Source organism: Cupriavidus sp. MP-37 (assembly GCF_020618415.1).
GTDB lineage: Bacteria > Pseudomonadota > Gammaproteobacteria > Burkholderiales > Burkholderiaceae > Cupriavidus.
In genome coordinates this window covers 1479049-1924392 of record NZ_CP085345.1, presented here as the reverse complement: position 1 = coordinate 1924392, position 445344 = coordinate 1479049, and the positions used below count along the sequence as shown (strand labels likewise).

Below are 445344 nucleotides of genomic sequence, written 5' to 3'. Positions count from 1 at the left end.
GCACCACGGACAGCGCGCCGGCCAATGGCACCAGGAACAGCACGGCAATCAATGCCAGCTTGCGGCGGATATTCAGGCGCGCCATCAGGCGCTCGGCGGGAAGGAACAGGGCGGGCATGGATCGTCGCAGAGGGGCTTGGTTGCCCCCTGCTATCGGCCCGGTTTAGCGGTGCTGAAGCGCAGATTTCCGGGTTTTTGACGATGCGCAAATGCGGTGCGACAAAAGCGCTGAAGTGGGGCAAAAGGCGCGCCGCCAAGGGGCATGGTGCCCTGTTGGCGGGCCGCCTTGCCGGCATCGCGGCACCGCTCAGAGCTGCGCGCCGATCAGCGAGGCCAGCCGGTCGCGCACTCGTTCGTGCCACGGACGGTTGAGCCACGCCTCGTAGGTGACCGGGCGCGACAGCTTCAGGTCTTCCTCGAAGATCCGGGTCTGCTGCGCGGCGAACGCCGCATCGAGGATATTGAGCGTGGCTTCGTCATTGAGGCGGAACGACCGGTTGTCGAAGTTGGTGGACCCGACCGAGACCAGCAGGTCGTCGACGATCAGCACCTTGCAGTGGTACATGGTCGGCGCGTACTCGGCGATCAGCGCGCCGGCCTTGAGCAATTCGCCCCAGCGGGCACGCGACGCCGAGCGCACGGTTTCCGAGTCGATATGCTCGCCCGGCACGATCACCCGCAACCTGACGCCGCGTGCCAGCGCCGCCAGCAGCGCCCGCTCGGTCAGCGCGTCGGGCACGAAATACGCTGCCGACAGGTCGATGGTGCGCGCCGCCGCGGTGATCGCCAGGTGGTACATCAGCGCCATGCTCTCGCTGCCGCCGGTGGGCGAGCTGCTGAACATCTGCGCCCGGCCATGGCCGACCGGCGGCAGTTCGGGAAAGTAGTCGGGGCCATGCGGCACCGCGCCGCTGACCTTGATCCAGTTGTCCAGGAACACCGACTGCATCTGGCCGACCACCGGACCTTCCACCTCGAAATGCGTATCGCGCCAGTGGTCGGGGTCCTGCGCATGGCCGGTCCACTCCGGCGCGATGCCGACGCCGCCGGTAAAGCCGATGCGGCCGTCGACCACCAGCACCTTGCGGTGGGTGCGGTTGTTGAGCTTGCCGATGGTGTACCAGCGCACCGGATGGTAGCGGCGCACATCCACGCCGGCCCGGGTCATCAGTTCGAGCGCGGCCTTGTCGATCCTGGAACTGCCGACCGCGTCCAGCAGCACCTTGACGCTGACGCCGGCCCTGGCGCGCTCGGCCAGTGCCTGCGCGAAATCGTGGCCGATATCGCCCGACCAGTAGATATACGACTCGAAGTTGATGGTCTTCCGCGCGGCGCGGATCGCCCCCAGCATCGCCGGGAAGATCTCGTCGCCGTTCCTGAGCACGCGGTAGCGGTTGCCGTCGACCACGGGCGGTCCCAGCAACACGCCAAGTTCGCGCGCGAACTGCGGGTCCTCCAGGCTGTAGACGCGGTCGAGGCGGCGCTCGATGCGCTTCTCGCCGCCGACCAGGTTGTAGGCGACGATGCCCGCCACGGCGAGCAACACGATGGCGGCGGCGAACGCGAACATGCGGCCCCTTGTTCGAAACCTGGGAAAGACGCGGCGGATCACGCAGGCACCATGAGGTCGAAGCGCGCGGTCGCCCGCGGCGGAGGTAATGGCCGATACAGGATAGGCGTTATCGGCGCGCTTGTGTCATCCCGCGCGGCACGCGCGTCCGTTCGACCATGCCGGCGGTCGGTATCGCTTGCCGCATGGCGTCGGCGAACAGGCGCAGCCTGGCCGGATAGAAGCGCGCATGCGGATAGACCAGGTAGATCGGCAGCGGGTCGGCCTGCCATTGCGGCAGCAGGTGCAACAGCCTGCCGTTGGCAATGTCGTCGGCAAAGATCCACGACGAGCCCACGGCAACGCCCAGCCCCAGCCGGGCCGCCGCATGCAGCGCGTACAGGCTGTCGGTGCTCATGCGCGGTGCGAAGGCCAGGCCGTGGCGCGCCTGCGTCTGCCGGTTCTGCAGCACGATCTCGTTGCGGTAGAACGTGCGCAGCGCCAGCCAGGGCAGGCTTTCCAGGTCTTGCGGGCGGCGCGGCGGCGGCTTGCCGTCGAACAGCGACGGCGCGGCGATGACCGCGCGCGGCACCTCCGCCAGGCGCACGGCCACCAGGCCGGGTTCATGCACCTCGCCCACATGGATCGCGCAATCGATGGCTTCGGCGATGAAATCCGGGGTCCGGTCGTGCAGCAGCCATTCCACCGCGACCTGCGGATATTGCCGCAGGAAGCTCGCCAGCGGACCCACCAGCAGCTCCTGCCCGAACGCGTGCGGCACCACCACGCGCAGCGTGCCGCTGGGCGCGTGGCCTGTGCCGCGCACGTCGGCCTCGAACCTGGCCCAGTCCGCCACCAGCTCGCGGGCGCGCTCGTAGCAGCGCGCGCCGTCTTCGGTCAGCTTCATCGCATGCGTGGAACGCTGCAGCAGGCGCACGCCCAGCAGTCGCTCCAGCGTCTGCAGGCGCCGGCTGATGGTGGGCTGGGTGGTCTGCAGCTGCGCGGCCGCCAGCGACAGGCTGCCGGCCTCGACGATGCGCACGAAGGTCTGCATCAGGTCGATGCGGTCGGCGCCGGGCGCGCCGCGGGTGGCGGCGGGGGCGGCGCGCGGGTTAGTGGCGGGCTGGCCTTTCATACGCGTCTCGTATAGCCATTGTTCACCCCGCACGTCTACCAGAATCGGCGCGCGTGGACAACACTTCGGGCCATCGCAACCTTCCCGCGCACCGCGCCAACCCATCATGTCCACGGTTCCCACAACGTCGTCACCCGCTACCACGCTGTCCGGCCCCGCCGTGCCTGGGCGGCTGGTGCTGCTGCTCGCCACCGGCGCCGGCCTGGCGGTGGCTTCGCTGTACTACAGCCAGCCCATGCTCGGCGTGATGGCACCCGACCTGCATGCCAGCGATGCCACCACCGGCGCCATCCCCACCCTGACGCAGCTCGGCTATGCGCTGGGCATCCTGCTGCTGGCGCCGCTGGGCGACCGCTATGACCGCCGCCATATCATCGTGGCCAAGGCGGTGGCGCTGGTGGGCGCGCTGCTGCTGGCGGGCCTGGCGCCGGGCATCGGCCTGCTGCTGGTGTCCAGCCTGGTGGTGGGCCTGTCCGCGACGCTGGCGCAGGACATCGTGCCGGCCGCGGCGGCGCTGGCGCCGGCCGCGCAGCGCGGCAAGGTGGTCGGCACCGTGATGACGGGGCTGCTGCTGGGCATCCTGCTGTCACGGGTGGTCAGCGGCTTCGTAGCCGCGCACTTCGGCTGGCGCGCGATGTTCGTGCTGGCGGCGGCCAGCATCGCGGCGGTGGCGCTGGTGGCACGGCGCCAGCTGCCGCGCTTTGCCCCGGCCACGACGCTGCCGTATCGCGCCCTGCTGGCCTCGCTGGCGGCACTGTGGCGCGAGCATGGCGCGCTGCGCCGCGCGGCGCTGGCGCAGGGGCTGCTTTCGGTCGGGTTCAGCGCGTTCTGGTCGACACTGGCGGTGATGCTGCACGGCGCGCCGTTCCACCTGGGCAGCGAGGCCGCCGGCGCGTTCGGCCTGGCCGGTGCCGCCGGCGCGCTGGGTGCGCCGCTGGCCGGCCGCCTGGCCGACCGCAGCGGCCCGGAACGGGTGATCCGCGCCGGCGCGGCGCTGGCGGCGCTGTCGTTTGCCGCCATGCTGCTGGCGCCGCTGCTGGCGCGGCAGGCGCAACTGTGGCTGATCGGCGCCAGCGCCATCGGCTTCGACCTGGGCGTGCAGGTGGCGCTGGTGGCGCACCAGACCATCGTCTATGGCATCGATCCGGGTGCGCGCAGCCGCCTGAATGCCGTGCTGTTCGTCTGCATGTTCACCGGCATGGCGGCCGGGGCGGCGCTAGGCAGCGTGGCGCTGGCGCGCTTCGGCTGGACCGGTGTGGCCGCGCTGGCTACCGCCGCGGCGCTGTCCGCACTGGCGGTGCGGCTGCTGCCGAAGCGCGCAGCGCAGTAATCCGCAACCAGCCCTATGCCGCGGGCGCGGTCCCTTCCCCGGGCGTGCCCGCCTCATCGCCCTGCTCCTCGGCCAGCGGCAGCTCCACCGTCAGCGCCGTGCCGCCGGGCGCCGAGCGGATCTGCAGGCGGGCGCCGATTGCCGCGGCGCGCACCTGCATATTGCGCAGCCCGCGCCCGCCGCGCGTGGCCCCGGTATCGAAGCCGCGGCCGTCGTCGGCCAGCGTGATGCGGATCGCCTGCGGGTCCGCCTGCGCGGTCACGGTCAGCGTGTGCGCCGCCGCGTGTTGCAGCACGTTGGTGATGCCTTCGAGCAGCAGGTATTGCAGCTCCTGCACCTTGCGCGCGGAGAAATGCGGCAGCGTGGGCAGGCGTTCGACTTCCCAGCGGATCTCCAGCCCGGCATCGGCGATGCGCGGCCCCAGCCGGTAGCGCAGGTTGCCCAGCACCGCGGCCAGGTCGCCGCCGGTGTCCTGCATCGCGTCGATGGAAAGCTTGAGCGAATCCAGCGCATGCCGCACCTGCGTGGCGACTTCCGGGCCGCTGGCCTTGCCGGACTCCAGCATCGACAGGGTCGTGACCAGCTGGCTGCCCAGCCCGTCGTGCATGTCGCGCAGGATGCGCCCGCGCTCGCGCAGCGCGGTTTCCTCGGCGGCAATCTTCTGCGTGCGCGCAAAGGCGGCGCGCAGCTGCGCCTCGCGCTGCGCGACGCGCTCGGTCAGCACCTGGTTGGCGTTCTGCAGGCTCTGCACCGCGCTGGTGTAGCGTTCCACCAGCATCCACGCCATCACCACGCTGAACGGCACCGAGACATAGCGGGTCAGCGAATGGACCCAGTAATAGTCGCCGGTCAGCCAGACCTTGATCCAGTCCGCCAGGAACAGCACCGCCGACACGCCCACGGTGACGGCCAGCAGCGTCGCCTCGCGGCTGGGCCGGCGCAACGCGCCCCACACCATCGCACCGGCCACGGTCAGGATGATGCCGACCTTGACCAGCCAGCTCAGCGGGAACACCAGCGGATGGCTGGAGACGGCGGCCAGCGGCGCAAGCACCGGCAGCGCCAGCCACAGGTAGGCGTTGAGGGTGCGATGCAGCCAGCGCCAGGGCACCCGGATCACCAGCAGGCAGAACCGGGCGATGGCGCCCAGGAATACCTCGCGCGCGGCGGCGACGATATAGCCGCGCAGTTCCGCCGGGATGGCGAGGTCATCGACGAAGTAGTCGAGCAGGCGCACGCTCCAGGCAACCTCGGCCAGCCCGTACAGGCCGAACAGCGGATCGCGCTGGCGCCACCAGATCAGCAGCGCCAGGCCGCCCAGCACGACGCTGAGCACCGCCGCGATCAGCGGGCCGACCACGCGCAGCAGGAAGGCCCGCTCATACTGCGCGCGCACCTCGGCGGCCGGGCCCACCGTTACCGGCAGCAGGCCCGAGCGCGCATAGGCGCGCGCCGCCACGGTGATGCGCAGCAGGTTGCCGTGCGCGTTCGCCAGCTCCGGCGGCACGGCCACGTAGTAGGGACGCTTGGCCAGCGCCGACGCGGGCGCGTCCAGGCGCCCGCCGGTGGCGATCAGCACCCCGTTGAGGCGCACCTCGTAGCTGCCCCCGGCCCAGGGCACGAACAGCCCCCCGGGCGCCGCCGCGGGCCAGTTGCGGTCGAAGCGCAGTTCGTAGACCAGCGTGCCGGACTTGCCCGGCATCACCCGGTCCCAGTAGTCGGGCAGCGTCAGCGGGCGCGCCGGCAGCACGGTGCCGTCGGTCAGCGTGGCCGAGCGCGTGGCCGCGGCCAGTGCCATCGTGTCCGCCGCCGCCATGCCGGGCAGCAGCAGGCTGGCCCACGCCAGCAGCGTGGCAAGCACGATGCGCACAGAACACGGCCAGGGCAGCATGGCGCGCTTACAGGGACTTGAGCAGGCCGAGCTTGGCCGCCTCGAACACGGCCTCGCCGCGCGAGCGCACCGCCAGCTTGCCGTAGATGTTCTTGATGTGCGACTGCACGGTATGCACGCTCAGCCCCAGGTAGCGTGCGGTTTCGGCGTAGGTGTAGCCGCGCGAGATCAAATCCAGGATCTCGTTCTCGCGCACCGACAGCGCCACCGCGCCCGCGCCCGTGCCCGCGCCCGTGCCATTGGGCGGCGTCGCTTCCGGCGGCGCGCCGCGCAGCCGGTTCACCACCTGCCGCGCGATCAGCGGGCTCATCGGCGAGCCGCCCGCGCGCAGTTCGCCGATGGAGGCGGCGATGCGGTCGGTGGTTTCATCCTTCAGCAGGTAGCCGATGGCGCCGGCCTCGATGCTGGCCAGCACATGCTGGTCGTCGCCGAACACGGTCACGACCATGCAGTCGCAGGCCGGATAGCGCTCGCGCGTGGCGCGGATCACGTCGATGCCGCTGCCGTCGGGCAGGCCGAGGTCGCACAGCAGCACGTCGGGCTGGTGCCGCGCCAGCCACGCCAGCGCCTCCGCCACGGTAGCGGCGCAGCCCGACGCCGCGGCTTCGGCCGCATGCAGGTCGACGGCCTGCACCAGCCGGCGCAGCGCCAGGGGGTCGTCTTCGACGATGAGGACTCTTGTTGTGCTTGCCATGCCTGTCTTCCCGAGCCACGCCGCGGTGCGCCCCTGTGCTGCCGCGCTGCGCGCACGTTGCGGCGGCACGACGGCGGATTCTGACATATCCCGCCCGCGCGCGGACGGCCCGGCGGGCCCCTTCAGGGTAAACGCCGCCGCCCGTACCGATCGCACGGCGGCACGCCGTTGCCCATCCCATATTCTGGGGAGGCGGCGGGCCGGGCCTGCCCCTATGATCGCGGCAAAACAGCCCCGCCCGTCCGGACCACGACCGCCGGCGCGGGCAACAAGGCCATGACGGGAATACGGGGAGCATGACCGTGACAGACAAGACAGCCGGCACACCGGCCGCACGGGAAATCGGGGAAGCAAGGGGGAACGCCGCGCGCGCCATCCCGGCAACGGCCGCGCTGAGGCTGGCTGGCGGGATGGCGGCATGCGGGCTGGCGGCGCTGCTGGCTGGTTGCCTCGCCAGCGCGCCGAACGCGGCCGGCGTGGCCGCGCTCGAACTGGACGCCGGCCGCAAAGGCCCGGTCTCCGGCGTGGGCCTGGAGGGCCACGACATCGTTGCCATGGCCGACCAGATGATGCGCGACATCCTGGCGCAGCCGCGCTTCGCGCCCGGCCGCGATGGCAAGCGCCCGCGCATTGCGCTGGACGGCGCCAATTTCATCAATGAAAGTGCCCAGCCGCTGGACCGCCAGCTGATCGTGGACCGGCTGCGCGTCAGCCTGAACCGCGCCGCGCAGTCGCGCCTGCAGTTTGTCAGCACGCAGACCGCGCTGGTCGAGCGCGAACGCCAGGCCAAGCGCAGCGGCGCCACCGACGCCGGCACGCTGGGCCTGGCCCGTGCGCGCCTCGGCGCCGACTACAGCCTGTCGGGCCGGATCGGTTCGCTCGACAGCCGCAGCGCCGCCACCGGCATGGTGCAGCGCTACATGCAGATCTCGTTCGAGCTGGTCGAGGTGGAAACCGGCGAACTGGTCTGGAGCAACATCTATGCATTCCAGCGCGCCGCGGCGGACGATGTGGTCTATCGCTAGCCGCAGCGGCGCGCTCGCCGCGGCCTGGCTCGTGGCCAGCTGCGCCGCCACGCCGCCTGCCCATACCGGCTGCATGCCGTGGCAGCAGCAGCGCGCGCGCCCGCCCCTGCCGGTCTCGTTCCTGTCGCCGGAGCTGGCCGCCATGGTGGCAGTGCCTGAAGCCGGGACGACGGCCAGCGCCAGCGGCCTGGGCGCGGTGCACGCGGGCCTGCACAACTGCACCGAATTCGACGTCGCGCTGCTGGTACGCACGCGTTTCCGCGCGGCGCAGCGGGCCGTGGCCGCCGAGCCGCCCAGCGCGTGGCGCACGCTGGTGCTGCCGCCGCGCACGCAGGCCGAGTACGCCGAGCATGCGGTCATGGCCGGTTCCGTGCCGGCCGCGCTCGAAATCCTGGACGCGCAGCGTGCGCAGCAGCCCTACCGCCCGGGACAACTCTATCCGGTGCTGCCGGGGCCCGCGCGGCCGTAGCGCCGCCCCGGTTCATACCATGCGCAGCCACACCGGCCGCACTGCCATCCATCCAGCCTTCCCATTCTTCTGCCATGACCCTTGCCCGCTCCGTGCCACGACTGGCTTCGCTTGCCACCCTGCTGGCCGCTCTCCTTGCCACCGGCTGCGCCGCCCCGCCGATGGTGCTGAAATCCACCCGCACCGGCGGCGACAACGCGCCCGTGGTGCGTGCCGACGTGGCCGGCAAGGCGGACCTGTCGGGCCTGAACGTGGGCGATACCGTGGCGGTTTCGCCCGGCAACAACAAGGTGGTGGTGGCCTCGACCCCGCTGGTCTACACCCTGTATGAAGACGGCATGGTGACGCAGGCCGAAGTCAAGCGGCAGCAGCTCACGGTCAACCGCAAGGACGCGCCGCGGATCGAATTCATCAAGGGCGAACTGCACCGCGGCGACTTCATCCGGCGCGAGATCCTGCTGGACCTGCACAGCAAGGATCCGAACGAGTTCAACCGCACCATCCACTTCCTCGCCTTCAACCGTGGCGACAAGGCCTTTCGCGGCGACCTGACGGTCTATGACCTGCTGCCCGCCGAACTGGAACTGGTGAAGCTGGGCAGCGCCAACAAGTACACCGACCAGACCACGGTCAAGGGCGTGCTGGGCGGGCTGCCGTTCCTGTCGCTGGTGACGCTGGCCATGGACAACTATTCCCGCTCCGACGAAGCGGTGCCGATGCGCCATGAACGCCTGGACCAGGTGCAGAAATTCACCTTCCAGCGGCTGGTGCTGGAACCGGGCCAGGCCGTCGGCTTCACCTTGCAGGTGCGCTACCAGCTGCCGGGCGAAGCGGAACTGGCCGACCTGCGCGAAACCGCCGCGCCGCTGGCCCGGCAGCAGTAAGGGGCGCCCATGCGGAGTCCCCACGCAGCCGGGATCTGGCGGCGCACCGGCGCGGCGCTGCTGGCACTGGCGCTGGCCACGCCGCTGTCCGGCGCGGCGGCCTGGTTCGACGGCGACGAGAAGCGACTCGCGGCCGAAGCGGACCGCTTTGTCGCCGACAAGCCTGCCGAACTCCAGCGCATCCTGCATACCCTCTACATGGAGGGCGAGTGGAATGCCGTGCTCAACCTCGACCTGCTGGGCCTGGCAGCCATCGAAGCGGGCCGCCCGCACCTGGCCGGGCGCGCCTTCGACATGGCCGCGGCACGCATCCTGCGCATCTATGCCGACGACCCCAACGCCCGGCAGGCCCGCTCACTGTGGTCTGCCGAGAGCGTCAAGGACTGGAAGGGAGAGCCGTACGAACGCGCCATGACGTTCTACTACCGCGGCCTGCTCTATGCGCACGCCGGCGACTACCAGAACGCCCGCGCCGCCTTCCTGCAGGCCGACATCCAGAACGCCTTCGGGCAATACGAACGCGCTGACGCAGGCCAGGGCAGCTTTGCGTTGATGGCGTGGCTGGCGGCATGGGCCTCGCAGTGCGCCGGCGACGGCACGCGCGCGGCCGAACTGGCGGCCCGCGCCGCCGCGGGCGCGGCCGAGCCCTTCCTTGCGCAGGCGCGTGGCGCACTGCCGCGGCACCTGAGCCTGTTCGAAACCGGCCTCGGCCCGGAAAAGGTCACGCTCGGCGAAAGCAAAAGCCTGCTCGGCTTCCTGCCGCAAGGCACGGCCGCGGGCGCGCCGCGCATCCGTTACGGATCCGAGGTGAAGCCGCTCGCCGCAGGAATTGCCGCCGACCTGGACCGGGTCGCGCTGACCCGCGGCGGGCGGCCGATCCAGGGCATCCTGGACGGCAAGGCGGTGTTCAAGGAGAGCACGGCCACGCTCGCGGACACTGCCGGTGCGCTGTCGTCAGGGCTGGCGCAGGCGGCGTTGTCGGGAGCGGGCAGCGGCAACGCGGGCCTGGCCCAGGGCCTGGGCGCCGCGGGCGCGGCCGGCTCGCTGCTCAGCCTCGCCGCCGGGGCGCTGTCCAGCGCGGCCAATGCCGAGGCCGATACCCGCTACTGGGCGTCCCTGCCCAAGACCATCTACATCGAGGCGCTGGCGGCCCCGCTGGCCCAGCCGGCGGTGCAATTCAGCCCCGCCGCCGGCGCCAAGCCGCGCGCCGCACTGCTGCAAGGCCGCCAGGGCGACTGCTCGCTGGCCTGGGGACGCGAGCATTCCGCCTTCGACGGCGAGCACGGCGGCGTGGCCAATCCCTCGCCGTGGCCGGCCGAGCCGGTCGAGTCCGGGCGCGAACGCGCCAACGCCGTGCTGCGCAACGAATTGCTGGCGCTGCCGTTCGGCCCCTAGCCCACCAGCCCCGTTCGGGGGATATCCGCCCGCACTTGTCGACCGTTGCAGCGCTTTTGGCAGTTCTGTTGGATTTTGCAAGATGTACGCATACAATGCCCCGGCGTCAGCCGATAGAGCTGGCGGACCTGGAGAAGAAGCAAAATGCAGACGGGAAAACTGATGGCAGGGCTGGTCCTGGCCGGGTTGCTGGCCGGTTGTGAATCGATGGATGGCGCCATGTCCTCCATCAGCGGCGTGCTCGATGGCACCGGCGACGTGCTCAGCGGCGACTTCCGCATGCTGGCCGACCCCAAGCCGGCTTCGCTGGGCGACATCTGGGCCGACTGGAAGAAGAACGAAATCACGGCGAAGAAAAAGTGGGACGCCCAGGCCATCCTGGTGTCTGGCACGGTCTCGCGCATCACCAAGGTCGACGGCCTGAGCATCACCAACGACACCATCGCGGTCTACTTCAAGGATTCGGTCAATCCGCAGTGCACCGGCAAGGCGCTGATGCGCGATGCGATGCTGGTCAACCAGAAAAAGATCAGCAACCTGCAGACCGGGGACAAGATCAACGTGACCGGCGTGCTGGCGACCAGCGATTCCGAGTCGTACAACAGCAGCAACAAGGAATGCTATTTCGCCTTCGCCAAGTCGAAGATCGAAGCGGCGCCGGCCAGCGCGGCCGCCACCAGCACGGCGGCCCCGTCGAAGGCCGCCACCAGCACCAAGTCCAGGTCGACCAAGACCAGCAAGAAGTAAGCTGGCCCTGAGCGGAACCGGCGGCTGGCATGGATCAGCCGCCGCGCGCCAGCCACCCCTTCGCCTGCACCGCTGCGTGCGGGCCACGCCACATCCGGCAGCCCAGGCTGCATCCCTTACACGCTCTGAAACGGTTGCACGGACCCGCGTCCGCATCGTTCCCACCAGTCTGGGCCCGCGGGGCTGTCGGCCGCACGGTACGAATCTTGCCCCTTGCCGGGTATCCGCCCGCGGTGCCGGCGCGTCTTTGCGCCGGTTTCCGCACATGGCGTTTTACCTGTCAGGAAATCAGCATGGGCTACTACTACGATGAGCGTGAGGCGCGCGACCAGCGCGAGCGCCAGGCATGGGACGACGATGACTGGCAGCCGGAATCGGAACGGGACCGCTGGCAAGCGCAGCGCCGACGCCAGCAAATGACGCCGGGCCAGACCAGCTACGGCGGCCCCGCCCGCCCGGCCCGGGAATTCAACGAGCAATACGGCGCCGGCCGCTACCCGGACTATCCCCGCGAAGGGCGCTACGGCAGCGACCTGCGCTATGGCCTGAACGGCGGCTACGGCTGGGAACGCGCCGGCGAATGGCGCGACCCGCAGGCCTGGCAACGCGACGACGAATACGCGGAACAGCAATGGCGCCAGAGTGCCGAACGCGCCCGCGAGCCGCGCGAGCGTTATCAGGGCCGCGAGCGTTATCAGGGGCGCGAGCGCTATGAAGGACGCGAGCGCTATGCGGGGCGCGGATCATCCCGCGACGAAGGCCGCGAGCGCTACTTCAGCGACCTGCGCAGCGACACCCGCTACTGGACGGAAGCAGACGACGACGAAGACGAAGCGCGCCGCTACGCGGCGCAGCACAGCCCCGGATACCGCCAATACGCGGAGCGGCGCGGCTGGGAGACCGATGACCGGCGCCATGACGAGCGCGACGACGACGGCGAGCACGGCATGCTCTATAACCTGGGCCGCCGCATCGGCGAAGTGGTCGGCGACTGGTTCGGCACGCCGGACGAGCGCGAACGGCGCGCCGGACCGCGCGGCTACCAGCGCAGCGACGAGCGCATCCGCGACCAGATCTGCGAGCGGCTCAGCTATGCGCGTGGCGTGGACGTCAGCGATGTCAGCGTCGAGGTCAACGACGGCGTGGTATCGCTGACCGGCACCGTGCGTGACCGCGGCCAGAAGTACTACATCGAGGACATGGCCGACGGCACCTACGGCGTCAAGGACGTCAACAACGACATCCGCGTGCGTCGCGACAGCGACCGCCCCGGCGAATTGTCCGGCGGCGCCCGCAGCACAGGCAGCTCGGCAAGCTCCGCAAGCGCGGGCAGTTCGGGCAGCACAGCCGCCACCACGAGCGGCAGCGCCACCACCGGCAGCACCTGGCGCGCATAAAGGCCAGTAGCCGGCGGAATGTTCCGCCGGCTTTTTTGTCGACCTCGTCATCGCCCGCGCCGCATGCCCGCGTCCTCACTGAAGATCGCCACCTTCAACATCAATGGCATCCGCAGCCGCGTGGGCGCGCTGTGCCACTGGCTCGCGCGCGAAGCCCCCGACATCGTCTGCCTGCAGGAACTGAAGACCGCCGACGAGACCTTTCCGGTGCGCGAGATCCATGACGCCGGCTATGGCGCGATCTGGCATGGCCAGAAGTCCTGGAACGGCGTCGCGATCCTGGCACGCGGCGCGGAGCCGGTGGAAGTGCGCCGCGGCCTGCCCGGCGACCCCGACGACAGCCACAGCCGCTATCTGGAAGCGGCGGTCGCGGGCATGGTGATCGGCTGCCTCTACCTGCCCAACGGCAACCCGCAGCCGGGGCCCAAGTTCGACTACAAGCTGGCGTGGTTCGAACGGCTGATCGCACACGCGCAGGAACTGTTCGACAGCGGCCACCCGGTGGTGCTGGCCGGTGACTACAACGTGGTGCCGACCGACCAGGACATCTACAACCCGCGCTCGTGGCGCAAGGATGCGCTGCTGCAGCCGGAAAGCCGCGAGGCGTACGCGCGCCTGCTGGCGCAGGGCTGGACCGATGCGCTGCGCCAGCGCCATCCCGATGCGCCCATCTACACCTTCTGGGATTACTTCCGCCGGCACTGGCAGACCAACTCCGGCCTGCGCATCGACCACCTGCTGCTGAGCGCCGAGCTGGCGCCGCGGCTGCGCGACGCCGGCGTCGACCGCTGGGTGCGCGGCGAGGACCATCCCAGCGACCACGCGCCGGCGTGGGTATTGCTGGGCCCGCCGGCGCGGCGCAAGCGCGCGGGCTAGGCCGCGGCCTCGGCCGCCAGCTTGTCGCGGACAAAGCCCAGGAAGGCGCGCACGCCCTCGGGCAGGGTGCGGCCCGCCAGCGTCTGCAGTTCGATCGCACGGCCGCGCATGCCGCGTTCGCGGATGGTCGCGGCATGCAGCTCGCCGCGGCGCAAGCGGTCGCCCACGGTCACGGCGCCCGAGATCGACAGGCCGCCGCCGTGCAGCACAAAGCTGGTCAGGGTCTCGAAGTGGTTGGTCACCAGCACCGGCTCGAACACCATGCCACGCTCGCCGCAGGCCAGGTCGAACAACTGGCGCACGGTGTTGTCGCCCTCGGGCAGCGCCAGCGGATACGGCTGCATCTGCGCCAGCGTAACGCTGCGGAAGCGCGCCAGCGGATGGTCGGGGCGCATGATGGCGATCACCGGCGCCGCCTGCCGGTGCGCAATGCGGATGCCCTGTTCGGCGGCGCGGCTGTAGGTGATGCCGATATCCGCGTCGCCATGCAGCACGATGCCGGTGACCTCGGCCGGCGGCGCCACGCGCACGTGGAACTGCAGGCCCGGATAGCGCTGGCGGAACTCGGCGATGATGCGCGGCAGGAACTCGATCGCAAACCCGGCGGAACTGGCCACCCGCACCCGGCCGCGGCGCAGGCCCTGCAGCGCGGCGATCTCGGACACCACGCGATCCGCTTCCAGCGCGCCGCGCAGCGCGTAGGCCGCCAGCAGCTCGCCGGCGGCGCTCGCCACCATGCCGCGCGGGCGGCGGTCGAACAACGGCACGCCCAGCAGGGCCTCGAGCGCGGCGACCTGCCGGCTCACCGCCGACACCGTCACATTGAGCCGCTGCGCCGCCTCGGTCAGCGAGCCGCTGCGGACCACTTCCAGGAAATAGCGCAGCGAGGTGTCCTGCAGGCGATGCGACAACATGGATCTGGGGGCTCCGGCCTGGTTTGCGTTTTACGCAAGGATATTTGAAAAAATCGTCGATTGCCGGAAACCCTTCACCGCCCGTATGCTGTTTCCCGACACCACCGGAGACATCTCGCCATGGCGACCGCCCAGACCCCTGCTCCTCTGTCCGATCCGCTCACCGATCTCATCACCGACCCGATCACCGACCTCGATGCCGTCGCGCTGTCGCGCGCCATCCATGCCCGGGACGTCTCGTGCGTGGAAGTGCTCGACGCCTTCCTCGGCCAGATCGACCGCCACAACCCGCGCGTCAATGCCATCGTCGCCGCGGTGGACCGCGACACGCTGCGCCGGCAGGCGCGCGCACGCGACGACGAACTGGCGCGCGGCGCCAGCCGCGGCCCGCTGCACGGGTTCCCGCAGGCCCCCAAGGACATCAGCCCGGCCGCGGGCATGGTCACCACCAAGGGCTCGCCGATCTTCGCCGGCCAGGTCAGCGACACCGATGCCGTGATCTTCGAGCGCATGCGCGCCGGCGGCGCAATCTTCGTCGGGCGCACCAACTCGCCCGAATTCGGCCTCGGCGGCCACACCTACAACCCGGTTTACGGCACCACCCGCAACGCCTTCGATCCGGCCCGCTCCGCCGGCGGCAGCAGCGGCGGCGCCGCGGTGGCGGTGGCGCTGCACATGCTGCCGGTGGCCGACGGCTCGGACATGATGGGGTCGCTGCGCACGCCCGCGGCGTTCAACCATGTCTATGGGCTGCGCACCTCGGTCGGCTGCGTGCCGCACGGCCCGGGCGACGAAGTGTTCTTCCAGCAGTTCAGCGTGGCCGGGCCGATGGCGCGCAACGTGCCGGACCTGGCCTTGCTGCTGTCGGTGCAAGCCGGCTTCGATGCGCGCCTGCCGCTGACGCGCCGCGGCGAGGCGCCCGGCAGCTTTGCGCTGCCGCCCGAACGCGACTGGACCGGCGTGCGCATCGGCTGGCTCGGCGACCTGGGCGGGCACCTGCCCACCGAAGCGGGCCTGCTCGACACCTGCGTGCAGGCGCTCGCGCACCTGCGTACGCTGGGCTGCACCATCGACGCGGCACTGCCGGAATTCGACCTGGAACGCCTGTGGCGCGCCTGGATCGACCTGCGCAGCTTCTCGGTGGCGGGGGCCAATGCGGCGCTGTACCACGACCCGGCCAGGCGCGCGCTGCTCAAGCCGGAAGCGGTCTGGGAAATCGAACGCGGCCTGGCGCTGCCGGGCACGCGCGTGTACGAGGCCATGGCCGAACGCAGCGCGTGGTACCAGGCGCTGCGGGCGCTGTTCGAGCGCTTCGACTATCTGGTGCTGCCGGCCGCGCAGGTGTTCCCCTTCGATGCCGGCTGGGACTGGCCGCACGCCATCGACGGCCGCGACATGGACACCTATCACCGCTGGATGCAGGCGGTGGTGCCGGCCACCATGGCCGGGCTGCCGGCGCTGGCCGCGCCCGCCGGCTTCGGCCCGCAGGGACTGCCCGCCGGCCTCCAGATCATCGGCCCGGCGCAGGCCGACGCCGCGGTGCTGCAGCTTGGCCACGCCTACGACCAGGCCGGCGGCTTCTCGCGCGTGCGCAGCCCGTGGCTGGGCTGAGTCCGGCTGCGCATCGATACCGATTGCTCCCATTCCTACCACTGCCGCCGGAGTGCCAACGATGACTGCAATGCCCACCAAGCTGTTTCTTGCCTGCGCCGCCTTGGCCGCGCTGTCCACCGCGCCCGCCGCCCGGGCGCAAACGTGGCCGGAGCGCCCGCTGCGGCTGGTGGTACCGTTCGCCGCGGGCGGCGCCACCGACGTGCTCGGCCGCCTGCTGGCGGTGGGCCTGAGCGAAAAGCTGGGCCAGTCGGTGGTGGTCGAGAACAAGCCCGGCGCCAGCACCGTGATCGGCGCCACCCAGGTGGCCAAGGCCGCGCCCGACGGCTACACGCTGCTGCTGGCGGCCAGCACCACGCTGACGCTGAACCCCGCGATCCGCCAGCACCTGGGCTACGACCCCATCAAGAGCTTCACCCCGCTGGGCCTGGTCGCCGACATGAGCCTGGTGCTGGTGGCCAACCCCGACACGCAGATCGCCTCGCTCAAGGATCTGGTGACGCAAGCGAAGGCGAACCCCGACAAGTTCTCCTACGCCTCGTTCGGCGCCGGCTCGTCGGTCCATTTCGGCGCGGAGATGCTCAAGACCGCCACCGGCATCCGCATGGTGCACGTGCCGTTCAACGGCAGCGCCCCCAGCCTGACCGCGCTGGCGGGCGGGCAGGTGCCGGTGGCCGTCGATACCGTGGTGGCAACGCTGCCGCTGATCAAGGGCGGCAAGATCCGGCCGGTGGCGGTGCTGTCGCCGCAGCGCCTGCCGGCGCTGCCGCAGGTGCCGACCGTCGCCGAAAGCGGCTACCCCGGCTTCCAGATGGGCACCTGGTTCGCGCTGATGGCGCCCGCGGGCCTGCCCGCTCCCGTGCAGCAGAAGCTGGAGAAGGCGCTGGCCGACGTCGCCAATGCGCCGGCCACGAAGGCGCGCATGGTCGAGCTGGCGTTGACGCCGGCTTATGGGAATGGAGCCGCGGTCAAGGCGCGGGTGGAGAAGGAATTGCCGGAGATGCGGGCGGTGGCGGCGCGGGCGGATATCCGGGCCGAATAGTGCTTGCCCCGGGCGCGCTCAGGACCGCCCGCCATCCACATGCGCCGCGAATCCCACGGTTTGCGGCGCCACCGCTTCGCGCAGCGTGAGTTGCGGGATCAGGTAGTCCCCGCCGTTCTGCCGCCGGAACGGAATCGGTGCGGTCGTCCCGAGCGCATCCAGCCGCTCGCCCAGCTCCTCGCGGATCTGCGCAAAGCGCACCGCATCGACCTTGCCGGTCCGGTACACCAGGTACGGCGGCAATACGTCGAACCCCGGGTAGTGCAGGATGCCGTGGTGGATCGGGAACAGGATGTCGTCGATTGGGCCGTTGATGCCGCGCGCGCTGTAGTGCGATTCCCAGCCGCCGGCGGTGACGATCAGCATCGCGCGCTTGCCGGCCAGCGTGCCTTCGCCATAGCGGTCGCCCCAGCGCTGGTCCGAATGCTCGCCGACGCCGTAGGCAAAGCCATAGGCGTAGACGCGCTCGACCCAGCCCTTGAGGATTGCCGGCATCGAGAACCACCACAGCGGGAACTGCAGGATCACGGCGTCGGCCCAGCGCAGTTTGTCCTGCTCGCGCGCGATGTCATCGCTCTGCAGCCCGTTTTCGAACGCGTATTTCGAATCCAGCGAGGGGTGGAACGGCGTGTCGGCCGGTGCAACCTTGGAGTCGGCGGCGTCGAGCTGCGGCTTCCATTGCATCGCGTACAGGTCCGACACCTGGACCTGGTTGTTGGCTTCGCGCAGCCGCTGCACGGCAAAGTCGCGGATGGCGCCATTGAGCGAGCGCGGTTCGGGATGGGCATAGACCAGCAGTACCTTCATGGCGGTGGCTTCACAAGTTTTTGGTGAAGCCAGCATAGGCAGTCGTCCGGTATATTGGAAATGAATATCCAATATTCCAGGTATTGCCATGACTAATTCCACTGCCAGCCTGAGGCGGCTCGACCTGAACCTGCTGGTGACGCTGGACGTGCTGCTGTCGGAGCACAACGTGACCCGCGCGGCCCGGCGGCTGCATCTGTCGCAGCCCTCGGTCAGCGTCCACCTGGCCCGGCTGCGCGACCACTTCGGCGACCCGCTGCTGGTGCCGGGCCCGCGCGGCATGCGCCCCACCGCCAGGGCGGAAGCGCTGCGCGAGCCGTTGCGCGAAGCGCTGGCCGCTCTGTCGCAGGCGGTGTCTGCCGACACACCGTTTGACCCTGCCACGTCGACCCATACCTGGCGCGTGGCCGCGACCGACTACGGCGAATCGACCATCGTGCTGCCGGCGCTGCAGGGACTGCGCAAGATCGCGCCCGGCGCGCGCCTGGCCGTGGTCGAGATGGTGCCGACGCGCATCGCCCGGCAAGCCGAACGCGCTGAGCTGGACCTGGCCTTCCACACCACCGACGGCTCGCCGCCGGCGCTGCACCGGCGCGCGCTGTTCACCGAGCGCTATGTGCTGGTGGGCCGCGCCGGCCATCCGCGCCTGAAGCGGCGGCCTACGCTGGCGCAGTTCTGCGCGCTCGAGCACGTAATCGTGTCGCCGGATGGCGGCGGCTTCCACGGCGTCACCGACGACGCGCTGGCACAGGCGGGAATGCAGCGGCGCGTGGTGCTGTCGGTGCCCCACTTCCTCTTTGTCACGGCGGCGCTCGCCAGCACCGACCTGGTGGCGATGCTGCCCGAGCGGCTGGTGCGCGGCGTGCCGGCACTGCGCGCGGTGGCGCCGCCGGTCGAGGTGCCGGGCTACGAGATGTCGATGCTGTGGCCCGAGCGCGTGCATTGCGATCCGGCGCACCGCTGGCTGCGTGAACAAATCGCCACATCCCTCTGAGCGCGGTCGTCATTGATCTTTTGCATACAAAACTGGAATACAATCAGCGCTTTCAACGTTGCGGCATGGCGCAGTCCCTGCCGTCCAGTTTTGGAGGAGATCATGACGTTTTCGGAAACGGGCCTGACGTCCCGCCACGTGGCCGCGCTCGCGCCGATCGAGGACTACCTGCAGGGCCATATCACCGGCAAGGCCGAATTCATGTACAAGGCGTTCGCGCCGGATGCGCGCATTGTCTCGTTCCGCGACGGCAAGCTGCATGCGCTGACGGTCGAGGAATTCGCCACGGCGCGCTGCCCCGGCCATCCGGCCGCGGACGAAGCGCAGCGCAAGCGCTTCATCACGCAGTTCGACGTAGTCGGCAACGCCGGCGTGGCCAAGGTGGTGCTGGAATACCCGGGCGTGACCTTCACCGACTACATGACGCTGCTCGAGATCGACGGGGTCTGGAAGATCGTCAACAAGACCTTCAGCGCCGCGGCGCGCTGAGTCCCGGCGCCGGTTCGCGGACCGCCGCGGTTCAGGCAGGCAGCACTGCTGTCGCTTCGATCTCGAACAGCATGTTGTCCAGCGCCAGCCGCGGCACCGGGATCAGCGTGCAGGCCGGCGTCGGCCGGTCGCCCCACATCTCGCGCAGCGCCGCGCCGAAGGTGCGCAGGCGGTCGTGCGAATGGTCCACCACCAGCACCGTGAGCTTGGCCACGTCGCCGACGTCGGCACCCGCTGCCTGCAGCGCAACGCGCAGGTTGTGCATGGCGCGCGCCACCTGGCGCGGAAAATCGAGCGGCAGGCAGCCCGCCGCATCCTCGCCGCCCTGCCCCGAGACATAGACGATGCGGACCGGGCCCTCGACCACGGCTACGTGCGAATAGCCGTTGGGCCGCGGGTCATACAGGCCGTCGGGGTTGAGCAGGCTCAGCGAATCATTGGGACGCGCGAAGGGCACCGCCGGCGCCACCGGCAGGGAAGGCATCGCGGGCGAGCGCAGGGACGAGGGCGAGAACGGAAACATGGTCATCGGCTTGTAGATGGCATCTCGGACAGAGGAGCCGCCAGTATCAAACCTCAAGTTAGGTTAAGGTCAAGCGCGGCCATGGTGGTAGCATGGGCATTCCCGTATTCCAGCGCTGCCCGTCCTTGCCATGGCCTCCAAGCAACCGCCCGCCAACCCGCGCCGGCGCCGTCCCGCACCGTCGGAAGAACTGCTCTCCGTCGGCGAAGTGGCGGCGCGCACCGGCATTGCCGTCTCCGCCCTGCATTTCTATGAAGCGCGCGGCCTGATCGCCAGCACCCGCAGCGGCGGCAACCAGCGCCGCTATGCGCGCGCCGTGCTGCGGCGCCTGGCGGTGATCCGCGTGGCGCAGCGCATGGGGCTGCCGCTGGCGGTGATCGCCGACGCCATGCAGAAGCTGCCCGATGGCCGCGCACCCACCGTGGCGGACTGGCGCAAGCTCTCCGCCAGCTGGCGCGATGACCTCGACGAACGGATCCGCACGCTCACGCAATTGCGCGATCAGCTGGACGGGTGCATCGGCTGTGGCTGCCTGTCGCTGAAGGCGTGTCCGCTACGGAATCCGCATGACGCGTTGGCGGGCGAAGGGCCGGGGCCGCATTTTGCGGAGTGAGGCGGCGCGGGCAGAGCCGCGCCGGCTTACTTGAAGGTCTCCAGATACGCCAGCAGATCGGTGATCTGCTGGTCATCGCCCAACCCCCAGAACCGCATCTTCGTGCCCGGCACCACCTTGCCGGGCGAGCGGACGAAGGCACGCAGCGTGTCATGCGACCACACCACCTTCGACGCGCGCATCGCGTCCGAATACTGGAAATCCGGCGTGCTGCCGGCTGCGCGGCCGAAGACCCCGTTCAGTTGCGGACCAAAGCCCGCGCGCGCATTGCGCCCGACGTGGTGGCACGAGGCGCAGCGCGTGGCGAACAACGCCTTGCCGGCCTGGAGATCGGCGGCGGCGGTGGCAGCGATGGCGGCAGTGGGATTGGCGGTGAAGGCGGTCAGTGCCAGCAGGGTGGCGGCGGTACGGCGCATGAGCAGCTTGGAAGCGAAATGCCTGGGTCAGGCCTGGCATGATACAGGCCGCGCCGGCACGCTCCGGCCGGGCGCGGGGTTACACCGCGTCACACTTGCAACACTTCGCGCGCGCCATATTACAGCCCGCCCCCCTACAGTGAGCCCATGTCCAACGCCCCTTGGGAGGCAGCCATGAAACGAATCATCGCAATAGCGGTAGCAGGTGGTGCAATGCTGGTGGCCAGCGCTGGTGCTTACGCCGGCGTGAACATCGATATCGGCATCGGCGTGCCTGGCGTGGTGGTGGCGCAGCCGGCGCCGGTCTACCATCCGGCCCCGGTCTATGCGCCGGCGCCGGTGTATGCGCCCGCACCCGTGGCCTATGCGCCGCGCCCGGTCGTGGTGGCGCCGCGCCCCGTGGTGGTCGCGCCGGTGCCGGTGCGCTACGACAACGACCGTGGCTATCGTCGCGCCTATTACCGCGGCTATTACCGCGACGGCTACCACGACCACCGCCGCGAATGGCGCGAGCGCGAATGGGCGCGCCGCCACGGTGACCACGATGACCACGGCCGCGGCTACGGTCGCCGCTGGGACTAGCACGGCCACGGCGCGGCGGGGGGGCGCGCGGCCACCGGCCGAAGCGTCCGCCTGCAAGGATTCGGCAGTCACGCTACCCTGTCGGCAACATTCAATCCGGGCCGGGGCATGGCCTCGCCCCGGCTTGCGAACACGCCCAGGAGCCGCCATGCCACAAACCCTCAAGATCGACTTCGTCTCCGATATCGCCTGCCCCTGGTGCGCCATCGGCCTGTCTTCGTTGCAGCTGGCGCTGCAGCGGGTCAGCGATGCGGTCGACGCCGAGATCGTCGTGCATCCGTTCGAGCTGAACCCCGGCATGCGCCCGGAAGGCGAAGCCATCGTCGACTATCTCGGCCGCAAGTACGGCCGCACGCCGGCGCAGATTGCCGAAACCCAGGCGATGATCCGCGAACGCGGCGCCGCCGTGGGCTTCGCCTTTGGCCCGCGCACCCACGTCTACAACACCTTCGACGCCCATCGCCTGCTGCACTGGGCGCGCCTGCAAGGCAAGCAGCTGCCGCTGAAGCTGGCGCTGCTGCGCGCCTACCATGCCGAAGGCAAGGACCCCAGCGATCATGACGTGCTGGTCGACGCCGCACAGTCCGTCGGCCTCGATGCCGCGGCGGCCCGCGCGGTGCTGGCGGGCGATGACCATGCCGATGCGGTGCGCGCGGAAATCGACGAATACCAGCGCATGGGCATCAGTTCGGTGCCGTCGATCATCTTCAATGACCGCTACCTGGTGACCGGCGGCCAGCCGGTGGAAGCCTTCGAGCAGGCCATCCGCGAGATTGCCGCCGAGGCGCAGCAGAAGGGACAGCAGGCGCAGCGCTAGCCCCTGCTGCGTCGCCAGCCAGCACGCCAGTGGCCCGCACGGCATCCCGGGCGGGCCACCGTGCTGCCGGAACGGCGGTTCAGCGGGCCGCCGGCTTCATCCCAACCGTCACGGCATCCGCCGCGCGCGGCGTGCGCCTGGCGAGCCCCAGCACCACCTGCCAGGCGAACGACACCGCGCCGACGATAAACACCACGTCGCCGAAGGTGCGCACCCAGCGCAGCGTCTGCAGGATGGGCTGCTGCATGAAGGCCTCGCTGCGTGCATACCAGGTGCCATGCTCGACGCTGGCCAGGAACTGGATGATGCCGATCGGCAGCAGGCTGGTGCCGATCATCAGCACCAGGCCGGCATTCAGGCCCCAGAACGCGGTCTTCATCAGCGCCGGGCTGAGACGGTAGGCGGGGCGCACGTAGCGCAGCACCAGCAGCGTAAAGCCCAGCGCCAGGAAGCCGTACACGCCGAACAGCGCGGCATGGGCGTGGACCGGCGTGGTGTTCTGGCCCTGGACGTAGTACAGCGAGATCGGCGGGTTGATCATGAAGCCGAATACGCCCGCGCCCAGCATGTTCCAGAACGCCACCGCGACAAAGCACATCAGCGGCCACTTCAGCTCGGCCATCCACGGCGCGCGCTGTTTCAGGCGCCAGTTCTCCCAGGCCTCGTGGCCCAGCACGATCAGCGGCACCACTTCGAGCGCGCTGAAGGCGGCGCCCACCGCCATCACCGGCGTGGTGGTGCCGGCAAAGTACAGGTGGTGGAAGGTGCCGGGAATCCCGCCCAGCATGAACAGCGAGGCCGACGCCAGGCTGGCCGCCGTGGCCATCGGGCGCGACACCAGGCCCAGCGTGGAGAAGATGAAGGCCAGCGCCGTGGTGGCGAAGACCTCGAAGAAGCCTTCCACCCACAGGTGCACCACCCACCAGCGCCAGTACTCCATCACTGTCAGGCTGGTGCGTTCGCCGTAGGCCAGGCCCGCGCCGTAGAACAGGCCGATCGCCACCACCGACGAGGTCAGCAGCGCCAGCAGGTTGCGGTCGGTGCCGCGGGCGCGCAGCGCCGGCAGGATGCCGCGCATCATCAGCACCAGCCAGATCACGATGCCGGCGAACTTGCCGATCTGCCACAGCCGGCCCAGGTCGACATATTCATAGCCCTGGTGGCCGAGCCAGAAGTTCAGGTGCGGCGGCAGCTTCTGCGCGATCGCCAGGTAGTTGCCGGTAAACGAGCCCACCACCACGACCACCAGCGCCCAGAACAGGATGTCGACACCCAGCCGCTGGAACTTCGGGTCCTTGCCGCCGTTGATCAGCGGCGCCAGGAACAGCCCCGCGGCGAGGAAGCCGGTGGCGATCCAGAACAGCGCGCTCTGGATATGCCAGGTGCGCACCAGCGCGTACGGGAACCACTGCGACACGTCGATGCCGTAGAACTTCTGGCCTTCGACGGTGTAGTGCGCGGTAAAGCCGCCCAGGAACACCTGGAACACGAACAGCGCCACCACCAGGAACAGGTACTTGCCGAGCGCGCGTTGCGACGGCGTCAGCGCCACGGACAGCAGCGGGTCGCGCGCCGGCGCCTGCGGCGGCGACTCTTCCTTGCCGCGCAGGAAGGCCCACGCCCACACCAGGAAGCCGACGCCGGCCAGCAGCACCACCACGCTGATCACCGACCACACCACGTTTTCGCTGGTGGGCTGGTTGCCGACCAGCGGCTCGTGCGGCCAGTTGTTGGTGTAGGTGGCCTGATGGCCCGGGCGCGCGGTCGATGCGGCCCACGCGGTCCAGAAGAAGAAATGCGTCAGCTGCTGGCGGCGCTCGGCGCTCGGCAACGTGCTCTCCTTCATTGCGTAGTGCTCGCGGGTGGCGTGCAGCGCCGGCGCGTCGGAGAAGAGCTGGTCGTAGTAAGAGGCGGTCTCGGCCATGGCTTGCGCGCGGCGCTTCGACACGGTCAGCACGTTGCTGGCCGGATCGGCGGCATTGCCGCGGTATTCGGTGCGCAATTGCTCGCGCAAGGCGGCCTGCGCCGGTGCGTCGAGCTGCGCGAAGGCACGGCCGTAGGCATCACGCGCGGCCAGCTCCAGCCATGCGGTCAGTTCGCGGTGCAGCCAGTCGGCGGTCCAGTCCGGCGCCTGGTAGGCGCCATGGCCCCAGATCGAGCCGAGCTGCATGCCGCCCACCGATTGCCATGCGGTCTGTCCGTCGAGGATATCGTCGCCGCTGAACAGCGTGCCGCCCTCGGCCGTGACCACCTTGGCCGGGATCGGCGGGGCCTGCCGGTACACCTCGACGCCGTAGTAGCCGAGCAGGGAGAACGTGACCGCCAGCACGGCGATCAGCAGAAACCAGAGTTTGCGGTAGGGACCCATGATGCGAAGTGGTTGGGGGTGATGTCGGGCTCAGGCGTGCGCCGAGCAGCCGCAGCCGTTGGCTTGCGCGGCGGGCGGGGTGGCCGTGGCGGTTTCGAACAGCACGTTGTTTTCCAGGTGGATGTGCTCCATCAGGTCTTCGCGCAGCGTGCCCAGGCCCAGGTAGAGCGCGCGCCAGGTATTGCAGGCGGCGCGCGGCAGCGTGATGTCGTGGGTCAGTTCGGCCAGCCGCTGCAGGGCCACGCCGTGGTCGTCATGCTCGGCGCGCATCACCGCGATCGGGCGGCTGGCGGCGGCATGCAGGCCGCGCAGCAACATCGGGAACAGCACCTGCTCTTCCTTCTGCATATGGGATTCCAGCTCGCCCAGCATCTCGGTCAGGTGGTCGGCCAGGCCGAGCGGGCAGTCCGGCCGATCGCCGTGGACCTGTTCGACCCGCCGCGCCAGCCGGATCAGCTCGGGCAACTGCTCGCGATGGCGCGCGTGGAAGCGCGTCAGGATATGGTCGATCAGCGCCGCGGGCGCGGCCGTGTTCCAGTCCTGCGCCGACGGATCGGCCTCGTCCTGCAGGGCGTGCAGCTGTGCGGCGATGGCGGCCACGGCGGCGGCATCGAGCCCCTTCTGCTGCGCGGCGTCGCGCAGGGTCTGCTTGCCGCCGCAGCAGAAGTCCAGCCCGTGGTCGTGGAAGATGCGGGTGGCGCCGGGGATCTGGCGGGCCAGCTGGCCGAGCGAATGGTCTTGCAACGTCATGGCGGTTTCTCCGTGTGGAAGTGATGACCGCCTGACTTACGCGAGCAGTGTGCCAGTTAAAAACCACGTTGAATCAAGGTGTTGGAAAACTCAGGGTATTACTTACCCTATACTTCTCGCGGTACTAATTACCCTTTGCGGTTTTTTTAACCATGCTACCAAGCGCGATGTATCCCGACCTGCTGGCCGACCTCGTCATCGATTTGCCGCATGCGGTGCGCCTGCAACGTCTGGTCAGCGCGTTGCGCGCGCATTTCCGCTGCGGCGCCGTGGCGCTGCTGCGGCTGGAGGAAGACCACCTGCGCCCGGTGGCGGTCGACGGCCTGGTGCGCGATGCCCTGGGCCGGCGCTTTGCCGTGGGCCTGCATCCGCGCCTGGCCGCGATCCTGGCGCGCCGCGGCGTGACCTGTTTCCATCACGACAGCATGCTGCCCGACCCGTACGACGGCCTGATCGACGAGCATGTGGGCGAGCCGCTGCCGGTGCATGACTGCATGGGCACGCGGCTGGAAGTGGACGGGCAGCCCTGGGGTGCGCTGACGCTGGATGCGCTCACGGTCGGCACCTTCGACGGCGCGGCCCAGGCCGAACTGCAGCGGCTGACGGTAATCGTCGAAGCCGCCGTCCGCACCACCCGGCTGGAGGGCGAGATCCGCGCGCTGCAGCTGGCGCGCGGCACCCCCGATACCGAAGACAGCGCGGCCCCGCATGACAGCGGCGCGGAGATCATCGGCCAGAGCGAGGCCATCGCCAACCTGCTGCATGAACTGGAAGTGGTTGCCGACACCGACCTGCCGGTGCTGCTGCTGGGCGAGACCGGGGTCGGCAAGGAGCTGTTCGCGCACCGCCTGCACCGCCAGTCGCGCCGGCGCGCGCAGCCGCTGGTGCATGTCAACTGCGCCGCGCTGCCCGAGTCGCTGGCCGAGAGCGAGCTGTTCGGCCACGCGCGCGGCGCCTTCTCCGGCGCCATCGGCGAGCGCCCCGGGCGCTTCGAGGCCGCCGACGGCGGCACATTGTTTCTTGATGAGGTGGGCGAGCTGCCGCTGGCGATCCAGGCCAAGCTGCTGCGCACGCTGCAGAACGGCGAGATCCAGCGGCTGGGCTCGGACCGCCCGCGCCGCGTCAACGTGCGCGTGATCGCTGCCACCAACCGCAACCTGCGCGAGCATGTGCGCGACGGCTCGTTCCGCGCCGACCTGTACCACCGCCTGTCGGTCTACCCGATCCCGATCCCGCCGCTGCGCGAGCGCGGCAACGACGTGCTGCTGCTGGCCGGGCGCTTCCTCGAGCTGAACCGCGCCCGCCTTGGGCTGCGCAGCCTGCGGCTGTCGGGCGGCGCGCAGGATGCGCTGCGCCACTACCGCTGGCCCGGCAACGTGCGCGAGCTGGAACACGTGATCAGCCGCGCGGCGCTGCGCGCGGTCAGCCGCGGCGCGGGCCGCAACGATATCGTCACGCTGGAGCCGGAGCTGCTCGACCTCGACGGCCTCGAGCTGCCGCCGGCCGCACAGGCCGGCTCCGACGCGGCCAGCGCGCCCGCCACGCCGGCGCTGGCCGCGGGCATCACGCTGCGCGATGCCGTCGAGCACACCCAGCGCGCCTGCATCGCGCAGGCGCTGCGCGACCACGGCGGCAACTGGGCGCAGGCGGCGCGCCAGCTCGGCATCGACGCCAGCAACCTGCACAAGCTGGCCAGGCGGCTGGGATGCAAGTGAAGTGCACCGGAGCGGGGTCCGGGTGCCGCGGCATGGCAAGCCGCGCCATTCCCGCATAAGCTGATCCGGATGCCCACGCAGGGCGCCATCGTCGTGTGCAGCAACTGCCGCCCACTGCGCGCACGGCCCGCCACTGGAGAATCCCCGTGATGATGACCGCAACGCAAATCTTCTGGCCGCCGGTGTTCTGGCCCTTTCCCACCGTCTACGCCGGCGCGCCGCAGCTGGATTCCATGCAGGCCGACCTGGCCGGGATCTGGCACCGCATGGCCGAACTCAACCTGGACTTCACCCGCACCCTGTTCGAGAACATCCAGTTCGACGCCATGGGCACGATGATGGAGCCGGACCCCGAAGCCCGCTACGCGCGCGAAATCGCCAGCGAGGTGCCACTGCTCGGCGCTTCGCTGCATTACGCCTCGTCCATGCTGGAGCTGTATGCGCGCGCGCAGCAGAAATGGATCGACGGCTGGGGCCACCTGCTGACGCGCGGCATGGGGTTCGAGTGGCCGGGCCTGCAGCAGGACGTTGTCGATATCCCGTTCTGGCTGGTGCGGGAAACCCCGAGGCCGACCTGACCGGGTCCTGATGCCGCCGCGGCGGCTTGCAGGGCGGCGGCCGCTGTTGCATCGGCGCACCCGCTGCCAGGCCAGCGATGCCGCCCGGTATCATGCGGGCTGACGGGAACGCGGCGCGCCGCAACCGGCGCGCGCCGGCCGGCGCGCCCGGGTCTCGAGACGCGCGCCGCCTTCAATGCCCTCATATTCGCTGGTTCTACTGCTTACCGTCGCCGTGGTTGCCTGCATCGGCATGGCCATCGCCACCTGGCCGCGGCGCGACGATCCGACCGTGCAGGCCTTCCTGGTGCTGGCCGCCGGCGCGGCCACCTGGAGCGGCGGCCGCCTGCTCGAGATCAGCTCGACCGACCTGGACGGGCGCATCCTGTGGGCCAAGATCCAGTACCTCGGCATCGTCGCCGTGCCGATCGGCTGGCTGGTGGCGATGGTGCACCTGAGCCGCCCGCGCTACGTGGTGCCCTGGTCGCGGCTGTGGCTGCCGGTGCTGGCGGCGGTGGTCACCGTGGTGATGGTCTTTACCAACGAGCGCCACGGCCTGGTATGGCCGCGCATCACGCTGATGCCGCCCGGCGTGCTGCCCGGCGCGGTGTTCGACCATGGCATCGGCTATGCCGTGGTGGCGGCGTGGTCGTACCTGCTGCTGGCGCTGAGCCTGTACTTCCTGGTCACCGCCAAAGTGCCCAACGGCGCCTTGTCGCGCCGCGGGCGCGCCATCCTGGGCGGGGGCCTGGCGCTGCCGCTGGTCGCCAATGTCGCCTATCTCAACCGCTGGACCGGGCCGCTGGGCGGAGACCTGACGCCGGCGACGTTTTCGCTGATGGCGGCGCTGGTGTGGTTCTGCGCGCTGCGCACGCATCTCGACGATATCGGCCACTACGCGCGGCTGCGCGTGTTCGATGCGCTCAGCGAGGGCTGCGTCATCGTCGACGGCCACGGCACCATCGTCGAATTCAATCCGGCCGCGGCGCAGCTGTGGCCGGCGCTGCGCCGGGGCGACCCGCTGCCCGCCGGCTGGGACACAGCGCTGCGGCGTTCTCCTGGCGAGCCCCCGGCCGACGGCGCTGCCGCGCCCTTCGTCCCGCCCGGCGCGCCATTCGAACTGACTGGCGAGCGCGTCGCGCGCCTGGACGGCAGGCACATGGGCAGCCTGCTGTTCCTGCGCGACATCAGCCGCTTCCAGTCGCGCGAGCTGGCGTTGAGCGCGCGGCTGGGCCAGACCGAAGAGCAGTTGTGGCAGGTGCAGGCGGACCTGGACATCGACGCCCTGACCGGCATCCGCAACCGCCGCTACTTCCAGCGCGAATCGATCGCCGCCGTGACGCGCGCGTGCGAACTCGGCCAGCCGCTGGGGCTGCTGATCCTCGACGTGGACCAGTTCAAGCAGTACAACGACCTGCACGGCCACATGGCCGGCGACGATTGCCTGCGGCAGATCGCCGGCGCGCTCAGCGGCATGCTCCATGGCGAGCAATTCTGCGCGCGGCTGGGCGGCGAGGAATTCGCGGTGGTGCTGCCCGGCGCTGCCCGCGACGAAACCCGCGCGGTGGCGCGCCGCATGGTGGCCGCGGTGCGCGACCTGGGCATCCCGCACCACGGAACGCCGGTGCAGCCGGTGGTCACCATCAGCGTGGGCGCGGTCTGGGCGGTGCCCGAAGCGCCGCGGCTGGAGCCGCTGCTGCACCGCGCCGACAGCGCGATGTACCGTGCCAAGCGCGCCGGGCGCAACCGCTTCATGCTGGACGGCGACGCCTGAGCCGCGCTCAGGATGCGGCGCCGGCCCGTCCCACGGTGGCACCGTGCAGCGCCACCAGCCGTGCCGCGGCCTGGCTGACCCACGCGGGCCGCGGCGCCGCGTCGAGCCAGTACTTGACTTCCAGCCCCAGCGCGGTATCGCCGCTGATCACCAGCCGGCGCTGGAAGAACAGCGTGTCGGTGTCGGCCTCGCCGCCCAGCAGGCGCAGGTAGTCCACCGCGCAGGCGCGCAGCGTCAGCGCTGGCTCGGCGTCGGTGCTGCCGGCGCGGAAGCGCCCGCCTTCGCAGCGGAACGGCACGGCCAGCGCCAGGTCCTGCACCGTCAGCAGGAAGGCATGCCCGTCCAGTGCCGCGGGCGGCTCCAGCCAGCCGGCGCGGCGCGCCAGCTCCAGCGCGGCCACCAGCGGCAAGGCCCGCGCGCGTGCCGGCAGGCGCCGGTGCACGCTCGCCATCAGCTTGTGCAGCGTGCTCATGCCGGGGCCTCCCAGGCGATGCCGGCGCGGCCGTGCCAGTAGCCGTTGCACGGCTTCGCGCCGGCCGGCATGATGCCGCTGGCGGCGGGCGCGCGCTGCCCGGCGCGGATCGCCGCCAGCTGCCGCACCACCGCAAGCGTGCCGGTCGAATGCGGGCTGACGCGCAGCATCCCCACCCCCATCCGGGCCATGTCCAGCGCCTCGGCGCACAGGTCCAGGCAGGTGGCACTCTGCGTCTGCACCCCGTTCAGCGTGAAGAACGGCTGCCCTTCGCCGGTCGCGGCGACCAGGCCGTCGGGATAGTCCATGCAGCGGAATTCGCAGCTGTCCTTGCGCAGGCGATGGTGGCGCGCGGTAAAGCAGCGCGCCGAGAACGCCAGCGGCAGGCGGCCCCAGACAAAGGCTTCCAGCTGCATGCCGGCGGGCCGCGCCGCCGCCAGCGCCGACAGCGTGGCGCCGTCCATCTCCACCGGCGCGACGCAGCCCACCGCGCCCAGGCCGGCGAGCCAGGCCAGCGTATCGGCATGGTAGGCGTTGAGATGCGGGCCGCCGACGAAGGGCCGCCCGCCCATGCAACGCACCGCGCCGGGATCGTTGGCCTCGACCAGGAAGTCATGCTGGTCGCACACGCGCCGCATCCAGGCGATATCGGTATCGGACTCGACCAGCACCGGCGTGGACAGCACCACTTCCTTGCCGGCATCGCGCAGCATCTGCGCAATCTCCAGCCATTGCGCATGGCGGATTTCATGGCGGCGCGTGCACACGGTTTCGCCCAGGTAGACGCGATCGACGGGAGCATCGGCGACCGAGGCGTAGAACTGCAGCACGGCCTCGCGCGGCCAGTAGTACAGCAGCGGACCCAGGGCGATGCCGAAACCGGGCATCGCGGCGGCGAGCGGCATCGCAGCCGCGGCGGTGTGTGGCATGGAAAGCTCCGTCGTGGCCGGCAGGTCCGGCGTATCCGGATACAGGCAGGTGAAGGTCATGGCGTCAGCGCCAGGGGCGGTCATAGGCGCCCTGCGTGACCTGGTCGCCTTCGGCATGGCGCCCGAGCGTGGCCTGCCACTCCTGGCGCGGCGCGAAGCGGGTCGGATCGGCGCAGGCGGCGTCGATCGCCGCGCGCAGCACGCCGACCACATCGCCCACATAGCGCGGGCTGCGCTGACGCCCTTCGATCTTGATCGCGGCGATGCCCATGTCGAGCAGCGCCGGCAGCAGCGACAGCGCATTCAGGCTGGTCGGCTCCTCCAGCACGTAGCCGCGCTCGCCCTCGACCTCGAAGCGGCCCTTGCACAGCGTCGGATAGCCGGCCGGCTCGCCGGGCGCGTAGCTGTCGATCAAAATGCCCGACAGCCGCGCCTGCATGGTGCCGTCCTGCTCGGTCCAGCGCACCGCATGCGCGGGCGAGCACACGCCCTTGTTGTTGGGCGAATCGCCGGTGGCATAGGACGACAGCAGGCAGCGCCCCTCGGCCATCACGCACAGGCTGCCGAAGCCGAACACCTCCAGCTCGACGCTGGTCTGGCGCGCCAGCTTGCCGATCTGCGCCAGCGACAGCACGCGCGGCAGCACCACACGGCGGATATTGAAGCGTTCGCGCATCAGCTCGATGGCGTCGGCGTGCGTGGCCGAGCCCTGCACCGACAGGTGCAGACGCAGGCCGGGATGGCGCGCGCAGGCATAGCCCATCAAACCCGCGTCGGCCATGATCACGGCATCGGCGCCAAGGTCCGCGGCCGCATCGACAGCGCGGTGCCACTGCGCCACCGCGCCCATCTGCGCAAAGGTGTTGATGGCAAACAGCACCTCGGCGCCGCGCGCATGGGCTTCGGCCACGCCGGTGCGAATGTCGGCCTCGGTGAAATTCAGCCCGCCGAAGTTGCGCGCGTTGGTGGCATCGCGCAGGCCCAGGTAGACCGCGTCGGCGCCGTGCTGCAAGGCCATGCGCAGCGCCGCCAGCGAGCCGGCGGGCGCGACCAGCTGCGGCCGGCGCGGCGCGCACGCGGGCGTGGCCGGGGCCGCGGATGAGGCTTGGGTGGAACAGGTCATCGGTGATGGCGCCGGCGGCGGCGCGGGGATGAGGACAGCGGCCGATGCTAGCCAAGCGTCCGCGCCAGGGGCTTGACCGCGCGCAAACCCACGCCAACGGCACCCCGGCCGCGCCGGGCTACGCCGGTCGGCGTAGGCCGATGGCAGACCACGTTGTCGCGGTTGACCTGCGGCAAACGCGGGCCCGTGCCGCTGTGCCACGCTTGCGCGTCATCCCCGCGCCGGGGCCGCCATGCGGCCCGGCGTCCATCCCCTTCCGGAGACCCGTTTATGAATCACCCCTGGCTCAAGCTGGGTGGCCGCCGCCTGCTGCCGATCGTGCAGGGCGGCATGGGCATCGGCATCTCGGCCCACCGGCTGGCCGGCGCGGTCGCGCGCGAGAACGGTGTCGGCACCATCGCCAGCATCGACCTGCGCCACCACCACCCCGACCTGATGGCGCGCACCCGCGGCAGCCGCGGCAGCCTTCGCAAGCCCGCCATCGAAGCCGCCAACCTCGAGGCGCTGGACCGCGAGATCCGCGCCGCACGCACCGCGTCGGAGGGCCGCGGCCTGATCGCCGTCAACGTGATGAAGGCCGTCGGCTCGCACGCGGCGCTGGTGCGGCAAGCGTGCGAAAGCGGCGCCGATGCCATCGTCATGGGCGCCGGGCTGCCGCTGGACCTGCCCGAACTGACCGCCGGCCATCCCAAGGTGGCGCTGATCCCGATCCTGTCCGAGGCACGCGGCATCGGCCTGGTGCTGCGCCGCTGGATGAAGAAGGGCCGGCTGCCCGACGCCATCGTGGTCGAACACCCGGCGCACGCCGGCGGCCACCTCGGCGCGGCCACCATCCAGGACTTGGCCGAGCCGCGCTTTTCGTTTTCGCGCGTGCTGAGCGAATGCCGCGAACTGTTCGCGCAGCTGGGACTGGCCTGGGACAGCATCCCGCTGATCCTGGCCGGCGGCGTCGACAGCCACGCCAAGGTGCGCCACTGGCTGGGCCAAGGCGCCGCCGCGGTGCAGCTGGGCACGGCCTTCGCGGTGACCGAGGAATGCGATGCCCATCCCGCCTTCAAGCAAGTGCTGGCCACCGCGCGGCCGGAAACGCTGCGCGAATTCACCAGCGTGGCCGGCCTGCCCGCGCGCGCGGTGCTGACACCGTGGCTGCAGCGCTACCTGTCGAGCGAAGCGCGCCTGCAGCGCCGCGCGCGCGTGCGCGAATGCCTGGAAGGATTCGATTGCCTGCAGGCATGCGGACTGCGCGACGGCATTGCGCGCATCGGCCAGTTCTGCATCGACCTGAAGCTGGCGCAGGCCGTGCGCGGCGACGTGGAACGCGGCCTGTTCTTCCGCGGCCGCGGCGCACTGCCGTTTGGAGAGGCCATTCGGCCGGTGGCGGAGCTGATCCACTATCTGCTGACGGGGGAGAAGCCGGCGGGGTTGGCAGCGGCGGCCCGCTGACCATCATGGCCTCGAGCCCTGCAACTCCCGCTTGTGTACTCCCTCTCCCGCTTGCGGGAGAGGGCTGGGGTGAGGGCCGGTGCTTCCACGAAGTGACGCGCGTCACTATTGCCAGCGCCCGCCCTCACCCCCGCCCCTCTCCCGCAAGCGGGAGAGGGGAGCAAACCCGCAGCAGGCAGACTTTGTCAGAAGCCTGAGCGTGGCGGCAGTCCACCGCCCTTCCTCATCCGCCGCATGCAGCGCAGCGCCGCCAGCAACTGCCAGCCCAACCACGCATTGGCAATCGCCAGCAGCACTCCACCGACGCGCGCCAGCAGCACCGGTGCCAGCGGCAGCGCCAACAACACCGCGTAGGCCGCCAGCAACAGCCACGCCTGCGCCCGCTGCCGGCCCGGCGCGATGATGGCCTGCATGGCCGGCACGCGTGCCCGTGGCGGCAGCAGCCGGCGCAGGTGCAGCCAGACCAGGAACGGCACGATCTTGCCCAGCATCGCCGTTACCGGCAGCACGCCCACGCCGACCAGCGCCATGGTGCCGGCCCACCACGCCAGCGGCAGCGCCACTTCGGGCAGCACCACCGCCACCACCCCCAGCACCGCCGCGCCCAGCATGCTGGCGCATGCGACCGGCCACAACCGCCACAGCGGATCGTGGCGTCGCCGTGCGCGCAGTGAGCCGGCCAGCCCGCATGCTCCCAATACCGCCACGAACGACAGCCACACCACCAGCGCCGCCTGCGCCAGCACCGGCTGGTCCGGCCACAGCAGCAGCGCGGTGCCGGACAACGCCAGCGGCACCCAGTGCCCCAGCGGCAGCCAGCGCGCCATGGCCGCCGGCATGCGCGGCGTCTGCCAGAACATCGGCAGCACCGTGGCCGCGACGCCGCTGACCAGCGCGGCCAGCCAGCCGCCCAGCGCCCACGCCACGTGCAGGCCAAGCACCTGCGCCACCGGCACGCGCCACAGCCCGCCGAAGCTGCCCGCCAGCGCGATCCCGGCCAGCACCGCTACCATCAGCGGCGCGCCGATGCCGGCCAGCGTGCGCGTGGTGGCGTCCACCGCGGCCACGCGCCGGCCCGCGGCGAGCAGCACCGCGCCCACCAGCAGCAGGACCGCGCCCAGCGCGGCGGCGGCCCGCATGGCCACCGGTTCGCCGCCCAGCAAGCCGAAGCCGAGCGCGGCCGCGAGCGCCGCACCGGTCGCGGCCATGAACGGCGCCAGCCGTCCGGCGCCGGGCACATCCACGCCGGCCACCACTGGCATCATCTGGAACAGCGCCCCGACCATCACCGGCAGCAGCATGCCCAGCGCCAGCGCATGCACCGCCGCCAACGCCAGCGGCGCAAAGCGGTCGGGCAGGCCCGCGGCCGGCCCCGCTGCCAGCAGCAGCCCCGCGGCCGCGCCCAGCCACGGCGCCGGCATCAGGCAACCGAACACCAGCGCAGGCCGCGGCGCGCGCGCGTAGTCGAGATCCGCGCCTTTCATGCGCGCGCCGTGGCGTGACGGTGGTGACGCATGCGTGCGCCGCTCGTGGTGGACATGGCCATCGCTCCTTTCTCAGCCGTTCTGACAAAAGGCCCGATGCTAGGCCGCCGCGCCGCGCAGGGATTTGACCAGCGCCAAGTGCGACGGCAAGTGCGACGGCAACTGCGGCGCGACCACAAATATCACGGTGTGATGAAACACGCCCTGGCACCACATGCAATGGCGCCGATGCGCCGCTGCCCGCACATACGCGTAGCAAAGCCGGGTTTCCTTGATCTTGCGCAGGGAGCCTGCCCTGTCGCGCGGGGAAAATCGCTTCCGACCCCTGCGTGACCCTGTTGCCATGGCCGTCGGGCCGCTGCCCGGCTCCCGCGACAGGCCCGCGACAGGTCCCCCTGGTAGCCCCCGATACCGCCATGCCCGATACCGATCCTCCTGCCGCCCCTGCCACGGCGGCGTCCGCGTTGCCCGCGCTGCGCCACCGTCTTTCCACGCGCATCATCTCGCTGTCGCTGGCCGTGCTGCTGGTGGTGCTGGGGATGATCTCCGGCACGCTCTGGCTGTCCTGGAAGCTGGAAGGCGCCGGCGCGGCCATCAACGATGCCGGCAGCCTGCGCATGCGCGCCAACCGCGTGGCGATCGAGCTGGCGCTGGCGCACGCGGGCCGCGCCAATGACCTGGGCACCCACATGCAGGCGCTGGACGCGACGCTGGCGCTGCTGAAGAAGGGCGACGCGGCGCGGCCGCTGTTCCTGCCGGACGAGCCCGCCATCCACACGCAACTGGACCGCGTCACCCATGACTGGCAACAACGGCTGCGGCCGCTGGCGGTGGCCGGCGCGTCGCCTGCCGCGTACATCGCCGCGCTGCCGGGTTTTGTCGCCCAGGCCGACCGCCTGGTCGGCATGATCGAACGCAACAGCGCGCGCAAGACCGACCTGCTGCGCCTGTCGCAAACCGCGCTGGCGCTGATGGCCTGCATCGGCACGGTGGCCGTGATCTACCTGCTCTACCTGTGGATCATCCTGCCGGTGCTGCGCCTGCAGGACGGCTTGCGGCGCATGGCCGGGCGGGAATTCTCGCTGCGCCTGCCGGTGGAAAGCCGCGATGAGTTCGGCTCGCTCAGCGAGGGCTTCAACCGCATGGCGGGCGAGCTGCAGGGCCTGTACCACGACCTCGAAGCGCGCGTGGCGCAGAAGACCGCCGAGCTGGAGCGCCACAACCGCGACCTGGAAACGCTGTACGAGATGGCCGCCTTCCTGAACCAGGCCGCCGACGCCGAGGCCATGGCGCAAGGCTTCCTGGCGCGGGTGATGCGCCAGTTCGACGCCGACGGCGGCAGCGTGCGCGTGCTCGACAGCCGCCACGGCCGGATGCACCTGCTGGCGGCCGCCGGCCTGCCCGCGGCGCTGGCCGAGGCCGACTCCTGCGCGTCGGCCAGCGGCTGCCATTGCGGCGATGCCACGCGCGCGCCGGTGATCGCCATCGTCGACCTGCGCGGCGCGCATGCGGGCGCGGCCGACGAGACGCCGTGCGGCCGCGATGGCTTCCAGTCGCTGGCGGCGTTCCGCATTGCCAGCCAGCGCGGCGCCACCGGCATGTTCGCGCTGCACTTCCGCGCGCCGCGCAAGCTGCCGCCGTCGGACCGGCAATTGCTGCAGACGCTGGCGCAGCACCTGGGCACCGCGCTGGAACACCTGCGCCTGTCCGCCACGGCGCGCCAGCTGGCGGTGGTGGAAGAGCGCAACCTGGTGGCGCAGGGGCTGCACGACAGCATCGCCCAGGGGCTGAACTACCTGAACCTGCAGGTGCAGCTGCTCGACGACGCGGTCGCGCGCGATGACCTGGCCGAGACCCGCGAACTGGTACCGATGCTGCGCCATGGGGTGGAAGAGAGCTACCAGGACGTGCGCGAGCTGCTCAACAACTTCCGCTCGCGCCTGGGCACCGGCGAGCTGCGCCCGGCGGTGGAAGAGACCGTCGAGCGCTTCCGCCGGCAATGCCGCACCGAGGCCACGCTGGCCATCGACGAACGCGGCGGCGCCTGGCCGCTGTCGCCCGAGCAACAGCTGCAGGTGCTGTTCATCCTGCAGGAGGCGCTCTCCAACGTACGCAAGCACGCGCTGGCGGCGCACGTGGCGGTGGCGCTCAGCCATGGCCGCGACTTCCGCCTGGTGGTGCAGGACGACGGCGAGGGCTTCGATCCCGACGAACTGGCTACCCGCGCCGATGCCCATATCGGCCTGCGCATCATGCGCGAGCGCGCCGCGCGGCTGGGGGCGCAGCTGCACGTGCAGGCCAGCCCCGGCCGCGGCGTGCGCATCGAACTGGTGCTGCCCGCCGGCAGCCACGGCGCCGCCCGGCGCGACCGCAGCGCCAATCCCATCACCAGCGTGGCCAGCCTTGGCAGCCTTGGCAGCCTTAGCAGCCCCGCCCTCCCGAGCGAGACCCAGCCATGACCATCCGCATCCTGCTGATCGACGACCACACCCTGTTCCGCTCGGGCATCCGCGCGCTGTTGCAGCGCCAGGCCGACTTCGAGATCGTCGACGAAGCCGCCGACGGCGTGGAAGGCATCAAGCGCGCCAAGCAGCACCGCCCCGACGTGATCCTGCTGGACCTGAACATGCCCGGCCTGTCCGGACTCGAGGCGCTGCAGCTGCTGGTCGAAGACCTGCCGCAGACCGCGGTGATCGTGCTGACGGTGTCCGAGGAGGCCGAGGAACTGGCCGCCGCGCTGCGCGGCGGCGCGCGCGGCTACCTGATCAAGAACATCGAGACCGAGGCGCTGATAGCCGGTATCCGCCGCGCCGCCGCCGGCGAGCCGGTGATCTCCGACAGCATGACCGCCAAGCTGGTGGCCCAGTTCCGCGCGCCCGCGCCGCCGGCCGCGCCGCGCCAGGAAGACGCGCCGCGGCTGACCGCGCGCGAGCGCGAGATCGTGCAGGGCCTGGCGCGCGGAGAAAGCAACAAGGAGATCGCGCGCGACCTGGGCGTGGCCGAAAGCACGGTGAAGATCCACGTGCAGAACATCCTGAAGAAGCTCAACCTGGCCAGCCGCGTGCAGGTGGCGGTCTATGCCGTGGAACACGGCCTGAACACGGCCTGAACACCGCCTGAGCGTCCTGCCAGGCTTGCGCACGGGGCTTTTGCACCGCAGCGGCGCGCCAGCGGGCGCCGCGCGGGTCGCCTTGCCCGCACCCGGGCGTCGTCCGATTCCTACACCGATATCAGTCCCTGCCCGGAGGGATGCCCGCACCCCTTGTTATACGCTGAACGGTAAGCGGATGGCTCTGCGGGGCCGCCTCGGAGCGGAAGCCGCGCGGCTTCCCCGATCCACGAACAAGGAGCACGCCATGGGCATCGGCACCATCCTTCTGATCATTCTCGTCCTGCTGCTGATCGGCGCCCTGCCGGCCTGGCCGTACAGTTCCGGCTGGGGCTACTGGCCGAGCGGCGGCCTCGGGCTGATCGTCCTGATCGTGGTGCTGCTGGTGGTGCTGGGGCGCATCTAGCGTCCGGCCGGCAGCGAGCCGCGGCACAGTGCGCGCAATCGGTGTTGCGCGCCGGCCGCGCTTGTCGCGGCCGCGCCTGGCGCCTATAACGAAGCGCGGGCACGCGCGTCAGCGTGCGCCCGGTCCTTTCCACCTTTCCACCTTTCCACCTTTTCACCTTTTCACCTTTCGCAAGGAGACTGAGATGCCAGCAAAATCCAAGGCGCAACAGCAGGCCGCCGGAGCGGCGCTCTCCGCAAAGCGCGGCGAAAAGAAGGCCGGTTCGCTCAAGGGACCTTCCCGCTCGATGGCCAAGTCGATGAGCGAGAAGGAACTCGAAAAGATGGCTTCGACCAAGACCAAGGGCATGCCGAAGCACAAGTCGGAACGTTGACGGGCAAGCGCCGGCCTCTCGCGGGAGGCCGGACCCGCGCTGGCAGCGCGGCGTATTTCCAACACAGGGCAGGCGCGCGCCTGCCCTGTTGCTATCCGTCCCTGCCGTTTTTGCCCTTGCCCGTCTTCAATGGCTTCGCAGGTTGGCCGGTCTTGCCCTCCAGCGGGCCGCCGCAATAGCCGGGCAGGCGCCTGGCCCGGGCGCTGCGGGCGAGCTTGATCGATTCCGCCAGCGCCAGCCCGAAGCCGGCAACGCTGTCGAGATCCTGCTCGACCCGCTTGCGCAGGAACCCGGCCCAGCAGAAGTCGCCATAGGCGCTGCCCGGCTTGCGGTACGCGCCCGCTTCACGGGCAAAGGCGGCCAGGCTGCGGTACGGGTCGTCGCGCATGCTGCGCACGGTCGAAGGCAAGGCCCTGGGCCCGAGCCGCTTGCCGCGCTCATCGTAGGGATGGACATGGCCCAGTTGGCGCATGCGCTTCCAGAACGCGGCGCCGTCCAGATGGCTGAAGTCTTCCAGCACCCGCACCGGGGCGAGCTGGTAGCCGAGATCGAGCCACGCGCGCGCCCAATGGTGGTGATCCACGATATAGAGCTCTCCGCCCGGGCCGGCGACGGTCTTGATGCGATGCCGGCGCATGAAGCGCTGCAGCGCCTCGCGGTCTTCCGGATCGGCGTGGCGCTGCGTGACTTCCATCTTGTGGTGCACGTGGATGTAGCCCAGCGTCAGCTGGGTCGGGCGCAGCCTGGCTAGTTCGGCGACGGCCTTGCCGCGCGGACAGCGCGGCGCGGTCACGGGTGCAGCGTCCGCAGCCAGGTCATCCGGCCCGGCGCGGCGTTCAGTCGTGTTCGACACGTTTCTGATTGACGAAATGTTCCAGTTCGCTGCCGGGGTCTTCGTTGCCGGTGCTCTCCTCGGCGGTGGCGTCGCTGGCCAGCGGCCGCGGCCAGTACTCGCCCTCGCCCTCGCGCACCGGCTCGCCGCGCCGGGCCGGATCGAAATCGGTCCACTGGCCGCATTCCCAGGTGCCCTGCGCGCGCTCCAGCTGGCTGGCGCCGCTTTCGCGCAGCACGTCGATCACCACCGAACCCAGCCCGTTGTTGACGCAAGCGGCCAGCATGACGTTGTCGGCGGGCTGCTGCGGCGCGCTGTCTTGCTGGTCCGCGGCGGGTTCCCGCACTGACACGATGGATACATCCCAGACCGAGAACCCGCGCGCGAACAGCGTGCGCGCGGCATCTTCGGCGCTGGCGAGCGAATCGAAACGTCCCGCGATAATCGATGACATGATGCCTCCCAGGGATTGGCGATGGCAGTCGGCTGATCTCACCCGTATTGCAAGAGCCACGCCCGCGCAGGATCTGCACGGCGTGGCAGGCGGCGGGACCGCTGCATGCAATATTTGCAAATGCGGCCCCCGGAACTACATGCGCGGATGGCGCAAAGCCGGTCGCTCAGCCGTTCACGACCTCGCCGCCATTGATGTGCAGGATCTGCCCGGTGATATAGCTGGCCGCGTCGGAGGCAAGAAAGACATAGCCGCCAGCGACCTCGAACGGTTGTCCCGGGCGGCCCATGGGCGTCTTCTTGCCGAATTCCGCCACTTCCTCGGGGCTGAACGTGGACGGAATCAGCGGCGTCCAGATCGGCCCCGGGGCCACGCCGTTGACGCGGATGCCGCGCTCCACCACTTGCAGCGCCAGCGAGCGCGTGAACGACACGATCGCCCCCTTGGTCGCGGAATAGTCCAGCAGGTGCTTGCTGCCGCGATAGGCGGTGACCGAGGTGGTGTTCAGGATCGACGCCCCGGCCTTCAGGTGCGGCAGCACCGCGCGCGTCAGGTGGAACATCGCAAACACATTGGTGCGGAAGGTGGCCTCCACCTGGCTGGCCTCGACTTCCTCGAGCGATTCCTTGGGGTGCTGCTCGGCGGCGTTGTTGACCAGGATGTCGAGCTTGCCGTACTGCTGCAGCGTCTGCCGCGCGACAGCCTCGGCGTGTTCGCAGTCGGCAAGGTCGCCGGCGATGGCCAGGCATTTGCAGCCGGCCTGCTCGACCAGGTCGACGGTCTCGCGCGCGTCGGCATGTTCGTTCAGGTAGGCGATGGCGACATCGGCGCCTTCGCGCGCGAACGCCACCGCAATGGCGCGGCCGATGCCGCTGTCGCCGCCGGTGACCAGCGCTACGCGTCCGTTGAGCCGGCCGCTGCCGACGTAGTCGTCCGCGCCGCTGTCCGGCTGCGGCCGCATCGGGGCTTCCAGGCCGGGCTGGCGGGACTGGTGCTGGGGCGGGACGCTCTTGGGTGTGGACATGGCAGTCTCCTGTCGGGGGTGGCCGCGCCATGCGACGCCGGCGTGACGGCGCGCCGCGGCCATGCAAGATGCCAGGGTGGCGCGCAAGTTCCATGCCGCAAAGCGCAAGGCCCGGGCCCGCATGCCGCCGCGCGCCGCCGCGCACGCCGCGGCGCGCTGCCCGTAACCCTTACATCGCACGGCAATCCTTACAGCGCACCGGGATGCCACGCTGCGCCGCTTCGTCTACGCGCCGGGGCACGGATTTTGCGGCCTTCTCCATGTCCGAAACGTCAACGGCTTCCGGCGCCTGCCGCACTTCCCCCGGGGCAGTGCCAGCGCGCGGGGCCTCACAGCCAGGAGGCAGATATGTTCAACTTCCGCAATGACCGCGGCAGCCGCGGCCGGCCCGAAGCGCAACGCCGCGACCGCGGCCCCGAGCAGAGGATGCGCGATGAAAGCGAGGGCCGCGGCTCGGAGGACTGGGGGCAGGAATGGGGCGAGGACTGGCGCGGGGCAGGCAGCCAGCCGCGCGGCGAGTATGGTGGCTATGGCTATGCCAGCCGCGACCAGGGCTGGGAGGAAGGCCGCGGCAACGAAAGCCGCCGGGACGAAAGCCGCGGCCAGGGCCGCGGCATGGGCGGCGAGCGCGAATCCTCGCGCCACGGCGGCCCCTGGTATGAGCAGGACACGCCCGCGGGCCAGCGGCGCAGCAGCTGGGGCGAGCGCGGCTATGGCGCCGCCGATGTCGGCGGCAGCGGCCATCCGTACAGCAGCGCCTATGGCGGCTACCGGCCATCGCAGCAGGACAGCGGCTACCGCAGCGAGGAACGCGAATCGGGCTACGGCTATCGCGGCGAAGACCGCTTCGGCCCGCGCGGGCGCCGCAGCGAAGCCGGTGGCGGCGGCGGGGAACGCTACGAGCGCGACGAACGCAGCGAACGCAGCGAACGAGACCAACGCACGCAGCGCGGCCAGGGCGGCTGGGGCTCCGGACGCGGCCGCAGTGAAGGCGGCCGCGCCATGCACTGGCAAGAAGGCAGCGAGCGCGACCGTGCCCAGCGCGGCGGACAGCCCAGCTATGGCGGCGGCTACTTCGGCGATCCGGGCCGCGGCGGCCAGTCGTTCAGCGGCGGGCAGCGCGTCTATCCGGACGATCCGGGCTACCGGCGCCGCACGCCCTACGCCGGCCAGGCCAGCGCCTCCGGCACGCAGGGCGGGCAGCATGCCGGCCGCCGTGCAACCGGTCCCAAGGGTTACCGCCGCTCTGACGAGCGCGTGCGCGAGGACGTGTGCGAACGACTGGCGATGAACCCGTATATCGACGTCGGCGAGGTCACCGTCGAGGTGGCGAACGGGGTCGTGACGCTTGACGGCACCGTCAGCGAGCGCCGCGAGAAATACGTGGTCGAGGAAATCGCCGACGCCGTGTTCGGCGTCACCGAGGTCGACAACCGCCTGCGCGTGCAGCGCCAAGCGGGCAGTTCGTGGGCCGCGGGCTCCGAGGTGGGCGGCGACACCGCGAGCGGCAGTACCGGCACGACGCCGTCCGGCGCGACTTCGCCGGACCGCACGCTCAACAAGAGCTGAGCCTTGACCTCCGGCCAGGCCCCCGCGCGCACGGCGCCCGCACTGCGACGGGCGCCGCGCAAGCTGGCGCCTGACAGCAAGCTGATGGTGCCGCTGGATGCGCTGCGTCCCACCCAGATCACGGTGGGCGGCTACCACGTGGCGCAGAAGGTACACACCACGCGGCGCGTTGCGCCCGAAGCGCGCGCGGCGTTCCTGGACCGCCATCGCGTGCACCTGGTGATCGGACCGGAGCAGGCGCTCTATGTGGTCGACCACCACCACTGGGTGCGTGCCTGGCATGACCTGGGACTCACGCATGTGCCCGGCATCGTCCGCGCCGACCTGAGCGACATGGACGTACCCGCGTTCTGGCGCTACATGGTCGCCAACCACATGGTCCATCCCTACGACGAGCACGGCCGCCGGCGGCCGCTGACCGAACTTCCCGACGCCATCCACGACATGCGCGACGACCCGTACCGCAGCCTGGAGGCCTTCGTGCAGCTGGCCGGCGGCTATCGCAAGGTCAAGACCGCCTACCTCGATTTCCGCTGGGCCGACTTCTTCCGGCGCCACGTGCCGGGGCCGTTCGACACGCCGCATCACTTCGCCTTTGCGGTGGCGAGCGCCTTCCGGCTGGCGCACTCGCGCGAGGCCAGGGACCTGCCCGGCTATATCGGCGCGCTGGGCTGCTGAGCACCGGGGCGGTGACCACTACGCGTTCTTGCCGTTGTTGCCGTTGTTGCCCTTATTGCCGTTCTTGCCATGCTTGCCGTTCGCCGGCCGGGACTGGCCCGCCGCCAGCAATTGCAGCAGCCGCGCCTCGTCCGCGCGCAGCCGGGTCATGGTGGGGGCGCGGCCGCCCACCTGCAGTACGCCGGCCAGGTATGCATCGATGACGTCGGGATGCACATAGCACTTGCGGCACACCGCGACGGTGTTGCGCAACTGGCCCGCGACCTCGCGGATGGCATCGGTCACGGCCTTGCGGCGCGCGCTTTCGCTGGCCGCTTGCGGCAGCTTGCGCAGGATCGCCAGCGCATGCACGCTGCCGGCCCAGGTGCGGAAATCCTTGGCGGTAAAGTCCCCGCCGATCACTTCCTGCAGGTAGGCGTTGACGTCGGCCGAACCGATTTCGCGGATTTCGCCGTCGCCGTCGCGGTACTTGAACAGGCACTGGCCGGGCAGGTCGGCGCAGTTGCGCACGATGCGCGCGAGGCGCGGGTCGTTGACCGAGACATCGTGCGTGATGCCGCTCTTGCCGGTGAACTGGAAGCGCAGCCGGCTGCCGCGCACGGTGACGTGGCGCCGCCGCAGCGTGGTCAGCCCGTAGGTGCGGTTCTGGCGCGCGTAGCGTGGCGAGCCGACGCGCACCAGCGTGGCGTCGAGCAGCAGCACCACCGCGCCCACCACCTTCTCGCGCGGCATGCCGTTGCGGCGCAGGTCGCGCGCCACGCGCGCGCGCAGGCGCGGCAGCGCGGCGCCGAATGCCGCCAGCCGCGCGTACTTGTCGGAATCGCGCAGCGTGGCCCATTGCGGGTGGTAGACGTACTGCTTGCGCCCGCGCGCATCGCGCCCGGTGGCCTGCAGGTGGCCGCGCGGATCGGGGCAGATCCACACCGATTCGTAGGCCGGCGGAATCGCCAGCGCCGCAATGCGCGCCAGCGTGGCGGCATCGGCGACGCGTTCGCCGTCCGGGCCGGTATAGCTGAAGCCGCTGCCATGCCGCTGGCGCGTGATGCCGGGGCTGCTGTCGTCGACATAGCGCAGCCCCGCGTCGCGCAGCACCGTGTCGAGCGCGGCGGGGGCGTCGGCGCCGGGCAGCGTGCTGTCCATGGGCGCGCGGGCTAGGCGCCGCCCGCCGCGCCCGCCGCTTCGGGCTGCGGCGTCTCGAGGCCGGCGTCGGGCGCGGGCGGCGCAGGCTTCGGCGGCGCCGGCGGCACCGCGCGCTCGGCGGTGACCGGACCGGCGCGGGCCACGGTGACCATTTCACGCAGCCAGTTGACCAGCATGCTGCTGTAGGTGCGCTGGAATTCCTCGTCGCTCAGGCCATGGTCGGCGCCCTTGATGACGCGGTAGGTCAGCGAGTTGGCATGGATGCAGGCGTCGACGTAGCTCATCACGACGGCATGGGGCACGATCTGGTCGTGCTCGGATTCGATCACCAGCACGTCGCCGGTAAACGCCGTGCACGCGCGCAGCGCGCGGTTGCTCGCGGGCGGCACCATGCTGCGCCGGTAGGTCACCAGGTCCTGCTCGCGGTGCAGCTGGCGCTTGGGCAGGTCCCAGCCCGAGTCCATGTACAGCGCCGGGGCCCGGAACGCGAGCCAGCGCACCTGGCGCAGGCCGCTGAGCAGCGCGGCCAGGTAGCCGCCATAGCTGCTGCCCACCACCGCGATCGCGTTGCGGTCGACCTCGGGCTGGCGCACCAGCACATCGTAGGCCGCCACCACGTCGGCGAGGTTGCGCATGCGGCTGACGGTCTCGTACTGCGAGCGCGTGCCGGCATGGCCGGTCAGGTCGAAGGTCAGGCAGACGCAGCCCAGCCCCGTTACCTTGCGCGCCCGCACCAGGTATTGCTGCTGGCTGCCGCCCCAGCCATGCACGAACAGCACGCCGGGCAGCTTGGTTTCGGGGCTGATCAGGGTACCGGCAATGGTGCCGCCCTCGCTTTCGATTTGCAGCAGTTCTTCATGCGTTGCCATCGGATTCAGGCTCCAGTCGTGCGTACTTGGTCAGCGGGCCGACATGGCGGTCTTCGCCCTGGTAGTAGATCTCAGCGTCATCCGGCACGCGCACATCGTTGCCGTAGACTTCGCGCGTGGACGCGACCACGCGCGTGCGGCGCGGATCGTCGCGCAGCGCGGCCAGCGCCACCAGTTCGGCGCCGGTCGCGCCGCCCACGCGCCAGGACTGTTCCAGCACCCCGCCGAGCATCTGCCCGCAATCGGCATTGCCGGCCGGCGCGCCGAAGGCGACGTCGTAATTGCAGCGCGACAGCACCATGCCGCCGGCCTCGCCATAGCACGCCAGCGCGGCCTCGTGGTACACCATCGCCGCGCGCACCGCGGCGACGATGCGGGCGTCGAACGGGTGCTGCAGCAGCGCGTCGAAGCCGCCGCGCACCACCGTCAGCGTGGAGCCGCCGTAGACCTTCTGCCCCCGGTTGTTCTCGGTCAGCCCCTGCGTGCCGCAATAGCTGGCCTCCAGCCCCGCCAGCACCACCTTGCCGACGCTGTAGGTCTGCGGCGCGCGCAGATCGCGCTCCACCACCACGCCGTCGCGCTCCACCGCCTCGGGGGCGAGCGCGGCCAGCGCTGCTTCCAGCGCCGGTTCGCCGTCGACCACGCGCTGGCCCAGGCCGCCGACGCCGCCGGTATCCTTGAGCCGCACCGGCCCCAGCGTCAGCAGCCGCAGCGCCGCGATGCGCGCATCGCCGACGCTGAACGCGGTGAAGCCGGGCAGCGTGGCCCCCACCACGCGGCGCACGAAGGCCTCGGACCAGCCCCGCGGCGCCGCGGCACCGGGCTCCACCAGGCCGTGCGTGATCGCCTTGGTGGCGACGAATGCATAGGGCACCACGCCGCCGAAGAGGTCGTCTTCGCCGTGCACGCCCAGCTCCGCCGCAAGCTCACGGCCGACCAGGGTCTGCGCCGGCACCAGGTAGGGCGCGGGTCGTTGCGCCGGCGGCGCGGCGTAGCCGCCGGCGTACGACAGGCCGGCAATCTCGGCCACCTTGCGGGCGATATTGGCAAGGGTCATGCCATGGTGGCTGTCGGCCTGGCCCAGGGTCTCGCAGCCGTAGGCCATCACCGTCCGGCTGCCCTGCTGGCCGGCTGCCGGGGCTGCGCCCGCCGGCGCCGGTTTTCGCTTGCTTGCCTGGCTGGATGCGGTCATGGGCGGCTCCTGTCTCGGTTTGTCGCATGGGTGCTGCGCAAGGGGGCCGCGGGCCGGCACGCTACGAGGCTGCCGAGGCGGGGGTGGCGGGCGGGCTGCCGGCATCGCCGGCGCGCGCTTCGGGCGGGCGCCCGCGCGCAGCGCGCGCGTGGCGCTTGGCGGCATGGTTTTCACGCGCCTCGTCGAGCGAATGGCTGGTCTTGATGCCGTCTTCCTTGTCGGCCAATTCGGCCAGATGGCGGTAGAAGCTCACCAGCTGGCGCAGTTCCTCTTCGTCGAGGTCTTCGATCGACACCAGCATGTTGCTGGCTTCGCGGTGCGAGGCGAGCAGCTCGTTGAGCTTCAGGTGGACCGCTACCGCATCCTTGTTCTGGCTCTGCTGGATCAGGAACACCATCAGGAAGGTGACGATGGTGGTGCCGGTATTGATGACCAGTTGCCAGGTTTCGGAGTACCCGAACATCGGGCCGGTCAGGCCCCACGCCACCACCACGCCGACCGCCAGCACAAAGGCGGTCGGCGAGCCGGCATGGCGCGTGGCGCCGCCGGCAAAGCGGTCGAACAGGTGCAGCACGGTGGCACGTTTGCCGGCGCCGGGCAGATGGCCAACGCCGGGCAGGTTTGGGCTGGATTTGCGCATCGTTGCACTCCCATGGATAGGGCGCTGAATAGCTCGCCGGGTTGGCCGCCAGGAGTGAGCCGCTGGGCTCGGCGGCATGCTGATTTCATTGTATGGAGCGCATGGCCAATGTGCAGCGGGCGCAGTCCTACAACGGGCGCAGCACTTGCCACCTGTTTTGCCGCGATGGCCGTGTCCTGCAGCTTTCGTTTCTACATCCGGTGATAAATCTTGCCGGCGGCATGACCGCCTCCCGTGCCAGAGCCGGCGGACGCGGGGAGGGAACGCTTCTTGCGCCGGATTCCGTGACGAAGCGGCGACTCCCGGTGCGCCGGTGGCCTGTCGCCGCCCTGTTGACCAGGGCCGGTCCGCACACGGGACCGGACCCATCAGCGAACCGGAGTCAGCCATGTACCAATCCCCTGCCACGCAACCCCATGCGCCGCAGCGCGTCGTCGACATCATGACGCGCCAGCCGGCCTACATCTCCCCCGACGAAACCATCCAGCATGCCGCGCAGCTGATGGCGGACCTGCATGTCGGCTCGCTGCCGGTATGCGACGGCCGGCGCCTGGTCGGCATGCTGACCGACCGCGACATCACCGTGCGCGCCACCGCGAGCGGCCAGCCGCCGCAGGCCACGCGCGTCGCCGATGCGATGTCGCCGCAGGTGGAATGGTGCCTCGAAGACGAATCGCTCGAAGACGCGCAGCACAAGATGGCGGCCGCGCAGGTGCGGCGCCTGCCGGTGCTTGACCACGACCACGCCCTGGTGGGCATCGTGTCGCTGGGCGACCTCGCCAGCAAGGGCGTCGATACGCGCGATTCCGGCGAGGCGCTGGCGTCGATCTCCACGCCGTCGGCGCCCGCGCGCTGAACCGCTGCATTCACGACAAGGAGCCGCGATGAGCGCAACCCCTGCTGCGGATGACGAAGCCCTGCGCGTGGCCGTGCGCGCTGAGATTGCCGCGGCCTTCGACGGCCGCTTTCCCGACGGCGTGACGGTGGAGGTGGCCGACCGGCGCGTGACCGTGCGCGGCTGCGTGGAAGACGTCGACACCGCGCAGCGCGTGGAAAAGGCCGCGGCGGTCAGCCCCGGTGTGCTGGGCGTGCATAACGCGCTGTCGACGCGGCAGCCGCCTGCGCCCGCACCGCAGGGCCAGCCCGCCGGCAGCGGCAGGCATGCCGATCCGGCCGACAAGCCGGCCGGACAGGTGAACCACAAGGTCTGAGCATCAACGCTGCGAATGTGGTCTCCCCTCTCCCTTCTGTGGGAGAGGAGCGGGGAGAGGGCCGGCGTTGCCACGCAGTGAGGCGCCACCGTGCTTGCCATGCGCCTGCCCTCTCCCCCGGCCCCTCTCCCGCACGCGGGAGAGGGGAGCAAACAGCCTGGAATTTCCACATTTTTCAGTAATCTGGAAACGCAAAGGCGCCGGAGAAACCCTCCGGCGCCTGTTATCGACGCATCAGGCCTGCCGTGCCGCGCTCAGCCCCATGGGTCATAGCGGTCGGCTTCCCAGTACGGGGAGATGCCGTAGTACTGGTGGATGCTGGTGGCCCATTGCGAGTCGGCCATGGTCGGCCAGTGGTCCTTGTCGAAGCCGGGCGCGGCCTTGAGCCGGTCTTTCTCGACGCCGAGCACGAAACACTTGCGCCGCGTGTCCAGCGTCAGCGCGGACCACGGCAGCGCGAACAGCTTTTCGCCGATGCCGAGGAAACCGCCCATGGCCAGCACGGCATAGGCCACGCGGCCGCCGAGCACGTCGATCATGATGTGGTCGATGGTGCCGATGTCGTCGCCGGCCGGGTCAACCACCTTGTTGCCCTCGAGCGTGTCGGCCGCCATCACGAACGGCCCGGGTCCGGGGGAATTGCGGTCGATGCCGCCGACGATCGATGCGCCGTGCGGATGCTCGGCGCCGGGCGTTTCAGGTTGGACTGGATTCATGGATACCTCCGTTTGGCTGCTCGGGTGGCGGGTTGGAGCGGAATGCGGAACTCGGGGTGCGGGGTGGGGGGCGCTAGCGGCGCTCGCGCGTGTCCGCCGGCACCGGCGGCACCAGCGGGTCGAAGTCGGCCCAGCGGCCGTCGACCCACTGGCCGTCGGCGCGCTCGACATCCTTGGCGCCGCCCTGGCGCAACACGGTGGCGACCGTGTCCACCGTGGCGGTGTCGGTGCTGGTCAGGTGCGCCGCCAGCACGACCCCGGCATTGCGCACCGCGGGCTGGCCGGTGCGCGGATTGCGTCCGGCATGGCGCGCCAGCGCCAGCGCGCCCGCAAGCGAGCCCAGGTAGGCACCAAGCCCGACCGCGAACACCAGCACCAGGATCGACAGCGGTGGCGTTGCGCCCAGCGCGGCCACCAGCGCCGCGCCCACCGCGGCGCCGACGGCAGCGCCGATCAGCACGCCGCTGATGGCACCCACGCCAGACTTGCGCGCACCGGCGTCGGCGGCGTGGTCGCCGCCGATGGCATAGGCGGCGTGCTGCCCGGGCGGGTTCACGTAGAACAGGTTCAGGTCCTGGTCGGCAAACCCTTGCGCACGCAATCGGCTCGCCGCGGTTTCGGCGGTGGAAAAGCTGTCGAAGCGCCCAGCGATGATGGCGGACATGGTGGCTCCTTTTCGTTCATCGTGTGTTCGGAACCGCGGCGGGGCGTTGTGGCAGCCGCGCCGCGGCGCTTGGACTCAGGGTGGACTAAAGGGGGCAGGCACCCACCTCAGCGCTTGGCCGACTTGCCCGGCTTGGCGGGCCTGGCCGCGGTCCGGGTTGCGCTCTTGCCCCCGGCCGCTGCCCCGGTCTTTGCGGCAGGCTTGGCTATGCGCTTGGCGGCGGGCTTGGCGGCGGGCCTGGCCGTACCGGAACTGGCCGTCGATTTCGCGGCGGTCCTGGTCGCGGTCTTCGCAGCCGGCTTTGCTGCGGACTTTGCGGCCGGCTTTGCGCCAGTCTTTGCCGCAGGCTTGGCCGACCGGCCCGACTCCGCGGCGGCGCCCTTGCGCTGGCCGGCGGGTTTCGCGCCTACCGGCTGTTCCTGGCTTCCCTCCTTGAGCTTCCAGTCGACGTCGTCGCGCGCGGTGTGCGTCTTCTTCTCGGCGTGCATGGCAGCGCTGGGCGAGATCGGATCGCTCGCGGGGAAGGTCATCTCGAGCGAATCATCGACAGCAGCCTGGTAGGTCTTGGCTTCCTTGCCGCGCGACTTGGCGCCTACGGCCGGCTTGCCGGCTGCGCTCTTGCCCGCGGACGGGCCGCTGCTGCGGGCTGCCGGCGAGGTGCCGGCACGCGCGGATGCCGTGGCCCTGGTGGACGGCGCGGACCGCGTAGCGGTCGCGGACTTCGCCCGGGACGGCTTCTGAGCAACCTGCTCGGCCTGGGCGGACTTGCGGCTGGCGTTGGGCATGGTTGTTCCCTCCTTGGTTAGGGTGTTTCATCCATGCAAGGGGCGGGCCAGAACCTTGCCGGCAAAGCGGCCGGCCAGACCGGCACGCCACCACCGGTGTGAACGCTGCCATACCGCAGCGCGCAGCGGCCTGGTGCTGGCGTCGCGGGCAAGTGGTACGCGTAGCGTTGGCGGCAGTCTGGTAAAAACTACATCTGCGGCGGCCTCAGCTTCCGCCGCGGCGCCCTCAGGCGCGATGCATATGGCGCGGGAACCGGACCGCGATGCAGACGCTGACCTTGTCGCTGTCGCAGCCATCGCTCTCCGCGCTCAGCACGGCGCCGTGCATCTCCACCATGCGCCGCGTCAGCAGCAGCGCGCTGCTTTGCCGGGAGGGGGGCTCGCCGGCCTGCGGCGCGCGGCGGCCGAAGAAATCGGTCAGCGCCGCCAGCCGGCTGGCACTGCGCTGCGAATCCAGCGGCGGGCTTTCGGTGATGCGCAGCTTGACGTAGTCCGGCTCGCTGAACAGGTGCACGCTCACCGCGCCGCCCGTCGGCGCGCGCCAGATGCAGTGCACCAGCAGGTGCCGCAGCAACGGCGCCAGCCGCATGGCATCGCCGTCGACGTAGTAGACCGCCGCGGAGTCGGCCGGGTCCGGCGCGGTGGCGCTCGCGGTGGCGGTCGGGGTGGCCGGCCAGACCGAGCCGTCCGCGCTCAGCGGCGACAGCAGCACGCCGCGCGCCTCGGCGGCGGGGCGCCGGTCCGCAATGGCCTGGATCGCCAGCGCGCGCAGGTCCAGTTGCTGCCAGCGCGGCGGGCTCTCGTCGGCGAGCAGCCGCACCGCTTCTTCCATTTCCTCGATCAGCGCCAGTTGCTGCTGCATGCCGGAGCGGATGCCGTCGAGCGCGCGCTGCGCCGGCGCCGGGGTGGTATCGAAGGCGCGGTCCAGCACGTAGGCCCAGCTCTGGATGGCGTTCAGCGACGAGCGCAGGTCATGCGCGGACTGCTCGATCAGCGTGCTGACCTCGTTCACGCTATGCACCGGCTGCGCACTGCCGTTGCCGGCGGCCGCCTGCGCCTGCGGAGCGTGGAGGTCCAGCGGCGGCGCCGGGCGTTGCTCAGGAGTGTCCGGCATGCCGGACGGCGGGATTTGCTGCGTCATGTGCGGAGCGGCCGCAATGGCCAGTGGACATGGCAGGCCGGATCGGCCGGGGACATCGCCCTGCTGAAAAGCAAGAAACGTGCTGCGCGGGGCGCAACGTGCCCCGGCAAGGCCGCGCCGGCCTGCCATCCCCGTTGGCCCAAGCGCTGGCGCACGCTGTCACCCGGTTGCCGACGGCCCTGAGTCATTGCGCGAGGCGCGCAGCCACTCGGGCAATTCACCACGGGCAGCATAATCTTCCAGCCGGTTGTACAAAGTCTTCAGGCTGATGCCGAGGATTTCTGCCGCGTGCTTCTTGACCCCCGCGCACTGCTCGAGCGTGGCAAAGATCAGTTGCCGGTCGGCGTCGGCCAGCGACATGCCCACCGGCACCGACACCACCGCCGCCCCCGGCGCCTGCGTGGCGGCGACCTGCAGCGGCACCTGCGCTTCGGTGATGAGGTCGTCGTCGGCCATGATGAAGGCGCGCTGCACGAAGTTGCGCAGCTCGCGCACGTTGCCGGGCCACGCGTGCAGGCGCAGGCTGTCGAGCACATTGGGCGCGAAGCGGCGCTGCACGCCCTGCTCGGCATTGAGCTGGTCCAGCATCATGTTGGCGATCTGGATCACGTCGTCGCCGCGCGCGCGCAGCGGCGGCAGCTCCACCGGAAATACGTTGAGGCGGTGGAACAGGTCGGCGCGCAGCTTGCCGTCGGCCACCGCCTCTTCCGGGTTGCGGTTGGTGGCCGCCAGCACGCGCACGTCGGCATGGCATTCGCGGTTGGTGCCCACCCGCATGAAGGTGCCGGTCTCGAGCACCCGCAGCAGCTTGACCTGCAGCTCCGCGGGCATTTCGGTGATCTCGTCCAGGAACAGCGTGCCGCCGTCGGCGCGCTCGAAGTAGCCCTTGTGCTGGCGGTCGGCGCCGGTAAAGCTGCCGCGCTCGTGGCCGAACATCTCGCTTTCGATCAGCGTCGGCGAGATCGCGCCGCAGTTGACCGCCAGGAAGGGCTGGCGCCGCCGCGCCGACAGCTCGTGCACGGTCTGCGCGGCCAGCTCCTTGCCGGTGCCGCTTTCGCCGATCAGCAGCACGGTGGCCTCGGTGGGCGCCACGCGCGCGAGCTGGTCGTAGACCGTCTGCATCACCTCGGAACTGCCCATCAGGCGCCCGAAACGGCCGTAGCGGCGCAATTCGCCGCGCAGGGAATGGATTTCGGCGCGCAGCTCGCCGGTGGTGGCCAGGCGCTTGAGCACGGTCTGCAGGCGCGCGACGTTGATCGGCTTGACCAGGTAATCGGTCGCGCCCGCGCGCAGCGCTTCCACCGCGCTTTCGACGCTGGCGTAGCCGGTGGTCAGGATCACCTCGACGCCGGATGCGCCGACTTCCTCGAACAGCTCCATGCCGTTGCCGTCGGGCAGGCGCAGGTCGGCCACGATGGCGTCCGGCATGCGCCAGCCGATCTGCAGCCGGGCTTCACGCAAGGTGCCGGCGGTGGCGGAGGTGAAGCCTTCCATGGCTACGATCTCGGCCAGGGCGGCGCATGCGTTTTCGTCGTCATCGACAATCAGGATGTGGGGCATACGATCCGTCAGTGAGACCTAATGGGAACTCAAGGCAACAACCGCTCGAGGGCCTGCTTCCGGCACCGCACCGCTGCCGGCGGCTGAGTTCCGGAGATCCGTCGGCCCGCTCCATGCGCGGCGGGCACGACGGTGATGACAGGCACAGGAGGGCACGGCTTTGACTGCGGAATCGGGTCCGCGGGGGCGGGTCCACACTGCGTAATGCCAGTCTAAGCCTGGGCCGGCATGGTCGTTGCCGGTGTCCGTCTGACACAGCTGTCGGAAGTTTCCGCGCAGGCGCCCACCGCTATGGCAAGCCCCCACGCCAAAGGCTAGCATAGGAACTTCTCGGGGCAACCCGCTGCCCACCACCCTCGATCGGCCGATATCGTGCCAGTAACCGTGCCAGTCTCCGCCAGCACTTCGCGGCGCAGCAACGCCGCCTCCGCCTCGAGCCACGCCGCCGGCACCACGCCGGCCAGCGAAGCCGCGCCGCGCCGCGCCGTGCCGTCGCAGGTGTCGCTGCTGTGGGAAAGCACCTCGCCCGCGATGCAGCGCCTGCTGGCGCAGATCGCACGCGTCGCGCCCACCGATGTCACCATGCTGGCCGTAGGGGAAAGCGGCTCGGGCAAGGAAGTGGTGGCGCGCGCTGTGCATGAACGCAGCGCCCGCCGCAACGGCCCCTTCATTGCCGTCAACTGCGGCGCGATCCAGCCCACGCTGATCGAATCCGAGCTGTTCGGCCATGAAAAAGGCGGCTTTACCGGCGCGATCGAGCAGAAGGCGGGCTACTTCGAGCAGGCCCAGGGCGGCACGCTGTTTCTGGACGAAGTCACCGAGATGCCGCTGGAGATGCAGATCAAGCTGCTGCGGGTGCTGGAAGGCCGCACCTTCCACCGCGTCGGCGGCGATACGCTGATCGCCACCGATGTGCGCATCCTGGCCGCCACCAACCGCGACCCGGTCGAGGCCGTGCGCGGCGGCCAGCTGCGTGAGGACCTGCTGTACCGGCTGGCGGTGTTCCCCTTGCATATCCCGCCGCTGCGCGAGCGGCCCGACGACATCGTGCCGCTGGCACGCCACTTCCTGGCCGAATACAACGCCATGGAACGGACCGACAAGACCTTTTCGGCCGGCTCGCTCGACCGCCTGGTGCGCTACGACTGGCCCGGCAATGTGCGCGAGCTGAAGAACGCGGTCTACCGCGCCTTTATCCTCGCCGACAAGGTCGTGGAGATCGGCAATCCCAACCTGGCCACGCAGGCGCCGCGTCCCACCACCGTCGACGGCGTGGTCAACGTGCGCGTCGGCACCACGCTGGCCGATACCCAGCGCGAGATCATCATGGCCACGCTGGCGCGCTTCGACGGCGACAAGCGCCAGGCCGCGCGCGCCCTCGGCATCAGCCTGAAGACGCTCTACAACCGCCTCGACGCCTACCGCTCCTTGTGAGGCGCCGGTTCGGCCAGCGCGCGCGACAAGGTCTCGACCGACAGCGGCTTGGTCAGGTGCGCATCGAAGCCGGCCTGCCTGCTGTGGCGCTGGTCTTCGGCGGTGCCGCGTCCCGACAGCGCCAGGAACTGCACCGCGCGCCCGCCTAGGTTCTGGCGCAGCGCCGCCAGGACTTCATAGCCGGACATGTCAGGCATCTGCAGGTCCAGCAGCACGCAGTCGGGCCGGAACGGCACGGCCACCTCGACTGCCTGTTGGCCGCTGTGCACAGCCCGGGCCTCGTGGCCGAGCAGGGTCAGCAGTTCGGCCATGCTGTCGGCCGAGTCGGCATTGTCATCCACCACCAGCACGCGCCGGCGCGGCGCCTTGCCCGGCGGCAGCGTGGCGGGCTCGGAAGGACGCGCGGTGGCGCGCGGCAGGATTACGGTGAAGGTGCTGCCCTGGCCCGCGCCCGCGCTGTCGGCCTGGATCGCGCCGCCGTGCGCTTCGAGGATGGCCTTGGCCAGCGCCAGGCCGATGCCCAGCCCGCTGCGGCCGCCGGCGTCGCCCTCCTGCGCGAACAGGTTGAAGATCCGGTCCAGCGCCGCCGGCTCCAGACCCCGGCCGGTATCCGACACCGCGGTGATCACGCGCGCCGGCTCGACGCTGACATGCACGCTGATGGTACCGCCGCGCGGCGTGTACTTGGCCGCGTTGCTGAGCAGGTTCAGCAGCACCTGCCCGAGCCGCGCGGCATCGGCGCGCACATAGGGCGAAGCCTCCGGCAGCGCCACCACCAGCTGCTGCCCCGAGGCCTCCAGCGTGGGACGGATCGCTTCCAGGCTGGTGCTGACGACGTCGTTGTAGGACGTCGGCGTCAGTTCCATCTTCATCTTGCCGGCGGTCACGCGGCCCACGTCGAGCAGGTCGTTGACCAGCCGCTCCAGCTGGCGCAGCTGGCGATCGATGATCTCGGCGCAGCGGCGCACGCGCGGCCCGGTGTCGGGGGTCAGCACGATGACTTCCACGGCATTGCGCACCGGCGCCAGCGGGTTGCGCAGCTCGTGGGCGAGGATAGCCAGGAAGGACTGCAGCCGGCGGCTGCCGGCATCGAGCATTTCCAGCCGCAGCGTATCGCTGAGGTCACGCGCGGTCCACAGCAGGCTCTCGGGGCACCCCGCCGCATCGCGCACCAGCACCATGCGGGTGGCGCACCGCACCACCGAGCCGTCCTTGCGTGCCAGGCGTTCTTCGCCGGCCCACTGGCCGCAAGCCCGCGCCGCCTCCAGCGCGGCCTGCGGGCGCCCGGCGGCGGCATCCTGGCGGGTATAGAGCCAGGCCAGCGGCTGCCCCGCCGCCTCCTCCGCGGTGTGGCCGGCGAGCGCGCGCGCGCCCGCGTTCCAGCTGCGGATGGTGCCGTCCAGGCCGAGTTCGCACACCGCGGTGCAGGGCAGGTTCTCGGCCAGCAGCCGCAGTTTGTCCTCGGCCAGGCGGGCATGGTCGGCCGCCGCCTGCTGCACGGTGGTGTCGCGGCACGACACGATAAAGCCGGCGTCCGAGGCGCCATCGGGCAGGCCGGCCACATCGATGCGGCGCATCTCGCAGCTGGCCTGCAGCAGGCTGCCGTCGCGGCGCACGCGCCAGCCCTGGTCGCGCGCATGGCCGCTGCGCGCGGCCGCACCCAGCCATTGCTGCGGCAGCCCCGCGGCCACGTCCTCGTCACGGTGCAGCCGCGACACATGGCTGCCGGCGATCTCCGCGGCGCTGTAGCCGAACAGCCGGCGCGCCGGTTCCGGCCACGCCACGATCACGCCGTGCGCGTCGAGTTCGAACACTGCGCAATCCTGCACCGCGTCGAGCAGGCGGCGATATCGTTGCGCCAATTGCAGGACATCACCCTCGCCGGATGGCTCCACGGGGGTCGAGCGAACTTCGTTTGCCGCTTGCAGCCCTGGCATGATTCCCTTCGGTAGATGGGGTTGACGGCAGTCGGCCTCGCCGTTGTGGTGCACCTTATGCAGCCATGGGCCCGTGCTGCCCACAGCGCCAAATGCCCGCGGAGGCGGGCAGTCCAGTCAATGATAGGCGCTCGCGGCCCATGCGCCACCCAATATGTCGGCGCACGGGAGCAAACCCGTTCGGGAGAGAAGGAAAATGGTGGCCCGCCGCACGCATGCCGTCTGCGGCAGCGCGCAGGCGGGGCGCAGGCGCGCGCTAGCGGCGACGCCGCTGGACCATCGCCGCGACCGCGGCCGAGGCTCCGACCACCAGCGCCGTGGTCAGCATGGGGTAGCGCGCGGTGGTGGTGTACGGGCACGAATGCAGCGCGGCGTGCGTGCCGGTGCGTTCCTGCAGGCCGCTGCCGCTGCCGTAGAGCGCGTTGTCTTCGAGCGGGCCGGCCGGATGGCGGGTCTGCTGCGCGCGGCCCATGAAGCGGCGCATGAAGCGGTCGAAGGTATGCGGCGCATGGTACGCGGCCGCCGAGAAGGCCTTGGCCGCGGCGCCGACGAACAGCTCGCGGCGCGGGTTCTCCGCGGCGAACAGGATCGCGTCGGCGGCCAGGGCCGGGTCATACAGCGGCGGCGGCAGGCGCGGCTCGACGTCGAGGAAATTCTTGGCGTGCATCGCCAGCGGGGTTTCCAGGCCGGCGGGCTTGATCAGCGTCACGCTGACCGGCGCCTGCTCCTGCTCCAGCTCCAGCCGCAGCGAATCGGTAAAGCCCTTGATCGCATGCTGCGATGCCGAGTAGGCGCTCTGCAGCGGCATCGGCCCGTCGGCGGCCTCGCTGCCCATGTTGATGATGGCGCCGCCGCGATCGCGCAAATGCGCCGCGGCCGCCAGCGAGCCATGCACGGTGCCCCAGTAGTTGGTGTCGAACAGCCGTCGCTGGTCTTCCAGCGGCACGTCGCAATGGCGCCCGAAGATCGTCACGCCGGCGTTGTTGATCCAGGTGTCGAAGCCGCCGAAGCGCTCGATCGCGGCGTGTGCCACCTTGCCGACCTCGTCGTGCCGGCCGACGTCCGCGACCACGGTGATCACTTCCGTACCCTGCTCGCGCAGCTCTTCCGCCAACTGGTGCAGCGACCCCTCGCTGCGCGCCACCAGCACCAGGCGTGCGCCCTGCTGCGCCGCCTTGCGCGCAGTGACCAGCCCCACGCCGCTGCTGGCGCCGGTCAGCACAATGACCTGCGAGCTGATTTTCTTCAAGGTGGGTTTCATCTGCCGCTTCCTCCAGTGGGAGACCCGGCACGGCGCCGGGCGTGCCGGTGGGAAGTCGCAAGGAGCGTTCCCGTCGCGGAGCAGCCGCGACCGCGGCACCCAGGCATGACGCGCACGGCAGATTTACAACGCCCGGTAAGAACCACATGGCTTCGGGGGCGCACCGGTCATGGTCGCCGCGCTGTTCGTTCGGGGGGGCCCGCCTGCGGGTGCCGCATGTAGGACGAGCGCCGATTTCAGCGCGGGCATGTGCTGCCTAAGCTGGATGCATCCACGCAACCGGCGACCGCCATGGCCAAGACCACTCCGCAGGACTCGCGCGCACGGCGCGCCGCTGGCAAGGGCGCGGCCAAGCCTGCCGCCGGCAAGGCGCGCAAGCCCGGCACCGGGGCCGGCAAGACCACAGCGGCAAAGCCGGCAACCAGCCGGTCGACCGGCGCACGCCCGGCAGCACGCGGCGCGGCAGCGGCCGCCGGGACGCCGGCGGCGCTCGACAAGTACCGCCGCATGCGCGATTTCGGCGCCACACCGGAGCCCAGTGGCGGCGCAGCCCGCGCCACGCCGCGCAAGCGGGCCGCGGCGCTGTCGTTCGTGATCCAGAAGCATGCGGCGCGGCGGCTGCACTACGATTTCCGGCTGGAACTCGGCGGCACGCTGAAGAGCTGGGCGGTGCCCAAGGGACCCAGCCTGGATCCCAACGACAAGCGCATGGCGGTGCATGTGGAAGACCATCCGATGGACTACGCCGGCTTCGAGGGTGTGATTCCAGCCGGGCACTATGGCGCCGGTACCGTGATCGTGTGGGACCGCGGCACCTGGGTGCCGGTGGGCGACCCCGAGGCTGGCTATCGCAGCGGCAAGCTCAAGTTCGAACTGCGCGGCGAAAAGCTGCACGGCCACTGGACCCTGGTGCGCATGCATGGCAGCCGGCAGAAGGAGCAGGACGCCTGGCTGCTGATCAAGGAACGCGACGATGCCGCGGTGCCGGCGTCGGAGTTCGACGTGGTCGAGGCCATGCCCGACAGCGTGCTGGGCGGCACGCAGCGCAAGCCCGCGGCCAGGCGCGCCAGCGCCGGGAAGGCGGCTGAGGCGGCCGAGACAGGTACATCGGCAGCGCAAGCTTCCATGCGCGCGCTGAAGCCGCCGCCCGGCGCCACGCGCGCGGCGCTGCCGCTGGCGCTGGCGCCGCAACTGGCGACGCTGGTCGAAAAGCCCCCACCCGACGCCGAAGCCTGGCGCTACGAGATCAAGTTCGACGGCTACCGGCTGCTCGCCCGCATCGACGGCAAGGATGTGCGGCTGTTCACCCGCCAGGGCCACGACTGGACCAGCAAGCTGCGCGCGCTGGCCCGCGATGTCGGCGCGCTGGGCCTGCCCGACGGCTGGCTCGACGGCGAGATCGTGGTGCTCGGCAAGCACGGAGAGACTGACTTCCAGGCCTTGCAGAATGCGTTCGATACCGCCCGGGTCGAAGCCATCCAGTACTTTGCCTTCGACCTGCCCTACTTCGCCGGCCATGACCTGCGCAAGGTGCCGCTGGTGGAGCGCCGCGCGCTGCTGCGCCGCATCTTCGAGCACAACACCTCGGCTCGCCTCCAGTTCAGCGAAGACTTCGAAGCCAGCGCGGGCGACATGCTGGATGCGGCGTGCCGCATGAAGCTGGAAGGCGTGATCGGCAAGCGCGTGGACTCGGGCTACGTCAGCGCGCGCAGCAATACGTGGATCAAGCTCAAATGCACCTTGCGCCAGGAGTTCGTGGTGGCGGGCTTTACCGATCCCAAGGGCAGCCGCAATGGCATCGGCTCGCTGCTGCTCGGCGTGCACGACAGCGGCGGACGGCTGCGCTACGCCGGCAATGTCGGCACCGGCTTCGACACCCGCACGCTGGACGAGCTGCGCGCGCAACTCGATGCGCTGCGTGCCGATGCGTCGCCCTTCCACGCGGTGCCGGCCGGCGTGCGCGGTCATTGGGTCAAGCCCAGGCTGGTGGCCGAAGTTTCGTTCGGCAGCTGGACTCGCGAAGGCCGGGTGCGCCATGCGGTGTTCCATGGCCTGCGCACCGACAAGCCCGCCGGCGCGGTCTCGGTGGAGCAGCCGGCGGCGCCCGCCGGCAAAGGCAAGGCGGCGGCCACGACGCGCGACAAGCCAGCCAGCAGGCCTGCGCCTGGCTCAAAGGCGGGCGCGGCAAAGCGCCAGACCGCGGTGGGCGGCAAGGTCTCGATCAGCAACGCCGAGCGCGTGATCGATGCCGAATCGGGCCTGACCAAGGGCGAGCTGGTGCGCTACTACGAACGCGCCGCGCCGCTGATGCTGCCGCACCTGCGCGGGCGCCCGATCGCGATGGTGCGGGCGCCATCGGGCGTGGGCGGAGAGCAGTTCTTCCAGCGCCACAGCGACACGCTGCGCGTGGACGGCCTCAACGTGCTGGACCCCGGCCTATGGCCGGGACATCCCGCGCTGCTGGAGATCGCCTCGGCCGAGGCACTGGTCGCGGCCGCGCAGCTCAACGTGGTCGAGTTCCATACCTGGAACGCGAGCAAGCGCAGCATCGACCGGCCCAACCGCATCATCTTCGACCTCGACCCCGGCGAGGGCGTGCCGTGGACACAGGTGCAGGAAGCGGCCGCGCTGATGAAGGCGCTGCTGGACGAGCTGGGGCTGGCCAGCTTCCTCAAGACCAGCGGCGGCAAGGGCCTGCACGTGGTGGTGCCGGTGACGCCGCGCGCCGGCTGGGACGAGCTGAAGGATTTCGCCCGCGACGTGGTGCTGCATGTGGCCGCGACGCTGCCGCAGCGCTTCGTCGCCAAGAGCGGCGCGCGCAACCGGGTCGGCAAGATTTTCATCGATTACCTGCGCAACGGCATGGGCGCCACCACCGTGGCGGCGTTCTCGGCGCGCGCGCGGCCGGGCCTGGGGGTGTCGATGCCGGTGGCATGGGAAGAACTGGACACGCTGACCAGCGCCGCGCAATGGACCGTCGCCAACGTCGAGGACGTCGAGGCGCGGCTGGACGCGCTGGAAGCGGCCGACCCGTGGGCCGACTACGCCGGCACCCGGCAGGCCATCACGCGCGCCGCGGGCCGCCTCGCGCGGGCCGGATAGCGACCGCGCCGAAGGCTGTCGCGGCCTCTGGCCGGCGGCACATTTCTTGCCCCTTGGTGGCGAGCGCGTCCGGGCGCTTCCCCTTCTGCCAATCGCAAACCACGCCGGGACGGCAACACCCTATGGAGACTGACGATGCCCCCACTCCAGATCCTCTCAAACCTCCGCGCTGCCGGCACTACCGGAGCCGCCCCGCTCAACCGCCGCGGCCTGCGGCGGCTGCTGGTCTCATGCGCCATGCTGTCCTGCGCGGCCGCACCGGTGCAGGCAAAGCTGCCTCCGCCCACGCCCGAGCAACAGCAGGCAGCCGAGGCCAAGAAAGCCAAGGAAGCCGAGACCGCCAAGCAGCAAGCCGATGCGCTGGCCGCGGTGCAGGACCGCATTGCCGCGCGCTTCGGCAAGGGCACCGACTACAAGGGTTGGACCGAGCCGGGCAAGATCCCGCAGAAGGCCGCCGAAGCGCCGCGCTCCACCGGCCCGCACGGCGGAACCTCGCCCAGTGCCGAGGCCCACAGCGGGGAGGCGGCGCGCCGCTAGTCCCGCTCGCCGGGCCAGATACCGGCATGCTGGCCCGGCGAATTCCTCACCAGCCCCAGGCTTCCGGTGGCGTCGCCCGCCCGGCACGCGTCTTGCCACGGCGAAGCAGAACGGCCTTCGCAAAGCAGCGCGGCCATGTTGATCGACAAGGGGGACGAGATGATCAGGGGGATGGGAGATTGCAAAATCTTCAAAGGCAGTGTGCGGCACCGTAGTACGTTTTACACAGCGCCCGCGCCAGCCCGCGCGCTTTTACACGCCGTGGTCGGGTCTGCTCGCCAGTCCGGCCGCGCGCGCACGGCCATGGCGTCGAGTGTGCAGCCATGAAGCCGCACGCCAACCGGGCCCCGCTGATCCTGAACGTCGAGGATCGCGAAGGGCCGCGCTACGTCAAGAGCCGCATCCTGCATCGCGGCGGCTTTTCGGTGATCGAGGCTGTGACGGGCCATTCGGCGTTGTCGCTGGTGCGCCAGCACGCGCCGTCGCTGGTACTGCTGTCGGCAAGGCTGCCCGACATCAGCGGCCTGGAAGTGTGCCGCCTGCTGAAGGAGGATCCGCAGACGGCGCGCACGCTGGTGTTGCTGACCTCGCCCGGGCTGGCCCAGTCGCGGCAGCGGGTCGAGGCGCTGAATTGCGGCGCCGACGGTTACCTGGTGGAGCCTGCCGAACCCGAGGAAGTGCTGTCGAGCATCCAGGCGCTGCTGCGCCTGCGCGGAGCCGAGGACGCCTACCACCGCACCTCGCGGGCCCTGCACGAGCATGAGGACATGTTCCGCCAGCTCGCCGAATCGCTGGCCGACGTGGTGTGGATCCTGGATCCGGCGACCCGGCGGCTGCTGTTTGCCAGTTCGTCGCTGGCAACGGTGTGCGGGCACTCCGCCGAGCAGTTGATGGAAGACCCGCGCCTGTGCCTGGAACGCGTGGCACCGGCGGACCGCGCGCGCGTGGAAGCCGCGGTGGAGAGCATGCTGCGCGATGGCCGCATGGACATCGAATTCGCGCTGACGCTGCCCAGCGGCGAGCCGCGCGAAGTCCGCGCGCGCGCCTTCCCCGTGCGCAGCCAGGGCAGCGCCGACGACACCGGACACGCGCAGGCGGCCGCGGACCATCCGCCGCTGCGCATTGCCGGGATCTGCCAGGACGTGACGCTGCAGAACCGCGCCGGGCGCGCGCTGCACGACGAGGAACGGCGCAAGGACCAGTTCCTGGCGATGCTCGCGCATGAACTGCGCAACCCGCTGGCGCCGCTGCGCAGCGCCGCGGACCTGCTGCAGCAGCTGGCGCCCACGCGCGAGGACATGTTCCGCGCGCGCGACATCATCGGCCGGCAAGTGCACCACCTGACGCGCCTGGTCGACGAGCTGCTCGACATCTCCCGCTTCAACCAGGGCCGCATCACGCTGCGGCAAGACCTGGTGGAGCTGCGTACCGCGCTCAATACCGCCGTGGAAGCGGTGCGTCCGGTGCTCGACGGCTACCGCCACACGCTGCGGCTGTCGCTGCCCGAACAGCCGCTGCCGGTGCGCGGCGACCTGGTGCGCCTGACGCAGATCTTCAGCAACCTGCTGCAGAACGCGGCCGCGTACACCCCGGCCGGCGGCATGATCTCGGTCGAAGCCGGCTTCGACGAGAGCGCGCCGGAAACCATTCCCGATGCCGTCTCGGGCGGGCAGGTCACGGTGCGCGTGCGCGACAACGGCACCGGCTTGTCGGAAGCGCTGCAGCGGCAACTGTTCGATCCGCTGGCCCCGCCGGACCCGGCCAATCCGGCGGCCCGGACCGACGAGAGCGACGAGAGCGAGGTTGCCACGCAAGCCCCGCGCAGCGCTTTTGCGCATGACGGGCCGGGCATCGGCCTGACGCTGGTGCAGAAGCTGGTGCAGCTGCACGGCGGCACCATCCGCGCCTTCAGCGCCGGTCCCGGCCAGGGCAGTACCTTTACCGTGACGCTGCCGGTCGAGCCCTGGCAGAACTGGCACCCCGGTTCGGGCAAGGCCGGCCCGCGCCGCAGCGTGCCGCGCCGCATCCTGGTGGTGGACGACAACGTCGACGCGCTCGAGGCGATGACGATGGCGCTGCAGGCCATGGGACACACGGTGGTGACCGCCCCCGACGGCCCCAGCGCGCTGGCGCGCGCCAGCGCCGCGCGTCCGGAGGTGGTGCTGCTGGATCTCGGCATGCCGGCCATGGACGGCTTTGAAACCGCGCGCCGGCTGCGCGCGCTGCCCGAACTGCGTGGCGCCACGCTGGTCGCGCTGACCGGCTTCGGCCAGCCCGAGGACCGCCGCCGCGCGCTGGCAGCGGGATTCGACCAGCATCTGGTCAAGCCCGCCGACCTCGACGCGCTGACGCGGCTGCTGGACGAGCTGGACCACGAGCGCGCCTAGCGCCATGCCGGCGCCGGCCTTCACCCGATCACCCAAGCCATCGACAAGGAGTTATCCGTGCATACCACGCCCGATCCCGACATCCCGCCGCGCGAGCCCGAAGTCCCGCCGCCCGAGCCGCCGCCGGGCCCGCCCCAACCCGTGGAAGACCCGCCTCCGGGCGACATGCCGCCACCGCCGCCGCAACGCGCGCGTGACCGTGGCAAAGGAGCGATCAAGTGTCTCGCATCATCTGGAAAGGCGCCATTGCCTTCGGCCTCGTCAACATCCCCGTCGTCCTGCGCCCCGCGTCGCGCAGCCAGTCGCTAGACCTGGACCTGCTGGACGTGCGCGACATGGCCCCGGTGGGCTACCAGCGCATCAACAAGAGCACCGGCAAGCCGGTCGACAAGGAGCATATCGTCAAGGGCTACCAGTACGCCAAGGACGAGTACGTGCTGCTCAACGAGGAAGACTTCCGCCGCGCCAATGTCGAGGCCACGCAGACCGTGGACATCGTCAGCTTTGTCGATGCCGAAAGCATTCCGCCGTACTACTTCGACACCCCGTATTACCTGGAGCCCGACAAGCGCGGCGAACGCGGCTACGCGCTGCTGCACGAAACCATGCGCCGCACCGGCAAGGCCGCGCTGGCGCTGGTGGTACTGCGCGCACGCCAGCACCTGGCGGCAATGCTGGTGCACGGCGATGCGCTGGTGCTGAACACCATGCGCTTTGCCGACGAGGTGCTGCCGATTGCTGAGCTGCGCCTGCCCAAGGCCGCCAGCGGCAAGCCCACCGGCGCGCACGCGCGCGAGATCGAGATGGCCACCAAGCTGGTCGACGACATGACCGAGGACTGGGCGCCGGAGCAATACCGCGACACCTACCGCGACGACCTGATGGCCCGCATCGAGGAAAAGATCGAATCCGGCAAGACCCACCAGCTGACGCCGCCGGCGGAAGAGGAAGAAGCTCCGCGCCAGGGCGCCAAGGTCATCGACATGGTGGCGCTGCTGCGCCAGAGCCTGGGCAAGCGCGGCAAGGACAAGCAGGAAGACGAGACCGAAGCCGAAGCCGAGCCCGCCCCCCGCAAGACCCCAGCGCGGCACGCCGCGTCGCGCAAGCAGCCGGCAGCCAAGCGCACCAGCGCGACACCGGCCAAGCGCGCCGGCAGCACCGGCGCAAAGACCGCCGGCACCAAGCGCGCGCCCGCCAGGCGCGAGTCGCACGCCCCCGCCGCGCGCAAGAGCGCCGGCACGACCGCCAAGAAGCGCGCGGCCTGACGCGGTGCGTAGCGACACTGCAGCAAGAGAGAAATCCCGCCTGGGTACTCCCTCTCCCGCCTGCGGGAGAGGGCCGGGGTGAGGGCGGGAGCCTCAACGAAGTGAAACGCCGAAGATGTCAGCGGCCGCCCTCACAGCCCTGAGAGCACTCCCCGCGCTCACCCCCTCATCGCGCCGACACCTTCAGATTGTCCGTCACCGACTTCACGCCCTCGACGCTGCGAATCGTCTTCAGCGCGATGTCGTGCTGCTGCTGCGTGGGCACCGTGCCGCTGACTTCCACCGTGCCCTGCTGCGTGGTCACGTGAATGCCGGTGGACTTGAGATCCTTGGTGCCGAGCAGCCTGGTCTTGATCTTCGTGGTGATGGCGCTGTCCTCGATGCTCTGCTTTGCCTGGTCGACGCCGGTGACCGCGCTGGTGTCCGGATCGGGCCGGCCTGGCATGCCCGGCGCCGAGTTGACCGGTGCCACCGGCGCATTGTCCGTCGCGGCGAATATCAGGCCACTCTTGTCGAGTGCCAGCGCGCTGCCGGCGGCCACTGCCAGTGCCGCCGCCAACCCGGCCCTGCGCAGCGCGCGCGCGGTGGTTGAGGGAAATTGCATGGCGTCCTCCTTGATTGGTCCGGCGCGCACCGCTGCCGGGCTGGCAGCCAGCGCCACGGGTAAGGCATTTTTCAGCAAGCTCCATACCCGCCCTGTCGGCCCTTGCCAGGGCCGCGGCGCCGCGCCCGCCGCTGTGTAAAACGGGCCACGCGTTGTAAAAGCGCCGCGGCGCGGGCGTGGCGCATCCGGCGCAGGCGCCCGGCGCAGGCGGCACGCCGGCGCTGTCGCGCTTGGCATGGCGATTGCGAAGCAAGGTCTGCGGCAGTTCGCCGCGTCAAGGAGCTAGCAATGGGACAGCAGCAACAGCCGGGTCAATCGCAGTCGGGCCAATCGCAATCTGGCCAGAAGCAGCAGGAACAATCGCAAACTGGCCAACGCGGCAGCCAGCAGCAACCGGGACAACAAGGCGGCGGGCAGATGGGCGACAAGGACCGCATGCAGGACCAACAACAGCAGCAGGACCGCGGCAGCTCGCAGCCTGGCCAGCAAGGCGGCCAGCGTAGCGGCCAGCAGGGCGGCCAGGGTGGCCAGGGCGGTCAGCAAGGCGGACAGGGCGGACAACGCCAGCAATAATCCCCAGCCAGCACAACCAGGCAGCTATCCGGGTATGTGCGTGAGCAACATGCGGTGCTGACGCAGGGGCATACGCCGGAGATTGGCAGGCCGGAACCCCGTACGGGGCTCCGGCCCTTTTTACGGCCGCGGCACCGCAGGCGCGGCGCGCAGATGGCCGCCATCCCGTGTATGCTGGCCCTGACCCCATCCCTTGCCTTCCAGGCATTTCCGCTTTGTCCAGCGTCACCGACCCCGCCCCCGGCAGCGCCACGCCGCGGCACCGCGGCCCGCTGCGCCAGCTCTCGGCAAGACTGCGAGAACAGGCCGGTGCGCACGTGCGCGCGCTGACCCGCAGCAACTCCGGCCTGAGCCTGGACTATGACAATCCGCCCGGCGACGCCGGCCTGTTCGGCCCGGAAGCGGTCTGCTGGCGCGTGCATGCCGATTTTCCAGCGATGCTGGCCGGCGGAGTCAGCGCCCTGCTGCTGCAGACCCTGCATCCGCTGGCATTGGCCGGGGTCTGGGACCACTCCAGCTTTCGCACCGACATGCAGGGGCGCCTGGGCCGCACCGCGCAATTCATCGCCGGCACCACCTATGGCAGCCGCGCCGATGCCATGGCGCTGATCGAACGCGTGCGGCGCATCCATACCGGCGTGTCCGGCATCGCGCCGGACGGACGGCCCTACGCGGCGTCGGATCCCGCGCTGCTGACCTGGGTGCACGTGGCTGAAGTGTCGAGCTTCCTGGCGGGCTACCTGCGCTATGTCGGCCCGCTCGGCGCTGCCGAGCAGGACCGCTATTACGCCGAAGTCGCGCGCATCGCGCAGCTGCTGGGCGCGGCCGAGGTGCCGCGCTCGCGCGCCGAAGTGGCCGCCTATCTCGAATCCATGCGGCCCGCGCTGCTGGCCAGCGAGCGCACCCGCGAAGTGGTGCGGCTGGTCAGGAAGATGCCGGTAGCGAATCCGTTGCTGCAGCCGGCGGTCAGCATCATGGCCGACGCCGGCATCGCGCTGTTGCCGCCGTGGGCGCGCCGCCAGCTTGACCTGGACGGGCCGTCGATCCGCCGCCCCGCCGCGCTGGCCGGCATGCGCGTGCTGGCGCCGGCCCTGCGCTGGGCTTTGGGCGCCGGCCTGGCCGCGCGGGCGCGACGGCGCGTGGCGCGCGGCACTGACGCCCAGAGCGGCTGAGGTCCGGACGTTCGAGTGCGACGTGCGCCGCGCAGAACCAAGTGACGATCAGCGAACTATTCTGGGCGGGAAAACGGAAATAGGGCCAGAATCCCCCGCATTTCAGGGAATCGGTCGCCGGCGAAGTGACGTTTAATGTTGCACGGCATTCCGAACGGCCGGTCGGGTTATCCAACCTTCCGGCCACTGCGCCGCAGAGCGCGATTTCGAACGACGCGGGCAAAAAAGAAGCCCACGCGCGGGGTGCTCGTAGGCTTTCCAGGACTGCTCGAGCCAAACAGCTCTTGTGGTGAATATAAACGCGCTTACATGAGGTGTAAATCCCGCTTCTATCAGGGGATTCCCTAGCGCGGAACCGCACGCGCTTTCATATTTTTGGCGTTTCTGCCTCTGAAATCATTTTCAGATCACTTCTCGCAGAGGCTGGCAGATCCCCGCCAGGCCAACGCGCGCCTGCCTTGCCGGCCATGAGCGCGCTGCCGCTCGCGCGCCTACGGCGCAGTTTCCTACCTTAGCGCACAAGAAAACGCAACAACATTAGTAGAGCATTACCTCTAGACGATCAGAGGCGCGCCTTCCGTCAACGCTTGTAAAACTTTGTTACTCTCACCCCTGAAGTCCCCTTCTCTTCTGGCAGCGCCCACCGCCGGCCATTGCGCGACATTCCAAGGCCCACACGCGGGGCCGGATCCCGGTGCAATGCAGGCGGCCGGTCCGGTCGCCGTTACCGAGAGCGGATGTTTCTCCTGCCGCCCAGGTCGCGCCGCACCCCCAGCCGCCGGCCAACGGACCGTTATCAGCCGCCAGAACCCTTGCGGGCTCTTCCGGAGTCGTTGTGAAGAAGAAGGAAATCCGGCCCAGGCAACCCAGCCGACGGCAACTGCAGCCCCAGCAATTCGCGGCGTACCACATCAGCCAGACCCCGGTGATCGTGCACTTGTCCAACGGCGCCCGGCTGCACGGGCTGGTGCTGGCCGCCGACGATTTCGTGCTGCTGCTCGGTCGCGGGCTCGACGACATCCAGCCTACCGTGGTTTACAAGCGCGCCATCTGCCTGGTCACGCCGGCCGATGCCCCGGAGGTAGTCGGGGTCGCGCCGGAAACGGCGGCCGCGCCGGATTTCGTGCCCCTTTTTGTCCCGCGCACGCGCAAGCGCCGCTAGGCCGGCGTTCAGTCCGGCACCCTTCCCACCCTCGCCGCCCGTCGCCGTACGGCGCCTCTGCCGCCCAGCCGGCACCCCGCGAAACTATCGCGGAGATCACTCTAAACCTTTGCCTTGCCCGGTCGATAACCCAAGCAACGGAGGCACTCTACGCCCTGCAAAGCAGGCCGCCAACGTTACGGCACTAGCCGGAATGCCCAAAACTTTGCATATAGGAGTCGTACCATGGCGCAAGTCATTAACACCAATTCGTTGTCTCTGATGACTCAGAACAACATGAACGCTTCGCAATCGTCGCTGAACACGGCGATCCAGCGCCTGTCGTCGGGCCTGCGCATCAACAGCGCCAAGGACGACGCCGCCGGCCAGGCCATTGCGAACCGCTTCACCGCCAACATCCGCGGCCTGACCCAAGCCCAGCGCAACGCCAACGACGGCATCTCGCTGGCGCAGACCACTGAAGGCGCGCTGACCGAAGTCAACAACAACCTGCAGCGTATCCGTGAACTGAGCGTGCAGGCCGCCAACGGCTCGAACTCGGCTTCGGACCTGAAGTCGATCCAGGACGAAATCTCGCAGCGCCTGTCGGAAATCGACCGCACTTCGCAGCAGACCGACTTCAACGGCGTGAAGGTGCTGTCGGCCAACGCCAAGCCGCTGACCATCCAGGTTGGCGCCAACGATGGCGAGACCATCACCATCGACCTGAAGCAGATCGATTCGTCGACGCTGGGCCTGAAGGGCTTCAGCCTGAGCAGCAACGCCCTGAACGTCAGCGAAGCCATCACGCAGACCAACACCGACGGCACGCCGGAAGCGGTCGACCTGTCGTCCGCCGCGACCTCGCTGGGCGTTGCCGCCAGCAGCCTGAGCCTGCACAACGTCAAGGACGCCACCGGCGCCGCCACCGCCAACTTCGTGGTCAAGTCGGGCGACGACTACTACGCCGCTTCGGTGGACGATGCCACCGGCAACGTCGTGCTGAACCGTGCCGACCTGGAGTTCACCGATCCGGACAACGGCGTGACCACCGCAACCGCGCTGGCTAACCAGCTGGTCAAGGTCGGCGTCGACAGCACCGGTACCGTGACCGCCTTCGCCACCATCCAGGGCCGCAACTTCGCCGTCGGCGCTGGCGCGCTGGCCAACGGCGGTGCCACGCCGACCGACTTCGACTACACCGGCACCGACATCGTCCTGAGCGGCGCCGGCGCCACGGCGGAATTCGCCGGCGCGTCGACGGTTGACCCCCTGAAGAAGATCGACGCGGCCCTGAAGATCGTTGACGACCTGCGCAGCTCGCTGGGTGCCGTGCAGAACCGCTTCGACTCGACCATCGCCAACCTGGGCACCACCGTGACCAACCTGTCCTCGTCGCGCTCGCGCATCCAGGACGCTGACTACGCCACGGAAGTGTCGAACATGACCCGCGCGCAGATCCTGCAACAGGCTGGCACCTCGGTCCTGGCGCAAGCCAACCAGACCACGCAAAACGTGCTGTCGCTGCTGCGTTAATCGCATCCGCAGACCGGCATACGAGGCTGGGCCGCAAGGCCCGGCCTTTTTGCCAACGCACAGGAACACGCTGGAGCGTTTCGCAGGCAGACCACTGCCTGCCAAGCGTTTCAACCTGAACCCGCCACACGCCCACGGAGCACAGCATGGCGCTTCTTCCCACCGTGAACCCGACCGCAGTGCGCCTGCCGTCCGACGTGCCGGCCCACGGCACGACGGCAAGCACCGCGCGCGCCGGCCTGCGTGCGCAGGAGGAAGACGCCGCCAAGGCCCCGGCACAGTCCGGCGCCACCTCCGCCGCGATCGGCGAGCTGGTGGAAGCGTTCAAGACCACCTCGATCGGCCTGCGCTTCGAGATCGACGAGGCCACGCACCGTGTCATCACCAAGGTGATCGACAAGGAAACCGGCGACCTGATCCGGCAGATGCCCACCGAAGAGGTGCTGCGCATCGCCCGCGCCATCGACAAGCTGCAGGGGCTGTTCGTCAGCCAGGCGGCCTGAGACCTGATCATCAGTTGAAGACGAGAACAATCACATGGCAACGATCTCCTCCATCGGTATCGGTTCCAACCTGGACCTGAGCAGCCTGCTGGACCAGCTGCAGAAGGCCGAGCAGCTGCCACTCGACGCCATCAATACGCAGGCCAAGAGCTACCAGACCAAGCTGTCCGCCTACAGCCAGGTGCAGAGCGTGCTGGACGCGTACAAGGCCGCCGCCACGAAGCTGTCCAGCGCCGCCACCTTCGGCGCGGTCAAGGCCACGGTCGGCACGCCGGACGTGATGTCGGTGACCACCGCGGCCAATGCCGTGCCGGGCAACTACACCATCACCGTCAACACGCTGGCGACCGCGCAGTCGCTGGTCAGCGGCAACGTGGCCGACCAGAAGGCCGCGATCGGCGGCGGCGAGCTGGTGTTCGACTTCGGCGAGGCGCTGGCCACCGGCGGCGCCCCCACCAGCACCAAGAAGGTCACCATCGCGGCGGGCTCGTCGCTCGAAGGCATGCGCGATGCCATCAACAAGGCCGGCATCGGCGTGACCGCCAGCATCGTCAACGACGGCAGCGCCAGCCCCTATCGCCTGGTGCTGACCTCTGACAAGACCGGCACGCAGGCCACCATGCGGGTGTCGTCGACCGATCCGGCGCTGAACAACGTGGTCGCGTTCGACCCGGCCGCCGCGCCTGCCGCCAACAAGATGGAGCAGAAGGTTCCGCCGGCCAACGCGACGCTGAAGATCAACGGCATCGACGTGGTCAGCCAGAGCAATGCGGTGGTGGACGCCGCGCAGGGCGTGACCATGAACCTGTCCAAGACCGGCACCACCTCGCTGGTGGTGACGCGCGACAACGACGCGATCAAGGCCTCGATCCAGGCCTTCGTCACCGCGTACAACAATATCCAGAGCACCGCCAAGTCGCTGACGGCGTTCGATACCAAGGCCGGCACCTCGGCGGCGCTGACCGGCGACGGCACGCTGCGCTCGATCCAGTCCAGCCTGCGCTCGATGCTGGGCGGCGCCATGGACGACGGCAACGGCGGCAAGATCACGCTGATCGACGTCGGCATCACGTTCCAGAAAGACGGCACCATGAAGCTGGACGATGCCAAGCTTGGCAAGGCGCTGAACGACAACCTGGGGCGGGTCACGTCGCTGTTCTCCAGCACCACCGGCGACGGCGGCATCGGCAAGCGCGCCACCACCTATATCGAAGGCCTGAGCAAGACCGACGGCGCGCTGAAGGTGGCGCAGGACGGCATCACCAAGACGCTGAAGGACCTGGAGGACGACTATGACCGCGTCCAGGACCGCGTCACCGCCACCATCGACCGCTACAAGGCCCAGTTCACGCAGCTGGACCTGGTGGTGGCACAGATGAACCGCACCAGCAGCTACCTGACGCAGCAGTTCAACGCGCTCAACAACAGCATCAAGAAGTAACCCGCCGCATCTCACCGCCACCAGGCATCGCCACGAGGAACCCAGCCATGTTCGCCCGCGCATCCGCCAACGCCTACGCCCAGGTCGGCGTCCAGACCGGTGCCATGAGCGCCAGCCCGCACAAGCTGATCGCCATGCTGTACGACGGCGCGCGCGCCGCGATCGCGCGGGCCAGGTTCCACCTGGAAGGCGGCAACGTCGCCGAGCGTGGCAATGCCATCTCCAAGGCCATCGACATCATCGACAACGGCCTGCGCGCCGTGCTCGACCACGACGCCGGCGGCGAGATCTCGGCCAACCTCGAAGCGCTGTACGAATACATGGTGCGCCGGCTGATGCTGGCCAACCTGCGCAGCGACGCAGCGCTGCTGAGCGAGGTCGACGCGCTGCTGGAAAGCCTGGCCTCGGCATGGGCGCAGATCGATGACGCGGCCGCCGGTGCCGAGCGGCAAGCCGCCTTACAGGACAACTGACATGGCCTTCCCTTCAGGGTTTTCGCCGATCGTGGCCTGCTACGAGCAAATCCTCGCCTTGTCCGCGCGCATGCATGAGGCGGCGCAGGGCGCCGACTGGGACACGGTCACCAGCTTGCAGCAAGCCTACCTGGCCCAGGTCGAGCACCTGCGCGGGCTCGACCACGACGCCCCCTTCTCCGATGCCGAGCGCATGCGGCGCTACCAGTTGCTGGACCGCATCCTGACCTACGACGCCCGCATCCGCGACCTGGCGCTGCCGCAGCTCAAGCGGCTCGGCGACATGCTGACCAGCTCGCGCCGGCAGTTCGAACTGAGCGCCGCCTATGGTGCGACGGCAGTCGCGACGACCGGCGCCACCTGACGCGGCCTGAGCGCCGCTTGCTCTTCCCGGCAGGCCGCACCGCCAGCCGACCCTTATCCACGCGACCCATATGACCGGCATCCATTTGCCGCCAGGCCTGGCACCCGGTCAGGCCCCCGACCCCCAGACCCTGCGCACCGCCATCGCCATCGACCAGATCGCGGCGCTGCAGCCGGTGGCCGAGGCGACCGAGTCGAACGTCCAGAACGCCACCGGCCAGGCCATCCGCCACAGCGCGCTGGCAAGCGGGCCCAATGCCATGGCCGGCCAGGGCGCGTTGCTGCCGGGCGCGTCGACGCAGGAATCGCTGAGTGCGGCGGCGCGGGCCATCCTGGCCGTGATGGACGGTGCCGAAGCCCAGCCGGTGCGCAGCCCCGCCTCGCTGTTGCCGGCACCGCCCACGGCAGCGACGGCGCAGGCCACTGCGGCGGCGCTGGCCAATGCGGTCGGGCACAGCGGCCTGTTCTATGAATCGCACCTGGCGCAGTGGGTGGCCGGCGCGCGCGGGCTGGCCAGCCTGCGGCAGGAGCCGCAGGCGCAGGTTCCAGTGCCGGGCCGGCCCGCGGTCCCGGCCAGTGCCAGCCAGGGCGCCGCTGCCGCGCCGCCGTCGTTGCAGCTGGCCTACGCCGGCAGCGGCGCAGGGGCGGAACCGGCGCGGCCGTCCATGCCGCCGCTGCTGCCGGCCTCGCAGGTGCTGGCCGAAGCGCTGGCCTCGGCCGGCAATCCGCGCGTGGCCCACAGCCATGCGGCGGCCGAGCAGGCGTTGCGGCAAGGCACCGCGACCACCGCCGCCTACAGCCGCGGCGCCGCTGCCGAACCGGCCGCGCAGCGCCCTTCGGCGGCAGCGCTGGCCACGCAGGCCTACCAATCCACGGCCGAGGCTGGCGCGCGCCTGGCCGCGCTCGACAGCTTGGCCAGCCAACCGGCGCGCGCAGCGCAAGGCGATACGCCATCCGCTGCGGCGGATGCCGGCCGGCCACCGGCGGCCGCCGCTCCGGCCATCCATCCCGCCACCGAAGGCGTGGTCCGTCAGCAGCTGGAGCTGCTCGCCACGCAGCAGTTCCGCCTGGCCGGCGAAGCGTGGCCCGGCGTGCCGATGGAATGGGAACTGCTGCGCGCCGAGGCGGACGCCGCGGCAGCCCATGGCGAAGCCGCGCGGCCGTGGTCGAGCCGCCTGCGGCTGCAGTTGCCGAACCTGGGCGTGGTCGAAGCGGTGCTGACCCTGGGGCCGTCCGGCCTCGACGCCCGCGTGGCCACCCCCGAGACCGACGTCGCCGCGCGCTTCATCGCGGCGCGGCCGCAGCTGCGCAGCCAGCTCGAGGCGCATGGCATCGCCGTGCAGCGCCTGAGCGTGCAAACGCAGGACAGCCTGGCGCAAGGCGAGACGCAATGAGCGACGCAGCACAGGAACGCGGGGCAGCCATCGCGCTGTCGTACCAGCACAGCGACAAGGCGCCGCGCGTCGTCGCCAAGGGCTACGGCGTGGTTGCCGAAGCCATCATCGCCCGCGCGCGCGAAGCCGGCGTCTACGTCCACGACTCCCCCACGCTGGTGAACCTGCTGATGCAGGTCGACCTGGACAGCCACGTGCCGCCGCAGCTCTATGTGGCCGTGGCCGAGCTGCTGGCGTGGATCTACCACCTGGAATCCGGACTGGACCCCGACCCGCTGCAGGCCTGACCGCCCGGCTAGACGGCAAAAGCCCCCGGCCGCTTGCGCGCCCCGGGGGCTTTCCACTCCAGGCAAGGCTCGCGCCTTACACCGGCATATTCATCATCTCCTGATACGCCGCCACCAGCCGGTTGCGCACCTGCACCCCGGTCTGGAACGACACATTGGCCTTCTGCAGGTCGATCATCACGTCGTTGAGCGCCACGCCGGGCTTGCCGAGCTCGAACGCTTCGGCCTGGCCGTAGGCGCGCTCCTGCGCGGCGTTGATGCGGCCGAGCGAGCGCTGCAGCTCGCCGGCAAAGCCGCCGCCGGCAACCGATGCCGACTGGGTGGCGGAGTTGCCCGAGGCAACCTGGGACATCCCGCGCAGTTGCTGCAGCATGCCCTCGATGGAAGAGATTGTGGTCATGGGTCGTGATCGGCCGGAAGTCCGGCCCGGTTGTTCGTAGGGCGCGCCGTTGGCGCCGGTTGGCCGGTTCCCGGCCTGCCACAGGCCCGCTCCAGGCGGATCCGCAGCCAGTTTCAGCCTTCGCAGAGTACCCGTCGCCGCGGCCCGCCCATGGACTGAAATCGGCCGGAAAACCCGGTCTATTCACCGGATTGTCGCGCTCAAGTCTGGCCGATCATTGCCACCGTGCCGGAAAAGCGCGGGCTGTCGTCCCGCGCCGGCTCCGCAAATCACCAGACAACCATCGATTCGGGAGTACGCGTGTTTTCTCTGCAGCGTAATGTGAGCCGTGCCGTGAGCCGCGCCGACGACCAAGGCGGTCAGCATCGCCCGTGCCGTCGCGCGCATCACCGCGCCGCATCCGGAGCACGCGCATGACCGCGGCCGTGGCACTGCCCGGGCGTCCGGCCGAGATGCTGGAGCGCCTGAAGGCCAACCCGAAGCTGCCGCTGATGCTGGGCGGCGCGGCGCTGGCCGCCGCGATCGCGGTGGCCGTGCTGTGGTCGCGCGGCCCGGACTACAAGGTGCTGTACAGCAACCTGTCCGAGCGCGACGGCGGCGCGGTGCTGCAGTCGCTGCAGCAGATGAACGTGCCGTACAAGTTCGCCGAAGGCGGCGGCGCCGTGATGGTGCCGGCCGAGAAGGTGCACGAGACGCGCCTGCGGCTGGCCTCGCAGGGCCTGCCCAAGAGCGGCACCGCCGGCATGGAACTGATGGACAACCAGAAGTTCGGCATCAGCCAGTTTGCCGAACAGGTCAACTACCAGCGCGGGCTGGAGGGCGAGCTGGCGCGCTCGATCGAGTCGATCGCCGCGGTGCAGTCCGCGCGCGTGCACCTGGCCATCCCCAAGCCGACGCTGTTCGTGCGCGAGCGCCAGAAGCCGACCGCCTCGATCGTGCTGCAGCTGTACCCGGGCCGCGCCATCGATGAAGGCCAGGTCGCTGCGATCAGCCACCTGGTGTCGTCGAGCGTGCCGGAACTGACGCCCAAGTCGATCTCGATCGTCGACCAGCACGGCAACCTGCTGTCGAACACCGGCAACGAGCGCATGCTCGACGCCACCCAGCTCAAGTACGTGCAGGCGCTGGAGCAGAACACCCTGAAGCGCATCGAGGCGATCCTGACGCCGATCGTCGGCAAGGACAACGTGCGCGCGCAGGTCACCGCCGACGTCGATTTCTCCATCGTCGAGCACACCGACGAGAGCTACAAGCCCAACCAGGACCCGACCCGCACGGCGATCCGCAGCCAGCAGACCAGCGAATCGACCCAGCAGGGCGCCACTCCGCCGGGCGGCGTGCCCGGCGCGCTGTCGAACCAGCCCCCCGCCGCCGCCGCCGCGCCCGTGACCACGCCGCAGACGCCGCGCGCGGGCCAGGCACCGGGGCAGGCCGGCGCACCGGCAGCGGCGCAACCCGGCCAGCCTGGCCAGGCCGCGCAGGGCGCCACGGCCACCGCGTCCAGCGGCCCGAGCAGCAACCGCCGCGACTCCACCGTCAACTATGAGCTGGACCGTTCGGTACGCCACGTGCAGCAGGCCCCGGGCGGCGTGCGCCGGCTGTCGGTGGCGGTGGTGGTCAACTACCGCCAGCAGGCCGACGCCAAGGGCAAGCTCGTCGCCGAGCCGCTGCCGCCGGCGCTGCTGGCGCAGATCCAGAACCTGACCAAGGAAGCGATGGGGTTCTCGGTCGAGCGCGGCGACTCCATCAACGTGGTCAACAGCCCCTTCACCGCCGAGCGCGAGAAGGCCGAGCCCGAACTGCCGCTGTGGAAGCAGCCCGACATGATTGCACTGGGCAAGAGCCTGGCCGGCTACCTGCTGCTGGCGCTGCTGGCGCTGTTCGCGTGGTTCAAGGTGGCGCGCCCGATCCTGCGCCGCTACACCACGCCGCCGTTGCCGGCGCCGGAGCCCAAGGACGAGACCGAGGCGGTGCTGCTGCCGCCGGAGGAGCCGGCCAATCCGGAAATCCTGCGGCTTGCCGCGAAGTATGAAAGCGACCTCGCGCTGGTGCGCGACGCCGCCCAGCGCGACCCCCGCCTGGTCGCCAGCGTGATCAAGAACTGGATTAGCAATGACAACCGCTAAGGGCATCTCTGAATCCGGCCTGCAGAAGAGCGCGGTGCTGATGATGGCGATCGGCGAGGATGCCGCGGCCGAGGTGTTCAAGCACCTGTCGCAGCGCGAAGTGCAGGAGCTGGGCGCGGCCATGGCCACGCTCAGTTCGGTCACCCGCGAGGAAATGGCCGAGGTGCTGGGCGAGTTCCGCGCCGAGACCGAGCAGTACCTGGCGCTGAACGTCGACTCCAGCGCGTTTATCCGCAGCGTGCTGAACAAGGCGCTGGGCGAGGAGCGCGCGCAGTCGGTGATCGAGGACATCCTGGAGTCGCGCGATCCGGGCGGCGGCATCGACTCGCTGAACTGGATGGACGCCACGGCGATTGCCGAGCTGATCCGCGACGAGCATCCGCAGATCATCGCCACCATCCTGATCCACCTGGACCGCCAGAAGTCGTCCGAAGTGCTGGGGCTGTTCACCGACCGCCTGCGCAACGACGTGATCCTGCGCATCGCCACCTTCGGCGGCGTGCAGCCGGGCGCGCTGCAGGAGCTGACCGACGTGCTGACCAAGCTGCTGGCGGGCCAGAGCCTGAAGCGCAGCCGCATGGGCGGGGTGCGCACCGCGGCCGAGATCATCAACCTGATGAGCACCGCGCACGAAGAGGCCGTGATCGACGGCGTGCGCCTGCACGACGGCGACCTGGCGCAGAAGATCATCGACGAGATGTTCCTGTTCGAGAACCTGCTCGAGGTCGACGACCGCGGCATCCAGCGCGTGCTCAAGGAAATCGCCACCGAGTCGCTCATCGTCGCGCTCAAGGGCGCGCCGCAGGAGTTGCGCGACAAGTTCATCCGCAACATGTCCACCCGCGCCGGCGAAATGCTGCGCGAGGACCTGGAAGCGCTGGGCCCGGTGCGCGTGTCGCAGGTCGAGGCCGAGCAGAAGGCCATCCTGCAGGTGGTAAGGCGCCTGGCGGATGCGGGCGAAGTACAGATCGGCGGAGGCGACGATGCCTATGTCTGAGGCAGACCCCGAGCGCGGGGCCGGGCGCCGCCGCTTGGGCGCCGATCCGCTCTCGACCCCGGCCGGCAACGGCGCTGCCGGGGCCGGCGGCTTCGCGCCGTTCGAGCCGCCGCGCCGCGCGCGCGGCGGAGCCGCCGGCTGGCAGCGCTGGCAGATGGGCTCGCTCGATCCGCGCCATGCCGAGCCGCTGGAAACGCTGGCCGCCGTGCCCGCCGAACCGGCGCCGCCGCCGATCGACTTCGCCGCGCTCGACGCGATGCGCGAAGGCGCGCGCAAGGAAGGCTATGCCCAGGGCTACACCCAGGGCCAGACCCAGGGCTACGGCGACGGCCATCGCGAAGGCTATGCGCGCGGCCTGGAAGCCGCCCGCAACGAAGCCGCGCAACTGCAGGCGCTGGCCGGCAATTTCCGCAGCGCGCTGAGCAACGTCGACGACGCGGTCGCGCACGCGCTGGTGTCGCTGGCGCTCGACGTGGCGCGCCAGCTGGTGCGAACGACGCTGGCGCAGGACCCGGCGGCGCTGCTGCCGGCGGTGCGCGAGCTGCTGACCAGCGAACCGGCACTGTCCGGATCGCCCAGCCTGCTGCTGCACCCCGACGACGTGGCGCTGGTCGAGACCCACCTGCAGGGCGAACTCGCCGCCGCCGGCTGGACCGTGCGCGCCGATCCGTCGGTGGCGCGCGGCGGCTGCATCGCCAGCGCCGCCAGCGGCGAGCGCGACGCCACGCTGCCCACGCGCTGGACCCGCGTGGTGCGGGCCATGGGCCGCGACGATCCGTGGGAGCCGCCGCATGCCTGATACCGCGCCGGACACCCACGCCGCGGCAACCGTGCCGGACGCCGCGCATGCCCACACGCAACGCTGGATCGGCGCGCTCAACGGCGCCGCGGCCGGCATCGCCGGGCTCGACAGCAAGCGCAGCTGCGGCCGCCTGACGCGCGCCGCGGGGCTGGTGCTGGAAGCCGTGGGCCTGCGCCTGCCGGTGGGCAGCGATTGCCTGATCGAGCTGCCCGCCGGGCAGTTCACCACCGACAGCAACGCCCCGCGCACCGCGGAGGCCGAAGTGGTCGGCTTCGGCGCCGACCGCCTCTACCTGATGCCGCAGTCCGACGTGGTCGGGCTGCTGCCGGGCGCGCGCGTCTACCCGCTGGAGCCGTCGCCGCAACCGGCCGGCACCGCCGCGCCGCGCGAGCCGGGCTCCAAGCGCCTGCCGGTCGGCGCGGGCCTGCTCGGCCGCGTGCTGGATGCGGCGGGCCGCCCGCTCGACGGGCTCGGCCCGCTTGCCGCGGCGATGGAAGTGCCGCTGGCCGGCGAGCAGATCAATCCGCTGATGCGCGCGCCGATCGAAACCGTGCTCGACACCGGCGTGCGCGCCATCAACGGCATGCTGACCGTCGGCCGCGGCCAGCGCATGGGCCTGTTCGCTGGCTCGGGCGTGGGCAAGAGCGTGCTGCTCGGCATGATGGCGCGCTACACCAGCGCCGACGTGATCGTGGTCGGCCTGATCGGCGAACGCGGCCGCGAAGTGAAGGAGTTCATCGAGAACATCCTGGGGCCGGAGGGCCGCCGACGCTCGGTGGTGGTGGCCGCGCCGGCCGACTGCTCGCCGCTGCTGCGCATGCAGGGCGCCGCCTATGCGACGCGGCTGGCGGAGTACTTCCGCGACCAGGGCCAGCATGTGCTGCTGATCATGGATTCGCTGACGCGCTACGCCATGGCCCAGCGCGAGATTGCGCTGGCGATCGGCGAGCCGCCCGCCACCAAGGGCTATCCGCCGTCGGTCTTCGCCAAGCTGCCGACGCTGGTCGAACGCACCGGCAACGGCCCCGAGGGCGGCGGCTCGATCACCGCGTTCTACACCGTGCTGACCGAGGGCGACGACCAGCAGGACCCGATCGCCGATTCCGCGCGCGCCATCCTCGACGGCCATATCGTGCTGTCGCGCAGCCTGGCCGAAGCCGGCCACTATCCGGCCATCGACGTCGAGGCCTCGATCAGCCGCGCCATGACCGCGCTGATCCCGCACGAGCAGTTCGGCTCGGTGCGACGCTTCAAGCAGCTGATGTCGCGCTACCAGCGCAACCGCGACCTGATCAGCGTGGGCGCCTACGTGCCCGGCAACGACCCGGAACTTGATCTGGCGATCCAGCTGCATCCGCGCATGGAAGCCTTCCTGCAGCAGGACATTCACGAGCGCGCTGGCTACGCCGACGCCATCGCCGCGCTGCACAGCCTCTTCGACAGGAGTGAACATGCTCAAGCATTCACCGCTCAACACGCTGGCTGACCTGGCCCAGACCGACACCGACGCCGCCGCGCGCGAGCTCGGCCGGCTGCAGGGCCTGCGCACGCAGGCGGAGCTGCAGCTCAACCAGCTCACGCAGTACCGCCAGGAATACCGCGAGCGCATGCAGGTGGTGGCGGCGCAGGGCATCACCTCCAGCCGCTGGCAGGATTTCTCGCGCTTCCTGGATTCGCTGGACCAGGCCATCCGCCAGCAGGGCGCGGCGCTGGCCAAGGCCGAGGCCGACCTGCTGGCCGGCCGCAACCGCTGGCAGCACCAGAAGCGCCGCCTGAACTCGTTCGACACGCTGATCGCGCGCGCCGAAGCGAAGCAGGAACAGGTGGCCGCGCGCCGCGAACAGCGTGCCAACGACGAGTACGCCGCCCGCCTGGCCCGCACCACGGCCAGCCGCCTGAGCGAAGCCTGAACGATGCCTGGGCGGACAGAACCCGCCAGGCCACACCGTAGCGAATCCCCCATGATCGATATCAGCCAGATTGTCAGCAGCGCCGCCAACGCGGTGGAAGGCGCCCGGCGCGCCAGCGCCGACGCCGCCTCCAACGGCTTCCGCGACGCGCTCTCGCAGGCCCGCGACAGCCACAAGGCCGCCGCTCCGGCGCCCGCCGCCAAGGAGCCGGCCGCGCGCGACAAGCCCGCGGCGCGGCCGGCTGCACAGGCCGACGCCGGCAAGCCCCAACACACCGCCGCCACCGGCAAGCAGGCCGCTAACGGCGAGAAGGATCAGGACAAGGAAGACGCCGCCGCGGCAACGCCGACGGATGCCGCCGCGGCAGCGGCCGCATTGGCGTTGATGCTTCCCGCCGCCGCGCCAGCAAACCCCACCGCCACGCCAGCCGGCGCGGCAGGCACCGCCGTCGCCGGCATGGCCGACACCGGCAGTGCCGCGGCCTTGCAGGCGGCGCTGAGCGGTACCACCGTGCCCAATGCCACCGCGCAAACCCAGGCCGATGCGGGCACCACGGCAGGCCCCGCGGCCGGCACGGCACTGCCCGACCCGTTGCAGGCGGTCACAGCCGAATCCCGGCCGGCGCAGCCGTCGGTCGCCGACACGCTGGCCACCATCGCCTCGCAACGCGCGGCGATGCAGCCCGGCGGCAACGCCGGCACCGATGCCAAAGCCGGCGCCACGCCGGCGGTTGCGGGCGACGCATTGGCGGTCCGTCAAGCGGAGCTGCCCGGCCAGGATGCCGGCGCCTCCGCGGGCGGATCAGGGCATCGCCCTGACAGCAGCCTCGGCCAGCATCGCGCCGATCCGCTCGCCGCCAATCCTGGCGCACCGGATTCCCGCCCCGCTGCCGGCCAGTTCGTCTCCGCGCAGGCTGCCGCGCGCGCCGGCGAAGCCGCAGCGAGCAGTCCCGAGAGCACTCCTGCGGTAGCCGCCACGCTGGCCGGACAACCCACCCCGGCCGCAGCCGCCGCTGCCGCCAACCGGCCCGTGGTCGCCCCGCCGCTGTACGACAGCCAGTGGCCGCAGGCCCTGAGCCAGCAGATGATCCGCCTGGGCACGCAAGGCCAGCAAAGCGCCGAACTGCAGCTGAACCCGCCTGACCTGGGGCCGCTGAAGGTGGTGCTCAACGTGGTCAACGACCAGGCCCAGGCGCAATTCGTCTCGCCCCACCAGGCCGTGCGCGCCGCGGTCGAAGCCGCGCTGCCGCACCTGCGCACCGCGCTGTCGGAAAACGGCATCCAGCTGGGACACACCTCGGTCGGCGCCGACGGCTTTGCCAGCCAGGCCGGCAACGGCAACGGGCAGCAACAGCAGGGGCCTGGGCACGGGCGCACACAAACCAGCTTTGGTGGCGCTGCGGTGGCGGCGGCAGATCCGGTGCCAACGGCCAGTGCAGCGGTACGGTCCGCGCGTGTGCTGGGACTGGGGGAGATTGATACGTTTGCTTGAAGGACTCCGCCGCGCGGACTCGACCGCGCCCGGACAAGAGATCAAGGCCGCCTCAAGGGCGGCCTTGTCATGTCCGCATAGGACCGCGCACGAAAGCCGGACACCTTGCTGCAACAAGATTGGCCGTTTTACTGCTAGAATACGTAAACATTTTTGCTTACCCTGTTCACCACTGAGCGGCAGGAGAGTTTGGGTGAAGCAGAGTGAATTTCGGCGATGGCTCGCAGGACAAGGCGCGACCTTCATTGAAGGCGCGAAGCATGTCAGGGTGTATCTCAACGGCAGGCAATCGACCTTGCCCCGTCATCCCAGCCATGAGATCGGTGAGGGACTGCGCAAGGCGATCCTCAAGCAACTTGGCTTGGGGTGAGCTGCAAGTCTGGACGTATCCTGCCCTTGTCGCCAAAAGGAGTTCAAATATGCTGCGTTTTCCCGCCAACATCGTCCCCGACGGCGACGGCTTTGCGGTCTCGTTTCCCGATATCCCGGAAGCCCTGACCAGCGGCGATACTATCGAGCACGCCCAGGAGATGGCCGCTGATGCGCTGGCCACGGCCATGGAGTTCTATTTCGAAGACGGCCGCCCGGTGCCGCTGCCGTCGAAGGCCGTGCGCGGCCAACATCTGGTCGAACTGCCGGCAAGCATGTCGGCAAAGGTGCTGCTGCTCAACGAGATGATCGCGCAGGGTGTGACGCAGGCCGAGCTGGCACGTCGGCTGCATACCCGCAAGCAAGAAGTCCAGCGCATCGTCAACCTCGATCATGCGACCAAGATCGACACGATCGAGGCCGCGTTCCGGGCGCTGGGAAAGCGCCTGGAACTGAAGGTCGCCTGAGCACACCAGGCCATGGCGGCACCCTCCCCACCATGACGTTCGACCTGTTCGACGACCTGCCCGAAGACAGCGCCGCCACCCCCGCCATCGAACCCCTCGCGGACGGCGCCGTCGTCCTGCGTGGCGTAGCGCGGGCAGATGCCGAAGTGCTGCTCGCCGACGTGCAGGCCATCGTCGCCCTGGCCCCGTGGCGGCACATGGTCACCCCCGGCGGCCTGAAGATGTCGGTGGCGATGACCAACTGCGGCGCGTGCGGCTGGGTCTCCGACGCGCGCGGCTATCGCTATGACCCGGTCGATCCGCTGAGCGGACAGGCGTGGCCGGAGATGCCCGCGAGTTTCCGCGAGCTGGCCGCCGGCGCGGCAGCGCAGGCGGGCTTTGCCGGCTTTGCGCCGGATGCCTGCCTGATCAACCGCTATGTGCCGGGCACCCGCTTGTCGCTGCACCAGGACCGCGACGAGCGCGATTTCACCGCGCCGATCGTCTCGGTGTCGCTGGGGCTGCCGGCGGTGTTCCTGTTCGGCGGCATGCGCCGTGCCGACAAGCCGCAGCGGATACGGCTGGCGCACGGCGACGTGGTGGTGTGGGGCGGGCCGTCGCGGCTGGCGTTCCATGGCGTGGCGCCGCTGGCCGAGGGCGATCATCCGCTGCTGGGATCGCTGCGCATCAACCTGACGTTCCGCAAGGCGCGCTAGGCGCCTGCCCGGGCTTGGCACTTTGGCGGGGGTTTTCTACAGTCAATGGACTGTCCTGAACGCCACCGTGCAAAGGCCCATCCCATGCATCTCGACGGCTCCTGCCATTGCGGCGCGGTCCACTTCTCGCTCGAGTCCGATTCGCCCTGCCCTTACATGCATTGCCATTGCTCGATCTGCCGCAAGACGGCGGGCGGCGGCGGCTATGCCATCAACATCGGCGGTGATGCCGCCACGCTGCGCGTGCGCGGGCGCAAGCACCTGGGCGTGTATCACGCGGTGCTGCGCGAGCCCGGCAAGCGCGCGCGCAGATCGCCGGCGCAGCGGCATTTCTGCGTGAAGTGCGGCAGCGCGCTATGGCTGTGGGACCCGCGCTGGCCTGACATGCTGTATCCCCATGCCTCGGCCATCGATACGCCGCTGCCGCGCCCGCCGGAGGTGGTGGAGGCCTCGCTGGACTCGGTGGCGCCATGGGTCGACGTGCCGCGCGGCAAGGGCCATGTCCACTGCGACACGTGGCCGGAGGAATCGCTGGCCGACTGGCACAAGCGGCACGGCCTGCTGTCGCACTGAACCGACGCGCGTGCGATATGAACGTTTTCACCGGGAGATCTTAGTCTTTCTTGCCGACGCGGCCATTGCAACGGATTGGGCGCCACCCGCATTGCCTCGTGCGGCGCGCACCAGTATCTTCTGGCGACGACCATGCACAACCGCCAGGGGAGAGCCATGCCGCCAGGTGCCGCCACGGCCGCCACGCCACGCCGCATCCGCTTTGCCGCAAAGTGGCCGCGCGCCGTTGGCACCGTCGTGCTACTGGCAGCGCTGGCGTGCCCGCCGATCACCGCACAGGCGTGGGTCGCCGGCAACGGCGGCGAAGCGGCGGCCAGCACCAGCGCGGTACCCGGCGCCAACACCTCGGCCGGGCCCTATCGCGGCTATGTCGGCCCGCCCGCGCAGCCCGGCACCGGCGAACCGGACACCACCCCGCGCCAATGGGACCGCGCGCTGCCGTTCTTTGCCCAGCGCGTGATCGACAAAGGCTATGACCTGCCCAACCCCTATGACGTCGGCTATTCGTATTTCGACGGCCACCAGCGCTACCAGCTGAGCGGGCTGAGCGTTTCGGCGGGCAGCGCGCCGCTGCGCAGCGCGGATTTCGTGCGCTTCGACCAGTCGCGCATCCGCAATACCTCGAACCAGGTGCAGGTCGGCGCGTGGCTGTTCCCGTTCATGAACGTCTATGGCATGCTCGGCACGGTGCGCGGCAGCGGCGATATCGGCATCCGCTTCTCGTCGCTGACCGAGCTGGAGCGCTTTTTCGGCATCGATGTCGGCTGCGGCGGGCGCCGGCCGCGGCCGGATTGCGCCAGGCCGATCCGGCTGCCGACGCAGCATGCCAGCTACAGCGGGCACTCGTACGGCGCGGGCTTTACGCTGGTGGGCGCCTACGGCGACCTGTTCTTCTCGCTGCCGGTGACGTTTACCGTCTCCGATATCTCGATGTCGGACACACCGGTGAAATCGCTCAATATCGGCCCGCGTGTCGGCTGGAACTTCCGGCTGGGCCGCTTCGGCGTGCTGACGCCCTATGTGGGCGCCACCTGGTTCCGCACCCACGCCAGCATCACCGGACATTTCGACGTGCCAGTGCCGGGCAGCGACCAGACCCGGCGGCTGAACTACCAGATCGATGAAAAAGTGGCGGGCGCCTGGAGCGGCTCGGTAGGCATGAACTGGACCGTCAACAAGTACGTCGGGCTGCTGCTGGAGGTCGGCTATGGCTACAACCGCAACAACGTGATCGCGACCGGATTCCTCCGCTTCTGACGCTGCCCAGACCATGTCCGCGCTGCACCGCCGCCTTGCCGCCACCCTCGCCCTGCTGTGCGCCGGCGCGCCGGCGCACGCGGACCAGCCGGGCTGGATCGACCGGTTGCTGACGCGGCTGGGCGCATCCAGCCAGGTGGACCTGAGCCACGGCATGGACTGGGGCGTGCTGCCGGGGCCGTTCTACAACCCGGAGATGGGCCTGGGCCTCGGCATGGCGGCGATCGGGCTGTACCAGCCGCCCAACGCGCAGGCCGGCACGCAGGTCTCAACGCTCAATTTGCACGGCTTCGTCACCACGCGCGGCGCGATCGGCCTGGGCGTGGACAACACCACCTTCTTTGCCGACGACAGCTACCGCTTCGTCGTCACCGGCGCGGTGCTCAACATGCCGACGTCCTATTGGGGCATCGGCTACGACCGCGCCAGCAACGATGCCAACAAAGAAGGCTATACCCGGCGCGAGTTCTTCCTGCAGCCACGCATGCTGATGCGGGTGCGGCCCAACACCTATGTCGGCGCCGGCTTCTCGGTGCAGAACGACGATGCCAACAGCCTGCAGCGCGGCGCGGCCAGCGCGCTGGCCACCGATCCTAACGGGCCGCATGTGTTCAGCGCCGGCGTGACCGCGCATTTCTCGTACGACACGCGCGACTTCCTGCCCAATCCCTATTCCGGCCAGGCGCTGGTCGCCAATGCCGCGCTGTACCGGCGCGCGCTGGGCAGCAATACCGATTTCGAGACGCTGGAATGGTCCTATGACCGCTACCACCGCCTGCGCGGGCGCGATGTGCTGGCGTTCGACCTCTACGGCCGCTTCAGCTGGGGCGACGTGCCGTGGAACATGCTGTCGCAGCTGGGCGATAACAAGCGCATGCGCGGCTATTTCCTGGGGCAGTACCGCGACCGCAACGTGGTCATGGCGCAGGTGGAATACCGGCTGCATCTCGCCGGCCGGCAGGGCATGGTGTTCTGGGCCGGCACCGGGGCGATTGCGCCCAAGCCGGGCGAGCTGGCGTCGGCGCACTGGCTGCCGAACGCCGGCATCGGCTACCGCTTCGAGTTCAAGCCGCGCGTCAATGTGCGGCTCGATGCCGGCTTCGGCCGGCGCACGCGCGGCGTCTACTTTCAGATCAACGAAGCGTTCTGAGCGCCCAAGCCGGGCGCGCACAACGCTCACGCCGCTCAGGCGGGCAGGAAGCCCTCGACCGTCAGGTAACGCTCGCCGGTGTCGTAGTTGAAGCCCAGCACGCGCGCGTTGGCGGGCAGCTCAGGCAGCTTCTGCGCGATCGCCGCCAGCGTGGCGCCGGACGAGATCCCGACCAGGATGCCTTCCTCGCGCGCGCAGCGGCGCGCCATCTCGCGCGCGGGCTCGGCGTCGACCTGGATCACGCCGTCGAGCAACGCGGTGTCGAGGTTTTTCGGGATAAAGCCCGCGCCGATGCCCTGGATCGGGTGCGGCGCCGGCGCGCCGCCGGAGATCACCGGCGACGCCACCGGCTCGACGCCGAACACTTTCAGCTGTGGCCACTTGTCCTTCAGCACCCGCGCGCAACCGGTCAAGTGGCCGCCGGTGCCGACGCCGGTGATCAGCGCGTCGAGCCCCTCGGGGAAATCGTTCAGGATCTCCTGCGCGGTGGTGCGCGCGTGCACGTCGGCATTGGCCGGATTCTCGAACTGCTGCGGCATCCATGCGCCGGGGGTGGCGGCGACCAGTTCCTCGGCGCGCGCGATCGCGCCCTTCATGCCCTTCTCGCGCGGGGTCAGGTCGAAGGTGGCGCCATAGGCCAGCATCAGGCGGCGGCGCTCGACCGACATGCTGTCCGGCATCACCAGCACCAGCTTGTAGCCCTTGACCGCGGCCACCATGGCCAGGCCGATGCCGGTGTTGCCCGAGGTCGGCTCGATGATGGTGCCGCCGGGCTGGAGCACGCCCCGGCGTTCGGCGTCTTCCACCATCGCCAGCGCGATGCGGTCCTTGATCGACGCCCCGGGGTTGCTGCGTTCGGACTTGATCCAGACCTCGTGGCCGTTGCCGAACAGCCGGTTGATGCGGATATGCGGGGTATTGCCGATGGTTTGCAGGATGCTCTGTACCTTCATCGTGTTCTCCGTGGCGGATGCGCTGCGGCAAGCCGGCAGGCCGCGCAGCGCGGGAATCGAATGGCCTCGCCGATTCTAGTGCAAAGCGCCCGCCGGGGCGCTCGCGTATGATTGAGGCCGCCGCGCCTTGCCCCCGCTTTCTCCGGAATCCGGCCTCAAATCCCCGCATTACCCCCTTGCACCGATGCCTGACCACCTGCTGCTGTCCTCCCTGCTGATCTTCGGACTTGGTGGTTTGCTGGGCGCGGTGGGCGGGCTGTTCGGCATAGGCGGCGGGCTGATCGCGATTCCGGCGCTGGGGCTGCTGTTCGGCATGGACCAGCAGCTGGCGCAGGGCACCGCGCTGGTGATGATCGCGCCCAACGTGCTGATCGGCTTCTGGCAATACCGCAAGCGCGCCGACATTGCGCTGCGCACGGCGGTGGTGCTCGGACTGTCGGCGGTGCTGGCGACGTGGCTTTCGGCGCGCGCGGCCACCGCGATGGATGCGCAGTTGCTGCGGCGGATCTTCGCGCTGTTCATGATCGGCATGGCGCTGTACTTCCTGTGGCGCCTGCTGCCAGGGCGCGCCGTGACGGTGCAACAGGCCCGCGTCTCGCCACGCTGGATGCCGCTGGTGGGCGTGGTCGGCGGCTTGTTCTCGGGCTTCTTCAGCGTGGGCGGCGGCGTGGTCGCCGCACCGGCGCTGGTCGGACTGTTCGGGCTGCGCCAGGCGGCGGCACAGGGCCTGGCGCTGGCGCTGGTCACGCCCGGCGCGGTGGTGGCGCTGGCCACCTATGCCCATGCCGGCCAGGTCGACTGGGCCAGCGGCATTCCGCTGTCGCTGGGCGGCATGCTGACCATCTCATGGGGCGTGGCGCTGGCGCACCGCATGCCCGAGCGCCGCCTGCGCGCGTTGTTTGCCGTGTGCCTGATCGCCACCGCGGTGGTGATGCTGGTGCGCGGCTGAATCCGCGCAGCCCGCGCGCGGCGCCCTACTTGCGCAGCACCAGGCAGAAGTTGTTGGCCGGCATCGGCACCGGCTCGTCGCAGCGCAGGCCCTGCGCCGCGCCCAGCGCGATCACGGCTTCCATGTCGCGCACGCCCCAGTCGGGGTCGGTGGCGCGCAGCTGCGCGTCGAAGGCGGCGTTGCTGGGCGCGGTGTGCGCGCCGCCGCGGCGATAAGGTCCGTACAGGAACAGCACGCCACCGGGGCCCAGCAATTTGCCGGCGCCGGCGAACAGCGCCTCGGCCGCGGCCCACGGGGCGATATGGATCATGTTGATGCAGACCACCGCATCGGCGGCGTCGATGCCCCACGGCTGGCGGCAGACATCCAGCGCCAGCGGCGCGCGCACATTGGCCAGGCCCGCGTGCGCGGTCCAGGCCGCGATCGACGCGCGCGCGGCGGCGTCCGGATCGCTGGGCTGCCAGGTGATCCCCGGCAGCGCCGCGGCAAAGTGCACGGCGTGCTGGCCGGTGCCGCTGGCGATTTCCAGCACTGTGCCGCTGGCGGGCAGCACCTGGCGCAGCACGGCGAGGATGGGCTCGCGGTTGCGCTCGGTGGCGGGCGCCATGCGGCGCGCGTCGGGGTCGTGGGTCGGGCCGGTCATGATGGATGTGCAGGCGCAAGCAGAGGGAACGGGCCTAGCGTAGCAGAATCGGCGCGCGGACCGCGCGCCGATCAGCCCAACTAGTCCAAAACGCGGCGGTCAGCCCGGCGCGCACGGGAACGCCTGCGCCACCGACGGCCGCAGCGCCGCCGTGGTCGGGCTTTCGTCGCCGCTTGCCAGCGTGTTGTCGGTGAACTTGCAGCCGTAGGCCGGGCTGGCCACGGTGGCGGCGTCCAGCACCTCGTCTCCTGCCGGCTTCACGCCGTTCTGCTCCCAGTTGACCATGTCGTCGAAGGCCCGGGCCTGTTCGGCCACGGTGAAGTCGCAATGGCTGACGCCGCGGATGGCGCGCTGCACCAGCCATTGCGCGGTGCCGTTGGCATCGGCGCGGCGCTTGTAGATCTGCTCCATGCTGAACGGCACGTACATGTCGCCCAGCGTATGCAGCGTCACCACCGGCACGCCGATGCGCGCATTGGTCCTGGGAATCCAGCGCAGGCCGTCGCTGCGCGCGCGGTTGGCCTCGGCGCTGCCGGTCACGCGGAAGATGCCCGCATTGAACGACTGCTCCGCCACCGACTGCGCCGGGTCGTTGTCGAACTGGAAGGTGATGCCGGTGGTGTTGACCACGTTCTGCGTCAGGATGCCGTTGACCGAGCCATCCTGGCCAAAGGTGCTCCACACCGCGTCCTGCAGCCCCTGCGCGCCCGGGCCGCCGAAGCCCCAGTCGAACAGCGGCCGTTGCCCGCCGGTCAGGTTGCGCACGATCGCCTTGAGGGTATCGCCCTGCGCCGTGGTCTGGCCGGGATAGGTGGTGAACAGCGCCGCGCGCACTGCCGGCCCGATCTGCGCCCAGTTGGCCGCCGGCCACGCCGTCACCGGATAGCCTGCCAGCTGCTGCGCCGCGGTCTGGTAGGCGCCGAAGTAATTGAACAGCTCGGTATCGCCGAGCACGCCGCACATCGGCACCGCGCCGTGGTAGCGCACCTTGTGGTTGGCGGCCTGGATGTTCTCCTCATCGACCGCCGCGGCCGAGATATGGCCGCCCATCGAATGGCCGACGATGTAGAGGCGCGACGGCGCCGCCAGGGTGCGCCCGTTCTGCGCGGCGATGCGCGTGAAGGCCAGCGCCAGCGCATTGGTGTCTTCCAGGCCGGCACGCACGTCATAGTAGTTCTTGGCATAGCTGGACGCGGCCCAGGCGTAGCCGTTGGCCAGCAGGTGCCGGCGGATGCTGGGAAGCGTCACCGACAGTGCCGCGCCGGTGCCGGCATAGCCGTGGGCATACATCACCAGCCGGCCATTCCAGTTCTTCGGTACTTCGATGCGGTAGCCGGCGCCATCCAGCACGCCCCACCAGCGGTCGGCCTCGGGCGCGCCGGCCAGCGCCGCGAACGGCAGCGTGGCCGCATCCATGGTGAAGGTACGGTCGTCCTGCGGGCGCTTCTCTTCGGCCTGCGGCGGTGGGTTCTGCGCCGGTTCGTCGTCGTCACCGCCGCAGCCGTACAGCAGCGTGGCGGCGAGGCACAGCATCGCGGCTTTCCCGACAGCTCGTTTCATGCCTGGTCTCCTTTGTTATGCGGATCTTGTTGTCCTGGGCGGATGGCGCGCCGCCGGCGAAGTGCCGTGGCGGGCGCCCCCACCACTGTAGGACACGGCAGCGCAAGCCGCATGGAGGCCATCCTCGGTACGCCGGGGCCGTTGCAACGGATGCGGGTTAGCCCCGTCTCGCCTGAACCGTTCGTGCGTGTTAGCGGATCCGCAGGCGACCGCAGACGAGCACGCCCCAATGCAAACGGCGGGCCGAAGCCCGCCGTTTGCAGTGCCGCACGCAGCCGCGCGTCAGGCCTTGGCCAGCTTCACGCCGGTGGGATCACCGGTCAGGTAGCCGACCGCCGCGCCGAAACGGTCCTTGTAGTTGGCGCGCACCAGCGGATCGAGCTGCGCCTTCACCTTGTCGTGCAGCGGGGACTCCCAGTCGCCGACATGCTGGAAGTTGCTCATCACGTAGGTCCAGCCGTTGATCTCGTCGACCGCATGCAGCCCGGTGGACTCGGCGCCGGCCGGGCACGACAGCACGCGGCTGAGTACCTTGGTGTCGACGTTGTACGCCCACAGGAAGTTGTTGACGTGGGTGTTGCTGTCTTCGCCGACGAACAGCGTGCGCAGCTTTTCCGAGAACTTCAGGTTGTCCGGCGTGGCCACCTTGTCGGGGTTGGCAAAGTTGCCCAGCGCATCCTGCTGCTTCATCTTGCCGCCGCCCAGGTCTTCGCTGATCAGCGCCGGCACCGCGGCCATGTCGACCGGCACCCATTCGCTCGCCATCGCCGTGCCGCTCCTGTCGGCCTGGCCGCCCTTCAGGTTGAGCTCGTAGACCGCGCCCGAGTACGGGCCTTCCACCTGGATGTCGCCGGCATTGGCGGCATTGCCCGCCAGCATGCTCGACTCGATGCGCGACATCGCCGAATAGGCCTTCTTGTCCCGGATGTTGACGGTGGTGCCTTCCATCTTGGTAAAGCCCAGGCTGCCGCCGACCAGCGCGGCATAGCGGTGGGTTTCCAGGAACGCCGCGGCCTTTTCCATGCCCGGCACCAGCTTCACCCAGTTGGGCTTGCCGTTGTAAATGATGCGGGTGTAGCTGGCATCGGCCGGGTCGGCGGTCTTGACGTCCATGATGTCGGCCAGCCGGATGCCGCCGTCGACCAGCGCGCGAATCTCGGCGCTGGTGGCGCGGCCCAGCCGGATCCACGACAGCGTGGCGCTGCCCGGGCCGGTGCCCGAGGTCTGGTGCCACTTGGCCACGTACAGCGTGCCGGCGGACAGCTCGCGCGGCTGGTCGGCGATAAACAGGAACAGGCCGCCGTTGGTGGCATCGTCGCCCATCAGCACGGTGCGCTCGTCGGGCATGACCTGCACCAGCTCGTGCGAGATGCGGCCCAGGCAGTAGTGCTTCTTGATCGTGCCGGTGCCGTCCGGGTGCACCGTGACTTCGGGCAGGTGGCCGTAGTGGTAGGCATTGGCGCGGGCGGGGTCGCCGTACAGGTTGCGGCTGTAGCCCTGCAGCTGCGTGACCGCGTTGGAGTCCATCAGGTCGGTCTCGTACTCCTCGCTCGACAGGTGCGTGTTCCACGGCGACAGGCTGGCACCGCAGGTAATCCACAGGCCGTTGACGCCCGAGGTGTCGACGTTGTGGTACTTGACCGGGGTCAGCTTGCCGGTGGCCGGGTCCTGGTCCAGCGTCAGCACCGCGATCGGCGACGGCAGCAGCCCGTACATGCTGGCATTGCCCTGGTTGCGCGTGGTGTATTCGAACTGCACCACCGCGAACACGGTGTTGCCCTTGACGCCCGGCACGGCGGGGTTGGCCAGCGTCAGCAGCGAGCTGCCGTCCGGCGCGTCGGAGAAGAACTGGCGTTCCTTGCCCGGCACCGAGGTATCGATGATCGGCTGGTTGTTGATGTCGTAGTAGCCGCCCGCCAGGATGGTGCCGCCCTTGCCGTCGGGCAGTGTGTCGCCGGTGACGAAGAAGGGCTGGTAGGCCAGCTTGTAGGTCTGGCTGCTGCCATCGCTGAAGGAGACCTTGAGGCTGGACCCCACCGTGGTGGTCGCCATGGCCTCGGGCGTGGCCAGCGTCGGTGCGCTCATCGGCACGAACTCGGCGGTGGTGAAGGTCGCGGCCGGGCCCGGCGCGGGGGCCGGGGCCGGGGCCGGCGTGGCGGCGGCGTCATCGCCGCCGCCGCAGCCTGCCAGCAGGCTGGTGGAGGCGAGGCCGAGCGGCAGCATGGGCGCGCCGGCCAATAGCTTCAGGGCCTTGCGACGGCCAGCATTGGGTTGTTCAAGCATGTTTTTGATCCGGGGAAAGGAAAGGGATGGTTCATGTTTGCGCCAGTTCCCGGGGGCGGAACCAGGCACCTGTTGCACAGGCGGGCGGCGGGCGTCATCGCGCACGTCCGGGGCGGATCGTAGGCGCCGTTTGTGACACCAAGTTGACGATGCAACACAAAGCGCAGCGGGCTTCGGGCCGGCCGGGTCCACTGCGGTACACTGCCGCCTTGATTCCGCGGCCCGGCCGGCGCGGATTCCCGTACCAGTTCCGCGCCGCCTGCCCTTGCCCACCTACACGCTAGCCACGCCCGTCCACGCCGAGATCGAGATCCGCAAGAGCCGCTTCCTGGCGCTGGCGCTGCCGGTTGCCGACCGCGATGCCGCCATGGCCGCGCTGCAGGCGCTGCGGGCCGAGCACCCCACTGCCACCCACGTGTGCTGGGCGCTGCTGGCCGGCGGGGCCTCGGGCATGTCCGACGACGGCGAGCCCTCCGGCACGGCCGGCCGGCCGATCCTGGAAGTGCTGCGCCACCACGACCTCGACGGCGTGCTGGCGGCAGTGGTGCGCTACTACGGCGGCGTCAAGCTGGGGGCCGGCGGGTTGGTGCGCGCTTACACCGACGCCATCGCCGCGGCGCTGAAAGCGGCCGAACGCGTCGAGCGCATCGCCTTCGGCACGCTTGCCGTCGCGGTCGACTATGCCGACGAGCCGCGCGTGCGCCGCTGGCTGGACTACGAGGCGCCCCCTGGCTGCACGCTCGCCGAGACCGCCTACGGTGCGCTCGCCACGCTGGTGCTGCGCATGCCCGCGACGCAACTCGACGCCGCGCGCGACGCGTTGCGGGACGCCACCCATGGGCGCGCGCAGTTTCCGCAGGTCGAGGATGACGCCCATGGCTGACCCCGCCGCCCCGGACGAAAGCGCCGAATTCACCGCACAAGTGCTGCCGGGCTCGGTCCGCTTCCCGGCGCCAGCGTCGCTGAGCCTGCTGGAAGCCGCGCTGCTCGAAGGCGTCGCGCTGCCCAATTCCTGCCGCAATGGCACCTGCCGCGCCTGCGCCAGCCGGCTGCATGCGGGGACTATCCGCTACCGGATCGAATGGCCGGGACTGAGTCCGGACGAGAAGGACGAGGGATGGATCTTGCCGTGCGTGGCTTGCCCGGCGAGTGATGTGGTGTTTGAGCCTGCCAGTCTGGAGTAGCAGCGGTCAGACCAGGCGGATGGGCCCTGGGTATTGGGCAACCAGCTGGTCCGAGGTCAGCAGCGTCAGGCCTTCCACGGTGGCCTGGGCGACAAGAAGCCGGTCGAACGGATCCTTGTGAATCGGCGGGAGGCAATCGATCGCCACCGCATGATCACTGCGGATCGGCAGCTCACTGTAGCCGTTATCCAGCAAGCCTCGGCGAAAAACCCGGGCATTGATCTGGAAGTCCGCCCGGCCAAGGCCCTGCTTGATGGCGATTTCCCACAGGCTGGCGGGGCTGAAAACAAGCACCGTGTCGTCGGCATTCAATAGCGCCTGCGCGTCTGGCGAGAGGCGCTCAGGCGTCAGTGCCATCCACAGCAAAAGGTGAGTATCGAGCAGGAGCTTCATGACTCGCCGCCAAACATGGCTTCAATCTCGCGCTGGCCCATGCGATCGAAATCATCCGGCACCTGGCCTTGGCCGGCCATGAATCCCAGCCGCTTGATTTGGCCTTGCGCCGGCACATCCAGCGCCACCACCTTGACCAGCGGTTTGCCTGCCTTGGCGATCACAAAAGGCTCGCCGTTGGCCGCCTGATCGACCAGCCGCGACAGATGGGTTTTGGCCTCATGGATATTGATGGTTTGCATGGCGCCTCACTAAACTAAGTTTAGTTAGTCTAGTCCATTCATCGTGATGCGGCAATCGCCGTTCGTCTAAACGCCAACCTCCAGAAAAAACCGCAACGCCAGCTTCAACCCATCCGGCCCCGCCGGGTCCGAAAACGCATGACCGCCCGCGCCACCGCTCCACGCGTGGCCCAGGCCTTCCACGCGCACCAGCCGCAGGTAGGGCGACCTGCCCTCGTACCAGTCGAACACGTCGATAGCCCGGCGCATGCCGCGCTGGATGCGCCGGGCCGGCACGCCGGCCAGCGGCGGCGCGCCTTCGGGCTGCAGGTGCATCCACATGCCGGCCGCGGCGGTGGCGTTGCTGAAGTCGACCACGTGGTCGGCATCGCCATGCAGCAGCAGCAACGGTGGCGGGCGGCGTCCCGCCAGGCCGAAGCGCAGCGCCTGCATGGCCTTGGCGTCGGGCCCGCGCTGCCCGCGCATGGCGCGCGTGGCTTGCGCGGCATTGCTGGCGCTCCAGGGCACGGCGCCGGAGTGCGAGCCCACCGCGGCAAAGCGCGACGGATAGCGCAGCCCCAGCGTCAGCGCCATGGCGCCGCCGGCGGACAGGCCCAGTACGCTGATGCGGTCGGCCGCCACCGGATGGCGTCGGCAGGCCTGGTCGATCAGCGCCATCAGCAGCCCCGCCTCCATGGCGCCCTGCGCGGCGGGCCGGAACCAGTTCCAGCAACGCTGCGCATTGGCCTGCGAACTCTGCTCGGGCAGCAGCACCACCCAGCCGGATTCGCGCGCCACCGCGGCAGCGCGCGTGACCGCGGCAAAGCTGGCGGCGTCCTGGCCGCAGCCGTGCAGCAGCACCAGCATCGGCGCACGGCGCGACGCGGTAGCGCCGGCCGGCACGAACACACGGTAGCGGCGCGGCGCCAGCGGCGCGCCCCACGCGCCCTCTTCCCAGCGCCCGCTGCCACGGCTCTGCGGCGCCGCCACCGGCGACACCACACCGGACAAGGCGCGCTGCGTGGCCGCCGTGACTGCAGCGGATTGCTTCACCGCGTTGCGCACGATGGCCTCGGTCATCGGCTTGGTGAGGTTCTTGTTGACGGCGCGCTGCATCTGGCGCGCATGACGGGACGCGGTCTTGTTCAGCGTGGACCAGAGTTTCGCGCCGGGTGAGCGGGGCATGCGGCTTCCTGTGCAGGGGATCACCGCCACATGATATGCGCTGCGGCCGGCGCAACTTGCATGCAACGCGCGCCGGATGTCTGCCTACAATGCAAGGACCGTGTCGCGCCCAGACACGAACCGGAGGCAAGCATGAGCGATGTGAACAGCGAATTCAGGCCCCTGGATCCGGGCCGCATCAACCTGATGGATCCGCTCGAAGTGCAGTACTGGTGCAAAGAGCTCGGCTGCAGCACCAGCGATCTGGAAAACGCCGTCGACCTGGCCGGCGATCATATCTCCGCGGTGCGCGCGCAGCTGGAACAGCAGCACGCCGACGCCCGCTCCGGCTGACATCCCCACCTGGCGGGGATGCCAGCGCGCAGCGTGTTGCGCAACCTGGCGTCCTAGCCGCCCAGGTTGAGTGCCTTGGGCAGCCGGATCTGGATGAACTCGCTGTCATCCGGCATCTTGCTGCCGACATGCCGCCCGACACTGAACGGAAAGTTGTTGTCGTCGATCACTAGCAGCGTGGTCGCGTCCAGCACCAGCACGTCTTCGATGGTGTTGAACGGCATGCCGAACGGATCGCCCAGGGCCACGTCGCCCGGGGCGCCGCCGGCGCTGATGCCGGACGGGTCGCGCAGCGCCATCAGGTTGGCCAGCTCGGACTTGGCGACGTAGCCGCCCGGCTGGCCCAGCGTCACCTGGAACAGCTTCTTGAAGCCGTTCGGGTCGCCCTGCGAGCCATCGCGCTCGATCACAATGCCCTCGCTGGCGTTGAACAGGATGAAATCGCCGATATTGGTGCCCTTGTCGTCGAGCCGGTACTTGTATTGCACCCCGGTGTACCGGCGCGTGGCGATGTCGAATTCCGAGATCAGCAGCGTCTTGCCGTCGTGGCCGGCCAGCGGCAGTTCCAGCAGCGGATAGAGCTTCTTGCCGTCCGGGCTGATCGCCATGCCCTCGAAGCCACCCGAGCGCTTCGCACGCATGGGGTTCGACGTCGCGGTGGCGCGGTACGGCCAGTACAGGCCCGCCATCCACGGCGTGTTGGCACCGGCTTCATCCTGCATGTTGGTGCCGTCGTCGCTGTTGGCCGCGTCGCCATAGATGGGGAAGTCGCCGAACAGGTACACCGTGCGGATTGCCGGGAACTTCTCCTGCACGCGCAGCAGCGTGCGGAAATCGAAGCTCTGGATATCGGCGCGCTGCGTCATGCCGGCGGCGCTGATCACGCCCGCCAGCGTGTCGGCCATCTGCTCCGCGCCGACGGTGCGGTCCTTGTAGACATTGCCCTTGCCGTCCTTGTCGCTGCGCGGGTTGAGCTTGGTCTCGAGATTGAAGCGCACCGCCTGCGCGTTCTTCACGCGCTGCGCCGCCTGCGGATGGCCCTGGCCGGCGCCGGTGCTGTAGTACGCGACATAGGCACTGACCAGGTCGAACACATCCTGCACGCGCGGCACCACGTACGGGCTGGCGTAGCCCTTGCCGGCCGTCACCGCCGCCGACACCGGCGACAGCGCCGCATCGTTGCGCTGGCTCGGGCCGCGGAACAGCTTGTCGCAGATGTAGGTGGACTGGATCTGCGCCGCGGTCAGGTTCTTGATCAGCACTTCGTCGGCGCTGCCGTAGGGCGCGCCATCGGCGCGGCGGCACTTGACCGATTCGATATAGGGATCGTGCTTGAGCACCGCGACACCGTCGGACGTGATGCCGACATCGGTCTCCAGCGTAGTCATCAGGTTGTCCAGCGCGGCCTCCATCGCCGGCAGGGTGTTCTCCGGGCGCAGGTCGCGCGCGCCGCGGTGGCCCTGGGCGTCGAACCTGGCGGCATCGATCAGGCCGTCGGCGGTCAGGTAGTCGCCGGCCTTGCCATCGCCGTTGGCATCAAAGGCGGCGACGGCCGCGTAGAGCAGGTCGGGCCGGTCCGAGATGATGCCGTTGACGCCGGCCTTCAGCAGCTCGGTCATCTCGGCGCTGTCGTTGACGGTCCAGGTCACCACGCTGTAGCCGGCGGCCTTGACCGAGGCCACGTCGAGCGTGTCGGATAGCGCCGGCGTCAGGCCCGGCTGCGGGTTGCCGCCGCGCGCGTAGTGCGCGTCGGGGCTCGACTTGACGCCGTTGACGTCGTACTTGAGCTGCACGTAGTACGGCGCGAACACCGGCGCGCGGGTGCCGCCATGCGCAAAGGCATGCGCGCGCACCGCGTTCATGATGCGCACCGGCGAAGCCTCTTCGTTGAACGGGTTCTGCGGCGAGCGGATCTCCTTGCCGGGGTTCTCGAAGTCCGGCAGCGGGATCGGCGCTTCCAGCAGCACGCCGTTGGCATCGGTATGCAGCAGGAACGGGCCGAACTCATCGCCGAACCACAGCGTGCCGTCGCTGCCGCGCTGCATGCTCTCGATATCGAAGTCGGCACCGGTCAGCACGCGCTCGGTGGTGAACTGGTTGGCGATCGCGAACTTGACATGCCGGTTCGGATCCTTCAGCTCGATAAAGCTGCGCACCGCCACGCTGCCCGCGCCGCCGGCCGCGGTCTTGAACGTGGGCGCCACCGTGTAGACGCGCAGGTTGAAGTCGGCCGAGTTTTCCAGCGAACCATAGCCGTTGTCGGCCATCACCATGAAGCTGCCGTCCGGATTGCGCAGCACCGCCGAGAAACCCTGCACCGGCTGCGATGCGAACGGCGCGGTCTGTCCGTTGAGATCGCCGGTAACGTAACGCCCTGACTGCGGGCCGCTGGCAAAAGTGGCGGCGGGCAGCACGGCGCGGCCCACCAGCGTGGGCGCGGTGACCGCGGGCGTGCCGTTGTCACCGTCGTTGTCGTCGCCGCCGCAGGCTGCCAGCAGCGATGCCGCCACCGCGGCACTGGCCAGTGCCGCGCGGGTCCGGCGCGAAGGGAAGACGCTCAGGCGCATTGCAGGTTCCTGGAGTTGGGCAATGCGCCATGGTGGTGGGCCGATATGTCGGCTTGATGTCGCTTGCGTGACAGCATGAGCGACACGCATCAATCAAGCGCCGGCATGCAGCCCTTACCTCCGTTAAGCGCAGTGCAGACCGGAATTCAGCAATGCCTTATTCGCCGGCCCGCAGTTTTGCTGCATGATTTCCGGCCCGGACCCGAGTGCGGGTCGGGCACTCAAGACTGGGACAGATCGATAACACCACGTCGGAAAACAAGGGGTTTGTCAACACGAGGACGCATCGACACATGAACACCAAGCTGCCGCTTTTCACGGTTTGCACCGCCTTGCTCGCACCGGCCGCATGGGCCGGCAATGAACACCCGCACTGGAGCTACACCGGCCCCACCGGCACCAGCCACTGGGCCGAACTGGACCAGGCCTACCAGACCTGCGCGCTGGGCAAGCACCAGTCGCCCATCGACATCCGCACCCGCAAGACACACGCCGCGGACCTGAAGCCGATCGGCTTCGGCTACGCCGCCGCGCCCGGCACCGTGGTCAACAACGGCCATACCGTGCAGGTCAACCTGCCCGCGGCGGGACAGATCGAACTCGATGGCGTGCCCTACAAGCTGTTGCAGTTCCACTTCCATACGCCTAGCGAAGAGAAGATCAACGGCAAGACCTATCCGCTGGTGGCGCACCTGGTGCACCAGAATGCCGAGGGCAAGCTGGCGGTGGTGGCCGTGCTGTTCAAGTCGGGCCGCGAGAACGCCGCGCTCAAGCCGGTCTTTGCCAGCCTGCCGGCCAGCGCCGGCGAGTCGCGTGAACTGCCTGCGCCGCTGGACGTCGCGGCCCTGCTGCCGGCGCAGCAGGCCTATTGGTCCTTCACCGGTTCGCTGACGACGCCGCCGTGCAGCGAAGACGTGCGCTGGCAGGTGCTCAAGACCCCCGTGGAAGTCTCGCCGGCGCAGCTGGCGGCGTTCCGCCGCTTGTATCGGATGAACGCGCGGCCGGTGCAGCCGTTGAACGGAAGGACGGTGCAAGCGAGCCGCTGAGGGACCTTGTAGAGCTGAAAGACTCTCAACCCCGATTGGGTACTCCCTCTCCCGCTTGCGGGAGAGGGCTGGGGTGAGGGCCAGCGCGTCAATGCAATTCGAACGCCTCGTGCTTGCCGCACGCCCGCCCTCACCCCCGCCCCTCTCCCGCAAGCGGGAGAGGGGAGAAAACCGACCGCAAGCAAAGAAACTCAACGCCCCTCACCCCAACCCCCGCATCGCCAGTTCCCCACCCAACACCAGCAACCCGCAGAAAAACAGCTTGCGAAAGCGCTCCGCGCTGATCCGGTGGCGCAGCCACTGGCCGAGGAACATGCCGCCCAGCGCGGGCACCAGCGCCAGCGCCGACGCGCCCAGTACCGGCATATGCAGCAGCGCCCCGCCCAGCGCCAGGCTGACCGCCAGCGCGATGGTCGACACCGTGAACGACAGCCCCAGCGCCTGCACTAGGCTCTCCTTGTCCAGCCCCAACCCCTGCAGGTAGGGCACGGCCGGAATCACGAACACGCCCGTCACCGCGGTGATGCCGCCAGTGACCAGCCCGACCAGCGGCCCGAGCCAGCGTTCCGCACCGGACGGCACCGTCAGCTTCACCGCCGCCAGCCCCACCACCGCGTACAGCACCAGCGCCACGCCCAGCGCGGAAGTCGCGTGCGTCATCATGCCGGCCGGCACCAGTGCCGCGCACAGCCATGTGCCGGCGCAGATCGCCGCCAGCATCGGCCACAGCCGCCGCACCAGCAGGCCGAAACGCGGGCCGCTGAACAGCTGCACCACGTTGGTCACCATCGACGGCGCCACCAGCAGCGCCGCGGCCTGCGCGGGCGGCATCACCAGCCCCAGCATGCCCACCGCGACCGTGGGCAGGCCCAACCCCACAACGCCCTTGACGAAGCCTGCCAGCAGGAAGGTCAGGCCGATAAACGCGGCCTGCGCGCCGATCGATTCCATGGTCATCGCCGCGCCTTCAGTCAGCGGCGCGGTCGTGCACCGCGCGGCTGTCCGCCGGCGCCTGCTCGCGCGCATCGAGCCCGTAGTCGCGCAGCACCTGCGCCACGCGCAACCGGTAGCCGGCAAACACGCCGCTGCGCCCGGCGGCCTGCGCCTGGCGGTGCGCCAGCGTATTGCGCCACGCGATCACCGCGGCCTCGTCGCGGAAGAACGACAGCGACAGCAGCTTGTTGGGGTTGGTCAGGCTCTGGAAGCGCTCCACCGAGATAAAGCCATCGATGGCCTCGAGCTGCGGGCGCAGGTGCGCGGCGATGTCGAGGTAGGTGTCCTGCCGGCCCGGTGCGGGCTCGACCTCGAAGATGACTGCGATCATGGTTGTCTCCGTAGTATCAAAGGAAATGGGGAATGCGCGCATTCAGCGACGGACGATAGCGGAAGGCGCGCGCCAGCGCGTAGGGATCGGCGCCACGCGCGCATAGCGCCGACACCGTCGCCGCAGCCAGCGCCTGCGCCAGCCGGTCGCCGGGGCAAGCATGGCGGCCATGGCCGAAGGTCCACGCCCGCGCATCGTCGGCAAGGCCGCTGCATGACGCCGCGGCCAGCAGCACCAGCACCGTGTCGCCGGCCTTGACGGCATGGCCGCAAAGCTCGGTATCCGCGGCAAGAAATCGGCGCGTATTCTGCACCGGCGGGTCGTCCTGCGCGACGCGCGCCACCACGCCTTGCAACGGCATACCGCCGGCGGATGGATCGCGGCCCAGCCACAGCAGAGTATTGCCCGCGAGCCCCGCTGCCGCTTCGCAGGCCTGGACCAGCAAGCCGATGATATTGGCGGCGACGGCCTGCGCTTCGATACCGGCGGCCTGTGCCGCTTGCTGCAGCACTGGCAGCGGTCCGTCAGCCGCGACGCTGCTGGCCAGCGCCGAAGCCAACCATGTGCCCAGCCACCGCGCAGCCTCGGCGCCGGCGCGCACGGTGTCCGTGTCCGCCAGCGGCGACTGGGCGGCGGCAAACGCGGCAACCTGTTGCGCGACCTCGACCGCCGTGCCACGGTCGCGCGCCATCGGCAGGCCGAGCACGGATGCCAACGCGACGACCGGCAAGGCAAAGAGCCAGCGGTTGACCGACGCGGCCGGCATGGCCGTGCGCGCGCCGTCGCCGGCATCCAGCACCTGCGCCATCGCGGCGGCCTGCTGCGCGGCCTGGACCGGATCCACCGCCGCCAGCATCGGCATCAGCAGCGCCTTCAGCGGCGCATGCGCGGCGCCATCGTTCATCCGGACCAGGCGGCCGAACAGTTCACCGGCAGCGGTGCCGGCCAGGGCCGGCGGCACCGGCTGCGCGGGCGGCCGCACGCGGCAGTCGGCGTGTGCCAGCACGGCCGCGACTTCACGCGGTCCGGCCGCCACCCACAAGCCCAGCCGGGCATCGCGGAAGAAGGGCCGGCTGGCGGCCAGTTCCCGGTAATACGGATACGGGCCGGGATGGGTGACGGCGCTGAGCGGGTCGATCCCGGCGCTCTGCGCCGTCGCTGCAATGGGGCTCTGGTTCATGGTGGCGCGAACGGTAGGTGCCGCGGCGGCGGCGATCTGCGCGCCGCGATGTCCGGCGCACATGCGCATCATGCCGGGCCCCGGCCGGGCAAAGATTCATGGCGTCGTGAACTGTCGAATGCGTGCCGGCAAATGGATGTATGCTTCAGGCACGGCGTGCCGCACCTCCCGGGCGGCGACGCTGGCACCATGGCCTCCACCACGCTGTCAGACCACGCCGGACCAAGTACGGCGGTGGCGACATGAAGCGTGTTCACGCACTGGTTGTGGCCGGCATCCTGTTGTCGGCATGCGTGTCGACGGGCGTCGACGTGAAGCCCGAGCACCTGTCGAACTTCCTGCCCGGCTTCTCCACGCTCGACGAAGTCACCGCGCAGCTGGGCCCCCCGTCCTCGCACGCGACGCTGCGCGACGGGTCCACCATCCTGGTCTATTCGTTTGCCACGTCCCAGCCCCATCCGGAGAGCTTCATTCCGTTCATCGGGCCGCTGTTTGCCGGCGGCGCGATCCGGTCGTCGACGGTGCTGTTCGAATTCGACCAGAACAGTGTCCTCAGGAGCCAGCGCCGGAGCACCTCGAGCGGGGTCTCGGGATGGAGCGTGCTGACGCCCGGCGCGTTGCCTGGTGCGCCCCAGTAAGAGCAGCGATCGGTTTCAAGCGAGCTCCCCTGCGCCGCGCACCGCCGCCGTCACCGGCCCGTCGTTGCGATGCGCGAGCCGGTACAGCACCGGCAGCACCAGCAGCGTCAGCGCCGTCGACGACAGGATGCCGCCGATCACCACCGTCGCCAGCGGCCGCTGCACCTCGGCGCCGGTGCCGGTGGCCAGCGCCATCGGCACGAAGCCGAGCGAGGCCACCAGCGCCGTCATCAGCACCGGGCGCAGCCGCGTCAGCGCGCCTTCGCGGATGGCATGGTCCAGGCCGTGGCCGGCCTCGCGCAGCGAGCGGATGAACGAGAGCATCACCAGCCCGTTGAGCACCGCGACGCCGCACAGCGCGATAAAGCCCACCGCCGCCGAGATCGACAAAGGAATGCCGCGCAGCCACAGCGCCAGGATGCCGCCGGTCAGCGCGAACGGAATGCCGGTGAAGACCAGCAGCCCATCCTTGACGTTGCCGAACATGGCGAACAGCAGCACGAACACCAGCCCCAGCGCCAGCGGCACCACCACGCGCAGCCGCGCGGTGGCGGACTGCAATTGCTCGAAGGTGCCGCCCCAGCTGGTCCAGTAGCCGGCGGGGATCGCCACGCGCGCGCGGATGGCGGCCTCGGCTTCGGGCACGAAGCTGCCGATATCGCGCCCGCGCACGTTGGCGCTGACCACGATGCGGCGCTTGCCGTTCTCGCGCGAAACCTGGTTGGGGCCCGGCGCCATCTCCACGCTGGCGACTTCGCTCAGCGGGATATAGCTGGTGGGTGCGCCGGCGTCTTTGGGAAGCGCCACCGGCAGGCGCCGCAGCGCGTCGACGTCGGCGCGCACGGCCTCAGGCAGGCGCACCACGATATCGAAGCGCCGGTCGCCGCTGAAGAAGGTGCCGGACACCTTGCCGCCGATGCCGATCGACACCGCGTCCTGGATCTCGCGCAGGTTCAGCCCGTAGCGCGCGGCCTGGTTGCGGTCGATCTGCACCGTCAGCATCGGCAGCCCGGTGGTCTGCTCGACCTTGACCTCGGCCGCGCCGGGAATGCCCTGCAGCACCGCGGCGATGCGGTTGGCGGTCTGTTCCAGCACGGCGTTATCGTCGCCGAACACCTTGACCGCCACGTCCGAGCGCACGCCCGAGATCAGCTCGTTGAAGCGCAGCTGGATCGGTTGCGAGAACTCATAGTTGTTGCCCGGCAGCTTGCCCACTTCGGCGCGGATCGTGGCGATCAGCGCGTCGCGCGTGCGGCGCGGCTCGGGCCATTGCGACTCGGGCTTGAGCATGATGTAGCCGTCGGAGATATTCGGCGGCATCGGGTCAGAGGCAATCTCCGCGGTGCCGGTGCGGGCAAAGATGCGCTCGATCTCCGGGAATTTGGCCTTCAGCGCGGTTTCCACCTGCTGCTGCATCGCCACCGATTGCGTCAGGCTGGTGCCGGGGATGCGCAGCGCCTGCACCGCGAGGTCGCCTTCGTTGAGGCTGGGCACGAATTCGCTGCCCAGGCGCGTGGCAATCGCCAGGCACAACACCACGGCCACGCCGGCACCGGCCAGCACCACCGGCGTTGCGGCCAGCGCGCGCTCCAGCAGCACCGCGTAGCGGCGGCGCGCCCACGCCATCAGCCGGTTGTCGCGCTCGGCCACGCGGTTGCCGATAAACAGCGCCACCGCCGCCGGCACGAAAGTCACCGACAGCACCATCGCCCCCAGCAGCGCCAGCACCACGGTAAAGGCCATCGGATGGAACATCTTGCCCTCGACGCCCGTGAGCGCAAAGATCGGCAGGTACACCACCATGATGATCAGCTGGCCGTACAGCAGCGGCCGGCGCGCCTCGCGCGCGGCGGCAAAGACTTCGTGCAGGCGCTCGTCGCGCGTCAGCGCGCGTCCCTGGCTGGCCTGCGCATGGGCCAGCCGGCGCACGCAGTTCTCGACGATCACCACCGCGCCGTCGACGATGATGCCGAAGTCCAGCGCGCCCAGGCTCATCAGGTTGGCGCTGATGCGGTAGTGGACCATGCCCGTGAAGGTAAACAGCATCGACAGCGGGATCACCAGCGCGGTGATCAGCGCCGCGCGCAGGTTGCCCAGGAACAGGAACAGGATGGCGATCACCAGCACCGCGCCTTCGAGCAGGTTCTTCTTGACCGTGGCGATGGCCTTGTCGACCAGCGTGGTGCGGTCGTACACGGTGACGGCCTTCACCCCCGCCGGCAGCGTGCGGTTGATCTCGGCCATCTTGCGGTCGACCGCCTGCGACACCGCGCGGCTGTTCTCGCCGATCAGCATGAACACGGTGCCCAGCACCACCTCGCGGCCGTTCTCGGTGGCCGCGCCGGTGCGCAGCTCGCCGCCGGTCTGCACCGTGGCCACGTCGCGCACGCGGATCGGCTGGCCCTGCGCGCTGCCGACGATCACGTCGCCGATTTCATCAAGCGAGCGCACCTGGCCCGGCACACGCACCAGGTACTGCTCGCCGTTGCGCTCGATATAGCCCGCGCCGACGTTGTCGTTGTTCTTCTCCAGCGCACCCACCACATCGGCCAGCGCCAGCCCGTACGACGCCATGCGTTCCAGCTCCGGCGCCACCACGTAGGCGCGCGCATGGCCGCCGATGGCGTTGACCTCGGTCACGCCCGGCACGTTGCGCAGCTGTGGCCGGATCACCCAGTCCTGGATCTCGCGCAGGTCGGACAGCGTGTAGGCGCTGCCATCGGGCTTGCGCGCGCCGGGGTCGGCTTCGACGGTCCACAGGTAGATCTCGCCCAGCCCGGTCGAGATCGGTCCCATCGCGGGCGTGATGCCGGGCGGCAACTGGTCGCGCGCTTCCTGGATGCGCTGGTTGACCAACTGGCGCGCAAAGTGGATGTCGGTGCCGTCGCGGAAGATCACCGTCACCTGCGACAGCCCGTAGCGCGACAGCGAGCGGGTCTGCTCCAGGCCGGGCAGCCCCGCCATCACGGTCTCGACGGGATAGGTGATGCGCTGCTCGGTCTCCAGCGGCGAGTAGCCCGGCGCGGCGGTGTTGATCTGCACCTGCACGTTGGTGATGTCGGGCACCGCGTCGATCGGCAGCCGGGTGTAGCTGTACAGGCCCAGCGCGGCCATGCCCAGCACCGCCAGCAGCACCAGCCAGCGTTGCGCAATGGCAAAGCGGATCAGGCGTTCGAACATGCGCGCCTCCCGCTCAGTGCTCATGCCCAGCGCTGGCTTTGCCCAGCTCGGACTTGAGGATGAAGCTGTTGGCCGCGGCGTAGCGCGCGCCGGCCTGCAGGCCCTGGGTCACCTCAACCAGCTTGCCGTCGGTACGCCCGGTATTGACCGGCTGCACCGCAAACCCGTCCGGCACCGCGACGAACACCACGCTCTGGCCATCGACCTGCTGTACCGCGTCGGCCGCTACCGTCACCGGCGCCTGCACCGGCGCGCCCAGCACGCTGACTGTGACGAACAGCCCCGGGCGCCATGCCGTACCCGGGTTGGCCAGCGTCACGCGCGCCTTGGCGGTGCGGGTCTGCTCGCCCAGCAAGGCGCCGACGTAGGACACCTTGCCTTCGGCCTGCGTGGCGGAGGCGCTGGAGCGCACCGTGACCGCCTCGCCCACGCGCACCCGGTCCAGGTCGCGCGCGGACACCACGAACTCCGCCCATACCGAACTCAGGTCCGAGACCGTGAAGACGCTGGCGTCTTCCTTGACCGCTTCGCCCACCGACAGGTGCTTCTCGACCACGATGCCGTCGAACGGCGCGCGCAGCGCGAACTGGTTCAGCGCGCCGCCACCGGCCCCGCCGCGCTCGGCGGCGCCGATCGCGGTGAGCTTCTGGCGCGCGTTCTGCACCGCGATCTGCGCCTCTTCCAGCGCGGTGCGCGCCTGCTGGTAGTCCTGCTCGGCGGAGATCTTCTCCTGCCACAGCGTCTTCTCGCGCGCGTAGGTGGCCCGCGCCAGTGCCTCGCGCTTCTGCGCGGCCAGCAGTTCGCTGCGCTGCTCCGCCACCGTGGTGCTGGCAATCAGCGCCAATACCTCGCCCTTGCGCACCGCCTGGCCCAGGTTGGCCGGCACCGCCTGCGCCACGCCCGCGACGCGCGGCACCACGTGCGCGGTGCGGTCGTCGTTGAAGCGGATCTCGCCGGGGAAATCGACGCCGCTGCGCAGCGCCGCGGCAGCGGCGGTGGCCATGCCGATGCCGGCCTGCTCGATCTGCGCGGGCGTCAGCGCGATCACGTGCGGCTTGCCCTCGGCTTCCGGTTGCGCCGCCGGCGCGCTCGCGTCGGCATGCGCCGACTTGTTCTCTTCCTTGCCGTGCTCGTGCCCGTGCTCGTCGCCATGTCCGGCATGCCCGTGCGCGGCCTCGCCGGTGGCGCCACCACCCTTGCCGGTGAACAGGATCACCGCGCCGCCCAGCAGCCCCGCGACCAGGATGGCCACCACGGCGGCCCGTTGTTGCTTGCTCATTGCCATGTCGGAGCTTCCGTATCAGTGTCCGAGGATGCGGTCGATGTTCGCCGCCGCGTCGTAGGTGCGGGCCAGCACATCCAGGTAGCGGATGCGCGCCTGGAACAGCGTGCGCTGGGCGTCCAGCACGTCGAGGAAGTCGAACTTGCCGGCCTCGAATCCGCGCGAGGCGGCAGCGTAGGCCTGCTCTGCCGCGGGCAGCACCGAGGCCTGCAGCGTCTGCGCCGCGGCGCGCGACACCGAGAGCTGCGTCGAAGCCTGCTGCAGTTCGCCCTGCAGGCGCACGCGCGTGGCGGCGTGTGCGTCCTGCGCGCCGTCGGCACGGCGCAGCGCCGCATACAGGTTGCCCTGGTTGCGATCGAACAGCGGCAGCGGAATCGCCACGCCCAGCACCGCCATGTTGCGATTGGCCTCGTTGTCGCGCTTGGCGCCCAGGCTCACGGTCACGTCGGGATACTGGCGGCTGCGCTGCACCGCCACTTCGGCACGGCTGCGCTCCGCCGCCAGGCGGCTTGCCGCCAGCAGCGGGGAGTCTTCCAGCGCCGCCTGCAACGCAGCCGGCGCCGGCCGCGACGGCAACGCATCGAGATCGCCCTGCGCCTGCGCAAAGCGCGGCACGCTGTCGCCCCACAGCGCCGCCAGCGCCTGCCGCGCGGACTGCAGCGCGCCGGTGGCCTCGGCCAGCTCCAGCTCGGCGTTGGCCTGCTCCACCCTGGCGCGCGTGGCTTCAAGCGGTGCTACCTTGCCGGCCGCCACGCGCCGCCCGGCGGCGTCGGCGGCCTGGCTGGCGATGCCGACCGAGCCCTCGGCCAGCCGGACGCGCTCCTGCGCCACCAGTACGCCGAAGAAGCGCGCGATCACCGCGGCGCGCAGCTCGGCGCGGGTGCTGTCCAGTTCAGCCTGCGCCAGCTCGTGCCCGCGCTCGGCCAGGCCGATGCGCGCGGCGCGCTTGCCGCCCAGCTCGATCGGCAGGTTGAACTGGCCGGTGGTCGAGCGCGAGGCCTTGCGCGTGTCTTCCATCGACACCGCCAGCTCCGGGTTGGGCAGCACGCGCGACTGGATCAGGTCGCCTTCGGTGGCGTCGAGCTCCTTGCCGGCGGCGGACAGCGTGAAGCTGCCGGCTTCAGCCAACGCCTGCGCGGCATCAAGAGTCAGGATCCGGGTCTGTGTCTGTGCCGGCGGCGTCTGCGCGACGCCGGACAAAGGGCTGGATAACACGGCCGCCAGCCCGAGCGGCAGCAAGAGTCTTCGCATCGAATTGCACCAGAAAAAAACCGGGGAAATTCGGCGAGACGCCCGGCGTCATGTGGTCATGACGACAGGGGGCGATCGCAAGGATCAGGAATGCGGGGAAGCGTCGTCTCGCCGGCTAAGCGAGACGCGGCCACTGGGGGCGGTCGGGAGCCCGCGCGCTGTGCGAAGAGAAGCTGGGCTGCGGCACTGGCGGCGCCAGCTCCACCCGGCGCAGCGCAGGCACGTCCTGCGCGTCGGCCGGCGCGAAGGGCAGCGAGGCGATATGGCAGACGCCGCAGTCTGGATCGGCAAGGTTGAGCTTGGCCTTGTCCTGCGCAGGATCGGCTGGCTGCTCCGGCTTGCCGATGCCGGCCTGGTGCCGGTGCTCGTGATGGCCGAAGTGGGCCTTGTCCGACGGCGCGACCTCATGACCGCAATACGCGGCGGCTCCCGCCCAGGCGAACTGGAGCGGCAGCACGAGCGCAAGGAGGATGAGGAGGAGCCGTTGCATGAAGGGTGAGATCGGCGCTGCTGGCATGACAACCGGGGCGCCGGCAGCGAGCCGCAAGTTTAACCGAGGCGCGGCGGGCATTCGGGCAACGGGGTCATTACATTTGCGTCATGCCAGCGGCGCCGGCGGCTGCGTCCGTATATTCAGTATTTTTGAATAACTCATCCGGCAAAGCGCTCGCTTGGCGTGCGGCTGGACTCCTATAGTTCCGTACATGAACGGCACGCACACAAAGCAACGCCTTCTGACAAATTCAACAAGCTAACGGAGAAACCACCATGACCAAGACCACCCGCCTCGTTTCCGCCCTGTTCCTGTCCCTGGCCGCGCTGGGCGCCGCGCAAGCCGCCACCGCCGCCGACGCCCTGCCCGGCGACAAGTACGGCTACAGCTTCCGCAGCACCGTAGCCGGCGACAAGTATGGTTATGAATTCCGCAGCCACGACGCCTTCACCGACGGCGCCCGCGCCGGCAAGGCCGATCCCTTCAGCGACGGTGCGCGCTCGGGCAAGGCCGATCCGTTCACCGACGGTGCCCGCACCGTGGCCGGCCTGGACCGCAGCGGCGTGTCGACCACCCCGGGCCGCAGCTTCGACACCTTTACCGAAGGCAGCCGCGCCGGCAACTTCGACCCCTACGGCGAAGGCGCCCGCGCCTGAGCGGCCGACGCACCAAGCCAACCACGCCGGCGAGCAGGCCAGCGCAAGCGCTGGCCTTTTGTCATTCGTCGCGCCCCAGCCGGTGCATGGCTTCGCGCAGCGTGCGCATCTGCGCGCTGAAGCGGGTGCAGGCATCGCAGATCGCCAGGTGCGAGCGCACGCGCAGCCGCTCCGACCAGGACAGCGGCAGGTCCAGGCTCTTCATGGTCAGGTGGTGCACCTCTTCGCAATCCGGCAGCAGCCGGCGCGGGGGGCGGGAGGGCGGGGTTTCCGGCATCTGGCTCGATGGTGATTCGGTTGCGTGGACGTTGGCAGGCTCAGCCCGCCTTGCCGGGCCGGCCGCGCTGGCCGAACCAGTGCAGCTCCAGGCATTCGCGCAGGCGCATGCGGGCCCGGTAAAGCATGGCCCAGGCATTGGTCGCGCTGATCTGCAAATGCTGACAGATTTCCTCGGTGTCCAGCTCCAGCCATTCGCGCATCATGAAGATGCGGCCGGTCCGCGCCGGCAGGCGGTCCACGCATAGCTGCAGGATCTCGAAGAACTCGCGGCGCTCGAACGCGCGCTCCGGGTCGCCCCAGTCGGAGGGCGGATCCTGGTAGTGGCCGTTGCGCGTGAACAGGGCGTCGAAGGCGTCGTCGTCGGACTGCGGCTGGCCATCGCCGTCGGCGGCCAGCGCCAGCCGCACCTCGCGCCTGCCGCTGCGCAGCGCATCGATGATCTTGTGCTTCAGGATGCCGACCAGATAGGTGCGCAGCGCGGACTGGCCGGCAAAGCGCTCGGGGTGCTCGAGCGCCGCCAGCAGGGTTTCCGAGACGGCATCCTCGGCCACCGCCTCGTCGCGCAGCTGCAGGCGGGCGAAGCGCAACAGGTAGGGGCGTAGCGCCTGCAGTTCGGCGGGGTCGAGGCTCATCGGGGTGGCTGGGGCGGTTGCCTGGACGGATGCGCCATCATACCCGCGGCCATCCCTTTGCCTGCATCCCCCTTTACCCGATCCCGCGGAACTGCCCGCACAGGCGGAACACGTCCATCGACAGCGGCATCTGCCTGGCCTTGCCGTAGCGCGTCGCCAGCTTCAGCAGCTCCTTGATGTCGCGCCCGCTCGCGGTGGGGTAGGCGTCGGTCAGCGCATCGATCAGCGCATCGTCCAGGTCGGCGCCGAACTGCGCCGCCTGCAGCTGCCACAGCCGCACGGCATCCTCGCGGCACGGCGTGGTGTAGTGGATGGTGGCGATGCAGCGCGACAAAATGGCATCGTCGACGTCGCCGATGCGGTTGGTGGTCATGAACAGCAGGCCGCTGAAGTACTCCAGCGTGCGCAGGAACTCGGCGACGATGGCGTTGTGCTCGAGGTCGTTGTCGCGGCGGCGGATATAGACGTCGGCCTCGTCCAGCAGCAGGATGGCGTTCCAGCGCATGGCGCGGCGCAGGATGGTCATCAGCGTGGCCCCGACCGACGCCGCGGTGGTGCCCAGCTGCCCCGAGTGCACGCGGTACAGCGGCTTGCCGACCACCTCGGCATAGACCTCGGCGGTTAGGGTCTTGCCCAGGCCCGGCGCGCCCTGGCACAGGATGGTGGTGCCGCCCGACTTGCCCGGCACGAAGTCCGGCGCCAGCATGTCCATGTGCGAGGTCAGGATGTCGATCAGGTCGCGGTGGTGCGCGGGCAGCACCAGCTTGTCGCGCAGCGCGGGCTGGTAGCGATATGCGTCCAGGTGCTGCACGTGGACCCAGATATTGCGGTGCCATTCCAGGTGGAACAGGTGCACGTAGCCATGCAGCGGCACCCGCTCGAAGCCTTCCATGATGCCTGCCTCGCGCCAGAACGACGGGTCGCAGGTCATCTCGAAACGGCGCTCGAGCCGCTCCTCGTCATTGACGCAGCGCGCACCGGCGGCATCGGCGATGGGGATCAGCTCCGCCGCGCCCTTGGCATCGACCGAGAACGCCGCGCGCGTCGCCACGAACTGCGCGCCGAAGCCGCGCTGGCAGTGCACGAAGCGCTGCGCGTGCTGCTCGTATTCCTGGCGGAATTCCGTGCATTCCTTGTAGAAGCCGAATTCGGCCAGCAGCTCAGGGATGGTGCGGTTGGCAATGTCGTCGCGGGTGATCACCATTGACGTGGTCATGCCCGAGCGGCGCAGGTGGTGGTCGGTCAGTGCGGAGTTCGCCGATTGCATCGTGTTGGCGAGCAGGTCCACCACCACGTATGACAAGCCCTGCTCCGGCGCCACATACCGCATGCGGCGCACCAGCCAGGGCAGCAGCACGCCGTCGCGGTTGCGCTGGTACAGCCAGCCGTCGATGGCATCGCGCGACAGGTAAGCGACCAGGCCCGCCACCAGTTGCTCCAGCCCCGGAATCAGGCGTGCCTGTGGCGCGTTGTAGATGTTGTCCAGCGCCAGCATCTGGAACATCAGCGCGCGCTCGTTGCTGGTCTTGCTGAGCGTATAGAGCGAAGTCAGCGCCTGCGCATCGAACAGCTTGCTCGATACCAGCATGTTGCCGTGGCACACGCCATGCTGCTGCAGTTGCCGCGCCAGCGGCGTCCCGGTCTCGATCATCGCCAGCAGGGGATGGATCAGCGCCTCCGGAATCTCGAAATCCATGTACCGCACTCCCGTTCAATGGCGTGGCCGCGCCCGGCCAGCGGCCAGGGTTTCACTGCAGGAAGAAATCGATCGCGCGCTCGACCACCGGCGCATGGATGACATGCGGCCCGTCGAACTCGACGTATTCCACGTCATAGCCGGCGGCCCGCAACTTGGCCGCATGCGCGCGCCCGCTGGTGGCAATCGGCAGCTGCTCGTCGGCGAGCCCGTGCGCGACAAACACCTTGGGGACGCCGGTCTGCATGAACACGGAAAGGAAGCCGCCGGAGAACGCGATCACATGGCTGGCGATATCGCCATTGGTGATGCCCAGCGACAGCGCATAGCTGGCGCCATCCGAGAATCCGGCAAACGCCAGCCGCTGAGGATCGATGCGATAGCGCGACGTCACCGCGGCCAGTGCCTGGTGCAGCCGCTGCAGGTCCGGCCCATTGCCGCCGATGACGATGTCCCAGGTGGGATAGAGCGAATGCGGCGCCAGTACCAGGAAGCGGTGCCGCTGCGCATGGGCTTCGAGATGCGGCAGGACTTTTTCGGGGTAGCCGCCGGCGCCGTGGAACATGACCATCAGAGGCACTGGCGTCTGGGCTTCGAGCCCGTCCGGCACGAACAGCACGGCATCGCGGTCATCAGCCACGCCGAGCCGATGGCGGCCGGCCGGCAGCGGACCGGCATGCGGTTCCGCGGCGGCAAAGGACATGCGGCCGAACAAGGACGGGTCAAGCATGGCGCCTCCGGGGCGCGGCTCTTTGGCCGCACCGTTATGGTGATATTCTTGCTGATATTCTGTATATTACATACAAACACCAGACGGCGCCAGCCGCCGCGCCGCCCCCCTCGGTGCGTCATCGCCCTAGGTTTCGCGCGCCATCCGGGCCTGGATGGCGGCGGCAAGCTTCATCAGCGGCGCCGCCAGGCCGGCCTCTACCGCTTCCGCAGGCAGCGGCGTGGAGATGCTGACGTTCAGGACATGGACGGCATATCCCGCGCACCGCAGCGGTGTGGCCATGGCCACCACCTGGGGTTGCCATGACGCGACGCAGTAGCCCTTCGCCTGCACGGACGCCACCGCCACCTCGATGTCCCGCCGCAGCTCGCCCCAGCCCCGTCCGCGGTTCTTGTCGGCCAGGGCCCGCATCCTTGCGCTGAACGCCTCCGGCGGCAGCGTTGCAAGGTGCGCGCGGCCAAGCGAGGTCAGCGCCATCGGGATGCGCTGCCCGCTCACCACCGTGCGCAGCGACTGGCGCCGGTTATAGCGGAACGACTCGAGGTAGATCATCTCGTCGGCCTCGGCCACCGCCAGCCCGACATTGATCCTGTGCCGCATGGCGACCTCCACCATCATCGGTGCCGCGACCTTGAGCACCTGCGAGCTGTCGCGCATGGCATGCGCCATGCAGAGGACCGGAACACCCAGCCGGTACGCCCGGGATCCCGCTATGTATTCGAGCATGCCGGTCTCGACCAGCGATTGCGTCAGCCGGCTGACCGTCGAACGCGACAAGCCGGTCCGTTCGGCGATTTCGCTGTTGCCCAGCACGGACGATCCGGCGCGGAAGGCACGCAGCACGGCAACGCCACGTTCGAGCGATCGGTTCGGCGTCGCCTTGCCCTTGCCTGGTTTGATCCGTTCGGAGTCGATGATGCTGTTTGCCATGACGCGGAATCGCTGCTTGCCACCATGTGGTCGGACGGCGGCATCGGGCTATGGGGCGCGTGGCCCGCCGCCTTGAGACACCGTACCATACGTCGGCAGCGTATCCGGGCCGCCGAGAGTGAGCCAGACAGCATCACACTCGCTGCCCATGGCGGGGCCCCGTCAACGCCCATCGTTGCCGGCCAGCACCGCCACGCCGTCGGCGGCCACCACGCCCTGCCCCGCAGGCAGCACGAACACCGGATTGATCTCCGCCTCGACGAGCCGGTCGCCAAGGGTGGCGACCATGCGCGAGAACGCGACGATGGCGTCCGCCAACGCGTCCACATCCGCCTGCGGGCGGCCCCGGAAGCCGCGCAGCAATGGCGCGGTCTTCAGGCGCGCGATCATCTCCAGCGCGGCCTCGCGCGTCAGTCCGCGCGCTCCGGGCAGCAGCCGCAGCGTGGTATCGCCGAACAGTTCCGCGGTCACGCCACCCATGCCGAGCAGGATCGCGGTGCCAAGCGCATCGCGGTGCATGCCGAGGATGACTTCGACGCCGCCCTTGACCATTTCCTGCACCAGGAAGCGCCGGGGCGCGATCCCCGTGGCAGATTGCACCTCGCTTGCCATCCTCGCCAGCCGGCTCGCCACCTCCGCGGGCGGGACATCGACGGCCACGCCACCGACATCGCTCTTGTGGCTGATCTCGGCGGACAGGATCTTCAGCACGACATTGCCGCGAAAAGCGTGCGCGGCCGCCGTGGCCTGGTCGCCATCGGCAACCACCACCTCCTTTGCGACAGGTATGCCGAAGCCGGCGAACAGGCGCTTGGCTGCGGCTTCGTCGAGCGGGCCCGTGCCATAGGCCGCAAGGTCCGGCAACGGCAGCGTGGGCGTCCCCGCCTCATCGATTGTGCCGAGCCGGCCCGCGCGCAGCATCGCGTCGATCGCCACGGTGCAGGCTTCCGGCGCCGAAAACGCCGGCACGCCACGACGATTCAGCAGCGACGCCACTTCGGGCGCATGCGGGCTCACATAAGCAATCACCGGCTTGTCGCTGCCGGGCAGGCAGTCGCGAATGGCATTGGCCATCAGGTCCGGCATGGCCAGGCCCGACGAGCCCACGATCACCGTCACCGCGTCATAGCTGGGGCTGTCGAGCAGGATGCGGATCGCGGCGCGCAGCAGGTCAGGCTGCAACCCGGCCAGGGTCACGTCGATCGGGTTGCGGTCGAGCGCAGCGTGGTCGCCTTGCTGCAGCGCGCGCAGCTTCGCCGCGGTCGCCTCGTCCGGCGCCGGCGTCTCGAAGCCCGCTACGCCCAGGCTGTCGGAGACCAGCGTGCCGGCGCCGCCAGTCGAGGTCAGGATCGCGACGCGCTTGCCGCTCAGCTTGCGCCCGGTCGCCAGGGCGGCGGGCATGTCGAGCAGGTCCGAGAAGGTCTGCGCGCGCATCACGCCTACTTGCTCGAACAGCGCGTCGTACATGCGGTCCGCCCCGGCCAGCGCGCCGGTATGCGACACCGCGGCGCGCGCGCCGCTTTCTGAGCGGCCGATCTTGAACGCCACCACCGGCTTGCCGGCGCGTGCCGCCTTCAGCGCCGCACGCCGGAACGCTTGCGGATTGCGCACGCTCTCGACATACAACGCGATCACCCGGGTGGCCTCGTCATCGGCCAGGTAGTCGATAAAGTCGGCCAGGTCCAGGTCGACTTCATTGCTGGTCGACACCAGCTTGGACAGGCCGATGCCGCGCGCCGCTGCACGCGACAGCAAGGCGCCGAGGATGCCGCCGCTTTGCGACACCACGCCGATGCTGCCGGCCGGGAACTGGTCCATCTCCAGAGCGCCGCTGGCCGACAGCGGGATGTTGTCGGTCAGGTTGACCAGGCCGATGGTATTGGGCCCCAGCAGGCGCATGCTGCCGGCCGCCGCGACCAGTTCGGCCTGGCGCCGCGCGCCCTCGGCACCGGTCTCGGTATAGCCGCTCGCCAGCACGATGGCTGCGCCCACGCCGCGTGCCGCCAGGTCGCGCACCGCGATGTGCGCGCGCTCGGCGCCCAGCAGCACGATGCCGACGTCCGGCACTTCGGGCAGCGAAGCAATATCGGGATAGCAGCGCAACCCGTCGATCGACTCGACCTTGGGGTTGACCGGATAGATCGCCCCGCCGAAGCCATGCTTGCGCAGGTAGGAAACCGGGCGGCCGGCGGTCTTGGCGGGATCGGCGGAAGCGCCGATCACGGCAACGCTGCGCGGCGTGACAAGTCGTTGGATCGCGTTCATGGTGTCAGGCCCTGGCTGCGGTCTTGTTCAGGAAGGCCAGCACGGACTCGCGATGCTCGTTGCTGGTGTAGCAGATGCCCTGTGCCTGGCTGCCCTGGGCAAAGACCTGGTCGGCGGGCAGTTCGAAGGACTGGTTCATGATGCTCTTGCCCAGCGCGATCGCGGTGGCCGAGCCCCGGCTCAGTTCCGCCGCCCAGCCCAGCGCATCGTCGATGAGCGCCTCGGGCGTGCTCAGGCGGTCGGCGATGCCAAGCGCCTTCGCTTCCTGCGCCTCGACCTTGCGGCCGGTGAAGACCAGCTCCTTCGCTGCCGGCAGCCCCACCCGGCGCGGCAGGAAATACATGCCGCCCCCGTCCGGGATCAGGCCGCGGTGGATATAGGACCACGAGAACGACGCCGCTTCGGACGCCAGCACGAAATCGCAGCACAGCGCGGTATCGGCACCCAGCCCGGCCGCGGCACCGTTGACCGCGGCGATGGTGGGCTTGGGCATGGTGTGCAGCAGCTTGACGGTGTGATGGACCCGCTGCTGGCGGCTCCAGCCGTTGAAGCCCACCTCACCCTGCGGCGCTTCCATGCGGCGCTGCATGCCGGCCACGTCGCCGCCGGCGCAAAAACCCTTGCCGTTGCCGGTAAGCACCAGGGCGCGGATCGCCTGGTCCGCCGCCACGCGTTCCAGCGCATCGATGAATTCCGAGCGCATGTCGTCGCTCATCGCATTGCGCTTGTCGGGGCGGTTAAAGGCAAGCAGCGCAATGCCAGCTTCGATCTTCAGTTCGATCAGGGAATAGTTGTCCATGGTCTGTCCGGTTCGTTGTTGTGAGATCGGTGCGATCTGTCCTGTACGGTGCCGCGCTCAGTCGGCGGTGATGTTGGCGTCCCTGATCACCTTGCCCCAGCGCTGGCTCTCGCCCTTGACGTAGCGGCCGAACTCGTCCGGCGTGCCGCCGCCGATGGCAAGGCCTTCGTGCTCGGCGCGCTTGCGAAAGGCGTCGGTGTGCACGGCCTTCTTCGCCGCGGCGTTCAGGCGTGTGATCACCGCCGGTGGCGTCCCCGCCGGCGCGAACAGGCCATACCAGCTATCCGCCGCGTAATCGGGCACGCCGCTCTCCGCGATCGTCGGCACCTTGCTCAGCGCCGGCGCCTGCGAGCGCTGCGCGGTCGTGACCGCCACCGCGCGCAGCTTGCCGCTCTCCAGGTGCGGCGCGACCGCAGCCGCCGTGGCGAACATCACGTCGACCTGCCCGCCGAGCAGGTCCGTGATCGCCGGGCCGGCGCCACGATAGGGAATGTGGTTCATGTCGACCTTGGCCATCTTCTTGAACAGCTCGCCGGCCAGGTGCGCCGAGGTGCCGGGGCCTTGCGAGGCATAGTTGAGCTTGCCCGGTTTCGCCCTGGCGGCCGCAATCAGGTCCTGCACGGTCTTGATGGCGCTGTCCGGCTTCACCACCAGCACGTTGGGAGAGCGGCCCACCAGCATCACCGGCGCGAAGGCCTTCTCGGTATCGAACGGCAGCTTCTTGTGCAGGCTGGGATTCACAGCGTGGGCCATGGTCGCCATCACCAGGGTGTAGCCGTCGGGCGTGCTCTTGGCCACCGCGTCGGTGCCGATGATTGTGCCCCCACCGGGCTTGTTCTCGACGACGACAGGCTGGCCCAGGTCCTCGCCCATGGTGATGCCCATCGCACGCGCCAACAGATCCGTGCCGCCGCCGGCGGCGAATGGCACCACCAGGCGGATTGGTTTGTCGGGAAAGGCCGCCAGCGCGGGCAGGGGCGCAGCCATGAGGCAGGGGATGGCTGCCGCGGCAAGCCAGCGGAAGAGCCCGGTACGGAACGGATGCATGCTGTGTCTCCTGGAACAAGTCGGAACGCCGCGGCCAGCAGTCTGCATGCACCGGGCGCGTTTCTTTGTTACAGGGAGCTTAGGCTCTGGCGGGCCGCTGCACAGCCCCACAATTCCACTGTATGGAATTGGTGCAGGGCGTAAGCGGGCGGCGGATTGCGGATGCGTTGGCGCAAGCCCTTATCTCGGCGGCGGAAAATGGCGGTGGCCGGCAGCTGCCAGAACCTCGATGCACGCCGGCCGGCTGAAATCGGCCATGACGCAGTGGGGGCGCACTCGCCAATGGCCCCGGCTGTCACTGTATGCAGGGCACGATGCCCAGCTTTTCCGCGAGCATTCGTTCGTAGACGCCAAAGTGCTTGTCAACGTCTGCCTGGCTGACTACCACGATTTCCATGGCGACTTGGCCCAACTTCAACCCAAGCATCGTGGACAACGCCAGCTCCAGAATGCGGGGCTGCTTCACGGTCTTTGGCAAACGTCGTGCCGACGCTGACCGTGTAGGCCCTTTCGCCTTCACTGCTTACCTCGACCAGCCGTGCCGCTGCGCTCAGATTGCTCTCGATGGCAATCCTGGCGAGTTCCGCCACACACCGCGTCCTCTCCGTTGGGAACCCGCGCGCGCATCTCAGCCGCAGCCGATGCTTGCCCAGCGTTATCCATTCGGAATCAAACTCCATCGAAGTCTCCCTTTGCCAACAGATACCCATCGGATGCTGCGCATCAATGCCCCATACGCGCGCTCCAGGCGGCAGCAGCCGTCGGCAGCGCGCAGGTTGGCGCTGCCGACGTGCCAGCGGACACTCACGCCACGGTGACTTCGATGCGGCGCGGGCGCGCTTCCTCGCGCCGCGGGATCGTTAATTTGAGTACGCCGTCGTGCAGGTTCGCCTCGATTCTCGACGTATCAAGATCGGCACTTAACGAGAACGCGCGGGCGAAGTGAGGTTCCCGGATTTCTGCGTGTTGCACGCGCAGGCCTTTAGGAGTCGGCACCACCGCCTCGGCCTCGATATGGAGGTTGCCGTCATGGACATTCACCTCGAGCTTGTCCTTGGTCACGCCCGGAAGGTCTGCCCAGAGGGTGACACCGTTGCTGTCCTCGACGATGTCGACCGCGGGCAGCAACGTCATGGCCGGCAGCGACTTTTCCTCCTGGTCTTTCGTCACCGCGCTCTGGCTGCGTTCAACCACTTGCGTCGTATCGTTCATGGCTGGCTCCTCGCGTTACTGGACCGTGATCGCCCGGGGCTTCGAGGCTTCCTGCTTGCCAACAGTGACAGACAGGCAGCCGTTGGCATAGCGCGCCTGGACTTTTCCAGGGTCGGCGCCCTGCGGCAGCTCGACCACGCGCCGGAAGCTGCCGGTGAATCGCTCCTGCTTGTACAGGCGCAATTCCGGATCGTCGACCGCATGTGTCGGTTCGCGCTCGCCGCTGATGGTCAGCAAGCCCTTATCGATCGACACCTCGAGCTTGTCTTGCCTGATCCCGGGTGCGAACGCCACCACCTCGAACGAGTCGTCCGTGGCACCGATATTGATGGGTGGAAAGGCTCCGAAACGGCCGGAGCGAATGCTGGATGGGAATCCGCCGAACAAGCCCGCCATCTGCCTCTGCATGCGGTCGAGCTCGTTGAACAGGTCGGTTCCGAAGAATAGATCACTCATGGTCGTATCCTCCTTCGATGCAGCAAGGAGGCGAAGGGGCAACGCGCTCCCATTCGCCTGCCAAGCTGCTGGCAAACAAACAGAAACACGCAGCGCGCGACGTCGCGACTGCCTGAGCGAAAAATAAAATAGTAACGGCGCCGCGAAATTTCAAGAGGGATCGCGTTGGACACCGCCGCGGAACGTGCCGTGACCTTTCGTACTCATTGACTGAGAAGGGCGGGAGCTGGTTCGGATTGCTTGGGCGGGGCTATAAGCGCTTCCACCCATGATTGCACCGCTCCGCGCCTCAACGCCGGTCCTGCTGCGCAGTCCGGCGCTTCAGTCCGTGCAGCCTGCGGCCGTTAGCTTATTGCGCCGGCACGACCAGCTTCGCGCCTTTCGTGACGATATAGGTTGCCAGCTCCGACGCCTGCCCGCTACCAACGTTGCGGGCCGAGTGCGGCGTACCTGCCGGAATGAATAGCGATTCACCTGCCTTCAGCCTCACCGGCGGCTGCTCGCCAAGTTGATACTCAAGGGTGCCCTGCAGTACGTAAGCGATTTCCTCACCCGGGTGCGCATGCCTTGGCGCAAATGCCCCGGGCTCAAAGTCCACCCGCACCTGAATGCCTTCCTTGCCCGCGACGCTCAGCTCATGGCTGACCAGGTCGGTCCGATGGATTGCCGGTGTTTGTGCCTGAGCGCTGTGGAGGGTTGCAGCAAGGCAGACGACGGTCATGGCGGCTGTTGCAAACTTGGCGAAATGCATGTTGGAGTGTCCTTCTGTTCGGATCGGGATATTTGCAAATGACATGGGTCTGGCGCGGTCGAGACCTGCTCGACCCGCATGTCATCTGCCCTTTGCTTGAGGGCCTGCAAGCCATCCAGCCATCGCGGCGGATATGCGTTGCATGAACAGCATTGAACGATGCAGATGTATCCCGGTTATAGCCAACGCCGGCGTTTAATGTATTCGTCTGTATCGGCCGGTTGCGCCGCTACGTTGTCATACAAAGATCCCGACTGCCCGCCGCTGAGGTGTGTTCCTATACGAGGCCTGTCCTGAAGCTGCTCGTCACACCGGTCCAGGCCGTGCACGTGGCGGCGACCCATCTGCATGAAAGGAAAACGCCATGCCCAGTGTTCGGCAAGCGGCCGTCGACATCTCGCCGCGTATCGGGCACCTGCACGTGACGGTTGACGATGCCCATGGCACCTGGGCCCATACAAGCCAGGATCCGATCATCGTGGTCGGGCTTACGCCGGGGCCGCACAAGCTGCGCCTGGAACTGGCGGATCCTGGCCACAAGATCCTCGCCACTGAGGTCGTCACCGTCACCGTCCCTGACCTGAAGGCCACGGGATCGCCGCCGACATCGATGACCGTACCGCATCAGCATTGACCGGATCTGGGGCCACGATATTGCCGCGCGTAGGTCGCTTCGCGGGAACTTGCGTGCCTTGACCTTCAGACCTTTTCCGCTCGCCTATACTGCGCAGACACCCTTCACCCGGACCTGAACCATGGATTACACCCCCGGCATCAGCCACCTCGCCAGCCTGCTCGCCGATCCCGGCCGCGCCGCCATGCTGTGGGCGCTGATGGACGGCAGCGCACGGCCGGCGGGCGAGCTGGCGTTGATCGCCGGCCTGTCGGCGTCTTCCACCAGCGGGCACCTGGCGCGCCTGACTGAAGGCGGCCTGCTGGTGGCGGAGACGCGCGGGCGCAACCGCTATTACCGGCTGGCGGCGCCGGAGATCGGCGTGGCGATCGAGGCGCTGGCGTCAGCGTCGCTGGCGAGCCAGCCGCCGCGGCTGCGGGCGGTGCCGGTGTCGCGCACGGCGCCGCCGGCGCTGCGCCAGGCGCGTACCTGCTATGACCATCTGGCGGGGGAGCTGGCAGTGGGGCTGTTCGAGCGCATGACGCAGTCGGGCTGGCTGATGCAGGACGGGCAGCGGGTCGAACTCAGCGGCGACGGCGCGCAAGCGCTGGCGGGGCTGGGCGTGGACGTGGACGCGGCGCGCCGCAAGCGGCGGCAGTTTGCCTGCACCTGCCCGGACTGGAGCGAGCGCAGGCCGCACCTGGGCGGCGCGCTGGGCGCGGCGCTGCTGGGCAGCCTGCTGGCGCGCGGCTGGGTCGAGCCGACGCGCACCTCGCGCGCGCTGCGCGTGACACCGGCGGGCCAACGCGAGATCATCCGCATCGCGGCCTAGCGCGCCGCGGCAACAGGAGAAAAAGATGGTCACACCGCTGGACGACGACACGCAGGACGCGATCGCGCGTTTCTTCGCCCTGATTAACCTTGGCGACAGCGCCCAGACCTCGGCGCAGCTGGCGATGTTCGAGGATGCCCTGCTCGAGGCCGAGGACGACGACACCGAAGGGCCGGAACTGCTGTGGGTGATCCGCGAGGTCATCGACTGGCAGTCCGGGTTCTTTGTCGACTGGAAGGATGCGCAGTCCTTTATCGGCTGCCTGAACCAGCTGTGCGAGCGGATGGACCTGGAGCTCGACTGGGGCACCGACGACCCCGAGGACGAGGTCTTCCTGGAGAGCACCAGCGTGCCGGAGCTGATGGAGCTGGCGCATAACCAGCTGCGCGTGGCCGGCTATACGCTGTGGAACTGGGATACCGGCGGTGACGCCTACGGCGGCTGGATGACGCGCAGCGAAGATGATGAAGAGATGCTGGACCTGGCCGAGATCCTGCGCTTCGAGGTGCGGCCGGCGGATCAGCCTTATTGACCGCGGGCCCGGCGCCCCGCCTGCCGGCAAGACGCCGAGCCCGGTTGCGCGCCTATTCGAACAAAATCACCGAGCGCGCCAGCTCGCCGCGGCGCAGTTCGTCGAAGGCGTCGTTGATGCGCGCCAGCGGCAGCCGCTGCGCGATCAGCTCGTCCAGGTGCAGGCGCCCGGCCATGTAGAAATCCACCATGCGCGGCATGTCGACCGGGAAGCGGTTGGAGCCCATCAGCGAGCCCTGGATGCGCTTCTCACCCAGGAAGTCGCTGCCCTTCAGCTCGATCTTGACGCCCGGCGCGATCATGCCGATGACCGTGGCGGTGCCGCCGCGGCGCAGCATGGCAAAGGCCTGCTCGGTGGTTTCCTTCAGGCCGATGGCCTCGAAGGCATGGTGCACGCCACCGCCGGTAAGCGTGCGCACCGCGTCCGGTACATTGCCGTCGCTGGCATCGATCACGTCGGTGGCGCCGAACTTGCGGGCCAGCTCCAGCTTGGCGGGCACACGGTCGATGGCGATGATGCGGCCGGCGCCGGCAATGGCGGCGCTGTTGACCGTGGCCAGCCCGATGCCGCCGCAGCCGATCACGGCGACGGTCTCGCCCGGCTGCACCCTGGCGGTATGGATCACGGCGCCCATGCCGGTGGTCACCGCGCACCCGATCAGCGCGGCGCGGTCCAGCGGCATGTCGCGCCGGATCGCCACCAGCGCGTGCTCATGGATCAGCATCTGCTCGGCGAAGGCCGACAGGTTCAGGAACTGGTGCAGGGTCTTGCCCTGCGGGGCCTGCAGACGCGGCTCCTGGTCTTCGCGGCGGCGGGTATCGGGCTCGGTGCACAGCGACAGGTGGCCGGTCAGGCAGTGCTCGCAATGGCCGCAGTAGGCCGACAGGCAGGTGATGACGTGGTCGCCGGGCTTGACCGTGCGGACTTCAGAGCCGACCTGCTCGACCACGCCGGCGGCCTCGTGGCCCGGGATGGTCGGGACCGGGTGCGGGTAGGCGCCGTCGACGAAGTGCAGGTCCGAATGGCACACGCCGACCGCAGCGGTGCGCACCAGCACTTCGCGCGGTCCGGGCTTGCCGATGGCCACGTCTTCGATCACCAGCGGCGTCTTGGGTTGATGCAGCACTGCAGCTTTCATGGGAGTCCTCTCGGGGCAGCTACGGTGCCGGAGAAAATACCCCCAAACAGCGGTTCAGGAAAGCCGCCCGCCGCGCGCGGGCCCGCGTCAGAGCTCTTCCTTGATCGGGAGCACACGCAACACGCCGATCCCCAGATGTTGCAGCGGGCCCATGCCGGGCTCGCGGTCGTACACCACCAGCTGTCCCTTCTCGCGCGTGGTCCAGGTCAGGCGCGGGTTGCCGCCGTCGCCATCGGTCTGCAGCCCGACGCAGTAGGCCATGTCGAGCAGGCCGTCCTCGGTGGACCGGGTCATGCGTTCGGCCAGTGCCGGGCTGTCGAGCACCACGCCCATCTCGGTGTTCAGCTTGGCCGAGCGCGGGTCCATGTTGAGCGAGCCGATAAACACCAGGCGCCGGTCGACGATGTAGTTCTTGGCGTGCAGGCTGGCGCGGCTGGACGACAGCCAGGCGCGCGAGCGCGAACCGCGCGCGGCCTTGCCGCGGTTGGCCAGCTCGGCATAGGCGCTGGGCTTGAGCTCGTACAGCTCGATGCCGGCGGCCACCAGCGCCTGGCGGTGCGGCGCGTAGCCCGCGTGCACCGGACTGACGTCGGTGGCGGCAAACGAGTTGGTCAGGATGCGCACGCGGATGCCGCGCCGCGCCAGCGCGATCAGCCAGGCTTCGCCGTCGTCGTCCGGCACGAAGTAGGGCGAGATCAGCAGCACCTCCTTCTGCGCGCCGCTGATCATCTTCTCCAGCCGGGCGGTGGCGTGCCCGGGGTCGTCGTGGGTCTGGTGGGTGATCTTGGCCGCCTTGTCGGACACCACCACGGCCTTGCCGTAGTAGCCGGGCATATGGCCGCTCTCTATCCCCCTGGCCAGGCCCGAATCCAGCAGCTCCTGCACGTAGGGGCTGGCCACGGCCTGGTCGCCGCGCGCCTCCAGCCGCTTGCGCAGGCTGCGCATCTCCACCGGCGCTTCCTTGCCTGCGGGGATCAGCGCCACCACGGGATAGGATGACGTGTCGTTCCAGTACTCGTCGAACACCGCGGAAACTTGCGGCACCGCCGGCCCGGCCACCAGCACGTCGAGGTCGCTGAAGTCCATGTCGGTGCGCGCCGAGAAGTACGCGTCGCCGACATTGCGCCCGCCCAGCAGCGTGATCTGGTTGTCCACCGTCATCGACTTGTTGTGCATGCGCCGGTCCAGGCGCTTGAAGCTCGTCAGCATTTCCAGCCAGCGCACGCTGCGGTTGGCGAACGGGTTGAACAGGCGCACCTCGATATTGGGATGCGAGTCGATCGCCGACAGGACCTTGTCGAGGCCGCCGGTATGCAGGTCATCGAGCAGCATGCGCACGCGCACGCCGCGGTCGGCCGCGTCCAGGATGTCGCCCAGCACGGCGGCGCCGGTGCCGGTCGGCTCGAAGATATAGGTCTGCAGGTCCAGGCTGCGCTGCGCCGCGCGCGCCATCGCCAGCCGCGCCGCCAGCGCGTCGGGCCCGGACTGGAGCGGGTAGAACAGCGACTCGCCCGGACGCTTGGCCAGGCGCGGCGCCAGCACCTTGCCCAGCGGCGTGTCGCCGGTATTCGCCGGCGCGCTCGAGGGGGTGCGCTCCGCCTGCGCCGGCAGGCTGGCGCAGCCGCCCAGCACCGCGGTGCCGAGCACACCGGCCAGCGCGATCGCGGCCAGCCGGCCCGCGCGCCGGCACCAGCCTGCGCCGGCGCACCCCGCGGTCATCGGCCGCCGGGCGTCGAACGGAACATCGCTGTGCGTCTGGAACATCCGTCAGTCTCCCTGCACCAGTGAATGAAGGAACGGGGATGGGCCGGTTCCTCACACCGGCCGGCGTGCAGCGCCTGCTACTTCGCAAGATATACCGCGCGCGCCGGCATCGGCAGCGGTGCCATTCCTGTCCGCGCCGGGAGTTTGTCCTACACCGCAACAGCTACGGCGGGCGGCCCGGCACCTGGCGACGAGTGCGCCACTTCGCACAGCGCACCCGGCCCACGCGGGCGGGCAGCGGCTTTCCCTGCACAGCGATTTCTCTTATGATGCCGCCCAATATACCGGCCGGTAAGCACCGGGAGGAGGCCCTGCGGCAGATGTCGCCGCCCATGCGGCTGGCGCCCTGGCGCAGCTTGCGGCCGCCCGGCGCTGCCGGCATAGTTGCGCGCCTTCGCGGCCGTTTGCCTTGCACCGCACGGCGCGCGCCCAGACCGGATCCCGATGTCGAGCCAACCTTCCCAGCCTTCCTCCGCCGGCGCAGCCGCGCCCACCTTGCGCCGCACCCTGCGCGCACGCCATCTCACCATGATCGCCATCGGCGGCTCCATCGGCACGGGACTGTTCGTCGCCTCGGGGGCCACCATCGCGCAAGCCGGGCCCGGCGGCGCGCTGGCCGCCTATGTCCTGATCGGCGCGATGGTCTATTTCCTGATGACCAGCCTGGGCGAACTGGCTGCCTACATGCCGGTGTCGGGCTCGTTCGCCACCTATGGCGCGCGCTATGTCGACGAGGGCTTCGGCTTCGCGCTGGGCTGGAACTACTGGTACAACTGGGCCGTGACCATCGCGGTGGAACTGGCCGCGGCGCAGCTGGTGATGCAGTACTGGTTCCCGGACACGCCCGGCGTGCTGTGGAGCGCGCTGTTCCTTGGCCTGATGTTCGCGCTCAATGCGATCTCGGTGCGCGGCTTCGGCGAGGCCGAATACTGGTGCGCGCTGGTCAAGGTAGTGACGGTGATCGCCTTTATCGGCATCGGCACGCTGATGATCTTCGGCATCCTGCGCGGCGACATGTCGGCCAGCCACGGCCTGGCCAACCTGACCACCGGCGATGCGCCCTTCGTCGGCGGGCTGCCGGCGCTGATCGGCGTGGCCATGATTGCCGGGTTCTCGTTCCAGGGCACCGAGCTGATCGGCGTCGCCGCCGGCGAATCGGCCGATCCGGCCAAGAACATCCCGCGCGCGGTGCGCCAGGTGTTCTGGCGCATCCTGCTGTTCTATGTGCTGGCGATCCTGATCATCGGCATCCTGATTCCCTACACCGACCCCAGCCTGCTCAAGAGCGACGTGCAGACCGTGGGCGTGAGCCCGTTCACGCTGGTGTTCCGTCATGCGGGCCTGGCCTTTGCCGCCGGCGTGATGAACGCGGTGATCCTGACCGCCGTGCTGTCGGCGGGCAACTCCGGCATGTATGCCTCGACCCGCATGCTGTACAACCTGGCCACCGAGGGCCGCGCGCCGCGCGTGTTTGCGCGGCTGACGCGCAACGGCGTGCCGCTGGTGGCGCTGCTGGCCACCACCGCGGTCGGCGCGCTGTGCTTCCTGACCTCGCTGTTCGAAAGCAAGTCGGTGTACCTGTGGCTGCTGAACCTGTCGGGCATGACCGGCTTCATTGCCTGGCTCGGCATCGCCGTCAGCCATTACCGCTTCCGCAAGGGCTTTGTCGCCCAGGGGCATGACCTGAACCGCCTGCCCTATCGCTCGCCGTTCTTTCCGTACGGGCCGATCTTCGCCTTCGGGCTGTGCCTGGTGGTGACGCTGGGCCAGAACTACCAGGCCTTTACCAGCGGCAAGATCGACTGGGTCAGCGTGGCCGCCACTTACATCGGCATTCCGATCTTCCTGCTGATCTGGCTGGGCTACCGCGTGGCGCGCAAGACGCGCTTCGTGCCCTACGCCGAAATGGAATTCCCCGCGCTGCCGGCCCGCGATGCCGCCGTAACGCGCACCGCCGTGCCGGCGGCCGGTGAATAGGCGCCGTTCCCGGGCGCCTGCAATCCGCAGTAACAAGCAAAAAGCACAACAACAAGGAGCATCGCTTTGAAGAAAGCAATCCGCATCAGCCTGCTGGCACTTGGCGCCGGCATGGCCCTGGGCCTGCCCGCGCACGCCGCGCCCACGCTGGTGGAGTCGGTGCAGGGCTATACCCTGCAGCAGGACAAGGTCACCCGCTTCACCGGGCTGGTATTCGACCAGGGCAAGGTGCTGGCCACCGGCGACGCCGCCGCCCTGCGCGCGCAGTACCCCGGCGCACAGCGCATCGACGGCCAGGGCAAGACCCTGCTGCCGGGCCTGATCGATGCCCACGGCCATGTGTTCCGCCTGGGCTTCAAGACCACCGAGATCTCGCTGTCGGGCACGCGCACGCTGGCCGAGGCCCAGGGCATGATCCGCGCCTATGGCGACAAGAACCCACAGCGCAAGTGGCTGCTGGGCTATGGCTGGAACCAGGTCAACTGGAAGCTGGGCCGCTTCCCGACCGCGGCCGAGCTTGACGCCGCGGTGTCGGACCGCCCGGTGCGGCTGGTGCGCGTCGACGGCCACGCCGCGTGGCTGAACACCAAGGCGCTGCAAGCGGCCGGCATCACGCGCGATACCAAGGATCCGGCCGGCGGACGCATCGAGCGCGATGCCAGCGGCAACCCCACCGGCGTGCTGGTCGACAAGGCCATGGCGCTGGTCAACAACGTGATCCCGCCGTACAGCGACGACGACCGCCGCGCCGCGCTCGCCGCCGCGCTGGCGCACATGAACGCGCTCGGCCTGACCGCCGCGGGCGACGCCGGCGTGACCGTCGCCGAAGACCGGATCTACCGCGAATTCGCCGACCAGGGCAAGCTGACCACCCGCATCTACGGCATGATCCGCGACACCGGCGACGACTTCAAGACGCTGTCGGCCAAGGGGCCGCTGTCGGGCTACGGCAATGACCGCTACTACCTGCGCGCGGTCAAGCTGTACGGCGATGGCGCGCTCGGCAGCCGCGGCGCCGCGCTGATGGCACCGTATTCGGACGACCACGTGCACAGCGGCCTGCTGTTCATGAGCGATGCCGCGATGCAGGCCGCCGTCAAGACCGCGATCAAGGCCGGCTACCAGGTCAACATCCACGCCATCGGCGACGCCACCAACCACCAGGTGCTGGACGCCATGGAAGCGGCGTACAAGGAGGTGGGCGGGCGCCAGCTGCGCAACCGCGTCGAGCACGCACAGGTGATCGCGCTGCCGGACATCCCGCGCTTCAAGTCCCTCGACCTGATCGCGTCGATGCAACCCACGCACGCGACCAGCGACATGAACATGGCCGAGGACCGCGTCGGCAAGGACCGCATCAAGGGCGCCTACGCGTGGCAGACCCTGCTCAAGCAAGGCACGGTGATCGCGGGCGGCTCCGACTTCCCGGTGGAATCGGCCAACCCGTTCTACGGCCTGCACGCGGCCGTCACCCGCACCGACCATGAAGGCCGCCCGATCAAAGGCTGGCATCCGGAAGAAGCGATGACGCTGGCGCAGGCGTTCCGCGCCTTCACGCTGGACGCGGCCTACGCCGAACACCAGGAGAAAACGCTGGGCTCGCTCGAGCCGGGCAAGTGGGCGGACTTTATCCTGGTCGACCAGGACCTGTTCAAGGTCAAGCCTGCCGATATCTGGAAGACGCAGGTGCTGGAAACGTGGGTGGCCGGGGAACGTGTTTATGTGAAGGACGGCAAGCGGTGAGCCAGCGGTAGCGCGCCGCCGAGTTTCGGGGGGTGATGCAGGTGCGCACGAATTGATGCGCCTGACTTCGTTGATGCGCCGGCCCTCACCCCCGCCCCCTACCCAGGAACCGTTGCTAACCCATTGATTCTGCTAGTACCGCCAAAGAATCAAATGCCACCGTCATTCCCGCGAAGGCGGGAATCCAGCGTCTTAAAAGTCCCCCTTCGGGGGACAGAAAGCCACTGGGTCCCCGCCTTCGCGGGGACGACGCCCCGGTTCGTGGCAGCAAGTCGGCAAGTGCAAGACGTGCGTTGATCTCTCCCGCAAGCGGGAGAGGGGAGAAAACAGGCGGGAGGGAAATCGCTGTTTGGGGGCGCACCTCAAATCCACTGGTCGTTCTCAACGGTACGCGCGCCCGCCGGACCGTCGCCCGTGTTCACCACGCCGCGCGGCTCGATCAGCAGCAGCTTGGCTTCCGCGCTGGCGCAGGGCTTGTGCTCGACGCCCTTCGGCACCACCGCCATCTGCCCGGCCCGCAGCACGATCGAAGCGTCGCCGGACGGCCCCTGCCGGACATCGATGCGCAACTCGCCTTCGAGGACGATAAAGGTTTCATCGGTGTCGGCATGCCGGTGCCACTGGAAGTCGCCTTCGACCTTCACCACCTTGAACTGATAGTCGTTCATTTCCGCGACGACGCGCGGTTGCCAGTGACCGTCGATCTGCGCGATCTTGCCGAGCAGGTCAATGCTCTGGCACTGGCCCCGGCCGGCCGGCGCGGTGGGATCGTTCGAGTGTCGGGACATCGTCCTCTCCGTTCAGAAGTTGACGAGTACAGGATACCCGGGCGCCTGACGGCCGTATTGAACATGGCGGTGCATGGCATACGCCTTGCCCCGGCACCACGCTTCAATACGCTGGACGCCTGCTATCGGCCTGGCGTGCCGCACCCAGTCGCGGCTTGACAGGAGGGATGGTCGGTTCATGAGGTGTAACCCCGGATGGCCTTGGCCTCGCGTTACGAGTGGGATGTCCGTGCCGCGCGCTGCCTAGGCAGCAAAAATTGTCGCACGGCACGGCGGACACCTTGCGCTGTCAGCGCAAGGTGCTATGTTGGCTTGGAGAGTCCACGGCGTGACCGCCTTGAAGCTGTGCCGGCGCAGCTTCCTTCATATGCGCTCGCCCCAGCCTCAGCCGCCACACCGGCACAGAACCCGGCAGAACCATCTTGGCAGACCACCACGCGCTTGCCCTCGCCCTGATCGCCGTCTCCGGTGCCGCGCTGGCGCAGGCACCGGCCGATGCGCCTGCCTACAAGTCCCTGCGCTACGAGGAGGACTATCGCTTCCTGCAATCGCCCGCCACGGCTTCCCCGCGCAGGGACTTCTGGGATCCGGTCAAGTACATCCCGCTTGGCGCGCCGGACACCTACCTGACTCTTGGCGGCGAGATCCGCGAACGCTTCGAGCACTATTCCGCGCCGAACTTCGGCACGCCGGGCCGCGAGGCCGATGGCTACCTGCTGCATCGCATCCTGTTGCACGCCGACCTGCATGCGGGCGAGCGCCTGCGTGCCTTCGTCCAGTTCGGCAATCAGCTCGCCGCTGGCAAGGATGTGGCCGTGCCTCCGTATGAAGACCGGCTGGACCTGCAGCAGGCGTTTTTCGATGCGCGCCTGCCGGTGTCGGGCACTGCGGCGGCGGACCCCACGCTGCGCGTGGGCCGGCAGGAAATGGCGTTCGGCGCCCAGCGCCTGGTCTCCGTGCGCGACGCCCCGAACGTGCGCCGCGCCTTCGACGGCGTTCGCCTCGGCGGCCAGGCCAGCGACGTCCGCATCGATGCCTTCGCCACCCGGCCGGTGCTGCTCAAGGCGGGCAACTTCGACGACCACCCCAATCACGCGCAGGGTTTCTGGGGCGTGTACACGACATGGCCGCGCAGCTTCGTGCCGGCATCCGGCGTCGATCTCTATTACCTGGGCTTCGAGAACAGCCGCGCGCTGTACAGCATCGGCGCCGGCGTGGAGCGCCGCCATTCCGTGGGCGGGCGCATCTTCGGCAGCCGCGGCCGGTGGGACTGGGACTGGGAGGCGCTGGCGCAGTTCGGCAGCTTCGGCCGGCAAGAGCTGCGCGCGTGGGGCTTCTCGACGGACACGGGCTATGCCTTCGCCGTGGGCGGATGGAACGCGCGCGCCGGGGTCAAGGCCACCGCGGGCAGCGGCGACCGGAATGCCGCGGACGGCAAGCTCGGCACCTACGGCGGGCTCTTTCCCAAGCTGGCCTACTTCAACCAGGCCGGACTGCTTGGCGCCTCCAATGTGCTGGACCTGCAGCCGTCGCTGACGCTCAGGCCCACAGCATCGCTACGCTTGACCGTGTCGTGGGACTTCATCTGGCGCCAGACCACCGGCGACGCCATCTATACCGCGACCGCCGTCCCCATCGCCGGCACGGCAGGCCGCCCCGGCCGCTATACCGGCAGCCAGCTGGCCTTCGACGTGTTCTGGCAAGTCGACCGGCATGTCACCGTCAACGCCGGGCTGGTGCATGTGCAGGTGGCGCCGGTGCTGAGCACGGCGGGCGGGCGCAACACGAACTTCACTTATCTGTCGGCGGCCTATACCTTTTGAGGCCGGTCCCGCCAGGCCGTCGCACTCAGTCGGCGCGGATCCTGGCAGTCGCCGCCACCCTGGCCCAGCGAGGGACTTCCTCGGCCACACGCTTGGACAGGGCTTCGGGTGAACCGGCCACGACGGCGAAGCCCATTTCCGCCAGTCGCCGCCGGACTGGCGCTTCGGCAAGCATGCTTGCCACCTCGCGATGCAGGCGATCGATCGCGGCCGGGGGCGTGCCCGCGGGCGCGTACAGGGCTTGCATGGTTTCGGAGCGATAGCCGGCAAACCCGGATTCCGCAATCGTCGGCACGCCGGGCAGCGCGTGCCAGCGCGAGGTACCGCCGAGGGCAAGCGCACGCAGCTTGCCGCCGGCCAGCAATGGCAATGCCGGCGGCAGTGCACTGAGGGCACAGTCGACCTGCCCGCCCAGCACCGCCTGGATGGCCGGCGCGGCGCCGTTGTAGGGCACGTGCAACAAGGTCACGCCGACCTTTTGCCAGAGCAGTTCGGCGCCCAGGTGCACGCTGTTGCCATTTCCGGGTGTTGCGTAGCTGGCCGCACCGGCACTCGCCTTCGCCTTGGCCAACAGGTCGCCGAGGGTCGAGAAGGGGCTGTCGGACCGTACCAGGATCACGTCCGGTGCACTCACCAGTTCACTGATCGCAGCGAACTGCCGCACCGGATCGTATGGCGGCTGGTCGGGGTGCAATGCCGGATTGGTCAGGAATGCCGTGGATGCCAGCAGCAGCGTGCGGCCGTCGGGCGCGGCCCGCGCAACGCTGGCGATGCCGATATTGCCGCCGGCGCCGGCACGGTTTTCGACGATCACCGGATGGCCAAGCCGTCTGGCCAGGCCCTCTGCGAGCAGCCGCGCGACCAGGTCGGCAGTGCCGCCCGCGGCGAACGGCACGACCAACCTGACCGTGCCGCCCGGTGTCCAGCGCTGCACCGCCTGCGCCGCTGCGGCCCCCTGGCAAACGGGCAGCACGCTGCCGAACCCGGCCAGGATTGCCGCACGCACCAAGCGGCGGCGCGCCGGCGAAGGCTGTGAGTCCAACGCGTGGGGATGGCTCGATGGCGTTGCGGGCCGGGGCATGCCTCGTCTCCTTACCGAGCCGGGAAAGCGTCCCCTGGTGCTCGAATTCCGACTGCGCCTCTCCTTTGGCTTCGCTGCGCCAGCCGCAGGAATTCTCCGGAGTTAAGCGTTTTGAACCCACTACCTTATGCGTGGCCGTTCATCCGATCCAATCACATTTTGTTCCGGTCGCCATCAGCATTTGGTATGGGCCTTCATCGCCATGCGGGGCGATATGCCCTCGCCTGCAGCGCGGCTGAAATGGTTGCGGACTGCGCGTCAACCGCCTAGATTCATGTAACCCGCGCGAGAGCGCCATGTGCTCAGCGCCGGGTCCAGCCAGCGGTAGTCATCCCTTTACCCGATGTCCACGCATCCCTATTCCAAAGGAGACCCACCATGAGCAGTCCCGCCAACTTCAACGGCAAGCGCCCGGCCATCGATCCCGCCGATACGGCCATGCTGCTGATCGACCACCAGAGCGGCCTGTTCCAGACCGTAGGCGACATGCCCATGCCGGAGCTGCGCCTGCGCGCTGCCGCGCTGGCCAAGATGGCCACGCTGTCCAAGCTCCCGGTCATCACCACGGCGTCGGTGCCGCAAGGCCCGAACGGTCCGCTGATCCCGGAAATCCACGAGAATGCGCCGCACGCGAAGTATGTGGCGCGCAAGGGAGAGATCAACGCCTGGGACAACCCAGAGTTCGTCGCCGCGGTGGAAGCCACCGGCAGGAAGAGCCTGATCATCGCCGGCACCATTACCAGCGTGTGCATGGCGTTCCCCTCCATCAGCGCGGTGGCAGACGGCTACCGGGTGTTTGCCGTGGTCGATGCCTCCGGCACCTACTCGAAGATGGCGCAGGAAATCACGCTGGCGCGCGTGGTCCAGGCCGGCGTGGTGCCGATGGATACGGCGGCCGTCGCCTCGGAGCTGCAGCGCACGTGGCATCGCGATGATGCCCAGCAATGGGCCGAGATCTACACCAAGATCTTCCCGGCCTACCAGTTGCTGATCGAGAGCTACATGAAGGCACAGGCGGTGCAGAAGGACGGCGAGGTCCTCGACTCGGCACGCTGACAAAGGCGGCGCGGGCCGGCCGGCCGCGCGCGCGCTCACTGCATCGACGGTGCCGGCTTGCCGGCGTCGATGCCGTAGCGCGCCAGCGCCTGCGCCACCAGCCCGGCGGGCACCGTACCTTGTGCCGCGAGTGCCCGCAGCGCCGCCACGCACACATAGGCGCGGTCCACCTCGAAGAAGCGGCGCAGCGACGGCCGGTTGTCGCTGCGGCCGTAGCCATCGGTGCCCAGCACCGTGTACGGCGCGCGCACATAGGGGGCGATCAGCTGCGGATAGGCGCGCACGTAGTCGGTCGCGGCCACCACCGGTGCATCGCCGGCCAGCAGTTGTTCAACATGGCTGGGCGCCACCTCGGCTTCGGGATGGTGCAGGCGTTGCCGCGCCGCCTCGCGCGCCTCGCGCTCCAGTTCCGCAAAGCTGGTCACGCTGAAGACTTCGCTGTCGACCTGCCAGTCCTCGGCCAGCATCCGTGCCGCCGCTTCGACCTCGCGCAGGATCGCGCCGCTGCCAAGCAGCCGCACCTTGCCGCGCCCGCCTCCTGCGGATTGCGCAAGCCGATACATGCCGCGCACGATGTCGCCTTCCACGCCGGCCGGCATCGACGGCTGCGCGTAGTTCTCGTTCATCACGGTGAGGTAGTAGAAGACGTCTTCCTGCCGCTCCATCATCGCGCGCATGCCTGCATCGACGATCACGGCCAGCTCGTAGGCATAGGCGGGATCGTAGGCACGGCAGTTGGGGATGGTCGCGGCGATGACGTGGCTGGTGCCGTCCTGGTGCTGCAGGCCTTCGCCGGAGAGCGTCGTGCGCCCCGCCGTGGCGCCGACCAGAAAGCCGCGCGCCCGCTGGTCGCCCGCCGCCCACACCAGGTCGCCGATGCGCTGGAACCCGAACATCGAGTAATAGATGTAGAGCGGCAGCATGGCGGTGCCATGGGTGCTGTACGCGGTGCCGGCGGCAATCCACGACGACATCGCGCCGGCTTCGGTGATGCCCTCTTCCAGGATCTGGCCGCTGACGTCCTCGCGGTAGTACAGCATCGAGCCGGCGTCCTCGGGCTCGTACAGCTGTCCCTGCGACGAGTAGATGCCGACCTGGCGGAACAGGCTGGCCATGCCGAAGGTGCGCGCCTCGTCGGCGACGATGGGCACCACGCGCGGGCCCAGCGTCTTGTCCTTGAGCAGCCCGGTCAGCATGCGCACCATCGCCATGGTGGTCGACATCTCCTTGTGCGCGGCGTCGATGGCGAATTGGCCATACTGCGCCAGCGGCGGCACCGGCACGGCCTCGGCGCGGCAGCGCCGCGCCGGCAGGTAGCCGCCGAGGGCGGCGCGGCGCTCGCGCAGATAGCGCAGTTCGGGGCTGTCTTCGGCCGGGCGGTAGAAGCGCATCGCTTCCAGGTCGGCATCGGACAGGTCCAGGCCAAAGCGGCCGCGGAAGGCCTTGAGCGCATCGAGGTCGAGCTTCTTCTGCTGGTGCGTGGTGTTCTGCGCCTGGCCGGCATCGCCCATGCCATAGCCCTTGACGGTCTTGGCCAGGATCACGGTGGGCCGGCCCTTGTGGTCGCGCGCCGCGGCAAAGGCGGCATGCAGCTTGCGCAGGTCATGACCGCCGCGGTTGAGCGCGGCCACTTCCTCCGGCGTCATGTGGGCCACCAGCGCCTTCAGTTCCTCGTTCTGGCCGAAGAAATGGCTGCGCCCATAGTGGCCGTCCTTGGCCTTGTAGGTCTGGAACTGCCCATCCATGGTGGCTGCGAAGGCGCGCAGCAGCGCACCGCTGTGATCGCGCGCGAAAATCGGATCCCAGGCGCTGCCCCACAGCACCTTGATCACATTCCAGCCGGCGCCGCGGAACAGCGCCTCCAGCTCCTGCACGATCTGGCCGTTGCCACGCACCGGCCCGTCCAGGCGCTGGAGGTTGCAGTTGATGACGAAGGTGAGGTTGTCGAGCTGCTCGCGCGCGGCCAGCGGGATCGCGGCGATCGATTCGGGCTCGTCCATTTCGCCGTCGCCGAACACGCCCCAGACGTGGCGGCCCGCGGTGGCTTGCAGTCCGCGATGCTCCAGGTAGCGCATGAAACGCGCCTGGTACACCGCCTGGATCGGCCCCAGCCCCATCGAGCCGGTCGGGAACTGCCAGAAGTCAGGCATCAGCCACGGATGTGGATACGAGCACAGTCCCTTGCCGTCGGACTCGCGACGGAAATTGTCCAGCTGCGCCTCGGACAGGCGGCCTTCGAGGAAGGCCCGCGCGTAGACCCCGGGCGCCGAGTGCGGCTGGAAATAGACCAGGTCGCCGCCGTTGCCGGCGTCGGCGCCGCGGAAGAAGTGATTGAACCCCACCTCGAAGATATCCGCGGCCGAGGCGTAGCTGGAAATGTGGCCGCCCAGTTCGCCATAGGCCTTGTTGGCGCGCACCACCATGGCCAGCGCGTTCCAGCGCACGATCGCCGTGATCCGCTCTTCCATCGCGGCGTCGCCGGGATACGGCAGCTGCCGCTCGACCGGGATGGTATTCACGTAGGGCGTATTGCTCTGCGCGACCGTCGGCACGCCGAGCGCAGGCGCGGCATCGAGCAGCCGTCCCAGCAGGTAGTGCGCGCGCTCATGGCCGCATTGCGCTACCACCGCCTCCAGCGCCTCCAGCCACTCCTGCGTTTCCTGCGGGTCGTCGTCGCGCTGCCGCGCGGCCAGGGCGAGCAGCTTGGCATGGGGGGAGGCGAGGTTTGTCATGGAAGGTCTCCGTAGGCTTTTTTTTATTCTATGGAGAGGCCTGCGGCACGAGGTGCTGACTTTCCACGCGGCGCTAGCGGTTGGCGGCAGATGACGCTGCGGCAGGCGCCAATCACGCGCAACGATGCTGCGCGACGCGCGCCTGGCCGGCAGCGCGTGCCGCGCAGCATCGAGCCGCAGCCGGCAGCGTTGTTATCGCCTGAACGAGTCCGCCGGCAGCCGGTCGATGAATTCGCTGGCGCGCCTGAGGTGCTCGCGGATCAGCTGTGCCGACTTGTCGGCATCGCCGCTGACGATCGCCTGGGCAATCAGGCGGTGCTCGTTGACGGATTCCTGCAAGGCTTCGCCGTGGATGGCGTTGCCCAGCTGGAACATGATCATCGGCAATTGCAGGCGGCCGATGAAATCGGTGAGCTGCGCATTGCCGCACTCGTCGGCGATGGCCTGATGGAAACGGCGGTTCTCTTCGAAGTACGCCGCCGGGCTCATGGCATGGTGGTCTTCCCAGATCGGCCGGGTCGCGTTCAGAAAACGCTCGCGCACGCAGGCCTCGTCCATGCGGCTGGCGGTGCGCCGCGCCGCCAGCGCCTCGAGCTCGGCACGTATCTCGAACAGCTCTTTCATCTCGAGGTGGGTGTAGCGCCGGACCATGGTGGTCTGGTTCGGGATGCTCTCGACCAGGCCCTCGGCCGACAGGCGGCGGAACGATTCGCGCACCGGACCCCGGCTGACGCCGAGCTCGCGCGTCAGGTCAGCCTCGACCAGGCGCTGGCCCGGCACCAGACGTCCGCTGAGGATGGCCTGCCTGAGCGTATCGACAACATATTCGAGCGTGCTGCGCTGCGGTTCGGATGGATTCGTCATATCAGGGGCTCGGCTGGCGATAACCCTGATTGTATCCCACGCTGACGAACACTATTGTCCTACAACATCGTTTGTTCATTGATGATGTAAGGCTGGATTGGACTTGCGAAGTTCGGGCGGGCGCCGATTATCAAAGTCCATTTTTCGCCGCTTTTTCAGCACCTGAATGCCGCTTTAAGGGCACGCAGGGCGGCATGCCAAGCGACAAATTGTCCTACAATCACGTCGACCAAATCGGCGGCACTTGAAAACGCGCCAGCTGCAAGGGTGGTGCGACCGGACGGAACATCCATCCGCCGGGAAATCAATACGGAGACATTGATGGCCGCAAGCATCCAGCAAAGCCCGATCGGGGCCGTATTGCCCGATCTCGAGAAGACCGCCTATGACAAGGTGTTCTGGCGGACCGTGCCCCTGTTCTTTGTCTGCTACGTGGTGTCTTACCTCGACCGCGTCAACATCGGCTTCGCCAAGCTGCAGATGCTCGGCGACCTGGACCTGACCGACAACGTCTACGCGCTGGCGGCCAGCATGCTGTTCTGGGGCTATGTGCTGTTCGAAATGCCGAGCAACCTGATCCTGCACCGCGTCGGCGCACGCCGCTGGATCTCGCGGATCATGATCAGCTGGGGCATCGTCTCGATCTCGATGATGTATATCGGCCCGCTGGCCACGCTGTTCCACACCACCCCGGCGAACGTCTTCTACGTCCTGCGCTTCCTGCTGGGCGTATGCGAGGCGGGCTTCTTCCCCGGCGTGGTGCTGTACCTCAACCAGTGGTTTCCCTCGCACAAGCAGAACCGCGTGCTGGCCGGCTTTATGTTCGCGCTGCCGCTGAGCCTGTGCATCGGCGGTCCGGTATCGGGCTGGATCCTGCAGAACATGCAGGACACCCTGGGCCATCGCGGCTGGCAATGGATGCTGCTGATCGAAGGCCTGCCCGCGGTCATCCTGGGCATCGTGGTGCTCGCCCGGCTGACCGACTCGGTGGACCAGGCGCACTGGCTCAGCGCCGAAGAAAAGGCGCTGGTCAAGCGCAACCTCGCCACCGAGAACGCGCACAAGGCGCACAACTTCGGCGCGGCGCTGAAAAGCCCGGTGATCTGGCTGCTGTGCGCGATCCTGCTGGCGATGAACACCGGCTTCTACGGCCTTTCGTTCTGGCTGCCGTCGATCATCCGGGCAAGCGGCATCGACAACGTCTACCACGTCGGCCTGCTGTCCGCGCTGCCCTACGTGGCGGCGGGCGCATTCATCGTGGCCAATGCCATGCACGCGAACCGCACCGGCGAACGGCGCCTGCATGCCGCGATTCCGGCGGGCTGCGCCGGCATCGGCCTGATCCTGAGCGCGGCCTTTGCCAGCCAATTTGAATTGTCGCTGCTGCTGATCTGCGTGGCCGCGGCCGGCATCCTGGGCGTGGCGCCGCTGTTCTGGATCTTCTCCGGCCGCGCCCTGACCGGCGCCGCGGCCGCGGCGGGCCTGGCCATGATCAACTCCGTGGGCAGCCTGGCCGGCATCACCGGGGCCATGATTTCGAATGTGGCCAAGAACATCACCGGCAGCGTCCACAGCGGCACCTACGTGCTGGGTGCCTGCCTGCTGCTGTGCTGCGTGCTGATCCTGCTGCTGCCGCGGGCCATCGTGTCGGCCGACGCGCCCCGCCCCTGAGCGCCAATGCCTGCGCCCCGACCCACTCATGTCAAGACAAGGAGAGACCATGGAAACACCATCGCTGCGATCGGAGATGGGCTGGAGCACCGCCGATCGCATCACCGTGCGCGGCATGGACCTGTGCCAGGACGTGCTGGGCAAGCTCTCGCTGGGCGACTTTGCCTTCCTCGAAATCACCGGCCGAACGCCGAGCGCGGCGGAATCGACCGTCTTCAATGCGGTGCTCGCGGTGCTGGTGGAACACGGCATGACGCCCTCGGCCATGGTGGCGCGGCTGACCTACCTGGGCGCACCGGAGTCGATGCAGGCCGCGATTGCGGCGGGACTGTGCGGCCTGGGCACGACCTTTGCCGGCACCGCCGAGGGGGCCGCCCGCCTGTTGCAGGGGGTGCGGCCGCTGGGCACAGACGTGCCATACGACGCCGCCGAGGCCGCCGACACCGCCGCGCGCATCGTGCGTGAGCACCGGGAGCAACGCCTGCCGGTACCGGGCATCGGCCATCCCGTGCACAAGCCGGTCGATCCGCGCGCCGTCAGGCTGTTTGCCATCGCGCAGGAAAACGGCCTGGCCGGGCCTTATGTCACGCTGATGCAGGCGATCTCGCAAGAGGCCGAGCGCGCCTTCGGCAAGGCAGGCAGGCTGCCCGTCAATGCGACCGGGGCCATCGGCGCGATCGCCTCCGAACTCGGTTTGTCCTGGAAGCTGTGCCGCGGCCTGGCGGTGGTGAGCCGCGCGGTCGGCCTGCTCGGCCATCTCGCCGAGGAAATCGAACACCCCATCGCCAATACGCTGTGGGTGCGCACCGAGGAAGCATCGTCGTCGCACCTGGTACCGAAGGAGCCGCAATGAAGATCCTGCAGAACATCCGCGTCATCGAGATTGGCCGCTTCATCACCGCGCCCTTGGCGGCGCAGTTGCTGGGAGAGCTTGGCGCGGAGGTGATCAAGATCGAATCGCCCAAGGTGGTCGATCCGTTCCGGACCTTCGACGGCGGCATGTACGCGGGCCATTTCCAGTCCCATAACCGCAACAAGCGCTCGCTGGCGCTCGACTTCGCCACGCCCGACGGGCGCAAGGTACTGCAGGACCTGCTGTGCGAGGCCGACGTGCTGCTGCTGAACATGCGCCCCGGCAGCGAGGCCAGGCTGGGGCTGGATGCCGCCCACCTGCAGCAGGTCAATCCGCGGCTGGTGCATTGCTCGATCACCGGCTTCGGCGCGGATGGCCCCTATGCGCACCGCCCCGCCTTCGACAATGTCGGCCAGGCCCTGTCCGGCTGGATGTCGATGTTCCATCGCGGCACCGACGCCCGCGTGCCCGGACCGCCGGTGTCCGATACCATCTCCGGCATCTACGCCTGCATCGGCATCCTGGGTGCGCTGGTGGAGCGCGCCACCACCGGCCGCGGCAGGAAAGTCGAGGTGTCGATGCTGGAAGCAATGATCGCGCTGGCCACCGAGCCGCTCGGGCAGCTGTCGGCCTATGGCAGCGCGCCGGAGTTCTTCAGCCGTGCGTCGAAGTCCCAGTCCTACCTGGTCACGTGCCGGTGCGGACGCCGCATCGGCATCCATCTGTCTTCGCCGGAGAAGTTCTGGCAGAACCTGCTCGGCGCGATCGAGCGCCCGGACCTGGCACAGGCCTATCCGGACCGCATGAGCCGCGTGCAGGGCTATGACGCCATCGCCGCCGAGCTCGGCGCGGTCTTTGCCACCGCTGAGCGCGATACGTGGATGGCACGCCTGCAGCAGTACGACGTGCCGGCGGCGCCGGAACTGCGGCTCGACGAGCTCGGCGGCGACGCCCAGGTGCGCCACCTCGGCATCTTCTACCAGATGGAACACCCCGACTACGGACCCGTGCGCGCAGCCAACCGCGCCATCCGCTACGATGGCGACAACGCCAGCGGCTTCCGTGCGCCGCCGGCATTCGGCGAGCATTCGGTCGAACTGCTGCGCGAGGCCGGCTTCGACACGGCACGCATCGAGCAGCTGATCGGCGCGGGAATCGTCGTCGACCACCACCGGCAGCCCGCTGGCGAAACGCCAGGCTGAGGCGATCGCAGTCAACCATGATTCTTGCCCATGATCGAACTCGACAAGACCGACCTGAGGATACTGGCCGAGCTCCAGCGCGATGCCAGCCTGACCAACGTAGAACTGGCCGCGCGCGTCAATCTCTCGCCCTCGCCCTGCCTGGCGCGCGTGCGCGTGATGAAGCAGTCCGGACTGATCAGCAAGCATGTCACGCTGCTGGACCCGCGCAAGCTTGGCCTGAACGTCAATGTCTTTATCCAGGTCAGCCTGGAAAAGCAGACCCGCGCCGGCCTGGAATCGTTCGAGCGCGCCGTGCTGGCGTTGCCGCAGGTGATGGAGTGCTACCTGATGAGCGGCGATTCCGATTACCTGATCCGGGTGCTGGTTGCGGAAGTGCAGGCGCTCGAACACTTCATCGTCGACAAGCTGACGCGGCTGGCCGGCGTCGCCAGCATCCGCTCGAGCTTCGCGCTCAAGCAGGTGAAGTACCAGACCGCATTGCCGCTGCCGGAGCCGGTGCCAAAGAAGCAGGGACGATAGCCGCGATCCGGTGGCGGTTTCGTGCGCCGCCGACAAACCCCGCGCGGACTCCGCAGCAACCCCAATTGTTGTTCGTCAGGCTGACTCGGTACATTCACGTCGGCATCGGTTGCCGACGAACGCTGCCATCGGCGGCATGAACGAACAGGAGTAGAAGATGGCGGAGCGGTTTCCCGCGCAGATCCTGCAGGGCGACTTCGGGCGCGCAACGATCAATACGACCGAGCAGGCGATCGTCGAACATGCCCATCGTGAATTCAATGTGATCATCAAGCTCAGCGGCGCGGATACGAGCCTGCAGTCAGGCTCGGTTTCGCTGACGGTGGACGATGACTCGGTGGTATTGCTCAATCCGTGGGTGGTGCACGCCAAGCTTCCCAGCGACAACGGCCCGGCGACGATCCTGTCGCTGTTCCTGAACCCGTCCTGGCTGGCGGATGAATTCGCCGAGACGGCGCTGCACCTGGATCATCTGTTTCCCGATCCCAGGGTTGCGCGGGTCGATGCGCTGCGGGAAACGGTGAATCTGCTGGTCGCCGCCATGTCGACGCGGTCCCTGGAGTCGCCGGGAATCTGCGAGGCACGCCTGAAAGCCGTGGTGGCCACGGTGGTGAGGCACTATGCAAAGCTGGACGGGGACAGCCTGGCGCTCAGGAACACGCGCCCGACGGATCGCCGCATCCGCAAGGCGATCGCTTATATCCACGAACATGCCACCGAGAACCCCAAGGTTGGCGACATCACCCGGTCGGCCGGCATTTCGCGCTCGCATTTCTTTACGCAGTTCAGCCGCTGCGTCGGGGTCTCGCCCCGGCACTATATCGACAGCCTGCGCCTGGGCATTGCCACGCGCTGGCTGGCCGGCACGGACCGCCCGCTGACCGACCTGGCCGATGAACTCGGCTTTGGCACGCACAGCAACTTTACGCGCTTCTTCACCCGGCACATGGCGCTGTCGCCAAGCGAATTCCGCCGGCGCGCGACGCCGCTGGCCCACCCGGATCGGCAGTGAAGTCTGCCGGGGCCGCGACGGCCAATGGCCACGGCTTGTGCCGGGGGCCTCGCGGTCGCTAGACGCGTCGCTGCCCGCTCATCGGCTTGAAGGCGCTGCGCTGTCCGATGCGCGCATACCAGGCGTCGAGCGCCGGGAACTCCGCCCAAGCCGGCTCCATGATCTTCCAGAGGTTGTAGCTGATCGCCACCGGGATATCGGCAATGGTGAAGCGGGCGCCCGCGACATAGTCGCGCGTCGCGAGCTCGCGCTCCGCCAGCCGCAGCAGCGGCAGGATGCCGGACCGCGCCGCCTCGATCTCTTGCGCGGTCGGCATCGTGCTGCGCGGCTTGACCACCAGTACCGCAAGCGCGCGGATGGCCGGCGCCAGATGCGCGCACTGCCAGTCCAGCCATTGGTCGATGACGGCGCGACTGCGCAGGTCGGCCGACGTCAGCCGCTGCGCCGGATCCTTTGCCGCCAGGTAGCGAAGAATGGCGTGCGATTCCCACAGCGCGTGGCCGCCGTCTTCGATGGTAGGAACGCGGCCGTTCGGATTCCTGGCCAGGTAATCGGACGTGTCGAGTCCGCCGGCAGCGCCACCGGTCTCTTTCAGCACGTAGTGGAGGCCCAGCTCCTCGCAGGCCCACAGCACCTTCTGCACATTCGGCGAGCCGCGGTGGCCCCAGACGGTGAGCATCGATGATCCTTTCGAACAGGGATTGAGACAGACGTGGGGCGCCCGCGCCCGTTACGGCGTCACGGTGCCGCCAATGGATTCGATCGCCCTGATCAGCGTATCCTCCTCGACCTCGGCCTGGCCGCCGCTGGTTGCCACGGCGCCGACCAGCACCCCGTCGATCCAGATCGGCAGCGAGCCGATGGCAGGCAGCAGCGGCGCGCCATATCCCAACGACGCGATATTGCCCCACACCATCGGATGGTCGACATAACGCTGGCGCAGGGCCCGCCCCGATTGCCCGCCGGTGGCGACGCAGGCAAAGGCTTTTCCGCGCGCCACTTCCATCGTGATAAAAGGGGCGCCGTCCATTCGCGCGGCCGCGACCGGATGCCCCGCGCTGTCGACTACGACAAAGCTGAGCGCGGTGCCATGCGCTTGTGCCAGCCGGATCGCGGCTTCCAGTATCTGGCTGGCTTGCTGGTAGCCGATCAGCGTGAGGCGATTGGCATTCGAAGTTTCGGTAGTCATTGGCGTTTCGCTTGTCAGAGAGAGGGATTCGTCCCGCGCCTAGCGGATGGCGGCGCGAAAGGTGGCGGTGCGGCTCAACAGGAATACCGAAGCCGCTGCCAGGAAGCCGGGCAATGCAATCGCGGCATAGATGCTGGCCGTAGACCAGTGCCAGCTCACCAGCCAACCGACACTGAGCGGACCCAGCACCGCGCCGATACGCGCAACGCCGAGCGACCAGCCCACACCGGTGGCACGGACGCGTTCCGGATAGAGGCTTGCCGCGAGTGCGAGCAGCGACCCGCCCGCTGCCGACGAGAAGAAGCCGGCAAGGCAGGCCGCGATCGCGACTACGGCGAAGCTTTGCGCAAATGCGCCCAGGCATACGATCGATATGGCCGCCGCCGTCAGCGCCAGCATCAGGGCGCGTTGCGGAGAGACATAGCGCAGCGCGGCGCTGATCAGCACCGTTCCCGCGACGCCGCCGGCGTTCAGCAGGCCCAGCATCGATGCGGCCATGGCAATGGTCCAGCCGGCCTGCTGCAGCAATGACGGGGTCCAGACGCCCACCACGACCAGCACCGTCCAGGTCATCCAGCACGCCAGCCACAGCCACGCCGTGGCCATGCCGCGGCCTTCGCCGAACAATGTCCGCAGCGGCGCAACCCCCGGCGCGCGGCCGGCCTTGCCATGGGGCTGGCGTTGCACCTCGCGGGATTCCGGCAGCAGGTACGCCAGCAGCGGCACCAGCAGCAGCGGCGCGCCGCCGCCAAGCAGGAAGATGGCCTGCCAGCCGAAGCGCGGCAGCGTGAAGGCGCTCGCAAACGAGCCCACCATGCCGCCGATCGGCACCGCCGCCCACAACAGCGTGACGACCCGGGCGCGTAGCGCAGGCGGCGTGAACTCGGATGCCAGGCTGATGAAATTGGGGGCGACGCCGCCCAGGCCGATACCGGCCAGGATGCGGATCACCATCAGTTGCCCGTACGAGCCCGCCAGGGCCGTGCCGAGCGAACTGAGCGCGATCAGCAAGGTTCCTGCCACCAGCAAGCGCTTGCGGCCAAAGCGGTCGCCCAGCGCGCTGAAGGTCACGGCGCCGATCAGGAAGCCGATCTGCGACGCGCTGAACAGCAGCCCGAAATCCTGGATACCGATGCCGATCGACGTCGCCATGGCATCGGCCGCAGGACCGACGGACTGGGTGTCGAAGCCATCCAGGAACGCCACCAGCCCGCACAGGACGTAGACGCGCCAGGGCAGGCGCTGCGCGCCGTCTGGCGCCGAGGGCGCGGCATCCGCCTGCGTTGCCGCGATATCTTGTTGAACAGAGACCATGTCACCAACCCGCGCGAGGCGGGATCGAAGGATGCGGGAAGGCGTGCCCGCCGCTGCGGGCACGCCGGGAAGACCTAGGCCCCGGTGCGCAGCGAGCGCGAAATCTGCGCCTGCCGCTCCGGGCTGAAGATGCGCTTGGGCAGCATGGCCTGCATGACTTTCGGGGACTGGAAGTGGTAGTTGCTGTTGGTCTGGTTGGCGTACTGGGTTACGCGGAAGCTGCCCTCGATACTGCAAAGCGCATACACGTCGTGCCAGGACAGCGCCGTCGCGCCGCTGATCCAGCCGATCATCTGCCGCAGTGCGGCCGTGAGTGCCTCTTCGAGGCTTGGTCCCGAGCCGAGCACGATCCAGTGCGTCGGCGTTTCGGCCACCGGCGCGCTCAGCGGCATACGCTTGTGCAGCACGTATTGGATGCGCAGGTCTTCCATCGCGGTTTCGATGCCGGTCTGGTTGACCGCACCGTCTCCCTGCGCGGCATTCGAGTCGCCGGTCCACATCCTGGCGCCGGGCACCTGCACCGACACAAACAGCGAGGTGCCTTCGACCAGTGCCGGCAGCGACAGGTTGCCACCGTTAGCACCAAGCAGCAGCGCACTGGTCGGCTTGTCGCCGGCCGGCTGCGCGGCAATCGCGCCCTGCACCGGCGCCAGCGGGATGCGCACGCCGCTGGCGAACTCGGCAAAGCGCCGCTCGGCGTCGAAGCGGAAGTAATGCAGATACGGTTCCTGGAAATCCCCTGGCAGCGCACCCATGCCCTTCACCGTCGAATTCCAGCCCCAGTCGATCGGGCGCAGACGCAACATCCTGCACTCGATCACGTCGCCTGGCATGGCACCCTTGATGCCGACCGGTCCCACCAGCGATTGCGGCCCCTGCGGATACCGCTTGCGCACCACGTTGCGCTCGGCGAAGGACATGCCGTACTTGGCTTCATTGCCCCAATGCACCCAGGTATCGGGGTAATGGACGACATCGCCCGATTCAATCTCCAGCACCGGCGGCGCGGCCGGATCCATCTCGCCGACGCGCACGGTCTGCGGCGTCGAGCGCAGCGTGTGCACCTTGCCGTGCTGGTTCGGGTCGAACACGCGGGCCTGGCCGCGCTCGCCGTCGGCGGCGCTGCCCGATGCGGCGTGCGCTGTCGCGCCGAACAGCATCGAAGCGCCGCCGATGCCCGCCAGCTTCAGCATGCCACGCCGGCTGAGCCCGGTGCCGACCTCGGCTGCAAGCCGGCGGATAGCGTCAAGGTTCGATGCGTCGGCGTCATCGCAGGCATTTGCCTGGCCGATGTTGGTTGTCTCTGTGTTCACTTGCTTTCCCCCAAGTTTTGTCCGGTCGAACACTGCCGGTCCCGGCGCTGCTGTCGCACGTGGCGATCGGTCCGACGATACCTGCGGTGGTACGGCAGCCCTTGCCCGGCGCGTCGGCTCGCTTATCAGATCGTCTGATTTTCAGCACGGCGCCGCGCGGCTTGCGCCCAGCACCACGGCGGCGAGCCAGGCACGTTCCGTCCCGTGGTTCAGCCAGCGATGACGCACGCCGTTCTGGACCACCGTGTCGCCGGCCTGCAAGGTGGTTGCGACGCCGCTGTCGAGCTCGAGCGTGATCGCGCCACTGAGCACCACGACAAAGTCGATCGACGTGGTCGCATGCATGCCGGGCACCTCGGGGTCCATCAGTTCGAGCAGCCCGGGAATGTCCCGCTCCATCTCTTCCCTGGCCCGCCCGAGGTCGGCCGGCGCTTGCGCACCCAGGACTTCGCTGAGCGGCGGCACGCTGAAGACGGAGAAGTGATAGCCGCCAGGCGGCGGCGAGAACGTCGGCGCGGCAGTCGGCTCGCCTGGATTCGGCACCGCGGGCGCTGATTCCGCGCCCCACAGCGGCACCGTGGTCACGCCGCCCGCCAGCGCCGGTGCGCGTTCCCGCACCGTTTCGTCGGAGGCGATCACCGCCTTGCCATGCTGCAGACCTGTCACCACGCGCCTGATTTGCTTCATTGGATCGTCTCCCGGACGTCTTCACTGTTGACGACGCGCCGGACTGGCGGCGACTCATGCGGCACCGGCAGCCCGTACGCAACGCTGCGCAGTCTAGGGCGGGCGCTGCCACGCCTGGCATGCACCGACGAGATATTCGGACTGCGGGTTAAGCCTGCGGGCTATCCGGTCACGAGGATCCGCCGGTGCCCGATTACGCTGCGTCCTCACAGGCGGTGGGCGGAAACAGGAAGGCGGCATCGGCCGGTCCACCCGTCCCACCTTGCTTCGACATCCATGCACCCGTTCTGAACATGAAGATCATTGCTTATGCAAACGGCAACGCGACTGCGCTTGGCGTCGTCACCAGCCCCACGCACTTCGTCGCGGTCGCGGAGATCGCACCGGATCTGCCTGCCAGCCTGATCGCGCTGCTGGAACTCGAGGACGGACTCGCGCGGCTGCGCGAAGCCGTGGAGGGTGTGACGGGCAATCGCGCCCTGGCCTCGGTCAGGCTCAAGCCATTCCTGGCCCGCCCCAATGCCATGTGGGCGCTGGCGCTGAACTTCAAGAGCCACCTCGCCGAGACCGGGCTGCAGACCAACGGCGACTATCCGCATCTGTTCTTGCGGACGCCGGCGTCTTACGTCGGCGCGGGCGAAGCGATCGTCGCGCCGCCCGAAGCCGTTGCGCGCGCGTTCGATTACGAAGGCGAACTGGGGGTGGTCATCGGCAAGCCCGGCCGCTTCATTGCCGAGGAGCGCGCGCTGGAGCACGTGGCCGGTTACACCTGCCTCAACGAAGGCTCGGTGCGCGAGTACCAGGTGCACAACCGCCAGTTCGGGCTGGGCAAGAACTTTGAAGCCTCGGGCTCGTACGGGCCGTGGCTGATGACCGCCGACGAGTTCGGGGACCCCGCCACCCACACGGTGCTGACCCGCCTCAACGGCGTGGTGCGCCAGCGCGCGCGGCTCGACGACATGCTGTGCAGCGTGGCCAGGGTGATCAGCTACCTGAGCGAGGGCTACAAGCTGCGGCCCGGCGATCTGATCGCGATGGGCACGCCGGGCGCGCTGAAGCCTCAACCGGATGACGTCGCAGGCCTGGACCTGTCGCGCCAGTACGGCCTGTTCAAGGTGCCGGGGCTGGTCCACATGCGCCCCGGCGACGAGGTGGAGGTGGAGATCGACGGGCTCGGGGTCCTGCGCAATCCGGTCGTTCGTGACGACACGCATCCGGGAACAGCAGGGTAAGACGAGACATCCTGCGCTGCCGCCAGCGGCGCCGTGGGCCGGTGCGCCTGTCGTGTCCCTTTTTCGAGTTCATAACAAGAGAGATTGGAGGAGAAGATGTTGGAAGCACGTCATTGCCTGAAGCACAGCCTGACCCTTGCCTTGCTCGCCGGGCTGGCCGCCTCGGCCACGGCCCATGCCGGCGGGGTGCGGCTCTACGGCCTGATCGACACCTATGTCGGCAGCATCAAGCCGAGCGGCGCGCCACGCAGTTCCTGGCAGCTCGACAACGGTGGCGAGACCACGCCGTTCTGGGGCATGGGCGGCGAAGAAGACCTGGGCGGCGGCCTCAGCACCGTGTTTGCCATCGAGAGCTTCTTCCGCCCCGACACCGGCGAGATGGGCCGCAGCCCGGTCGACACGATGTTTGCCCGCAACGCCTATGTCGGCCTGTCTTCGAACAAGTTCGGCGAGCTGCGCATCGGCCGGAATTCCACGCCCATGCTCTATCTCACCGGACAGTTCAATCCCTTTGCCGGCTCGACGCGCTTCTCGCCGCTGAACGTGCAGAACTGGATTCCCACGTTCGGGCGGCTGATCCATGGCGATACCGGCTGGAGCAACGCGGTGCGCTACCTATCGCCCGACTTTGGCGGGCTGAGCTTCCAGCTCATCTATGGGCTGGGCGAGGCCGCCACCAACAATGGCACCAACAACATGGGCGCCATGATCCGCTACCAGAACGGCCCGCTGGACCTGGCCGTGGGCGGCAACCACACCAAGACCGGCGCCGCCATCACGGCGCTGGAGCCAAGCCAGAAGGTGCTGTTCACCGGCGCCTCGTACGACTTCAAGGTGCTGAAGCTGTTCGGCACGTTCAACATGACGAAGAACGGGCGCTCCGAAGTGCGCACCTATACCTACCAGGCCGGGGTCTCGGCGCCGCTCGGACCCGGCCGGCTCAATGCCAGCTACGCGTGGACCCGGAACGACCGCCGCACCCTGGATGACTTCAACCGCACCACGGCAGCGATCGGCTATAGCTACGACCTGTCCAAGCGCACCGACGTCTATGCCAACTACCTCTACGACAAGCTGACCACCGCCGGCACCGGCAACACCTTTGGCGTGGGACTGCGCCACAAGTTCTGAGCGCGCAGCCGCGCAGCACATCGTGCCGGCCAGGCCGGGCAAGCCGGAACAAGCCGCGCTTTGCCCGGTGCATCGCGCCTGGAAACGGCACATCCTGCCGCGCGGCGGTCCTTAGAATGGATCGCAACCATCAGAACGATAATTCGACAGGAGACCGCATGCGCTATCCGAAGATCGTCCTCGGCCTGCTGGGGATCACCGCAACGATGCTCGCTGCCGTGCCTGTGGTGGCCGCCGCACAAGACTATCCGGCACGCCCCATCCGCCTGGTGGTGCCGTTCGTGCCCGGGGGCGTCACCGACGCCACCGCGCGCCTGCTGGCAAACAAGCTGGGACAGTCGCTGGGCCAGAACGTGATCGTCGACAACCGCCCCGGCGCCTCCGGCAACATCGGCGCCGAGATCGTCGCCAGGTCCGCTGCCGACGGCTACACGCTGCTGCTGGGCTTTGACGGCGCGCTCGTCACCGGCACGCACATCACCCGGCCGCGCTTCAATGTGCTGACGGACTTCGCGCCCGTGACCAAGGTCGGCGATGCCACCCTGATCTTCGTGACCAGCCCTTCGGTACCGGCGAAGAGCTTCAGCGAACTGGCGGCATATGCGCGCGCCAGCAAGGGCGGCGGCCTGTCGTTCGGCAGTTCCGGCACCGGCACCACCTGCCATCTCGCCGGGGAACTGCTGCGCGACCAGGCCGGGATCCCGCTGCAGCACATCGCCTACAAGGGCGGCTCGCAAGCGCTGACCGACGTGCTCGGCGGCTCGCTGCCGGTGCTGTGCACGGCGGTCGCCAGCGTGTCGCAGTATGTGAAGAACGGCCAGGTCCGGGCCATTGCGGTGACCGGCAGCCATCGCGTCGGCGCGCTGCCCGAGGTCCCGACCCTGATGGAGTCGGGGGTGAAGGACTTCAGCGTCGATTCCTGGGTAGGCATCCTCGCGCCGGCGGGCACGCCTGCCGCGGTGGTGACGCGCCTGCAGCGGGAAATCCGCAAGGTGCTGGACCAGCCCGAAACACGCAGCAAGATGCTCGACCTTGGCATCATCCCGGTCGGCAATACGCCGGACGAATTCACCCAGCAGATCCACCGCGACTATGCCCGCTACGGTGACGTGGTGAAGAAGGCCGGCATCACACTCAACTAGCGCGGCCAGTCCTCACTGCAAGCGCGCTTCCCATCCCACCCTGTCGATCATGTTCTCTACCAGCGATCTTTCCGACGCGCATCCGGACACAACCTCGGTCTGCCAGCTGCAGTTCCGCAGCTTCGGCCTGCGCGAGCAATTTGCCGGTCCCTGCGCGACCCTGCGCGTGCAGGAAGACCACCGTCCCGTGCTGCGCCAGCTGTCCAGGCCAGGTGCCGGCCGGGTGCTGGTGGTCGACGTGGGCGGGTCCCTGCGCATCGGCGTGTTCGGCGACCGGCTTGCGACCCTGGCGGCAAGCAACGGTTGGGCCGGCCTGGTGATCCACGGTGTCATCCGCGACAGCAAGGCGGTCAATGGCATCGATATCGGCGTCAAGGCGCTGGGGACCACGGCGCTGCGCAATGCGGCCGAGCAGCCCGGCGCCGAAGATGACATCCCGCTGCGCTTCGGCAACGTGACGTTCCGCCCGGGCGAGTGGGTCTATTGCGACGCGGACGCCGTGCTGATCAGCCCGGAACCCATCGGCGCGGCCGCGCCGCAAGACTACTGATCGTGGAGACAGCGAATGTCCGTGCCGCATGAACATGAGCCTGCGTCGCGCAGCATCGGCGTGCCGGTACACGGCCTGCACCACTTCGCGTGGCGCTGCCGCGATGCCGAAGAGACGCGCCACTTCTATGAAGACCTGCTGGGTCTGCCGCTGGTCCACATGGTCCGCGCCGACGTGGTGCCCAGCACCGGCGAACGCTGCCCGTATGCGCACCTGTTCTTCGAAATGCAGGATGGCTCCTGCGTCGCCTTTTTCGACCTGGGCGATGACCAGGCCGCCGAACCTTCACCGAACACACCGCCCTGGGTCAACCACCTGGCGCTGCGCGTGGCCTCGCGCGAAGACCTGCTGCAGGCCTGCCATCGCCTGAGAGCCGCCGGCGTCGACGTGCTGGGCGTGACCGACCATCATTTCCTGGAATCGATCTACTTCTTCGACCCCAACGGCATTCGCCTCGAGCTGACCACGCCGGCCGGCGACCCGGACCACGCCCGCGCGGCGCGCGAGAGCGCGCATCGCCAATGCGCGGAATGGATGGCGGAGAAGGCCCGGGCGCGGCAACAGCGTGCGGGCCAGGACCCCGCTGACACACACCGCGGCTAACCCCCACGTCAACGGCACGGCGCCAGCGGGCCGGTGGCGCCCCGTCACGCTTGGCGCCTGTGCGCGGCCGTGCCGACGCTCGCACTTTTGCGGGCACCTCCGTGCGCGGTTGTGCCCCTTTCCCCATCCAGCACCTTACCCAAACGGATGCGCAATGCCTGATCTTTCACGCAAATACGAGTTCGACCGGCTGCCGGTCATCATCAAGTTCCAGGAGCCGGCCGGCATGGCCGAGACCTACGGCTTTGCCGGCAGCCAGGGCTACACCTTCCTGGAGGGGCAGCGGCTGGTACCGCGCGGCGCGCCCTCCGGCGTGGTCTACCTGTTCATGCATCCGTCATCCACGCTGCAGCTGATGCCGATGCCGATCGCGCTGGCGGAGGCGGGCATGCACGTGCTGTGCGCCGCCAGTCGCTACGCCAAGAACGATAGCGCCCTGATCATGGAGAAAGTGGCGTTCGACCTCGGCGCCTACATCCGCCATGCGCGCGAGGTGCTCGGCTATGAGAAGGTGGTGCTGGTGGGCTGGTCGGGCGGGGGAGCGCTGTCCCTGTTCTACCAGGCCCAGGCGGAGTGCGCGACCATCACGCATACGCCGGCCGGCGATCCGTACGACCTGACGCAGGCGCGCCTGATCCCGGCGGATGCGCTGATATTCGTGGCCGCGCACCTGAGCCGGCCCGAGACCCTGACCGAGTGGCTGGACCCGTCCGTGACCGACGAACTCGATCCCGACCGCCGCAACCTGGAGCTGGACATCTACGACCCGCGCTGTCCTTATCAGCCGCCGTACCCGGCGGAATTCGTCACGCGCTTCCGCCAGGCGCAACGGGCACGCAACCGCCGCATCAGCGACTGGGCCATCGACATGCTGGCCCGGCTCAGGCGCGGCGGCACGGAACTGGAGCGGGGCTTCGTCGTGCATCGCACCATGTGCGATGTGCGCTGGCGCGATACCACCATCGACCCGAACGGGCGCAGGGCGGACTGGTGCTATCTGGGCGATCCGCGCGTGGTTAACTCGGGACCGGTCGGCCTGGCTCGCTTTTCGACGCTGCGCAGCTGGCTCTCGCAATGGTCGTATGACCATTCCAACATCAAGGGTCCGGTGAATGCGGCGCGCATACGGCATACACCGGTGCTGCAGATCGAGAACGGCGCCGACGACGCGGTGCCCGCCACGCACAACCCGCAGGTGTTCGAGGCGCTGGCGACCGCCGACAAGGAATTCGTGCGCATCGAAGGCGCCACGCACTACTATCTCGGACAGCCCCGGCAAATGCAGCAGTGCCTTGACATCGTCGCGAGCTGGTCCGAACGCAAGGTTGCCGCTTGATCTGGCAAGACGGCAAGACGGCGGCACGAGGCCGCCGTCTTCATCTTCAGCGCAAGCCAGTACGGATCACGGCAGCGGCGGCTTGGGCAGGCGCGTCTCGCCCGGCTCCAGCTTCAGTTCCACGTCAAGGCGGAAGCCGCCCTTGCCGTCGGGTTCGAAATCTCGCAGCAGCGAGCCGACCGCACCGAACGCCGCGTCGCTGAAGGCATACGGGTCCAGCGCATCGAAGATCTGCGTGGTCAGCACCTTGTGCCCCGGCGCGATGGCGATGAAGTGCAGATGCGCCGGGCGCATGTGGTCGCGGTTCTGCAGCTTCAGCAGTTCGCCGCAGGGGCCGTCGATCGGCACGCCATAGCCCGACGGCCGCACGCTGTCGAACCAGAAGCGCCCGTCGGCGTCGGTCTCGAACACGGCACGCAGGTTCATGTCTTCCTGGTGTTCATCCTGGTTCTCGTAGAGGCCGCTGGGCGCCGCCTGCCAGGTTTCGATGCGCGCGCCGGCGATGGGGGTGCCGTCGATCGACACCACGCGGCCCTGCACCGTCAGCGGATCGCCGGTGGTGTCAGGCGTGGCGATATGCGCGCCGTTGGGCCGCACCGGCTGGTTCGCGCGCCAGAACGGGCCGATCAGCGCGGGCTCGGTGCCGCCGGCGGCCAGCACCGCCTTGGCGTCCATCAGCAGCACCAGCGTGGCCAGCCCGAGGATATCGGCAAGCAGGATGCCCTCATGCTTCTTCGGCCCGGTGGCCTGGCCGATGCGGACCATGAAGTCCAGGCCAGCATGGAGTTCTTCATAGGTCAGCTGCACCTCGGACGCGAACGCATGCGCATGCCGGATCAGGGCATCGAGAATGGTGCGGGTGCGCGCGTCGGCGGTGCCGGCATTGGCCTTGAGCACGGCTTCCAGCAGCGCCTCGGGGGTGGCGGGAATCGATTGCGGGGCCGCGTCGGTCGCGGCGCTTGCGCGGGCTACGGAAGCAGAAGTCATAGTGTGGTCAGCTCCGGTGGAATGTGGGGATGGAATCTGGCGCGGAGCGGGGCGTCGAGGTGACGCCCCGCCCGATGCCGCAGGCGCCTGCGCGTTGACCACGCGTCCGGGTCGCCGCGGAGGTCGTCAGCCTTCTTTGCGCGGCTGCGCCGTATCCGCCCCGCTTTCCTTGATGTAGCCGTCGTCGCCGTACACCAGGCCAGTGGCCTCGGCCGCCTTGACCACGTCCGGATGCCAGGCGATGCGGCCGCATTCCTCGTCGGTGCCGCCCACCACAGAGTAGACCACCAGCGCGTGGTCGTTGGGGTTGCGGAAGCCGCGCATCACGCCGATCGGGCAGGAGATCACATCCCACTGGTTCAGCATCAGCGAGTACTGGCCCTTCTCGCCCCAGATGACTTCCATCTGGCCGTTCAGCGGGCAGAACACTTCCTCGGTCTTGTGCGCGTGCAGGCTGGCACCTTGTCCGACCGGGATTTCGATAAAGGTCACGCCGAAGCGGTGGTTGCCCGGGATCGCCGGCTCGACGCCTTTGTTCTCGAGCACGCCGCGGTTCATGATCTTGTAGATGTTCTTCTTCATCCCGGGCAGCCGGCTTTCGATGAAGGTCTCGCCGTAAGGCTTGACCTTGCCCCAGCGCGCGATGCGGGTGGCTTCCATTTCCTGTGGGGTCGGATCCATGTGATTCCTCGATGTCGTGAAGTTGGGTGGAACGAGAGGGCGATGGCCTCTGTTCCTGCAACTTTAAGAAAGCACCAATGGGCCAGTCCAACATCATTTTTCGCCGGGCGCCATAACAATCCGCTATCGGGTTTTGCGCCGCGCCTTGCGCCGGGCGGCAATCCGGTCGCCCAACCTGCGTTCATGTGCGCGGCAGTCGCGTGTTGGCTGCGCCCCGAGCCGCGCCATCTGCCGTTGCTTTCATCACGAACCCCCAGCCTCCCGCCTTGACGCCATGGCGCGCCCATAGGCATCATTCGGACTTTTCGTAAATGCGAATTATTCGCATTTGTATTGACATTCACCCACAGGCCTGCCTGTCTTCTGCTGTTCCATCATGAGCCGCCAAGTCCCAAGCGCCGCGCGTGCGCGCGCACCCCAACCCCGCCATCTCGCCGTGCTGGCGCAATTTGCCGTGCTCGCCGGCTTTCCGGCGACGGCCGCGCTGGCGCAGCAGGCCGCGGCGCCGGCGGATGCGCAGTCGCTGCCGGCGGTGACCGTGAGCGCGTCGGCGGTGGACGATTCCGGCCTGCAGCTTGAGAAAAAGGCCAGCACCGGCGCGCTGGGGTCGCGCACGCAGCTGGACACGCCTTACTCCACCACCATCGTCACCGGCGAAGACCTGGCCGAGCGCCAGGTGGCCAAGCTGGGCGATGTGTTCACCATGGATGCGTCGGTCAGCGACAACGGCAACGGCTACAACAGCTGGTCCAGCTACCTGAGCGTGCGCGGGCTGCAGATCGACTGGCAGAACGGCTTCAAGATCAACGGCCTGCCGTTCGTGGCCTACGGCATCACGCTGCCGTACGAGCACATGGAGCAGGTGGAGCTGCTCAAGGGCCTGCCGGGCTTCATGTACGGCTTCGCCACGCCGGGCGGCATCGTCAACTACGTCACCAAGAAGCCGACCGATACCTTCACGGCGTCGTTCGAGCTGGGCTACCGCGCCGCCAATGTCTGGAGCGAGCACGTCGACCTGGGCGGCCGCGCCGGCCCCGACAACATGTTCGGCTACCGCCTGAATGCGACGCATGAAGAAGGCACCCCTTACAACGCGCGCAACATCCGGCGCGACAGCGTGTCGCTGGGCCTGGATGCGCGCCTGACCAGGGACCTGACCTGGACCTTCGATTCGATCTACCAGGACCGCCGCGCCACCGGCCAGATGCCCTCGTTCAGCCTGTGGAGCTACGGCGATACGGCGCTGCCGGGCGCGGTGTCCGGGCGCATCCGCAACTTCGCCGGCGCCGACCAGCACCTGAACACCAACCTGCAGCTGTACAGCACCGGCCTGCGCTACCAGATCAACCCGGACTGGGCGGTCAGCACCAGCTACAGCTTCACCAAGGTCAACCGCAGCCGCAATGAGAGCACCTACAACCTGCTGAACCAGGCCGGCGATTACCTCGACCAGCGCTACGACACCGCGCAGAACCAGCAGGTGGGGCAATGGCAGGCGATGCTGGAAGGCAAGTTCCGCACCGGCCCGTTCGGGCACCAGCTGGTGGCGGGGCTGTCGTGGCAGAAGCAGATCGACCGCTACGACAACAACGGCTTCGGCGCGGTCATCGGCACCGGCAATATCTTCGCGCCGAACACCAACACCTATTACAGCTCGACCGCCTTCAACAAGGTGCGCAACAGCGACATCACGCAGAAGTCGGTGTTCGCCAGCGATACCGTGCAGCTGAGCGATCGCTGGTCGGTACTTGCCGGCCTGCGCGTGACCAACTTCGAGCAGAACGGCTACGTGCCGGTCACCTCCAGCTACAGCAAGAACGGCGTGGTCACGCCAACGCTGGCACTGATGTTCAAGCCCGTGCCCACGGCCACGGTCTATGCCAGCTATGTCGAGGCGCTGGAGCCCGGCTCGATCGTGCCGGACGGCTACACCAACGCGCGCCAGCTGCTGAGCCCGATCCGCAGCAAGCAGTATGAACTCGGCGTCAAGGCCGACCAGGCCGCGTGGAGCGCGACCGCTGCCGCCTTCCGCATCGAGCGCGGCGCCGAGTACGACAGCATCAGCGGCGGCGTGCCGACGCGCCAGCAGGACGGCACCTCGATCTACCAGGGCCTGGAACTGGCGGGCGTGTACCGCCTGGGCTCGCAGTGGGAGTTCGGCGCCAGCGCGATGTATCTGGATTCGTACTACGACAAGGGCGTGGCCAACAGCGGCAACCGCGTGGCGGGTGCGCCCGGCTTCATCATGGCCGGCCGCGTCAGCTACCGCGTACCGTTCGTGCCGGGTCTGCGCCTTGGCGTCGATGGCAAGTACACCGGCAGCACCAAGCTCAATGCCGGCAATACGCTGGATGCCGGCGGCTACACGGTGTTCAACCTCGGCGCCAGCTACAGCACGCGCGTCGCGGGCAAGGACCTGACCTTGCGGGCCGCGCTGAACAACGTGACCAACAAGCGCTACTGGGGTTTCCAGTATGAGAACTATATCCAGCCGGCGGATCCGCGCAGCATCAGTCTGACGGCGAAGATTGCTTATTGAAGGCCATCGCCAGCCGGCACCACCACCCGCTCCCAGGAGCGGTTTTTTTTTCGTCGCCGCATGGGAATGACGGAGGTGCGCGGCGATTGACTTCGTGGATGCGCCGGCCCTCACCCCCGCCCCTCTCCCGCAAGCGGGAGAGGGGAGAAAACCGGCGGCTGCAAGCAACTCTCAGCGCGTTCATTTGCCCCGGCCTTCCAACTCCCGCTTGCGTACTCCCTCTCCCGCTTGCGGGAGAGGGTTGGGGTGAGGGCAAGAGCGTCAACGAAGTGAAGGGCGTCGTAATTCCACCGCCCGCTCTGTCCCCCATCTTCAGGGAAAACGAATGTTGACAATCACGAATCCGTGATCTACAACATCGTCTACACACTTAATCCATTTTGTAGACAATTTAGTAGACACATATAACCATCCCTCGGCGCCCCGCAAAGAGCCAGAAAGGCCGCGGGTCGCCTATCGTCAAGACACACATCTGCCAGGAGACTCAGATGATGCAAACCACCGCAACACCCGCCGACGCAGCGCAGGCGCAGGGCGGGCATGCCGCACATGGCAATGCCCTGATCAAGCCCAGCTACGACGAACGCCTGACCAACGAGGACCTGGCGCCGTTGCGCAAGCAGACCTGGGGCACCTACAACATCTTTGCGTTCTGGATGTCCGACGTGCACAGCGTGGGCGGCTATATCACCGCCGGCAGCCTGTTCGCGCTTGGGCTGACCAGCTGGCAGGTGCTGGTGTCGCTGCTGGTGGGGATCGTGATCGTGCAGTACTTCTGCAACCTGGTGGCCAAGCCCAGCCAGGTGACCGGCACGCCCTATCCGGTGATCTGCCGGGCCTCTTTCGGCGTGCTCGGCGCCAATATCCCGGCCATCATCCGCGGACTGATCGCGGTGGCGTGGTACGGCATCCAGACCTACCTGGCGTCGAGCGCCTTCCTGGTGCTGGCGCTGCACTTCTTCCCGTCGCTGGCGCCGTACGCTGACCTCAAGCTGCATGGCTTCGCCGGGCTGTCCACGCTGGGCTGGGCGTCGTTCATGGTGCTGTGGGTGCTGCAGGCGCTGGTGTTCTGGACCGGCATGGAGACCATCCGCAAGTTCATCGACTGGGCCGGCCCGGCGGTGTACGTGGTGATGATCGCGCTGGCGATCTGGCTGGTGAACAAGGCCGGCTGGGAGAACGTCAACTTCACGCTGAGCTTCGTCAAGTACACCGGCTGGGAAGCGGTGCCGGTGATGCTGAGCGCGATCGCGCTGGTGGTGTCGTACTTCTCCGGCCCGATGCTGAATTTCGGCGACTTCTCGCGCTATGCCAAGGATTTCAAGGCGGTCAAGCGCGGCAACTTCTGGGGCCTGCCGGTCAACTTCCTGGGCTTCTCGCTGCTGACCGTGATCACCACCTCGGCCACGCTGCCGGTGTTCGGCAAGCTGATCACCGACCCGGTGGAAACCGTCAGCCATATCGACAGCACCTTCGCCATGCTGCTGGGCGCCTTCACCTTCATGACCGCGACCATCGGCATCAATATCGTCGCCAACTTCGTGTCGCCGGCGTTCGACTTCTCCAACGTGTCGCCCAAGCACATCAGCTGGCGTACCGGCGGCATGATCGCCGCGGTGGCGTCGATCTTCATCACGCCCTGGAACCTGTACAACAACCCGGCGGTGATCCACTACACGCTCGACGTGCTGGGTGCCTTCATCGGCCCGCTGTTCGGCATCCTGATCGCCGACTACTACCTGGTGCGGCGCCAGCACGTGGAGGTCGACGACCTGTACACGCTGAACCCGCGCGGCCGCTACTGGTACCGCAATGGCTTCAACCCGGCGGCGGTGGCCACCATGATTCCCGCGGCCATCATCCCGATCCTGTGCGTGGTGGTGCCGGCCTGGCAGGCGGCGGCCAACTACAGCTGGTTCATCGGCATGGGCATCGCGCTGGTGCTGTACCGGCAGCTGGCGCCGCGCATGATGCCGGGCCACCTTGCCGCGCCCACCGCACCGGCCTCCGGCCAGGTTTGAGCGATACCCCTCTTCGACAGCATCCATCCCAGAGCCGCACCCATGAAGCTGAAGATCATCAATCCCAATACCACCCAGAGCATGACCGACAAGATCGGGCAGTGCGCCGCCGCCGTGGCGGCGCCCGGCACGCGCATCAGCGCGGTCAGCCCGCGCATGGGCCCGGCTTCGATCGAAAGCCACTATGACGAGGCCCTGTCGGTGCCCGGCATCCTCGACGAGATCCTGGCCGGCGAGCAGGAAGGCGTGGACGGCTACGTCATCGCCTGCTTCGGCGACCCCGGCCTGTACGCCGCGCGCGAAGTGGCGCGCGGACCGGTGATCGGCATCGCCGAGGCCGCGATGCACATGGCCAGCGTGGTCGGCAGCAGCTTCAGCGTGGTCACCACGCTGGCGCGCACTTGCAATATCGCCTGGCACCTGGCCGAGCGCTACGGCATGAAGCGCTTCTGCAACAACGTGCGCGCCTGCGACCTGCCGGTGCTGGAACTGGAGCGCCCCGGCTCGGACGCGCGCCGCATCATCACCGAGGCCTGCCGCCGCGCGCTGGTCGAAGACCGCAGTGAATGCATCGTGCTCGGCTGCGCCGGCATGACCGACCTGTGCGACGAGATCGCGGATGCCATCGGCGCGCCGGTGATCGACGGCGTGTCGTGCGCGGTCAAGCTGGCCGAGGCGATGGTCTCGGTGCGACTGGGCACCAGCAAGCGCGGCGACTGGGCGCGGCCGCTGCCCAAGGCGTATGCCGGCATGCTGGCGCCCTATGCCCTGAACTGAACTGAACTGAACTTTCCCTGAACCGCTTACCTTCTCCCGCAACATGCTCCAGACACGTTATCCCCGCGATCTGATCGGCTATGGCGCCCGTCCGCCGCACGCACGCTGGCCAGGCGGCGCGCGCATCGCCGTCCAGTTCGTCCTCAACTACGAAGAAGGCGGCGAAAACTGCGTGCTGCACGGCGACGCCGCGTCCGAGCAGTTCCTTTCCGAGATCGTCGGCGCCGCGGCCTACCCCGACCGCCACATGAGCATGGAGGGCATCTACGAATACGGCTCGCGCGCCGGCGTCTGGCGCATCCTGCGCGAGTTCGAACGGCGCGGCCTGCCGCTGACCATCTTCGGCGTGTCAATGGCGCTGCAGCGCCATCCGGAACTGACGCGCGCCTTCGTCGAACTGGGCCACGAGATCGCCTGCCACGGCTGGCGCTGGATCCACTACCAGAACATCGACGAAGCCACCGAGCGCGAGCACATGCGCATCGGCATGCAGATCATCAAGGAGCTGACCGGCGAGCTGCCGCTGGGCTGGTACACCGGCCGCGACAGCCCCAACACGCGCCGGCTGGTGGTCGAGCACGGCGGCTTCCTCTATGACTCGGACTACTACGGCGACGACCTGCCGTTCTGGACCGAAGTGGAAGTCTCCGGCGGCGAGAAGAAGCCGCACCTGGTGGTGCCGTACACGCTGGACTCGAACGACATGCGCTTCGCCACGCCGCAAGGCTTCAATACCGGCGAACAGTTCTTCCAGTACCTGAAGGACGCGTTCGACGTTTTGTACGACGAAGGCGACCCCGGCGGCCAGGACAGCCCCAAGATGCTGTCGATCGGCATGCACTGCCGCCTGCTCGGCCGCCCCGGCCGCTTCCGCGCGCTGCAGCGTTTCCTCGACTACGTGCAGGGGCACGACAAGGTGTGGATCTGCCGCCGTGTCGACATCGCCCGGCACTGGGCGCAGGTGCATCCGTTCGAAGCCGCGAGCGCCGCCGCCGGGCCGCGCACTGCCTGCCAGGAAACCGCCCTGGCCTGAGCCGCGCCTCGCTGTTGCCATAGTTGTGTACGATATAGCCGTGTTTCGTCGCCAGTTCCGGCGACAGGCTGAATGTCCGTACCCTGATATGGCAACCACATCGAAAAAGGCGGCGCCCGGCGCCGCCGCGAAAGCCCCGCGCCGCGCCGCCGCCAAGGCGACCCCGAAAACCATGCAAAAGGCCGCCGCCAATGCCGCCCCGGACGACGAGGCAGGCCAGGAAGGCGCCGCCAGCGAGGCGTCGGCCACCGAGGCGATCTACCTGAGCCTGCTCTACGCCATCATGGAGCACCGCCTGCTGGCGGGCACCAAGCTGGTCGAGGAACGGCTGTGCGAAGTGACCGGCGCCAGCCGTGCGCGCATCCGCCAGGTGTTTGCGCGCCTGGCGCACGAGAAGCTGGTGACGCTGGTGCCCAACCGCGGCGCCTTTGTCTCCAGCCCGACTGTGGACGAAGCGCGCGAGGTGTTCCAGGCGCGCCGCGTGGTCGAGCCCGCGCTGGCCGCCGAACTGGCACAACGCGCCACGCCCGCCAAGGTGCGCAGCCTGCGCCGGCATGCCATGGAAGAAGACAACGCGCGCGCCCGCGGCGACCGCGCGGCGATGATCCGGCTGTCAGGCGAGTTCCATATCCTGCTGGCGGAAATGGCCGGCAACGCCATCCTCGAAAAGCTGATCCGCGAGATGGTGTCGCTGACCTGCCTGATCATCACGCTGTACGACCGCCCCGGCGCACCCGCCTGCGCCGAGCATGAGCACCGGCAGCTGATCGACGCCATCGAGCAGCGCGATGCCGCGCGCGCCAGCGCGCTGATGGCGGAACACCTGGAACACATCGAAGGCTCGCTCGACCTGAGCATGCCGGACAGCGGCGCGCCGGACTTCTACAGCATCTTCAGCAAGGGCTGATCCGGACTAGACTGCATCCAGCCCATCGCAACCGGAGACGTGCCATGGATGCTGGCAAGCCTGCCGCCCCGCCACCCCCTCCCGCCGTGGTTCCCGTGGCGCCGCCAACGCCGCAAGTGGTGCCCACCGGCTATCGCCAGGGCATCATCACCGCGATCACCGTGCTGCTGGGCTTTTCGCTGGGGTTCTGGCGTTTCTGGGGCTTCGAAAGCCCGGGCGAATGGGACTGGCGCTCGCTGCTGGCGGCGGTGGCGCTGCTGGCCGCGGTGGTGCTGCAGATCGTCGCGCTGTTCCGCGCGCTGCGCGTCGAGGACGATGCGGTGCCGGAGTACCGCAAGACGGTGCGCTGCTTTATCGCCTCGGCCATTGCACTGGTGATTGGCCTGGCCGCGGCGATGATCGACGCGGCGCTCGAAACTTAGGGCCCGATGATTTCGATACTGTCGACACGATCCGGATAAAACGCCAGGAGCGCGCCGATGGCGGCAACGGCAACGTACGGCGACTCATAGCTCCACACCGCGTTGCGCGCGCGCTCGCCGCCGGCCGGAATGGAGAAGTAACTGCAGTCGCCCTTATACGGGCAGTAGGTGGCATGCGCGCTGCGCTCCAGCCGCGCCATGTCGACATGCGCGCGCGGGATGTACTGCACCGGCGCATAGTTCGCCTCCTGCAGGGTCAGCGCCGCATCGCTGTCGGCAATCGTGATGCCGGCCACCTTGACCACCACCCTGCCGGCGGTCGGCGTGATGGTGATGGGATGGTCGGGGCCGGGGATCCTGACGGGCTTGCCTGACATCTCGTGCTCCTGCAGGTCGGAATGCAGGACATTCTAGGCGCTTGCCAGCCAGCTTGCCGGCGCGGCTTGCGCGCGCGGCGATCGCGAGCGGCGGCCTGATGCCGTTCAGTTGGCTTATTCGACCTTGACGTTGGCCTTCTTCACCAGCGCGGCGTAGCGCGCGGCTTCGCTGCGGAAGAACGCGGCGGCAGCCTCGGGCGTGCCGGGCTCGATCACCGTGCCCTGCTTCTTCATCGCTTCCAGCACTTCGGGCGACTTGAACGCTTTGGCAAAGGCATCGTGCGCGCGTTTGACTTCCGCCGCCGGCATGCCGGCCGGCCCGATGACGGCGAACCAGCCCGCCACGTTGTAGCGCGGCAAGCCTTGTTCCGCGATGGTGGCAATGTCCGGCGCGGCGTCGGTGCGCTTGTCGCCGCACAGGCCGATCGCGCGCAGCGTGCCCGCCTTCAGGTGCGGCGCCACCGCGTTGAGCGCGACCACGCCCATTTCGACCTGCCCGGCGACCAGGTCGTTGACCATCGGGCCGGTGCCCTTGTACGGCACATGGCGCGCCGTCACGCCGGCCTCGTCCAGAAACATCTCGCCGGCAAGATGGATGATGGTGCCGTTGCCGGACGACGCATAGTTGTAGCCATCGGGCTTCGCCTTGAGCAGCGCCACCAGCTCCTTCACGTTCTTCGCCGGCACCTTGGGGTTGACCACCAGCACCAGCGGCGTGGTGCCGATCACGCTGATCGGGGTAATGTCCTTGATCGCGTCGAACGGCATGGCGCGGAACACGCTGGGGTTGATCACGTGGTTGTTCGACACCAGCCCCAGCGTGCTGCCGTCCGGCTGCGCCTTGACCACCGCGGCGGCGCCGGTGATACCGCCGGCGCCAGGCAGGTTCTCGATCACCACCGGCTGGCCGAAGGCCTTGCCGAGCGCCGGGCCCGCGGCGCGCGCGATGGTGTCGACGCCGGAGCCGGCGCTGATCGGCAGGATCAGGCGCACGGGCTTGCCCGATCCGCCCTGCGCGAGCGCGTCGAAGCCGGGGACGGCAAGGGTTGCGGCGAGCGTGGCGGAAAGTGCCAGCGCGGACTTGAGCAGGATGCGACGTTGCATGGGTTGTCTCCGTATCGTTATCGTAGGGCGTGGTCGGTGCCGCTGTGGCGCGGCTTGCCCGTCAGTGCTTCAGCCCCGGCCCTTGCCGAGCCGCGCCAGGATTTCTTCGTTATGCTCGCCGGCCCGTGGCAGCGGGCTGCGCACGCCGGGGCGGCGGCCGCCCATCAGCAGCGGCAACAGCACGGTGGGCGTGGTCGAGCCGTCGTCGGCCTGCATCGGCACCAGGCCGCCGCTGGCAAGCAGGTGCGGATCGTCGAGCAGCTGGTCCGGACGCACGATCGGCGCATAGGGAATGCCGGCGGCTTCAAGCTTGGGCGCGAGTTCGGCAGCGCGATGGTGGCGCAGGATCGCGCCGAGCTCTTCCAGCAGTTGCGGCCGCACCGCGACGCGCGAGGTGTTGCTGGCGTATTCCGACTTGTCGATCAGTTCCGGATGCTGCAGCACGTGGCACAGCGTGACGAACTGCTTGTCGCTGACCGCGCCGATAAACAGTTGCTCGTCCTGCGCCAGCGTGAACACGTCATACACGCTCCACGCCGACACGCGCGACGGCATCGGCGGCGGCGGCTCGCCGGTCATGGCGTATTGCTGCATGTGCTGCGACGCCAGGAACACGCAGTTCTCGAACAGCGCGCTCTGGATTTCCTGGCCGCGGCCGGTGCGGTCGCGCTCGCGCAGCGCGGCCAGCACGCCGATCGCGCCGAACATGCCGCCCATGATGTCGTTGACCGAGGTGCCGGCGCGCAGCGGCCGGCCGCTGGGACCGGTCATGTAGGACAGGCCGCCCATCATCTGCACCACTTCGTCCAGCGCCAGCCGGTGCTCGTACGGGCCGGGCAGGAAGCCCTTGTGCGACACGTAGATCAGGTGCGGGTAGTCGCGCGACAACGTAGCGTAGTCGAGCCCCAGCTTCTGCATCAGGCCGGGGCGGAAGTTCTCCAGCAGGATGTCGCTCTGACCTGCCAGTTCGGCGGCGGCGGCGCGGCCTTCGTCGGTGGTGATGTCGAGCACCACGCTCTTCTTGTTGCGGTTGAAGGTGCGGAAGAAGCCGATGCCCAGGCCTGGCAGCTTGCGCGTCTTGTCGCCGCCGGGCGGCTCGACCTTGATGACTTCGGCGCCGAGGTCGGCCAGGATCATGCCGCAGGTGGGGCCCATCACCATGTGCGTGAATTCGACCACGCGCACGCCCGCGAGCGGCAGGGGATTGTTGGTGCTGGTGCTGTTGCTGTCTTGGGGCATGTTGGTTCTCAGACGGTGGCCGCGGCCGGCTGGGCCGCGAAAGTCTTGGGCAGGCCGGCGCGCCACAGCGTGCCGTGCAGGGTTTCGTCGCGCAGCCAGCCGGCCACGTCCGCACGCAGCGCCAGCAGGCGGGCGATATCGATGCCGGTATCGATCCCCATGCTGGCCAGCATGTACGCGAGGTCTTCGGTGGCGACATTGCCGCTGGCGCCGGGCGCATGCGGGCAGCCGCCGATGCCGGCCAGGCAGGCGTCGAAGCGCGTCACGCCGGCTTCGAGCGCGGCATAGACATTGGCCAGCCCGAGTCCGCGCGTGTCATGGAAATGGCCGCACCAGAACCGATCGCCGGCGATCGCCACGGCGCGCGCGAACAGCTCGCGCACCATGCGCGGATCGGCATAGCCGACGGTGTCGGCCAGGCTGACGCGATCGGCACCGGCATCGAGCAGCGCCTGCATCAGCCGCAGCACTTCCTCCGCATCGACATGACCCTGCAGCGTGCAGCCGAACGCGGTGCCGACGCCGCCTTCGATCAGCGTCCTGGCGCCGCTGGCATCGCGCGCGGCGCGGATGCGCGCCACTTCGGCAACGACTTCATCGGGCGTCTTGCGCAGGTTGGCGAGGCTGTGCGCATGGCTGGCCGACAGCGGCACGATCAGCAGGTCGGCGCCGCTGTCGAGTGCGTCCTGCGCGCCGCGCAAATTGGGCACCAGCACCGAAGTGAACAAGCCCGGCAGCGTGCGCGCGAACGCGACCAGTTCGGCGGTATCGGCCAGTTGCGGCAACAGCCGCGCGGGGACGAACGAACCGACTTCCAGTTCGCGCAGTCCGGCGGCGTAGGCGCCACGGATCCACGCCAGCTTGCTGGCGGTAGGCAGGATGGTGCGGACGCTTTGCAGGCCATCGCGCAGACCGACTTCGCGGATCACGGCGTGGCTGGGGAGGGAATGGGTCATGGTTCTCGGGGACTGGAAAAGGCGTCCCTCGGCGGGGCGACGGAACAACTCTATGAGTTTCTGCGGGCAAGCTGAAGCGATGGTTTACGCAGCCAGGCATGCCGGATCGGAAAGCCAGGATGACAATCTCACCTGCGCTACGGGATTTCCCGGATGCGATGCCGTGACGCGGGCAAGCGGCGTAGCATTCCAAGCCGGAAACATTGCGCCCCCGCCATGCGAGACCTCGACCTCACCACGCTGCGCCTGTTCGTCGCCGTCTGCGAAACCCGCAACATGGCGCGCGCCGGCGAGCAGGAACACATCGTCGCTTCCGCCATCAGCAAGCGCCTGGCGCAGCTGGAGGAAACCGTCGGCGCCACGCTGCTGGAACGCCGCCGCCGCGGCGTGATCCCCACGCCCGCCGGCGAGATCGTGCTGGCGCATGCGCGCGCCATGCTCGCCGCCGCCGATCGCGTCGCGCGCGACATGGCCGACTATGGTTCCGGCGTGCGCGGGCAGGTGCGCCTGCTGGCCACGGTGTCGACCATGGCGGAATCGCTGCCGGACGACATCGCCGCCTTCATGCAACGGCCCGAGCACCGCGACGTGCGCGTGACCATCGAAGAAAGCCTGAGCAGCGAGGTGGTCAGCGCGCTGCGCGACGGCACCGCGCCGCTGGGCATCTGCTGAGACGCGGCAGACCTGGAGGGCTTCCAGACCCGCCCCTACCGCGCCGACCACCTCGCCGCCGTGGTCTATCCCGGGCACCCGCTGGCGCGCGCGGAGAGCTGCCGGTTCGAAGACACGCTGGAGTACGACCAGATCGCGATGCCGGCGCAGACCGCGGTGCAGATCATGCTGGCGCGCTACGCCGCGATCCAGGGGCGCCGCATTGCGCACCGCGCCGTGGTGTCGACCTTCGACGCCGCGCTGCGCTGCGTGCGCGCGGAACTCGGCATCGTCATCATCCCGGCCGAGATCGCCACGCTGATTGCCACGGCCTTCGGCCTGCGCGTGATCCCGCTGCGCAATGACTGGGCGCGGCGGCGCTTTGCCATCTGCTGCCGCGACTTCTCGCTGCTGTCGCCCGCGGCGCAGTTGCTGGTGCAGTTCCTCGAGGAAGCTGGGGCGAGCGAAGCGGCCGCTTCCGGCGTTGGCCCCGCGCAGGCGCCGGCACGGCGCCGACGGTAACGCCGGCGCGCAACTTCCTGTGCGTTTCGAGGGTTACCCCGGGGCATTTTCGCAAGCTTATGTTGCGTGCGGTTGCGTAGACTGGCTTGCGTTTTTCGCTGACGGCCACGAAGGTTCAAAAGAACAAAGCGCCGGGCGAAGCCTGATCACGACAACGCGCGCCGCCACGGCGCAGGAGCACGCAAATGAACTTCCACGGCAAGAACGTACTGGTCACCGGCGCCAGCGGCAACCTCGGACGCGCGGTCGCGCATGCCTTCGCCCAGGCAGGCGCGCGCGTGGTGCTGCTGGACCGCCATGCCGCACCGTTGCCCGAGGCCGGCAGCGGCCACCTGGCGCTGCAGGCCGACCTGCTCGATGCGGACAGCCTGGGCCAGGCCATCGGCGGGGCCGTGCAGGCGTGCGGGCGCATCGACGTGGTGTGCAACCTGGCCGGCGGCTTCGCCATGGGCACGGGCATCCACGAGACCAGCGCGGCCGACTGGAACCGGCTGTTCGACATGAACGTCGGCACGGTGCTGAACATGGCGCGCGCGGTGGTGCCGCACATGCTGGCCGCGGGCGGCGGCGCCATCGTCAACGTCGGCGCCAATTCGGCCGCGCGCGGACTGGCGCAGATGGGTGCCTACTGCGCCTCGAAGGACGCGCTGGCGCGGGTCACCGAATCGATGTCGGCCGAGCTGCGCGACCAGGGCATCCGCGTCAACGCGGTGCTGCCCAGCATCCTCGACACGCCCGAGAACCGCCAGGCCATGCCCGATGCCGACAGCTCGCGCTGGGTCGCCCTGGATGCACTGGCCGACGTGATCGTGTTCCTGGCATCGGATGCCGCGCGCGCCGTGCACGGCGCGCTGCTGCCGGTGGTCAACCGCGCCTGACGCGCGGCCGCTGCGCGGCGGGCGCGGCCACGCCGATGGCGCCGGCCACTTCCTGGATCTGCTGGCGCAGCCAGCGCCGCAGCCGGTCGGCATCGGTGCGCGCGTGCCAGATCTGCATCATGTCGACCTGGGGCAGCGCGAACGGCACCGGCAGCATCACCAGGTCCGGATCACGCGCCACCGCTTCCTGCGCGACCGAGCGCAGGCAGGTCAGCAGCAGCGCCGAGCCGCGCACCAGCCGGCTCGGCGCGAGGAAGCTCGACAAACCCGCCACCACCGTGCGCCGATGCCCCAGCCGTGCCAGCGCGCGATCCACCACGCCGTTGAGGTCGCCGGTCAGCGTGGTCAGCAGATGCTCGCACGCCAGGAACGCGTCCAGGTCCAGCCCCTGAGCGACGCGCCGGTTGGTGCGCGAGGCCAGCACCACGAAATCCTCGCTGCCCAGCCGCTGCTGGTGGAAGGTGTCGGGCAGGTTCTCGTAAAAGCCCGCGATCGCCAGGTCGCAGGTGCCCTTCTCCAGCTCCTCGCGCGGCAGCTCGCCGCGCGTATTGTGCGTGACCAGCACCACGCCGGGCGCATCGCGGCGCAGCCGCGGCAACAGCGCCGGCAGCAGCAGTTGCTCCATGTAGTCGGTGGTGTAGATGTGCACGGCCTCGCTGCGCGCGAGGAAATCGCGGCCGTCGCAGGCGTCGTAGAACGCATCCAGCTCCGCCACCAGCCGCTGCACCTGCGGCGCCAGCGCATGCGCGCGTGGCGTCGGCGTCAGGCCGCGCGGCGCGCGCACGAACAGCGGGTCGCCCAGCTCGTCGCGCAGGCGGTTGAGCTTGTGGCTGAGCGCCGGCTGGCTCAGCGCCATGCGCGCCGCCGCGCGTGAGGCGTTGCCTTCCTGGTAGAGCACATGGAAGACATAGAGCAGGTTCAGGTCCTTGCCGGCGATATTCATTTTTTGGATGGCAGACATCGAAGATTCGAGGTTTTCGAATCATAGCCAGCTGCGTAGGATGTTGCCAATGCCGGGGCTGCCCGGCCCACCGTGGATGCAAACCGGAGAACCCACATGAAAATCCTGATGGTGCTGACCTCGCACGACCAGCTCGGCAATACCGGCAAGAAGACCGGCTTCTGGCTGGAGGAATTCGCCGCCCCGTACTACGTCTTCAAGGACGCCGGCGCCGACATCACGCTGGCCTCGCCCAAGGGCGGCCAGCCGCCGATCGACCCCAAGAGCGACGACCCGGATGCGCAGACCGATGCGACACGGCGCTTTCGCAGCGATAGTGCCGCGCAGCAGGCGCTGGGCAGCACGCTGACGCTGGACCAGGTGAAGGCCGAGGACTTCGACGCCGTGTTTTATCCCGGCGGCCATGGTCCGTTGTGGGACCTGGCCGAAGACAAGCGTTCGATCGCGTTGATCGAGCAGTTCGACCGGCTCGGCAAGCCGGTGGGCGCGGTCTGCCATGCGCCCGGGGTGCTGCGGCACGTGAAGGGCGCGGATGGCCAGCCGCTGGTGCAGGGCAAGGAAGTCACGGGCTTTACCAACAGCGAGGAAGCCGCGGTGCAGTTGACCGAGGTGGTGCCGTTCCTGGTGGAGGATGTGCTCAAGGCCAACGGCGGGCGGTTTACGCGCGGCGACGACTGGACCAGCCACGTAGCGGTGGCGGGGCGGCTGGTGACGGGGCAGAACCCGGCGTCGTCGGAGGCGGGCGCCGAGGCGGTGTTGGGGTTGTTGAAGTAAGGGCTACGGCGTTCAGCCCGCTGCTGGTTTGCTCCCCTCTCCCGCGAGCGGGAGAGGGGCCGGGGGTGAGGGCGGGCGGTGGCAATAGCGACGCGCGTCACTTCGTGGTGGCTCCCGCCCTCACCCCGACCCTCTCCCGCAAGCGGGAGAGGGAGTACACAAGCGGGATTTGGGAAGCTAGAGAATTACTGCGGCACCAGCTCCACCCTCTCCCGGCTCGCCCTCTCCACCGCCTTGCGCGTATAGACCAGCGGGAAATACTCGCCCTTGGCCCACAACGGCGCCAGGTCGCGGTAGTGCGCGCTGGCGGGGTTGCCTGACTGCCCCGGCGTGTTGATCACGCGCGAGGCGTCCCAGTTGCCGACATCCAGCACCATGCGGAACGACGCGCCGGCGGTCAGCCGGAAATCGTTGTTGCGGTAGCTGGTGTTCATCGGCGTGAAGGCCGAGCCGCCGATCGGGCCGGCGTTGACGTTGAACTGCTGGCGTTCGGCATCGCTCAGGATCGGGTCCAGCGGATGCGTGAACACGGCGGTGTGGAGCTTGCCCCATTGCCAGCCGCGCGGGTCCGGGCCGAGTTTGGCTTCGACCTCGGCCATGGCGGCCTTCAGCGATTCGAGCATCACCGCGTTGCGGCGTTCCAGCGGCATCCACGGCCCGGGCTGCTCCAGCACCGCGACCACGCGCGCGGCATCGCCCGCACCGACCAGGCGCGCGGCTTCGGGCGGCAGCGCGGCGCGCACCACGGCCTGGCGCAGGTGCTTGCTGAACCAGACCTCGAACAGCGCCGCGGCCGCGCTGTCGGCGCGTTCGTTGCCGTTCCAGCCACGCAGCAGCTCGAGCCCGCGCGCCAGTTGCGCGTCGTCGCTGCGCACGTCCTGCAACAGCGCCACCACGCGCTGCGCCGGCAGCGACACGGTGTCGTTCTGCCACGCCATCGAATCCTGCACCGAGCTGCGCGGATTGGCGCCGACCACCGCCTTCAGCCGGCGCGCGCGCGAACTGTCGCTCCATTCGTAGCCCACGCCCAGCTTCGCGGCCGGGTGCTCGGGCGGGATGTTGTTTTCGTTGGCGGTGACGATATAGCCCGGCGCGGGGTTGTAGGCCCACGGCAGTTCGTCCATGTTGCGGTAGCCGGCCCATTCATAGCGGCCGTCGCCGGCCACCGGTGTCAGGCCGTCCCAGTTGGGACGCTTGACGGTCAGCCCGCCCGGGATCCAGCCGATATTGCCGGCGGTATCGGCATAGACCTGGTTCTCGCCCGGCGCGCCCCAGCGGTTCATGGCGGCGCGGAACTGGTCCCAGTTGCGCGCGCGCATGTAGTCCATCGACCCGAAATACGGCGCCATGCCGTTGTCCAGCCACGCAGCGCGCAGCGCCCATGCATGCCCGGACCCGGACACCAGCACCGGGCCGTGGCGGGTGAAGTCCAGCGTGACCTTGCGCGGCGCGGGCTCGCCCTTCACCACGATATCTTCGGTGATGGTCTCGATCGGCTCCCAGCGGCCCTTGTATTTGTACTCGCGCGGGTTGGCCGGGTTCAGCTCGTAGCCGTACAGGTCTTCCTGGTCCATGTAGAAGCGCGTCAGGCCAAAGGCGATGGTGCCGTTGTGCCCGATCGAGATGCCCGGCAGGAACGGCTCGCCGGCGCCGATCACCGACATCCCCGGTGCGTTCAGGTGGCTGATGTAGCGCAGGCTGGGCGCGCCGTGCGAGCGGTGCGGGTCGTTGGCCAGGATCGGGCGGCCGGTGGTGGTGCGCTTGCCGCCGATGACCCAGTTGTTCGAGCCCAGGCTGCGGCCGGTATCGCTGTTGGCATCGACCACGGCGTAGAGCTGGTCGAGCGGGATGCCGGCGGCCTTCGCGTCGCCCCAGGCTTCCTTGGGGAAGCGCGCGGCGGCGGTGGCCAGTTCGTAGGCGCGGCGCAGTTCGGCCGCGGGCACGGTGCAGGGGTCGAGGCCGGGGTTGAGCCGCGGTTCGATCTGCGGATCGAGCTCGCGGCGCAGCCAGTCGGCGCGCGCCGCCTGCTCCTTGGCCTCGCAGTAGAGGCGGGCGCGGTCGATCTCGCCGGTGAAATTCAGCGTCAGGCCGTGATGGCGGATGCGCACGATATCTTCCGCGCGCCAGCGTGCCGGCTTGTAGTTGAGCTTGCGGAACTCCGGCGGCAGCAGCTCCGGCTTCTGCTCGGTCAGCGCCACGTAGGCGTTCACCCCCGCGACAAAGGCCTCGGCCACGCGCTTGGCGTCGCTGCCGTAGGCCAGCCATTCGCGGTACATGTCGCCGCGGAACAGCACCGCGCGCGCCATGCGGTCGCCATCGGCGTAGGCCGGACCAAAGTCTTTGGCCATCTCGCCGAGGCCGCGCTTGCGCCACAGGTCGATCTGCCACAGGCGGTCGCGCGCGGCCATGAAGCCCTGCGCATAGAAGGCGTCGTAGAGCGTGCCGGCATAGATATGCGGCACGCCCCAGCGGTCGACCAGCACGCTGGCGGGCTTTTCGAGGCCGGGTACGGCGAAGGTCTGCTGCCGGGCAGGCGCTTCGGCCATGGCCGCGGGGATAGTGGTGGCGAGCAGGGCCAGCGCAGCGGCCAGGCGGCGGGGGGTGCGTAACATCGGGTCTCCTCGTGTTGTGATGGCTGCAGATGTCTTGCAGTTCACACCGAAGATAGTGCATGGCCGGCCGGCGCGCGAGCGCCGCGGCCGATCTCCGCACGCCGCGTGGCCAGCGGCACCAGCGGCCGGATGCTAGTAGACGTCGCGCCGGTAGCGGCCGTCGTCGGCGAGGCGGCGCAGGGCGTCCTCGCCCAGGATTTCGGCCAGCGCCTCATGGACGCCGCCGGCCATGCCCTGCAGGCTGCCGCAGACGTAGATGGCGGCGCCGTCGGCGACCCATTGCCGCACCGCATCCGCCTGCATGCGCAGGGCGTCCTGCACATAGCGCGGCGCGCCACCGTCGCGCGACCAGGCGTGGTCCACCCGCGCCAGCGTGCCTTCCGCGAGCCAGCCGGCCAGTTCCTCGGCAAAGAAGGCGTCATGCCGAGCCGAGCGCTCGCCGAACAGCAGCCAGTTGCGGCGCCGCCCGGCCGCGGCGCGGGCCTTGAGCTGGGCCCGCAGCCCGGCCAGCCCGGTGCCGTTGCCGATTAGGATCAGCGGCCGGTCGCCGGCCGGCGGATGGAAACTGCGATTGGTGCGGATGCGCAGCGCGATGCGGCTGCCCACCGGAGCGTGCTCGGTCAGCCAGCCCGAAGCCAGGCCGAGGCGGCCGTCGTCATGGCGGGTCTGGCGCACCAGCAGCTCGAGCCGGCCGTCGCGCGGCAGCGAGGCGATCGAATACTCGCGGTGCGGCAGCGGCGCCAGCGCATCCACCAGTTGCTGCGGCGCCAGGCCCTGCATCGCGGCAAAGTGCGGCGCGGGCAGCGGCATGCGCGTGGCCATGGCCGCGGCCAGGGTGGTGTCGGCGCCATCGCAGCGCACCGGGGTGGCGCCATCCAGGTCAAGCCGCGCCAGCAGCCGCTCGACCTCGGCCGGCGCGTGGCAGGGGCCGACCTCGGCAATGTCGCCGGCCTGCCAGTCCAGGGCCGCGCCGTCCGGTGGCGCCAGGACCAGATGGAAGGCGGGCGCGCCCTGGCTGCCGGGATTCAGGTGGCGGCGCTGCGCCAGCCGCCAGTCGTCATAGCGCGGGCGCTCCCAGTCGGCGATCTCGGCGCCGCCGCTCAGCGCCGACAGGTGGTTCTGCCAGTGGCGCAGCGCACCGGCGTCGCCGTTGTCGACTTCGATCAGGTCGAACAGAGGCTGGGCGCGATGGCGCCGCAGCCACGCCTCCAGCGCGTGGCCGAAGGCGCAGAAGCGCGCGTAGCTGCTGTCGCCGAGCGCGAGGATGCCGTAGCGCAGCGCGTGCAGGCCATCGGCGCCCGCCAGCAGGCGGCGCGCGAAGCCCGACGCGCTGTCCGGGGCGTCGCCCTCGCCGGTGGTGCTGACCACGAACAAGGCCTGGCGGCATGCCCGCAGGCGCCGGCCATCCAGATCGGCCAGCGACAGCAGCTGCACCGGCATGCCCGCGCCCTGCAGCGCGCTGGCAGTCTGCAGCGCGAGCTGCTCGGCAAACCCGGTCTGGCTGGCATAGACCACCAGCGTCGCGCCGTCGCCCGTGCCGGCCAGCGCCGCCACCCTGGCGCGCCGTTGGCGATAGTGGGCCACCACCGCGCCGCAGAACCCCGCGTACGCGGCGACCACCCCGGCGGCCATGGCCAGGCGCGACGGCCCCAGCACGGACAACGTCAAGCCGCCGGCCACGGCAAGCCAGCCGGCACCGGCGATGGCGGACGGCATGGCGCGGCGGCTCATGCCAGCATCGCGGCAAAGGCCGGCGAAAGATGTTCGAGAAAGCCGTCCGCGCTGCGCACCAGGAAGCGCGCGGCAATGCCGTGGCGGCGCGCGTGCGCCATGCCGGCGTCGGGGCCCAGCACGGTCAGCGCGGTGGACAGCGCATCGGCCAGCATGCACTGCGGATGGATCACCGTGACCGAGGCCAGCGCGTGGCTGGCCGGATAGCCGGTGCGCGGATCGATGGTATGGGCATAGCGGCGGCCATCGCTGTCGAAGTAGCGCCGGTAGTCGCCGGAGGTGGCCACGGACAGCCCGTGCAGCGCGACCAGCGTTTGCTGCGCGCCATCGCTGCCCGGCCCCGGCGGCGCCTCCAGCGCGACCCACCACGGCATACCGTCGGGCTTGACGCCATGGCCGCGCAGTTCGCCGCCGATCTCGGTCAGATGGTGGTCCAGCCCCTGTTCGCACAGGTAGCGCGCCACCGCGTCGACGGCGAAGCCCTTGGCGATGGCGCAGAAATCCAGCGCCACGCCGCCCGGCTGGCGGGCGCGCTGGCCCGCGGCATCGACTTCGACGCGGGCCCAGCCGCAACGGCCGCGCGCGGCCTGGACTTCGTCAGGCGACGGCGGTGCGCGGCGCGCGGGGGCGGGACCGAAGCCCCACAGGTCGACCAGCGGACCGGCACTGGGGTCATAGGCGCCGCCGCTGTCGCGTGCGACTTGCAATGCGGTCCGCAGCACCGCGAAGCAGTCTGCCGGCAAGGCGTGCCAGGTGCCCGGCGGCGCGCGGTTGAAGCGGCTCAGGTCCGAATCCGCCTCCCAGTTGCTCATCTGCGAAATCACGCGCGCGAGCACCGACTGGATGCCGGCGGCGATGGCATGGCCGTCCGCGCCCGGCGGCAACAGCGCGGCCACCGTCCAGCTGGTGCCCATGGTCTGTCCGCCCCAGCGCTGCAAGCGCGCCTCGGGCGCCGGCGGCAGCGGCGGCGCGGACAGCGCCACGGGAACCAGGACGCGGTTCAAGTCCGGCATCCGGCTTAACCGGCTTATTGCGGCAGCACTTCCACCGTCACCGCATAGACGGCGCGGCGCGACTTGGCCTGCTTGAAGGTGGTCTTGTCGTCCTTCACTTCGGCTTCCATCCAGTACATGCCGGGGGCCGGCCACTTGACGCTGAACTTGCCGTCGGCGTCGGTGGTGGCGCTGAACTCCTGCAGCTGGTCGCGGTAGCGGATGCCGCCCGGCACCACGGCGACCTTCAGGTTGCTGGCGGGCTTGCCGTCGAGCAGCAGGCGGAAGCTGGCGGTGTCGCCGGCGACCAGGTCGTTCGGATGCGTGATCGGCGCCAGCTCGAGGCCGCGGCCGACGGGGCGCAGGCCCTTGTCGCTGGGCTTGCCGGCGGTGACGAAGGATTCGATGCGGCCCTCGGCCTGCGTGACCTGCAGGTCCTGCGCGTTGGCCGGGACTTCCCTGGCGAAGTTCTCGGCGCTGCCGCGCCAGCGCTTGGCCTGCCCGTCGACCTTGTAGCTGGCGAACAGGCCGTTGTTGACCACCGCCACGCGATAGGTGCCCGGCTGGGTCAGGTGCAGGTCGAAGGTGCTGCGGTACTTGCCGGTGGCCGCGTTCTCGGCCTTGACCGCGCTGCCGTCGGGGGCGGTCACCTGCAGGTTGTCGAGCCGCATCGGCACGTGCTCGAAGTAGAACAGGTCGTTCGAGACCGCGGCGTCCACGGTCACCCACGGGTCGCTGCCGGACAGCACGGTGGCCGACGGCAGCAGCCACTGGCGGTGCGCGTGGGCGGCCAGCGGCGCGAGCGCGGCGAGGGCCAGGACGGCGGCGCGCACCGCCAGGCGGGAAGAAGCGGCGGACATCAGGGAAGGTTTCATGGTCGGGCTCCGGGACGGGACGAGTTAAGGCTTCAGGTCGACGGTGACGCCGCCGAGTTCGTGTTCGCCCTTGGCGCGGGCGCTCTGTGCGGATTGCGGCGGCCACGTGAACGGCACGCGCACCAGCTCGCGCCCGCCCACTTCGCGCGCGGCCTCCACCACCAGCTGGTAGTTGCCGGCGGGCAGCTTGCCCAGCGGGGCCTTGCCATCGCTGAAGCTCACGCTGTGCTCGCCCGGCGCGCGCGTGGCGCCGGAGATGCCATCGGCCGGCATGTGCAGGTCGCGGCCGGCCTTGCGCCACCACTGGCGCATGTCCTTGAGCCACTTGGTGCCCTCGCCGTCCTTGAGCTTGCCGTCGTACCAGACCGCCAGGGTCTGCACCGGGCTCTGGTCGGCACGCTCGACCCACATCGCCACATAGGGCCGGTGGTATTCGGCCACGCTCAGGCGCGGGATGTCGACCTTGACGTTCAGGTCCGCGGCCAGCGCGGGGCCGGCCAGCGGCACGGCGGCGATGCCGGTCAGGGAGACGGAGAGCAGTCGGCGCATATCGGAGAAACCTCGTCAGTGAGATGCAGGAAGAAGATCGGATCGAGCGCGACCGATCAGTGGATAAACAGGATCGCCAGCAGCACCGGCACCACCAGCCCGAGCCCCACCAGCGGCCAGGTCGCCACGCGCCCGCCAGCATGCAGCTTGAGCAGGAACAGGCCGGTCACGCAGAACACCAAGCAGGCCAGCGCGAATGCGTCCAGGAACAGGCTCCACGCCGCGCCGGTGTGGCGCCCCTTGTGCAGGTCGTTCAGGTACGAGATGGCACCGCGCGAGGTGTTCTCGTACTGCGCTTCGCCGCTGTCGAGCGCGATGCTGACCCAGGCATCGCCACCCGGGCGCGGCAGCGCCACGTAGATCTCGTCGGCGGACCATTCGGCCTCGCGCCCGCTGGCATCGATATCCAGCGCCTGCGCCAGCCAGTCGGCCAGCACCGCCGGCACCGGCGCCCTGGTCTCGCTCGCGCGGGCCGCACCGGCAGCACCGGCGGGGGCCGCGGCCCGGACCTTGTCGAGCACGCGCGCGGGCAGCGTGGCGTGCCGGGTCTGCACCGCGGGCCGGGCCTCGATCTGGCCGGCGTGGTTCAGGGTGAAGCCGGTGACCGCGAACAGCAGCATCCCGACCAGGCAGATCGCGGAACTGATCCAGTGCCACTGATGGAGATGCTTGAGCCAGAAGGCACGGCGCTGCTGGCCGGCGGCCGGCTGGGTGTCGGTCATTGCGGTGAATGGGCAGGCCCGGCCTGGTCGGGCCGCGCCCGGTATTGCCTGCGTACGGGTAGCGTGAGCGTCCCTGGGACCTCACGTGGCGTCATGGGTGTGCCATGACAGGCACACGAACGCGCGGAAGAGAGAAGGATAATCGTTCGCATTTGAAAGTGCAAACGGGTGTGGGTGCGGCCGGATTACAGCGCATTACAACGTCAAGCCGGCCTCTGTCCCCCGCCTCACAGGGCGGCAGTGACTACCCACCCCGCCACGCCGCTGGCCACCACCACCAGCCACGGCGGCAGCTTCCACCGCATCAGCGCCACCAGCGCCAGTGCCACCAGCACGATGTCCAGCGGACCCTGCACCGCGCTGGTCCAGACCGGATGCCACAGCGCCGCCAGCAGCAGCCCGACCACGCCGGCATTGATGCCGGCCAGCGCCGCCTGTGCGCGCCGGTTGCGGCGCAGGCTTTCCCAGAACGGCAGCGCGCCCAGCACCAGCAGCGCGCCGGGCAGGAAGATCGCCAGCGTGCACAACAGGCCGCCGGCAATGCCGGTGGGCGGACGCTGCATGGCGGCGCCGAGGAAGGCGGCAAAGGAGAACAGCGGCCCGGGCATGGCCTGCGCCGCGCCGTAGCCGGCCAGGAAGGTTTCCTTGCCGACCCAGCCGGGCGTCACCACGGCCGCATCCAGCAGCGGCAGCACCACGTGCCCGCCGCCAAAGACCAGTGCGCCGGCGCGGTAAAAGGCGTCGAACACGCGCACGGCCGGATCGGCGGCCCACTGCGCCAGCAGCGGCAGGCCGGCCAGCAGCGCGGCGAACAGCGCCAGCGCCAGCACGCCGCCGCGATGCGTCACCGGCAGGCGCAGCGGTTCGTGCGCGCCGCCCAGCGCCGGCCGCAACAGGGCCATGCCGGCGGCCGCGGCGGCGGCCATCAGGGCCACCTGCGACCACGGTCCCGGCCACGCCAGCATGGTGCCGGCGGCCACCAGCATGATGGCGATGCGCACCGGCCCGCTGCACAGCGTCCGCGCCATGCCCCATACGGCCTGTGCCACCACCGCCACCGCCACCAGCTTCAGCCCGTGCAACGCGCCTGGCGCGGCGGCCATGCCGTAATGGGTCACCCCCAGCGCGAACACGATCATGAGCAGCGCCGACGGCAGCGTAAAGCCCACCCATGCCGCCAGCGCGCCGCCATAGCCGGCGCGCGCCAGCCCCAGCGCGATGCCGGTCTGGCTGCTGGCCGGTCCGGGCAGGCACTGGCACAGCGCGACCACGTCGGCATAGGCCGCCTCGCTGAGCCAGCGGCGGCGGCGCACCAGCTCCTCGCGGAAGTACGCCAGGTGGGCCACCGGACCGCCGAACGAGGTCAGGCCGAGCCGCAGGAAGATCAGGAACACGGCAAGCGGCCCGTCATGGCCACGGGTGTCGTCGGATGGGCTGGGCAAGGTGGCCATGGGGCGGTTTGCTGGCAAGCGGAAGGCGGTGGAGGCGCGCGGAGGACAGGGGCAGATTCTGACCGATTTTGCCGGCCGAAGGGCGGCAAAGCGAAGGCGACGGCACGCCCGCTGGCCGCATGGCGGCAACAAGCGCTGCATAGCGCACAAGCCCTTGGCAGGCGTTTTGAAGCCAATCAACCACACTCTCAGTGTGGCGGAGTTACCTCAATCAAGTTACCTCGGCTTTGCGCCGTTATGGGGCTGACGCATGCGCCCGTCCGGCTTCTGTCCCCCCGCAGCACGCCGGCACGCGCCACCCGACGTGGCGCAGGCATGCGCATCACCGATGACAAGCGCAAAGCGCAAGGAAGGAGGAGTCGAAGCCATGCTGCACAACCTGAGCCTGAAGAAAAAACTGCTGTTGCCGCTGGTGCTGAGCTGGGTCTGCCTGCTCGGCATCACGCTGTGGGACGCGTGGCACATCCGCACGCTGCGCATGGAGGAGCGCCGGCTCGACCTGGCCCACGTCACCGACGCCGCCGTTTCCGTGGTGGCCGACTACGAGGCCCTGGCCAAGGCCGGCAAGCTGCCCGTCGAGGAGGCGAAGCAGCAGGCGATCGAGCGCGTGCGCGCAATGCGCTTTGGCGCCGACGGCTATTTCACGCTGATGCGTTCCGACACCGTGGTGCTGATGCACCCGTTCAAGCCGGAAATGAACGGCAAGGCGATGGAGGGCATGAAGGATCCCAACGGCGTCTACCTGTTCCGCGACATCGCCGCGATCGGCAAGGGCCCCGGCAAGGGCTTCGTCGAATACCTGTGGCCCAAGCCGGGCGCGCAGGCGCCGCAGCCCAAGCTCAGCTACGTGGCCAACTTCCGCCCGTGGGACTGGAACTTCATCGCCGGGCTGTACCTGGATGACATCGAGGCGGCGTTCCGCGCCGAGCTGTGGCAGGCGCTGGGCCTGCTGCTGGCGGTGGGCACGCTGATGTCGCTGGTGATGGTGCGGGTCGCGGCCAGCCTGCAGCGCCAGCTCGGCGGCGAGCCGGCCACCACCGCGCAGATTGCCGGGCGCATCGCCGAAGGCGACCTCGCCGGCCAGGTCGAAGTGCGCGCCGGCGACGAGCACAGCGTGCTCTACGCGATGCACCGCATGCAGTCGCGCCTGACCGGCGCGATCGGCAGCATCCGCGGCTCGGCCGATTCGATTGCCGGGGCGGCCAAGCAGATCGCCGCGGGCAATGCCGACCTGTCGCGCCGCAGCGAGGAGCAGGCCGCGTCGCTGCAGGAAACCGCCGCCAGCATGGAGCAGCTCACCAGCACCGTGCGCCAGAGCGCCGAGAACGCGCGCCAGGCCAGCCGCCTGGCCGAGGGCGCGTCGGACATCGCCGTGCGCGGCGGCACCATCGTCAGCCAGGTGGTGGACACCATGGGCGAGATCAAGAGCGCCTCGGGCAAGGTGGTCGACATCATCGGCGTGATCGAGGGCATTGCCTTCCAGACCAATATCCTGGCGCTCAACGCGGCGGTCGAGGCGGCCCGTGCCGGCGACCAGGGCCGCGGCTTCGCGGTGGTGGCCGGCGAGGTGCGCACGCTGGCGCAGCGCAGCGCCACCGCGGCCAAGGAGATCAAGGCGCTAATCGGCAACTCGGCGCAGCGCGTCGAAGACGGCGCGGTGCTGGTCGAGAACGCAGGCCGCGCGATGGGCGAGATCGTCGACGCGGTCAAGCGCGTGACCGACCTGATGGGCGAAATGCGCGCCGCCACCGAGGAGCAGACCGGCGGCATCGAGCAGGTCAACCAGGCGGTGTCGCAGATGGACCAGATGGCGCAGCAGAACGCCGCGCTGGTGGAACAGGCCGCCGCCGCAGCCGCATCGCTGGAAGACCAGGCCGAAGCGCTGCACCGCGCCGTGGGCCAGTTCCGCCTGGCGGCCTGAGCGGCGCCACCCGCGCGATCGCCGCGCGCGCCCTACGCCTGCCGCGCCTGCGTGTATGATGAAGCGAAGCCGGCCGCACAGGCGGCCGGCCCAGTGCATCAGACCGTTACCGCAGACCACTGACAGGAGCGCACCATGATGGCATTCATTGGCACCGTGTTCGTTGGCCTTATCGTCGGCCTGATCGCCAGGGCGGTAAAGCCCGGCGACGACAAGCTGGGCTGGATCATGACCATCATCCTGGGCATCCTGGGCTCGGTGGTCGCCGGCTATGTCGGCCGCGCGCTGGGCTGGTACCAGCCGGGCGAACCCGCGGGCTGGGTCGCCTCGGTGGTCGGTGCGATCGTGCTGCTGGTGATCTACGGCATGGTGCGCCGCAAGGCCTGACTGGCTCGGCGCACGCCGGCCGCGTCGCTGTTGTCGGCCAGGCCCGGCACCTGGGGCGCGGACGGCGGCGGTATCACCGCCACCTCTTGCCGCGCCGGCGCCTGCAGCGCCGCCTCCAGCCCGTCAGCCAGCACCGGGCCGGGCACACCGTCGGCGGGCGCCGCCATGGTCGGCGCGCGCGGCGGGCGCAGCCCCGGGGCCGCGTCGCGGCAGCGCAGCAGCGCGCGGTCGCCGCCCGGCGCCATCGCCGAGACCTGCGGCGCGATCGCGCGCAGCACCCGCACCGCCAGCGCGCTGGTAAAGCTGTAGCGCGCCGCGTACGGTTCGCGCACATTGACCACCACGGTGCCGAAGAAGCGGTCGCCCAGCGTGAAGACGAAGGTGGCCGAGCGGTTCACCGAGCGCGACGAGATCAGCCGCCCGCCCGGCCCATAGACCTGGAAGCGCTGGTCGCCGGTGCCGGTCTTGCCGGCCACGGTCAGCGTGGCGCCATCGCGCCCCGGCACCGTGAACGCGCCGCGGATCGACTTGGCGGTACCGCGCTCCACCACATCCAGCATCGAACGGCGCGCCAGCTCGGCCACTTCGGCCGGCAGCACGCGCTTGCCCGGGCCGGGCTGCAATACGTAGCGGGTCGCGTACGGGGTGCCGTCGGCGAACGCCAGGCTGCGCACCGCCGCGTTCTGCGTGACCACGCCGCCCGACAGCAGGATGCCGGCCAGTTCGGCCAGCGCGGCGGGGCGGTCGCCGGCGGCACCGATGGCGCTGGCATACGACGGTGTCAGCGAGTCGAACGGATAGCCCAGCCGCTGCCAGCGCCGCGCGATGCGCTTGAAGGCATCCTGCTCCAGCAGCGTGCGGATGCGGTTGTCCTGCCCGGCCTTGCTGCGCGTCTTGAACAGCCACTTGTACACTTCCTGGCGCTCGGCGGTGCTGGCGCGCAGGATCTCGGCCAGGGTCGCGTCGGGGTGCTGGTGCAGGTATTCCACCATCCACAGTTCCAGCGGATGCACCCGCGACAGGTAGCCGCGGTCGTTCAGGTTGAACTTGTCCTTGCCGTACTTGCGGTACAGCGCGGGCAGGTCTTCCTTGGCCAGCTGCTTGTCGCCCAGGCGCGCGCGCATGATGCGGATATAGCTGTCCTCGTCCAGCGTGGGCCGCGCGCTCAGCAGCGTTACCGACATGCGCACCGCGTTCAGGTGCGGCGTGGTCATGCGCACCCGCCCCAGCAGCGTGGCCAGTCGCTCTTCGGAAGTCTTGCCGCGGTAGCGCTGGTAGAAGTTGGTCATGTAGGCGCTGCCTTCCTGGTCGGCAAAGCGCTCCAGGTAGGCGCGCCGGCCCGGCGCGTCGCGGTCTTCGAACAGGTCGCCGATATCCGGGCTGGCGTGGAAGGTCTCGTAGCGCACGATGTCGCGCATCATGCGGATGAACACCAGGTTGACCGAGTGCTGGAACGCGGTGCGCACGGTCAGGTTGCGCAGCCCCGACTCGCGCTCGAAGTTGGTGAAGCTCTGCAGGCCGCCGCCGGTGTAGAAGGCTTCGCCGGCACCGCCGGCGTACTTGCGCTCCATCGCCGCCTCGAGCATCGGCATCAGCTCGCGCTCGGCGGGCTTGCGCGCCTTGGCCAGGTAGTCGACCGCCCAGCGGCTGAGCGCGTCCTGGCGCGCCAGCGGCACGGCGGCCAGTTCGGCGCTGCTCATGCCGGCGTAGCGCGCGTGCAGTTCGCTGATGATCTCCAGGTAGGTCACCAGCGTGCGCAGCTTGGCGGTGGAGCCCAGGTTCAGGCGCGCGCCGCTGTTGATGTCGAACGGCTGGTCGATATTGTCGGCCTGGATCCGCACCACGCTGGCATTGCCGACGCGCTCGTACAGCGTGAAGCTGGCCATCAGCCGGGACGGATCGTCGTGGTCGCGCAGCAGGTTGTGCCCATACAGCCCCATGGCGCGCGCGTCGGCCTTGTTGTTCACGCGCTGCAGCGTGTCGACCACGATGCGCTGGGCCTCGCGGTTGATGGTGCTGTCCACGGTCAGGTCCAGCCGGTCCATGTCGTAGCGGCTTTCGACCCCGGTCAGCCGGCTGATGTCGGCGCGCACGCGGTTGACGGCCTTGCGTGTGACAAAGGGCTCCTGCGGCGGGCGCTGCGGCGCTGACGCCTTGTCCAGCGGCTGCGCCAGCGCGGCGTCGCGCAGCTCGGCGGTGATGATGCCGTTGGCCGCCATCAGGCGCAGGTAGCTGCCGGTCAGCGCATCCAGGTTGGTGTCGTCGCGGCGCAGGTGGTACGACGGGCGGCGCTGCGAGATGATCAGCGACAGCGCCCGCTTGAAGGCCTGCGCCTGGCGCGGATCCGGCGCGCGCTGGTCCATCTCCTTGAGCAGGCGGTTGACCTCGCCGAAATCCTCGCCGTACCAGACCCACAGCGCGTCGCCGATGCCGTTGATCTCGCCGAAGCCGGCGCGCGCCGACAGCGGCACCGTATTCAGGTAGTCGACCACGATGCGCTCGCGCGCGCGCTGGGTGTCCGGGCCGTCCAGGTAGGCGCGCAGCGATGCCGACGCCATCTGCCGGAATTTTTCCGGGATCGAGGTGGTGCGGCCTTCGGGCGAATGGCGGTATTTCTCGATCTGCGTTGCCAGCGTGCTGCCGCCGGGCGCGTCGTGCGACTTGTCGGCCAGCCGGATCATCTGGTCCAGCACCGCGCGCGACAGCCGGCGCCAGTCCAGCGCCGGGTTCATGTTGGGGTATTCCGGATTGAGCAGGCCCTGGTTCTCGACGTACAGCAGCGCGCTCACCAGCACCGGCGGCACCGCGCCGAAATCGGCGTACTGGCGCTGCGGATAGCGCTCGAACGCCAGCGTCAGGCCGTTGCAGTCGCGCAGCAGCAGGCCGGCCTGGTTCTTTTCGCGATAGGGCGTGAACAGGCCTTCGTCGATCAGCCGCACCATGTCGGGCGACATGCGCGCCTGTTCGGCGGGCACGTAGCCGCGCTGCTCCAGCCGCTGCGCGAACAGCGGCAGCCTGCCGTAGCCCATGCGGGCGTCATAGGGTCCGGAATGCGGGAAGCGGATGCTGTCGCTGGCACCCGGCTGGATCTCGAACGTCAGCCGCTGGCCCAGGCTGCCGATCAGCCGCGCCTGCCAGTGCGAGTTGCGCACCTCGCTTGCAACAACGCTATACACGACATAGGCGCCGCCTGTGAGGGCGACCGCCAAGCCAGCGAAAATCCAGCCACGACGCGACACGTTTGGGCTTCCTTGATGGGCCGGCGCAGCGCGCAATCTCTTCATGCGCCGGCTCGAAGCGCGATGTTTTCGCGGTGCGCGCCGCACGCGCGCCCGCCTGTCTTGATATTAGTAGGAGTCGCGCCCGGGCGCAGCAAGCACGCGCGCGCGACGCGTGCCGTTGCAAGCGGGCGTCACTTCAGGCAGCGCCTGCGCCACTTGCGGCGAGTCCGAAAGGTGGCGCCGGATTATCGGCCAGCCGCCGCGCGACCGACGGGGCGGCCGATCAGCGGGTAGCCCGGATCGTTGTAGCCCGGCGTCGAGGCATGGCCGGGCGACACCAGCGCATCGATCATCGCCTCTTCCTCGGGCGTGATCGTGGCCCCGAGCGCGCCGAAGTAATCCTCGAACTGGGCCAGCGTGCGCGGGCCCGCGATCACCGACGAGACGATCGGGTTGGCCAGCACCCAGGCCGTGGCGAACTGGCCCGGGGTCAGCCCGCGCGCCTCGGCATGGGTCTTGAGCTGCTGCGCGATGACCAGCGATTCCTCGCGGAATTCGGTCTCCATCATGCGGCGGTCGGCGCGGCCCGCGCGCGTGCCCTCGGCCGGCGCCTGGCCGGGCGCGTACTTGCCGGTCAGCACGCCGCGCGCCACCGGGCTGTAGGGCACCACGCCCAGGCCGTAGTGCTCGCACGCGGGCAGGATCTCCACCTCCGGCAGCCGGTTCAGCAGGTTGTAGTACGGCTGGCACGCCACCGGACGCGGCACGCCCAGCTCGGCGCACAGCCGCGCGATCTCGGCGATGCGCCAGCCGCGGAAGTTCGACACCGCCCAGTAGCGGATCTTGCCGCTGCGCACCAGGTCGCCCATCGCGCGCACCGGCTCTTCCAGGTTGGCGCCGGGGTAGTCGCGGTGCAGGTAGAGGATGTCGATGTAGTCGGTCGCCAGCCGCTGCAGGCTGTCCTCGACCGCGCGCGCGATCCACACGCGCGAGTAGTGCCCGTGGTTGGGCGCCGCCTGCATGGCGTTGCCGAGCTTGGTGGCCAGCACCCAGTCGTGGCGGCCGGCGGCGAGCAGGCGCCCGACCATCTGCTCGGACGCGCCCTTGCTGTACACGTCGGCGGTATCGATGAAATTCACGCCGTGGTCGCGCGCGCTGGCGACGATGCGGCCGGCCTCGGCCTCGTCGGTCTGGTCGGCGAACATCATGGTGCCCAGGCACAGCGCCGAGACGCGCAGGTTGCTGGCGCCGAGGCGGCGGTACGGCATGGAGAAGTCTGGCATGGCGGTTCCTTGGGATGGGACAGCCCACATTGTGCCGCCAGCCGGCCGGGCCTGCCGGCGCGGCGTCAGGCGCGCGGCTCGCGCGAGGCGGGACCAGCGCCGCGGCGCTTGCGGTATTCCTCGCGCCCGACGTAGGCCGCGGCGGCCGCCACCATCAGCGCCAGCCCGTACCAGGTCAGCGCATAGCCGAGGTGGTTGTTGGTAAAGGCCGTCACCGTCAGCCCGCCCACGGGCCAGGCCTTGGGGTCCGCCCCGGCCGGCGGCGGCACCGCCGCGGCATCGATGAAATACGGCGCGACCGGGCCCGGACCCAGGCCGCGGTGCGCGGCGATCGCCGCGACGTCGCGCGAGAACCACTGCTCGCGCGCCGCGTCATTGTGGCGCAGCAGGCCGGTGCCCGGCTCGCTCATGCGCAGCAGGCCGACCACTTCGCTGCTGCCGCCGCCGGCCGGGACCACGCGCGCGCGAAAGGGCTCGGCGACGAAGCCGCGGTTGACCAGCACGGTGCTGCCGTCGGCCAGCCGCAGCGGCGTCATCACCCAGTAGCCGCCGCCCTGCTCGGTCACGGCCTGCACCAGGGTCTGGCGGTCGTCGAGGAAGGTGCCGCTGGCGCGGACGCGCCGGTACTCGGCATTGGCCTTGGTCAGCGCCGCCCACTGCGCGGGCGCGGGCGCCGCCACCGGCGGCGCATGGACGCGCTCGGCCACCTGGGCGATCAGGCCGAGCTTCCAGGCACGGCGCTCGACCTGCCAGTTGCCCAGCGCCACCAGGCCGGCGATGGCCGCCGCGGCGAACAGGGCCAGTGCGGTCAGCCAGACTGTCGACAGCGGGCGCGGGGATTCGGGGGCGCCCTGGTTGGCGTGGGCGGTGCGCAATTTTTCGACCGGCGCGCGGTCGTCGGTGGAACCGGTCAAGGCAAGGTCTTGGTGGTATGCATGCCCGGCATCATATTGGAATTCAGGTGGAACATCACCCACAGCGTACCGGTCAGCGTGATCACCACCAGCACCAGCGTGAAGATCAGCGCCAGCATGTTCCAGCCGCCCTCGGACCTGGCGTTCAGGTGCAGGAAGTAGATCATGTGCACCACGATCTGCACCGCGCCCAGCGCCAGCAGCACCATCGCGGTGGTGCTGGACTGCGCGAACACCTTGCCCATCACCAGCCAGAACGGGATCGCGGTCAGGATCACCGACAGCACGAAGCCGGTCACGTAGCCGCCCAGCGAGATATGGATCTCGCTGTCGCCGTGGCCATGGTCGCCGGCGTGTCCATGTCCATGGGCCGGCAGCGTGTCGTCATGCGCGCTCATGGCAGCACTCCCATCAGGTAGACAAAGGTAAAGACGCCGATCCAGACCACGTCCAGGAAGTGCCAGAACATCGACAGGCACATCAGGCGGCGCTTGTTCTCCGGGATCAGCCCGTGGCGGCGCAGCTGGGCCACCAGCGTGACCAGCCACACGATGCCGAAGGTCACATGCAGTCCGTGGGTGCCGACCAGCGCGAAGAACGAAGTCAAAAAGCCGCTGCGCTGCGGGCCGGCGCCCTCGCCGACCAGATGCGCGAACTCGTAGATCTCGACGGCGAGGAAGGCGGCCCCCAGCAGGCCGGTCACGGCGAGCCAGCCCTGCGTCGGCCCCAGCCGGCCGCGCTGCGTCTCCAGCATGGCGAAGCCATAGGTGATCGACGACAGCAGCAGGAACGACGTATTCAGCGCCACCAGCGGCAGGTCGAACAGCTCGGCGCCGGAAGGCCCGCCCGCGTAGTTGCGGCCCAGCACGCCGTAGGCGGCGAACAGGCACGCAAAGATCAGGCAGTCGCTCATCAGGTAGAGCCAGAAACCGAGCAGCGTGCCGTTGGGCACGTGGTATTCCTCGGTCAGGTAGAAGCGCAGCTCGGCCGGCTGCGCGGGCGCGCGCGGCGGCAGGGACTCGTGCGTGCGCGCGCCCTCGGCAGTAAAGGGGACGTAGGTATCAGCCATGGCTGGCCAGCAGCGCGCTGCGCTCTGCCTCCGTGCGGTGGACCGTGTCGGCCGGGATGTAGAAATCGCGCTGGTAGTTGAAGGTATGGCCGATCGCCGTGACCAGCGTGGCGGCGAAGGCCAGCGCCGCCAGCCACCAGATATGCCAGATCAGCGCGAAGCCGCACAGCGTGCTCAGGCCGGCCAGGATGATGCCGGCGCCGGTGTTCCTGGGCATGTGGATCGGGATGAAGCCGTGCGCTGGGCGCTGGTAGCCATGCTGCTTCATCTGCCACCAGGCGTCGGTGTCATGCACCAGCGGCGTGAAGGCAAAGTTGTACGGCGGCGGCGGCGACGCGGTCGACCACTCCAGCGTGCGGCCGTCCCAGGGATCGCCGGTGACGTCGCGCAGCGAGTCGCGGCGCAGGTAGCTCACCACCAGCTGCACCAGGAAGCAGCCGATGCCGAGCGCGATCAGCAGCGCGCCCACCCCCGCCAGCTGGAACCAGATCTGCAGCGAGGCGTCCTCGAAATGGCTGACGCGCCGGGTCACTCCCATCAGCCCGAGCACGTAGAGCGGCATGAACGCCACGTAGAAGCCGACCAGCCAGAACCAGAACGAGCATTTGCCCCAGAACGGGTCCAGCTGGTAGCCGAAGGCCTTGGGGAACCAGTAGGTAATGCCGGCCATCAGCCCGAACAGCACCCCGCCGATGATCACGTTATGGAAATGCGCGACCAGGAACAGGCTGTTGTGCAGCGAGAAATCCGCCGGCGGCACCGCCAGCAGCACGCCGGTCATGCCGCCGATCACGAACGTCACCATGAAGCCCACGGTCCACAGCATCGGCACCTCGAAGCGGATGCGCCCGTGGTACATGGTGAAGAGCCAGTTGAACAGCTTGGCGCCGGTGGGGATCGAGATGATCATGGTGGTGATGCCGAAGAACGAGTTCACGCTGGCGCCCGAGCCCATCGTGAAGAAGTGATGCAGCCACACCAGGTACGACAGCACCGTGATCACCACCGTGGCATACACCATCGAGGCGTAGCCGAACAGGCGCTTGCGGCAGAAGGTCGCCACCACCTCGGAGAACACGCCGAACACCGGCAGGATCAGGATGTAGACCTCGGGGTGGCCCCAGATCCAGATCAGGTTCACGTACATCATGGCGCTGCCGCCAAGGTCGCTGGTGAAGAAGTTCATGCCCAGGTAGCGGTCGACCGCCAGCATCGCCAGCGCCGCGGTCAGCACCGGGAACGCGGCGATGATCAGCACATTGGTGCACAGCGCGGTCCAGGTGAAGATCGGCATGCGCATCAGCGTCATGCCGGGCGCGCGCATCTTGACGATGGTCACCAGCAGGTTGATGCCGGACAGCAGCGTGCCCACCCCCGCCACCTGCAACGACCACAGGTAGTAGTCCACGCCCACGTCCGGGCTCTGCAGGATGCCGGACAGCGGCGGATAGGCCAGCCATCCCGTGCGCGCGAATTCGCCGACGAACAACGACATCATCACCAGCACCGCGCCGCCCACCGTCATCCAGAAGCTGAAGTTGTTCAGGAACGGAAAGGCCACGTCGCGCGCGCCGATCTGCAGCGGCACGACAAAGTTCATCAGGCCGGTGACCAGCGGCATGGCGACGAAGAAGATCATGATCACGCCGTGCGCGGTGAAGATCTGGTCATAGTGGTGCGGCGGCAGGTAGCCCAGGTTGTCGCCAAAGGCAATGGCCTGCTGGATCCGCATCATGATGGCATCGGCAAAGCCGCGCAGCAGCATGATGATGCCGAGGATCATGTACATGATGCCGATGCGCTTGTGGTCGATGCTGGTGAACCACTCGCGCCACAGGTAGCCCCACTTGCCGTAGTACGTGACCGCGCCGGCCAGCGCCAGCCCGCCGAGCGCCACCACCGCGAAGGTGGCGATCAGGATGGGTTCATGCAGCGGGATGGCCTCCCAGCTCAGGCGGCCGAAGAGTTGCGTGGCGAGTTCGGATCGCTCCGGCATGTGGTTCTCCAGGACAACAACGGCGTTCTAGGTCACGGTCTTTCGCAAGGCCGTGCGCGTACGCGGGCACGCTACCGCAGCAGCTTGCCGGCACCGGCGGCGCCAACCTCGAACGGAGGCTCGCCCAGCGAGTTGCTGGCGGTGCAGACGGCGGCGCCCAGGCCCGCGGCGCGTTGCGCATCGCGGGCCATCAGGTCTTTCTGGCAGACCTGCCCGGCCTGCACGCAACGGTTCACGATGGCATCGAACAGGCTGGCGTCGACGCTGCCGTAGCGCCGCACCGGCTCGCGCTCGCTGGGCTGCGCCAGCTGCGTGTAGGTGGCCCGGCTCAGCGGCGCGCCGCCGGCCCGCACCGCCTGCACCCAGCGGCCGAAGTCATCGTCGCTCATGCCATGGAAGCGGAAGCGCATGTGCGAAAAACCCGCACCGCTGTAGTTGGCCGAGAAGCCCTCGTACACGCCCGGCCGGTTGACCACCGCATGCAGGCGCGTTTCCATGCCCGGCATGGCATAGACCTGGCCGGCCAGCGCGGGGATGAAGAACGAATTCATCATGGTGGTGGAGGTGATCTTGAAGCGGATCGGCCGGTCGACCGGCGCGGCCAGCTCGTTGACGGTGGCGATGCCCTGCTCCGGGTAGACGAACAACCACTTCCAGTCCAGCGCTACCACCTCCACGGTCAGCGGCTGCGTGCCCGGCGGTAGCGGGCGGCTGTCGTCGAGCCGGGTCAGCGGCTGGTAGGGATCGAGCTTGTGGGTGCTGACCCAGGTGATGGCCCCGAGCGCGATGATGATCAGCAGCGGCGCCGACCAGATCAGCAGCTCCAGCACCGTGGAATGGTCCCAGTCGGGGTTGTAGTGCGCGTCCTTGTTGGCGGCGCGGTAGCGCCACGCGAACACCAGCGTCAGCACGATCACCGGCACGATGATCAGCAGCATCAGGCCGGTGGAAATGATGATCAGGTCACGTTGCCGGACCGCGAGATCGCCGGCCGGCGACAGCAGCACGGCGTTGCAGCCTCCCAGAAACAGCAGGACTGGCAGCAGCAACCAGCGGATCGGGCGGTGCATGGACATAGTCTGACCGGAAGATTGCATAGCTTTCGGGCCCGCGCCATTTGTACGCCGCGGCGCAAGTGACTTAGACTGGTCTGAGCAACTATGGCAGTGTAGGCGCTCAAGTGCCATTCTTCATGGTGCAATTTGCAGCGCCCTCGCTCACAGACAGGGGAGGTATGCCGATGACCACCGCGACCCACCAGCACCGGGCGTCTCCTACAGCACCTCCCGCACCCGGCGCCGCGCATGTCGCGCCCGCGGAAATCGCCACCGGCGTGGTGATCGGCCGCGCCTCCGAGTACTTCGATTTCTTCGTCTACGGCATCGCCTCGGTGCTGGTGTTCCCGGCGGTCTACTTTCCGTTCGCCGACCGGCTCGACGCGCTGCTCTACGCCTTCGCCATCTTCGCGCTGGCCTTTATCGGCCGGCCCTTCGGCACCGCGCTGTTCATGCGCATCCAGCGCCGCTGGGGCCGGGGCGTCAAGCTGACCGTGTCGCTGTTCCTGCTGGGCACCGCCACCGTCGGCATCGCCTTCCTGCCCGGCTATGCCTCGCTCGGCCCGGCCGCCATCGTCCTGCTGGCGGTGTTTCGCACGCTGCAGGGCGTGGCCTTCGGCGGCTCGTGGGACGGGCTGCCTTCGCTGCTGGCACTGAACGCGCCCGCGCAGCGGCGCGGCTGGTACGCGATGCTGGGGCAGCTGGGGGCGCCCACCGGCTTTATCGTCGCCGGTGCGCTGTTCCTGTTCCTCAACCTCAGCCTCGAGCCGCACGAGTTCCTGGCGTGGGGCTGGCGCTATCCGTTCTATGTCGCCTTCGCCATCAACGTGGTGGCGCTGTTCGCGCGCCTGCGCCTGGTGGTGACGCACGAATACACGCAGCTGCTGGACGAGGACGAGCTCGAGCCCATCAGCACCACCGAGATCGTCAGGAAGCAGGGCTACAACCTGCTGCTGGGCGCGTTCGCCGCGCTGGCCAGCTTTGCGCTGTTCCACCTGGTGACGGTGTTTCCGCTGTCGTGGGTCGCGCTCAACGGCTCGCAGCCGGTCACCGACGTGCTGGCGGTGCAGATCGCCGGCGCCTTCCTCGGCATCCTCGGCACCATTGCCTCGGGCATGATCGCCGACCGCATCGGGCGGCGCACCACGCTGGCGCTGATGGCGATCCTGATCGGCATCTTCAGCCTGTTCGCCCCCTGGCTGATGGGCGGCGGCCCGGTGGCGCAGGACCTCTTCATCCTGGTCGGCTTCGGCCTGCTGGGCTTGTCCTACGGGCAGGCCGCGGGCGCCGTGACCTCGAACTTCGAGCGGCGCTTCCGCTACACCGGCGCGGCGCTGACCACCGACATGGCCTGGCTGTTCGGCGCCGGCTTCGCGCCGCTGGTGGCGCTGGGGCTGTCGGCGGAATTCGGACTGGTGGCGGTGAGCGGCTACCTGCTTTCGGGCGTCGCCTGCACGCTGCTGGCGCTGCGGATCAACCGGGCGCTGGGGACGCATGTCTGAGGGGGCGCGCCGCGCCCGCGCAGTTGTCGCCGTGGGTCGCGAAAGCCGCCGGGGCCGGTTTTGCCGGCGCCCGGCAGCGTTCTGAGTACAATTGACGCCCGCCAAAATCCCGTCGTTCCGGATGTGATTCCGGAACCGAAGCTTATGAAAACGGAAACCACGGACGTCGTCATCATCGGCGCAGGGCCTGCGGGCTCGGTCGCCGCCGGCTTGCTGCGCAAGCACGGGATTCCGGTGCTGGTGATCGAGAAAGAAATCTTCCCGCGCTTCTCCATCGGCGAAAGCCTGCTGCCGCAGAGCATGGCTTATATCGAGGAAGCGGGCATGCTGCGCGCGGTGGTGGAAGCCGGCTTCCAGTACAAGAACGGCGCCGCGTTTGCGCGCGGCACGCAGCGCACCGCCTTCGACTTCCGCCAGAAGTACTCGCCCGGCTGGGGCACCACCTACCAGGTGCAGCGCGCGCAGTTCGACCACGTGCTGATTCGCGAGGCCGAGCGCCAGGGCGCCGAGGTGCGTTTCTCGCATGTGGTGGAGAACGTCGATGTCAGCGGCGCGCAGCCCGAAGTCACGGTGCGCGCGCCGGACGGCAGCCGGTACACGGTGCGCGCGAAATTCCTGCTCGATGCCTCCGGCTTCGGCCGCATCCTGCCGCGCCTGCTGCAGCTGGAAACGCCGTCGGGGTTTCCGGTGCGCAGCGCGATCTTCACGCACGTGCAGGACCGCATCCCGACCGGCGCGTTCGACCGCAACAAGATCCTGATCAGCGTGCATCCGCAACACCAGGACGTCTGGTACTGGACCATCCCGTTTTCCGACGGGCGCTGCTCGCAGGGCGTGGTGGCCGAGAAGGCGTTCCTGGACCGCTACGCCGGCACCGAGACCGAACGCCTGCAGGCGCTGGTGGCCGAAGAGCCGGGCCTGGCAGCGCTGCTGGCCGACGCGCAATGGGACACTCCGGCACGCCAGATCGCGGGCTACTCGGCCAACGTAAAGTCGCTGTGGGGCAACGGCTACGCGCTGCTCGGCAATGCCGGCGAGTTCCTTGACCCGGTGTTCTCGTCCGGCGTGACCATCGCCTTCAAGTCGGCCAGCCTGGCGGCGCAGTGCCTGGTGCGCCAACTGCGCGGCGAGACGGTGGACTGGGAGCACGACTTCGCACGGCCGCTCAAGGCCGGCGTCGATTGTTTCCGCGTCTTTGTCGAAGCCTGGTATGAAGGCCGCTTCCAGAAGCTGATCTTCCATCCCAACGCCACCTCGGAAATCCGCGACATGATCTCGGCGATCCTGGCCGGCTACGCGTGGGACCGCGACAACCCCTTCGTCACCGAGCCGCGCCGGCGGCTGGCGGTGCTCGAAGAATTCTGCAGGGTCTGATGCGCCGCGCCACCTCGTACGCGCGCGGGTATCGCGCCAACTTCACCGCATGCCAGCCTGCCGTGGCTCAGGCGGTTCTGCAAGGACAACAGCCATGACTCATCCGACCGTGCTGGTCACGGGTTCGTCGCGCGGCATTGGCCGCGCCATTGCCCTGCGGCTGGCCCGCGACGGCTATGACGTGGTGGTGCACTGCCGCGCGCGCCGCGACGAGGCGGATTCGGTCGCCGACGCGGTGCGCGCGTGCGGGCGCAAGTCGCGCGTGCTGTGCTTCGACGTGGCCCGCCGCGAAGACGCCGCCAGCGCGCTGCTGACCGACATTGCCGCGCATGGCTGCTACTACGGCGTGGTCTGCAACGCCGGCCTGGCGCGCGACGCCGCCTTCCCGGCCATGACGGGCAACGAATGGGACGAGGTGGTGCACACCAACCTCGATGCCTTCTACAACGTGCTCAACCCGGTGGTGATGCCGATGGTGCAGCGCCGCCAGCCGGGCCGCATCGTCACGTTGTCGTCGGTGTCGGGGCTGGTGGGCAACCGCGGCCAGGCCAACTACAGCGCGGCCAAGGCCGGCATCATCGGCGCCACCAAGGCGCTGGCGATCGAACTGGCCAAGCGCGCGATCACCGTCAACTGCGTCGCGCCGGGCCTGATCGACACCGACATGGTCGAGCCGCACGTGCGCGACGAAGCGCTGCGCCTGATCCCGGCGCGCCGCATGGGCACGCCCGACGAAGTCGCCGCCACCGTGGCCTTCCTGCTGTCGCCGGACGCTGGCTATATCACGCGCCAGGTGATCTCGGTCAACGGCGGGATGTTCGGCTGACGCGCGATCAGGCCGCCGTGAAGCCTGGCAGCGCCGCGATCTCGCTGGCCAGGAACTCCATCAGCACCCGCACCCTCACCGGCTGGTAGCGCCGCGACGGACAGACCAGGAAGGCTTCCTGCGCCGGGCCCTGCCAGCGCGGCAGCACCCGCTTCAGCGCGCCGCTGTCGAGCAGGTCCTGCACCAGCCACGCCGGCGTCATGCCAAAGCCGGCGCCGGCAAGGAAGCTCTCGCGCATCGCCAGCGAGTTGTTGACGCGGTAGCGGCACGGCGCGCTCACCAGCGCCTGCCCGCCCGGACCTTCCAGCATGATGTCGTCGCCGCTGGCGAGCCACGTGAAGCGCAGGATCTGGTGGCGCGCCAGGTCCGCCGGCTGCCGGATCTTCGGGTGCCGCGCCAGGTAGTCCGGCGCCGCCACCAGCACGCGCTGCGACACCGCGATGCGGCGCGCCACCACATGCGGCGGCAGCGTGGCGCCGAGGCGCACCGCGACGTCGACCCCGGCTTCGACCAGGTCGACGAAACGGTCGTCGAACAGCAATTCCACCTCGACTTCCGGATAGCGCTGCTGGAACGCCAGCACCAGCGCGTTGAGCCTCAGCACGCCGAAGCTGGCTGGCGCGCTCACGCGCACGCGGCCCGAAGGCTGGCCCGTTACGCCGCGCGCATCGCTGACAGCCTCGCCGTATTCGTCCAGCACGCGCCGCGCACGTTCGTAGAAGCGCCGCCCGGCCTCGGTCGGCGACAGGCTGGTGGTGCTGCGCGCCAGCAGGCGCACGCCCAGGTCGCGCTCCAGCGCGGCCACGATCTTGCTGATGGTCGGCTGCGTCGACTGCTGCTCGCGCGCCACCGCCGACAGGCTGCCCAGCTCGACCGCGCGCACGAAGACCTGCATTGCCCGGATCGTGTCCATGCCGCTCCTGTTTTCCTCCATTCCGGATTGGAATGAGCAATATGCCATTTTGCCTGCTACCTGGCATGAGTGGAATAGCCTAATTTTGGCCCCATGCCGGCGATGTTGCCGGTCCACCTGACCGGACCCACCCATGATTTGCACTCTACGTTTCCTGCGCCGCGTCACGGCGCTGACCCTCGCCGCCGCTATCACCAGCAGCGCGGCACTCGCCAGCCCGTTGCAGGACCAGGCCTGGCTGACCAGCTGGATGGCCAGCCAGCAGCCGGTGTGGCAGCCCGATGCCCTGCCGCTGCCGACCGGCGTGCCGGCGGAGCTGGCGGACCAGACGGTGCGCCAGGTGGTGCGACTGAGCGTGGGCGGCAAAAGGCTGCGCGTGGTGTTGTCGAACCCCTATGGCCGGCAACCGCTCGTAGTCGGCGCGGCGCAACTCGCACCTCACGCCGGCGGTGGTCGCATCGACCCCGTCGGCAGCCGCGCCGTGACTTTCGGCGGCAGTGCAACGGTCACCATCCCGGCGGGCCAGTCCGTGGCAAGCGATGCGATCGTCCTCGAGGCGCCGGCACTGGGTGAGCTCGCGCTCAGCCTCTACCTGCCGCGGCAGACCAAGATCGAGTCCTTCCATTGGGATGGCCGCCAGACTGCATGGCTGGCTGCGGGCAACGCGACCGCGCAGGCCGTGCTGGCGGCGCCGCAGGTGTTCAGTGCGCGCGTCCTGCTGAGCGAGGTGCAGGTCGAAGCGCCGGCGGGCGCAGGCGCGGTGGTGGCGATCGGCGATTCGATCACCGAAGGCAACGGTTCTACCCCCGACACCAACCGGCGCTGGCCGGACCTGCTGGCGCAGCGTCTGGCCGCCGATGGCGTGGCCGTGCTCAACGCCGGCATCTCCGGCGGCCGGCTGCTGCGCGACGGCATGGGCGTGTCCGCGCTGGCGCGCCTCGATCGCGACGTGCTGAGCCAGCCGCATGTGCGCGCCGTGATCGCGGCCATCGGCATCAACGATATCGCGTGGCCGGGCTCGACCTTTGCGCCAGCCGATGCCGTGCCGCAGCCCGCGGAACTGATCGAGGGCTACCGTCGTTTGATTGCGGCGGCGCATGCGCGCGGCGTGCGCGTGATCGGCGCCACCATCACGCCGTTTGCCGGGGCGTTGCGCGATACGCCGATCCGCGGCTATGACGGCCCGGGCAAGGAAGCCGTGCGGCTGGCGGTCAATGACTGGATCCGTCATGGCGGCGCGTTCGATGCGGTGGTGGATTTCGACGCGGCCGTGCGTGACCCCGCGCGCCCGCAGGCGCTGCTGCCGGCATTCGACAGCGGCGACCACCTGCATCCGGGCGATGCCGGCTATCGCGCCATGGCGGCGCGGTTCGACCCGGCCCTGCCCGCCCTTGCCGGTCAGTCCCGCTCCGGCGCTCCCGGCGGGAACAGCGGGCGATAGGGCCGCGCCTCGTCCACCGCGCGCGCAAACGACGGCCGCGCCAGCAGCCGGTTGCGATAGGCGCGCACGTTGCCGCAGGCCGCGGGAATCGGCTGCACCCAGTCCGCATAGAACAGCGACGGCGCGGCGGCGCAGTCCGCCAGCGTGAAGGCATCGCCCGCCGCCCATTGCCGTGCCGCCAGCTCGGTCTCGAGCCAGGCGTAGGCCGACTCCAGCAGCTTGCGGTGCTCGGCCACGCCATAGGGATCGCGGTTCGCCGCGGGACGCAGGTAGTCGGCCACGATGCGCTGCATCGGCGTCATCACGTACTGGTCGAAGAAGCGGTCGAGCAGGCGCACCTTCAGCGCGGCATCGGGCGACTCCGGCAGCCAGCGCACCGGGCCGCGGTGATGCTGGTCCAGGTATTCGATGATGATGCTGGACTCGAACACCGAGCGGCCATCATCGACCAGCAGCGGCATGCGCCGCAGCGGCCAGCGCACGCCGAGTTCGTCCATGTGCTGCGCGTGGTCCGGCGACAGCATGCGGAATTCGAAGGGAATCGCGTTCTCGTACAACGCCACGAGAACCTTCTGGCAATAGGACGAAAACGGGTGCGCGTACAGCTCCATCGTGGTCTCCGGTGGTGGTGAACGTGTGGCGTATGCCTCGGCGAGCTTCGGCGCCGGTTATCGCTGCGCAGCGAAGCGGTCGGTCGCGGCAAGCAGCTGGTCCATGATGCCCGGTTCGGTCCACGCATGACCGGCCCCTTCGATCAGGTGGAATTCCGCCTGCGGCCACGCCTGGTGCAGCGCGTAGGCATAGCGCACCGGGCACGGCATGTCATAGCGGCCATGCACGATCACGCCGGGGATATCGGCCAGCTTGTGCGCGTCGCGCAGCAGCTGCCCCTCTTCCAGCCAGCAGCGGTGCGTGAAATAGTGGTTTTCCAGCCGGGCGAAGGCCAGCGCGAAGTGGCCGTCGTCATGCCTGGCGCTGTTGCCGGCGTCCGGCAGCAGCGTGATGGTCTCGCCTTCCCATACGCTCCAGGCGCGTGCCGCTTCCACCTGCTTGTCCTGGTCGGGGCCGGTCAGCAGCTTGCGGTAGGCCGCCATCATATTGCCGCGCTCGGCCTCGGGCACGGGCGCCTGGAAGCGCGCCCACTTGTCGGGGAACATCTCGGACACGCCGTACTGGTAATACCAGTCCAGCTCCGCCTGCGACACCGTATAGATGCCGCGCAGCACCAGCTCGCTCACGCGCTGCGGGTGCTTCTGCGCATAGGCCAGCGCCAGCGTCGAGCCCCACGAGCCGCCGAACACCAGCCAGCGCTCCACCCCGGCCAGCACGCGCAGGCGCTCGATATCGTCGACCAGGTGCCAGGTGGTGTTGGCCTCCAGCCCCGCATGCGGCGTCGAACGCCCGCAGCCGCGCTGGTCGAACAGCAGCACGTCATAGCGCGCCGGATCGAACAGCCGCCGGTGATCGGCCGAAATGCCGCCGCCAGGCCCGCCATGCAGGAACACCGCGGGCTTGGCGCCGGGCGTGCCCACGCGCTCGTAGTAGACGACATGGCCGTCGCCGACATCCAGCGTGCCGGTTTCATAGGGCTCGATTTCGGGGTAGAGGGTGCGCAGGGCGGGCATGGGTGGGGTCTCCGGATTTGCGAGGCACAGTGTACGACGGCCGTGGTCCACTTGGGCCGTGCCAAGCTACCCTGCAAACACCCCCATCACCCAATCCCGCAACAACCGCGTAGCCGGACGCTCCGCCGCCCGCTCGCTGTAAACCAGGTCATAGCGAAAACTTTCCAGCGCCAGTTCAAAGGGCTGCACCAGCGCGCCGGAAGCCAGTTCTTCCGCCACCAGCGTCAGGCTGAGCAGGCCCACGCCCTGTCCGGCGATGGTGGCCTGCACCGCGTGGATCTCGTCGGTAAAGCGCAGGCCGGCCTGCGGATCGGCCACTTCGACGCCGGCCTGCGCCAGCCAGTGGCGCCAGACCGGTGCGCGCGCGTCATCGCGCGCGGCAGAGCCCCATTCGAAGTGGATCAGCGTGGCGTGTCTCAGGTCTTGCAGCGTGGCCAGTTTCAGGGCGGGGCTGCAGACCGGCGCGAAGCGGTCACGGAACAACGGCTCGACCAGCAGGCCAGGATAGCTGCCGCTGCCGTAGCGGATCGCCGCGTCCGCATCGTGGTCCAGGTCGACGATCTGGTCCGACGCATCCAGGCGCAGGGTCCAGTCCGGATGCGCGGCGCGGAACTGGCCGGCGAGCGGCGCGAGCCGCCTGGCCATGAACGCCACCGTCGACGTCAGCGTGGCCACATGCGGGCGGCTGCTGCGCTGCACCGCCAGCACGGCGCGCTCCATGCCATCGAGGCCGTCCCGCACCGCGGGAAACAGCTGATGCCCGGCCGCCGTCAGGCGCACCTTGCGGGTCTGCCGTTCGAACAGCTTCACGCCCAGGCCGTCTTCCAGCGCGCGGATCTGGTGGCTGATGGCTGTCGGCGTGACGTGCAGTTCATCGGCGGCGTGCTTGAAGCTGGCGCGGCGGGCGGCGGCTTCGAAGGCGCGCAGGGCGCCGAGGGGCGGCAGTTTGCGCAAGGTGGCTCCATGGATAAGTTTACCTCATGCATCGACTGAGAATCGACCATTTGTCGTGGGCGTTACCCGCTTCGATACTTGGCATGTCGGCTGGCCAGCAAGACAACCAGCGATGAAAAGATGAATTTTACTGAATCATTACCGGAGTCAGCGATGCACCTGCAACAAGTCCACACCCAGCCCGATCCCTATGCCCCCTACCTGCTGTCGCAGGCCATCCGGGCCGGCAACCTGCTGTTCGTTTCCGGCCAGGCCGGGGTCGGCGACGATGGCGCCATCGTCGGCCGCGGCGACTTCGACGCGCAGGCCGAGCAGGCATTCCGCAACCTCAGCCGCGCGCTGCAGGCGGGCGGCTCGGGGCTGGACCGCGTGGCCAAGGTGACGATCTTCCTGACGTCGATGGAATACTTTCCGAAGATCGTCGCGCTGCGGCGCAAGTGGTTTTCCGCCCCCTATCCGGCCGATACCATCGTCGAAGTCTCGGCCCTGTATTCGCCGGACGCGATGATCGAGATCGAAGCCATCGCGCTGGCCACGGAGGGCGCGCAATGACCGCGCCCGCCGCGCCTTCGTTGTTCGATACGCCGGCGCTGAACGGCGTGCCGCTGCGCAACCGCCTGGTGGTGGCGCCGATGACGCGCATCAGCGCCACCGACACCGGCGTCCCTACCGAGGCCATGCGCCGCTACTACGCGGGCTTTGCCCGCGGCGGCTTTGGCCTGATCGTCAGCGAGGGCATCTATACCGACCGCGCCTATGCGCAAGGCTATCCTGGCCAGCCGGGTCTGACCGACACGCAACAGGCACAGGGTTGGCGCCGGGTCGTCGATACGGTGCACCAGGCCGGCGGGCGCATGGTCGCGCAGCTGATGCATGCGGGCGCGCTGTCGCAGGCCAACCGCTTCCGCGACGATACGGTGGGGCCTTCGGCCGTGCAGCCCAGGGGCCGGCAGCTGACCGCGTATGGCGGCACGGGCGCATTCCGGATGCCGTGCGCGATGGACGAGGCAGAGATCCTGCAGGCCATCGAAGGCTTTGCGCAAGCGGCGCGGCTAGCGCGCGAGACGGGCTTTGACGGCGTGGAAATCCACGGCGCCAACGGCTACCTGCTCGACCAGTTCCTCAACGGCCATACCAACCAGCGCCAGGACGCGTGGGGCGGTGGCATCGCGCAGCGCATGCGCATGATGCTGGAGACGATCCGTGCGGTGCGCGCCGCGGTGGGGAGCGATGTCATCGTCGGCGTGCGCATCTCGCAGGCGAAGGTCAATGACTTCACCTACCGGTGGCCCGAAGGCGCGGATGGCGCTGCCGCGGTATTTGCGGCCATCGCGGAAAGCGGCGTCGACTACCTGCATGTGACCGAGCACGAAGCCTGGCAGCCGGCCTTCGCCGACGGCGATGCGTCGCTGGTGCAGCATGCCCGCCGTGCGGCGCCCGGGCTCGCGATCGTAGCCAACGGCGGCCTGCATGAGCCGGCGCGGGCCGCCGGGATGCTCGCCCTTGGCGCGACCCTGGTCGCGCTCGGGCGCGGCGCGCTGGCCAATCCGGACTGGCCCGTGCGGGTGCGCAACCAGCAGCCACCAAGGCAGTTCGACGCGGCCGTGCTTGCTCCGCTCGGCAATATCAAGGACGCCGAGCTGGCCATGCGCGAAACCGGCACGGCATCCACGGCATAGCGGCAGCCGCTCGAAGCCAAGGTCACGCGCGGCCCAAAAAAAAAACCGGCACCCGAAAGTGCCGGTTTTTTGCTGTCAGCAAGCCTGGACGATCTCAGTCTTCCAGCTTCGGCAGCGAAGCGCTGACCTGCGCCGACAGCAGGCCGGTCTTGGCATACGTCTGCAGCTTCTCGCGCGTGTCGACGATATCCAGCGTGCGCATGGTCAGCTGGCCGATGCGGTCCAGCGGCGTGAACATCGACTCGCCCTTCTCCATGGTCAGCCGTTCCGGCTTGTAGGTCAGGTTGGGCGAGGTGGTGTTCAGGATCGAGTAGTCGTTGCCGCGGCGCAGTTCGATGGTGACCTCGCCGGTGATGGCGCCGGCCACCCAGCGCTGGGCGGTTTCACGCAGCATGATGGCCTGCGGGTCGAACCAGCGGCCCTGGTACAGCAGGCGGCCCAGGCGGCGGCCGTTGTCGCGGTACTGTTCGATGGTGTCTTCGTTGTGGATGCCGGTGATCAGGCGCTCGTAGGCGATGAACAGCAGCGCCAGGCCCGGGGCCTCGTAGATGCCGCGGCTCTTGGCTTCGATGATGCGGTTTTCGATCTGGTCGCTCATGCCCAGGCCATGGCGGCCGCCGATGCGGTTGGCTTCCATGAACAGGTCGACGGCGTTGGCGAAGGTCTGGCCGTTCAGCGCCACCGGCTGCCCTTGCTCGAAGCGCACCGTGACTTCCTCGCGCTTGACTTCGACGTCGTCGCGCCAGAACTGCACGCCCATGATCGGCTGGACGATGCGGATGCCCGAATCCAGGTGCTCCAGGTCCTTGGCCTCGTGGGTCGCGCCCAGCATGTTGGAGTCGGTCGAATACGCCTTCTCGGCCGACATCTTGTAGTCGAAGCCGTTCTGGCGCATGAACTCGGACATCTCGGCGCGGCCGCCCAGTTCGTCGATGAACTGCTGGTCCAGCCACGGCTTGTAGATCTGCAGGCCGGGGTTGGTCAGCAGGCCGTAGCGGTAGAAGCGCTCGATGTCGTTGCCCTTGAAGGTGCTGCCGTCGCCCCAGATGTTGACGCCGTCTTCCTTCATCGCGGCAACCAGCATGGTGCCGGTGACGGCGCGGCCGATCGGGGTGGTGTTGAAGTAGGTGATGCCGGCGGTGGAGATATGGAAGGCACCGCACTGCAGCGCGGCGATGCCCTCGGCCACCAGCTGCGCGCGGCAGTCGACCAGGCGGGCTTCCTCGGCGCCGTAGGCCTTGGCGCGGCGCGGGATGTCGTCGTAGTCGGGCTCGTCGGGCTGGCCCAGGTTGGCGGTGTAGGCGTAGGGGACGGCGCCCTTCTGGCGCATCCAGAGGAGTGCCGCGCTGGTGTCAAGGCCGCCGGAGAAGGCGATACCGACGCGCTGGCCGGTAGGAATGTGCTGCAGGATGGTAGTCATCGCCAGAAATCAATGTGAATTTGTCGGCTCTTGGGCGGGCTTCCACTGCGTCGGCCGTCAAGGGCCGGGGGGCGGCGGGAAGCACGGCGACGCGGCCGGCCGAGTCACGTGCCGAGTCAGTGCCAAACGCGAATTGTGACACGGCAGCGCCCACGCGCCAAACCCGGGGGCCGGCGGGGGCCCCGGCGCCACCCGCCGCACCATTCAAATCCGGCGAACGCGCCCTTCAAAACTCTCGACTGGTTCGCCCCGATACCCCTCCCTATACTGCGCCGCACTGTTATCGGAAAGCGGAGTCGTCATGCTGCATCGCGCCCTGGAAGGCGTCCGGGTCCTGGATTTGTCGCGCATCCTGGCCGGTCCCTGGTGTACCCAGAACCTGGCCGACCTGGGCGCCGAGGTGACCAAGGTCGAGCACCCCGAACGCGGCGACGATACCCGCGGGTGGGGGCCGCCCTACCTCGACGCCCCGGCCGGCACCGAAGGCGATCCGCGCCTGTCCGGCTATTTCATCTGCTGCAACCGCGGCAAGCGTTCGGTCGCGATCGACTACGGCACGCCCGAAGGCGCGGCGCAGGTGCGCGAACTGGCGCGCGAGGCCGACGTGCTGGTCGAGAACTACAAGGTCGGCACGCTGCGCCGCTACGGGCTGGACTACGACACCCTCAAGGCGATCAACCCGCGCCTGGTCTACCTGTCGATCACCGGCTTCGGCCAGAGCGGGCCAATGGCGGACAAGCCGGGCTACGACTACGTGTTCCAGGGCATGGGCGGGCTGATGAGCTACACCGGCCAGCCCGACGGCGCGCCCGGCGCCGGCCCGCTGCGCACCGGCGTCGCGGTGGTCGACCTGAGCACCGGCATGTATGCCACCTCCGCGGTACTGGCCGCGCTGTACCAGCGCCAGGCGAGCGGCGTGGGCGCGCACCTGGACATCGCCCTGCTCGACGTGGCCGTGGCGATGAACGCCAACCAGGCCGCCAACTACCTGGTCTCGGGCCAGAACCCACAGCGCAGCGGCAACGCCCATCCCAACTGCGCGCCGTACGAAGTGTTCCGCTGCGCCGACGGCCACCTGATCCTGGCGATCGGCAACGACAGCCAGTTCGCGCGCTTCTGCGCCGTGGCCGGCATCCCGGCGCTGGCGCAGGATCCGCGCTACGCCACCAATTCCGCGCGCATCGAACACCTCGACGCCTTGCGCGCGCGGCTGACCGAACTCTTCCCCACCCGCACCCGCGCCGCCTGGACCGAGGCCTTCGACGCCGCCGGCGTGCCCTGGGGACCGATCCACACCATGGACGAAGTCTTCGCCCATCCGCAGGTCCAGCACCGCCGGCTGATGCAGGTGGCCGAGCACCCCGTGATGGGCCGCGTGCCGATGGTGCGCAACCCGATGCTGGCCGGCCACGACGCCCCGCCGGCACCGCCGCCGCTGCTGGGCGAACACAGTTCGCCGCGCTGAGCGCCCTGCCACGACACCCATAACCCTGACCCGGAGACACTTCGATGAAGCCAGCCCTCTTTGCCATCGCCCTGCTCGGCATCGCCAGCAGCGCGCACGCCGCCTACCCCGAGCGGCCGATCAAGCTGATCGTGCCCTACGCGGCCGGCGGCACCACCGACATCATTGCCCGCATCGTCGGCACGCGCCTGGGCCCGGTGCTGGGCCAGCCGGTGGTGATCGAGAACCGCCCCGGCGCCGGCGGCGCGGTCGGCAGCGCCTACGCGGCCAAGCAGCCGGCCGACGGCTACACGCTGGTGATGGAGGTGGAAAGCTCGCACGCGGTCAACCCCAACGTCTACCTGAAGACCGCGTATGACCCGGTCAAGGACTTCGCGCCGATCAGCAACCTGGCCGACGTGCCCAACGTGCTGGTGGTCAATCCGGCTTTCCCGGCCACGGACCTGGCGTCGTTCATCAAGCAGCTCAAGGCCAGTCCCGGCAAGTACTCGTTCGGCTCGTCCGGCAACGGCGGCCTCAGCCACATGAACGGCGAGCTCTTCATGAACGCCACCGGCACGCGCATGCTGCACGTGCCGTACAAGGGCCTGGGCCCGGCGCTCAACGATGCGGTCGCCGGGCAGATCCAGGTGGTGTTCGACAATATCCCGTCGTCGTCCGGGCTGATCCAGGGCGACCGCCTCAAGCCGCTGGCGGTGGCCGCCAAACAGCGCCTGAAGGTGCTGCCCAACGTCCCCACCTATGCCGAGGCCGGCCTGCCGGCAATGAACAACCCGTCGTGGTTCGGCCTGGGCGCCCCCGCGGGCACGCCCGCCGCCATCCTCGACCAGCTCAACGACGCCGTGCGCCAGGTGCTGGCCGAGCCGGAGGTGATTGCCGCCATCGAGAAACAGGGCGCGATCCCGGCACCGACCTCGCGCAAGGCCTTCGGCGACCTGATCCGCGGGCAGAACGCCCACTGGAAACAGGTGGTCGAGGCGATCCACTTCACCAAGCTCCAGTAAGCCACGAGGACCGACATGAGCGCACTTCAGCAGGAACCGCACGCCGGCGTCGAGATCGACGCGCGCGGCATTGCCACCGTCACCATCCGCGAGGCGGGCTCGCTCAATATCCTGAGCTCGCCGGTGATCGCCTCGCTCACACGCGCGATCGAAGCGCTGGCCGCGCAGGACGCGGTGCGCGTGCTGGTGCTGCGCGGCACCGGCGACAAGGGCTTTATCGGCGGTGCCGACATCAAGGAAATGGCCGCGCTCGACCGCGCCAGCGCCGAGGCCTTCATCAGCGGCCTGCGCCGCCTGTGCGATGCCGTGCGCCACCTGCCGGTGCCGGTGATCGCGCGCATGCCGGGCTGGTGCCTGGGCGGCGGGCTCGAGCTGGCGCTGGCGTGCGACATCCGCATTGCCGCCGACACGGCGCAGCTGGGCATGCCGGAAGTGAAGGTCGGCATCCCGTCGGTGATCCATGCCGCGCTGATGCCGCGCCTGATCGGCAATGCGCGCACCGCCTGGATGCTGCTGACGGGCGAGATCTCCGATGCCGCCGAGGCGCTGCAGTGGGGCCTGCTCAGCCGCGTGGTGCCGCTGGCCGGGCTGGACCAGGAAGTCGAGCGCGTGGCCGCGCTGCTGGCCGGCTTTGGCCCGGTCGCGGTGCGCCAGCAGAAGCGCCTGCTGCGCGAGTGGGAAGACGCGCCGCTGGAGGTCTCGATCGGCAACAGCGTGACCGAGTTCGGCAGCGCCTTCGACACCGGCGAGCCGCAGCAGCACATGGCCACCTTCCTGAACCGCAAGCGCTGAAGCGCGGACGGGCACGCTGACGGGCAGTTACGGCGCCGTGGCGGCCACGGCGCCGCCTTCGCGCGTGGCCACCACACGCGGATCGTTGAGCAGGAACTGCGCGAAGGCCTCGGCAAAAGCGGGCAGCTTGCCGTCGGCGCGCACGATCAGGTTCAGTTCGCGCAAGGCCCACGGCTCGGCCAGCCGCACCCCGGCCACGCGCGCTTCGCGCAGCGCCTGCGCCGCCACGCTGCGCGGCACCAGCGCCACGCCGACGCCGGCCTCGGCCAGCGACAGCACCGCATCGAAGCTGTGCGCATGCAGGCGCACGTTGGGGCCCTTGCCCGCGCGCTGCGCCATCTCGCGCAGGAACAGGAAATTGCTGCTGGTGCGGCTCATGCAGACAAAATCGAACGCCAGCGCCGCGCCAAAGCGCACCTCGGGCTCGCGCGCGAGCGGATGGTCCGCCGCCATCACCAGGATCAATTCGTCGCGCGCGTAGCGCACCGAGCGCACGCCGGCCGCATCGTCGCCGGTATGGAAATCTCCCGCCAGGATGCCGACATCGGCCTCGTGCGCCGCCACCGCGGCCAGGATCGCCTGGCTGGCGCGCTCCTCCAGGTCGATGTTCACGTCCGGATTGGCCAGCAGGAAGCGGCTCACGCTGGGAATGATGAAGCCGTTGAGCGAGCTGCTGTTGGCTAGCAGCCGGATATTGCCCTTCAGCCCGGCGGAGAAGCGCCCGACCTCGCCGTGCATGCGCTCCACGCCCAGCAGCAGTTCGCGCACATGGACCAGCAGGGTTTCGCCGGCCGGCGTCAGCTCCATGCCGCGCGCGCTGCGCACGAACAACGGCGTGCCCATGGCGTGCTCCAGGTTCTTCAGCCGGTAGCTCGCCGCCGACGCGGTGATGTGGGTGGCCGATGCGCCGCCAGACAGGCTTTGCGCATCGGCGATGGCCTGGAACAGGCGCAGGTCGGTCAGTTCGTAACGCAAGGCAACTCCATTTGGGCCGCGGCAGTCGAAACGGTTGGCGATGGGCGGCGGTGTGGCGGCGGCGATGTAGCGGGCCATTCTAGTGCACCGCCACGTGCTTGCCGGCGGCCGCACCCGCCGCTCCTTTCGCATTCGATGTGGACGCCGTCCATTTTCTTTGCTAAGGTATTGTGGACGGCGTACACAAATGGTGCGCGCCATTGCCACCGCGCCGGTTGGCGGCCTGAGTTTCCTGGCTTGCAGACGGCGCCCATGCCGAGATCCCGCGGCCCACGGGCCGCCCCTTCACAGGAGTTGTCATGCAAGTCCAGCCCTATCTGTTTTTCGAAGGCCGTTGCGATGAAGCGGTCGAGTTCTACAAGCAGACCCTTGGCGCCAAGGTCAACGCCCGCATGACCTTCGCCGACAATCCCGACGCCGGCAAGGGCGGCGAAGGCTGCCAGCCCGGCGCGGGCGCCCAGGACAAGGTCATGCACCTGGAATTCCAGGTCGGCGACAGCATCATCCTGGCTTCCGACGGGCAGTGTTCCAATCAACCCGCGTTCCAGGGTTTCGGCCTGGCGATCACCTTTCCCGACAAGGCCGGGGTCGAAAAGGCCTTCAACGGCCTGAAGGAAGGCGGCCAGGTGCTGATGCCGCTCGACAAGACCTTCTTTGCCGAACAGTTCGGCATGGTCGCCGACCGTTTCGGCATCATGTGGATGCTGCTGACGGCGCCCAAGTAAGCCAGGGACGCGGTTTCCCGATCGCGGCGCGCCCGCTGGGCGATGGGCCCGGCGATGGGTTTACAATGCGCGCCGCCCGCCGGAGAAACCTAGCCATGGACGATCGCATCAACGAACTCGAAATCAAGCTCGCCTTCCAGGAAGACCTGCTCGATACCCTGAACAGCACCGTGGCACGCCAGCAGCAGCAGATCGACCTGCTGCAGGAGCAGTTCCGCGCGCTGTACCAGCAGGTGCGCAGCGCCGCCACCACCGCGGCCGAAGCCGACCCGTTGCAGGAAATCCCGCCGCACTACTGAGCCGAACGGCCCAGCCCCCCGGCATGCCCCGTGCCGATGTGACGGAACGCCGCCGCTGCCGCGGCAGTCTGACAGGCTGATCCCACTGACCGCGCCATTCCATGGCGCGCCCGATCCGCCACATGCGCCTGAAACTCTCCCTGCTGCTTGCCGCCGCCTGCATCGCCGCCCCGGCCGTTGCCGGCTACAACATCTGGACCGGCGAATATTCCCTGACCCGCCAGGAACTGCAGACCGAACTGGACAAGCGCTTTCCCGCGACGCTGCGCTACGCCGAAGTCGTCAGCGTCCAGCTCAGCCACCCGCGGCTGGTGCTGGACGAAGCCAGCAACCGCATCACCACCCACGTCGACGCCCGCCTGACCAATGCCCTGCTGCCGTCGCCTCCGGTCGACGGCAAGCTGGCGCTCAACAGCGGCGTGCGCTACGACCCGGCCAAGCGCGCCGTGCTGCTCGACAATCCGACCGTGCAACAGGTGGAAGTCGCAGGCATGGGACTCTATCGCGAACAGCTCAGCGCCATCGGCGCCGTGGTCGCGCAGCAGCTGCTGAAGGACTACCCGATCTATACCTTCAAGCCGGAAGAGCTGCGCGTGGGCGGCAAGGAGGTGGAACCGGGGGCGATCACGGTGGGCAAGGATGAGGTGCGAGTGGAGGTGAAGCAGCGGTAGGCTATGGGCCGCCGTGTTCCGGGTCTGGTGATTGCTCAGCCTGCCGCGCGGCGTGGCCGCGTTGCGCGCACCGGGCCCAGAACCAGCCACAGGCAATAGCAAGGCCGCCGCTCAGAGCGAACACCAGCGGAATCCCGATCTTGCGCCCAAGCACGCCGCCCAGCAGCGGCGCAAGCACCAGCGCTACCAGTTGCACGCTCCTGGCGGTGGCGCTGACGCTGCCCAGACAATAGCGCGGGCATTGCTGCTGGATCGCCACGGCCTGGCTCAGGCACGCCAGACAATAGGCACAGCCGTTCACCACCCATAGCCCGGGCCACATCATCTCGGGCATGCCGCTGCCGCTGCCGGCCAGCACGCCGGGGATCAGCACGGTCAGCCCGACCACAGCGAGACCCGGCGGCGCCAGGCGGATGCCATACCGCCGGAACAGGCGCGGGAACGCCAGCGCGCCACACACGGCGCCCGCGGCAGTGCCGCTCACCAGCATGCCAAACGCCGATGGCGGCAACCCCTGCGACTTGATGAACAGCGCCAGCAGGGGATCGTAGAGTCCAAACGTCACAGTCAGCATGAACACGCAGCTGAACGACACGCGCACGGCATGACTGCCGCGCAGCAGCGCCATCAGTGGCCCGAGCTGCAACGCGCTTCGTGCTGGCGTGCCTTGCGCTGCGACCGGGCGCGCCCTGTCGCGCAGCGGCACCAGGCAACCGATTGCGAGCAACGACAGGCCGCCCGAAAGCCAGAGTCCCGACATTGGCCCGTACAGCGCGGTCGCGCCGGCCGCGATCAGTGGCGCGCACACCTTGGTGATCTGGTCGGCCGCCGTCATCAAGCCGGCATTAGCGGCAAGCTGTGCATGGCTGAGCATGGATCGGACCATGACCTGTTCCGGCGGCAAGGCGCTGGCGTTGGCCAGCGCCTTGAGCATGACCAGGAGCACGAACACGTTCAGGTCTGGCGCCATGAGCAGCAGCAACGATGTAATGCCGCGTGCGCTGTAACTCGCAAACAGCATGGCACCAGGGTTGCCCCTGTCAGCCAGCCAGCCGAAGAAAGGCCCGCCGACCAGGACCGGCAAGACGAACAGCGAGGCAGCAACGCCCGCCGCAGGTGCATCTGCGCCCCAGTGGAAGGCGAGCAGCGAAAAGATCACGGTGGCGTCGAGCCACATCATCAAGGCGCTGACAATCCTGGCGGCGAGCAGCGGCTTGTATCCGGGGACGGCGGCCAGCCTTTGCATGGGTACGAAGGAACGCGTTGTCGAAACGGGTCAGCATAGGGCGCGATCGCTGCCCCGGCCGTCGCATGCGCGAGATCCTGACCTTTCCGCAGTGCATTTCGGAACTTGCTGGACGATTCTGGCGAAATTTCAGATCAACCGCGCATCTGATTTCGCCCTCCCCTGAACACCAACCCCAACCCCGCCAGCACCGCCCCCATCCCCGCCAGCGCCAGCGCCGTCATGCGGTTGCCCAGCAGCAGGTAATCGAGCGCCGCCGTGCCCGCCGGCACCAGGTAGAACAGGCTGGTCACGTTGACCAGGTTGCCGGCCTGGATCAGGCGGTAGAACAGCAGCGTCGCGCCGATCGAAATTCCCAACGCCAGCCACAGCAGCGGCGCGGCGAACGCCAGCGATGCTTCGAAGGCGAAGGGCTGGAACGGCAGGCACAGCAGGCAGGCTACGAGGCTCGCGCCGTACTGCAGCGGCAGCACTTCGGCCGGCGCGCGCGGGCTGCGCTTCTGCAGGATGGCGCCGACCGTCATGCTGGCCAGCGAGGCCAGCGCGCACAGTACGCCCGCCGGCGACAGCCTGGTCAGCAGCAGGCTGTCGAAGACGACCATGGCCAGCCCCGCGAACGCCAGCGCCAGGCCGCCCAGGCGCGCGGCACTGGCGCGGCGCTCGGTCAGCAGCAGTGTCAGCATCGGCTGCGCGCCGAGCACCGTGGCCAGCACGCCGGGCGTCATGCCATGGTCCAGGGCGAGAAAGTAAAAGACGGCGTAGCCGCCGATCAGCAGCAGGCCCGTGCAGGCCGTATGCAGGCGCTCGCCGCGCGGCGGCAGCAGGCGCTTGCGCGCCAGGCCGATCGCGCCCAGCACGGCGCAGACCAGCGCAAAGCGCAGCGTCAGCAGCGCGAACGGGGTGGCGTGGTCAAGCGCCAGCCGGGCGGCGATGGCGCCGCTGCTCCATAGCAGCACGAACAGCGGCGTGGCCCACAGGGCGGTGGATGTGGTGCGCGTGGCGAGTGTGTCGCGCGCGGCGCCGAAACGGGCCGCGCAGTCTTCGTTGTTGGTCATGGCTTGTCATCTGTCGTCAGCTTGGCGGGCTCCGGCGACGCGCATCGGCATGCGGCCACGACGCGGCGGCAGCACGCACGGGCGTGCGGCTGCCGTGCGCGCGGGCGCACGAAGGCGGGATTACCGGAGACGAGAAGGGCTGGGCGCGTGCCCGTCAGCCGCGCGGCGGCGGCGGCGGGTGTGCACCGCCCGAGAACGGCGGCGGCGGCGCGACAGATGTGAACGCAGGCTGGCGACGCGGGCACGGCAGCGCGCGGCCCGGGGGCGCGGCGTTGACGGGGCGTTGGCGGTCTGCGGTCATGGTGGGAATGGGAGTATCGAAGAATATCGACAGGCGTCGATCAACTGGTGTGGCGATGCTATGCCCGCCCGGCGCTGGCGTCAACGGGATCCTGTGTCGTCCTGCTCCAGCCGCGACACCAGTGCCTGCAGCGCCGGCGCACAGCCGGCCTCGACCTTCAGCGCCAGCATGGCGTCGGCACGCGTGGTACCCAGGTTGAGCGCGGCCACCGGCTTGCCCATCTGCCCGGCCCAGACACAGAAGCGGTAGCCGGAATAGACCATCAGCGACGATCCCACCACCAGCATCGCATCCGCGGCCGCCAGCGCCGCGCGCGCGGCGTCGACACGCGTGCGCGGCACGGATTCGCCGAAGAACACCACGTCAGGCTTGAGGATGCCGCCGCAATGGCCGCAATCGGGCACCTGGAACTGCGCGAACAGCGGCGATTCGAAATGCACGTCGCCGTCGGCGGCGGGCGGCGCGATCACGTCGCGCAGCGCGGCATTGCGGGACATCAGCCAGTCCTGCAGGCCGGCGCGGTCATGGCTGGCGCCGCAGTCCAGGCAGATGGCGCTGGCCAGGCTGCCGTGCAGCTCGATCACGCCCTCGCTGCCGGCGCGCTGGTGCAGGCCGTCGACATTCTGCGTGACCAGCGCCGCCAGCCGGCCCTGCGCGCCCAGCCGCGCCAGCGCATGGTGGGCATCGTTGGGCCGCGCCTGCCATGCCATCGGCCAGCCCAGCATGCTGCGCGCCCAGTAGCGCTGGCGCCCGGCGTGCGAGCCGAGAAAGGCCTGCAGCGTGATCGGCGGCGAGCGCTGCCACTGGCCGCGCGCGTCGCGGTAGCCGGGAATGCCGGAATCGGTGCTGATGCCGGCGCCGGTCAGCACGAACAGGCGCGGGTGACGCTGCACGAAATCGAACAGCGCCGCCGCGGCTGCCGGCGAGGGATGCGACGGCGGCAACGTCAGGGCGCTCAACTGGCCGGATCCTCGGCATGGCGCGCGGCCTGGCGTGCCTCCCATGCGCGCAGCGCCTCGCGGTAGCGGTCCATCTCCTGGTAGTAGTAATCGAAGATGCAGGGATCGCAGCCGGAGCCGCAACACTCGCCGTCGGCGGGCCGCTCCGGCGGCTCCGGGCGGGGATCGTCAGCGGGAATCGAGGCACTGGCGAGGGGGACTACGGGGGACACTTGAGACACTTGCGGATCGCGCGCGCGGCGCCATGGCGGACCAGCCCCCAGTATATTCCGGCGCGCCCGGCGCTGCCCCGCGGCCCTTGCAGCGCCAAAAGCCGATCTGAACGCTTCCGAGCCGCGTGTTGAATTGTTTCGGGGGGCGGCGCGCACAGGGGCCTGCACGCCACGTTTTGCCGGAAGATAGCCGGACTTCCCGCCCCGGCAACCGGCCGCGCAGCGGACTGCGACCCCGATCGAGCCATGAAGGCAGCCCCACACCAACGCCGGCGCCACGCCAGCACGAAGCGCCTGCTTGCCGCCATCGCGCTGGCTGCCGGCGCCGCGACGGCCGCGGAGCGCCCGGCGCCCGGCCGGGACGCCGGCGCCGCCGCGAGCCCGGCAGACCCCGCCCAGGCCCAGCCTGTCGCGGCGGGCCGCCCACGCATCTGCCTGGTGCTGTCGGGCGGCGGCGCGCGCGGCGCCGCGCATATCGGCGTGCTCAAGGTGCTGGAGGCGATGCGCATTCCGGTCGACTGCATCGCCGGCACCAGCATGGGGTCGCTGGTCGGCGGCGCCTATGCCACCGGCATGGGGCCCGCGGAGATGGAACGGCTGGTCGCCGGCCTCAGCACCGACAAGCTCTTCAAGGAACGGCCGCCGCGCCAGGACCTGGCCATCCGCCGCAAGCAGGATGACTACACCAACCTGATCACGCCCGAGATCGGCGTGCAGGCGAGCGGCCTGCTGTTGCCCAAGGGCGCGGTTTCCGGGGTGCAGCTCGAGACGGTGCTGCGCCAGCTGGCCAGGACGCCGGGCTTCCGCGATTTCGACCGCTTGCCGATCCCCTACCGCGCCGTGGCGACGGACCTGGTGGCGGGCACGCCGGTGGTCTTCAGCCAGGGCGAGCTGGCCAACGTGATGCGCGCCAGCATGTCGGTGCCGGGCGCGGTGGCGCCGGCGGAATACGAGGGCCGGCTGCTGGTCGACGGCGGGCTGACCGACAACCTGCCGGTCGGCGTGGCGCGCAGCATGGGCGCCGATATCGTCATCGCGGTGAACCTGGGCACGCCGCTGATGAAGCGCGAGGCGCTGACCTCGGTCATCGGCGTGACCGGCCAGATGCTCAACATCCTGACCGAGCAGAACGTGCGCGCGTCGCTGGCCTCGCTGCGGCCCACCGACGTGCTGATCGAGCCCGCGCTGGGCGACTTCTCCGCGACCGACTTCGACCACCTGCCCACCACCATCCCGATCGGCGAGGCCGCCGCGCGCAAGGTCGCCGACCGCCTCGCGCCGCTGGCGCTGCCGCCGGCGCAGTATGCCGAGTTGCGCGCGGCCCAGCAGGCGGTGCAGCCGCCCGACACCAGGCCGGTCGACGAGATCCGGCTGGCACCGCTGCATCGCGTCAATCCGGACTATGCGACCGCGGTGATGCAGACCCGGCCGGGCGAGCCGATCGACCAGGCCGCGCTGGACCAGGACATGCGCCGCCTGTTCGGCACCGGCGACTTCGAGCACGTCAACTACGGCATCCTGGAAGAGCCGGGCCGGCGCGTGCTGACGGTCAATGCGGTGGAAAAATCGTGGGGCCCAGACTATCTGCGTTTCGGGCTGGGCCTGAGTTCTGACTTCCGCGGCGACGCGTACTTCAACCTGGTCGGCAGCTACCGGCGCACCTGGCTCAACGCCTTGGGGGCCGAATGGCGCACCGACGCGCAGGTGGGCCAGACCTCGGCGCTAAGCAGCGAGTTCTACCAGCCGCTGGATACGCGCCAGTTCTTCTTTATCGCGCCGCGCATCGAGCTCGAGCGGCGCCCGGTCAATGTGTTCCAGGGCAGCACACGCATCGCCACCTACGACGTGCGCCGCTTTGACCTGGCCCTCGACGTCGGCAGCCAGTTCACCAAGTACGGCGAGTTGCGCATCGGGGTGCAGACCGGCTCGGAGCATGCCACGCTGAGCACCGGCCCGGCGTCGCTGTCGCCGGGTCCGGGCAGTATCCGGCGCGGGGCCATCACCGGCCGGCTCTTCTTCGACCAGCTCGACAGCGTGGACTTCCCGCGCTTCGGCTATGCGGGCGGGCTGCGGATCTACGCCTCGCAACCCGGGCTCGGCGCCGACCGCTCCTATGTCAAGGCACAGGCCGACGGCACCTATGCCCACTCGTTCGGCGACCACACCCTGTCGTTCGGCTTCAAGGTCGGCGGCAATCCCGGCGGCAAGCCGCTGCCGAACTACGACCAGTTCCAGTGGGGCGGCTTCCTGCAGCAATCCGGCTACGCCACCGGGCAGCTGATGGGCGGCAACCTGCAGTTTGCGCGGCTGGTGTACTACAACAAGCTGGCCCGGCAAACCCTGCTGCAGGGCATCTACGCCGGCTTCTCACTGGAGGCGGGCCGCGTGGGGGATCCGCTGGTGCCGGGCAGCCCCACCGGGCTGCTCAAGTCCGGCTCGCTGTTCCTCGCGCTCGACAGCCCGCTCGGGCCGCTGTACCTGGCCTATGGCCGCGCGGCGGCCGGCGTGTTCAGCTTCTACCTGTACCTGGGCAAACCCTTCTGACGCGGCGCGGCAATGTGCGTCTGCCGTACCCCACCAAAGTTGTATGTAATGTCTTAATTCAAATGTCTATACTTTTCCTGTCACCAAGACCCCCTCTTGAATGACAACCTTCCCCGGTCGCCGCTTCCCCAGCGGCGACTTTTTTATGGGCGCGCGGTTCGAGGTGGCCGAGACCCTGAACGGCGCCGGCGCCGATAATTGCGCAGCGCAGCATGCAACCAGTACTGGCCCGCGGCGCCAGACCGGTTTAACATTGCGCGATTATCGAACGACCGTAGACCACCCCCGCCTCCCATGGATGTCCTCCGCCCCATCGGTCTTGGCCATGCCCAGGCCGACACCGTCCGCGTTGCCCGGCCCCAGGCCGACCTGCTCGCCAGCTTTGCCGGCGATCCCAACTTCATGCTGTCGCTGGCGCGCGGGCTGACCGTGCTGGAAGCGTTTTCCGAACGCAAGCGCCCGCTGACGATCTCGCAGGTGGCACAGCGGACCCAGCTCTCGCGGGCATCGGTGCGGCGCTGCCTGTACACGCTGGAGCAGCTGGGCTATGTCAGCCAGCAGGACGGGCAGTTCGCGCTGCGCCCGCGCGTGCTACACCTGGGCCACGCGTATTTCTCGTCGACCTCGCTGGTGTCGCTGGCGCAGCCGATCCTGGACAACCTGAGCGCGCGCATCCACGAGACCTGCACGCTGGCGATACTGGACGGCACCGACATCCTCTACCTGGTGCGCTCGGAAGTGCAGCGCGTGCTGAACTATTCGCTCGGCATGGGCAGCCGCCTGCCGGCCTATTGCACTTCCAACGGCCGGCTGCTGCTGGCGCACCAGCCCGCCACGGTGCTGGACGGCTTCTTCGAGCATGCCGAGCTGCGCCCGCGCACGCTGCAGACCAAGGTCTCGCGGCAAGAGCTGGAAGCCTGCTTCGAGCGCGCCCGCGAAGTGGACTATGTGATCGTCGATGAAGAGCTGGAGCCGGGCCTGCGCGCCATGGCGGTGCCGGTGCGCTCGGCCTCGGGCATCGTGCTGGCCGGGCTGAGCGTAAGCGTGCGCGCCGCGCGCGTCTCCGAGGCTGACATGATCACGCGGCTGCTGGCCCCGATGCGCGAAGCCGCCGCCGCGATCGGCCGGATGGTCGGGTCCTGATCCTGCCGCTTTCCGGTTTTCAGGCAAGCCGCCTTACCGGCCGGCTTGCCCCCGCAGCCGCGCCGGACTGAGCATGGCGGCGGTCACGCCGTGGTCGGCAATATGCGCCGGCAGCGGCCGGCCCTGCGCCAGCGCGGCGCAGGCTTCGCCCATCGCCGCCGAGGTCTGGATGCCATAGCCGCCTTGCGCGGCCACCCAGAAGAATCCTTCCGCGTCGGCATCGAACCCGCCCACCAGGTCGCCGTCGGCGACAAACGAGCGCAGTCCCGCCCAGGTCCGCGCGGGGCGGCGGATCGTCAGCGTGGTCACGGCTTCGATCTGGTGGATGCCCATGGCGATGTCCAGTTCCTCGGGCTGCACGTCGTGCGGCGGCACCGGGTCGGCATTGGCAGGAGAGCCCAGCAGCATGCCGGCATCGGGCTTGACGTACCAGGTCTCGTCGAAGCCGTAGAACATCGGCCAGCGGGAGATATCGATCCCGTCGGGCGGGGCAAAGACAAAGGCCGACCGCCGGCACGGCTGCAGCCCCACCGGCGCCACCCCCGCGTGCGCCGCCACCACATCGCACCATGCGCCCGCCGCATTGACCAGCACCGGCGCGCGGTAGATGTCGGGGCCGGCATGGACGTGCCACAGGCCGTCGCGCCGCTCGATCACGTCGGCCTCGGTGCCGCAGGCGATCACGCCGCCGTGATGGCGCACGCCGCGCAGGTAGCCCTGATGCAAGGCATGCACGTCCATGTCGGCGGCATCGGGCTCCAGCACCGCGCCCAGCACCAGTTCCGGCCGCAGCACCGGCACCAGCGCGCATGCGCCGGCCCGGTCAAGCCGTTGCGCCCGGGCCCCCATGCCGGCCAGCACCTGCCAGTGCGCGTCGAGCTGGTCGTGTTCGCCCGGGCGCGCCAGCATCATGGCGCCGCGCGGGGACAGCACGGGATGGTCGGCAAACCCCGCGGGCGGGGCATCGAGGAAGGCGCGGCTGGCCATGGTCAGGCCGCGCACCTGCGGCGTGCCGTAGCTTTCCAGGTAGAGCGCGGCCGAACGGCCGGTGGCGTGGTAGCCCGGCTGCGGCTCGCGCTCGAGCACGATCACGCTGCCCGCGCGCGCCAGCCAGTACGCCACCGAGGCCCCGGCAATGCCGGCGCCGATGACGAGGTAGTCAGCCGAAAACTGCTTGCCGCCGGCCGGAGCCGGATCGCTGTGGACCATTGCCGTGGGTCTCCCGTGTCATGCGAACTGGCGGGCAATGTAGCGTAAACCGGGCGGGCACCGCGCACGGTCCGGGGCGGCGTCTCAGCCGCGATGCGCCAGTTCGAGCGCGAACACCAGCCGCTGCAGGAAGTTCTCGATGCGTCCGTCCGGATTGACGAAGGCACAGCCGAAGTGGTGGATGGCGCTGTCGTCGTGGCCCACCAGCCAGTGGCCGACCACCTGCATGTCCAGCTCCAGCTTGCCCAGCTCGCGAAAGTCCAGTCGGCACTTCGCCACCGTGGTGCCCACCGGCAGCTGCTCGGCGGTGACGGTCCTGGAGCGCAGGCCTGCGCCCGACAGCGACAGGTCGGCGATATCGAGGCCGAGCACGGTCTTGTCCGGCATCGGCATCTCGCAGCGGTAGCCCTTGGTCACCAGCGTGCGCGCGCGGAAATGGCGGCGGCGCTGGAAGTGATAGAGCTTTTCCGGAAAGTCGACGACAAAGGCGGGGCCGTCTTCATAGCGCGTCGCCGCCGGCTGGCCGACCACGAAATTGACCGGCACGCCGCGCAACAGCCCGGAGAACGCGTTCTCTTCGGAAGTCATCAGCGACATCCGCTCGGGCTCGGCATTGCACCAGTCGAACACGAAGGTGCGGTTGACCGGGTCGACATGCAGGATCGAGGTAACGAACTGGTGCGCGGTGCGGGTGCGCACGCTCAGCATGCACTTCTGCCACGCCAGGTCGCGCAGCACCGTGCCGATCTGCGAGTTGTGGGTCAGCCGATAGCGATCGTCCGCCGGTTCGGCGTGGGCTTCGGCCTCGGATTCAGGATCGGCTGGCCCGTGGGCGTCGTGCTGGTTCATAGGTTCACGCAACATCTGGAGGGGCTGGGAGCGACGGCGATGGGGCTGCCGCGGACCAGCCGGAGCCCGTCGGCGGCACCGGCCTGCCGGCTGCGCGCCGCATGTTAAGCGCCTGCACCATTGGCCGGCAAGACCGATGATCTCACTTCGGCAAATCTGTGGCAGAACTTGAGCACAGACTTCCGGGGGGTAGCGCATGCGTGGCTTTCAGGCCTGCGGTGGCTGCGCGAGCGTGGCCTCGGCGCATTCCCGCAGCCATGCAAGCAAGGCCTGCCGGCGCGTATCGTGCTCGAACGGCGCGGGCGACAGCAGGTGGTAGGCCGAGCCGTCGGCCGCAAAGCCGAACGGCGCGGCCAGCCGGCCGTCGGCGATCTCGTCGGCGGCCATCAACTGCGACGCCATGGCCCAGCCCAGGCCCGCCGCCGCCGCTTGCAGGCTCAGATAGAAGTGCTCGTACCAGGCGTCGCCGTCCAGGCGCAGGCGGGCCGCGTCATCGGGGCACGCCGCCTGCCAGCGCTGCCAGGCCTCGGACCGCGTGCGCGTGTGCAACCGCACCGGCGCCACCGCGGTCGCCGCGGCGCCCTGCGCAGGCTCGGGCCGGCACACCGGACCGACGCGTTCCTGCACCACCTCGCGCGCATGCCAGCGCGCATCGAAGGCAAAGTCGTTGCGCCGCAGCGCCAGGTCGGCGCCGCTGCGCGCAAAGTCGATCGGCCCGCCCGCGGCCATCAGGTGCAGCGGAATGTCGGGATGGCGCGCGGCAAAACGCGGCAGCCGCGGGATCAGCCAGCGCATAGCGATGGTCGGCTCGCACGACAGCACCAGGGCGCGCCCCGGCGGTTGCGTGCGGATGCGCGCGGCCGCGGCGGCCAGTCCCTCCATCGATTGCGTCGCCGCCGCAAACAGCGAACGCCCCGCCTCGGTCAGGAAAACGCCGCGGTTGCGCCGCTCGAACAGCGCCACGCCGAGCGTGTCCTCCAGCTGGCGGATCTGCCGGCTGACCGCGCCATGGGTCAGGTGCAGCTCCTCCGCCGCGCGCGCAAAGCTCTCGTGGCGCGCCGCCGCCTCGAAAAATCGGATCCATCCCAGCCAGTGCATCAGTCAGTTTTTCTCACGGAATCGGGCGAGTATATATCGGTTGTGGCGGCGCTTTCCGGCACGCAGAATTGGGTACGCTTTGATCGCCCAACCTGGCGATCGGCCCCAAAAACACAACATATCCTGACGCAATATGCCTGCCCTCGCCGAATCCCTGGCGGTCGCCACCGTGACCGTGCTGGCCGTGATCAGTCCCGGCCCGGACTTCGCCATGGTCACCCGCAACAGCTACCTGTACGGCCGCCGCGCGGGCTTGCTCAGTGCGCTCGGCATCGCCCTGGGCGTGCAAGTGCATGTGCTCTATACGATGTTCGGGGTGTCGCTGCTGATGGCGCACGCGCAGGGCGTGCTGACGGTGGTCAAGGCACTGGGTGCGGTCTACCTGGTGTGGATCGGCCTGCAGACGCTGCGCAGGCGGGACGCGCTGACGGTGGACCTGCACGGGGGCCGCGCGCTGGCTCCGCTGGCGGCGTTGCGCATGGGCTTGCTGACCAATGCGTTGAACCCGAAGACCACGCTGTTCGTCGTCAGCACCTACACCCAGGTGGTCAATGCCCACACGCCGGCACCGGCGCAGTGGGCCTATGGCGGGTTCATGTCGGTGGCGCACCTGGCATGGTTCAGCGTGGTCGCCCGGGTGTTCACCGCGCCGGCGCTGCGCGCCGCCATGCTGCGGCGGCAGCGGCTGCTGGACCGCGCCATCGGCTCGGCCTTGTGCGGACTGGGTGTGGCGCTGGGTTTCAGCAACCTGGCGTAGGGCTCGCAGGACCCGGCGCGGCCAGCGGCCAGGCCTGGCGCAGCAGGTGTTGCGGGCCCTGCGGGCCCAGCTGGCTCTCGAACAACACCAGCCGTGCGACGCGCCACGGCGCACTGGCCAGCGTGCGCTGCGCATCCAGCCAGGCACGCAGCGCGCTCTCGGGCACGGCCGGCTTGCAGCGCGCCAGGGTCACGTGAGGATGGTAGCGCCGCCGCTCCGGCAGGAAGCCGGCCGCGTCGGCCAGTGCCTGCCCCACCTCGGCGTGCAAGGCGCGCAGTGCGTCCAGGCCCGGACCGGGCGCCAGTCCGGCCCACAGCACCGAGCCGGGACCGCTGCGGAAGCGCCCGGTGCCATACGCCTGCAGCGTGAACGCGGGGGTGCGCAATGCCGCGAGCGCGGCGCCGAGCTTGTCGGCGGCCTGCGCGGCTTCACCCAGGTCTGCGCCGAGGAAGTGCAGGGTCAGGTGGACCTGCGCGGGCGTCGCGGCGCGCACGCCGGGTGCGGCAGGCAGCGTGGACAGCAGTCCTGCCGCCTGTGCCGGCGGTACTTCCACCGCGATGAACAGGCGTGCCATCGCTACGCGGCCGGCCTCAGCCCATCGTCGCGGCGATGCCCTCGCGCCGCAGCAGGGCACGCTTGCGCTCGATGCCGCCGGCATAGCCGGTCAGCGCGCCGGCGCTGCCGAGCACGCGATGGCACGGCACGATCACCGACAGCGGGTTGCGGCCGACCGCGCCGCCCACCGCGCGCGCATGCGTGGGCGGCAGCCCCAGCGTGCGCGCCAGTTCGCCGTAGGATGCCGTGGCACCGCACGGGATCTCCAGCAGCGCCTGCCACACGCGCTGCTGGAACGGGCTGCCGGCAAAACGCACCGGCACGGTAAAGGTGTCGCGGCGGCCGGCGAAATACTCGGCCAGCTCGGCGGCGGCGCGGTCCAGCACCGCGGCGTCGGCCGCCGGCACGTCGCGGCTGTCGGCAATGCCGGCCGGATGGTACTTCTGGCCGGCGAAGAAGAGGCCGGTCAGGTGCCCGTCGCGCGCGCGCAGCAGCACGGTGCCCAGCGGGCTGTCGATATGGCGATAGCTGGTCATGGGATGGTCTCCGGTTGCGCCGCAGCCGGCGGCGCGTCCTTCATCGCTTCGTAGCGATGCCACAGGTGGATCGCGGCGTAGGCGCGCCACGGCGCCCAGTGCGCGGTGCGTTCCTGCATCGCGCGCACGGTGCTGACGCCCAGCGCCTTGCGCAGCGCATAGTCGGTGCCGGGGAAGGCATCGGGCCAGCCCAGCGCGCGCATGGCGACATACTGCGCGGTCCAGTCGCCGATGCCGTCGATCTCGCGCAATGCCGCTACCGCCTGCTCCGGCGCCGCATGCGGGTCGAGCACCAGCGCGCCGTCGGCCACGCGGCGGGACAGGGCCTGCAGCGTGCGCAGCTTGCCCGGCGACACCCCGGCCTCGCGCAGCGCAGCCTCCGGCAGCGCGACCAGCGCCGCTGCGCTCGGAAACGTGTAGCGCAGGCCGTCCGGCGGCGCGCCGTCCAGCGCCTGCCCCGCGCGCTGCGCCAGTGCGGCCAGGATGCGCCGCGCATGCACCACGGAAATCACCTGCCCCACCACCGCGCGCACCGCGATCTCGAAGCCATCGACGCAGCCCGGCAGGCGCACGCCAGGCATCGCCGCGGCCAGTTCGCCCAGGTGCCGGTCGACCACGTCGGGGCGGCAGCCCAGGTCGCATAGCCGGCGCACCTTGCCCAGCGCTTGCGGGATCACGCGCGCGAGCGATGCCGACAGCGTCACGCGCAGCACCAGCCGGCGCGGCACATGCTCGATGCGCACCCAGCCAAGGTGGGCGCTGCCGCCGGCTTCGACCCGTAGCGTGCGCAGGTAGGCGCCGTCGCGGATGGCCTCGATGCCGTCGACCGCGCGCGTGGCGAGGAAGCGCAGCCACGCCTCCCAGGCGAACGGCGGGCGGTAGCCGAGCTCGAACACCAGCCGGTCGGCCACGCCGTCGGCGGCACGCCGGCGCAACGCCAGCGGCGTCAGGCCGTAGCGGGTCTTCAGCACATCGTTGAAGCGGCGCACGCTGCCGAAGCCCGCCGCCAGCGCCACGTCCGTCACCGGCAGCGCGGTATCGGCCAGCAGCCGCTTGGCCAGCAGCAGGCGCTGGGTCTGCGCGTATTCCAGCACCGACACGCCGAACTGGGCGTCGAACAGCCGCCGCAGGTGGCGCTCGGTCACGCCGATGCGCGCTGCCAGCGCGGCCACGCTGCCGTCGGCCATGAAGCCTTCGTCGATCAGCGTGGCGGCGGCCTGCGCCAGCCGGCCGGAAATATCGGCCAGGCCATGCCCAGGCGCCAGCTCCGGGCGGCAGCGCAGGCACGGGCGGAAGCCGTGTTTCTCGGCCGCGGCGGCGCTTTCATAGAACGAGCAGTTCTCGCGCTTGGGGGTGCGTACCGCGCACACGGGCCGGCAGTACACGCCGGTCGACGAGACGCCCACGAAGAAGCGTCCGTCGAAGCGGCGGTCGTGCGAGGCCACGGCCTTGTAGCAGGTATCGGGATCCAGGTTCATGACGGCATGCTACCGCCAGATGCCGCAGCGCATCGGCTGGTTTCGGACATTTCCCTCTGGCGCGCCGGGATGGCTTGGGGCACAGTTGCCCTGCCCTCATCCTTGCCACCGGAGACTACATGCGCCGCACCGCCCTGCACCTGTCACTGCTTGGCTCGCTGGCCTGCCCCCTGGCGCTGGCGCAGCCTTCGACAGCGCCCGTGCAGGCGACGCAGGTGGCGTCGGTCGAAGGGATTACCGAACACCGCCTGCCCAACGGCCTGCGCATCGTGCTGGCCCCCGACGCCGCCAAGGCCACCACCACCGTCAACATCACCTACCTGGTCGGCAGCCGCCACGAGAATTACGGCGAGACCGGCATGGCGCACCTGCTCGAGCACCTGCTGTTCAAGGGCACGCCGTCGCTGCCGGGCAAGACCATCCCGAGCGAGTTCGCACGGCGCGGCATGAGCGTGAACGGCACCACCGCGCAGGACCGCACCAACTACTTCGAGACCTTCACCGCCAGCGACGACAACCTGGACTGGGCGCTGCGCATGGAGGCCGACCGCATGGTCAACAGCGTGATCGCGCGCGCCGACCTCGACAGCGAGATGACGGTGGTGCGCAACGAGATGGAGATGGGCGAGAACAGCCCCGGGCGCATGCTGATGCAGCAGACCATGGCCGCCGCCTATCGCTGGCACAACTACGGCAAGGCCCCGATCGGCGCGCGCAGCGACGTGGAGAACGTCAGCATCGACAACCTGCGCGCCTTCTACCGCCGCTACTACCAGCCCGACAACGCGGTGCTGGTGGTGGCGGGCAAGTTCGATCCCGCCGCCACGCTGGCGCGCATCGCGCGCTATTTCGGGCCGATTCCGCGCCCGCAGCGCGTGCTGCCGCCGGAGCCCACGGTCGAGCCCGCGCAGGAAGGCGCACGCGAACTGGTGGTGATGCGCCCGGGCGACACCCGCCTGGTGGCCGCGCAATACCATGTCAGCCCCGGCGCGCATCCCGACACCACCGCGCTGTCGCTGCTGACCATCATCCTGGGCGATACCCCCGGCGGCCGGCTGTACAAGGCGCTGGTGGAGCGCGGCCAGGCCGCGTCGATCGGCAGCGCCTTCTATGCGATGAAGGATCCCGGCGCGCTGCTGTTCATGGCGCAGGCCTCGAAAGACCAGTCGCTCGCCGCCGCGCGCGCGGGCCTGATCACGCAGATCGAGGGCTTTGCCGAAGCGCCCGTGACCGAGGCCGAGCTGGAGCGCGCGCGCGTGCGCATGCGCAACGCCTACGAGCAGTACATGAACGATCCCGGCGCGCTGGGGATTGCGCTGTCCGAGGCCATCGCCAAGGGCGACTGGCGCCTGTTCTTCCTGGCGCGCGACCGCATCGAAACCACCACGCTGGCCGACGTGCAGCGCGTGGCGCTGAACTACTTCCAGGCCTCGAACCGCACCCTGGGCATCTTCCTGCCGGCCGAACAGCCGCAGCGCACGCAGGTGCCGGCAGTGCCCGACATCGCGGCGATGGTCAATGGCTACCAGGGCCGGCCGGCGTTGGCCGCGGTGCCGGCATTCGATCCCAGCCCCGCCAATATCGAAGCCCATACCACCCGCCAGACGCTCGCCAACGGCATGCAGCTGGCGTTGCTGCCCAAGCCCGCGCGCGGTGAAGTGGTGCACGGCGTGCTGGTGCTGCGCATGGGCGACGCGCAGAGCCTGCAGGGCCTGACCACGGTAGGCGCGCTCACCGCCGCCATGCTCCGGCGCGGCAGCGCCGGCATGGACCGCCAGCAGATCGCCGACCGCATCGAGGCCCTGCGCGCGCGCGTCGGCATCGCGGGCGGCTCCGAGCAGGTGACGGTCAGTTTCGAGACGCGCCGCGCGCATCTGCCCGAGCTGCTGGCGCTGTTGCGCGACCTGCTGCGCGCGCCGACCTTCCCCGAGGCCGAATTCGAAACGCTGCGCCAGACCAGCATCGCCGAGCTCGAAAGCGTGCAGCGCGAACCCGGCGTGCTGGCCTCCAATGCGCTGGGCCGGCACGGCGACCCCTACCCCGCGGGCGACCCGCGCCATGCGCGCACCATCGCCGAGAATGTTGCCGACCTGCGGGCGGCCACGCTGGCGCAGGTGCGCGATTTCCACACCCGCTTCTACGGCACCGGCCATGCGCAGCTGAGCCTGGTCGGCGACTTCGATGGCCCCGCCGCGGCAGCGCAGGCGGCAGCGTTGTTTGGCGACTGGACCGCGCCGCAGCCGTATGCGCGCGTCGAGCGGCCGTTCGTGCCGATCCCGCCCGCCGAGTTCACGCTGCCCACGCCGGGCAAGGCCAACGCCGTGTACCTGGCCACCGCCCCGATCGACCTGACCAACGATGCGCCCGACTATGCGCTGATGATGATTGCCAACCGCGTGCTGGGCGGCGCCAGCCTGCGCAGCCGGCTGGCGGACCGGTTGCGCCAGCGCGACGGTGTGAGCTATGGCGCAAGCAGCTGGGTGCAGGTGGGCGCGCTCGACCGGGCCGGCCGCTTCGGCGTGCGCGCGCAGTATGCGCCGCAGAGCCTGGCGCGCGTGCAGCGCGCGGTGAACGAAGAACTGGAGCGGCTGGTGCGCGACGGCATTACCGCGCAGGAACTGGCCGAGGCCGTCAGCGGCCTGCTGCAGCAGGGCATGGTCAGCCGCAGCAACGACGCCGCGCTGGCGGGCGCGCTGGCCAGCCAGCTCTACCTGGGCCGCACCATGGCCTTTACCGCGGAACTCGAACAACGCCTGCGGGAGGCTACCCCGGAAGCCGTCAATGCCGCCATCCGCCGCTATATGCAGCCGGGCATGCTGTCGCGCGCCTATGCCGGCGACTTCGCCGGCGCGGCGGCGCAGGGCGGTGCAGCCGGCCAGGCAGCGGGCACGCCCGCCAGCACCGCGACCGGTTCGACCGCCGGCGGCAACGAAGCCGGCGAAACGCCACCTGCGCGCCTCTGACATGCGCCTGACATGGATCGGCAACCATACTCGCCGGGCGTGGCGCCATCCGCGGGCGGGCAACGCAGCGCCAGGCCTTGCCCCGACCCCGGGTTGACTGTATATTCGTACAGTATAAGTCGATATAAGAGGTGTGGATGTCAATCGTGCGAGCTGGCAGCAAGGCAGAAGCGCTCAGGCTTCTGGCCTCGGAAGGCGTGCTGGCGCTTGAGCTGGACTACGAGACCGGATGGCAGGACGCCGTCGAACTCGGCAGGCTCGGAGAAAAGCGCGGTATCAAGGTGCAGTATCGCGGACAAGAAAGCATCGCCGTCCGTTCCCGCGAAGCCCTGATCGAAGGGCTGGCCAAACCCAAGGCCACATTCCGTCAACGCAATCTTTATTGCCAGTTCGATCTCGGCACGCTGGCGGACCATGAACTGCTCGACCTCGAAGCCAAGGCCACGCGGCTCGGGGACTATATTCTCGCCGGCCACCTGCTGCGCGAGGTCGATGGCGTGTGGCCGCAATAAAGTGGCCGCAATAAGCGGCGTAAACGCGCCTGCGTTCACCAGAAAGTAAAGAAGCCGCCCTGCAGGCGGCTTCCGTTACGTTGCGCCGGTCACATTGCGCCGGTCACACCGGTCACGCCAGTCACGCGGATCAATGCCAGACCCGCGTCGCGTTGGCCCAGCGCGCGGCGCATGACTGTGCCACCGGCGCGTCGATGACGTCGTTGGCGGCATCCTTGGCCGGTGCCGCCGCGGAGGCCTCCAGCGCGGTGCGCCACAGCACCGCCGACACCAGCGTCTTGCACTGGCGGCGCTCGCCATGCGCCAGCGCCAGCAGGCGCTCGTAGCCATCGATCACGATCAGCCGGTCGCCATGGCGCGGCTGCAGCGTGAGCGTGAACAGGTGGTCGCAGTCGCACTGCATGCGGCCGCCGCTGACCGCCACCACGATGGCGCCGGGCAAGGCGATGCCGCTGCCCTGCACCTCGGCGCGCAGCCGCGCCAGGTGCGTCTGCGCGCGCGGGTCCGGGGCGGCGCCAACGCTGGCCGCCATCTGTGCCGGCAGCGCGCAGAGCGCCATCAGCTCGGCCGGCGATACCGCCAGCGTGTACGCCTGCAGCGTAGGGCGATAAGTCGCCACCACCGCGCGCAGCCGGTGCGTCGCGCCGTCATCCTGTCCTGCCTGCGGCGCAGCGTCGCGCCTGCGGAACTGCATCGTGTCCATGTCGACTCCTGCCACGCGGGCCGTTGGGGGTCAGTCGCGCAGCAGGTGCTTGGCGATGATCATCTGCTGGATCTGCGTGGTGCCTTCGTACAGGCGCAGCAGGCGCACATCGCGGTAGAAGCGTTCGGCCTTGTATTCGGCGATATAGCCGGCGCCGCCGTGGATCTGCACCGCGCGGTCGGCGACGCGGCCGACCATCTCGGTACAGAACATCTTGGTGCACGAAGCCAGCATGCTGACTTCCGGATCGCTCTTGCCGGCGGGCTTGGCGTCGTAGCGCTGGGCGCAGTCGCGCACCATCGACAGGCCCGCGTAAAGCTCGGCCTGGCTGTCGGCCAGCATCGCCTGGATCAGCTGGAAGTCGCCGATCGGGCGGCCGAACTGCTTGCGTTCCTTGGCATATGCCACGGCATCGGTGATCAGCCGGTGCGCCATGCCGCAGGCCAGCGCCGACAGGTGCAGGCGGCCGCGGTCGAGCACCTTCATGGCGGTCTTGAAGCCCACCCCCGGCACGCCGCCGATGATATTGGCGGCCGGCACGCGCACGTTCTCCAGCACCACGTCGCAGGTCTTGGTGCCGCGCTGGCCCATCTTCTTGTCGGGCTTGCCCAGCGAGATGCCCGGGGTGTCGGCCGGCACGATGAACGACGAGATGCCCGCGGCGCCCGGGCCGCCGGTGCGCGCCATCAGCGTGAAGGCGCCCGCGCGCGGCGCGTTGGTGATGAAGCGCTTGGTGCCGTTGATGACGTAGTGGTCGCCGTCCAGTTCCGCCCTGGTCTGCAGCGAGGCCGCATCGGAGCCGGCGTTGGGCTCGGTCAGCGCGAACGAGATGATCATCTCGCCGCTGGCGATGCGCGGCAGGTACTGCTGCTTCTGTTCCTCGGTGCCGTCCATCAGGATGCCCTGCGAACCGATGCCGACGTTGGTGCCGAACACCGAGCGGAAGGCAAACGCGGTATGGCCGAGGTCGTAGACCACATCGCATTCCTGCGCCATCGACAGGCCGATGCCGCCGTAGCTCTCGGGGATGGAGATGCCGAACAGCCCCATCTCCTTCATGTCGGCGACGATGTCGGCGGGCACGTCGTCGGTTTCCTCCAGCGTGTCTTCGGCGGGCTTCAGGCGTTCGTCGATGAAGCGCTGCACCGAGGCGCGCAGCAGGGCAAAGGATTCTTGGTCTAGGGCCATGGTGATTCTCCGGGTCAAGCCAGTACGTCAGTCTGGCCGCCTATGGTACGCCGGTGGCGCGATTTGACAATCCATTGGATCTTGGACAGAAGCGTCAGAAAAATTTGACAATCCGCCGCCCCACCCTTCAGGTGACGGCCAGCAAGCCGGCGCTGCCGATGGCCAGCGCCGCCAACGCGTCGCCCGCAATCAGCCCCCCGCCCAGCAGCGACGCGGTGTTCATGTCCGGCGGCAGGCCTTGCCGGCGAGCCCCGTAGGCACCGAGCGCCGCCCCGACGCTGGCCAGCACGCCGCCCGCGGCCATCCATGCCGCCGCCGCCAGGTTGACGAAGCCGCCGAACGACGACGCATAGGGCGAAGGCAGGATCACCGCATCGAGCACGAAATCCGCCGCCTGGCCGCCGCGGCTGGATTGCGCAAAGCGCTGCCAGGCAGGATGGCCCAGGATGGCACGGCGCAACAGCGCCGTGGCCAGCCCGAGCCCCAGCCCCGCCGCCACCGCCAGGTACTGGCCGGCACGGTCCTGCGACAGGCCGTGGAGCACGCCCACGATCTTGTAGGTCATGGCCGACGTCCAGCGCGCCGGCTGCTGGTCGGCCGGCAGGCTGGTCTGGTCCAGCGCCAGCACCGGGTACGCCTGCAGGAACAGCCGCGCCATCGCCACCGCGACCAGTGCGCCGACCACGATCCCCGCCACCTGGTAGCCGAACTGCACCATGCGGTCGCTGCCCAGGCGCCAGCCGGTGGAGCGGTCCTGCTGCATGTCGCTGGCTTCGGCGGTGGCCACCAGCAGCACGGTGGCGGCGATCAGGCCGACCTGCGGCGCACGCAGGCCGGCAGCAGCCATCAGGATCACCGACAGCACGAACGCCGACGAAATCGGGTTCTGGTCGACCATGCCGACCGAGATGCCGTTGACCAGCGCGAACACCAGCGCCAGCAGCACCGCGATCAACTGGAATGCCAGCGGCTGCCCGAACCACGCCATCCCCGCCGCCACCGTGGCCGCGCCCCACAGCAGCGCCCAGGCCGCCACCCAGCCCATGCCCGGCCCGCGCCGCGGCGCGGTCTGTTGTGGCGGGCGCCCGGTCCGCCAGCGCCGCCAGGCCTGCACCAGCAACTGCGCCAGGTCGACTACGGCCGCGCCCATGATCATGCCCAGTGCCACCAGGAACGTGGCCTTGCGGTAGGGCTCGCCCGGCGCGAGCCAGCCGGCGTCGACGAACCACGGCGTCATGGCCCAGCCGGCCAGCCCGCCCACCAGCGCCGCCACGCCCACGCGCGCGCCGACGATCATGCCCGCGCCGAAGGTGGCCGCGGACAGGTCCAGCGCGGCCAGCCCCGGCACGCGCCCGGCCCCCAGCCCGCTGGCCAGGCCCAGCGCCATGCCGCCGCCGAGCCGCGCCACCGAGCGCCGCAGCAGCGCCGGATCGGTCAGCGCGCGCAGGATGTTGGCCACTGCCAGCCCCGAGGGAAAGGTCAGCTGCATGCGGTCCACCAGCAGCGGCGTGTACAGCATGCCCACGCCCACCCCGAACATGCCGATGCACAGCAGGTACAGCACCAGTTGCCACAGTGGCGGCTGCGCCATGCCCAGCCACGCCATCGCCTGCAAGACCACGGCCATGCCGCCCATGCCCGCCACCGACGCCGCCGCGGTCTGGATGTAGTTGGCGCCATGGCGGCCGGACGCGCCATAGCCGGCCGTCACCACCGAGCCGAGGATGCCCGCCAGCACCTGCCCGCCGACAAAGAAGCCCAGCGAGAAATTCATGTACGCCGCGGCGACGCCACCCAGCGGCCCCAGCACCAGCATGCCGGCCGCGCCCAGCATCAGGTGGTATTGCCAGCTGCCCGGCGATGGCAGCCAGGCCGCGCGCGGCGCGGCATCGGAGGGCAGGACGGGCATGGCGCGGCGCCTTCAGCAGAACAGTGTGCCTGCTGCGAAGCATAGGCGAAGGGCCGGGCCGCCGCGGCTGCGGCGGGTTTGCGCTGCCGCAGTGCCGGCGTTGGCCGGAGGGGTTTACACTAGTTTCGTGCGCAACTACATTGCCGATATAGTTGCGCCCACAACCACATGCCTCAGCCCATAGACCGTCATGACAGACCTCGACGCACCTCACCTGCCGGTGCCGCCCGCACCACCGCCTGATTCATCCCGTCCCTGGCCGACGCACGTACCGGTGCTGATCGCCGGCGGCGGCCCGGTCGGCCTGACCCTGGCCGCGCTGCTGGCGCGCCAGGGCATTGCCGCGCTGGTGGTGGAAGCCGACCACGGCTACTGCGCCGGCAGCCGCGCGATCTGCATGGCACGGCGCTCGCTGGAGATCCTCGGCTGGGCGGGCGCCGACCGGGCCACCGTCGAAACCGGCCTGCCCTGGGTCGGCGGGCGCAGCTACTATCGCGATACCCAGGTGCTGCACTTCCGCATGCCGAGCGAGCCGGGCGAGCGTTTTGCGCCGATGGTCAATATCCAGCAGTACTACCTGGAGGCCTTCGCCCACGATGCCGCGCTGCGCGGCGCGGTGCCTGCCGAGGTGCGCTTCGGCGCGCGGCTGCGGACACTGCGCCAGCACGCCGGCGGCGTGGTGGCCGAGATCGAGACCGGCGACGGCGCGGTGCAGGTCGATGCGCAATGGCTGGTGGCGTGCGACGGCGGACGCAGCACGGTGCGCGAGCAACTGGGCCTGCGCATGGAAGGCACGCAGTACGAAGGCCGCTACGTGATCGTCGATATCGTGCAGAAGACCCGGCGCGAGGTGGAGCGGCTAGCCTGGTTCGACCCGCCCTCCAATCCCGGATCGACCCTGCTGATGCACCGCCAGCCCGACGACGTCTGGCGCATCGACTACCAGATCCGCGACGACGAAGACGCAGACGAGGCGGTCAAGCCCGAGAACGTGCTGCCGCGCGTGCAGAGCCATCTGGACATGATCGGCGAGACCGAGCCGTGGCGGCCGCTGTGGATCTCGATGTACAACGCCAAGTGCCTGACCCTGCAGGATTACCGCCACGGCCGCGTCCTGTTCGCCGGCGACGCCGCGCACCTGGTGCCGATCTTCGGCGTGCGCGGGCTCAATTCGGGGCTGGACGATGCCGGCAACCTGGCGTGGAAGCTGGCCTGGGTGCTGCGCGGCCAGGCCGGCGACAGCCTGCTCGATACCTATTCCGCCGAACGCGTGCACGCAACGCGCCAGAACCTTGCCTACGGCGCCAAGAGCACCGAGTTCATGGCGCCGCCCGACTTCGCCTTCAAGCTGATGCGCGAGGCCACGCTGCGGCTGGCGCCGGCCGAGCCGGCGGTGCGTTCGCTGATCAATCCGCGGCAGTCGGCACCGGTTGCCTATGCCGATTCGGCGCTGAACGGTCCCAGCGACTTCGGCGCCGATTGCCCGGGCGCGGCCCCGGGCGTGCCGGCGCCGGAGATGCGCGTGGACGGCCCGGACGGCATCCGGCATCTCACGCAATGCTTCGGGCAGCGCTTGACCCTGCTCTGGTTCCGGGATGGCGCCGGCCCCTCTGCGCTGCCCGAGCCGCTGGCCGCGCTCGCGCAGGCGCATGCGCAGGCCCTGCATGCGTACGAGGTGGTCTCGGGCGCCCCGGCAGGCGCCACCGCGCTGGCCGACATCGACGGCCAGGCCCACGCGCGCTATGGTGCAAAGCCCGGCACGCTCTACCTGATCCGTCCCGATGGCTATGTGCTGGCGCGCTGGCGCGAACCGTCATGGGACGCCGTGCGCGCCACCCTCGCCCCCCTGCTGCAAACCGGAGTCCGCCATGCAAGCTGAAGACCTCGACCAGGCCTATACCCGACTGTGCGAAGCCATGGGCCGCACCGGCGAGGCCCGCGCGCCGCTGCTGCTGGCGATGGTGTGCCTGGGCCTGATGAGCCGGCAGCAAGCGCTGGCGCCGGTGCTGGCGCTGATCGACGAGGCCGAGGCGCGCAGCCGGCAAGAGCGCCCCGGCGGCTCTACAATGCCGACGCCCGAAACGGAAACGCCATGAAGCCATTGCCACGCCTCGAACAGTTCCTGACCTATCGCCTTCACCAGGTCAACAAGCTCAGCGACAAGGACAGTGCCGCCGCCTACCTGGAGCAATGCGGGCTGCTGCTCAGCGAAGGCCGCTGCCTGGCGGCGATCGGCGCCTTCGCGCCGCTGTCGGTCAATGCGCTGGCGCAGCGCGCCAACCTGACCAAGGGCCAGGCCAGCCGCTCGGCGCAGGCGCTGGTGGCGCGCGGGCTGGTCAGCAAGGAAGCCAGCGCGGCCGACGGCCGCGGCGTGGTGCTGTCGCTGACCGCGCAGGGCAAGCCGCTGTACCGGCAGGCGATCGCCATGATCGCCCGGCGCAATGAAGAGATCTTCGGCTGCCTGAGCGAAGCCGAACAGGCGCAGCTGGGCGACCTGCTCGACCGGCTGGTTGCCCACGCCGGCCGGCAGGACGAGGAAGGCGACGACGACGCGGAAGCCTGAGCGCTCAGCGGCGCAGGTGGTCCACCTGCGCGCGCGCGCCATCGCGGCGCGCGGCGTCGGCCATCTCGTTGCTGACCACGGTCTGGCCGATCGGCGCCAGCGCAATGCCGGCCAGCTTCAGATGCTGGATCGCGAACGGGATGCCGATGATGGTGACGAAATTGGCCACCGCCGCCATGACGTGGCCGATGGCTAGCCACACGCCGGCAAAGACAAACCACAGCACATTGCCGACCAGCCCCAGCGCACCGGTGCCGACATCGTCGCGCCCGGTCAGCTCGCGCCGGCTGATGGCCTGCTTGCCGAACGGAAAGAAGGTGAAGCTGCCGATCACGAAGCAGGCCTTGCCCCAGGGAATGCCGATGATCGAGACAAAGGCCAGCAGCCCTGCCAGCCACCAGGCCAGGCCCATTACCACGCCGCCAAGGATGAACCAGAGGAAGTTGCCGATCGCGCGCATGCTGTCGTTTCACCAGTGAGGGAACAACACGCATGATACGCAATGGCGTCGCGCCGGCATGGCGCTAAATGGCGCGCGCCGCGAAAGCGTACCCGTTTCTGCGTGCTGCGGCGGGGCTGGCAAAGTCATGCCGCGGCGCCTTCGGACCCGGGATAAGGGTGGGCTTTCCTGCGGAACAGGCGCACCCAATCGCGTTGCTTCCTCGGCTTGCGAGGTGCAAAGCGTACCCGTTTCTGCGTAACGATGGATGGGCAGTCGCCTTTGGCAAGTCCGGTGTCGCGGCATCTGAGAAACGCATCAGCAAGCGATTCGGATTCCGGCGTGTTTCGTTCCCGTTTTCAGATTCTGGCCCTGGGTCTGAACCTTCCGTCCCCGGAACATGGCCTGGGCGCGATGAACCGGGGAACAAGATGGACGTGCAGGTGCGGGAGCTCCACGGAAACTGGGATCTTGGCTTTGCTCTGGACAAGCACACCCGCAGCAGCATCTATCTGGGCGAAGATGCATGGGGCCGTGCGGTGTTCGAGACGAAGCGCTCCCCGGCCGGCGAGGCACTCTATCAGTTGAAGTACCGACAGGACTGGAGCCAGGCGCAACCCATTGCCATGCAAATCACCGAGAGCATTTGCCCCCGCTTTGCCGACGTCGGCTGCATTGTGACGATGCCGGCCTCCCGGCTTCGCGCCCGGCAGCCTGTGCTGGAGGTCGCGGCTGCCCTTGGTAGAATCGTGTGCCGGCCAGTCCATTCCCGCATCTTGTCCAAGGCACTGACAGGACAAGTCCTGAAGGACATGGGAACGAAAGCGTCCCGCGCGGCGGCATTGGCAGGGCAGATCACGCTGCATGACAAGTTGCCTGGATTCGCGCGCCGCAACGTGTTGCTGATCGACGACCGGTACGACACGGGCGCATCGTTGGAAGAAGCGTGCCGTGTTCTGAGGGGTTACGCGAAGGTTGCTGGCATCTACGTCGTGACCATAACGTGGTGAGGTGCGATGGATGAGCAAGATCTTTGTTGCGGGTTCGATCAGCATCGGGCAACTCGACCCCAGGGTCAAAGCACGCATCGATAGCATTGTCGAGGGCGACCACACCGTGATCGTGGGCGACGCGAACGGCGCCGACAGTTCCGTCCAGGCATATCTGAGCGGCAAAGGTATGGCGCAGGCCATCGTCTACTGCAGCGGGCCCAAGCCTCGCAACAACATCGGCGGCTGGGCAGTGGTTTGTGTCGACGCCACGCATGCAGTGCCCGGCTCGCGCGCCTATTTCACCGCGAAGGATGTCGAGATGGCGAAGGCAGCAGAATTCGGCCTGATGATCTGGGACGCTCGCAGCACGGGTACGCTCCGCAACGTCATGGCGTTGCTGCTGCGCAGAAAGGTTTCCGTCGTTTTTATCAATACGACCAAGTCCTTCCTCACCGTGCGCGGGGTGGAGCAATTCGAGCGGCTGCTTTCCTTCATGGCCGCGCCGGACTTGCGCAAGGCACAAGAAAAACTGGATTTGCGTTCCTGTTTCGGTCAGTTGCGGAACGAGCAGGCCGCAATGTTTGCAGACCCGGGCTAAACCGGAAACACCACCCTGACCCGCAACCCCGGCCCCGCATCTTCCAGCACCACCCTGGCGCCATGCGACTGCGCGATCTCGGCGACGATGGCGAGCCCCAGCCCGCTGCCGCCGGTCGGGGCATCGGCCACGCGATAGAAGCGGTCGAACACGCGCGCGCGCTCTTCGGCGGGGATGCCCGGTCCGTTGTCGCTGACCACCAGTTCCACGCTGCGCCCGTCGGCGCTGCGCCGCACCGCCACGTCGACGCGTGCGCCGGCGGGGATGTATGCCAGCGCGTTGTCCAGCAGGTTGGTCAGCAGGATGCGCAACGCATCGGCATCGCCGCGTACCACGGCGGGGGCGGCGTCGGCGCTGCCGTCCAGTCCCAGGTCGATGTCGCGATCGAGGGCGGCCTGCGCCATGTCGGCGACCACGCTTGCGGCCAGCTGATGCAGCTCCACCGGTTCGTGCGGGGGCACGGCCGCGCCCGGTTCCTGCCGCGCCAGCGTCAGCAGCTGGGTGACCAGGTGGGTCAGCCGCTCCAGTCCCTGGCGCAGCTTGCCGATGGCTTCGTCGCGCGCGGCGCCGTCGTCGGCGCGCTCGACCAGCTGTGCCTGCAGCTGCAGTGCCGTCAGCGGCGTGCGCAGCGCGTGCGCGGCATCGGCGACGAAGGCGCGCTGGGTGTCGATGGCATGCGAGAGCCGCTCCAGCAGCTGGTTCAGTGCCGCGCTCAGCGGCGCGATCTCGTCGGGCATCGGACGCACCGCCAGCGGCGCCAGCGTGTTGGCGTCGCGCGCGCGCACCTCGGTGGCGATCTCGCGCAGCGGCCGCAGGCCGCGGCCCACCGCCATCCACACCAGCCAGCCCAGCAGCGGCAGCAACAGCAGCAGCGGTGCCACGGTGCGCAGCGCCATGCGCGCGGCCAGCGTGCGGCGCGCGCTCATCGGCTGCGCGATCTGCACCACGGCGGGCCCGAGCTGCATGCTGTACAGGCGCCATTCGCCCTGCTGCGTGGTCACGTTGGAGAAACCCAGCTCGGCGCGCGCGGGCAGCGCCGGGTGCGAATGCGACAAGTAAAGGCTGCGCCCGGAGCCGTCCCAGATATGGATCACCACGTCCTCGTCGGCATGCGCGAGGTCGCCGGGCGCGCCGAGGAAGGGCGGCGCCACCGGGTTGGCGAACTGGCTCGGCAGCGCCGCGGCCATCTGCTTCATCTGGTAGTCAAACAGCGCATTGGCCTCCTGCCGCGCCTGCCCGTAGATCAGCGCGGTGGCGATGGCGATGCCGGCCACCAGGCCGGCGGCCAGCCATCCCAGCAGCGTTCGCTGGATCGAGCGCATCAGCCGCCCTCCCCGTCGCCATCCGCCGCCGCTTCGCTGTCAAGGCGCGGTACCACGTAGCCAACGCCGCGGATATTGCGGATCAGCGCTGCGCCGAACTTCTTGCGCAGCGCATGGATGTAGACCTCGACGGTATTGCTGCCGACTTCGTCGTCCCAGCCATAGAGCCGCTCCTGCAGCTGCGGCACCGACCACACCTTGCCGGGGCGCGCCATCAGCGCGGACAGCAGCGCGAACTCGCGCGCCGACAGCCGCACCGGCTCGCCGCGGCAGGTGGCTTCGCGCGTGGCGGGATTGAGCACGATGTCGCCGTAGGTGACCAGCGGTTCGGCGCGCCCGGCGGCGCGGCGTGCCAGCGCGTGCATGCGCGCGGCCAGCTCCTGCAGGTCGAAGGGCTTGACCAGGTAATCGTCGGCGCCGGCATTGAGGCCGGCGACACGGTCGGCGACCGCGTCGCGCGCGGTCAGGATCAGCACCGGCGTGGGCACGCCGCGCGCGCGCAATGCGCGCAGCACCTCCAGGCCGGGGCGGCGCGGCAGCCCCAGGTCGAGCAGGATCAGGTCGTAGCAGGCCTGGTCGTCCTGCACGGTGCTGGCCGCGGCCAGGCCGGCGTCGCCGTCGCGCACCCAATCGACGGCAAAGCCTTCCTGGCGCAGCGCGAGCTTGACGCTCTCGCCGATCATGGCGTCGTCTTCGACCAGCAGCACGCGCATGGCTAAGCGTTCCCGCCCGCGCCGCCGAGGCGCTCGGCCAGCGCTTGCGCCAGCCCGGCCAACGCCGGATGGCTGGCGGTGATGACATGGACCGGCACTGCCTCGAGCCAGCCGCGCATGCGGCCCTTGGCGACAAAGCGCTCGGCGAACACCGAGGCCTGCAGCGCCGGCACGAAGCGCGGCAGGATGCCGCCGCCCAGATAGACCCCGCCACGCGCGCCGATGACCAGCGCGATATCGGCGGCGACCGAGCCCAGCAGCCCGAAAAACACCGCCATGGCGCGCTGGCACAGCGGGTCGTTGCGCTCGAAGGCGCCGGCGGTGACCTGCGCCGGCTGCAGCGGCGCAAGCAAAAGCGTACCCGTTTCTGCGGCCAGCGCGGCATGGATATGCGACAGGCCGCTGCCGCTCAAAAGCCGCTCGGCCGAGACCCGGCCGACGTTGCGATGGGCCGCGCGCCAGGCGATCCATTCGTCGTCGGTGTCGGGCATCAGCTCGATATGGCCGCCTTCGCCGGCCAACGCCACGGCCTGCCCGCCCGGCGCCGGCACCAGTCCCGATACGCCCAGCCCGGTGCCGGGCCCGACCAGCGCCAGCGGCGCCGTGCGCACCGCAGTGCCGGCGCGCACCTGCACCAGGCCGTCGGCGGGCAGGTGCGGCAGCGCCAGCGCCAGCGCGGTGAAGTCGTTGATGGCCACCAGTGTCTGCAGCCCCAGCGCGCGCCGCATGCCGTCGATGGAGAAGGTCCAGTTGTGGTTGGTCAGCCGGACCTGGTCGCCGGTCACCGGATTGGCCAGGCCGATCGCCGCGTGGCGCGGCGTGGGCTGGCCCGACGCGGCCAGGCCGTCGAGGTACTGGCGCAGCGCGGCCTCCAGCGACGGGAAATCCACCACCTTCAGCGCCGTTACCGGCCCGATCCGCATGGGCGCGGTCTCCAGCGCAAAGCGCACGTTGGTGCCGCCTACGTCGCCGAGCAGGCGGGGGAAGTCAGCGGAGAAGGATGCGGTAGTGGACATGGCAGCGGATCTCGTTCCTCGCGCGAAGGTGGGGCAAGTGGCGGTCAGGTCTTGAACACATCAAACCCGTGCCGGTGCCGCGACAGCACCAGGCTCACCGGCAATGACGGCGTGGGACCCTGCAGTGCGCGCTCCAGCACCGCGGCCTTGGCCGCGCCGGACACGGACAGGAACACGCGCTCGGCGGCCAGCAACGCGGCCAGGTTCAGTGTGATGCGGGCATGCGGCGCCACCGACGGATGGGTGATGACATAGCCCGGCTGCGGCTCGCTCAGCGCGTCCTGCAGTTCGGGCGCATCGGGGAACAGCGAGGCGGTATGGCCGTCCTCGCCCATGCCCAGCACCACCACGTCGGGCTGGCGGAACGCGGCGTTGGCGCGCGCCAACGCCTGCGCTGGCGCTGTGGTGTCCTGCGCATCGGCGATCAGCGGCACGAAGGCGGCGCTGGCGGCGGCCTCGCGCAACAGGTGCGCGCGCACCAGTGCGGCGTTGCTGTCGGCGTGGTCGGGCGGCACCACGCGCTCGTCTACCAGCGTGATGGTCACCGCGTCCCAGCGCACGTGCCGGTGGCGCAGCCGCTCGAACATCGCCACCGGCGAGCGCCCGCCCGAGACCGCCAGCACCGCCCAGCCCTTGACGCGCACGGCAAGCTCCAGCGCATTGCCGATCGAGATTGCCAGGGCCTCGGCCTGGTCCATCGGCGTGGGATGTTCAAACATACGCATGGCGGCTTCCTTTGCAGTGGTGCGAGCCGATGGCTCAGGCCTCTTCGTGCCACAGGCCGCCGTCGCGCGACATCAGCGCCGACGACGCCGCCGGCCCCCAGGTGCCGGCGGTATAGGGCTTGGGCGGGACCGTGCTGGCTTCCCAGGTATCGATGATCGGCTCGACCCAGCGCCACGCCTGCACCTGCTCGTCGCGGCGCACGAACAAGCCCAGCCGGCCGCGGATCACGTCCAGCAGCAGCCGTTCATAGGCGCCGGCGCGGCGCACCTTGAACGAGTTGGCGAAGTCCAGGTCGAGCGAGGTGGGCGTGAGTTCGAGCGTATCGCCGGGCTGCTTGACCAGGCAGTACAAACGGATGCTTTCCTCGGGCTGCAGCTGGATCACCAGCCGGTTCTGCGGCGACTGCGTCAGCGGCCGCGGGAAGATCGCGTGCGGCACGTCGCGGAAGTGGATCACGATCTCCGCCACGCGCGACTGCATGCGCTTGCCGGTGCGCAGGTAGAACGGTACCCCCTCCCAGCGCCAGTTGGCGATCTCGGCCTTGATCGCGACGAAGGTCTCGGTACGGCTGTCCGCCGCGATGCCTTCTTCCTCGAGGTAGCCCGGCACCGGCTTGCCGCCGATCGCGCCGGCGCGGTACTGGCCGCGCACGGTCTTCTCGGCCACGTCCTGCGGCGTGATCGGCCTGAGCGCCTTCAGGATCTTGATCTTCTCGTCGCGGATCGCGTCTTCGCTGAGGCTGGCCGGGGGCTCCATCGCCACCATGCACAGCAGCTGCAGCAGGTGGTTCTGCACCATGTCGCGCAGCGCGCCGGTGCGGTCGTAGAAGTCGCCGCGCGTTTCCACGCCCAGTTCTTCGGCGATGGTGATCTGCACGTCCTGCACCCACTCGCGGCGCCACAGCGGCTCGAACAGCGCGTTGCCGAAGCGGATCGCCATCAGGTTCTGTACCGACTCCTTGCCGAGGTAATGGTCGATGCGGTAGATCTGCTCTTCGGCAAAGAACTTCGCCACCGCCGAGTTGATCGCCTCGTTCGATTCGAGGTCATGGCCCAGCGGCTTTTCCAGCACGATGCGGACGTTGGGCGCGTGGCGCGTGTTCAGGCCGGTGCGTGCGAGCTGCTCGCAGATCGACACGAACAGGTGCGGCGCGGTGGCGAGATAGCACACCACCACCTCCGGCTTGCGCGACAGCAGTTGCCCGGCCAGCGCATCGAAATGCGCCGGCACGCGTGCATCGGCCTGCACGTAGACGATGCGTGCGCAGAACCTGTCCCATGACTCGGGCGGCGCATGCGCCAGCGCGGGCCGCACGGTCTGTTCCAGCGAGGCGATGTAGTCCGCGCTCGACATCGGCTGGCTGCCGGTGGCGAGGATGCGTGCGGCCGGATGCAGCAGCCCCGCGTGGTGCGCGTCGAACAGGGACGGCAGCAGCTTGCGCCGCGCCAGGTCGCCGGTGCCGCCGAACAGCACCATGTCGAAATCAGGCATGCTCACCCTGCGCTCCTTGAGGATTCGAGTTGTCGCGGCCGGCGCGCGATGGCCGGCCGTGTTGCGGCCAGTTTACGTGAGTCGCTACGGCTTGGCGAGGCAAGCGTACCCATTTCTGCGTGGTCCGCGTTGACCACGGGCCAGCCTGCGGCGTGCAGGTGCCGGCAAAGTGCGCTAGGCTGAAAGCTCCCCCGCAGGAGAACCCCATGCCACGTCATCCAGTGCTCGAGCGGGTCACCGCCCGCATCGTCTCCCGCAGCACCGCCTCGCGCCAGGCGTATCTTGACCGCACCCGCGCCATGGCCGGGCACAAGGTCGAACGCGCGCAGCTTTCCTGTACCAACCTCGCGCACGCGGTGGCCGCCATGCCGGACGCCGCCAAGATCCGGCTGAAGGCCGACGAGCGGCCCAACCTGGCGATCGTCTCGGCCTACAACGACATGCTGTCGGCGCACCAGCCGCTGGCGGCGTTCCCGCAATGGCTCAAGGAAGCCGCGCTCGAGGCCGGCGGCACCGCGCAGTTTGCCGGCGGCACGCCGGCGATGTGCGACGGCGTCACGCAGGGCCAGGACGGCATGGACCTGTCGCTGTTCTCGCGCGACGTGATCGCGCTGGCCACGGCGGTGGCGCTGTCGCACCAGATGTTCGATGGCGCGCTGTACCTGGGCGTGTGCGACAAGATCGTGCCCGGCCTGGTGATGGGGGCGCTGTCCTTCGGCCATCTGCCCGCGGTGTTCGTACCCGGCGGGCCGATGACCACCGGCATCAGCAACGACGAGAAGGCGCACACGCGCCAGCTCTACGCCGAAGGCAAGATCGGCCGCAAGGAGCTGCTCGAGGCCGAAACCCGTTCCTATCACGGGCCCGGCACCTGCACCTTCTACGGCACCGCCAATTCCAACCAGATGCTGATGGAAATGATGGGCCTGCACCTGCCGGGCACGGCCTTCGTCAATCCCAATACGCCGCTGCGCGAAGCGCTCACGCGCGAGGCCGCGCGCCAGGCGCTGAAGCTGGTGCACGGCGGCGAACGCTACACGCCGGTGGCGGAGGTGCTGGACGAGCGCGCCTTCGTCAACGGCATCGTCGGGCTGCTGGCCACCGGCGGCTCCACCAACCATACGCTGCATCTGATCGCGATGGCGCGCGTGGCCGGCATCGTGCTGAGCTGGGACGATTTCGATGACCTCTCGGCGGTGGTGCCGCTGCTGGCGCGCGTGTACCCGAACGGCAAGGCCGACGTGAACCAGTTCCAGGCCGCCGGCGGACTGCCGGTGGTGATCCGCGGACTGCTGGCGCTGGGGCTGCTGCACGACGACGTCACCACCATCGTCGGCCGCGGCCTGCAGGACTACACGCGCGAGCCGGTGCTGCGCGACGGCAAGCTGACGTGGATCGACGGCCCGGCCGCACCACTCGACGACAGCGTCGTGCGCGGCGCCGATGCGCCCTTTGCCCCGGACGGCGGCATCAAGCTGCTCGACGGCAGGCTCGGCCGCGCGGTGATCAAGACCTCCGCGGTGAAACCGGAGCACCAGGTGGTGGAGGCGCCGGCGATCGTGTTCGAGCATCAGGACGAGGTGCTGCACGCCTTCAAGCGCGGCGAGCTGGAGCGCGACTTCGTAGCGGTGCTGCCATGGCAGGGTCCGGCGTCGTGCGGCATGCCGGAGCTGCACAAGCTCACGCCCACGCTGACGGTGCTGCAGGACCGCGGCTTCCATGTGGCGCTGGTGACCGACGGACGCATGTCGGGGGCATCGGGCAAGGTCCCGGCCGCCATCCACGTCTGCCCCGAAGCGCTGCGCGGCGGCGCGATCGCACGCGTGCGCAGCGGCGACATGCTGCGCGTGGACGCGCCCGCGGGCACGCTCGACGTGCTGGTGCCCGAGGACGAATGGCAGGCGCGCACGCCGTCGCGCCCGGACCTCAGCGCCAATCGCCACGGCGTCGGCCGCGACCTGTTCGCGACCTTTCGCTGCCAGGTCAGCACCGCCGAAAGCGGTGCCTGCACGCTGTTTTCGGATGAGGGGGAGGCGTCGGACGCGCCCGCCTAGCCTGGTTGCCGCGCCGGCTGGCGCGTCGGCTGGTGCGGCGGCGTGCCAGGCGGCCGCGGCGCGGCCGACGGCGCGCTGTCGGCCACCTTCACCACGCCGGGCACCGACGACGCGCCCGGCACGTGCAGTTCCTGGATCGGCACCGCCAGCTTGCTGCCGGCTTGTTCCAGCACCTGCTTGATGCGCTCGTAGAAGGCAAAGCGCACGTTCCAGTAATCGTCGTTCGAGGTCCAGTAGCGCACGTTGAGCGTAATGCCCTGCTGCGTGTAGTTGACCACCATGGTTTCGGGCGCGGGCTCGGCCAGCAGCCGCGGCTCGCGTGCCAGCATCGCGCGCAGCGCTTCCAGGCTACGCTGCACGTCGCTGTCGAAGGTCACCGTGGCCTCGATGTCGGCGCGCCGCGTGGCATTCTCGCTGTAGTTGGTGATGGCGCTGCCCCACAGCTTGCCGTTGGGCACGCGCAGGCAGACGCCGTCGAAGGTGGTCAGCTCGGTCATGAAGAGCCCGGTCTCGCGCACGGTGCCGGCCACGCCCTGCGCGTCGATGTACTGGCCGACGCGGAACGGGCGCAGCAGCACCAGCATGATGCCGGCGGCAATATTCTGCAGCGTGCCCTGCAGCGCCAGCCCGATCGCCAGGCCGGCGGCGCCCAGCATGGCGATGATGCTGGCGGTCTGCACGCCGAACTGCGACAGCACCAGCACGATGGTCAGCACGCGCACCATCCATTGCAGCGCATTGGCCAGCAGCGGGCGCATGGTGGCATCGACATGGGTGCGGCCGAGCGCGCGCCGCGCCGCGGTGGCCACGCGGCCGGACAGCCACCAGCCGACGATCAGGATCAGGATGGCCGCCAGGCAGTTCATGCCCTGGTTGATGGCGAACCGGACCAGGTAGGACCAGCCCGCCTCCAGCTGGTTGGCATCGATGAAGTTCAAGTCCATGGGAGCGGCTCCGTTTGCGGTTGTTGTCAGGGTTGTCGACGGTGCTGGCCTTGGGTGGTGATGCGTACCCGTTTCTGCGTGCCGCGGCCACTATCGGACGGACGGTCCGGGAGGCTGGGCGGAGGACCGAATTTGACAGATCAATGCATATTGAATGCTTGATGTCAGACGATCACCGACAAAGCCGGAAACACGACACATAGAGGGGACAAACGAAGCCGGAGGGGGTTCCCGCGACGTGAGGCCGGATACGGGAGGGGTGGCCGCCAGGCCTTGCGCTGCAATGGCTGGCGCCCGACCGGCCGATCGCAGGCGAGGCTACGCGCCGGCGCGCCAGGCGCCGGGGGTGACGCCGAACGCTGCCAGGAAACGGCGGCTCAGGTGGCTGGCCGAGGCAAACCCGGCGCGGGCGGCGACTTCATGCAGCGGGCGGCGCGGATCGGCCAGCAGGTGCCGGGCCCGCTCCAGGCGGGTGTGCAGCACCCACGCATGCGGCGGCATGCCGAACGACACCCGGAACATGCGCGCGAAATGGAATTCCGACAGGCCCGCCAGGGCCGCCAGTTCGCCCAGCGTCGGGTTGCTTTCGGGATGGCTTTCGATCCAGTCGCGCACGGTCCGCCGCGCCTGCGCCGACAGGCCACCGCGCCAGTCGGCCTCGGCGGCACGGGCGGCATGGGTCAGCACCAGGTGGCTGAGCGCCTCGTGCGCCAGCGCATTGCCGGCCATGCGGGCTTCGGGCAGCTGCCAGTCGAGCGCGGCAAGCCGCTGGCTCAGCCCATGCAGGCGCGGATCGTCGGCAAAGGTCAGGTCGCGCAAGGCGAGCGCGCGTGGCTCGCGGTCAAGCAGGCGCACGCAGTGCCAGGCCAGGGTTTCGGGGCGGAAGTACAGATGGAGGAAGCGCTGCGGGCCGCCGACATGCCAGCGCGACTCATGGTCGGCCGGCAACAGGCACAGCCGGCCCGGGGCGCCCTTGTTGCCGGGCTGGTCGCGCCGGTAGGTGGCGTGGCCGCCCTGCAGGTAGACCGACATGGTGTGGTGGCCCGGCCTGGCATAGCCGGTGCTGTCGTTCCGGTTGCGCCACAGCGCCACGCCCAGGCCATCGCCCAGCGCCGTGGCACGCTCCAGCGAAGCACGCGAGCCGCTGAGCGCGGCAAACACGGCGTGGCGCCGGAGCGGGTCGGTCGGCAAGGTCATGGGATGCAATGCGTGGTGGAACAGGAACGCGGACAGAAATAGGAACCGGCAGCACGACTTTCAGCGACGAAAGTTGGCGCGCGAGGCATCACTATACCGCCGCCAGCGCCGCCGCCGGGCACGCAGAAACGGGTACGCTCCGGCCATCGCCGGGCCGGATTCACGCCGGATGTTCATGCAGCTTGTCGCGCGCCGCCAGCGCGGGGAACAGGCGCATCCACACCGCCACCACCAGCAGCGTGCCGACACCCCCGAGGATCACCGCGCCCACCGGCCCGAACAGCGCGGCGGTGACACCGGACTCGAACTCGCCCAGCTGGTTGGAAGCGCCGATAAACACCGAATTGACGGCGCCGACGCGCCCGCGCATGTCGTCGGGCGTATCCAGCTGGACCAGCGTGGAGCGCACCACCACGCTGATCATGTCCGAGGCGCCCAGCACCACCAGCGCCGCCATCGACAAAGGCAGCCAGGTCGAGACGCCGAACACCACCGTGGCGACGCCGAACACCGCCACCGCCGCGAACATGACGCGTCCGGCGCGCCGGTTCAGCGGATGGCGCGCCAGCCACAGCGCCATCGCCAGCGCGCCGATCGCCGGCGAGGAGCGCAGCAGCCCCAGCCCCCACGGTCCGGTATGCAGGATGTCGCGCGCGTAGATCGGCAGCAGCGCCGCGGCGCCGCCCAGCAGTACCGCGACCATGTCCAGCGAAATCGCGCCCAGCAGCACCGGGCGGCTGCGGATATAGGCAAAACCGGCAAAGACGGTGCGCACGCTGACCGGCGCGGTCAGCCGCTGCGCCGCCTGGCGCAGCGTGATGCCGCCCACCAGCACGGCCGCGATCGCAAACAGCGTCGCGCTCAGCGTGTACACGACCCCCGGTCCCGCCACATAGGCGAAGCCGCCGATGGCCGGGCCGATGATGATGGCGGCCTGCCCCGCCGAGCTGGCCAGCGCCACCGCGCGCGGCAGCTGGCGCGGCGTGACCACGCTGGGCAGCAAGGCCTGCAGCGTGGGGTTCTCGAACGCGCGCGTGGCGCCGATCAGCGCGACGAAGACAAAGATATGGTGGCTGTCGATCCAGCCGCCCAGGCTGGCGGCGGCCATGCCGGCCGCCAGCAGCGCCTCGATCGACTGGCAGGTGCGCACGATGCGGCGCCGGTCGAAGCGGTCCGCCACGTGGCCCGACATCAGGATCAGCGCCACCGACGGCAGGAACTGCACCAGCCCGACCATGCCCAGCATCAGCGGGTCGCGCGTCAGGTCGTACATCTGCCAGCCCACCGCCACGGTGAAGATCTGGTAGCCGATGGTGGTGCACAGACGCGCGAACCAGTAGCGGCGGAATACGGCATCACGGAAAACGCTGTCCGGCTCGGTGGCCGGAACGGTGGCAGGGGAAGACATGGATGGGGCAGGAAGGGAGCGGGGCTTGCGCACGGGAAGCGGGTTCGCGGTGCGCAAAGGGCAGATTCTAAAGCGTGCGCTTAATTGCTGCATGCAGATGCCGACGCATGCACACGCAAGGCTCGGAATGTGCGGAAAGAAGCTCGAATTATGCCTTCTTGTCCGCACAACGATGCAGAGGCGCGACACCAGGTGCAGCGGGATGCCGCTCTACTCGCCTTTGAGAATCACTCGCATTTATAATCGCCGCCCATTGGCGTGACCGTCCGGACCACCGCTTCCGGCGCAGCGGGACGCGCCGCTCTCCCAGGAAACCCACCTTGCAACCCGCATTCCGTCTGACCGGGGGTGCCATCGGCGCCGCCCTGCTGTTTGCCCAGCTCGCCGCCTTGCCGGCCAACGCCGCGGAACCGGCTTCCGCCACTTCCGCCGCCACTTCCACCGCCAATGCCGAAGCCACGCTGAACACGGTCACCGTGGTCGGCAACTGGCTGGAAAACGCCAACGAGGCCAAGGTGCTGGAGCATCCGGGCGCGCGTACCATCGTCGACCGCGAGACCTTCGCGGAAGCGGGCGCCAACAATGTGCGCGAGGTGCTGCGCCGCATTCCCGGCGTGCAGGTGCAGGAGAACAACGGCACCGGCGGCAGCGATGTCTCGCTGAACGTGGGCGTGCGCGGGCTGGCCTCGCGGCTGTCGCCGCGCTCGACCATCCTGATGGATGGCATCCCGCTGGCGGTGGCGCCCTACGGCCAGCCGCAGCTGTCGATGGCGCCGCTGTCGCTGGGCAACCTCGAGACCATCGACGTGGTGCGCGGCGCGGGCTCGGTGCGCTACGGCCCGCAGAACGTGGGCGGCATCATCAACTTCGTGACGCGCCCGATCCCCACCACCTTTGCTGCCGATGCCTCGATCTCGACCGACATCTACAGCCACGGCGGCAACGTCAAGACCAACCCGACCGCATTCATCGGCGGCACCAACGAGCAGGGCCTGGGCGGCGCGCTGCTGTACTCGGGCATCCATGGCAACGGCTATCGCGCCAGCAACGACCACGTCAATATCGACGACCTGCTGCTCAAGGGCGCGTACCGGATCTCGAAGACCGACTCGATCAGCGCCGCTTTCCACTACTACGAAGGCACGGCGGGCATGCCCGGCGGCCTGACGCCCGGACAGTACGCCGCCGACCCGTTCCAGTCGGTGCGCCCCTTTGACAATTTCAGCGGGCGCCGCCACGATTTCAGCCTGAAATACAGCCACAACGACGCCGACCGCAAGTTCGAGGTGCTGACCTACTACACCGACAGCTTCCGTGGCAGCAATATCGAGCAGGAAGGCTCCGGTGCGCAGGCCGGCCGCCGCCGGCTGACCGCGGCCCCGCGCAACTACCACACCTTTGCGATCGAGCCGCGCTATTCGCAGCTGTTCCGCGGCGAAAGCATGAGCCATGAGGTCAGCGTCGGCTACCGCTACCTACGCGAAGCCAGCGACGAGCAGGCGTCGCGTACCGCCTACTACGTGCCCGGCTCGGTCGATGCCACCACGCTGCCCTCGCCGGTCTACCAGTGGCGCACCGGCGGCACCACCGCCAACGCGGTCTATATCGACGACACCATCAACGTGGGCAACTGGACCATCACGCCGGGCCTGCGCTACGAGTTCATCCGCTCCAACGTGACCGACCGCTTTACCAATGTGCGCCGCGACGTGTCGTCCGACGAACCGCTGCCGTCGCTGGCGGTGATGTACCACGTCAGCGATCAGTGGAAGCTGTTCGCCAACGCCGGCATCTCGTTCGGCCCGCTGCAGTATTTCCAGATCGCGCAGACCACCAATGGCCTGACGCCGGAGAAGGCCAAGACCTACGAGGTCGGCACGCACTTCAACGCCAATGGCTGGGGCGGCGAGCTGACGCTGTTCAACATCGACTTCGACGACGAACTGCAGCTGCGCGGCGGCACCGGCGGCGCACCCGATGCGTGGACCAACCTGGGCGCCACCACCCACCGCGGCGTGGAATCGTCGCTGCGCTATGATTTCGGCGCGCTCGACAAGTCGCTGATGGGCCTGTCGGCCTACGCCACCTACACCTACACCGAAGCCACCTACAACCAGGGCAACTTCGCCGGGCGCGACCTGCCGTTCTATTCGCGCCATGTGGCCACGGTGGGCATGCGCTACGCGCGCAACCGCTGGTCGTTCAATGTCGACGGCTTTGCGCAGTCGAAGCAGCATTCGCCGGGCGACCCGAGCACTTCGACCACTTACCAGACCGCCGAAAGCGCCAATGGCGCCCTCGGCGATATCCCGGGCTATGCGCTGATGAACCTGCGCGTGGGCTATGACTTCGGCAAGGCGGCGCAGAACCTGAAGGTCGCGGTAGGCGTGAAGAACGTGTTCGACAAGCGCTATTTCACGCGCTCGACGGACAACAATGCGGGCAAGTATGTGGGGATGCCGCGGACCTTCTATATCCAGGCGTCGCTGGCGTATTGACCACGCCGGCACCAGCAAGCAAAACGGCTCGCCAAGGCGAGCCGTTTTGCATTTTCCGCGATGAAGTCGTCAGACGATCTCGCGCGTCTCCAGGAACTGCAGCTCCGGGAACCGCTCCTGCGTCAGCCGCAGGTTGACCATGCTCGGCGCCAGGTAGACGTGGTCGCCGGCACCGTCCAGCGCCACGTTATGCCCGGCCTTGGCGATCAGCTTCTCGATCTCCGCCGGCGCGCCCTTGAGCCAGCGCGCGGTGGCGCATTCATGCGATTCGAAGATGGCGTCGACGCCGTACTCATGCTCCAGCCGGTGCGCCACCACATCGAACTGCAGGATACCGACGGCACCCAGCACCAGGTCGTTGGAGGCGAGCGGGCGGAACATCTGCGTGGCGCCCTCTTCGGCCAGCTGCTGCAGGCCCTTCTGCAGCTGCTTGACCTTGAGCGGGTTGTTCAGGCGCGCGCGGCGGAAGAATTCCGGCGCGAACGAGGGGATGCCGGTGAACTTGAGCGGCTCGCCCTCGGTGAAGACATCGCCGAGGCGGATGGTGCCGTGGTTGGGCACGCCGATGATGTCGCCGGCGTAGGCCTCTTCGGTGGTGTTGCGGTCCTGCGCCATGAAGGTGATGGCGTTGTTGATCGCCACGGTCTTGCCCGCCGACACGTGCAGCAGCTTCATGCCGCGCTCGAAGCGGCCCGAGCAGACGCGCACGAAGGCAATGCGGTCGCGGTGGCGCGGATCCATATTGGCCTGGATCTTGAACACGAAGCCGGTGAACTTCGGCTCCTGCGGCTCGACCACGCGCGAATCCGTATTGCGCGCCAGCGGCGGCGGCGACAGCTCGCACAGGGCGTCCAGCAGCGACTGCACGCCGAAGTTGTTGATGGCCGAGCCAAAATACACGGGCGTCTGCTTGCCGTTGAGGAAGGCTTCCTTGTCGAAGGTGTGCGAAGCCCCGCGCACCAGCTCGATCTCGATGCGCAGCTCTTCGGCCTGGCTGCCCAGGATGCGGTCCAGCTCCGGATTGTCCAGCCCGTCCAGGATCGCGGCCGTGCCCTTGTCGCCATGCGGATCGAACAGCTGCACCTTGTCGTCGATCAGGTGGTACACGCCGCGGAAGGCCTTGCCCATGCCGATCGGCCAGGTCATCGGCGCGCACTGGATCTGCAGCACGTCCTCGATTTCATCGAGCAGTTCGATCGGCGAGCGGCCTTCGCGGTCGAGTTTGTTGATGAAGGTCAGGATGGGGGTGTCGCGCAGCCGGCAGACGTTCAGCAGCTTGATGGTCTGCGCTTCCACGCCGTTGACCGAGTCGATCACCATCACCGCCGAGTCCACCGCCGTCAGGGTGCGGTAGGTGTCTTCGGAGAAGTCCTCATGGCCCGGGGTATCGAGCAGGTTGACGATGTTCTCCTGCCCCTTGCCGTCCGCGCTGTCGCGGCGGTACGGGAACTGCATCACCGACGACGTCACCGAAATGCCGCGTTGCTTTTCCAGCTCCATCCAGTCCGAGGTGGCATGGCGGTCGGCCTTGCGCGCCCGCACTTCGCCCGCGACCTGGATCGCGCCGCCGAACCACAGCAGCTTTTCGGTCAGGGTGGTCTTGCCCGCGTCGGGGTGGGAGATGATGGCGAAGGTGCGACGACGCGCAATTTCAGGAACGAGCGAGCTCACGGCAGCGGAGTTTGACTGGGAAACAATGGGGTGGCCCGGCGGTGGCCGGAACCAGGACCGGCAGCGCCGCGGGCGGCCGCGGGGCCGGGCCCTGCGGGCACGCGAAGGGAATGGGGCGGTATTTTACCGGTTTGGCCGCCGCTACGGGATTTGCCTTGTCCCCCCGGCTGCTCGCCAACCCGCTATGCCCGCTCCGCGCCCTGCCGCTATGCAGCCAGCTTGTCCGCCGGCTTGCCGCGCAGGCTGCCGAACTGCAGGGCGTACTGGCGCGTCAGCTCGGCGCCAAAGAAGAAGATCTGTGCCGAGTAATACACCCACAACATCAGCGCCACCACCGACCCCGCGGCGCCATACGATGAGGCCACCGCGCTGTTGCCCAGGTACAGCCCGATCAGCCGCTTGCCGATCGAGAACAGCAGCGCGGTGATGACCGCGCCCATGGTGACATCGCGCCAGGCGATGCGCGCATTGGGCAGCATCTTGAAGATCACGGCGAACAGCGCGGTCACCACCGCGAAGGAAAACAGCGAGGAAAGGGCTTCGGCCACCGGCGCAAACCACGACTGCGTCCACAACTGGCCCCAGATGCGCTCGACCACCGCCAGCGCCGCATTGACGATCAGCGACACCAGCAGCATGAAGGCCAGCACCAGCACCAGGCTGAACGACAGCAGCCGCGTGCGCAGCAACTGGCGCCAGCCGGCGGTGTCCGGCACCGGCACGTGCCAGATATCGTCGAGGCTGCTTTTCAGTTCGGCAAAGGCGCTGGTGGCGCCGACCAACAGGATGCCGGTTGCAATCAGCGCCGCCATGCCGCTGCCGCCGGCACGGTGCGTCGCGGCCAGGATGCCCTCGATGGCGGCGGCGCCCTGGTCGCCGACCAGGCCTTCGAGCTGCGCGAAGATCTCGCCGCGCGCCGCCTCGGCGCCGAAGAACAGGCCGGCGATCGAAATCACCAGCACCAGGATCGGCGCCAGCGAGAACAGCATGTAGAAGGACAGCGCAGCGCCCTTGCTGGCGGCGCGGTGCGCAAACCACGAGGTGATGGCGGCGCTCACGACCCGCAGCGTGCGCGCGCCGGTGTGGCTGTCGGGCAGCCAGTGCGGGCGGTGCCGGCGCGGCGGCGGCACGCCTTCGGGCGCAGGCGAGGAGGAAGATTCGGTCTTGTCAGTCACGGCCTGGTTCTGGCGCGGTTCGGCGCGGTCCGGCGCGAGCCAGTGCGATCCGGCGCGGGGACCGCGGATGGGCTGCGCCTGCCCGCGCGGCCGGCGCTGCGTTCATCATACTTCGCATTGCGCGGCTTGCCCAAGGCGGGCCTTGCGCGGCGCGCCGCAGGCGACCTGCTACAGTAAGATCAGGCATACCTGCCGGCGCATCCGTTGCCGCGCGCCGGCGCAAGGAGGCACCCGTGACCTGCAACCTCCGCGCACGCCCGGCAGCCGTGCTGGCGATCGTCGCCGTGCTCGGCTGCGCCGGCTGCGAACGCAGCCAGCCCGGCCCCAAGCCCATCTCCGGCACCGCATCGGGCGTCCTGCCGTCGGCACCGCCGGCAGCCAGCCCTGGCAGCCCGGCCAATCCCGCGGGGACCACGGGCCAGCCGCGCTGACCGCACGCACGCAGCGCTCCTGCGCGTACCCGTTTCTGCGTAGCCAGCTTGCTGAAGCCTGTGGACGCGACGCACCACCGACGCACCACCGTTAGTCGCGTGCATGACTGATGTAAGGCCAGTTTCAACCGTGCAACGGACTGAGCACGGCGGCGCCACGCGTCGCGCATCCGGCAAAGCGCCCGCCAGTGCGCACGGGCGACGGCCAGCACCCCCCGCTGCCCCGCGTCGGCCGCCGCGGCATTCGTTGCGCCGCGTTGCAGTGACGTAACCGATTAGTCCACCGCCGTGACGCGGCCGCGCCGCGTTGGCACAAATCGTCCCGCAAAGCCGCGCGGCACAAGCGTTTGCGGCCCTTGGCACACTTGTCGCTCTGCCTGTGTCAGGCGCACTTGTACATGTCTGCGCCGAGCCTCAAACCCGTCGAAGCGCGCTGGAGAACACCACATGCGTCACCCGCCTTCCCGCATGACGGCGCGCCGGCGCGCGTACCGCCTGGCCGGGCCGCCGCCGTCAGAGGTGGACCTGGTGTCTGCGCCCCTGTTGCCCTATCCGCGGGCGCGGCCGCAAGTCACCTATCGCGCGCAGGGTACGGCTTGCGTGGCGACCCGCCGACCGGCACGGGCCAGTCCGGCCTGCCACCGTCATGCGGGCAAGCGGCGCGCATGACGGCCCGACACAACAAGCGGAGACGCGAGCCAGCGTGTCCGCACGGCTTAGTGTTCCGTCCCCCGGCGGGCACTTTTTTTCCACAGGGAGATGCCGACCATGAAGGCTGCAATGCTTGCCACGGTGCTGGCGCTCTGCACGGGCAGCGCGGCGGCGGCCAGCTACGCGTGGTTCGACCGCCCCGACGCGGCCGACGCGAACAGCCACGCCGCGGTCAGCAATGACGTCTATGTGCGCGGCTTCGGCTGGGCCTGGGGAGAACTGCGGCTCGACCCGGACACGACCGGCAGCGAAGCGGTGGCGCCGCGCGCGCGGCATGCATGCGACGGCCAGCGCCGCCGCGACATCGCGCCGTGGCCGCGGCAGGATGCACGCGAGCCGCCGCGGCGCGCCCGCGGCAAGATCAGCATGAACCTTGCCACCGTGCCCGCGCAAGCGGCCGGCGGCGGGTTCGCGGGCGGGACGGGGACCTCACGGCCCCCGCGGGTAGTGCGCTGACGTGCCGGCCGGCACGGGGAAAGGCGGAACCGGCGAGCGGACGTCGCTGGTTCCCCTTTCCCGCTGGCGCCTGTGCGGCCGTGCGCAACCGGGCGGCACGACCCATGCCGCTACTCTCCCGCCGAAGCGTGGCTCTCCACACGGATGTTGTGCTTGTGCATGAGCCGGTACAGCGTCACGCGCGACACGTTGAGCTCACGCGCGGCCGGCACCACGTGAAAGCCGTGGCTGGCCATGACGGTGCGGATCGCTTCGCGCTCGGCCTCTTCGCGGATCGCGTCGAGAGTCTTGCGCGGCAGTTCGGCGCCGCCGTGCAGCTGCAGGTCTTCGGCGGTGATCTTGCGGTTGTCGGTCATCACGATGGCACGGCGCACGCGGTTGATCAGTTCGCGCACATTGCCTGGCCACGCGTACTGCATCATCGCCTGCGTCGCACAGGCGGAGAAACCGCGGATGCGCCGGTGCGCCTCATGGCCGTGCTCGGCCAGCACGGCATTGGCCAATAGCAGGATGTCCTCGCCGCGCTCGCGCAGCGCCGGGATCGACAGCGTCAGCACGCATAGCCGGTGGAACAGGTCCGAACGGAAGCGCCCGGCGCCCTGCGCCGCAACCAGGTCCACGTGCGTGGCCGAGATGATGCGCAGGTTCAGCGGGATCGACTGGTGGCCGCCCAGCCGCGTGATCATGCCCTGCTGCAGGAAGCGCAGCAGCGCCACCTGGCTTTCGAGCGGCAGGTCGCCGATTTCATCCAGAAACAGCGTGCCGCCCTCTGCCTGTTCGATCCAGCCGATCTTGCGCTGGTTGGCACCGGTAAAGGCGCCCTTTTCATAGCCGAACAGCTCTGACTGCACCAGGTGCGAGGGAATGGCGCCGCAGTTGATGGCTATGAACGGGCCCTTGCGCCGGCTCGAGGCATCGTGGATCGCCTGCGCGGCCAGCTCCTTGCCGGTGCCGGATTCGCCCGAGATGAACACCGGCGCTTCGTTGTGCGCAACCTTGGCGAGCGAGCGGAACATCGCGCGCATGGCGGCACATTCGCCGATCATGGTGCCGCGCGACGCGCTTTCCTGCGGGCGCGTGCCGTGCAGCGCAGCCATGCCGCGCGCATGGCGCAGCGTGTACAGCAGCTCCGGCATCGAGAACGGCAGGCGCACGTAGTCGACGCAATAGTCGCGGATCATCCGCCGTACGCGCTCGTTGGCGAGCATCGCATCGGAGGTAATCGCCACCCAGGTGATATGCAGGTACTGCAGTGCCTGCTCCAGCTGCGCGAACTCGGCCTCGCTGTAGTCGGACTGCAAATCGATCACGCCGGCCGTGGGCGGGCAGGCGCGCACCGCGCGCTCGGCGTCGCGCACCTGCGCCACGCGGCGGATTTCCCATTCCGTGCCGATCACGGACGGATCAAAACCAAAATCTTCATGACGCGACACGACCACGAGCTGTGCAGTGCGTGACGCCTTGCACAGTCGGTCCATCACGATCTCCCGGACGTTAGGCTTGTTCTTGGTGCCGGCACCCGTGGCCGCCGCAGCGGCGCGCGTCCGTGGCGGACGGTGGGGCTGAACTGGCTGCGGGCATGGGCCCGCGGTCGACGTCGGTGTCACGAGCTGGACAGACTGCGGGTGGATTCATCAGGCGTGGCGAGGTAATCCGTCCCCGACTGAAGCTGCTCGCGGATGCGCCGCCGCACGGTCTCCTTCTCGCGCATCAACTCCACGCGCGGCGCCTGCGGCGACTGGCCGGAGTATTGAAAGTAGAGCGTCTTGTAGGTCAGCTGGCTCAGGATCCATTCCTGCAGCAGCGCGCGCTGGCGCGCCAGTTCCCCCTCGAGCAACCGATGGCGGCGCAGCAGGTTGGACACGGCCGCACGGGCGCTGTCACTGAGTTCGCTGTCGTCGGCGAGCAGGGCGTCAACCTCCGCGCTGACAGCGTCCCTCACGAACCGCTTGGCGGGCACCTCGCCTGCAGCCTCCCCCACGGCAGCCCAGGCTGGACGCATAGATTGGATGGATCGGTTACTGGACTCCCTGACAGGCCCGATGACGGGTCGCCGGATCTCTCCTGCGGTCATGATTATCCCCGTTGAACAACATCCCCCGGCACTGCACGTCTACGTTTACCACTTTTCAGTCTTGGAATTTTCTTGTCTGCGTGGCGCGCATGTTGTCCGCACGCTCCCGGATTGTGGACGGCGCCGTCATCGATATTGACGATCTCTGTCCCGAAGGCGCTGCCGCCCTGGCGCATTGCGCCGACGCGCTTTCGGCCTGGCTCCGGCACCCTGCCGCATACACCGGAGTCAAGAAGGGGCGCTTGCCGCGCCCCTCTTTGCCACGCCTATAGTTCAGTGCATTTGCGGCGGTTTGTCCAGCCCCGAGTGGGTGACTTACAGCCAATCTCATCCATTGGTATGAGCCCTCGCGCACACACGCGAGAGCGCGGGCAGCGGCACGCCAGAGCGTGCCCCAGTGCGCATATGGCGCAACCATACTACGCAGAATCGGGTACGCTCCGACACCCCACCGCGGCAGGGACATGAGTCGCTGCAGTGCTGCGCCGACAGTCCGGGCCTGCACGCAGAATCGGGTACGCCAAGCCGGCCGCGCACAATCGTTTGCTCGCAGAAACGGGTACGCGGCAGCGGGCGGAGCGCGACGCTGGTTTGCCATGGCGACAAAAAAGGCGGCCCCTGGGCCGCCTTGCTATCAGGTGCTGCCGCGGTCCGCGCGGTCAGTGTCCCGGAAGGTAATAAAACTTGAAGATAAAGACGGCGGCAATGATCCACACCATCACCGGCACGCTGCGTGCGCGCCCGGTCAGCAGCTTGAGCGCCGCATAGCTGATAAAGCCGAACGCCACGCCGTTGGCGACGGAATAGGTGAACGGCATGCCGAGCGCCGTCATCACCGCGGGCACCACCTCGGTGACGTCGTTCCAGTCGATTTCCAGCAGTTCGCGCAACATCAGGCACGACACATACAACAGCGCCGGCGCGGTGGCATAGGCGGGCACCGTTCCCGCCAGCGGCGCGATGAACAGCGCCGCGAGAAACAGCACCGCCACCGTCACCGCGGTCAGGCCGGTACGTCCGCCCGCCTGCACGCCCGAGGCGCTTTCGATGTACGCGGTGGTCGACGACGTGCCCAGGAACGAGCCCGCCATGATGGCGGTGCTGTCGGCCATCAGCGCCTTGTTGAGCCGGTCCATCTTGCCGGCCTTGAGCAGGCCCGCGCGGTTGGCGACGCCCATCAGCGTGCCGGTCGCATCGAACAGCTCCACCAGGAAGAACACCAGCACCACGTTGATGATGCCGATCGACAATGCCGCGGAGATATCGAGCTTGAACAGCGTCGGGCTGAGCGACGGCGGCGCCGAGAAGACACCGTGGAAGGTGTTGCCGGCAAAGGCGAAACTGAGCAGCGTGGTAAGCAGGATGCCGATCAGGATGGCGCCCTTCACGCGCAGGTGGTCGAGCGCCACGATCACGAAGAAGCCGATGATCGCCAGCACCGCCGACGGCTGGTGCAGGTCACCGATGGTCACGAGCGTGGCCGGGCTGGCGGTGACGATGCCGGCGTTCTTCAGCGCCACGATGGCCAGGAACAAGCCGATGCCGGCGGTGATCGCCACGCGGATCGAGTGCGGGATGCCATTGACGATCATCTCGCGCACGCGGAACAGCGTCACCAGCAGGAACAGGCAGCCGGAGATGAAGACCGCGCCCAGCGCCGCTTCCCAGGGGAAGCCCATGCCCTTGACCACCGTGTAGGCGAAATACGCGTTCAGCCCCATGCCGGGCGCCATCGCGATCGGATAGTTGGCGTAGAAGCCCATGATCAGCGTGCCGATCGCCGCGGCCACGCAGGTGGCGACAAACACCGCGTCCTTGGGCATGCCCGCATCGCCGAGGATGGAGGGGTTGACGAAGATGATGTACGCCATCGTCAGGAACGTGGTGATGCCGGCCAGGATCTCGGTACGGACATCGGTATGGTGCTCGCGCAGCCTGAATACCCGCTCGAGCAGCGACGGCGCGGCCTGGGGCGCGGCGGGGTTGGAGGTACCCGGCTTGGAAGCGGGATCCGGCATCGACATGAATGGTCTCCTGGTGTCTTATCGTGTCCGCTGCGGCGCGGCCCGTGGCGCGGTACAGGTGCCGGGCGGCTCGGCCATCCCCGCGCACGACCAGATCGGCAAGCGTACTCTGTACCGGCCGGCCCGGCGCCGTCACGGCGGGCACGAATAAGCAACATGCAAAAGGCGTGATGATCCCACGACGTGCATGCGGCGCGCGAGCCCGGGGTGGCGCGCGGCATGGGGCCGGCCCTATCTTGACGCTGGCCGCAATCCCCCGTATAAACCCGCCTAGATTCAAGCGACGAGGCAACAGTTCATTCGTTAGCCACCGTCTGGTACTTCGGTTGTCCATGGTGTCCTTTCCTTGAGTTCCCCGTGTCGGATGGCGTTTTCGTCATGCGATCTTTTCTGTCCTTTTTCTGGAAAGCAAATCATGCAAACCGGTATCGTCAAGTGGTTCAACGACGCCAAGGGCTTCGGCTTCATCAAGCCGGACGCGGGTGGTGACGACCTCTTCGCCCATTTCTCGGAAATCCGTGCCGACGGCTTCAAGTCGCTGCAGGAAAACCAGCGCGTGCAGTTCGAAGTCAAGAATGGCCCGAAGGGCCTGCAGGCCGCGAACATCACCCCGCTGTAAGCGTTGACCGCCGGCGCACTCAGTGTGCGCCGCACAGCGTAGAACCCCGCCCCAGGCGGGGTTTTTTGTTTTCTGCCGCAGCGTCACCGCGCGGCCCCGGTTTCCGGCCCTGTTCGCCGCGGCCGTTCTTCACGCCCTTCCCTCTCCCCTGCCTGTCCTGCCTGCCGGGAGCCGCACGTCAGCGCATCGCCCCGTTTCGCAGAAACGGGTACGCAATGCTGCGCCGCAAAGCGACAGGAGGCTTCGCCGCAGCTCGCAGAAACGGGTACGGCCCATCCGCTGAACCTCCCCATTCCGGCAATCAGCGACGCAGAAACAGGTACGCATGACTCCGCCGCCTCGGGCCCTGCCTCGCCTGGCCACGCAGAAACGGGTACGCCGCGAAATATTTTTTTGTGTCTGCCTGCCCTTCGATGCGCCGTCCAGGCCCTGATCTATCCACATGACCGGACTCGGCGGCCGGCGCAGAAACGGGTACGCGCCCTGTTGCAACGCGGAAGCCGGCTGCGGGGCCTCGCCGCGCCGGTGCGTTCGCAGAATCGGGTACGGATTTGCGCCCCTTGGCTGGCACGCGCGTCCGCAGAAACAGGTACGCCTCGGCGAATCATCGCCATCCGGGTCGTTATGCATGCCAGGGTTCTCTCGACGGATCCGCAGAAATGGGTACGCCGGTGCAACGACCGTGTTTCAACACGTATACGGTGGGTGTGAGTACTAGCTTTTTGGCTAATGCGCTGCTATAATGGAAACTTGGTGGAAGCTCCGCGCAAAATTCAGGCGGCCGCAACGCAGAAACGGGTACGCATCAAACGGCTGCACCATCTTCCGTGCCCGCAGAAACAGGTACGCGCGAGATGAAACCGGCCGCCAGGGCCCGGCGCAGAAATGGGTACGCCGCAGAAACAGGTACGCTGGCGCCGCCGGATGCAGTCGACTTGAGGCCAGCGCAGAAACGGGTACGCTTTGACCAGGGTTTTCGCAGAAATCGGTACGCAGCGCGGGCCGGAGCGCCAACTGGGTGCGCGGACGCGAACTTGTTTCTGCGTGGATAACCGCCTGCCGGCGTAGTTATCCACCGTTTTTGGACGGGAACCTGCGACTCGGCACGCCTGGCAGGCAACGATCTCGCAGAATCGGGTACGCTTTGCGCGGTCTGGCCTGTGGAGAAGCCTGTGGGCGACGCGTGTTATCCCCGCAGAATCCGGTTCGCCCCGGCCGCAGATACAGGTTCGGGTGGTCGCAGATTCGGGTTCGGTCCTTCGCTGAATCGGGTACGGATCGCCGCAGAATCTGGTTCGCCGGGCGGTGATTTCCCCTTACGAATCAACGGGCCTGGCTTCACGTATACGGTTTACAAGTAGTTAACCCGTATCGATATCGTTTACTGGTAGCTGATGGCTGGCGAACCGTGGACAACCCTGCCGGGTTGCCCACCGTCCGCCACCATGCGACCAGCCATTAGATCCTCCCGGCTGGCAAGAACCCCGCGAGCAATGCGGTTGCTTGTGTACCTGTTTCTGCGTGACAAGCTTTGCGGCTTCGAGTACAAAGGCGGGTAATCCGAAGCAAGCCACTATGCCCATCAAACGCTCCCCGGCCGCCACGGGGGATCGAAGCGTCCTCGACCTGGACGCCGAACCCTCCCGCATCATTGTTCCCGGCAACGAGAACAACCTGGTTCCGTCCGAGAAATTCCAGCGCCTGTTCGACGAGGCGCAGGCCATGGAGCGGGAAGACGCCTGGCAAAGCGGCGAGGTCGGCTTCCTCAGCCGGGCCAGCGTCCAGGTCACGCTGCCCTATCGCGCGCCCAAGGGCGCGCCGCCGGTCTGGACCCGCACCAGCGGCAATATTTCGCTGATGATCCAGCCGGGCTATTTCACGCAGCAACGCTCCGAGCGCGCCTCCAACGGGCGCCAGAAGCTGGTTTCGGAGACGGTGTCGCTGGGATATCCGTACGGCTCCTATCCGCGCCTGATGCTGGCCTGGATCGGCAAGGAGATCATGGCGAAGAAAAAGCGCGGCGAATTCACCGGCACGGTGGAAGACCGGCGTATCTCGCTTGGAAACTCGCTGTCCGAGTTCATGTACAACCTCGGCATCCCGATGGCCACCGGCGGCAAGCGCGGCACCATGACGCTGGTACGCCAGCAGATGATCCGCCTGTTCTCGGCGACGATCGCCATCGTGCAGAACAAGTCGACGCCGAGCCAGAACCAGAATCCCAACCACGAGCCGCTGTCGATCGACCGCGTGGGCTACCTGCTGGCCGATCAGCTGTCGACCTGGTGGGATCCGATGCAGCCGGGCCAGGGCTCGATGTTCGAAAGCTTCGTGGTGCTGTCCGAACCGTTCTTCAACGAGCTGGTCAACCGGCCGGTGCCGGTGGACATGCGCGCGCTGAAGGCCCTCAAGCAGTCGCCGTTCGCGCTCGACGTGTATTCGTGGCTGACTTACCGGTTCTTTACGATCCAGCGCCGCACCGAGATCCCTTGGGAAGCGCTGCAGATGCAGTTCGGCACGGAAACCGAAAGCGAACGCAAGTTCCGGGCACTGTTCCGCAAAGCGCTTAAGGACGTGCTGGTGGTATACCCCGGTGCCAAGGTGGACGCGGATTCGTCCAAGGCGCTGATCCTGCAGCCGTCGCGCACCAGCGTGCGCAAGCTGGGTTGAAACGCACTCCGGGCGGAGCGGCCCGGATGCAAAAAAGGCAAGCGCGAAACGCTTGCCTTTTTTGTTGCCCGCCACGAACGCGTCGCGGCGGGGGAGAGGTCAGCCGAGACTGGATCAGGCCGGCTTGATCGCCGAAGCCTGCAGGCCCTTCGGGCCTTGCTTGACTTCAAACGTCACGCGCTGCCCGTCCTTCAGGGTCTTGAAGCCCGAGCCCTGGATTTCCGAGAAGTGCGCGAACAGATCTGCACCACCGTCGTCCGGGGTAATGAAGCCAAAGCCCTTGGTCTCGTTGAACCACTTGACCGTACCGGTTGCCATAGGAATTTCCTTTTCGAAGCAAGTTCTTGTACACAACGCAAACAACCGTTCAAGCACGTTGAGTTCTCGTAGATACCGAACGGAAGCCGACGAGGTGACACGACTTGACTCGACTGTAGCGCGCATCATAACCACTTTGGATTACGGTGTCATGTGCGGCGTAATGCGCACTACAGATACTTTAGGCACATTCCGCCCGGATTTTCAAGCAATTTTACCGTCTTGCGTGTTTTCAGGCCTCGGGGCGACATTTGCGCATTCCTCGAGTCGAAACACAAATTTTGTTAAATTGGAAAACGGTTGATACGTCACCTTGTTTTGGCTACAGTTGCGCCTTAAGAATCAACCGCGCTTTCAGCGCTGAAAGAGAGGTCGCGTGCCAGCCAAAATCATTACGGTCTTTAACCAGAAAGGCGGTTGCGGCAAGACCACGGTCAGCATGCATCTTGCCGGCACGCTGGGCCTGCGTGGTGCGCGCTCGATGCTGGTCGACATGGACGAACAAGGCACCGCCACCCGGTGGGCGGCCCAGGCCAGCGATGAACGGCCGTTTCCGGCGTCGGTAATCGGCCTGGCGCCATCTGGTGGTGCCATGCACCGCGAGGTCCGCAAATTCGTCCAGGATTATGACTACATCGTGGTCGATTGCCCGCCGGCCGTCCATTCGGCGGCGCCATCCAGCGCGTTGCTGATCTCCGACCTTGCCATCATTCCCGTCGTACCGTCCCCGCCGGACCTGTGGGCGGCCGTGGCCGCCAAGACGCTGGCCCAGCACGCCCAGGTACAGAACGAATCGCTGCTGATCCGCGTCATGGCCAATATGGTCCAGCGCCGGGTGTCGATCGCACGCCAGGCGATTGAAATCCTGGGTGATGATGGCGACGTCCCGTTGTTGAATTCGATGATCGGCTCGCGATCGGCGTTTCGCGAATGCCAGGCGATCGGCTGCACCGTCCATGGCGTCGCAGGCGCGCGCGAGGCGGTGCAGGAGGTCGACATGATGGTCGATGAAGTGTTGTCTTTGATTGAGCAATAGGCATGGCTACCAAACTAAAAAGCCTCAAGGCAGGCATGCTCGCCGGCATGGCGGCCGAGAAGAGCCGCAACGATACGATGGACCGCTTCGCGCGGGCGGAAGCGGCCATTTCCCAGCATCCCAACGGCCTGCTGCAGGGCAGGGCAGCTGCAGAAACCGCCCCGGGTTTCAGCGCTGAAAGTCTCGACGACGTCGCCGCGGGCCGGCAACTGATCCGTATTCCGCTGGCGCAGCTGCATGACAACCCGCTGAATGCGCGCCGTATCTACGATCCTGCCGTGGTGCAGGAACGCGCCGCGTCGATCGCCACGCACGGCCAGAAGACGCCGGGCCTGGCGGCGCCGGATCCGGCGCGCCCGGGCCACTACATCCTGATCGACGGCCATTACCGCAAGCGAGCCCTGGCGTCCGCCGGCAAGCTCGAAATGGAATGTTTTGTCGAGAACGACCTGAGCGACCTGGATTTCTACCGGCTGTCGTTCATGCTGAACGAGCAGCGCTCGGACCAGTCCGCGCTCGACAATGCCATTGCCTGGCGCCAGCTGCTCGATGAAGGCAAGGTCCAGAAGGAAGAGGAGATCTGCGAGCTGACCGGCATCTCCGCGGGCACCGTGAACAAGACGCTCGCGTTGCTGCGCCTGCCGGAGTCGGTGCTGGGCGTGATGCGCGAATGCCCGAGCGCGATCGGCATTGCCGCCGGCTACGAACTGACGCTGTACTTCAAGCTGGCCGGCGAAGAGCGGACGCGCGAGCTGGCGGGGCGGATCATCCACGACGGGCTGTCCAGCCGCGAAGTCGAGGCGATCCGCAAGCAGGCGCAGGAAGGCAAGGCGCGCAAGGTCAAGGAGATCAGCCGGCAGTACAAGATTCGCACCGACAGCGGCCAGCTGCTCGGCACCATCAAGGAATGGGATTCCGGACGCGTGATGCTGGACGTGCAACTGACCGACCGCAGTGCGCGCGAGGCCCTGGTTGAAGCGCTGAAGTCTCGCTTCGGACTCGACAAGACCTTGCTCTGAAACACTGGAGCGGGCGGCCGCCTGTTCGGCTTCGCGCTGACGCGGCCGCCGACATGCCAGGCGGGCGGGACAAGCATGCGGGGGCAGTGGCAACACTGCCCCCTTTGTTTTCAAGCCATCAGGTCGCGCGGCGAACGTGCTGCGAATGCCGGATCACAGCGCTTGCGATAGCGCTCCAGGGTCGCGGCCAGCAAGGCGTGCAGGCCGCGCACCGAATAGCCGCCCAGAGGCTGTGCCGCGCGCTTGCGGCGGGCACGACCGGTGGGCGGCGCCGTCGCCGGGCCGATCAGGCAGGCGTTTTCCATGCCCGGACCCTCCCATTGCAGCTGGCGGTCCTGCCAGTGGCGCGCCAGAGCCATCCGTGTCGCTGGGGCAAGGCCGATCCCCGGCCGGGACGCGTCCACATCCTTGACGTCACCGGATTCGACGGTCATGCCGTCCGCGGGCCCCGATGCGGACAGCGATCGTAACGTCGCCGAACTCAACTGAGCCAGGCCGAGCCGTTGCTCGCGCAACAGCAGGATGGCGGCGTGCGCGGCGCGGTAGCGCTGCCCGCCGCTGGCCTCGGCTTGCGCCGCCAGCCATGACAGGAACGCGGCAACGCTGTCGTCCGGCAGCGAGGCGCGGGCGGGCGGCATAGCCGCCACCGCTGCCGGCGCCGCAGCCAGTTCCGTCCCGGCCTGAGCCGGCCAGCGCGCCGCGCACGGGTAGCCGTTATCGTGCATCCACCGGAACAAGGCAGCCAGCACGCGCAGGCTGTGGCGCTGGCTGGCCGGGCTCAGCGCGCCGGTCAGCGGGCGCCACGCGGCCTGGTGGCGTGGCGCCCGCGGCCCGCACCAGCGGCTGGCGGGCTCCGGGTGGGCCAGGAACGCCAGGTAGGCCTGGCGGTCGTCAAGGTCCAGTTGCGACAGGCCCTTGCTGCGCTCCAGCGCCGCCCACAGCAACAACCGCTCCGCTTCCTTGCGATACGCGGCAAAGGTGCTGCCCTGGCCGCCAGCGGTTTCGCGCAGCCACGCCTTGACCACCGCTACGCCGTGGCTGTACGGGCAGGCGCCGCCGATCGCGCCAATCGCGCCGGTAGCGGCGGCCGGCGCCTCGCTCAGCCACTCGAGCGGCAACGGCTGGCGCAGTGCCGGACTCAGCGCCGCCGCTTGCAGCGGCGCTCTATTGCCGACGTGTGCATGCAACAGCGGCGCGCCATCAGCGCCCTTGAATACCGTGCGATGCTCGCCGAGCCAGCGGTTGATGGCAGCGCCGGCGAGCGCGCCAATGCGCGGCACGGCCCGCCACCAAGCGGTGCCACGCTGATTGGCCAGATCCAGAAGAGCTTTAAGCGTCACAATACCGGCATTTCGCAGGCGCCGGGCCAGTGCCGGGGCAAACCACAATTCCACACTGTGCTGCGCCTGGGGAGCCGCCGTGCCAAGCCGTTCCAGTTCACCCAGTGCATCCACCCGGCGGTCCATCCCGCGGTTCGAGCGCCCGGGGCCGGCCAGCAGCAGGTCGGCCAGGTCCGCGCGACCGTGCAGGTGCGCGAGCTGCACCATGCGGTCGCGCAAGGCCAGCAGGATGCGCAGCGCCGACTCCGCACCGGCGTCGTCGTCGTCGGTGTCGTCGGCGAGATAGCGGGGGACCACCATGGCGGCCGGCATGCCCTGGACATAGGCACGCACGGCGGCGAACTCACTGCGGGTCAGGCTGACAGAGGGCGCGGCAGGAATCATAGGCAGCTTGCGCAGTATCGCTAACTTATTGATTTATAAGGCACCCAGGCAGAGGCAGGAATCGTCCGGCCCGAAATGCATAGCAAAATGCAATGCCGATAATTTTATGCGCGATGGCGCGGAATGCACAGGCCCGCCGCCAGGTTTCGGCCCGTATGCTCCAGTCAGCCGGCATGCGCCCGGCAAGTCTGGCGGCGCACAGCGCCGGTTGGGGATTACCCGCTGCAGCGCACCATGACCTTGCATTCGCCGGGCGCGTTTCATATGCTGCAGCTCAGGAGTTATAAATACTTAGATCAGACTTCAGCCGAATCTAAGGCTCTTGCAACATAAGCGTTTCACACGCAAACCGGGGCGATCCGGTATCTCCAGATCAGGACGACCTGCAGCCAGACGGGAAGGCTGTACGGCGGCCCTGGAGCACTGGCGGATCGTATGGAGGTGCAACCGCAGGATAGCGGGGCACGTCCGACAAGCAAGTACGGATTTTCGCGGGGTCCGTGCTTGCCGCAATAATAAGAGAGCGGCCATGGCCACCATCCTCTTGATCGAGCCTCACCCCCTCCTGCGCCTGGGTCTGCGCCACCTGCTGGCCCAAGCACACCTCCAGGGCGACCTGCTGGACATCGATCCGCTGGCGCCCGTCGATTCCGACCTGTGGCTCAACGATGCCGACCTGATGGTCTACGGACTGCCGGCCGACCACGCCAGCGGCTGGTCCATGCTGGAGCAGCTGTGCCAGCGGCTGCGGCCGCAGCGGGTGCTGGTCCTCAGCGAGCAGGCGCTGCCGGCGCTGCCCGAGGCCGGACTGCCGGAGCCGGTGCGTGGCTGCGTGCCGAAGCATTGCAGCGCCGACGCGCTGGATGCGGCGGTGCGGCTGGTGCTGGCCGGCGGCGAATGCTTCCCGGCGTCCAGCCAGCCGCTGCCGGGCCGGCACGCCGGCATGGAAACCGCTGCCCCCGGCGATGCCCGGGTGGTGGCGCTGCGCCCTGCGGTGGACGACGCCGGGCACGACAGCGCGGCGCCGGTGGCGCAACGCCACTTCGCCGCGCACGCCACCGCCTACGAAACGCCATCGGCGGGCGCGCACCTGCTCAACATCACCGAGCGCCAGTACGAAGTGCTGGCGTTGCTGGCGCGGGGCTATCCGATCAAGACCGTCAGCCGCATGCTGAACATCTCGATCGCCACCGCCAAGACGCATGCCTGCACCCTGTATCAGCGCCTGCATGTGCGCAACAAGGGCGAAGCGGTCTATGTGGCCCTGCAAAAGGGCGCCACGCTCAACTGGGCGGGACCCGACGCGGCGGCGCTGTCGGCGCGGGTGCCGGCGCCGGTGAGCCAGGCGGCTTGAGCGCCTTGAGCGGCTTGAGCCGGTTGCCTGCGCCAGCGACACGGGCGGTGGTGGCAAGCTCGCCAGCGCCTCATCCTTCTGCCGCACGGCGCTCCGCCAAAAGCATGAGGCAGGGGTGGCAGCGGCTTGCTACCTTCTGAGGGAAGACATCCGCACAGACCGACGCCGGCGGATTGGCGCTGGCTCGATGCCTTCCCCGCCGGGCCGCAGCCAGCCCGGATCCGACCGCGCGGACCCTGCCATGGCCGCGCGGGTTGCCGCCGGACCGAGTCAATGCCGACCTACCTGATCGCCAGCAATGAAATGATGTGCCGGGTCCTGGCACGACGCCTGCACGCGCTGGACCTGCCCAAGCCGATCAACTGCCTCACGCCGCAATGGCTGCAGACACCGGCGCACGCCCCGGCATCGGCTGCGCCGGCGCAGACCGCAACGCAAAACTCCCTGACCGTCCCGGGCCGGATCGCTGCGCACGCCGGCGCGCATCGCGCCGCAGCGCTGCCGCCCGACCCCGCGGATATCGCCGTGATCGATTGCAGCGGCCTGGAAGGCGATCCCCGCGCCTGGCTCGACCAGCTGCACGCGCGCCTGGCGCCGCGGCGCTGGCTGGTGTTGTCGGATCGCCTCGATCCCGCGTTGATCCTGCATGCCGCGCTGCTCGGCGCCAGCGGTTGCCTGGCGTTGCCCGCGGCGATGGACCTGGTGTGCGCGGCCACCGCGCTGGTATGGGCCGGCGGCCAGTGTTTTCCGCGCATGGCGCTGTCGCTGGGCGCAGCGCGTGCGACCGCTCCCTCCCTCCTTTGTGCGACCCCTCCTACAACCACCGGATGAGGGCGCAATGTTGCGGATGGCCTATGCTTGATTCGCCCGGAGGCAGAAGCTGGCCCTCATTTGCAGGCTGGCCGTCCCGGGAAGAAGGGGGTCGTATGGAGGCCGGAATGGAGTTCCTCGTCGTGCGCGGCTTTGCGGTGCGCGAGGGCCGGGGAAAGTGGGCGTGCTGCTTCGAGATCCGGCTCGCCGCCCATCGTGACGAAGGTTGTGGCGCGGATGGCGCTGCCGGCAGCGATGAGCCGCTGCTGTACCGGGGAGAACTGCACGGGCGCCAGTTCGATTGCGAGCTGGCCGCCGCCGATGCCGCGCGCGCGGCCGGCGAACGCGAAGCCCTGCTGCGCGTGGAGAGCCTCAAGGCGCTGATCATCGCGCAGCATCGGCACCGCGTGCCGCCGTCACTGGTGACCTGAACCTGCAGGCACGCGCAGCTGTTGTGCAGCGGCACCCGGCGCGAGCGCCCGGTGCCGCTGTGCGTTTGTGCGGGCCGCAACGCGAGGGCCGCATTGCATGGGGCGCATTGCAGGGGTCGCATCGCGGGGCCGCATCGCGTGCCGGATGGTCGCGCCCTTGCCGCCGCCGCTTCGACGACGCGTGCCCGGCCGGCAAAAAAAGAAGCCCGCCGACCGGGGGACCATGCGGGCTTTGAAAACGCTGCCCCGGTGATGCAAGGGCAGCGATCCCGATTGAACATATCGAATTGCGCAAAGACTCTCTATCCACCAGACGGCCAATGCAGTCATGCACTCTCAACCTGTCTGCACCCTGACCGACGTCCGGCCGGGCGGCGCTGCGCGCGCGTGCGGCGCTGGACCCGGCGGCCGATGCCGCCACCCGCGGCGCGGTGGTACGCTGCGCCACCAGCCCCTGACGCTTACTGCTTGCGCACGCCCATGAGCCACTGGCATCTCGTTTCCCTGTTCGGCGAATCCGCGTACCTGCTGCCTTGCGCCGTGTTCCTGGCGCTGTGGCTGTACTGGCGCGGCGCGCCTGGCAGCGCGCGCCACTGGGTGCTGGCGTTCGCCGCGGCGGCGCTGCTGGTGCTGGTGTCCAAGCTCGCGTTCCTGGGCTGGGGCATCGGCAGCGCGGCGCTTAACTTCACCGGCTTCTCCGGCCACGCGATGATGGCGGCGGCGGTGCTGCCGGTGCTGCTCTACCTGGCGGTGCCGGCCGCGTGGCAGCGCCTGGGCTGGATCGCGGCCGCCGCGGGCGTGGGCCTGGCGCTGCTGGTGGGGGTGTCGCGGCTGGCGCTGCATGCGCACTCGGTGTCCGAGGTGGCGGGCGGCCTGGGCGTGGGCCTGTGCGTGAGCCTGCCGTTCATCCTGCGGCGCACCACGCCGCACGGACCGCTGGCGATGGTGCTGGCGAGCGTGGTGCTGGCCACCGCGCTGGTGATGCCGATGACCGGCACGGTGGGCGCGTCGCACGCGCTGATCCAGCAACTTGCCATGCTGCTGTCCGGCCGCGACCGCCCCTTCCAGCGCGGCGAATGGGCCATGCACCGGCGCGCGCCGGCGCCCGCTGACATCCACGCCGCGGTGCGCTGCGGACACTGCTGAATGCGGCCGCGCCGGGCGGATTCCCGCGCCATGGGCTGTGTGCGCCCGCCAACAGACACTGGCGGGCGGCTCGGCAACCATCGCTGCATCGAGCATTGCATTCGCGGTGGGCAGCCATGGCATCCAGTTCGACCTTTGCGGCAGAGCGCCACACGGCGCTGCACTTGTTGTACCGGCTCGCCGACGCGGTGCTGGTAGGCGCCTGCGCGGTCATGATCGGTGCGCTGTACTTTCCGGAGGGCATCCGCGGCGCCGCGCCGGTGCACGGCTTCCTGGCCGCGCTGTGCTCAATCGGGGTGCTGGCGGTGTTTCCCGCCTTCGGCATCTATGAATCGTGGCGCGGGCGCAGCCGCGCGGCGCTGGTGCTGCGCCTGCTCGCCGCGTGGGCCACGGTGTTTATCGTCGGGCTGATGACCGCGTTCCTGATGCACCAGATCGCCGCGGTGTCGCGGGTCTGGTCGCTGGGCTGGTTCGGCTCCAGCCTGCTGGCGCTGGCGGGGGTGCGTGCCGTCATGTTCCGCATGCTGGGCAATGTGCGCGAGCAGGGCATCAACGCCAAGCGCGTGGTGATCTTCGGCTACGGCCCGCTGGGGCGCGAGATGTACCTGCGCGTGGACCAGATCCGCGCCGCGGGCTATCGCGTGGTCGGCATCTACCATGAGGAGCCGATCGCGGTACCCGACGGCGTGGTATCGCTGCGCACCATGGAGGAGGTCAACCTGTTCGTGCGCAGCCAGGCGGTCAGGGAGATCTGGCTGACGCTGCCGATGGTGGCATGCCGCGACCTGTACGACGTGGTGCGGCAGTTCCGCAATGAGCTGATCGACATCCGCTGGATCCCCGACGTCATGTCGGTGGAGCTGCTCGGCCACCGCTTCAGCGAGTTCCTCGGCCTGCCCGTGATCGACCTGAACAGCCCGCCGGTGTCGGGCATCACCGGCCTGCTCAAGGCCAGCTTCGACCGCGCCTTCGCGCTGGCGGCGCTGGTCGGACTGGCGCCGCTGCTGCTGGTGGTGGCGGTGCTGGTGAAGCTGTCGTCGCCCGGGCCGGTGCTGTTCCGCCAGCGGCGCCTCGGCATGGACGGGCGCCCGTTCGATGTCTTCAAGTTCCGCACCATGCGCCAGCACGCCGACGTGGGCGTGACGCAGGCGGTACGCGGCGATGCGCGCGTGACGCGGGTCGGCGCCTTCCTGCGCCGCACCAGCCTGGACGAGCTGCCCCAGTTCCTGAATGTGCTGCGCGGCGAGATGTCGGTGGTGGGCCCGCGCCCCCATGCGATGGAGCACAACGAGCTCTACAAGGAGCTGATCGACCGCTACATGCTGCGGCACCGGGTCAAGCCGGGCATCACCGGCTGGGCCCAGATCAACGGCCTGCGCGGCCAGACCGATACCGTCGAGAAGATGCGCCGGCGTATCGAGTTCGACATCTACTACATCCAGCACTGGTCGTTCCAGCTCGACCTGCAGATCATCCTGCGCACCGCGCTGCACGGCTGGACCGGCGCCAGTGCGTATTGAGGCAGCTGCGGTGGTGCCCGGGGGGCGCACGGATTGGTGCGCAAACGTACCGAAGCCGCAGCCTGTTAAGCGTGCAATAGGCCGCACCCATAAAACCGGAGGCGTTCCATGAAAGCAACCATCCGCAGCATCCTGGGCGAAGTTGCCCGGCTCGATGTGCCGCTCGCCAATCTGGCAGACAGCGATGACCTGTATGCCGCCGGCCTGTCGTCGCTGGCCACCGTGCACGTGATGCTCGCGCTCGAGAACGCTTTCGACATCGAGATCCCGGACCAGATGCTGACGCGCCAGCTGTTCCGCAGCGTCGATTCCCTGGCCGCCGCGGTCGAGCAGATCCGGCAGCAGCAGGAGGCGGCATGATCCCCATGGCCAGGGTGGCACTGGCGCATTCCAGCGCGGGCCCGGATGCCGTGCAGGCGAGCAGCGAGGCGCTGCTCGCCGCCGCCCAGGCCGCTGCCGCGGTGGCACAGGCGCATGCCGACGCCGTCGACCGCGACGCGCGCTTCCCGCAGGAAGCCTGCGACAGCCTGCGCGAGCATGGCCTGATCGGCGCCATGGTGCCGGCCGCGCACGGCGGTGCCGGCGCCTCGCTGGCCACGGTGGCGGCAATCTGCCGCGTGCTTGGCGCGGCGTGCGCGTCGACCGGCATGATCTACGCCATGCACCAGATCCAGGTGGCCTGCGTGCTCGAACACGGCAGCGGCAGCGCCTGGCACCAGGACTTGCTGGCGCGGATTGCCGCCGAGCAGTTGCTGCTGGCTTCGGCCACCTCCGAGGAAGCCATCGGCGGCGCGCTGCGCAGCAGTGGCTGCGCGCTCAACCTCGACGGCGAGCGCTTCCACCTGCTCAAGATGGCGCCGACGATTTCGTACGGCGCGCATGCCGACGGCATCCTGATCACGGCGCGCCGCCATGCCGATGCCGCGCCGTCGGACCAGGTACTGGTGTGCGCACTGAAACCGGACTACACGCTGCAAAGCCTGAACGCGTGGGACACGCTGGGCATGCGCGGCACCTGCAGCAACGGCTTCCGGCTCGAGGCCAGCGGGACACTGGCGCAGGTGCTGCCGGTGCCGTTCGGCGAGATTGCCGACGCCACCATGACGCCGGTGTCGCACATCCTGTGGAGTGCGCTGTGGCTCGGCATCTGCAGCGATGCGGTGGCGCGCGCCAAGACCTTCTTCCAGGGGCAGGCACGCGTGCGGCCCGGCGCGCTGCCGCCGTCGGCGGCGCGCGTGGCAGAAGCGGTGAGCCTGCTGCAGCTGATCGAAGGGCGCCTGGAACTGGCGCTGGAACAGCAGCGCCGGCGCCATGCCGAGCCGTCGGTGTCGAGCGCATTCGCGCTGGCCGCGGGCATGAACGGGCTCAAGACCGCGGTGTCCACGCTGGCGCTGGAGGCGGTGCAGCAGGCCATGCTGGTGTGCGGCATGGCGGGCTACAAGCACGGCACGCCGTTCAGCCTGGGCCGCCACTTGCGCGATCTGTGGTCGGCGCCGCTGATGATCAACAACGATCGCATCCTGACCAACACGGCCAATCTGTTGCTGGCCGACCGTTCCTGAGGGGGATCGCATGGACGTCCATACCCTGACCGACGGCGCTGCCCAGGGCGGCGCCGCGGCCGAGTCCGGCGCCGCCGCGCGGCGCAGCAAGCCGGCGCCGGGCGCCTCCGGCCCCACGTTCCTCGAGCAGCTGGTGGCCGAGGGCCTGATGATCCCGACCGGCGTGCCCGGCCTCTATGGTCGCAACACCACCTTCGAATCGATCTGCGAAGGCATGAACCACGTCATGACGCGCCTGGGGCACGGCCTCGGCGCGGAGACGCTGCACTTCCCGCCGGCCATGGGCCAGGCGGACTTCGAAACCAGCGGCTACATGAAGAGCTTTCCGCAGCTGGCTGGCACCGTCCACAGCTTCTGCGGCGACGACAAGGGCCACCGCCGCCTGCTCGCGCGCCTGGAGGACAAGGACGACTGGACCGACCAGCAGCAGCCGACCGGCGTGGTGCTGACCCCGGCCGCGTGCTATCCGGTCTACCCGGTGATCGCGCGGCGCGGGCCGCTGCCCGAAGACGGCAAGGTGGTCGACGTGATGTCGTACTGCTTCCGCCACGAGTCCTCGCGGGAGCCGACCCGCATGCAGCTGTTCCGCCAGCGCGAGTACGTCTGCCTGGGAACCCCGCAGCGCATCGCCGCGTTCCGCGAGCAGTGGCTCGAACGCGTGCCCGAACTGGGCACGGCGCTGCAGTTGCCGGTGGAGATCGACGTTGCCAACGACCCGTTCTTCGGGCGCGGCGGCAAGCTCGTCGCCGAAAGCCAGCGCGAGCTCAGGCTCAAGTTCGAGCTGCTGATACCGATCAACGACGGCGCGCCGCCCTCGGCGTGCATGAGCTTCAACTACCACATGGACCACTTCGGCCATATGTGGAACCTGCGCAGCGCGGACGGCGCTATTGCGCACACGGGCTGCGTTGGCATCGGCGTCGAGCGCATGGCGCTGGCGCTGCTGCGCCACCACGGGCTGGATCCCGCACGCTGGCCCCAAACCGTCCGCGACACGCTGTGGGGGGGGTAAATGTACGGCGACGGCAGGGCCAGGGTTCGCGCAGGCCGCTCCACCTGGCATGGCGGCAATCCGGTCTGGTCCCATGCGAACCAGCAGATCGACCTGTGGGTCGAGTTGCTGCAGGGCTGGGACCTCGAGCCGATTGCCGCGTTGCCGTTCACCGTGGCACAGGACTTCGAGGGCGACCAGTTCACGCTCTCGGCCTTCCCCGCCAACGACCTCGAACGCCTGTACGGCATCGTCACGCACGAGCTGTCGATGTACGACCGGCTCGAGGCGCATGTGGCCACCCAGACCGCGCGCGGCAACGTGGTGCTGCTGGAAGTCGACAGCTACCAGCTGCCGCAGCCGGCCGGCACCTATCGCCGCCAGCATATGCGCTCGTGCATCGGCATTGACGTATTGGTGCCCGAGGCCGCCGCCGTCGGCTACTTCCACGGCGACGGCTACCACACCGCCAGCGGCGAGGACTATGCCGCCATCTTCCGCCCGGCGACGGTGGGCTACGGCGAGCTCGCGGCGTTTCCGCATGCGTCGGTGGCGCGGCGGCGCTTTGCCGCGCTGACCGATGCCGCGCTGATGCGGACTTCGCTGGAACTGCTGCGCCATCACCTGTCGCGCCGTCCGCAGCACAACCCGATCAGCGTGTTCCGCATGGCGTTCCCAGGCCATCTCGAACACCTGATGGCGCGCGGCGAGCCCAACTTCCAGGTTTATGCGGCCAGCGTGCTGCGCCAGCTGGGCGTCAATTTCGAACTGCTCGGGCGTTACCTGCGCTGGCTGGTGCTGCACGGGCACTCGCTGCCCGATTGCATCGGCGAGGCCTGCTACACCATGGCGTCCGAAGCCATGGTGATGCAGTTCCGGCTGATGCGCGCGGTGATCAGCCGCAAGTCCGATCCCTGCCAGGACTGCCTGGACCAGCTCGAGCAGGCCTACCAGGGCACGGTGCCGGCCCTGGCCTCGCACTTCGGCGCGAGCGTGGCATGAGCGCACGCGACGCGGCGGCCCTGGCGCAAGGCCAGTCCGCGGCAATGACCCACGCCACATCCGTTGCAACGGCGGCGACCGGCACGACGCTTGCCCCCGGCGTCGCCGTGGGCCCATGCGATCTCGCCGGCGAATGGCGCTGGCTGGAAACGCTCGCGGGCGCGGCGCAGGCGCCGGCAGACCTCGCCCCCGATGCGCCGTGGCTGCCCGCGCCGGTGCCCGGCACCGTGGCCGCGGCCCTGCGCGCGGCGGGCCGCTGGGACGACAGCGCGCCGCCGCCGCTGCACCGGCATGACTACTGGTATTGCGTGCGCTTTGCCGGCAGCGGCGCGCGCACGCTGCGCTGCAATGGCCTGGCGACGCTGGCCGAGGTATGGCTCAACGGGGTGCTGGTGCTGACCACGCGCCATATGTTCGCCGCCCACCAGGTGGCGGTGCAGCTGGCTGGCGACAACACGCTGCACCTGTGCTTCCGCGCGTTGCATCCGTGGCTGCGCAAGCAGCGCGGCCAGGTCCGCTGGAAGCCGCGCATGATCGTGCCGCCGACGCTGCGCGCGGTCCGCACCACGCTGCTGGGCCATATGCCGGGCTGGTGTCCGCCGGTCCATGCGGTGGGGCCGTGGCGCAGCATCGAGCTGCTCGATCCGGCCAGCGCCGATCCGCTGCACGGCGTGCGCGCCGAGGCCAGCGCGCGGTTGGACGGCACCGACGGCGCCGACGGCATCATTGCGCTGACGCTGCACTTCCCGGGGCCGGCGCCGGCCCAGGCGCGCTGGCTGGCTGCGCATGGCGACAGTGAAATCTGGGGCAGCCTGACGCGTACGTCGGCGCATGTGCTGGCCGGCACGCTGCGCGTGCCGCATGCGCGCCGCTGGTGGCCGCATACGCATGGCGAGCCTGCGCTGTATCGCGTCGAGGCCCGTCTCGGCACGCAGGCGCTGCATTGCGCGCAAGTGGGCTTCCGCACGGTCGAGGAAGACCGCGACGGCGAGCCCGGCGCCTTTGCGCTGCGCGTCAACGGCGAGCGCATCTTCTGCCGCGGCGCCTGCGTGTCCAGCCATGATTTGCCCGGACTGGCCGACAGCGACGAGGCCGTCGCCGGCTGGCTGCGGCTGGCGCGCGACGCGGGCATGAACATGGTGCGGGTCAGCGGCGTCACCTGCTATCCCGGCGAGGCCTTCTACCGTTGCTGCGATGCGCTGGGGCTGCTGGTGTGGCAGGACTTCATGTTCGCCAATTTCGACTACGGCGCGGATCCGCAAGCGTCGCGCGGGCTGATGGACGATGCCGCGCTCGAAGTCGGCCAGTGGCTGCAGTCGACGCGCGCGCACCCGGCCATCGCGGTGCTGTGCGGCGGCAGCGAAGCCGAGCAGCAGGCCGCCATGCTGGGCACGCCGCGCGGCGACTGGCGCCAGCCGCTGTTCGACGAGCTGATCCCCGGCCTGGTGGCCCGGCACCGTGCCGACGTGGTCTATGTGCGCAACTCGCCCAGCGAAGGCGCGTGGCCGTTCCAGCCCGACACCGGCGTCACCCATTACTACGGCGTGGGCGCCTACCAGCGCCCGCTGGCGGATGCGCGGCTGGCCAACGTGCGCTTTGCTTCCGAGTGCCTGGCCTTTGCCAACGTGCCAGGCGCGCGCACGCTGCGCGAACACGGCCTGAGCCAGCCGCTGCACGACCCGCGCTGGAAGGCGCGGGTGCCGCGCGATGCCGGCGCGGCGTGGGACTTCGAGGATATTCGCGACTTCTACCTGCGCGCGCTGTACCAGGTCGATCCGCCGTGTCTGCGCTATGAGCGCCCGGCGCGCTACCTGGAGTTGTCGCGCGCGGTGGTGGCGGAAGTCATGACCGAGGTGTTCAGCGAATGGCGCCGCGTGGGTTCCAGCTGCGCCGGCGGGCTGGTGTGGCAGTTGCAGGACCTGCTGCCCGGCGCCGGCTGGGGCATCGTCGACGCGCGCGGGCGCCCCAAGTCGCCCTGGCATGCCTTGCGCGCGGTGTGGCAGCCGCTGCAGGTGCTGCTGACCGACGAGGGCCTGAACGGCCTGCATGTGCATGTCATCAATGAAACCGCGCAGCCGCGCACGGTGCTGCTGACGCTGCGCTGCCTGCGCGACGGCGAGGCGGTGGCGGCGCAGGCGCGGCAGGTGCTGGCGCTGCGGCCGCGCGAATCCTGCCGGATCGCCGCGGCGGCGATGCTCGACCAGTTCTTCGATTTCACCTACGCCTACCGCTTCGGGCCGCCGGCCCACGACGTGGTGCTGGCCACGCTGCATGCCGATGACGACGGCGCCGGCACGCCGCTGAGCCAGGCGGTCTACCTGCCCGACCGCAGCGCCGCCGCGCTGGCGCCGCCCGAACTGCATGGCCGCGTCGAATGCGTGCAGGGCCAGTGGTGGCTGCACCTCGGCACGCGCCGCTTTGCGCGCTGGGTGCATATCGAGGACCACGCCTTCCTGCCGGAGCAGGACTGGTTCCACCTGGGGCCCGGTGAAACGCGGCGTATCCGCCTGATGCATGAGAGCGGCCCGGGCGTGGCGGCCGGCGCCATCCCTTCGGGCGAGATCTACGCCGTCAACGCCGACCGGCCGGCCAGCTACGCCGCGCCGGGCGCATAGGACGCATAGGGCGCACAGGCCCCACCAGCCGCCCCCCGCCGGCCGGTTCCTCCCTTGTCATGCCTTGCCTGGCAGCGTGTCGCTGCCGGCAAGTCCCGTGCATGCCGCCGCCGGGTACTTGCATTCGCCGCCAGCCTTGGCGGCGAATGCGGGTACCCGGCGGCCTGCTACCAACCAACCAAAGGATGAACGAGTACCAACCGTCTGCCTACTGTCGCTTCAGTGCGCCATAGCACTTAATACAGTCAAACGACGAGGCAGGCACACAGCGCACCGCAGGGCTTGCGCGTCGGGACGGAAAGCGGATGGCAGCCGTCATCAGTCAGTCATACGCGGTGTCAACAAGTCGGTAAGCATCAGTCACGGGTGGAGCGGTACAGCCGGGCTTTGCACCACGCAGCCAGTGCGCGAGCGGCGGCCCAGTGCCGGTCCCGGGTCAACGGGGAGAATCAGCATGATCACGCAACGGTCGGACCTGCATGTCAATCATCTGCTCAATGCCTTGCCGCGGCAGGAATGGGAAACGCTGTCGCGCCACTTTGAACTGGTCCGGCTGCGTGCCGGCGAACTGCTGACTGACACCAGCCAGCGCATCGTGCATGTGTATTTCCCGACCACCTCGGTGGTGTCGCTGCTGTCGCTGCTCGAGGACGGCGCCACGGTCGAGTTTGCCGCGGTCGGCAATGAAGGCCTGGTCGGCATTCCGGTGGTGACGGGCGGCGATACCATGCCCAGCCGCGTCGAAGTGCGCAGCCCGGGCTTTGCCTACCGCATTCCCGCGCGCGCGCTGCGCGCCGAACTGTCCTACCTGCCGACCCTGCAGCGCGTCACGCTGCTGTATGTGCAGGCGGTGCTGACGCAGATCGCGCAGACCGCGGCATGCAACCGCCACCATTCGCTGAACAAGCAGCTGTGCCGCTGGCTGCTGCTGGCACGCGACCGCATGAACTCCGACGAGCTGGTCATCACCCAGCAGGTCATCGCCAACATGCTGGGCGTGCGCCGCGAAGGCGTTACCGAAGCGGCCGGCAAGCTGGAAAACCTGGGGCTGATCCACCACAGCCGCGGCCATATCACCATCCTCGATCATTGCGGGCTCGAGAAGCATTCCTGCGAATGCTACAAGCTGGTCAAGCGCGAGTACGACCGCCTGTTGCCAGCGCTGGCCCACGCCTGAGGTGCCACGGGCGCGCGGCACGGCAGGGGCCGTGCGCCCGCGGTACCGCTGACGCTGGCGGCGCTGGCGGATGGCCTCAGGCGTATGCCGGCTGCGCCCGATCGGCGGCGCCGAACGACGACAGCAGGCCGGCGATGACCGTTTCATAAGCGGACTCCATCGTGTCCAGGCATTCGGCGCAGCGGTCCGGACGGCCGCGCGCCATGGCCCGGGCCAGGCGGAACTGCAGCACCTTGCTTTGCTCGGCCATGCTGTTGGCCGCCCGCGCGATGCGCGCGGGCACATCGTAACCATGCTCGCCGAACCAAGCGAGGCAGTGATGCAGCATCTCGAAGTTCGCCCCCAGCTGGCGCGGCAGGTTGAAGCCGTAGTGATGGAAGTAGGCATCGCCGCGCGCCAGGATCACCGCGACGTGCTGGTCGAAGTCGGCGCGCCAGCGCGTCACCGGGTTCAGCGCGGGGCGGCGGCCCAGGTGGTGGCGCATCAGCATCGCGGCCGCATCGGCCGCGGCCGCGCCCCGCAGCGGCGCGCGCACGCGCTTGGCGCATTCGGCGTACGGAAACAGGATGTTGCCGTCGCGCAGTGCGGGCGTCAGGCGCAACAGGCCGCGGTAGTCCTCATCCTCGGCGGTGTGGTACCCAAGGCTGTGGTAGTAGGACAGCCGCTGCGCGGCCGGGTCGATCCGGTCGATGGCGACGGTGGTCTTCACGTGTGCCTGGCGGTAGGCGGTGGCGCGCGTGTCGGGCAGGTAGTAGCTGTCCATCTCGACCAGCACGGTATGGCCGCGCCCGACCTGTTCGACCAGGTGGGCCTGCAGTGTGTCGTAGACCGCCATCTCCTGCACCACCGTGCCGTACAGCAGCTCGATATCCGCCTGCGGGTACTTGAAGAAGGTGAAATGGTCGCCCTCGTAGTCCTGCGCCACGGTGAATGCCAGCGCCGCGCGCGGGTCGAGTCCCCAGCCATACAGCAGCTCGATCCACAGGTCCATGTAGCAATTGGTCTCCTGCCAGACCGAGGCTTCATCGTGCAGCCAGCGCTGCACCGGCCTGGCCACGCGGCACGGCGACTGGCGCGAGTAGTGGTAGCCGCCGCGGTCAATGTCCGTGGTTGCCGTGGTTGCCGTTCCTGGCGAGATCGCTGCCGTCATTGCCACCGCCCGCTCCATGTCGTTCCTGCGCCGTGCGCGCATGCCGCCGGGCCGCGATGGCAAGCGCTGCGCCTGCACGGCCCACTGTATTGCAACGCCGGCGGCCGCGGCTATCGGTGCGTTCTCCAACAGAGCGCGCGCGATCGCGGACGCCCGCGGCGCGCGTGCCCGCGGCCCGCTGCGGCGGCGCAAGTAGCGTGTGCGGAATCGAACAGATTGCGCCAGGGCGCCTGCCTAGACTGGCTGGCATCCCCGTCATGGCGGTCAGGGACCGCTGCCGGGCGTACCCGTTTCTGCGAGGCCGTCGCGATGGTTGCGCAGGGCCGGGCCGGACGCGCGGGACGCTTGGAACAGGCGACACGTCAGGAGGCATGATGCGAATTCGGACCCGGGAAGAGAACCAGACGCCGCCGCCGGTCAACGGCGAAATCCATGCAGCGCTGCAAGGGCTGGGCGACAGGGCGGCGCATTGCGCCGCGTTGCCGGTGGTGCAGCCCGTGATCCTTGCCGGCGGCGCCGGTACGCGCCTGTGGCCGCTGTCGCGCGAGCAGTTTCCCAAGCAGCTGCTGAACCTGATTGCCGAAGACACGCTGCTGGAAGCCACGGCCAACCGCCTCGCCGGCGTGGCCGCGCTGGCGGGCCGCCCCGACGGCATGGAAGCGGCGCAGATCGTGGTCTGCGGGGAAGAGCACCGCTTCATGATCACCGACATGATGAAGCGCGCCGGCAAGCCCGCGCGCGTGCTGTCCGAACCGTGCGGGCGCAATACCGCGCCGGCGCTGACGGTGGCCGCGCTGCATGCGCTGGCGGCCGCGGGCGAGGGTGGCGATGCGGTGCTGGTGGTAACGCCGGCCGACCACAGCGTGGCCGACGTCGCGTCCTTCCGCGAGGCCATCGCCACCGCGATCCAGCATGCAGACCACGGTGCCATCGTCACGCTGGGCGTGAAGCCGGTGGCGCCCGAGACCGGCTTCGGCTACATCCGCGCGGCCGGCGGCGCCGACCATGGCGCCTTCATGCTGGACCGCTTCGTCGAGAAGCCGCATCTGGAGCTGGCCAAGCACTATGTCGAGTCCGGCGAGTTCTGGTGGAACAGCGGCATCTTCGTGGTGCGGGCCTCGGTGTGGCTGCGCGCGGTGGCCGAACTGCAGCCCGAGATGGCGCGGCAGTGCCGCGCCGCCTATGCGGCGAGCGAACATGCCGCCTGCGCCGGCGAGGTGCTGTGCCTGGGCAAGGAAGCGTTCCACGCCTGCCCGTCCGATTCGATCGACTACGCCGTGATGGAGAAGCTCGAGACCCTGCCGGATATCGCCGGCATGCTGGTGCCGCTGGATGCGGGCTGGTCCGACGTGGGCTCGTGGGCGGCGATCTGGGATATCGCGCCCAAGGACGCCAGCGGCAATGCCGGGCGCGGCCGCGTGCTGTTCGATGGCGCGAGCTCGTGCCTGGCGCATTCCGAAGGCCGCCTGATCGCGTGCGTCGGGGTGCAGGACGTGGTGGTGGTGGAAACCGCCGATGCGGTGCTGGTGGTCGACAAGGCCCACGTGCAGGACGTGAAGAACATCGTCCAGCGCATCCGCTCCGAGCATGGCAATGAAGTGGTGAACCATCGCAAGGTACGCCGGCCCTGGGGCTGCTATGACTCGATCGATCGCGGCGACCGCTTCCAGGTCAAGCGCATCGTGGTCGAGCCCGGCGCCAGCCTGTCGCTGCAGATGCACTACCACCGCGCCGAGCACTGGGTGGTGGTGCGGGGCACCGCGCGCGTGACCTGCGGCGACAACATCAGCATTCTTTCGGAAAACCAGTCGACCTACATCCCCATCGGTACCCTGCACCGGCTCGAGAACCCGGGCAAGACGCCGCTGGAGATCATCGAGGTGCAGTCGGGCGCCTACCTGGGCGAAGACGACATCGTGAGGTTCGAAGACAACTACGGGCGCAAATAAGGGGTCGGCGGCCAGTGCATGCACCCGGGCGCCGGCAGGCGCGCGGGTACGCACCGGTTGCTGCGTGATGGGCGAGAGGCAGCGTGTGGCGGGAGAGATGTCGTGAGCAGAATGTCATTTGCCGGAGCCGTACCGGTACCCGACCAGGTGTCGCCGCGCAGCGGCGCGAACGCGCGCGTGTTGCTGGACCACGCAGGCTGGATCCTTGCCGCCGGGCTGGCCGGCGCGGCCCTGGCCTGGACGGCGTGGCTGTCCACCCCTGACCTGTATCGCGCCAAGGCGCTGGTGCAGCTGCAGACCCGCGACAGCGCCGGCCGCACCGCCACGCCGCAGCTCGACCTGGGCATGCTGAAGAGCCGCGCCGTGGTCGGCCCGGTGGTCGAGCGCCTGCACCTGGACATCGAGATCCAGCCGCTGCGCGCGCCGCTGCTGGGCAGCCTGGTCAACCACTTCGCCGAGCCCGGCAAGCTGCGCGGGCCGTGGCCGGCGGAGCTGGGCTACGCATGGGGCGGCGAGCGCGTGGCGGTGGAGCGCCTGAACGTGCCGGCGCGCCTGCTCAACGTGTCGCTGACGCTGGAGATCCTGCCCGACAACGGCTTCCGGCTGAGCGGGCCGGAGGCGCAGGTCGAGGGCCGTGCCGGCCAGGTGGCCGAGGCCGGTGGCATCTCGATGCTGGTGGGCCGGATCGAGGCGCGGCCGGGTACGCGCTTCCTGGTCACGCGGCGCGACCTGACGCTGACCGTCGATGCCGTCACGCGCGAGTTGCGCGTGGAAGGCGAATCGAGCGACGCCACCACGCTGCGCATCAGCTGGCAGAACCGCGACCCCGCCACCGCGGCCGCGCTGGTCAACGGCATTGCCGATTCGTATATCAAGGGCCAGGCCGATCAGCGCCAGGACGACACCGCCGCGACGCTGGCCTTCCTGTCCGGCGAACTGCCGCGCGTGAAGGCCGAGCTGGAGCGCGCCGAGAGCGCGCTGACGCGTTACCGCTCGCGCTCGGGCTCGCTCGCGCCAAGCCAGGACGTGCAGTCGTACCTGAACGGCAGCATGGAATACCAGCGCCAGATCGCGCTGCTGCGCCTGGAGCGCACCAAGCTGCTGCAGCGCTTCACCACCGAAGCCAACGAGGTCCGCACCGTCGACAGCCAGATCCAGCAGCTCACGCGCGAGCGCCAGGAAATGGACGCGCGCATGCAGAACCTGTCGGCGTCCGAGCGTGAGTCCGTGGCGCTGACGCGCGACGTCAAGGTGGCCGAAGACATGTACATGACGCTGCGCAACAAGGTCGAGCAGCTGTCGCTGGCGCAGCTCGACCGCACCGGCCAGGTGCGCATCGTCGACAACGCGCTCACGCCCACCGTGCCGATCGGCATGGGACCGTGGACGCCGGCCGCCGGCGGCGGCGTGCTGGGCATGCTGCTGGCGGCCGGGGCGCTGACGCTGCGCCAGCGCGTGCGGCCCACCGTGGCCACCGCCAACGACGCCGAGGACAAGCTCGGCATCACCATGCTGGGCGACATTGCCTTCAGCCGCGAACAGGCGGCGCTCGAGCGCATGGTCTCGGCCAAGGCCCTGCTGGGCGTGGCCGCGGGCTATGCCGCACCGCCGTCGGCGCGCCTGGAGCGGCCGCAGCCGTCGAGCGCGGTGATCGACGTATCCGCGCTGGAGGATGACAGCGCCGAGCGCATGCTGCGGCTGGGCCTGCACGACCAGTTCCTGCTGGCGCGCAACGCGCCGCACTCGCTGGCGGTGGAAGGGCTGCGCAATATCCGCGCCGCGGTGCATTTCGCGCTGCGCAGCGCGCCCGACCATGTCATCGCCGTCACCAGCCCGGCGCCGGGCGCGGGCAAGACCTTCGCGTCGGTGAACCTGGCCGTGCTGTTCGCCGAAGCCGGCCAGCGCGTGCTGCTGATCGATGCCGACCTGCGCCGCGGCCGCGTGGCGAGCTGGTTCGACCAGCCCGCCGAATCCGGCCTGGCCGAACTGCTGACCGGGCGCGTGCCGCTGTCCGCCGCGGTGCGGCCCACGGTGGTCAACGGGCTGTCGATCCTGCCGGCGGGCTTGCCGCCGCCGAATCCGTCCGAACTGCTGATGCGCCCGGGCATGGCCGAAGCGCTGCGCCAGTGCGCCGCCCGCTTCGACCTGGTGCTGATCGACACGCCGCCGGTGCTGGCGGTGGCCGATGCCAGCCTGGTCGCGAACCTGGCGGGGTCGACCCTGGTGGTGCTGCGTGCCGACGCTACCCTGCCCGGCCAGGTCGATGAAACGCTCAAGCGCCTGCAACGGGCCGATGCCCGCCTGCTGGGCGGCATCCTCAACTGTGTGATCGCCAAGCGCAGCAACCGGGCGGAGTTCAACAGCGTCAACCCGTATCTCGGCATGCCGGCGACCGCGCCGATCTCGCGCCGGATCGGGCAGGCGCTGCACCGCGAAGAGAAAAAAGAATAAGGGGGCGCAGAAGCGGGCAGCGCAGCCTGAGCGTACCCGTTTCTGCGTGGATCGGTGGGCGTTTCCACCGGCTCGGCGGCGGGCTATTCGCTGGCCAGGAGGCGACATGAGGCGCCTGATGTTCGAAGGCTGTGCCGGCTGGCTGCACGAGGCACATGGAAAGACCGGCGTGGTACTGTGCGCGCCGCTGGGCCACGAGGCCATGTGGTCGCACCGGGCATGGCGGCATCTTGCCGACGACCTCGCCGCGGCCGGCATGCCGGTGCTGCGCTTCGACTATCCCTGCACCGGCGACTCCGCCGGCGCCTGCGAGGCCGCGCATTTCCTCGGCCGCGCCGCCTCGAGCATCGTCGCCGCGGCCGCGCAGCTGCGCGCGCTGGCCGGAGTCGAGCGCATCGTGCTGTGCGGGCTGCGCGCCGGTGCCAGCCTCGCGGTGCAGGCCGCCGAGGCGATGCGCTCGCACCCGGCATGGCAGGGCGGCGTTGCCGCGCTGGTGCTGATCGCGCCCGTGGTCAATGGGCGCGCCTACCTGCGCGAGCTGCGCGCGCTGCATCTGAACTGGCTCAACAGCGTCGGGCCGACCGAAACCCCGCTGCCGCCGGCTGGCGCGCTCGACGTGCTGGCATTCCGCTTCACCGCCGACACCGTGCGCGAACTCGAGGCGCTGCGCCTCGACCGCGGCACGACCTGCCCCGCGCCGCGCGTGCTGGTGCTCGACCCCTGGCCCGGCGCCAGTTCCGCGGCCGGCGCGCTGGCGCAGTACTACACCGACGGCGGCGTCAAGGTCGAGGCCGCCGCGTTCCCCGAATACGCCGACATGATGCAATCGGCCGAGTATGCCGGGGTGCCGGCGCAGGCCTGGCGGCAACTGGTGCAGTGGCTGGCACCGGTACCGGTCGCGTCGGCCGCGCTGCCGGCGCGGCGGTCCATGCCCGGCGCGGCGTCGCTGCGCGTCGCCGTCGATGGCGTGATCGAAGAGTCGGTCTGGCTCGACGCGCGGCGCCAGTTCGGCATCCTGTGCCTGCCGCGCGACGCGGCGCCCGCGCCGGTCGCGGTGATCTTCCCGAATACCGGCGGCAACCACCATGTCGGCGATGGCCGCATGTTCGTCACGCTGTCGCGCCGGCTGGCAAGGCTGGGCGTGGTCTCGCTGCGGCTGGACGTGTCCGCCCTCGGCGACAGCCCGCGCGCGCCGCGCAGCATGAGCATTCCTGAAATCTACGCGCCCGGTCCGCGCGCGGACGTGAGCGCCGCGGTCGACTGGATGCGCGCGCGCGGCTTCCGCTGCATCGTGCTGGCCGGCGTGTGCTCCGGCGCTTTCCTGAGCCTGCACGCCGCGCTGGCCAACCCCGGCGTGAACGGCCTGGTGCTGGCCAACCTGGTGAAATTCCGCTGGGACCGCGCCGACGACCGGAGCGAGGGCAAGGGCGCGCGATCGTGGCAGGGCTGGCTGTCGGCCGCGCGCCGTGGCGGCAACTGGCAACGGATGCTGCAGGGGCAGGTGCGGATCGGCGCGCTCGCCGCGGCCATGGCGCGCCACGCATACCGGCACGCCACCGAGCGCGTGGCGTTCCGCCTGACGCGGCTGCGCGGTGGCGAAGACCTGGCGTCAGCCACGGCTTACGCGCGGGCCGCGATGCGGTGCCTGAATGAGCGTGGGGTGCAGACGGACATGTTTTACGGGACCGAGGACGTCGGGCTCGATGAGGCGCGGCTGCGCTTTGGCAGAGATCTGGAAGCGCTCGCGGCGTTCACGCATATCACTGTGCATCGGCATGGGTGTATGGACCATGCGTTGTTTCTGGCGGGGGGGAGGCAGATTTTCTGTGACCACGTGGTGAAGCATGTGGCGGGGCATCTGGCTGAGATGGAGGTGGTGCGGGATGAGTTGCCGCGGGAGGTGAAGGTGGGGGTTTAGTGGTGGCTCTGAATGCGGGGCGTGTTGGCTGTTTTCGTTCTTGGCTGGCGCTGCTGTTTCGCCGGCGCAGCCGGCGACCTCCTTTCTGTCCGAGCGACAGAAAGGAGGCAAAGAGCGCGTCGCCTGGGCGGCTGGCCAAGGCGGCGTTGGTGGTTCCAGTGGTGGTGACTTGCGGTCAGGCGGTTGGTGGTTCGACCCTGCTGACGCTACCTGGAAGTGCCTGGCGTTCGAGGTCGGATGGACGAACCCGACTTTAGGTTGGTGGCCGCCTGCTTATCACGTTATTGGTGGGACGCCTTCGGCTGCGCTGCGCGCGCTCTCAATCTCAGGTCTCCGGCTCGGGCACGGAGTGCCTCGCTGCGCTCGCACGGCGTCGTCGCGGGCGAGCCCAACAACGTTTTGCTTCCCGCCTGTTTTCTCCCCTCTCCCGCAAGCGGGAGAGGGGCGGGGGTGAGGGCCGGAGTATCCACGAAGTCAAGCCTCCAATCCACCCGACGCGGTCATCGCACCGAACCGTGACCTCACGTGAAAATCCGATCTGCAAGCACGCCAGAACGGCATCTGCGACGCAGCCTATCTGCGCATACAAACTTCCAATCCATGGTGGGCCGGACACGGGGCCACGGACAAGCCTGGCTGGCCGGCATGGTGGTTTGCGTCGGTCTTACAGCCTCTTCGTCGTGGGGATTTGGACGCCTGACTTCGTGGATGCGCCTGGCCCTCACCCCCGCCCCTCTCCCGCACGCGGGAGAGGGGAGAAAACATACGGGAGGAGACAGGCAGTAGTCGGGATCGCACGCGATAACGCGTGCGAGCGCAGCGACGCACTCCGTGCCCGAGCCGTAGACCTGAGATTGGGAGCGCGCGCAGCGCAGCCGAAGGCGTCCCACCAATAACGTGATAAGCAGGCGGCCACCGACCTAAAGTCGGGTTCGTCCATCCGACCTCGAACGCCAGGCACCTCCAGGTAGCGTCAGCAGGCTGGAGCCACCAGAAGCCCGGCCGCGAGTCACCACCGATCGAACCACCAACACCGCCTTAGCCAGCCGCTCAGGCGACGCGCTCTTTGCCTCCTTTCTGTCGCTCGGACAGAAAGGAGGTCGCCGGCTGCGCCGGCGAAACAGCCGCGCTCGCCAAGAGCGATAACGCCGTCGCAATGCCGCGAATCTGGCCCAAGAAAATCGCCACGCGTGCCAGGAGCGAAGTCGTCACCAGTACCCAAAATAGACCTCACCCCTAAGCCCTCTTAGAACTAGCCCCCCCATACTGATTCATATACCGGTACTTCCCGAAGTGATAATGCGCCCGATACCACCGCCCCTCCACCTTCAGCCCATTGAAAATCACCCCCTTGATATCGCTCCCCGCCTGCACGATCGCGCGCCGCGTGGCCTTGAGCTCTGATGCCGTGCTGGCATCGGCCCGCGCCACCAGGAACACAGCCCCGGCCTTGGTCGCCAGCACGCCGGCGTCGGAAGTGGCCAGCACCGGTGGGGTATCGAGCAGCACCACGTCGTAGCGGTTCCGGAGCGTGGCCAGCAGCGTATCCATGCCGCGCGTCTGCAGCAGGTCGGCCGCCAGCGGCGGTTCGGAACCGGTGGCGATGAAATCGAGTCCTGGCACCACGTCGCGCTGCAGTACCTGCTCCAGCGGCGTGCCGGTCAGCAGCTCGGTCAGCCCCGGCACGCGCGGCTTGCCGAAATGGTGGTTGAGCCCGCCGCGCCGCAGGTCGGCGTCGACCAGCACCACGCGGCGCCCGGCGGTGGCCAGCACCGTGGCGAAGTTGGCCGAGATGAACGACTTGCCCACCTCCGGCGCCGGACCGGTGATCACCACCACATTGTTGCTGTCGCTGTTGAGCAGGGCAAACTGCAGCGAGGTGCGGAAGCTGCGCAGGCTTTCCACCGCCGGGTCGTCCGGCATGCGCCGGGCGAGCAGCTTGTCGATGTCGGGCCCGCCGCGCAGGCGCGACTGCGCGGCGCTGTAGGGCACGGTGGCGTACACCGTCATGCCGGTTTCGCGCTCGATCTCGTCCGCATCGGCGACGCCGCCGTCGAACAGCCGGCGCAGCACCACCACCGCGGTGCCGGCCAGCAGGCCCAGCAGCACCGAGGCCGCGGCGATCAGCTTGCGGTTGGGCTTGACCGGGCGGATCGGCACCTCGGCCGGGTCCACCAGCCGCGCCGTGCCGATCTTGCTGGCCTTGACCAGCCTGAGCTGCTGCACGTCATTCAGCAGCGACTGGTACATCTCGGTGCTGACCCGGACATCGCGCATCAGCCGCAGCACGTTCTGCTCGATATCCGGCAGGCGCTGGATCTTGCTGCCGACCGCGCCGATCTCGGCGTTCACATCGGCGATCTGCTTGTCCATGATCTCGATCGCCGGATGGTTGGGGGTGAAGCGCGCAATCAGTTCCTGGCGCCGCTGGCGCAGGTCGGCCAGCTTGGTCTGGGCGGCCACCGACTGCGACAGCACCAGCCGCGATTCTTCGTTCAGGTCGATGGTGCCGCGCTGGTTGCGCATGTTGTTGTAGCGCGACTCGGCGCTTTCCAGCTGCTGCTTGAGCTGCGGCAGCTGCGCCTCCAGGAAAGCCAGCGATTTCTCGGCCTCGGCCGCCTTGCGGCGCAGGTTCTGCTCGACATACTCGTTGCCGATCTCGTTCAGGATGGCGGCGGTCTTCTCTGCTGAAGTACCCTCCAGCGCCACGCCGATCACGCCGCTCTGCTTGCCGCGCTCGGTGATCATCAGCTTGCTCTGCAGGTCGGCAATGGCCACCGCGCGCGGCACGCGCGAGACATGGAACACCGCGCCGGGGCGGCCTTCGAGCTGGGTCACCTCGATGGTGACCTTGCCGCTGTGGGTCGCCACCGTCAGCGGCACGCCGACGCTGCCTTCGGCCACGGCATTGTCGCTGGCGAAGGCCACCCGGTATTTGTCGTTGCCCAGCGCGGTCACCGTGATCAGCCGGCGCTCCATCGCGGGCGGCACCTCCAGGCGCGATACCGTGATCGCCTCGCTGCCCCACGCATAGCCGCCCCGGCCGAACAGGCCCGGCTGCGACAGCTCGCGGTTGAAGCCGGCCACGGCCGCGCCGATCACCGGAAAGTAGGACGGCGACGCGGACACGTCCAGCTGCAGCGCGTCGACCGCCTTGCCCACCACCATGCGCGAGCGCAGCAGCTCGATCTCGGTCGAAGGGGCGGGCCTGACGTCATACACCGGCGACACCGTGGCGGTGGGCTTGTTGGTGTTGTTGACGTTGCCGCTGTTCTGGTCCTCCACCTGCACCAGGATGTCGGCGCGGTAGACCGGCTTGGACAGCAACGCGAACAGCAGGCCCGCGGCAATCACCGCCGCGGCAACCGCGAGGAAGGTCCAGCGGTAACGGACCAGCACGTCGACATACGAAGTCAGGTCCGACGACGTCTCCTCGCCTTCCGGGGCCTGGGCCTCGTAGTCTCGCAGGTTCTTGATGTTGCTCATGTTGCCTCCCCGTAGCGGGTTGCCTGTGCTTCGGATTGAATCTGTGCCGTCCATGCCTGCACGCCCTCGCGGATCAGCCCCAGCACGATCAGGAACATTGCCTGCGAGCCGCCGTAGGGATCGGGAATATCCGCCTGCGCGGCCTCGCACAGGCGGAAGGTCTTGCCGCGCGCCCGCGGGAAGCGCTGCTCCAGCCATTCGCGCTGCTCGCTGTCCATCACCAGCACCAGGTCGGCGCCGTCGACCATGTCGTCGTCGAGTTCGCGCGCGCGGTGCGCGGCCAGGTCCAGCCCGTCCTTGGCCAGCAGCCGGATCACGCGCGGATCGGCGCCGGCACCCACCGGCGGCGCCAGCCCGGCGGAACTGATGCTGCAGCCGGGCAAGGCCTGGCGCAGCAGGTCGGCGGCCATCGGGCTGCGGCAGCGGTTGCCCAGGCACACCACCAGGATCGAGCGGATCATCGCGGCTTCATCGGAGACTAGGGGCGGCGCCGGCAGCATGGCTCACGGCCGCGTAGTCAGGCTGTTGACGCCCACGATCGGGCTCACCAGCAGGCTCATGACACGGCTCCACCGCACCACTTCGCGCGCGTCGACGTAGACCACGTCCTTGGGCTCCAGCTCGAAGCCCTCGGCGATCGCCAGCGCCACCGGCGAGGTGCCGTCGAGGTGGAACACCTTGGGCGCATCGTTGGCGGTCTTGCGGATCACGTAGATCTGCTCGGCGTTGGCGGAGTTGGGGTTCACGCCGCCGGCATCGCCCAGCGCCTCGTTCAGCGTCATGCGCCCGTTGCGCATCAGCAGCGAACTCGGCCGGACCACTTCGCCGGTGACGAAGACCTTGCTGTCCTCGCGCTGCTCGACGCGCACGATGTCGCCCGAGCGCAGCAGGATGCGCGACGGATCGATGCCCTTGGCCAGCATCGCGGGAATATTCACGTACCAGCTGCGCTCGCCGCGGGTGACGCGCACGCGGCTGTTGTCGCCGGTGTTGTTGAGCACGCCGCCGGCGCGGTTCAGCGCTTCGACCAGCGTCATCGGCGCGTCGTCGATGGCGAGCATGCCGGGCGTGCGGACCTCGCCGTCGACATAGACGCGCTGGCTGCGGAAGCCCAGCACGCGCACCGTCATCTGCGGATTGCGCACCACGCGCGAGAGCACGCGCGCCATTTCGTCGCGGACCTGGTTGGCGGTCTTGCCGGAGACCTTCATCACGCCGGCATAGGGGAACTGGATGTCGCCATTCGGGCTGACCACATAGCCCGGCATGTTGGAGCCGCCGGTCGAGGCCGGGACCTCGAAGCCGGCGCCGATGCTGTAGGTCTGCGTCGGGAACACCAGTTCCGGGTGGTCCCACACCACCACCGAGATGATGTCGCCGGGGCCGATCACGTAGGGCTTGGGCGTGGCGAACAGTTCTTCGACACGGTCATTGGTGGGCTTGCTCTTGGCGCGCAGCTCGCGCACCAGGTCCATGGTGATGGGCGTGATGTCCGGCTTGGCGTCCGGGCCGACGGCGTCGACGTTCGCACTCGGGCTGAAGTGCATCCCCGGCGACGCGGCGCAGCCGCCCAGCAGCAGGGCGGCGCCGAGCATGGCGCACAGGCCCGGCAGCGAGCGCTGGCGCGACCGGCGGGTGCGGTGGGTAAGGCTGGCGGTGCGGCAAGCGGTGCGGCATTGACTGGTTTCCACGACATTCCTCCTGCACATTGGGGCGCGCCCGCGCTCGGACGGCAGGCCCCCGATGCTCCCAGCCTAGGGCGGCGGGTAGCGTGAATCGGTGCGCTCTCGCACACTGACGCGGGCGCCTTGGGTGGCCTGCCGCGCACTGGTCGATTGCGCCGCAGGCATGGCGCCGCACGCGCGGCTCATGGCTGCGGGCGGCGCTGGCCGATGGGGCGCGCGGGGGTGCCGCCATACACCGTCCAGGCTTCGCGCAGCGGCTTGGTCACCACCGTGCGCGGCGCAATCACCGCGCCTTCGGGCAAGGTCACGCCCGGCGAGATGAACGCTTCGGCGCACACCCACACATGGCGCTCCAGCGTGATCGGCGACGCGATCAGCTGGAAGGTCTCGCTGTTGTAGTCGTGCGAGCCGGTGCACAGGTGCGAGCCTTGTGACACGATGGCGTAGTCGCCCAGCGTGATCGGGCTGATGTTGTAGAGGGTCACGCCGTCGGCAACGGCGGTATGCTCGCCCATCACCAGGTTCCACGGCGCCCAGATCCGCGCCGCGGGATAGACCCTCGCGTCGCGGCCGAGGCGGGCGCCGAACAGCCGCAGCAGCGCGGCGCGCCAGGCATGCATCGGGCGCAGGCTGGGGCGGAACAGCCACAGCCATACCCAGTTCCATAGCTGCCGGCGCACACGGTTGGACAGCGAAAACGACGGGCCGGAGGTGCGGTGGGTGTGCTGGATGATCATACGGAGCGTTCCGGGGACGGCGGGCATTGCGGCGATGCTCGCGCGAAGCCGGCCGGCGCATCGGTGCGCCGTGCCACAGAAGCCGGGCGGGAAGCGCTAGCGCGTGGCGTGACCGCCGTCACGCTCCACGCAGGTGCGCCAGCGCACGGAACGGCACCCGGTGCTGGCGCATGCTGCAGGCAGGACACAGCGTGCACAGGCGTGCTTGCATGCTGCGCCACCGGAGCCATGACGCGATGATGCATCCCTTGCGGCTGCGCGAGACCCCTGCGCCTGCGCCGCTGCCAAGCATCCTGATCTACAGCGCCCCCTTCCATCCGTTGATCGGCGGCATGGAGCGGTTCGCCGAAGAGCTGGCAAGCGGGCTGGCGGAACTGGGCTATCCGGTGGAGCTGGCCACGCGCACGCCGGCCGCGCCCGGCGACGCCACCACGTTCCCGTTCACCGTGACCCGGGTCAGCGGCAAGCTGCAGCTCGCGCGCGCCATGCTGCGCCACCGGCGCGTGCTGTTCGTCGGCCTGACCTTTTACGACGTGATGCTGGCCAGCGCGCTGCGCCGGCGCATCGTGCTGACGCACCACGGCCCCTACGTGGTCCATGGCCACACGCGCGGCGCCTGGAGCGGTGCGATCAAGCGCTGGCTGTCGCGCTTCTATGACGGCATCTGCGTCAGCCACTACCTGGCCGGCTGGCTGCCGGGCCAGCCGCTGGTGATCCACAACGGCTATCGCGACGAACTGTTCGCCGCGCCGCCGCCAGCCGGCACGCGGCCGGCGGGAAGCTTTATCTTCGTCGGGCGGCTGGTGTCCGAAAAAGGCGTGGACCTGCTAATGCGCAGCTTCGCGCGCCTGCACGCGCGGCAGCCGCACGCGCGCCTGACCATCGTCGGCGACGGGCCCGAGCGCGAGGCCCTGGCGCGGCTGGCCGCCGGGCTTGGCTGCGCGGCCGCGGTGCACTTTGCCGGCTGCCAGTGCGCCGCCGGCGTGGCCGCGCTGCTGGGGCGGCATCAATGCCTGGTGGCGCCGTCGCTGGGCTATGAGTCGTTTGGCATCGTCGCGCTGGAAGGCCTGGCGGCGGGTTGCGAAGTGATCGTCAGCCAGCGCGGCGGCCTGCCCGAAGCGGTCGGCGACTTCGGCTGGGTGGTCGAGCCGGCGCCCGAGCCGCTGCACGCGGCCATGGCCGCCGTGCTGGCCGGCGCGTCGCGCCGGGACGAAGCCGGCACGCGCCAGTTCCTGCGCGAGCATGAACGCAAGGCGGTGGCGCAGCGCTATGCCGAGGCCATCGCGCGCTTCACGCAGCATCCCAGCGAGCCGCACGAGCAGGTACCGTTCAACACCGAGCAGCAGGGTTCCGAAGCAGGCCGCTAGGCTTCGCGCCAGCGGTCCTCATGCGCGGTCAGGCACTTGCGCAGGAAGCCGAGCATGCCGGTGGCGCAATAGACGCTGACGCGGGGCAGGCCGAACGGGTCGTCGCTGGCGCGGGCCAGGCCGCGCGCGGTGATGGTGGCGTTGGCGTAGCCTGCCTCGCGCACCATCTCCCGGTGCGCGGCATCCTGGCTGCCGTAGGGATAGCAGAAGGCCGTCACCGGCACGCCCAGCCACTGCTCCAGCTCGTCCTTGGACGCGGCGATCTGCCGGCGCGCCTCGTGCGGCGCCATGCGGCGCAGGTCGACATGATCCAGCGTATGCGATCCGACCTCATGGCCGCGCTGGTGCCAGGCGCGCATCTGCGCCACGCTCATCAGCGCCGCGGGGCGGATGCCCAGGTCGCGGTCCCAGACATTGCTGCCCGACAGCTGGCGCGAGACAAAGTAATTGGTGGCGGTGAAGCCCAGCGCATCCAGCGCGGGCATGGCGTGCTCGAACACGTTGCGGAAGCCGTCGTCGAAGGTGATGCCGAACACCTTGCCGCTGCGCTCGCCGTGCAGGTACGGCATCAGGTCGCGCATGCTCAGGCCGCGATAGCCGAGCCGGTGCATCAGCCGCATCTGCCGGCGAAAGCGCGCGGGCGGCACCCACAGCCCGCGCCCGGGCGAGCGGCGTGGCGGCGGCGCGTCGATCTGGTGGTACATCAGGATCGGAATCGGCATGGCAGGGACCCGGTGCGCGCCATGCGGATGGCGCCAGTGCAGGCCATTCTGGTGCGCTGCGGGGGCCGGCTCGGTGCGCTGGTCCACATTGGCCGGGCGGCGCCGGCGCTGGCCACGCGGGTGTGTGGCAGCGAACAGAGCCCGCGGGCGCGCTGGCTCATGCTGCGGGCACGAGGACGTATGGCCCCGCTTGCCATTGGCGCCAGCCTGGGACCAGTGCCAGGCACAGTGCGGGCACGACGCGCGGATTCCGGAGATCGCCCTGCACCATGAGATTGCTGCACGTCATACCCTCCATCGACCCCGCCGGGGGCGGTCCCATCGAAGGCATCCGCCAATTGCGCCTGCCGCTGCGCGAACGTGGCGCCGACATCGACGTGTGCTGCGGCGACGCACCTGACGCACCGTTCGTGCGCGCCAGCGAGATGAACGTGATCGCCCTGGGGCCGACCTCGACCAAATACGGCTTCAACCCCAGGATGCTGGCGTGGCTGCGCGCCCATGCGCGCGACTACGACGCCGTGCTGGTCGAAGGCCTGTGGCAGTTCCATGCGCTCGCCACCTGCCTCGCGCTGCGCGGCGGTCCGGTGCCGTACTTTGTGTTTACCCACGGCATGCTCGATCCGTGGTTCCGCGAGCGCTATCCGCTCAAGCACATCAAGAAGAGCCTGTACTGGCTGCTCGGCGACTACTGGGTGCTGCGCGGCGCGCGCGCGGTGCTGTTCACCTGCGAGGAAGAGCAGCGCCGTTCGCGCAATGCGTTCTGGCCCTATCGCTGCCGCGAGCTGGTGGCGGGATACGGCACCGCGCAGCCGCCCACCGCGGCCGCGCCGCTGCGCGAGGTCTTCCTCGCCGCGTTCCCGGCGCTGCGCGGCAAGCGCATCGTGCTGTTCCTGGGCCGGATCCACGAGAAGAAGGGGTGCGACCTGCTGATCGAGGCCTTTGCCGGCGTCGCCGGTGCCGACCCGCGGCTGCAGCTGGTGCTGGCGGGCCCGGTCGAGGCGGCGCTGCGCGAGCGCCTGGCGCGGCAGGCCGGGCGCCTGGGGCTGGCCCAGCGGCTCAGCTGGACCGGCATGCTGTCGGGCGACCTGAAATGGGGCGCCTATCACGCGGCCGAAGTCTTCTGCCTGCCGTCGCACCAGGAGAACTTTGGCGTGGCGGTGGCCGAGGCGCTGGGCTGCGGCGTGCCGGTGCTGATCTCGGACAAGGTCAACATCTGGCGTGAAATCGTTGCCGATGGCGCCGGGCTGGCCGGCGCCGATACCGCCGAGGGCACCGGCGCCTGCCTGCGCCAGTGGCTGCAGGCCGAGCCCGCGGCGCAGGCGCGCATGCGGATGCAGGCGCAAGCCTGCTTCCTGCGGCGCTTCGAGGTGCGCCAGAGCGCCCAGCGGCTGCTCGACATCGTCAGCGAGCGGCCGGCGCCCACGCCTGCCGCCGATGCCGTCACCAGCGCCACCCCGGGCGGCACGCCATGAAAGCGCTGCGCATCTTTGTCTTCGCGGTGCTGTCGCAGGGGCTCGGCGCCATCACCGGCCTGCTGCTGGCGCACTGGCTCAGCGTGGGCGACTACGCGATCTACACGGTCACGGGGGCCATCGTCGGCGCCATGTCAATCATCACCAAGGGCGGGATCCATTTCGGCCTGAATGCCATCCTCGGGCGCACCTGGCCCGACCGCGCGCGCGCGGCGCAGGCCACGCGCGCGGCGCTGGCGCAGCGCAAGCGCATCTCGGCCTTCCTGCTGCCGCCGCTGCTGATCGTCGCGGGCGTGCTGATGTACCGCAACCATGCCTCGCTGGCGCTCATTGCCGCGTTACTGCTGACGCTGCTGACGATGTGGTATTTCGACATGCAGTCGCGCGTGGTGGACCAGGTGCTGCTGTTCGCCAACCGGGCGCCGGCGCTGCAGGCGCTCGATGCCAGCCTGTCGGGCGCGCGGCTGCTGCTGTCATGGGGCGTCTACCTGCTGGGGCTGCAGAGCGCGCTGGCCGCCAGCCTGGTCAACACCCTGTTCGCCGGCCTGCGCGTGCCGTTCGTGCGCCGCTGGCTGCGCCGCGAACTGCCGGCGCAGGCGGCCGAGCCGGTGGCCGAGGACCAGCGTTCGATCCGCGCCATCACGCGCCGCCAGATTCCCATTGACGCGTTCTACTGCCTGCAGTCGCAGTTCGCCTTCGGCATCGTCGCGTTCTACGGCGCGGTCAGCCAGACCGCGGCGATCGGCGCGCTGTCGCGCATCGGCCAGCTGCTGGTGCCGGTCAGCATCGTGGTGGGCGCGTATGTGGTGCCGCGCTTCGCGCAGGCGCGCGAGCACGTGCTGCGCCAGTACCTGGGCTGGCTGCTGCTTGGTTCGCTGCCGGCCGGCACGCTGGTGCTGCTGGCCTGGCTGTGGCCGGAGCTGCTGCTGCGCCTGGTCGGCGCCAACTACGCCGGCCTGACCTCGGAACTGCTGATCGCCTGCCTGGGCGCCGGCGCCTACAGCATTGCCGGCGTGGCGTGGGAACTGCTGGCCAACCGCGGCCTGAACCACTTCAACTACATGCAGGTGCCGGTGGTGATCGGCTGGTGCCTGGTCGCGCCCCACCTGCTGGACCTGACCACGCTGCGGGGCGTGCTGTGGTTCGAGGCCGGGCTGGCTTCCGGGCTTGGCGCCGCGGTGCTGTGCGAGCTGGCGGGCGCGATCCGTGCCGGGCGGCTGCTGCCGCCGCCCGTGCTGAGCGTCGACGGGAGCCGCCCATGAAGGTCCTGGTCACCCACCCTGGCCTGCAGCATTCGCACCAGATGGCGCAGGCGCTGCACGAGCAGGGGCTGCTGTGCCAGTACTGGTCGGGCGTGCCGGTGCGCGGTCCGGGCGAGCCGGTGCCGTGGTGGCTGCCGCCCGCGCTGCGCGCCAAGGTGCGCGAGGTCGGCATCCCGCAGGCCCTGCGCCGCCATCCGCTGTGCTTCCCGGTCATGCTCAAGCTGGGGCTGCACCGCCGCGTCGGGCTCAACCGCTATCTGCGCATGTCGCAGTCGGCCTATGCGCACCGCGTGTTCCACCTGTTCGATGCCTGGGCGGCGCGGCGCGTCGAGGCGCTGCGTCCCGACGTGGTGGTGGCCTACGAGAACTCGGCGATGCAGACCTTCGAGGCGGCGCGCCGCATCGGCGCGCGCTGCGTGCTCGACGCGCCGGCGGTGCATCGCGCGACCGCGGCGGCCCTGCTGGGCCTGCAGCCCGACCCCTACCTGGCGTGCATCGACGCGCGCAAGGACCGCGAGGTGGAGCTGGCGGACCTGGTCATCACCTGCTCCGAATTCGCCGCGCAGACCTACGCCCAGGCCGGCGTGCCGGACGCCAAGCTCAGGCCGATCCTGCTCGGCGCCAGCCTGCCCGGCAACGTGCAGCGCCGGCGCACGCGCGCCGGCACGCGCTTCCTGTATGCCGGCGGGCTGACCACGCTCAAGGCCGTCGACCTGCTGCAGCAGGCCTTCGCCATGGTGCGCGCGCGTGTCCCGGAGGCGGAGCTCGCCGTGGCCGGCGGCGGCGCCGAGCCCGGGCTGGCGGCGGCACTGGCGTCGACCCCCGGGGTCACGCTGCTCGGCGCGCTGCCGCAGCCGGCGCTCTACCAGGAGCTGGCCGATGCCGATTGCCTGGTGCTGCCGTCGCGCTTCGATTCGTTCGGCATGGTGGTGGCCGAGGCGCTGGCCTGCGGCACCCCCGCGCTGGTGTCGGAGCGGGTCGGGGCCAAGGAGATCCTGCAGGAATTCCCGCGCGCGGGCTGGGTCGTCCAGGTCAGCGCGCAATCCTTGTATGACCGCATGCTGGAGCTTGCCACGGTGCGCGCCAGCCTGGACGAGGCGCGCCCCTACGCGAGCCTGGCCGGGGAGAAGTACACCTGGGCCAGGTATCGCCACGCCGCGGTCGCAACCATCGCGACGCTATGCTGAGCCACTCCGCCGCACCCCTGGCGCCGCCGGCGCGCCCGCGCCTCCGCCGGCAGGCCCGCACCACCTTCGGCACCGTGTTCCTGCTGGTGTTCCTGGTGGCCGTGCTCGAAGGCGCGGCGCGCAAGTGGGTGGCGGGCTCGCTGAGCCTGCCGCTGGTGCTGCTGCGCGACCTGCTGGCGGTCTATGGCATCTACTACGCCATGCGCTATGGCGGCTTCACGCCGGCGCGGCCGGCGATGCGGCTGCTGCTGCTGTGGAGCGGGCTGGTGCTGGCATGGGGGCTGGTGCAGACCATTGCCGGCGACGGCTCCCTCGCGATCATGCTGGTCGGGCTGCGCTTCTGGCTGCTCTATGTGTGGTTCGGCGTGGCCGCGGCGCTGCTGCTCGAGCCCGAGGACGTTGCCGCGATCTGCAAGACCACGCTGGTGCTGATGGTGCTGATGGCGCCGCTGGTGGTGATGCAGCATTTCCTGCCCCCCGGCAGCTTCCTGAACCGGCAGGTCGACGGCGACGAAGACCGGGTCTTCATGATGGTCGGCGACATCGTGCGCACCACCGGCACCTTCTCGTTCACGCTCGGCTACACCACCTTCCTGGCGATCGCCATGCCGATGGCGCTGCAATACGTGCTCGGTGGCGAGGGCAAGCGGCACTGGCTGTATGCGCTGGTGGTGCTGGGCAGCCTGCTGGTCAGCGCGCTGGTCAGCGGTTCGCGCGCCACCGTGCTGCTGCTGCCGGGCCTGTTCGCGGTGGCGGCGCTGTGCACGCTGATGTTCGGGCGCAGCGTGGCCAAGCGCCGCGTGCTGGTCTGGGTCGGCGCGGCGGTGCTGATGGGGGCCGTCGGCATGGCCGTGTTCAGCGAGTCCGTCGAAAGCACGGTGCAGCGCTTCCACGACGCCGCGGAAGACGAAGACTTCGGCGACCGCGTCGGCACCATGTTCCTGGGCGAGAGCGAAGCCTACGCCAAGCCAAGCCTGCTGGGCGCGGGACTCGGGCGCGGCAGCAACCTGGCCAGCTACCTCGAGCGCGGCGAAATCACCTTCATGCTGTCCGAGACCGAGACCGGCCGCACCATCGAGGAAGCCGGCCTGCTCGGCTACCTGTACGTGGCGCTGAAGTTCGCCGTGTGCGTGGCCGGCATGTGGCTCGCCATCGGCGCGGCGCGGCGCACCGGCAACTGCTTCGCCATCCTGCTGTGGCTGGTGAGCACGCTATGCCTGCTGACGTGGTCGCTGATCGGCCAGCTGACCGCCAACGTGCTGGGCTTTCTCTTTGTCGGCTTCACCATGGCGGTCACGCGGCTGGAGCGGCAGGGGCGGCTGACGGGCGCGAACAAGCGCGCATTGCCGCGGCGACGACACGCACGCTAGCGGCAAGCCGCGGGCCAGGCACGTCATCGGACCTCCACATCGATCCGCAAAACAAAAGCAATATGAGGCTCATCCTGTTCGGTCACCCCGTCTTTTTCGGCAGCCACAGCATGGACCGCTTCGCGGCCATGATCGTCGAAGGCATGCGCGAGCGCGGCCACGAGGCCCGGCTGTGGACCCCGCCCGCGGTGCTGGTGCGGCTGTCGACGCGCCCGGGCCTGCGCAAGTGGCTCGGCTATGTCGACCAGTACATGCTGTTCCCCGCGTGGGCGTGGTGGCGGCTGCGGCGCGAGGGCGCGGGCGCGCTGGTGGTGCTGACCGATCATTCGCTGGGGATGTGGATGTGGCTGCTGCATCGCCGCCCGCATGTGATCCACTGCCACGATTTCATCGCGCAGCGCACCGCCGCGGGCGAGTTTCCCGGCCGCCAGCTGTCGGCCAGCGGGCGCCTCTACCAGGCGCTGATCCTGCGCGGCGTCGCGCTGGGCCGGAACTTTGTCGCGGTGTCGGAGAAGACCGCGCAAGACCTGCTGCGCCTGCATCCGGGACCGACACCGCGGGTACGGGTGGTGCACAACGGCCTCAACTACCCGTTCCGCCCGCTCGCGCCCGATGTCGCCATGCGCCGGCTGCACGCGGCCGGCATCGACGACATCCAGCCCGGCATGCTGGTCCATATCGGCGGCAACCAGTGGTACAAGAACCGCGAGGGCGTGCTGGCGCTCTACCAGGCATATTGCGAAGCCAGTGGTGCGGCCGGTGCCGCCGCGGCGCCGCGGCCGCTGTGGATGATTGGCCCAGAGCCGACCCCCGCCATGCGCGAGCTGGCCGCCGGCGCCGAGCGGCTGGGCGGCAAGGTGCGCTTCCTGGAGGGCATGTCCACCGCGGCCGTGCACGCCGCCTATGCGCTCGCGGCGGTGCTGCTGTTCCCGAGCCTGGAAGAGGGCTTCGGCTGGCCCGTGATCGAAGCCATGGCATGCGGCATCCCGGTGCTGACCACGGCGCGCGCGCCGATGCAGGAAATCGGCGGCGGGCTGGCGCTGCTGATGGAGCCGATGGAACCGGGCCAGGCGCAGGCCTGGGCCCGGCGCAACGTGGGCGTGCTGCTGGACTTGCTGTCGTGGCCGCAGGCACGGCTCGACCAGCTCTCGGCCGACTCGCTGGCGTGGGTGCGGCATTTCTCGGCGGAACGCGCGCTGGACCAGTACGAGGCCATCTACCTGGCGGCGCTGGCCCCGGCCTCGGCCGCCGCGACCACGGAGGCCGAGGCCGGCTGAGACCGGCTGGGACCGGCTGAGACCGGCTGAAACTGGATTCGGCCGGTGGCAAGCCCGCGCAACGCAGCCGTTGCGCGGGCGCCGGCTCAATGCAGGGTGTAGGCGACGGTCTGGATCACGCCCGCGCCTTCGCGCACCTCGCACAGCACGCGGCTGTGCACCGGCTTCAGGTTGAACGGCGGCGCGGTCAGCACCACGCCGCTCGGCACCATGCGCGCCAGCCGCGTCGACGCCCCCAGCCGCTTCTTGGCATTGGGCGGAAAGTCTGGCGCCAGCGGCAGGTGTTCGGTCAGCACCAGCACCTGGTAGCGGTGCAGCTTGGCCAGCACGCGCGCGATCCTGTCGTTGTCCAGGTGCTGCAGCACCTGGCGCAGGAACACCACGTCGCCGGCGGGCAGCTCGTCGCCGGCGATGTCGAGGCAGCGGAACTCCACATCGAGATGGGCATAGCGCGCGCGGTTGGCCGCGATCAGCGGCGCCACCACGTCGCAGGCCACATAGCGCCCGCAGGCCGGGCGGATGTGGCTGCCGATATGGAAGTCGCCGCAGCCCAGGTCGACCACGTCGGGCTTGCGCGGCAGCTCGCGCAGCAGCGCGGTGACCGCCTCGGCGTAGGGCGCGACGATGCGCGGATCGTGCGAGCCGGTGCCGCTGAAGAAGCCCGGCTCGTCGGCCTCGCCCCACAGGCTGCTGTGGTAGACGTCGGAGAAGACCTCGCCCGGCGGCCTGGCGCCGTAGCGAGCGTCATGCTGCTGCTCGCGGCGCACGTGGTAGTACTTGCGCAGCCAGGCGGGCACCAGGGGTTTGATGGTCTGCATCAGGCGTTGCGCCAGCGCGGCTTGCGTGTTGGCGGTGTCAGGACTCATGGCGGGTTCCCCTTGGGCGTTGCGTTGGCCGCGGCGGCGCTCAGGCCACCGCGGAGGCGTCTTGCGCGGCAGGCGGCGATACCAGTGCCTGCAGTGCGGTTTCCAGTTGCGCCAGCACCGCGTCGCGGCCGAGGTGGGCTTCGGCCCAGGCGCGGCCCGCGGCGGCATGCATGGCGCGCCGCTGCGGCTGGCAGGCGAGGGTGGCAATGGCGTGCGCCAGCGCGCTGGCGTCACCGGGCGGCACCAGCACGCCCACGCGCGCCACCAGTCGGCCCAGCTCGGTATCGGGCTGCGCGGTGGCAATGACCGCGCGCCGGCTCGCCAGCATGCCGGTGAGCTTGGACGGCATGACCAGGTCGGCGGCATCGGCGCGCTGTGGCAGCAGGTGGAGGTCGGCGGCGGCCATCATCGCGTGGAACTGCGCCTGCGGCTGCAGCGGCAGGAAATGCACGCGCGCCAGGCCGGCGCAGCGCGCCTGCAGCGCGGCGCGGCCGCTGCCGTCGCCGCACAGCACCATGTGGATGCGCGGGTGGCCCTGCAGCGCCTGCGCGGCATCGCCCAGCACTTCCAGGCCCTGCTTGTTGCCCATGTTGCCGGCGTACAGCGCGATCACCGCGTCGGCGGCAATGCCCAGGCCGTGCCGGAACGCCAGCGCCGCGTCGGCCGGGGCCTCGTGCAGGTCGGCCCAGTTGGGCAGCAGCTGCAGGCGCGCGGGGCTGACGCCCTTGGCGCGCAGCGCGTCCGCCATCGCGTGCGAGATGGTCGAGACCCGGTGATAGCGCGTGGTCAGCGCGCGCTCGAAGCGCGTGGCCAGGCGGCGCAGCAGCGGATGGCGCAGCACGCCCAGCGCGAACGCGGCATCGACCTCGAGGTCCTGCACGTGCAGCCAGGTACGGGCGCGCGTGCAGCTGCCCAGCAGCAGCGCCGCCGGGCTGCACATCAGCGTGGGCTCGACCGCGAAGATCACGTCCGGGCGCCAGCGCAGCTGCGCCGCCATGCATGGCAGGCTGCTCAGCGCAAAGCTCATCAGATGCAGGATGCGCAGCAGTCCGGAAGGCTTGCGCGGCACCCACACCGGCGCGCGGTAGACCGTGACGCCGCCGTGCGCCTCGCGGGCATAGCGCCGGGCGCTGTAGCCCTCGCCGACGCGCCACGCGGGGTAGTACGGCGGCGCGCAGATGACGCGCACCTCGTGCCCGCGCGCGGCCAGCCATTGCGCCTGCTCGCCGGTGTACTTGCCGATGCCGGTCAGTTCGGGCGCGTAGTTCTGGCAGTAGATCAGGATCTTCATGGCCGCTCCGCGCGTGTCCGGGGTCAGGCCAGCGCGGCCGCGACGCCGCCCGGCAAGGTGCCGGTGCGGCAGGCCTCTTCGTACACGCTGCGCAGGCCGTCCTGCAGCGCAATGCGCGGGCGCCAGCCGGTGCCCATGATGGCGCTGCTGTCGAGCCGCTTGCGCGGCGTGCCGTCGGGCTTGTCGGCTTCGAAGGCGATGCTGCCGCGATAGCCGGTGACCTGCGCCACCAGTGCCGCGAGCGCGCCGATCGAGACCTCGTCGTCGCTGCCGACGTTGAGGAAGCCCGCGGGCGCTGCCTCGCGGTAGGCCGGCGCGGGCAGCGCCATCACATGCAGGCAGGCGCGCGCCAGGTCGTCCGCATGCAGGAATTCGCGCAAGGGCTTGCCGGTGCCCCACACCGGCACGCGCGCGCTGCCGGCCAGGCGGGCGTCGTGGAAGCGGCGCACCAGGCCCGGTATCACGTGGCTGTTGTCGGGGTGGTAGTTGTCGCCGGGCCCATAGAGGTTGGTCGGCATCACGCAGCGGTAATCGGTGCCGTACTGGCGGTTGTAGCTGTCGCACAGCATGATGCCGGCGATCTTGGCGATGGCGTAGGGCGCATTGGTCGGCTCCAGCGCGCCGGTCAGCAGCGCCGCTTCGCGGATCGGCTGCGGCGCCAGGCGCGGGTAGATGCAGCTCGATCCCAGAAACAGCAGCCGCCGCACGCCGGCCTGCCACGCGGCATGGATCACGTTGGTGGCGATGGCGAGGTTCTGGTGGATGAACTCGGCGGGGTAGGTGTTGTTCGCATGGATGCCGCCGACCCGCGCGGCGGCCAGGTAGACCGCGTCGATGCGCTGGCTGGCGAAGAACGCCTGCACCTGCGCCTGCTCGCACAGGTCCAGCTCGGCGTGCGTGCGCGTGACGATGTCGGCGCCGCCCTGCGCGCGCAGCGCGCGCTCGATGGCCGAGCCGACCATGCCGCGGTGGCCGGCGACAAAGATGCGCGGGCGCGCTGCCAGGGCCTGGTTCATGGGATCCTCGCGGTGGCCGTGCCAGCGGCTACTCAAGATGGTTGAAGGCCTGGAAACCGGCCAGTCTGACCAGCGCGTCGCGGCGCGCCGCGGCGTAGTCGGCCTCGATCATTTCCCGGACCAGTTCGGCAAAGCCGATGCGCGGGCTCCAGCCCAGGCGCTCGCGCGCGCGGCTGGCATCGCCGAGCAGCGTTTCCACCTCGGTCGGGCGGAAGTAGCGCGGATCGACTCGCACCACGATCTCGCCCGGCTTGCACGCCGGCGCGATCGCACCGCCGCGCGCGGGCGGATCGACATGCTCGACGATGCCGACCTCGTCAACGCCGCTGCCATGGAAGGTGATGGTGATGCCGAGCTCGCGCGCCGCGCGCTGCACGAACTCGCGCACACTGTGCTGTTCGCCGCTGGCGATGACGAAGTCTTCCGCCGCGGGCTGCTGCAGCATCAGCCACTGCATCTCGACGTAGTCGCGCGCATGGCCCCAGTCGCGCAGCGCCGACAGGTTGCCCAGGTACAGCGTTTCCTGCAGGCCCAGCGCGATGCGCGCGATCGCGCGCGTGATCTTGCGGGTGACGAAGGTCTCGCCGCGCACCGGGCTTTCATGGTTGAACAGGATGCCGTTGCAGGCATACATGCCATAGGCCTCGCGGTAGTTCACCGTGATCCAGTAGGCATAGAGCTTGGCGGCGGCATACGGGCTGCGCGGATAGAACGGCGTGGTTTCCTTCTGCGGGATCTCCTGCACCAGCCCGTAGAGTTCGGAGGTCGAGGCCTGGTAGAAGCGCGTGAGCTTTTCCATCCCCAGGATGCGGATCGCTTCCAGCAGGCGCAGCGTGCCGATGGCGTCGGTGTTGGCGGTGTATTCGGGCTCTTCGAACGAGACCTGCACGTGGCTCTGCGCGGCGAGGTTGTAGATCTCGTCCGGCTGCGACTGCTGCACCACGCGCACCAGGCTGGCGGTGTCGGTCATGTCGCCGTGGTGCAGGATCAGCCGGCGCTCCTGCGCCTGCGGGTCCTGGTACAGGTGGTCGATGCGCTCGGTGTTGAACAGCGAGCTGCGCCGCTTGATGCCGTGGACTTCATAGCCCTTGCCCAGCAGCAGTTCACACAGGTACGAGCCGTCCTGCCCGGTGATGCCGGTGATCAGCGCGCGGCGGACGCCGTTGCGCCCGCGCGGCGCGGCCCGCTCAGGCCCGGTGCCGGTGATATGACCGAGTGTGTCCAGCTCGTTTGCGCCCATGGCTCTGATCCGTTAGCAAGTGGGGCGACTGTAGCGCCGCGCTCCGGCGGCGCACCGTCTGCTACCCCACACAACGGCGGCTGGCGGTGTGGGCGCACCGCCACGGATCAGGTGCGCGGCATCGGCGCCGTGACCTCGGCGCGGGCGCGCTCGGCGGTGCCGTCGTGGCCGGGCGCAAGCCGCAAGTGCTGCCACAGCAGGCGCGTGGTGGCCCAGAACGGCGCCACGCCGCGCCAGCCGCTGCGATGCAGGTGCTGGCCCAGGTTGTGCGGCAGCGCCAGCATCAGGAACAGCGCGGCCTTGTCGTGGCGGTGCTGGCTGCGGCCGTAGCGGTGCAGCATGGTGACCATGCGCGCGGCATCGGCGGCGGGATTGCCGCCGCAGGGCGCCGCGCGCTGCGCATGCAGCTGGTTTATCGCGCTCGGGACCAGCTCGATGCGGCAGCCGCAACCGTAGACCGCGCGCCCGGTCAGGTCGGCGACGTCGTAATCGGCATCGAGGCACTCGTCGAACGGCAGCCGCTCCAGCAGCGCGCGCGGGAACACCGTGCTCGACAGCACCACCGCGCACAGCGGCCGCGTCCGCGCGGCCCGGCCCCGCGGCCGCCGCAACGGCTGCCCGAGGAAGTCCTCGCGCTGCGGACGCAGGCATTCGCCGGCGCACATCGCCGTGCCGGTCAGCACCAGCGCGTCGGCGTCGCCGCCCGCGGCGACCCGGTAGATGAAGTCGTCGGCGAGGCGTTCGCCCATCTGCTGCAGGAAGGTCGGCCCCAGCGTGGCGCGGTCGTCGAGAAACAGCACGTGGGTGCCGGTGGCCGCGCGCAGCAGCCGGTTGCGGCTGGCGGCAGCGCCGCGGCGGGGGCCGTCCAGGCAGGGGATGTCGGGGTAGGCCTCGCGCATCAGCGCGCGCGTGGTGTCGTGGCTGCTGTCGTCGCAGACGATCAGCTGGTGCGGCGGCATGGTCGACGCCGCGATCGACTGCAAGGTCCGGCGCAGGCCGTCCGGATGGTCGCGCGTGCTGACGCACACGGAAAAGCTGGGCAAGAACGTGCTGGCTTGCATGATGACCCCTCCCGTCCGGCAAGCGCCGGGTTGGCGCCGGCCCGTCTGTGCGGGCGCGGCGCGCGGCAAATCTCTCAGGCCGTCATTCAGACCGCCGGCCTGACCGCCTGGCACGGCGGTTCGTTGCGCCTTGGCGCCAACCCGGCGCCATTGGTTTCGCGCGTGATGCGTTCGTCGCCGCTGACCCATTCCAGCGTGGCGCCGCGCTGCAGGGCCGCGTAGACGGCTTCGCCCTTGTTGCGCACCTTGAGCCGCTGGTACAGCGTGCAGGCGTGGCTCTTCACCGTTGCCACCGAGATATTGAGCATGCGGCTGACGGTCTTGATCGGATAACCGCGCGCCAGCAGCACCAGCACCTCGTACTGGCGCGGCGTGATCTTCAGCATCTCAGCCTCGTCGTAGCCGGGTTCTTCCTCGCTCAGCGGCATGGCAGCGGGCGTTGGCGAGACCGCCGGGGCCGGTGCGGACAGCGGCTGGCCGGGCCGCAATTCGGTCAGGTCGCGCAGCGCCACGGTGGTACGCAAGGCGGCGCGCGGGGTGCTGGCGCAGGACGCCAGCGCCAGCTGCTCCCCCGGCGGTTGGGCCGGATGCGCGGCGCTGAGCGGCAGCGGCGCAGCCGAGGCGAGTGATTGCGTGGCCGGCATCGCCGAGCGCGACGCCGAGGGCAGGGTGCCGGTTTCGGCCGCGAAGACCAGCCCCTGGACGCCGGACACGGCCATGCGGATGGCGGCCTCGATCACCGCCAGCGAAGCGGACTTGGGCAGGCAGCCGCAGATGCCGCGCGCGCTGTCTGCGCTCGGCACGTGCAGGGGCAGGGTGTCGGCAAGGATCAGGATGCGTTGCGGCGCGAGCGTCTGCCGGGCCTGTTCCAGCAACCCCCAGCCGGGCCCGGGGTCGGCGGGCATGCCGAACACGAGCAGGTCCGCATGATGGTGCCGGGCGTCCAGCCTGGCGATATCCGCGGGTGCAATGGCTGCCACCTGCGCGGATTCCTCGATGTTCTCGAGCATCTGCAATAGCCCGAGCCGGAGCAGCGGATGCTCCTCGATCAGCAACGCATTCATGAACTTCACTCCCCGTTTTTACCCGGGGGCGGACTACGGGGCACTTTGCGTATGGAAGACGTGACAGGACCGCCGTCACCGCGATGGCTGGTGACTGGTGGCTGGCGCTGTGGCTGACCCCCATGCTTCCATGCCGGACGGTTCCGTTGTTGTGGCGGGAACTTGCCCATGACTGGAAGGATGACCCCGAAACCCGAACCCGGGTGCTGCTTGCTCCTAAATCAGTTGGAATTCATCTTATGGGCTGGGGGAGGGGAATGCAAGCAAGTGGGTCCGGGGTGGAATGAAGGCGGGAATGAAAGGACCTTCATAATCCCTTCAAATATATCGTATTTATACCTGCCAGGTTCCGGGAACGGCGCGCCGGCGCCGTTCTGGGTGGTTTCACCGATGTGACATTCAGAATTTAATTGGTTGCAAATCTGAAACAGATTCTATTATCCATAGCCCCGTATGACGATTTTATAACCCTATTGAGGGGTGTCCGGAATACACCCTCAGCGGCGCTGCTCCAATTATGAAACGCGCTGCGGAAAGAATGGTTGTGAAATCAATGCGGCAGATTTACCGCCACTTCGCGCACATGGTCTAGTGCTTCTGGATGAGGCGCGGTTGCAACCATGGATGAACGCTGCGGCGCCGGCGCCACCGCCCGCGCGGGGCTTGCCACCACCCATCGGTGGGGAGCAGGCCGCGAGGCGGGATGATGGCGCCGGCCGCCCGGCTCAGCGTACCCAGCGGCCCGGGCGCATGACCCAGCCGTGCGGGCCGCGCACCCAGCGCTCGGGCACGTAGCGGTAGCCGACGCGCTGCGGCTGCCAGTAGCCACCGCGCCAGGCGTAGCGCCCGCCGCGGGCTTCCCAGTGGCCTGGCACCCAGACCTGGCCGCGGCGCGCGGCCGGGTGCGGCTCGTAGCGCGGCGGCGGCGGCGGGTGGCCGTAGCCGTGGGCGGCGGGCGCCGGATGGGCTTCGGCAGGGGCGGTCAGTCCGAAGGCGCCGCCCGTGGCAAGGACGGCTGCAGCAAGCAGGAGTTGGCGTTTCATGGGAGGGCTCCTTTGGGCGGTGACGGAATCAGTAGTGGAATCAGTAGTGGTGATGATGGTGGTGGCGCGGCGGCGGGCCGCCGCGCGGGGGCACCACGATGCAGGCGGACAGCAGTGCGGCGGTGGTAGACAGCAGCACCACCAGCGAGAGGGCTCGTTTCATCTTGGCTCCTGGCGGGATCGCGTTGGACACGGCTTCAATGTAGCGGCCGGTCCCCGCGCTGCGCGCTTGCACTTGTAAGCCTGTCTCACAAGTGGTGCCTGCACGCGCGAACCCCCGCCAGGCCCGCATGCCCCGCCAGAAACCGTTGCCAGGCAAGGCTTTGCGGGTACCGTGGCGGACCTCACGGACGGCCCGCGGGCACAGCCTTGAAGGTAATGTGACGTTACATGCGAAATAAATCTCGCAAGGCGGGCGCGCCGGGCGCGGCCGCTACCGTGGCCGGGACTGCCCGGCAGGGACGCAGAAACAGGTACGCAGTGACGATGCCGGTCGTCGGCATGGCGCCGCCCGGGCGCAATGCGCTATACCAGTGGGAAGTGGCCACGTACGCGGGAAGGAGGCGCCATGCCGGTCATGCTTATCGTGCTTGCCCTGCAATGGCTGCAGGGTCTGTCGCCGCCGGCCGCGGCATTGTTCGCGCTGCCGCAGGCACCGGTGCCGGCCGATGCCACCGCCATGGTGGAGGCCGCACCGGCGCGCTGACCGCGCGTCTGCCGCGCGCAGCGGTTGAGCGGATTGAAGGCCAGACTGGTATCAGCCGTCCGCCCTCAGCGCGGCCAAGCCGGTTTCATCCCGCCTGCCGCGCACAGCCGGCGGGCGCCGGCAACGCAAAGGACGCGCCGTAGCGCGCCGGGTCCAGCCGCATGGTCAGGACGCCGACCACCGCCGCACACGCCAGGTGGTACCACCAGCCTGCGGCAAAGCTGCCGGTGCGGGCCTGCAGCATGGCGGTGAGCCACGGTGCCAGCGACGCCAGCAGGAAGCCGCCGCCCTGCATCACCGCGCTCAGCGCGCCGGCGCTGTCGGGATCGGGCAGGTGGTCCAGCGCTACCACCAGGTACAGCGCAAAGCAGCCGCCCAGGCCGGCGCCGCCGATCACGGCCCAGGCGTGCGGGGCGGCGTCCGGCCACAGCGCCAGCCCGGCGAAGCCGGCGACCTGCAGGGCCAGCGCCAGTGCCATCCACGCGCGCCGGTCCAGGCGGCGCGCCGCCAGCGCCGGCAGCAGCAGCGCCGCCGCGGCCTGCGCCACGGCCATCAGCGCCACCAGCGAGCCGCTGGCCGGCGCGCTCCAGCCATGGCTCTGGTAGAACGGCGCCAGCCATGCCACCAGCGAGGCATAGCCGCCGTTCATCACGCCGAAGCAGGCCATCAGCAGCCAGGTGCGCGGCCGCCGCAGCAGCGCGCGCGTCTTGCCGGCGGCGCAGGCCGGGCGGCCTGCCAGTGCAGCCGCGGCCAGGGCCGGCTGGCGGGCCGGGCCGCGCGGCAGCGCCACCCACGCCAGTGCCAGCGCCGCCAGCGCGGGCACGGTCCACAGCGCCAGCGCCTCGCGCCAGCTGCCGGCCAGCTCGGTCACATACGGCGACAGCTGCGCGCCCAGCGCGCCGCCGCCCATCAGGGCCGCCGAATACAGGCCCATCACCGGCGCCACACGCGCCGGGAATTCCTGCTTGACCAGTCCCGGGCACGCCGCCTGCACCACCGCCACGCCCAGCCCGCACAGCGCCGCCGAGGCGATCAGCCAGGCGCCGCCGGCCACGCCCAGCCGCAGCGCGCAGCCGGCGCCAAGCAGGGCCAGCGCGCCCAGCACCGCGGTGCGCGCGCCCAGCCGCGCGCGGATGGCGGGGCCGAAGAACGCCCCCACCCCCATCAGCAGCATCGGCAGCAGCGTCAGCCACGCCATGCCCTGGTAGCTGAGGCCGGTGCCGCCGCGGATGGCCGGCGCCAGCGGCCCCACCGCGGTCAGGAACGGCCGCAGGTTCAGGCCGATGCCGGCCACGGCCGCCAGCACCAGCCAGCGCGGTGGCGCGCAATGCGCCGGCCGGGCGCCCTCAGCCACGGCGCGCGCGCATGCCGTAGAGCTGCGCGGCGGAGAGGTCGACCGGCACCCGCGTCAGCGGCAGCGGCGGCGGGTCGAGCGGCAGGCGCAGCGCCTGGTAGGCGGCCTCGCTCGACATGCCGTAGGGCGCGGCATCCTGGTTGTCGAAGGCGTAGTAGACCGCCTGCACCCCGGCCATGGTCATCGCCGCCAGGCACATCGGGCACGGATGGCCGCTGGCATAGACCACGCTGCCGCGCAGGTCGGGCCGGCCCAGCTTGCGCGCGGCGGCGCGCAGCGCCTCCATCTCGGCATGGGTGGTGGGATCGTGGCTGTGGACGATGTCGTTGACGCCGGTGGCGACGGCTTCGCCGTCGAGCACCAGTACGGCGCCGAACGGGCGCGCGCCGCGGTCGCGGTTGGCCACCGCGAGGCGCACCGCCTCCCGCATGAAATCCTGGTGAGTCGTCATGGTTGGCAGAAAAGTGGGTACATGCTCGCGCGCAACGCGGCATGGTGCTTGAAGTCAGACCGATGGCAGCCCGGACGCCAGGCCGGCCATCGTGCCGAACTGTAGCGCCGCCCTTGGTAATTGGGAAATTAAATGATGAAATCGCCGGCAGTGGATAAACCAATACCTCCGCCGCCATGCAAGATTGCCGTCTCGACCCTGTGCTGCTGCAGAGCTTCGTCGCCGTCGCCGAGAGCGGCAGCTTTACCCGCGCCGCCCAACGCGTGCACCTGACCCAGTCCACCGTCAGCCAGCAGGTGCGCCGGCTGGAGGAGCAGCTGGGCTGCGTGCTGCTGGACCGCGGCGGCCGCTATGTCACCACCACGCCGGAAGGCGAGCGCCTGCTCGGCTATGCGCGCCGGTTGCAGCAACTGATGGCCGAGGCGGTGGGGCAGCTGCGCCAGAGCGCGGGCCAGGGCGAGATCCGGCTGGGCGTGCCCGAGGACTTTGCCGCGCGGCCGCTGACGCCGGTGCTGGCCGGGTTTGCCGATGACTGGCCGGGCATGCGGCTGGAGGTGACCAGCGGCATGAGCCACGAGCTGTGGCAGCGCTTCCAGGACCGCGAGCTGGACCTGGTGCTGGTCAAGCAGCGCACCGGCCAGGCGCAGGGGCTGGCCAGCTGGCCCGAGCCGCTGTGCTGGATCGACAGCCGCAGCCGCCCCGCGGTGGCGCGCGACCCGGTGCCGCTGGTGGCGTTTCCGGTGGGCGGCCTGTATCGCGGCGAGATGACGCACGCGCTCGACGCCGGCGGCCGGCGCTGGCGCGTGGCCTTTGTCAGCGCCAGCCTGGCCAGCATCCTGGCGGCGGTGGCCGACGGCCTGGGCGTGACGCTGCTGCCGCGGCGGCTGGCCACGGCGCATCACACCGTGCTGGAGCACGGCTGGCCCGCCACGGTGCCGGATATCGAACTGAGCCTGCACGCGCAGCCTGACCTGCCGGCCGCCGCGCGGGACATGGCGGCGCGGCTGGCCGCGCTGTGCGAGACCGTGATGGCGGCGGGCGCGCCGCCCGCGCCGTCCGCGCCTTAGCCGAAGAACTCGTTGTAGTAGCGGGTGCAGGTGCCGGCCGGGCGGAAGGTGTAGGGCAGCTCGGCCATCGCGGCGGCTTCGAGCGAACCGAACGGAATGTCGGGGGCGGCCAGCGGGGAAATGTCTGCGGTGGCGTCGTGCTGGGGTTGCGCCGTCGCGGCGCGGGCGGGGGAGGGTGTGGTCATGTCAGGGCTCATGCGATCGGGCCGGGCGCAGGCTATGGCTGCCCGGCAATGTCGGTGCGGCGTTGTCAGTGCCAGCCGCCATCGTAATGCTGCACTGCGGCGTAGTCAGCCACCCCAGCCTCAACACACTGTTGCACGCGTGCGCCTAATGGCGCCCGGTCACGCTGGCTCGCCGCTGCCTGTGGTCCGTACGCCGCCGCCGCGGGCAGCGCCAGGGTCTATATTGGGCGGAGGGACCGCCTGCGCTGGCTGTCCCCCCTCCCCCCATGGAAACCGCCATGTCCTTGCCCCCGTGCTTTGCCGACCGCCGCGAGGCCGGCCAATACCTCGGCCGCCACCTGGCCGGGCTGGGCTTTGGCGCCGCGCAACTGGGCCAGCCGCCGCTGGTGCTGGCGTTGCCGCGCGGCGGCGTGCCGGTGGCGTTCGAGGTGGCACGCGCGCTCGATGGGCAGCTCGACGTGCTGCTGGTGCGCAAGATCGGCGCGCTGGGCTACCCGGAGCTGGCACTGGGCGCGGTGGTGGAGGGCGATGCCGGCGGCGGCGGACCGCACACGGTGGTCAATGACGATCCGTGGGCCCGCCGCGCCGTCGACAGCGGCAGCTTCGATGCCGAGCGCGGGCGCCAGCTCGACGAGATCGCGCGGCGCCAGCAGCGCTACCGCGGCGGCAAGCCGGTGCCGGCGCGCGCCGGACGCGTGGTGATCGTGGTCGATGACGGCGTCGCCACCGGCGCCACCATGCGCGCCGCGCTCGAAGGCGTGCGCATGGCCGGCGCGGCGCGCGTGATCGCGGCTACCCCGGTGGGTTCGCAGGACGGGCTGGCCAGCCTGGCATCGGCCGCCGACGAAGTGATCTGCCTGAACACGCCGCCCAGCTTCGGCGCGGTCGGCGCCTTCTATCTCGACTTCAGCCAGACCAGCGACGAAGAGGCGCTGGCGCTGCTGCGCACGCCACCCACGGCCTGAGCGGCCGCGCCGGCTTCAGTCCGGGCGGCCGCGTTCGCGCGCCAGGCGCGCCTTCAGGTGCGGCACCAGCCCGCCCGCGGCCAGGATGGCGCGCAGGAACGCCGGGATCGGTTCGCACGCCGCCACGCTGCCATCGTCCAGCCGCAACTGCGCGCTATCCAGGTCCAGCACCGCGTGCGCGCCGTCGGTCAGACGGCTGGTGTCGGCGCAGACCAGCACCGGCAGGCCCAGGTTGATGGCGTTGCGATAGAACAGCCCCCCGAACGATTGCGCCACCACCGCGCCTACGCCCAGTTCGCGCAGCGCCTGCGGCGCCTGCTCGCGCGAGGAGCCGATGCCGAAGTTGGCGCCCGCCACCAGCACGTCGCCGGGGCGCACGCGCTCGGGAAACTCCGGGCGCAGCGCGGCCAGGCAATGCCGGGCCAGCACCGGCAGCGGCGCTTTCATCAGCACGGCCGGGGCCATGGCATCGGTGTCGATGTTGTCGCCGAAGCGCCAGAGGCGGCCGGCAGGGGCGGGGGCGGAGGCAGAGGTCATGCGGGAAGTCTGTCCCGCCGGCGGCGGGCACGAGGTGGGGGCCGCGGCGTTACTCCAGCAGGGTGCGCGGATCGGTGATGCGGCCGGTGACCGCGCTGGCGGCGACCGTCATCGGCGAGCCGAGCCACACGGCGCTGCCGGCGTCGCCCATGCGGCCCGAGAAGTTGCGCGCGGTCGAGGCGATGGCGCGGCTGCCCGCCGGGAAGCGGGCCGCGCCATAGCCCGCGCAGGCGCCGCAGGCATTGGGCAGCAGCATGGCGCCGGCGTCGGCCAGGATGCCGAGCGTGCCTTCCTGCTCGGCCTGCAGCTGGTCGCGGCGCGAGGCCGGCGCCACCTGCAGCGTCACGCCGGCGGCCACGCGGCGCCCGCGCAGCACGCGCGCGGCCATGCGCAGGTCTTCCAGCTTGGCGCCGGTGCAGGCGCCCAGGTAGGCAATCTGCACCGGCTCGCCGGCGGCGCGGTCGACCGGCGCGCTGTTGGCGGGCGAGTGCGGCGCGGCCACCTGCGGCACCAGCGCCGCGGCGTCGAAGCGATGCGCCGCCAGCAGCGGCGCGCCGGCATCGGTGCGCCAGTGGTCCAGGTCGATGGACGCCAGCGTCTGCGTCGGCACGCCGGCCTGCGCCAGCCACTCCAGCGTGACCGCGTCGGGCGCCACCAGCCCGGTCTGCGCGCCGAGTTCGGTGCTCATGTTGGTGAGCGTCATGCGTTCCTGCAGCGGCAGCGCGGCGACGGCGCTGCCGGTGTATTCGAGCGCCTGGTAGCGCCCGCCGCCCATGCCCAGCGTGGCGCACAGGAACAGCATCATGTCCTTGGCGCACACCCCGGGCGCGAGCTGCCCGTCCCATTGCAGCCGGATGGTGTCCGGCACCCGCAGCCAGATCTCGCCGGTGGCGAGCACGCCGGCCATCTCGGTCGCGCCCACGCCGAACATGTACGCGCCGAAGGCGCCCCCGGTGGGGCTGTGGCTGTCGCCGCCGACGATCAGGCGGCCCGGCAGCACATGGCCGCGCTCGGGCAGCACCACGTGGCAGATGCCTTCGGCGTCGATGAAGTGCGCGCCGGCCTCGCGTGTCCAGTCGCGCGTGAAGCGCAGGATCGATTCGGCCTGGGCGTCGCCGCCGGGCACGAAATGGTCGGTCACCACTACATAGCGCGACGGATCCCAGACCCCGGTGCCGAGCTCCTGCAGCAGCGGCGCCACGCGGCGCGGACCGCTCGAGTCATGCGACATCGCCAGGTCGACCTGGCAGATCACCACGGTGCCGGGCTCGGCATGCGCCAGCCCGGCGGCGCGTGCCACCAGCTTCTGTGCGAGCGTGGCGGGGAGCGCGCTCATTCCGGCGACGCGCCCGAGTACCTGACCACGCCGGCCCAGCGCTTGACGTCCTGCTTCACGAACGCGGCGAAGGCCTCGGGCGGCGTGCCCATCGGCTGCGCACCGTCGTTCTCCAGGCGCTTGCGCACGGCGGGCGCTTCCAGCCCCTTGCGCGCGGCCTGGTACAGCGCCTGCGTGGTCTCGTGCGGCATGCCGGCCGGGCCGAACAGCCCGAACCACGCGCTCGACTCGAAGCCCTTGACGGTATTGCCGATCGGCGCCGCGCCCGGGAACTGCGGCAGCGGCGCGGGGCTGGTCACGCCCAGTACCTTGAGCTTGCCCGCGCGCACGTGCGGCAGCACGTTGATGGTGCTGGCGAACATCAGGTCGCATTGGCCCGCCAGCACGTCGGTCAGTGCCGGCGAGGTGCCCTTGTACGGAATGTTGACGATGTAGGTGCCGGTCATCATCTTGAACATGTCGCCGGCCATGTGCAGCGACGAGCCGACCGAGCCGATGGCGAAGTTCAGCTTGCCCGGCTCCGAGCGCGCCAGCCGGATCAGTTCGGGCACGTTGTTGGCCGCCAGCCGGGGCGTGGCCACCAGCACGCTGGGCACGGTGGCGACCAGCGTGATCGGCGTGAAGTCCTGCACCGGGTCGAACGGCAGCTTCTTGTACAGCGTGGCGTTGATGGTATGGCTGGTGAAGCTCATCAGCAGCGTGCTGCCGTCCGGCGCGCTCTTGGCGACCAGGTCGGCGGCAATATTGCCGCCGGCGCCGGGGCGGTTCTCGACCACCACGGGCTGGCCCAGCTCCTGCGACATCTCCTGGGCGATGGTGCGCGCCAGCGTGTCGGTGGTGCCGCCGGCGGGCGCGCCCACCAGGATCCGGATCGGCTTGCCGCCGGCAAGCTGCGCCTGCGGCTGGCCTTGCGCCTGCGCCGCCGCCGACAGCGGCAGGGCCAGCGCGCACGCGGCCACCGTGCCGAGCGTGGCAAGGCGCCGCATCGTGGCGCGGCGCGGAATCGAAGGCGGACGGGTCAGGCTGGACGGACGGAACTCAGGCATGGCGGCGGCTCCTCGCTCGATGTGATCAGGGATGCGCAGTATGGCGCGGAACGGAGTCCGGCGCACCCCGGCAGCGCAAGCCCAGGGCAATTCCCGTGGCGTCAGTCGCGCAAGCCCGGGCGGGTCTCGCTTTCCACCCAGACGTTGGCGCTGTCGACGCCGGCCGGCGACAGCTCCATCCGGTATTCGTAGCGGTCCGGGCGGTACTGGCCCAGCAGCAGCTGCACCGGGCGCCCGGACTGGTCCTTGACGACGCGGCGCACCGCCAGCAGCGCGCCGCCGACCGGCACGTCCAGCAACGGCGCCACCACCACGTCGGCCAGCCGGGCCGACAGCACCTGGCTGGCGCGGCCGAGCTTGACGCCGCCCGCTTCCAGCAAGCGCAGCACCGGGGTCTCTTCCAGGGCCTGGCGCGTGATCGGCCGGCCCAGCGCCGCCGGCAGGTAGACCGTGATGTGGGACAGCGGACGGTTGCGGTAGTGGCGCACGCGCACGATCTTCACCACCGGATCGCCGGTCTCGATCTGCAGCGAATCGGCCACATCCGGCGTGGCATGGACTTCATCGATCGAGATCACCTTGACCGAGGTCTTCTGGCCCATGTCGATGATGTTGTCGAGCAGGCTGGTGCCGCGTTCCTCGCCGGCGGCGTTCGCCGGGCGCACCGGATGCGGATTGACGAAGGTGCCGAGCCCGCGGTGGCGGCGCACCAGCCCCTCCTGCACCAGCCGGTCGAACACGCGCCGCATGGTCACGCGCGATGCGTGGAACTGCTTGGCGAGGTCAATCTCCCCGGGCAAGGGACCCTGGCCGAAGCGGCCTTCGACGATCTGCTGACGCAGCACCACGTAAATCTGGTGATACAGGGGAACGACGGCTTCACTCATGGTTTCCCTTGTGGAGAGATGACAAGTCTGTAATGCCTCTAATGTACTTTAAATCAGACATGGGGCCTAGCGAGGATAACCGCTGAGGGGTTTTCGCGACAAGGGCCTGGCACGGATGCCACGGTGCGCCGCGCTGGGTCAAGGCATGGTGACGCATTGTGCCTGATTCGGCCCGTTGCGCCGGCGCCGTGCCCGCACGCAGGCGATGCCGCGGGCAGGGCCCGCGGCGCACGCTTGCCCATGCCGCCAGCGCGGCGTCAAGCGGGCAATGTGGGTCGGCCCACACGGGCGGCGGTGACGGCACAACCGGCCCCGTGTTTCACCGCCGATACGTGGCCTGCGCATCAGGGGAAATCCCAAGCCGGCGTTTCAAGTCCCTTGAAAATCAAGGCTTTCCTGGCGCATCCGAAGCGGCTCAGGACATGCGAAGGGACCCCCCTGTCACAGCAATGTGACATGTCCCCGGCGGCACACCGGCGCGGGGCCATGTTGATCCGGCAAAACATCGGCCGAGGCCGCGCCCCGACGCCGGGTGGCCCTTGTAATACAAGGACTTGCCGCCCCAGGTGACGAAGCTGGCACCGATTATGCGCAGGGCAGGCTGGTTTGGCAGCAAGCCTGACCTGAACCTCCGGCCGCGCGCTCGTCGATGAGTGCCGGCCAGGAGCTGAGCCGCTGTGACTGTGAAATCCTCCTGGGAGCATCGTATGAACAAGACACTTCTGGCGTCGGCGATTGCCCTCGCCTTTGCTGGTTCGGCGTGGGGTAACCCGACCAATAACAACACGGACGGCTGGAGCCATCAGTCAGCCACCGCAAATTCCAACCAACGTGGCGCCGGGGCTCTGGCCAACGAGTACTCGACCTCCAACCAGGACAACTCCGATCACAGCACCAGCACCCGCACTACCAACATCGACGTCGACAAGTCGCAGACCAACTCCAACAACCGCACGGCGACGATCGCGGTGGACAAGTCGACCAATGACTCCAACAACCGCACCAACTCCAACAACAAGAGCAAGACCAACTCCGACAACCGCACCCGCCTGACGCTGGACCAGGGCGGGCTGGGCAATGCCGCCGCCAACGCGGGCAATGCCTCGTCGAGCATCGCCAATTCCTTCAACACCAGCAAGGCGATCGCGGTCAGCAAGCTCAACGGCACGGTGACCGGCAACAACGTCCACAACATCGGCAACTATGCCTCGAACACGGGTAACGCCAACGGCGGCACCGGCTTCGGCGGCAAGGGCGGCACCGGCGGCAACGGCGGTGCCGGTGCGGGTGGCGTGGGCGGCAACGGTGCTGCCGGCGCGGTCGGTGCGGTGGGAGCCAAGGCCTTTGCCTACAACGGCGGGGCGCGCGCCGGCGATGCCACCACGGGCAGGGCCGTGGGCGGCGACGGTGGCGATGGCGGCGCCGCGATCGGCTGGGGCGGCGATGGCGGCAGCGCCTATGGCAAGGGCGGCAGCGCGCTCAGCGCCGCGGGCAGCCAGGGCGGCAGCGGCGGTGATGCCTACGGCAAGGGCGGCGGTGCGCTGAGCGCCTCGCTTGGTGCCGGCGGCCGTGGCGGCGGTGCCGGCGCGATCGGCGGCGGCGGCCTGGGTGCCAGCGGTGCCCTGGGCGGCCTGGCCGGCTCGGCCGGCGGTGCGGGCGGCAGCGGCGGCGATGCCAATGGCCGCGGCGCGGACTCTGGCGGTGCCGGCGGTGCCGGTGGCGGATCCGGGGCAGCCGGCACCAACACGGCGGGCGCGGGCACGGGCACGGGCGGCGGCGCGGGTGCCACCGGCGGTGCGGGCGGTTCCGGCACCTCCAGCGCGGTCGCGACCGGCGGCGCCGGCAGCGGCACGGGCGGCGCGGGCGGCTCGAGCGGTGCAAGCTCGACCGCGACGGCCGGCAATGGCACGGCGACCGGCGGTGCCGGCGGCGCGCAGAGCAGCACCGGCGGTGCCGGCGGCAACGGCGCGGCGGCCACTTCGGGCGCGGCCACGACGATGGCGTCGAACGGCAGCGCCACCGCCGGTGACGGCGGCGACGGCGGCAACGGCGGCAACGGCGGCAGCGGCGGCGCGGCCACTGGCGGTACCGGCGGCATGGGTGGCGTAGGCAACGGCGGCGCCGGCGGTACCGGCGGCAACGGCGGCTACAACCTGGTCGACGCAGGCACCTTCAACATGTCCAACACCATGACCAGCGTGGGTCAGACGGCGGCGGGCATCATGATGGCCAGCCAGAACAGCGGCGTTGCCTCGCTGGTGCAGCAAAGCGTGAACGTGCAGGCCAACCTCAACGTGGGCGGCAGGTAAGACGCGCAACGCGGCCGGATCCCGGGCCAGTCCCGGGGCCGGCCGGCGGTTTCGCAGTCATGCCGGCAGGACCGGCGCCCGCATCCTGTGTGCGGGCGCCCGGGCCCTGTCATGCCTACGCAAGCCAAGTTGCCATGCAGCCGACTGGAGAGAGTCGGCGCACCGGCAGGGGGGAAACACCATGCAACCGGTCCGCTTCGCCGTCGGCGCCTTTGCCGCGGCATTACTCGCCTGGCCAGCCTTGCCGGCCCACGCGGAGCCGCCAGGGCTGGAGGCCGCCATGGCCGCGGCGCGCGCGGACACTGCCGCGGCCACCCGGACGGCGTCAGCCGACACCGCGCCAGCGCCGGCTCCGGCCGCGCTGTTCGCCGGCGCGGCCAGAGCCGTGCCCGTGTCCCGGCTGGATGACGTTCGCGGCGGTGCGGAGGTCACCGTCAACGACATGCGCCTGCACGGCACCGTGGCCGACAACGCCGCGGTCAATACCTTGTCCGGCACCAACCACATCACCGAAGGCGCGTTCTCGAATGCGGCGGGGATTCCCACCGCGATCCAGAACTCGGGATCGAACGTGCTGATCCAGAACGCGACCATCGTCAACGTCCAGTTCAAATGATGAAGCCGCTGCGACTCCTGCTGGCGTGCGTCCCGTGGCTGCTGGCCACGGCGCACGTGCCCGGCGTGCAGGCCGCCGATGTCGCGATGTACGGGCCGGTCGGCGAACCCTACAGCGTCAGGGTCACCAGCATCCGCGAGGCGCGCTTCAAGTCCACCATCCGCCAGCAGTTCGACTTCAGCTGCGGCTCGGCCGCGGTGGCCACGCTGCTGACGTACCAGTACGGCCATCCGATCAACGAGGCCACGGTGTTCCAGAACATGTACCTCAACGGCGACCAGCAGAAGATCCGCGCCGAGGGGTTCTCGCTGCTGGACATGAAGCGCTTCCTGGCGGCGCTGGGCTATGAGGCGGATGGCTTCGAACTGCCGCTGTCCAAGCTGGAAGAAACGCAGGTGCCGGCGATCGTGCTGATCGTCGAGAACGGCTACCACCATTTCGTGGTGGTCAAGGGGGTGAAGGGCGACCGCGTGCTGGTCGGCGATCCGGCGCGCGGCACGCGCGCCATGTCGCGCGAACAGTTCGAGCGCATCTGGGACAGCCAGCTGCTGTTCGTGATCCATAACCGCACCGACCGCGCGCGCTTCAACATCGCCTCGGACTGGCGCGTCGCGCCCAGCGGTCCTTACTGGATGGGCGTCAACCGGGACAACCTCTTCTTCACGGTCATGCCACGGCATGGCGCCGGAGATTTTTGAGGAACGCGATCATGTTGCAGATTTGCTTGCCGGCCCCGGCCGTGCCACGCAGCGCCGCCTCGGCGGCCGCGGCGATGGTGCTGGGCGCCGGCCTGGCGTACGCCGGCACGGCACAGGCCGGCATGCCGCCGCCGCCCGGGGCGACCGATGCCTCGGCGCCGCCGTCGCAGGCGGCCATGGCTGCGCGCGAGCGTGCCGACACCCACCCCCTGGCTGCCGCGCGCGGCAGCATGGCCGGCTGGAAACCGGTGGCACATGAAAAGCTCGATGACATGCGCGGCGGCTTCGAGATGCCCGGGCTGCAGGTTTCGTTCGGTATCGAACGCGCGGTGTACATCAACGGCGACCTGGTGGTCGCGACCAGCATTAACATCCCAGACATCAGCCGCATCACTGCCGACCAGGCCGCGCGGCTCGCCGCGACGCTGGGACCAGCCATCGTTGCCAACACCAATGCCGCGGTGGCCAGCGCGCTCGCGGGCAATCCGGTCACGGCCGATGCCGCCGCGGCGATGGGCGCCAATGGCGCCGGCGCGGCGGCTGGGGGTGGCGCGGCTGCGGGCGGTGGCAATGCGGGCGGTGGCAATGCGGCAGCGGCCAATGGTGGTGCTTCTGCCAGCGCCGGCGCAGCCGGTGCGGCGGGCCTGCCGGCGACAGCCGTGAGTACCGCCACGGGCCAGGTCGTCACCAACGGATTGCTGAACGTGATCCAGAACGGCCCGGGCAATGCCGCATCGGTGGGAGCGCTGGCGGGAACGCCGGTGACCGTGATCCAGAACACGCTGAACAACCAGAGCATCCGGAGCCTGATGACAATCGATGCAGGCGTCAATACGCTGCAGGCCTTCCGGTCGCAACTGGCCAACACGGCGCTGAACAATGCGCTGCTGCGGGCCGCAAGCATGAGATAGCCGTTAGCGAGGTAGCAGGCAGTACAGGTCGCAGGCTCCTGCAGAACAGCCTGCCGTCCGGGGGAGGAAGACGTGATGAAGAAGCGGTCGATGCAGGGCATCCGCAATGCGGGATGCTCGACGTTGCTGTTGCTCGGCGGACTGGCGCAAGCCCAGACGCCGCCGGAGGCGGGGCCACCCGCGGCCGGACTCGAATCACTGCAGAGGGAGCTCGCCGACCAGGCCAGCCAGCTCGATGCCATGAAGCGGGCGCTGGCCGAGCAGGAGGCAGTGATCCGCGAACTGCGCAGCGTGATCGGCACCGAGGTGCTGGCCACCAAGCGCGGCGGGCAACGCGCCGGCCCCGGCGTGACGCCGGCCGACAACGCCACCAGCGCCGCCACCGCGGCAGCGGCGGCCAGTGCCACGCAGGGCGCGCCGGGTTGGGGCAACAGTCCGCAGCAGGTCATCGCCCAGGGGCCGCAGCCCGGGGCGCAGCAGGGCGAGTCGGCGAGCCCGCAGATGGTAGCCGTGGACGAGCCCGTGGGCCGTCCGCCCGAGAGCGACCAGCGCCCGCCCGAAGTGGCGCCGCTGATCGACCAGCCCGGGGTGCTGACCGGCGAAGGCAAGTTCGTGGTCGAGCCGGGCTTCCAGTACGGCTATTCGTCCAACAACCGCGTCGCGCTGGTCGGCTACTCGATCATCCCGGCCATCCTGATCGGCCTGATCGACGTGCGCGAGGTCAAGACCTCGACCTATATCGAATCGATCGCGCTGCGCTACGGCGTCACCAAGCGGCTCGAGATCGAGGCCAAGGTGCCGTACGTGCAGACCTCGGGCTCGACCATCAGCCGCGAGGTGTTCACCGGCACCGCCTTCGACAACGTGTTCAATTCCAGCGGCAAGGGCCTGGGCGATGTCGAGGCCACGGTGCGCTACCAGCTCAACTACGGCAACGAGCGGATGCCGTACTTCGTCGGCTGGCTGCGCTACAAGTCCAACACCGGCAAGGACCCGTTCGAGGTGGTGACCGATTGCGTGACGCGCTGCGTGGGCAATGCCACCGGCACCGGCCTGCCGCTGGGGCTGCCCACCGGCACCGGCTTCCAGGCGATCCAGCCCGGCATCACATGGCTGCTGCCGACCGATCCGGCGGTGTTCTTCGGCACCTTCAGCTACCTGCACAATTTTGCCCGCAACAACGTCAGCCGCACCGTGCTGAACGGCGAGAAGGAGAACCTGGGCAAGATCGCGCCGGGGGACATCTTCGAGTTCAGCTTCGGCATGGGGCTGTCGCTCAACGAGAAGGCGTCGTTCAGTATCGGCTACGACCAGGCCATCATCTGGCCGACCAAGCAGAACGGCATGACCGTGCCCGGCTCGGTGCGGGTGACGCAGGGCACCTTGCTGGTGGGGTATTCGTACCGCTTCAACAACCGCTATACGCTCAATCTCTCGGTGGGCGCGGGGCTGACGCGCGACACGCCCGACCTGCAGGTCAATGTGCGCCTGCCGATCACTTTCTGAACGCCAGGGCGCAGACGTGACGCGTGCCCCGCCCGGGCGGGACACGCGTGCGCATCACATCCGCCGGCACCGTGCGCCAGCGCCGCAACGCGCCTTGCGCTGGCCCCATGAACGGCGTACAAAGAAATAACCCCGCGCCGCCAGCGGTACTTTCCGACCAGCCTCAACCTCACCGGTGGTGCGGCCTGAACAAGGAGAGAGACATGCGCAAACGCATCTTCTGGTTGTTGCCCGACCTGACGAGTGCCCGACGCACCATGGATGACCTGCTGCTGGCCCGCGTCGAGAACCGCCATATCCACTTCGTGGCGCGCGACGGTGCCGACATGACCGGCCTGCATGAAGCCAACCTGTTCCAGACTTCCGACATCGTCCACGCGGCCGAAATGGGCCTGATGGTCGGCGGCGGCGTCGGCGTGGTGGCCGGCGTGGTGGTGGCGATGTTCCCCATCGTCAGCGACACCCCGCAGTGGGGGCTGGTCGGCGTGCTGGCGGTGCTGGGCGCGGTGTTCGGGGCCTGGGCCGCAAGCATGATCGGCAGTTCGGCGCCCAACAGCCGGCTGCGCGCGTTCGAGAAAGACATCGAGGCGGGCAAGATCCTGCTGATGGTCGACGTGCCGCGCACCCGCGTCGAAGAAGTCGAAACCCTGCTGCGCAACGCGCACCCGGAAGCCAGCTTCGCCGGCGTCGACCCGGCCGTACCGGCGTTCCCCTGATCCGGCGCACGCCGCCGGCCGGCGCCTTCGCGGCGCCGCATGTCTCTCTGCGCGCGCGACCTGCCGCGCGCCCCGGCCGCACCGGAACCGCCCCGGTTCCGGTGTGATGCCGCTGCAACACCCCCTGTTTTCCCGGTTTGCCCACGTCGGACGCATGCGGTACCTTGCGTGACGGCGCGCGGGCTGTGCCCGCCGCGCCGCCACAGAACAATGAAAGCAGCCGTCCAGGCGGAGGGGTCGAGACAATGAAGGCGAAATGGATCGCGTGCGGCCTGCTGGCCGCCACGCTGGGATGGGCCGCGCAGACGGCCCAGGCGGAGCCGGGCGTGACCCGCAACACCATCCGCATCGGCCAGTCGGCCGGCATCACGGGGCCGGTGGCGGGCTCGGTCAAGGAGCAGATCGCCGGCGCGCAGGTGTACCTGCGCACGGTCAACAACAGCGGCGGCGTCGCCGGCCGGCGCATCGAGCTGGTCACCTACGATGACGGCTTCGATGCCAAGCGCACCCCCGACAACGTGCGCAAGCTGCTCGACGAGGACAAGGTGTTCGCGCTCTTCATGGTGCGCGGCACGCCGCAGAACGAAAGCATCCTGCCCCTCATCGCCGCGCAGAAGGTGCCGCTGATCGCGCCGCTGACCGGCGCCATCACGCTGCACCGGCCGGTGAACCGCTACGTCTTCAACGTCCGCGCCAAGTACCAGGACGAAGTGGCGCGCGCGATCAACCACCTGGCCACCTCCGGCATGAGCCGCATCGGCATCTTCTACGCCAACGACGGCTTCGGCAAGGACGTGCTGGAAGGCTACAACGGTGCGCTGCAGGCGCGCGGCGTGCAGCCCGCGGCCATGGTCAATTTCTCGCGGCCGATGGGCGACATCAGCCAGGGCGTGGCGACCATGCACAAGGCCAACCCGCAGGCGGTGCTGGTGATCGGCTCGGGCTCCGAGGCGGCGCGCGTGATCCGCGAACTGCGCCGCGCCGGCAGCGAGGCGCAGTTCGTCACGCTCTCCAACAATGCCGCCGATGCCTTTATCCGCGAACTCGGCGACGACGCGCGCGGCCTGATCATCACGCAGGTGGTGCCGGGCACCAACTCCAGCCAGATGACGCTGGCCAGCGAATACCGCAGCCTGGCGAAGCAGCAGGGCGTGGAGCCGTCCAACGCCGGCATGGAGGGCTTTATGTCGGCCAAGGTGCTGGTCGAAGGCCTGCGCCGCGCTGGCCCCGACCTGACCCGCGAGCGGCTGGTCGCGGCGCTGGAAGGCATGCGCGACTTCGACCTCGGCGGCATCCTGATCAGCTACAGCGCCGCGCGCCACACCGGCTCGTCGTTCGTGGAAATGTCGATCGTGTCGTCGACCGGCAAGCTGATCCGCTAGCGCGCGGCCACGGGCCCGGAGCCGGCCGCTGCGGTATAGTCGCCCGCATGGCGACCCTGATTTCCTCCCCCGATTCCCGTACCCCGTTCGCGCTGCACGGCCGCGTCGCGCTGGTGACCGGCGGCGCGCAGGGCCTGGGCCTGGCGATTGCCGCCGGGCTGGCCGATGCCGGTGCCCATGTGCTGGTGGTGGCCCGCAATGCGCAACGCGTGCACCAGGCCGTGGCCACGCTGGCGGCGCGCGGCGGCAGCGCCGAGGCGCTGGTGCTGGACATCACCGACGAGGCCGCCGTGGCGGCGGCCTTCGACCGCATCGATGCCGGCCATGGCCGGCTCGACATCCTGGTGAACAATGCCGGCGCGCGCAACCGCAGCAATATGGCGCAGCTCGATGCCGGCGACCTGCGCGCCATGCTCGAGACCAACCTGGTGGCACCCTACGCGCTGTGCCGGCTGGCCGCGCAGCGCATGCGCCACGGCGGCTACGGGCGCATCGTCAATGTCAGCTCGATCGCGGGCCAGGTGGCGCGCGCCGGCGACGTGCTCTATCCCGCCACCAAGGGCGGCCTGGACGCGCTCACGCGCGCCATGGCCGCCGACCTGGGCCGCCACGGCGTCACCGTCAACGCGATCGCCCCCGGCTACTTCGCCACCGAGCCGAACCAGCCCATGGTCGAGGACGAGAGCGTGGCCGAGTGGCTGCGCCAGCGGACCTCGCTGGGCCGCTGGGGCCAGCCGCAGGAAGTGGCCGGCGCGGTGGTGTTCCTGGCATCGCCGGCGGCGTCGTATGTCACCGGACAGGTGCTGGCGGTCGACGGCGGCTATCTCGGGCACTTCTGAGCAGAACACTTCTGGCGCAGCGCGCGCCGCTTGCCCGCCAAAGCGTACCCAATTCTGCGTACCTTCCCACGCGCGCTTCAGCGCCGCGCGGAAGCCTTGCCGCCGCGGTAGAACGCCTGCAGGGCCTCGATCATCGCGGCGGCCGCGGCGGAATCGCCGCGGTCCTTCAGCCGCACCAGGCAGATATCGCGCACCAGCGACGGCAGCTGCAGCGGCCGGATCGCCAGCCCTTCGCGCCGGAACTGGAACAGCGCCAGCGACGGCACCGCGCTGATGCCCAGGCCCGCCTGCACCAGCGCCGCCACCGTCGCCAGGTGCTCCACCTCCATCACGCTGGCCAGGCGCAGCGGATGCAGCGCGGCGTCCAGGTGCTGGCGCACGCTGGTGGTGCGCGACAGCTGGATGAACGGCAGCCCCGCCAGCATCTCCGGCGTGATGCGCCGCTTGCGCGCCAGCGCATGGTCCGCCGGGCACACCAGGTGGAAGGTGTCGCGCACCAGCGGCTCGACGCGCAGGTCGTCGTCCTGCGCCGGCGCGGGCGCCAGCGCGAAGTCGGCGCGGCCCTGCCGGACCAGCTCGATGCAGCCATCGGCAAGCTGGTCGAACAGTTCCAGCACGATGCCCGGGTAGCGCGCGCGAAACTGCGCCAGCAGCGGCGGCAGGTCGCCGCCGGCGAGCGAGGGCAGCGCCGCGATCGAGACCCGCCCCTTGCGCCGCTCCGCGTGCGCGCGCAGGTCTTCGAACGCGGTCTCGAAGTCGGCCAGCAGCCGGCGCGCGCTCTGCTCGAAGCGCACGCCGTCGCTGCTCAGTTCCACATGCCGCGTGGTGCGTTCGAACAGCCGGCTGCCCGCCTGCTCTTCCAGCGTCTGCACCAGCGCGCTGAAGGCTGACTGCGACAGGTGGCAGGCGCGCGCCGCGCGCGTGAAATTGCGGTAGGTGGCCAGCGCCACGAAGGCGCGCAGGTGCTTGACCGACAGGTTCATGGCGCCAGCGGATATATCCAGGAAGTCGATAGATTAATCCAAATAATCCATTTTTTGGCTGGGCCCGCCGACCCTAGAATGGGATCGACCTGCCCAACCCACCTGCCTTCGACCATGACTGCTCCCTTGCTGATCGGCTCCGGCGCCGGCTTCTCCGGCGACCGTACCGACGCCGCGCTGCCGGTGGTGCGCACGCTGATCGCCGCCGCGCAGCCGGCGGCGCTGATCTTCGAGACCCTGGCCGAGCGCACGCTGGCGCTGGCGCAACTGGCGCGGCGCAACGATCCCGCGCTGGGCTACGAGCCGCTGCTGGATGCGCTGCTGGCGCCGGTGCTGGGCCTGTGCCTGCAGCACCGCATTCCCATCGTCGGCAATTTCGGCGCCGCCAATCCGCGCGCCGCGGCAAGGCGAGTGCGGCAGCTGGCCCAGGAACTGGGCCTGCCCGCACCGCGCGTAGCGGTGGTGGAGGGCGACGACCTGTCCGACGAAGCCGGGCGCGCGCGCCTGCACGGCATCCTGGGCCAGGCTTTCGACGCCGAACGCTTTGTCTGCGCCAACGCCTATATCGGCGCGCAAGGCATTGCCGAGGCCCTGGGCGCCGGGGCCGAGGTGGTGGTGTGCGGTCGCGTGGCGGACCCGGCGCTGGCGCTGGGGCCGGCGATGGCGCACTTCGGCTGGGCGTGGGACGACTGGGACCGGCTCGCCGCCGCCACCATGGCCGGGCACCTGCTCGAATGCGGGGCGCAGGTCACCGGCGGCTATTTTGCCGATCCGGGCCGCAAGGAGGTGCCGGACGTGCACGCGCTGGGCTTCCCGATCGCGCAGCTCGATGCCGACGGCGGCATCGAGATCTTCAAGGCCGCCGATACCGGCGGCTGCGTGGACCTGCGCACGGTCAAGGAGCAACTGCTGTACGAGGTGCACGACCCGTGCGCCTATCTGACGCCTGACGTGGTGGCCGACATCGGCGCCGTCACTGTCGCGCAAGTGGCCCCCGACCGCGTCGCCGTGCGCCATGTGCGCGGCCACCCGCGCCCGACGCAGCTCAAGGCCAATGTATTCAGCCACGGCGGCTGGCTGGCCGAGGGCGAGATTTCCTACGCCGGCCCCAACGCCGCGGCGCGCGCGCGGCTGGCCGCCGAGATCCTGCGCCGGCGCATGCGGTTGCTGGGCCACGACGTGCCGATCCGCTTCGACCTGATCGGCGTGCTCAGCGTGCTGGCCGACGACGGCGGCGCCATGCTCGCGCAACCCCAGCCGCACGAGGCGCAAGCGCAGGACGTGCGCCTGCGTGCCGCGCTGGCGCATGACGACCCGGCCGTGGCGCAGGCGCTGCAGCGCGAGGTCAACGCGCTCTATACCTGTGGCCCCGCCGGCGGCGGCGGCGTGCGCACGGCGCAGCGCGCACGGCTGAACGCGGTGTCGTGCCTGGTGCCGCGCGAAGCCGTCACGCCCACCCACACCTTCATCGACTGACGAGGCCCGCCATGACCGCCACCGCCGCGCTCTACCAGTTCGCCCATGGCCGTACCGGCGACAAGGGCGACCGTTCCAACATCAGCGTGATCGCCTATGACGCGCGTGACTTCGACCACCTGGTGGCGCACGTGACCGAAGACGCGGTGCGCGCACTGTTTCGCGAGCGCCGGCCCGCGGCGGTCACGCGCTACCTGGTGCCGTCGCTGCACGCGATGAACTTTGTCCTCGACGGCGTGCTCGACGGCGGCGTCAACGATGCGCTCAATCTCGACACCCACGGCAAGGCGCTGTCGTTCCGCCTGCTGCAGCTGGAGATCCCGCTGCCGCCGCGGCTTGCCGCGCGGGCCGAAGGCGCCGCCTGAGCCCTTGCTTATCACCGACAACGATTTCAACAGGAGACCTCCATGCATCCGTTCTTCAAGCCACTGGCCGTTGCCGCGCTCGCGCTGATCCTGCCCGCCGGACAGGCCTGGGCCGAGTTTCCCGACAAGCCGATCCGCTTCGTGGTGCCATTCGCCGCCGGCAGCGCCACCGACCAGCTGGCGCGCGCCATCGGCCAGGCCATCACCGTGGACAGCAAGGTCACCGTGGTGGTCGACAACAAGCCCGGCGCCAACGGCTTTATCGCCGCGTCCGACGTGGCCAAGGCGGCGCCGGACGGCTATACCGTGCTGATCAGCACCAACACCACGCATGCGGCCAACGAGCACCTGTTCAAGAAGCTGCCCTACGATCCGGTCAAGGACTACGCACCCATCACGGCGCTGGGACGCGGCGGCCAGATCATGGTGGTCAATCCGCAGGTGCCGGCCAAGACCGTGGGCGAGTTCATCGCGCTGGCGCGGCAGCAGCCGGGCAAGCTCAGCTTCGGCAGCGGCAGCTCGTCGTCGCGCATTGCCGGCGAGCTGTTCCAGCAGATGGCGCAGGTGCAGCTGCTGCACGTGCCGTACAAGAGCAACCCGCTCGCCATCACCGACCTGCTCGGCAACCAGATCCAGATGATGATCACCGACACCGCCACCGGACTGCCGCAAGTCAAGAGCGGCAAGCTGCGCGCGCTGGGCGTGTCGGGCAAGGCGCGCTCGCCGCTGGCGCCGGAGGTGCCGACCATCGATGAAGCCGGCGTCAAGGGCTACGAGATGAGCTACTGGTTCGCCGCCTATGCGCCCGCGGGGACGCCGCAGCCGGTGGTGGCCAGACTCAACGCGATGATGGTGAAGGCCGCGCGCAGTGACAGCGCCGCCGGCTTCTACAAATCGACCGGCACGGAAGTCTTCACCAGCACGCCCGCGGAACTGGCGAAGTTCCAGTCGCAGGAGTCGGGCAAGTGGGGCCGCATCATCAAGGCGGCGAATATCCAACCCGAGTAAAAACCGGGCGGCGCAAGCTCCCATGCATGGAAAACGGGGCCCATGGGGAACCACATGGCCCCGTTTTTTACGCAGAAGTAGGTACGCTCTGACCCTTGCGGCCTTGTCGGGCAAGGCGCGGCTAACATATGCGCTGGCCGCGCGCCCGCTGGTGCCGGCCTGCTCCTCGACAACACCAACCAGAACAGGATCAGGATATGAAGCTGCAGTCCATGGTGCGCCATGCCACCTTCAGCCGGCACCCGCGTCCGGCCTTGCGCCGGACCCTGGCGCGTGCCGCCATCGCCATCGCCATGGGCAGCGCCGTGCTGGCCGCGGGCGTGGCCGGCGCGCAGACCGCCACGCCGCCGGCACAGCAGAAGACCCAGGTGCCGGGCTACTACCGCATGATGGTCGGCCAGCTGGAAGTCACCGCGCTCTATGACGGCTACATCGACCTGGACCCCAAGATCTTCAAGTACACCAGCGCGCGCGAAGTGCAAAGCCTGCTGGCGCGCATGTTCGTGGCCTCGACGCCGGGCATGCAGACCGCGGTCAACGCCTACCTGATCCATACCGGTAGCCGGCTGGTGCTGGTCGACACCGGTGCGGCGGGCTGCTTCGGGCCGACGCTGGGACGCATCGGCGAGAACCTGCGTGCCGCCGGCTATGCGCCCGAGCAGGTCGACACCGTGCTGCTGACGCACCTGCATGGCGACCATGCCTGCGGCCTGGCCAGCGACGGCAAGGCCGCGTTCCCGAACGCGACGGTCTACGTCGACAAGGCTGACCTCGATTACTGGCTCAACGATGCCAACGCCGCCGCCGCGCCGCAGGAGGCGCAGGGGCTGTTCGCCATGGCGCGTGCCGCGGTCGCGCCGTACCAGGCGGCGCAGCGCTTGCGCACCTTCAACGGCGGCGCCGGCAGCGAGCCCGTTCCCGGGGTGCGCGTGGTGCCGGCCAACGGGCATACCCCCGGCCACAGCGGCTACCTGTTCACCTCGGGCAACGACAGCCTGCTGCTGTGGGGCGACATCGTGCACAACCACGCGCTGCAGCTGCGGCGGCCGCAGGTGGCGATCGAATTCGACGTCGACAGCAAGCAGGCCGTGATCACGCGCAAGCGCATCCTGGAACAGGCCGCCAGGGGCCGGCTCTGGGTGGGCGGCGCGCACATGCCGTTCCCGGGGCTGGGCCATGTGCGCCGCGACAGCGCCGGCTATGCGTGGGTGCCGGCCGAATATGGCCCGATCCGCGACCGCTAGCCACGGGCGCCGGCTTTTCGCCTAGAGTCATCCCAGGGGCCGCCGCGCGTTCCGGATGCGTCGGCCCGGTCTGCCGGAGGACTTGCCATGCCTGCCAATGTGACCCGCCGCCGCTGGCTGCGCGCCGGCGCCGCGGCCCTGTTGCTGGCCGCACCCTTGCCGCGCGCCGTGCGCGCCCAGCCCGCACCGGCGCCGGCCCGCGAGGCCGCGGCGCAGCGCATCGGCGTGATCGGCGCGGGCCGCATCGGCGGCACCGTTGGCGGCTTGTGGGTCAAGGCCGGGCATCCGGTCCTGTTCTCGTCGCGCCATCCGGAGGCACTCAAGCCGCTGGTCGAAGAATTGGGTACGCTCGCGCGCGCCGGCACCGTGGCCGAGGCCATTGCGTTCTCTGACGTGCTGTTCCTGGCCACGCCCTATGGCGCGCTGCCGCAACTCAGCCGCGACCATGCCGGGGCCTGGCAAGGCAAGATCGTGCTCGATGCCACCAACGCCTATGCCCACCGCGACGGCCCCATCGCCGACGAGGCGCGCCGCGATGGCATCGGCCTTACCACCGCGCGCTACCTGCGCGGCGCGCGCGTGGTGCGTGCCTTCAACTTCATGGGGGCGGCGCAGTTTGCCAGCGAGCATCACCGGCCCGGCGGGCTGGTGGCGGTGCCGATCGCGGGCGATGACCCGGCCGCGCTGCAGGTGGCCGCGCAACTGGTGCGCGATGCGGGATTCGAACCGGTGGTGGTGGGGCCGCTGGCCAGCGCCGATCGCTTTGCGCCGGGCGGGCCGCTGTTCCGGCAGGTGGGTACGGCAGAGGAGTTCCGGCGCAAGATGGAGGGACGCTGACGCGCCGGATTGAAACTGGCGGCTCAGGGGCGGCTCCGGGGCGGCTCAGGGCCGGCGCCGCTCCATCGCGACCATCGACGGCGTAAAGCCGAGCTGGCCGAAGAAGGCGGCCTCGGACGAGCGCGCCGCGCGCAGCATCCAGCTGATATCGGGATCGCTGCCGACGATATGCCGCACCAGGGCGCGGCCGATGCCGTGGCGGCGGTGGCCGGGCGCGACCACCACCATCGACAGGAAGCCGTCGCAGACGTCATCGCACAGCGCGCGGGCAAAGCCGATCACCTCGCCTTTTTCAACCGCCACGGCCACGCGCTGCGAATTGGCGACCAGGCGCGCGAATTTCTCGGGACCGCCGACCCGGTGAGCCCAGCCATTGGCGATCAGTAGTTGTCTGGCTGCCTCGAGGTCGTCGGGCAACAGGTTACGGATTTCCATTGGCGGCTCTCCCAGCAAAGCATGTACGGCCCCTCGCCGCCCCTTGCCACCAGGGGCGCCGCGAGTCGAGAACGGCACGGCAAGCCGTGCCGCGCAATTGGCGGAGTGTAGCGAGCGTGCGCGGGCGCGTCAATTTGGCGCCCGGCGCGCCGGGGAGTCGCTCACGGCGACGCGCCGGCGCGGTATCATGGCCTCCATGAACGCCCCCGTCTTTTCCTCCGCGCATCCGGCCGACCAGCTTGCCGAGTTCACCGACGCGGATGCGGCGGTCGCCCGCATCCGCGAGATCTACGATGCATCGGTCGGCGCCGTGCGCGCGCGCTTCGATGCCTTCGCCGGCGGCAAGCCGCTGCCCTCGGCCGCGCATGCGTGCTATCCGTACCTGGGCATCTCGGTCAACATCGAGACCATGGTCACCGACAGCCGCCCCTCCTGGGGTACGGTGGCGTACCCGGGCGTGTACGGCACCACGGTGACGCGCCCCGACCTGCTGGCCGACTACTACCGCGACCAGATCGAGCGGCTGATGCGCTATCACCGCGTGCCGGTGGTGGTGGGCCTGAGCCGGCGCCCGATCCCGCTGCCGTTCGTGATCGAGGCCTCCACCACCGACATCAGCTACACCCAGGCGCGCGAGCTGGAAGCGTCGTTCGTGCTGCCGGAACTGAACCGCATCGACGACGGCATTGCCAACGGCACCTATGAACCGGTGCCGGGCGAAGCCTGGCCGCTGTCGCTGTTCCCGGCGGAGCGCGTCGACCTGGCGCTGCAGCGGCTCTACCACTACACCGGCACGGCGCCGCAGCACTTCCAGCGCTTCGTGCTGTTCACCAACTACCAGCGCTATGTCGACGAGTTCGTTGCGCTGGGGCGCGCGCTGATGGGCGACGGCGACGGCGGCGGCTACACCCGCTTTGTCGAGCCCGGCGACGTGGTGCAGGACCTCGGCGCGGCCGAACCCGACGATGCCACGCGCCCGCGCGTGCTGCCGCAGATGCCGGCCTACCACCTGGTGCGCGGCGACAAGCTGGGCGTGACACTGGTCAATATCGGGGTGGGGCCGTCCAACGCCAAGACCATGACCGACCACCTCGCCGTGCTGCGCCCGCACTGCTGGCTGATGGTCGGCCACTGCGGCGGCCTGCGCCGCTCGCAGCAGCTCGGCGACTACGTGCTGGCGCACGCCTACGTGCGCGACGACCACGTGCTCGACCACGACCTGCCGCCCTGGGTGCCGGTGCCGCCCATCGCCGAGATCCAGGTGGCGCTGCAAGAGGCCGTGGCGCGCGTGACCGGGCTGTCCGGCAACGAGATGAAGACGCGCATGCGCACCGGCACGGTGGTGTCGACCGACGACCGCAACTGGGAGCTGAAGTCCAAGTCGCTGTATGCGCGCTTCAACCAGTCGCGCGCGATCGCCATCGACATGGAGAGCGCGGCGGTGGCCGCCAACGGCTTCCGCCTGCGCGTGCCGTATGGCACGCTGCTGTGCGTCTCGGACAAGCCGCTGCATGGCGAGCTCAAGCTGCGCGGCATGGCCAACGCGTTCTATCGCCAGCGCGTCAGCCAGCACATGACAATCGGGCTGGAGGCGATCCGCATCCTGCGCGAGAACGGCGTCGAGCAACTGCATTCGCGCAAGCTGCGCAGCTTTGACGAGCCGGCGTTCCGGTAGCGTCCGCCGCTTACCTCTGCAATGCAAAAGGCCGGCGCCCGATGGGCGCCGGCCTTTTGCATTGCGTGGCGGGATCAGAACCGATACCCCACCCCGAAGCTGAACAGCCACGGATTCAGGCTGACCTTGGAGACCTTGACGTCGCCCGCCTTGACGTCGCTCGACAGCCAGATCTTCTTGATGTCGGCGTTCAGGAACCAGTTCCTGGTCAGCTTGTAGTCCATGCCGATCTGCAGCGCCGGGCCCACGCTCCAGCCATCCAGCTGCAGTGTGTTGTTGGCGATGTTCTCGCCCCAGATGCGGGTGAAGTTCAGGCCCGCGCCGATATACGGGCGGAAAGTGCCGTTGGGAATGAGGTGGTACTGCATCAGCAGCGTCGGCGGCAGGTGCTTGAAGGTGCCGATCTTGTTGCCGTCGAGATAGACGTTCTGCTTCTGCGGCACCGTCAGCACCAGTTCGGCGGCGAAGTTCGGCGTGAAGAAGTAGGTGACGTCGAGTTCGGGGATCCACTTGTTGTTGACCGTGATGCGGTCCGACCGGCCGACGCCGCCGACAGGATCGGAGCTGCGGGCCATGTCGAGGTAGGTGCCGCGCAGCCGCACCATCCAGTTGCCCTGGGCGTCATCCGCGGCGGCCGCGGGCGTGGCGAAGGCGCCGAGCATGGCGCAGGCGGCGATGGCCGAACAGGCGGCGGTGCGACGAGACAGTGTTTTCGACAGTGTTTTCATGAGGTCTGCTTGGTTTGTTATCGAGCCGCGCCTAGTGTGGCGAAGCCGGCCGGAGGGGGCCTTGACACAAACCAAGCGGAACCAAATGGTGCGCGCGGCGTCGCGAGGGCACGACAGCGTCGCCACGCGCGGTGCGGCTTCGGACGTCGCTTCTAACCACATGCGAAATGATTCGTAGCGCGGCCTGATCCTGCCGCTTACGCTGTGCGAAAGATCCGAGCACGCGCAACGCGTGTCACCGGATCGGCACCAGGCATGTCGTGGGCGTCCGCAAGGGCGTCTTTCCGGGTGTGCCCCGTGGGGGCGGGGCACACCGGTTTTCTTGCGATACGCCAGGCGTCAGGCCTCGGCGGCCGCGCCGGCCGGTGCGATCGACCCGGTCTGGACCGTGGCGCCGAATCCCGCCTGCAGGTGCCGGTTCACGCCCGACAGCACCGCGCGCAGCGACGCCGTGACGAGGTTGGCGTCGATGCCCGCGCCGAACCCGGTCGGCGAATCGCCCACGCGGACTTCCACGTAGCAAGCTGCGCGCGCATCGGCGCCGGCGGTCAGCGCGTGCTCGTGGTAGTCCATCACGCGTACCGGCAGGTCCAGCGCATCGATGAAGGCGTCGATGGGACCGTTGCCGCGGCCGCGCACGCTGCAGGGCTGGCCGTCGCGCTCGATCTGCACCGTGATCAGGGTGGCGCCGGTACTGTCCGTGGCCAGCTGGTGCGAGACATAGCGCAGCGGCGTTTCGCGCGCCAGGTACTCGCGCTGGAACAGCCCATAAAGGTCGTCGGCGCTCGCTTCCAGCCCGCTGTCGTCGGTCATGGCCTGCACCGCGCGGCTGAACTCGATCTGCAGGCGGCGCGGCAGGTAGAGGCCATGCACCTGTTCCAGCAGGTACGCCATGCCGCCCTTGCCCGACTGGCTGTTGACGCGGATCACCGCGTCGTAGCTGCGGCCCAGGTCGGCCGGGTCGATCGGCAGGTAGGGCACTTCCCAGATGCCGTCCGGCTGCTGCTGCGCAAAGCCCTTGCGGATCGCATCCTGGTGCGAGCCCGAGAACGCGGTGAACACCAGGTCGCCCACATACGGATGGCGCGGGTGCACCGGCAGCTGGTTGCAGTGCTCCACGCACTGGCGCACCGAATCGATGTCGGAGAAGTCCAGCTGCGGCGCCACGCCCTGCGTATAGAGGTTCAGCGCCAGTGTCACCAGGTCGACGTTGCCGGTGCGTTCGCCGTTGCCGAACAGGCAGCCCTCGACGCGGTCGGCGCCCGCCATCAGCGCCAGCTCGGCGGCCGCCACCGCGGTGCCGCGGTCGTTGTGCGGGTGCACCGACAGCGCGATGTGCTCGCGCCGCGCGAGGCGGCGGTGCATCCATTCGATCTGGTCGGCGAACACGTTGGGCGTGCTGCATTCCACCGTGGTCGGCAGGTTCAGGATCATCGGGCGGCCCGGTCCGGCCTGCCACGCGGCCGACACCGCGTCGCTCACTTCCAGCGAGAAATCGAGCTCGGCCAGGCTGAAGGTCTCGGGCGAATACTCGTAGGTCCAGGCGGTCTCGGGCATGGCATCGGTCAGCGCCTTGATCAGGCGCGTGCCCGATACCGCGACCTCCTTGATCTCGTCGCGCGAGGCATTGAAGACGATGCGGCGCCAGGCCGGTGCGATCGGGTTGTACAGGTGCACGGTGGCGCGTGCCGCGCCGCGCACGGATTCGACAGTACGGCGGATCAGGTCTTCACGCGACTGCGTCAGCACGACGATGGTGACGTCGTCGGGAATGCGCCGTTCTTCGATCAGCATGCGCACGAAGTCGAAGTCGGTCTGCGAGGCGGCGGGGAACGCCACTTCGATTTCCTTCAGGCCGATCTTCACCAGCTGTTCGAAGAAGCGCAGCTTGCGCGCCGGGTTCATCGGCTCGATCAGGGCCTGGTTGCCGTCGCGCAGGTCGGTGCTCATCCAGCGCGGCGCGCGCGTGATGGTGCGGCCAGGCCAGCTGCGCTCAGGGATGTCGACGGTGGCGGCGGGGCGGTACTTGGTGGCGGGATTGCCGAGCATACGGGGTCTCCTTCCTCGCAAGGGAAGATGAAAGATGGAAAAACGGGAAAAGGGTGGCGCAAGGCTGCCGAACTGCCACGGGGCCCTAGGCCCGGCAACCGATCGGTAGGCTTAGCAGTAGCGAGGAAGCGCGCAGGGCGCGGCCCGATGCCAGGGCAGCCAGCACGCGTGCGCGGGCAGCGATGCGGGACGCATCGGCAGCCTGGCCGGGGGTGCTGGTGTAACGGTTCATCGTGGCGAATGAGAGCGGGCGGCGCCGCTCGGGGAGAGTGCGCACGCGGCGCAAGTCCATAGGAACGGGCAAGGTTAGTCGACAAGTCCCGACCCGGTCAAGCGTTTGCACCCGTGCCTGGCTGCGCGGCGCCCCATCGTGGCCCGATCAGGGGATCGGCGGGAGCAGGTTGCGCCAAAAGGTTGGGACGCAGCTGCCGCTCGCGCTTGGCGGACCCATTTTCCTCGGCCGTATGGCGATGTACGGCAGCGATGTCCTGCGCTGAATGGATGACTTGCGGCGATGTTCTGTGCGCTGCACCTCAGTCCTCTGGCTGGTATTGCGCGGGGCACTTTGTGCCTACGCTGATAGCGCGGGAAAAACACGACTGGGGGGAACATCATGAAACTAAGAATGTGGGCATCCTGGCTGGCGGGCTCGGCCGCGGCCTTGTTGCTGGCGGCATGCGGCGGCGGCGGCGGTGGCAGCGGCGCGCCCGCCGCGCCGGCATCGGGCGGCGGCACCACGCCGCTGACCTATACAACGAAGATGAGCGTGACCTCGGGCGAAGTGGGGGTCGGCCGCACGCTGACCATCAGCGCGGTCGCCGTCGACAGCAACGGCGTCGACGTATCGGGCAACACCACCTTCGACTGGACCAGCACCGACAGCACCGTCGCCACCGTCGCGCCGGGCGCGGGCACGCCGGGCAGCGCCGTGGTCAAGGGCGTTGCCGCGGGCACGACCACCGTGCAGGTGGTCGCCACGGTCCGGGGCGCCGACAACACCACGGTGCAACTGCCCGCGCAAGCGGCCACCATCACCGTGGTGCCGGCGTCGGCGCTGAGCTACACGCTGTCGATGCCGGCCACCAGCCTGTCGATGAGCGACGGCCAGGAACTGCCGGTCAAGGTGACGCTGCTCGACAGCAACGGCAGCGATGTGTCGGCCAGCGTCACGAACTGGGCCTGGTCCAGCAGCGGCACCGCGGTCCAGGTCACGGCCAGCCAGAACAGCGCCACGCTGAAGGCCAGCAACGGCTCGCCCGCGACCGAGGCGACGGCCAGTGTCTCGGTGTCGGTGACCGCGCCTGACGGCCATGCCCTCGCCGGCGTTATCGCGGTGACGGTGCAGAAGAATGGCGCCGCGGCGTATCGCGTGGTGACCACCAAGGGCGGGCGCGAAGTCAATGCGCTGCAGGTGTTCAGCAACCGTCCGGACACCTTCACCGCGCGCGTGCTGCGCCACGACGGCCAGGACGTGACCGCCGACTTCGACGGCAGCTGGAGCTACACGGCAAGCTCGGCGACGCTGTCGGCGACGGAAGCGGCGGGTACGCATGACGCCACGGTGCGCACCAGCCTGGCCGGCGACACCGGTCCGGTACAGGGCAGCCTGACGGTGACCGCGGTCAGCAGCAAGCTGGGCGAGCGCCGCAGCGCCACCCTGACGGTGACGGAGAACCCGCTGTGGGCACTGGTTAACGACAACCAGGATCCGATGACGCTGCTGCTGATGACGCCGATGCCCGTCGAGGTCACCGCGCGCATGAAGCACCTGGGCGAGGATGCGCAGTACACCGCGTGCAAGGACTGGGCATGGTCCAGCACCGGTCCGGTATCGCTGAGCCCGAGCATGGTGATGCTGCCCAACCAGGTGCGCGCCAGCGGCACCGCGCCCGGCGACTTCACCATCACCGCGACTTGCACCGCGGTCGCCGACAATACGCCGCTGAAGCTGGTCTTCTACGGTACGGTCAAGTAAGCGCCGGTATCCCGCAGCTGGCTGGACGCCCTCCGTATGGAGGGCGTTTTGCGTTTTGCTTTCGAGGACACAGACGGTTTGCTCCCCTCTCCCGCAAGCGGGAGAGGGAGTACGCAAGCGGCTGACCAAGCGTACCCGTTTCTGCGTGGCTGTTTTCGGCACCTCCCCGCATGCACCGATAGTCGAGCGCGCAAAGCGTACCCAATTCTGCGTGCCTCGGAGCAAGCCTGGAAAGGACCGGATTGACCGAGCAAAAGGCTCGCGCCGCCGCCTCAAAGAACGCACGGACGCACGCAGCCCACCGCTTGCCGCGCCATGCGGCAGCAGCGGGCGTACCCGTTTCTGCGTGGATGCTGAGGGAAGAAAAAGCGCGGTTCAGCGCTTGCGCACGAAGCGCACCACCTGCTCGGCAGGCTTGTCCTGGCTGGCCGGCGTGCTGGTATTGGCGCCGCAGGTATTGCAGCCGCCGTCATCGCAGCCGCTGGCGCAGCCTGCCGCCGACTGCGGCGCCAGCCAGCGTGCCACGCGGCCGCGCCAGCCGGTGGCGGCAGGGCCGCCCAGGCGCGCTGCCAGCGCCGCCTTGACGCGCTCGCGCGTGCGCGGCGCATAGCGCGCCACCACCGACACCGCGCATGCCAGCACGATCAGCGGGACCAGCAGGGTTTCGATGGCGTGGTAGAGGCTCATGGCGGCAGCTGGCCTCAGCTGAACATCAGCGCGACGCGGTAGGTCACGAACGCGGCCAGGTAGGCCAGCCCGGTCAGGTAGGCCGCCGACAGCGCCATCACCTTCCAGGAGGCGGTCTCGCGCCGGATCACCGCAAGCGTGGAGATGCACTGCGGCGCGAACACGTACCACGCCAGCAGCGACAGCGCGGTGGCGAGCGACCATTGCGCCGCGATCATCGGCGCCAGCTGCGTGGCCACGGTCTCTTCGCTGCCCGACAGCGCGTAGACGGTGGCCAGCGCGCCCACCGCGACTTCGCGCGCGGCCAGGCCCGGCACCAGCGCAATGCAGATCTGCCAGTTGAAGCCCACCGGCGCGAACACCTTCTGCAGCGCATGGCCGATCATGCCGGCAAAGCTGTAGTCGATGGCCGGCGCGGTCGCGCCCTCGGGCGCGGAGGGGAAGGTCGACAGGAACCACAGCAGCACTGTCAGCGCCAGGATCACCTTGCCCACGCGCGACAGGAAGATGCGGGCACGCTCCCACAGGCCGATGGCGATGTCGCGCGGATTGGGGATGCGGTACGAGGGCAGCTCCATCAGCAGCGGATGGTCGGTGCGGTCGCGGCGCAGGAACTTGAGCGCATAGGCCACCACCAGCGCGCTGACGATGCCGGCCACGTACAGCGCGAACAGCACCAGCCCCTGCAGGTTGAACAGGCCCATCACGGTGCGCTCGGGGATAAACGCGCCGATCAGCAGCGCATAGACCGGCAGCCGTGCCGAGCAGGTCATCAGCGGCGCCACCAGGATGGTGGTGAGCCGGTCGCGCGGGTCCTGGATGGTGCGCGTGGCCATGATGCCGGGGATGGCGCAGGCAAAGCTGGACAGCAGCGGGATGAACGAGCGCCCCGACAGCCCCGCGCCCATCATCAGGCGGTCGAGCAGGAACGCCGCGCGCGGCAGGTAGCCGGATTCTTCCAGCGTCAGGATGAACAGAAACAGGATCAGGATCTGCGGCAGGAACACCACCACGCTGCCCAGGCCCGCCACCAGGCCGTCGACCAGCAGGCTCTTGAGCATGCCGTCGGGCAGCCAGGCGCCCAGCATCTCGCCGGCCCAGTGCACGCCGCCCTCGATGCCGTCCATCAGCGGCTCGGCCCACGAGAACACCGCCTGGAACATCAGGAACAGCAGCACCGCCAGCAGCAGCAGGCCGAACACCGGGTGCAGCACGATGCGGTCGATGCGGTCGTCCAGCGCGGCGGTGCGCGCCGGCATGCTGACCGCGGCGGCCAGCAGGCGGTTGACTTCGGCATGCACGTCGAAGTCAGGGCCCGACGCAGCGCCGGCCGGCGGGGCCGGCGGCAGCGTGGCATCGAGCAGGCTGACCAGCGCCGCGGCGCCGTCACGGCGGACCGCCACGGTGCTGACCACCGGCACGCCCAGCGCGGCCGACAGCTTGTCGCGGTCGATCTGGATGCCGCGGCGCGCGGCGGCGTCGCTCATATTCAGCACCACCACCATCGGCAGCCCCAGCTGGCGCAGCTCCAGCACGAAGCGCAGGTGCAGGCGCAGGTTGGTGGCGTCGACCACCGACACCAGCAGGTCGGGACGCGCTTCGCCGGCGCGCTGGCCCAGGCAGACATCGCGCGTGATGGCCTCGTCGAGGCTGGCCGCATGCAGGCTGTAGGCGCCGGGCAGGTCGAGGATGCGCACCTGGCGTCCGGCCGGCGACACGAAGTAGCCTTCCTTGCGCTCGACGGTGACGCCCGCGTAGTTGGCCACCTTCTGGCGGCTGCCGGTCAGGCGGTTGAACAGTGCGGTCTTGCCGCAATTGGGATTGCCGACCAGCGCAATGCGCAGGGCAGAAGGGGAAGCAGCTGCAGACATAATCCGGGGAAGGCTCAGGCAGTCCGCTTGGCGGACGGTGGCGCAGTCTCGTCGCCCTGCGCGGCGGGGGCGATGCGGGTGACCGAGGCGCTGGCGATTTCCACGCCGATGCGCGCAGCCTCTGAGCGGCGCAAGGCAAAGCGCGTGAAGCCCACCTGTGCTACCAGCGGGTCCATGCCGAACGGCCCGTAGGCGATGATCTGCACGGCTTCGCCGGGAACGAAGCCCAGTTCGCGCAGGCGGCGCGCGACCGGATCCCCGGGGGTGGCGTCGTCCACCGATTGCACTACGGCGGGCGTGCGCCGTGGAAGTTCAGACAACCGCATCATGCTTCCAGTCCGTGGCGCGGCCTGCCGCCAAGCGGTCCGTGTGACCGCGCCGGGGTGTGTAAATGAAAATCGTTTTCATTGTATCGCAAATGAGGCTTTGCGTTGCCCCCTCAAAGGGCGGGCACGCCAGCCTTGCCGCGCCGGGCACGGCAGGAGGCGAATGATAACCGCTAAGGGGACGAATGGTCGCGCGCGGGCCGTGCCGATACGGGCCGACGAGCCAGTTATTCATAGAGGCACGGCGCGGTCAGGCACTGAAACACCGAATTCGCGCCATTCCTGCAATCGGGCGCAATTACTGCATTTGCGTTATGGCTGCCGTAAGCCGGCGGCGTTAAGCTCACAGCACGCTGAACACCCCGTTCCACGCGTACTTCACAAGCCATCGGTCCCTGGACCGGTGGCTTTTTCTTTGTGGCTGCGCTTCGGCTGCGCCGCCTTGCCCGCCACCATGGCGACAAAGTGGTCGCGCGCCGGATGGTCCGGCGCGGCCTTCCAGGCGCAATAGACCTCCGAGCGCACCGCCGCGTCCGCCAGCGGCCGGAACGCCGCGCCGGCCATGCCGGAGCGCGCCAGCGCCGCCGGCACCACCGCCACCCCCATGCCCTGGGACACCAGCGACACTACCGACAGCCAGTGCCGCACCTCATGCCGGATCTGCGGGAAGAAGCCTTGCGCGGCGCACATGTCGAAGATCCGGCTGTAGTAGTCCGGCGAGGCCTTGCGCGAGAACAGCACGAACGGCTCGCCGCGCAACGACGCCAGCGGCAACTCCGCCGGCGCGGCCAGCGCATGGTCGGCGGGCAGGCAGCAGACAAAGGGCTCGGAGTGCACCAGCGTGGCCTGCAGCGTGTCGGGCACCCGGCCGGTGTGGATGAAGGCGGCGTCGAGCTCGTCATGCAGCAGCGCGTCGATCTGTTCCTGCGAGTTCAGCTCGGTCAGCGCCACGTGGATGCCGGGGTAGGCCGCCTCGAACTCGCGCAGCGTCTGCGGCAGCCCGCGGTACAGCATCGAGCCGACAAAGCCCACGCGCAAGCGGCCGATGGCGCCGGCTTCGATCTCGCGCGCCAGCACCCGCGCCGCCTCGGCCTGCGCCAGCAGCGCCGTGGCCGATTCGCGAAAGGCGCGCCCGGCCGCGGTCAGGCGCACGCCGCGGCTGTCGCGGTCGAACAGCCGGGCGCCGACCGAGGCCTCGAGCTGCTGGATATTGAGCGACAGCGGCGGCTGCGAGATGGCAAGCCGGCGCGCGGCGCGGCCGAAGTGCAGTTCCTCGGCCAGCACGAGGAAGTAACGCAGGTGGCGGAATTCCATGGCGATACAGAAATTATATGGATCAAGCCAATTTTAGAATTAGACGCGAATCCATGGGGTTTGAATAATGGAGCCCAAAGGACCAAGGGGGGCCGCCAGCCGGCACCGCCATACCAGGAGACCAGCCATGCCATCCAGCGCCGCGCGCGACATCCCCCAGCAACACCAGGCCGCCCCGGCGGCGGCCGCGGTTCACCCGGTGCCCGACCGCCAGGGCGGCAGCCTGTTCGCCGCCGACCCGGAGTTGCGCGCGCTGCTGCCGCTGTACCTGCCGCCCGAGCTGTTCAACCACCTGTTGCCCCACCTCGAGCGCATGGGGGCGCTGGCCGGCGGCGTGCTCGACGAACTGGCCGGCGTGGCCGACCGCAACCCGCCTGAACTGACTTACCGCACCCGCGCCGGCGTCGATGCCCAGCGCATCGACAAGCATCCCGCCTATGTCGAGATGGAGCGCGTGGCCTTTGCCGAATTCGGCCTCGCCGCGGCGTCGCACCGCGGCGGCGTGCTGGGCTGGGACAAGCCCATGCCGCCGGCGGCCAAGTACGCGCTGACCTATCTGTTCGTGCAGGCGGAGTTCGGCCTGTGCTGCCCGCTGTCGATGACCGATTCGCTGACGCGCACGCTGCGCAAGTTCGGCGACCCGGCGCTGGTCGAGCGCTTCCTGCCCAACCTGACCACGCAGGTCTTCGACGACCTGTACCAGGGCGCGATGTTCATGACCGAGCAGGGCGCGGGCTCCGACGTGGCCGCCACCGCCACGCGCGCGGTGCGCGATCCCTCGGCCGAAGGCGGCTGGCGCCTGGTCGGCGACAAGTGGTTCTGCTCCAACCCCGACGCAGCGCTGGCGATGGTGCTGGCGCGCGTGGAGGATGAAGCCGGCAACGCCGTGCCCGGCCACAAGGGCGTGTCGCTGTTCCTGCTGCCGCGCACGCTGGCCGACGGCAGCGCCAACCACTACCGCATCATCCGGCTCAAGGACAAGCTGGGCACGCGCTCGATGGCCAGCGGCGAGATCCGGCTCGAGGGCGCGCATGCCTACCTGGTCGGCGAACCCGGCCGCGGCTTCGTGCAGATGGCGGACATGATCAACAACTCGCGACTGTCCAACGGCGTGCGCGCCGCCGGGCTGATGCGCCGCGCGCTGACCGAGGGCCTGTTCATCGCGCGCGAGCGCCGGGCCTTCGGCAAGCGCCTGCAGGACATGCCGCTGATGCGCCGCCAGCTGCTCAAGCTGACGCTGCCGACCGAGCAGGCGCGCACCATGGTATTCCAGACCGCCGAGGCACTGCGCCGCGCCGACGCCGGCGAGCCCGACGCCTACGCGCTGATGCGCATCCTGACCCCGCTGATCAAGTTCCGCGCCTGCCGCGACGCGCGCAAGGTCACCGGCGACGCCATGGAGATCCGCGGCGGTTGCGGCTATATCGAAGAATGGAGCGACCCGCGCCTGGTGCGCGACGCCCACCTCGGCTCGATCTGGGAAGGCACCAGCAATATCGTCGCGCTCGACGTGCTGCGCGCGGTCCGACGCGAGGGCGCATTACCCGTACTGCAGGCGCACCTGGCCGGGCTGCTGGCCGATACGCCGATGCAGGCGGACGCCCGCGCCGTGTTCGAAGGCGCCATCGCCAGCGCCGGGCAACTGGCCGGCCAGGCCGCCGCGGCCGGTGCCGACGGCGAGCTGCTGGCGCGTCAGGCGGCCTCGGCGCTGTACCACGTGACCAGCGCGGTGGCGATGGCCTGGGAAGCCGGGCGCATCGGCTCGGTGCGCCGCATGCGGCTGGCGCAGCTGGTGCTGCGCCACCGCGTGCTGCCGCAGGACCCGCTCGCGGGAAGCGCCGAGCCGGCATGGCTGGCCGAGACCGTGGCGCCCGCCGGCGATGGCGCGGTGCGCGCCGCCGGCGCGGTCGACGCGGTCAACGTGTTCTGACGCCGCAACCCGAACCCATTGTTTGCTCCCCTCTCCCGCTTGCGGGAGAGGGGCCGGGGGAGAGGGCAGGCGCTGGCATACCGACACGCCTCGCTGGGTTGACGCTCCCGCCCTCACCCCAACCCTCTCCCGCAAGCGGGAGAGGGCGCAGCCCCCACCATCCCGCATACCCCGCGGGAGACGTCCTACACCAGGAGACAACGCCATGAAACTCTGGCACCGCGTCGCGGCCATCGCCGCATGCTCGCTGTTTATCGCCCCCGCCTTCGCCCAGAAGGACTTCCCGTCCAAGCCGATCATGATGGTGGTCACCTATCCGCCGGGCGGCCCCACCGATGCCATGGCGCGCACGCTAGCCGCGGCGCTCAAGACCAGCCTGGGCCAGCCGGTGGTGGTCGAGAACCGCGCCGGCGCCGGCGGCAATATCGGCGCCGAAGCCGTGGCGCGTGCCGAGCCCGACGGTTACACGCTGATGTTCGGCACCTCGGCGCCGCTGGCGATCAACGTCAGCCTGTACCGCAAGATCAACTACGACCCGGTCAAGAGCTTCACCCCGGTGATCCAGATCGGCCAGCTGCCCAATGTGCTGGTGGTCAATCCGTCGGTGCCGGCGAAGAACGTCAACGAGCTGATCGCCTATGGCAAGGCGCATCCGGGCAAGCTGACCTATGCCTCGTCCGGCAATGGCGCCTCGTCGCACCTGGCGGGGGTGCTGTTCAACAACGTCACCGGCACCGATTTCCAGCACATCCCGTACAAGGGCACCGGCCCTGCGCTGAACGACCTGCTGGGCGGCCAGGTCAGCATGACCTTCACCGACGTGCTGACCGCGATGCCCTTCATCAAGAGCGGCAAGGTGCGAGCGCTGGGCGTGACCACCAAGGCCCGCTCGCAGGCGCTGCCGGAGGTGCCGACGGTGGCCGAGCAGGGCGTGCCCGGCTTTGATGTGTCGGTGTTCTTCGGCGTGGTGGCGCCGGCCGGCACGCCGGCGGAGGTGGTCGGCAAGCTCAACCGCGCCTTTGCCGACGCGCTGAAGCAGCCCGAGGTGCGCAAGACGCTGCAGGCGCAAGGCCTGGAGTTCGCGCCATCGACCACGCCGGAGCAGCTCGGCAGCTTCGTCAAGGCGGAGGTGGGCAAGTGGCGTGCGGTGGTGCAGAAGTCCGGCGCCCAGCTCGATTGACGACGCCGAGGGAATCGCAGCCATGACCCAAGCCAATCCCGGCGCGCTCGCCGGCATCCGCGTGGTCGACCTGTCGCGCATCCTGGGCGGCCCGTACTGCGGCCAGATCCTGGGCGACCACGGCGCCGACGTGCTCAAGATCGAACCGCCGCAGGGCGACGACACCCGTACCTGGGGGCCGCCGTTCAAGGACGGCGTGGCCTCCTATTATTTCGGCCTCAACCGCAACAAGCGCGTGATGCGCCTGGACTTGGCCGCAGAGCCCGACCGCGAGGTGCTGCTGGCCCTGCTGGCCGACGCGGACGTGCTGGTCGAGAACTTCAAGACCGGCACGCTGGAGAAGTGGGGGCTGGGCTACGACGTGCTGTCGGAGCGCTTCCCGCGCCTGGTCCATTGCCGCGTCTCGGGCTTCGGCGCCGACGGCCCGCTGGGCGGCCTGCCCGGCTACGATGCTGCGATCCAGGCCATGTCCGGCATCATGAGCATCAACGGCGAGGCCGATGGCGATCCGCTGCGCGTGGGCTTGCCGGTGGTCGACATGGTGACCGGCCTCAACGCGGTGATCGGCGTGCTGCTGGCGCTGCAGGAGCGCGCGCGCAGCGGGCGCGGGCAGTTCGTCGAGGCCGCGCTCTATGACTCGGGGCTGTCGCTGCTGCATCCGCACGCGGCCAACTGGTTCCTGAGCGGCAAGACGCCGCAGCGCACCGGCAATGCGCACCCCAATATCTATCCGTACGACACCGTCGCCACCGCCACCGACCCGGTGTTCCTGGCGGTGGGCAATGACCGCCAGTTCCGCATCCTGTGCGAGCACCTGCAGGTGCCGGCGCTGGCCGACGACGAGCGCTACGCCACCGCCGGCGCGCGTTCGGTGAACCGCGCCGCGCTCAAGGCCGAACTGGAAGCGCGCATGCGCACCCGCGACGGCAAGGCCCTGGCGGATACGCTGGTGGCCGCCGGCGTGCCGTGCGCGCCGGTGCTGTCGGTGGCCGACGCCTTGCAGCATCCGCATACGCGGCACCGCGAGATGGTGGTGGAGATGGCAGGGGGGTACCAGGGGCTGGGGGCGCCGGTGAAGCTGAGCCGGACGCCGGCGACGTACCGGTATGCGCCGTTGACGGAGGGCGAGGCGTTTCTGGACTAGGCGCCACCGTGTTTACTGGCAACGTCCGATCCCGCGCCGGTTTGCTCCCCTCTCCCATTTATGGGAGAGGGGCGGGGGAGAGGGCCGGAGCCTCCACGGAGTACAGGCCTTCGGGCTTGCCAGCGCCGGCCCTCTCCCCCAACCCCTCTCCCGCAGGCGGGAGAGGGGAGCAACCCTGCGGCATCGACGCCTTGTCTGTCACCCCGGAATCATCCCCGGCAGCCAATACGCCTGCACCATCGTCATCACCCCGATGATCACCGCGAACAGCAGGCTGTGCTTCACGGTGAAGCGGAACAGCTCCGACTCCTTGCCCACCAGCCCCGTCGCAGCGCACGCCACCGCGATCGATTGCGGCGAGATCATCTTGGCGGTGACGCCGCCGGTGGTGTTGGCCGCCACCATCAGCGTGTCGGATACGCCGATCTGGTGCGCGGTGGTGTTCTGCAGCGCGCAGAACAAGGCGTTGGACGAGGTATCGGACCCGGTCAGGAACACCCCCAGCCAGCCCAGGAACGGCGAGAAGAACGGGAACGCCGCGCCGGTGCCGGCCAGCAGCAGCGCCAGCGTCGACGACATGCCCGAGTAATTGGCGACAAAGGCGAACGCCAGCACCAGCCCGATCGACAGCACCGGGCGCGCCAGTTCCACCAGCGTTTCACCGAACGTGGCCAGCAGGTCGCGCGGCTTCATGCGCAGCAGCACGGCGGAGATCAGCGCGGTCAGCAGGATGGCGGTGCCGACGGCGGAGAGCAGGTCGATCTTCAGCACCGCGTCATAGGCCTTGGGCGTGGCCACGATCGGCGCGGCCTTGATCACCAGCTGGTCCAGGCCCGGGATCTTGAACTTCAGCACCGTGCCGGCGAGCGGGCCGTTGGCGCCGAACAGCGCCTTGAACGGCTGCAGGCTCCATACCGTGACGATGGCGGTCAGGATGCCGAACGGCGCCCACGCGCGCAGCGTCTGCGCCAGCGTGTAGGGCGATGCCTTGCGGCTCTGCATCGCGCCGCCGAAGCCGCCGCCAAAGCCCGCCAGCGCGACCGTGCCGCCACTGATGTTGCCGGCGCTGCCGCCGGCGCGCTGCGAGGCGCTGCGCGGCTGCCATACCTTCAGGAACGCCGCCAGCGACACCAGGCTCACCAGCGCCGAGGTGATGTCCGGCAGCTCCGGCCCGATGTGGTTGGAGGTGAAGTACTGCGTCACGGCAAAGCTGCCGCCGCACACCAGCGCCGCCGGCCAGGTTTCGCGCACGCCCTTGGCGCCGTCCATCATGAAGACGAGCCAGAACGGCACCAGCAGCGACAGCAGCGGCAACTGGCGACCGGCCATGGCGCCGATATGGAAGGGGTCGAGGCCCGTCACCTGCCCGGCCACGATGATGGGAATACCCATCGCGCCGAACGCCACCGGCGCGGTATTGGCGATCAGGCACAGCCCGGCGGCGTACAGCGGGTTGAAGCCCAGCCCCACCAGCAGCGCCGCGGTGATCGCCACCGGCGCGCCGAAGCCGGCCGCACCCTCCAGGAAGGCGCCGAAGGCAAAGCCGATCAGCAGCATCTGCAGGCGCTGGTCGTCGGTGATCGACAGCACCGAGGCGCGGATCACGTCGAACTGGCCGGTCTTGACCACGATCTTGTAGAGGAACACCGCGGTCACGATGATCCACGCAATCGGCCATAGCCCGTAGGCAAAGCCGAAGCCGGCCGCGGCCAGCGCCTGCTGCGCGGGCATGCCGTAGGCAAGGATGGCCACGGCCAGCGCCAGCAGCAGCGTCACCGCCGCGGCGACATGGCCCTTCATGCGCCAGACCGCCAGCGCGATGAAGAAGAACAGGATGGGGATCGCTGCCGCCAGTGCAGACAGCCACAGGCTGCCTAGTGGTGTGTAGAGTTGGGTCCAGGGTTGCAAGGGTGGTCTCCTGATTTGGTGGTGGTTCGGGAAAATTCTTGTTCTGTGTGCGAGTACCGAGGCCGTTTTCGTTCCCGCTTGGTTGCTCCCCTCTCCCGCGCGCGGGAGAGGGGCGGGGGTGAGGGCGGGCGTTGGCAATAGCGACGCGCGCTACTTCGTCGATGCGCCCGCCCTCACCCCAACCCTCTCCCGCAAGCGGGAGAGGGAGTACACAGCAGGGAGTCAGAAGCGTCAGCGCGGCCTCCGTCGCCGCCTACTCCGCCTGCCCCTTTTCCTTGAGCAGATCCGCCAGGCTCTTCGCCGCCGGCTTCAGCGGCGTGCGGTGCTGCGTCCATCCCATCTGCCGCGCCGGTGTCAGCGCGCGCAGGCGCGTGGCGGCCCAGCGGAACAGGCGGTACGCCGCCGGGTGCGAATAGGCGCCGCTCCAGAAGCGCCACACCAGGTGCTCGCCCTTGCTGTACTTGGCACCCTGGCCACGCAGCGGGTTGGCCACCGCTTGCTCGGGATCGCGGTTGGCCTCGGTGCGCAGGCGCACCAGCAGCTGCGGGATCGGGATGCGCACCGGGCAGACCTCGCCGCAGGCACCGCACAGGCTCGACGCGGTGGCCAGGTCGGCGGTCGCGTCCAGCCCCAGCAGGTGGGGCGACAGGATCTTGCCGATCGGGCCCGGGTAGGTGGTGCCGTAGGCGTGGCCGCCGATGCGGGTGTAGACCGGGCAGTGGTTCATGCACGCGCCGCAGCGGATGCACTGCAGCGTCGCGCGCAACTGCGCGTCCGCGTAGGCCTGGGTGCGGCCGTTGTCGAGCAGCACCAGGTGCACCTCGCGCGGGCCGTCGCGCTCGCCGGCGCGGCGCGGGCCCGAGATCAGGTTGAAATACGTGGTGATGGCCTGCCCGGTGGCCGAGCGCGTCAGCAGTGTCGACAGCGGCACGATGTGCTCGAGCCTGGCCACCACCTTTTCCATGCCCATGATGGCGATATGCACGTCGGGCACGGTGGTCGACAGCCGGCCATTGCCCTCGTTCTCGACCAGCCACAGCGTGCCGGTGTCGGCGGCGGCGAAGTTCACGCCGGACAGGCCGATATCCGCCTCGACAAAGGCCTGCCGCAGCGCGCGGCGGCCGGTCTGGATCAGCGCGTCGACGTCCTCGGTATAGGTCGTGTCGGGGATATGCTCGGTGAACAGCTGCGCGATATCGCCCTTGGTCTTGTGGATCGCCGGCATCACGATATGCGAGGGCTTCTCGCCGGCCAGCTGGACGATGTACTCGCCCATGTCCGACTCGATGCAGTCGACGCCGCGTTCGGCCAGGTAATGGTTCAGCTCGATTTCCTCGCTGGCCATCGACTTGCCCTTGATCACCCGCCTGGCCTGCCTGGCGCTGGCGATGCCGTGGATGATGGCGTTGGCCTCGTCGGCGGTTTCGGCCCAGTGCACCTGCACGCCGGCGGCGGTCAGCTTCTGTTCCAGCTGCACCAGCAGGTCCGGCAGGTTGGCCAGCGCGTGCTGGCGCACTGCCTCGCCCAGGTCGCGCAGGCGTTCGAGCTCGTCGGCGTCGGGAAACTGCGCCAGGCGCTTGCCTTGCAGGAAGTCCATCGCGCCGCGGAAGCTCTGGCGCAGCTTGGGGTCGTCCAGCGCCTCGCGGGCACGGGCCTTGAATTCGCGCGGCGCGACGAACTGCAGGGTCTGCTGGCGGGTTTGCTGGCTCATCGCGCGGCCTCCGCGGTGTCGGTCTCGATCACCACCCACAGCCGGCGCGGACCATGCGCGCCGTAGGCGAGGGTCTGCTGGATGTCCGAGGTCTTGGACGGGCCGGACACCAGCACCAGGTTGGTCGGCATGCCCTCGGCCCAGCGCTCGGCGCGCGCGGCCATGTGCAGGTCGTCATGCAGCGTCGACGCGCGCACCAGCGCCACATGCAGCGGCGGCACCAGCGACACCGTGCGCGGCGAGCCCGCGTCCGGCGCCAGCACCAGCGTGCCGGTGGCGGCGATGCCGGAGCGCGCCACGGTGAAGCCGGCATCGACGGTGTCGAACAGTTCGGCTTTCCACGCCTCGATCGGGCGCTCGTAGCCGATGGCTTCGATGCCGGCCGGCAAGGCGGCTGCCAGCGCCGCGCCGGCCGTGGTGGCCGGATCGAGCAGCAGGCGCTTCACGCCCGCGCCGGCCAGTTCGCCAGCGAGCATCGCCGGCCAGGCGCCGGCGTCGGCGCACCAGACTTCGGCATGCAGGCCTTGCAGCGCGGCCTGCATCGCGGCGACGCGTGCGCCGGTCTTTGGCGGGCCATGGCGGCGCGCTTCGAAATGGCTGTCGATGCGGCGGTCCAGTTCGGTGGTGTGCGGGGACGGCACGGGCGCGGCAGCGCGCAAGCGGCCGAGCATGCGTTCACGGGCGCCGGGCGTGCTCATGCGGCACCTCCGGTACGGCGCCACAGGAAGCTGGCGAGGTGTTCCACCTGCAACGGCGCGCGGTCGTGCGCGGCGGTATGGCCGATATTGAGCAGGCAGCCGCAGTCGGCCGAGACCAGCCGGTCGCAGCCGGTGGCGCAGGCCGAGGCCACCTTGTCGCGCACCATGGCGCCGGAGATATCGGGGTGCTTGAGCGAGAAGGTGCCGCCGAATCCGCAGCATTCGGACTCGCGTTCATGCTCCACGCGGGTCACGCCCGGCAGCGCATCGACCAGCGCCACGCCGTGCTGGCGCGTGCCCATTTCGCGGCGGGCGCCGCACGAGGTATGCAGCACGATGCGCTCGGGCGGCTGGGCCGAGGGCGCGGCCGCGCCGAAGTCCACCTTCAGCACGTGCAGCAGGAACTCGCCCAGCTCGTAGACGCGCCCGGCCAGTTCGCGGGCCTTCGGGCCGGCCACCGCATCGTCGGCAAAGAGCAGCGGCCAGTGGTGGCGCATCATGCCGGCGCACGAGCCGGACGGCACGACCACGGGCCACGGCTGGCCGAACAGGTCGAGCTGCGCGCGCGCCACCGCACGGGCCGCGTCAGGGTTGCCGCTGCTGTAGGCGGGCTGGCCGCAGCAGCTCTGGCCGCGCGGAAAATGCACGGTCAGGCCTTCGCGCTCGAGCAGGCGCACGGCGTCGAGGCCGGCTTCGGGCACGAACAGGTCGACCAGGCAGGTGGCAAACAGGTAGGCCTGCGTGGGGGCAGGGCCGCTGGGGTACTGACGATCCTTCATGTCTCGCTCCGCACGTGCTGGGTCGCACGTTTGGGCGCATAATTCCCGCTTCCGCGCGGCGGTTCAAATTGGTCGGACCAATTTCAAGGAACGCCGCGCCGTTCAGGAGCGAGGAAATCGGCATGACGGCAGCCAGGCACGGGCACGCCCGCGGACGCGTGGAGTCGGTGATGCGACGGATGGAGACCGCGCTGCTCGACGGCACCTGGCCGCCCGGCACGCGGCTGCCGGCCGAGCGCGAGCTGGCCGGGCAATACGCGGTGGCGCGCAACACCGTGCGCGAGGCCATCCAGCGCCTGGCCGCGCGCGGCCTGCTGCAGAGCCGGCGGGGCGCGGGCGTCTATGCCACCGACCAGCTGCGTGCCGGCATTGCCTCGCCGTGGGGGCAACTGGTGGCCGACCATCCCGCGCTGCGCGAAGACATCCTGGAGTTCCGCCGCGTGCTGGAGGGCGCCACCGCCTACTTCGCGGCGTTGCGCGCGGATGCCGCCGACGTGAAGCGCATCCGCGCCCTGATGGCCGAACTGGAACGCGCGCGCGCCGCCGACGACAAGCAGGCCGAGGCCGATGCCGACGCACGGCTGCATGACGCCATCGCGCAGGCCTCGCACAACACCATGTTCCTGCACCTGCATACCAGCGTGATCGGCATGCTGCGCGAGCACATCACCATCAACGGCACCGGCCTGCGCGAACAGGACGACGGCGCCTCGGACCTGCTGTTGCTGCAGCACCGCACGCTGTGCGACGCCATCTGCGCGCGCCGCCCCGAAGAGGCGCGCACGGCGATGCAGACCCATATCGACTTCGTGCGCAGCCGGGTCGAGCACGACGGGACCTGAGTCCAGGACCGGATATTGGTCCTACCACCGGCCCGGCGTGCCGGCCGCGGCATTCAGATCAGCCCGGCCCCGGCCAGCTCGCGCTTCAGGTACGCGTAAAAGATCGGCCCGGCGATCACGCCCGGGATGCCGAACAGCGTTTCCATCAGCAGCATCACCATCAGCAGTTCCCACGCCGCCGCCTGGATGCGCGCGCCGATGATGCGCGCATTCAGGAAGTACTCCAGCTTGTGGATCACCACCAGGAATACCAGCGAGCCCACCGCGATCGGCAGCGACACCGACAGCGAAGCGACCACGATGGCCGTGTTCGAGATCAGGTTGCCCAGCACCGGCAGCAGTCCCGCGACGAAGGTGATCACCACCAGGGTCTTGCTCAGCGGCAGGTGCACGCCGAACAGCGGCAGCACCAGCAGCAGGTAGATCGCGGTCAGCACGGTGTTGATCGCCGAGATCTGGATCTGCGCAAAGATGAACTGCGAGAACGCCTGCTGCAGCGTGCGCGCGCGCGCCACCAGCGCGGCCGCCAGCGGGCGCCGGTTGGGACGCGCCACGGCGCGGTACAGCGCCACCATCGCGCCGATCACCAGCCCGATCAGGATATGCACCAGCGTGCGCAGCACCTCGGCGCCCAGCTTCTGCGCCGTCGCGGCGTGCTCGCGCAGCGTGTCGATCAGCGTGTTGGCCAGTTCGTCGACGCCGTTGGGCAGCGCGTCGCTGACCCAGGGCGGCAGTTGCCCGCGCGAGCGGTCGATGATGTCGGCGACGTGGTTAAGCAGGCCGTCCAGGGTATTGCCCTCGCCGCTGACAAAGCGCACCAGCAGCCAGCCCGCCAGCGTCAGCCCCAGCAGGATCAGCGCCGACAGGATCGCCACGGCGAGCGCGTCGTGGCGCTGGTGCAGGCGCTTCAGGCGCGGCGCCAGCACGTCCACCAGCGAATACAGCAGCAGCCCGGACAGCAGCGCCGCCACCAGGTTGGCATGCAGCACGGTCCAGAGCGCCAGCGCGGTCAGCAGGTAGGCGACGGTGCCGACGCTGTACCACGCGGCCGGCGGCAGGCGCGGCGTGGCGGTCGGTTCGGGGTCTTTCATCGGTGTCTCCGGCATGCAATTTGCTGAAAAGATTCCTGGATTCTCGCCGATCCAGATGTAATGGCTGCGTCAGTCGGCTGTGCCGCCGCGACCTGGTGCCGATGTTGGCATATCGGCACACGCAAAGGGTGTCTATATTAGGGGGAATCCGTGCGCGGCCGGTGGTGCGCCGCGCTGTCCTTGTTTGCCGCCAAGCCCGGGGAACGCAACGCATGGCCTACACCCATACCATCGGCAACCATCGCCACGTCTTCGCCGACCTGCGCACGCTGCTGGCCAAGGCCAGCCCGGCGCGCTCCGGCGACGCGCTGGCGGGCCTTGCCGCGCAAAGCGAACAGGAACGGATGGCGGCCAGGCTGGCGCTGGCCGAGGTGCCGCTGACGCGCTTCCTCAACGAAGCGCTGGTGCCCTATGAGGACGACGAGGTCACGCGCCTGATCCATGACCGCCACGACGCCACCGCCTTTGCCGCGATCGGCGCCACCACCGTGGGCGACCTGCGCAACTGGCTGCTGCGGCATGAGACCGACAGCGCCATGCTGGCGCGGGTGGCGCCGGGCATCACGCCGGAGATGGCGGCGGCGGTCAGCAAGCTGATGCGCAACCAGGACCTGGTCGCGGTGGCGCGCAAGTGCCAGGTGGTCACGCGCTTTCGCAGCACGGTGGGGTTGCCGGGACGGCTGGCGGTGCGGCTCCAGCCCAACCATCCGACCGACGATCCCAAGGGCATCGCCGCGTCGATCATCGACGGGCTGCTCTATGGCTGCGGCGATGCCACCATCGGCGTCAATCCGGCCTCGGACAACCTCGGCGCGATCGTCTCGCTGCTGCGCATGATCGACGAGCTGCGCAGCCGCTTCGACATCCCCACGCAGTCGTGCGTGCTGACCCATGTCACCAACACGCTGCGCGCGATCGGCCAGGGCGCGCCGGTGGACCTGGTGTTCCAGTCCGTGGCTGGCAGCGAGCGCGCCAATGCGGCCTTCGGCATCAGCTTGTCGCTGCTGGCCGAGGCGCACGACGCGGCGCAGGCGCTGGCGCGCGGCACCGTGGGCGACAACCTGATGTATTTCGAGACCGGGCAGGGCAGCGCGCTGTCGGCCGACGCGCACCACGGCGTCGACCAGCAGACCATGGAGGCGCGCGCCTACGCGGTGGCGCGCGCGTTCTCGCCGCTGCTGGTCAATACCGTGGTGGGCTTTATCGGGCCGGAGTACCTGTACGACGGCAAGCAGATCATCCGCGCCGGTCTGGAAGACCACTTCTGCGGCAAGCTGATGGGCGTGCCGATGGGCTGCGACGTCTGCTACACCAACCACGCCGAGGCCGACCAGGACGACATGGACACGCTGCTGACGCTGTTCGGCGTGGCCGGCATCAACTTCATCATGGGCGTGCCCGGCGCCGACGACATCATGCTGAACTACCAGAGCACCTCGTTCCACGATGCGCTGTACCTGCGCGAAGTGCTGGGGCTGCGCCCGGCGCCGGAATTCGAGGCCTGGCTGCAGCGCATGGGCATTGCCGATGGCGCCGGCCGGCTGCTGGAGCCGGCCGCGCGCCAGCCGCTGCTGCAGATGGCCCACACCTTGTAAGGCGCTGCGATGACGGCCAAACGCCAGGCTCCCGTCAGTCCCGATCCCGCCGAAGCCGACCCGTGGCAACGGCTGCGCCGCTTCACGCGCGCGCGCATTGCGCTGGGCCGTACCGGCCACAGCCAGCCCACCGACGCCGTGCTGGCCTTCGGCCTGGCCCATGCGCAGGCGCGCGACGCGGTGCACCTGGCGCTGGAGGTCGGCACCGTCACCGCGGCGCTGGAGGCGGCCGGGCTGGCGCACGCGGCCGTGCACAGCGCGGCGCCGGACCGCGAGCACTACCTGCGCCGCCCGGACCTGGGCCGGCGCCTGGACCACGCCAGCCGCGCGCGGCTGGACGCGGTGCGGCCGGCGCAGGCGCCGGATGTGGTGTTCGTGATTGCCGATGGCCTGTCGGCGCTGGCGACGCAGCGCCATGCGCTGCCGCTGCTCGAGGCGGCGCGCCAGCGCCTGCCGCACGGCTGGCACATCGGTCCGGTGGTGGTGGCCGAACAGTCGCGCGTGGCGCTGGGCGACGAGATCGGCGAGCGGCTGGGCGCGCGCCAGGTGGTGATGCTGATCGGCGAACGGCCCGGGCTCAGTTCGCCCGACAGCCTGGGCATCTACCTGACCCATGCGCCGCGCGTCGGCCGCACCGATGCCGAGCGCAACTGCATCTCCAATGTGCGCCCGGAAGGGCTGTCCTATGCGCAGGCCGCCGAGCGGCTGGTGTTCCTGCTGCGCGGCGCGGCGGCGCTCGGACGCTCCGGCGTGGACCTGAAGGACGACAGCGCGCCGGCCTTGCCCGCAGGCAGCGCCGGGCAAGCGCCAGAGCAACGCTGAACACAAGCAAAACGGCCACCACGCGGGCCGCAACCCGCGTGGTGGCCGTTGCCGTGGCACCGCTTACATCATGCGGCGCGAGAACTGCCCATGCCCCGCATCCGACATCAGTTGCTTGAACTGGTCGCCGCTCATGTGCACCAGGTCCTGGTGGTCGCCGCCCTCGAAATACACTTCGGGCTGCTGCATCAGGCTGTCGTCCACATAAGTCTGCATGCCGTATGCCATGGCCACCGGCGGAATCGCGCCCAGGTCGCAATCCTTGAAGATCTCGCGGATCTCGTCCTCGTGCGCCAGCACCAGGTTGCGCCCGGTCTGTTCGCAGATGGCCGCCATCTGCAGGTGATGGCTCGAAGGGATCACAGCGGCGACGTAGCCGCGTTCATCCTCCAGCAACAGCGTCTTGGCCAGCCGGTCCCCGGGCACGTGCGCGGCCTCTGCCGTGGCCATGCTGCTCAGGGTGTAGGGGTGGCGGATGATGTCGTAGCGGGTGTTCTTGCTGCTCAGGCAGTTAGCGAGCGTACTAGCCAGGGCCATGATTGCTCCTAGGTTCCGGATGCGCCGACGGTTATCCTTGTGCTCCTAATATAGTGCGCCGGCGCGACGGCGATGGCCTGCGGCTAACGGTGCAGCCGCGGCCACACCGCCTGCAGTTCGGTCTTCAGGAAATTCAGCAGGTAGCGCGTGGCCAGGGTCTGGTAGCGGTTGGGCATGGTCAGCATGTAGAGCTTGCTGCCGAACACGCTGATGCGGTAATCGGATAGCAGCGGCACCAATGCGCCGCTGTCGAGTTCCGCGCCGATCGCATAGATCGGGAAGATGCCGACGCCCAGGCCGGCCAGCACCGCTTCTTTCAGGAAGGCGAAATTCTCCGAGCTGAGCGTGGGCTCGAGCACCACCTGTTCGCGGACCTCGTCGCCACCGCCTTGGCGCGACCCTGATGCCTTGAGCTTCTGCCCCACCGGCGACGCGCACACGATCGCATGCGACTGCAGCCCGGCCAGTGCCTCTGGCGCCGGGTGTCCGGCCAGGTACGCGGGCGAGGCGCACACGATCCAGTCGACCGCGCCGATCTCGGTGGCCACCACCGAATCCGGCGGCGTCGAGATGATGCGCAGCGCCACCTCCACGTCCTCGGACACCAGGTTGTGCACGCGGTTGTCGAACACCACGTCGAGCGTGATGTCCGGGTAGCGCTGCTTGAACCGCACCAGCAGCGGCGACAGCAGCGAATGGCCCAGCCCCGTCGGCACCGACAGCCGCACATGGCCTTGCAGGCTCTTGCCCATGTTGCTGATCAGCGCATTGGCCGCCGCGACCTCGCCCAGGATATTGCGGCCGTGCTCGTACAGCCCGGCGCCGACCGGCGTCGGCTCGACATGGCGCGTGGTCCGGCGCAGCAGCTGCACGCCCAGTTCTTCCTCAAGCGCCTTGAGCCGGTAGCTGACATTGGCGCGCGTCATCTTGAGCTTGCGCGCGGCCGCGCTCAGGTTGCCGGCGTCGACGATGTCGACGAACAGGCGCAGGGCGTTGAGATCCATGGGGTGATCAGAGAAAGACGGGAGCGGTATCAGCCCCCGTATATTGCCATGCCGGCGCTCGCCGCAATGCGCTGTTGCGCGCACTACGGCTTGCGCTGCGCGCGGGTCTGGGCAATGATGCGAGCCGGACCCTCAACTGGCCTTCTGCGCCCCCGTTTGCCATGCACCGCTCGTTGCGCCGATGGCTGTGCCTGCCTTTGTTCTTTGCCGGCGCCAGCGCCTCCGCCCAGGATCTGGTCGAATGCAAGCGCATCGAGCACGACCAGCTCATCATCGCCTCCCAGGAAACCCTGCTGTTCCTGCGTTGCCGCGCGCGCCAGGTCGCGTACGAGGCGCCGCGCCTGAAGGGGGTGACGCAGCGCGTCAAGGACGACCTGGTGTTCGCGTGTTTGGACCAGGCGGACGCCGTCGAGCACCAGCTGCGCGTGCGCCACGGCTACTCGCGCGAAGCGCTGGCGCGCCAGCGCTGCGAACTGTCCGGGGCCATCACACCCGGCGGGTGAAGCCGGGACGTCGGCTTCAGGCATAGCCGCCATTGGCGCGCAGTACCTGCGCATTGACCCACGCACCATCCGGCCCCGCCAGGAAGGCCACCGCCGCGGCGATGTCGTCCGGCGTGCCGAGCCGCTCCAGCGGCGCCAGTTTCGCCAGCTGCGCCACCTGCTCCTCTGACTTGCCGTGGAAGAACAGGTCGGTCGCGACCGGCCCCGGCGCCACCGCGTTGACGGTGATGCCGCGCCCGCGCAGCTCGTTGGCCAGCACCCGCACCAGCCCTTCGACGCCGGCCTTGGCCGCGATGTACGGCCCGTAGCCCGGAAAGGCGCGCGCAATCACGCTGGTCGACAGCGCGATGATGCGTCCGCCCTGGTCCAGCCGCGCCGCGGCCTCGCCCAGCACCAGGAAGGCGCCGCGCAGGTTGGTGGCGATGGCCTGGTCAAAGCTGTCGACGCTGCCCGGCGCCACCGGCGCCATCGGCATGATGCCGGCGCTGTTGACGACCACGTCGAGCCGGCCGAAGGCCTGTTGCGCGGCGTCGAACAGCCGCGCCACGTCGGGTGCCTGCGCCACGTCGCCCTGGACGGCGATGGCCTTGGCGCCGGCCGCGCGTGCCGCCGCCACGGTCTCTTCGGCGCGGGCGGCGTTGCCGGCATAGCCGATGGCGACGTCAAAGCCGTCCGCGGCGAGCCGCAGCGCGATGGCGCGGCCAATGCCGCGGGACGCGCCGGTGACGACGGCGGCACGGCGGGAGGTTGCTGCAAGCGGGGAAGTGGTGGAGGTCATGGCAGATTCCTGGTCGGTTGGGAATGGCTGCATGATGGATGTTGGTACGTGATGGATAAATGGCCAGAACCCAAAAGGATTAGCCAGAATCCATCAACAATCCTCGACGTGACGGCTTCGCCCCATCCGCGCAGCATGGGCGTTAATCCCTTGCTGGCGTTGCAGGCTCCGCCTGCGCCGAGCCGGACCATGCGTTAAGATCGCTTCCTTCCCAGCCGTTTTTTGGCGCGCCGTTGCGCTGCATTCCGCGTCTTGCCATGAGCAATCTGAACCAGCAATCGATCCTTTCCGTCCATCACTGGACCGACACCCTTTTCAGCTTCACCTGCACGCGCGACCCCGGTTTCCGCTTTGAAAACGGCCAGTTCGCCATGGTCGGCCTGGAGGTGAATGGCCGCCCGCTGCTGCGCGCCTACAGCATTGCCAGCGCCAACTATGAAGAGACGCTGGAATTCTTCAGCATCAAGGTGCCCGACGGCCCGCTGACTTCGCGCCTGCAGCACCTGCGCGAAGGCGACCAGATCTATGTCGGCAAGAAGCCCACCGGCACGCTGCTGGTGGACAACCTGCTGCCCGGCAAGACCCTGTGGCTGCTGGCGACCGGCACCGGCCTGGCGCCGTTCCTGTCGATCATCCGCGACCCGGAGGTCTACGAGCGCTACGACAAGGTCGTGCTGACCCACACTTGCCGCTTCGTCGAAGAGCTGGCGTACCGCGAGCTGATCCAGGAACACCTGCCGCAGCACGAGCACCTGGGCGAACTGGTGCGCGAGAAGCTGGTGTACTTCCCGACCGTGACGCGCGAAGAGTTCGACAACCGCGGCCGCATCACCGACCTGATTGCCTCGGGCGAGCTGTTCGAGCGCCTGGACATGGCCCCGTTCTCGACCGAGACCGACCGCATCATGCTGTGCGGCAGCCCCGATATGCTCAAGGACGTGCGCGCCATCCTGGAAGCACGCGGCTTTGCCGAAGGCAATATGAGCCACCCCGGCCATTTCGTGCTGGAAAAGGCCTTCGTCGGCTGAGTCCGGCCCGCCCCGGCGCGGATCGGTTCCGCGCCGGGCGCCTCTGTCGTATCCCCGCGCGCGCTACACCTCGCGCGTCATTCCCTTCAGGTCGATCCACTCGGCAAACTGCGCCTCGGTGACATGCCCCGAGGCGAGCGCCGCCTCGCGCAGCGACAGGTTGCGCTTGACCGCCAGCTTGGCGATCTCCGCGGCGCGGTCGTAGCCGATATGCGGATTGAGCGCGGTCACCGGCATCAGCGAGCGCTCCAGCAATTCGGCGATGCGCTCGCGGTCGGCCTCGACCCCCTCGACCATATGCTCGGCAAAGCTCGACGCCGCGCCCGCCAGCAGGCTCACCGACTGCAGCAGGCTGTAGATGATCACCGGCTTGTAGGCGTTCAGCTCCAGCGTGCCCAGCCCGTTCGCCAGCGTCACCGTGGTGTGGTTGCCGATCACGCGGCAGCACACCATCGCCAGCGCTTCGGCCTGGGTCGGATTGACCTTGCCCGGCATGATCGACGAGCCCGGCTCGTTGGCCGGCAGCACCAGCTCGGCAAAGCCCGCGCGCGGGCCGGAGCCGAGCAGCATGAAGTCGCGCGCGATCTTCAGGAATGACGACGCGGTGGTGCTGAGCGCGCCCGACAGGTCGGCCAGCGCGTCGTGCGCGGCCTGCAGCGCATAGCGGTTGGGCGCGGGCTCGAATGGCAGGCCGGTGTAGTCGGCCAGCGCGCGCGCAAAGGCGGCGGCAAAGCCGTGCGGCGCGTTCAGGCCGGTGCCCACCGCGGTGCCGCCCTGCGCCACCGGCATCGCGCGCAGCATGGCCTGCTGCAGGCGCGACTGGGCATCGGCCACCTGCGTCATGTAGCCGGAGAACTCCTGGCCAAGCGTCAGCGGCACCGCGTCCTGCAGGTGGGTGCGGCCGACCTTGACGATATCGGCAAAGGCCTCGACCTTGCGCGCGAAGGTCTGCTGCAGCTGCTCCAGCGCCGGCAGCAGTTCCTGCTGGATCGCGCGCGTGGCGGCGATGTGCATCGCGGTAGGGAAGCTGTCGTTGGACGACTGGCTGGCGTTGACGTGGTCGTTCGGGTGCACCGGGGTCTTGCTGCCGACCTCGCCGCCCAGCAACTGGATCGCGCGGTTGGCGATGACCTCGTTCAGGTTCATGTTGGTCTGCGTGCCGGAGCCGGTCTGCCAGACCGAGAGCGGAAACTCGTCGGGCCAGCGGCCTTCGATGACCTCGGCGGCGGCCTGCTCGATGGCATGCGCCAGCTCGGGCCGCAGCACGCCCAGTTCGCCGTTGGCGCGCGCCGCGCACAGCTTCAGGACGGCAAAGGCCTCGATCAGCGCGGGCGGCATCTTCTCGGTGCCGATGCGGAAGTTCTGGCGCGAGCGTTCGGTCTGCGCCCCCCACAGATGGTCGGCGGGAACGGGCACGTCGCCCAGGCTGTCTTTTTCGATGCGGGTGGCGGCGGTGGACGGGTCGGGCATGGGCTGACTCCTTGGCAAGGCGGCGGGCGGCTGGGCCGGAGGACATGGTGCGGTCCATTAGAATACCGCTTCGCCATGGCGGGCGCCTGCCGTCCGCCGTCTTGCCGCGTTGCCGGCTTTCGCGACCCGTTCCTGCCGCATGCTCATCGCCCAGCTCAAATCCTTCTTCATGGTGGCCCGCATCGGCAGCGTCACGCAGGCGGCCAAGCGCCTGGGCCTGTCGCAGCCGACCATCACGGCGCAGATCCGCGCGCTGGAGGAGGCCTACGGGGTCGAGCTGTTCCATCGCGGCGGGCGCCGGCTGGCGCTGTCCGACGCCGGCCTGGCGCTGCTGCCGCGGGTCGAGGCGCTGGTGCAGCAGGAAACCGAGATCGATTTCTTCCTGCGCCATTCCGGCGACCTGCGCACCGGCAGCCTGCGCGTGGGTGCGACCGCGCCCTACTACGTGCTGGAACTGATCCGCCGCTTCAGCGACCGTTTCCCGGCCATCGACGTCAGCGTGGTCACCGGCAACTCGCAGGAGGTGCTGGAGGCGCTGCAGGAATACCGCGTCGACCTCGCCACCTCGTCGCAGCGCGTCGACGATGCGCGCCTGTCGCGCCTGCTGCTGGGCGTGGACCCGCTGATGCTGGTGGTGCATCGCACCCATGCGCTGGCCGGGCAAACCGAAGTGCCGGTCAGCGCGCTGGCGGGCTGCCGGCTGCTGATGCGCGAGCTGGGGTCGACCACGCGCATCGCCACCGAAGACATGCTGGCGCAGGCGCGCGTCAGCCCGGCGGCACAGATGGAAATCGGCAGCCGGGAGTCGATCCGCGAAGCGGTGATCCGCAATCTCGGCGTATCGGTGGTCGCCCGGCACGAGGTGCCCAGCCATCCTGACCTGCGCGTGCTTGGCTTCACCGATGCCGCGCCGTGCCTGCACGAATACCTGTATTGCCTGCGCGAGCGGCGCGGCGCACGACTGATCGATGCCTTCGTCGCGCTGGCGGACGCGCCGCCGCAGCAGGCGAGCGGCGCGGCCGGCTGAGTCCGCTGGCGCTACGCCGTCATCTTCAGGCACTGCTCCATGCAGGCGGCGCAGGCGCGCGCGCATTCCTGGCAGTGCTCGGCGTCATGGCGCTCGCATTCTTCCTTGCACCACTTGCAGACTTCGGCGCAGTCCTCGCACACCAGCGGCGCGAACTCGCTGTTGCGCAGCATGTAGGACGCGGCCAGCTGGGCGATGCCGGCGCAATCCATGTCCAGCGCAATGCAGCGCGCCATCTTGCGCACGTCCTGTTCTTCCAGGCACGCGGCCGCGCACTTGAGGGCGGCCGCCGCGGCGGCATTGCAGGCGGCAATGCAGTCGGCGTAGCGGGCGGCGTTTTCCTGCACGGTGGGTCGGATCATGGAACGTCCTCCTTCGGGGGTAGGTGGATGGAACCGGCATGCCCGCGGTGCGGCAAGCGGCGCACCCGCCGCCGCACGGGGCATCGTTATCCACAATAGCAGGCGCTGCGGCTTCCTGTCGGCCCGGTAATTGCTGCGCCGTGCTGGTTACAATGCCGGTAAGCGCGCCGCAAGCGCATCACACAGCGCGGCAGCCAGGCACCGGCACGCAGGCATCGCGGCCGTCACCTGCGCCCGGGTCCGGGGCACCACCGGCCCGCATTGCGCATCTAACAGTCACGGCACCGGCCACAGTGGCCGGCCGCTGCAAACACACACACCGGCAGCACGGGGAAGGAAGGACATCATGGGCGAGGCAAAACGGCGGGGTACCCCCGAGGAGCGCGCGGCACAGGCACGCGCAAAGATCGAGGCCTTGCGCCCCGCCCAACTGGTGTGCGGGCACTGCAAGACCGCGTTCGCGCAGTTCGATGCGCTCGACGTGCCGGGCCTGCCCGGCATCGACGCGGTGTTCGGCGGCGAATGCCCCGGCTGCGGCAACGACGTGGTGGTGTTCAAGGGCGCGCCCGAGGCCGTGGCCCAGGCCATGATCGCCTGGGAGAAGATGCTGGGTGCCGACGCCCAGCTTGGCTACCAGTCCAGCGACGGCCGCCACGTGCCGTTCGAGCCCGAGGGCGTGGCCGGCGCGGTGCCGGACAAGCCCGCCGGCACGCTTCACTGAGCCGTGGAAGGTCCCGCGTGCTGCGGGCTCGGTTCGTCCGCCAGTTCGGGCGGGCCGATCTCGTAGCGGCCGCGGCCCGCGCCCTTGGCGCGGTATAGCAGCACGTCCGCGAGCCGCATCAGCTCGTGGTCCTGCGCCGGGCCGCCGCGATACAGCGCCACGCCGATGCTGACGTCGACGTCGGCTTGCACGCCTTCGAAGCTGAACGGCAGATCCATGGCCTGCAGGATCGCCTGCGCGACGCGGCGTGCGGCGGCGGGCTGCGGCAGGTCTTCCAGCACCACGGCGAACTCGTCGCCACCGAGCCTGGCCACGGTATCGCTGTCGCGCACACACTGGCGCATGCGCTGCGCGAAGTCCTGCAGCAGCAGGTCGCCGGCGGCGTGGCCGTGGATATCGTTGACCGCCTTGAAGCGGTCCATGTCGAGATACAGCAGCGCCATCAGCGTGCCGTGCTCGCGGCTGCGCGCCATGGCTGCATGCAGCTGGCCTTCGAAGGCGCTGCGGTTGAGCAGCTGCGTCAGGTGGTCGGTGCGCGACATGCGCGCCAGGCGCTGTGTTTCGAGCTTGCGCTGGGTGATGTCCTGCACGTGCACATGCACGCCCACCACTTCGCTGCCGTCGGCGCTCCATTCCGGGCGCAGGCTGGTTTCCATGCAGTGGTAGTCGGGGCTCTCGTCCTCGGTTTCAAAGGTCACCGCGCTGCCGGCCAGCGCGCGTTCCAGGAACGGCCGCACGTGCGCGAAGCGGGCTTCGCCGAGCACCTCGCGCATCGGCTTGCCGCGCAGTTGTTCCGGCTTCAGGCCGAACACCCGCTCGTAGGCGAGGTTGTTGAACACATAGCGCCCTTCGGTATCGACGAAGGCCAGCAGCGACGGCAGCGTGTCGGTCACGGCGCGCAGCCGACGCTCGCTGCGGTCCAGCGCCTGGCGGCGCTCGCGCACGTCGCGCATCAGCTTGATGAAGGCGCGCGTCAGGTCGCCGATCTCGTCGCGCTGCTGGCGCGTCGGCAGCCGCTCGAACGCGGACAGGTCGTTGGCGCTGGCCAGCACCACCCGGTGCAGGCGCGACAGCGGCGTCAGCTGGCGCCGCACCGCCAGCCAGATCAGCAGCGCGACCGCGGCCATCGCCACGCCCGCCATGCCGAGGAAGCGCTGCTGCATCTGGCGCAGCGGGGCGTAGGCCTCGCGCGCCGGCAGCAATGCCACCAGTTCCCAGCCGGTGCTCGACATCAGGTAGCGCGCGATCACCGGCCGCGCCGGCGTGAGGAATTCCAGCGGCGCCGGGCTGTCGTCCTCGCCGCAGGTGTCGGCCACGGGCCGTGCCGGCTGGCGCGCCTGGGCGGGATCGGGATGGCGCACGTAGACCGGCTCGCGGCCGGCCGAGACCAGGCAGTAGTAGCCGGTGGTGCCCAGCCGGTTATGCAGGATGTCGACCAGGAAGTTGGCGCTGGACAGGTCCAGCCACCCGCCCACCAGGCCCAGGAAGCCGCGCTGCGGCGACAGCACCGGCACCGCCACCAGCACGCCCATCTGGCCGCTGGTGCGCGAGCGGATCGGCGGCGATACCACTGGCGCCAGCGTGCGCGCCGCCTCGCGGAAGTAGGCGCGGTCGCTGATTTCGGCGCCCTCGCCCTGGTCGCTGAGGACATTGCCGTGCTGGTCTGCGACCAGCAGCGCGTTGAATGCCGCCGGCACCGGGATCGCCGCCGACAGCGCCTGCAGCGCCCGCTGCCGCGCCGCCGCGGCCTGCGCGCCGTGCGCCTGCGCCAGCAGGCCGCCGAGCTGGTCGGCCTGGTGCGACAGCAGCTGGATGCGGTCGTTCATGGCCGTGTCGAGCTGGTTGGCGGTCAGCTTCACCACGGAGTCCTGCTGGCCCTCGAGCGCATCGTGCAGATCGCTGTGCGCGTCATACAGGGCGATCAGTACGATGCCGGTGCCGAACACCGCGGCCAGCACGGTGGTGATGATCGCAATGCGCGCTTTCAGCGTGGGCGTGTAGACGGGCATGTCGGGTGCAGTGGGGGCGCAAGGCGGGCGAGGTGATCGCAGGCTTGTCGCAAACTGCAGGTCGAGTCTCGGGTACAACCCTAACATACCCCGCCGCAGCGGGGCATCCGGCATTTCCCCGTTGCCGGCGCCAGGCCGCGGCGGGGCTGTGCGCGTTGCCTGCACCACGGTATAGTCCCCCGCTAGGCGAGGGCTGGCCGCGTGGCGGCATGCCTGCGCAGGGGCGGTGCCCCTGCCGCATGCCGGAACCGACCGACCATGAGACTGACTTCGCTTGCTCCCGCCCTGTTGTCATTGCTGGTCGCTGCCGGCGGCGCGATGCTGACGGCGGGGGCATGGCGGCAGGCCGACCGGCTCGAGCGCCGCGCCGCGCAGCAGCACTTCGATGCGCTGCTGGCGCAAGCCGGCAGTGCGCTGCGCGAGCGCATGCTGGAGAACGAGCGGCTGCTGCGCGGCGTGGCCGCGGTGATGACGGCCAATCCCGGCACCTCGCGCGCGCAATGGCGCAACTACCTCTATACCGCGCAGCGCGACGACCTGCCGGCCGGTACCCAGGCCATCGGCTACGCGCCGCTCACCACGCCGCAGCAGGTGCCACAACTGGTGCGGGCCGCCCGCGCCGACGGCCTCGCCGATTACGGCATCCATCCCGCCGGCACGCGCGAGCTGTACGCGCCCATCCTCTACATCGATCCGCTGGACGGCCGCAGCATGCGGGTGGCCGGTTTCGACATGCTGTCCGAGCCCGCCCGCCGGGCCGCGCTCGAGGCCGCCCGCGACAGCGGCGAGCCGCGCCTGAGCGCCGGCCTGGACCCCATCAGCGAGACCGAGGCCGTGCCGCGCCAGCGCGGCGCGATGGTGTTCCTGCCGGTCTATGGCGGCGGTGCCGCGGTCAGCACGGTGGCGCAGCGGCGCGCAGCCGTGCTCGGCTACGTCTACCTGTCGCTGCGGCTGGGCGACCTGCTGCGCGCGGTCGGCGCCGCGGCCTCGAACGAACTGGAACTGTCGCTGCACGAGGGCGGCCCCGCCGCGGCCGGCGCGCTGCTGTCGGGCGGCCCCACCGAAGGCGAGCTGCGCGAAGACGGCAGCACCCCGCTGCTGCGGGGCGAGCGCCAGTTCCACTATGGCGGCCGCAGCTGGACGCTGCGCGCCGCCACCCGGCCCGCGTTCGAAGCCGCGCATGGCCCGCGGCCCTCGTATTGGCTCCCGGCCGCGGGTGCGCTGGCGACGCTGCTGCTGGCATGGCTGACCCATGCGCTGGCGCGCCAGGGCCGCGCCGCGCGCCAGCGCGAGGCGCAGGCCGTGCACGCGTGGGAAGACGACAGCGCCATGCTGCAGGCATGCCTCGCGCAGTCCGCCGACGGCTTTGTCGTGACCGATGCGCAGGGCGTGGTGGTGCGCGCCAGCGAGCGCGCCGGGCAATTGCTCGGCACCGATGCCAGGCGCCTGGCCGGACACAGCCTGGACGTGCTGATTCCCGGCGCCACCGGGGTGGTGCCTGCCGACGCCGCGGCGGGTCCCGCCATTCACCGCGAACTGGCAGGCGTGCGTGCCGACGGCGACCGCTTTGCGCTGCGCGTCAGCGCCGCGCCCCTGCCCGCCGCGGCGGGTGCGGCGGGCCACTGGCTATGGACGGTGACGGACCTGGCACCCGAGCGGCGCGCGCAGGATGCCGCCGCGGTGCAGGCGGCGCGCTATGCCGGACTGCTCGACCACGCTGCCTTCTGCGTCATCACCTTCGACGAGCACGGCCTGATCACCGGCATCAACGCGGCCGGCCAGCGCATGCTGTGGTACAGCAGCGCCGAGCTGGTCGGCCACATGCCGATGACCGGCCTGCATGTCGCCGCCGAACTGGCCGACCACGCGCGCGCGCTCAGCGCCGAGCTGGGCGCGCCGGTGCCGCCCGGGTTGCCCGCGCTGCTGGCCAAGCCGCGGCTGGGGCTGACCGATGAACGCGAATGGACCTGGGTGCGCAAGGGCGGCTCGCGCATGCCGGTGCGGCTGGCGGTGTCCGCCCTGCCGGCGCCTGCGTCGTCAGTGAATCCAGGCGCCGTGCCGGCGCCCGGCTACCAGGCGATCGCCTATGACCTGACCGAGCGCCTGCGCGTGGACGAATACATCCGCCACCTGGCGCTGCACGATCCGCTCACCGGCCTGCCCAACCGCGCCGAGCTGGGCGAGCGCGCGCAGGCCTTGCTGCTGCACGCGCGCACCCGCGGCCAGCGCGTGGCGCTGCTGCTGCTCGACCTGGATCACTTCAAGCGCATCAACGATTCGCTCGGCCACCCGGTGGGCGACGACGTGCTGCGCACCATGGCCGACCGCATCAAGGGCACGGTGCGCCAGGGCGACCTGGTGGCGCGCATGGGCGGCGACGAGTTCGGCGTGGTGCTGGGCGGCCTGCGCCACGACAGCGAAGCCGAACTGATCGCCGCCAAGATCCAGGCGCGCGTCAATGAAGAGCTGCTGGCCGGCGGCCAGCGCCTGCGCGTGACGCCGTCGATCGGCATGGCGGTCTTCCCCGACGACGGCGACACGCTGACCGAACTGCTCAAGTCGGCCGACTCGGCGGTCTACGCCGCCAAGCAGGGCGGGCGCGCGCGCCTGTGCCGCTTTGCCAGCGCAATGGCCGAGGCTTCGCTGACGCGCTTCACCATCGAAGGCTTGCTGCGGCGCGCGCTGGCCGGCAACGAGTTCCGGCTGCGCTACCAGCCGATCGTCGATACCGCCACGCTGACCATCCCCGCGGTCGAGGCGCTGATCAGCTGGGAGACCGCGGAACGCGGCGTGATGCAGCCGGCCGAGTTCATCCCCATTGCCGAGCAGAGCGGCCTGGTGGTGCCGCTGGGCGAATGGGCGCTGGCCACCGCCTGCCGCGAGATCCAGGCCTTGCGCAAGGAGCTGGGCCGCGAGCTCGAGGTGGCGGTCAATATCTCGCCGCTGCAGCTGCGCCAGGCCGACTTTCCCGACACCGTGGCGCGCTGCCTGCAGCAGGCCGGCCTGCCGCCGCAGGGGCTGGTGATCGAAGTCACCGAGGGCATCCTGGTCGATGGCGGCGAGACCACCCTCGAAACCTTCCGCCGCCTGCGCGAGCTGGGCGTGGGGCTGTCGATCGACGATTTCGGCACCGGCTATTCCGGGCTCAACTACCTGACCCGCTTGCCGATCAGCCGCCTCAAGATCGACAAGTCCTTTGTCGACGGCGTGGCGACGCCAGGCCACGACCAGGCCGTGGCCGCCGCCATCATCGCGCTCGGCCACCAGCTGCATCTGAAGGTGATTGCCGAAGGGGTCGAGACGGCGGCGCAGTTTGCCTTCCTGCGCGCGCAGGGGTGCGACGGGCTGCAGGGCTTCCTGTTCAGCCAGGGCGTGCCGCAGCAGGCGCTGCGCGAGGTGCTGCGCAAGCCGCTGGCGGTGCCGGATACGGCCAGCGCGGCGGCCGCGTCCACACCGCAACAGGCCTGATCGCGCCGCGGCGAGCCGCATCCCAAATCCCCCGATACCTCCATCGAAATACTTTGCCGATCTGCCATATGGCTGGCATCTGCACTGCCTATGCTGGCGGCCGGTTCGATCGAGACGCAGGGAGATTCGATGATGCAGTCAGGCAAGCCAGCGCCGGGCAGGGCGTTCCTGGCCGTGGAGCAGGTCAGCAAGCGCTTTGGCGGTTCCGGCGGTTCCGGTGGCTTCCTCGCGCTGGACGGCGTGTCGCTGTCGGTCGGGCAGGGCGAGCTGCTATGCCTGCTGGGCCCGTCCGGCTGCGGCAAGACCACGCTGCTGCGCATCATCGCCGGCCTCGAGCGCGAGGACGCCGGCCGCATCCACGCCGGCGCGCGCGAGCTGACCGGCCTGCCGCCGCAGGCGCGCGACTACGGCATCCTGTTCCAGTCCTACGCGCTGTTCCCCAACCTGACCGTGGCGCAGAACGTTGGCTACGGCCTGCACGGGCGTGGCATGGGGCGCACCCACCGCGACGCGCGCGTGGCCGAGATGCTCGACCTGGTCGGCCTGGCCGGCAGCGAACGCAAGTTCCCGGGGCAGCTCTCCGGCGGCCAGCAGCAGCGCGTGGCGATGGCGCGCGCGCTGGCGCCGGCGCCGTCGCTGCTGCTGCTGGATGAGCCGATGTCGGCGCTCGACGCGCGCGTGCGCGAGCATCTGCGCGTGGAGCTGCGCCAGCTGCAGCGCCGGCTGAATATCACCACCGTGATGGTCACCCATGACCAGGAAGAGGCCATGACCATGGCCGACCGCATCGCCGTGATGGATGGCGGGCGCATCGTGCAGGCGGGCACGCCCGCCGAGATCTACGAGCAGCCGGCGTCGGCCTTTGTCGCCGGCTTTGTCGGGCAGGCCAACTGGCTGCCCGGACACAGCGTGCCGGGCGGGCGCTTCACGATTGGCGAAGGCAGCCAGGCGGTCGCGTTGCAGGTCGACGCGCCGCAGCCGCTGGCTGGCGCCGGCAGGCTGTGCTGCCGCCCGGAAGCCGTGCGGCTGGACCCGGACCCCGCCGAGCCCAACCGGCTGCTGGCGCGCGTGGTCGACCAGACCTATCTCGGCAACCGCTACCGGCTGGCACTGGAAGCCGACCGCCTGCCTGGCCTTACCTTGTTTGCCGACGTGGCGCGCGAGGCGCGGCAGCGGCTGCCGGAGGCGGGCGGCCACAAGTTCTGGATTGCCTTGCCGGCCCCGGCGTTGCGGGTGTTCGCATGATGCGCGCCGCCACCGCCTTGCTGCCGGCGCAAGCACCGGCGTCCCGGCAGCGCGGCACCGGCCTGGGCGCGCGGCTGGCGCACGGCGCGCCCGCGGCGATGAAGTGGCTGTGGCTGGCCGGGCTTGCCGTGGGCCTGCTGCTGCCGCTGCTGGCGCTGTTCCGCCAGGCGTGGTTCGATGGCGCGGGCCAGTGGGTGCTGGGCGCGCGCATGGCCGCGCTGGTATCCGGGCCCAACTTCCTGCCGATGCTGGGGCGCAGCGTGGCGGTGTCGCTGACGGTGGTGGCGCTGGTGGTGCCGCTGGCATTCGGCTTTGCCTATGCGCTGCAGCGTTCCTGCATCGCGCTGCGGCCGCTGTGGCGCGGCATTGCGCTGCTGCCGCTGTTCGCGCCGTCGCTGCTGCCGGCGATCGCGCTGGTCTACCTGTTCGGCAACCAGGGCATCTTCCGCGACGCCTTCGGGCCGGGCGGCATCTATGGCTTCTGGGGCATCGTGCTGGGCGAGGCCTTCTACACCTTCCCGCATGCGCTGATGGTGCTGGTGGCGACGCTGTCGCTGGCCGATGCGCGCCTCTATGAAGCGGCGCGCGCCATGGGCGCCGGCCCGTGGCGCACCTTCCGCACCGTGACGCTGCCGGGCGCGCGCCAGGGCCTGTTCGCCGCGGCGTGCCTGGTGCTGACGCTGGTGATCACGGACTTTGGCGTGCCCAAGGTGGTGGGCGGCGGCTACCCGGTGCTGGCGCTCGAGGCGTACAAGGCGGTGGTGGGGCAGCAGCAGTTCGACCGCGGCGCGCTGATCGGCATGCTGCTGCTGGCGCCCGCGCTGCTGACCTTCGCCGTCGACATGGCGCTGCAGCGGCGCCAGCGCATGCAGCTGGGCAGCCGCGCGCAGGTGTACGTGCCGGCCCCCGAGCGCGGCCGCGACAGCGCCTGCCTGCTGCTGGTGCTGGGGGTCAGCGCCGCGCTGCTGGCGGTGGCCGCCACCGCGGTGGGCGCGTCGCTGGTCAGGCTGTGGCCGTACAACCTGAGCCTGACGCTGGCGCACTACGACTTCGACAACATGGACGGCGGCGGCTGGCTGGCCTACCGCAACAGCCTGAAGCTGTCCGTGCTGACTGCGCTGGCCGGTACCGCGGCGATCTTCCTCGGCGCCTGGCTGACCTTGCGCACGCGCGGGCCGGCGTGGCTGCACGGCGTGCTGCGCGCCGGCTTCCTGCTGCCGATGGCGGTGCCGGGCCTGGTACTGGGGCTGGGCTATGTGTTTTTCTTCAACGCCCCCGGCAATCCGCTGCATGCGTTGTACGGGACCATGGCGCTGCTGGTGCTGTGCAACGTCGCGCACTGCTACACCACCGGCCACCTGACCGCTGCCGCCGCGCTGCGGCAGCTGGACCAGGAGTTCGAGGCCGCCGCGCTGTCGCTGGGCGTGGCGCCGCTGCTGACGTGCTGGCGCGTGACCGTGCCGATGTGCCTGCCGGCGCTGCTCGACATCTTCCGCTACCTGTTCGTGTCGTCGATGACGACGGTCTCGGCGGTGATCTTCCTGTACAGCCCCGACACCGTGCTGGCCGCGATCTCGGTGCTGAACATGGACGATGCCGGCGACACCGCCCCCGCCGCGGCGATGTCGACGCTGATCCTGCTGACCGCCGTGCTGGCCGCGCTGTTGCTGCACGCGCTCTCGGCCGGCTGGCTGCGCCGCGCGCAGCGCTGGCGCGCCGGCTGAGCCTTCCGTCTTGTCATCCCGCTGCACTGCGCAACACTCTGACCGACCCCAAAGGAGAAACCATGTTCCGCATCACCCGCCTTTCCGCGGCCGTTGCCGCCGCGGCCGCCGCCACGCTGCCGCTGCTGGCCGGCCACGCCGCCGCCGCCACCGTGCTGACGGTCTACACCGCGCTCGAAGCCGACCAGATCGCCGCCTACAAGGCCGCGTTCGAGAAGGTGCATCCCGAGATCGAGATCAAGTGGGTGCGCGATTCCACCGGCATCGTCACCGCCAAGCTGCTGGCGGAAAAGGCCGCGCCGCGCGCCGACGCGGTGTGGGGCCTGGCCGGCTCGAGCCTGGCGATCCTGGACAAGGAAGGCATGCTCGACCCGTACGCGCCGAAGAACCTGGCCGCGATCGATGCCAGGTACCGCAGCCCGGCCAACCCGCCGGCATGGGTCGGCATGGACGTGTGGGGCGCGGCGATCTGCTTCAACACGGTCGAGGCGCAGAAGCAGGGCCTGCCCAGGCCCACTTCGTGGGCCGACCTGACCAAGCCCGTCTATGCCGGCAAGGTGGTGATGCCGCATCCGGCCTCGTCGGGCACCGGCTTCCTCGACGTCAGCGCCTGGCTGCAGATGATGGGCGAGCAGAAGGGCTGGCAGTACATGGACGCCCTGCACAAGAACATCGGCCTGTACACGCACTCGGGTTCCAAGCCGTGCAAGATGGCCGCGCAGGGCGAGTTCCCGATCGGCATCGCGTTCGAGTACCGCGCCATGAAGTCGAAGAAGGAAGGCGCGCCGATCGATATCGTGCTGCCCAGCGAAGGCCTGGGCTGGGACATCGAGGCCACCGCCATCGTCAAGGGCACCAAGCATCTGGATGCGGCGCGCAAGCTGGCCGATTTCTCGGCGTCGCGCGAGGCGATGGCGCTGTATGAAAAGAACTTCGCGGTGCTGGCCGTGCCTGGCATCGCCAGGCCCGACGCGCTGCTGCCGGCGGACTACGAGAAGCGCCTGATCAAGAACGACTTCCGCTGGGCCAGCGATAACCGCGACCGCATTCTGGCCGAATGGAGCAAGCGCTACGAAGGGAAGGCCGAGAAGAAGTAAGGCCGCTGGACCGGCGCCGCCGCGGCCAGGCGGCCCGCAGAAACGGGTACGCTGCGGCGCCGCGGCCGCCGCTGCCGGGCCCCGGATCAGGCCGGGCGTTGCGCGTCGTCGGTCGCGGGCAGGCCGGCGTGCAGGCGGCGGTAGAGTTCGTCGATGCGCTGGCGGCTGGCCTGCAGTTCTTCGCGGCCGCGTTCGGTCAGCAGGTAGACCCGGCCGATACCGTCGCGCAGCACGCTCTCCAGGTAGCCTTCCATTTGCAGCGCGCGCAGCAGCGGGCGCACCGAGCCGATATCGACCTGGAAGCCATATTCCAGCAGCATGTCGGCCAGCATGGCCACCGTCGCGGGGACTTCCAGGGCGAATTGCAGGACGTAAACGCGGGCGAGCAGGCCCAGGAACTGTCGTTTCATGTGAATTGGCAACGCGGCCGGCGCCGCGCCGGTTGACGCAGGATGTGCCGGCAGTGTGATGACCGGCAGCGCGGCGGCACGGACGGCCAACGAGATGCTTGCTGCCGGTGCGCCGGGCAGCGCGCATTTTACCGGAGCAAAAAAAGAAGCCGCCAGGAGGCCTGGCGGCTTGTCGGGAATGCGTCGGAGGGGTCAATTAACTCTGGCGCAGACCAGATTTTAATTTAATCGAATGCGGATTGTCACGCGTCGGTAACGCGTCCCCACCTGCGAGGGGAGCGGATGAAAGCTCGCGGTAAGAATGTGACGTGTTTACGTGACATTGTGGCGCAAACAGCTCTCAATTTTCAGGTAGATCCGTCAACACGCCGCCAATCCTCGGCCTCACGCGGCCCTACGAGGCGTGACCAAAGCGCCACAGGTCCGAATCCGGCTTGCAGCGGGCGCCGCGCCGGCGTCCAATGCGGCATCGCCGACCCTAGCTGGCAAGCGCGCCCCCTGACCGATGAAGCCCCTTGACCTGTTTCGCTTGCTGGCCCTGGCCGCCCTCTGGGGCGCCAGCTTCCTGTTCATCCGCATCGGCGCACCGGTGCTGGGGCCGGTGCCGACGGCGTTCGTGCGCGTGCTGATCGGCGCGCTGACGCTGGCGGCGTGCCTGCCGCTGCTGGGCTTGCGCTGGGACATGCAAGGCAAATGGCCGGCGGTGCTGGCGCTGGGCGTGGTCAACTCCGGCATCCCGTTCGCGATGTATGCGGTGGCAGCGCTGTGGCTGCCGGCCGGCTACTCGGCGGTGTTCAATGCCATGACGCCGCTGATGGGCGTGGTGATCGGCGCGATCGCGTTTGCGGAGCCGCTGACGCGCGCAAAAGCCATGGGAGTGATGCTGGGCGTGGCGGGCGTCGCGGTGCTGACCCGCACCGGGCCGGTGGTGTTTTCGGCGGAGGTGTTGCTGGGAGCGCTGGCCTGCCTGGTCGCCACCGCCTGTTATGGCTTGTCGGGGTTCCTTGCGCGGCGCTGGATCACCCAGCGCGGCGGGCTGGACAGCCGCCTGGTCGCGGCCGGCAGCCTGGTGGGGGCGGCGGTCTTCCTGCTTCCGTTCTGCATCGCCGCGCTGTGGCGCCACAACACACTGCCCGCTGCCGGCGCCGGCGTCTGGGCGGCCATGCTGGGCCTGGGCACGCTGTGCACGGCGCTGGCCTACATCCTGTACTACCGCCTGATCGCCGACCTGGGTCCGGTGCGCTCGCTGACTGTCACCTTCCTGATTCCGCCGTTCGGCATCGTCTGGGGCGCGCTGTTCCTGGGCGAGGCGCTGTCGTGGGCGCATGCCGCCGGCGGCGCGCTGATCGGGCTGGCGGTGTGGCTGGTGTTGCGGCCGGTCGCTGCCCCGCAGAGCGACGCCAGCCAGGCTTCAGGAGCTACTGCGGAACGTTGAGCCGGGCTAGATGAGAACAAGCTTATAATTGCCTGATTTCAAGTGTCCGTGCTTATAATTTCCTTATATTCGAGTGATGAACTCGATATTTTGGACGGCACGAGCCTCGAAGCAGATGCGAAGGCTCGACAAGCCAGTGCGCGTCGCTATCCTGGATGCGGTGGAAGCCTTGGCATACATGCCGAACTGCCAGCACGTCAAAGCGCTGTCGGGTCACGTCTACGGCTATCGGCTGCGGGTTGGCAACTACCGCGTGCTCTTCGACTGGGACGGGACGATACGAATCGTGGAAATTCAGGAAGTGAAGAAGCGGGATGAACGTACCTACTAACCTCCAGACCATCATCGGGGCGGACGGCAAGCCGGCCTTTGTCGTGATCCCCTACGGCGATTACCTCACGCAATATGCGCAAGCCGGTGACCTGATCCCGCATGCCGTGGTGCGGCGCGTGCTGGCCGATGACATAGCGCCGCTGCGCGCATGGCGCGAACACCTTGGCCTGACCCAGGCGGAAGTCGCTGCGCGGCTCGGCATTTCGCAGTCTGCCTATGCGCAGCAGGAAAACAGTGCCCGCCTGAGAAGGACTTCGCGCGAGCGGATTGCCGCAGCGCTGGGCATCACCGCGGCGCAGCTGGATATCTGATCGGCGCGCCCGGTTCAGGCCTGCGCCGGCGTGCCCACGTTGTACTGCTCGCGCACCATCATCACCACGCGGCGGGCCTGGCGCCAGTGACGCACGGCGTCGGCCTCGCTGCGCTCGGGGAAGTCGACTTCGGCGCTCCAGTTGCAGCCGGTATGGTCGGGGCGGTGCACGCATACCGCGCGCAGCTGGCAGTCCTGGCAGCCGGGCTCCTGGCGCAGGCACAGGTTGATCAGGTGCTTCAGTTCGGACAGGGGTTTGGTCAGGCGCTCCATGGATGGCTCCGTCAGGCGCGCGGCATGCGGCAGGGTCAGGCGCTGGCCGGCAGTTCCGGCACGCGCTCTGCGTCGGCGGCGTCGGCACGGCATTGCGGGCACACGCCGTACAGCACCAGCATATGCTCGCGCAGCACAAAGGCGTTGTCGGCGGCGACCTGGCGCTGGCGCTGCTCGATGCTCTCGTCGCGGAATTCCTCCACGCGGCCGCACGCCACGCAGATCAGGTGGTCGTGGTGACCGCCTTCGTTCAGTTCAAATACGGCGTGGTCCGACTCGAAGCTGTGCCGCAGCAGGATATCGGCCTGCACCAGCTGGTTGAGCACGCGGTACACCGTCGACAGCCCGGCATCCTCGTCCTGCGTCAGCAGGATGCGGTAGACGTCTTCCGCGCTCAGGTGGCGCCTGGCGCTGGTGCGGAACACTTCGAGGATGCGCATCCGCGGCGACGTCGCCTTCAGGCCGGCGCGCTTGAGATGGATCGGGTTGGTGCTCTCGGATGACATGGCGGATGGCATAGGCATGCTGCGGCTGGCGCCCCGCAGTCAGGGCGGCGCCCGGCCTGGCGCCGCACGGGCACGGCGTCAGGGGCTTGGCGGAATTTCAGGCGGGAAGCGCCAGGGCCGGCGCGCTGGCGCTGCCGTCCCTGGCGGCGCGACGTGCCTGCACGGCGCGCGGAATAAAAAGGTGGCCTGGCTTGCCGCCGGAAGACGCGATCGGGAAAGCGGGGTCTGGTTGCTTTCCCGATCTTCCGGAGACTGGCTACTACCAAACGCTCCGCGTGACGGAGCGGTCCCCACAAAAGTCGGTATCGAAGGCCGCGGGGGCGGCATCCGGAAATCTTTCCTGCCAGCCAGGGTGGTTGCCGTCGCGTGCCGCGAGGGTGCCAGCCTGGCTGGGCTGCCTGTGCCGTCCGGTGCGCCGTTTGGTGCGCCGTGCGTCAGGCAGTGATCGAATAGTAAATGGGAATCGATCTCATTACAAGGAAAATTTTGGGGGTGTCGAAACTGCCGATGCCTGCAGCCACCGGATGGCCCGCGTACCAAAGCGGGGTCTCGCTCACGAGGCCCGGGCTGGTCAGGCAGCGCGTACCCGCGCGCCTGGGATTGGTGCCGTCCGGGCAACGCCATGCGTATCGCCGCGCATCTAGCGCATGGGCGTCACCGCTCATACGATTCCGATCATGCACCTCGGAAGATCCTACTCGTTATCCGAATTCATCGTCTGGTCGAGACGGCAGATCTACGCCTTGCTAGCTTGTGGAGCGCTCCCCATTGTCCTCTATCAGCTGCTTGGGCTGAAATGGCTGTCGGTGCCGCTATCGGTCGTGGTGTTGCTGGGCACCGCCACCTCCTTCATCGTGGGTTTCAAGAATGTGCAGACCTACAACCGGGCGTCGGAGGCCCAGCAGGTCTGGACCCAGATCCTGAACGGGAGCCGGTTCCTGGGTGTCCTCAGCCGGGACTTCACCGCCACACCGGCGGCCGCCAGAGAACTGATTCTGCGGCACTGCGCGTGGCTGACGGCGCTACGCTATCAACTCCGAAGCCCGCGGATCTGGGAGAACGCGGGCAAGGCTGCCAACGTGGAGTACCGCAAGCACTACCGCGTGCCCGAGTGGGAAACACCCTTGGAGCATGCGCTTGCCCGATATCTGCCGCCGCAGGAGCGCGATGTGCTGCGGCGGACCGATAGCAAGGCAACGCGGATACTTGCCTTGCAATCAGCGGCAATCAAACGCCTGGTGCAAGCCGGCGAGATCGACTGCGCCTTCCATATGGAGCTCGAAAGAGCCATCCGGGATGCCTTCGAGCAGCAAGGGCGGGCAGAGCGTATCAAGGACTATCCGTACCCCAGGCAATACGCGGTCATCAACCGGCTTTTCGTCCGCTCGTTCTGCCTGTTGCTTCCCTTTGGCATTCTCACGGAATTCGAAAAGCTCAACAGCAGCGTGCCTGGCTTCATGCATGGCCACCTGATCTGGCTGGTGGTTCCGTTCAGCGCGATGATCTCGTGGATGTATCTCGCGCTGGAGCAGGTCGGTGAAAGCACCGAAAACCCTTTCGAAGGCGGCGCCAACGATGTGCCGATCGCGCACATCTGCCGCAAGATCGAGCGCGAACTGATGGAGATGCTAGGCGAGACCGACCCCGTGCCGGAACCGGCGTCGGAACACGGCATTGTCCTTTAGCCCAGCAGGGCCGGCGAGGTCGTGCATGCCTTCGTGCGCAGCCTGCGCGAGGAGGCAGCGCGGCTGGGCAGGGCGAAGGGAACGGCGCAGCAACCGCATGGACGGCGCGCCACCCCCGCCACTTTGTACCGCTTTGTATCTTGCCGCCGATACGACACGGCGGCTGACAAACGCGGCCCGCATCGGCTACATGGCCGATACACCGGTCGCCTTAAATACCTTCCGTGGCCGCGGCGTCGGATACCCCGAAAGCGAAAGCCGGCCCGCTCAACCCTCAACGTGAACTTAAGGAAACCGATCATGACTACCCAAATCGCCCGCCGCTTTGTCTTCGCCCTCGCCCTCGCTGCCGCCGCTGCCGGCGCCCAGGCCGCCAGCTTCTCCGCCGCAGGCGCACGCGACCCGTTCACCGATGGTGCCCGCAGCGCGGTGGACGCCCGCGACCCGTACAGCGAAGGCGCGCGCTCGGTCCAGGAGCCGCGCAGCCCGTACAGCGATGGCGCCCGCAGCGTCGATCCGTTCAGCGACGGCGCGCGCAGCGTCGACCCCTACACCGACGGCGCCCGTTCCGTGGCGGGGCTCGACCGCAGCGGCGTCTCGGCGGACCCGGCGCGCAGCGTCGATCCGTATCTCGACGGCGCCTACGCCTGAGCCATGCCGGCCGGTCCGCCGGCCCGCTTCATCACCACCAACACCATCCAACAGGAACCAGACATGACCCGTATCGAGAAAGTGCTGTACACCGGCAAGGTCCATATCACCGCGGGCGGCCGCGACGGCGAGGCGCGCAGCGACGATGGCCGCCTCAACCTGCAGCTGTCTTCGCCCGGCTCGCGCGGTGCCGGCACCAACCCCGAGCAATTGCTGGCGGCAGGCTGGTCGGCGTGCTTTATCGGCGCGATCGGGCTGGCGGCCGGCAAGCGGCAGGTCAAGCTGCCGTCGGACCTGTCGGTCGATGCCGAGGTCGACCTGGGCATGGCCGGCGACGCCTACCTGCTGCAGGCCCGGCTCAATGTCAGCATTCCCGGCATCGAGCGCGAGCTGGCGCAGGCGCTGGTCGATACCGCGCACCAGACCTGCCCGTACTCGAAGGCGCTGCGCGGCAATATCCACGTCGAGACCAGGCTGGTCTGAAGCAAGGGACTGTCTCATCGCGAGGCAGCCCCCATCCTGCAAATCATGACCGCGGTAGCCCAAGGGCTGCCGCGGTCGCGTGCCGCGAGCTCAATGGCCGGCGCTCTGCCCGCCATCGACGTGCAGGATCTCGCCGGTCACGAACGGCGCGGCATCCAGATACAGCACGGCGTCGACGATATCGCGCATCTCGCCCATATGGCCCATCGGGTGCAGCGCGCCCAGGGCCGCGTGGGTCTCGGGCGCATGCATCGGCGACTTGATGATGCCGGGCGAGACCGCGTTGGCGCGGATGCCGGTGCGCGCGTACTCGATCGCCAGCGAGCGGGTGGCCGCGTTCAGGCCGCCCTTGGTCAGCGACGCCAGCACCGATGGCACCGCGCTGAGGGCATGGTCGACCAGGCTGGTGGTGATGCTGACCACGTGGCCACTGCGCTGTTTCTCCATCTGCGCGACCGCCAGCTGCGTGATATGGAAAAAGCCCGCCAGGTTGATGCCGGTCACCGCTGCGTAGTCCGCTTCGGTATAGCTGGTGAACGGCCTGGCGACGAAGATGCCGGCGTTGTTGACGAGCGTATCAATCCGGCCGAACCGGGCCACGCCCTCGGCGATGACGCGGCGCGCGGTGGCCGGGTCGGACAGGTCTCCGGCGATGGCCAGGAGGTCCTGGTCGTCGGACGGGCGGATGCTGCGCGCCGTGGCGACGACGCGATCGCCGCGTTCGCGGAAGGCCTTGACCAGTTCCGCGCCGATGCCCTGCGATGCGCCTGTGATGACGACGACTTTCTGTGCTGCACTCATGTTTTCACCTCGATGTAGGTTGGTCCGGCTAGCGTGCCGATCGGGCCCGCGGCGCCGATGGCTTCCAATCTAGGGGCTCGGGCCGGGCTTTCGAAGGCACCGGCCGGACAAACAGTTATGCGTGGCGCGTACTAATGCCCGGGCGCGCCAGTCGACTTCGGCGGGGCGCAAACCTATGATGGCGACTGCGCCGGATACCGGGCCAGGTTCGCTACCAGCAGGGGGAAGCCATGAAACGCCAATTCGATGACCTCCAGCTCGGCAGCATCGAACTGTTTTGCCTCGCCGCGGAACTGGGCAGCTTTACCGCGGCCGCGGTCGCCGCCGGCGTGACGCCGCCGGCGGTCAGCCGTACCGTGCAGAGGCTGGAAGAGCGGCTGGGCGTGCGGCTGTTCGTGCGCACCACGCGGCAGATCCGCCTGACCGACGAAGGCCGCCTGTACTTCGAGCAGAGCCGCGCCGCGCTGGCGCAGCTGGGCGATGCCGAGCGGCAGATTGGCGGCCAGCACGCGACGCCGGCCGGGCGGCTGCGCATCAGCCTGCCGACGCCGTATGCCCACTATCGCGTGTTGCCGGTGCTGCCGGCATTCCGGTCCCTGTACCCAGAGGTCCAGATCGATGTGCACATCAGCAATCGCAACGTCGATTTCGCCGATGACACCTATGACCTGTGCGTGCGCGGACGCGCGCCGGATGACTCGAACCTGATCGCGCGCAAGCTCGAGGACGCCGAGCTGGTGGTGGTGGCGGCGCCCGCGTACCTGCGGCAAGCCGGCACGCCGCAATCGCCGGAGGATCTGCTGCGGCATGAATGCATCCAGTTCGAGCGCCCCAGCAGCGGACGCAGGATTCCCTGGACCCTGCGGGTCGACGGCACGGAAACCGATATCGTGACGACCGGCTCGTACACGGCGTCGGAGGATATCCTTGGCGGCGCCACGCTGGTGCGCGCCGGCGCCGGACTGTTCCAGACCTATCGCTTCGTGGTGGAACAGGACCTGCGCGACGGGACCCTGGTGGAGGTGCTGCGCGAATACGGCGGCAGCGCGCGCCCGTTCGTGCTGCTATACCCGTCCGCGCGCCATGTCACGCGCCGGGTCCGGGTGTTCGTCGACTTCCTGCTCGAGAAGTTCTCGGCGTAGCCGTTCGGCTCAGGCCGGCCGGAGCTGGGCGATGACCACCAGGATCACGGCTGCGTTGCCCGGCTGCTGGAAGTGCGAAGAGATCGTGCGCGCGTGGCCGGCCTTGTCGCCCAGCACGTCGCGGAACAGGTCCGACGCCGCGTCGAGCACCGCCGGTTGTGCGAACCATCCGGGGGCGCTGGCAATGTGGCCGTCGACCCGCACGAGGTGGTCGAGCCGCGCAAAGCCGCCAAGATGCGCGTCGATCTGCGCCAGCACGTTGAGCGCGGCCAGTTCGGCGGCTCGCCTGCCTTCGTCGACGCTCAGATCCTTGCCGACCTGGCCTTGCCAGATCACCTTGCCATCCTGCAGCGGCAGCTGGCCGGAGATGAACAGCAGGTCGCCGGCCTGGCTGACCGCGGTATAGCTGCCCAAAGGTTGCGGCGGTAGCGGCAGCGCCAGGCCGCGCGCCGCGAGTCGTTGCTGGACAGACATGGTGGCTCCCAATCCAAAGGTGGTGTCGCAAACGGCACGGCCAGTGTCGGACGTGGCCTCGCGGACGGCGGCGAGTGCCTGTCGGACCCGGTGGCCGTGCTCACGCCACCGACTCTATGGGCTCGCCTGCGCGCGATAAAGCCATTGGCGGGAACAGGACTTGATACATGACGTAACCAGTCCCGGCCGCGGCCCGCCATGCGGCTGGCGGCGCCATCAGTCCGGCATCGGTTCGCGGCTGAACGCCTCCAGTTCCTGCACCAGGCTTTGCGCCGCCAGCCGGACCAGCGCGGCGCCCTTCTCCGGCGTCGCCAGTCCGGGGTCCGAGCCGATGCGGCCGTCCGGATAGCGCGCGCGGAAATCCAGCGCCTCGCGGATGGGGCCGCTGGGGGCGATCCGCGGCGCATAGTCGGCATGCTTGCGCGCATCCGGAAAGGCCCACTGCGTGATCGCGATTTCGGAAGGCGTGGCGTGCGAGCCGTGGCCGGTCGGGAACTGGTCGCGCGCCAGTTCGCCCACGCCAGGCAAGTCCCACCAGTTGCACAGCTTCAGCGCAAAGCCGGCGCGGCGTCCGGCGAAGCTGGCTTCGGCGTAGAGCTCGGAGAAGGCCGCGTCGATCGAGGCGACGTTGCCGCCATGGCCGTTCAGGAACAGCAGTTTGTCGAAGCCGTGTCCCGCCAGCGAGCGTACCCAGTCGCCGAGCGCGGCAATGAAGGTCGACGGGCGCAGCGAGATCGTGCCGGCGAACCCCAGGTGATGCTGCGCCATGCCGATATTGAAGGTCGGCGCCACCAGGATATCGGCGTGCTTCTCCGCCTCGCCCGCAATGATTTGCGGGCATAGCCAGTCGGTGCCGAGCAGACCGGTCGGCCCATGTTGTTCGTTCGAGCCGATGGGGATCACGATGGTACGGCTGCGGGCCAGGTATTGCTCGATCTCCGCCCAGGTTGAAAGATGAAGTTGCACGGGAGCTCCTTGGTGGGTGAGGGTTGGGATCACGGCGGCGCGAGGCCGCATCAGCGGCGCGCGGGCAGCTTGTTGCACAGGATGATGATGGCCGCCAGCAGCGGCAGCGCAGCCATCATCAGCATGCCGAGATGGAGGTTGCCGGTCGCGGTCTTGGTCCAGCCGATGGTGGCCGGCCCCCAGAAGCCGCCCGACAGGCCGATGGTGTTGATCAGCGCGATGCCGCCTGCCGCCGCCGGGCCCTGGATGTATTCGGCCGGCATGGCCCAGAACACGGTGTAGGCCATCCACAGCCCCATGGTGGCGAGCGTCAGCAGCACCAGCGTCGCCACCAGGCTGCCGTCCGCCAGCACCGAGGCGGCCAGCAGCATGGCTGCCGCCAGTGCCGGCACCGCGCAGTGCAGGCGCCGCTCGCCCGAGCGGTCGGACTTGCGGCCCATGTAGTACATGCCGAACGCCGCCGCCGCATAGGGGATGGCCGCGTACCAGCCGAGCCGCACGGTATCGTCCACGCCCTGCGCCTTGATCATGGTCGGCAGCCAGAAACTGATGGCGTAGATGGCCGCGATGATGCAGAAGTAGGCCAGCGCCAGCACATAGACGCGGGGGTCGCGGGCCACAGCGCCGAAGCCATGCTTGTGCGCGGCAACCGGCCCCAGTTCGGCTTCCAGCAGGCGCCGTTCGGCGTCGCTGAGCCAGACCGCCTGCGCCGGGCGGTCCGGCACCAGCGACAGCGCCAGCATGCCGAGCAGCACGCACGGCAGGCCCTCGACCAGGAACATCCATTGCCAGCCCGCCAGTCCGCCATAGCCCGCCAGCGCGGTCATCAGCCACGCCGATGCCGGCCCGCCGACGATGCCGCCGATCGGCCCCGCCAGGAACACGATGGCGATGGCCCGCGCCATGCGTTGCGGCCCGTACCAGCACGACAGGTAATAGATCATGCCGGGCGCGAAGCCGGCCTCGAAGACGCCGAGCAAGAAGCGCAACGCGTAGAACGTCGGCACGTCCCGCACGAACACCATGCAGGCCGAGGTAAGCCCCCACAGCACCAGGATCCGGCTGAAAGTCTTGCGGGCCCCGACCCGCGGCAGCATCAGGTTGCTCGGCAGTTCGAACAGGACATAGCCCACGAAGAAGATGCCGGCGCCCACGCCGTAGGCCGCGTCGGAGAAGCCCAGGTCGCTTTGCATCTGCAGCTTGGCAAAGCCGACGTTTACCCGGTCCAGGTAGGCGAACAGGTAGCAGACCAGCAGGAAGGGCAACAGGCGCCAGTTGATCCGGCTGTAGAGGCTGGAAGCGCCCTCCATGGCGCCCGCGTCAGGAATGGCTAGCATGCTTGCTGTCTCCGGTGTGGTTGCGGCCCGGTGGGGCTCGGTGGGGCTTGGTCGTGTCCCTCGTGGGCTGAATCCTGGCAGCCGCGGGCGGGCTCGCAAACAGCAACTCGGGCCACACTTCGTTCTGTTCCGGGCAACGCACCGATCCGGGTGGCCCACGCTGCCCGTGGCAAGCAAGGCGAGGCGCGTTCGGGTATCGTTACCGCTGCGGAAAAACGGCGGAACGGGCGTTCGACATGCGAGAGATCAATCAGCAGCGGCTGCGATACTTCCGTGAAGTGCTGGCGCACGGCACCATCCGCGGCGCGGCGGACAGCCTGAACACCTCGCCCTCGGTGATCACGCGGCAGATCCGGTTGCTGGAGGAAGAACTCGGCGCGCTGCTGTTCGAGCGCGAGCCACGCGGGCTGCGGCCCACCGCCGCGGCGGCGCACCTGCTGGAGTTCTGGCGCGGCTACCGCTCGCACCAGGAGAAGCTGGAAGACCAGCTGCATGCGCTGCAGGGGCTGCAGCAAGGCGAGGTCAGGCTGGTCCTGAGCGAGGGCTATGTCGACCTGCTCGTCAACGAGGTGCTGGCACGGTTCTGTGCGCGCTATCCGCGCCTGGATATCCGCATGGACATCCTGGCGGTCGATGGCGTGCTGGAGGAAGTGGCGGAAAGCCGCGCGCATATCGGCCTGGCCTACAACCCGCCGCCGCACCCGCGCATCGCGTACCGCGCCAGCGCGTCGCAGCCGGTGGTGCTGCTGGTCAGGCCGGACCACCCGCTGGCGCTGCGCGGCGGAGCGGCCAGCGTTGCCGACCTGCAGGCCTATCCGCTGGCCATGATGCCGGCATCGTTTGGCGTCGGCCATGCCTTGCGCATGGTCGAGTTCGCCGAGAACGTCTCGATCCGCGCGACCCTGGTCAGCAACTCACTGACCGCGCTGAAGCAGTTCGTCGCCTACGACCAGTACATGACGCTGATCGGGGAATTCGCCGCGTACCGCGAGATCGCGGCGGGCACGCTGGCGGTGGTGCCGCTGGACCATCCCCTCTTTCTGGGTACGCAGGCCCGGCTGCTGGTGAAGGCGGGGCGGCCCCTGCCCGCGGCAGCGCTCGAACTGCTCGACCATATCGGCCGGCATATGTCGATGTTCGCGCGCCAGCGCTAGCCTGGCCGCGGCGTCTTGCCGGCGGCGCACGCGCCGCTCAGGCAAGCGTCTGCGCGACGATGGCCGCGGCGGCCAGGCTCGAGGTGCCGATGGCCAGCCAGCATCCGAGCAGCAGCGCGCCATGGGCAAGGCTTCGGCTTGGGTTCATGGTGTGGTCTCCTGTCAGATGCCGGTGGCGCGGATCAGCGCTCGATCACCGGCGCATGGACCGGGGCGATCGATTCGTGCGGCGTGGCGGTGCGTTGCGCGGCCTTGTGCACCATGGTGTAGGCGTAGTCGATGCCCATGCCGTAGGCGCCCGAGTGTTCTTTGGCGATGCCCGTGACGGCGTCATAGGTGTCGCGGTTGTTCCAGTCGCGCTGACACTCCAGCAGGACCTGCTGCCACGTCACCGGCACCACGCCGGCCTGGATCATGCGCTGCATGGCGTAGTCGTGCGCTTCCTTGCTGGTGCCGCCCGAGGCGTCGGCAACCATGTAGATCTCGTAGTCGCCTTCCAGCATCGCGCTCAGCGCGAAGGTGGTGTTGCAGACTTCGGTCCACAGCCCGGCCACCACCACCTTCTTGCGGCCGGCGGCCTGCAGGGCGTCGCGCACCTTCTGGTCGTCCCACGAATTCATCGAGGTGCGCTCGAGGGCCTGCTTGCCCGGGAACACATCCAGCAATTCCGGGTAGGTATAGCCCGAGAACGAATCGCTCTCGACCGTGGTGATGGTGGTCGGCACGTCGAACACCCTGGCCGCCTTGGCCAGCCCGATCACGTTGTTCTTCATGGTCTGGCGGTCCATCGACTGGACCCCGAAGGCCATTTGCGGCTGGTGGTCGATGATGATCAGCTGGCTGTTGCGCGGGGTCAGGACTTCAAGCTTGGCGTTCGACATGATGTTCTCCCAAAACGATTCAAAATTGTTGATTGTCTGTAGCGGCGCTGTTTGTGGTGTAGCGCAGCCATGTGCAGAACTATAGCGAACACCGTGACAGTATCCGTCGACATGCATTGTCAGTCTTATTCAAAAAAATTGATAAAAGGATCGCGCGCTCTTTCGCGGCCGGCCAGGGATTGCCTTGAGGTTGGAAATGCGAATTGTTATCATTTGTGGTCGTTCCCTGCCCGCATCGCGCCATGCCCGCCGCCCCCGCCTGCCATCTTTGTTCTCTCCACCACGCCGATCGCGCTGGGAATGCCGCCGCGCGCGCGGCGCTGCGGGTGCCGGCGTGAGCAAGGCGCTGCAGGCGGGCGGGTGGCGCTATCACGCGGGCGTGGGCGCGCGTGCGCTGGCGGCTATTGCCGGCGGCTATGGGCTGGCCGCGCTGGCGACTGCGGTGCTGGCGCTCTATTTGCCGATGGCGCGGCACGATGCCGTGACCACGGCGACGCTGCTGTCGTTCGCCATCTATGCCGGCGCGGCGGTGTGGGTGTTTGCGGTGCGTAGCGCCTGGCGCGCGTGGGCGGGCCTGGCGCTGCCGGCCGCGCTGCTGTCGGCCATGCTGGCGTTCGGGCGGGGGGCGTGATGCGCGCAGGGTTCAGGCAGTCGATGGCATGGCTCCATACCTGGAGCGGCCTGCTGGTGTGCTGGGTGTTGTTCCTGATGTTCTGCGGTGGCACCGCCAGTTACTACAAGGAAGAGATTTCGCTGTGGATGCGGCCGGAGCTGCATCGCACCGCGCCCATAGATGCCGCGCAGGTGCCGGCCGCGCAGGTGGCACAGAACGCGTTGCGCTACCTCGAGCGCGAGGCGCCGGGTGCCGCGCGCTGGTTTATCACGCTGCCGGATGCGCGGCGCGACGCAGTCAACGTGCTGTGGACCTACAAGCCGGGCCAGGCGCCCCGCGATGCCGACGGCAAGCCGCGCCGCTTCGACACGCGCCTGCTCGATCCGGCCACCGGCGCGCCGCTGCAGGCCGCGCGCGAGACCCGCGGCGGCGAATTCCTCTACCGGCTGCACTTCGACCTGCACTACATGCCGGCCAAGTGGGCGCGCTGGATTGCCGGCTTCTGCGCCATGTTCATGCTGGTCGCGATCGTCAGCGGCGTGATCACCCACCGCCGCATCTTTGCCGACTTCTTTACGTTCCGGCGAGGCAAGGGCCAGCGTTCCTGGCTCGATGCGCACAACGCGCTGGCGGTGCTGCCGCTGCCGTTCCACCTGATGATCACCTACACCGGGCTGGTGACATTGCTGTTCATGTACATGCCGTGGGGTGTCGAGGCGGCGTACGGCGGCGACCAGCGCGCCTTCCAGGCGCAGACCAGGCTGCGCCCGCTGCCGCCCAAGGCCGCGGGCACGGCCGCGCCGCTTGCCAGCGTGCCAGCGATGATGGCGCAGGCCGAGCGCGCGTGGCAGGGTGGGCAGGTGCGCCGCATCGTGGTGAGCCTGCCGGGCGATGCCAACGCGACCGTGACGCTGTCGCGCGCCGAGCCCGATACGCTCGCGCACGATCCGCCCACGCTCGAATTCGCGGGCACCAGCGGTGCCCTGCTGGGCACCTATGCCGAGGACAAGTCCGCCGCCGAACTGACGCGCAGCGTCATGGCCGGCCTGCATATCGCCAGCTTTGCGCCCCCGGGCCTGCGCGCGCTGTTCTTCCTGTGCGGGCTGGCCGGCACCGCCATGGTCGCCACCGGCGCGATCCTGTGGGCGGTGCGCACGCGCCAGCAGCAGGCCAGGGCGATCGCTGCGCGGGGGCGGCCCGGGTTCGGGCTGCGCCTGGTCGAGGCGCTCAACATCGGCGCGATCGCAGGCCTGCCGGTGGCGTTTGCCAGCTACTTCTGGGCCAACCGGCTGCTGCCGGTGGCGATGGCGCAGCGGCCCGAGGCCGAGATCCGCTGGTTCTTCATCGCCTGGGCCGCGTGCGCGCTGCTGGCGCTGTGCCGGCCCACGCGCGGCATGTGGCGCGCGCAGCTGTGGGCGGGCGCGGCGCTGTTCGGCACCATCCCGCTGCTCAATGCGCTGACCACTACGTCGCATCTGGGCGTGACGCTGCTGCAGGGACGCGGACCGGCCGCGGTGGCCGGCTTCGACCTGGTGTCGCTGGCGCTAGGCGCGGCGCTGGGCGCCGCCGCATGGATCACGGGCCGCCGCCAAGCTGCTGGCGCTCGCATGGCCTCGCGTCCGCGCAACGTCGCCGCCGGCACGCAGGAGGCCGCATGAACGCGCTGGCTGCAGTGGCGCTGTCGCTGGCCGGGTTTGCGGCGCTGGCGCTGTCGCTCGAGCGCCACCATGCCGATATCCATGGCCGCGGCAGCATGCCGTCGCGCGGCGCGGTGGCGCGTTTGCGCCTGGCCGGCGCACTGGCGCTGGCGCTGGCGTGGGGGCTGCATATCGCCGCGCAGGGCGGGCCGCTGGGCACGGTGTCGTGGCTGGGCACGCTGACGGCCAGTGCCATCGCCGTGGCGCTGGGCTTGTCCTACGCGCCGCGCGCGGTGCAGCGCCTGCTGCCCGGCGTGGCGCTCATCGGGCTGGCCGGCGCGGGCGCCGGCTGGCTGCTTGCCGGCTGAGCGGCTGAGCGGCTGAGCCGACAGGTTGCGGCGCGGCGCGCTCAGCTCGCGCCAGCGCCTCGTGGGTATCGATGGCGCGGTCGGCGTAGCCCGAGGTGAACACAGCGGGCCGGGCATCACCCCGCGCAATGCAAGCAGGCCGCGAAGCGCCGGTCCCGGCGCCCTCGCGGCCTTGTCCGCAACGTGCTGCAGTCAGATTACAGCGGCGGAGAGACCCAGTACGGGTCGCGCCCGTAGTATTCGTGCAGCGACTTGCCCCACTGCGGGTCGGCCATGCTCGGCCAGCTGTCCTTGTTGAAGCCCTGCGCGGACTTGATCCGGTCAGCCGTCACGGCGATCCGGAAGCACTTTTCGTCGGTATCCATGACCAGCGCGTTCCACGGGATGGCGTGCAGCGTATCGCCCATGCCGAGGAAGCCGCCGGTAGTCAGCACCGCATAGGCAATGCGGCCGTGCGGCACGTCCAGCATGATCTCCGAGATCTTGCCGACATGCTCGCCGTCGGACGAATAGGCCTTGGTGCCATCCAGGCTGGAAGCCGCCATCACTTCCGGACCGGGGCCTTCGCCCACGCCGGAACCGACGATGGCTGCGCCTTGACTGCTGGGAGGTTGGGTTTGCATGCTGTGCTCCTTGTCGCGAGACGGTGGAATGCTTGGCGCGCGCAATGACCATGCCTGCGCCGCTTTGGCGTGATTTCCACGTGGATTGCCGCGCGGCGGCGAGCGCTGCAGCCCCGGCGGCGGTAATTCTTTCGCGTGGCTTGCAAAAACAACGCATCCGGCGCCGGCACCCCTGGCCCGCGCCGCTGCCTCAGCCGGCTCGTTTCGCCGAGATCACCGCTTCCGCCACATTGGCCGGCGCCTCGGCGTAGTGCTTGAACTCCATGGTGAAGGTCGCGCGGCCCTGCGTCAGCGAACGCAGCGTGGTGGAGTAGCCGAACATGGTCGCCAGCGGCACTTCGGCGCGCACGATCTTGCCTCCGCCGCCGGCGATGTCTTCCATGCCGTGCACCATGCCGCGGCGCGAGGACAGGTCGCCCATCACGTTGCCGGTGAATTCCTCCGGCGTCTCCACCTCGACCGCCATCATCGGCTCGAGCAGCGTAGGCCGGGCGCGGCGCATGCCTTCCTTGAACGCCATCGAGCCGGCCATGCGGAACGCGTTTTCATTCGAGTCCACGTCATGGTAAGAGCCGAACACCAGCGTGGCCTTGATGTCGACCACCGGGTAGCCGGCCAGCACGCCCGACTGCATGGTCTCGCGGATGCCCTTGTCCACCGCCGGGATGAACTCGCGCGGCACCACGCCGCCCTTGATCGCGTCGACGAATTCGTAGCCGCCGCCATGCGGCATCGGCTCGAGGTTGAGCACCACGTGGCCGTACTGGCCGCGCCCGCCCGACTGCTTGATGAACTTGCCCTCGACGTCGCGCGCCGGCTGGCGGATGGTCTCGCGGTACGCCACCTGCGGCTTGCCGACCGAGGCCTCGACGCCGAATTCGCGCCGCATCCGGTCGACCAGGATTTCCAGGTGCAGCTCGCCCATGCCGGAGATGATGGTCTGCCCGGACTCTTCGTCCGTGGTCACGCGGAACGACGGGTCTTCCTGCGCCAGCCGGTTCAGCGCGATGCCCATCTTCTCCTGGTCGGCCTTGGTCTTCGGCTCCACCGCCTGCGAGATCACCGGCTCCGGGAAGCTCATGCGTTCCAGGATGATGACCTTGTCGGGATCGCACAGCGTGTCGCCGGTGGTGGCCTCCTTCAGGCCCACCGCCGCGGCGATGTCGCCGGCGCGCACTTCCTTGATCTCGTGGCGCACGTTGGCGTGCATCTGCAGGATGCGGCCCAGGCGCTCGCGCTTGCCCTTGAGCGGGTTGTAGACGCTGTCGCCGGAGTTGACCACGCCGGAATACACGCGGAAGAAGATCAGCTGGCCGACAAAGGGGTCGGTCATGATCTTGAAGGCCAGCGCGGCGAACGGCTCGTCGTCGCTGGGGTGGCGCTCGGCTTCGCGGTCGTCCTCGGTATGGCCCAGGATGGCGGGCACGTCGGCGGGCGACGGCAGGTAGTCGATCACCGCGTCGAGCATGCTCTGCACGCCCTTGTTCTTGAAGGCGCTGCCGCACAGCATCGGCACGATCTCGTTGGCGATGGTGCGCTTGCGCAGGCCCTGCTTGATCTGGGCCTCGCTCAGCGGCTCGCCCGACAGGTACTGGTTCAGCAGCGCCTCGTCGGCCTCGGCGGCGGCCTCGATCATCTTGTCGCGCCATTCCTGCGCGGTCGCGAGCAGCTCGGCGGGAATGTCCTGGTACTCGAAGCGCACGCCCTGGCTGGCCTCGTCCCAGACGATGGCCTTCATCTTGACCAGGTCGACCACGCCCTGGAAGTGGTCCTCGGCGCCCAGCGGAATCTGGATCGGCACGGCGCGGCCCCTGAGGCGGTCGGCAATCTGCGCCTGCACGCGGAAAAAGTCCGCGCCGACGCGGTCCATCTTGTTGACGAAGGCGATGCGCGGCACCGCGTACTTGTTCGCCTGGCGCCAGACGGTTTCGGATTGCGGCTGCACGCCGCCGACGGCGTCGTAGACCATGCAGGCGCCGTCCAGCACGCGCATGGAACGCTCGACTTCAATGGTGAAGTCGACGTGTCCGGGCGTATCGATGATGTTGATGCGGTGCTCGGGGTAGTTGCCGGCCATGCCTTTCCAGAAGGCGGTGGTGGCGGCCGAGGTGATGGTGATGCCGCGCTCCTGCTCCTGTTCCATCCAGTCCATGGTGGCCGCGCCGTCGTGCACTTCGCCCAGCTTGTGGTTGACGCCCGTGTAGAACAGGATGCGCTCGGTCGTCGTGGTCTTGCCGGCGTCGATATGCGCGCTGATGCCGATATTGCGGTAGCGCTCGATGGGGGTCTTGCGGGGCACAGTGTTCTCCATGGATGGATCGATGAAGCACGCCCGAATAGAGTAGCACCACTGGCTGCTTGCCGTTGTCCCTGCCGCGGTCAGGGACACGCACCCCCGGCGCGGCCCCGCGCGCCGCGCTGCGCGTCTGAGGCCGGCCTAGGATTTTCGCTGCAACCGATGCGGATTCCTCCCATCCTGTGCGCGCTTGCCGCTCCCTATACTGGCGTGGCATCGCGTACCGGCGTGCGCTGTTCCTGCTTTCCCGTTCGTGCCGGGATGCTGCCCGGGCCCGATGCCTGCCTCGAACCTGGGACCCGCGCATGACAACCATCCTGATCGTTGACGACCATCCGGCGATGCGGCTGGTGCTTCGGCACCATCTGTCGCAGCTGCTTGGCGTCGACGAGGTGATCGAGGCGGACAACGGCCAATGCGCGATCGAAATGGTGCGCGCGCGCATGCCGGACCTGGTGCTGCTCGACCTCGACATCCCGCGCTCGAGCGGGCTCGACGTGGCGCCGCGCCTGCGCGCGATCCATCCGCAGGTGCGCATCCTGGTGGTGACGGCGCTGGACCCGGCCGTGTTCGTCAGCCGCTCCTGGCAGGCCGGCGCGCAGGGCTTCGTCAGCAAGACCCAGGACATCAAGGAGATCCTGCGCGCGGTCGAGGCGGTGCTGGCCGGCTATACCGTGTTTCCGGTGCTGGGCCGCGGCGGCGCGCCGCGCCAGTCGATGTCGGCCGACGACGAGATCCTGCGGCGGCTGTCCGACAAGGAACTGGTGGTGCTGCAGATGCTGGCGCGCGGCATGTCTTACAAGGCCATCAGCGAGAGCCTCTTTATCAGCAACAAGACCGTCAGCAGCTACAAGGCCCGCATCATGAACAAGCTGCAGGTGTCTTCGCTGGTCGAACTGGTCGACTTCGCGCGCCGTTGCCGGCTGACGCCATAGTCGCGGCGGCCGGCGTCACCATTCATTAGACATCGTATGACTTGTCGGCGCATGCCCGCCGCATGCGCGTCCCGCCTCAGCCTTGCGGGCTGGCCGAGCCGGACGCCTTGCGCAGCCGCTCGCGGCTGTTGGTCAGGTGCATGCGCATGGCGGCTTTGGCGGCGTCGGGGTCGCGGCGCTCGATGGCGTCGTAGATGTTCTCGTGCTCGATGCTGACGCGTTCCAGGTACTGCACGCGCTCGGGGGTGCTGACCTGCAGGCGGCTGCGCGGGATCACCATGGTGCCCAGGTGGCCCATGATGTCGGTGAAATAGCGGTTGCCGGTGGCGCGCGCGATCGCCAGGTGGAAGGCGAAGTCGCTTTCCACCGCGTCATTGCCGGCGCCGGCGCCGTGCTTGAGCTCGTCCAGCGCCTGGCGCATCGCCGCCAGTTGCGCCTCGCTGCGGCGCGCGGCCGCCAGGCCGGCTGCTTCGGCTTCCACGCTGACGCGGAATTCCAGCATCGCCATCACGTCCATGGCCGTGCCCAGCGCGTCCGGCCCGATCCGGAACGGCGAGGGCGCCTCGGCCGCGCGTTCCAGCACGAAGGTGCCGATGCCGTGGCGGGTCTCCACCAGGCCACTGGCCTGCAGCCGCGACAGCGCTTCGCGCACTACGGTGCGGCTCACGCCCATGGTCGCCATGATCTCCGATTCGGTCGGCAGCTTGTCGCCGGGCTTCAGCTGGCCCTGGCGGATCTCCTCGCCCAGGGCTTGTACGACCTCCTCGGCAAGGGTGCGTCCACGGCGCCGCAACGGGGCGGGGCTGGAGGCGGGAGGCGGGGCGAGAGGCTGGGCGTTCGGCATGGCAGCTAGTATGGATACGGGCGGGGTTTCCCGGACTTGACCGGCCCGAGATTGCCTCATTATACTGGGTTATCAGTCATACGATGACAGATAACATACGCAACACAGTCGCCCGGGTGGAGGATCGTCCTCCCGCGGCAATGCCGGAGACAGTCCTGAGATGAGCCATACCGCCACCCCCATGGCGCCCGCCCACACCCCGGTCGTGACCGAACTGACCGTGGTGCCCGTCGCCGGGCATGACAGCATGCTGATGAACCTGTCCGGCGCCCATGGCCCGTACTTCACGCGCAATATCGTGATCCTGCGCGACAGCGCCGGCCATACCGGCGTGGGTGAAGTGCCGGGCGGCGAAGGCATCCGCCAGACGCTGGAAGATGCGCGCCCGCTGCTGGTGGGCCAGCCCATCGGCCAGTACCAGGCCCTGCTGAACCGCGTGCGCGCGGAATTTGCCAGCCGCGACGCCGGCGGCCGCGGGCTGCAGACCTTCGACCTGCGCATCACCATCCACGCCGTCACGGCGCTGGAGGCGGCGCTGCTCGACCTGCTCGGCCAGCACCTGGAAGTGCCGGTGGCCGCGCTGCTGGGCGAAGGCCAGCAGCGCGACGCGGTGGAGATGCTGGGCTACCTGTTCTATATCGGCGACCGCCAGCGCACCACGCTCGACTACCGCACCGAGCCCGACGCGGACAACGCGTGGTTCCGCCTGCGCAACGAGGTGGCGATGACGCCCGAGGCCGTGGTGCGCCTGGCCGAAGCGGCGTATGAGCGCTACGGCTTCAACGATTTCAAGCTCAAGGGCGGCGTGCTGCGCGGCGACGAAGAGATGGAAGCGATCCTGGCGCTGGCCGAGCGCTTCCCCAAGGCGCGCATCACGCTGGATCCCAACGGCGCGTGGTCGCTGGCGGAAGCCGTGCGCCTGTGCCGCGACAAGCGCGGCGTGCTGGCCTATGCCGAAGACCCGTGCGGCGCCGAAGACGGTTACTCGGGCCGCGAGATCATGGCCGAATTCCGCACCGCCACCGGCCTGCCCACCGCCACCAACATGATCGCCACCGACTGGCGCCAGATGGGCCACGCGGTGCGGCTGCAATCGGTCGACATCCCGCTGGCCGACCCGCACTTCTGGACCATGCAGGGCTCGGTGCGGGTGGCGCAGATGTGTGCCGAATGGGGCCTGACCTGGGGCTCGCACTCGAACAACCACTTCGATATCTCGCTGGCGATGTTCACCCACGTGGCCGCGGCTGCGCCGGGCCGCGTCACCGCGATCGACACGCACTGGATCTGGCAGGACGGCGAGCACCTGACCCGCAACCCGCTGAAGATCGAAGGCGGGCTGGTGCAGGTGCCCAAGACCCCGGGGCTGGGCGTCGAGCTCGACCTGGATGCGCTGGCGCGCGCGCACGAGCTGTACCAGCGCAAGGGCCTGGGCGCGCGTGACGACGCCGCGGCGATGCAGTTCCTGATCCCCGGCTGGAAGTTCAACAACAAGGCGCCGTGCATGGTGCGCTGACCCGGCACCGGCGACGACGCCAACGGCCATTGCCCGTCATCCATCCCGGCGCGGCAGGCCTCTCTCATCAAAACACTGCAGGAGACAACCATGTACACCTTTCAACGCCAGGGCGCGCCGCGCCTGCCTTACTGGCTGCGCGCCTTCGCGCTCGGCTCGGTCGCCGCGGTCGCGGCCCTGACCTTCAGCGCCCCGGCCGGCGCCGCGGCGCAGGACTGGCCGCAACGTCCGGTATCGGTGGTGGTGCCGTTCCCGCCGGGCGGCTCCAGCGACGCCATCGCGCGCATGCTGACGGTGCCGCTCAACGAGAAGCTGGGCCAGCCGTTCGTGATCGACAACCGCCCCGGCGCGACCGGCGCCATCGGTGCCACCTACGTCAAGCGCGCCCCGGCCGACGGCTACACCATGATGGTGGCGTCGATCGGCGTCTATGCGGTCAATCCGTTCCTGCAGAAGAACCTGGCCTATGACCCGGCCAAGGACTTCGACCTGCTGACCGTGGCGGTGCGCGCACCCAACGTGCTGGTGGCCAACCCGCAGTTCCCGGCCAACACGCTGGCGGAACTGGTGGCCTACATGAAGAAGAACCCGGGCAAGGTCAGCTTTGCCTCGTCCGGCGCGGGCTCGTCCGACCACCTGACCGCGGCGCTGTTCTGGCAGAAGAGCGCCACCGACGGCCTGCATGTGCCGTACAAGGGCGGCGGCCCGGCCATCTCCGACCTGCTGGCGGGTCAGGTGGACGTGTCGTTCCAGAACGTCAACGCGGTGCTGCAGCATATCCGCGCCGGCAAGCTCAAGGCGATGGCGGTGACTTCCGACAAGCGCTCGCCGGTGCTGCCCAATGTGCCCACCATGGCCGAGGCCGGCCTCAAGGAGGTCGAGGTCTACTCGTGGCAGGGTGTGGCCGCGCCGCGCGGCCTGCCGCCGGAGATCAAGAGCCGCCTGCACGGCGCGCTGGTGTCGTCGCTGAACGATCCGAAGATGCGCCAGAAGCTGTCCGAGAGCGGCTTCGAGGTGGTGGCCAATACCCCCGAGCAGTTCAACCAGTTCGAGGCGCAGGAGCTGCAGCGCTGGAAGACCGTGATCGAGAAGGGCAAGATCTCGCTGGACTGATCGCCGCCGCATAAAACCCGATACCAAAGCACCGACCGCGCCGGCCCCGCACGTGCATCGTGCCGCGCCGGCGCGCGCCCTCGACTGGAGACCTCAGCATGACCCACGGACGCCGCAACTTCCTCAAGCAATCCTCCGCACTGGCCGCCAGCCTTGCCGCGGGGCCGCTCGCCGGCCTGTCCCCGGCGGCGCACGCCGCGCCAGACTGGCCGAACCGCCCGATCCGCCTGGTGGTGCCGTACACCGCCGGCGGCTCGTCCGACATCATCGCGCGCCTGATCAGCAAGCAGCTGGGCGAGGCGCTGGGCCAGTCGGTGGTGGTCGACAACCGCCCCGGCGCCAACGGCAACGTCGGCGCGGCGCTGGTCGCACAGGCTACCGACAACCACACGCTGCTGCTGTGCGATATCGGCGCGCTGGCCATCAGCCCGTCGGTCTACACCAAGCTGACCTTCAATATCGCCAAGGATCTCAAGCCGGTGTCGATGCTGGCGTACTCGCCGCACCTGCTGGTGGTGCATCCGTCGGTGCAGGTGGCCAGCGTGAAGGACCTGGTGGCGCTATCGCAGCGCAGCCAGCTCAACTTCGCCGTGACCGCCATCGGCAGTGCGCCGCACCTGGCCGGCGTGGCGGTGGAGCAGGCCACCGGCGCCAAGTGGCAATACGTGCCGTACAAGGGCGGCTCGCAGGCCATCGCCGACACCGTCGGCGGCAGCGCCCAGGTGCTGATGAACGGCATGCTCGCCACGCTGCCGCATGTGCAGTCGGGCAAGCTCAAGCTGATCGCGCAATCCAAGCGCACGCGCATGCCGCTGCTGCAGAACGTGCCGACCATCGCCGAGCAGGGCGTGGCCAACTTCGAATCGGGCACCTGGCAGGGCGTGATGGCTCCGGCCAGCATGCCCGACGCGATGGTGGCGCGCATCAGCGCCGAACTGATCCGCATTATCCGCGCGCCGGACCTGCGCGCCCAGCTGGTGGCGCAGGGCGCCGAAGTGGTGACGATGACGCCGGGCGAAACCGGCAAGTTCTTCGTCGCCGAGCAGGCGCGCTGGGCCGGGGTGGTGAAGCAGGCGGGGATCAAGCTGGAGGCTTGATGGTTTGCTCCCCTCTCCCGCGCGCGGGAGAGGGGCGGGGGTGAGGGCGGGCGTGTGGCAAGCATGAGGCCTTTGTACTTCGTTGACGCTCCCGCCCCAACCCTCTCCCGCAAGCGGGAGAGGGAGTACACAGTTGGAAAACGAAACGGCCTGAGGCTGTCCAAAAAAACAAAAAGCCCCGCACCAGGCGGGGCACATCTCAGCGTCGTGCCTTATTTCCGCAGCGCTGCCGGCAGCAGCCCCTGCGGCAGGTTCTGGTAGCAAACCGGGCGCAGGAAGCGATCGATCGCCGTCGCACCCACCGAAGTGGTACGCGCATCCGAAGTCGCCGGGAACGGCCCGCCATGCACCATCGCGTACGCCACCTCGACGCCGGTGGGATAGCCGTTGCACAGCACGCGTCCGGCCTTGCGCTCCAGCACCGGCAGCAGGCGCTGCGCCGCGGCGTGGTCGGCGTCGTCGAGCTGCATCGTCGCCGTCAGCTGGCCTTCGAGCTGGCGCGCCACGGCCAGCATCTCTTCCAGATCGCGGCATACCACCAGCACCGTCGACGGCCCGAACACCTCGGCCTGCATGCGGTGGTCGGCCAGGAACTGCGCGGCGGTGGTTTCGAACATTTCCGGCCGGGCCTGGTTGGCGCCGCTGGCGTCCACGCCGTTGCCGATGCGCTGCAGCCCGTCGAGCGATGACAGCTGTGCCACGCCCTGCTGGTAGGCGGCATGGATGCCGGGCGTCAGCATCGTTGCCGCCGGCTTGCCTTGCAGCGCGCCCAGCGCCGCCGCGCGGAACTTGTCGAGCGCGGGGCCTTCGATGCCGATCACCAGTCCGGGGTTGGTGCAGAACTGGCCGACGCCGAGCACCAGCGAATCGACCAGCTGGCGGCCGATCTCTTCGCCGCGTGCGTCGAGCGCGGCGGGCAGCAGGAACACCGGGTTGATGCTGCTCATCTCGGCGTACACCGGGATCGGCTGTGGCCGCGCGTTGGCGGCGCGCATCAGCGCCAGGCCGCCGGCGCGCGAGCCGGTGAAGCCCACCGCCTGGATCGCCGGATGCGACACCAGCGCCGTGCCGATGGCATTGCCCGCGCCCACCAGCAGCGAGAACACGCCTTCCGGCAGGCCGGCGTCGCGCACCGCCTGCTGGATCACGCGCCCGACCAGCTCGGAGGTGCCCAGGTGCGCCGGGTGCGCCTTGACCACGACTGGGCAGCCCGCCGCCAGCGCTGCGGCGGTGTCGCCGCCCGCTACGGAGAAGGCCAGCGGGAAGTTGCTGGCGCCGAACACGGCAACCGGGCCGATGGCGATACGCTGCATGCGCAGGTCCGGGCGCGGCGGGTTGCGCTCGGGCAGCGCGGGGTCGAAGGTGGCTTGCTGCCAGCGGCCCTCGCGCAGCACGGTGGCGAACAGGCGCAGCTGGCCGGCGGTGCGACCGCGCTCGCCCTGCAGGCGCGCGATCGGCAGCGCGCTCTCCAGGTGGGCGCGTTCGACCAGCGTGTCGCCGAGCGCCTCGATGCCCGCGGCGATGGCCTCGAGGAAGGCCGCGCGCTGTTCGGGCGTGGTATTGCGGTAAGTGTCGAAGGCGGCTTCGGCCAGCGCGCAGGCACGCTCGACCTCGGCCTCGCCGCCGCCGTGGAAGTCAGGGCCGATGGCGGCGCCGGTGGCGGGATTGATCGCCTGCAGCGTCGCTTCGGTGCCGCGCACGGCTTGCGCGCCGATCAGCATGTCGCCGGTGATTTGCATGGAAGGATTCCTTGTCAGCGTTTGGAACGGGAACACCGGCCGGAGGGCATGGCCCCGCGGCCGGCTTGTCGCAATGGCGAGTCGGGTTACTGCGGGCCGAGCTTGTTGATCAGCGCGCCCAGCATCTCCATTTCCTCGCCGGTCAGGTCGGTCAGCGGCGCGCGCACGGGACCGCCGTCGCGGCCCACCAGGCGCGCGCCGGCCTTGACGATGCTCACCGCATAGCCGGCCTTGCGGTTGCGGATGGCCAGGTAGGGCAGGAAGAAGTCGTCGATCAGCCGGCCCACGGTGTCGTGGTCGTCCGCGGCGATGGCGCGGTAGAAGTCCATCGCCGTCTTCGGGATGAAGTTGAACACCGCCGACGAATACACCGGCACGCCCAGCGCCTTGTAGGCGGCGGCATAGACCTCGGCGGTGGGCAGGCCGCCCAGGTACGAGAAGCGGTCGCCCAGCTTGCGGCGGATGCTGACCATGGCCTCGATGTCGCCGACGCCGTCCTTGAAGCCGATCAGGTTGGGGCAGCGCCCGGCCAGGCGGGCCAGCTGGTCGGCGTTGAGCCTGGAGTTGGCGCGGTTGTAGACGATCACGCCGATATCGACCGCCTTGCAGACTTCCTCCACGTGGGCGGCAATGCCGTCCTGGCTGGCTTCGGTCAGGTAGTGCGGCAGCAGCAGCACGCCGGCGGCGCCGAGGCGCTGGGCTTCCTGCGCATAGGCGATGGCGGTGCGGGTCGGGCCGCCGGCACCGGCCAGGATCGGCACCTTGCCGGCGCAGGTGCGCACCGCGGTGTCGACCACGGCCGAGTAATCCTGCGGCGTCAGCGAGAAGAACTCGCCCGTGCCGCCGGCCGCGAACAGCGCGGTGGCGCCGTAAGGGGCCAGCCACTCGAGGCGGGCGGCGTAGGACTTCGGCGCGAAGTCGCCCCGGGCGTCGAAATCGGTGATGGGGAAGGACAGCAGGCCTTCGGAGACGATTTGCTTGAGTTCGTTGGGTGCGAGCATTGCGGCAATCCAGGGCGGGCCAATGGCCCGGGGTGGCAAAGGCGGCTGACTTGCGGCGGGGCAGGTCAGTCGAGTTATCAGTCATCGTACGACAAGAAATTGACGATGGCAATAGGGGGTGCACGTACCGCGGGTTAACCGGGAGCCCGAGGGCAAAACCTTTTCCCGCCGCGCCAGCACTGCAGGTAAAGGCGCATGGCCGGTGCACTGCATCCCCTTGGCGGTACCATGCACGGTCAAGGGGTCCAGGCGCGCCGAAGGTCACATAGTGTTATGTTGTAGGACAACGTAAGTCGCGTGCTGCGTGGTCCACTCAGCGAATTTGAATCAACTATGCAAACGTGCCGCGCCACTGTCATCCGCTGGCTGGCACACTGGCGTCCTGAACCAATGGGGAGAGCGCGGTGGGAGAGTTACAGGCCTTGCTGGAAAACCACGGGCTGATGCTGGTGTTCCTGAACGTACTGGTCGAGCAGGCCGGCCTGCCGGTGCCGGCCTATCCGATGCTGTTCGTCGCCGGCGCGCTGGGCGTGCAGGAGACCGGCCCATCGATCGGTGCGGTGCTGGCTGCGGTCATCGTGGCCTGCCTGATTGCCGATACCGGCTGGTACTTCGCCGGGCGCCGGCTCGGCCAGCCGATGCTGCGCACCATCTGCAAGGTTTCGATCTCGCCCGATTCCTGCATCCGCCAGACCCAGTCGCTGTACCTGCGCGTGGGCCCGCGCTCGCTGGTGGTCGCCAAGCTGCTGCCCGGTGCCGGCGCCTTGTCGACCGCGATGGCCGGCATGACCGGCACGCCCCTGCCGCTGTTCCTGTTCTACGACGCGCTCGGCGCGCTGGTGTGGGCCGGCAGCGGCCTGTTGATCGGCGTGGTGTTCAGCGACTTTATCGATGCCATCCTGGAGGGCTTCAGCACCTACGGCCATATGGCGCTGGCGGCGGTGGTGGGCGCCTTCCTGGTGTTCCTGGCATGGCGCTCGTGGCGCCGCCTGCGGCTGCTGCGCATTACGAAACGCGTGCCGCGCATGAGCGTGGATGAGCTCGAATCGCGCCGGCTGGCCGGCACGCTGCCGGTCGTGATCGATGTGCGCGCCCATGGCGACCTGCCGATGGAGCGCATTCCCGGCTCGATGGTGCTCGACATGCAGGGCGCGCTCGACAGCCTCGACGCGCTCGGCGTGGCACCCGCCGAGGCCGACATCGTGGTCTATTGCGCCTGTCCGAACGAGATGTCCGCGGCGCTGCTGGCCGAACGGCTGCGCGTGGCCGGCTATCCCCGGACCTGGGCGCTGGCCGGCGGCTTCGACGAATGGAAGCGGCGGCACGGCGAAACCGTGCCGCCTGCCGTCACCCATCCCGCGCCGGGCCAGGCGACGGCGCGCTGAGCCTCGGGCTTCAGCGCTGGCCGGCGGTCTGGAACACCGACAGGTCCGGGTAGATCGCGCGGATCTTCTCCCACTCGGCGGCGTTGAAGAACTGGCACTTGCCGGCGCCGAAGCGCTTGGACACTTCCACGCAGAAGCGCACCGCCTCGGCGATATCGATCTCATGGTTGGCCGAGGTCGCGCTGCCCGACACCACCGACTGCGCCGTCACCGCCACGCCGACCACCGGCGCCTGCGTGGCCACGTGCGGCTGCATGATGCTGTTGAAGTGGTACAGGCCGTTGTGGTACGGCGTGATGTCCTGCAGCGAGATCGGGAAGGTCACCGCCGGGCAGCCGGTGGTGGACTCCATCGTCGCCACCAGGTCCGGCGCCACGCGCAGGATATAGCCCTGCATCGCCGTCGGCGAGATCGCGAAGCCGCGGTGCTTGACGATGCTGTTGCCCTTGGACGCATCGATCGACAGGATCGCATCCATTTCCGGTAGCACCTGGTAGTCGTTCATGGTGTCGGACGACACCGGCATGCCCATGAACGGCACCGGGTCGTGCGGCACCATCGAGACATTGGTCGACAGGTGCGTGGTCACGATCACGTCGCCCGGCACGTGGTCGCCACGCGCCTTCATCTGCGCCAGCTTCAGCGCCACCGCCAGGCAGCCGATCGGGCCATCGGCATCGGACACCAGCCCCACCAGTTCCGGACGTGCGCCGATGGCGCCGTTGCGGCCGATCACGCCCAGCGTCGGCGCCGTGCCGCCGCCGCGCTTGCCGGCGCTGCCCGGGATCAAGATGGTGATGAAGTCGGTGGTGTTGGCCGTGTTTTCCGGCGGCGCGTTGTTGACCGTGGTGACTTGCACCGACACGCCGGCCTCGGCGTACGGCGCAAACAGTTCGCTGACGACCGCGCCGTTGGCGTGCGGGCTGTCCAGGGCTTCGTGAATGACCAGCGTCTGCTGCAGGGCCATGGCTTTCTCCAAAGTTTTCCCTGCCCGCGCGGCGCGGACAGGGCGTTCTACAAATCGGTCAGAACTGGTGGCGCAGGCCGACCATCACCGTGGTCTGCGTGTCGCGCCCGTCCAGCGGCGTGCCGCTGCCGCCGGTCCAGCTGGTGGTGTTGTTGCCGAACAGGCCCGACCAGTCACCGTGGACGCGGTCGTAGGCCAGCGCCAGGTAGGCGTCGGTGCGCTTGCTGAAGGCGTAGCCGGCCACCGCATACGCGGTGGTGCGGTTGCCGCTGAAGTTGTCGGCACGGGTGCGGTTGTGCATCACGCTGCCGGTCAGGGTGACGTTGCCGGTCAAGGCGTAGCTCGCGCCCAGCGTGAAGAAGTCGTCGTGGCGGCTGCCGCCGAACACCGAGCTGATCGCCGCACGGTTGGTCGGCGTGGCCGCGGTCGACATGCTGGTGATGGTGGCCGTATCGGTGCCGCCCTTGGACGCGTCGAAGCCCGCGTCGCGGTCGCTGTGGATGTAGTTGGCGAACAGGCTGGCGCGGCCGACGGCGGCCTTCAGGCCGGCCAGGTAGAGGTTGGCGTTGCGGCTCTGGCTGTCGCGGGTCTGCTGGAAGTCGCCGACGGCGGTGATCGGTCCGGCGGCGTACTTGACGCCGAACGACATCGACGACATCGCGCGGGTGTTGCCCGCGGTCTCGCCCAGCGCGTATTCGGCGATCACCGACACCGGGCCGAAATTGCCGGTATAGCTGACGGCGTTGTCGTAGCGCTGGCCGGTCAGGTAGACCATCCACGCATTCGACGGCGCCGCGCCCACGCCGAGCGGATCGACGTAATACAGCATGGTGTTGGCGGTGGTGTATTGCCGGCCCAGCGCCAGCTCGCCCCACTGGTTGCCGATCTTCACGTAGGCCTGGCGCCCGAACAGCTGACCTTGCTGGTCGAGCCGGCCGGTATCGGCCAGCAGCCCGTTTTCCAGCACGAAGCCGGCCTTCACGCCGCCGCCCAGGTCCTCGACGCCCTTCAGGCCGAAGCGGCTGCCCGAGAGGAAGCCTTCGCCGCCTTGCTGCAGGCCGATCTGCGCATCCCCCGCGGGGTTCGAGTGGGTCTGGTAGGTCAGCGCGGTATCGATGACGCCGTACAGCGTGACGCCGGATTGCGCCATCGCGGCGGCCGGCAGCGCCAGCAGCATCGGCAAGGCCAGGCGCGCGGCGTGGCGAAGGGGTTGGCTCATTGTGTTTCTCCTCCAGAGGGTAAAGGGGGGCCGCGCGAGCGGCGCGGGGCGGCTCGCGGGCGGTTTTTTGTTTGGTTGTGTTGTGGGAGTAGTTGCTAGTCGCTAATCACACGTGCATGCCGCTGGCGAGCTCCCCTCTCCCGCTTGCGGGAGAGGGGCTGGGGGAGAGGGCAGGCGCATGGCAAGCACGGTGACGCTTCACTTCGTGGCCACGCTGCCCTCTCCCCCGCCCCTCTCCCAGAGGGAGAGGGGAGCCAACAGTCTTTGCTTCAGCGTTTAACGCTCCACTCAAGCCGCAAAGCCCGGCCACTGCTCCATCCCGGCCGGCCCTGTGATCTGCGACAGCGCGAACGGCTCGCCCTCGCGAATCGTCTCGACCTTGCCTTCCGCCGGGAACCACAGCGCATGCCGTTCGCCCAGCACGGTGCCGGTGCTGCCATCCGCATACAGCGCCGACCCCTCCGGCAACGCAAACACCTGTTCCGGCGCGTTGATGTGCAGGAACTCGGCGAGCCGCTCTTCGCGGCTTTCGCCGTTGTGCCCGGCGGGCTTGCCGCTGATGAAGTGCGGGTTGATCTGGAACGGCACCAGGCCCAGCGCGCGCAGCGACGGCGGCTGCACGATCGGCATGTCGTTGGTGGTGCGGATGGTCGGGCAGGCGACGTTGCTGCCGGCGCTCCAGCCCACGTACGGCGTGCCGGCGCGCACCTTGGCGCGGATCGCTTCGACGATGCCGGCGTCGTAGAGGCGCTTGAGCAGCGCGAAGGTGTTGCCGCCGCCGATGGCGATGGCATCGGCTTCCTTCACCGCGCGCAGCGGATCGGCGCTGTGGTGGATCGACTCGAGCGCGTAGCCGAGCTTCTCGAACACCGGCTTGACCATGCCCTCGTAGTTGTCGAAGCTGAAGGTCACACCGGCAAACGGCACGAACAGCACCTTGCGCGGCTCATGCTGCAGCAGCGTGTGGATCTGCTCGCCGGCGTGCTCGAGGTAGCCGAGGTTGTCCTTGCGCGAGCTGCTCATCAGGAGGATGCGTTGGGTCATGTCTTGCTTTCCGTCGGTTCAGGTGTGGGGTCAGGCGATTGCCGCGCGCACCAGCGCGGCGACGCGGTCGATCTCGTCATGTGTGTTGAAGTAGTGCAGCGACACGCGCGCCATGGTCGACACGCCGTAGCGCGCCAGGATGGCGTCGGCCATGAAGTTGCCGGCCTCGATGATGCATTGCTGCGCTTCCAGCGCGGCGACGATGCGGGCCGGGTCGACGCCGCGCACGTTGAATGGCACGATGCCGATGCGGTGCGCCACGTCGGCGGGGCCGTACAGCTCGAAGCCGGGGATCGACGAGAACTTCGCCACCGCGTACTCGGTCAGGTCGCGCACGCGCGCTTCGATGGCGTCGATGCCGATTGCGGCGGCGTAGTCGATGGCGGTGCCCAGGCCCAGGATCGCCGGCACGATCGGGCACCCCGCTTCAAAGCGCTTCGCGCCCGGCACCAGCGAGAGCGCGCCGGTGGCGCGGTCATAGGCGCCGTTCCACCAGCCCACCAGCATCGGTTCGACCTGCGCGATCAGTTCGCGACGCACGTACAGGAAGCCGGAGCCTTCGGTCGCGCGCAGCGCCTTGCGGCCGCAGCCGGCGAGGAAATCGCAGCCGAGTTCGGCCACGTCCGAGCGCAGCATGCCCACGCTCTGCGCGCCGTTGACCAGCGACAGCACGCCGTGCCTGCGCGCGACCGCGCAGATCTGCGCCGCGGGCTGCACCGCGCCGGTGGAATTGGGCAGGTGCGAGAAGGTCAGCAGGCGCGTGCGCGGGGTGATCGCGTCCTCGAAGGCCTCGGCGCTCAGCAGCCCTTCGGCATTGGCCGCCACCATCTTCACCACGATGCCGTGCGATTGCGCCAGCCGGTGCCACGGCAGCAGGTTGCTCAGCATCTCGGTGTCGGCCACCAGTACTTCATCGCCGGCTTGCCAGGCGATGCCGCGCGCGGCGATCGAGATGCTTTCGGTGGCGTTCTTGGTGAAGGCCAGCTCGTCGGCCGCGCAGTTCAGCCAGCCGGCCAGCGTGGCGCGCACGGCTTCCACGCGCGCATAGGTCTGCTTGCGGAATGCCGGCAGGTAGATGCCGACGTGGCCGGTGTCGAGCAGGTAGCTGCGCACGGTGTCGAGTACGGCATCGGGCGGGATCGAGGCCGCGGCGGTGTCGAGATAAATGGTGGACGCCGTCAGCGGGGTGTCGGCGCGGATTGCCTGGATATCCATGGAACGTCTCGGGAAATGACAGAGGGGCGCAGCGCGTGCGCCCGCAGGTAAGGCTTACTTCTTCAGCTTGGTGACCGAACCGAAGAAGCTGAACAGGGCGTCGCCCGCGATCACGCCGCCGGCAAAGGCGCTCATCTCGGCCACATGCCTGTCGCCGCGCAGGCGCTGCAGCACGAAGCGGATCGCCAGGCCTGCCAGCACCGCCCAGCCGGCCAGCGGCGAGGCGATCAGCATGCCGGTCGACAGCAGGATGCCGAGCTGGCGCTTGGAGCCGCCGAGCCACTGCAGCAGCGCGCCGGGAACGGCCCAGATCATCAGGTTGCGGGCGATCTCGGCCGACGAGCCCGCCTTGATCGAGGCCGCGTAGACGCGGTCCACCGGCGGGATCAGGCCCTGCGCGAAGAAGCTGCCGTGGAACACCAGCACCACCACCGCCGCCACCGCGAAGCCGATCATCGCGGCGAGGAACTGCTGCTTGCGCCCGGCCAGCTCGGCCTCCATGTCGCGCCCTTCGCCGCGCAGCAGGTAGCCGGTCTTGAGGTCGTAGCCCATGTCGGCAAAGGCCGGACCGGTGGCGGCCGAGAAGCCCACCAGCACCGCCAGCGCCGTTGGCGGAAAGCCGATCAGGATGCCGATGGTCAGCGTGATCAGCGCCACCGCGAAGGCCGGGAACCAGCCCGAGTGCATCGCCGCGATGCCGACGATCAGCTCGTGCACGTAGGCGGCAAAGGCCGCGTACAGCACGAAGAGCACCAGCATGCCCAGCGACATGTCCGAGATATGCCCGGCCAGCACGGAGATCAGCAGTGCGATCGCCAGGTAGATCAGGAAGCCGCCCGACAGGATGCGGCTGGCGCGCGCGGCCGGGACTTCGATGGTGCGCGCATCGGCCGCCGGGGCGTGGCGCGCGCGGCGGATTTCATGCGCGACCTGGAACAGCGCGACGATGCCCGCGCCGATCATCAGCCCGTGCGGGATATACGCCTTGGCGATATCGATGCCGGTCAACGCCACCGAATAGCCGCGCACCAGCAGGCCGATGCCGAACATGGTCAGCGCCGCCAGGTTGCCCAGGAAGGCCGCGCCGAACGCGGACATCGGCACGCCCAGCCATGCACCACCGACGCCCACGGCGATGCCCAGCCCCAGGAACGCTGCCTTGCGCCCGCCGCGGTCGCCGGCCCAGATGGCTTCGGCGGTGGCAATGCCGGCCGGCCAGGTGCCGGTGGCCGGAAAGATCTTGCTGCCGAACAGGAAGTACAGCATCGCGCCGTCGACGAACATGGCGATCACCGCGCCGATCAGCATCGGCGTGGCCAGCTCGGGCATGCCCATCGCGTACGGCACGCCGATCGGGATCATCAGCGAGTTGGCGGCGCCGAAGGTGGCCGACGAGATCGCGGTCTGCACCAGGTTCTGCCGCTCCAGCACGCGGAAGCGCCGCGTGACCTCGAGCGGGATGCGCGAGAACACGATCGCGATCAGCGCGCCGATGATCGAGGTATTGGCCGAGATCCCCAGCGACACGATCAGCTGCATGCCGATCATGGCGCCGAAGACCGACAGCCCCACGGAGACCAGCAGCAGCAAGGGCTCCATGAAGCGCGTCCGCGTCGCGGGCTGCGCCGCGATCGGCGCGTTCAGTTGTGTTGGCATGGTCATGTCTTCCACCGCTCCCCGTTAGTGTTGTCTGGTTTTGTCTGTTGTGTGTGATGCCTGGCGCGCGCTCAGCGCATGAAACCGGCCACCGGGCCGATGGTGCCGCGCGCCGCGCGCAGTGCCTGCAGCCAGCGCGGCGCCGCGTCGGGCGTCAGCCGCTGCAGCGGACCGGCGATGGCGAGCGACCCCACCACCGCCTGGCTGTCGCGGTGGAACAGCGGCAGCGCCAGCCCGGCCACCGTGGCGGCGGATTCCTCGCAGGTGTAGGCCCAGCCGTCGGCGCGGATCTGCGCCAGCCGCGCTTCCAGCCCGGGTGCGTCGCCGCCGAGCCGGCGCCGCAACGCCTCCGGCTGGAACGCCAGCATGGCCTTGGCATGGGCGCCGGCGTCGAGGGCGAAGCGTTGTCCCACCTCGATCGAAAAGCGCAACTGGTGCTGGCTGTGCGCGATATCCGTGCACAGGCCGTGGTCACCGTCCAGCCACGACAGGAACACGGTTTCACCGCATTGCCGCGCCAGCGCCTCGAGCGCGGGCTGCACCACCTCGGCCGGCGCAAACGTCTTGCGCGTGACCTGTCCCAGCTCGAACCAGCGCAGCCCCAGCGCGTAGCGTCCCTGCGCGTCCTGCACCAGGAAGCCGTTGGCGGCAAAGGTCGCCAGCACGCGGTGCACCACCGCATGGTGCACGCCGCTGTGGCGCGCCAGATCGCGCACACCCCAGCTGGGCTGGCGCACGGTGAAGTGGGTCAACAGCGCCAGCGCGCCGTCCAGGGTCTTGAGCATTGCCGAGCTGAACTTGGAATTACGTGTGTCTCTGTATAAGAGACAACGTCTCTGATGCAGGGAAATGCTAGGCCTCGCTGTCACCCGCAACAATCAGGGTTAACACGCAGTCGTCTCCCTGATCGGGGCGAATATCGACCATGCGCCCTTGCCTATACTTGGCGCAGGCCGACTGCTACGGGGAGGTGCCCATGGCTGCGGAAGACCACGGTTACGGCGACGAAGCGGCCCGCATCGCGCACCGCCGCCGCCAGCTCGGCATCGCGCCGCGCACGCATGAGGGCCAGCGCAACTGGGCGCTGGCGCTGTCCGGCGGCGGCATCCGCAGTGCCACGTTCTGCCTTGGCGTGATGCAGGCGATGGCCGGCACCGACATGCCGGCAAGCACCACCGCGGCTGCCCCGGCCAGCAGCGCGCCCCAGGCGGCGGCGGCGGGCACCGCCGCGTCGGCGCAGACCGTGCCCGGGCTGGCCTCGCTGCTGGCGCAGTTCGACTACCTGTCCACCGTCAGCGGCGGCGGCTACCTCGGCGCCTTCTTCGTCAGCCTGTTCGTGCCCGGGCGCCTGCGCCGCGGCACCGGCCCGGTCCAGGCCGCCGCCGACGCCTACCACACGCTGCAATGCGAGCCGCCGGGCCGCATCCACACCTCGGTCTCGTATGCCGCCGATCCCGGCCGCGGCGCGGTCGCGTGGCTGCGCGAGAACGGCCGCTACCTGTCGCCCACGGGTGCGGGCGACAACCTCTATGCCGCCGCGCTGGTGGCGCGCAACTGGCTGGCGATGCACTACGTGATCGGCAGCACGCTGCTGGTGGTGCTGTCGCTGCTGGCGCTGCTGCTGCACGGCACCGCGGGCGCGTGGTACGGCTTCGGACGCTACGAGATGGACCTGCTGCACGATGCGCGGCAGGCCTTCAACCAGGGCGAATGCGCGATCTGGTGGAGCCCGTTGCTGTGGCTGCCGCTGGCCACGGCGGTGATCGGCGCGGTGCCGCCCGGCCTGGCGTACTGGCTGGTCTATCCGCGCGCCAGCGAGCCGCAGGCCCCGGGCCGCTTCTTCAGCCCCGCGCCGATGGTGGCCACGCTGCTGGGACTGCTGTTGCTCGGCGCCGCGTACTGGTCGGAATGGAAGGGTGCGGAGCCGGTGCCGGCGCAGCTGTTTGCCGCGCTGGGCGTGCTGACGTGGCTGGGCGTGCTGGCCTGCCTGGTGATGCTGCAGGGCGAGCCGCGCACCGTATCCGGCTATCGCGTGCGCGCCACGCGAGCGTTGCGTACCGCGGTCACGCTGACGTTGTGGCTGGCGGCATTGGGCGTGGCCGATACCGTCGCGCGCACCACCTATCTATATGCCCACGCCGCCGGCCACCCGTGGGGCGTGGCGCTGCCCGCCAGCGCACTGGGCGTGCTGGTCTGGCTGGTGCGCTACGGCGCGCGCTGGCTCGACGAAGGCCGCAAGGGCAGCGCCGGGACCGCCTGGCGGGCACTGTGGGAACGGCTGCCGGTCTCGCTGCTGGCCGGGGCAGCCGCGGCGGTGCTGGCGCTGCTGCTGTACGTGCTGTGGTCTTGGCTGGTGCTGTGGGTGCGCTGGAATGGCCGCGAGCCGGTCGACTGGCTGGTCTATGGCACCGCCTACACCGGGCCCGCGCTGGCCACGCTGACGGTCGTGGCGCTGGTGCTGGCGCTGGTCGCCGGCCGCTTTACCGGCTTCCTGAACCTGTCCACGCTGCAGCCCTTCTACGCGGCGCGCCTCACGCGCGCCTACCTGGGCGCGTCCAACGGCGAGCGCTTTGCCGCGCCGGATCCCGATCCGGTGGCGGACCGGCGCCGGCGCGCGCGCTTCAGCGTGGCCGAGCCCGTGCCCGGCGACCAGCTCAGCCTCAACGCCTACTACGATCCGCACGTGCTGGCGCCGCTGCACCTGATCAACGTGACGCTGAACCTGACCGTCGACCCGGCCGAGCAGCTGGTGCAGCGCGACCGCAAGGGCAAGCCGCTGTGCCTGGCACCGGGTGCCGGCCTGCCGCAGCCAGGCGCGGCAAGCGCGCTCGCGCCGGACGCCTATGCGCGCTTTACCGTCGATGGCTGGCAGTGCTGCCCGGATGTGTCATGGCCTTCGTCGGGCAAGCTGGCGCAATCCCTCACGGTGGGCGACTGGATCGCGATCTCGGGCGCGGCGGTTTCCACCGGTCTGGGCCGTGCCACCACGCTCGGCACATCGCTGCTGCTGGGGCTGGCCAATCTGCGGCTGGGTACGTGGTGGCCGTCGTTTCCGGCAAGGTATGCGCGCCGGGGCGGGCGCGACGGCGTTCGCTGGCGCCATCCCGAACGCGCCACGCATCCGTGGCTGGCCGCCGGCATCTTCCGCACCCAGTACTACCTTGGCTGCGAGCTGAGCGCCCGCTTCCATGGCACGCGGCGCGGCTGGCAGTACCTGTCGGATGGCGGCCATTTCGACAACACCGGTGTCTACGAGCTGCTGCGTCCGGGCCGGGATGTCGCGCTGATCGTGCTGTGCGACTGCGGGGCCGATCCCGACTATCGCTTCGGCGACCTCGCCAACCTGATCCGCCTCGCGCGCATCGACCACGGCCTGGAGATCGTCGTCGATACCGAAGCCGCCACGCATCCGGTGCTGGGCCGCGTCTTCGGCGTGCCGGACGATTTCGTGCCGGGTCAGGCGGCCAGCGGCACTGGCGCGGACAAATGCGCGCTGCTGCTCGACGTGTACCGCACCGATCCGGCCTGCGCGGCGCCGCGCGCGCGGGTCTGCCGCATCGTGCTGATCAAGCCGCGGCTGGTGTCATGGGCGCCGGCTGACGTGCGGCACTATGGCGCCACGCATCCGGCCTTTCCGCAGGAAGGCACCGGCGACCAGTTCTTCGATGAGGCGCAATGGGAAAGCTACCGGACGCTCGGGCATGCGCTCGGCCGGCGCGTGCTGGGCGGCGAAGTGGGCAAGGCGCTGCTGGCGTGAGCGCGCGCTGAACGGGCCTCAGCGCACGAAGCCGATCACGTCTTCCAGCCGGCCGCTGGCGTCGCGCAGCGCCTCCAGCAGCCGCGGCACGGCGGCGTCGTCCAGCCGCTGCTGCGGACCGGCGATGGCGACCGAGCCCACCACCGCGCTGCGGTCGCGCGACCACAGCGGCAAGGCCAGCCCCGCGACACTGGCGGCGGCTTCTTCGCGCGTATGCGCCCAGCCGCGCTCGCGCACTTCGGCCAGCTGCTGTTCGATGCGATCGCGCTCCAGCGTGGTATGCGGGCCCATGCGCGCCACGCCCTGGCGGTAGACCTCGTCGCGGAAGGCCTCGTCCTGGAACGCCAGCATGGCCTTGGCGTGCGCGCCGGCATAGAGCGGGAAGCGCTCGCCCAGCTCGATCGAGAAGCGCAGCTGGTGCTGGCTGTGCACCAGCCCCACGCACAGGCCTTCATGGCCGTCGAGCCACGACAGGAACACGGTCTCGCCGCTCTGCGCGGCCAGCTTCTCCAATACCGGGCGCACGATCTCATCGGGCGAGAAGCTCTTGCGCACCACCTGCCCCAGCTCGAACAGCCGCAGCCCCAGCGAATACTTGCCGGTGGCCGCGTCCTGCACCAGGAAGCCATTGGCGGCGAAGGTCGCCAGCACGCGGTGCACCACGGCGTAATGCACGCCGCTGTGCTTGGCCAGCTCGCGCACGCCCCAGGTGGGCTGGCGCACGGTGAAGTGGGTCAGCAGGGCCAGCGCGCCGTCCAGTGTCTTGAGAGTCATCGATCGTTCCTTCGCATCGGGCTGAATGGTAAGGGCAAGCGGCGCGCGGCTCAATCCTCGCGCCCGCTGCGGCGCAGCCGCGCCCGGCGATACCCACGCCGCCCGCAGGGCCGCGATTCGGTCGCCAGCACGATCGGCGCAGGCTCACTACCATAGCGAACCATCCGCATTGCAGCGGGCGGCGCACATGTGGCGTGCGCCACCCGCCCGACCACGACATGAATCGCGACTCTCTCCCCGCCGGCAACGGCATCGCCTATTCGGTGCTGGACCTGGCCCCGATCCCGCAAGGCAGCGATGCCGGCCAGGCCATGCGCAACTCGCTGGACCTGGCGCGCCATGCCGAGCAGCTGGGCTACCACCGCTACTGGCTGGCCGAGCACCACAACATGCCCGGCATCGCCAGCGCCGCCACCGCGGTGCTGATCGGCTATGTCGCCAACGGCACGCAGCGCATCCGCGTGGGCTCGGGCGGCGTGATGCTGCCCAACCATTCGCCGCTGGTGATCGCCGAGCAGTTCGGCACGCTGGCCTCGCTCTATCCGGGCCGCATCGACCTGGGCCTGGGCCGCGCGCCCGGCACCGACCAGGCCACGGCGCGCGCGCTGCGCCGCCACCTCGTCAGCGACAGCGCCGACACCTTCCCGCAGGACGTGGAAGAGCTGCAGGCGTATTTCGACGACGTGCGCCCCGGCCAGCGCCTGCGCGCGGTGCCGGGCGCGGGCCTGAAGGTGCCGATCTGGCTGCTGGGATCGAGCCTGTTCAGCGCGCAGCTGGCCGCGGCGATGGGACTGCCGTTCGCCTTTGCCTCGCACTTTGCGCCGGGCTTCATGCGCCAGGCGCTGGACCTGTACCGGCGCACCTTCCGCCCGTCGGAAACGCTGGACCGGCCCTACGTGATGCTCGGCCTCAATGTGTTCGCGGCCGATAGCGGGGACCAGGCGCGCCGGCTGTTCAGCTCGCTGCAGCAGCAGTTCCTGGCGCTGGTGCGCGGCACGCCGGGTCAGCTGCGCCCGCCGGTCGACGATATCGAAGCGCTCTGGAACGAGAGCGAGGCCGACCATATCCGGCGCTCGCTGGCTTGCTCGGTGGTGGGCGACCAGGAGGCCGTGCTCGCCGGCATGCAGCGCTTTGTCGATGACCTGCGCCCGGACGAGCTGATGATCACCGGCCAGATCTTCGACCACCAGGCGCGGCTGCGCTCCTTCGAGATCGCCGCCGCTGCCGCGCGCAGCCTCACGGCCAGCGCCGCGCTCTGAGCCGGATCCGGTATGACGCACGCCGCACTTGCGGCGCGCGCCGGCCGCCGTCTTTCATTTCCTGCCGGTTCCGGTTTGCACAGCGCCGAGGCGCTCGGATACATTAGAAGGCCGACACCAGACAGAGGCGTGGCCACCCAGGCACGCGCCCGCATAGTCCGCCCGTCCACCGCCCCCAGGCAAGCTCCCGGGCCCGACGGCAGCGACGACAGGAGACAGCGATGGACCTGCGGCAACGCGAGCACATCGAGACGGTGGTCCAGGCCACCGCCTACCTATCCCCGCCAGCCTTGCTCGCGGACCGCATCGCCCATGACGCCATCATCCAGAACTCATGGCGGCGCTGCGTGCACCAGTACGGGCTCGATCCCTCGCGCATGCAGGAGGCGCGCATCCTGCCGCAGACGCGCCTGCGCGAACACCAGGAACGCATCGACGACTTCGCCCGCATCGCGCGCCACGGGCTGCAGAGCCTGCACGCCCAGGTGGCGGCGCTGGGCTACGTGGTGCTGCTGACCGATGCGCAGGGCGTCACGGTCGACTATATCGGCGACACCCACAGCGATGCCGCGCTGCGGCACGCCGGCCTCTACCTCGGCGCGGAATGGAGCGAGAGCGGCGCCGGCACCTGCGCGGTGGGCACCGCGCTGGTCACCGGGCAGGCGCTGACCGTGCACCAGGCCGACCACTTCGACGCGACCCACATCCCGCTGACGTGTACCGCGGCGCCGCTGTTCGACACGCACGGCAAGCTGCACGCGATCCTCGACATCTCCGCGCTGGTGTCGCCGCAGGCCAAGGACAGCCAGGGCCTGGCGCTGCAGATGGTGCGCATCTACGCCGCGCATATCGAGAACGCCAACTTCCTGCGCGCGCACCGGCGCGACTGGATCCTGAAGCTCAACGTTGCGCCCGAGTTCGTCGACGTCAACCCGGAATACCTGCTGGCGCTCGACGATGCCGGCCGCATCGTCGGCCACAACCATCGTGCCCGGCTGATGCTGGAGACCGAACTGGGCGGCATGCCGGGCGCCACCGTGCTCGGGCAGCCGTTCGAGGCCTTGTTCGCTGCGCGCCTGGAAGACCTCGGCCGCTATGTCTACTCGCGCCCCAGCGAGCAGCGCCTGGTCGCGCTCAACCGCAGCGGCGGTCTGCTGTACCTGAGCGTGATGCCGCCCGCGCTGGGCTGGCAGGCGCCCGCGGCGCCCGCGCAGGTGGCGATGCCGGCGCCGCTGGCGGCGCTCAGCGGCGGCGACGCCGCGCTGGCGCAGCAACTGGAGCGCGCCGCGCGCCTGGTCGATTCCCCGATCCACCTGCTGATCCACGGCGAAACCGGCAGCGGCAAGGAGTTCTTCGCCAAGGCGCTGCACCAGGCCAGCGCGCGCCGCGCCGGGCCCTTTGTCGCGGTGAACTGCGCGGCGATTCCCGAGACGCTGATCGAGAGCGAGCTGTTCGGCCACCTGCCCAACAGCTTCTCCGGCGCCGGCTCGCGCGGCAAGCGCGGGCTGATCCAGGAGGCCGACGGCGGCACGCTGTTCCTGGACGAGATCGGCGACATGCCGCGCGAACTGCAGTCGCGGCTGCTGCGCGTGCTGGCCGAGGGCGAGGTGCTGCCGGTGGGCGCCGCGCGCCCGGTGCCGGTGCGGCTGCGCGTGATCTCGGCCACGCACCATCGCCTGGAGCAGCTGGTGGCCGAAGGCCGCTTCCGCGAGGACCTGTACTACCGCCTGAACGGCGCGCGCTTTGAACTGCCGCCGCTGCGTGCCCGCACCGACCTGGACTGGCTGGTGCACAAGCTGCTGCAGGAAGGCGCGGGCGAGCCGGTGACACTGTCGCCGGCCGCGAGCGAGCGGCTGCGCCGCCACCGCTGGCCGGGCAACCTGCGCGAGCTGCGCAACGTGCTGGAATACGCGCGCGCGGTCTGCAGCGGCGGCTACATCGACGTGCACGACCTGCCCGAAGCGGTGGCCGGCGCCGCCGTACCGGCTGCCGTGGCGGCCGAGCCGGCACCGGTGGACTGCGCCACCGGCCGCGCCACCGACCGCGCCGCTGACCGTGACTCGGCCGCACCGTTCGACCCGCACCAGCTGCCCCCCGAAGGGATGCTGCTGATGCAGTACCTGCGCGCATCGGGCTGGAACCTGAGCGCGGTCGCGCGCCAGATCGGCATCAGCCGCATGACGCTGTACCGGCGCATGGAGCGCTACGGCATCCAGTCGCCTAACCGGCGCGACGGCGAGGCGAAGTCGTAGTGCCAGTGCCGGGCTGGCTGCACGCGCAGGCTGCGCGCAGCGCGTCGGCAAGCAGCCGCATGCCTGGCGTGGACGCCCTGCGCTTGCGCGTGACCAGGCCATAGGGCACCAGCCGGCCCCGTAGCGGCACGGGCAGGATCGCCAGCGCGCCCAGCGCGGCAAAGTAGCGCGCGATCGCCTCGGGCACGACCGCCACCCGCTCGCTACCGGCCAGCAATGGCAGCGTTGCCATGATCGATGAGGTTTCAATGACATCGTCCGGGGGCGGCACGCGCGCGTCGCGGAACGCCTGGTCGATGATCTGCCGCATCGGGCTGGCAGCGGGCTGGATGATCCATGGACAGCGCGCCAGCGCCGCCAGCCGCACGGCGCGCTTGCCGGCCTGCGGGTGGGCCGTGCCGGCCACGATCGACAAGGGCTCCTCGCACAGCGGCTCGAAGGCCAGGTCTTGCGCCAGCGCGTCCGCGGGGATGCGGCCCAACACCACGTCGAGGCCATCCTGGCGCAGCGCCTGCACCAGCACGTCGCTGGTATCCACCTGCAGCGAGATCAGCAATTGCGGATAGCGCGCCTTCAGCCCGTTGATGGCGCCGGCCAGCAGGTCGGGCACCGGAGCGAGGATGGCGCCGATCCGCACCCTGCCGATCTCGCCCATGGCGATCGCGGCAAACTCGTCGCGCAGCGCATCGAGGTCGGACAGCACCACGCGCGCGTAGCGGATCAGCGCTTCGCCGAACAGCGTCGGCGCAATGCCGCGGGCGTGGCGCGTAAACAGCAGCGCGCCCACGGTGTCTTCCAGTTCCTGCAGCGCCTTGGTGGCCGCCGGCTGGGTCAGCGCCATCTCGGCGGCGGCACCGCGCAGCGTGCCATGCCCGGCCAGCGCCAGCACCAGGCGCAGGTGCCGCATCTGCAGGCGCTTGCGCAGCGTGGCGGCGCTGGACAACAGGTTCAGGGGGTCGGACATGGCGGTGTGCGAGGCGTCACGCCCTTATAGCACGCACGCGGCCGGCGCGGCCGCTGGCTCAGCTGGATCCGAAGCGGCCTATACGCAAACGGGAAGTTGCGCCATGTCTGCACGCGCAATGCGGTAGAAACGCACGGCATTTTCCACTAGCACAAGGGCCCGCGCGGTGGGATCCGGCAAGGCCTTGCAGACTGTGCCCAGCACCGTGCCGAAGCCTGCGCTCAGCGACGCGACCGGGAGATTGCTGCCGAACATCGCGCGCTCATGGCCGAAGATGGCCAGCGTCTCGCGCACGATGCGAAGATTACCCGGCGCGTCCCAGCGGCCGCCGGGCAGCCCGAACTCGGAAAGCTTTACCATCACGTTGGGGCAGGCGGCGAGCGCCTCCATGCCGCGGCGCCAATGCGCCAGGCCGGCATCGGAGCGGTCCAGCGGCAGGCCGGCGTGGTTCAGCGCAATCCGCAGATCGGGCAGGGCGGCGGCCACCTGCGCCGCCTCGCCAAGGTGCCAGAACGGTACCCGCAGATCCCATGACAACCCGTGCCGCGGCAGGCGTGCCAGGTCATCCAGCCAGGCCTGGTCCTGCATCGAGCCAGCCTTGCCGGCCACCGAGGTACCCGGCCGCTCCGCGACCAACGGCTTGCAGCGGATGCCGCGCACCCGCGCGAACCTCGCCTGGCGCGCCAGCAGGGCGGCGCAGCCGGGCGTGCCGAACGGCGCGTAGGCCACCACGGCGGCGGCCATGCCCCGCGGCAAGCCAGGCTCGTGCAGCCACGCGGTTTCGGCGACGGCCTCGCCGCGGTCACGCTCGGCTTCGACATGGACGGTGGCAAGCACCGTGACGCGGCCCGCGCCGTGGTCTTGCGTATCGCGCCGGTATTGCGTCGCCAGGTAGTCCCGCCGCAGCGCCTGGTAGTCGCCCAGGAAAAACCTGGCCGGCTGGTAGGCGTCCTGCAGCCAGGGATAATGGCCGCGATCGAGCCGCCACAGGTGGTGATGGGCGTCGACGATGGCCAGCGGCCCGCCGTCGGACGCAAGGCCGCGCGTCATCGGCAGCGCTCCGGCAACGTTGCCGCCAGCGCTGCGGCCAGCATCAGCGCGCCTGCCAGCAGGTAGACGCCGGCACCGGCATCGACATGCTGGATCAGCAGCCCCACCGCATACGGCCCGCAGAACCCGCCGAGATTGCCGAGCGCATTGATCAGGCCGCGCGCCACGCCAGCTTCGTCGGCCGCCAGCAGCCGTGGCGGCAAGGTCCAGAACACGCCTGCAGCCGCTTGCAGGCAGACCCCGCAGCCCACCAGCAGCGCATAGGCCAGCCAGGTGTTGGCATGGAACCAGACCGATCCGGCCAGGCAGGCGGCAAAGGCCAGCAGCGGCCACATCACAAAGGCGCGGCGGCGCCCGCTGCGATCCGACCACGCCGACACCAGCAGAATGCCGGCCATGGTGCCCACGTAGGGCACCATGGCCAACAGGCCGACCTGCCCCATGCCACCCTGGGTCAGGTTCTTGAGGATGGTCGGCAGCCACAGGGTGTAGCCGTAGACGCCCATCTGGTACAGGAAATTCAGGGCAATCAGGCGCCAGATCACGGCATCGCGCAGCAGCCGCGCCAGCACCGTGCGCGTGGCCGGCTCGCTCGCCGGCGGGGCGTGCCGTTGCTCCGCATGCAGGCGGCCCAGCACATAGTTGCGTTCGGCCGTGCTGATCCAGCGGGCTTCCTGCGGACGGTCGCAGGCCAGCAGCCACCAGACGCCCAGGCACAGCGCCGAAACCAGGCCTTCGATGATAAACAGCCAGCGCCAGTCGAGCGCGGCGATGACCAGCCCCGACAGCGGCGCGGTAATCATGCCCGCGATCGGCACGAACAGGATCACCAGCGCATTGGCGCGGCCGCGCTCGTGATCGGGAAACCAGTTGCCGACCATGGTCAGCACCACCGGCAGCATGCCGCCCTCGGCCACGCCCAGCGCAAAGCGCAGGATCAGCAGTTCGGTCTCGTTGCGCACCAGCCCGGTCAGCACCGACAGCACCGCCCACGCCAGCATCGACCAGGCGATAAACCTGCGGCCGCTGCCGCGTACTGCCAGCTTGCCGCCGGGAATCTGCAGGAACAGGTAGCCGGCAAAGAAGATGCCGCCGGCCAGGCCCGCCATGCCGGCGCTGATGCCGAGCGCCTCGCTCATGCCGCCGGGCATGGCGAAGGCGATATTGACGCGGTCCATATAGGACACGATGCACACCATCAGGATGGGCGGGATCACGCGCCACCAGCGCTGGGCCGGGATGGCGGCGGGCGCATCGAGGGCGGGCGCGCGGGCGCCGCCCGCTTGCCGGGAAATGGTCATGGTCTCCTCCGAGGGTCGCGACCGGCCAGGGCGCCGGGGCTGCGGTGGTGTGTCCGGTGTTACGGTGCCCGCGTTATGGTTGCGGCAGCGCCAGGATGGCCAGCCCGTCCGGCTCCTTGCCCGTGGCAAAGGCATGGCGCAAGGCCAGCGTGCGCAGATCCAGCACGCTGACGCTGTCGTCGTTCAGGGCCAGCCAGGCACGGTCCGGGTCAGCCGGATGAAAGGCCAGCGCGATGGGTTTCGCGCCGGTATCGACCCGCGCCAGCTCCACCAGCGTGTGCGGGTCGAACAAGCGCAGGCTGCGCTCGCCATAGTTGAGTGCGATCAGCCGCTTGCAGGGCGACCAGTAAAGCCGGGTCGGGTCCTCGCCGGTAGCGGCCGTACCCAATTCTGCGAGGGTGTGGGCATCCAGCCGCGTGATCCGGTGCTCGTCGCGGCTGGCGACATAGAGCATCGATTCGTCGGGACTCAGGCAGCAGCCTTCCGGCCGCAGGCCGGCGTGCGCAGCCACCGGCGCGCGCGTGCCATCGTGGGGATGGACCAGCGTCACGGTGTGCGACAGCAGGCTGGTGACGTAGGCGCGCTGGCCGTCGCGCGACAGCACGAACAAGTGGCTCTTGACGCCGCCTGACGGCACCGCGCGATCCGGGGTCCGCCGCACCGATGGCGCTTCGAACACCAGCAGCATGTTGTCGCGCTCGCTCAGCGCATAGACGCGGCCCTGCGCATCGACCTGCACGCCGTGGATGCGGTGCCAGGGCGCGCAGTCCAGGACGCCATGGCGCTCGCCGCGGGCCAGGTCGACGGCGATCACCGCGGCGCCGCCATCGCCCGGATGCGCAAAGGTCTGTACGCCGTAGTGGCCGACATAGCCAAGCAGCCGGTCTCGGTCGACGGCGAATTCGTGGGGGTATTCCGGCAGCGCGACGGAAAAGCGGCGCTCGCCGCTGTGCAGGTCATAGCCACTGAAGCTGTGGCCGAATTTTTCCACCAGTACCGCGATCCAGCGGGTATCCATTTCGTCTCCTCGTCGTCTTCGCCGGGGGGGCGGCGAACTCGTCATCGCGAGGACGAAAGTCTGGCGCAGGCGGCCGCCCCGCACCATTGAATATTGGCGATCGAGGTATTCCCGCAAGTCATCGGTGCGGTCGGCCCGGCCGGCCGGGCACAGCAGCGATACGGTTGTCCAGTCCGTACACCTGTACTGTGACACCTGTCTCGCCATGGCGGCGGTTCAGTCCGTTCCCTGGGCCGAAGCGCGACCGGTTTTTGCGGGTTATCCCTGAAGCCCGCGCCTCGCAACGCGCGTTTTCCGCCGTCGCGGTGCCCTCCGGCCACTGGCACAGCCATTGCAAATACGCCTGTCACGACAACCACAACACAGGAGACAGGCAATGGGGCAGCCAAGGTCCGCCGATGCGCCGCTGGTCGGCATCATCGCCAATCCGGTTTCGGCGCGCGACATCCGCCGCGTGATCGCCAACGCCAACAGCCTGCAGCTGTCCGACCGCGTCAATATCGTGCTGCGCCTGCTGGCCGCGCTGTCAGCCTGCGGGGTGCGGCGCGTGCTGATGATGCCCGACCGCGAGGGCCTGCGCGTCATGCTGGCGCGGCACCTGGCGCACCGCCAGGGACCGGATTCGAGCTTGCCCGAGGTCGCGTATCTGGACATGCCGGTGGCCTCGCGCGTCGACGACACGCTGCATGCCGCGCGCTGCATGGCCGATGCCGGCGTGGCCGCCATCATCGTGCTGGGCGGCGACGGCACCCACCGCGCCGTGGTGCGCGAGTGCGGCGCGGTGCCGATCGCGGGACTGTCGACCGGCACCAACAACGCCTACCCCGAGATGCGCGAACCCACCGTCACCGGGCTCGCCACCGGCCTCTATGCCACCGGCCGCATTCCCGCCAGCCAGGCGCTGGCGTCGAACAAGCGCCTGGACATCGTTATCCGCGACGGCAATGGCAATTTCCGCCGCGACATCGCGCTGGTCGATGCGGTGATCTCGCACGAACACTTCATCGGCGCGCGCGCACTGTGGAAGACCGAAACGCTGGCCGCGGTCTACGTGTCCTTTGCCGACCCGGAGGCGATCGGGCTGTCGTCGATCGCCGGCTTGCTCGAGCCGGTGGGGCGGCGCGAAGCCGGCGGCCTGGCGATCGAACTGGCCGCGCCGGGCGCGGGCGAGTTCGACCTGCGCGCGCCGATCGCGCCGGGCCTGATGTGCACCGTGCCGATTGCCGGCTGGCAGCGGCTCGCGCACGGCCGTCCGCATCGCGTGCGCCAGCGCAGTGGCGTGGTCGCGCTGGATGGCGAACGCGAGCTGACCTTCGGCCCCGACGACGAAGTCACCGTCACGCTGCACGACCACGCCTTCCGCAGCATCGACGTCGCCGCCTGCATGCGCCACGCGGCGCGCCACCACCTGATGCGCAGCGTGCCGCAGCACGCCCTGGCGTGAACACGCCCGCCGCGCATCCCCCGCTTTCTTGAAGTGCAACACCTGAAAACGAAGGAGACAGACATGACAGCCAGAGCTTCGCAAGATACTGCCGCGCTGCCGCTCGACAAAGAGACGCTGCTGACGGTGTACCGGAAAATGCGCACCATCCGCGATTTCGAGGAGCGCCTGCACGTGGACTTCGCGCGCGGCGACATCCCGGGCTTCGTCCACCTGTACGCGGGCGAAGAAGCCGCGGGCGTCGGCATCCTGCACCACCTGCACGACGGCGATCGTATCGCCAGCACGCACCGCGGCCATGGCCACTGCATTGCCAAGGGCGTCGACCCGGTGGCGATGATGAAGGAGATCTACGGCAAGAAGGGCGGTTCGTGCAACGGCAAGGGCGGCTCGATGCATATCGCCGACCTGTCCAAGGGCATGATGGGCGCCAACGGCATCCTCGGCGCGGGCGCGCCGCTGATCTGCGGCGCCGCGCTGGCAGCCAAGTTCCGCGGCAAGGGCGAGGTCGGCATCACCTTCTGCGGCGATGGCGCCTCCAACCAGGGCACCTTCCTCGAAAGCCTGAACCTGGCCGCGGTGTGGAACCTGCCGGTGATCTTCGTGATCGAGAACAACGGCTACGCCGAATCGACCTCGCGCGACTACGGCACCGCGGTCGACAGCTATGTCGATCGCGCCGCGGGCTTCGGCATTCCGGGCGTGACCGTGGACGGCACCGATTTCTTCGCGGTCCACGAAGCCGCCGGCGAAGTCATCCGCCGCGCGCGCGAAGGCGGCGGGCCGTCGCTGCTCGAATGCAAGATGGTCCGCTTCTACGGCCACTTCGAAGGCGATGCGCAGACCTACCGCGCCGCCGGTGAGCTCGACGATATCCGCGCCAACAAGGATTGCCTGAAGCTGTTCGGCCGCACCGTGACGCAGGCAGGCGTGGTTGCACGTGAAGAACTCGACGCGATCGACCGCGAAGTCGCCGCGCTGATCGAGCACGCCGTGCAGGAAGCCAAGGCGGCGCCGCAGCCGGGCCCTGAAGACCTGCTGACCGACGTCTACGTCAGCTACTGATCCGCCGCGCGCAATTCATACACAGGAGACAGACATGGCTCGCAAACTGAGCATCAAGCTGGCGATCAACGAGGCGATCGACCAGGAAATGACCCGCGACCCCAGCGTCATCATGCTGGGCGAGGACATCGTCGGCGGCGCCGGCGCGGACGGCGAGAAAGACGCCTGGGGCGGCGTGCTGGGCGTGACCAAGGGCCTCTATGCCAAGCACGGCGACCGGCTGCTGGACACGCCGCTGTCCGAATCTGCTTACGTGGGCGCCGCCATCGGCGCCGCGGCGTGCGGCATGCGCCCGATCGCGGAACTGATGTTCATCGACTTCATGGGCGTTTGCTTCGACCAGATCTTCAACCAGGCCGCCAAGTTCCGCTACATGTTCGGCGGCAAGGCCGAGACCCCGGTGGTGATCCGCGCCATGGTCGGCGCGGGCTTCCGCGCCGCCGCGCAGCACAGCCAGATGCTGACGCCGCTGTTCACGCATATCCCCGGGCTGAAGGTGGTGTGCCCGTCCACGCCGTACGACACCAAGGGCCTGCTGATCCAGGCGATCCGCGACAACGATCCGGTCATCTTCTGCGAGCACAAGAATCTCTACGGCCTGGAAGGCGACGTCCCGGAAGGCGCCTATGCCATCCCGTTCGGCGAGGCCAATATCGTGCGCGACGGCAAGGACGTGTCGATCGTCACCTACGGGCTGATGGTGCATCGCGCGCTGGAAGCGGCGGCAACGCTGGCGAAGGAGGGGATCGAGGCCGAGATCGTCGACCTGCGCACGCTCTCGCCGCTGGACATCGACACGGTGCTGGAGTCGGTCGAGAACACCGGCCGCCTGGTGGTGGTCGATGAGGCCAGCCCGCGCTGCAATATCGCCACCGATATCTCCGGGCAGGTCGCGCAGCAGGCCTTCGGCGCGCTCAAGGCCGGCATCGAGATGGTGTGCCCGCCGCATACGCCGGTGCCGTTCTCGCCCACGCTGGAAGACCTGTATATCCCCAGCGCGGCACAGATCGCCAATGCCGCGCGCAAGACCGTGAAGGGAGGCAAGCACTGATGGCCACGCCTGCAATTACCCCGATCGTGATGCCCAAGTGGGGCCTGTCGATGAAGGAAGGCACCGTCAATGCCTGGCTGGTCGACGAAGGCACCGAGATCACCGTGGGCATGCCGATCCTCGACGTGGAAACCGACAAGATCGCCAATGCGGTGGAGGCGCCCGACGCGGGCACGCTGCGCCGCAAGGTGGCGCAGGCCGGCGACGTGCTGCCGGTGAAGGCGCTGCTTGGCGTGCTGGCCCCAGCGGAGGTGAGCGATGCGCAGATCGATGACTACGTGGCGGCTTATGAAACGCCGGCCGACGACGGCGGCGACGAGGATGCCGCCAACGCCTACCAGTTTGCCGAGGTCGATGGCATCCGGGTCCGCTATGCCCGCAAGGGCGACGGCGCCCAGACCGTGCTCTTCATCCACGGATTTGGCGGAGACCTGGACAACTGGCTGTTCAACCTCGACCCCCTGGCCGACGCGTACACGGTGGTGGCGCTCGACCTGCCCGGCCACGGACAGTCGTCGCCGCGGCTCGCGGGCACGACGCTGGCGCAGATGGCCGGCTTTGTAGCGCGCTTCATGGACCAGACCGGCATCGATGCGGCGCACGTGGTCGGCCATTCGATGGGCGGCGGCGTGGCCGCGCAGCTGGCCGTGGATGCGCCGCAGCGGGTGCTGTCGGTGGCGCTGGTGTCGCCGGCGGGCTTTGGCGAGGCCGTCAACAGTGCCTATACCGATGGCTTCGTCAGCGCGCAGTCGCGGCGGGAACTCAAGCCCGTGGTCGAACTGCTGTTCGCCGACCCGGGGCTGGTGAGCCGGCAGATGCTGGACGACCTGCTGCGCTACAAGCGCCTCGACGGCGTGCCTGAGGCACTGACGGCGCTGGGCCAGGGCCTGTTCGCCGGCGGCCGGCAGAGCGAGCAACCGGGCCAGCGCCTGGCCGACAGCGGCAAGCGGGTGCTGGTAGTGTGGGGCGGCCAGGACCGCATCATTCCCGCCGACCATGCCGAAGCCGCGCCGCCGGGTGCCACCGTCAAGGTCTTTCCTGACGCAGGCCATATGAGCCAGATGGAGAAGGCCAATGACTTCAATGCCTTGCTGAAGACCCACCTGGCCGGCTGATGCCGCCGGCGGACGGCGCCGCCTTGCGCCGTCCGCGCGGCTCAGGCTGTTTTGGCCGATTTACCACAGGACACTTCCCTATGAGCACAGACCTGAAAACCCGCCTGGCGGAGATCAACAAGCAATTCGGCGCGCTCGGCCAGGCCCAGCCCGCCACCATGAGCGCCTTCCAGGGCGTGATGAAAGCCGCCACGCAGCAGGGCAGCCTGCCTGTCGAAATCAAGGAACTGGTGGCGGTCGCGCTGGCCGTGCAGAAGGGCTGCGACGACTGCGTGCTGTTCCACACCAGCCAGGCACTGCGCCATCGCGCGAGCCGCGAGCAACTGGCCGAAGTGCTGGCCGTCAATATCGAGATGGGTGGCGGCCCCGGCGCGATGTATGCCGCCAAGGCGCTGGCTTACTTCGATGCGCTCAATGCCTAGTGTTGCTAGACTCGGCGCATTGCCATACCCGGGCAGGTGCCACCCGATGCCGTTTGGTTTTGTCGAAACCATAGCCGCCGACCACGCCGGCACCGACCCGCTGCAGGAGGAGCTGGCGCTGCTCGAACTCGCTGCCCAGGGCCGGCACGTGGCGCAGTTGTGGGAGGCACCGCTGTCGCTGGTGGTGCCGCGCACCTACCTGCGCCACGCGGCGCTGGAGGGCGCGCGCGCCGACTTTGCCCGGCAGGGCTGTCCGGTGTTCCTGCGCATGTCCGGCGGCGGCCTGGTTCCGCAGGGGCCCGGCATCCTCAACCTGAGCCTGGCCTACCCCGTCGGGCAGCCGCCAGGGGCGCTCAGCGACGCGGTCTACCTGCACCTGTGCGCGGTGATCGGCGGTGCGCTGCGCAAGCTCGGCATCGAGACCCACTGGCAGGCGGTGGCCGGCTCCTTCTGCGATGGCCGCTACAACCTCGCCTGGGGCCCGCCCGAAGCCGCCCGCAAGATCGCCGGCACGGCCCAGTACTGGCGGCGTGCGCCAGCGGCCATGCAGGCGGCCGACGGCCAGCGCCACCTGGTGCTCGCCCATGCGGTGCTGCTGGTCAGCGCCGACCCCGGGCAGATCAATGCACGCGCCAATGCCTTCGAGGCCGCCATCGGCAGCGAACGGCGTTATGACGCGGACAAGGTCGTCAGCGTGCGCGAGGCGCTTGTTGCTGGCGGACACGCCGCGCGGGACGATGCCGCACTGATGGCCGCGGTTGCGGATGCGCTGCGATGGAGCCTCGGACAGCATCCCGCCCCGGCTTAGTCTTTCGACCGTTGCCATACCGCGCGCCCAAAAAAATCGCGGCCCACGGGGGGCCGCAAATCGGGAATGCGAGGAGTGTCAATTTCCTCAAGAGACGTTATCGACGCAAAGCGCCGGCTCAAGACCCCACCTTCGTGGGGTCTATGCATCACAGTAGTGAAGGCGAGCGTCCGCTTACGCGATCAGGTAGGCGGGATGCGGCTCCGGCCGGACGGAGGCGCGCAGTTTCCGGACATTGGATTCCAGTTCGGCGTGGGCCGCATCGAGCCAGTCCACGCGATGCCGAACCGGATCTTTGGCCGACAGGGCGCTGGCGGCGATCTCTCGCAGGAAGTAGCGCACCATGCTGCCCGCGCGCGCAGGCACCGGCATCATGCCCAGCAACTGCCGGCGGGCCAGCAGCCGGCGCGTGACCGCGTGCTGCAGCCCGGCCCAGGCGGTGCGGCCTAGTGCGATGTACAGCGCGTCGGTGCGCAGCTGCCGCACGGCTCCAAGGAACTGGGTCTCGAAAACGTCGCGCAGCATCGGCGCGTCCAGAAGCTCTTCCAGCGGCCCGTCGAACGCCAGCCCGCGCCGTGTGGTCGCATGCGGCAACAGCGCAAGCGGCTGCAGACGCTCGAAACCGTCGTTCCACAGCGCGGCGGCATGTGGCAGTCCGACCAGCTCGGGCACGCGGAAGTGGTCGAGCATGCGGATCAGGTTGGGCCGCACCAGCTTGCCGCCCAGCTCGACGCGCCGCTTGTTTTCGCGCTGGACCACGCGGCCCGGCGCATGGCTGCGCAGCAGCTCCTCGGTGACCGCAGCGGCAAGCCGCACATGGGCATGACCGGGCGTGGTGCTGACCAGCACCAGCGCCGCCTGCGTATTCAGGTATTCGCAGGGTACGTAGTGCATGGCATAGGTACTGTCACGCGCCACCACGACGGGTTTCGCGATCACGCCGCTTGCGCCCGCCAGCCGAATCTGGGCGCAATAGGCTTCAATGAAGTTGGTCAAGGCATCCCCCCGCTCGCTTCGTTATTTAAGCGTTTTTATTGTTTTTGCTTGTTGCCATGGTAAGCCGGCGGTGCAGGACAGAGAAAGCCGGCTCCGTGGTTTTGACCCGCTTCCCGGAGGCAATTTGGTGGGCCACCCAACACACCACACGCAGCCTTACCGCGAAAGGGCCGGATCGCACGCCAACGGATCCGGCGGCGACACCGTTAACGTATCCGGCCCGGTGGTCAGGACCGTGACACTGCCGCGCACTGCGAAGCGCACGCAAAAGAAAAAAGCCGGACACGAGGACGTGTCCGGCCAACCCATTTGCTGACTCAGGTGGTGTCAAAACCCGAGAGTCAAATGCTAACGATTATCATTTGCGGTGGCAACCATGGCGTGGTGTGGTGTTGCGCCAGATCATGCCATCGAGGTCTGGATCGAGAACTGTCCGGACAAGGTCTTGTGCACCGGGCACCGATTCGCGACGCGCAGCAGGTCTTCCAGGATAGTGGGCGACAGGTCGCCGCTGACCCTGACCTCGCGTTGCATCGTATAGGTGCCGTTCGCTTCCTCATGTCCGACCGAGACCTGGACATCGGTCACCGCGTAACCCTTGCGTTTCGCATACAGCTGCAAGGTCAGGGTGGTGCAGGCCGCCAGCGCCGAGTCCAGCAAATCATGCGGGTTCGGGTAGCGGGTGTCGCCGCCGGCGGCAGCATCCAGATCGGCTTGCCACTCGGCGGTGCCGTTGGTCAGCCGGCAGATGCTGTTGCCCTGGCTTGGCTTCCATGTCGCTTGGATAGTCATCGAACGTCCCCATCTCATCAAAGGGCGGCCCCGCGGGCCGGAACGGTCATTCTATAAGTAGGCCGGCGCGCCAGGTCGCAGGCGTCGAAAGAGGCGCATCCGTGCCGATTTCAGGCGTTTCTGAGAAACCCCTTGCCAACCCCGCCGCGCTCGCTTACTATTCGCCCCCTCGCAACACGACGCGGCACTGCAAGGCAGGCGCAGCAAGGGTTGCGGGGTTGGCCGGAAGGCTGGCGCAGCGAGGTTTGCAGCGCCGGCGGCAGCAAAAAAGATTGCTGCGAACGGTTGACGAAACGAAGAAAGCTCTGCATAATCTCGTTTCTCTGCTGCAGACAACGCAGCGCGCTGAACGGCAAAGCCGGGTGGCGAAGTTCTTTAACAAACAAACAACCGATAAGTGTGGGCGCTGGGTAGCGGACGCCGCTGTCTACGGACAGTGATGCTTCAAGTTATACAGTGCTCGCACAGCAAAACGTGACCGGTCTTCGGACTGGTCAGTCAGTTTTCTGAGAGTGAGCGACCGCTCGAAAGAGCGAGGGTCTTCGGACCCACACAGAGATTGAACTGAAGAGTTTGATCCTGGCTCAGATTGAACGCTGGCGGCATGCCTTACACATGCAAGTCGAACGGCAGCGCGGGCTTCGGCCTGGCGGCGAGTGGCGAACGGGTGAGTAATACATCGGAACGTGCCCTGTCGTGGGGGATAACTAGTCGAAAGATTAGCTAATACCGCATACGACCCGAGGGTGAAAGCGGGGGACCGTAAGGCCTCGCGCGATAGGAGCGGCCGATGTCTGATTAGCTAGTTGGTGGGGTAAAGGCCTACCAAGGCGACGATCAGTAGCTGGTCTGAGAGGACGATCAGCCACACTGGGACTGAGACACGGCCCAGACTCCTACGGGAGGCAGCAGTGGGGAATTTTGGACAATGGGGGCAACCCTGATCCAGCAATGCCGCGTGTGTGAAGAAGGCCTTCGGGTTGTAAAGCACTTTTGTCCGGAAAGAAATGGCCTGGGCTAATACCCCGGGTCGATGACGGTACCGGAAGAATAAGCACCGGCTAACTACGTGCCAGCAGCCGCGGTAATACGTAGGGTGCGAGCGTTAATCGGAATTACTGGGCGTAAAGCGTGCGCAGGCGGTTTGATAAGACAGGCGTGAAATCCCCGAGCTCAACTTGGGAATGGCGCTTGTGACTGTCAGGCTAGAGTATGTCAGAGGGGGGTAGAATTCCACGTGTAGCAGTGAAATGCGTAGAGATGTGGAGGAATACCGATGGCGAAGGCAGCCCCCTGGGACGTGACTGACGCTCATGCACGAAAGCGTGGGGAGCAAACAGGATTAGATACCCTGGTAGTCCACGCCCTAAACGATGTCAACTAGTTGTTGGGGATTCATTTCTTCAGTAACGTAGCTAACGCGTGAAGTTGACCGCCTGGGGAGTACGGTCGCAAGATTAAAACTCAAAGGAATTGACGGGGACCCGCACAAGCGGTGGATGATGTGGATTAATTCGATGCAACGCGAAAAACCTTACCTACCCTTGACATGCCACTAACGAAGCAGAGATGCATTAGGTGCCCGAAAGGGAAAGTGGACACAGGTGCTGCATGGCTGTCGTCAGCTCGTGTCGTGAGATGTTGGGTTAAGTCCCGCAACGAGCGCAACCCTTGTCTCTAGTTGCTACGCAAGAGCACTCTAGAGAGACTGCCGGTGACAAACCGGAGGAAGGTGGGGATGACGTCAAGTCCTCATGGCCCTTATGGGTAGGGCTTCACACGTCATACAATGGTGCGTACAGAGGGTTGCCAACCCGCGAGGGGGAGCTAATCCCAGAAAACGCATCGTAGTCCGGATCGTAGTCTGCAACTCGACTACGTGAAGCTGGAATCGCTAGTAATCGCGGATCAGCATGCCGCGGTGAATACGTTCCCGGGTCTTGTACACACCGCCCGTCACACCATGGGAGTGGGTTTTGCCAGAAGTAGTTAGCCTAACCGCAAGGAGGGCGATTACCACGGCAGGGTTCATGACTGGGGTGAAGTCGTAACAAGGTAGCCGTATCGGAAGGTGCGGCTGGATCACCTCCTTTCCAGAGGCTTGTGTCTCAAGCCTAGCGTTCACACTTATCGGTTTGTTTGCTGTTACAGCCAAGGGTCTGTAGCTCAGGTGGTTAGAGCACCGTCTTGATAAGGCGGGGGTCGTAGGTTCAAGTCCTACCAGACCCACCAAGTTATCCGAGGGGGATTAGCTCAGCTGGGAGAGCACCTGCTTTGCAAGCAGGGGGTCGTCGGTTCGATCCCGTCATCCTCCACCACTACCTCTGATCGAGTGAGTACGGATACCTGGAGTTGGTTGTCAAAGGAAAGCGCTTGCTGAGTGCTTTCCTTTGGCATTGCCAAGCGATCTAACGATCGGCTGTTCTTTAACAATATGGGATGTAGTAAAGGTGTCGCGCGAGCGTTGATGAGACGCTGCAGTACAAAACGCGATACCGGGTTGTGATTGTATCAACCAAATGTATTTTAAAGTGATCGAAAGATGACTTGGAATACGGCACAAATGCGAGAACTCAACCTGTAGTGAGGGTGTCTTCGAGACACACTTGTTATAGGGTCAAGCGAACAAGTGCATGTGGTGGATGCCTTGGCGATCACAGGCGATGAAGGACGCGGTAGCCTGCGAAAAGCTTCGGGGAGCTGGCAAACGAGCTTTGATCCGGAGATGTCCGAATGGGGAAACCCGGCCCGTATGGGTCATCCCACACTGAATTCATAGGTGTGGGAAGCGAACGCGGCGAACTGAAACATCTAAGTAGCTGCAGGAACAGAAATCAACCGAGATTCCCAAAGTAGTGGCGAACGAAATGGGAAGAGCCTTGCACTCTTTAGCAGGACTGTTAGCAAAACGGGATGGAAAGCCCGGCCATAGCAGGTGATAGCCCTGTATGCGAAAACAGACTTGTGGAACTAGGTGTGCGACAAGTAGGGCGGGACACGTGAAATCCTGTCTGAAGATGGGGGGACCATCCTCCAAGGCTAAATACTCGTGATCGACCGATAGTGAACCAGTACCGTGAGGGAAAGGCGAAAAGAACCCCGGGAGGGGAGTGAAATAGATCCTGAAACCGCATGCATACAAACAGTCGGAGCCCTTTCGGGGGTGACGGCGTACCTTTTGTATAATGGGTCAGCGACTTACATTCAGTGGCAAGCTTAACCGATTAGGGAAGGCGTAGCGAAAGCGAGTCCGAACAGGGCGTTGAGTCGCTGGGTGTAGACCCGAAACCAGATGATCTATCCATGGCCAGGTTGAAGGTGCGGTAACACGTACTGGAGGACCGAACCCACTAACGTTGAAAAGTTAGGGGATGAGCTGTGGATAGGGGTGAAAGGCTAAACAAATCTGGAAATAGCTGGTTCTCTCCGAAAACTATTTAGGTAGTGCCTCGTGTCTCACCTTCGGGGGTAGAGCACTGTCATGGTTGGGGGGTCTATTGCTGATTACCCCGCCATAGCAAACTCCGAATACCGAAGAGTGCAATCACGGGAGACAGACATCGGGTGCTAACGTCCGGTGTCAAGAGGGAAACAACCCAGACCGCCAGCTAAGGTCCCCAAGATTGGCTAAGTGGGAAACGAAGTGGGAAGGCTAAAACAGTCAGGAGGTTGGCTTAGAAGCAGCCACCCTTTAAAGAAAGCGTAATAGCTCACTGATCGAGTCGTCCTGCGCGGAAGATGTAACGGGGCTAAGCCAGTCACCGAAGCTGCGGACGCACGCAAGTGCGTGGTAGGAGAGCGTTCTGTAAGCCTGTGAAGGTGTCTTGTAAAGGATGCTGGAGGTATCAGAAGTGCGAATGCTGACATGAGTAGCGATAAAGGGGGTGAAAGGCCCCCTCGCCGTAAGCCCAAGGTTTCCTACGCAACGTTCATCGGCGTAGGGTGAGTCGGCCCCTAAGGCGAGGCAGAGATGCGTAGCTGATGGGAAGCAGGTTAATATTCCTGCACCGTCGTATGATGCGATGGGGGGACGGATCGCGGAAGGTTGTCCGGGTGTTGGAAGTCCCGGTCCCTGTAGTGGAGAAGGCGCTTAGGCAAATCCGGGCGCGTAATTCAAGGCTATGGGGCGAGCGGCCTAGTGCTGCGAAGCAATTGGAAGTGGTTCCAAGAAAAGCCTCTAAGCTTCAGTCATACGAGACCGTACCGCAAACCGACACAGGTGGGCGAGATGAGTATTCTAAGGCGCTTGAGAGAACTCGGGAGAAGGAACTCGGCAAATTGGTACCGTAACTTCGGGATAAGGTACGCCCTGGTAGCTTGACTGGCCTGCGCCAGAAGGGTGAAGGGGTTGCAATAAAATGGTGGCTGCGACTGTTTAATAAAAACACAGCACTCTGCAAACACGAAAGTGGACGTATAGGGTGTGACGCCTGCCCGGTGCCGGAAGATTAAATGATGGGGTGCAAGCTCTTGATTGAAGTCCCGGTAAACGGCGGCCGTAACTATAACGGTCCTAAGGTAGCGAAATTCCTTGTCGGGTAAGTTCCGACCTGCACGAATGGCGTAACGATGGCCACACTGTCTCCTCCCGAGACTCAGCGAAGTTGAAGTGTTTGTGATGATGCAATCTCCCCGCGGCTAGACGGAAAGACCCCATGAACCTTTACTGTAGCTTTGCATTGGACTTTGAACCGATCTGTGTAGGATAGGTGGGAGGCTTTGAAGCGTGGACGCTAGTCTACGTGGAGCCGTCCTTGAAATACCACCCTGGTTTGTTTGAGGTTCTAACCTTGGCCCGTGAATCCGGGTCGGGGACAGTGCATGGTAGGCAGTTTGACTGGGGCGGTCTCCTCCCAAAGTGTAACGGAGGAGTTCGAAGGTACGCTTGGTACGGTCGGACATCGTACCTAAAGTGCAATGGCAAAAGCGTGCTTAACTGCGAGACCGACAAGTCGAGCAGGTGCGAAAGCAGGACATAGTGATCCGGTGGTTCTGAATGGAAGGGCCATCGCTCAACGGATAAAAGGTACTCTGGGGATAACAGGCTGATACCGCCCAAGAGTTCATATCGACGGCGGTGTTTGGCACCTCGATGTCGGCTCATCTCATCCTGGGGCTGTAGCCGGTCCCAAGGGTATGGCTGTTCGCCATTTAAAGAGGTACGTGAGCTGGGTTTAAAACGTCGTGAGACAGTTTGGTCCCTATCTGCCGTGGGCGTTGGAATCTTGACGGGGGCTGCTCCTAGTACGAGAGGACCGGAGTGGACGTACCGCTGGTGTACCTGTTGTCTCGCCAGAGGCATCGCAGGGTAGCTATGTACGGAAGAGATAACCGCTGAAAGCATCTAAGCGGGAAACTCGCCTGAAGATGAGGATTCCCTGGAGGCTTGACCTCCTTGAAGGGTCGTTCGAGACCAGGACGTTGATAGGCTGGGTGTGGAAGCGCAGTAATGCGTTAAGCTAACCAGTACTAATTGCCCGTAAGGCTTGATCCTATAACCAGTGTGTTTCACCTGGTTGATCGTCGCCTTGTGCCTCGATACACACACAACCAACACTACATCCCGATTCGTGACGCTGTCCCATCCGACAGCGCCACAACCCCTCATGCCTGGTGACCATAGCGAGTTGGAACCACCCCTTCCCATCCCGAACAGGTCCGTGAAACGACTCCGCGCCGATGATAGTGCGGATTACCCGTGTGAAAGTAGGTCATCGCCAGGCTCTTATCCCCAAAACCCCTCGACAGCGAACGCTGCGAGGGGTTTTGTCTTTGGCGTGGCACTCGCCTTCGCTGCAACGCCGTAATACCATTGCCGCAGCTCCCACTTCCGCACATGTCCGCTGACTGCGCCTGGTATCTCTACCTGCTCGAATGCACCGGCAATTCCATTTACACCGGAATCACCACGGACGTGGCACGCCGTTTTGCCGAACACCAGTCCGGAAAAGGCGCCAAATATACGCGCTCGCGCAAGCCGATTCGCGTGCTCGGCCAGTTGCGTTTCGCCACCAAGTCGGAAGCGTTGAAGGCAGAAATCGAAATCAAACGCATGAGTTCAGCGCAGAAACGGTCATTTTGCGCGCAACTGCCTGCCCTTGACGCGGAGGAGCAGACGGCGTGATATCAAGGAAAAACGGCCCGTATCGCAAGCGCGATGCGGGCCGTTTTGTTTTGGCTTGCCGCTTCAGACCAGCGTCAGCGTAACGTCGATATTGCCGCGGGTCGCGTTCGAGTACGGGCACACCTGATGCGCCTGCTCGATCAGCTTCTCGGCGGCCTCGCGCTCGAAGCCTGGCAGCGAAATCTTCAGCTCGACCTGAATGCCAAAGCCCTGCGGGATCGGGCCGATGCCGACCGCGCCCTGGATCGAGGCATCGGCGGGCACGTTGATCTTCTGCTGGCTGGCGACATAGCGCATCGCGCCCAGGAAGCAGGCCGAGTAACCGGCGGCAAACAGCTGCTCCGGATTCAGGCCGTTGCCGGCACCACCCATCTCCTTGGGCACGGCCAGCTTGGCGTCGAGCTGGCCGTCGGAGGTGGTGGCACGGCCGTCGCGGCCGCCGGTGGCGGTGGCATGGGCGGTATATACGACTTTCTCGAGTTTCATCTAAGGCTCCGGTTTGTTGGCCCGCAGGGGGCGCCATCATCAATGCCTGCCGTCAGTCCGGCAAGCTGGAATCGGTCCGCGCTTGTTCGAGCGTCGACCGCAGTGCATGCAGGCGCCGCGTCAGTGCCTGGATCTCTTCGACCGGGCATTGCGTGGCACATAACATCTGTTCAGGAATCCCCGTTGCGCGCTGACGCAGTGCGCGCCCGGCGTCGGTCAGGCTGACCAGGACCCGGCGTTCGTCGGTTGCGTCCCGCGTGCGGGTGACCAGCCCCGTCGCTGCGAGCCGCTTCAGCAGTGGCGTCAGCGTGCCCGAGTCCAAGGCGAGGCGATTGCCGAGTTCCGAAACCGACAGCGTTTCGGTCTCCCACAAGACCAGCATCACGAGGTACTGCGGATAAGTAAGCCCAAGCTCACTTAGCAGGGGCTTGTACAGCTTGGTCATCGCCAGCGAACTCGAATACAGCGCGAAGCATAGTTGGTGATCCAGCAAAAGCCAGTTGGTGGCGGGTTCGTTGTCGCGTTCCATACCGATATATTAGACACAATTAGATTGCGCGCAAGATAAATTTTCAAAGTGCTTCGGATGCGGGCGCAGGTGAACGACGGAGTCCCAACCCTTAAGTCTGTTTTAAGTCTTGGTCGCTAGCATGACGGTGTTGCGTCGCATCGTGTCGACGCCAGATGCTAAAAGGAAAGGAACACACCTATGATGCGCCAGACCATTGCTCGCACCGCCGTTGGTATCGCAGCCCTGGCCGCGCTCGGCGGCGGCTATGCCTATCTGCAGCGAGAAGTCATTACCCCGGGCTACGCGGCCCCCGCTCCGGTGGTCGCAGCCGCACAGCCGGCGGCTGCCGTGGCCAGGCCGATGGACTTCTCCGGCATCGTCGCCCAGTACGGACCCGCGGTGGTCAACATCAGCGTGACCGCACGCGCCCAGCGCACCGCGGTGCAGATGCCGCCCGGCATCGATCCGGACGATCCGCTGTTCCAGTTCTTCAAGCGCTTCGGCCCGCAGTTCCAAGGGCCGCAAGGCCGCCCACAGCAACTGGTGCGCGGGCAGGGCTCGGGCTTTATCGTCAGCCCGGATGGCCTGATCCTGACCAATGCGCACGTCGTCGACGGCGCGCAGGAAGTGACCGTCAAGCTGACCGACCGCCGCGAGTTCAAGGCCAAGGTGCTCGGGACCGATCCGCAGACCGATGTGGCAGTGATCCGCATCGATGCCAAGGACCTGCCGACCGTGCGCCTGGGCGACCCGTCGCAGGTTCGGGTGGGCGAGCCGGTGCTGGCAATCGGCTCGCCTTACGGCTTCGAGAACACCGTGACCGCGGGCATTGTCAGCGCGAAGTCGCGCTCGCTGCCCGACGACACCTATGTGCCGTTCATCCAGACCGACGTCGCCGTCAATCCCGGCAACTCGGGCGGTCCGCTGTTCAATCAGCGCGGCGAGGTGGTCGGCATCAACTCGCAGATCTACAGCCAGACCGGCGGCTACCAGGGCCTCTCGTTCGCGATCCCGATCGACGTGGCAACCAAGGTGCAGCAGCAGCTGGTGGCGCACGGCAAGGTTACGCGCGGGCGCCTCGGCATCAGCGTGCAGGAGGTCAACCAGGCGCTGGCGCAGTCGTTCGGACTGCCTAAGCCGACCGGAGCGCTGGTCAACTCGGTCGAGCCTGACAGCCCCGCGGCGCGCGCGGGACTGAAGCCGGGCGATGTCATCGTGCAGCTGGACAACGACGTGATCGACCATTCGGGCGACCTGCCGGAGCACGTGGCCGACATCAAACCGGGCACGCAGAGCTCGCTGAAGATCATCCGCAAGGGACAGCCGATGACCTTGTCGGTGACGGTCGGCACCGCGCGCGACCAGGCGGTGGCGCAGAAAGCGGGCGGCAAGGAGGCCAACGGCCGTCTGGGGCTGGCCGTGCGCCCGCTGTCGCCGGCGGAGAAGCGCGAAAGCGGCATCGAAGGCGGCCTGGTGGTCGAGGACGTAACCGGTCCCGCTGCGCGCGTGGGCATCCAGCCCGGCGACGTGATCCTGTCGCTCAACGGCACGCCGATTGGCTCGGTCGATCAGCTGCGGACGCTGGTGGGCAAGTCGGGCAAGCAGGTGGCGCTGCTGGTGCAGCGCGATGATGCGCGCATCTTCATTCCGCTCGATCTGGGTTGATGCTCGCGGGCACCGTTGCGTGCCCGCAAGCCGTTAACCAGCAAGGCTTTGACGCCTCCGCGGGCCGTATACCCGCACGTATACCGATACGTAAACAGACGGGTATACGTGCCGGTATACGGCCCGCTAAGCCTTACGGGAGGCGGGATTCAGCGCAACGAAGGGCTTACAGAAAGCGCGCCAGCAGGTATCATCTCGACTGCGATGCACGAAGCATGCGGCGGCTGCCCCCGCCGGCCCTGGTTCTGCTGAATCGACAAAGAGGAAGTCTATGCAGTTGGATTTCACCCGTGCCCCGATGCCGGGTACCGATAGAGCGCGGCGGCTGACGTCCACGACGTCTGCCACCGGCTCCGCGCCGAAGCCCCGGCGGCGCAAGAAAGAAGTGGCCCCGCACTGGGAGCGCGGCTACCGTTCGCACTTCTATCGCAACGAGCGCGGCGACAAGCTTGGCGAAGTGCGCCTGTCCGAGCGCGGCGAACTCCCCGTGGTCTACCACTGGGCCGCCGGCAACTACTCCGGCGCGGAAGGCTCGCTGGCCCACGCCCGCGCGCGCGTGGAAGAGACCATCGGTTTCGGCATGCGCCAGCTGTCGCTGTTCTGAGCAGGATCTTCGCCGGTGCCGCGTTCGCCGGCACTGCGACCCGTCCGCGCCCACCCTTCGCGCGCGGTGCCTTCGCTTCTCCCTGATCTTCCCAGTTGTTTCTGCAGTCCCCGAGCGTAGCCTGCAGCCGGCGCCGTTCCAGCCAGTCCGGCAATCAGACGATAGATGTCCTCGCAAGCGATCAGTGCGGCCTGCTACGTAACTGGCGCGTCCTGGTTCCACCTGCCCGTTATCGACGCAATGCCGCCGAGATCCCGCGGATGCCGGCCCGCATCGAGGCCAGGACCTGCGCCTGCGTGTCGGCCGGCAGGTTGCCGTAGCGCAGGCTGACATAGGCGGCGCTGACCGCGGCGATCGCCGCGCCGGCACGCGGCAGCTGCGCGCTGGCCCGCACTGCAAAGTCCTGCGGGCCTTCGGCCGGTGCGCGCGAGCAGCCGTGGCGGGCAAGCACGGCGCAGAAGCGCGCATAGGCCGCGCCGACCGGGTCGGCCGGGGCGCGCCGCCGCCACAGCGGCACCAGCGCCAGCAGGCACAGCATGCCAAGCACGGCTGCCAGCAACGGTCCGGCGCCCGCGCTGGTGCCGAGCGCCTGCAGCAGCCGCTGCTGCCGCGCATGGTCGTACTGCAGCACCCAGCGCTGCCAGGTGTAGACCATGCCCTCATAGGCCCAGCGCAAATCCTTGAGCCACGCCGGTTGCCGCGACGGGCGCCAGTCAGCGGCTTCGTTGCCGACCACCGCATCCAGCCCCTGCTCGATGCGGCTGGGGGCGACCGCGCTGGTCGGGTCCACGCGTATCCAGCCGCGGCCGTCGAGCCAGACTTCGGCCCATGCATGCGCATCGGACTGGCGCACCACGTAGTGGTTGGCCATGGGGTTGTACTCGCCGCCCTGGTAGCCCGTGACCACGCGCGCCGGTACGCCGGCGGCGCGCATCAGGAAGACGAAGCTGCTGGCGTAGTGCTCGCAGAAGCCGCGCCGGGTGTCGAACACAAAGCTGTCGATCTGTTCGGCCCCCAGCGGCGGCGGGGTCAGCGTATAGGCAAAGGGTGCTGACGCGAACAGCCGCAGCGCCGCCTGCACGCGTGCGGCGGGATCGGCATGGCGCTCGGCCCATTGCGCGGCCAGCGCGCGGGCGCGCGGATTGCCCGGCGGCAGGCTCAGCGCCAGCCGCAGCGTGGCGGGTGGCAACGATTCGGCCGGTGGCGACAGCGTGGAATGCGTGCGATAGCGGATGCGTTGCTCCACCGGCCGGCGCGCCATGAATTCGCTATCGGGTGTGATGGCAGCATCCGCGCCGGCGGACAGCGCCTGGCCGCGGTCGAGCACGAACAGCCAGCGCTGCCGGCTGGGCTCGAGCGTGATGCTGATGTCGATGCCGGCATTGCCTCCGGTGCCGGCCGCGGGGGCCAGTTGCTGCCGCCGCAGCCGCGAGGGATGCCAGGTGGTGCCGTCGTATTCCCACAGCACCAGCGCGCGCCAGTAGAGCGCGGACGCCGGCAACGGCGGGCCGGCGATTTCGGCACGCAGGGCGATCTCGGGGGAACGGATCAGTTGCCCGACGCTGCCCGGACGCATGGTATCGCTGATGCCGGTGGTGCCGCTCTGCGCCGATTGCGGCAGCTGCCACAGCGGGTGCTCCAGGCGCGGGAACAGCACGAACAGCGCCAGCGCCCACGGCAACCCCAGCAGCGCCATGCGGCCGAGCAGCGGCCAGATCGCCAGCCGGCTGCGAGCTTCGGGGTGATGCAGCAACAGCCAGTTGCGCAGCACCCAGGCCCCGATCGCCAGGCTGTACAGCGCCAGCCAGAACGGCTGGTCGGACAGGTACAGCGTCAGCAGCAGGTAGAACGACAGCTGCGTGACCAGGGTCGCGTCCGACAGCGCTCGGCATTCCAGCAGCTTGAGGATGACAAAGGCGCCCAGCAATGCTACCGCCAGCTCGCGTCCGATGCCGCCGCCGTCCTGCCACACCAGCGCGCACGCCACCAGCAGCACCAGCATCGCGGTGGTGCCGAGCATCCAGCGCGACGGCAGCGGCGCGCGCCGCCGCCACAGCAGCCAGCGCCACGCCAGCAACAGCACCAGCAGCAGGCTGACCGCCACCGGCAGCGTGCGCGCCTGCGGCGCCAGCACCAGCGCCAGCTGGCCGAGCAGCAGGCCGTGGTCTTCATGCCGCAGCGGCCGGGGCGCGGGCTTCATGCCTGGTCCGCGGCGCGGTATGTGCCAGGACGCTGTGGCCACAAGGCCAGCGCTTCGAGGCAGGCGCGCCGGTGGCTGGCGCCGCGCGCCGGCGGCAGTTCGATGCCGGGCAGGCGCAGGCCGATCTCGGCCTCGTCGCCGGCGGCAAGCAGCCATGCGCACAGGCGCGACAGCCGGGCCTCGGCCTCCATGCCCGCGGGCAGCGCGTGCCAGTCCAGCCAGCGCGCCGGCTGCCACGGCGGCTCGCCGGCGCGGCTGAGCCAGCGGCCGGTGCGCGCGCTGTGCTTCCAGGCGATGCGGTGCAGCGGGTCGCCGCTGCGGTAGCGGCGCAGCTGGTCGATGCCGTCTTCGCTGCTCGCAGCGCTGGCGGCGGCGTGCGTGCCGTTGTCGGCGTCGGGGCGATGCACGGGCGGGGGCGGCGGGGCACCGGGTTCCGGCGCCGGGTAGACCAGCGTCGACAACTCCAGGTCCGCATGGCTCCAGACATGGAACAGGCCGAACGGAAAGCGGCTGGCAATCGTCACGCGCGGCAGCGCCAGGCGGCCGCGGCGTGGCGCCGGCACGTGCAGTGCCAGCATGCCGCTGGCATTGGGATCGAGCGTGAGCGTCGCGGCAGCAACTTCCGGCATGGCGGGCACGCGCGCCTCGATGCCGATGCGGGCGTCGCCACCACGGCTGTCGACACGCAGGTGGAAGACGGCATCCTGCCCGGCATGGACTGCCGCCACCGGTCCCGCGGCCACGGCAAGATCAAGCAGGTTGCGATAGGCCAGCCACAGGCATGACATGCCGATTCCCGCCAGCATGAAGGTCAGCGCAAAACCCAGGCTGATGTTGTAGTTCAGCGAGGTCATCAGCATCGCGGCCAGCACCACCGCAAAGCCGATGCCGCCGCGCGTGGGCAGGATATAGAGATGGCGGCGGTCCAGCAGCACCACGCCGCCCGCGCCACTTGCCGGGCGCCGGCTGGCTGTGCGGCGCCGGGCGAGGCGTGGCGTGCCGCCGAGCACGCCCTTGCGCGCCGCCATGGCGCTCAGGGAATCGCCACGCCGGCCAGCAGCGCGGCGAGCTGGCCGTTGACCGCGGCATGGCCACCGGCGCCCGCCGGCAACAGGCGGTGCGCCGCCACGGCCATGAATACTGCCTGCACGTCTTCGGGCAGTACCAGGTCGCGCTGCGCCAGTAGCGCCCAGGCCCGCGCGCAGGCCAGCAGCGCCAGCCCGGCGCGCGGCGACAGCCCCGCGGCAAAGCCGCCATGGCTGCGCGTGGCCTGCACCAGCGCCAGCGCGTAATCGACCAGCGCCGGGCTGGCGTACACCTGCGCGGCCGCTTGCTGCAGCGCCAGCACCTGGCTGCCGTCCATCACCGGCGGCAGTTCCGCGGCGCTGGCGCCGCCCAGGTACAGCACGCGCTCGAAGGCGGGGTCGGGGTAGCCCAGCGACAGGCGCATGGTGAAGCGGTCCAGCTGAGATTCGGGCAGCGCATGGGTGCCGATCTGCTCCAGCGGGTTCTGCGTGGCAATGACGAAAAACGGCGACGGCAGCGGGTGGGTGGCGCCGTCATGGGTCACCTGCCCCTCGGCCATCGCCTCGAGCAGCGCGCTCTGGGTCTTGGGCGGCGCGCGGTTGATCTCGTCGGCCAGCACCACCTGCGCGAACACGGGGCCGCGATGGAAGCGGAATTCGCCGGCATCGCGGACAAAGACCGAAACCCCGATCAGGTCGGCCGGCAACAGGTCGCTGGTGAACTGCACGCGCTGGTAGTGCAGCCCCAGCGTGCGCGCCAGCGCATGCGCCAGCGTGGTCTTGCCCACGCCCGGCACGTCTTCCAGCAGCAGGTGGCCGCGTGCCAGCATGCAGGCCAGCGCCAGCCGCACCTGCTGTGGCTTGCCAAGGACAATGCGGCCCAGCTGGGCCTGGGCCTCGGCCAGCGAAGCGACGATGCGGGGGCGTGCAGTCACGTGGGACCTCGGCGCAAGGGCCTGAAAAAATCGCGGTGGGTGCTGGAATTATCGGGCAAAGTCCAGCGCATTGTAGCGGCGCGCACGGCATGCGCTACCGTCTGTTGCCGTACGCACGGGCCGATGGCGCGGCGCGGCCTTCTGGATGCGGATGCGGATGCGGCGCCTGCGCCAGATGGCGCGGGTTCTGGCATCATGAGGCTGTCGGGCCACCGCGGCCCTGTTCCTGTTTCCGCCTCTTTGCGCGGCCTTGCGCCGCACTGCTGCAATGACCTCGCTGGATCCCCGCGCCGACCTGCCCGCTTCCACCCTGTCCGCCGATGCCGGCGCGCTGCCGCGCCTGGTGCAGGCTTTCCATGCCAACGGTTTCGTGATCCTGCGCGGCTTTGCCGACGAGCCGGCGTGCGCGGCGCTGGAGGCGGTGACGCGCCAGCACCTGGCCGCGGCGGTGCCGCCGGTGGAGTTCGAGGCCGATCTCGGCTATCCGGGTGCCCCGGCCACGCGCGATGCCGCCGGCGGCGGCACCGTCAGGCGCCTGCGCCAGGCCTACGGGCGCGATGCGGTGTTCCGCCGCTGGGCCAGCGATCCGAAGCTGGTCGCCGTGGTGCAGGCCCTGCTCGGCGAGCCCGCCCGCATCACGCTGGCGCATCACAACTGCGTGATGACCAAGCATCCGCACTACGGCAGCCAGACCGGCTGGCACCGCGATACGCGCTACTGGTCGTTCGCGCGCCCGGAACTGGTGACGGTGTGGCTGGCGCTGGGCGACGAGGACGAGCGCAATGGCGTGCTGCGCGTCATCCCGGGCTCGCACCAGGCGAAGCTCGAGCCCGGCCAGCTGGACCCGGCCGAATTCCTGATCGAGGCGCACCCGGCCAGCCAGCCGCTGCTGGATGCCGCGCAGCCGCTGGCGCTGCACCGCGGCGATGTGCTGTGCTTCGACAGCCGGCTGTTCCATGCGGCCGGCCGCAATGCGTCCAATGCGGTCAAGCTGTCGGTGGCGTTCGCGTATTTCGGCGCCAGCAACCGGCCGCTGGAGGGCACGCGCTCGGCCGAGTTCGGCAGCGTGGAGCTGCCCGCGGCGGTCTGAGCCGGCGCGGCTGCGCTCAGGTGCGCAGCCCGACCAGCCCGGAGATCTTCTCGGAAGCCTCGAGCAGCGGCGGCAGGAAGCGCTCCAGCATCTCCTGCGCGCTGGTGCGATTCGCCTGGCCGCTGATGTTGATGGCGGCGATGGTGTGGCCGGCGCGGTTGCGGATCGGCGCGGCCAGCGACACCAGTCCTTCCTCCAGCTCTTGGTCGTTCAGAGCCCAGCCGCGCTGGCGGATATCGGCGACGATGGCCTTGAGCGCGTCCACATCCGTCACGGTGCGCCCGGTGCGCGCGCGCAGGTCGGTGGCGCGCAGCACGCTGTCGAGCTCGGGCTCGCTCAGCCCGGCCAGCAGCACCCGTCCCATCGACGAGCAATACGCCGGCAGGCGGCTGCCGATCGACAGGTTGATGGTCATGATCTTGCGCGCCGGCACGCGCAGCACGTAGACGATCTCGGTGCCGTCCAGTACCGAGATCGAGCAGCTTTCATGGACCTGCTGCGACAGCGCCTCCATGATCGGCTCGGCCAGGTTCCAGAACGGCATCGAGGTGAGGTAGGCGAAGCCCAGGTCGAGGATCTTGGGCGTGAGCCGGAACAGGCGCCCGTCGGCCTGCACATAGCCCAGCCCCACCAGCGTCAGCAGGATGCGGCGCGCGCCGGCGCGCGTCAGGCCGCTGGCCTGGGCGATTTCGGTCAGGGTCTGGGCCGGGTGCTGCGCATTGAAGGCCCGGATGACCGACAGCCCGCGTGCAAAGGACTGCACATAGCTGTCGCTCGGCTTTTCGGGCGCGGCGGCGCTGTCGGCGGTCGGCGATGCTGGCGGCGGGGTCTGGCGGGAATCGGTGGAACTGGCCATCTGCGTAGCCCGGCGCGGTTCGCCGGATTGGCACGGAAAGGCCGAAAGGGTAGAGGAAATGCCGGGATTGCGCCAGTGCCGGCCCCCGGCCCGGCCAGCCTTGGCGTCAGCGGAAGCTGCGCTGCACCAGCACGAACACCGCCGCCACCACGCACAACGCGGCAAAGCCATGCAGCAGGTCCATGCCGGCGAGCAGCGTGGCTTGCCGGTCGACTTCCTGCGAGATCTTGGCCAGTCCCGCGGCGGACAGTGCGTCGGGCATCTGCAGCCCCGGGTTGAAGCGGGTGATGTGCTCCACCAGGTGAGTGCGGTGCTGCGCCAGGCCGTCCTGCATGAAGACGCTGGCCAGCCCGGTGCCCATCGCCGAGGCGATCTGCTTGCACACGTTCTTGAACTGGTAGGCGTGCGAGAAGTCCTCGACCGGCACTTCCAGGTAGGTCATCGACGCCACCTGCACCATCAGCAGCACCGGCGTCAGTCCTTCGAGCAGCACCACCGGCACCAGCGCGTAATCCGGCGCGCCCGGCATCAGCTGGTGCGACAGCAGCATCGCCGCGCACGCGTAGATGACAAAGCCGATCGCGATCACGCGCCGCTTGCGGAACACCAGTGCCATGCCCAGCGTGATCACGATGGCGCCGATGGCGGAAACCGTGCCGCTGGTCGACAGCAGCATGCAGGTGGTGCGGAAGGTCAGCCCCAGCCCGGTCTGCGTCAGCGTCGGCAGCAGGAACGACCACGCCGACGACAGCAGGTAATACAGCGTGTAGAAGCCCAACCCGTACAGGTACTGGCGCCCGGCCAGGCGCGAGAAGTCGATCCACGGGTCCGGATGGCGATACAGCCGCCAGCCGCTGAAGGCAAACAGCGCCACGCCGCACAGCGCGGCCAGCGGCATTTCCAGCGAGCTGAAGAAGCGCGTGTAGCGCATTTCCTGCAGCGTATGCAGGAACACCAGCGCGCCCAGTGCGGCGGCGATCGCGGCGGGCCAGTCCAGCGTCGACACCGGCGGATGCGGATCGCGCGCCGCGCGCGTCGGATAGGTCAGCGCGACCGACAGCAGCACCGGCAGCGCAATGCCGGCCTGGAACAGGAACACCGCGCGCCAGCCGATATCGTCCAGGAAGATGCTGGTCAGCCAGGGCGTGATCGCCAGCATCGAGAACGCGCCGCCGCCAAAGCGCAGCATCAGCGGCGCGCGCTCGGCCGGCGTCGACACCAGCTGCACCAGGATGCGCGAGGCCGCGAACAGGCCGCCCGCGCCCAGCCCCTGCACCGCCTTGCCGCTGATCAGCCCGGCCGGACTGGCAAACTCGGCGCAGATCAGCGAGCCCGCGATAAACACCAGCAGCGACACCATGGTGAAGCGCTTGTACGTGATGCGCCGCGCGAGCTGGTCCAGCACCATGTTCATCAGCACCGCGGTGGCGGCGTAGGCCGAGATCGCGTACAGGTAGTCTTCCGGCGCAGCGCCCACGCCGCCCTGGATATGCTGGCTGGCCACGCCCATCATCAGCGTGGAAGAGAAGTCGATGCCGGTCACCAGCCCCAGCGTCAAACCGAACAATGAAAGACGCCAGTGACCCATCTCGGGGTGACTGGCGATCTGCATGCGCGGGCGCGGGGAGGTAGTGGTGCCGGGGGCGGCGGGGGCGGGGATGGCTGGAATGGCGGGGGCTAGCGCGTCCGATCCAGCCTGGACAGGCGTTTGTTGCATCGCTCAAGCATAATGTAGGCCCACCGTCGAGAACTACAGGTTGTCAGGGAAACATTGTCCGGTGAACGAAACAATCCAATGGAATGACTGGGAGGCGTTCTGCTGCGTGGTCGAGCAGGGCACGTTCACGGCCGCGGCAGAGCAGCTTGACTGTCCCAAGTCGCGCGTGTCGGCCGCGGTCGCGCGGCTGGAAACCGCCATCGGCGCCAAGCTGCTGGAGCGCACCACGCGCCGCATGCGCCTCACCGATGCGGGCAAGGCGGTGTATCGCGATGTCGCGCCGCTGTTCGCGCGGCTGCGCGAGATCCGCCAGGAAACACTGGCGCGCGAAGAGCGCGTGCAGGGCGTGCTGCGCATCGCCACGCCTTATGAATTCGGCGCGCAGCAACTGGGCGGGGTGATCTGCCGCACGCTGGCGGCACACCCCGCGCTGGATGTGGCGGTGGAAATCACGCAGGGCCTGGTCGATCCGATCCGCGACGGCTTTGACGTCGCCTTTGTCATCGTCGACGCCGACCTGCCTGATTCGGGCACGGTGGCGCGCCGCATCTACCATGTCGAACGCGGCCTGTTCGCCGCGCCGGCGCTGGCGGCCAGCCTGCCGGCGCAGCTGCGCCCGGAAGACCTGGCCAATATGCCGACGCTGACCACGCCCGGCGACACGGTGTGGGAATTCACTCGCGACGGCCAGACCGTATCGGTGCCGATCCGCCCGCGCATGCAGACCCACAACGCCGAGCTGCGCCTGCAGGGCGCGCTGGCGGGGCTGGGCATCGCCCGGCTGTCGGTGATCTATTGCGAGGCCGAGGTTGCGCAAGGCCGGCTGGTGCGCGTGCTGCCTGACTATCCGCTGCCGCCGCTGCGCGTGTTCGCGCTGCTGCCCGACCGGCGCCTGCAGCCGCGCAAGGTGCGCGCCTTCATGGAAGCGATCGAATCGATGATGGTGTCGGAGTTGCCGCCGGAGGGGGACGCCGAGACGGCGCGGGATGCGGGGCTGGATGCCGCCGCGGACGGGCTCGCGCCGGGCGAGGCGCGCACGGCGGGTTGAGGGCGCAGTCGGCGAAGGCGTTGCGCCGGTCCTGCGCCCCCGATGCCGTCAGTGCAGGCCGATGATGCCGGCACCCAGCCGGGCGATGACCATCAGCAGGATCTGCGCAATCACGAACAGCACCAGCGGCGAGACATCGAAGCCGCCCAGGCGCGGCACCACGCGCTGGATCGGGCGCAGCACCGGCGCGGTCAGGTGGTCGATGGCCGGGGTGATCGGCGAATGCGGGTTGACCCACGACAGGATCGCCATCAGCAGCGTGACCCACATCACCAGGCTGATGGCCCACTTCAGCACATAGAGCACGGCGGTCAGCAGCATGGCGGGGATGAAGCCGGGCAGGTCGATGCCGCTGATCAGCGCGACCAGCGCCAGGAACACCACCGCGGTCAGCCACGCGGCCAGGATCGTGGCCCAGTCGATGCCGCCCACGCCCGGGATGATCCGGCGCAGCGGCCGCACCAGCCAGTCGGTGATCTGGAACACGCCTTGCGAGACCGGGTTGCGCGTGGGCAGCCGCGTCAGCTGCATCCAGACGCGCAGCAGCAGCGCCATGCCGAACAGGGTAAAGACGGTATCCAGCAGGAAGAGAGCGATTTCCGAGAACATCGGTGCGTTTTCCGGTGACGGGTGAAGGTGTCTGCAACCGCACAGATTCTGCCATAGCCGGGCGCGCGCACGGCGCAAACCGGGATCGGCTGCCGGTGCGCCGTGCGGCCCCTATAATTGCGAGCGCCCCGCCTGGGGTTTGCGCGGATTGCCGCGCCTTCTTTCCCTTTCGCGTTTTTTGCCGCCCATGCCCAGCAAGTCCGCCTCGTCGCCGCAACCCGCCCCGCTCAGCAAGGCCGACTTCGAGGCACTGTCCGACTTCCGCTACCAGCTGCGCCGCTTCCTGCGGTTCTCCGAAGACGCGGCGCGCGAGGAAGGCCTGACGGTGCAGCAATACCTGCTGCTGCTGCATATCCGCGGCTGTGCCGACAAGGACTGGGCCTCGATCGGCGAACTGGCCGAGCGTCTGCAGGCCAAGCAGCATGGCGTGGTGGCACTGGTCAATCGCTGCGAGGCCGCCGGGCTGGTCAAGCGGCGGCTCAACGCCGAGGATCGCCGCGTGGTGCAGGTGCACCTGACGGCCAAGGGCGAGCGCTACCTGAACCGGCTGGCGATGCTGCACCGGACCGAGCTGGAATCGCTGCGCGGCGCGTTCCGCGTGGCCCGCATCACGCAGTTCAACGACGACGGCGCGGAGCGCGGCTGAACTTGCCGCGGCGGCACCGCAGGCCGTTACAGGCGGTTACCAATCACAAGCTCCGGTGACACCCGCTGGCGGGCGGCGGCCCTAGACTCGCGCGCATTCCCCAACACGCGCAGCGCGCAGGAGTCCTGACATGTCCATCCCCCTTCGTTCGGTTGTGCTTGCGGTGCTTGGCGCCGGTGCGCTGGCCGGGTGTGCCACGCCGTATGGCTACGACAACGGCTATGGCGCAGGGTATGGCGGGGGCTACG

General features: G+C 69.1%; 403 protein-coding genes, 2 tRNA genes, 3 rRNA genes and 2 pseudogenes (2 of these 410 cut by a window edge). 209 read left to right on the top strand and 201 right to left on the bottom strand.

The annotated features are described in order from the left end of the window. The 3 genes from LIN44_RS25090 to LIN44_RS25080 form a co-directional block, all read right to left on the bottom strand. Positions 1–118, bottom strand: partial view of a methyl-accepting chemotaxis protein gene (locus tag LIN44_RS25090; RefSeq protein ID WP_227314957.1) — the 5' portion only. The gene continues 1835 nt to the left of window position 1, outside the view; the window shows 118 of its 1953 coding nt (coding positions 1–118); its start codon is at positions 116–118; its stop codon lies off the left edge, out of view. Positions 119–307: 189 nt separating this feature from the next. After that, entirely contained in the window at positions 308–1570 is a 1263-nt protein-coding gene (locus LIN44_RS25085) for a phosphatidylserine/phosphatidylglycerophosphate/cardiolipin synthase family protein (protein ID WP_227314956.1), read from the bottom strand. A gap of 109 nt (positions 1571–1679) precedes the next feature. Then, positions 1680–2684 (bottom strand): LysR family transcriptional regulator, encoded by a 1005-nt coding sequence (locus LIN44_RS25080; protein WP_227314955.1) that lies wholly within the window; start codon positions 2682–2684, stop codon positions 1680–1682. Positions 2685–2790: 106 nt separating this feature from the next. Between LIN44_RS25080 and LIN44_RS25075 the strand changes: the two genes are divergently transcribed. Next, complete coding sequence (locus LIN44_RS25075; protein WP_227314954.1) at positions 2791–4014, top strand: MFS transporter; 1224 nt, start codon at positions 2791–2793, stop codon at positions 4012–4014. 13 nt (positions 4015–4027) lie between these two features. Here the strand turns inward: LIN44_RS25075 and LIN44_RS25070 are convergent, their stop codons facing one another. Both LIN44_RS25070 and LIN44_RS25065 read right to left on the bottom strand, forming a co-directional pair. Then, positions 4028–5905 carry an ATP-binding protein gene (locus LIN44_RS25070; protein WP_227314953.1) on the bottom strand — a complete coding sequence of 626 codons (1878 nt, stop codon included), beginning with the start codon at positions 5903–5905 and terminating at the stop codon, positions 4028–4030. A 7-nt stretch (positions 5906–5912) separates the two neighbouring features. Beyond that, entirely contained in the window at positions 5913–6599 is a 687-nt protein-coding gene (locus LIN44_RS25065; protein WP_227314952.1) for a response regulator transcription factor, read from the bottom strand. 302 nt (positions 6600–6901) lie between these two features. On the opposite strand from LIN44_RS25065, the gene LIN44_RS25060 reads away from it, so the two are divergent. The 7 genes from LIN44_RS25060 (at position 6902) to xth (ending at position 13392) form a co-directional block, all read left to right on the top strand. Beyond that, a complete protein-coding gene (locus tag LIN44_RS25060) occupies positions 6902–7624 on the top strand; it encodes a penicillin-binding protein activator LpoB (protein ID WP_227314951.1) in 723 nt (240 codons plus the stop codon). Then, positions 7608–8093, top strand: a complete 486-nt coding sequence (locus tag LIN44_RS25055) for a hypothetical protein (protein WP_227314950.1) — start codon at positions 7608–7610, stop codon at positions 8091–8093. The genes LIN44_RS25060 and LIN44_RS25055 overlap by 17 nt, the downstream gene beginning before the upstream one ends. Before the next feature lie 74 nt (positions 8094–8167). Further along, the gene (locus LIN44_RS25050) at positions 8168–8977 is read left to right on the top strand and encodes a hypothetical protein (RefSeq protein WP_227314949.1); all 810 of its coding nucleotides are present in this window, start codon (positions 8168–8170) and stop codon (positions 8975–8977) included. Positions 8978–8986: 9 nt separating this feature from the next. Then, the gene (locus LIN44_RS25045) at positions 8987–10372 is read left to right on the top strand and encodes a hypothetical protein (RefSeq protein ID WP_227314948.1); all 1386 of its coding nucleotides are present in this window, start codon (positions 8987–8989) and stop codon (positions 10370–10372) included. A gap of 162 nt (positions 10373–10534) precedes the next feature. Further along, the gene (locus LIN44_RS25040) at positions 10535–11119 is read left to right on the top strand and encodes an OB-fold putative lipoprotein (RefSeq protein WP_227314947.1); all 585 of its coding nucleotides are present in this window, start codon (positions 10535–10537) and stop codon (positions 11117–11119) included. Between the two features lie 293 nt (positions 11120–11412). After that, on the top strand, positions 11413–12516 hold the full coding sequence (locus LIN44_RS25035) for a BON domain-containing protein (RefSeq protein WP_227314946.1): 1104 nt from the start codon (positions 11413–11415) through the stop codon (positions 12514–12516). A 63-nt stretch (positions 12517–12579) separates the two neighbouring features. Then, positions 12580–13392 carry an exodeoxyribonuclease III gene (gene xth, locus LIN44_RS25030; protein WP_227314945.1) on the top strand — a complete coding sequence of 271 codons (813 nt, stop codon included), beginning with the start codon at positions 12580–12582 and terminating at the stop codon, positions 13390–13392. On the opposite strand, the gene LIN44_RS25025 is transcribed toward xth, so the two are convergent. After that, entirely contained in the window at positions 13389–14306 is a 918-nt protein-coding gene (locus LIN44_RS25025; protein ID WP_227314944.1) for a LysR substrate-binding domain-containing protein, read from the bottom strand. The two genes, xth and LIN44_RS25025, sit on opposite strands and share 4 nt — an antisense overlap. Positions 14307–14426: 120 nt before the next feature. Between LIN44_RS25025 and LIN44_RS25020 the strand changes: the two genes are divergently transcribed. Both LIN44_RS25020 and LIN44_RS25015 read left to right on the top strand, forming a co-directional pair. Then, a complete protein-coding gene (locus LIN44_RS25020; protein WP_227314943.1) occupies positions 14427–15917 on the top strand; it encodes an amidase in 1491 nt (496 codons plus the stop codon). 61 nt (positions 15918–15978) lie between these two features. Then, complete coding sequence (locus LIN44_RS25015) at positions 15979–16959, top strand: tripartite tricarboxylate transporter substrate binding protein (protein WP_227314942.1); 981 nt, start codon at positions 15979–15981, stop codon at positions 16957–16959. A gap of 18 nt (positions 16960–16977) precedes the next feature. Here the strand turns inward: LIN44_RS25015 and LIN44_RS25010 are convergent, their stop codons facing one another. Further along, positions 16978–17766, bottom strand: coding sequence for an NAD(P)H-dependent oxidoreductase (locus LIN44_RS25010; protein WP_227314941.1), 789 nt, complete (start codon positions 17764–17766; stop codon positions 16978–16980). A gap of 88 nt (positions 17767–17854) precedes the next feature. Here LIN44_RS25010 and LIN44_RS25005 point away from each other — a divergent pair, with 88 nt between their 5' ends. Both LIN44_RS25005 and LIN44_RS25000 read left to right on the top strand, forming a co-directional pair. Next, on the top strand, positions 17855–18760 hold the full coding sequence (locus LIN44_RS25005) for a LysR family transcriptional regulator (protein WP_227314940.1): 906 nt from the start codon (positions 17855–17857) through the stop codon (positions 18758–18760). A gap of 102 nt (positions 18761–18862) precedes the next feature. Continuing rightward, positions 18863–19249: a nuclear transport factor 2 family protein gene (locus LIN44_RS25000; protein WP_227314939.1), complete on the top strand. Its 387-nt coding sequence runs from the start codon at positions 18863–18865 to the stop codon at positions 19247–19249. 31 nt (positions 19250–19280) lie between these two features. Here the strand turns inward: LIN44_RS25000 and LIN44_RS24995 are convergent, their stop codons facing one another. Next, positions 19281–19733 carry a RidA family protein gene (locus LIN44_RS24995; RefSeq protein ID WP_370641753.1) on the bottom strand — a complete coding sequence of 151 codons (453 nt, stop codon included), beginning with the start codon at positions 19731–19733 and terminating at the stop codon, positions 19281–19283. A 169-nt stretch (positions 19734–19902) separates the two neighbouring features. Here LIN44_RS24995 and soxR point away from each other — a divergent pair, with 169 nt between their 5' ends. Further along, positions 19903–20385 (top strand): redox-sensitive transcriptional activator SoxR, encoded by a 483-nt coding sequence (gene soxR / locus LIN44_RS24990; protein ID WP_227314937.1) that lies wholly within the window; start codon positions 19903–19905, stop codon positions 20383–20385. Positions 20386–20411: 26 nt separating this feature from the next. Here the strand turns inward: soxR and LIN44_RS24985 are convergent, their stop codons facing one another. Continuing rightward, complete coding sequence (locus LIN44_RS24985) at positions 20412–20801, bottom strand: cytochrome c family protein (RefSeq protein ID WP_227314936.1); 390 nt, start codon at positions 20799–20801, stop codon at positions 20412–20414. Positions 20802–20975: 174 nt separating this feature from the next. Between LIN44_RS24985 and LIN44_RS24980 the strand changes: the two genes are divergently transcribed. Then, entirely contained in the window at positions 20976–21383 is a 408-nt protein-coding gene (locus LIN44_RS24980) for a hypothetical protein (protein ID WP_227314935.1), read from the top strand. Between the two features lie 148 nt (positions 21384–21531). Further along, a complete protein-coding gene (locus LIN44_RS24975) occupies positions 21532–22200 on the top strand; it encodes a DsbA family oxidoreductase (protein ID WP_227314934.1) in 669 nt (222 codons plus the stop codon). A gap of 79 nt (positions 22201–22279) precedes the next feature. Here LIN44_RS24975 and LIN44_RS24970 read toward each other — a convergent pair whose 3' ends face one another. Further along, positions 22280–24568 carry a nitric-oxide reductase large subunit gene (locus LIN44_RS24970; protein ID WP_227314933.1) on the bottom strand — a complete coding sequence of 763 codons (2289 nt, stop codon included), beginning with the start codon at positions 24566–24568 and terminating at the stop codon, positions 22280–22282. A 30-nt stretch (positions 24569–24598) separates the two neighbouring features. Beyond that, positions 24599–25318, bottom strand: a complete 720-nt coding sequence (ytfE, locus tag LIN44_RS24965) for an iron-sulfur cluster repair protein YtfE (RefSeq protein ID WP_227314932.1) — start codon at positions 25316–25318, stop codon at positions 24599–24601. A gap of 152 nt (positions 25319–25470) precedes the next feature. Between ytfE and norR the strand changes: the two genes are divergently transcribed. The 3 genes from norR (at position 25471) to LIN44_RS24950 (ending at position 29364) form a co-directional block, all read left to right on the top strand. Further along, positions 25471–27033, top strand: a complete 1563-nt coding sequence (norR, locus tag LIN44_RS24960; protein WP_227314931.1) for a nitric oxide reductase transcriptional regulator NorR — start codon at positions 25471–25473, stop codon at positions 27031–27033. Positions 27034–27182: 149 nt separating this feature from the next. Beyond that, positions 27183–27611 carry a polyhydroxyalkanoate granule-associated phasin gene (locus LIN44_RS24955; RefSeq protein ID WP_227316420.1) on the top strand — a complete coding sequence of 143 codons (429 nt, stop codon included), beginning with the start codon at positions 27183–27185 and terminating at the stop codon, positions 27609–27611. 175 nt (positions 27612–27786) lie between these two features. After that, on the top strand, positions 27787–29364 hold the full coding sequence (locus tag LIN44_RS24950) for a histidine kinase N-terminal 7TM domain-containing protein (RefSeq protein ID WP_227314930.1): 1578 nt from the start codon (positions 27787–27789) through the stop codon (positions 29362–29364). 7 nt (positions 29365–29371) lie between these two features. Here the strand turns inward: LIN44_RS24950 and LIN44_RS24945 are convergent, their stop codons facing one another. The 3 genes from LIN44_RS24945 to LIN44_RS24935 all read right to left on the bottom strand — a co-directional run bounded on the left by LIN44_RS24945 (position 29372) and on the right by LIN44_RS24935 (position 31783). Further along, entirely contained in the window at positions 29372–29836 is a 465-nt protein-coding gene (locus LIN44_RS24945; RefSeq protein WP_227314929.1) for an SCP2 domain-containing protein, read from the bottom strand. Next, on the bottom strand, positions 29833–30765 hold the full coding sequence (locus tag LIN44_RS24940) for a U32 family peptidase (protein WP_227314928.1): 933 nt from the start codon (positions 30763–30765) through the stop codon (positions 29833–29835). The genes LIN44_RS24945 and LIN44_RS24940 overlap by 4 nt, the downstream gene beginning before the upstream one ends. A 64-nt stretch (positions 30766–30829) precedes the next feature. Continuing rightward, entirely contained in the window at positions 30830–31783 is a 954-nt protein-coding gene (locus tag LIN44_RS24935; protein ID WP_227316419.1) for a peptidase U32 family protein, read from the bottom strand. Positions 31784–32158: 375 nt separating this feature from the next. On the opposite strand from LIN44_RS24935, the gene LIN44_RS24930 reads away from it, so the two are divergent. Then, positions 32159–33331, top strand: a complete 1173-nt coding sequence (locus tag LIN44_RS24930; RefSeq protein WP_227314927.1) for a nitronate monooxygenase family protein — start codon at positions 32159–32161, stop codon at positions 33329–33331. Between the two features lie 185 nt (positions 33332–33516). Here LIN44_RS24930 and LIN44_RS24925 read toward each other — a convergent pair whose 3' ends face one another. Then, on the bottom strand, positions 33517–34815 hold the full coding sequence (locus LIN44_RS24925) for a hypothetical protein (RefSeq protein WP_227314926.1): 1299 nt from the start codon (positions 34813–34815) through the stop codon (positions 33517–33519). A gap of 416 nt (positions 34816–35231) precedes the next feature. Between LIN44_RS24925 and LIN44_RS24920 the strand changes: the two genes are divergently transcribed. The 4 genes from LIN44_RS24920 (at position 35232) to LIN44_RS24905 (ending at position 38703) form a co-directional block, all read left to right on the top strand. Further along, positions 35232–37274: a type IV pili methyl-accepting chemotaxis transducer N-terminal domain-containing protein gene (locus tag LIN44_RS24920; RefSeq protein ID WP_227314925.1), complete on the top strand. Its 2043-nt coding sequence runs from the start codon at positions 35232–35234 to the stop codon at positions 37272–37274. Continuing rightward, positions 37271–37924, top strand: coding sequence for a response regulator transcription factor (locus LIN44_RS24915; RefSeq protein WP_227314924.1), 654 nt, complete (start codon positions 37271–37273; stop codon positions 37922–37924). The genes LIN44_RS24920 and LIN44_RS24915 overlap by 4 nt, the downstream gene beginning before the upstream one ends. Before the next feature lie 247 nt (positions 37925–38171). Then, positions 38172–38330, top strand: coding sequence for a DUF3309 family protein (locus tag LIN44_RS24910; RefSeq protein ID WP_012356889.1), 159 nt, complete (start codon positions 38172–38174; stop codon positions 38328–38330). A gap of 184 nt (positions 38331–38514) precedes the next feature. Further along, a complete protein-coding gene (locus LIN44_RS24905) occupies positions 38515–38703 on the top strand; it encodes a DUF3008 family protein (RefSeq protein WP_062803719.1) in 189 nt (62 codons plus the stop codon). A gap of 91 nt (positions 38704–38794) precedes the next feature. Here LIN44_RS24905 and LIN44_RS24900 read toward each other — a convergent pair whose 3' ends face one another. The 3 genes from LIN44_RS24900 to LIN44_RS24890 form a co-directional block, all read right to left on the bottom strand. Continuing rightward, positions 38795–39556: a ParB/Srx family N-terminal domain-containing protein gene (locus LIN44_RS24900; RefSeq protein WP_227314923.1), complete on the bottom strand. Its 762-nt coding sequence runs from the start codon at positions 39554–39556 to the stop codon at positions 38795–38797. Then, positions 39540–39989, bottom strand: a complete 450-nt coding sequence (locus LIN44_RS24895; RefSeq protein ID WP_227314922.1) for a hypothetical protein — start codon at positions 39987–39989, stop codon at positions 39540–39542. Before LIN44_RS24895 ends, LIN44_RS24900 begins: the two co-directional genes overlap by 17 nt. Positions 39990–40155: 166 nt before the next feature. Continuing rightward, entirely contained in the window at positions 40156–41013 is an 858-nt protein-coding gene (locus LIN44_RS24890; protein ID WP_227314921.1) for an SDR family oxidoreductase, read from the bottom strand. A 348-nt stretch (positions 41014–41361) separates the two neighbouring features. Here LIN44_RS24890 and LIN44_RS24885 point away from each other — a divergent pair, with 348 nt between their 5' ends. Together LIN44_RS24885 and LIN44_RS24880 are read left to right on the top strand one after the other, a co-directional pair. Further along, positions 41362–42582, top strand: a complete 1221-nt coding sequence (locus LIN44_RS24885) for a BON domain-containing protein (RefSeq protein WP_227314920.1) — start codon at positions 41362–41364, stop codon at positions 42580–42582. 42 nt (positions 42583–42624) lie between these two features. Then, positions 42625–43260, top strand: coding sequence for a ParB-like protein (locus tag LIN44_RS24880; RefSeq protein ID WP_227316418.1), 636 nt, complete (start codon positions 42625–42627; stop codon positions 43258–43260). A gap of 18 nt (positions 43261–43278) precedes the next feature. Here the strand turns inward: LIN44_RS24880 and LIN44_RS24875 are convergent, their stop codons facing one another. From LIN44_RS24875 to LIN44_RS24860, 4 genes are all read right to left on the bottom strand, one after another. After that, positions 43279–44400: a DNA topoisomerase IB gene (locus LIN44_RS24875; RefSeq protein WP_227314919.1), complete on the bottom strand. Its 1122-nt coding sequence runs from the start codon at positions 44398–44400 to the stop codon at positions 43279–43281. An 11-nt stretch (positions 44401–44411) separates the two neighbouring features. Further along, positions 44412–45269, bottom strand: a complete 858-nt coding sequence (locus LIN44_RS24870) for a S9 family peptidase (protein ID WP_227314918.1) — start codon at positions 45267–45269, stop codon at positions 44412–44414. After that, entirely contained in the window at positions 45256–46461 is a 1206-nt protein-coding gene (locus LIN44_RS24865; RefSeq protein ID WP_227314917.1) for a DUF3182 family protein, read from the bottom strand. The genes LIN44_RS24870 and LIN44_RS24865 overlap by 14 nt, the downstream gene beginning before the upstream one ends. A gap of 61 nt (positions 46462–46522) precedes the next feature. Beyond that, a complete protein-coding gene (locus LIN44_RS24860; protein ID WP_227314916.1) occupies positions 46523–47101 on the bottom strand; it encodes a low affinity iron permease family protein in 579 nt (192 codons plus the stop codon). Between the two features lie 388 nt (positions 47102–47489). Between LIN44_RS24860 and LIN44_RS24855 the strand changes: the two genes are divergently transcribed. Both LIN44_RS24855 and LIN44_RS24850 read left to right on the top strand, forming a co-directional pair. Continuing rightward, positions 47490–47957, top strand: a complete 468-nt coding sequence (locus tag LIN44_RS24855) for a CBS domain-containing protein (protein WP_227314915.1) — start codon at positions 47490–47492, stop codon at positions 47955–47957. A gap of 28 nt (positions 47958–47985) precedes the next feature. Then, positions 47986–48312 (top strand): BON domain-containing protein, encoded by a 327-nt coding sequence (locus LIN44_RS24850; RefSeq protein ID WP_227314914.1) that lies wholly within the window; start codon positions 47986–47988, stop codon positions 48310–48312. A gap of 254 nt (positions 48313–48566) precedes the next feature. On the opposite strand, the gene LIN44_RS24845 is transcribed toward LIN44_RS24850, so the two are convergent. The 5 genes from LIN44_RS24845 to LIN44_RS24825 all read right to left on the bottom strand — a co-directional run bounded on the left by LIN44_RS24845 (position 48567) and on the right by LIN44_RS24825 (position 53178). Beyond that, positions 48567–49028, bottom strand: a complete 462-nt coding sequence (locus LIN44_RS24845) for a PRC-barrel domain-containing protein (RefSeq protein WP_018005539.1) — start codon at positions 49026–49028, stop codon at positions 48567–48569. 73 nt (positions 49029–49101) lie between these two features. Then, positions 49102–49692 (bottom strand): DUF6861 domain-containing protein, encoded by a 591-nt coding sequence (locus tag LIN44_RS24840; protein ID WP_227314913.1) that lies wholly within the window; start codon positions 49690–49692, stop codon positions 49102–49104. Between the two features lie 107 nt (positions 49693–49799). Further along, complete coding sequence (locus tag LIN44_RS24835) at positions 49800–50477, bottom strand: hypothetical protein (RefSeq protein ID WP_227314912.1); 678 nt, start codon at positions 50475–50477, stop codon at positions 49800–49802. A gap of 226 nt (positions 50478–50703) precedes the next feature. After that, positions 50704–51618, bottom strand: a complete 915-nt coding sequence (locus LIN44_RS24830; RefSeq protein ID WP_227314911.1) for a HAMP domain-containing sensor histidine kinase — start codon at positions 51616–51618, stop codon at positions 50704–50706. A 159-nt stretch (positions 51619–51777) separates the two neighbouring features. Further along, positions 51778–53178, bottom strand: a complete 1401-nt coding sequence (locus LIN44_RS24825; RefSeq protein WP_227314910.1) for a sigma-54 dependent transcriptional regulator — start codon at positions 53176–53178, stop codon at positions 51778–51780. A 384-nt stretch (positions 53179–53562) separates the two neighbouring features. On the opposite strand from LIN44_RS24825, the gene LIN44_RS24820 reads away from it, so the two are divergent. Beyond that, entirely contained in the window at positions 53563–54612 is a 1050-nt protein-coding gene (locus LIN44_RS24820; RefSeq protein ID WP_227314909.1) for a sigma-54-dependent Fis family transcriptional regulator, read from the top strand. Here LIN44_RS24820 and LIN44_RS24815 read toward each other — a convergent pair. Together LIN44_RS24815 and LIN44_RS24810 are read right to left on the bottom strand one after the other, a co-directional pair. Beyond that, positions 54597–56549 carry an ATP-binding protein gene (locus tag LIN44_RS24815; protein WP_370641697.1) on the bottom strand — a complete coding sequence of 651 codons (1953 nt, stop codon included), beginning with the start codon at positions 56547–56549 and terminating at the stop codon, positions 54597–54599. The two genes, LIN44_RS24820 and LIN44_RS24815, sit on opposite strands and share 16 nt — an antisense overlap. Positions 56550–56805: 256 nt before the next feature. Continuing rightward, on the bottom strand, positions 56806–57810 hold the full coding sequence (locus tag LIN44_RS24810; RefSeq protein WP_227314907.1) for an SDR family oxidoreductase: 1005 nt from the start codon (positions 57808–57810) through the stop codon (positions 56806–56808). Between the two features lie 291 nt (positions 57811–58101). On the opposite strand from LIN44_RS24810, the gene ligD reads away from it, so the two are divergent. From ligD to LIN44_RS24790, 4 genes are all read left to right on the top strand, one after another. Beyond that, on the top strand, positions 58102–60912 hold the full coding sequence (gene ligD, locus LIN44_RS24805; RefSeq protein ID WP_227314906.1) for a DNA ligase D: 2811 nt from the start codon (positions 58102–58104) through the stop codon (positions 60910–60912). A gap of 135 nt (positions 60913–61047) precedes the next feature. Next, positions 61048–61449: a hypothetical protein gene (locus LIN44_RS24800; RefSeq protein WP_227314905.1), complete on the top strand. Its 402-nt coding sequence runs from the start codon at positions 61048–61050 to the stop codon at positions 61447–61449. Positions 61450–61772: 323 nt separating this feature from the next. Next, positions 61773–63836: a response regulator gene (locus LIN44_RS24795; protein ID WP_227314904.1), complete on the top strand. Its 2064-nt coding sequence runs from the start codon at positions 61773–61775 to the stop codon at positions 63834–63836. A gap of 218 nt (positions 63837–64054) precedes the next feature. Next, the gene (locus tag LIN44_RS24790; protein ID WP_227314903.1) at positions 64055–65101 is read left to right on the top strand and encodes a Ku protein; all 1047 of its coding nucleotides are present in this window, start codon (positions 64055–64057) and stop codon (positions 65099–65101) included. Positions 65102–65267: 166 nt separating this feature from the next. On the opposite strand, the gene LIN44_RS24785 is transcribed toward LIN44_RS24790, so the two are convergent. Together LIN44_RS24785 and LIN44_RS24780 are read right to left on the bottom strand one after the other, a co-directional pair. Beyond that, entirely contained in the window at positions 65268–65705 is a 438-nt protein-coding gene (locus LIN44_RS24785; protein ID WP_227314902.1) for a BON domain-containing protein, read from the bottom strand. Positions 65706–65987: 282 nt separating this feature from the next. Continuing rightward, entirely contained in the window at positions 65988–66248 is a 261-nt protein-coding gene (locus LIN44_RS24780) for a hypothetical protein (protein WP_227314901.1), read from the bottom strand. 245 nt (positions 66249–66493) lie between these two features. On the opposite strand from LIN44_RS24780, the gene LIN44_RS24775 reads away from it, so the two are divergent. The 9 genes from LIN44_RS24775 (at position 66494) to LIN44_RS24735 (ending at position 74588) form a co-directional block, all read left to right on the top strand. Continuing rightward, positions 66494–67450, top strand: a complete 957-nt coding sequence (locus tag LIN44_RS24775; protein WP_227314900.1) for an oxygenase MpaB family protein — start codon at positions 66494–66496, stop codon at positions 67448–67450. 835 nt (positions 67451–68285) lie between these two features. Beyond that, positions 68286–68612 carry an RNA chaperone Hfq gene (locus LIN44_RS24770; RefSeq protein ID WP_227314899.1) on the top strand — a complete coding sequence of 109 codons (327 nt, stop codon included), beginning with the start codon at positions 68286–68288 and terminating at the stop codon, positions 68610–68612. 225 nt (positions 68613–68837) lie between these two features. Then, positions 68838–70127 carry a FliC/FljB family flagellin gene (locus tag LIN44_RS24765; protein ID WP_227314898.1) on the top strand — a complete coding sequence of 430 codons (1290 nt, stop codon included), beginning with the start codon at positions 68838–68840 and terminating at the stop codon, positions 70125–70127. Positions 70128–70273: 146 nt separating this feature from the next. Beyond that, positions 70274–70630 (top strand): flagellar protein FlaG, encoded by a 357-nt coding sequence (locus LIN44_RS24760; RefSeq protein WP_227314897.1) that lies wholly within the window; start codon positions 70274–70276, stop codon positions 70628–70630. Between the two features lie 34 nt (positions 70631–70664). Beyond that, positions 70665–72071, top strand: a complete 1407-nt coding sequence (gene fliD, locus LIN44_RS24755) for a flagellar filament capping protein FliD (protein WP_227314896.1) — start codon at positions 70665–70667, stop codon at positions 72069–72071. A 47-nt stretch (positions 72072–72118) separates the two neighbouring features. Beyond that, positions 72119–72544, top strand: coding sequence for a flagellar export chaperone FliS (gene fliS, locus LIN44_RS24750; protein WP_227314895.1), 426 nt, complete (start codon positions 72119–72121; stop codon positions 72542–72544). A gap of 1 nt (position 72545) precedes the next feature. Beyond that, a complete protein-coding gene (locus LIN44_RS24745; protein WP_227314894.1) occupies positions 72546–72908 on the top strand; it encodes a flagellar protein FliT in 363 nt (120 codons plus the stop codon). A gap of 70 nt (positions 72909–72978) precedes the next feature. Then, complete coding sequence (locus tag LIN44_RS24740; RefSeq protein WP_227314893.1) at positions 72979–74301, top strand: flagellar hook-length control protein FliK; 1323 nt, start codon at positions 72979–72981, stop codon at positions 74299–74301. Further along, complete coding sequence (locus LIN44_RS24735) at positions 74298–74588, top strand: EscU/YscU/HrcU family type III secretion system export apparatus switch protein (protein WP_227314892.1); 291 nt, start codon at positions 74298–74300, stop codon at positions 74586–74588. Before LIN44_RS24740 ends, LIN44_RS24735 begins: the two co-directional genes overlap by 4 nt. Before the next feature lie 76 nt (positions 74589–74664). Here LIN44_RS24735 and fliE read toward each other — a convergent pair whose 3' ends face one another. Next, positions 74665–74988, bottom strand: coding sequence for a flagellar hook-basal body complex protein FliE (fliE, locus tag LIN44_RS24730; protein ID WP_227314891.1), 324 nt, complete (start codon positions 74986–74988; stop codon positions 74665–74667). A 413-nt stretch (positions 74989–75401) separates the two neighbouring features. On the opposite strand from fliE, the gene fliF reads away from it, so the two are divergent. From fliF to LIN44_RS24670, 12 genes are all read left to right on the top strand, one after another. Next, complete coding sequence (gene fliF, locus LIN44_RS24725) at positions 75402–77114, top strand: flagellar basal-body MS-ring/collar protein FliF (RefSeq protein ID WP_227314890.1); 1713 nt, start codon at positions 75402–75404, stop codon at positions 77112–77114. After that, positions 77101–78111, top strand: coding sequence for a flagellar motor switch protein FliG (gene fliG / locus LIN44_RS24720; RefSeq protein ID WP_227314889.1), 1011 nt, complete (start codon positions 77101–77103; stop codon positions 78109–78111). Before fliF ends, fliG begins: the two co-directional genes overlap by 14 nt. After that, positions 78098–78910 carry a flagellar assembly protein FliH gene (fliH, locus tag LIN44_RS24715; RefSeq protein WP_227314888.1) on the top strand — a complete coding sequence of 271 codons (813 nt, stop codon included), beginning with the start codon at positions 78098–78100 and terminating at the stop codon, positions 78908–78910. The genes fliG and fliH overlap by 14 nt, the downstream gene beginning before the upstream one ends. Continuing rightward, entirely contained in the window at positions 78903–80399 is a 1497-nt protein-coding gene (gene fliI, locus LIN44_RS24710) for a flagellar protein export ATPase FliI (protein WP_227314887.1), read from the top strand. The genes fliH and fliI overlap by 8 nt, the downstream gene beginning before the upstream one ends. Continuing rightward, positions 80365–80823 (top strand): flagellar export protein FliJ, encoded by a 459-nt coding sequence (gene fliJ / locus LIN44_RS24705; protein ID WP_227314886.1) that lies wholly within the window; start codon positions 80365–80367, stop codon positions 80821–80823. Before fliI ends, fliJ begins: the two co-directional genes overlap by 35 nt. A 51-nt stretch (positions 80824–80874) precedes the next feature. Then, the gene (locus tag LIN44_RS24700) at positions 80875–82314 is read left to right on the top strand and encodes a flagellar hook-length control protein FliK (RefSeq protein WP_227314885.1); all 1440 of its coding nucleotides are present in this window, start codon (positions 80875–80877) and stop codon (positions 82312–82314) included. A 193-nt stretch (positions 82315–82507) separates the two neighbouring features. After that, positions 82508–82684: a type II toxin-antitoxin system HicA family toxin gene (locus LIN44_RS24695; RefSeq protein ID WP_092314543.1), complete on the top strand. Its 177-nt coding sequence runs from the start codon at positions 82508–82510 to the stop codon at positions 82682–82684. 49 nt (positions 82685–82733) lie between these two features. Beyond that, a complete protein-coding gene (locus LIN44_RS24690; RefSeq protein ID WP_092314545.1) occupies positions 82734–83150 on the top strand; it encodes a type II toxin-antitoxin system HicB family antitoxin in 417 nt (138 codons plus the stop codon). Positions 83151–83182: 32 nt separating this feature from the next. Continuing rightward, on the top strand, positions 83183–83845 hold the full coding sequence (alkB, locus tag LIN44_RS24685) for a DNA oxidative demethylase AlkB (RefSeq protein WP_227314884.1): 663 nt from the start codon (positions 83183–83185) through the stop codon (positions 83843–83845). Positions 83846–83929: 84 nt separating this feature from the next. Continuing rightward, on the top strand, positions 83930–84418 hold the full coding sequence (locus LIN44_RS24680; protein ID WP_227314883.1) for a GFA family protein: 489 nt from the start codon (positions 83930–83932) through the stop codon (positions 84416–84418). Between the two features lie 156 nt (positions 84419–84574). Beyond that, complete coding sequence (locus LIN44_RS24675; RefSeq protein WP_227314882.1) at positions 84575–85675, top strand: hypothetical protein; 1101 nt, start codon at positions 84575–84577, stop codon at positions 85673–85675. Between the two features lie 13 nt (positions 85676–85688). Next, positions 85689–86825: a BamA/TamA family outer membrane protein gene (locus tag LIN44_RS24670; RefSeq protein WP_227314881.1), complete on the top strand. Its 1137-nt coding sequence runs from the start codon at positions 85689–85691 to the stop codon at positions 86823–86825. 35 nt (positions 86826–86860) lie between these two features. Here LIN44_RS24670 and cysK read toward each other — a convergent pair whose 3' ends face one another. After that, positions 86861–87778 carry a cysteine synthase A gene (gene cysK, locus LIN44_RS24665; RefSeq protein ID WP_227314880.1) on the bottom strand — a complete coding sequence of 306 codons (918 nt, stop codon included), beginning with the start codon at positions 87776–87778 and terminating at the stop codon, positions 86861–86863. Positions 87779–87962: 184 nt separating this feature from the next. On the opposite strand from cysK, the gene LIN44_RS24660 reads away from it, so the two are divergent. After that, entirely contained in the window at positions 87963–88727 is a 765-nt protein-coding gene (locus LIN44_RS24660; RefSeq protein WP_227314879.1) for a sulfite exporter TauE/SafE family protein, read from the top strand. 25 nt (positions 88728–88752) lie between these two features. Here LIN44_RS24660 and LIN44_RS24655 read toward each other — a convergent pair whose 3' ends face one another. The 3 genes from LIN44_RS24655 to LIN44_RS24645 form a co-directional block, all read right to left on the bottom strand. Next, complete coding sequence (locus LIN44_RS24655; protein WP_227314878.1) at positions 88753–89370, bottom strand: DUF938 domain-containing protein; 618 nt, start codon at positions 89368–89370, stop codon at positions 88753–88755. Between the two features lie 99 nt (positions 89371–89469). Next, on the bottom strand, positions 89470–90930 hold the full coding sequence (locus tag LIN44_RS24650; protein WP_227314877.1) for a S9 family peptidase: 1461 nt from the start codon (positions 90928–90930) through the stop codon (positions 89470–89472). Positions 90931–91212: 282 nt separating this feature from the next. Further along, positions 91213–93213 (bottom strand): PhoX family phosphatase, encoded by a 2001-nt coding sequence (locus LIN44_RS24645; protein ID WP_227314876.1) that lies wholly within the window; start codon positions 93211–93213, stop codon positions 91213–91215. Positions 93214–93478: 265 nt separating this feature from the next. On the opposite strand from LIN44_RS24645, the gene LIN44_RS24640 reads away from it, so the two are divergent. Continuing rightward, positions 93479–94096, top strand: a complete 618-nt coding sequence (locus LIN44_RS24640) for a YigZ family protein (RefSeq protein WP_227314875.1) — start codon at positions 93479–93481, stop codon at positions 94094–94096. Beyond that, positions 94089–94397, top strand: coding sequence for a 2Fe-2S iron-sulfur cluster-binding protein (locus LIN44_RS24635; protein ID WP_227314874.1), 309 nt, complete (start codon positions 94089–94091; stop codon positions 94395–94397). The genes LIN44_RS24640 and LIN44_RS24635 overlap by 8 nt, the downstream gene beginning before the upstream one ends. Positions 94398–94403: 6 nt before the next feature. On the opposite strand, the gene LIN44_RS24630 is transcribed toward LIN44_RS24635, so the two are convergent. The 3 genes from LIN44_RS24630 to LIN44_RS24620 form a co-directional block, all read right to left on the bottom strand. Next, positions 94404–94790, bottom strand: coding sequence for a type II toxin-antitoxin system VapC family toxin (locus LIN44_RS24630; RefSeq protein ID WP_227314873.1), 387 nt, complete (start codon positions 94788–94790; stop codon positions 94404–94406). Beyond that, positions 94787–95032, bottom strand: a complete 246-nt coding sequence (locus tag LIN44_RS24625) for a type II toxin-antitoxin system Phd/YefM family antitoxin (RefSeq protein WP_227314872.1) — start codon at positions 95030–95032, stop codon at positions 94787–94789. Before LIN44_RS24625 ends, LIN44_RS24630 begins: the two co-directional genes overlap by 4 nt. Positions 95033–95098: 66 nt before the next feature. Continuing rightward, positions 95099–96196, bottom strand: coding sequence for a PHB depolymerase family esterase (locus tag LIN44_RS24620; RefSeq protein ID WP_227314871.1), 1098 nt, complete (start codon positions 96194–96196; stop codon positions 95099–95101). A 132-nt stretch (positions 96197–96328) separates the two neighbouring features. Between LIN44_RS24620 and LIN44_RS24615 the strand changes: the two genes are divergently transcribed. Next, a complete protein-coding gene (locus tag LIN44_RS24615) occupies positions 96329–96529 on the top strand; it encodes a DUF3606 domain-containing protein (protein ID WP_227314870.1) in 201 nt (66 codons plus the stop codon). A 53-nt stretch (positions 96530–96582) separates the two neighbouring features. Here the strand turns inward: LIN44_RS24615 and LIN44_RS24610 are convergent, their stop codons facing one another. After that, entirely contained in the window at positions 96583–99096 is a 2514-nt protein-coding gene (locus LIN44_RS24610) for an esterase-like activity of phytase family protein (RefSeq protein ID WP_227314869.1), read from the bottom strand. Between the two features lie 293 nt (positions 99097–99389). Here LIN44_RS24610 and LIN44_RS24605 point away from each other — a divergent pair, with 293 nt between their 5' ends. Next, the gene (locus tag LIN44_RS24605; RefSeq protein WP_227314868.1) at positions 99390–100142 is read left to right on the top strand and encodes a carbonic anhydrase; all 753 of its coding nucleotides are present in this window, start codon (positions 99390–99392) and stop codon (positions 100140–100142) included. 201 nt (positions 100143–100343) lie between these two features. On the opposite strand, the gene LIN44_RS24600 is transcribed toward LIN44_RS24605, so the two are convergent. The 3 genes from LIN44_RS24600 to LIN44_RS24590 are packed head-to-tail and all read right to left on the bottom strand — an operon-like array spanning position 100344 to position 102646. Beyond that, positions 100344–101099 (bottom strand): sulfite exporter TauE/SafE family protein, encoded by a 756-nt coding sequence (locus tag LIN44_RS24600; protein WP_227314867.1) that lies wholly within the window; start codon positions 101097–101099, stop codon positions 100344–100346. Positions 101100–101109: 10 nt separating this feature from the next. Next, positions 101110–101466: an antibiotic biosynthesis monooxygenase gene (locus tag LIN44_RS24595; RefSeq protein WP_227314866.1), complete on the bottom strand. Its 357-nt coding sequence runs from the start codon at positions 101464–101466 to the stop codon at positions 101110–101112. Between the two features lie 16 nt (positions 101467–101482). Next, positions 101483–102646 carry a cytochrome P450 gene (locus LIN44_RS24590; protein ID WP_227316417.1) on the bottom strand — a complete coding sequence of 388 codons (1164 nt, stop codon included), beginning with the start codon at positions 102644–102646 and terminating at the stop codon, positions 101483–101485. A 242-nt stretch (positions 102647–102888) separates the two neighbouring features. Between LIN44_RS24590 and LIN44_RS24585 the strand changes: the two genes are divergently transcribed. Further along, positions 102889–103284, top strand: coding sequence for a hypothetical protein (locus LIN44_RS24585; protein ID WP_227314865.1), 396 nt, complete (start codon positions 102889–102891; stop codon positions 103282–103284). A gap of 15 nt (positions 103285–103299) precedes the next feature. On the opposite strand, the gene LIN44_RS24580 is transcribed toward LIN44_RS24585, so the two are convergent. The 4 genes from LIN44_RS24580 to czcI form a co-directional block, all read right to left on the bottom strand. Continuing rightward, complete coding sequence (locus LIN44_RS24580) at positions 103300–106464, bottom strand: CusA/CzcA family heavy metal efflux RND transporter (RefSeq protein ID WP_227314864.1); 3165 nt, start codon at positions 106462–106464, stop codon at positions 103300–103302. A gap of 13 nt (positions 106465–106477) precedes the next feature. Next, positions 106478–107749, bottom strand: a complete 1272-nt coding sequence (locus tag LIN44_RS24575; RefSeq protein WP_227314863.1) for an efflux RND transporter periplasmic adaptor subunit — start codon at positions 107747–107749, stop codon at positions 106478–106480. Between the two features lie 15 nt (positions 107750–107764). Further along, positions 107765–108997: a TolC family protein gene (locus tag LIN44_RS24570; RefSeq protein ID WP_227314862.1), complete on the bottom strand. Its 1233-nt coding sequence runs from the start codon at positions 108995–108997 to the stop codon at positions 107765–107767. Positions 108998–109112: 115 nt separating this feature from the next. Continuing rightward, on the bottom strand, positions 109113–109487 hold the full coding sequence (gene czcI / locus LIN44_RS24565; protein WP_227314861.1) for a cation efflux protein, CzcI family: 375 nt from the start codon (positions 109485–109487) through the stop codon (positions 109113–109115). On the opposite strand from czcI, the gene LIN44_RS24560 reads away from it, so the two are divergent. Continuing rightward, a complete protein-coding gene (locus tag LIN44_RS24560) occupies positions 109486–109647 on the top strand; it encodes a hypothetical protein (protein WP_227314860.1) in 162 nt (53 codons plus the stop codon). The two genes, czcI and LIN44_RS24560, sit on opposite strands and share 2 nt — an antisense overlap. Before the next feature lie 118 nt (positions 109648–109765). Continuing rightward, the gene (locus tag LIN44_RS24555; RefSeq protein WP_227314859.1) at positions 109766–110146 is read left to right on the top strand and encodes a hypothetical protein; all 381 of its coding nucleotides are present in this window, start codon (positions 109766–109768) and stop codon (positions 110144–110146) included. Positions 110147–110207: 61 nt separating this feature from the next. Here LIN44_RS24555 and LIN44_RS24550 read toward each other — a convergent pair whose 3' ends face one another. From LIN44_RS24550 to LIN44_RS24495, 12 genes and pseudogenes are all read right to left on the bottom strand, one after another. Then, complete coding sequence (locus LIN44_RS24550; protein WP_227314858.1) at positions 110208–110423, bottom strand: zf-HC2 domain-containing protein; 216 nt, start codon at positions 110421–110423, stop codon at positions 110208–110210. A gap of 40 nt (positions 110424–110463) precedes the next feature. After that, on the bottom strand, positions 110464–111057 hold the full coding sequence (locus LIN44_RS24545) for a sigma-70 family RNA polymerase sigma factor (RefSeq protein WP_227314857.1): 594 nt from the start codon (positions 111055–111057) through the stop codon (positions 110464–110466). A 73-nt stretch (positions 111058–111130) separates the two neighbouring features. After that, positions 111131–112753, bottom strand: coding sequence for an ATP-binding protein (locus tag LIN44_RS24540; protein WP_227314856.1), 1623 nt, complete (start codon positions 112751–112753; stop codon positions 111131–111133). A 52-nt stretch (positions 112754–112805) separates the two neighbouring features. Beyond that, the gene (locus tag LIN44_RS24535; protein ID WP_227314855.1) at positions 112806–113483 is read right to left on the bottom strand and encodes an alpha/beta hydrolase; all 678 of its coding nucleotides are present in this window, start codon (positions 113481–113483) and stop codon (positions 112806–112808) included. 126 nt (positions 113484–113609) lie between these two features. Next, a complete protein-coding gene (locus tag LIN44_RS24530; RefSeq protein WP_227314854.1) occupies positions 113610–114413 on the bottom strand; it encodes an IclR family transcriptional regulator in 804 nt (267 codons plus the stop codon). A 162-nt stretch (positions 114414–114575) separates the two neighbouring features. Beyond that, a complete protein-coding gene (locus LIN44_RS24525) occupies positions 114576–116678 on the bottom strand; it encodes an acetate--CoA ligase family protein (RefSeq protein ID WP_227314853.1) in 2103 nt (700 codons plus the stop codon). A gap of 4 nt (positions 116679–116682) precedes the next feature. After that, positions 116683–117477 (bottom strand): enoyl-CoA hydratase/isomerase family protein, encoded by a 795-nt coding sequence (locus tag LIN44_RS24520; RefSeq protein WP_227314852.1) that lies wholly within the window; start codon positions 117475–117477, stop codon positions 116683–116685. 57 nt (positions 117478–117534) lie between these two features. Continuing rightward, the gene (locus LIN44_RS24515; RefSeq protein WP_227314851.1) at positions 117535–118524 is read right to left on the bottom strand and encodes a tripartite tricarboxylate transporter substrate binding protein; all 990 of its coding nucleotides are present in this window, start codon (positions 118522–118524) and stop codon (positions 117535–117537) included. Between the two features lie 295 nt (positions 118525–118819). Further along, positions 118820–119204, bottom strand: a pseudogene (locus tag LIN44_RS24510) (hypothetical protein). A gap of 124 nt (positions 119205–119328) precedes the next feature. Next, positions 119329–119736: an Hsp20/alpha crystallin family protein gene (locus LIN44_RS24505; protein ID WP_227314850.1), complete on the bottom strand. Its 408-nt coding sequence runs from the start codon at positions 119734–119736 to the stop codon at positions 119329–119331. 15 nt (positions 119737–119751) lie between these two features. After that, complete coding sequence (locus tag LIN44_RS24500) at positions 119752–120192, bottom strand: Hsp20/alpha crystallin family protein (protein ID WP_227314849.1); 441 nt, start codon at positions 120190–120192, stop codon at positions 119752–119754. A 349-nt stretch (positions 120193–120541) separates the two neighbouring features. Continuing rightward, positions 120542–120943 carry a cupin domain-containing protein gene (locus LIN44_RS24495; protein WP_227314848.1) on the bottom strand — a complete coding sequence of 134 codons (402 nt, stop codon included), beginning with the start codon at positions 120941–120943 and terminating at the stop codon, positions 120542–120544. 364 nt (positions 120944–121307) lie between these two features. On the opposite strand from LIN44_RS24495, the gene LIN44_RS24490 reads away from it, so the two are divergent. The 3 genes from LIN44_RS24490 (at position 121308) to LIN44_RS24480 (ending at position 122920) form a co-directional block, all read left to right on the top strand. Beyond that, positions 121308–121577 carry a DUF6130 family protein gene (locus LIN44_RS24490; RefSeq protein WP_227314847.1) on the top strand — a complete coding sequence of 90 codons (270 nt, stop codon included), beginning with the start codon at positions 121308–121310 and terminating at the stop codon, positions 121575–121577. A gap of 121 nt (positions 121578–121698) precedes the next feature. After that, positions 121699–122388 (top strand): helix-turn-helix transcriptional regulator, encoded by a 690-nt coding sequence (locus tag LIN44_RS24485; protein WP_227314846.1) that lies wholly within the window; start codon positions 121699–121701, stop codon positions 122386–122388. Positions 122389–122413: 25 nt separating this feature from the next. Beyond that, positions 122414–122920 (top strand): hypothetical protein, encoded by a 507-nt coding sequence (locus tag LIN44_RS24480; RefSeq protein ID WP_227314845.1) that lies wholly within the window; start codon positions 122414–122416, stop codon positions 122918–122920. 52 nt (positions 122921–122972) lie between these two features. On the opposite strand, the gene LIN44_RS24475 is transcribed toward LIN44_RS24480, so the two are convergent. Then, entirely contained in the window at positions 122973–124058 is a 1086-nt protein-coding gene (locus tag LIN44_RS24475; RefSeq protein WP_227314844.1) for a Zn-dependent alcohol dehydrogenase, read from the bottom strand. 87 nt (positions 124059–124145) lie between these two features. Next, a complete protein-coding gene (locus LIN44_RS24470) occupies positions 124146–125822 on the bottom strand; it encodes a phospholipase D family protein (protein ID WP_227314843.1) in 1677 nt (558 codons plus the stop codon). A gap of 444 nt (positions 125823–126266) precedes the next feature. Between LIN44_RS24470 and LIN44_RS24465 the strand changes: the two genes are divergently transcribed. Continuing rightward, on the top strand, positions 126267–127799 hold the full coding sequence (locus tag LIN44_RS24465; protein ID WP_227314842.1) for an amino acid permease: 1533 nt from the start codon (positions 126267–126269) through the stop codon (positions 127797–127799). A 66-nt stretch (positions 127800–127865) separates the two neighbouring features. Next, positions 127866–129542, top strand: coding sequence for an amidohydrolase (locus LIN44_RS24460; RefSeq protein WP_227314841.1), 1677 nt, complete (start codon positions 127866–127868; stop codon positions 129540–129542). Between the two features lie 362 nt (positions 129543–129904). Here LIN44_RS24460 and LIN44_RS24455 read toward each other — a convergent pair whose 3' ends face one another. Beyond that, the gene (locus LIN44_RS24455; protein ID WP_227314840.1) at positions 129905–130330 is read right to left on the bottom strand and encodes a cupin domain-containing protein; all 426 of its coding nucleotides are present in this window, start codon (positions 130328–130330) and stop codon (positions 129905–129907) included. Between the two features lie 422 nt (positions 130331–130752). Between LIN44_RS24455 and LIN44_RS24450 the strand changes: the two genes are divergently transcribed. Beyond that, a complete protein-coding gene (locus LIN44_RS24450; protein ID WP_227314839.1) occupies positions 130753–132153 on the top strand; it encodes an alginate export family protein in 1401 nt (466 codons plus the stop codon). A 25-nt stretch (positions 132154–132178) separates the two neighbouring features. Here LIN44_RS24450 and LIN44_RS24445 read toward each other — a convergent pair whose 3' ends face one another. Further along, positions 132179–133234, bottom strand: a complete 1056-nt coding sequence (locus LIN44_RS24445) for a tripartite tricarboxylate transporter substrate-binding protein (RefSeq protein WP_227314838.1) — start codon at positions 133232–133234, stop codon at positions 132179–132181. A 378-nt stretch (positions 133235–133612) separates the two neighbouring features. Between LIN44_RS24445 and LIN44_RS24440 the strand changes: the two genes are divergently transcribed. Then, positions 133613–134290 (top strand): hydrolase, encoded by a 678-nt coding sequence (locus tag LIN44_RS24440; RefSeq protein ID WP_227314837.1) that lies wholly within the window; start codon positions 133613–133615, stop codon positions 134288–134290. 35 nt (positions 134291–134325) lie between these two features. On the opposite strand, the gene mdeB is transcribed toward LIN44_RS24440, so the two are convergent. Both mdeB and LIN44_RS24430 read right to left on the bottom strand, forming a co-directional pair. Further along, positions 134326–137022 (bottom strand): alpha-ketoglutarate dehydrogenase, encoded by a 2697-nt coding sequence (gene mdeB / locus LIN44_RS24435; RefSeq protein WP_227314836.1) that lies wholly within the window; start codon positions 137020–137022, stop codon positions 134326–134328. A 192-nt stretch (positions 137023–137214) separates the two neighbouring features. Beyond that, entirely contained in the window at positions 137215–137886 is a 672-nt protein-coding gene (locus tag LIN44_RS24430) for a GntR family transcriptional regulator (RefSeq protein WP_227314835.1), read from the bottom strand. 321 nt (positions 137887–138207) lie between these two features. Between LIN44_RS24430 and LIN44_RS24425 the strand changes: the two genes are divergently transcribed. The 5 genes from LIN44_RS24425 to LIN44_RS24405 all read left to right on the top strand — a co-directional run bounded on the left by LIN44_RS24425 (position 138208) and on the right by LIN44_RS24405 (position 143146). Then, positions 138208–139557 carry an MFS transporter gene (locus LIN44_RS24425; protein ID WP_227314834.1) on the top strand — a complete coding sequence of 450 codons (1350 nt, stop codon included), beginning with the start codon at positions 138208–138210 and terminating at the stop codon, positions 139555–139557. A 49-nt stretch (positions 139558–139606) separates the two neighbouring features. Next, positions 139607–140410, top strand: coding sequence for a citryl-CoA lyase (locus LIN44_RS24420; RefSeq protein ID WP_227314833.1), 804 nt, complete (start codon positions 139607–139609; stop codon positions 140408–140410). After that, the gene (locus LIN44_RS24415; RefSeq protein ID WP_227314832.1) at positions 140407–141612 is read left to right on the top strand and encodes a CaiB/BaiF CoA-transferase family protein; all 1206 of its coding nucleotides are present in this window, start codon (positions 140407–140409) and stop codon (positions 141610–141612) included. Before LIN44_RS24420 ends, LIN44_RS24415 begins: the two co-directional genes overlap by 4 nt. Before the next feature lie 30 nt (positions 141613–141642). Next, positions 141643–142134 carry an Lrp/AsnC family transcriptional regulator gene (locus LIN44_RS24410; RefSeq protein WP_227314831.1) on the top strand — a complete coding sequence of 164 codons (492 nt, stop codon included), beginning with the start codon at positions 141643–141645 and terminating at the stop codon, positions 142132–142134. A gap of 157 nt (positions 142135–142291) precedes the next feature. Continuing rightward, entirely contained in the window at positions 142292–143146 is an 855-nt protein-coding gene (locus tag LIN44_RS24405) for an AraC family transcriptional regulator (RefSeq protein WP_227314830.1), read from the top strand. A 58-nt stretch (positions 143147–143204) separates the two neighbouring features. Here the strand turns inward: LIN44_RS24405 and LIN44_RS24400 are convergent, their stop codons facing one another. The 5 genes from LIN44_RS24400 to LIN44_RS24380 form a co-directional block, all read right to left on the bottom strand. Continuing rightward, on the bottom strand, positions 143205–143825 hold the full coding sequence (locus tag LIN44_RS24400; RefSeq protein ID WP_227314829.1) for a glutathione S-transferase family protein: 621 nt from the start codon (positions 143823–143825) through the stop codon (positions 143205–143207). 51 nt (positions 143826–143876) lie between these two features. Beyond that, positions 143877–144335: a heme-binding protein gene (locus LIN44_RS24395; RefSeq protein ID WP_227314828.1), complete on the bottom strand. Its 459-nt coding sequence runs from the start codon at positions 144333–144335 to the stop codon at positions 143877–143879. Between the two features lie 39 nt (positions 144336–144374). After that, positions 144375–145649: an MFS transporter gene (locus LIN44_RS24390; protein ID WP_227314827.1), complete on the bottom strand. Its 1275-nt coding sequence runs from the start codon at positions 145647–145649 to the stop codon at positions 144375–144377. 74 nt (positions 145650–145723) lie between these two features. Further along, positions 145724–146962 carry an acetamidase/formamidase family protein gene (locus LIN44_RS24385; protein ID WP_227314826.1) on the bottom strand — a complete coding sequence of 413 codons (1239 nt, stop codon included), beginning with the start codon at positions 146960–146962 and terminating at the stop codon, positions 145724–145726. Positions 146963–147103: 141 nt separating this feature from the next. Further along, positions 147104–147649 (bottom strand): cupin domain-containing protein, encoded by a 546-nt coding sequence (locus LIN44_RS24380; protein ID WP_227314825.1) that lies wholly within the window; start codon positions 147647–147649, stop codon positions 147104–147106. Between the two features lie 293 nt (positions 147650–147942). Between LIN44_RS24380 and LIN44_RS24375 the strand changes: the two genes are divergently transcribed. The 6 genes from LIN44_RS24375 to LIN44_RS24350 all read left to right on the top strand — a co-directional run bounded on the left by LIN44_RS24375 (position 147943) and on the right by LIN44_RS24350 (position 153643). Further along, positions 147943–148881, top strand: coding sequence for a fumarylacetoacetate hydrolase family protein (locus tag LIN44_RS24375; protein ID WP_227314824.1), 939 nt, complete (start codon positions 147943–147945; stop codon positions 148879–148881). A 96-nt stretch (positions 148882–148977) separates the two neighbouring features. Continuing rightward, complete coding sequence (locus LIN44_RS24370) at positions 148978–150012, top strand: porin (protein ID WP_227314823.1); 1035 nt, start codon at positions 148978–148980, stop codon at positions 150010–150012. A 158-nt stretch (positions 150013–150170) separates the two neighbouring features. Beyond that, positions 150171–151154 (top strand): tripartite tricarboxylate transporter substrate binding protein, encoded by a 984-nt coding sequence (locus tag LIN44_RS24365; RefSeq protein ID WP_227314822.1) that lies wholly within the window; start codon positions 150171–150173, stop codon positions 151152–151154. 49 nt (positions 151155–151203) lie between these two features. Continuing rightward, a complete protein-coding gene (gene rraA, locus LIN44_RS24360) occupies positions 151204–151704 on the top strand; it encodes a ribonuclease E activity regulator RraA (protein ID WP_227314821.1) in 501 nt (166 codons plus the stop codon). 15 nt (positions 151705–151719) lie between these two features. Beyond that, positions 151720–152307: a VOC family protein gene (locus tag LIN44_RS24355; protein WP_227314820.1), complete on the top strand. Its 588-nt coding sequence runs from the start codon at positions 151720–151722 to the stop codon at positions 152305–152307. 154 nt (positions 152308–152461) lie between these two features. Further along, a complete protein-coding gene (locus tag LIN44_RS24350) occupies positions 152462–153643 on the top strand; it encodes an alpha/beta hydrolase (RefSeq protein ID WP_227314819.1) in 1182 nt (393 codons plus the stop codon). A 66-nt stretch (positions 153644–153709) separates the two neighbouring features. Here LIN44_RS24350 and LIN44_RS24345 read toward each other — a convergent pair whose 3' ends face one another. Both LIN44_RS24345 and LIN44_RS24340 read right to left on the bottom strand, forming a co-directional pair. Continuing rightward, entirely contained in the window at positions 153710–154630 is a 921-nt protein-coding gene (locus LIN44_RS24345) for a dioxygenase (protein WP_227314818.1), read from the bottom strand. A gap of 126 nt (positions 154631–154756) precedes the next feature. After that, positions 154757–155311, bottom strand: a complete 555-nt coding sequence (locus LIN44_RS24340) for a cupin (RefSeq protein ID WP_227314817.1) — start codon at positions 155309–155311, stop codon at positions 154757–154759. A gap of 376 nt (positions 155312–155687) precedes the next feature. Here LIN44_RS24340 and LIN44_RS24335 point away from each other — a divergent pair, with 376 nt between their 5' ends. From LIN44_RS24335 to LIN44_RS24310, 6 genes are all read left to right on the top strand, one after another. Further along, a complete protein-coding gene (locus LIN44_RS24335) occupies positions 155688–157850 on the top strand; it encodes a TonB-dependent siderophore receptor (protein WP_227314816.1) in 2163 nt (720 codons plus the stop codon). 488 nt (positions 157851–158338) lie between these two features. Further along, positions 158339–159871 carry an NCS1 family nucleobase:cation symporter-1 gene (locus tag LIN44_RS24330; RefSeq protein ID WP_227314815.1) on the top strand — a complete coding sequence of 511 codons (1533 nt, stop codon included), beginning with the start codon at positions 158339–158341 and terminating at the stop codon, positions 159869–159871. Between the two features lie 42 nt (positions 159872–159913). Beyond that, positions 159914–160648 (top strand): aspartate/glutamate racemase family protein, encoded by a 735-nt coding sequence (locus LIN44_RS24325; RefSeq protein WP_012356991.1) that lies wholly within the window; start codon positions 159914–159916, stop codon positions 160646–160648. Positions 160649–160691: 43 nt separating this feature from the next. Next, entirely contained in the window at positions 160692–161681 is a 990-nt protein-coding gene (gene puuE / locus LIN44_RS24320) for an allantoinase PuuE (RefSeq protein WP_227314814.1), read from the top strand. 88 nt (positions 161682–161769) lie between these two features. Further along, entirely contained in the window at positions 161770–162588 is an 819-nt protein-coding gene (locus LIN44_RS24315; protein ID WP_370641690.1) for a GntR family transcriptional regulator, read from the top strand. Between the two features lie 44 nt (positions 162589–162632). Next, on the top strand, positions 162633–163010 hold the full coding sequence (locus tag LIN44_RS24310; RefSeq protein WP_227314812.1) for a hypothetical protein: 378 nt from the start codon (positions 162633–162635) through the stop codon (positions 163008–163010). Here LIN44_RS24310 and LIN44_RS24305 read toward each other — a convergent pair. From LIN44_RS24305 to LIN44_RS24290, 4 genes are all read right to left on the bottom strand, one after another. Further along, positions 163007–163387, bottom strand: coding sequence for a DUF427 domain-containing protein (locus LIN44_RS24305; protein WP_227314811.1), 381 nt, complete (start codon positions 163385–163387; stop codon positions 163007–163009). The genes LIN44_RS24310 and LIN44_RS24305 overlap by 4 nt on opposite strands. Before the next feature lie 114 nt (positions 163388–163501). Further along, complete coding sequence (locus LIN44_RS24300; RefSeq protein WP_227314810.1) at positions 163502–164491, bottom strand: tripartite tricarboxylate transporter substrate binding protein; 990 nt, start codon at positions 164489–164491, stop codon at positions 163502–163504. Positions 164492–164560: 69 nt separating this feature from the next. Next, entirely contained in the window at positions 164561–165730 is a 1170-nt protein-coding gene (locus LIN44_RS24295) for a CaiB/BaiF CoA-transferase family protein (RefSeq protein WP_227314809.1), read from the bottom strand. Between the two features lie 8 nt (positions 165731–165738). Next, complete coding sequence (locus LIN44_RS24290; RefSeq protein WP_227314808.1) at positions 165739–166686, bottom strand: hydroxymethylglutaryl-CoA lyase; 948 nt, start codon at positions 166684–166686, stop codon at positions 165739–165741. Between the two features lie 216 nt (positions 166687–166902). Here LIN44_RS24290 and LIN44_RS24285 point away from each other — a divergent pair. Together LIN44_RS24285 and LIN44_RS24280 are read left to right on the top strand one after the other, a co-directional pair. Continuing rightward, a pseudogene (locus LIN44_RS24285) lies at positions 166903–167859 on the top strand (LysR family transcriptional regulator). A gap of 185 nt (positions 167860–168044) precedes the next feature. Continuing rightward, positions 168045–168737 (top strand): SDR family NAD(P)-dependent oxidoreductase, encoded by a 693-nt coding sequence (locus LIN44_RS24280; protein ID WP_227314807.1) that lies wholly within the window; start codon positions 168045–168047, stop codon positions 168735–168737. On the opposite strand, the gene LIN44_RS24275 is transcribed toward LIN44_RS24280, so the two are convergent. Continuing rightward, positions 168724–169698, bottom strand: a complete 975-nt coding sequence (locus LIN44_RS24275) for a LysR family transcriptional regulator (protein WP_227314806.1) — start codon at positions 169696–169698, stop codon at positions 168724–168726. The two genes, LIN44_RS24280 and LIN44_RS24275, sit on opposite strands and share 14 nt — an antisense overlap. 96 nt (positions 169699–169794) lie before the next feature. Here LIN44_RS24275 and LIN44_RS24270 point away from each other — a divergent pair, with 96 nt between their 5' ends. Then, on the top strand, positions 169795–170472 hold the full coding sequence (locus LIN44_RS24270) for a type 1 glutamine amidotransferase domain-containing protein (RefSeq protein ID WP_227314805.1): 678 nt from the start codon (positions 169795–169797) through the stop codon (positions 170470–170472). A gap of 185 nt (positions 170473–170657) precedes the next feature. Here LIN44_RS24270 and LIN44_RS24265 read toward each other — a convergent pair whose 3' ends face one another. The 7 genes from LIN44_RS24265 to chrA form a co-directional block, all read right to left on the bottom strand. Then, on the bottom strand, positions 170658–173084 hold the full coding sequence (locus LIN44_RS24265) for a penicillin acylase family protein (protein WP_227314804.1): 2427 nt from the start codon (positions 173082–173084) through the stop codon (positions 170658–170660). A gap of 132 nt (positions 173085–173216) precedes the next feature. Beyond that, on the bottom strand, positions 173217–174800 hold the full coding sequence (locus LIN44_RS24260; protein ID WP_227316416.1) for a sulfite reductase flavoprotein subunit alpha: 1584 nt from the start codon (positions 174798–174800) through the stop codon (positions 173217–173219). An 11-nt stretch (positions 174801–174811) separates the two neighbouring features. Further along, entirely contained in the window at positions 174812–175828 is a 1017-nt protein-coding gene (locus LIN44_RS24255) for an FAD:protein FMN transferase (RefSeq protein ID WP_227314803.1), read from the bottom strand. A gap of 14 nt (positions 175829–175842) precedes the next feature. Continuing rightward, positions 175843–176682: a DUF4198 domain-containing protein gene (locus LIN44_RS24250; RefSeq protein ID WP_227314802.1), complete on the bottom strand. Its 840-nt coding sequence runs from the start codon at positions 176680–176682 to the stop codon at positions 175843–175845. Positions 176683–176706: 24 nt separating this feature from the next. Next, positions 176707–177231: a DUF2271 domain-containing protein gene (locus LIN44_RS24245; RefSeq protein WP_227314801.1), complete on the bottom strand. Its 525-nt coding sequence runs from the start codon at positions 177229–177231 to the stop codon at positions 176707–176709. Positions 177232–177287: 56 nt separating this feature from the next. Further along, positions 177288–177953: a PepSY-associated TM helix domain-containing protein gene (locus LIN44_RS24240; RefSeq protein ID WP_227314800.1), complete on the bottom strand. Its 666-nt coding sequence runs from the start codon at positions 177951–177953 to the stop codon at positions 177288–177290. Positions 177954–178180: 227 nt separating this feature from the next. Continuing rightward, the gene (chrA, locus tag LIN44_RS24235) at positions 178181–179404 is read right to left on the bottom strand and encodes a chromate efflux transporter (protein ID WP_227314799.1); all 1224 of its coding nucleotides are present in this window, start codon (positions 179402–179404) and stop codon (positions 178181–178183) included. A 367-nt stretch (positions 179405–179771) separates the two neighbouring features. On the opposite strand from chrA, the gene LIN44_RS24230 reads away from it, so the two are divergent. Together LIN44_RS24230 and LIN44_RS24225 are read left to right on the top strand one after the other, a co-directional pair. Then, the gene (locus tag LIN44_RS24230) at positions 179772–181325 is read left to right on the top strand and encodes a methyl-accepting chemotaxis protein (protein WP_227314798.1); all 1554 of its coding nucleotides are present in this window, start codon (positions 179772–179774) and stop codon (positions 181323–181325) included. Positions 181326–181460: 135 nt separating this feature from the next. Then, complete coding sequence (locus tag LIN44_RS24225) at positions 181461–181712, top strand: GlsB/YeaQ/YmgE family stress response membrane protein (RefSeq protein WP_227314797.1); 252 nt, start codon at positions 181461–181463, stop codon at positions 181710–181712. Here the strand turns inward: LIN44_RS24225 and LIN44_RS24220 are convergent. The 7 genes from LIN44_RS24220 to cyoA all read right to left on the bottom strand — a co-directional run bounded on the left by LIN44_RS24220 (position 181685) and on the right by cyoA (position 191271). Next, on the bottom strand, positions 181685–184951 hold the full coding sequence (locus LIN44_RS24220; RefSeq protein ID WP_227314796.1) for a transglycosylase domain-containing protein: 3267 nt from the start codon (positions 184949–184951) through the stop codon (positions 181685–181687). The genes LIN44_RS24225 and LIN44_RS24220 overlap by 28 nt on opposite strands. A gap of 227 nt (positions 184952–185178) precedes the next feature. Further along, positions 185179–186216 (bottom strand): aldo/keto reductase, encoded by a 1038-nt coding sequence (locus LIN44_RS24215; protein WP_227314795.1) that lies wholly within the window; start codon positions 186214–186216, stop codon positions 185179–185181. Between the two features lie 65 nt (positions 186217–186281). Next, positions 186282–187130 carry an SURF1 family protein gene (locus LIN44_RS24210; RefSeq protein ID WP_227314794.1) on the bottom strand — a complete coding sequence of 283 codons (849 nt, stop codon included), beginning with the start codon at positions 187128–187130 and terminating at the stop codon, positions 186282–186284. Beyond that, on the bottom strand, positions 187127–187528 hold the full coding sequence (cyoD, locus tag LIN44_RS24205; RefSeq protein ID WP_227314793.1) for a cytochrome o ubiquinol oxidase subunit IV: 402 nt from the start codon (positions 187526–187528) through the stop codon (positions 187127–187129). Before cyoD ends, LIN44_RS24210 begins: the two co-directional genes overlap by 4 nt. Further along, positions 187525–188199, bottom strand: coding sequence for a cytochrome o ubiquinol oxidase subunit III (gene cyoC, locus LIN44_RS24200; RefSeq protein ID WP_227314792.1), 675 nt, complete (start codon positions 188197–188199; stop codon positions 187525–187527). Before cyoC ends, cyoD begins: the two co-directional genes overlap by 4 nt. Then, entirely contained in the window at positions 188192–190195 is a 2004-nt protein-coding gene (gene cyoB / locus LIN44_RS24195; protein ID WP_227314791.1) for a cytochrome o ubiquinol oxidase subunit I, read from the bottom strand. The genes cyoC and cyoB overlap by 8 nt, the downstream gene beginning before the upstream one ends. Before the next feature lie 71 nt (positions 190196–190266). Continuing rightward, positions 190267–191271, bottom strand: coding sequence for a ubiquinol oxidase subunit II (gene cyoA, locus LIN44_RS24190; protein WP_227314790.1), 1005 nt, complete (start codon positions 191269–191271; stop codon positions 190267–190269). 164 nt (positions 191272–191435) lie between these two features. On the opposite strand from cyoA, the gene LIN44_RS24185 reads away from it, so the two are divergent. The 3 genes from LIN44_RS24185 to fabG all read left to right on the top strand — a co-directional run bounded on the left by LIN44_RS24185 (position 191436) and on the right by fabG (position 194952). Next, positions 191436–192752, top strand: coding sequence for an MFS transporter (locus LIN44_RS24185; RefSeq protein ID WP_227314789.1), 1317 nt, complete (start codon positions 191436–191438; stop codon positions 192750–192752). A 144-nt stretch (positions 192753–192896) separates the two neighbouring features. After that, positions 192897–194126, top strand: a complete 1230-nt coding sequence (locus LIN44_RS24180; protein ID WP_227314788.1) for an NAD(P)/FAD-dependent oxidoreductase — start codon at positions 192897–192899, stop codon at positions 194124–194126. A gap of 94 nt (positions 194127–194220) precedes the next feature. Beyond that, on the top strand, positions 194221–194952 hold the full coding sequence (gene fabG / locus LIN44_RS24175; RefSeq protein WP_227314787.1) for a 3-oxoacyl-ACP reductase FabG: 732 nt from the start codon (positions 194221–194223) through the stop codon (positions 194950–194952). Between the two features lie 7 nt (positions 194953–194959). On the opposite strand, the gene LIN44_RS24170 is transcribed toward fabG, so the two are convergent. Continuing rightward, a complete protein-coding gene (locus LIN44_RS24170) occupies positions 194960–195865 on the bottom strand; it encodes a LysR family transcriptional regulator (RefSeq protein ID WP_227314786.1) in 906 nt (301 codons plus the stop codon). A 133-nt stretch (positions 195866–195998) separates the two neighbouring features. Here LIN44_RS24170 and LIN44_RS24165 point away from each other — a divergent pair, with 133 nt between their 5' ends. After that, positions 195999–197306 carry an SGNH/GDSL hydrolase family protein gene (locus LIN44_RS24165; RefSeq protein WP_227314785.1) on the top strand — a complete coding sequence of 436 codons (1308 nt, stop codon included), beginning with the start codon at positions 195999–196001 and terminating at the stop codon, positions 197304–197306. Here LIN44_RS24165 and LIN44_RS24160 read toward each other — a convergent pair. The 3 genes from LIN44_RS24160 to LIN44_RS24150 form a co-directional block, all read right to left on the bottom strand. Then, entirely contained in the window at positions 197264–197917 is a 654-nt protein-coding gene (locus tag LIN44_RS24160; protein WP_227314784.1) for a glutathione S-transferase family protein, read from the bottom strand. The genes LIN44_RS24165 and LIN44_RS24160 overlap by 43 nt on opposite strands. Positions 197918–197974: 57 nt before the next feature. Continuing rightward, entirely contained in the window at positions 197975–198931 is a 957-nt protein-coding gene (gene pip / locus LIN44_RS24155; RefSeq protein WP_227314783.1) for a prolyl aminopeptidase, read from the bottom strand. Positions 198932–198997: 66 nt separating this feature from the next. Next, positions 198998–199885 (bottom strand): LysR substrate-binding domain-containing protein, encoded by an 888-nt coding sequence (locus LIN44_RS24150; protein WP_227314782.1) that lies wholly within the window; start codon positions 199883–199885, stop codon positions 198998–199000. Positions 199886–200038: 153 nt separating this feature from the next. Here LIN44_RS24150 and LIN44_RS24145 point away from each other — a divergent pair, with 153 nt between their 5' ends. Both LIN44_RS24145 and LIN44_RS24140 read left to right on the top strand, forming a co-directional pair. Beyond that, positions 200039–200437 (top strand): RidA family protein, encoded by a 399-nt coding sequence (locus tag LIN44_RS24145; RefSeq protein WP_227314781.1) that lies wholly within the window; start codon positions 200039–200041, stop codon positions 200435–200437. Then, entirely contained in the window at positions 200434–201564 is a 1131-nt protein-coding gene (locus LIN44_RS24140) for an NADH:flavin oxidoreductase (protein ID WP_227314780.1), read from the top strand. Before LIN44_RS24145 ends, LIN44_RS24140 begins: the two co-directional genes overlap by 4 nt. Before the next feature lie 94 nt (positions 201565–201658). Here the strand turns inward: LIN44_RS24140 and argG are convergent, their stop codons facing one another. Beyond that, positions 201659–202984 carry an argininosuccinate synthase gene (gene argG, locus LIN44_RS24135; RefSeq protein ID WP_227314779.1) on the bottom strand — a complete coding sequence of 442 codons (1326 nt, stop codon included), beginning with the start codon at positions 202982–202984 and terminating at the stop codon, positions 201659–201661. A 301-nt stretch (positions 202985–203285) separates the two neighbouring features. Here argG and LIN44_RS24130 point away from each other — a divergent pair, with 301 nt between their 5' ends. Genes LIN44_RS24130 through LIN44_RS24120 form a run of 3 tightly spaced genes read left to right on the top strand, consistent with a single transcriptional unit; the run spans position 203286 to position 206245 of the window. Then, complete coding sequence (locus LIN44_RS24130; RefSeq protein ID WP_227314778.1) at positions 203286–204449, top strand: CaiB/BaiF CoA-transferase family protein; 1164 nt, start codon at positions 203286–203288, stop codon at positions 204447–204449. Positions 204450–204493: 44 nt separating this feature from the next. Next, a complete protein-coding gene (locus LIN44_RS24125) occupies positions 204494–205453 on the top strand; it encodes a tripartite tricarboxylate transporter substrate binding protein (RefSeq protein ID WP_227314777.1) in 960 nt (319 codons plus the stop codon). Positions 205454–205468: 15 nt separating this feature from the next. Next, positions 205469–206245 carry an enoyl-CoA hydratase gene (locus LIN44_RS24120; RefSeq protein WP_227314776.1) on the top strand — a complete coding sequence of 259 codons (777 nt, stop codon included), beginning with the start codon at positions 205469–205471 and terminating at the stop codon, positions 206243–206245. A gap of 27 nt (positions 206246–206272) precedes the next feature. On the opposite strand, the gene LIN44_RS24115 is transcribed toward LIN44_RS24120, so the two are convergent. Continuing rightward, on the bottom strand, positions 206273–207220 hold the full coding sequence (locus tag LIN44_RS24115; protein ID WP_227314775.1) for a LysR family transcriptional regulator: 948 nt from the start codon (positions 207218–207220) through the stop codon (positions 206273–206275). Between the two features lie 299 nt (positions 207221–207519). On the opposite strand from LIN44_RS24115, the gene LIN44_RS24110 reads away from it, so the two are divergent. From LIN44_RS24110 to LIN44_RS24100, 3 genes are all read left to right on the top strand, one after another. After that, entirely contained in the window at positions 207520–207945 is a 426-nt protein-coding gene (locus tag LIN44_RS24110; RefSeq protein WP_012357054.1) for a VOC family protein, read from the top strand. A gap of 95 nt (positions 207946–208040) precedes the next feature. Further along, complete coding sequence (locus LIN44_RS24105; RefSeq protein ID WP_018005787.1) at positions 208041–208244, top strand: SlyX family protein; 204 nt, start codon at positions 208041–208043, stop codon at positions 208242–208244. A 122-nt stretch (positions 208245–208366) separates the two neighbouring features. Next, complete coding sequence (locus LIN44_RS24100) at positions 208367–208915, top strand: DUF1439 domain-containing protein (RefSeq protein ID WP_227314774.1); 549 nt, start codon at positions 208367–208369, stop codon at positions 208913–208915. Between the two features lies 1 nt (position 208916). Here the strand turns inward: LIN44_RS24100 and LIN44_RS24095 are convergent, their stop codons facing one another. The 4 genes from LIN44_RS24095 to LIN44_RS24080 all read right to left on the bottom strand — a co-directional run bounded on the left by LIN44_RS24095 (position 208917) and on the right by LIN44_RS24080 (position 212688). Further along, on the bottom strand, positions 208917–210161 hold the full coding sequence (locus LIN44_RS24095; protein WP_227314773.1) for an MFS transporter: 1245 nt from the start codon (positions 210159–210161) through the stop codon (positions 208917–208919). A gap of 134 nt (positions 210162–210295) precedes the next feature. Continuing rightward, a complete protein-coding gene (locus LIN44_RS24090) occupies positions 210296–211216 on the bottom strand; it encodes a DMT family transporter (protein ID WP_227314772.1) in 921 nt (306 codons plus the stop codon). A 381-nt stretch (positions 211217–211597) separates the two neighbouring features. Beyond that, positions 211598–212521 carry an NAD-dependent protein deacetylase gene (locus tag LIN44_RS24085; RefSeq protein WP_370641689.1) on the bottom strand — a complete coding sequence of 308 codons (924 nt, stop codon included), beginning with the start codon at positions 212519–212521 and terminating at the stop codon, positions 211598–211600. Continuing rightward, positions 212473–212688: an oxidoreductase-like domain-containing protein gene (locus LIN44_RS24080; protein WP_227314771.1), complete on the bottom strand. Its 216-nt coding sequence runs from the start codon at positions 212686–212688 to the stop codon at positions 212473–212475. Before LIN44_RS24080 ends, LIN44_RS24085 begins: the two co-directional genes overlap by 49 nt. Positions 212689–212934: 246 nt before the next feature. On the opposite strand from LIN44_RS24080, the gene LIN44_RS24075 reads away from it, so the two are divergent. Together LIN44_RS24075 and LIN44_RS24070 are read left to right on the top strand one after the other, a co-directional pair. After that, positions 212935–215232 (top strand): patatin-like phospholipase family protein, encoded by a 2298-nt coding sequence (locus tag LIN44_RS24075; RefSeq protein WP_227314770.1) that lies wholly within the window; start codon positions 212935–212937, stop codon positions 215230–215232. Between the two features lie 294 nt (positions 215233–215526). After that, positions 215527–216375, top strand: a complete 849-nt coding sequence (locus LIN44_RS24070) for an IclR family transcriptional regulator C-terminal domain-containing protein (RefSeq protein ID WP_092314986.1) — start codon at positions 215527–215529, stop codon at positions 216373–216375. A gap of 33 nt (positions 216376–216408) precedes the next feature. Here the strand turns inward: LIN44_RS24070 and LIN44_RS24065 are convergent, their stop codons facing one another. From LIN44_RS24065 to LIN44_RS24055, 3 genes are all read right to left on the bottom strand, one after another. After that, entirely contained in the window at positions 216409–217584 is a 1176-nt protein-coding gene (locus tag LIN44_RS24065) for an FAD-binding oxidoreductase (RefSeq protein ID WP_227314769.1), read from the bottom strand. Positions 217585–217668: 84 nt separating this feature from the next. After that, on the bottom strand, positions 217669–218433 hold the full coding sequence (locus LIN44_RS24060) for a flagellar brake protein (RefSeq protein ID WP_370641688.1): 765 nt from the start codon (positions 218431–218433) through the stop codon (positions 217669–217671). A 207-nt stretch (positions 218434–218640) separates the two neighbouring features. Next, entirely contained in the window at positions 218641–219531 is an 891-nt protein-coding gene (locus LIN44_RS24055) for a LysR substrate-binding domain-containing protein (RefSeq protein WP_227314767.1), read from the bottom strand. A gap of 133 nt (positions 219532–219664) precedes the next feature. Here LIN44_RS24055 and LIN44_RS24050 point away from each other — a divergent pair, with 133 nt between their 5' ends. Continuing rightward, positions 219665–220288, top strand: a complete 624-nt coding sequence (locus LIN44_RS24050) for a LysE family transporter (protein ID WP_227314766.1) — start codon at positions 219665–219667, stop codon at positions 220286–220288. On the opposite strand, the gene thpR is transcribed toward LIN44_RS24050, so the two are convergent. The 3 genes from thpR to LIN44_RS24035 are packed head-to-tail and all read right to left on the bottom strand — an operon-like array spanning position 220272 to position 222857. Further along, positions 220272–220862 carry an RNA 2',3'-cyclic phosphodiesterase gene (gene thpR, locus LIN44_RS24045; RefSeq protein WP_227314765.1) on the bottom strand — a complete coding sequence of 197 codons (591 nt, stop codon included), beginning with the start codon at positions 220860–220862 and terminating at the stop codon, positions 220272–220274. The genes LIN44_RS24050 and thpR overlap by 17 nt on opposite strands. Positions 220863–220878: 16 nt before the next feature. Continuing rightward, positions 220879–221379, bottom strand: a complete 501-nt coding sequence (locus LIN44_RS24040; protein ID WP_227314764.1) for a methylated-DNA--[protein]-cysteine S-methyltransferase — start codon at positions 221377–221379, stop codon at positions 220879–220881. Further along, entirely contained in the window at positions 221376–222857 is a 1482-nt protein-coding gene (locus tag LIN44_RS24035; protein ID WP_227314763.1) for an AlkA N-terminal domain-containing protein, read from the bottom strand. Before LIN44_RS24035 ends, LIN44_RS24040 begins: the two co-directional genes overlap by 4 nt. 119 nt (positions 222858–222976) lie before the next feature. On the opposite strand from LIN44_RS24035, the gene LIN44_RS24030 reads away from it, so the two are divergent. Both LIN44_RS24030 and LIN44_RS24025 read left to right on the top strand, forming a co-directional pair. Next, positions 222977–225820: a pitrilysin family protein gene (locus tag LIN44_RS24030; protein ID WP_227314762.1), complete on the top strand. Its 2844-nt coding sequence runs from the start codon at positions 222977–222979 to the stop codon at positions 225818–225820. Between the two features lie 137 nt (positions 225821–225957). Next, positions 225958–226332: a hypothetical protein gene (locus tag LIN44_RS24025; protein ID WP_012357073.1), complete on the top strand. Its 375-nt coding sequence runs from the start codon at positions 225958–225960 to the stop codon at positions 226330–226332. Between the two features lie 130 nt (positions 226333–226462). Here LIN44_RS24025 and LIN44_RS24020 read toward each other — a convergent pair whose 3' ends face one another. The 3 genes from LIN44_RS24020 to LIN44_RS24010 form a co-directional block, all read right to left on the bottom strand. Then, on the bottom strand, positions 226463–227035 hold the full coding sequence (locus LIN44_RS24020; RefSeq protein WP_227314761.1) for a hypothetical protein: 573 nt from the start codon (positions 227033–227035) through the stop codon (positions 226463–226465). 30 nt (positions 227036–227065) lie between these two features. After that, positions 227066–228223, bottom strand: coding sequence for an acyl-CoA dehydrogenase family protein (locus LIN44_RS24015; RefSeq protein ID WP_227314760.1), 1158 nt, complete (start codon positions 228221–228223; stop codon positions 227066–227068). 127 nt (positions 228224–228350) lie between these two features. After that, positions 228351–230132, bottom strand: coding sequence for an OPT/YSL family transporter (locus tag LIN44_RS24010; protein ID WP_227314759.1), 1782 nt, complete (start codon positions 230130–230132; stop codon positions 228351–228353). 190 nt (positions 230133–230322) lie between these two features. Between LIN44_RS24010 and LIN44_RS24005 the strand changes: the two genes are divergently transcribed. Genes LIN44_RS24005 through LIN44_RS23995 form a run of 3 tightly spaced genes read left to right on the top strand, consistent with a single transcriptional unit; the run spans position 230323 to position 232695 of the window. Continuing rightward, a complete protein-coding gene (locus LIN44_RS24005) occupies positions 230323–232011 on the top strand; it encodes an FAD-dependent oxidoreductase (protein WP_227314758.1) in 1689 nt (562 codons plus the stop codon). Next, positions 232001–232228, top strand: a complete 228-nt coding sequence (locus tag LIN44_RS24000) for a hypothetical protein (protein ID WP_227314757.1) — start codon at positions 232001–232003, stop codon at positions 232226–232228. Before LIN44_RS24005 ends, LIN44_RS24000 begins: the two co-directional genes overlap by 11 nt. Then, complete coding sequence (locus LIN44_RS23995; RefSeq protein ID WP_227314756.1) at positions 232225–232695, top strand: MarR family winged helix-turn-helix transcriptional regulator; 471 nt, start codon at positions 232225–232227, stop codon at positions 232693–232695. Before LIN44_RS24000 ends, LIN44_RS23995 begins: the two co-directional genes overlap by 4 nt. 4 nt (positions 232696–232699) lie before the next feature. Here LIN44_RS23995 and LIN44_RS23990 read toward each other — a convergent pair whose 3' ends face one another. Continuing rightward, a complete protein-coding gene (locus tag LIN44_RS23990) occupies positions 232700–233155 on the bottom strand; it encodes a YccF domain-containing protein (protein ID WP_227314755.1) in 456 nt (151 codons plus the stop codon). A 410-nt stretch (positions 233156–233565) separates the two neighbouring features. Between LIN44_RS23990 and LIN44_RS23985 the strand changes: the two genes are divergently transcribed. Together LIN44_RS23985 and LIN44_RS23980 are read left to right on the top strand one after the other, a co-directional pair. Continuing rightward, positions 233566–234144, top strand: a complete 579-nt coding sequence (locus tag LIN44_RS23985) for a ComF family protein (protein WP_227314754.1) — start codon at positions 233566–233568, stop codon at positions 234142–234144. A 10-nt stretch (positions 234145–234154) separates the two neighbouring features. After that, the gene (locus LIN44_RS23980) at positions 234155–234724 is read left to right on the top strand and encodes a hypothetical protein (RefSeq protein WP_227314753.1); all 570 of its coding nucleotides are present in this window, start codon (positions 234155–234157) and stop codon (positions 234722–234724) included. Here LIN44_RS23980 and LIN44_RS23975 read toward each other — a convergent pair. The 5 genes from LIN44_RS23975 to zwf are packed head-to-tail and all read right to left on the bottom strand — an operon-like array spanning position 234721 to position 239992. After that, positions 234721–236046, bottom strand: a complete 1326-nt coding sequence (locus tag LIN44_RS23975) for a HAMP domain-containing sensor histidine kinase (protein ID WP_227314752.1) — start codon at positions 236044–236046, stop codon at positions 234721–234723. The genes LIN44_RS23980 and LIN44_RS23975 overlap by 4 nt on opposite strands. Next, complete coding sequence (locus LIN44_RS23970) at positions 236046–236759, bottom strand: response regulator transcription factor (RefSeq protein WP_227314751.1); 714 nt, start codon at positions 236757–236759, stop codon at positions 236046–236048. The genes LIN44_RS23975 and LIN44_RS23970 overlap by 1 nt, the downstream gene beginning before the upstream one ends. 2 nt (positions 236760–236761) lie before the next feature. Next, positions 236762–237775 carry a glucokinase gene (gene glk / locus LIN44_RS23965; protein WP_227314750.1) on the bottom strand — a complete coding sequence of 338 codons (1014 nt, stop codon included), beginning with the start codon at positions 237773–237775 and terminating at the stop codon, positions 236762–236764. Between the two features lie 44 nt (positions 237776–237819). Further along, the gene (gene pgl, locus LIN44_RS23960) at positions 237820–238500 is read right to left on the bottom strand and encodes a 6-phosphogluconolactonase (RefSeq protein ID WP_227314749.1); all 681 of its coding nucleotides are present in this window, start codon (positions 238498–238500) and stop codon (positions 237820–237822) included. A 34-nt stretch (positions 238501–238534) separates the two neighbouring features. Continuing rightward, positions 238535–239992: a glucose-6-phosphate dehydrogenase gene (gene zwf / locus LIN44_RS23955; RefSeq protein ID WP_227314748.1), complete on the bottom strand. Its 1458-nt coding sequence runs from the start codon at positions 239990–239992 to the stop codon at positions 238535–238537. A 206-nt stretch (positions 239993–240198) separates the two neighbouring features. On the opposite strand from zwf, the gene edd reads away from it, so the two are divergent. After that, on the top strand, positions 240199–242046 hold the full coding sequence (gene edd, locus LIN44_RS23950) for a phosphogluconate dehydratase (RefSeq protein WP_227314747.1): 1848 nt from the start codon (positions 240199–240201) through the stop codon (positions 242044–242046). Here the strand turns inward: edd and LIN44_RS23945 are convergent. From LIN44_RS23945 to LIN44_RS23935, 3 genes are all read right to left on the bottom strand, one after another. Continuing rightward, complete coding sequence (locus tag LIN44_RS23945) at positions 242043–242990, bottom strand: mechanosensitive ion channel family protein (protein WP_227314746.1); 948 nt, start codon at positions 242988–242990, stop codon at positions 242043–242045. The genes edd and LIN44_RS23945 overlap by 4 nt on opposite strands. 318 nt (positions 242991–243308) lie before the next feature. Beyond that, the gene (locus LIN44_RS23940; protein ID WP_227314745.1) at positions 243309–244187 is read right to left on the bottom strand and encodes a helix-turn-helix domain-containing protein; all 879 of its coding nucleotides are present in this window, start codon (positions 244185–244187) and stop codon (positions 243309–243311) included. A gap of 160 nt (positions 244188–244347) precedes the next feature. Continuing rightward, positions 244348–245595 (bottom strand): MFS transporter, encoded by a 1248-nt coding sequence (locus LIN44_RS23935; RefSeq protein WP_227314744.1) that lies wholly within the window; start codon positions 245593–245595, stop codon positions 244348–244350. Between the two features lie 320 nt (positions 245596–245915). Here LIN44_RS23935 and LIN44_RS23930 point away from each other — a divergent pair, with 320 nt between their 5' ends. After that, positions 245916–248093 (top strand): TonB-dependent siderophore receptor, encoded by a 2178-nt coding sequence (locus LIN44_RS23930; RefSeq protein ID WP_227314743.1) that lies wholly within the window; start codon positions 245916–245918, stop codon positions 248091–248093. 69 nt (positions 248094–248162) lie between these two features. Here LIN44_RS23930 and LIN44_RS23925 read toward each other — a convergent pair whose 3' ends face one another. Then, positions 248163–249764, bottom strand: a complete 1602-nt coding sequence (locus tag LIN44_RS23925) for a peptide chain release factor 3 (protein ID WP_227314742.1) — start codon at positions 249762–249764, stop codon at positions 248163–248165. Between the two features lie 206 nt (positions 249765–249970). Continuing rightward, entirely contained in the window at positions 249971–250939 is a 969-nt protein-coding gene (locus tag LIN44_RS23920; RefSeq protein ID WP_227314741.1) for a YihY/virulence factor BrkB family protein, read from the bottom strand. Between the two features lie 233 nt (positions 250940–251172). Between LIN44_RS23920 and LIN44_RS23915 the strand changes: the two genes are divergently transcribed. Then, complete coding sequence (locus tag LIN44_RS23915) at positions 251173–251370, top strand: hypothetical protein (protein ID WP_227314740.1); 198 nt, start codon at positions 251173–251175, stop codon at positions 251368–251370. A gap of 768 nt (positions 251371–252138) precedes the next feature. Continuing rightward, the gene (locus LIN44_RS23910; RefSeq protein ID WP_227314739.1) at positions 252139–252537 is read left to right on the top strand and encodes a hypothetical protein; all 399 of its coding nucleotides are present in this window, start codon (positions 252139–252141) and stop codon (positions 252535–252537) included. Positions 252538–252647: 110 nt separating this feature from the next. Here the strand turns inward: LIN44_RS23910 and LIN44_RS23905 are convergent, their stop codons facing one another. From LIN44_RS23905 to LIN44_RS23895, 3 genes are all read right to left on the bottom strand, one after another. After that, positions 252648–254015, bottom strand: coding sequence for a sigma-54 dependent transcriptional regulator (locus LIN44_RS23905; protein ID WP_227314738.1), 1368 nt, complete (start codon positions 254013–254015; stop codon positions 252648–252650). 125 nt (positions 254016–254140) lie between these two features. Continuing rightward, the gene (locus LIN44_RS23900; protein WP_227314737.1) at positions 254141–254611 is read right to left on the bottom strand and encodes a hypothetical protein; all 471 of its coding nucleotides are present in this window, start codon (positions 254609–254611) and stop codon (positions 254141–254143) included. A 659-nt stretch (positions 254612–255270) separates the two neighbouring features. Beyond that, the gene (locus LIN44_RS23895) at positions 255271–256635 is read right to left on the bottom strand and encodes an NCS2 family permease (RefSeq protein WP_227314736.1); all 1365 of its coding nucleotides are present in this window, start codon (positions 256633–256635) and stop codon (positions 255271–255273) included. A gap of 415 nt (positions 256636–257050) precedes the next feature. Here LIN44_RS23895 and LIN44_RS23890 point away from each other — a divergent pair, with 415 nt between their 5' ends. Continuing rightward, a complete protein-coding gene (locus LIN44_RS23890) occupies positions 257051–257254 on the top strand; it encodes a cold-shock protein (protein WP_010811149.1) in 204 nt (67 codons plus the stop codon). Between the two features lie 1575 nt (positions 257255–258829). After that, on the top strand, positions 258830–259924 hold the full coding sequence (locus LIN44_RS23885; protein WP_227314735.1) for a replication protein RepA: 1095 nt from the start codon (positions 258830–258832) through the stop codon (positions 259922–259924). A gap of 114 nt (positions 259925–260038) precedes the next feature. Here the strand turns inward: LIN44_RS23885 and LIN44_RS23880 are convergent, their stop codons facing one another. After that, complete coding sequence (locus LIN44_RS23880; RefSeq protein WP_006159056.1) at positions 260039–260242, bottom strand: cold-shock protein; 204 nt, start codon at positions 260240–260242, stop codon at positions 260039–260041. A gap of 376 nt (positions 260243–260618) precedes the next feature. Here LIN44_RS23880 and LIN44_RS23875 point away from each other — a divergent pair, with 376 nt between their 5' ends. Continuing rightward, positions 260619–261278 carry an AAA family ATPase gene (locus LIN44_RS23875; RefSeq protein WP_012354867.1) on the top strand — a complete coding sequence of 220 codons (660 nt, stop codon included), beginning with the start codon at positions 260619–260621 and terminating at the stop codon, positions 261276–261278. A gap of 2 nt (positions 261279–261280) precedes the next feature. Further along, positions 261281–262297 (top strand): ParB/RepB/Spo0J family partition protein, encoded by a 1017-nt coding sequence (locus tag LIN44_RS23870; protein ID WP_227314734.1) that lies wholly within the window; start codon positions 261281–261283, stop codon positions 262295–262297. A 110-nt stretch (positions 262298–262407) separates the two neighbouring features. On the opposite strand, the gene LIN44_RS23865 is transcribed toward LIN44_RS23870, so the two are convergent. Next, positions 262408–264021: a phage integrase family protein gene (locus LIN44_RS23865; RefSeq protein WP_227314733.1), complete on the bottom strand. Its 1614-nt coding sequence runs from the start codon at positions 264019–264021 to the stop codon at positions 262408–262410. A 529-nt stretch (positions 264022–264550) separates the two neighbouring features. On the opposite strand from LIN44_RS23865, the gene LIN44_RS23860 reads away from it, so the two are divergent. From LIN44_RS23860 to LIN44_RS23810, 11 genes are all read left to right on the top strand, one after another. Then, the gene (locus tag LIN44_RS23860) at positions 264551–265375 is read left to right on the top strand and encodes a response regulator transcription factor (RefSeq protein ID WP_227314732.1); all 825 of its coding nucleotides are present in this window, start codon (positions 264551–264553) and stop codon (positions 265373–265375) included. 273 nt (positions 265376–265648) lie between these two features. Next, positions 265649–266206 (top strand): DNA-binding response regulator, encoded by a 558-nt coding sequence (locus LIN44_RS23855; RefSeq protein WP_227314731.1) that lies wholly within the window; start codon positions 265649–265651, stop codon positions 266204–266206. A 95-nt stretch (positions 266207–266301) separates the two neighbouring features. Then, a complete protein-coding gene (locus LIN44_RS23850; protein ID WP_227314730.1) occupies positions 266302–266616 on the top strand; it encodes a hypothetical protein in 315 nt (104 codons plus the stop codon). A gap of 480 nt (positions 266617–267096) precedes the next feature. Continuing rightward, the gene (locus LIN44_RS23845; RefSeq protein WP_227314729.1) at positions 267097–267762 is read left to right on the top strand and encodes a phosphatase PAP2 family protein; all 666 of its coding nucleotides are present in this window, start codon (positions 267097–267099) and stop codon (positions 267760–267762) included. A 116-nt stretch (positions 267763–267878) separates the two neighbouring features. Beyond that, entirely contained in the window at positions 267879–269282 is a 1404-nt protein-coding gene (locus tag LIN44_RS23840) for an undecaprenyl-phosphate glucose phosphotransferase (protein ID WP_227314728.1), read from the top strand. 108 nt (positions 269283–269390) lie between these two features. Next, on the top strand, positions 269391–269642 hold the full coding sequence (locus LIN44_RS23835) for an acyl carrier protein (protein ID WP_227314727.1): 252 nt from the start codon (positions 269391–269393) through the stop codon (positions 269640–269642). Next, complete coding sequence (locus LIN44_RS23830; protein ID WP_227314726.1) at positions 269639–270844, top strand: acyl-CoA dehydrogenase family protein; 1206 nt, start codon at positions 269639–269641, stop codon at positions 270842–270844. Before LIN44_RS23835 ends, LIN44_RS23830 begins: the two co-directional genes overlap by 4 nt. A gap of 10 nt (positions 270845–270854) precedes the next feature. Then, on the top strand, positions 270855–271856 hold the full coding sequence (locus LIN44_RS23825) for an amino acid--[acyl-carrier-protein] ligase (RefSeq protein ID WP_227314725.1): 1002 nt from the start codon (positions 270855–270857) through the stop codon (positions 271854–271856). Next, positions 271857–272837 carry a DUF1839 family protein gene (locus LIN44_RS23820; RefSeq protein ID WP_227314724.1) on the top strand — a complete coding sequence of 327 codons (981 nt, stop codon included), beginning with the start codon at positions 271857–271859 and terminating at the stop codon, positions 272835–272837. Positions 272838–272881: 44 nt separating this feature from the next. Further along, positions 272882–275452, top strand: coding sequence for a glycoside hydrolase family 2 protein (locus LIN44_RS23815; protein WP_227316414.1), 2571 nt, complete (start codon positions 272882–272884; stop codon positions 275450–275452). Between the two features lie 454 nt (positions 275453–275906). Next, entirely contained in the window at positions 275907–276629 is a 723-nt protein-coding gene (locus LIN44_RS23810) for a Crp/Fnr family transcriptional regulator (RefSeq protein ID WP_227314723.1), read from the top strand. A 76-nt stretch (positions 276630–276705) separates the two neighbouring features. Here the strand turns inward: LIN44_RS23810 and LIN44_RS23805 are convergent, their stop codons facing one another. Then, positions 276706–277779 (bottom strand): DUF1839 family protein, encoded by a 1074-nt coding sequence (locus LIN44_RS23805; RefSeq protein ID WP_227314722.1) that lies wholly within the window; start codon positions 277777–277779, stop codon positions 276706–276708. Between the two features lie 371 nt (positions 277780–278150). Between LIN44_RS23805 and LIN44_RS23800 the strand changes: the two genes are divergently transcribed. The 3 genes from LIN44_RS23800 (at position 278151) to LIN44_RS23790 (ending at position 284097) form a co-directional block, all read left to right on the top strand. Next, positions 278151–279728 (top strand): mannose-1-phosphate guanylyltransferase/mannose-6-phosphate isomerase, encoded by a 1578-nt coding sequence (locus tag LIN44_RS23800; protein ID WP_227314721.1) that lies wholly within the window; start codon positions 278151–278153, stop codon positions 279726–279728. Positions 279729–279839: 111 nt separating this feature from the next. Continuing rightward, positions 279840–282179, top strand: coding sequence for a polysaccharide biosynthesis tyrosine autokinase (locus tag LIN44_RS23795; RefSeq protein ID WP_227316413.1), 2340 nt, complete (start codon positions 279840–279842; stop codon positions 282177–282179). 106 nt (positions 282180–282285) lie between these two features. Further along, positions 282286–284097: an alpha/beta hydrolase gene (locus LIN44_RS23790; protein ID WP_227314720.1), complete on the top strand. Its 1812-nt coding sequence runs from the start codon at positions 282286–282288 to the stop codon at positions 284095–284097. A 1236-nt stretch (positions 284098–285333) separates the two neighbouring features. Here the strand turns inward: LIN44_RS23790 and LIN44_RS23785 are convergent. From LIN44_RS23785 to LIN44_RS23770, 4 genes are all read right to left on the bottom strand, one after another. Beyond that, entirely contained in the window at positions 285334–287583 is a 2250-nt protein-coding gene (locus LIN44_RS23785; protein WP_227314719.1) for a polysaccharide biosynthesis tyrosine autokinase, read from the bottom strand. Next, the gene (locus LIN44_RS23780; protein WP_227314718.1) at positions 287580–288044 is read right to left on the bottom strand and encodes a low molecular weight protein-tyrosine-phosphatase; all 465 of its coding nucleotides are present in this window, start codon (positions 288042–288044) and stop codon (positions 287580–287582) included. Before LIN44_RS23780 ends, LIN44_RS23785 begins: the two co-directional genes overlap by 4 nt. A gap of 42 nt (positions 288045–288086) precedes the next feature. Continuing rightward, complete coding sequence (locus tag LIN44_RS23775) at positions 288087–289178, bottom strand: polysaccharide biosynthesis/export family protein (RefSeq protein WP_227316412.1); 1092 nt, start codon at positions 289176–289178, stop codon at positions 288087–288089. A 272-nt stretch (positions 289179–289450) separates the two neighbouring features. After that, complete coding sequence (locus LIN44_RS23770) at positions 289451–290005, bottom strand: putative colanic acid biosynthesis acetyltransferase (RefSeq protein ID WP_111520832.1); 555 nt, start codon at positions 290003–290005, stop codon at positions 289451–289453. Positions 290006–290214: 209 nt separating this feature from the next. Here LIN44_RS23770 and LIN44_RS23765 point away from each other — a divergent pair, with 209 nt between their 5' ends. Continuing rightward, positions 290215–291372, top strand: coding sequence for a glycosyltransferase family 4 protein (locus tag LIN44_RS23765; RefSeq protein WP_227314717.1), 1158 nt, complete (start codon positions 290215–290217; stop codon positions 291370–291372). Here LIN44_RS23765 and LIN44_RS23760 read toward each other — a convergent pair. Continuing rightward, the gene (locus LIN44_RS23760; RefSeq protein ID WP_227314716.1) at positions 291369–292094 is read right to left on the bottom strand and encodes a polysaccharide deacetylase family protein; all 726 of its coding nucleotides are present in this window, start codon (positions 292092–292094) and stop codon (positions 291369–291371) included. The genes LIN44_RS23765 and LIN44_RS23760 overlap by 4 nt on opposite strands. A gap of 269 nt (positions 292095–292363) precedes the next feature. Here LIN44_RS23760 and LIN44_RS23755 point away from each other — a divergent pair, with 269 nt between their 5' ends. The 5 genes from LIN44_RS23755 to LIN44_RS23735 all read left to right on the top strand — a co-directional run bounded on the left by LIN44_RS23755 (position 292364) and on the right by LIN44_RS23735 (position 298665). Continuing rightward, complete coding sequence (locus tag LIN44_RS23755) at positions 292364–293569, top strand: glycosyltransferase (RefSeq protein WP_227314715.1); 1206 nt, start codon at positions 292364–292366, stop codon at positions 293567–293569. Next, on the top strand, positions 293566–294831 hold the full coding sequence (locus tag LIN44_RS23750) for a hypothetical protein (protein ID WP_227314714.1): 1266 nt from the start codon (positions 293566–293568) through the stop codon (positions 294829–294831). The genes LIN44_RS23755 and LIN44_RS23750 overlap by 4 nt, the downstream gene beginning before the upstream one ends. Further along, positions 294828–296018, top strand: a complete 1191-nt coding sequence (locus tag LIN44_RS23745; RefSeq protein WP_227314713.1) for a glycosyltransferase — start codon at positions 294828–294830, stop codon at positions 296016–296018. The genes LIN44_RS23750 and LIN44_RS23745 overlap by 4 nt, the downstream gene beginning before the upstream one ends. Further along, positions 296012–297388, top strand: a complete 1377-nt coding sequence (locus tag LIN44_RS23740) for a hypothetical protein (protein ID WP_227314712.1) — start codon at positions 296012–296014, stop codon at positions 297386–297388. The genes LIN44_RS23745 and LIN44_RS23740 overlap by 7 nt, the downstream gene beginning before the upstream one ends. A 62-nt stretch (positions 297389–297450) precedes the next feature. Next, positions 297451–298665: a glycosyltransferase gene (locus LIN44_RS23735; RefSeq protein WP_227314711.1), complete on the top strand. Its 1215-nt coding sequence runs from the start codon at positions 297451–297453 to the stop codon at positions 298663–298665. 86 nt (positions 298666–298751) lie between these two features. On the opposite strand, the gene LIN44_RS23730 is transcribed toward LIN44_RS23735, so the two are convergent. The 8 genes from LIN44_RS23730 to LIN44_RS27585 all read right to left on the bottom strand — a co-directional run bounded on the left by LIN44_RS23730 (position 298752) and on the right by LIN44_RS27585 (position 306409). After that, positions 298752–299531, bottom strand: a complete 780-nt coding sequence (locus tag LIN44_RS23730; RefSeq protein ID WP_227314710.1) for a class I SAM-dependent methyltransferase — start codon at positions 299529–299531, stop codon at positions 298752–298754. A 40-nt stretch (positions 299532–299571) separates the two neighbouring features. Further along, a complete protein-coding gene (locus LIN44_RS23725) occupies positions 299572–300822 on the bottom strand; it encodes a glycosyltransferase WbuB (protein ID WP_227314709.1) in 1251 nt (416 codons plus the stop codon). 23 nt (positions 300823–300845) lie between these two features. Next, entirely contained in the window at positions 300846–301838 is a 993-nt protein-coding gene (locus LIN44_RS23720) for a GDP-L-fucose synthase (protein ID WP_227314708.1), read from the bottom strand. A 28-nt stretch (positions 301839–301866) separates the two neighbouring features. Continuing rightward, the gene (gene gmd / locus LIN44_RS23715; RefSeq protein ID WP_227314707.1) at positions 301867–303078 is read right to left on the bottom strand and encodes a GDP-mannose 4,6-dehydratase; all 1212 of its coding nucleotides are present in this window, start codon (positions 303076–303078) and stop codon (positions 301867–301869) included. Between the two features lie 107 nt (positions 303079–303185). Beyond that, on the bottom strand, positions 303186–304139 hold the full coding sequence (locus LIN44_RS23710; protein ID WP_227314706.1) for a glycosyltransferase family A protein: 954 nt from the start codon (positions 304137–304139) through the stop codon (positions 303186–303188). A gap of 86 nt (positions 304140–304225) precedes the next feature. Further along, on the bottom strand, positions 304226–305203 hold the full coding sequence (locus tag LIN44_RS23705; RefSeq protein WP_227314705.1) for a LuxR C-terminal-related transcriptional regulator: 978 nt from the start codon (positions 305201–305203) through the stop codon (positions 304226–304228). Between the two features lie 725 nt (positions 305204–305928). Then, positions 305929–306246 carry a hypothetical protein gene (locus LIN44_RS23700; RefSeq protein WP_227314704.1) on the bottom strand — a complete coding sequence of 106 codons (318 nt, stop codon included), beginning with the start codon at positions 306244–306246 and terminating at the stop codon, positions 305929–305931. Positions 306247–306286: 40 nt separating this feature from the next. After that, a complete protein-coding gene (locus LIN44_RS27585; RefSeq protein ID WP_255638404.1) occupies positions 306287–306409 on the bottom strand; it encodes a hypothetical protein in 123 nt (40 codons plus the stop codon). A gap of 405 nt (positions 306410–306814) precedes the next feature. Between LIN44_RS27585 and LIN44_RS23695 the strand changes: the two genes are divergently transcribed. Next, a complete protein-coding gene (locus LIN44_RS23695) occupies positions 306815–306952 on the top strand; it encodes a hypothetical protein (RefSeq protein WP_227314703.1) in 138 nt (45 codons plus the stop codon). Positions 306953–307037: 85 nt separating this feature from the next. On the opposite strand, the gene LIN44_RS23690 is transcribed toward LIN44_RS23695, so the two are convergent. Together LIN44_RS23690 and LIN44_RS23685 are read right to left on the bottom strand one after the other, a co-directional pair. After that, the gene (locus tag LIN44_RS23690) at positions 307038–308306 is read right to left on the bottom strand and encodes a cyanate transporter (protein WP_227314702.1); all 1269 of its coding nucleotides are present in this window, start codon (positions 308304–308306) and stop codon (positions 307038–307040) included. Next, the gene (locus LIN44_RS23685) at positions 308299–308757 is read right to left on the bottom strand and encodes a nucleoside deaminase (RefSeq protein WP_227314701.1); all 459 of its coding nucleotides are present in this window, start codon (positions 308755–308757) and stop codon (positions 308299–308301) included. Before LIN44_RS23685 ends, LIN44_RS23690 begins: the two co-directional genes overlap by 8 nt. Positions 308758–308933: 176 nt before the next feature. Between LIN44_RS23685 and LIN44_RS23680 the strand changes: the two genes are divergently transcribed. Continuing rightward, positions 308934–309824, top strand: a complete 891-nt coding sequence (locus tag LIN44_RS23680; RefSeq protein WP_227314700.1) for a LysR family transcriptional regulator — start codon at positions 308934–308936, stop codon at positions 309822–309824. Here LIN44_RS23680 and LIN44_RS23675 read toward each other — a convergent pair. Next, positions 309821–310009, bottom strand: a complete 189-nt coding sequence (locus LIN44_RS23675) for a hypothetical protein (protein WP_227314699.1) — start codon at positions 310007–310009, stop codon at positions 309821–309823. The genes LIN44_RS23680 and LIN44_RS23675 overlap by 4 nt on opposite strands. 278 nt (positions 310010–310287) lie before the next feature. Between LIN44_RS23675 and LIN44_RS23670 the strand changes: the two genes are divergently transcribed. Then, positions 310288–310974, top strand: coding sequence for a phosphoribosyltransferase (locus LIN44_RS23670; RefSeq protein WP_227314698.1), 687 nt, complete (start codon positions 310288–310290; stop codon positions 310972–310974). Positions 310975–310989: 15 nt separating this feature from the next. Here LIN44_RS23670 and LIN44_RS23665 read toward each other — a convergent pair whose 3' ends face one another. The 4 genes from LIN44_RS23665 to LIN44_RS23650 form a co-directional block, all read right to left on the bottom strand. After that, on the bottom strand, positions 310990–311511 hold the full coding sequence (locus LIN44_RS23665; RefSeq protein WP_227314697.1) for a 3-isopropylmalate dehydratase: 522 nt from the start codon (positions 311509–311511) through the stop codon (positions 310990–310992). Positions 311512–311560: 49 nt separating this feature from the next. Continuing rightward, positions 311561–312847 carry a 3-isopropylmalate dehydratase large subunit gene (locus LIN44_RS23660; RefSeq protein ID WP_227314696.1) on the bottom strand — a complete coding sequence of 429 codons (1287 nt, stop codon included), beginning with the start codon at positions 312845–312847 and terminating at the stop codon, positions 311561–311563. Next, on the bottom strand, positions 312844–313893 hold the full coding sequence (locus LIN44_RS23655) for a tripartite tricarboxylate transporter substrate binding protein (RefSeq protein ID WP_227314695.1): 1050 nt from the start codon (positions 313891–313893) through the stop codon (positions 312844–312846). Before LIN44_RS23655 ends, LIN44_RS23660 begins: the two co-directional genes overlap by 4 nt. A gap of 101 nt (positions 313894–313994) precedes the next feature. Beyond that, positions 313995–314780: a GntR family transcriptional regulator gene (locus LIN44_RS23650; RefSeq protein WP_227314694.1), complete on the bottom strand. Its 786-nt coding sequence runs from the start codon at positions 314778–314780 to the stop codon at positions 313995–313997. 707 nt (positions 314781–315487) lie between these two features. Here LIN44_RS23650 and LIN44_RS23645 point away from each other — a divergent pair. The 3 genes from LIN44_RS23645 to LIN44_RS23635 all read left to right on the top strand — a co-directional run bounded on the left by LIN44_RS23645 (position 315488) and on the right by LIN44_RS23635 (position 318403). Continuing rightward, positions 315488–317089, top strand: a complete 1602-nt coding sequence (locus LIN44_RS23645) for a hypothetical protein (RefSeq protein ID WP_227314693.1) — start codon at positions 315488–315490, stop codon at positions 317087–317089. A 181-nt stretch (positions 317090–317270) separates the two neighbouring features. Next, positions 317271–317705, top strand: coding sequence for a hypothetical protein (locus tag LIN44_RS23640; RefSeq protein ID WP_227314692.1), 435 nt, complete (start codon positions 317271–317273; stop codon positions 317703–317705). Then, positions 317705–318403: a C39 family peptidase gene (locus LIN44_RS23635; protein WP_227316411.1), complete on the top strand. Its 699-nt coding sequence runs from the start codon at positions 317705–317707 to the stop codon at positions 318401–318403. The genes LIN44_RS23640 and LIN44_RS23635 overlap by 1 nt, the downstream gene beginning before the upstream one ends. Here the strand turns inward: LIN44_RS23635 and LIN44_RS23630 are convergent. Next, positions 318372–318581, bottom strand: coding sequence for a hypothetical protein (locus LIN44_RS23630; protein WP_227314691.1), 210 nt, complete (start codon positions 318579–318581; stop codon positions 318372–318374). The genes LIN44_RS23635 and LIN44_RS23630 overlap by 32 nt on opposite strands. Between LIN44_RS23630 and LIN44_RS23625 the strand changes: the two genes are divergently transcribed. From LIN44_RS23625 to LIN44_RS23605, 5 genes are all read left to right on the top strand, one after another. Then, the gene (locus LIN44_RS23625; RefSeq protein ID WP_227314690.1) at positions 318580–319314 is read left to right on the top strand and encodes a flagellin; all 735 of its coding nucleotides are present in this window, start codon (positions 318580–318582) and stop codon (positions 319312–319314) included. The genes LIN44_RS23630 and LIN44_RS23625 overlap by 2 nt on opposite strands. A gap of 75 nt (positions 319315–319389) precedes the next feature. Beyond that, on the top strand, positions 319390–320820 hold the full coding sequence (locus tag LIN44_RS23620; RefSeq protein WP_227314689.1) for an acetate kinase: 1431 nt from the start codon (positions 319390–319392) through the stop codon (positions 320818–320820). 203 nt (positions 320821–321023) lie between these two features. Further along, the gene (locus LIN44_RS23615) at positions 321024–321536 is read left to right on the top strand and encodes a DUF1269 domain-containing protein (RefSeq protein ID WP_227314688.1); all 513 of its coding nucleotides are present in this window, start codon (positions 321024–321026) and stop codon (positions 321534–321536) included. Positions 321537–321781: 245 nt separating this feature from the next. Continuing rightward, the gene (locus LIN44_RS23610; RefSeq protein WP_227314687.1) at positions 321782–322918 is read left to right on the top strand and encodes an ABC transporter substrate-binding protein; all 1137 of its coding nucleotides are present in this window, start codon (positions 321782–321784) and stop codon (positions 322916–322918) included. A 47-nt stretch (positions 322919–322965) separates the two neighbouring features. Beyond that, positions 322966–323757 carry an SDR family oxidoreductase gene (locus tag LIN44_RS23605; RefSeq protein WP_227314686.1) on the top strand — a complete coding sequence of 264 codons (792 nt, stop codon included), beginning with the start codon at positions 322966–322968 and terminating at the stop codon, positions 323755–323757. Positions 323758–323834: 77 nt separating this feature from the next. On the opposite strand, the gene LIN44_RS23600 is transcribed toward LIN44_RS23605, so the two are convergent. Further along, positions 323835–324740: a LysR family transcriptional regulator gene (locus LIN44_RS23600; protein ID WP_227314685.1), complete on the bottom strand. Its 906-nt coding sequence runs from the start codon at positions 324738–324740 to the stop codon at positions 323835–323837. A 114-nt stretch (positions 324741–324854) separates the two neighbouring features. Here LIN44_RS23600 and LIN44_RS23595 point away from each other — a divergent pair, with 114 nt between their 5' ends. The 5 genes from LIN44_RS23595 to LIN44_RS23575 all read left to right on the top strand — a co-directional run bounded on the left by LIN44_RS23595 (position 324855) and on the right by LIN44_RS23575 (position 329670). Continuing rightward, on the top strand, positions 324855–326216 hold the full coding sequence (locus LIN44_RS23595; protein ID WP_227314684.1) for an acyclic terpene utilization AtuA family protein: 1362 nt from the start codon (positions 324855–324857) through the stop codon (positions 326214–326216). Between the two features lie 11 nt (positions 326217–326227). After that, positions 326228–326581: a hypothetical protein gene (locus tag LIN44_RS23590; RefSeq protein WP_227314683.1), complete on the top strand. Its 354-nt coding sequence runs from the start codon at positions 326228–326230 to the stop codon at positions 326579–326581. 42 nt (positions 326582–326623) lie between these two features. Continuing rightward, complete coding sequence (locus tag LIN44_RS23585; RefSeq protein WP_227314682.1) at positions 326624–327589, top strand: tripartite tricarboxylate transporter substrate binding protein; 966 nt, start codon at positions 326624–326626, stop codon at positions 327587–327589. Positions 327590–327786: 197 nt separating this feature from the next. Then, positions 327787–328833 carry an MBL fold metallo-hydrolase gene (locus LIN44_RS23580; protein ID WP_227314681.1) on the top strand — a complete coding sequence of 349 codons (1047 nt, stop codon included), beginning with the start codon at positions 327787–327789 and terminating at the stop codon, positions 328831–328833. 87 nt (positions 328834–328920) lie between these two features. Next, positions 328921–329670, top strand: a complete 750-nt coding sequence (locus tag LIN44_RS23575) for an NADPH-dependent F420 reductase (RefSeq protein WP_227314680.1) — start codon at positions 328921–328923, stop codon at positions 329668–329670. A 45-nt stretch (positions 329671–329715) separates the two neighbouring features. On the opposite strand, the gene LIN44_RS23570 is transcribed toward LIN44_RS23575, so the two are convergent. After that, a complete protein-coding gene (locus tag LIN44_RS23570; protein ID WP_116342266.1) occupies positions 329716–330105 on the bottom strand; it encodes a GNAT family N-acetyltransferase in 390 nt (129 codons plus the stop codon). Positions 330106–330292: 187 nt separating this feature from the next. Between LIN44_RS23570 and LIN44_RS23565 the strand changes: the two genes are divergently transcribed. After that, the gene (locus LIN44_RS23565) at positions 330293–331780 is read left to right on the top strand and encodes an AMP nucleosidase (RefSeq protein ID WP_227314679.1); all 1488 of its coding nucleotides are present in this window, start codon (positions 330293–330295) and stop codon (positions 331778–331780) included. A gap of 74 nt (positions 331781–331854) precedes the next feature. On the opposite strand, the gene LIN44_RS23560 is transcribed toward LIN44_RS23565, so the two are convergent. Further along, complete coding sequence (locus LIN44_RS23560) at positions 331855–332508, bottom strand: OmpW family protein (RefSeq protein ID WP_304524189.1); 654 nt, start codon at positions 332506–332508, stop codon at positions 331855–331857. A gap of 339 nt (positions 332509–332847) precedes the next feature. Beyond that, positions 332848–334557, bottom strand: a complete 1710-nt coding sequence (gene leuA, locus LIN44_RS23555) for a 2-isopropylmalate synthase (protein ID WP_227314678.1) — start codon at positions 334555–334557, stop codon at positions 332848–332850. A gap of 613 nt (positions 334558–335170) precedes the next feature. Here leuA and LIN44_RS23550 point away from each other — a divergent pair. Further along, positions 335171–336532 carry a hypothetical protein gene (locus LIN44_RS23550; protein WP_227314677.1) on the top strand — a complete coding sequence of 454 codons (1362 nt, stop codon included), beginning with the start codon at positions 335171–335173 and terminating at the stop codon, positions 336530–336532. Between the two features lie 375 nt (positions 336533–336907). Here LIN44_RS23550 and LIN44_RS23545 read toward each other — a convergent pair whose 3' ends face one another. The 4 genes from LIN44_RS23545 to LIN44_RS23530 all read right to left on the bottom strand — a co-directional run bounded on the left by LIN44_RS23545 (position 336908) and on the right by LIN44_RS23530 (position 340730). Next, complete coding sequence (locus LIN44_RS23545) at positions 336908–337219, bottom strand: DUF6587 family protein (protein ID WP_227314676.1); 312 nt, start codon at positions 337217–337219, stop codon at positions 336908–336910. A 14-nt stretch (positions 337220–337233) separates the two neighbouring features. Continuing rightward, positions 337234–339090 (bottom strand): ferrous iron transport protein B, encoded by a 1857-nt coding sequence (gene feoB / locus LIN44_RS23540; protein WP_227314675.1) that lies wholly within the window; start codon positions 339088–339090, stop codon positions 337234–337236. 14 nt (positions 339091–339104) lie between these two features. Continuing rightward, a complete protein-coding gene (locus tag LIN44_RS23535) occupies positions 339105–339416 on the bottom strand; it encodes a FeoA family protein (RefSeq protein WP_227316409.1) in 312 nt (103 codons plus the stop codon). Between the two features lie 378 nt (positions 339417–339794). Beyond that, the gene (locus LIN44_RS23530) at positions 339795–340730 is read right to left on the bottom strand and encodes a LysR substrate-binding domain-containing protein (protein WP_227314674.1); all 936 of its coding nucleotides are present in this window, start codon (positions 340728–340730) and stop codon (positions 339795–339797) included. A 127-nt stretch (positions 340731–340857) separates the two neighbouring features. Here LIN44_RS23530 and LIN44_RS23525 point away from each other — a divergent pair, with 127 nt between their 5' ends. The 3 genes from LIN44_RS23525 to LIN44_RS23515 all read left to right on the top strand — a co-directional run bounded on the left by LIN44_RS23525 (position 340858) and on the right by LIN44_RS23515 (position 344984). After that, on the top strand, positions 340858–342660 hold the full coding sequence (locus tag LIN44_RS23525) for an acyl-CoA dehydrogenase family protein (RefSeq protein ID WP_227314673.1): 1803 nt from the start codon (positions 340858–340860) through the stop codon (positions 342658–342660). A 205-nt stretch (positions 342661–342865) separates the two neighbouring features. Next, positions 342866–343840: a tripartite tricarboxylate transporter substrate binding protein gene (locus tag LIN44_RS23520; RefSeq protein ID WP_227314672.1), complete on the top strand. Its 975-nt coding sequence runs from the start codon at positions 342866–342868 to the stop codon at positions 343838–343840. A gap of 22 nt (positions 343841–343862) precedes the next feature. Further along, on the top strand, positions 343863–344984 hold the full coding sequence (locus tag LIN44_RS23515; protein ID WP_227314671.1) for a CaiB/BaiF CoA-transferase family protein: 1122 nt from the start codon (positions 343863–343865) through the stop codon (positions 344982–344984). A gap of 198 nt (positions 344985–345182) precedes the next feature. Here the strand turns inward: LIN44_RS23515 and LIN44_RS23510 are convergent, their stop codons facing one another. The 4 genes from LIN44_RS23510 to LIN44_RS23495 all read right to left on the bottom strand — a co-directional run bounded on the left by LIN44_RS23510 (position 345183) and on the right by LIN44_RS23495 (position 350080). Further along, positions 345183–346892, bottom strand: coding sequence for a lactate permease LctP family transporter (locus tag LIN44_RS23510; RefSeq protein WP_227314670.1), 1710 nt, complete (start codon positions 346890–346892; stop codon positions 345183–345185). Positions 346893–347145: 253 nt separating this feature from the next. Then, positions 347146–348603 carry a LutB/LldF family L-lactate oxidation iron-sulfur protein gene (locus LIN44_RS23505; RefSeq protein WP_227314669.1) on the bottom strand — a complete coding sequence of 486 codons (1458 nt, stop codon included), beginning with the start codon at positions 348601–348603 and terminating at the stop codon, positions 347146–347148. After that, positions 348600–349301 (bottom strand): LUD domain-containing protein, encoded by a 702-nt coding sequence (locus tag LIN44_RS23500; RefSeq protein WP_227314668.1) that lies wholly within the window; start codon positions 349299–349301, stop codon positions 348600–348602. The genes LIN44_RS23505 and LIN44_RS23500 overlap by 4 nt, the downstream gene beginning before the upstream one ends. Next, complete coding sequence (locus tag LIN44_RS23495; RefSeq protein WP_227314667.1) at positions 349298–350080, bottom strand: (Fe-S)-binding protein; 783 nt, start codon at positions 350078–350080, stop codon at positions 349298–349300. The genes LIN44_RS23500 and LIN44_RS23495 overlap by 4 nt, the downstream gene beginning before the upstream one ends. Positions 350081–350202: 122 nt before the next feature. Between LIN44_RS23495 and LIN44_RS23490 the strand changes: the two genes are divergently transcribed. Next, positions 350203–350922, top strand: a complete 720-nt coding sequence (locus LIN44_RS23490) for a FadR/GntR family transcriptional regulator (protein WP_227314666.1) — start codon at positions 350203–350205, stop codon at positions 350920–350922. 53 nt (positions 350923–350975) lie between these two features. Here the strand turns inward: LIN44_RS23490 and LIN44_RS23485 are convergent, their stop codons facing one another. Then, the gene (locus LIN44_RS23485) at positions 350976–352013 is read right to left on the bottom strand and encodes an AI-2E family transporter (RefSeq protein WP_227314665.1); all 1038 of its coding nucleotides are present in this window, start codon (positions 352011–352013) and stop codon (positions 350976–350978) included. Positions 352014–352225: 212 nt separating this feature from the next. Between LIN44_RS23485 and LIN44_RS23480 the strand changes: the two genes are divergently transcribed. Beyond that, positions 352226–353608, top strand: a complete 1383-nt coding sequence (locus tag LIN44_RS23480) for an ethanolamine ammonia-lyase subunit EutB (RefSeq protein WP_227314664.1) — start codon at positions 352226–352228, stop codon at positions 353606–353608. Positions 353609–353617: 9 nt separating this feature from the next. Beyond that, positions 353618–354430 carry an ethanolamine ammonia-lyase subunit EutC gene (gene eutC / locus LIN44_RS23475; RefSeq protein WP_227314663.1) on the top strand — a complete coding sequence of 271 codons (813 nt, stop codon included), beginning with the start codon at positions 353618–353620 and terminating at the stop codon, positions 354428–354430. A gap of 63 nt (positions 354431–354493) precedes the next feature. On the opposite strand, the gene LIN44_RS23470 is transcribed toward eutC, so the two are convergent. Beyond that, positions 354494–354967 carry an aminoacyl-tRNA deacylase gene (locus tag LIN44_RS23470; RefSeq protein WP_012354949.1) on the bottom strand — a complete coding sequence of 158 codons (474 nt, stop codon included), beginning with the start codon at positions 354965–354967 and terminating at the stop codon, positions 354494–354496. A gap of 83 nt (positions 354968–355050) precedes the next feature. Then, entirely contained in the window at positions 355051–355971 is a 921-nt protein-coding gene (locus LIN44_RS23465) for a LysR family transcriptional regulator (RefSeq protein ID WP_227314662.1), read from the bottom strand. 161 nt (positions 355972–356132) lie between these two features. On the opposite strand from LIN44_RS23465, the gene LIN44_RS23460 reads away from it, so the two are divergent. Further along, entirely contained in the window at positions 356133–356474 is a 342-nt protein-coding gene (locus LIN44_RS23460) for a hypothetical protein (protein ID WP_227314661.1), read from the top strand. A gap of 16 nt (positions 356475–356490) precedes the next feature. Here the strand turns inward: LIN44_RS23460 and LIN44_RS23455 are convergent, their stop codons facing one another. Further along, a complete protein-coding gene (locus tag LIN44_RS23455; RefSeq protein WP_227314660.1) occupies positions 356491–357252 on the bottom strand; it encodes an SDR family oxidoreductase in 762 nt (253 codons plus the stop codon). A 257-nt stretch (positions 357253–357509) separates the two neighbouring features. Between LIN44_RS23455 and LIN44_RS23450 the strand changes: the two genes are divergently transcribed. After that, a complete protein-coding gene (locus LIN44_RS23450) occupies positions 357510–358280 on the top strand; it encodes a ferredoxin--NADP reductase (protein ID WP_227314659.1) in 771 nt (256 codons plus the stop codon). A gap of 63 nt (positions 358281–358343) precedes the next feature. On the opposite strand, the gene fumC is transcribed toward LIN44_RS23450, so the two are convergent. After that, on the bottom strand, positions 358344–359750 hold the full coding sequence (fumC, locus tag LIN44_RS23445) for a class II fumarate hydratase (RefSeq protein ID WP_227314658.1): 1407 nt from the start codon (positions 359748–359750) through the stop codon (positions 358344–358346). A gap of 139 nt (positions 359751–359889) precedes the next feature. Here fumC and LIN44_RS23440 point away from each other — a divergent pair, with 139 nt between their 5' ends. Beyond that, a complete protein-coding gene (locus LIN44_RS23440; RefSeq protein ID WP_227314657.1) occupies positions 359890–360777 on the top strand; it encodes a LysR family transcriptional regulator in 888 nt (295 codons plus the stop codon). An 11-nt stretch (positions 360778–360788) separates the two neighbouring features. Here the strand turns inward: LIN44_RS23440 and LIN44_RS23435 are convergent, their stop codons facing one another. Continuing rightward, positions 360789–361139, bottom strand: coding sequence for a four-helix bundle copper-binding protein (locus LIN44_RS23435; protein ID WP_018006016.1), 351 nt, complete (start codon positions 361137–361139; stop codon positions 360789–360791). A 346-nt stretch (positions 361140–361485) separates the two neighbouring features. Between LIN44_RS23435 and LIN44_RS23430 the strand changes: the two genes are divergently transcribed. After that, entirely contained in the window at positions 361486–361860 is a 375-nt protein-coding gene (locus tag LIN44_RS23430) for a hypothetical protein (protein ID WP_227314656.1), read from the top strand. Here the strand turns inward: LIN44_RS23430 and LIN44_RS23425 are convergent. Continuing rightward, complete coding sequence (locus tag LIN44_RS23425; RefSeq protein ID WP_227314655.1) at positions 361854–363869, bottom strand: diguanylate cyclase domain-containing protein; 2016 nt, start codon at positions 363867–363869, stop codon at positions 361854–361856. The genes LIN44_RS23430 and LIN44_RS23425 overlap by 7 nt on opposite strands. 258 nt (positions 363870–364127) lie before the next feature. Between LIN44_RS23425 and LIN44_RS23420 the strand changes: the two genes are divergently transcribed. The 4 genes from LIN44_RS23420 (at position 364128) to LIN44_RS23405 (ending at position 371403) form a co-directional block, all read left to right on the top strand. Beyond that, positions 364128–367337 carry an EAL domain-containing protein gene (locus LIN44_RS23420; protein ID WP_227314654.1) on the top strand — a complete coding sequence of 1070 codons (3210 nt, stop codon included), beginning with the start codon at positions 364128–364130 and terminating at the stop codon, positions 367335–367337. A 132-nt stretch (positions 367338–367469) separates the two neighbouring features. Continuing rightward, positions 367470–368582, top strand: coding sequence for a putative 2-aminoethylphosphonate ABC transporter ATP-binding protein (locus LIN44_RS23415; protein ID WP_227316408.1), 1113 nt, complete (start codon positions 367470–367472; stop codon positions 368580–368582). Continuing rightward, the gene (locus tag LIN44_RS23410) at positions 368579–370306 is read left to right on the top strand and encodes a putative 2-aminoethylphosphonate ABC transporter permease subunit (protein WP_227314653.1); all 1728 of its coding nucleotides are present in this window, start codon (positions 368579–368581) and stop codon (positions 370304–370306) included. The genes LIN44_RS23415 and LIN44_RS23410 overlap by 4 nt, the downstream gene beginning before the upstream one ends. A gap of 62 nt (positions 370307–370368) precedes the next feature. After that, positions 370369–371403 carry a putative 2-aminoethylphosphonate ABC transporter substrate-binding protein gene (locus LIN44_RS23405; protein ID WP_227314652.1) on the top strand — a complete coding sequence of 345 codons (1035 nt, stop codon included), beginning with the start codon at positions 370369–370371 and terminating at the stop codon, positions 371401–371403. A gap of 86 nt (positions 371404–371489) precedes the next feature. Here LIN44_RS23405 and LIN44_RS23400 read toward each other — a convergent pair whose 3' ends face one another. Further along, positions 371490–371813 carry a PadR family transcriptional regulator gene (locus tag LIN44_RS23400; protein WP_115665789.1) on the bottom strand — a complete coding sequence of 108 codons (324 nt, stop codon included), beginning with the start codon at positions 371811–371813 and terminating at the stop codon, positions 371490–371492. 505 nt (positions 371814–372318) lie between these two features. Between LIN44_RS23400 and LIN44_RS23395 the strand changes: the two genes are divergently transcribed. The 3 genes from LIN44_RS23395 to LIN44_RS23385 all read left to right on the top strand — a co-directional run bounded on the left by LIN44_RS23395 (position 372319) and on the right by LIN44_RS23385 (position 373892). Beyond that, positions 372319–373248, top strand: coding sequence for a DMT family transporter (locus LIN44_RS23395; RefSeq protein ID WP_227314651.1), 930 nt, complete (start codon positions 372319–372321; stop codon positions 373246–373248). A gap of 76 nt (positions 373249–373324) precedes the next feature. Continuing rightward, a complete protein-coding gene (locus LIN44_RS23390; RefSeq protein ID WP_227314650.1) occupies positions 373325–373579 on the top strand; it encodes a type II toxin-antitoxin system RelE/ParE family toxin in 255 nt (84 codons plus the stop codon). Beyond that, positions 373563–373892 (top strand): helix-turn-helix domain-containing protein, encoded by a 330-nt coding sequence (locus LIN44_RS23385; RefSeq protein ID WP_227314649.1) that lies wholly within the window; start codon positions 373563–373565, stop codon positions 373890–373892. Before LIN44_RS23390 ends, LIN44_RS23385 begins: the two co-directional genes overlap by 17 nt. Before the next feature lie 14 nt (positions 373893–373906). On the opposite strand, the gene LIN44_RS23380 is transcribed toward LIN44_RS23385, so the two are convergent. Both LIN44_RS23380 and fur read right to left on the bottom strand, forming a co-directional pair. Continuing rightward, complete coding sequence (locus LIN44_RS23380; protein ID WP_227314648.1) at positions 373907–374164, bottom strand: hypothetical protein; 258 nt, start codon at positions 374162–374164, stop codon at positions 373907–373909. A gap of 35 nt (positions 374165–374199) precedes the next feature. Continuing rightward, positions 374200–374688 carry a ferric iron uptake transcriptional regulator gene (gene fur / locus LIN44_RS23375; protein WP_112776291.1) on the bottom strand — a complete coding sequence of 163 codons (489 nt, stop codon included), beginning with the start codon at positions 374686–374688 and terminating at the stop codon, positions 374200–374202. Between the two features lie 659 nt (positions 374689–375347). Here fur and LIN44_RS23370 point away from each other — a divergent pair. From LIN44_RS23370 to LIN44_RS23360, 3 genes are all read left to right on the top strand, one after another. Continuing rightward, on the top strand, positions 375348–376355 hold the full coding sequence (locus tag LIN44_RS23370; protein ID WP_227316407.1) for a bestrophin family protein: 1008 nt from the start codon (positions 375348–375350) through the stop codon (positions 376353–376355). Positions 376356–376655: 300 nt separating this feature from the next. Beyond that, positions 376656–377006 (top strand): hydroxyquinol 1,2-dioxygenase, encoded by a 351-nt coding sequence (locus LIN44_RS23365; protein ID WP_183284716.1) that lies wholly within the window; start codon positions 376656–376658, stop codon positions 377004–377006. Positions 377007–377069: 63 nt separating this feature from the next. Then, positions 377070–377489 (top strand): organic hydroperoxide resistance protein, encoded by a 420-nt coding sequence (locus LIN44_RS23360; protein WP_092314743.1) that lies wholly within the window; start codon positions 377070–377072, stop codon positions 377487–377489. A 90-nt stretch (positions 377490–377579) separates the two neighbouring features. Here the strand turns inward: LIN44_RS23360 and LIN44_RS23355 are convergent, their stop codons facing one another. Further along, entirely contained in the window at positions 377580–378290 is a 711-nt protein-coding gene (locus tag LIN44_RS23355; protein WP_227314647.1) for an SDR family NAD(P)-dependent oxidoreductase, read from the bottom strand. A 230-nt stretch (positions 378291–378520) separates the two neighbouring features. On the opposite strand from LIN44_RS23355, the gene LIN44_RS23350 reads away from it, so the two are divergent. Further along, positions 378521–379432: a LysR family transcriptional regulator gene (locus LIN44_RS23350; protein ID WP_227314646.1), complete on the top strand. Its 912-nt coding sequence runs from the start codon at positions 378521–378523 to the stop codon at positions 379430–379432. Between the two features lie 9 nt (positions 379433–379441). Here the strand turns inward: LIN44_RS23350 and LIN44_RS23345 are convergent, their stop codons facing one another. From LIN44_RS23345 to LIN44_RS23335, 3 genes are all read right to left on the bottom strand, one after another. Beyond that, entirely contained in the window at positions 379442–379906 is a 465-nt protein-coding gene (locus LIN44_RS23345) for a RidA family protein (RefSeq protein WP_227314645.1), read from the bottom strand. A 216-nt stretch (positions 379907–380122) separates the two neighbouring features. After that, positions 380123–380872, bottom strand: a complete 750-nt coding sequence (locus tag LIN44_RS23340) for a creatininase family protein (RefSeq protein ID WP_227314644.1) — start codon at positions 380870–380872, stop codon at positions 380123–380125. Between the two features lie 50 nt (positions 380873–380922). Beyond that, positions 380923–382209 (bottom strand): MFS transporter, encoded by a 1287-nt coding sequence (locus tag LIN44_RS23335; RefSeq protein ID WP_227314643.1) that lies wholly within the window; start codon positions 382207–382209, stop codon positions 380923–380925. 236 nt (positions 382210–382445) lie between these two features. On the opposite strand from LIN44_RS23335, the gene LIN44_RS23330 reads away from it, so the two are divergent. After that, positions 382446–383363: a LysR family transcriptional regulator gene (locus tag LIN44_RS23330; RefSeq protein ID WP_227314642.1), complete on the top strand. Its 918-nt coding sequence runs from the start codon at positions 382446–382448 to the stop codon at positions 383361–383363. Between the two features lie 182 nt (positions 383364–383545). Here the strand turns inward: LIN44_RS23330 and LIN44_RS23325 are convergent, their stop codons facing one another. Beyond that, positions 383546–384244 carry a hydrolase gene (locus tag LIN44_RS23325; RefSeq protein ID WP_227314641.1) on the bottom strand — a complete coding sequence of 233 codons (699 nt, stop codon included), beginning with the start codon at positions 384242–384244 and terminating at the stop codon, positions 383546–383548. Between the two features lie 334 nt (positions 384245–384578). On the opposite strand from LIN44_RS23325, the gene LIN44_RS23320 reads away from it, so the two are divergent. Genes LIN44_RS23320 through LIN44_RS23310 form a run of 3 tightly spaced genes read left to right on the top strand, consistent with a single transcriptional unit; the run spans position 384579 to position 386862 of the window. After that, a complete protein-coding gene (locus LIN44_RS23320; protein ID WP_227314640.1) occupies positions 384579–384875 on the top strand; it encodes a DUF3649 domain-containing protein in 297 nt (98 codons plus the stop codon). Continuing rightward, entirely contained in the window at positions 384875–386515 is a 1641-nt protein-coding gene (locus tag LIN44_RS23315; protein ID WP_227314639.1) for a PepSY domain-containing protein, read from the top strand. Before LIN44_RS23320 ends, LIN44_RS23315 begins: the two co-directional genes overlap by 1 nt. Then, positions 386512–386862 carry a DUF3325 domain-containing protein gene (locus tag LIN44_RS23310; protein ID WP_227314638.1) on the top strand — a complete coding sequence of 117 codons (351 nt, stop codon included), beginning with the start codon at positions 386512–386514 and terminating at the stop codon, positions 386860–386862. The genes LIN44_RS23315 and LIN44_RS23310 overlap by 4 nt, the downstream gene beginning before the upstream one ends. A 197-nt stretch (positions 386863–387059) precedes the next feature. On the opposite strand, the gene LIN44_RS23305 is transcribed toward LIN44_RS23310, so the two are convergent. Together LIN44_RS23305 and fusA are read right to left on the bottom strand one after the other, a co-directional pair. Beyond that, the gene (locus tag LIN44_RS23305; RefSeq protein WP_227314637.1) at positions 387060–387485 is read right to left on the bottom strand and encodes a PRC-barrel domain-containing protein; all 426 of its coding nucleotides are present in this window, start codon (positions 387483–387485) and stop codon (positions 387060–387062) included. A gap of 190 nt (positions 387486–387675) precedes the next feature. Further along, positions 387676–389784 (bottom strand): elongation factor G, encoded by a 2109-nt coding sequence (fusA, locus tag LIN44_RS23300; protein WP_227314636.1) that lies wholly within the window; start codon positions 389782–389784, stop codon positions 387676–387678. Positions 389785–390086: 302 nt separating this feature from the next. Here fusA and LIN44_RS23295 point away from each other — a divergent pair, with 302 nt between their 5' ends. Then, on the top strand, positions 390087–390716 hold the full coding sequence (locus LIN44_RS23295) for a response regulator transcription factor (protein ID WP_227314635.1): 630 nt from the start codon (positions 390087–390089) through the stop codon (positions 390714–390716). 76 nt (positions 390717–390792) lie between these two features. Here LIN44_RS23295 and LIN44_RS23290 read toward each other — a convergent pair whose 3' ends face one another. Further along, complete coding sequence (locus LIN44_RS23290) at positions 390793–391560, bottom strand: FadR/GntR family transcriptional regulator (protein WP_227314634.1); 768 nt, start codon at positions 391558–391560, stop codon at positions 390793–390795. 160 nt (positions 391561–391720) lie between these two features. Between LIN44_RS23290 and gudD the strand changes: the two genes are divergently transcribed. From gudD to LIN44_RS23275, 3 genes are all read left to right on the top strand, one after another. Beyond that, on the top strand, positions 391721–393076 hold the full coding sequence (gudD, locus tag LIN44_RS23285) for a glucarate dehydratase (protein WP_227314633.1): 1356 nt from the start codon (positions 391721–391723) through the stop codon (positions 393074–393076). Positions 393077–393166: 90 nt separating this feature from the next. Then, entirely contained in the window at positions 393167–394189 is a 1023-nt protein-coding gene (locus tag LIN44_RS23280) for a tripartite tricarboxylate transporter substrate binding protein (RefSeq protein WP_227314632.1), read from the top strand. A gap of 98 nt (positions 394190–394287) precedes the next feature. Beyond that, complete coding sequence (locus tag LIN44_RS23275) at positions 394288–395286, top strand: tripartite tricarboxylate transporter substrate binding protein (protein ID WP_227314631.1); 999 nt, start codon at positions 394288–394290, stop codon at positions 395284–395286. Between the two features lie 212 nt (positions 395287–395498). On the opposite strand, the gene LIN44_RS23270 is transcribed toward LIN44_RS23275, so the two are convergent. Together LIN44_RS23270 and kdgD are read right to left on the bottom strand one after the other, a co-directional pair. Continuing rightward, the gene (locus tag LIN44_RS23270) at positions 395499–397025 is read right to left on the bottom strand and encodes an aldehyde dehydrogenase (NADP(+)) (protein WP_227314630.1); all 1527 of its coding nucleotides are present in this window, start codon (positions 397023–397025) and stop codon (positions 395499–395501) included. 86 nt (positions 397026–397111) lie between these two features. Continuing rightward, complete coding sequence (gene kdgD, locus LIN44_RS23265; protein ID WP_227314629.1) at positions 397112–398026, bottom strand: 5-dehydro-4-deoxyglucarate dehydratase; 915 nt, start codon at positions 398024–398026, stop codon at positions 397112–397114. Positions 398027–398430: 404 nt separating this feature from the next. Between kdgD and LIN44_RS23260 the strand changes: the two genes are divergently transcribed. Next, positions 398431–399411, top strand: a complete 981-nt coding sequence (locus tag LIN44_RS23260; RefSeq protein ID WP_227314628.1) for a DedA family protein/thiosulfate sulfurtransferase GlpE — start codon at positions 398431–398433, stop codon at positions 399409–399411. 10 nt (positions 399412–399421) lie between these two features. Here the strand turns inward: LIN44_RS23260 and LIN44_RS23255 are convergent, their stop codons facing one another. The 6 genes from LIN44_RS23255 to LIN44_RS23230 form a co-directional block, all read right to left on the bottom strand. Further along, entirely contained in the window at positions 399422–400378 is a 957-nt protein-coding gene (locus LIN44_RS23255; protein ID WP_227314627.1) for a DUF1177 domain-containing protein, read from the bottom strand. 58 nt (positions 400379–400436) lie between these two features. After that, positions 400437–401597, bottom strand: a complete 1161-nt coding sequence (locus LIN44_RS23250) for a porin (protein ID WP_227314626.1) — start codon at positions 401595–401597, stop codon at positions 400437–400439. Between the two features lie 288 nt (positions 401598–401885). Next, complete coding sequence (pepE, locus tag LIN44_RS23245) at positions 401886–402641, bottom strand: dipeptidase PepE (RefSeq protein WP_227314625.1); 756 nt, start codon at positions 402639–402641, stop codon at positions 401886–401888. A 30-nt stretch (positions 402642–402671) separates the two neighbouring features. Beyond that, the gene (locus LIN44_RS23240) at positions 402672–403856 is read right to left on the bottom strand and encodes an aminotransferase class V-fold PLP-dependent enzyme (RefSeq protein WP_227314624.1); all 1185 of its coding nucleotides are present in this window, start codon (positions 403854–403856) and stop codon (positions 402672–402674) included. Positions 403857–403910: 54 nt separating this feature from the next. Next, entirely contained in the window at positions 403911–405518 is a 1608-nt protein-coding gene (locus tag LIN44_RS23235; RefSeq protein WP_227314623.1) for an OPT/YSL family transporter, read from the bottom strand. A 65-nt stretch (positions 405519–405583) separates the two neighbouring features. Further along, positions 405584–406297, bottom strand: a complete 714-nt coding sequence (locus LIN44_RS23230) for an IclR family transcriptional regulator (RefSeq protein WP_227314622.1) — start codon at positions 406295–406297, stop codon at positions 405584–405586. 191 nt (positions 406298–406488) lie between these two features. Here LIN44_RS23230 and LIN44_RS23225 point away from each other — a divergent pair, with 191 nt between their 5' ends. Further along, on the top strand, positions 406489–409269 hold the full coding sequence (locus tag LIN44_RS23225) for a hypothetical protein (protein ID WP_227314621.1): 2781 nt from the start codon (positions 406489–406491) through the stop codon (positions 409267–409269). A gap of 18 nt (positions 409270–409287) precedes the next feature. On the opposite strand, the gene LIN44_RS23220 is transcribed toward LIN44_RS23225, so the two are convergent. After that, positions 409288–410043: an IclR family transcriptional regulator gene (locus LIN44_RS23220; protein WP_227314620.1), complete on the bottom strand. Its 756-nt coding sequence runs from the start codon at positions 410041–410043 to the stop codon at positions 409288–409290. A gap of 218 nt (positions 410044–410261) precedes the next feature. On the opposite strand from LIN44_RS23220, the gene LIN44_RS23215 reads away from it, so the two are divergent. Further along, complete coding sequence (locus tag LIN44_RS23215) at positions 410262–411302, top strand: LLM class flavin-dependent oxidoreductase (protein ID WP_227314619.1); 1041 nt, start codon at positions 410262–410264, stop codon at positions 411300–411302. Between the two features lie 221 nt (positions 411303–411523). Beyond that, on the top strand, positions 411524–413554 hold the full coding sequence (locus tag LIN44_RS23210; RefSeq protein WP_227314618.1) for a sigma-54-dependent Fis family transcriptional regulator: 2031 nt from the start codon (positions 411524–411526) through the stop codon (positions 413552–413554). Here the strand turns inward: LIN44_RS23210 and LIN44_RS23205 are convergent. The 4 genes from LIN44_RS23205 to LIN44_RS23190 form a co-directional block, all read right to left on the bottom strand. Next, positions 413523–414518 carry a LysR family transcriptional regulator gene (locus LIN44_RS23205; RefSeq protein WP_227314617.1) on the bottom strand — a complete coding sequence of 332 codons (996 nt, stop codon included), beginning with the start codon at positions 414516–414518 and terminating at the stop codon, positions 413523–413525. The two genes, LIN44_RS23210 and LIN44_RS23205, sit on opposite strands and share 32 nt — an antisense overlap. A 78-nt stretch (positions 414519–414596) precedes the next feature. Next, positions 414597–415568 (bottom strand): amidohydrolase, encoded by a 972-nt coding sequence (locus LIN44_RS23200; RefSeq protein WP_227314616.1) that lies wholly within the window; start codon positions 415566–415568, stop codon positions 414597–414599. After that, a complete protein-coding gene (locus LIN44_RS23195; RefSeq protein ID WP_227314615.1) occupies positions 415565–416869 on the bottom strand; it encodes an MFS transporter in 1305 nt (434 codons plus the stop codon). Before LIN44_RS23195 ends, LIN44_RS23200 begins: the two co-directional genes overlap by 4 nt. A gap of 73 nt (positions 416870–416942) precedes the next feature. Further along, positions 416943–417887 (bottom strand): YncE family protein, encoded by a 945-nt coding sequence (locus tag LIN44_RS23190; RefSeq protein WP_227314614.1) that lies wholly within the window; start codon positions 417885–417887, stop codon positions 416943–416945. A 376-nt stretch (positions 417888–418263) separates the two neighbouring features. Between LIN44_RS23190 and LIN44_RS23185 the strand changes: the two genes are divergently transcribed. From LIN44_RS23185 to LIN44_RS23160, 6 genes are all read left to right on the top strand, one after another. Then, positions 418264–419331, top strand: coding sequence for an ATP-NAD kinase family protein (locus LIN44_RS23185; RefSeq protein WP_227314613.1), 1068 nt, complete (start codon positions 418264–418266; stop codon positions 419329–419331). Between the two features lie 63 nt (positions 419332–419394). After that, on the top strand, positions 419395–420396 hold the full coding sequence (locus LIN44_RS23180) for a thiamine pyrophosphate-dependent dehydrogenase E1 component subunit alpha (protein ID WP_227314612.1): 1002 nt from the start codon (positions 419395–419397) through the stop codon (positions 420394–420396). Positions 420397–420430: 34 nt separating this feature from the next. Then, positions 420431–421447, top strand: a complete 1017-nt coding sequence (locus tag LIN44_RS23175) for an alpha-ketoacid dehydrogenase subunit beta (protein WP_227314611.1) — start codon at positions 420431–420433, stop codon at positions 421445–421447. Further along, entirely contained in the window at positions 421447–422562 is a 1116-nt protein-coding gene (locus LIN44_RS23170) for an acetoin dehydrogenase dihydrolipoyllysine-residue acetyltransferase subunit (protein WP_227314610.1), read from the top strand. The genes LIN44_RS23175 and LIN44_RS23170 overlap by 1 nt, the downstream gene beginning before the upstream one ends. A gap of 80 nt (positions 422563–422642) precedes the next feature. Further along, positions 422643–422984: a carboxymuconolactone decarboxylase family protein gene (locus LIN44_RS23165; protein ID WP_227314609.1), complete on the top strand. Its 342-nt coding sequence runs from the start codon at positions 422643–422645 to the stop codon at positions 422982–422984. A gap of 46 nt (positions 422985–423030) precedes the next feature. Continuing rightward, positions 423031–423792, top strand: coding sequence for a lipoate--protein ligase family protein (locus tag LIN44_RS23160; RefSeq protein ID WP_227314608.1), 762 nt, complete (start codon positions 423031–423033; stop codon positions 423790–423792). Positions 423793–423966: 174 nt separating this feature from the next. On the opposite strand, the gene LIN44_RS23155 is transcribed toward LIN44_RS23160, so the two are convergent. Further along, positions 423967–424788 carry a hypothetical protein gene (locus tag LIN44_RS23155; protein ID WP_227314607.1) on the bottom strand — a complete coding sequence of 274 codons (822 nt, stop codon included), beginning with the start codon at positions 424786–424788 and terminating at the stop codon, positions 423967–423969. Positions 424789–425190: 402 nt separating this feature from the next. Continuing rightward, positions 425191–425580 (bottom strand): OsmC family protein, encoded by a 390-nt coding sequence (locus LIN44_RS23150; protein ID WP_227314606.1) that lies wholly within the window; start codon positions 425578–425580, stop codon positions 425191–425193. Positions 425581–426141: 561 nt separating this feature from the next. Between LIN44_RS23150 and LIN44_RS23145 the strand changes: the two genes are divergently transcribed. The 6 genes from LIN44_RS23145 (at position 426142) to LIN44_RS23120 (ending at position 431704) form a co-directional block, all read left to right on the top strand. Further along, a 16S ribosomal RNA gene (locus tag LIN44_RS23145) occupies positions 426142–427673 on the top strand. Between the two features lie 62 nt (positions 427674–427735). Continuing rightward, positions 427736–427812, top strand: a tRNA-Ile gene (locus LIN44_RS23140). 10 nt (positions 427813–427822) lie between these two features. Further along, positions 427823–427898 (top strand) — tRNA-Ala (locus LIN44_RS23135). A gap of 297 nt (positions 427899–428195) precedes the next feature. After that, positions 428196–431074 (top strand): 23S ribosomal RNA (locus LIN44_RS23130). 115 nt (positions 431075–431189) lie between these two features. Continuing rightward, positions 431190–431303, top strand: a 5S ribosomal RNA gene (gene rrf / locus LIN44_RS23125). The 16S, 23S and 5S rRNA genes sit together here with 2 tRNA genes alongside, the layout of an rRNA operon. Positions 431304–431416: 113 nt before the next feature. Then, positions 431417–431704: a GIY-YIG nuclease family protein gene (locus tag LIN44_RS23120; RefSeq protein ID WP_227314605.1), complete on the top strand. Its 288-nt coding sequence runs from the start codon at positions 431417–431419 to the stop codon at positions 431702–431704. Positions 431705–431767: 63 nt separating this feature from the next. On the opposite strand, the gene LIN44_RS23115 is transcribed toward LIN44_RS23120, so the two are convergent. Continuing rightward, the gene (locus LIN44_RS23115) at positions 431768–432190 is read right to left on the bottom strand and encodes an organic hydroperoxide resistance protein (RefSeq protein ID WP_012355022.1); all 423 of its coding nucleotides are present in this window, start codon (positions 432188–432190) and stop codon (positions 431768–431770) included. Between the two features lie 52 nt (positions 432191–432242). Next, positions 432243–432719 (bottom strand): MarR family winged helix-turn-helix transcriptional regulator, encoded by a 477-nt coding sequence (locus tag LIN44_RS23110; RefSeq protein ID WP_227314604.1) that lies wholly within the window; start codon positions 432717–432719, stop codon positions 432243–432245. Positions 432720–432899: 180 nt separating this feature from the next. On the opposite strand from LIN44_RS23110, the gene LIN44_RS23105 reads away from it, so the two are divergent. Together LIN44_RS23105 and LIN44_RS23100 are read left to right on the top strand one after the other, a co-directional pair. Next, positions 432900–434366, top strand: a complete 1467-nt coding sequence (locus LIN44_RS23105) for a DegQ family serine endoprotease (RefSeq protein ID WP_227314603.1) — start codon at positions 432900–432902, stop codon at positions 434364–434366. A 271-nt stretch (positions 434367–434637) separates the two neighbouring features. Then, the gene (locus tag LIN44_RS23100; protein WP_018004792.1) at positions 434638–434970 is read left to right on the top strand and encodes a hypothetical protein; all 333 of its coding nucleotides are present in this window, start codon (positions 434638–434640) and stop codon (positions 434968–434970) included. A gap of 229 nt (positions 434971–435199) precedes the next feature. On the opposite strand, the gene LIN44_RS23095 is transcribed toward LIN44_RS23100, so the two are convergent. From LIN44_RS23095 to LIN44_RS23085, 3 genes are read right to left on the bottom strand one after another with little or no spacing between them, the layout of a single operon-like run. Beyond that, a complete protein-coding gene (locus LIN44_RS23095) occupies positions 435200–437170 on the bottom strand; it encodes a DUF3488 and DUF4129 domain-containing transglutaminase family protein (protein ID WP_227314602.1) in 1971 nt (656 codons plus the stop codon). Next, on the bottom strand, positions 437167–438198 hold the full coding sequence (locus LIN44_RS23090; RefSeq protein ID WP_227314601.1) for a DUF58 domain-containing protein: 1032 nt from the start codon (positions 438196–438198) through the stop codon (positions 437167–437169). Before LIN44_RS23090 ends, LIN44_RS23095 begins: the two co-directional genes overlap by 4 nt. A 5-nt stretch (positions 438199–438203) precedes the next feature. Next, positions 438204–439130, bottom strand: a complete 927-nt coding sequence (locus LIN44_RS23085; RefSeq protein WP_227314600.1) for a MoxR family ATPase — start codon at positions 439128–439130, stop codon at positions 438204–438206. A 268-nt stretch (positions 439131–439398) separates the two neighbouring features. Here LIN44_RS23085 and LIN44_RS23080 point away from each other — a divergent pair, with 268 nt between their 5' ends. Beyond that, positions 439399–440220, top strand: coding sequence for a phytanoyl-CoA dioxygenase family protein (locus tag LIN44_RS23080; RefSeq protein WP_227314599.1), 822 nt, complete (start codon positions 439399–439401; stop codon positions 440218–440220). A 16-nt stretch (positions 440221–440236) separates the two neighbouring features. On the opposite strand, the gene LIN44_RS23075 is transcribed toward LIN44_RS23080, so the two are convergent. Continuing rightward, positions 440237–441076, bottom strand: coding sequence for an IclR family transcriptional regulator (locus LIN44_RS23075; RefSeq protein ID WP_227314598.1), 840 nt, complete (start codon positions 441074–441076; stop codon positions 440237–440239). A 106-nt stretch (positions 441077–441182) separates the two neighbouring features. After that, positions 441183–442793 carry an MFS transporter gene (locus LIN44_RS23070; protein WP_227314597.1) on the bottom strand — a complete coding sequence of 537 codons (1611 nt, stop codon included), beginning with the start codon at positions 442791–442793 and terminating at the stop codon, positions 441183–441185. 61 nt (positions 442794–442854) lie between these two features. On the opposite strand from LIN44_RS23070, the gene LIN44_RS23065 reads away from it, so the two are divergent. Next, a complete protein-coding gene (locus tag LIN44_RS23065) occupies positions 442855–443841 on the top strand; it encodes a LysR family transcriptional regulator (protein WP_227314596.1) in 987 nt (328 codons plus the stop codon). 48 nt (positions 443842–443889) lie between these two features. Here the strand turns inward: LIN44_RS23065 and LIN44_RS23060 are convergent, their stop codons facing one another. Next, positions 443890–444450 (bottom strand): YggT family protein, encoded by a 561-nt coding sequence (locus LIN44_RS23060; RefSeq protein ID WP_227314595.1) that lies wholly within the window; start codon positions 444448–444450, stop codon positions 443890–443892. A 187-nt stretch (positions 444451–444637) separates the two neighbouring features. On the opposite strand from LIN44_RS23060, the gene LIN44_RS23055 reads away from it, so the two are divergent. Continuing rightward, positions 444638–445096, top strand: a complete 459-nt coding sequence (locus LIN44_RS23055) for a MarR family winged helix-turn-helix transcriptional regulator (RefSeq protein WP_227314594.1) — start codon at positions 444638–444640, stop codon at positions 445094–445096. A gap of 130 nt (positions 445097–445226) precedes the next feature. Then, a protein-coding gene (locus LIN44_RS23050; RefSeq protein WP_227314593.1) for a glycine zipper 2TM domain-containing protein crosses the window boundary here: on the top strand, positions 445227–445344 show its beginning. 554 nt of this gene lie beyond the right edge of the window; only the first 118 of its 672 coding nucleotides appear in the window; its start codon is at positions 445227–445229; the stop codon falls past the right edge of the window.

What these genes read in the sequence shown, in the direction of transcription:
- LIN44_RS23790 (WP_227314720.1), top strand. Translation starts at nt 282,286, where the DNA reads ATGAGGCGCCTGATGTTCGAAGGCTGTGCCGGCTGGCTGCACGAGGCA.
- LIN44_RS24475 (WP_227314844.1), bottom strand. Translation starts at nt 124,058, where the DNA reads ATGAAAGCTGCAGTGCTGCATCAACCCAAGACGCCGCTGGTGATCGAA.
- LIN44_RS24165 (WP_227314785.1), top strand. Translation starts at nt 195,999, where the DNA reads ATGATTTGCACTCTACGTTTCCTGCGCCGCGTCACGGCGCTGACCCTC.
- LIN44_RS24575 (WP_227314863.1), bottom strand. Translation starts at nt 107,749, where the DNA reads ATGGCAATGAGCAAGCAACAACGGGCCGCCGTGGTGGCCATCCTGGTC.
- LIN44_RS24645 (WP_227314876.1), bottom strand. Translation starts at nt 93,213, where the DNA reads ATGCTTGAACAACCCAATGCTGGCCGTCGCAAGGCCCTGAAGCTATTG.
- LIN44_RS23200 (WP_227314616.1), bottom strand. Translation starts at nt 415,568, where the DNA reads ATGACGCGCGGCCTTGCGTCCGACGGCGGGCCGCTGGCCATCGTCGAC.
- LIN44_RS23480 (WP_227314664.1), top strand. Translation starts at nt 352,226, where the DNA reads ATGGCCTACACCCATACCATCGGCAACCATCGCCACGTCTTCGCCGAC.
- LIN44_RS23505 (WP_227314669.1), bottom strand. Translation starts at nt 348,603, where the DNA reads ATGAGCCAGCAAACCCGCCAGCAGACCCTGCAGTTCGTCGCGCCGCGC.
- LIN44_RS23335 (WP_227314643.1), bottom strand. Translation starts at nt 382,209, where the DNA reads ATGCTAGCCATTCCTGACGCGGGCGCCATGGAGGGCGCTTCCAGCCTC.
- LIN44_RS24660 (WP_227314879.1), top strand. Translation starts at nt 87,963, where the DNA reads ATGCCTGACCACCTGCTGCTGTCCTCCCTGCTGATCTTCGGACTTGGT.
- LIN44_RS24815 (WP_370641697.1), bottom strand. Translation starts at nt 56,549, where the DNA reads ATGCCAGGGCTGCAAGCGGCAAACGAAGTTCGCTCGACCCCCGTGGAG.
- mdeB (WP_227314836.1), bottom strand. Translation starts at nt 137,022, where the DNA reads ATGACAAACCTCGCCTCCCCCCATGCCAAGCTGCTCGCCCTGGCCGCG.
- LIN44_RS24505 (WP_227314850.1), bottom strand. Translation starts at nt 119,736, where the DNA reads ATGAACGATACGACGCAAGTGGTTGAACGCAGCCAGAGCGCGGTGACG.
- LIN44_RS23210 (WP_227314618.1), top strand. Translation starts at nt 411,524, where the DNA reads ATGGACCTGCGGCAACGCGAGCACATCGAGACGGTGGTCCAGGCCACC.
- LIN44_RS23905 (WP_227314738.1), bottom strand. Translation starts at nt 254,015, where the DNA reads ATGGACCGACTGTGCAAGGCGTCACGCACTGCACAGCTCGTGGTCGTG.
- fliE (WP_227314891.1), bottom strand. Translation starts at nt 74,988, where the DNA reads ATGACCACAATCTCTTCCATCGAGGGCATGCTGCAGCAACTGCGCGGG.
- LIN44_RS23205 (WP_227314617.1), bottom strand. Translation starts at nt 414,518, where the DNA reads ATGTCCGACCCCCTGAACCTGTTGTCCAGCGCCGCCACGCTGCGCAAG.
- LIN44_RS24905 (WP_062803719.1), top strand. Translation starts at nt 38,515, where the DNA reads ATGCCAGCAAAATCCAAGGCGCAACAGCAGGCCGCCGGAGCGGCGCTC.
- LIN44_RS24345 (WP_227314818.1), bottom strand. Translation starts at nt 154,630, where the DNA reads ATGACTTCTGCTTCCGTAGCCCGCGCAAGCGCCGCGACCGACGCGGCC.
- LIN44_RS24105 (WP_018005787.1), top strand. Translation starts at nt 208,041, where the DNA reads ATGGACGATCGCATCAACGAACTCGAAATCAAGCTCGCCTTCCAGGAA.
- czcI (WP_227314861.1), bottom strand. Translation starts at nt 109,487, where the DNA reads ATGCAACGGCTCCTCCTCATCCTCCTTGCGCTCGTGCTGCCGCTCCAG.
- LIN44_RS24550 (WP_227314858.1), bottom strand. Translation starts at nt 110,423, where the DNA reads ATGCCGGAAACCCCGCCCTCCCGCCCCCCGCGCCGGCTGCTGCCGGAT.
- fliH (WP_227314888.1), top strand. Translation starts at nt 78,098, where the DNA reads ATGCCTATGTCTGAGGCAGACCCCGAGCGCGGGGCCGGGCGCCGCCGC.
- LIN44_RS24300 (WP_227314810.1), bottom strand. Translation starts at nt 164,491, where the DNA reads ATGCAACGTCGCATCCTGCTCAAGTCCGCGCTGGCACTTTCCGCCACG.
- LIN44_RS24275 (WP_227314806.1), bottom strand. Translation starts at nt 169,698, where the DNA reads ATGTCTGCCATCCAAAAAATGAATATCGCCGGCAAGGACCTGAACCTG.
- LIN44_RS23405 (WP_227314652.1), top strand. Translation starts at nt 370,369, where the DNA reads ATGTTCCGCATCACCCGCCTTTCCGCGGCCGTTGCCGCCGCGGCCGCC.
- alkB (WP_227314884.1), top strand. Translation starts at nt 83,183, where the DNA reads ATGACGTTCGACCTGTTCGACGACCTGCCCGAAGACAGCGCCGCCACC.
- LIN44_RS24400 (WP_227314829.1), bottom strand. Translation starts at nt 143,825, where the DNA reads ATGCTCACCGTCTGGGGCCACCGCGGCTCGCCGAATGTGCAGAAGGTG.
- xth (WP_227314945.1), top strand. Translation starts at nt 12,580, where the DNA reads ATGCCCGCGTCCTCACTGAAGATCGCCACCTTCAACATCAATGGCATC.
- LIN44_RS23655 (WP_227314695.1), bottom strand. Translation starts at nt 313,893, where the DNA reads ATGCCTGAGTTCCGTCCGTCCAGCCTGACCCGTCCGCCTTCGATTCCG.
- LIN44_RS23450 (WP_227314659.1), top strand. Translation starts at nt 357,510, where the DNA reads ATGAGCAATCTGAACCAGCAATCGATCCTTTCCGTCCATCACTGGACC.
- cyoC (WP_227314792.1), bottom strand. Translation starts at nt 188,199, where the DNA reads ATGGCTGATACCTACGTCCCCTTTACTGCCGAGGGCGCGCGCACGCAC.
- LIN44_RS24430 (WP_227314835.1), bottom strand. Translation starts at nt 137,886, where the DNA reads ATGACGAATCCATCCGAACCGCAGCGCAGCACGCTCGAATATGTTGTC.
- LIN44_RS24020 (WP_227314761.1), bottom strand. Translation starts at nt 227,035, where the DNA reads ATGGACACGATGCAGTTCCGCAGGCGCGACGCTGCGCCGCAGGCAGGA.
- LIN44_RS24295 (WP_227314809.1), bottom strand. Translation starts at nt 165,730, where the DNA reads ATGCCCCAAGACAGCAACAGCACCAGCACCAACAATCCCCTGCCGCTC.
- LIN44_RS23745 (WP_227314713.1), top strand. Translation starts at nt 294,828, where the DNA reads ATGAAGGTCCTGGTCACCCACCCTGGCCTGCAGCATTCGCACCAGATG.
- LIN44_RS23515 (WP_227314671.1), top strand. Translation starts at nt 343,863, where the DNA reads ATGACCCAAGCCAATCCCGGCGCGCTCGCCGGCATCCGCGTGGTCGAC.
- LIN44_RS24040 (WP_227314764.1), bottom strand. Translation starts at nt 221,379, where the DNA reads ATGACCAGCTATCGCCATATCGACAGCCCGCTGGGCACCGTGCTGCTG.
- LIN44_RS23670 (WP_227314698.1), top strand. Translation starts at nt 310,288, where the DNA reads ATGTCCTTGCCCCCGTGCTTTGCCGACCGCCGCGAGGCCGGCCAATAC.
- LIN44_RS25010 (WP_227314941.1), bottom strand. Translation starts at nt 17,766, where the DNA reads ATGAAGGTACTGCTGGTCTATGCCCATCCCGAACCGCGCTCGCTCAAT.
- LIN44_RS24445 (WP_227314838.1), bottom strand. Translation starts at nt 133,234, where the DNA reads ATGCCCCGGCCCGCAACGCCATCGAGCCATCCCCACGCGTTGGACTCA.
- pepE (WP_227314625.1), bottom strand. Translation starts at nt 402,641, where the DNA reads ATGACCCAACGCATCCTCCTGATGAGCAGCTCGCGCAAGGACAACCTC.
- fliG (WP_227314889.1), top strand. Translation starts at nt 77,101, where the DNA reads ATGACAACCGCTAAGGGCATCTCTGAATCCGGCCTGCAGAAGAGCGCG.
- LIN44_RS23350 (WP_227314646.1), top strand. Translation starts at nt 378,521, where the DNA reads ATGAAACGCCAATTCGATGACCTCCAGCTCGGCAGCATCGAACTGTTT.
- LIN44_RS23545 (WP_227314676.1), bottom strand. Translation starts at nt 337,219, where the DNA reads ATGAGCCTCTACCACGCCATCGAAACCCTGCTGGTCCCGCTGATCGTG.
- LIN44_RS24580 (WP_227314864.1), bottom strand. Translation starts at nt 106,464, where the DNA reads ATGTTCGAACGCCTGATCCGCTTTGCCATTGCGCAACGCTGGCTGGTG.
- LIN44_RS23590 (WP_227314683.1), top strand. Translation starts at nt 326,228, where the DNA reads ATGACCGCCACCGCCGCGCTCTACCAGTTCGCCCATGGCCGTACCGGC.
- LIN44_RS23610 (WP_227314687.1), top strand. Translation starts at nt 321,782, where the DNA reads ATGAAGGCGAAATGGATCGCGTGCGGCCTGCTGGCCGCCACGCTGGGA.
- LIN44_RS24370 (WP_227314823.1), top strand. Translation starts at nt 148,978, where the DNA reads ATGTTGGAAGCACGTCATTGCCTGAAGCACAGCCTGACCCTTGCCTTG.
- LIN44_RS23560 (WP_304524189.1), bottom strand. Translation starts at nt 332,508, where the DNA reads ATGAAAACACTGTCGAAAACACTGTCTCGTCGCACCGCCGCCTGTTCG.
- LIN44_RS24100 (WP_227314774.1), top strand. Translation starts at nt 208,367, where the DNA reads ATGCGCCTGAAACTCTCCCTGCTGCTTGCCGCCGCCTGCATCGCCGCC.
- LIN44_RS24920 (WP_227314925.1), top strand. Translation starts at nt 35,232, where the DNA reads ATGCCCGATACCGATCCTCCTGCCGCCCCTGCCACGGCGGCGTCCGCG.
- LIN44_RS24380 (WP_227314825.1), bottom strand. Translation starts at nt 147,649, where the DNA reads ATGAAGCAAATCAGGCGCGTGGTGACAGGTCTGCAGCATGGCAAGGCG.
- LIN44_RS24335 (WP_227314816.1), top strand. Translation starts at nt 155,688, where the DNA reads ATGAGCCGCCAAGTCCCAAGCGCCGCGCGTGCGCGCGCACCCCAACCC.
- LIN44_RS23325 (WP_227314641.1), bottom strand. Translation starts at nt 384,244, where the DNA reads ATGTCGAACGCCAAGCTTGAAGTCCTGACCCCGCGCAACAGCCAGCTG.
- LIN44_RS23110 (WP_227314604.1), bottom strand. Translation starts at nt 432,719, where the DNA reads ATGGAACGCGACAACGAACCCGCCACCAACTGGCTTTTGCTGGATCAC.
- LIN44_RS23190 (WP_227314614.1), bottom strand. Translation starts at nt 417,887, where the DNA reads ATGGATACCCGCTGGATCGCGGTACTGGTGGAAAAATTCGGCCACAGC.
- LIN44_RS24570 (WP_227314862.1), bottom strand. Translation starts at nt 108,997, where the DNA reads ATGCGAAGACTCTTGCTGCCGCTCGGGCTGGCGGCCGTGTTATCCAGC.
- LIN44_RS23170 (WP_227314610.1), top strand. Translation starts at nt 421,447, where the DNA reads ATGGCCACGCCTGCAATTACCCCGATCGTGATGCCCAAGTGGGGCCTG.
- LIN44_RS23615 (WP_227314688.1), top strand. Translation starts at nt 321,024, where the DNA reads ATGCGCAAACGCATCTTCTGGTTGTTGCCCGACCTGACGAGTGCCCGA.
- LIN44_RS25005 (WP_227314940.1), top strand. Translation starts at nt 17,855, where the DNA reads ATGACTAATTCCACTGCCAGCCTGAGGCGGCTCGACCTGAACCTGCTG.
- LIN44_RS23705 (WP_227314705.1), bottom strand. Translation starts at nt 305,203, where the DNA reads ATGAATGCGTTGCTGATCGAGGAGCATCCGCTGCTCCGGCTCGGGCTA.
- LIN44_RS23580 (WP_227314681.1), top strand. Translation starts at nt 327,787, where the DNA reads ATGAAGCTGCAGTCCATGGTGCGCCATGCCACCTTCAGCCGGCACCCG.
- eutC (WP_227314663.1), top strand. Translation starts at nt 353,618, where the DNA reads ATGACGGCCAAACGCCAGGCTCCCGTCAGTCCCGATCCCGCCGAAGCC.
- LIN44_RS23645 (WP_227314693.1), top strand. Translation starts at nt 315,488, where the DNA reads ATGAACAAGACACTTCTGGCGTCGGCGATTGCCCTCGCCTTTGCTGGT.
- LIN44_RS23935 (WP_227314744.1), bottom strand. Translation starts at nt 245,595, where the DNA reads ATGTCTTCCCCTGCCACCGTTCCGGCCACCGAGCCGGACAGCGTTTTC.
- LIN44_RS23900 (WP_227314737.1), bottom strand. Translation starts at nt 254,611, where the DNA reads ATGACCGCAGGAGAGATCCGGCGACCCGTCATCGGGCCTGTCAGGGAG.
- LIN44_RS24095 (WP_227314773.1), bottom strand. Translation starts at nt 210,161, where the DNA reads ATGCAAAGGCTGGCCGCCGTCCCCGGATACAAGCCGCTGCTCGCCGCC.
- norR (WP_227314931.1), top strand. Translation starts at nt 25,471, where the DNA reads ATGCTACCAAGCGCGATGTATCCCGACCTGCTGGCCGACCTCGTCATC.
- LIN44_RS24440 (WP_227314837.1), top strand. Translation starts at nt 133,613, where the DNA reads ATGAGCAGTCCCGCCAACTTCAACGGCAAGCGCCCGGCCATCGATCCC.
- LIN44_RS24590 (WP_227316417.1), bottom strand. Translation starts at nt 102,646, where the DNA reads ATGAACCAGAGCCCCATTGCAGCGACGGCGCAGAGCGCCGGGATCGAC.
- LIN44_RS23850 (WP_227314730.1), top strand. Translation starts at nt 266,302, where the DNA reads ATGGAGGCCGGAATGGAGTTCCTCGTCGTGCGCGGCTTTGCGGTGCGC.
- LIN44_RS23550 (WP_227314677.1), top strand. Translation starts at nt 335,171, where the DNA reads ATGAAACTAAGAATGTGGGCATCCTGGCTGGCGGGCTCGGCCGCGGCC.
- LIN44_RS23280 (WP_227314632.1), top strand. Translation starts at nt 393,167, where the DNA reads ATGTACACCTTTCAACGCCAGGGCGCGCCGCGCCTGCCTTACTGGCTG.
- LIN44_RS24845 (WP_018005539.1), bottom strand. Translation starts at nt 49,028, where the DNA reads ATGAATCCAGTCCAACCTGAAACGCCCGGCGCCGAGCATCCGCACGGC.
- LIN44_RS24975 (WP_227314934.1), top strand. Translation starts at nt 21,532, where the DNA reads ATGCCACAAACCCTCAAGATCGACTTCGTCTCCGATATCGCCTGCCCC.
- LIN44_RS23365 (WP_183284716.1), top strand. Translation starts at nt 376,656, where the DNA reads ATGACTACCCAAATCGCCCGCCGCTTTGTCTTCGCCCTCGCCCTCGCT.
- LIN44_RS24995 (WP_370641753.1), bottom strand. Translation starts at nt 19,733, where the DNA reads ATGCCTTCCCTGCCGGTGGCGCCGGCGGTGCCCTTCGCGCGTCCCAAT.
- LIN44_RS27585 (WP_255638404.1), bottom strand. Translation starts at nt 306,409, where the DNA reads ATGAAACGAGCCCTCTCGCTGGTGGTGCTGCTGTCTACCACCGCCGCA.
- LIN44_RS24120 (WP_227314776.1), top strand. Translation starts at nt 205,469, where the DNA reads ATGAGCGCACTTCAGCAGGAACCGCACGCCGGCGTCGAGATCGACGCG.
- LIN44_RS24485 (WP_227314846.1), top strand. Translation starts at nt 121,699, where the DNA reads ATGGATTACACCCCCGGCATCAGCCACCTCGCCAGCCTGCTCGCCGAT.
- LIN44_RS24305 (WP_227314811.1), bottom strand. Translation starts at nt 163,387, where the DNA reads ATGTCAGGCAAGCCCGTCAGGATCCCCGGCCCCGACCATCCCATCACC.
- LIN44_RS23060 (WP_227314595.1), bottom strand. Translation starts at nt 444,450, where the DNA reads ATGTTCTCGGAAATCGCTCTCTTCCTGCTGGATACCGTCTTTACCCTG.
- LIN44_RS24390 (WP_227314827.1), bottom strand. Translation starts at nt 145,649, where the DNA reads ATGGTCTCTGTTCAACAAGATATCGCGGCAACGCAGGCGGATGCCGCG.
- LIN44_RS23740 (WP_227314712.1), top strand. Translation starts at nt 296,012, where the DNA reads ATGCTGAGCCACTCCGCCGCACCCCTGGCGCCGCCGGCGCGCCCGCGC.
- LIN44_RS24230 (WP_227314798.1), top strand. Translation starts at nt 179,772, where the DNA reads ATGCTGCACAACCTGAGCCTGAAGAAAAAACTGCTGTTGCCGCTGGTG.
- LIN44_RS23975 (WP_227314752.1), bottom strand. Translation starts at nt 236,046, where the DNA reads ATGCGCTCGATCCAGCGAACGCTGCTGGGATGGCTGGCCGCCGGCCTG.
- leuA (WP_227314678.1), bottom strand. Translation starts at nt 334,557, where the DNA reads ATGCTCGGCAATCCCGCCACCAAGTACCGCCCCGCCGCCACCGTCGAC.
- LIN44_RS24030 (WP_227314762.1), top strand. Translation starts at nt 222,977, where the DNA reads ATGCGCCGCACCGCCCTGCACCTGTCACTGCTTGGCTCGCTGGCCTGC.
- LIN44_RS24940 (WP_227314928.1), bottom strand. Translation starts at nt 30,765, where the DNA reads ATGCCACACACCGCCGCGGCTGCGATGCCGCTCGCCGCCGCGATGCCC.
- LIN44_RS23315 (WP_227314639.1), top strand. Translation starts at nt 384,875, where the DNA reads ATGCGCGCAGGGTTCAGGCAGTCGATGGCATGGCTCCATACCTGGAGC.
- LIN44_RS24495 (WP_227314848.1), bottom strand. Translation starts at nt 120,943, where the DNA reads ATGCATTTCGCCAAGTTTGCAACAGCCGCCATGACCGTCGTCTGCCTT.
- LIN44_RS23730 (WP_227314710.1), bottom strand. Translation starts at nt 299,531, where the DNA reads ATGAGTCCTGACACCGCCAACACGCAAGCCGCGCTGGCGCAACGCCTG.
- LIN44_RS24735 (WP_227314892.1), top strand. Translation starts at nt 74,298, where the DNA reads ATGAGCGACGCAGCACAGGAACGCGGGGCAGCCATCGCGCTGTCGTAC.
- LIN44_RS23295 (WP_227314635.1), top strand. Translation starts at nt 390,087, where the DNA reads ATGACAACCATCCTGATCGTTGACGACCATCCGGCGATGCGGCTGGTG.
- LIN44_RS23760 (WP_227314716.1), bottom strand. Translation starts at nt 292,094, where the DNA reads ATGCCGATTCCGATCCTGATGTACCACCAGATCGACGCGCCGCCGCCA.
- LIN44_RS24455 (WP_227314840.1), bottom strand. Translation starts at nt 130,330, where the DNA reads ATGTCCCGACACTCGAACGATCCCACCGCGCCGGCCGGCCGGGGCCAG.
- LIN44_RS24315 (WP_370641690.1), top strand. Translation starts at nt 161,770, where the DNA reads ATGGCAACCACATCGAAAAAGGCGGCGCCCGGCGCCGCCGCGAAAGCC.
- LIN44_RS24125 (WP_227314777.1), top strand. Translation starts at nt 204,494, where the DNA reads ATGAAGCCAGCCCTCTTTGCCATCGCCCTGCTCGGCATCGCCAGCAGC.
- LIN44_RS23710 (WP_227314706.1), bottom strand. Translation starts at nt 304,139, where the DNA reads ATGCAAGCCAGCACGTTCTTGCCCAGCTTTTCCGTGTGCGTCAGCACG.
- LIN44_RS23890 (WP_010811149.1), top strand. Translation starts at nt 257,051, where the DNA reads ATGCAAACCGGTATCGTCAAGTGGTTCAACGACGCCAAGGGCTTCGGC.
- LIN44_RS23230 (WP_227314622.1), bottom strand. Translation starts at nt 406,297, where the DNA reads ATGCTCAAGACCCTGGACGGCGCGCTGGCGCTGTTGACCCACTTCACC.
- LIN44_RS24070 (WP_092314986.1), top strand. Translation starts at nt 215,527, where the DNA reads ATGGATGTCCTCCGCCCCATCGGTCTTGGCCATGCCCAGGCCGACACC.
- LIN44_RS23895 (WP_227314736.1), bottom strand. Translation starts at nt 256,635, where the DNA reads ATGTCGATGCCGGATCCCGCTTCCAAGCCGGGTACCTCCAACCCCGCC.
- LIN44_RS23660 (WP_227314696.1), bottom strand. Translation starts at nt 312,847, where the DNA reads ATGAGCGCGCTCCCCGCCACGCTCGCACAGAAGCTGGTGGCACGCGCC.
- pip (WP_227314783.1), bottom strand. Translation starts at nt 198,931, where the DNA reads ATGCCCGCCCTGCGCACCCTCTACCCCGAAATCGAGCCCTATGAAACC.
- fumC (WP_227314658.1), bottom strand. Translation starts at nt 359,750, where the DNA reads ATGCCCGACCCGTCCACCGCCGCCACCCGCATCGAAAAAGACAGCCTG.
- LIN44_RS23665 (WP_227314697.1), bottom strand. Translation starts at nt 311,511, where the DNA reads ATGACCTCTGCCTCCGCCCCCGCCCCTGCCGGCCGCCTCTGGCGCTTC.
- LIN44_RS23055 (WP_227314594.1), top strand. Translation starts at nt 444,638, where the DNA reads ATGCCCAGCAAGTCCGCCTCGTCGCCGCAACCCGCCCCGCTCAGCAAG.
- LIN44_RS24365 (WP_227314822.1), top strand. Translation starts at nt 150,171, where the DNA reads ATGCGCTATCCGAAGATCGTCCTCGGCCTGCTGGGGATCACCGCAACG.
- edd (WP_227314747.1), top strand. Translation starts at nt 240,199, where the DNA reads ATGCCACGTCATCCAGTGCTCGAGCGGGTCACCGCCCGCATCGTCTCC.
- LIN44_RS23885 (WP_227314735.1), top strand. Translation starts at nt 258,830, where the DNA reads ATGCCCATCAAACGCTCCCCGGCCGCCACGGGGGATCGAAGCGTCCTC.
- cyoD (WP_227314793.1), bottom strand. Translation starts at nt 187,528, where the DNA reads ATGAGCGCGCATGACGACACGCTGCCGGCCCATGGACATGGACACGCC.
- LIN44_RS23270 (WP_227314630.1), bottom strand. Translation starts at nt 397,025, where the DNA reads ATGCAAATCACCGGCGACATGCTGATCGGCGCGCAAGCCGTGCGCGGC.
- fliS (WP_227314895.1), top strand. Translation starts at nt 72,119, where the DNA reads ATGTTCGCCCGCGCATCCGCCAACGCCTACGCCCAGGTCGGCGTCCAG.
- LIN44_RS25040 (WP_227314947.1), top strand. Translation starts at nt 10,535, where the DNA reads ATGGCAGGGCTGGTCCTGGCCGGGTTGCTGGCCGGTTGTGAATCGATG.
- LIN44_RS23570 (WP_116342266.1), bottom strand. Translation starts at nt 330,105, where the DNA reads ATGGAAATCCGTAACCTGTTGCCCGACGACCTCGAGGCAGCCAGACAA.
- LIN44_RS23815 (WP_227316414.1), top strand. Translation starts at nt 272,882, where the DNA reads ATGACCCACGCCACATCCGTTGCAACGGCGGCGACCGGCACGACGCTT.
- LIN44_RS23225 (WP_227314621.1), top strand. Translation starts at nt 406,489, where the DNA reads ATGGCTGCGGAAGACCACGGTTACGGCGACGAAGCGGCCCGCATCGCG.
- LIN44_RS23775 (WP_227316412.1), bottom strand. Translation starts at nt 289,178, where the DNA reads ATGCTCGGCGCCGCCCTGCTGCTGGGCGGCTGCGCCGCGTCGCCGGGG.
- LIN44_RS23835 (WP_227314727.1), top strand. Translation starts at nt 269,391, where the DNA reads ATGAAAGCAACCATCCGCAGCATCCTGGGCGAAGTTGCCCGGCTCGAT.
- LIN44_RS24540 (WP_227314856.1), bottom strand. Translation starts at nt 112,753, where the DNA reads ATGGATTTCGAGATTCCGGAGGCGCTGATCCATCCCCTGCTGGCGATG.
- LIN44_RS23585 (WP_227314682.1), top strand. Translation starts at nt 326,624, where the DNA reads ATGCATCCGTTCTTCAAGCCACTGGCCGTTGCCGCGCTCGCGCTGATC.
- LIN44_RS23070 (WP_227314597.1), bottom strand. Translation starts at nt 442,793, where the DNA reads ATGCAACAAACGCCTGTCCAGGCTGGATCGGACGCGCTAGCCCCCGCC.
- LIN44_RS23385 (WP_227314649.1), top strand. Translation starts at nt 373,563, where the DNA reads ATGAACGTACCTACTAACCTCCAGACCATCATCGGGGCGGACGGCAAG.
- LIN44_RS23500 (WP_227314668.1), bottom strand. Translation starts at nt 349,301, where the DNA reads ATGAGCACGCCCGGCGCCCGTGAACGCATGCTCGGCCGCTTGCGCGCT.
- soxR (WP_227314937.1), top strand. Translation starts at nt 19,903, where the DNA reads ATGGCCTCCAAGCAACCGCCCGCCAACCCGCGCCGGCGCCGTCCCGCA.
- LIN44_RS23770 (WP_111520832.1), bottom strand. Translation starts at nt 290,005, where the DNA reads ATGATCATCCAGCACACCCACCGCACCTCCGGCCCGTCGTTTTCGCTG.
- LIN44_RS23810 (WP_227314723.1), top strand. Translation starts at nt 275,907, where the DNA reads ATGATCACGCAACGGTCGGACCTGCATGTCAATCATCTGCTCAATGCC.
- LIN44_RS24830 (WP_227314911.1), bottom strand. Translation starts at nt 51,618, where the DNA reads ATGACGCAGCAAATCCCGCCGTCCGGCATGCCGGACACTCCTGAGCAA.
- feoB (WP_227314675.1), bottom strand. Translation starts at nt 339,090, where the DNA reads ATGTCTGCAGCTGCTTCCCCTTCTGCCCTGCGCATTGCGCTGGTCGGC.
- LIN44_RS23460 (WP_227314661.1), top strand. Translation starts at nt 356,133, where the DNA reads ATGCACCGCTCGTTGCGCCGATGGCTGTGCCTGCCTTTGTTCTTTGCC.
- LIN44_RS24055 (WP_227314767.1), bottom strand. Translation starts at nt 219,531, where the DNA reads ATGCACTGGCTGGGATGGATCCGATTTTTCGAGGCGGCGGCGCGCCAC.
- LIN44_RS24260 (WP_227316416.1), bottom strand. Translation starts at nt 174,800, where the DNA reads ATGCCGTCCGCCATCGCCGGTGCCGGCTGGCTTGCCGTGGCCGGCGGC.
- LIN44_RS24050 (WP_227314766.1), top strand. Translation starts at nt 219,665, where the DNA reads ATGCCTGCCCTCGCCGAATCCCTGGCGGTCGCCACCGTGACCGTGCTG.
- LIN44_RS23720 (WP_227314708.1), bottom strand. Translation starts at nt 301,838, where the DNA reads ATGAACCAGGCCCTGGCAGCGCGCCCGCGCATCTTTGTCGCCGGCCAC.
- LIN44_RS24225 (WP_227314797.1), top strand. Translation starts at nt 181,461, where the DNA reads ATGATGGCATTCATTGGCACCGTGTTCGTTGGCCTTATCGTCGGCCTG.
- LIN44_RS24395 (WP_227314828.1), bottom strand. Translation starts at nt 144,335, where the DNA reads ATGACTACCGAAACTTCGAATGCCAATCGCCTCACGCTGATCGGCTAC.
- LIN44_RS23755 (WP_227314715.1), top strand. Translation starts at nt 292,364, where the DNA reads ATGAGATTGCTGCACGTCATACCCTCCATCGACCCCGCCGGGGGCGGT.
- LIN44_RS23650 (WP_227314694.1), bottom strand. Translation starts at nt 314,780, where the DNA reads ATGAGTGAAGCCGTCGTTCCCCTGTATCACCAGATTTACGTGGTGCTG.
- LIN44_RS24865 (WP_227314917.1), bottom strand. Translation starts at nt 46,461, where the DNA reads ATGACCGCATCCAGCCAGGCAAGCAAGCGAAAACCGGCGCCGGCGGGC.
- LIN44_RS23700 (WP_227314704.1), bottom strand. Translation starts at nt 306,246, where the DNA reads ATGAAACGCCAACTCCTGCTTGCTGCAGCCGTCCTTGCCACGGGCGGC.
- LIN44_RS24595 (WP_227314866.1), bottom strand. Translation starts at nt 101,466, where the DNA reads ATGATCGCAGTCATCTTCGAGGTCGAGCCCGCACCGGGCCGGCAGGAC.
- pgl (WP_227314749.1), bottom strand. Translation starts at nt 238,500, where the DNA reads ATGCGTATGTTTGAACATCCCACGCCGATGGACCAGGCCGAGGCCCTG.
- LIN44_RS23945 (WP_227314746.1), bottom strand. Translation starts at nt 242,990, where the DNA reads ATGGACTTGAACTTCATCGATGCCAACCAGCTGGAGGCGGGCTGGTCC.
- cyoA (WP_227314790.1), bottom strand. Translation starts at nt 191,271, where the DNA reads ATGTCCATGCACCGCCCGATCCGCTGGTTGCTGCTGCCAGTCCTGCTG.
- LIN44_RS23940 (WP_227314745.1), bottom strand. Translation starts at nt 244,187, where the DNA reads ATGACCTTGCCGACCGACCCGCTCCGGCGCCACGCCGTGTTTGCCGCG.
- LIN44_RS23855 (WP_227314731.1), top strand. Translation starts at nt 265,649, where the DNA reads ATGCCGACCTACCTGATCGCCAGCAATGAAATGATGTGCCGGGTCCTG.
- LIN44_RS23175 (WP_227314611.1), top strand. Translation starts at nt 420,431, where the DNA reads ATGGCTCGCAAACTGAGCATCAAGCTGGCGATCAACGAGGCGATCGAC.
- LIN44_RS24090 (WP_227314772.1), bottom strand. Translation starts at nt 211,216, where the DNA reads ATGACCAACAACGAAGACTGCGCGGCCCGTTTCGGCGCCGCGCGCGAC.
- LIN44_RS24840 (WP_227314913.1), bottom strand. Translation starts at nt 49,692, where the DNA reads ATGTCCGCCATCATCGCTGGGCGCTTCGACAGCTTTTCCACCGCCGAA.
- chrA (WP_227314799.1), bottom strand. Translation starts at nt 179,404, where the DNA reads ATGGCCACCTTGCCCAGCCCATCCGACGACACCCGTGGCCATGACGGG.
- LIN44_RS24585 (WP_227314865.1), top strand. Translation starts at nt 102,889, where the DNA reads ATGAAGCGTGTTCACGCACTGGTTGTGGCCGGCATCCTGTTGTCGGCA.
- LIN44_RS23535 (WP_227316409.1), bottom strand. Translation starts at nt 339,416, where the DNA reads ATGCGGTTGTCTGAACTTCCACGGCGCACGCCCGCCGTAGTGCAATCG.
- LIN44_RS24765 (WP_227314898.1), top strand. Translation starts at nt 68,838, where the DNA reads ATGGCGCAAGTCATTAACACCAATTCGTTGTCTCTGATGACTCAGAAC.
- LIN44_RS24850 (WP_227314914.1), top strand. Translation starts at nt 47,986, where the DNA reads ATGAGCGCAACCCCTGCTGCGGATGACGAAGCCCTGCGCGTGGCCGTG.
- LIN44_RS23595 (WP_227314684.1), top strand. Translation starts at nt 324,855, where the DNA reads ATGACTGCTCCCTTGCTGATCGGCTCCGGCGCCGGCTTCTCCGGCGAC.
- LIN44_RS24690 (WP_092314545.1), top strand. Translation starts at nt 82,734, where the DNA reads ATGCTGCGTTTTCCCGCCAACATCGTCCCCGACGGCGACGGCTTTGCG.
- LIN44_RS23825 (WP_227314725.1), top strand. Translation starts at nt 270,855, where the DNA reads ATGGACGTCCATACCCTGACCGACGGCGCTGCCCAGGGCGGCGCCGCG.
- LIN44_RS24310 (WP_227314812.1), top strand. Translation starts at nt 162,633, where the DNA reads ATGGATGCTGGCAAGCCTGCCGCCCCGCCACCCCCTCCCGCCGTGGTT.
- LIN44_RS24620 (WP_227314871.1), bottom strand. Translation starts at nt 96,196, where the DNA reads ATGCCCCGCTCACCCGGCGCGAAACTCTGGTCCACGCTGAACAAGACC.
- LIN44_RS24670 (WP_227314881.1), top strand. Translation starts at nt 85,689, where the DNA reads ATGTCCGCGCTGCACCGCCGCCTTGCCGCCACCCTCGCCCTGCTGTGC.
- LIN44_RS23765 (WP_227314717.1), top strand. Translation starts at nt 290,215, where the DNA reads ATGCTGCGCCACCGGAGCCATGACGCGATGATGCATCCCTTGCGGCTG.
- LIN44_RS24745 (WP_227314894.1), top strand. Translation starts at nt 72,546, where the DNA reads ATGGCCTTCCCTTCAGGGTTTTCGCCGATCGTGGCCTGCTACGAGCAA.
- LIN44_RS23910 (WP_227314739.1), top strand. Translation starts at nt 252,139, where the DNA reads ATGAAGGCTGCAATGCTTGCCACGGTGCTGGCGCTCTGCACGGGCAGC.
- LIN44_RS24160 (WP_227314784.1), bottom strand. Translation starts at nt 197,917, where the DNA reads ATGGAGCTGTACGCGCACCCGTTTTCGTCCTATTGCCAGAAGGTTCTC.
- LIN44_RS24860 (WP_227314916.1), bottom strand. Translation starts at nt 47,101, where the DNA reads ATGCGCAAATCCAGCCCAAACCTGCCCGGCGTTGGCCATCTGCCCGGC.
- LIN44_RS24185 (WP_227314789.1), top strand. Translation starts at nt 191,436, where the DNA reads ATGACCACCGCGACCCACCAGCACCGGGCGTCTCCTACAGCACCTCCC.
- LIN44_RS24980 (WP_227314935.1), top strand. Translation starts at nt 20,976, where the DNA reads ATGAAACGAATCATCGCAATAGCGGTAGCAGGTGGTGCAATGCTGGTG.
- LIN44_RS24010 (WP_227314759.1), bottom strand. Translation starts at nt 230,132, where the DNA reads ATGCCCGTCCTGCCCTCCGATGCCGCGCCGCGCGCGGCCTGGCTGCCA.
- LIN44_RS24630 (WP_227314873.1), bottom strand. Translation starts at nt 94,790, where the DNA reads ATGAAGCTCCTGCTCGATACTCACCTTTTGCTGTGGATGGCACTGACG.
- LIN44_RS23865 (WP_227314733.1), bottom strand. Translation starts at nt 264,021, where the DNA reads ATGATTCCTGCCGCGCCCTCTGTCAGCCTGACCCGCAGTGAGTTCGCC.
- glk (WP_227314750.1), bottom strand. Translation starts at nt 237,775, where the DNA reads ATGTCCACTACCGCATCCTTCTCCGCTGACTTCCCCCGCCTGCTCGGC.
- LIN44_RS24650 (WP_227314877.1), bottom strand. Translation starts at nt 90,930, where the DNA reads ATGAAACGAGCTGTCGGGAAAGCCGCGATGCTGTGCCTCGCCGCCACG.
- LIN44_RS23100 (WP_018004792.1), top strand. Translation starts at nt 434,638, where the DNA reads ATGCAGTTGGATTTCACCCGTGCCCCGATGCCGGGTACCGATAGAGCG.
- LIN44_RS23430 (WP_227314656.1), top strand. Translation starts at nt 361,486, where the DNA reads ATGGGCGAGGCAAAACGGCGGGGTACCCCCGAGGAGCGCGCGGCACAG.
- LIN44_RS23370 (WP_227316407.1), top strand. Translation starts at nt 375,348, where the DNA reads ATGCACCTCGGAAGATCCTACTCGTTATCCGAATTCATCGTCTGGTCG.
- LIN44_RS24545 (WP_227314857.1), bottom strand. Translation starts at nt 111,057, where the DNA reads ATGAGCCTCGACCCCGCCGAACTGCAGGCGCTACGCCCCTACCTGTTG.
- LIN44_RS25070 (WP_227314953.1), bottom strand. Translation starts at nt 5,905, where the DNA reads ATGCTGCCCTGGCCGTGTTCTGTGCGCATCGTGCTTGCCACGCTGCTG.
- LIN44_RS23840 (WP_227314728.1), top strand. Translation starts at nt 267,879, where the DNA reads ATGGCATCCAGTTCGACCTTTGCGGCAGAGCGCCACACGGCGCTGCAC.
- LIN44_RS24130 (WP_227314778.1), top strand. Translation starts at nt 203,286, where the DNA reads ATGCTGCATCGCGCCCTGGAAGGCGTCCGGGTCCTGGATTTGTCGCGC.
- LIN44_RS23575 (WP_227314680.1), top strand. Translation starts at nt 328,921, where the DNA reads ATGCCTGCCAATGTGACCCGCCGCCGCTGGCTGCGCGCCGGCGCCGCG.
- LIN44_RS24615 (WP_227314870.1), top strand. Translation starts at nt 96,329, where the DNA reads ATGAGCGATGTGAACAGCGAATTCAGGCCCCTGGATCCGGGCCGCATC.
- LIN44_RS25015 (WP_227314942.1), top strand. Translation starts at nt 15,979, where the DNA reads ATGACTGCAATGCCCACCAAGCTGTTTCTTGCCTGCGCCGCCTTGGCC.
- LIN44_RS23800 (WP_227314721.1), top strand. Translation starts at nt 278,151, where the DNA reads ATGATGCGAATTCGGACCCGGGAAGAGAACCAGACGCCGCCGCCGGTC.
- LIN44_RS24325 (WP_012356991.1), top strand. Translation starts at nt 159,914, where the DNA reads ATGAAGCTGAAGATCATCAATCCCAATACCACCCAGAGCATGACCGAC.
- LIN44_RS24855 (WP_227314915.1), top strand. Translation starts at nt 47,490, where the DNA reads ATGTACCAATCCCCTGCCACGCAACCCCATGCGCCGCAGCGCGTCGTC.
- LIN44_RS24110 (WP_012357054.1), top strand. Translation starts at nt 207,520, where the DNA reads ATGCAAGTCCAGCCCTATCTGTTTTTCGAAGGCCGTTGCGATGAAGCG.
- LIN44_RS24060 (WP_370641688.1), bottom strand. Translation starts at nt 218,433, where the DNA reads ATGAACCAGCACGACGCCCACGGGCCAGCCGATCCTGAATCCGAGGCC.
- LIN44_RS24340 (WP_227314817.1), bottom strand. Translation starts at nt 155,311, where the DNA reads ATGGATCCGACCCCACAGGAAATGGAAGCCACCCGCATCGCGCGCTGG.
- LIN44_RS23150 (WP_227314606.1), bottom strand. Translation starts at nt 425,580, where the DNA reads ATGACTATCCAAGCGACATGGAAGCCAAGCCAGGGCAACAGCATCTGC.
- LIN44_RS24075 (WP_227314770.1), top strand. Translation starts at nt 212,935, where the DNA reads ATGAAGGCAGCCCCACACCAACGCCGGCGCCACGCCAGCACGAAGCGC.
- LIN44_RS24420 (WP_227314833.1), top strand. Translation starts at nt 139,607, where the DNA reads ATGGAAACACCATCGCTGCGATCGGAGATGGGCTGGAGCACCGCCGAT.
- LIN44_RS23395 (WP_227314651.1), top strand. Translation starts at nt 372,319, where the DNA reads ATGAAGCCCCTTGACCTGTTTCGCTTGCTGGCCCTGGCCGCCCTCTGG.
- LIN44_RS23095 (WP_227314602.1), bottom strand. Translation starts at nt 437,170, where the DNA reads ATGAAGCCCGCGCCCCGGCCGCTGCGGCATGAAGACCACGGCCTGCTG.
- LIN44_RS23455 (WP_227314660.1), bottom strand. Translation starts at nt 357,252, where the DNA reads ATGACCTCCACCACTTCCCCGCTTGCAGCAACCTCCCGCCGTGCCGCC.
- LIN44_RS23330 (WP_227314642.1), top strand. Translation starts at nt 382,446, where the DNA reads ATGCGAGAGATCAATCAGCAGCGGCTGCGATACTTCCGTGAAGTGCTG.
- LIN44_RS25045 (WP_227314948.1), top strand. Translation starts at nt 8,987, where the DNA reads ATGCGGAGTCCCCACGCAGCCGGGATCTGGCGGCGCACCGGCGCGGCG.
- LIN44_RS23470 (WP_012354949.1), bottom strand. Translation starts at nt 354,967, where the DNA reads ATGGCCCTGGCTAGTACGCTCGCTAACTGCCTGAGCAGCAAGAACACC.
- LIN44_RS24240 (WP_227314800.1), bottom strand. Translation starts at nt 177,953, where the DNA reads ATGACCGACACCCAGCCGGCCGCCGGCCAGCAGCGCCGTGCCTTCTGG.
- LIN44_RS23435 (WP_018006016.1), bottom strand. Translation starts at nt 361,139, where the DNA reads ATGATCCGACCCACCGTGCAGGAAAACGCCGCCCGCTACGCCGACTGC.
- LIN44_RS24955 (WP_227316420.1), top strand. Translation starts at nt 27,183, where the DNA reads ATGATGACCGCAACGCAAATCTTCTGGCCGCCGGTGTTCTGGCCCTTT.
- LIN44_RS24250 (WP_227314802.1), bottom strand. Translation starts at nt 176,682, where the DNA reads ATGAAACCTTCCCTGATGTCCGCCGCTTCTTCCCGCCTGGCGGTGCGC.
- LIN44_RS23250 (WP_227314626.1), bottom strand. Translation starts at nt 401,597, where the DNA reads ATGAGCCAACCCCTTCGCCACGCCGCGCGCCTGGCCTTGCCGATGCTG.
- LIN44_RS25055 (WP_227314950.1), top strand. Translation starts at nt 7,608, where the DNA reads ATGTGGTCTATCGCTAGCCGCAGCGGCGCGCTCGCCGCGGCCTGGCTC.
- LIN44_RS23995 (WP_227314756.1), top strand. Translation starts at nt 232,225, where the DNA reads ATGAAGCCATTGCCACGCCTCGAACAGTTCCTGACCTATCGCCTTCAC.
- LIN44_RS24760 (WP_227314897.1), top strand. Translation starts at nt 70,274, where the DNA reads ATGGCGCTTCTTCCCACCGTGAACCCGACCGCAGTGCGCCTGCCGTCC.
- LIN44_RS23215 (WP_227314619.1), top strand. Translation starts at nt 410,262, where the DNA reads ATGAATCGCGACTCTCTCCCCGCCGGCAACGGCATCGCCTATTCGGTG.
- LIN44_RS24255 (WP_227314803.1), bottom strand. Translation starts at nt 175,828, where the DNA reads ATGCCGGACTTGAACCGCGTCCTGGTTCCCGTGGCGCTGTCCGCGCCG.
- LIN44_RS23195 (WP_227314615.1), bottom strand. Translation starts at nt 416,869, where the DNA reads ATGACCATTTCCCGGCAAGCGGGCGGCGCCCGCGCGCCCGCCCTCGAT.
- LIN44_RS24675 (WP_227314882.1), top strand. Translation starts at nt 84,575, where the DNA reads ATGCCGCCAGGTGCCGCCACGGCCGCCACGCCACGCCGCATCCGCTTT.
- LIN44_RS23980 (WP_227314753.1), top strand. Translation starts at nt 234,155, where the DNA reads ATGAGCAAGATCTTTGTTGCGGGTTCGATCAGCATCGGGCAACTCGAC.
- LIN44_RS24355 (WP_227314820.1), top strand. Translation starts at nt 151,720, where the DNA reads ATGTCCGTGCCGCATGAACATGAGCCTGCGTCGCGCAGCATCGGCGTG.
- LIN44_RS23490 (WP_227314666.1), top strand. Translation starts at nt 350,203, where the DNA reads ATGACGGCAGCCAGGCACGGGCACGCCCGCGGACGCGTGGAGTCGGTG.
- LIN44_RS24875 (WP_227314919.1), bottom strand. Translation starts at nt 44,400, where the DNA reads ATGGACAGCACGCTGCCCGGCGCCGACGCCCCCGCCGCGCTCGACACG.
- fliF (WP_227314890.1), top strand. Translation starts at nt 75,402, where the DNA reads ATGACCGCGGCCGTGGCACTGCCCGGGCGTCCGGCCGAGATGCTGGAG.
- LIN44_RS24910 (WP_012356889.1), top strand. Translation starts at nt 38,172, where the DNA reads ATGGGCATCGGCACCATCCTTCTGATCATTCTCGTCCTGCTGCTGATC.
- LIN44_RS23105 (WP_227314603.1), top strand. Translation starts at nt 432,900, where the DNA reads ATGATGCGCCAGACCATTGCTCGCACCGCCGTTGGTATCGCAGCCCTG.
- LIN44_RS24985 (WP_227314936.1), bottom strand. Translation starts at nt 20,801, where the DNA reads ATGCGCCGTACCGCCGCCACCCTGCTGGCACTGACCGCCTTCACCGCC.
- LIN44_RS24535 (WP_227314855.1), bottom strand. Translation starts at nt 113,483, where the DNA reads ATGCTTGACCCGTCCTTGTTCGGCCGCATGTCCTTTGCCGCCGCGGAA.
- LIN44_RS24885 (WP_227314920.1), top strand. Translation starts at nt 41,362, where the DNA reads ATGTTCAACTTCCGCAATGACCGCGGCAGCCGCGGCCGGCCCGAAGCG.
- LIN44_RS23465 (WP_227314662.1), bottom strand. Translation starts at nt 355,971, where the DNA reads ATGGATCTCAACGCCCTGCGCCTGTTCGTCGACATCGTCGACGCCGGC.
- LIN44_RS24490 (WP_227314847.1), top strand. Translation starts at nt 121,308, where the DNA reads ATGCCCAGTGTTCGGCAAGCGGCCGTCGACATCTCGCCGCGTATCGGG.
- LIN44_RS24245 (WP_227314801.1), bottom strand. Translation starts at nt 177,231, where the DNA reads ATGCGCCGACTGCTCTCCGTCTCCCTGACCGGCATCGCCGCCGTGCCG.
- LIN44_RS24035 (WP_227314763.1), bottom strand. Translation starts at nt 222,857, where the DNA reads ATGAACCTGGATCCCGATACCTGCTACAAGGCCGTGGCCTCGCACGAC.
- LIN44_RS23605 (WP_227314686.1), top strand. Translation starts at nt 322,966, where the DNA reads ATGGCGACCCTGATTTCCTCCCCCGATTCCCGTACCCCGTTCGCGCTG.
- LIN44_RS24560 (WP_227314860.1), top strand. Translation starts at nt 109,486, where the DNA reads ATGAAGGGTGAGATCGGCGCTGCTGGCATGACAACCGGGGCGCCGGCA.
- LIN44_RS23630 (WP_227314691.1), bottom strand. Translation starts at nt 318,581, where the DNA reads ATGGCCGCCTGCGACGGCGGCGCCGAGGCATCGGTCGCCCCGGGCGGC.
- LIN44_RS25020 (WP_227314943.1), top strand. Translation starts at nt 14,427, where the DNA reads ATGGCGACCGCCCAGACCCCTGCTCCTCTGTCCGATCCGCTCACCGAT.
- LIN44_RS23220 (WP_227314620.1), bottom strand. Translation starts at nt 410,043, where the DNA reads ATGACTCTCAAGACACTGGACGGCGCGCTGGCCCTGCTGACCCACTTC.
- gudD (WP_227314633.1), top strand. Translation starts at nt 391,721, where the DNA reads ATGAGCCATACCGCCACCCCCATGGCGCCCGCCCACACCCCGGTCGTG.
- kdgD (WP_227314629.1), bottom strand. Translation starts at nt 398,026, where the DNA reads ATGCTCGCACCCAACGAACTCAAGCAAATCGTCTCCGAAGGCCTGCTG.
- LIN44_RS23780 (WP_227314718.1), bottom strand. Translation starts at nt 288,044, where the DNA reads ATGATCCGCTCGATCCTGGTGGTGTGCCTGGGCAACCGCTGCCGCAGC.
- LIN44_RS23725 (WP_227314709.1), bottom strand. Translation starts at nt 300,822, where the DNA reads ATGAAGATCCTGATCTACTGCCAGAACTACGCGCCCGAACTGACCGGC.
- LIN44_RS24330 (WP_227314815.1), top strand. Translation starts at nt 158,339, where the DNA reads ATGATGCAAACCACCGCAACACCCGCCGACGCAGCGCAGGCGCAGGGC.
- LIN44_RS24950 (WP_227314930.1), top strand. Translation starts at nt 27,787, where the DNA reads ATGCCCTCATATTCGCTGGTTCTACTGCTTACCGTCGCCGTGGTTGCC.
- LIN44_RS24405 (WP_227314830.1), top strand. Translation starts at nt 142,292, where the DNA reads ATGGCGGAGCGGTTTCCCGCGCAGATCCTGCAGGGCGACTTCGGGCGC.
- LIN44_RS23390 (WP_227314650.1), top strand. Translation starts at nt 373,325, where the DNA reads ATGAACTCGATATTTTGGACGGCACGAGCCTCGAAGCAGATGCGAAGG.
- LIN44_RS23735 (WP_227314711.1), top strand. Translation starts at nt 297,451, where the DNA reads ATGAGGCTCATCCTGTTCGGTCACCCCGTCTTTTTCGGCAGCCACAGC.
- LIN44_RS23695 (WP_227314703.1), top strand. Translation starts at nt 306,815, where the DNA reads ATGCCGGTCATGCTTATCGTGCTTGCCCTGCAATGGCTGCAGGGTCTG.
- LIN44_RS23440 (WP_227314657.1), top strand. Translation starts at nt 359,890, where the DNA reads ATGCTCATCGCCCAGCTCAAATCCTTCTTCATGGTGGCCCGCATCGGC.
- fliJ (WP_227314886.1), top strand. Translation starts at nt 80,365, where the DNA reads ATGCTCAAGCATTCACCGCTCAACACGCTGGCTGACCTGGCCCAGACC.
- LIN44_RS23345 (WP_227314645.1), bottom strand. Translation starts at nt 379,906, where the DNA reads ATGTCTGTCCAGCAACGACTCGCGGCGCGCGGCCTGGCGCTGCCGCTA.
- LIN44_RS24605 (WP_227314868.1), top strand. Translation starts at nt 99,390, where the DNA reads ATGAACACCAAGCTGCCGCTTTTCACGGTTTGCACCGCCTTGCTCGCA.
- LIN44_RS24375 (WP_227314824.1), top strand. Translation starts at nt 147,943, where the DNA reads ATGAAGATCATTGCTTATGCAAACGGCAACGCGACTGCGCTTGGCGTC.
- LIN44_RS24700 (WP_227314885.1), top strand. Translation starts at nt 80,875, where the DNA reads ATGATCGATATCAGCCAGATTGTCAGCAGCGCCGCCAACGCGGTGGAA.
- LIN44_RS24925 (WP_227314926.1), bottom strand. Translation starts at nt 34,815, where the DNA reads ATGAAAGGCGCGGATCTCGACTACGCGCGCGCGCCGCGGCCTGCGCTG.
- LIN44_RS24145 (WP_227314781.1), top strand. Translation starts at nt 200,039, where the DNA reads ATGCACCTGCAACAAGTCCACACCCAGCCCGATCCCTATGCCCCCTAC.
- LIN44_RS23600 (WP_227314685.1), bottom strand. Translation starts at nt 324,740, where the DNA reads ATGAACCTGTCGGTCAAGCACCTGCGCGCCTTCGTGGCGCTGGCCACC.
- LIN44_RS24890 (WP_227314921.1), bottom strand. Translation starts at nt 41,013, where the DNA reads ATGTCCACACCCAAGAGCGTCCCGCCCCAGCACCAGTCCCGCCAGCCC.
- LIN44_RS24825 (WP_227314910.1), bottom strand. Translation starts at nt 53,178, where the DNA reads ATGCCCCACATCCTGATTGTCGATGACGACGAAAACGCATGCGCCGCC.
- LIN44_RS24740 (WP_227314893.1), top strand. Translation starts at nt 72,979, where the DNA reads ATGACCGGCATCCATTTGCCGCCAGGCCTGGCACCCGGTCAGGCCCCC.
- LIN44_RS24480 (WP_227314845.1), top strand. Translation starts at nt 122,414, where the DNA reads ATGGTCACACCGCTGGACGACGACACGCAGGACGCGATCGCGCGTTTC.
- LIN44_RS23310 (WP_227314638.1), top strand. Translation starts at nt 386,512, where the DNA reads ATGAACGCGCTGGCTGCAGTGGCGCTGTCGCTGGCCGGGTTTGCGGCG.
- cyoB (WP_227314791.1), bottom strand. Translation starts at nt 190,195, where the DNA reads ATGCCGGAGCGATCCGAACTCGCCACGCAACTCTTCGGCCGCCTGAGC.
- LIN44_RS23180 (WP_227314612.1), top strand. Translation starts at nt 419,395, where the DNA reads ATGACAGCCAGAGCTTCGCAAGATACTGCCGCGCTGCCGCTCGACAAA.
- LIN44_RS24835 (WP_227314912.1), bottom strand. Translation starts at nt 50,477, where the DNA reads ATGCCCAACGCCAGCCGCAAGTCCGCCCAGGCCGAGCAGGTTGCTCAG.
- puuE (WP_227314814.1), top strand. Translation starts at nt 160,692, where the DNA reads ATGCTCCAGACACGTTATCCCCGCGATCTGATCGGCTATGGCGCCCGT.
- LIN44_RS25075 (WP_227314954.1), top strand. Translation starts at nt 2,791, where the DNA reads ATGTCCACGGTTCCCACAACGTCGTCACCCGCTACCACGCTGTCCGGC.
- LIN44_RS24170 (WP_227314786.1), bottom strand. Translation starts at nt 195,865, where the DNA reads ATGGACACGATCCGGGCAATGCAGGTCTTCGTGCGCGCGGTCGAGCTG.
- ligD (WP_227314906.1), top strand. Translation starts at nt 58,102, where the DNA reads ATGGCCAAGACCACTCCGCAGGACTCGCGCGCACGGCGCGCCGCTGGC.
- LIN44_RS24500 (WP_227314849.1), bottom strand. Translation starts at nt 120,192, where the DNA reads ATGAGTGATCTATTCTTCGGAACCGACCTGTTCAACGAGCTCGACCGC.
- LIN44_RS23425 (WP_227314655.1), bottom strand. Translation starts at nt 363,869, where the DNA reads ATGCCCGTCTACACGCCCACGCTGAAAGCGCGCATTGCGATCATCACC.
- LIN44_RS23880 (WP_006159056.1), bottom strand. Translation starts at nt 260,242, where the DNA reads ATGGCAACCGGTACGGTCAAGTGGTTCAACGAGACCAAGGGCTTTGGC.
- LIN44_RS24520 (WP_227314852.1), bottom strand. Translation starts at nt 117,477, where the DNA reads ATGGACAACTATTCCCTGATCGAACTGAAGATCGAAGCTGGCATTGCG.
- gmd (WP_227314707.1), bottom strand. Translation starts at nt 303,078, where the DNA reads ATGGGCGCAAACGAGCTGGACACACTCGGTCATATCACCGGCACCGGG.
- LIN44_RS24785 (WP_227314902.1), bottom strand. Translation starts at nt 65,705, where the DNA reads ATGCAATTTCCCTCAACCACCGCGCGCGCGCTGCGCAGGGCCGGGTTG.
- LIN44_RS23485 (WP_227314665.1), bottom strand. Translation starts at nt 352,013, where the DNA reads ATGAAAGACCCCGAACCGACCGCCACGCCGCGCCTGCCGCCGGCCGCG.
- LIN44_RS25025 (WP_227314944.1), bottom strand. Translation starts at nt 14,306, where the DNA reads ATGTTGTCGCATCGCCTGCAGGACACCTCGCTGCGCTATTTCCTGGAA.
- fliI (WP_227314887.1), top strand. Translation starts at nt 78,903, where the DNA reads ATGCCTGATACCGCGCCGGACACCCACGCCGCGGCAACCGTGCCGGAC.
- LIN44_RS24800 (WP_227314905.1), top strand. Translation starts at nt 61,048, where the DNA reads ATGCCCCCACTCCAGATCCTCTCAAACCTCCGCGCTGCCGGCACTACC.
- LIN44_RS23075 (WP_227314598.1), bottom strand. Translation starts at nt 441,076, where the DNA reads ATGGCCAGTTCCACCGATTCCCGCCAGACCCCGCCGCCAGCATCGCCG.
- ytfE (WP_227314932.1), bottom strand. Translation starts at nt 25,318, where the DNA reads ATGACGTTGCAAGACCATTCGCTCGGCCAGCTGGCCCGCCAGATCCCC.
- LIN44_RS24000 (WP_227314757.1), top strand. Translation starts at nt 232,001, where the DNA reads ATGCAAGCTGAAGACCTCGACCAGGCCTATACCCGACTGTGCGAAGCC.
- LIN44_RS24140 (WP_227314780.1), top strand. Translation starts at nt 200,434, where the DNA reads ATGACCGCGCCCGCCGCGCCTTCGTTGTTCGATACGCCGGCGCTGAAC.
- LIN44_RS23165 (WP_227314609.1), top strand. Translation starts at nt 422,643, where the DNA reads ATGAGCACAGACCTGAAAACCCGCCTGGCGGAGATCAACAAGCAATTC.
- LIN44_RS23415 (WP_227316408.1), top strand. Translation starts at nt 367,470, where the DNA reads ATGCAGTCAGGCAAGCCAGCGCCGGGCAGGGCGTTCCTGGCCGTGGAG.
- LIN44_RS24515 (WP_227314851.1), bottom strand. Translation starts at nt 118,524, where the DNA reads ATGCATCCGTTCCGTACCGGGCTCTTCCGCTGGCTTGCCGCGGCAGCC.
- LIN44_RS24265 (WP_227314804.1), bottom strand. Translation starts at nt 173,084, where the DNA reads ATGTTACGCACCCCCCGCCGCCTGGCCGCTGCGCTGGCCCTGCTCGCC.
- LIN44_RS24065 (WP_227314769.1), bottom strand. Translation starts at nt 217,584, where the DNA reads ATGGTCCACAGCGATCCGGCTCCGGCCGGCGGCAAGCAGTTTTCGGCT.
- LIN44_RS23380 (WP_227314648.1), bottom strand. Translation starts at nt 374,164, where the DNA reads ATGGAGCGCCTGACCAAACCCCTGTCCGAACTGAAGCACCTGATCAAC.
- LIN44_RS23255 (WP_227314627.1), bottom strand. Translation starts at nt 400,378, where the DNA reads ATGGCCCTGCAGCAGACGCTGGTCATTCACGAAGCCCTGGACAGCCCG.
- LIN44_RS24935 (WP_227316419.1), bottom strand. Translation starts at nt 31,783, where the DNA reads ATGGCCTTGCAGCACGGCGCCGACGCGGTCTACCTGGGCCTGCGCGAT.
- LIN44_RS25080 (WP_227314955.1), bottom strand. Translation starts at nt 2,684, where the DNA reads ATGAAAGGCCAGCCCGCCACTAACCCGCGCGCCGCCCCCGCCGCCACC.
- LIN44_RS23495 (WP_227314667.1), bottom strand. Translation starts at nt 350,080, where the DNA reads ATGAAGGATCGTCAGTACCCCAGCGGCCCTGCCCCCACGCAGGCCTAC.
- LIN44_RS24810 (WP_227314907.1), bottom strand. Translation starts at nt 57,810, where the DNA reads ATGAAACCCACCTTGAAGAAAATCAGCTCGCAGGTCATTGTGCTGACC.
- LIN44_RS23400 (WP_115665789.1), bottom strand. Translation starts at nt 371,813, where the DNA reads ATGAAACGACAGTTCCTGGGCCTGCTCGCCCGCGTTTACGTCCTGCAA.
- LIN44_RS23795 (WP_227316413.1), top strand. Translation starts at nt 279,840, where the DNA reads ATGTCATTTGCCGGAGCCGTACCGGTACCCGACCAGGTGTCGCCGCGC.
- LIN44_RS24350 (WP_227314819.1), top strand. Translation starts at nt 152,462, where the DNA reads ATGCCTGATCTTTCACGCAAATACGAGTTCGACCGGCTGCCGGTCATC.
- LIN44_RS23625 (WP_227314690.1), top strand. Translation starts at nt 318,580, where the DNA reads ATGGCTGCGCGCGAGCGTGCCGACACCCACCCCCTGGCTGCCGCGCGC.
- LIN44_RS24555 (WP_227314859.1), top strand. Translation starts at nt 109,766, where the DNA reads ATGACCAAGACCACCCGCCTCGTTTCCGCCCTGTTCCTGTCCCTGGCC.
- LIN44_RS24085 (WP_370641689.1), bottom strand. Translation starts at nt 212,521, where the DNA reads ATGGGAGGCACGCCAGGCCGCGCGCCATGCCGAGGATCCGGCCAGTTG.
- LIN44_RS24930 (WP_227314927.1), top strand. Translation starts at nt 32,159, where the DNA reads ATGAATCACCCCTGGCTCAAGCTGGGTGGCCGCCGCCTGCTGCCGATC.
- LIN44_RS23305 (WP_227314637.1), bottom strand. Translation starts at nt 387,485, where the DNA reads ATGCAAACCCAACCTCCCAGCAGTCAAGGCGCAGCCATCGTCGGTTCC.
- LIN44_RS24610 (WP_227314869.1), bottom strand. Translation starts at nt 99,096, where the DNA reads ATGCGCCTGAGCGTCTTCCCTTCGCGCCGGACCCGCGCGGCACTGGCC.
- LIN44_RS23985 (WP_227314754.1), top strand. Translation starts at nt 233,566, where the DNA reads ATGGACGTGCAGGTGCGGGAGCTCCACGGAAACTGGGATCTTGGCTTT.
- LIN44_RS24025 (WP_012357073.1), top strand. Translation starts at nt 225,958, where the DNA reads ATGTCAATCGTGCGAGCTGGCAGCAAGGCAGAAGCGCTCAGGCTTCTG.
- LIN44_RS23530 (WP_227314674.1), bottom strand. Translation starts at nt 340,730, where the DNA reads ATGGAATTCCGCCACCTGCGTTACTTCCTCGTGCTGGCCGAGGAACTG.
- LIN44_RS24425 (WP_227314834.1), top strand. Translation starts at nt 138,208, where the DNA reads ATGGCCGCAAGCATCCAGCAAAGCCCGATCGGGGCCGTATTGCCCGAT.
- LIN44_RS24280 (WP_227314807.1), top strand. Translation starts at nt 168,045, where the DNA reads ATGAACTTCCACGGCAAGAACGTACTGGTCACCGGCGCCAGCGGCAAC.
- LIN44_RS23420 (WP_227314654.1), top strand. Translation starts at nt 364,128, where the DNA reads ATGAGACTGACTTCGCTTGCTCCCGCCCTGTTGTCATTGCTGGTCGCT.
- LIN44_RS23685 (WP_227314701.1), bottom strand. Translation starts at nt 308,757, where the DNA reads ATGACGACTCACCAGGATTTCATGCGGGAGGCGGTGCGCCTCGCGGTG.
- LIN44_RS24465 (WP_227314842.1), top strand. Translation starts at nt 126,267, where the DNA reads ATGTCGAGCCAACCTTCCCAGCCTTCCTCCGCCGGCGCAGCCGCGCCC.
- rraA (WP_227314821.1), top strand. Translation starts at nt 151,204, where the DNA reads ATGTTCTCTACCAGCGATCTTTCCGACGCGCATCCGGACACAACCTCG.
- LIN44_RS23080 (WP_227314599.1), top strand. Translation starts at nt 439,399, where the DNA reads ATGACCTCGCTGGATCCCCGCGCCGACCTGCCCGCTTCCACCCTGTCC.
- LIN44_RS25065 (WP_227314952.1), bottom strand. Translation starts at nt 6,599, where the DNA reads ATGGCAAGCACAACAAGAGTCCTCATCGTCGAAGACGACCCCCTGGCG.
- LIN44_RS23525 (WP_227314673.1), top strand. Translation starts at nt 340,858, where the DNA reads ATGCCATCCAGCGCCGCGCGCGACATCCCCCAGCAACACCAGGCCGCC.
- LIN44_RS24530 (WP_227314854.1), bottom strand. Translation starts at nt 114,413, where the DNA reads ATGGCAAACAGCATCATCGACTCCGAACGGATCAAACCAGGCAAGGGC.
- LIN44_RS23355 (WP_227314647.1), bottom strand. Translation starts at nt 378,290, where the DNA reads ATGAGTGCAGCACAGAAAGTCGTCGTCATCACAGGCGCATCGCAGGGC.
- argG (WP_227314779.1), bottom strand. Translation starts at nt 202,984, where the DNA reads ATGACTACCATCCTGCAGCACATTCCTACCGGCCAGCGCGTCGGTATC.
- fabG (WP_227314787.1), top strand. Translation starts at nt 194,221, where the DNA reads ATGACTCATCCGACCGTGCTGGTCACGGGTTCGTCGCGCGGCATTGGC.
- LIN44_RS23090 (WP_227314601.1), bottom strand. Translation starts at nt 438,198, where the DNA reads ATGGCGGCGCGCAAGGGCGTGCTCGGCGGCACGCCACGCCTCGCCCGG.
- LIN44_RS24635 (WP_227314874.1), top strand. Translation starts at nt 94,089, where the DNA reads ATGGCTGACCCCGCCGCCCCGGACGAAAGCGCCGAATTCACCGCACAA.
- fur (WP_112776291.1), bottom strand. Translation starts at nt 374,688, where the DNA reads ATGCCTATGCCATCCGCCATGTCATCCGAGAGCACCAACCCGATCCAT.
- LIN44_RS24625 (WP_227314872.1), bottom strand. Translation starts at nt 95,032, where the DNA reads ATGCAAACCATCAATATCCATGAGGCCAAAACCCATCTGTCGCGGCTG.
- LIN44_RS23675 (WP_227314699.1), bottom strand. Translation starts at nt 310,009, where the DNA reads ATGACCACACCCTCCCCCGCCCGCGCCGCGACGGCGCAACCCCAGCAC.
- LIN44_RS23290 (WP_227314634.1), bottom strand. Translation starts at nt 391,560, where the DNA reads ATGCCGAACGCCCAGCCTCTCGCCCCGCCTCCCGCCTCCAGCCCCGCC.
- LIN44_RS23185 (WP_227314613.1), top strand. Translation starts at nt 418,264, where the DNA reads ATGGGGCAGCCAAGGTCCGCCGATGCGCCGCTGGTCGGCATCATCGCC.
- LIN44_RS23990 (WP_227314755.1), bottom strand. Translation starts at nt 233,155, where the DNA reads ATGCGCGCGATCGGCAACTTCCTCTGGTTCATCCTTGGCGGCGTGGTA.
- LIN44_RS23680 (WP_227314700.1), top strand. Translation starts at nt 308,934, where the DNA reads ATGCAAGATTGCCGTCTCGACCCTGTGCTGCTGCAGAGCTTCGTCGCC.
- LIN44_RS23870 (WP_227314734.1), top strand. Translation starts at nt 261,281, where the DNA reads ATGGCTACCAAACTAAAAAGCCTCAAGGCAGGCATGCTCGCCGGCATG.
- LIN44_RS24680 (WP_227314883.1), top strand. Translation starts at nt 83,930, where the DNA reads ATGCATCTCGACGGCTCCTGCCATTGCGGCGCGGTCCACTTCTCGCTC.
- LIN44_RS23275 (WP_227314631.1), top strand. Translation starts at nt 394,288, where the DNA reads ATGACCCACGGACGCCGCAACTTCCTCAAGCAATCCTCCGCACTGGCC.
- LIN44_RS25050 (WP_227314949.1), top strand. Translation starts at nt 8,168, where the DNA reads ATGACCCTTGCCCGCTCCGTGCCACGACTGGCTTCGCTTGCCACCCTG.
- LIN44_RS24600 (WP_227314867.1), bottom strand. Translation starts at nt 101,099, where the DNA reads ATGACCATGGAATCGATCGGCGCGCAGGCCGCGTTTATCGGCCTGACC.
- LIN44_RS23120 (WP_227314605.1), top strand. Translation starts at nt 431,417, where the DNA reads ATGTCCGCTGACTGCGCCTGGTATCTCTACCTGCTCGAATGCACCGGC.
- LIN44_RS24410 (WP_227314831.1), top strand. Translation starts at nt 141,643, where the DNA reads ATGATCGAACTCGACAAGACCGACCTGAGGATACTGGCCGAGCTCCAG.
- LIN44_RS23750 (WP_227314714.1), top strand. Translation starts at nt 293,566, where the DNA reads ATGAAAGCGCTGCGCATCTTTGTCTTCGCGGTGCTGTCGCAGGGGCTC.
- LIN44_RS24015 (WP_227314760.1), bottom strand. Translation starts at nt 228,223, where the DNA reads ATGGCCCTAGACCAAGAATCCTTTGCCCTGCTGCGCGCCTCGGTGCAG.
- LIN44_RS23845 (WP_227314729.1), top strand. Translation starts at nt 267,097, where the DNA reads ATGAGCCACTGGCATCTCGTTTCCCTGTTCGGCGAATCCGCGTACCTG.
- LIN44_RS23820 (WP_227314724.1), top strand. Translation starts at nt 271,857, where the DNA reads ATGTACGGCGACGGCAGGGCCAGGGTTCGCGCAGGCCGCTCCACCTGG.
- LIN44_RS23635 (WP_227316411.1), top strand. Translation starts at nt 317,705, where the DNA reads ATGAAGCCGCTGCGACTCCTGCTGGCGTGCGTCCCGTGGCTGCTGGCC.
- LIN44_RS23970 (WP_227314751.1), bottom strand. Translation starts at nt 236,759, where the DNA reads ATGCGCGTGCTGCTGGTCGAAGACGACGCCATGATCGGCGAGAGCGTC.
- LIN44_RS23235 (WP_227314623.1), bottom strand. Translation starts at nt 405,518, where the DNA reads ATGACCATGCCAACACAACTGAACGCGCCGATCGCGGCGCAGCCCGCG.
- LIN44_RS23160 (WP_227314608.1), top strand. Translation starts at nt 423,031, where the DNA reads ATGCCGTTTGGTTTTGTCGAAACCATAGCCGCCGACCACGCCGGCACC.
- LIN44_RS23830 (WP_227314726.1), top strand. Translation starts at nt 269,639, where the DNA reads ATGATCCCCATGGCCAGGGTGGCACTGGCGCATTCCAGCGCGGGCCCG.
- thpR (WP_227314765.1), bottom strand. Translation starts at nt 220,862, where the DNA reads ATGGCACGCCTGTTCATCGCGGTGGAAGTACCGCCGGCACAGGCGGCA.
- LIN44_RS25085 (WP_227314956.1), bottom strand. Translation starts at nt 1,570, where the DNA reads ATGTTCGCGTTCGCCGCCGCCATCGTGTTGCTCGCCGTGGCGGGCATC.
- LIN44_RS24870 (WP_227314918.1), bottom strand. Translation starts at nt 45,269, where the DNA reads ATGGCAACGCATGAAGAACTGCTGCAAATCGAAAGCGAGGGCGGCACC.
- zwf (WP_227314748.1), bottom strand. Translation starts at nt 239,992, where the DNA reads ATGCCTGATTTCGACATGGTGCTGTTCGGCGGCACCGGCGACCTGGCG.
- LIN44_RS24415 (WP_227314832.1), top strand. Translation starts at nt 140,407, where the DNA reads ATGAAGATCCTGCAGAACATCCGCGTCATCGAGATTGGCCGCTTCATC.
- LIN44_RS24215 (WP_227314795.1), bottom strand. Translation starts at nt 186,216, where the DNA reads ATGCCAGACTTCTCCATGCCGTACCGCCGCCTCGGCGCCAGCAACCTG.
- LIN44_RS24655 (WP_227314878.1), bottom strand. Translation starts at nt 89,370, where the DNA reads ATGACCGGCCCGACCCACGACCCCGACGCGCGCCGCATGGCGCCCGCC.
- fliD (WP_227314896.1), top strand. Translation starts at nt 70,665, where the DNA reads ATGGCAACGATCTCCTCCATCGGTATCGGTTCCAACCTGGACCTGAGC.
- LIN44_RS23115 (WP_012355022.1), bottom strand. Translation starts at nt 432,190, where the DNA reads ATGAAACTCGAGAAAGTCGTATATACCGCCCATGCCACCGCCACCGGC.
- LIN44_RS25035 (WP_227314946.1), top strand. Translation starts at nt 11,413, where the DNA reads ATGGGCTACTACTACGATGAGCGTGAGGCGCGCGACCAGCGCGAGCGC.
- LIN44_RS25000 (WP_227314939.1), top strand. Translation starts at nt 18,863, where the DNA reads ATGACGTTTTCGGAAACGGGCCTGACGTCCCGCCACGTGGCCGCGCTC.
- LIN44_RS24915 (WP_227314924.1), top strand. Translation starts at nt 37,271, where the DNA reads ATGACCATCCGCATCCTGCTGATCGACGACCACACCCTGTTCCGCTCG.
- LIN44_RS24970 (WP_227314933.1), bottom strand. Translation starts at nt 24,568, where the DNA reads ATGGGTCCCTACCGCAAACTCTGGTTTCTGCTGATCGCCGTGCTGGCG.
- LIN44_RS24470 (WP_227314843.1), bottom strand. Translation starts at nt 125,822, where the DNA reads ATGTTCCAGACGCACAGCGATGTTCCGTTCGACGCCCGGCGGCCGATG.
- LIN44_RS23860 (WP_227314732.1), top strand. Translation starts at nt 264,551, where the DNA reads ATGGCCACCATCCTCTTGATCGAGCCTCACCCCCTCCTGCGCCTGGGT.
- LIN44_RS24895 (WP_227314922.1), bottom strand. Translation starts at nt 39,989, where the DNA reads ATGTCATCGATTATCGCGGGACGTTTCGATTCGCTCGCCAGCGCCGAA.
- LIN44_RS24290 (WP_227314808.1), bottom strand. Translation starts at nt 166,686, where the DNA reads ATGACCCATTCCCTCCCCAGCCACGCCGTGATCCGCGAAGTCGGTCTG.
- LIN44_RS24270 (WP_227314805.1), top strand. Translation starts at nt 169,795, where the DNA reads ATGAAAATCCTGATGGTGCTGACCTCGCACGACCAGCTCGGCAATACC.
- cysK (WP_227314880.1), bottom strand. Translation starts at nt 87,778, where the DNA reads ATGAAGGTACAGAGCATCCTGCAAACCATCGGCAATACCCCGCATATC.
- LIN44_RS24005 (WP_227314758.1), top strand. Translation starts at nt 230,323, where the DNA reads ATGACAGACCTCGACGCACCTCACCTGCCGGTGCCGCCCGCACCACCG.
- LIN44_RS23360 (WP_092314743.1), top strand. Translation starts at nt 377,070, where the DNA reads ATGACCCGTATCGAGAAAGTGCTGTACACCGGCAAGGTCCATATCACC.
- LIN44_RS23520 (WP_227314672.1), top strand. Translation starts at nt 342,866, where the DNA reads ATGAAACTCTGGCACCGCGTCGCGGCCATCGCCGCATGCTCGCTGTTT.
- LIN44_RS23640 (WP_227314692.1), top strand. Translation starts at nt 317,271, where the DNA reads ATGCAACCGGTCCGCTTCGCCGTCGGCGCCTTTGCCGCGGCATTACTC.
- LIN44_RS24945 (WP_227314929.1), bottom strand. Translation starts at nt 29,836, where the DNA reads ATGAGCACGCTGCACAAGCTGATGGCGAGCGTGCACCGGCGCCTGCCG.
- LIN44_RS23410 (WP_227314653.1), top strand. Translation starts at nt 368,579, where the DNA reads ATGATGCGCGCCGCCACCGCCTTGCTGCCGGCGCAAGCACCGGCGTCC.
- LIN44_RS23620 (WP_227314689.1), top strand. Translation starts at nt 319,390, where the DNA reads ATGAAGAAGCGGTCGATGCAGGGCATCCGCAATGCGGGATGCTCGACG.
- LIN44_RS23240 (WP_227314624.1), bottom strand. Translation starts at nt 403,856, where the DNA reads ATGGATATCCAGGCAATCCGCGCCGACACCCCGCTGACGGCGTCCACC.
- LIN44_RS23785 (WP_227314719.1), bottom strand. Translation starts at nt 287,583, where the DNA reads ATGAGCAACATCAAGAACCTGCGAGACTACGAGGCCCAGGCCCCGGAA.
- LIN44_RS24180 (WP_227314788.1), top strand. Translation starts at nt 192,897, where the DNA reads ATGAAAACGGAAACCACGGACGTCGTCATCATCGGCGCAGGGCCTGCG.
- LIN44_RS23565 (WP_227314679.1), top strand. Translation starts at nt 330,293, where the DNA reads ATGGCCTCCATGAACGCCCCCGTCTTTTCCTCCGCGCATCCGGCCGAC.
- LIN44_RS24795 (WP_227314904.1), top strand. Translation starts at nt 61,773, where the DNA reads ATGAAGCCGCACGCCAACCGGGCCCCGCTGATCCTGAACGTCGAGGAT.
- LIN44_RS24525 (WP_227314853.1), bottom strand. Translation starts at nt 116,678, where the DNA reads ATGAACGCGATCCAACGACTTGTCACGCCGCGCAGCGTTGCCGTGATC.
- LIN44_RS23805 (WP_227314722.1), bottom strand. Translation starts at nt 277,779, where the DNA reads ATGACGGCAGCGATCTCGCCAGGAACGGCAACCACGGCAACCACGGAC.